At 66.2% G+C, this 418,334-nt stretch carries 384 protein-coding genes, 2 tRNA genes, 2 pseudogenes and 1 riboswitch (1 of these 389 cut by a window edge); of the genes and pseudogenes, 196 read left to right on the top strand and 192 right to left on the bottom strand.

Features of this window, described 5'->3' with window-relative positions:
- A partial coding sequence (locus M2282_RS05180; protein WP_280807692.1) for a condensation domain-containing protein occupies window positions 1–1,754 on the top strand: 1,754 nt, incomplete at its 5' end.
- A 128-nt stretch (window positions 1,755–1,882) separates the two neighbouring features.
- On the opposite strand, the gene M2282_RS05175 is transcribed toward M2282_RS05180, so the two are convergent.
- The 3 genes from M2282_RS05175 to fhuF all read right to left on the bottom strand — a co-directional run bounded on the left by M2282_RS05175 (window position 1,883) and on the right by fhuF (window position 5,901).
- Window positions 1,883–4,108 (bottom strand): TonB-dependent siderophore receptor, encoded by a 2,226-nt coding sequence (locus M2282_RS05175; RefSeq protein WP_280807690.1) that lies wholly within the window; start codon window positions 4,106–4,108, stop codon window positions 1,883–1,885.
- Window positions 4,109–4,164: 56 nt separating this feature from the next.
- Window positions 4,165–5,040 (bottom strand): formyltransferase family protein, encoded by an 876-nt coding sequence (locus tag M2282_RS05170; protein WP_280807689.1) that lies wholly within the window; start codon window positions 5,038–5,040, stop codon window positions 4,165–4,167.
- A gap of 117 nt (window positions 5,041–5,157) precedes the next feature.
- The gene (gene fhuF, locus M2282_RS05165; protein WP_280807688.1) at window positions 5,158–5,901 is read right to left on the bottom strand and encodes a siderophore-iron reductase FhuF; all 744 of its coding nucleotides are present in this window, start codon (window positions 5,899–5,901) and stop codon (window positions 5,158–5,160) included.
- A 219-nt stretch (window positions 5,902–6,120) separates the two neighbouring features.
- On the opposite strand from fhuF, the gene M2282_RS05160 reads away from it, so the two are divergent.
- The 3 genes from M2282_RS05160 to M2282_RS05150 all read left to right on the top strand — a co-directional run bounded on the left by M2282_RS05160 (window position 6,121) and on the right by M2282_RS05150 (window position 9,495).
- The gene (locus M2282_RS05160; protein WP_280807687.1) at window positions 6,121–7,824 is read left to right on the top strand and encodes a cyclic peptide export ABC transporter; all 1,704 of its coding nucleotides are present in this window, start codon (window positions 6,121–6,123) and stop codon (window positions 7,822–7,824) included.
- A 50-nt stretch (window positions 7,825–7,874) separates the two neighbouring features.
- On the top strand, window positions 7,875–9,182 hold the full coding sequence (locus M2282_RS05155; protein WP_280807686.1) for a lysine N(6)-hydroxylase/L-ornithine N(5)-oxygenase family protein: 1,308 nt from the start codon (window positions 7,875–7,877) through the stop codon (window positions 9,180–9,182).
- Window positions 9,183–9,255: 73 nt separating this feature from the next.
- Window positions 9,256–9,495 (top strand): hypothetical protein, encoded by a 240-nt coding sequence (locus M2282_RS05150; protein ID WP_280807685.1) that lies wholly within the window; start codon window positions 9,256–9,258, stop codon window positions 9,493–9,495.
- A 21-nt stretch (window positions 9,496–9,516) separates the two neighbouring features.
- Here the strand turns inward: M2282_RS05150 and M2282_RS05145 are convergent, their stop codons facing one another.
- Window positions 9,517–10,221 carry a glutathione S-transferase N-terminal domain-containing protein gene (locus M2282_RS05145; protein ID WP_280807684.1) on the bottom strand — a complete coding sequence of 235 codons (705 nt, stop codon included), beginning with the start codon at window positions 10,219–10,221 and terminating at the stop codon, window positions 9,517–9,519.
- A gap of 66 nt (window positions 10,222–10,287) precedes the next feature.
- Window positions 10,288–11,124: a phosphate/phosphite/phosphonate ABC transporter substrate-binding protein gene (locus M2282_RS05140; protein ID WP_280807683.1), complete on the bottom strand. Its 837-nt coding sequence runs from the start codon at window positions 11,122–11,124 to the stop codon at window positions 10,288–10,290.
- Window positions 11,125–11,379: 255 nt separating this feature from the next.
- On the opposite strand from M2282_RS05140, the gene M2282_RS05135 reads away from it, so the two are divergent.
- From M2282_RS05135 to M2282_RS05115, 5 genes are all read left to right on the top strand, one after another.
- Entirely contained in the window at window positions 11,380–12,699 is a 1,320-nt protein-coding gene (locus tag M2282_RS05135; RefSeq protein ID WP_280807682.1) for an MFS transporter, read from the top strand.
- 63 nt (window positions 12,700–12,762) lie between these two features.
- Entirely contained in the window at window positions 12,763–14,211 is a 1,449-nt protein-coding gene (locus M2282_RS05130; RefSeq protein WP_280807681.1) for an FAD-binding oxidoreductase, read from the top strand.
- Between the two features lie 3 nt (window positions 14,212–14,214).
- A complete protein-coding gene (locus tag M2282_RS05125; RefSeq protein ID WP_280807680.1) occupies window positions 14,215–15,843 on the top strand; it encodes a tannase/feruloyl esterase family alpha/beta hydrolase in 1,629 nt (542 codons plus the stop codon).
- Window positions 15,844–15,922: 79 nt separating this feature from the next.
- Complete coding sequence (locus tag M2282_RS05120) at window positions 15,923–16,888, top strand: LysR substrate-binding domain-containing protein (protein WP_280807679.1); 966 nt, start codon at window positions 15,923–15,925, stop codon at window positions 16,886–16,888.
- A gap of 112 nt (window positions 16,889–17,000) precedes the next feature.
- On the top strand, window positions 17,001–18,719 hold the full coding sequence (locus M2282_RS05115) for a thiamine pyrophosphate-dependent enzyme (RefSeq protein ID WP_280807678.1): 1,719 nt from the start codon (window positions 17,001–17,003) through the stop codon (window positions 18,717–18,719).
- 23 nt (window positions 18,720–18,742) lie between these two features.
- Here the strand turns inward: M2282_RS05115 and M2282_RS05110 are convergent, their stop codons facing one another.
- Complete coding sequence (locus M2282_RS05110; RefSeq protein WP_280807677.1) at window positions 18,743–20,350, bottom strand: class I adenylate-forming enzyme family protein; 1,608 nt, start codon at window positions 20,348–20,350, stop codon at window positions 18,743–18,745.
- 144 nt (window positions 20,351–20,494) lie between these two features.
- Window positions 20,495–21,334 (bottom strand): hypothetical protein, encoded by an 840-nt coding sequence (locus tag M2282_RS05105; protein WP_280807676.1) that lies wholly within the window; start codon window positions 21,332–21,334, stop codon window positions 20,495–20,497.
- A 211-nt stretch (window positions 21,335–21,545) separates the two neighbouring features.
- On the opposite strand from M2282_RS05105, the gene M2282_RS05100 reads away from it, so the two are divergent.
- On the top strand, window positions 21,546–22,202 hold the full coding sequence (locus M2282_RS05100) for a DUF1345 domain-containing protein (RefSeq protein ID WP_280807675.1): 657 nt from the start codon (window positions 21,546–21,548) through the stop codon (window positions 22,200–22,202).
- 15 nt (window positions 22,203–22,217) lie between these two features.
- Here M2282_RS05100 and M2282_RS05095 read toward each other — a convergent pair whose 3' ends face one another.
- From M2282_RS05095 to M2282_RS05085, 3 genes are read right to left on the bottom strand one after another with little or no spacing between them, the layout of a single operon-like run.
- Window positions 22,218–23,150 (bottom strand): DMT family transporter, encoded by a 933-nt coding sequence (locus M2282_RS05095; RefSeq protein ID WP_280807674.1) that lies wholly within the window; start codon window positions 23,148–23,150, stop codon window positions 22,218–22,220.
- Window positions 23,151–23,166: 16 nt separating this feature from the next.
- Window positions 23,167–23,664 carry a methylated-DNA--[protein]-cysteine S-methyltransferase gene (locus tag M2282_RS05090; protein ID WP_280807673.1) on the bottom strand — a complete coding sequence of 166 codons (498 nt, stop codon included), beginning with the start codon at window positions 23,662–23,664 and terminating at the stop codon, window positions 23,167–23,169.
- Window positions 23,665–23,670: 6 nt separating this feature from the next.
- Entirely contained in the window at window positions 23,671–25,257 is a 1,587-nt protein-coding gene (locus tag M2282_RS05085) for a DNA-3-methyladenine glycosylase 2 family protein (RefSeq protein ID WP_280807672.1), read from the bottom strand.
- 110 nt (window positions 25,258–25,367) lie between these two features.
- Here M2282_RS05085 and M2282_RS05080 point away from each other — a divergent pair, with 110 nt between their 5' ends.
- Together M2282_RS05080 and M2282_RS05075 are read left to right on the top strand one after the other, a co-directional pair.
- Entirely contained in the window at window positions 25,368–26,750 is a 1,383-nt protein-coding gene (locus M2282_RS05080; protein ID WP_280807671.1) for a phosphomannomutase/phosphoglucomutase, read from the top strand.
- A gap of 8 nt (window positions 26,751–26,758) precedes the next feature.
- Entirely contained in the window at window positions 26,759–28,141 is a 1,383-nt protein-coding gene (locus M2282_RS05075; RefSeq protein ID WP_280807670.1) for a 3-deoxy-D-manno-octulosonic acid transferase, read from the top strand.
- 146 nt (window positions 28,142–28,287) lie between these two features.
- On the opposite strand, the gene M2282_RS05070 is transcribed toward M2282_RS05075, so the two are convergent.
- The 4 genes from M2282_RS05070 to M2282_RS05055 all read right to left on the bottom strand — a co-directional run bounded on the left by M2282_RS05070 (window position 28,288) and on the right by M2282_RS05055 (window position 31,648).
- Window positions 28,288–29,829, bottom strand: coding sequence for a TolC family outer membrane protein (locus M2282_RS05070; protein ID WP_280807669.1), 1,542 nt, complete (start codon window positions 29,827–29,829; stop codon window positions 28,288–28,290).
- A gap of 22 nt (window positions 29,830–29,851) precedes the next feature.
- Window positions 29,852–30,187 carry a rhodanese-like domain-containing protein gene (locus M2282_RS05065; RefSeq protein ID WP_280807668.1) on the bottom strand — a complete coding sequence of 112 codons (336 nt, stop codon included), beginning with the start codon at window positions 30,185–30,187 and terminating at the stop codon, window positions 29,852–29,854.
- A gap of 13 nt (window positions 30,188–30,200) precedes the next feature.
- Window positions 30,201–30,878: a protein-L-isoaspartate O-methyltransferase family protein gene (locus M2282_RS05060; protein ID WP_280807667.1), complete on the bottom strand. Its 678-nt coding sequence runs from the start codon at window positions 30,876–30,878 to the stop codon at window positions 30,201–30,203.
- Window positions 30,879–30,970: 92 nt separating this feature from the next.
- Window positions 30,971–31,648, bottom strand: coding sequence for a TetR/AcrR family transcriptional regulator (locus M2282_RS05055; RefSeq protein ID WP_280807666.1), 678 nt, complete (start codon window positions 31,646–31,648; stop codon window positions 30,971–30,973).
- A 104-nt stretch (window positions 31,649–31,752) separates the two neighbouring features.
- Here M2282_RS05055 and msrA point away from each other — a divergent pair, with 104 nt between their 5' ends.
- The 4 genes from msrA (at window position 31,753) to M2282_RS05035 (ending at window position 35,989) form a co-directional block, all read left to right on the top strand.
- On the top strand, window positions 31,753–32,304 hold the full coding sequence (gene msrA, locus M2282_RS05050; RefSeq protein WP_280807665.1) for a peptide-methionine (S)-S-oxide reductase MsrA: 552 nt from the start codon (window positions 31,753–31,755) through the stop codon (window positions 32,302–32,304).
- Between the two features lie 13 nt (window positions 32,305–32,317).
- The gene (locus tag M2282_RS05045; RefSeq protein ID WP_280807664.1) at window positions 32,318–32,713 is read left to right on the top strand and encodes a hypothetical protein; all 396 of its coding nucleotides are present in this window, start codon (window positions 32,318–32,320) and stop codon (window positions 32,711–32,713) included.
- Window positions 32,714–32,791: 78 nt separating this feature from the next.
- A complete protein-coding gene (locus M2282_RS05040) occupies window positions 32,792–34,891 on the top strand; it encodes a TonB-dependent receptor (protein ID WP_280807663.1) in 2,100 nt (699 codons plus the stop codon).
- Between the two features lie 147 nt (window positions 34,892–35,038).
- Window positions 35,039–35,989 (top strand): AEC family transporter, encoded by a 951-nt coding sequence (locus tag M2282_RS05035; protein WP_280807662.1) that lies wholly within the window; start codon window positions 35,039–35,041, stop codon window positions 35,987–35,989.
- Between the two features lie 75 nt (window positions 35,990–36,064).
- Here the strand turns inward: M2282_RS05035 and pdxH are convergent, their stop codons facing one another.
- Entirely contained in the window at window positions 36,065–36,718 is a 654-nt protein-coding gene (pdxH, locus tag M2282_RS05030; RefSeq protein WP_280807661.1) for a pyridoxamine 5'-phosphate oxidase, read from the bottom strand.
- A 29-nt stretch (window positions 36,719–36,747) separates the two neighbouring features.
- Between pdxH and M2282_RS05025 the strand changes: the two genes are divergently transcribed.
- Window positions 36,748–37,314, top strand: a complete 567-nt coding sequence (locus tag M2282_RS05025) for a nucleotidyltransferase family protein (RefSeq protein WP_280807660.1) — start codon at window positions 36,748–36,750, stop codon at window positions 37,312–37,314.
- A gap of 9 nt (window positions 37,315–37,323) precedes the next feature.
- Here M2282_RS05025 and M2282_RS05020 read toward each other — a convergent pair whose 3' ends face one another.
- Both M2282_RS05020 and M2282_RS05015 read right to left on the bottom strand, forming a co-directional pair.
- Window positions 37,324–37,863 (bottom strand): superoxide dismutase family protein, encoded by a 540-nt coding sequence (locus M2282_RS05020; protein WP_280807659.1) that lies wholly within the window; start codon window positions 37,861–37,863, stop codon window positions 37,324–37,326.
- On the bottom strand, window positions 37,860–38,558 hold the full coding sequence (locus M2282_RS05015) for a gamma-glutamylcyclotransferase (protein WP_280807720.1): 699 nt from the start codon (window positions 38,556–38,558) through the stop codon (window positions 37,860–37,862). The genes M2282_RS05020 and M2282_RS05015 overlap by 4 nt, the downstream gene beginning before the upstream one ends.
- Window positions 38,559–38,693: 135 nt before the next feature.
- Between M2282_RS05015 and M2282_RS05010 the strand changes: the two genes are divergently transcribed.
- The 4 genes from M2282_RS05010 (at window position 38,694) to M2282_RS04995 (ending at window position 42,650) form a co-directional block, all read left to right on the top strand.
- Window positions 38,694–39,257: an OmpA family protein gene (locus tag M2282_RS05010; protein ID WP_280807658.1), complete on the top strand. Its 564-nt coding sequence runs from the start codon at window positions 38,694–38,696 to the stop codon at window positions 39,255–39,257.
- Between the two features lie 198 nt (window positions 39,258–39,455).
- The gene (gene edd / locus M2282_RS05005; protein WP_280807657.1) at window positions 39,456–41,288 is read left to right on the top strand and encodes a phosphogluconate dehydratase; all 1,833 of its coding nucleotides are present in this window, start codon (window positions 39,456–39,458) and stop codon (window positions 41,286–41,288) included.
- Window positions 41,279–41,920, top strand: a complete 642-nt coding sequence (gene eda, locus M2282_RS05000; RefSeq protein WP_280807656.1) for a bifunctional 4-hydroxy-2-oxoglutarate aldolase/2-dehydro-3-deoxy-phosphogluconate aldolase — start codon at window positions 41,279–41,281, stop codon at window positions 41,918–41,920. The genes edd and eda overlap by 10 nt, the downstream gene beginning before the upstream one ends.
- A gap of 1 nt (window position 41,921) precedes the next feature.
- Complete coding sequence (locus M2282_RS04995) at window positions 41,922–42,650, top strand: haloacid dehalogenase type II (RefSeq protein WP_280807655.1); 729 nt, start codon at window positions 41,922–41,924, stop codon at window positions 42,648–42,650.
- 82 nt (window positions 42,651–42,732) lie between these two features.
- Here M2282_RS04995 and gloA read toward each other — a convergent pair whose 3' ends face one another.
- The 6 genes from gloA to M2282_RS04965 form a co-directional block, all read right to left on the bottom strand.
- Window positions 42,733–43,146, bottom strand: coding sequence for a lactoylglutathione lyase (gene gloA, locus M2282_RS04990; protein ID WP_042581080.1), 414 nt, complete (start codon window positions 43,144–43,146; stop codon window positions 42,733–42,735).
- 64 nt (window positions 43,147–43,210) lie between these two features.
- Window positions 43,211–43,891, bottom strand: coding sequence for a glutathione S-transferase family protein (locus M2282_RS04985; protein ID WP_280807654.1), 681 nt, complete (start codon window positions 43,889–43,891; stop codon window positions 43,211–43,213).
- Between the two features lie 100 nt (window positions 43,892–43,991).
- Window positions 43,992–44,675 (bottom strand): ABC transporter ATP-binding protein, encoded by a 684-nt coding sequence (locus M2282_RS04980; RefSeq protein WP_280807653.1) that lies wholly within the window; start codon window positions 44,673–44,675, stop codon window positions 43,992–43,994.
- The gene (locus M2282_RS04975; protein WP_280807652.1) at window positions 44,672–46,345 is read right to left on the bottom strand and encodes an ABC transporter permease; all 1,674 of its coding nucleotides are present in this window, start codon (window positions 46,343–46,345) and stop codon (window positions 44,672–44,674) included. The genes M2282_RS04980 and M2282_RS04975 overlap by 4 nt, the downstream gene beginning before the upstream one ends.
- Before the next feature lie 46 nt (window positions 46,346–46,391).
- Complete coding sequence (locus tag M2282_RS04970; protein ID WP_280807651.1) at window positions 46,392–47,444, bottom strand: Fe(3+) ABC transporter substrate-binding protein; 1,053 nt, start codon at window positions 47,442–47,444, stop codon at window positions 46,392–46,394.
- Window positions 47,445–47,577: 133 nt separating this feature from the next.
- Window positions 47,578–48,126 (bottom strand): PaaI family thioesterase, encoded by a 549-nt coding sequence (locus M2282_RS04965; protein WP_280807650.1) that lies wholly within the window; start codon window positions 48,124–48,126, stop codon window positions 47,578–47,580.
- 75 nt (window positions 48,127–48,201) lie between these two features.
- Here M2282_RS04965 and M2282_RS04960 point away from each other — a divergent pair, with 75 nt between their 5' ends.
- The 3 genes from M2282_RS04960 (at window position 48,202) to M2282_RS04950 (ending at window position 51,515) form a co-directional block, all read left to right on the top strand.
- Window positions 48,202–48,657 (top strand): MarR family winged helix-turn-helix transcriptional regulator, encoded by a 456-nt coding sequence (locus tag M2282_RS04960; RefSeq protein ID WP_280807649.1) that lies wholly within the window; start codon window positions 48,202–48,204, stop codon window positions 48,655–48,657.
- A 91-nt stretch (window positions 48,658–48,748) separates the two neighbouring features.
- The gene (locus tag M2282_RS04955) at window positions 48,749–50,068 is read left to right on the top strand and encodes an MFS transporter (protein WP_280807648.1); all 1,320 of its coding nucleotides are present in this window, start codon (window positions 48,749–48,751) and stop codon (window positions 50,066–50,068) included.
- Between the two features lie 19 nt (window positions 50,069–50,087).
- Window positions 50,088–51,515 carry an MATE family efflux transporter gene (locus M2282_RS04950; protein ID WP_280807647.1) on the top strand — a complete coding sequence of 476 codons (1,428 nt, stop codon included), beginning with the start codon at window positions 50,088–50,090 and terminating at the stop codon, window positions 51,513–51,515.
- A 58-nt stretch (window positions 51,516–51,573) separates the two neighbouring features.
- Here the strand turns inward: M2282_RS04950 and M2282_RS04945 are convergent, their stop codons facing one another.
- The 5 genes from M2282_RS04945 to M2282_RS04925 all read right to left on the bottom strand — a co-directional run bounded on the left by M2282_RS04945 (window position 51,574) and on the right by M2282_RS04925 (window position 56,184).
- On the bottom strand, window positions 51,574–51,891 hold the full coding sequence (locus M2282_RS04945; RefSeq protein ID WP_280807646.1) for a hypothetical protein: 318 nt from the start codon (window positions 51,889–51,891) through the stop codon (window positions 51,574–51,576).
- A gap of 219 nt (window positions 51,892–52,110) precedes the next feature.
- The gene (locus tag M2282_RS04940) at window positions 52,111–52,890 is read right to left on the bottom strand and encodes an aldolase (RefSeq protein WP_280807719.1); all 780 of its coding nucleotides are present in this window, start codon (window positions 52,888–52,890) and stop codon (window positions 52,111–52,113) included.
- A 3-nt stretch (window positions 52,891–52,893) separates the two neighbouring features.
- A complete protein-coding gene (locus tag M2282_RS04935; protein WP_280807645.1) occupies window positions 52,894–53,535 on the bottom strand; it encodes a 2-dehydro-3-deoxy-6-phosphogalactonate aldolase in 642 nt (213 codons plus the stop codon).
- The gene (locus M2282_RS04930) at window positions 53,532–54,446 is read right to left on the bottom strand and encodes a 2-dehydro-3-deoxygalactonokinase (RefSeq protein WP_280807644.1); all 915 of its coding nucleotides are present in this window, start codon (window positions 54,444–54,446) and stop codon (window positions 53,532–53,534) included. The genes M2282_RS04935 and M2282_RS04930 overlap by 4 nt, the downstream gene beginning before the upstream one ends.
- A 1-nt stretch (window position 54,447) precedes the next feature.
- A complete protein-coding gene (locus M2282_RS04925) occupies window positions 54,448–56,184 on the bottom strand; it encodes an IlvD/Edd family dehydratase (RefSeq protein WP_280807643.1) in 1,737 nt (578 codons plus the stop codon).
- A 151-nt stretch (window positions 56,185–56,335) separates the two neighbouring features.
- Here M2282_RS04925 and M2282_RS04920 point away from each other — a divergent pair, with 151 nt between their 5' ends.
- The 5 genes from M2282_RS04920 (at window position 56,336) to M2282_RS04900 (ending at window position 61,432) form a co-directional block, all read left to right on the top strand.
- Complete coding sequence (locus tag M2282_RS04920; protein WP_280807642.1) at window positions 56,336–57,079, top strand: FadR/GntR family transcriptional regulator; 744 nt, start codon at window positions 56,336–56,338, stop codon at window positions 57,077–57,079.
- Window positions 57,080–57,180: 101 nt separating this feature from the next.
- The gene (locus M2282_RS04915; protein ID WP_280807641.1) at window positions 57,181–58,566 is read left to right on the top strand and encodes an ABC transporter substrate-binding protein; all 1,386 of its coding nucleotides are present in this window, start codon (window positions 57,181–57,183) and stop codon (window positions 58,564–58,566) included.
- A gap of 52 nt (window positions 58,567–58,618) precedes the next feature.
- Window positions 58,619–59,491 carry a carbohydrate ABC transporter permease gene (locus tag M2282_RS04910; RefSeq protein ID WP_280807640.1) on the top strand — a complete coding sequence of 291 codons (873 nt, stop codon included), beginning with the start codon at window positions 58,619–58,621 and terminating at the stop codon, window positions 59,489–59,491.
- A complete protein-coding gene (locus M2282_RS04905) occupies window positions 59,488–60,339 on the top strand; it encodes a carbohydrate ABC transporter permease (protein WP_093058276.1) in 852 nt (283 codons plus the stop codon). Before M2282_RS04910 ends, M2282_RS04905 begins: the two co-directional genes overlap by 4 nt.
- Window positions 60,340–60,358: 19 nt before the next feature.
- Complete coding sequence (locus M2282_RS04900; protein WP_280807639.1) at window positions 60,359–61,432, top strand: ABC transporter ATP-binding protein; 1,074 nt, start codon at window positions 60,359–60,361, stop codon at window positions 61,430–61,432.
- A gap of 7 nt (window positions 61,433–61,439) precedes the next feature.
- Here the strand turns inward: M2282_RS04900 and M2282_RS04895 are convergent, their stop codons facing one another.
- Complete coding sequence (locus M2282_RS04895; protein WP_280807638.1) at window positions 61,440–62,480, bottom strand: endonuclease/exonuclease/phosphatase family protein; 1,041 nt, start codon at window positions 62,478–62,480, stop codon at window positions 61,440–61,442.
- Between the two features lie 120 nt (window positions 62,481–62,600).
- Between M2282_RS04895 and M2282_RS04890 the strand changes: the two genes are divergently transcribed.
- A complete protein-coding gene (locus tag M2282_RS04890) occupies window positions 62,601–63,989 on the top strand; it encodes a hypothetical protein (protein WP_280807637.1) in 1,389 nt (462 codons plus the stop codon).
- 8 nt (window positions 63,990–63,997) lie between these two features.
- Entirely contained in the window at window positions 63,998–64,720 is a 723-nt protein-coding gene (locus tag M2282_RS04885) for a hypothetical protein (RefSeq protein WP_280807636.1), read from the top strand.
- A 78-nt stretch (window positions 64,721–64,798) separates the two neighbouring features.
- Here the strand turns inward: M2282_RS04885 and M2282_RS04880 are convergent, their stop codons facing one another.
- Window positions 64,799–66,625 (bottom strand): DEAD/DEAH box helicase, encoded by a 1,827-nt coding sequence (locus M2282_RS04880; protein WP_280807635.1) that lies wholly within the window; start codon window positions 66,623–66,625, stop codon window positions 64,799–64,801.
- A 290-nt stretch (window positions 66,626–66,915) separates the two neighbouring features.
- Between M2282_RS04880 and ettA the strand changes: the two genes are divergently transcribed.
- Window positions 66,916–68,577 carry an energy-dependent translational throttle protein EttA gene (gene ettA / locus M2282_RS04875; protein ID WP_280807634.1) on the top strand — a complete coding sequence of 554 codons (1,662 nt, stop codon included), beginning with the start codon at window positions 66,916–66,918 and terminating at the stop codon, window positions 68,575–68,577.
- Between the two features lie 3 nt (window positions 68,578–68,580).
- Here the strand turns inward: ettA and M2282_RS04870 are convergent, their stop codons facing one another.
- From M2282_RS04870 to M2282_RS04850, 5 genes are read right to left on the bottom strand one after another with little or no spacing between them, the layout of a single operon-like run.
- The gene (locus tag M2282_RS04870; RefSeq protein WP_280807633.1) at window positions 68,581–69,033 is read right to left on the bottom strand and encodes a carboxymuconolactone decarboxylase family protein; all 453 of its coding nucleotides are present in this window, start codon (window positions 69,031–69,033) and stop codon (window positions 68,581–68,583) included.
- Entirely contained in the window at window positions 68,951–69,448 is a 498-nt protein-coding gene (locus M2282_RS04865; protein ID WP_280807632.1) for a MerR family transcriptional regulator, read from the bottom strand. The genes M2282_RS04870 and M2282_RS04865 overlap by 83 nt, the downstream gene beginning before the upstream one ends.
- A gap of 51 nt (window positions 69,449–69,499) precedes the next feature.
- Window positions 69,500–71,269, bottom strand: a complete 1,770-nt coding sequence (gene pabB, locus M2282_RS04860; RefSeq protein WP_432422863.1) for an aminodeoxychorismate synthase component I — start codon at window positions 71,267–71,269, stop codon at window positions 69,500–69,502.
- Window positions 71,270–71,273: 4 nt separating this feature from the next.
- Window positions 71,274–72,668: a TAXI family TRAP transporter solute-binding subunit gene (locus tag M2282_RS04855; RefSeq protein WP_280807630.1), complete on the bottom strand. Its 1,395-nt coding sequence runs from the start codon at window positions 72,666–72,668 to the stop codon at window positions 71,274–71,276.
- A gap of 28 nt (window positions 72,669–72,696) precedes the next feature.
- The gene (locus M2282_RS04850; RefSeq protein ID WP_280807629.1) at window positions 72,697–73,734 is read right to left on the bottom strand and encodes a P1 family peptidase; all 1,038 of its coding nucleotides are present in this window, start codon (window positions 73,732–73,734) and stop codon (window positions 72,697–72,699) included.
- Between the two features lie 39 nt (window positions 73,735–73,773).
- Between M2282_RS04850 and M2282_RS04845 the strand changes: the two genes are divergently transcribed.
- Window positions 73,774–75,075: an NAD(P)/FAD-dependent oxidoreductase gene (locus M2282_RS04845; protein WP_280807628.1), complete on the top strand. Its 1,302-nt coding sequence runs from the start codon at window positions 73,774–73,776 to the stop codon at window positions 75,073–75,075.
- A gap of 18 nt (window positions 75,076–75,093) precedes the next feature.
- Here M2282_RS04845 and M2282_RS04840 read toward each other — a convergent pair whose 3' ends face one another.
- From M2282_RS04840 to M2282_RS04740, 21 genes are all read right to left on the bottom strand, one after another.
- Window positions 75,094–75,384, bottom strand: coding sequence for a type II toxin-antitoxin system RelE/ParE family toxin (locus tag M2282_RS04840; protein ID WP_280807627.1), 291 nt, complete (start codon window positions 75,382–75,384; stop codon window positions 75,094–75,096).
- Window positions 75,385–75,386: 2 nt separating this feature from the next.
- On the bottom strand, window positions 75,387–75,605 hold the full coding sequence (locus tag M2282_RS04835; RefSeq protein ID WP_280807626.1) for an addiction module protein: 219 nt from the start codon (window positions 75,603–75,605) through the stop codon (window positions 75,387–75,389).
- Window positions 75,606–75,669: 64 nt separating this feature from the next.
- Entirely contained in the window at window positions 75,670–75,960 is a 291-nt protein-coding gene (locus M2282_RS04830; protein WP_280807625.1) for a copper-binding protein, read from the bottom strand.
- A gap of 12 nt (window positions 75,961–75,972) precedes the next feature.
- On the bottom strand, window positions 75,973–76,434 hold the full coding sequence (locus M2282_RS04825; protein WP_280807624.1) for a DUF411 domain-containing protein: 462 nt from the start codon (window positions 76,432–76,434) through the stop codon (window positions 75,973–75,975).
- A 19-nt stretch (window positions 76,435–76,453) separates the two neighbouring features.
- The gene (locus M2282_RS04820) at window positions 76,454–76,969 is read right to left on the bottom strand and encodes a cupredoxin domain-containing protein (protein WP_280807623.1); all 516 of its coding nucleotides are present in this window, start codon (window positions 76,967–76,969) and stop codon (window positions 76,454–76,456) included.
- A 31-nt stretch (window positions 76,970–77,000) separates the two neighbouring features.
- A complete protein-coding gene (locus M2282_RS04815; protein ID WP_280807622.1) occupies window positions 77,001–78,380 on the bottom strand; it encodes a multicopper oxidase family protein in 1,380 nt (459 codons plus the stop codon).
- Between the two features lies 1 nt (window position 78,381).
- Window positions 78,382–79,857 (bottom strand): TolC family protein, encoded by a 1,476-nt coding sequence (locus tag M2282_RS04810; RefSeq protein WP_280807621.1) that lies wholly within the window; start codon window positions 79,855–79,857, stop codon window positions 78,382–78,384.
- Between the two features lie 77 nt (window positions 79,858–79,934).
- Entirely contained in the window at window positions 79,935–80,348 is a 414-nt protein-coding gene (locus M2282_RS04805) for a hypothetical protein (RefSeq protein ID WP_280807620.1), read from the bottom strand.
- A 24-nt stretch (window positions 80,349–80,372) separates the two neighbouring features.
- On the bottom strand, window positions 80,373–80,651 hold the full coding sequence (locus M2282_RS04800; RefSeq protein WP_432422862.1) for a hypothetical protein: 279 nt from the start codon (window positions 80,649–80,651) through the stop codon (window positions 80,373–80,375).
- Window positions 80,648–81,649, bottom strand: a complete 1,002-nt coding sequence (locus tag M2282_RS04795; RefSeq protein ID WP_280807619.1) for a glycerophosphodiester phosphodiesterase — start codon at window positions 81,647–81,649, stop codon at window positions 80,648–80,650. The genes M2282_RS04800 and M2282_RS04795 overlap by 4 nt, the downstream gene beginning before the upstream one ends.
- Window positions 81,646–82,239 (bottom strand): DUF1439 domain-containing protein, encoded by a 594-nt coding sequence (locus tag M2282_RS04790; protein WP_280807618.1) that lies wholly within the window; start codon window positions 82,237–82,239, stop codon window positions 81,646–81,648. Before M2282_RS04790 ends, M2282_RS04795 begins: the two co-directional genes overlap by 4 nt.
- Window positions 82,240–82,311: 72 nt before the next feature.
- Window positions 82,312–82,800 carry a GNAT family N-acetyltransferase gene (locus M2282_RS04785; RefSeq protein WP_280807617.1) on the bottom strand — a complete coding sequence of 163 codons (489 nt, stop codon included), beginning with the start codon at window positions 82,798–82,800 and terminating at the stop codon, window positions 82,312–82,314.
- A gap of 194 nt (window positions 82,801–82,994) precedes the next feature.
- The gene (locus tag M2282_RS04780; RefSeq protein WP_280807616.1) at window positions 82,995–83,780 is read right to left on the bottom strand and encodes an amino acid ABC transporter ATP-binding protein; all 786 of its coding nucleotides are present in this window, start codon (window positions 83,778–83,780) and stop codon (window positions 82,995–82,997) included.
- A complete protein-coding gene (locus tag M2282_RS04775) occupies window positions 83,764–84,417 on the bottom strand; it encodes an amino acid ABC transporter permease (protein ID WP_280807615.1) in 654 nt (217 codons plus the stop codon). The genes M2282_RS04780 and M2282_RS04775 overlap by 17 nt, the downstream gene beginning before the upstream one ends.
- Window positions 84,418–84,444: 27 nt before the next feature.
- Window positions 84,445–85,107: an amino acid ABC transporter permease gene (locus tag M2282_RS04770; protein ID WP_013542617.1), complete on the bottom strand. Its 663-nt coding sequence runs from the start codon at window positions 85,105–85,107 to the stop codon at window positions 84,445–84,447.
- Between the two features lie 15 nt (window positions 85,108–85,122).
- Window positions 85,123–85,923, bottom strand: coding sequence for a transporter substrate-binding domain-containing protein (locus M2282_RS04765; RefSeq protein ID WP_280807614.1), 801 nt, complete (start codon window positions 85,921–85,923; stop codon window positions 85,123–85,125).
- On the bottom strand, window positions 85,920–86,687 hold the full coding sequence (locus tag M2282_RS04760) for a GntR family transcriptional regulator (RefSeq protein ID WP_280807613.1): 768 nt from the start codon (window positions 86,685–86,687) through the stop codon (window positions 85,920–85,922). The genes M2282_RS04765 and M2282_RS04760 overlap by 4 nt, the downstream gene beginning before the upstream one ends.
- Before the next feature lie 96 nt (window positions 86,688–86,783).
- Window positions 86,784–88,118 carry an MFS transporter gene (locus tag M2282_RS04755; protein WP_280807612.1) on the bottom strand — a complete coding sequence of 445 codons (1,335 nt, stop codon included), beginning with the start codon at window positions 88,116–88,118 and terminating at the stop codon, window positions 86,784–86,786.
- A 21-nt stretch (window positions 88,119–88,139) separates the two neighbouring features.
- A complete protein-coding gene (locus M2282_RS04750; protein ID WP_280807611.1) occupies window positions 88,140–89,213 on the bottom strand; it encodes a hypothetical protein in 1,074 nt (357 codons plus the stop codon).
- Window positions 89,214–89,404: 191 nt separating this feature from the next.
- Window positions 89,405–90,172 carry an SDR family NAD(P)-dependent oxidoreductase gene (locus tag M2282_RS04745; protein WP_280807610.1) on the bottom strand — a complete coding sequence of 256 codons (768 nt, stop codon included), beginning with the start codon at window positions 90,170–90,172 and terminating at the stop codon, window positions 89,405–89,407.
- Window positions 90,169–90,684, bottom strand: coding sequence for an ester cyclase (locus M2282_RS04740; RefSeq protein ID WP_280807609.1), 516 nt, complete (start codon window positions 90,682–90,684; stop codon window positions 90,169–90,171). The genes M2282_RS04745 and M2282_RS04740 overlap by 4 nt, the downstream gene beginning before the upstream one ends.
- Window positions 90,685–90,817: 133 nt before the next feature.
- On the opposite strand from M2282_RS04740, the gene M2282_RS04735 reads away from it, so the two are divergent.
- Window positions 90,818–91,537: a Crp/Fnr family transcriptional regulator gene (locus tag M2282_RS04735; RefSeq protein ID WP_280807608.1), complete on the top strand. Its 720-nt coding sequence runs from the start codon at window positions 90,818–90,820 to the stop codon at window positions 91,535–91,537.
- A 13-nt stretch (window positions 91,538–91,550) separates the two neighbouring features.
- Here the strand turns inward: M2282_RS04735 and M2282_RS04730 are convergent, their stop codons facing one another.
- On the bottom strand, window positions 91,551–92,528 hold the full coding sequence (locus tag M2282_RS04730; protein WP_280807607.1) for a Bug family tripartite tricarboxylate transporter substrate binding protein: 978 nt from the start codon (window positions 92,526–92,528) through the stop codon (window positions 91,551–91,553).
- A gap of 42 nt (window positions 92,529–92,570) precedes the next feature.
- On the bottom strand, window positions 92,571–93,011 hold the full coding sequence (locus M2282_RS04725) for an OsmC family protein (protein ID WP_206174559.1): 441 nt from the start codon (window positions 93,009–93,011) through the stop codon (window positions 92,571–92,573).
- Between the two features lie 207 nt (window positions 93,012–93,218).
- On the opposite strand from M2282_RS04725, the gene M2282_RS04720 reads away from it, so the two are divergent.
- Together M2282_RS04720 and M2282_RS04715 are read left to right on the top strand one after the other, a co-directional pair.
- Window positions 93,219–94,910, top strand: coding sequence for a long-chain fatty acid--CoA ligase (locus tag M2282_RS04720; RefSeq protein ID WP_280807606.1), 1,692 nt, complete (start codon window positions 93,219–93,221; stop codon window positions 94,908–94,910).
- An 84-nt stretch (window positions 94,911–94,994) separates the two neighbouring features.
- A complete protein-coding gene (locus M2282_RS04715) occupies window positions 94,995–95,534 on the top strand; it encodes a thermonuclease family protein (protein ID WP_280807605.1) in 540 nt (179 codons plus the stop codon).
- Window positions 95,535–95,560: 26 nt separating this feature from the next.
- Here M2282_RS04715 and M2282_RS04710 read toward each other — a convergent pair whose 3' ends face one another.
- Window positions 95,561–95,809, bottom strand: a complete 249-nt coding sequence (locus M2282_RS04710) for a hypothetical protein (protein ID WP_280807604.1) — start codon at window positions 95,807–95,809, stop codon at window positions 95,561–95,563.
- Between the two features lie 16 nt (window positions 95,810–95,825).
- Window positions 95,826–97,172, bottom strand: a complete 1,347-nt coding sequence (locus tag M2282_RS04705) for an NAD(P)/FAD-dependent oxidoreductase (protein WP_280807603.1) — start codon at window positions 97,170–97,172, stop codon at window positions 95,826–95,828.
- A 155-nt stretch (window positions 97,173–97,327) separates the two neighbouring features.
- Between M2282_RS04705 and egtB the strand changes: the two genes are divergently transcribed.
- The 5 genes from egtB to M2282_RS04680 all read left to right on the top strand — a co-directional run bounded on the left by egtB (window position 97,328) and on the right by M2282_RS04680 (window position 102,031).
- On the top strand, window positions 97,328–98,587 hold the full coding sequence (egtB, locus tag M2282_RS04700) for an ergothioneine biosynthesis protein EgtB (protein WP_280807602.1): 1,260 nt from the start codon (window positions 97,328–97,330) through the stop codon (window positions 98,585–98,587).
- Window positions 98,588–98,589: 2 nt separating this feature from the next.
- Complete coding sequence (gene egtD / locus M2282_RS04695; RefSeq protein ID WP_280807601.1) at window positions 98,590–99,606, top strand: L-histidine N(alpha)-methyltransferase; 1,017 nt, start codon at window positions 98,590–98,592, stop codon at window positions 99,604–99,606.
- An 810-nt stretch (window positions 99,607–100,416) separates the two neighbouring features.
- Complete coding sequence (locus tag M2282_RS04690; RefSeq protein WP_280807600.1) at window positions 100,417–100,698, top strand: DUF427 domain-containing protein; 282 nt, start codon at window positions 100,417–100,419, stop codon at window positions 100,696–100,698.
- Window positions 100,695–101,450 (top strand): 2OG-Fe dioxygenase family protein, encoded by a 756-nt coding sequence (locus tag M2282_RS04685; protein WP_280807599.1) that lies wholly within the window; start codon window positions 100,695–100,697, stop codon window positions 101,448–101,450. The genes M2282_RS04690 and M2282_RS04685 overlap by 4 nt, the downstream gene beginning before the upstream one ends.
- A gap of 140 nt (window positions 101,451–101,590) precedes the next feature.
- Window positions 101,591–102,031 (top strand): universal stress protein, encoded by a 441-nt coding sequence (locus M2282_RS04680; protein ID WP_042581677.1) that lies wholly within the window; start codon window positions 101,591–101,593, stop codon window positions 102,029–102,031.
- On the opposite strand, the gene M2282_RS04675 is transcribed toward M2282_RS04680, so the two are convergent.
- On the bottom strand, window positions 102,018–102,680 hold the full coding sequence (locus M2282_RS04675; protein ID WP_280807598.1) for an RluA family pseudouridine synthase: 663 nt from the start codon (window positions 102,678–102,680) through the stop codon (window positions 102,018–102,020). The genes M2282_RS04680 and M2282_RS04675 overlap by 14 nt on opposite strands.
- A 91-nt stretch (window positions 102,681–102,771) precedes the next feature.
- Here M2282_RS04675 and M2282_RS04670 point away from each other — a divergent pair, with 91 nt between their 5' ends.
- Entirely contained in the window at window positions 102,772–104,058 is a 1,287-nt protein-coding gene (locus tag M2282_RS04670; RefSeq protein WP_280807597.1) for an MFS transporter, read from the top strand.
- Here M2282_RS04670 and M2282_RS04665 read toward each other — a convergent pair.
- From M2282_RS04665 to M2282_RS04655, 3 genes are read right to left on the bottom strand one after another with little or no spacing between them, the layout of a single operon-like run.
- A complete protein-coding gene (locus M2282_RS04665) occupies window positions 104,055–104,336 on the bottom strand; it encodes a 2Fe-2S iron-sulfur cluster-binding protein (RefSeq protein ID WP_280807596.1) in 282 nt (93 codons plus the stop codon). The genes M2282_RS04670 and M2282_RS04665 overlap by 4 nt on opposite strands.
- Window positions 104,333–104,638: a VF530 family protein gene (locus M2282_RS04660; RefSeq protein WP_280807595.1), complete on the bottom strand. Its 306-nt coding sequence runs from the start codon at window positions 104,636–104,638 to the stop codon at window positions 104,333–104,335. Before M2282_RS04660 ends, M2282_RS04665 begins: the two co-directional genes overlap by 4 nt.
- Entirely contained in the window at window positions 104,635–104,784 is a 150-nt protein-coding gene (locus M2282_RS04655; RefSeq protein WP_013542593.1) for a hypothetical protein, read from the bottom strand. The genes M2282_RS04660 and M2282_RS04655 overlap by 4 nt, the downstream gene beginning before the upstream one ends.
- Before the next feature lie 86 nt (window positions 104,785–104,870).
- Between M2282_RS04655 and M2282_RS04650 the strand changes: the two genes are divergently transcribed.
- The 3 genes from M2282_RS04650 to M2282_RS04640 all read left to right on the top strand — a co-directional run bounded on the left by M2282_RS04650 (window position 104,871) and on the right by M2282_RS04640 (window position 107,107).
- Window positions 104,871–105,389 carry a GNAT family N-acetyltransferase gene (locus M2282_RS04650; protein WP_280807594.1) on the top strand — a complete coding sequence of 173 codons (519 nt, stop codon included), beginning with the start codon at window positions 104,871–104,873 and terminating at the stop codon, window positions 105,387–105,389.
- 13 nt (window positions 105,390–105,402) lie between these two features.
- On the top strand, window positions 105,403–106,095 hold the full coding sequence (locus M2282_RS04645) for a PepSY-associated TM helix domain-containing protein (RefSeq protein WP_280807593.1): 693 nt from the start codon (window positions 105,403–105,405) through the stop codon (window positions 106,093–106,095).
- A 103-nt stretch (window positions 106,096–106,198) separates the two neighbouring features.
- Window positions 106,199–107,107, top strand: a complete 909-nt coding sequence (locus tag M2282_RS04640) for a DUF808 domain-containing protein (protein WP_280807592.1) — start codon at window positions 106,199–106,201, stop codon at window positions 107,105–107,107.
- Window positions 107,108–107,164: 57 nt separating this feature from the next.
- Here M2282_RS04640 and M2282_RS04635 read toward each other — a convergent pair whose 3' ends face one another.
- Both M2282_RS04635 and M2282_RS04630 read right to left on the bottom strand, forming a co-directional pair.
- On the bottom strand, window positions 107,165–107,377 hold the full coding sequence (locus M2282_RS04635; RefSeq protein WP_198787228.1) for a hypothetical protein: 213 nt from the start codon (window positions 107,375–107,377) through the stop codon (window positions 107,165–107,167).
- Window positions 107,378–107,414: 37 nt separating this feature from the next.
- Entirely contained in the window at window positions 107,415–108,611 is a 1,197-nt protein-coding gene (locus M2282_RS04630; RefSeq protein ID WP_280807591.1) for a lactonase family protein, read from the bottom strand.
- Window positions 108,612–108,725: 114 nt separating this feature from the next.
- On the opposite strand from M2282_RS04630, the gene M2282_RS04625 reads away from it, so the two are divergent.
- The 3 genes from M2282_RS04625 to M2282_RS04615 all read left to right on the top strand — a co-directional run bounded on the left by M2282_RS04625 (window position 108,726) and on the right by M2282_RS04615 (window position 110,356).
- Window positions 108,726–108,998, top strand: a complete 273-nt coding sequence (locus tag M2282_RS04625; RefSeq protein ID WP_280807590.1) for a DUF2164 domain-containing protein — start codon at window positions 108,726–108,728, stop codon at window positions 108,996–108,998.
- A 70-nt stretch (window positions 108,999–109,068) separates the two neighbouring features.
- On the top strand, window positions 109,069–109,500 hold the full coding sequence (locus M2282_RS04620) for a hypothetical protein (protein WP_280807589.1): 432 nt from the start codon (window positions 109,069–109,071) through the stop codon (window positions 109,498–109,500).
- 58 nt (window positions 109,501–109,558) lie between these two features.
- Entirely contained in the window at window positions 109,559–110,356 is a 798-nt protein-coding gene (locus M2282_RS04615) for an enoyl-CoA hydratase/isomerase family protein (protein WP_280807588.1), read from the top strand.
- 10 nt (window positions 110,357–110,366) lie between these two features.
- On the opposite strand, the gene M2282_RS04610 is transcribed toward M2282_RS04615, so the two are convergent.
- Together M2282_RS04610 and M2282_RS04605 are read right to left on the bottom strand one after the other, a co-directional pair.
- Window positions 110,367–111,470 carry a M14 family metallopeptidase gene (locus tag M2282_RS04610; protein WP_280807587.1) on the bottom strand — a complete coding sequence of 368 codons (1,104 nt, stop codon included), beginning with the start codon at window positions 111,468–111,470 and terminating at the stop codon, window positions 110,367–110,369.
- 34 nt (window positions 111,471–111,504) lie between these two features.
- The gene (locus tag M2282_RS04605) at window positions 111,505–112,818 is read right to left on the bottom strand and encodes an MFS transporter (protein ID WP_280807586.1); all 1,314 of its coding nucleotides are present in this window, start codon (window positions 112,816–112,818) and stop codon (window positions 111,505–111,507) included.
- 135 nt (window positions 112,819–112,953) lie between these two features.
- On the opposite strand from M2282_RS04605, the gene M2282_RS04600 reads away from it, so the two are divergent.
- Both M2282_RS04600 and M2282_RS04595 read left to right on the top strand, forming a co-directional pair.
- Complete coding sequence (locus M2282_RS04600) at window positions 112,954–113,865, top strand: LysR substrate-binding domain-containing protein (protein ID WP_280807585.1); 912 nt, start codon at window positions 112,954–112,956, stop codon at window positions 113,863–113,865.
- A 60-nt stretch (window positions 113,866–113,925) separates the two neighbouring features.
- Entirely contained in the window at window positions 113,926–117,819 is a 3,894-nt protein-coding gene (locus tag M2282_RS04595) for a Mur ligase family protein (protein WP_280807584.1), read from the top strand.
- 11 nt (window positions 117,820–117,830) lie between these two features.
- Here the strand turns inward: M2282_RS04595 and M2282_RS04590 are convergent, their stop codons facing one another.
- Both M2282_RS04590 and M2282_RS04585 read right to left on the bottom strand, forming a co-directional pair.
- Window positions 117,831–118,103 carry an acyl carrier protein gene (locus M2282_RS04590; RefSeq protein ID WP_280807583.1) on the bottom strand — a complete coding sequence of 91 codons (273 nt, stop codon included), beginning with the start codon at window positions 118,101–118,103 and terminating at the stop codon, window positions 117,831–117,833.
- 52 nt (window positions 118,104–118,155) lie between these two features.
- Entirely contained in the window at window positions 118,156–118,812 is a 657-nt protein-coding gene (locus tag M2282_RS04585) for a glutathione S-transferase (RefSeq protein ID WP_280807582.1), read from the bottom strand.
- Window positions 118,813–118,882: 70 nt separating this feature from the next.
- On the opposite strand from M2282_RS04585, the gene M2282_RS04580 reads away from it, so the two are divergent.
- From M2282_RS04580 to zigA, 4 genes are all read left to right on the top strand, one after another.
- A complete protein-coding gene (locus M2282_RS04580) occupies window positions 118,883–119,749 on the top strand; it encodes a helix-turn-helix transcriptional regulator (RefSeq protein WP_280807581.1) in 867 nt (288 codons plus the stop codon).
- 42 nt (window positions 119,750–119,791) lie between these two features.
- Window positions 119,792–120,691 (top strand): SDR family NAD(P)-dependent oxidoreductase, encoded by a 900-nt coding sequence (locus tag M2282_RS04575; RefSeq protein WP_280807580.1) that lies wholly within the window; start codon window positions 119,792–119,794, stop codon window positions 120,689–120,691.
- A gap of 111 nt (window positions 120,692–120,802) precedes the next feature.
- Window positions 120,803–121,507: a DUF899 family protein gene (locus M2282_RS04570; protein WP_280807579.1), complete on the top strand. Its 705-nt coding sequence runs from the start codon at window positions 120,803–120,805 to the stop codon at window positions 121,505–121,507.
- 91 nt (window positions 121,508–121,598) lie between these two features.
- Window positions 121,599–122,792, top strand: coding sequence for a zinc metallochaperone GTPase ZigA (gene zigA, locus M2282_RS04565; RefSeq protein WP_280807578.1), 1,194 nt, complete (start codon window positions 121,599–121,601; stop codon window positions 122,790–122,792).
- A 6-nt stretch (window positions 122,793–122,798) separates the two neighbouring features.
- Here the strand turns inward: zigA and M2282_RS04560 are convergent, their stop codons facing one another.
- A complete protein-coding gene (locus M2282_RS04560) occupies window positions 122,799–123,278 on the bottom strand; it encodes a Fur family transcriptional regulator (protein ID WP_280807577.1) in 480 nt (159 codons plus the stop codon).
- A 190-nt stretch (window positions 123,279–123,468) separates the two neighbouring features.
- Between M2282_RS04560 and M2282_RS04555 the strand changes: the two genes are divergently transcribed.
- Window positions 123,469–124,455: a tripartite tricarboxylate transporter substrate binding protein gene (locus M2282_RS04555; RefSeq protein WP_280807576.1), complete on the top strand. Its 987-nt coding sequence runs from the start codon at window positions 123,469–123,471 to the stop codon at window positions 124,453–124,455.
- Between the two features lie 17 nt (window positions 124,456–124,472).
- Here the strand turns inward: M2282_RS04555 and M2282_RS04550 are convergent, their stop codons facing one another.
- Window positions 124,473–124,781 carry a hypothetical protein gene (locus M2282_RS04550; RefSeq protein WP_280807575.1) on the bottom strand — a complete coding sequence of 103 codons (309 nt, stop codon included), beginning with the start codon at window positions 124,779–124,781 and terminating at the stop codon, window positions 124,473–124,475.
- Window positions 124,782–124,902: 121 nt separating this feature from the next.
- Here M2282_RS04550 and M2282_RS04545 point away from each other — a divergent pair, with 121 nt between their 5' ends.
- The 7 genes from M2282_RS04545 (at window position 124,903) to M2282_RS04515 (ending at window position 130,210) form a co-directional block, all read left to right on the top strand.
- Window positions 124,903–125,565: an alpha/beta hydrolase gene (locus M2282_RS04545; RefSeq protein WP_280807574.1), complete on the top strand. Its 663-nt coding sequence runs from the start codon at window positions 124,903–124,905 to the stop codon at window positions 125,563–125,565.
- Window positions 125,566–125,607: 42 nt separating this feature from the next.
- Window positions 125,608–125,919, top strand: a complete 312-nt coding sequence (locus tag M2282_RS04540) for a putative quinol monooxygenase (RefSeq protein WP_280807573.1) — start codon at window positions 125,608–125,610, stop codon at window positions 125,917–125,919.
- Between the two features lie 171 nt (window positions 125,920–126,090).
- Window positions 126,091–127,647 (top strand): glutamate--cysteine ligase, encoded by a 1,557-nt coding sequence (gene gshA / locus M2282_RS04535; RefSeq protein WP_280807572.1) that lies wholly within the window; start codon window positions 126,091–126,093, stop codon window positions 127,645–127,647.
- 150 nt (window positions 127,648–127,797) lie between these two features.
- Entirely contained in the window at window positions 127,798–128,178 is a 381-nt protein-coding gene (locus M2282_RS04530; protein WP_280807571.1) for a response regulator, read from the top strand.
- Between the two features lie 115 nt (window positions 128,179–128,293).
- Complete coding sequence (locus tag M2282_RS04525) at window positions 128,294–129,220, top strand: SDR family NAD(P)-dependent oxidoreductase (protein ID WP_280807570.1); 927 nt, start codon at window positions 128,294–128,296, stop codon at window positions 129,218–129,220.
- A gap of 102 nt (window positions 129,221–129,322) precedes the next feature.
- Window positions 129,323–129,682, top strand: coding sequence for a nuclear transport factor 2 family protein (locus tag M2282_RS04520; RefSeq protein ID WP_280807569.1), 360 nt, complete (start codon window positions 129,323–129,325; stop codon window positions 129,680–129,682).
- 60 nt (window positions 129,683–129,742) lie between these two features.
- On the top strand, window positions 129,743–130,210 hold the full coding sequence (locus M2282_RS04515) for a MerR family transcriptional regulator (protein ID WP_280807568.1): 468 nt from the start codon (window positions 129,743–129,745) through the stop codon (window positions 130,208–130,210).
- Between the two features lie 21 nt (window positions 130,211–130,231).
- On the opposite strand, the gene M2282_RS04510 is transcribed toward M2282_RS04515, so the two are convergent.
- The 3 genes from M2282_RS04510 to M2282_RS04500 form a co-directional block, all read right to left on the bottom strand.
- Window positions 130,232–130,591: an HPF/RaiA family ribosome-associated protein gene (locus tag M2282_RS04510; protein ID WP_206174504.1), complete on the bottom strand. Its 360-nt coding sequence runs from the start codon at window positions 130,589–130,591 to the stop codon at window positions 130,232–130,234.
- Between the two features lie 128 nt (window positions 130,592–130,719).
- Complete coding sequence (locus M2282_RS04505) at window positions 130,720–131,148, bottom strand: CBS domain-containing protein (protein ID WP_280807567.1); 429 nt, start codon at window positions 131,146–131,148, stop codon at window positions 130,720–130,722.
- 133 nt (window positions 131,149–131,281) lie between these two features.
- Complete coding sequence (locus tag M2282_RS04500) at window positions 131,282–131,881, bottom strand: cell envelope protein SmpA (protein WP_280807566.1); 600 nt, start codon at window positions 131,879–131,881, stop codon at window positions 131,282–131,284.
- A 219-nt stretch (window positions 131,882–132,100) separates the two neighbouring features.
- Between M2282_RS04500 and ylqF the strand changes: the two genes are divergently transcribed.
- Window positions 132,101–133,057: a ribosome biogenesis GTPase YlqF gene (ylqF, locus tag M2282_RS04495; RefSeq protein WP_280807565.1), complete on the top strand. Its 957-nt coding sequence runs from the start codon at window positions 132,101–132,103 to the stop codon at window positions 133,055–133,057.
- 55 nt (window positions 133,058–133,112) lie between these two features.
- On the opposite strand, the gene M2282_RS04490 is transcribed toward ylqF, so the two are convergent.
- Entirely contained in the window at window positions 133,113–134,753 is a 1,641-nt protein-coding gene (locus M2282_RS04490; RefSeq protein ID WP_280807564.1) for a DUF4139 domain-containing protein, read from the bottom strand.
- A gap of 219 nt (window positions 134,754–134,972) precedes the next feature.
- Here M2282_RS04490 and M2282_RS04485 point away from each other — a divergent pair, with 219 nt between their 5' ends.
- On the top strand, window positions 134,973–135,407 hold the full coding sequence (locus tag M2282_RS04485) for a PaaI family thioesterase (RefSeq protein ID WP_280807563.1): 435 nt from the start codon (window positions 134,973–134,975) through the stop codon (window positions 135,405–135,407).
- Here the strand turns inward: M2282_RS04485 and M2282_RS04480 are convergent.
- Window positions 135,337–136,560 (bottom strand): acyltransferase family protein, encoded by a 1,224-nt coding sequence (locus M2282_RS04480; protein WP_280807562.1) that lies wholly within the window; start codon window positions 136,558–136,560, stop codon window positions 135,337–135,339. The two genes, M2282_RS04485 and M2282_RS04480, sit on opposite strands and share 71 nt — an antisense overlap.
- A 155-nt stretch (window positions 136,561–136,715) precedes the next feature.
- On the opposite strand from M2282_RS04480, the gene M2282_RS04475 reads away from it, so the two are divergent.
- The 5 genes from M2282_RS04475 (at window position 136,716) to M2282_RS04455 (ending at window position 141,551) form a co-directional block, all read left to right on the top strand.
- Window positions 136,716–137,672, top strand: a complete 957-nt coding sequence (locus M2282_RS04475) for a LytTR family DNA-binding domain-containing protein (RefSeq protein WP_280807561.1) — start codon at window positions 136,716–136,718, stop codon at window positions 137,670–137,672.
- 159 nt (window positions 137,673–137,831) lie between these two features.
- Window positions 137,832–139,034 carry an ammonium transporter gene (locus M2282_RS04470; RefSeq protein WP_280807560.1) on the top strand — a complete coding sequence of 401 codons (1,203 nt, stop codon included), beginning with the start codon at window positions 137,832–137,834 and terminating at the stop codon, window positions 139,032–139,034.
- Window positions 139,035–139,116: 82 nt separating this feature from the next.
- Complete coding sequence (locus M2282_RS04465) at window positions 139,117–140,085, top strand: MBL fold metallo-hydrolase (RefSeq protein WP_280807559.1); 969 nt, start codon at window positions 139,117–139,119, stop codon at window positions 140,083–140,085.
- Window positions 140,086–140,205: 120 nt separating this feature from the next.
- Entirely contained in the window at window positions 140,206–141,141 is a 936-nt protein-coding gene (locus M2282_RS04460; RefSeq protein ID WP_280807558.1) for a succinylglutamate desuccinylase/aspartoacylase domain-containing protein, read from the top strand.
- Window positions 141,141–141,551, top strand: a complete 411-nt coding sequence (locus M2282_RS04455; protein WP_280807557.1) for a DoxX family protein — start codon at window positions 141,141–141,143, stop codon at window positions 141,549–141,551. The genes M2282_RS04460 and M2282_RS04455 overlap by 1 nt, the downstream gene beginning before the upstream one ends.
- 94 nt (window positions 141,552–141,645) lie before the next feature.
- Here M2282_RS04455 and M2282_RS04450 read toward each other — a convergent pair whose 3' ends face one another.
- The 3 genes from M2282_RS04450 to M2282_RS04440 all read right to left on the bottom strand — a co-directional run bounded on the left by M2282_RS04450 (window position 141,646) and on the right by M2282_RS04440 (window position 144,178).
- Window positions 141,646–142,419 (bottom strand): restriction endonuclease, encoded by a 774-nt coding sequence (locus M2282_RS04450; RefSeq protein WP_280807556.1) that lies wholly within the window; start codon window positions 142,417–142,419, stop codon window positions 141,646–141,648.
- 250 nt (window positions 142,420–142,669) lie between these two features.
- Window positions 142,670–143,584: a M23 family metallopeptidase gene (locus M2282_RS04445; protein WP_280807555.1), complete on the bottom strand. Its 915-nt coding sequence runs from the start codon at window positions 143,582–143,584 to the stop codon at window positions 142,670–142,672.
- Window positions 143,585–143,629: 45 nt separating this feature from the next.
- The gene (locus M2282_RS04440; protein ID WP_280807554.1) at window positions 143,630–144,178 is read right to left on the bottom strand and encodes a pseudouridine synthase; all 549 of its coding nucleotides are present in this window, start codon (window positions 144,176–144,178) and stop codon (window positions 143,630–143,632) included.
- Here M2282_RS04440 and M2282_RS04435 point away from each other — a divergent pair.
- Window positions 144,177–144,626 carry a hypothetical protein gene (locus M2282_RS04435; RefSeq protein WP_280807553.1) on the top strand — a complete coding sequence of 150 codons (450 nt, stop codon included), beginning with the start codon at window positions 144,177–144,179 and terminating at the stop codon, window positions 144,624–144,626. The genes M2282_RS04440 and M2282_RS04435 overlap by 2 nt on opposite strands.
- 61 nt (window positions 144,627–144,687) lie before the next feature.
- On the opposite strand, the gene M2282_RS04430 is transcribed toward M2282_RS04435, so the two are convergent.
- Window positions 144,688–146,502, bottom strand: a complete 1,815-nt coding sequence (locus M2282_RS04430) for a glutamine--tRNA ligase/YqeY domain fusion protein (RefSeq protein WP_280807552.1) — start codon at window positions 146,500–146,502, stop codon at window positions 144,688–144,690.
- Window positions 146,503–146,649: 147 nt separating this feature from the next.
- Between M2282_RS04430 and M2282_RS04425 the strand changes: the two genes are divergently transcribed.
- Complete coding sequence (locus tag M2282_RS04425; RefSeq protein ID WP_280807551.1) at window positions 146,650–146,997, top strand: hypothetical protein; 348 nt, start codon at window positions 146,650–146,652, stop codon at window positions 146,995–146,997.
- 82 nt (window positions 146,998–147,079) lie between these two features.
- On the opposite strand, the gene M2282_RS04420 is transcribed toward M2282_RS04425, so the two are convergent.
- From M2282_RS04420 to M2282_RS04400, 5 genes are read right to left on the bottom strand one after another with little or no spacing between them, the layout of a single operon-like run.
- Window positions 147,080–147,922, bottom strand: coding sequence for a LytR/AlgR family response regulator transcription factor (locus tag M2282_RS04420; RefSeq protein ID WP_280807550.1), 843 nt, complete (start codon window positions 147,920–147,922; stop codon window positions 147,080–147,082).
- A 23-nt stretch (window positions 147,923–147,945) separates the two neighbouring features.
- Complete coding sequence (locus M2282_RS04415) at window positions 147,946–149,022, bottom strand: sensor histidine kinase (RefSeq protein WP_280807549.1); 1,077 nt, start codon at window positions 149,020–149,022, stop codon at window positions 147,946–147,948.
- Window positions 149,019–149,315 (bottom strand): 2TM domain-containing protein, encoded by a 297-nt coding sequence (locus tag M2282_RS04410; protein WP_280807548.1) that lies wholly within the window; start codon window positions 149,313–149,315, stop codon window positions 149,019–149,021. The genes M2282_RS04415 and M2282_RS04410 overlap by 4 nt, the downstream gene beginning before the upstream one ends.
- Window positions 149,312–150,268 carry a sterol desaturase family protein gene (locus M2282_RS04405; protein ID WP_280807547.1) on the bottom strand — a complete coding sequence of 319 codons (957 nt, stop codon included), beginning with the start codon at window positions 150,266–150,268 and terminating at the stop codon, window positions 149,312–149,314. The genes M2282_RS04410 and M2282_RS04405 overlap by 4 nt, the downstream gene beginning before the upstream one ends.
- Window positions 150,269–150,323: 55 nt before the next feature.
- Window positions 150,324–150,845, bottom strand: a complete 522-nt coding sequence (locus M2282_RS04400) for a DUF6622 family protein (RefSeq protein WP_280807546.1) — start codon at window positions 150,843–150,845, stop codon at window positions 150,324–150,326.
- Window positions 150,846–151,085: 240 nt separating this feature from the next.
- Between M2282_RS04400 and M2282_RS04395 the strand changes: the two genes are divergently transcribed.
- The 4 genes from M2282_RS04395 (at window position 151,086) to M2282_RS04380 (ending at window position 161,332) form a co-directional block, all read left to right on the top strand.
- A complete protein-coding gene (locus M2282_RS04395) occupies window positions 151,086–152,588 on the top strand; it encodes an efflux RND transporter periplasmic adaptor subunit (protein WP_280807545.1) in 1,503 nt (500 codons plus the stop codon).
- Between the two features lie 27 nt (window positions 152,589–152,615).
- The gene (locus M2282_RS04390; RefSeq protein WP_280807544.1) at window positions 152,616–155,741 is read left to right on the top strand and encodes an efflux RND transporter permease subunit; all 3,126 of its coding nucleotides are present in this window, start codon (window positions 152,616–152,618) and stop codon (window positions 155,739–155,741) included.
- Between the two features lie 808 nt (window positions 155,742–156,549).
- Entirely contained in the window at window positions 156,550–159,822 is a 3,273-nt protein-coding gene (locus tag M2282_RS04385) for an efflux RND transporter permease subunit (protein ID WP_280807543.1), read from the top strand.
- 10 nt (window positions 159,823–159,832) lie between these two features.
- Window positions 159,833–161,332 (top strand): efflux transporter outer membrane subunit, encoded by a 1,500-nt coding sequence (locus M2282_RS04380; RefSeq protein WP_280807542.1) that lies wholly within the window; start codon window positions 159,833–159,835, stop codon window positions 161,330–161,332.
- A gap of 96 nt (window positions 161,333–161,428) precedes the next feature.
- Here the strand turns inward: M2282_RS04380 and M2282_RS04375 are convergent, their stop codons facing one another.
- Both M2282_RS04375 and M2282_RS04370 read right to left on the bottom strand, forming a co-directional pair.
- Window positions 161,429–161,794 (bottom strand): SPW repeat protein, encoded by a 366-nt coding sequence (locus M2282_RS04375; protein ID WP_280807541.1) that lies wholly within the window; start codon window positions 161,792–161,794, stop codon window positions 161,429–161,431.
- Between the two features lie 93 nt (window positions 161,795–161,887).
- Window positions 161,888–162,751 carry a MurR/RpiR family transcriptional regulator gene (locus M2282_RS04370; protein ID WP_280807540.1) on the bottom strand — a complete coding sequence of 288 codons (864 nt, stop codon included), beginning with the start codon at window positions 162,749–162,751 and terminating at the stop codon, window positions 161,888–161,890.
- Between the two features lie 136 nt (window positions 162,752–162,887).
- Between M2282_RS04370 and M2282_RS04365 the strand changes: the two genes are divergently transcribed.
- From M2282_RS04365 to M2282_RS04355, 3 genes are read left to right on the top strand one after another with little or no spacing between them, the layout of a single operon-like run.
- The gene (locus M2282_RS04365; protein WP_280807539.1) at window positions 162,888–164,222 is read left to right on the top strand and encodes an aspartate aminotransferase family protein; all 1,335 of its coding nucleotides are present in this window, start codon (window positions 162,888–162,890) and stop codon (window positions 164,220–164,222) included.
- A gap of 58 nt (window positions 164,223–164,280) precedes the next feature.
- Window positions 164,281–165,192, top strand: a complete 912-nt coding sequence (locus tag M2282_RS04360) for a transporter substrate-binding domain-containing protein (protein ID WP_280807538.1) — start codon at window positions 164,281–164,283, stop codon at window positions 165,190–165,192.
- A gap of 12 nt (window positions 165,193–165,204) precedes the next feature.
- The gene (locus M2282_RS04355; protein ID WP_280807537.1) at window positions 165,205–165,843 is read left to right on the top strand and encodes an aspartate/glutamate racemase family protein; all 639 of its coding nucleotides are present in this window, start codon (window positions 165,205–165,207) and stop codon (window positions 165,841–165,843) included.
- Here the strand turns inward: M2282_RS04355 and M2282_RS04350 are convergent.
- On the bottom strand, window positions 165,835–166,707 hold the full coding sequence (locus tag M2282_RS04350; RefSeq protein WP_280807536.1) for a hypothetical protein: 873 nt from the start codon (window positions 166,705–166,707) through the stop codon (window positions 165,835–165,837). The genes M2282_RS04355 and M2282_RS04350 overlap by 9 nt on opposite strands.
- Window positions 166,708–166,863: 156 nt before the next feature.
- Between M2282_RS04350 and M2282_RS04345 the strand changes: the two genes are divergently transcribed.
- On the top strand, window positions 166,864–167,691 hold the full coding sequence (locus M2282_RS04345) for an undecaprenyl-diphosphate phosphatase (protein WP_280807535.1): 828 nt from the start codon (window positions 166,864–166,866) through the stop codon (window positions 167,689–167,691).
- A gap of 51 nt (window positions 167,692–167,742) precedes the next feature.
- Here the strand turns inward: M2282_RS04345 and M2282_RS04340 are convergent, their stop codons facing one another.
- The 4 genes from M2282_RS04340 to mutS form a co-directional block, all read right to left on the bottom strand.
- Window positions 167,743–168,450, bottom strand: a complete 708-nt coding sequence (locus M2282_RS04340; RefSeq protein ID WP_280807534.1) for a response regulator transcription factor — start codon at window positions 168,448–168,450, stop codon at window positions 167,743–167,745.
- Between the two features lie 248 nt (window positions 168,451–168,698).
- Window positions 168,699–169,517: an alpha/beta hydrolase gene (locus tag M2282_RS04335; protein ID WP_280807533.1), complete on the bottom strand. Its 819-nt coding sequence runs from the start codon at window positions 169,515–169,517 to the stop codon at window positions 168,699–168,701.
- A 14-nt stretch (window positions 169,518–169,531) separates the two neighbouring features.
- The gene (locus tag M2282_RS04330) at window positions 169,532–170,371 is read right to left on the bottom strand and encodes a proteasome-type protease (RefSeq protein WP_280807532.1); all 840 of its coding nucleotides are present in this window, start codon (window positions 170,369–170,371) and stop codon (window positions 169,532–169,534) included.
- A gap of 28 nt (window positions 170,372–170,399) precedes the next feature.
- Complete coding sequence (gene mutS / locus M2282_RS04325) at window positions 170,400–172,997, bottom strand: DNA mismatch repair protein MutS (RefSeq protein ID WP_432422866.1); 2,598 nt, start codon at window positions 172,995–172,997, stop codon at window positions 170,400–170,402.
- Between the two features lie 150 nt (window positions 172,998–173,147).
- Between mutS and M2282_RS04320 the strand changes: the two genes are divergently transcribed.
- From M2282_RS04320 to M2282_RS04305, 4 genes are read left to right on the top strand one after another with little or no spacing between them, the layout of a single operon-like run.
- Window positions 173,148–173,762: a hypothetical protein gene (locus M2282_RS04320; RefSeq protein WP_280807530.1), complete on the top strand. Its 615-nt coding sequence runs from the start codon at window positions 173,148–173,150 to the stop codon at window positions 173,760–173,762.
- 16 nt (window positions 173,763–173,778) lie between these two features.
- A complete protein-coding gene (locus M2282_RS04315) occupies window positions 173,779–174,756 on the top strand; it encodes a magnesium and cobalt transport protein CorA (protein ID WP_280807529.1) in 978 nt (325 codons plus the stop codon).
- A gap of 53 nt (window positions 174,757–174,809) precedes the next feature.
- Window positions 174,810–175,277, top strand: a complete 468-nt coding sequence (locus M2282_RS04310; protein ID WP_280807528.1) for a MarR family winged helix-turn-helix transcriptional regulator — start codon at window positions 174,810–174,812, stop codon at window positions 175,275–175,277.
- Window positions 175,274–176,806 carry a DHA2 family efflux MFS transporter permease subunit gene (locus M2282_RS04305; protein WP_280807527.1) on the top strand — a complete coding sequence of 511 codons (1,533 nt, stop codon included), beginning with the start codon at window positions 175,274–175,276 and terminating at the stop codon, window positions 176,804–176,806. The genes M2282_RS04310 and M2282_RS04305 overlap by 4 nt, the downstream gene beginning before the upstream one ends.
- A 136-nt stretch (window positions 176,807–176,942) precedes the next feature.
- Here the strand turns inward: M2282_RS04305 and M2282_RS04300 are convergent, their stop codons facing one another.
- The 6 genes from M2282_RS04300 to M2282_RS04275 form a co-directional block, all read right to left on the bottom strand.
- Window positions 176,943–177,782 (bottom strand): siderophore-interacting protein, encoded by an 840-nt coding sequence (locus tag M2282_RS04300; protein ID WP_280807526.1) that lies wholly within the window; start codon window positions 177,780–177,782, stop codon window positions 176,943–176,945.
- Window positions 177,783–177,796: 14 nt separating this feature from the next.
- A complete protein-coding gene (locus tag M2282_RS04295) occupies window positions 177,797–178,429 on the bottom strand; it encodes a PadR family transcriptional regulator (protein ID WP_280807525.1) in 633 nt (210 codons plus the stop codon).
- Window positions 178,430–178,594: 165 nt separating this feature from the next.
- Complete coding sequence (locus M2282_RS04290) at window positions 178,595–179,602, bottom strand: SLAC1 anion channel family protein (protein ID WP_280807524.1); 1,008 nt, start codon at window positions 179,600–179,602, stop codon at window positions 178,595–178,597.
- A 214-nt stretch (window positions 179,603–179,816) separates the two neighbouring features.
- Entirely contained in the window at window positions 179,817–181,148 is a 1,332-nt protein-coding gene (locus tag M2282_RS04285) for a sulfatase family protein (RefSeq protein WP_280807522.1), read from the bottom strand.
- Between the two features lie 14 nt (window positions 181,149–181,162).
- Window positions 181,163–182,170 (bottom strand): Bug family tripartite tricarboxylate transporter substrate binding protein, encoded by a 1,008-nt coding sequence (locus M2282_RS04280; protein ID WP_280807521.1) that lies wholly within the window; start codon window positions 182,168–182,170, stop codon window positions 181,163–181,165.
- 27 nt (window positions 182,171–182,197) lie between these two features.
- Window positions 182,198–183,193: a Bug family tripartite tricarboxylate transporter substrate binding protein gene (locus M2282_RS04275; protein ID WP_280807520.1), complete on the bottom strand. Its 996-nt coding sequence runs from the start codon at window positions 183,191–183,193 to the stop codon at window positions 182,198–182,200.
- 92 nt (window positions 183,194–183,285) lie between these two features.
- On the opposite strand from M2282_RS04275, the gene M2282_RS04270 reads away from it, so the two are divergent.
- Entirely contained in the window at window positions 183,286–183,825 is a 540-nt protein-coding gene (locus tag M2282_RS04270; protein WP_280807519.1) for a MarR family winged helix-turn-helix transcriptional regulator, read from the top strand.
- Here M2282_RS04270 and M2282_RS04265 read toward each other — a convergent pair.
- Window positions 183,822–184,589: a YoaK family protein gene (locus M2282_RS04265; protein WP_280807518.1), complete on the bottom strand. Its 768-nt coding sequence runs from the start codon at window positions 184,587–184,589 to the stop codon at window positions 183,822–183,824. The genes M2282_RS04270 and M2282_RS04265 overlap by 4 nt on opposite strands.
- A 47-nt stretch (window positions 184,590–184,636) precedes the next feature.
- A complete protein-coding gene (locus tag M2282_RS04260) occupies window positions 184,637–184,891 on the bottom strand; it encodes a DUF1488 family protein (protein ID WP_280807517.1) in 255 nt (84 codons plus the stop codon).
- Between the two features lie 156 nt (window positions 184,892–185,047).
- On the opposite strand from M2282_RS04260, the gene M2282_RS04255 reads away from it, so the two are divergent.
- Entirely contained in the window at window positions 185,048–185,710 is a 663-nt protein-coding gene (locus M2282_RS04255; protein ID WP_280807516.1) for a suppressor of fused domain protein, read from the top strand.
- Window positions 185,711–185,716: 6 nt separating this feature from the next.
- Here the strand turns inward: M2282_RS04255 and M2282_RS04250 are convergent, their stop codons facing one another.
- The 6 genes from M2282_RS04250 to M2282_RS04225 form a co-directional block, all read right to left on the bottom strand.
- On the bottom strand, window positions 185,717–188,107 hold the full coding sequence (locus tag M2282_RS04250; RefSeq protein WP_280807515.1) for an excinuclease ABC subunit UvrA: 2,391 nt from the start codon (window positions 188,105–188,107) through the stop codon (window positions 185,717–185,719).
- Window positions 188,108–188,135: 28 nt separating this feature from the next.
- Window positions 188,136–188,546 (bottom strand): VOC family protein, encoded by a 411-nt coding sequence (locus M2282_RS04245; protein ID WP_280807514.1) that lies wholly within the window; start codon window positions 188,544–188,546, stop codon window positions 188,136–188,138.
- Between the two features lie 10 nt (window positions 188,547–188,556).
- Entirely contained in the window at window positions 188,557–189,024 is a 468-nt protein-coding gene (locus M2282_RS04240; protein ID WP_280807513.1) for a helix-turn-helix transcriptional regulator, read from the bottom strand.
- A gap of 64 nt (window positions 189,025–189,088) precedes the next feature.
- A complete protein-coding gene (locus M2282_RS04235; protein WP_280807512.1) occupies window positions 189,089–190,153 on the bottom strand; it encodes a mechanosensitive ion channel family protein in 1,065 nt (354 codons plus the stop codon).
- The gene (locus M2282_RS04230; protein WP_280807511.1) at window positions 190,153–192,390 is read right to left on the bottom strand and encodes an FUSC family protein; all 2,238 of its coding nucleotides are present in this window, start codon (window positions 192,388–192,390) and stop codon (window positions 190,153–190,155) included. Before M2282_RS04230 ends, M2282_RS04235 begins: the two co-directional genes overlap by 1 nt.
- The gene (locus tag M2282_RS04225; protein WP_280807510.1) at window positions 192,390–193,454 is read right to left on the bottom strand and encodes an inositol monophosphatase family protein; all 1,065 of its coding nucleotides are present in this window, start codon (window positions 193,452–193,454) and stop codon (window positions 192,390–192,392) included. Before M2282_RS04225 ends, M2282_RS04230 begins: the two co-directional genes overlap by 1 nt.
- Before the next feature lie 133 nt (window positions 193,455–193,587).
- On the opposite strand from M2282_RS04225, the gene M2282_RS04220 reads away from it, so the two are divergent.
- From M2282_RS04220 to M2282_RS04210, 3 genes are all read left to right on the top strand, one after another.
- Window positions 193,588–194,328, top strand: a complete 741-nt coding sequence (locus M2282_RS04220) for an RNA methyltransferase (protein WP_280807509.1) — start codon at window positions 193,588–193,590, stop codon at window positions 194,326–194,328.
- A 56-nt stretch (window positions 194,329–194,384) separates the two neighbouring features.
- On the top strand, window positions 194,385–195,179 hold the full coding sequence (cysE, locus tag M2282_RS04215; protein WP_280807717.1) for a serine O-acetyltransferase: 795 nt from the start codon (window positions 194,385–194,387) through the stop codon (window positions 195,177–195,179).
- A 121-nt stretch (window positions 195,180–195,300) separates the two neighbouring features.
- The gene (locus M2282_RS04210; RefSeq protein ID WP_280807508.1) at window positions 195,301–196,542 is read left to right on the top strand and encodes an MFS transporter; all 1,242 of its coding nucleotides are present in this window, start codon (window positions 195,301–195,303) and stop codon (window positions 196,540–196,542) included.
- Window positions 196,543–196,581: 39 nt separating this feature from the next.
- Here the strand turns inward: M2282_RS04210 and M2282_RS04205 are convergent, their stop codons facing one another.
- Window positions 196,582–197,457, bottom strand: coding sequence for a LysR family transcriptional regulator (locus M2282_RS04205; protein ID WP_280807507.1), 876 nt, complete (start codon window positions 197,455–197,457; stop codon window positions 196,582–196,584).
- Between the two features lie 107 nt (window positions 197,458–197,564).
- Between M2282_RS04205 and M2282_RS04200 the strand changes: the two genes are divergently transcribed.
- Window positions 197,565–198,503 (top strand): NADP-dependent oxidoreductase, encoded by a 939-nt coding sequence (locus tag M2282_RS04200; protein WP_280807506.1) that lies wholly within the window; start codon window positions 197,565–197,567, stop codon window positions 198,501–198,503.
- 59 nt (window positions 198,504–198,562) lie between these two features.
- Window positions 198,563–199,432, top strand: coding sequence for an NmrA/HSCARG family protein (locus M2282_RS04195; RefSeq protein WP_280807505.1), 870 nt, complete (start codon window positions 198,563–198,565; stop codon window positions 199,430–199,432).
- 65 nt (window positions 199,433–199,497) lie between these two features.
- Here the strand turns inward: M2282_RS04195 and cadR are convergent, their stop codons facing one another.
- Window positions 199,498–199,971, bottom strand: coding sequence for a Cd(II)/Pb(II)-responsive transcriptional regulator (cadR, locus tag M2282_RS04190; RefSeq protein ID WP_280807504.1), 474 nt, complete (start codon window positions 199,969–199,971; stop codon window positions 199,498–199,500).
- A gap of 72 nt (window positions 199,972–200,043) precedes the next feature.
- Here cadR and M2282_RS04185 point away from each other — a divergent pair, with 72 nt between their 5' ends.
- Window positions 200,044–202,332: a heavy metal translocating P-type ATPase gene (locus M2282_RS04185; protein ID WP_280807503.1), complete on the top strand. Its 2,289-nt coding sequence runs from the start codon at window positions 200,044–200,046 to the stop codon at window positions 202,330–202,332.
- 2 nt (window positions 202,333–202,334) lie between these two features.
- Here the strand turns inward: M2282_RS04185 and M2282_RS04180 are convergent, their stop codons facing one another.
- Window positions 202,335–202,913 carry a carboxymuconolactone decarboxylase family protein gene (locus M2282_RS04180; protein ID WP_280807502.1) on the bottom strand — a complete coding sequence of 193 codons (579 nt, stop codon included), beginning with the start codon at window positions 202,911–202,913 and terminating at the stop codon, window positions 202,335–202,337.
- Between the two features lie 117 nt (window positions 202,914–203,030).
- On the opposite strand from M2282_RS04180, the gene M2282_RS04175 reads away from it, so the two are divergent.
- Window positions 203,031–203,369, top strand: coding sequence for a winged helix-turn-helix transcriptional regulator (locus M2282_RS04175; protein WP_280807501.1), 339 nt, complete (start codon window positions 203,031–203,033; stop codon window positions 203,367–203,369).
- Window positions 203,370–203,403: 34 nt separating this feature from the next.
- Window positions 203,404–204,678, top strand: a complete 1,275-nt coding sequence (locus M2282_RS04170; RefSeq protein WP_280807500.1) for a cation:proton antiporter — start codon at window positions 203,404–203,406, stop codon at window positions 204,676–204,678.
- A 21-nt stretch (window positions 204,679–204,699) separates the two neighbouring features.
- On the opposite strand, the gene M2282_RS04165 is transcribed toward M2282_RS04170, so the two are convergent.
- Both M2282_RS04165 and M2282_RS04160 read right to left on the bottom strand, forming a co-directional pair.
- Window positions 204,700–206,028: a heavy metal sensor histidine kinase gene (locus M2282_RS04165; protein WP_280807499.1), complete on the bottom strand. Its 1,329-nt coding sequence runs from the start codon at window positions 206,026–206,028 to the stop codon at window positions 204,700–204,702.
- Window positions 206,025–206,702, bottom strand: a complete 678-nt coding sequence (locus M2282_RS04160; RefSeq protein WP_280807498.1) for a heavy metal response regulator transcription factor — start codon at window positions 206,700–206,702, stop codon at window positions 206,025–206,027. The genes M2282_RS04165 and M2282_RS04160 overlap by 4 nt, the downstream gene beginning before the upstream one ends.
- A 160-nt stretch (window positions 206,703–206,862) precedes the next feature.
- Here M2282_RS04160 and M2282_RS04155 point away from each other — a divergent pair, with 160 nt between their 5' ends.
- The 7 genes and pseudogenes from M2282_RS04155 to M2282_RS04125 form a co-directional block, all read left to right on the top strand.
- Complete coding sequence (locus M2282_RS04155) at window positions 206,863–207,237, top strand: hypothetical protein (RefSeq protein ID WP_280807497.1); 375 nt, start codon at window positions 206,863–206,865, stop codon at window positions 207,235–207,237.
- Between the two features lie 94 nt (window positions 207,238–207,331).
- Entirely contained in the window at window positions 207,332–208,687 is a 1,356-nt protein-coding gene (locus tag M2282_RS04150; protein WP_280807496.1) for a TolC family protein, read from the top strand.
- A gap of 17 nt (window positions 208,688–208,704) precedes the next feature.
- Window positions 208,705–210,066: an efflux RND transporter periplasmic adaptor subunit gene (locus tag M2282_RS04145; protein ID WP_280807495.1), complete on the top strand. Its 1,362-nt coding sequence runs from the start codon at window positions 208,705–208,707 to the stop codon at window positions 210,064–210,066.
- Window positions 210,067–210,075: 9 nt separating this feature from the next.
- Window positions 210,076–213,276 carry a CusA/CzcA family heavy metal efflux RND transporter gene (locus tag M2282_RS04140; RefSeq protein ID WP_280807494.1) on the top strand — a complete coding sequence of 1,067 codons (3,201 nt, stop codon included), beginning with the start codon at window positions 210,076–210,078 and terminating at the stop codon, window positions 213,274–213,276.
- On the top strand, window positions 213,227–213,634 hold the full coding sequence (locus M2282_RS04135) for a hypothetical protein (protein ID WP_280807493.1): 408 nt from the start codon (window positions 213,227–213,229) through the stop codon (window positions 213,632–213,634). The genes M2282_RS04140 and M2282_RS04135 overlap by 50 nt, the downstream gene beginning before the upstream one ends.
- A gap of 312 nt (window positions 213,635–213,946) precedes the next feature.
- On the top strand, window positions 213,947–214,699 hold the full coding sequence (locus tag M2282_RS04130) for an SDR family oxidoreductase (RefSeq protein ID WP_280807492.1): 753 nt from the start codon (window positions 213,947–213,949) through the stop codon (window positions 214,697–214,699).
- Between the two features lie 24 nt (window positions 214,700–214,723).
- Window positions 214,724–214,876 (top strand): annotated as a pseudogene (locus M2282_RS04125) (cupin domain-containing protein); the annotation flags it as partial.
- 33 nt (window positions 214,877–214,909) lie between these two features.
- Here M2282_RS04125 and M2282_RS04120 read toward each other — a convergent pair.
- The 3 genes from M2282_RS04120 to yjgA form a co-directional block, all read right to left on the bottom strand.
- Window positions 214,910–216,058 (bottom strand): hypothetical protein, encoded by a 1,149-nt coding sequence (locus M2282_RS04120; RefSeq protein WP_280807491.1) that lies wholly within the window; start codon window positions 216,056–216,058, stop codon window positions 214,910–214,912.
- A gap of 14 nt (window positions 216,059–216,072) precedes the next feature.
- Entirely contained in the window at window positions 216,073–216,663 is a 591-nt protein-coding gene (gene mog, locus M2282_RS04115) for a molybdopterin adenylyltransferase (protein WP_280807490.1), read from the bottom strand.
- A 139-nt stretch (window positions 216,664–216,802) separates the two neighbouring features.
- On the bottom strand, window positions 216,803–217,459 hold the full coding sequence (gene yjgA, locus M2282_RS04110; protein ID WP_280807489.1) for a ribosome biogenesis factor YjgA: 657 nt from the start codon (window positions 217,457–217,459) through the stop codon (window positions 216,803–216,805).
- A gap of 107 nt (window positions 217,460–217,566) precedes the next feature.
- On the opposite strand from yjgA, the gene pmbA reads away from it, so the two are divergent.
- Both pmbA and M2282_RS04100 read left to right on the top strand, forming a co-directional pair.
- Complete coding sequence (gene pmbA / locus M2282_RS04105) at window positions 217,567–218,937, top strand: metalloprotease PmbA (RefSeq protein ID WP_280807488.1); 1,371 nt, start codon at window positions 217,567–217,569, stop codon at window positions 218,935–218,937.
- Window positions 218,938–219,000: 63 nt separating this feature from the next.
- Complete coding sequence (locus tag M2282_RS04100; protein ID WP_280807487.1) at window positions 219,001–219,951, top strand: AraC family transcriptional regulator; 951 nt, start codon at window positions 219,001–219,003, stop codon at window positions 219,949–219,951.
- A gap of 9 nt (window positions 219,952–219,960) precedes the next feature.
- Here the strand turns inward: M2282_RS04100 and M2282_RS04095 are convergent, their stop codons facing one another.
- Window positions 219,961–221,121 (bottom strand): MFS transporter, encoded by a 1,161-nt coding sequence (locus M2282_RS04095; RefSeq protein ID WP_280807716.1) that lies wholly within the window; start codon window positions 221,119–221,121, stop codon window positions 219,961–219,963.
- A gap of 336 nt (window positions 221,122–221,457) precedes the next feature.
- On the opposite strand from M2282_RS04095, the gene M2282_RS04090 reads away from it, so the two are divergent.
- The 9 genes from M2282_RS04090 (at window position 221,458) to M2282_RS04050 (ending at window position 230,856) form a co-directional block, all read left to right on the top strand.
- Window positions 221,458–222,738 carry an ABC transporter substrate-binding protein gene (locus M2282_RS04090; RefSeq protein WP_280807486.1) on the top strand — a complete coding sequence of 427 codons (1,281 nt, stop codon included), beginning with the start codon at window positions 221,458–221,460 and terminating at the stop codon, window positions 222,736–222,738.
- Window positions 222,735–223,616 carry a carbohydrate ABC transporter permease gene (locus tag M2282_RS04085; protein ID WP_280807485.1) on the top strand — a complete coding sequence of 294 codons (882 nt, stop codon included), beginning with the start codon at window positions 222,735–222,737 and terminating at the stop codon, window positions 223,614–223,616. The genes M2282_RS04090 and M2282_RS04085 overlap by 4 nt, the downstream gene beginning before the upstream one ends.
- Before the next feature lie 23 nt (window positions 223,617–223,639).
- Complete coding sequence (locus M2282_RS04080) at window positions 223,640–224,452, top strand: carbohydrate ABC transporter permease (protein WP_432422865.1); 813 nt, start codon at window positions 223,640–223,642, stop codon at window positions 224,450–224,452.
- 32 nt (window positions 224,453–224,484) lie between these two features.
- A complete protein-coding gene (locus tag M2282_RS04075) occupies window positions 224,485–225,588 on the top strand; it encodes an ABC transporter ATP-binding protein (protein WP_280807483.1) in 1,104 nt (367 codons plus the stop codon).
- A gap of 32 nt (window positions 225,589–225,620) precedes the next feature.
- Entirely contained in the window at window positions 225,621–226,682 is a 1,062-nt protein-coding gene (locus M2282_RS04070; protein ID WP_280807482.1) for an NAD(P)-dependent alcohol dehydrogenase, read from the top strand.
- Between the two features lie 114 nt (window positions 226,683–226,796).
- The gene (locus M2282_RS04065) at window positions 226,797–227,618 is read left to right on the top strand and encodes an SDR family oxidoreductase (RefSeq protein ID WP_280807481.1); all 822 of its coding nucleotides are present in this window, start codon (window positions 226,797–226,799) and stop codon (window positions 227,616–227,618) included.
- Window positions 227,618–228,946 carry a flavin-containing monooxygenase gene (locus M2282_RS04060; RefSeq protein ID WP_280807480.1) on the top strand — a complete coding sequence of 443 codons (1,329 nt, stop codon included), beginning with the start codon at window positions 227,618–227,620 and terminating at the stop codon, window positions 228,944–228,946. The genes M2282_RS04065 and M2282_RS04060 overlap by 1 nt, the downstream gene beginning before the upstream one ends.
- Window positions 228,947–228,964: 18 nt before the next feature.
- Window positions 228,965–229,867, top strand: a complete 903-nt coding sequence (locus M2282_RS04055) for a bile acid:sodium symporter family protein (protein WP_280807479.1) — start codon at window positions 228,965–228,967, stop codon at window positions 229,865–229,867.
- Window positions 229,864–230,856 (top strand): SDR family oxidoreductase, encoded by a 993-nt coding sequence (locus tag M2282_RS04050; RefSeq protein WP_280807478.1) that lies wholly within the window; start codon window positions 229,864–229,866, stop codon window positions 230,854–230,856. Before M2282_RS04055 ends, M2282_RS04050 begins: the two co-directional genes overlap by 4 nt.
- Here the strand turns inward: M2282_RS04050 and M2282_RS04045 are convergent.
- Window positions 230,840–231,748, bottom strand: coding sequence for a LysR family transcriptional regulator (locus M2282_RS04045; protein WP_280807477.1), 909 nt, complete (start codon window positions 231,746–231,748; stop codon window positions 230,840–230,842). The two genes, M2282_RS04050 and M2282_RS04045, sit on opposite strands and share 17 nt — an antisense overlap.
- A 100-nt stretch (window positions 231,749–231,848) precedes the next feature.
- On the opposite strand from M2282_RS04045, the gene M2282_RS04040 reads away from it, so the two are divergent.
- A complete protein-coding gene (locus M2282_RS04040) occupies window positions 231,849–232,610 on the top strand; it encodes a sulfite exporter TauE/SafE family protein (protein ID WP_280807476.1) in 762 nt (253 codons plus the stop codon).
- Between the two features lie 3 nt (window positions 232,611–232,613).
- On the opposite strand, the gene M2282_RS04035 is transcribed toward M2282_RS04040, so the two are convergent.
- The 16 genes from M2282_RS04035 to nirB form a co-directional block, all read right to left on the bottom strand.
- Window positions 232,614–233,090, bottom strand: coding sequence for an NUDIX domain-containing protein (locus M2282_RS04035; protein WP_280807475.1), 477 nt, complete (start codon window positions 233,088–233,090; stop codon window positions 232,614–232,616).
- Entirely contained in the window at window positions 233,090–233,539 is a 450-nt protein-coding gene (locus M2282_RS04030; RefSeq protein WP_206174382.1) for a GatB/YqeY domain-containing protein, read from the bottom strand. Before M2282_RS04030 ends, M2282_RS04035 begins: the two co-directional genes overlap by 1 nt.
- Window positions 233,540–233,647: 108 nt before the next feature.
- The gene (rpsU, locus tag M2282_RS04025) at window positions 233,648–233,860 is read right to left on the bottom strand and encodes a 30S ribosomal protein S21 (protein WP_007833691.1); all 213 of its coding nucleotides are present in this window, start codon (window positions 233,858–233,860) and stop codon (window positions 233,648–233,650) included.
- A 110-nt stretch (window positions 233,861–233,970) separates the two neighbouring features.
- Complete coding sequence (locus tag M2282_RS04020) at window positions 233,971–235,218, bottom strand: NAD(P)/FAD-dependent oxidoreductase (protein ID WP_280807474.1); 1,248 nt, start codon at window positions 235,216–235,218, stop codon at window positions 233,971–233,973.
- On the bottom strand, window positions 235,208–235,999 hold the full coding sequence (locus M2282_RS04015) for a YaeF family permuted papain-like enzyme (protein WP_280807473.1): 792 nt from the start codon (window positions 235,997–235,999) through the stop codon (window positions 235,208–235,210). The genes M2282_RS04020 and M2282_RS04015 overlap by 11 nt, the downstream gene beginning before the upstream one ends.
- Window positions 235,996–237,120, bottom strand: a complete 1,125-nt coding sequence (locus M2282_RS04010) for a sterol desaturase family protein (protein WP_280807472.1) — start codon at window positions 237,118–237,120, stop codon at window positions 235,996–235,998. Before M2282_RS04010 ends, M2282_RS04015 begins: the two co-directional genes overlap by 4 nt.
- 64 nt (window positions 237,121–237,184) lie before the next feature.
- Window positions 237,185–238,075, bottom strand: a complete 891-nt coding sequence (locus M2282_RS04005; protein ID WP_280807471.1) for an ABC transporter permease — start codon at window positions 238,073–238,075, stop codon at window positions 237,185–237,187.
- A gap of 213 nt (window positions 238,076–238,288) precedes the next feature.
- Complete coding sequence (locus M2282_RS04000; RefSeq protein ID WP_280807470.1) at window positions 238,289–239,206, bottom strand: ABC transporter permease; 918 nt, start codon at window positions 239,204–239,206, stop codon at window positions 238,289–238,291.
- 16 nt (window positions 239,207–239,222) lie between these two features.
- A complete protein-coding gene (locus M2282_RS03995; RefSeq protein ID WP_280807469.1) occupies window positions 239,223–240,491 on the bottom strand; it encodes an ABC transporter substrate-binding protein in 1,269 nt (422 codons plus the stop codon).
- 52 nt (window positions 240,492–240,543) lie between these two features.
- Complete coding sequence (locus M2282_RS03990) at window positions 240,544–241,569, bottom strand: ABC transporter ATP-binding protein (RefSeq protein ID WP_280807468.1); 1,026 nt, start codon at window positions 241,567–241,569, stop codon at window positions 240,544–240,546.
- Window positions 241,570–241,755: 186 nt separating this feature from the next.
- The gene (cobA, locus tag M2282_RS03985; RefSeq protein ID WP_280807467.1) at window positions 241,756–242,556 is read right to left on the bottom strand and encodes a uroporphyrinogen-III C-methyltransferase; all 801 of its coding nucleotides are present in this window, start codon (window positions 242,554–242,556) and stop codon (window positions 241,756–241,758) included.
- Window positions 242,553–243,458, bottom strand: a complete 906-nt coding sequence (gene ybiB, locus M2282_RS03980) for a DNA-binding protein YbiB (RefSeq protein ID WP_280807466.1) — start codon at window positions 243,456–243,458, stop codon at window positions 242,553–242,555. Before ybiB ends, cobA begins: the two co-directional genes overlap by 4 nt.
- A gap of 186 nt (window positions 243,459–243,644) precedes the next feature.
- Window positions 243,645–246,452 (bottom strand): nitrate reductase, encoded by a 2,808-nt coding sequence (locus M2282_RS03975; RefSeq protein ID WP_280807465.1) that lies wholly within the window; start codon window positions 246,450–246,452, stop codon window positions 243,645–243,647.
- 7 nt (window positions 246,453–246,459) lie between these two features.
- Complete coding sequence (gene nirD, locus M2282_RS03970) at window positions 246,460–246,864, bottom strand: nitrite reductase small subunit NirD (protein ID WP_280807464.1); 405 nt, start codon at window positions 246,862–246,864, stop codon at window positions 246,460–246,462.
- An 11-nt stretch (window positions 246,865–246,875) separates the two neighbouring features.
- Complete coding sequence (locus M2282_RS03965; protein ID WP_280807463.1) at window positions 246,876–247,655, bottom strand: type IV pili methyl-accepting chemotaxis transducer N-terminal domain-containing protein; 780 nt, start codon at window positions 247,653–247,655, stop codon at window positions 246,876–246,878.
- 20 nt (window positions 247,656–247,675) lie between these two features.
- Window positions 247,676–250,108 carry a nitrite reductase large subunit NirB gene (gene nirB / locus M2282_RS03960; RefSeq protein ID WP_280807462.1) on the bottom strand — a complete coding sequence of 811 codons (2,433 nt, stop codon included), beginning with the start codon at window positions 250,106–250,108 and terminating at the stop codon, window positions 247,676–247,678.
- Window positions 250,109–250,184: 76 nt separating this feature from the next.
- Here nirB and M2282_RS03955 point away from each other — a divergent pair, with 76 nt between their 5' ends.
- A complete protein-coding gene (locus M2282_RS03955; protein ID WP_280807715.1) occupies window positions 250,185–251,891 on the top strand; it encodes a bifunctional protein-serine/threonine kinase/phosphatase in 1,707 nt (568 codons plus the stop codon).
- 17 nt (window positions 251,892–251,908) lie between these two features.
- On the opposite strand, the gene M2282_RS03950 is transcribed toward M2282_RS03955, so the two are convergent.
- Complete coding sequence (locus M2282_RS03950; RefSeq protein WP_280807461.1) at window positions 251,909–253,174, bottom strand: MFS transporter; 1,266 nt, start codon at window positions 253,172–253,174, stop codon at window positions 251,909–251,911.
- Window positions 253,175–253,431: 257 nt separating this feature from the next.
- Here M2282_RS03950 and M2282_RS03945 point away from each other — a divergent pair, with 257 nt between their 5' ends.
- On the top strand, window positions 253,432–254,712 hold the full coding sequence (locus tag M2282_RS03945) for an ANTAR domain-containing protein (RefSeq protein WP_280807460.1): 1,281 nt from the start codon (window positions 253,432–253,434) through the stop codon (window positions 254,710–254,712).
- A gap of 25 nt (window positions 254,713–254,737) precedes the next feature.
- Here the strand turns inward: M2282_RS03945 and M2282_RS03940 are convergent, their stop codons facing one another.
- From M2282_RS03940 to M2282_RS03925, 4 genes are all read right to left on the bottom strand, one after another.
- Window positions 254,738–255,547, bottom strand: a complete 810-nt coding sequence (locus tag M2282_RS03940; RefSeq protein ID WP_280807459.1) for an ABC transporter ATP-binding protein — start codon at window positions 255,545–255,547, stop codon at window positions 254,738–254,740.
- Window positions 255,544–256,488, bottom strand: coding sequence for a nitrate ABC transporter permease (gene ntrB / locus M2282_RS03935; RefSeq protein WP_280807458.1), 945 nt, complete (start codon window positions 256,486–256,488; stop codon window positions 255,544–255,546). The genes M2282_RS03940 and ntrB overlap by 4 nt, the downstream gene beginning before the upstream one ends.
- A gap of 13 nt (window positions 256,489–256,501) precedes the next feature.
- Window positions 256,502–257,746, bottom strand: coding sequence for a CmpA/NrtA family ABC transporter substrate-binding protein (locus tag M2282_RS03930; protein WP_280807457.1), 1,245 nt, complete (start codon window positions 257,744–257,746; stop codon window positions 256,502–256,504).
- Window positions 257,747–258,088: 342 nt separating this feature from the next.
- Window positions 258,089–259,366, bottom strand: a complete 1,278-nt coding sequence (locus tag M2282_RS03925; RefSeq protein ID WP_280807456.1) for a nitrate regulatory protein — start codon at window positions 259,364–259,366, stop codon at window positions 258,089–258,091.
- A gap of 92 nt (window positions 259,367–259,458) precedes the next feature.
- On the opposite strand from M2282_RS03925, the gene tsaD reads away from it, so the two are divergent.
- Window positions 259,459–260,520, top strand: coding sequence for a tRNA (adenosine(37)-N6)-threonylcarbamoyltransferase complex transferase subunit TsaD (gene tsaD, locus M2282_RS03920; protein WP_280807455.1), 1,062 nt, complete (start codon window positions 259,459–259,461; stop codon window positions 260,518–260,520).
- Here the strand turns inward: tsaD and M2282_RS03915 are convergent.
- Window positions 260,456–261,211 (bottom strand): alpha/beta hydrolase-fold protein, encoded by a 756-nt coding sequence (locus M2282_RS03915; protein ID WP_280807454.1) that lies wholly within the window; start codon window positions 261,209–261,211, stop codon window positions 260,456–260,458. The two genes, tsaD and M2282_RS03915, sit on opposite strands and share 65 nt — an antisense overlap.
- A gap of 190 nt (window positions 261,212–261,401) precedes the next feature.
- Window positions 261,402–261,773 (bottom strand): Hsp20/alpha crystallin family protein, encoded by a 372-nt coding sequence (locus M2282_RS03910; protein ID WP_280807453.1) that lies wholly within the window; start codon window positions 261,771–261,773, stop codon window positions 261,402–261,404.
- A gap of 124 nt (window positions 261,774–261,897) precedes the next feature.
- Here M2282_RS03910 and M2282_RS03905 point away from each other — a divergent pair, with 124 nt between their 5' ends.
- The 26 genes from M2282_RS03905 (at window position 261,898) to M2282_RS03780 (ending at window position 286,777) form a co-directional block, all read left to right on the top strand.
- Window positions 261,898–263,190 carry a branched-chain amino acid ABC transporter substrate-binding protein gene (locus M2282_RS03905; RefSeq protein WP_280807452.1) on the top strand — a complete coding sequence of 431 codons (1,293 nt, stop codon included), beginning with the start codon at window positions 261,898–261,900 and terminating at the stop codon, window positions 263,188–263,190.
- 21 nt (window positions 263,191–263,211) lie between these two features.
- A complete protein-coding gene (locus M2282_RS03900; RefSeq protein WP_280807451.1) occupies window positions 263,212–264,384 on the top strand; it encodes a pyridoxal phosphate-dependent aminotransferase in 1,173 nt (390 codons plus the stop codon).
- Between the two features lie 78 nt (window positions 264,385–264,462).
- Complete coding sequence (locus M2282_RS03895; protein WP_280807450.1) at window positions 264,463–265,392, top strand: DMT family transporter; 930 nt, start codon at window positions 264,463–264,465, stop codon at window positions 265,390–265,392.
- A 90-nt stretch (window positions 265,393–265,482) separates the two neighbouring features.
- Window positions 265,483–265,749 carry a 30S ribosomal protein S15 gene (rpsO, locus tag M2282_RS03890; RefSeq protein ID WP_007837783.1) on the top strand — a complete coding sequence of 89 codons (267 nt, stop codon included), beginning with the start codon at window positions 265,483–265,485 and terminating at the stop codon, window positions 265,747–265,749.
- 206 nt (window positions 265,750–265,955) lie between these two features.
- On the top strand, window positions 265,956–268,286 hold the full coding sequence (gene pnp / locus M2282_RS03885) for a polyribonucleotide nucleotidyltransferase (RefSeq protein ID WP_280807449.1): 2,331 nt from the start codon (window positions 265,956–265,958) through the stop codon (window positions 268,284–268,286).
- A gap of 87 nt (window positions 268,287–268,373) precedes the next feature.
- Complete coding sequence (locus M2282_RS03880) at window positions 268,374–269,372, top strand: NAD(P)H-quinone oxidoreductase (RefSeq protein WP_280807448.1); 999 nt, start codon at window positions 268,374–268,376, stop codon at window positions 269,370–269,372.
- Window positions 269,366–270,151 carry a triose-phosphate isomerase gene (gene tpiA / locus M2282_RS03875; protein WP_280807447.1) on the top strand — a complete coding sequence of 262 codons (786 nt, stop codon included), beginning with the start codon at window positions 269,366–269,368 and terminating at the stop codon, window positions 270,149–270,151. The genes M2282_RS03880 and tpiA overlap by 7 nt, the downstream gene beginning before the upstream one ends.
- Window positions 270,152–270,187: 36 nt before the next feature.
- Window positions 270,188–270,589, top strand: coding sequence for a preprotein translocase subunit SecG (gene secG / locus M2282_RS03870; RefSeq protein WP_206174355.1), 402 nt, complete (start codon window positions 270,188–270,190; stop codon window positions 270,587–270,589).
- A gap of 119 nt (window positions 270,590–270,708) precedes the next feature.
- A tRNA-Leu gene (locus tag M2282_RS03865) sits at window positions 270,709–270,793 on the top strand.
- A 67-nt stretch (window positions 270,794–270,860) separates the two neighbouring features.
- Complete coding sequence (locus M2282_RS03860) at window positions 270,861–271,220, top strand: NADH-quinone oxidoreductase subunit A (RefSeq protein ID WP_041943881.1); 360 nt, start codon at window positions 270,861–270,863, stop codon at window positions 271,218–271,220.
- Between the two features lie 15 nt (window positions 271,221–271,235).
- Entirely contained in the window at window positions 271,236–271,715 is a 480-nt protein-coding gene (locus M2282_RS03855) for a NuoB/complex I 20 kDa subunit family protein (RefSeq protein WP_007837763.1), read from the top strand.
- A 13-nt stretch (window positions 271,716–271,728) separates the two neighbouring features.
- Window positions 271,729–272,340 (top strand): NADH-quinone oxidoreductase subunit C, encoded by a 612-nt coding sequence (locus M2282_RS03850; protein WP_280807446.1) that lies wholly within the window; start codon window positions 271,729–271,731, stop codon window positions 272,338–272,340.
- Between the two features lies 1 nt (window position 272,341).
- Complete coding sequence (locus tag M2282_RS03845; RefSeq protein WP_280807445.1) at window positions 272,342–273,595, top strand: NADH-quinone oxidoreductase subunit D; 1,254 nt, start codon at window positions 272,342–272,344, stop codon at window positions 273,593–273,595.
- 10 nt (window positions 273,596–273,605) lie between these two features.
- Window positions 273,606–274,145, top strand: coding sequence for an NADH-quinone oxidoreductase subunit NuoE (gene nuoE / locus M2282_RS03840; RefSeq protein WP_280807444.1), 540 nt, complete (start codon window positions 273,606–273,608; stop codon window positions 274,143–274,145).
- Window positions 274,145–275,485, top strand: a complete 1,341-nt coding sequence (nuoF, locus tag M2282_RS03835) for an NADH-quinone oxidoreductase subunit NuoF (protein WP_280807443.1) — start codon at window positions 274,145–274,147, stop codon at window positions 275,483–275,485. The genes nuoE and nuoF overlap by 1 nt, the downstream gene beginning before the upstream one ends.
- Window positions 275,486–275,505: 20 nt before the next feature.
- Window positions 275,506–277,686, top strand: coding sequence for an NADH-quinone oxidoreductase subunit NuoG (gene nuoG, locus M2282_RS03830; protein ID WP_280807442.1), 2,181 nt, complete (start codon window positions 275,506–275,508; stop codon window positions 277,684–277,686).
- The gene (nuoH, locus tag M2282_RS03825) at window positions 277,683–278,759 is read left to right on the top strand and encodes an NADH-quinone oxidoreductase subunit NuoH (protein ID WP_280807441.1); all 1,077 of its coding nucleotides are present in this window, start codon (window positions 277,683–277,685) and stop codon (window positions 278,757–278,759) included. Before nuoG ends, nuoH begins: the two co-directional genes overlap by 4 nt.
- A gap of 17 nt (window positions 278,760–278,776) precedes the next feature.
- Window positions 278,777–279,322, top strand: a complete 546-nt coding sequence (gene nuoI / locus M2282_RS03820; protein ID WP_013542405.1) for an NADH-quinone oxidoreductase subunit NuoI — start codon at window positions 278,777–278,779, stop codon at window positions 279,320–279,322.
- Between the two features lie 37 nt (window positions 279,323–279,359).
- Window positions 279,360–280,016, top strand: a complete 657-nt coding sequence (locus M2282_RS03815; RefSeq protein WP_280807440.1) for an NADH-quinone oxidoreductase subunit J — start codon at window positions 279,360–279,362, stop codon at window positions 280,014–280,016.
- Window positions 280,013–280,321, top strand: a complete 309-nt coding sequence (nuoK, locus tag M2282_RS03810) for an NADH-quinone oxidoreductase subunit NuoK (protein WP_176656439.1) — start codon at window positions 280,013–280,015, stop codon at window positions 280,319–280,321. The genes M2282_RS03815 and nuoK overlap by 4 nt, the downstream gene beginning before the upstream one ends.
- A 7-nt stretch (window positions 280,322–280,328) precedes the next feature.
- The gene (nuoL, locus tag M2282_RS03805) at window positions 280,329–282,371 is read left to right on the top strand and encodes an NADH-quinone oxidoreductase subunit L (protein ID WP_280807439.1); all 2,043 of its coding nucleotides are present in this window, start codon (window positions 280,329–280,331) and stop codon (window positions 282,369–282,371) included.
- 25 nt (window positions 282,372–282,396) lie between these two features.
- Window positions 282,397–283,875, top strand: coding sequence for an NADH-quinone oxidoreductase subunit M (locus tag M2282_RS03800; RefSeq protein ID WP_280807438.1), 1,479 nt, complete (start codon window positions 282,397–282,399; stop codon window positions 283,873–283,875).
- A gap of 26 nt (window positions 283,876–283,901) precedes the next feature.
- Window positions 283,902–285,389, top strand: coding sequence for an NADH-quinone oxidoreductase subunit NuoN (gene nuoN, locus M2282_RS03795; protein WP_280807437.1), 1,488 nt, complete (start codon window positions 283,902–283,904; stop codon window positions 285,387–285,389).
- A gap of 15 nt (window positions 285,390–285,404) precedes the next feature.
- A complete protein-coding gene (locus M2282_RS03790; RefSeq protein ID WP_280807436.1) occupies window positions 285,405–285,710 on the top strand; it encodes a DUF2818 family protein in 306 nt (101 codons plus the stop codon).
- 4 nt (window positions 285,711–285,714) lie between these two features.
- Window positions 285,715–286,320, top strand: a complete 606-nt coding sequence (locus tag M2282_RS03785; RefSeq protein ID WP_280807435.1) for an NUDIX hydrolase — start codon at window positions 285,715–285,717, stop codon at window positions 286,318–286,320.
- Window positions 286,321–286,327: 7 nt separating this feature from the next.
- On the top strand, window positions 286,328–286,777 hold the full coding sequence (locus M2282_RS03780; RefSeq protein WP_280807434.1) for a DUF1178 family protein: 450 nt from the start codon (window positions 286,328–286,330) through the stop codon (window positions 286,775–286,777).
- Between the two features lie 12 nt (window positions 286,778–286,789).
- Here the strand turns inward: M2282_RS03780 and M2282_RS03775 are convergent, their stop codons facing one another.
- The gene (locus M2282_RS03775) at window positions 286,790–288,574 is read right to left on the bottom strand and encodes an ABC transporter transmembrane domain-containing protein (protein WP_280807433.1); all 1,785 of its coding nucleotides are present in this window, start codon (window positions 288,572–288,574) and stop codon (window positions 286,790–286,792) included.
- A gap of 78 nt (window positions 288,575–288,652) precedes the next feature.
- On the opposite strand from M2282_RS03775, the gene M2282_RS03770 reads away from it, so the two are divergent.
- From M2282_RS03770 to M2282_RS03755, 4 genes are read left to right on the top strand one after another with little or no spacing between them, the layout of a single operon-like run.
- Window positions 288,653–289,189 (top strand): MarR family winged helix-turn-helix transcriptional regulator, encoded by a 537-nt coding sequence (locus M2282_RS03770; RefSeq protein ID WP_280807432.1) that lies wholly within the window; start codon window positions 288,653–288,655, stop codon window positions 289,187–289,189.
- Window positions 289,182–290,657 (top strand): efflux transporter outer membrane subunit, encoded by a 1,476-nt coding sequence (locus tag M2282_RS03765; protein ID WP_280807431.1) that lies wholly within the window; start codon window positions 289,182–289,184, stop codon window positions 290,655–290,657. Before M2282_RS03770 ends, M2282_RS03765 begins: the two co-directional genes overlap by 8 nt.
- Window positions 290,658–290,702: 45 nt before the next feature.
- On the top strand, window positions 290,703–292,043 hold the full coding sequence (locus tag M2282_RS03760; protein WP_280807430.1) for an efflux RND transporter periplasmic adaptor subunit: 1,341 nt from the start codon (window positions 290,703–290,705) through the stop codon (window positions 292,041–292,043).
- A 38-nt stretch (window positions 292,044–292,081) separates the two neighbouring features.
- Window positions 292,082–293,644, top strand: coding sequence for a DHA2 family efflux MFS transporter permease subunit (locus M2282_RS03755; RefSeq protein ID WP_280807429.1), 1,563 nt, complete (start codon window positions 292,082–292,084; stop codon window positions 293,642–293,644).
- Window positions 293,645–293,756: 112 nt separating this feature from the next.
- On the opposite strand, the gene M2282_RS03750 is transcribed toward M2282_RS03755, so the two are convergent.
- Complete coding sequence (locus tag M2282_RS03750; RefSeq protein ID WP_280807428.1) at window positions 293,757–294,956, bottom strand: AGE family epimerase/isomerase; 1,200 nt, start codon at window positions 294,954–294,956, stop codon at window positions 293,757–293,759.
- Between the two features lie 222 nt (window positions 294,957–295,178).
- Between M2282_RS03750 and M2282_RS03745 the strand changes: the two genes are divergently transcribed.
- The 6 genes from M2282_RS03745 to M2282_RS03720 all read left to right on the top strand — a co-directional run bounded on the left by M2282_RS03745 (window position 295,179) and on the right by M2282_RS03720 (window position 301,140).
- Window positions 295,179–295,949: an ABC transporter ATP-binding protein gene (locus M2282_RS03745; protein WP_013542391.1), complete on the top strand. Its 771-nt coding sequence runs from the start codon at window positions 295,179–295,181 to the stop codon at window positions 295,947–295,949.
- Between the two features lies 1 nt (window position 295,950).
- On the top strand, window positions 295,951–296,658 hold the full coding sequence (locus M2282_RS03740; protein WP_013542390.1) for an ABC transporter ATP-binding protein: 708 nt from the start codon (window positions 295,951–295,953) through the stop codon (window positions 296,656–296,658).
- Window positions 296,659–296,749: 91 nt separating this feature from the next.
- Window positions 296,750–297,898 (top strand): ABC transporter substrate-binding protein, encoded by a 1,149-nt coding sequence (locus M2282_RS03735; RefSeq protein ID WP_280807714.1) that lies wholly within the window; start codon window positions 296,750–296,752, stop codon window positions 297,896–297,898.
- A 130-nt stretch (window positions 297,899–298,028) separates the two neighbouring features.
- Window positions 298,029–299,222, top strand: a complete 1,194-nt coding sequence (locus tag M2282_RS03730; protein WP_280807427.1) for an ABC transporter substrate-binding protein — start codon at window positions 298,029–298,031, stop codon at window positions 299,220–299,222.
- Window positions 299,223–299,267: 45 nt separating this feature from the next.
- Window positions 299,268–300,143, top strand: coding sequence for a branched-chain amino acid ABC transporter permease (locus M2282_RS03725; protein ID WP_042581796.1), 876 nt, complete (start codon window positions 299,268–299,270; stop codon window positions 300,141–300,143).
- Between the two features lie 10 nt (window positions 300,144–300,153).
- A complete protein-coding gene (locus tag M2282_RS03720) occupies window positions 300,154–301,140 on the top strand; it encodes a branched-chain amino acid ABC transporter permease (protein ID WP_280807426.1) in 987 nt (328 codons plus the stop codon).
- Between the two features lie 66 nt (window positions 301,141–301,206).
- Here the strand turns inward: M2282_RS03720 and M2282_RS03715 are convergent, their stop codons facing one another.
- Together M2282_RS03715 and M2282_RS03710 are read right to left on the bottom strand one after the other, a co-directional pair.
- On the bottom strand, window positions 301,207–301,683 hold the full coding sequence (locus tag M2282_RS03715) for a YXWGXW repeat-containing protein (RefSeq protein ID WP_280807425.1): 477 nt from the start codon (window positions 301,681–301,683) through the stop codon (window positions 301,207–301,209).
- Window positions 301,684–301,774: 91 nt separating this feature from the next.
- Window positions 301,775–302,875: a carotenoid 1,2-hydratase gene (locus M2282_RS03710; RefSeq protein ID WP_280807424.1), complete on the bottom strand. Its 1,101-nt coding sequence runs from the start codon at window positions 302,873–302,875 to the stop codon at window positions 301,775–301,777.
- Between the two features lie 91 nt (window positions 302,876–302,966).
- On the opposite strand from M2282_RS03710, the gene M2282_RS03705 reads away from it, so the two are divergent.
- Entirely contained in the window at window positions 302,967–305,519 is a 2,553-nt protein-coding gene (locus M2282_RS03705) for a penicillin acylase family protein (protein ID WP_280807423.1), read from the top strand.
- 18 nt (window positions 305,520–305,537) lie between these two features.
- On the opposite strand, the gene M2282_RS03700 is transcribed toward M2282_RS03705, so the two are convergent.
- The gene (locus tag M2282_RS03700) at window positions 305,538–308,147 is read right to left on the bottom strand and encodes an FtsX-like permease family protein (RefSeq protein ID WP_280807422.1); all 2,610 of its coding nucleotides are present in this window, start codon (window positions 308,145–308,147) and stop codon (window positions 305,538–305,540) included.
- An 85-nt stretch (window positions 308,148–308,232) separates the two neighbouring features.
- Between M2282_RS03700 and M2282_RS03695 the strand changes: the two genes are divergently transcribed.
- The gene (locus tag M2282_RS03695; protein ID WP_280807421.1) at window positions 308,233–309,711 is read left to right on the top strand and encodes a serine hydrolase domain-containing protein; all 1,479 of its coding nucleotides are present in this window, start codon (window positions 308,233–308,235) and stop codon (window positions 309,709–309,711) included.
- 15 nt (window positions 309,712–309,726) lie between these two features.
- Here the strand turns inward: M2282_RS03695 and M2282_RS03690 are convergent, their stop codons facing one another.
- The 5 genes from M2282_RS03690 to M2282_RS03670 form a co-directional block, all read right to left on the bottom strand.
- Window positions 309,727–310,959: an RNA polymerase sigma factor gene (locus M2282_RS03690; protein ID WP_280807420.1), complete on the bottom strand. Its 1,233-nt coding sequence runs from the start codon at window positions 310,957–310,959 to the stop codon at window positions 309,727–309,729.
- Window positions 310,956–311,318 (bottom strand): YciI family protein, encoded by a 363-nt coding sequence (locus M2282_RS03685; RefSeq protein WP_280807419.1) that lies wholly within the window; start codon window positions 311,316–311,318, stop codon window positions 310,956–310,958. The genes M2282_RS03690 and M2282_RS03685 overlap by 4 nt, the downstream gene beginning before the upstream one ends.
- A gap of 156 nt (window positions 311,319–311,474) precedes the next feature.
- Window positions 311,475–312,845, bottom strand: coding sequence for an NAD(P)H-dependent oxidoreductase (locus tag M2282_RS03680; protein ID WP_280807418.1), 1,371 nt, complete (start codon window positions 312,843–312,845; stop codon window positions 311,475–311,477).
- 4 nt (window positions 312,846–312,849) lie between these two features.
- Window positions 312,850–313,725, bottom strand: coding sequence for a phytanoyl-CoA dioxygenase family protein (locus M2282_RS03675; protein ID WP_280807417.1), 876 nt, complete (start codon window positions 313,723–313,725; stop codon window positions 312,850–312,852).
- On the bottom strand, window positions 313,722–314,423 hold the full coding sequence (locus M2282_RS03670; protein ID WP_280807416.1) for a GntR family transcriptional regulator: 702 nt from the start codon (window positions 314,421–314,423) through the stop codon (window positions 313,722–313,724). Before M2282_RS03670 ends, M2282_RS03675 begins: the two co-directional genes overlap by 4 nt.
- A 115-nt stretch (window positions 314,424–314,538) precedes the next feature.
- Here M2282_RS03670 and M2282_RS03665 point away from each other — a divergent pair, with 115 nt between their 5' ends.
- Window positions 314,539–315,495 (top strand): threo-3-hydroxy-L-aspartate ammonia-lyase, encoded by a 957-nt coding sequence (locus M2282_RS03665; protein WP_280807415.1) that lies wholly within the window; start codon window positions 314,539–314,541, stop codon window positions 315,493–315,495.
- 6 nt (window positions 315,496–315,501) lie between these two features.
- Here the strand turns inward: M2282_RS03665 and M2282_RS03660 are convergent, their stop codons facing one another.
- Both M2282_RS03660 and miaA read right to left on the bottom strand, forming a co-directional pair.
- Window positions 315,502–316,152, bottom strand: coding sequence for an ABC transporter ATP-binding protein (locus tag M2282_RS03660; protein ID WP_280807414.1), 651 nt, complete (start codon window positions 316,150–316,152; stop codon window positions 315,502–315,504).
- On the bottom strand, window positions 316,149–317,162 hold the full coding sequence (gene miaA / locus M2282_RS03655; protein WP_280807413.1) for a tRNA (adenosine(37)-N6)-dimethylallyltransferase MiaA: 1,014 nt from the start codon (window positions 317,160–317,162) through the stop codon (window positions 316,149–316,151). Before miaA ends, M2282_RS03660 begins: the two co-directional genes overlap by 4 nt.
- Window positions 317,163–317,468: 306 nt before the next feature.
- On the opposite strand from miaA, the gene M2282_RS03650 reads away from it, so the two are divergent.
- Genes M2282_RS03650 through M2282_RS03640 form a run of 3 tightly spaced genes read left to right on the top strand, consistent with a single transcriptional unit; the run spans window position 317,469 to window position 320,580 of the window.
- Entirely contained in the window at window positions 317,469–317,810 is a 342-nt protein-coding gene (locus tag M2282_RS03650; RefSeq protein ID WP_280807412.1) for a c-type cytochrome, read from the top strand.
- A gap of 37 nt (window positions 317,811–317,847) precedes the next feature.
- Window positions 317,848–318,321 carry a (2Fe-2S)-binding protein gene (locus M2282_RS03645; protein ID WP_280807411.1) on the top strand — a complete coding sequence of 158 codons (474 nt, stop codon included), beginning with the start codon at window positions 317,848–317,850 and terminating at the stop codon, window positions 318,319–318,321.
- Between the two features lie 12 nt (window positions 318,322–318,333).
- Window positions 318,334–320,580 carry a xanthine dehydrogenase family protein molybdopterin-binding subunit gene (locus tag M2282_RS03640; protein ID WP_280807410.1) on the top strand — a complete coding sequence of 749 codons (2,247 nt, stop codon included), beginning with the start codon at window positions 318,334–318,336 and terminating at the stop codon, window positions 320,578–320,580.
- 94 nt (window positions 320,581–320,674) lie between these two features.
- Here M2282_RS03640 and M2282_RS03635 read toward each other — a convergent pair whose 3' ends face one another.
- From M2282_RS03635 to M2282_RS03625, 3 genes are all read right to left on the bottom strand, one after another.
- Window positions 320,675–321,652, bottom strand: coding sequence for an alpha/beta hydrolase (locus M2282_RS03635; RefSeq protein ID WP_280807409.1), 978 nt, complete (start codon window positions 321,650–321,652; stop codon window positions 320,675–320,677).
- Window positions 321,653–321,839: 187 nt separating this feature from the next.
- Complete coding sequence (gene mutL / locus M2282_RS03630; protein WP_280807408.1) at window positions 321,840–323,738, bottom strand: DNA mismatch repair endonuclease MutL; 1,899 nt, start codon at window positions 323,736–323,738, stop codon at window positions 321,840–321,842.
- 150 nt (window positions 323,739–323,888) lie between these two features.
- The gene (locus M2282_RS03625) at window positions 323,889–324,386 is read right to left on the bottom strand and encodes a GNAT family N-acetyltransferase (protein ID WP_280807407.1); all 498 of its coding nucleotides are present in this window, start codon (window positions 324,384–324,386) and stop codon (window positions 323,889–323,891) included.
- A gap of 49 nt (window positions 324,387–324,435) precedes the next feature.
- On the opposite strand from M2282_RS03625, the gene M2282_RS03620 reads away from it, so the two are divergent.
- On the top strand, window positions 324,436–325,098 hold the full coding sequence (locus tag M2282_RS03620) for a DedA family protein (RefSeq protein WP_280807406.1): 663 nt from the start codon (window positions 324,436–324,438) through the stop codon (window positions 325,096–325,098).
- A 63-nt stretch (window positions 325,099–325,161) separates the two neighbouring features.
- Here M2282_RS03620 and M2282_RS03615 read toward each other — a convergent pair whose 3' ends face one another.
- The 3 genes from M2282_RS03615 to tsaE all read right to left on the bottom strand — a co-directional run bounded on the left by M2282_RS03615 (window position 325,162) and on the right by tsaE (window position 327,632).
- Window positions 325,162–325,446, bottom strand: coding sequence for a glycine zipper domain-containing protein (locus tag M2282_RS03615; RefSeq protein ID WP_280807405.1), 285 nt, complete (start codon window positions 325,444–325,446; stop codon window positions 325,162–325,164).
- Between the two features lie 150 nt (window positions 325,447–325,596).
- Window positions 325,597–327,126, bottom strand: coding sequence for an N-acetylmuramoyl-L-alanine amidase (locus M2282_RS03610; protein WP_280807404.1), 1,530 nt, complete (start codon window positions 327,124–327,126; stop codon window positions 325,597–325,599).
- Window positions 327,123–327,632 (bottom strand): tRNA (adenosine(37)-N6)-threonylcarbamoyltransferase complex ATPase subunit type 1 TsaE, encoded by a 510-nt coding sequence (gene tsaE, locus M2282_RS03605; protein ID WP_280807403.1) that lies wholly within the window; start codon window positions 327,630–327,632, stop codon window positions 327,123–327,125. Before tsaE ends, M2282_RS03610 begins: the two co-directional genes overlap by 4 nt.
- Here tsaE and queG point away from each other — a divergent pair.
- Window positions 327,618–328,700 carry a tRNA epoxyqueuosine(34) reductase QueG gene (gene queG, locus M2282_RS03600; RefSeq protein WP_280807402.1) on the top strand — a complete coding sequence of 361 codons (1,083 nt, stop codon included), beginning with the start codon at window positions 327,618–327,620 and terminating at the stop codon, window positions 328,698–328,700. The two genes, tsaE and queG, sit on opposite strands and share 15 nt — an antisense overlap.
- Here the strand turns inward: queG and arsC are convergent.
- From arsC to M2282_RS03535, 13 genes are all read right to left on the bottom strand, one after another.
- Complete coding sequence (arsC, locus tag M2282_RS03595) at window positions 328,697–329,077, bottom strand: arsenate reductase (glutaredoxin) (protein ID WP_280807401.1); 381 nt, start codon at window positions 329,075–329,077, stop codon at window positions 328,697–328,699. The two genes, queG and arsC, sit on opposite strands and share 4 nt — an antisense overlap.
- Window positions 329,078–329,103: 26 nt before the next feature.
- Complete coding sequence (locus tag M2282_RS03590) at window positions 329,104–329,787, bottom strand: glutathione S-transferase family protein (RefSeq protein ID WP_280807400.1); 684 nt, start codon at window positions 329,785–329,787, stop codon at window positions 329,104–329,106.
- Window positions 329,788–329,819: 32 nt separating this feature from the next.
- A complete protein-coding gene (locus M2282_RS03585) occupies window positions 329,820–330,332 on the bottom strand; it encodes a 6,7-dimethyl-8-ribityllumazine synthase (protein WP_042582066.1) in 513 nt (170 codons plus the stop codon).
- A gap of 96 nt (window positions 330,333–330,428) precedes the next feature.
- A riboswitch (FMN riboswitch) is annotated at window positions 330,429–330,592 on the bottom strand.
- Between the two features lie 93 nt (window positions 330,593–330,685).
- Complete coding sequence (locus M2282_RS03580; RefSeq protein WP_280807399.1) at window positions 330,686–331,792, bottom strand: DNA glycosylase AlkZ-like family protein; 1,107 nt, start codon at window positions 331,790–331,792, stop codon at window positions 330,686–330,688.
- A gap of 48 nt (window positions 331,793–331,840) precedes the next feature.
- The gene (locus tag M2282_RS03575) at window positions 331,841–332,719 is read right to left on the bottom strand and encodes a sugar phosphate isomerase/epimerase family protein (RefSeq protein WP_280807398.1); all 879 of its coding nucleotides are present in this window, start codon (window positions 332,717–332,719) and stop codon (window positions 331,841–331,843) included.
- 8 nt (window positions 332,720–332,727) lie between these two features.
- A complete protein-coding gene (locus M2282_RS03570) occupies window positions 332,728–333,915 on the bottom strand; it encodes a dihydrodipicolinate synthase family protein (RefSeq protein WP_280807397.1) in 1,188 nt (395 codons plus the stop codon).
- 13 nt (window positions 333,916–333,928) lie between these two features.
- The gene (locus tag M2282_RS03565; protein ID WP_280807396.1) at window positions 333,929–335,092 is read right to left on the bottom strand and encodes a Gfo/Idh/MocA family protein; all 1,164 of its coding nucleotides are present in this window, start codon (window positions 335,090–335,092) and stop codon (window positions 333,929–333,931) included.
- 41 nt (window positions 335,093–335,133) lie between these two features.
- Window positions 335,134–336,564, bottom strand: coding sequence for an enolase C-terminal domain-like protein (locus M2282_RS03560; protein WP_280807395.1), 1,431 nt, complete (start codon window positions 336,562–336,564; stop codon window positions 335,134–335,136).
- Window positions 336,565–336,573: 9 nt separating this feature from the next.
- Window positions 336,574–337,353, bottom strand: a complete 780-nt coding sequence (locus tag M2282_RS03555) for an ABC transporter ATP-binding protein (RefSeq protein ID WP_280807394.1) — start codon at window positions 337,351–337,353, stop codon at window positions 336,574–336,576.
- Window positions 337,354–337,397: 44 nt separating this feature from the next.
- Window positions 337,398–338,408 (bottom strand): ABC transporter substrate-binding protein, encoded by a 1,011-nt coding sequence (locus M2282_RS03550; RefSeq protein WP_280807393.1) that lies wholly within the window; start codon window positions 338,406–338,408, stop codon window positions 337,398–337,400.
- A gap of 41 nt (window positions 338,409–338,449) precedes the next feature.
- A complete protein-coding gene (locus tag M2282_RS03545; protein ID WP_280807392.1) occupies window positions 338,450–339,223 on the bottom strand; it encodes an ABC transporter permease in 774 nt (257 codons plus the stop codon).
- A gap of 30 nt (window positions 339,224–339,253) precedes the next feature.
- Entirely contained in the window at window positions 339,254–340,246 is a 993-nt protein-coding gene (locus M2282_RS03540; protein ID WP_280807391.1) for a tripartite tricarboxylate transporter substrate binding protein, read from the bottom strand.
- A gap of 148 nt (window positions 340,247–340,394) precedes the next feature.
- Complete coding sequence (locus tag M2282_RS03535) at window positions 340,395–341,051, bottom strand: TetR/AcrR family transcriptional regulator (RefSeq protein WP_206174270.1); 657 nt, start codon at window positions 341,049–341,051, stop codon at window positions 340,395–340,397.
- Window positions 341,052–341,144: 93 nt separating this feature from the next.
- Between M2282_RS03535 and M2282_RS03530 the strand changes: the two genes are divergently transcribed.
- Window positions 341,145–342,866, top strand: coding sequence for a thiamine pyrophosphate-binding protein (locus M2282_RS03530; protein WP_280807390.1), 1,722 nt, complete (start codon window positions 341,145–341,147; stop codon window positions 342,864–342,866).
- Here M2282_RS03530 and M2282_RS03525 read toward each other — a convergent pair.
- Window positions 342,835–343,125 (bottom strand): hypothetical protein, encoded by a 291-nt coding sequence (locus tag M2282_RS03525; protein ID WP_280807389.1) that lies wholly within the window; start codon window positions 343,123–343,125, stop codon window positions 342,835–342,837. The genes M2282_RS03530 and M2282_RS03525 overlap by 32 nt on opposite strands.
- Window positions 343,126–343,228: 103 nt before the next feature.
- Here M2282_RS03525 and M2282_RS03520 point away from each other — a divergent pair, with 103 nt between their 5' ends.
- The gene (locus M2282_RS03520) at window positions 343,229–344,008 is read left to right on the top strand and encodes a helix-turn-helix transcriptional regulator (protein WP_280807388.1); all 780 of its coding nucleotides are present in this window, start codon (window positions 343,229–343,231) and stop codon (window positions 344,006–344,008) included.
- 39 nt (window positions 344,009–344,047) lie between these two features.
- Here the strand turns inward: M2282_RS03520 and M2282_RS03515 are convergent, their stop codons facing one another.
- Together M2282_RS03515 and M2282_RS03510 are read right to left on the bottom strand one after the other, a co-directional pair.
- The gene (locus M2282_RS03515; RefSeq protein ID WP_257861102.1) at window positions 344,048–344,494 is read right to left on the bottom strand and encodes an SWIB/MDM2 domain-containing protein; all 447 of its coding nucleotides are present in this window, start codon (window positions 344,492–344,494) and stop codon (window positions 344,048–344,050) included.
- A gap of 155 nt (window positions 344,495–344,649) precedes the next feature.
- The gene (locus M2282_RS03510) at window positions 344,650–345,576 is read right to left on the bottom strand and encodes a DMT family transporter (protein ID WP_280807387.1); all 927 of its coding nucleotides are present in this window, start codon (window positions 345,574–345,576) and stop codon (window positions 344,650–344,652) included.
- Window positions 345,577–345,616: 40 nt separating this feature from the next.
- On the opposite strand from M2282_RS03510, the gene M2282_RS03505 reads away from it, so the two are divergent.
- From M2282_RS03505 to M2282_RS03450, 12 genes are all read left to right on the top strand, one after another.
- Window positions 345,617–346,030, top strand: a complete 414-nt coding sequence (locus M2282_RS03505) for a gamma-glutamylcyclotransferase family protein (protein WP_280807386.1) — start codon at window positions 345,617–345,619, stop codon at window positions 346,028–346,030.
- 207 nt (window positions 346,031–346,237) lie between these two features.
- Complete coding sequence (aceA, locus tag M2282_RS03500) at window positions 346,238–347,557, top strand: isocitrate lyase (protein WP_280807385.1); 1,320 nt, start codon at window positions 346,238–346,240, stop codon at window positions 347,555–347,557.
- 330 nt (window positions 347,558–347,887) lie between these two features.
- Window positions 347,888–349,795, top strand: a complete 1,908-nt coding sequence (gene thrS / locus M2282_RS03495; protein WP_280807384.1) for a threonine--tRNA ligase — start codon at window positions 347,888–347,890, stop codon at window positions 349,793–349,795.
- Window positions 349,796–349,896: 101 nt separating this feature from the next.
- The gene (gene infC, locus M2282_RS03490; protein WP_124459578.1) at window positions 349,897–350,520 is read left to right on the top strand and encodes a translation initiation factor IF-3; all 624 of its coding nucleotides are present in this window, start codon (window positions 349,897–349,899) and stop codon (window positions 350,518–350,520) included.
- 154 nt (window positions 350,521–350,674) lie between these two features.
- Entirely contained in the window at window positions 350,675–350,878 is a 204-nt protein-coding gene (gene rpmI, locus M2282_RS03485) for a 50S ribosomal protein L35 (protein ID WP_007832497.1), read from the top strand.
- A gap of 24 nt (window positions 350,879–350,902) precedes the next feature.
- Entirely contained in the window at window positions 350,903–351,262 is a 360-nt protein-coding gene (gene rplT / locus M2282_RS03480) for a 50S ribosomal protein L20 (protein WP_007832499.1), read from the top strand.
- A 112-nt stretch (window positions 351,263–351,374) separates the two neighbouring features.
- Window positions 351,375–352,451 (top strand): phenylalanine--tRNA ligase subunit alpha, encoded by a 1,077-nt coding sequence (gene pheS / locus M2282_RS03475; protein WP_280807383.1) that lies wholly within the window; start codon window positions 351,375–351,377, stop codon window positions 352,449–352,451.
- Window positions 352,452–352,501: 50 nt separating this feature from the next.
- Window positions 352,502–354,943 carry a phenylalanine--tRNA ligase subunit beta gene (gene pheT / locus M2282_RS03470; protein WP_280807382.1) on the top strand — a complete coding sequence of 814 codons (2,442 nt, stop codon included), beginning with the start codon at window positions 352,502–352,504 and terminating at the stop codon, window positions 354,941–354,943.
- Between the two features lie 2 nt (window positions 354,944–354,945).
- Window positions 354,946–355,317, top strand: coding sequence for an integration host factor subunit alpha (locus M2282_RS03465; RefSeq protein ID WP_198784729.1), 372 nt, complete (start codon window positions 354,946–354,948; stop codon window positions 355,315–355,317).
- 73 nt (window positions 355,318–355,390) lie between these two features.
- Window positions 355,391–355,846, top strand: coding sequence for a MerR family transcriptional regulator (locus M2282_RS03460; RefSeq protein ID WP_280807381.1), 456 nt, complete (start codon window positions 355,391–355,393; stop codon window positions 355,844–355,846).
- 26 nt (window positions 355,847–355,872) lie between these two features.
- Window positions 355,873–355,949: transfer RNA gene (locus tag M2282_RS03455), tRNA-Pro, on the top strand.
- 778 nt (window positions 355,950–356,727) lie between these two features.
- On the top strand, window positions 356,728–357,087 hold the full coding sequence (locus M2282_RS03450) for a type I restriction endonuclease subunit M (protein ID WP_280807380.1): 360 nt from the start codon (window positions 356,728–356,730) through the stop codon (window positions 357,085–357,087).
- Between the two features lie 26 nt (window positions 357,088–357,113).
- Here M2282_RS03450 and M2282_RS03445 read toward each other — a convergent pair whose 3' ends face one another.
- The gene (locus M2282_RS03445; protein ID WP_348541722.1) at window positions 357,114–357,383 is read right to left on the bottom strand and encodes a helix-turn-helix domain-containing protein; all 270 of its coding nucleotides are present in this window, start codon (window positions 357,381–357,383) and stop codon (window positions 357,114–357,116) included.
- A 344-nt stretch (window positions 357,384–357,727) separates the two neighbouring features.
- Here M2282_RS03445 and M2282_RS03440 point away from each other — a divergent pair, with 344 nt between their 5' ends.
- The 3 genes from M2282_RS03440 (at window position 357,728) to M2282_RS03430 (ending at window position 361,116) form a co-directional block, all read left to right on the top strand.
- The gene (locus M2282_RS03440; RefSeq protein ID WP_280807378.1) at window positions 357,728–358,987 is read left to right on the top strand and encodes a hypothetical protein; all 1,260 of its coding nucleotides are present in this window, start codon (window positions 357,728–357,730) and stop codon (window positions 358,985–358,987) included.
- 156 nt (window positions 358,988–359,143) lie between these two features.
- Entirely contained in the window at window positions 359,144–360,022 is an 879-nt protein-coding gene (locus M2282_RS03435; RefSeq protein ID WP_280807377.1) for a hypothetical protein, read from the top strand.
- Window positions 360,023–360,090: 68 nt separating this feature from the next.
- Window positions 360,091–361,116, top strand: coding sequence for a site-specific integrase (locus tag M2282_RS03430; RefSeq protein WP_280807376.1), 1,026 nt, complete (start codon window positions 360,091–360,093; stop codon window positions 361,114–361,116).
- Window positions 361,117–361,373: 257 nt separating this feature from the next.
- On the opposite strand, the gene M2282_RS03425 is transcribed toward M2282_RS03430, so the two are convergent.
- The 7 genes from M2282_RS03425 to M2282_RS03395 all read right to left on the bottom strand — a co-directional run bounded on the left by M2282_RS03425 (window position 361,374) and on the right by M2282_RS03395 (window position 376,559).
- Window positions 361,374–363,944, bottom strand: coding sequence for a hypothetical protein (locus M2282_RS03425; protein WP_280807375.1), 2,571 nt, complete (start codon window positions 363,942–363,944; stop codon window positions 361,374–361,376).
- Window positions 363,941–365,194 carry a hypothetical protein gene (locus M2282_RS03420; protein ID WP_280807374.1) on the bottom strand — a complete coding sequence of 418 codons (1,254 nt, stop codon included), beginning with the start codon at window positions 365,192–365,194 and terminating at the stop codon, window positions 363,941–363,943. Before M2282_RS03420 ends, M2282_RS03425 begins: the two co-directional genes overlap by 4 nt.
- A gap of 329 nt (window positions 365,195–365,523) precedes the next feature.
- Window positions 365,524–366,726, bottom strand: coding sequence for a Druantia anti-phage system protein DruA (locus tag M2282_RS03415; protein WP_280807373.1), 1,203 nt, complete (start codon window positions 366,724–366,726; stop codon window positions 365,524–365,526).
- Window positions 366,723–371,981: a DEAD/DEAH box helicase gene (locus tag M2282_RS03410; protein ID WP_280807372.1), complete on the bottom strand. Its 5,259-nt coding sequence runs from the start codon at window positions 371,979–371,981 to the stop codon at window positions 366,723–366,725. The genes M2282_RS03415 and M2282_RS03410 overlap by 4 nt, the downstream gene beginning before the upstream one ends.
- On the bottom strand, window positions 371,974–372,939 hold the full coding sequence (locus tag M2282_RS03405) for a hypothetical protein (RefSeq protein ID WP_280807371.1): 966 nt from the start codon (window positions 372,937–372,939) through the stop codon (window positions 371,974–371,976). The genes M2282_RS03410 and M2282_RS03405 overlap by 8 nt, the downstream gene beginning before the upstream one ends.
- A 297-nt stretch (window positions 372,940–373,236) precedes the next feature.
- Window positions 373,237–374,676, bottom strand: coding sequence for an argonaute/piwi family protein (locus M2282_RS03400; protein ID WP_280807370.1), 1,440 nt, complete (start codon window positions 374,674–374,676; stop codon window positions 373,237–373,239).
- A complete protein-coding gene (locus M2282_RS03395) occupies window positions 374,676–376,559 on the bottom strand; it encodes an SIR2 family protein (protein WP_280807369.1) in 1,884 nt (627 codons plus the stop codon). Before M2282_RS03395 ends, M2282_RS03400 begins: the two co-directional genes overlap by 1 nt.
- 194 nt (window positions 376,560–376,753) lie before the next feature.
- Between M2282_RS03395 and M2282_RS03390 the strand changes: the two genes are divergently transcribed.
- Window positions 376,754–378,139, top strand: coding sequence for a hypothetical protein (locus tag M2282_RS03390; RefSeq protein WP_280807368.1), 1,386 nt, complete (start codon window positions 376,754–376,756; stop codon window positions 378,137–378,139).
- A gap of 419 nt (window positions 378,140–378,558) precedes the next feature.
- On the opposite strand, the gene M2282_RS03385 is transcribed toward M2282_RS03390, so the two are convergent.
- Window positions 378,559–378,987: a hypothetical protein gene (locus M2282_RS03385; RefSeq protein ID WP_280807367.1), complete on the bottom strand. Its 429-nt coding sequence runs from the start codon at window positions 378,985–378,987 to the stop codon at window positions 378,559–378,561.
- Between the two features lie 355 nt (window positions 378,988–379,342).
- On the opposite strand from M2282_RS03385, the gene M2282_RS03380 reads away from it, so the two are divergent.
- The 6 genes and pseudogenes from M2282_RS03380 to tnpC all read left to right on the top strand — a co-directional run bounded on the left by M2282_RS03380 (window position 379,343) and on the right by tnpC (window position 385,478).
- Window positions 379,343–379,978 (top strand): hypothetical protein, encoded by a 636-nt coding sequence (locus M2282_RS03380; protein WP_280807366.1) that lies wholly within the window; start codon window positions 379,343–379,345, stop codon window positions 379,976–379,978.
- 456 nt (window positions 379,979–380,434) lie between these two features.
- Complete coding sequence (locus M2282_RS03375; protein WP_280807365.1) at window positions 380,435–381,526, top strand: CBS domain-containing protein; 1,092 nt, start codon at window positions 380,435–380,437, stop codon at window positions 381,524–381,526.
- 101 nt (window positions 381,527–381,627) lie between these two features.
- A complete protein-coding gene (locus M2282_RS03370; protein WP_280807364.1) occupies window positions 381,628–382,905 on the top strand; it encodes a hypothetical protein in 1,278 nt (425 codons plus the stop codon).
- 187 nt (window positions 382,906–383,092) lie between these two features.
- A complete protein-coding gene (locus tag M2282_RS03365; RefSeq protein ID WP_280807363.1) occupies window positions 383,093–383,452 on the top strand; it encodes a transposase in 360 nt (119 codons plus the stop codon).
- Window positions 383,449–383,784, top strand: a complete 336-nt coding sequence (gene tnpB / locus M2282_RS03360; protein WP_280807362.1) for an IS66 family insertion sequence element accessory protein TnpB — start codon at window positions 383,449–383,451, stop codon at window positions 383,782–383,784. The genes M2282_RS03365 and tnpB overlap by 4 nt, the downstream gene beginning before the upstream one ends.
- A gap of 73 nt (window positions 383,785–383,857) precedes the next feature.
- Window positions 383,858–385,478, top strand: a pseudogene (tnpC, locus tag M2282_RS03355) (IS66 family transposase).
- Between the two features lie 19 nt (window positions 385,479–385,497).
- Here tnpC and M2282_RS03350 read toward each other — a convergent pair.
- From M2282_RS03350 to M2282_RS03335, 4 genes are all read right to left on the bottom strand, one after another.
- Complete coding sequence (locus M2282_RS03350) at window positions 385,498–386,046, bottom strand: hypothetical protein (RefSeq protein WP_125953059.1); 549 nt, start codon at window positions 386,044–386,046, stop codon at window positions 385,498–385,500.
- A gap of 245 nt (window positions 386,047–386,291) precedes the next feature.
- On the bottom strand, window positions 386,292–386,939 hold the full coding sequence (locus M2282_RS03345; protein ID WP_280807361.1) for a hypothetical protein: 648 nt from the start codon (window positions 386,937–386,939) through the stop codon (window positions 386,292–386,294).
- A gap of 298 nt (window positions 386,940–387,237) precedes the next feature.
- Window positions 387,238–388,269 carry a lipase family protein gene (locus M2282_RS03340; RefSeq protein ID WP_280807360.1) on the bottom strand — a complete coding sequence of 344 codons (1,032 nt, stop codon included), beginning with the start codon at window positions 388,267–388,269 and terminating at the stop codon, window positions 387,238–387,240.
- Window positions 388,270–388,580: 311 nt separating this feature from the next.
- Window positions 388,581–389,333 carry a hypothetical protein gene (locus tag M2282_RS03335; protein WP_280807359.1) on the bottom strand — a complete coding sequence of 251 codons (753 nt, stop codon included), beginning with the start codon at window positions 389,331–389,333 and terminating at the stop codon, window positions 388,581–388,583.
- Window positions 389,334–390,047: 714 nt separating this feature from the next.
- Between M2282_RS03335 and M2282_RS03330 the strand changes: the two genes are divergently transcribed.
- The 11 genes from M2282_RS03330 to M2282_RS03280 all read left to right on the top strand — a co-directional run bounded on the left by M2282_RS03330 (window position 390,048) and on the right by M2282_RS03280 (window position 412,540).
- The gene (locus tag M2282_RS03330) at window positions 390,048–390,617 is read left to right on the top strand and encodes a hypothetical protein (RefSeq protein WP_280807358.1); all 570 of its coding nucleotides are present in this window, start codon (window positions 390,048–390,050) and stop codon (window positions 390,615–390,617) included.
- 118 nt (window positions 390,618–390,735) lie between these two features.
- Window positions 390,736–394,434 (top strand): ATP-binding protein, encoded by a 3,699-nt coding sequence (locus M2282_RS03325; protein WP_280807357.1) that lies wholly within the window; start codon window positions 390,736–390,738, stop codon window positions 394,432–394,434.
- Window positions 394,431–395,090 (top strand): hypothetical protein, encoded by a 660-nt coding sequence (locus M2282_RS03320; RefSeq protein ID WP_280807356.1) that lies wholly within the window; start codon window positions 394,431–394,433, stop codon window positions 395,088–395,090. Before M2282_RS03325 ends, M2282_RS03320 begins: the two co-directional genes overlap by 4 nt.
- Complete coding sequence (locus tag M2282_RS03315; RefSeq protein WP_280807355.1) at window positions 395,087–396,340, top strand: hypothetical protein; 1,254 nt, start codon at window positions 395,087–395,089, stop codon at window positions 396,338–396,340. Before M2282_RS03320 ends, M2282_RS03315 begins: the two co-directional genes overlap by 4 nt.
- Complete coding sequence (locus M2282_RS03310; protein WP_280807354.1) at window positions 396,337–397,167, top strand: DUF7281 domain-containing protein; 831 nt, start codon at window positions 396,337–396,339, stop codon at window positions 397,165–397,167. The genes M2282_RS03315 and M2282_RS03310 overlap by 4 nt, the downstream gene beginning before the upstream one ends.
- A gap of 244 nt (window positions 397,168–397,411) precedes the next feature.
- Window positions 397,412–398,029 (top strand): helix-turn-helix domain-containing protein, encoded by a 618-nt coding sequence (locus tag M2282_RS03305; RefSeq protein WP_280807353.1) that lies wholly within the window; start codon window positions 397,412–397,414, stop codon window positions 398,027–398,029.
- 467 nt (window positions 398,030–398,496) lie between these two features.
- Complete coding sequence (locus M2282_RS03300; protein WP_280807352.1) at window positions 398,497–407,928, top strand: EndoU domain-containing protein; 9,432 nt, start codon at window positions 398,497–398,499, stop codon at window positions 407,926–407,928.
- Between the two features lie 3 nt (window positions 407,929–407,931).
- Window positions 407,932–408,375: a hypothetical protein gene (locus M2282_RS03295; RefSeq protein WP_280807351.1), complete on the top strand. Its 444-nt coding sequence runs from the start codon at window positions 407,932–407,934 to the stop codon at window positions 408,373–408,375.
- Window positions 408,376–408,745: 370 nt separating this feature from the next.
- The gene (locus tag M2282_RS03290) at window positions 408,746–410,464 is read left to right on the top strand and encodes a ShlB/FhaC/HecB family hemolysin secretion/activation protein (RefSeq protein ID WP_280807713.1); all 1,719 of its coding nucleotides are present in this window, start codon (window positions 408,746–408,748) and stop codon (window positions 410,462–410,464) included.
- Between the two features lie 19 nt (window positions 410,465–410,483).
- Window positions 410,484–411,164 carry a hypothetical protein gene (locus M2282_RS03285; RefSeq protein ID WP_280807350.1) on the top strand — a complete coding sequence of 227 codons (681 nt, stop codon included), beginning with the start codon at window positions 410,484–410,486 and terminating at the stop codon, window positions 411,162–411,164.
- 554 nt (window positions 411,165–411,718) lie between these two features.
- The gene (locus M2282_RS03280; protein WP_280807349.1) at window positions 411,719–412,540 is read left to right on the top strand and encodes a hypothetical protein; all 822 of its coding nucleotides are present in this window, start codon (window positions 411,719–411,721) and stop codon (window positions 412,538–412,540) included.
- Window positions 412,541–412,821: 281 nt separating this feature from the next.
- On the opposite strand, the gene M2282_RS03275 is transcribed toward M2282_RS03280, so the two are convergent.
- On the bottom strand, window positions 412,822–413,052 hold the full coding sequence (locus M2282_RS03275) for a hypothetical protein (RefSeq protein ID WP_280807348.1): 231 nt from the start codon (window positions 413,050–413,052) through the stop codon (window positions 412,822–412,824).
- A 423-nt stretch (window positions 413,053–413,475) separates the two neighbouring features.
- Between M2282_RS03275 and M2282_RS03270 the strand changes: the two genes are divergently transcribed.
- Together M2282_RS03270 and M2282_RS03265 are read left to right on the top strand one after the other, a co-directional pair.
- The gene (locus M2282_RS03270) at window positions 413,476–413,622 is read left to right on the top strand and encodes a hypothetical protein (RefSeq protein ID WP_280807347.1); all 147 of its coding nucleotides are present in this window, start codon (window positions 413,476–413,478) and stop codon (window positions 413,620–413,622) included.
- The gene (locus M2282_RS03265; RefSeq protein WP_280807346.1) at window positions 413,622–413,771 is read left to right on the top strand and encodes a hypothetical protein; all 150 of its coding nucleotides are present in this window, start codon (window positions 413,622–413,624) and stop codon (window positions 413,769–413,771) included. The genes M2282_RS03270 and M2282_RS03265 overlap by 1 nt, the downstream gene beginning before the upstream one ends.
- Window positions 413,772–414,068: 297 nt before the next feature.
- On the opposite strand, the gene M2282_RS03260 is transcribed toward M2282_RS03265, so the two are convergent.
- The 4 genes in view from M2282_RS03260 to M2282_RS03245 are tightly spaced (each overlapping or abutting the next) and all read right to left on the bottom strand, a layout consistent with a single transcriptional unit that may run on beyond the window.
- Window positions 414,069–416,429, bottom strand: coding sequence for a molybdopterin-dependent oxidoreductase (locus tag M2282_RS03260; RefSeq protein ID WP_280807345.1), 2,361 nt, complete (start codon window positions 416,427–416,429; stop codon window positions 414,069–414,071).
- Window positions 416,426–417,247: a CoxG family protein gene (locus M2282_RS03255; RefSeq protein ID WP_280807344.1), complete on the bottom strand. Its 822-nt coding sequence runs from the start codon at window positions 417,245–417,247 to the stop codon at window positions 416,426–416,428. Before M2282_RS03255 ends, M2282_RS03260 begins: the two co-directional genes overlap by 4 nt.
- Window positions 417,237–417,713: a (2Fe-2S)-binding protein gene (locus M2282_RS03250; RefSeq protein WP_280807343.1), complete on the bottom strand. Its 477-nt coding sequence runs from the start codon at window positions 417,711–417,713 to the stop codon at window positions 417,237–417,239. The genes M2282_RS03255 and M2282_RS03250 overlap by 11 nt, the downstream gene beginning before the upstream one ends.
- Window positions 417,710–418,334, bottom strand: the 3' portion of a protein-coding gene (locus tag M2282_RS03245) for an FAD binding domain-containing protein (RefSeq protein WP_280807342.1). 257 nt of this gene lie beyond the right edge of the window; the window shows 625 of its 882 coding nt (coding positions 258–882); its start codon lies off the right edge, out of view; it ends in the stop codon at window positions 417,710–417,712. The genes M2282_RS03250 and M2282_RS03245 overlap by 4 nt, the downstream gene beginning before the upstream one ends.

Raw genomic sequence — 418,334 nt, 5'->3', positions numbered from 1 at the left:
AGGACGCGGGCCGCCCCGAGGTGCAGGTGCCGGACAACGGGATTCCGGCGGAAGGTTGCGAGGCGATCCGCCCGGAGATGGTGACGCTGGTGGCGCTGAGCGAAGAGGAGCTGCGCCGCATCGAGGCCGCGGTGCCGAGGGGGGGGGCCAACATCCAGGACATCTATCCGCTGGCGCCGCTGCAGGAGGGCATCCTGTTCCATCACCTCATGCAGGCGCAAGGCGACGTGTATGTCTATCCGTTGCTGATGAGCTTCGACAGCCGGGATCGGCTGAAGCGTTTCATCGAGAGCTTCAACCAGGTGATCGCGCGGCACGACATCCTTCGCACCGCGATCGTGTGGGAGGGGCTTCGGGAACCTGTGCAGGTCGTGTGCCGGGAGGCACGGCTGACGCTGCAGTGGCTCGAAGGCGATGCCGCATCGGCAGGCGCCAGCGTGGCCGAGCGGCTCAACGCCCATGTCGATCCCACCGGCTACCGCATCGACGTGCGGCGCGCGCCGATGATCGATGCGGTGGCGGCGCACGATGCGGCGCAGCAGCGATGGCTCCTGCAGTTACCCAGCCATCACCTCATTTCGGACCACACGACGTTGGAACTGCTGATGGACGAGATCACCTCGATCCAGCAAAACCCGGATGTCGCGCTGCCGGCGCCCGTGCCGTTCCGTCGTTTCGTGGCCCATGCCCGGCTGGGCGTGGAACAGGCCGAGCACGAAGCGTTCTTCACCCGCATGCTGGGCGACGTGGCACAGCCCACCATGCCTTTCGGCCTGACCGATGTGCAATGCGACGGCTCCGATGTCGACGACGCGCAGCTTCCGATCGATGCCACGCTGGCGTCGCGGTTGCGGCAGCAGGCGCAGCGCCATGGCGTGAGCCCGGCAACGCTGTTCCACCTGGCCTGGGCGCTGGTGCTGGCCAAGGCCACCGGACAGGACGACCTCGTGTTCGGCACGGTGCTGTTCGGCCGCATGCAGGCCGGCGACGGTGCCGCGCGGGCCATGGGCCTGTGCATGAACATGCTGCCGGTGCGCATCAAGCTGGGTGCGCTCGGCGTGGCGCAATGCGTGCAGGAAACGCATGCGGCATTGGCGCAGTTGATGCACCACGAACACGCCAGCCTGTCGCTCGCGCAGCGCTGCAGTGCGCTGCCGAAGGGCGCGCCGCTGTTCTCCTCGCTGCTGAACTACCGGCACAGCCCCCGCCGCTCGCCGGAGTCCGCCTCCGCGTGGGACGGCATCGAGTTCGTCTCGGGCCAGGAGCGCAGCAACTACCCGGTGGGCGTGTCCGTGAGCGATTTTGGTGACGGCTTTGCGCTGACGGCGCAGGTCAGCCGATCGGTGGGCGCCGCCCGCGTCTGCGAGCACATGCGGGCGGCCGTTGCCGAGCTCGTCGAAGCCCTCGCCGTGCAGCCGCAGCGGCCTGCACTGGAACTCGGCGAAAGGACAGGGTCGCAGGCCGGGCCGGCTGCTGCCATGTTGCCGCAGGCGGTGGCGGCCGGCCGCAAGGCCTACGAGGCGCCGCGGGGTGAGTCGGAGCAGGCGCTGGCTGCGCTCTGGGTCCGGTTGTTGGGCGTGCGGCGAGTGGGCCGCCATGACAGCTTTTTCCAGCTGGGCGGGGATTCGCTGTTGAGCCTCAAGTTGCTGCTCGGCCTGCGGGAGCAGGTGCCGGGCGGCGGCCCGCTGGGCTTGGCGGATGTGATGAAGGCCGACAGTCTTGCGGACCTGGCAGCGCGATGCGGCCACTCCTGATCGGCTGATTGGTTGGTCCACCCGCCGGCTGGCGGAATGGAAAAAGGGCCCGGCGCATTGAATGCGCCGGGCCCTTTCTACTAGTGGGTTCACTCAAGGCGCATTCGCGCCTTAGGAGCCTTGCCTGCTTACCAGCGGTACGCGGCCGTCGCCACGATCGAGCGTGGCGCGCCGTAGTAGCACTTGCCGAACTGGTCGCAGTTGGCGATGAAGTCCTTGTTGGTCAGATTGCGCAGGTTCAGCGCCAGGCTCCAGCGTTCGAAGTCGTAGCCGATCATGGCGTCGAACACCGTGGAGGCAGGCACCTTGTACGGCGCAACCTTCTCGCCGTCGCCGTAGTTCGAGCCGGTGTAGCGCGCACCCAGGCCCACCTTCACACCGTTGGTGAAGCGGTAGTCGGCCCAGACCGCGAACCGGTGACGCGGCACCGCATTGGCCTGCTTGCCGATCTCGGCCGGATTGGCGCTGGCCGTGACGATGGCGCGCGGCGTGTAGCCATAGGACGCGGTGAGGTTCACGCGCGAGGTGAGTTCGGCAGTGGCTTCGAGCTCCAGGCCGCGGACCTGGATTTCACCGGTCTGCCTGGGAATGAAGTTCGCGTCGTTCGAGATGTAGTTCTGGCGGCGCAGGTCGAAGATCGCCGCGCTGTAGCTCTGCTTGGTGCCCGGCGGCTGGTAGCGGATGCCCGCTTCGTACTGCTTGCCCGTCTCGGGCTTGAACGGCTGGCGGCTGACCGGGTCGAGCCTGCCGGTCGGCGAGAACGACTCGGTGTAGCTGAGGTAAGGCGCCACGCCGTTCGGCGCCAGGTAGACGAGGCCCGCACGCTTGGTGAACTTGTGCTGCGAGATGCCCGTGCTCTTGGCCGTCAGGCGGTCGAACACGTCGCTGTCGCCGCTGTCGTAGCGGCCGCCCAGCGTGAGCGCCCAGCGGTCGCCCCACTTGATCTGGTCCTGGAGGTACAGGCCGGTCTGGGTCAGCCGCGTGTCGGCGTTCATCCACGGTGCGCCTTCCTTGATCGGACCGACGTACACGGGTGCATAGACGTTGATCGTCGGTGCGGTGCCGGTGGAAAAGCTGTACTGGTCGATGCGGTTGCGCTGGTAGTCCAGGCCGACCAGCACCTTGTGCTGCCAGTCGCCCGAGCGCAGATCGGCCTGCACCTGGTTGTCGATGCTGAAGGAGGTGACGCGCTCGCGGCTGCCGGTGGGGTAGCGGCCCAGGAACATGAAGTTCAGCGGGTCGAGCGGATTGCGCGCGTCCACGGTGGTGAGGCGGCGCAACGGCCAGACACCAGCGTAGTCGACCTTCAGCTCGCCGTAGCGCGCGTTCTGGCGCACGGTGACGGTGTCGTTCACGCGGTGCTCGAACTCGTAGCCCACCAGCCACTGGTCGCTGTTGAAGTGGTCGTAGTTGGCGTCCCCGGTCGCCAGCGATGGCAAAAGGCGGGTGCCGATCGCGGTCGGAATCAGCGAGCCGACCTGCGGCTGGATGCGGTTGTAGACGCCGGCGCGCGTGCGGTCGATTTCGGCGTGCACCGTCAGCTTGGTGTCGCCCGAGGGGCGCCAGGTGATCGAGGGCGCGAAGTACGAGCGGCGGTCGGGCATCTTGCCGGCGGGCAGGTCGCCGTCGCGGATCAGGCCGACCACGCGGTAGAGCACCTTGCCATCGGCGTCCAGCGGACCCGAGAAATCGCCGGCGATCTGCTTGCGGTTGTGGTCGCCGATCTGCATCTGGAGCTCATGCAAGGGTTCGGCCGTCGGGCGCTTGCTCACGACATTGACCACGCCGCCCGGGCCGCTCGCGCCATACAGGACCGACGCGGGGCCGCGCAGCAGCTCGATGCGCTCGGCACCGTAGTTCTGGGTGCGCCACACACCCCAGTTGCCGTTGTTGCGCAGCGGCAGGCCATCCAGGTAGAAGCCCGGCGCATAGGCATCGAAGCCGCGCAGCGTGAGCCAGTCGTAGCGCGAATCGGCGCCGAACGTCGTGATGGCCACGCCGGGCGAGTAGCTCAGCGCATCCTTGAGCGTGGTGGAGCCGGTGGCCTGCATGCGGTCGGAAGTGACGACGGAAATCGACTGCGGCGTCTCGATGATGGGCGTATCGGTCTTGGTGCCCGTGCTGCTGCGCTTGGCCACATAGCCGTCCACGTGGCTGGTGGCGCTTTCCTCCGACTCGGCATTCACCGTCACCGCCGGCAGCGTGGCGCTGGCGGGATTGCCGTCCGCGGCTGCCGCCGCGGGAGCGGACGTCTGGGCGTGGCTGCCGACGCTCCAGAGCGCAGCGGTGGTGCCGAAGGCTGCCGCGAGCGAGGCATGCAGCAGGCGTTGGCGGGGGAGGAAAGGGAGTTGCATGAAAGGACTTTGAAAGTATTAAGAGCGGCTGGATTTTAATGAGAATTGTTCGCATCTCAAGCCGAGGCATCTTCCAAAAAGTGCGCCTGGCGGGTTTGCGGGCCCAGGACGTGGGGCGCCAGCAACGACATGCCTTGATGCATGGCCGGGAAGAGGCTCCGGTTGAAATTGTTCCAGCGCAATTCGAGGATCGTGTCCTCCGGATCGATGGGCGTGTCGAGCACGTCGAAGATGACTTCGCCCGAATCGATGCCGTTGTCCACGTAATGCAGCGAGGCGCCGGTCCGGTCGACCACCGGCACTTTCACCTTCGTCATCGCGGCCCAGTCGACCACCTTGTGGCCCTGCGCACCGTGCAGCGCATCGAGCGTGGCGTAGGCCCCGCGGCGCTGGAAGGGCGACTCGAGCCGCGTGATGCCCGGGTGGATGTTGACGATCTTCCGGTAGTAATGACTGCCGGGCCGCACCAGCTCATCGAGGATGACCAGCAGTCCGTCGAGCAGCACGATGTCGGCGCGCAGCGTGAGCAGCTTGTCGAGCAGCGCGCGTTCGAAGGCGCTTTTGCCCGCCACGCGCCCGGGCGCAGCCAGCGGCATCCGGCGGTACGCCGAGGGCACGGGATGCAGCATGTCCCGAAGCAGCTTGCCCTGCGCGCGCAGTTCCGCGGGAAAGATCCATTTGCGCTCCGGATGCCAGGCGAACCCGTAGTCCGCAAGGGCCGCCTGGTCGCGCGGCGACTGCGCGTCGTCGTCGTAGACGATGCCTTCGAGCGAATACGCGTCGCCCAGCGGCGTGGTGTCGAGCGCCTCGGCCAGGTACTCGAGCGGCGACTTCATGTAGCGCGGCGCGCCCTTGTAGTCGACGTTCTGGCCGGCCTTGTCGGCGGCGGCGTTTCGCAAGGACATGATGTAGACGAGCTTGGCCTTGGGCATGGTGTGTCCGTGTAGATGGGTGATGTTGAACAGGGGCGGGCCGACGCCATTCAGACGCGCACTTTCCCGTGCTTCCCCGCGCCGCCTCCTGAGGAGACGAAACGCGGCGCGATCTGTTCACCTGTGCTGCGGCGCCAGCGGGCAGATGCTGCAGTAGCCTTCGTCGGGCAACAGGTGGTTGAGGCAGCACTGGCGGTGCAACTTGACCGGCACCGCGCGGCCGTTCTGCCACCGGGTGATTTCGCGCTGGCGCCCGTGCAGCGGATTGGCCGTCCCTGGTGCCCAGGCGGCGCTGTGCAGCAGGTGCTCGCGGTCCTGCATGAACGGCGCCGAGCCGCCGGTGAGCGTCACGCCCTGATCGAGGATCGGCTCGAGAATCCGCGCGGCATTTCCCCAGAGGATCTTCGGCGCGATCCGCGTTAGCCTGGCAATGGCCGAGAACAGCGGCGACAGGTGCTGCCGGAGCAGCGGTGCATAGCGCTGCGCGGTGTCGGCGCCGTGCATCGACGCGCCCAGTTCGCGGATGTGAAAGCTCACGGGCTCGCCGCGGCCGTCGAACTGCACCCACATCTGCGATGCCGCGGCCGGGAAGCCGTGGTGGAACACGCTGGCGCCCGCCACCAGTGGCGGCAACAGCACGGAAAGATATTCGAGGCTCCAGGCCGAGGCGACGGCGCGCAGGTCGCCGTCCGTCGCGCGATGCACGGCCGCATGCCGGTTCAGCACCTCGGCCAGCAGTGCGCCGGACGCCACCAGCTCCGACACGCGCAGCGCCCCCGAAGGAAGCTCCGGCGCGCACACCAGACGTTCGCCGAGCGGCGCCAGTTCGCCTCGGAAGATGGGCTCCAGCAGGGCGATCACGGAAGGGCGCGGCGGTGCTCGGGGTGCATGCCTGCAAGACGTTTTCGCGCCGCGCATGTTCATCGCGGCGAATGCCGATGAACATCGGCCGAGCCCGAACGTCAATGCAGAAGGTGGCCTCGTGCCGCCCGCCTCCTGCCCGCCGGGCCGGATGGCTATCAGCCGTTTTCGGGTCCCGTCGCGGGCCCTTCGTCGCCCCGATGGGCGGAAAGAGTTTGCATGACATCGACCCCTGGCAGTGAAAGCCGTGAAGGCAGCGGCGCGGAAATCTCGCAGCTGCTCAAACCCTTCCTTCCGTGGATCGTGCTGTCGCTGGTCACCGGCGTGTGCGCAGGCGCGGCCACCGTGGCGCTGCTGCGCACCATCAACCTGGTGCTCAACCAGGAGGGCGGCATGGCGGGCGGCCTGCTGCTGACCTTCATCGGGTTGTGCCTGGTCGCGCTGTTCGGCCGCATGGCCTCGGACGTCTCGACCAATTTCGTCGGCCAGCGCCTGGTGGCCCAGGTGCGCAAGAGCCTGGCGCAGAAGATCCTCTCGGCGCCCATCGATGCGCTCGAGCGCTACCGCACCCACCGCCTGATGCCCGTGCTGTCGCAGGACGTGGACATGATCAGCGACGTCGCCTTCGTGCTCTCGTCCACCTTGATCGCCGTGGCCGTCGCGCTGGGTTGCCTTGGCTACCTGGCCTGGCTGTCGCTGCCGCTCTTTGGCCTGCTGGTGGTTGCGCTCGCAATCGGCGCGACGATCCAGGTCGTTGCCCAGACACGCGGCAGCGCCGGCTTCTGGAAAGCGCGGGAGCACGAAGATCAGCTGCACAAGGCTTACCGCGCGATCAGCGAAGGTGCGAAGGAGTTGCGCATGCACCGCGACCGCCGCACGCGCATGTTCGGCGACCAGGTCGAGCGCATCGTCGACAACATCCGTACCGTCAACAGCCGCGCGATCAACACCTACGTGATGGCCACGGCCTTCGGCTCGGCCCTGTTCTTTCTCCTGATCGCCATGATCCTCGGCTGGGCCGCATTCCGCGCCACCGAGCCGGTGGTGCTCAGCGGCTTCGTGCTGGTGCTGCTGTTCCTGAAGGGGCCGATCGACATGATCGCCGGTGCGCTGCCGAACGTCGGCCGCGCCAAGGTGGCGTTCCAGCGCATCGCCGATCTCTCGGCGCGCTTCGCGACGCCCGAGCCCCACCTGCACCTGGAGCGTCCCGAGGGTGGCGCGAAGTTGGAAGAGGGCATCGGCATGCGCGGCGTGCGCTACGCCTTCGATGCGCCCGAAGGCAGCGAGCCCTTCGTGCTCGGCCCCATCGACCTGCAGCTGCGCCGCGGCGAAATGGTGTTCGTGGTCGGTGACAACGGCTCGGGCAAGACCACCATGATCAAGCTGTTGCTCGGCCTCTACGCGCCTCAGGGTGGCCAGGTGCTGCTCGACGGCCAGGCTGTGACGCCCGAGACGCGCGACGACTACCGCCAGCTCTTCACGACCGTGTTCTCCGACTTCTACCTGTTCGAGGACCTGGCCGCCAGGAAAGGCGAGAAGGGCGAAATCGGCGGGCAATCCCTGCCGCAGGCGGCGCTGCCTTACCTGCAACGCCTGGAAATCGCCCACAAGGTGAGCGTCAAGGACGGTTCCTTCAGCACCGTGGACCTGTCGACCGGCCAGCGCAAGCGCCTGGCGCTGGTGCATGCCTATCTCGAAGGCCGTCCGGTGCTGGTGTTCGACGAATGGGCCGCGGACCAGGACCCGACCTTCCGCCATCTCTTCTATACCGAGCTGCTCCCCGAGCTGCGCGCCAAGGGCCATCTGCTGGTGGTCATCTCGCACGACGACCGCTATTTCCATCTGGCCGACCGCGTCATCACCATGAAGGCCGGCCGCATCGCGGAAGACCGGGTCCGCGCGCCGGCGAGCCTTGCCGCATGAAGGCCCGCATTTTTTTCGCCTGCATCCACACACTGAGGAGTTGACAGCCCATGCAACACATCCATGACCTGATCGGCGTCGGATTCGGCCCTTCGAACGTCGCACTGGCCATCGCGCTCGAGGAAAAACGCCACGGCGGCAAGCCGCTGGACGCCCTGTTCATCGAGCGGCAGCCCAGCTTCGCCTGGCACCCGCACATGCTGCTGGAACAGGCGCACATGCAGATCTCCTTCCTGAAGGACCTCGCAACGCTGCGCAATCCGACCAGCCGATTCACTTTCATCAACTACCTGCACGAGCAGGGCCGGCTGCCGGACTTCATCAACCTCAAGAGCTTCTTCCCCAGCCGCCACGAGTTCAACGACTACCTGGGCTGGGCCGCGAGTCAGTTCGAGGATTCCTGCGCCTACGGCGAGGAGGTGTTCGAGGTGCTGCCCGAGAAGCAGGGCGGCGAAGTCTCGCTGCTGCGCGTGTGCTCGCGCGGCGCCGATGGCCGGGTGCGGGAGCGGCTCGCGCGCAACCTCGTGGTGAGCATCGGCGGCACGCCCAACGTGCCCGAGGCCTTCCGGGCGCTGCGCGGGGACGGGCGCGTGTTTCACTCGAGCACCTACCTCAAGGACATCGCGCGCCATGCCGATGCGCGCCGTGTCGCGATCATCGGTGCCGGCCAGAGCGCGGCGGAGATCTTCATGGACCTGCAGGGCCGGCCGAACCAGCCGCAGGTCGACCTCGTCATGCGGGCGCGCTCCATCCGCCCGTCGGACGACAGCCCGTTCGTCAACGAAGTCTTCAACGTCGACTTCACCGACTACATGTACAGCCGGGCGAGCGACGAACGCGCCGCGCTGCTCGACGAGTTCTCGCAGACCAACTATGCGGTGGCCGATCTCGACCTGATCCAGCAGATCTTCGGCGTCTTCTATCAGCAGAAGGTCGCGCGCGGCAATCGCCTGCGCATGCTGCGTCAGCATGATGTGCGCGCGGTCCGTGCCGCCTCCGACGGCATCCATCTCACGCTGCACGACCAGGATGCGCAGCGCGAGAGCACGGTGCGCTACGACGCGGTGGTGCTCGCCACCGGCTATGCGCGCGAGCAGCACAAGGACCTGTTGAAGCCGGTCGCGCCCTACCTGGGCGACTTCTCGGTCGATCGCTACTACCGCCTGCAGGCCGCGCCGGACTTTCATCCGGGCGTCTTCCTGCAAGGAGCCTGCGAGGACAGCCATGGATTGAGCGACACGCTGCTCTCGGTGACGTCCGTGCGCACCGGGGAGATCGGCAACGCGCTGCTCGCGGCCCAGCCGCGTGCGCGCAGCAGCAATGCCGTGCGGGAAGAGGCTCAGGCCGTCCAGCTCTAGTCAAGTCGGCCGCTGGTCATCCGTGCGGATGCCGGAGACACAGAACCCGCGCATCCATCAAAGGCAGTCGAGGATGACTTCCAGAACCCACGTTTCCGCAGAGACCGACTTCGACACAGCCTGGACGCTGTTCTGCCGGTTGCACGACAGGCCTTCGCCCGAACGCGCAAGCCAGCTCGTCCATTGGCTTGCCGAGGATCCGGGGCATGTGCGTGCGCTGGACGAGGCACTCACGCTGTGGGCCCTCACCGGCGCGGCGCTGGTCAAGCCCGTGCTCGAGGAGGCGCAGCGCCGCGTCGCCGACTTGCAGTAGCCGGCTGGTGCGGCTCGGACCTCAGCCCCGCTTGGGGATGTTCAGGCCCTTCACGACCGCAGGCCGTGCCACAAAAGCTTCAAGCACGCGCGCCACGTTCTTGAACTCGCTGAACCCCACCAGATCGCCCGCTTCATAGAAGCCGATCAGGTTGCGGATCCAAGGAAACGACGCGATGTCGGCGATGCTGTAGTCATCGCCCATGATCCACGCGCGGTTCGCCAGGTGCTTGTCGAGCACGCCGAGCAGGCGCTTCGATTCGGCCACGTAGCGGTCGCGCGGGCGCTTGTCCTCGTAGTCCTTGCCGGCGAACTTGTTGAAGAAGCCGAGCTGGCCGAACATCGGCCCGATGCCGCCCATCTGGAACATCACCCACTGGATGGTTTCGTAGCGGCCCGCGGCATCCTTCGGCATGAACTTGCCGGTCTTCTCGGCCAGGTAGATGAGGATCGCGCCCGACTCGAACAGCGCGAGCGGCTTGCCGCCGGGGCCATCGGGATCGAGGATCGCCGGGATCTTGTTGTTCGGATTGAGCGACAGGAACTCCGGCGACATCTGGTCCTGCGTCTCGAAGCTCACCAGGTGCGGCTCGTAGGCGAGGCCGGTTTCCTCCAGCATGATCGACACCTTCACGCCGTTGGGCGTGGGCAGCGAATACAGCTGCAGGCGTTCAGGGTGCTGGGCGGGCCATTTCTTCGTGATGAGGAAGTTCGAGAGATCGGTCATGGGTGTTCCTGAAAAAACGCAAGCGGGGGATTCTGCCCCCGCCCGTCGTTTTTCAGATGCCGGGCTTCAGATGCCCAGCCAGCGCATCAGGTCCGCTTCCGAGTCGTTCGTGGGGGCGACGAACCCCGAGTAGTTCGAGGCGGCGAGCGCGCGCTTGCCGGCATCGCTCTGGCTGAGGCCGAGCAGCGTCTCGCGCACGGTGGCCGCGGTGGCGGCATCGGTCTTGGTGGACACGAGCCACTGCTTGATCGGCACGCCGCGCGATTCCGCGCAGACCTTGCCCCCGCCGTCGGTCCAGGTCTTGATCACGCCGGCCGACGCGGTCGCGCCGTAGGCGGCAAAGCCGTTGGTCACGTAGAAGGGCACGGCCTCCTGGAAGCGCGTGTTGGTCACCTTGACCGCGGACTCCGCAACGCCGTGCTCGCGCAGCATCGCGCGAGTGATCACCGAGGTGATCGAGTCCACTTCGGGCAGCACCAGGTTCTTGCCTGCGACCGTCTTCCAGTCGGAGATGGGCTGGGCCTGCTTGCACAGGAACGAGACCTTGTAGTCGGTGTAGCCCGCGGTGAAGGCCAGTGCCTTGTAGTTGCCCGACTTCACCGCTTCGAGCGCGACGTGCGCCGGGTGGATGAACACCAGGTCCACCTCTTTCTTCTTCAGCGCCTCGCGCGCCACGTTGTACGAGATCAGCACCTTGATCGTCACCGGCTGCTTGAGCGCCTTGCTCAAGGCTTCGGCAATCGGCTCGAAGCGCGGTGCGATCTGCGCCTCGGTGACCTGGTAGCTCACGCCTTCGGTGACGCCGATCACGAGCGCATGGGCCGAGGCACCGGCCGTGAGCAGCAGCGCCGCGAGCCCGTGGGTGGCCATGCGAAGCGACAAGGGGAGGGGGCGCAGTTCCATCGGGAGCTTTCTTTCAAATCGTGGCCAGATTGTTACAACATGTTCGATCCGATCATAGATAGCCGAAAGGGTCGTGGTCTCAGGGGTTAGTACCAAGGACAACAGTTCTGCGGCGAACGCGCAACGCCCGCAGGTATCTCGTTCGGAGATACGCAGGTCTTCAATCCATATGAATCTTGCGTGTTAACCCGCTGCGGCAAGGCCGGCCGGCGCCGCGACCATCGTCTCCACAACGAAAGCGAGACACAAAACCCCATGAGCACACCCGCAATGACACAACCCTGCGAGGGCCGCTTCGACAGCACCTCCGATGCGGTCTACCGCAAGGTCAGCTGGCGCCTGATTCCGCTGCTGTTCCTCTGCTACATCGTGGCCTACCTGGACCGCGTGAACGTCGGCTTCGCCAAGCTGCAGATGCAGGGCGACCTGCAGTTCAGCGAGGCGGTGTATGGCCTGGGCGCAGGCATCTTCTTCGTCGGCTACTTCCTCTTCGAAGTGCCGAGCAACGTGGTGCTGCACCGCGTGGGCGCGCGCCGCTGGATCGCGCGGATCATGGTCACCTGGGGGCTCCTGTCGGCCGCGACCATGTTCGTGAGCTCGCCGATGTCGTTCTACGTGATCCGCTTCCTGCTCGGCGCGGCCGAGGCGGGCTTCTTCCCCGGGATCATCCTGTACCTCACCTACTGGTATCCGGCCGCGCGGCGCGGCAAGGCGACCTCGCTGTTCCTCGCGGCGATTCCGTTCGCGGGCATCCTGGGCGGGCCGATCTCGGGCTGGATATTGCAGGGCATGAGCGGCGTCCATGGCTGGGCCGGATGGCAGTGGCTCTTCCTGCTGCAAGGCCTGCCGACCGTCGCGCTGGGCTTTGTTGTGTGGCGCTACCTCGACGACCGCGTGAAGGACGCGCAATGGCTCACGCCGGCCGAGCGCGAACTCATCGCACGCGACATCGCGGCCGAAGACGCCGGCAAGTCGGAGGCAAAGATCCTCACCGTGCTCGCCAATCCCCGCGTGTGGCTCTTGGCGCTGGTGTACTTCTCGTTCGTCTCGGGGCTCTACGGCATCTCGTTCTGGCTGCCGAGCATCATCAAGGCGATCGGCGTGAAGGGCGCGCTGGACATCGGCCTCGTCAGCGCGATTCCCTGGGCCTTCGGCGTCGTGGCGATGTACCTGGTGGCACGCAGCGCCGACCGCCGGCTCGAATACCGCTGGCACAGCGCCATCGCGGCGGTGGTCGGCGCCATCGGGCTGGTGCTGAGCGTGGCCTTCCATGGCAACGCCGTGTATGCGATGGCCGGGCTCACGCTCGCCACGATGGGGATCATGGCCACGCTGCCGATCTTCTGGGGCATGCCGACGGCGTTCCTCGGCGGCGCGGCCGCCGCGGCGGGCATTGCCTTCATCAACTCCTTCGGCAACCTCTCGGGCTTCAGCGCGCCTTTCATGATCGGTTTGATCAAGGACGCGACCCAGAGCACCGACGCGGGCCTGCACATGCTGGCCGCGCTGCTCGTCATCGGCGCGGTGCTGGTGCTCTTCGTCAAGCCGGAAGCCGTTTCCTTGAAGAAGCGCTGAGGCGTTCCCCGCACCGCGGCATTCGCCCGCGGTGCTTTCCCAGAGTTCAGGAAAGAAGACCCCATGGATGCGGTTGTGAGTCCCCCTGCGCGCGCAAAAAAGCGCCGCGCACCCTCGAGCGAACTGCTCGGGTTGCTGCAGCGCCGCTTCGGCGAGCGCTGCTCGACCAGCCAGGCCGTGCTGCTGCAGCACGGCACCGACGAATCGGCCTACCTGCCGCAGCCGCCCGATGCGGTCGTCTTCGTGCAGAGCACCGACGAGGTGGCCTTTGTCGTCAGGGCCTGTGCACGGGAGCGCGTGCCGCTCATTGGTTTCGGCGTCGGCTCGTCGGTCGAAGGGCACCTGCTCGCTGTGGAGGGCGGCGTGTGCGTCGATTTCTCGCAGATGAACAAGGTGCTGGCCATCCGCCCCGGCGATCTCACGGCCACCGTGGAGGCGGGCGTGACGCGCGGGCAGCTGAACGCCGCGCTGCAGGAGACCGGCTTCTTCTTCTCGGTCGATCCGGGGGCGGACGCGTCCATCGGCGGCATGGTCGCGACCGCCGCCTCGGGCACGAACACCGTGCGCTACGGCACGATGCGCGACAACCTCGTGAGCCTCACCGTGGTGACAGCCAACGGCGACGTGGTGCGCACCGCTTCGCAGGCGCGCAAGAGCTCCGCGGGCTACAACCTCACGCAGCTCTACTGCGGCTCCGAGGGCACGCTGGGCCTCATCACCGAAGCGACCGTGCGGCTGCATCCGCATCCCGAGGCCTACGCGGCGGCGGTGGTGCACTTTCCGACGGTGGCCGCGGCCGTCGATTGCGTGATCGAATCGATCCAGATGGGCGTGCCGCTCGCGCGCGCCGAGATGCTGGACGCGCTCACCATCCGCGCGGTCAATGCGCACAGCCGCACCGCGCTCGCCGAGAACCCCACGCTGTTCCTCGAGTTCGGCGCGAGCAAGGCGCAGATCGACGAGCAGTCGGACATCGTCCGCGAGATCGCAGCCAATCATGGCGGCGGTGAGTTCCAGTGGGCCAATCTGCAGGAAGAGCGCTCGCGCCTGTGGACGCCGCGCCATCACGCCTACTTCGCCTGCCTGCAATTGAAGGCAGGCAGCCGCAGCCTCACCACCGATGCCTGCGTGCCGTTGTCCGCCCTCGCGCAATGCGTGGAAGAAACGCAGGCCGACATCGCCGAGCACGGCCTGCTCGCGCCCGTGTTCGGCCACGTGGGCGACGGCAACTTCCACTGCCTCGTGCTGGTCGATCCGAACAGCGCAGCCGAGAACGAAGCCGCCGAAGCCTTCAGCCACCGCCTCGTGCAGCGCGCGCTGCGCCATGGCGGCACATCGACCGGCGAGCACGGCGTGGGCCTGCACAAGATGCAGTACCTCGTCGAGGAAGACGGCGTGCACACCGTCGGGCTGATGCGCGCGATCAAGCAGGCGCTGGACCCGCACGACATCTTCAACCCCGGAAAGATCATCGGCCCGGCCGAGGCTGTCCACACCCACCAGGAGACATAAGAAATGAAAACAACCAGGCACACGCTGGTCTCGATCGCGGTTGTCATGTTTGCGGCCGGTTGCGGCGGAGGCGGGGCCAACGGGGGCTTCTCGCCGCTGCCGCTTCCGGCCGCTCCTGCCGCGCCGCCACCCGCGGCACCGCCGCCGTCGGCCGTGTCGCTCGCCGACAAATGCCCCACGCTCAAGGGGCAGGCGCTGGCAGGAGGCGCCGCGGCCATCGACGATGCGAAGCTCGTCGCTGCATCGGCGCCGCAGCCCGAATACTGCGTGGTGACCGCGAGCTTCAAGGGCTCGACGTTGCGCTTCGAGGCGCGCCTGCCGACCTCGGGCTGGAACGGCAAGCTCGCCTTCATCGGCGGCGGCGGTTTCGACGGCCAGATGCCCACGGCCACCGCCGCGCAGTTCAGCGAGTCGATCTTCACCGAGCGCTACGCGACCGTCGGCACCAACGGCGGTTACGACTACCCCGGCGGCACCGATCTCAACTACTTCAAGGGCGAGTTCGCACTCGATCCGGTCAAGCTGCTGGACTTCACCCAGCAGTCCGAACACCGCGCATTGCCGCCGGGCAAGGAGGTGATCGCGCAGTTCTTCGGCGCCGCGCCCACGCGCAGTTATTTCGAAGGCTGCTCGATGGGCGGTCACGACGCGATGATGCAGGCGCAGCGCTTCCCCGATGACTTCGACGGCATCGTGGCGCGCGCGCCGGCCGGCAACATCATGGGCCTCTTCATGCAGTTCAACCGCATCGCCAAGCAGGTGCGCGTGCCCGCCAACACGTTGAACCCGGCCAAGCAGACGCTGCTGGCCAACGCCGTGCTCGCGCAATGCGACGGGCTCGACGGCGTGGCGGACGGGATCATCTCCAAGCCCGCAGCGTGCACCTTCGACCCAGCGCCGCTGCGCTGCGCGGGCGGCGCGGACATCGGCGACAGCTGCCTGTCGGACGCGCAGATCGCCACCGTAAAGACCGTCACCTCGCCCATCACCACATCGGATGGCACCTGGTCGCACACCGGCTACAACTTCGGCGCCGAGAACTCGCCCAAGGGTTGGGGCGAGTACATCTGGCCGCAGGCGGCGCTGGGCGGTGCCTCGGTGCAGGGGCTCTTCTCCGACGGCTTCGTGCGTTCGTTCATCACGCGCGACCCGGCCTTCGACACCGCGACCTGGAACCCTGACCAATGGCTCTCGCGCATGGGCATCATCGGCGGCATGTTCAGCGCGGCCGACCCGGACCTGGGCAGGCTCCATGCACGCGGCGCGAAGCTGATCATGTGGAACGGCACCAACGACACCTCAGTGAGCGCGCGCGACAACGCGCACTACTACGAGCAGGTCGTGAGCACGCTTGGCGCGCAGAAGGCGGACGAGACGGTCGAGCTGTTCCTCGCGCCCGGCGTGGGCCATTGCTACGGCGGCGCGGGGCCCGACAAGGTCGACCTGCTCAAGGCGATGTCCACCTGGGTGGAGCAGGGCGTGCCCGCCTCCGCGCAGAAGCTGGTGCACCGCAAGGTCGATGGGGCAGGAGCCACCACGATGGCGCGCCCGATGTGCAAGTACCCCGCCTATCCGCGCTACAAGGGCTCCGGCGGCGTGAACGATGCGGCGAGCTTCGATTGCGTGAATTGACGGCAGCTTCGCCTGGACCCCGGTCCTAGAATGACCGGCCGCCCCTGCACCCCCGCAGCCGGCGGCCGGAGACACGCCGATGGAGTTGCGCCAGTTCAAGTATTTCGTCGCCATCGTGGATTGCGGCAGCCTCTCGCGCGCGGCGCAGCAGCTCTTCGTGGCGCAGTCGGCGCTCAGCAAGCAGATGGCCGAGCTCGAAGCCGAACTGGGCACCCAGCTGCTGCTGCGAAGCCGCAACGGCGTGGCGGTGACGGAAGCGGGCAAGGTGTTCTACGAATACGCGCAGGGCATCACCAAGCAGGTCGGCGATGCGAAGGCCGCGGTGCACGTGGCGGCGGATTCGGTGGTCGGCTCCGTGGTGGCCGCGCTGCCGCAGAGCGTGTCGCCGATGATCGCGCTGCCGCTGATGCGTGCAGCCGCAAGGCGCTACCCGGACGTGGTGTTCCACCTCAATGAAGAGCTCACCGGCAACATGGCCGACCAATTGCTGCGCGGGCGCGTCGACGTGGCGATCTTCTCGCCCACCATGCCCGCGGAGGACATCGCCTTCACGCCGCTGGTCGAAGAGGATTTCGTTTTTCTCGAATCGCCGCAGGACCCGCGCGCGTTGCCGCCGGGCGACGTGAGCATCGCGCAGGCCACGGCGCGTCCGTTGGTGTGGCCGGCCAATGCGCACGGCCACTGCACGCGGTGGCTGGTGGATGCGGTGCTCGAGGCCGCGGGCCAGCCGGCCGCGCGCGTGGCGGCGGAAATCAACTCGGTCTACACGCTGAAGGCGGCGGTGGAAGCGGGGCTCGGCGCGACGATCATGCCGCTCGGCCTGGCGCAGCGCGAAGTGCGCGAGGACCGGCTGAGGGCGCACCGCATCGACTCGCCCGCGATGTTCCGCACACTGGGACTGTGCGTGTCGGTGCACCTGCCGACGACCAATGCGAAGCGCGCGATCTGCACCCTGATCGGCGACGTGATCCGCGACCTGTGCACCAGCGGGCAGTGGGAAGGCACGCGGCTGGTGGCAGCGCCGGCCAGGCCAAAAAAGGCGTAGGCGCCCGCGGGTTCACCTCCTACCGAGGCTTCCGAAACCCGCCCACGGAGTCGGCGCGAGGGTTACCTAGCCTGTGCATTCCCAGCAAGGAAGCACAGCAAAGGAAGCACGCATGGCCCACCGGAAAGTCGCCGACCTCGTCATCGAAACCCTGCAGCAAGCCGGCGTCAAACGCTGTTACGGCATCGTCGGGGATACGCTGAACCATGTGACCGATGCCATCCGCCGCAGCGAGATTGAATGGGTGCATGTGCGGCACGAAGAGGCGGCCGCCTTCGCGGCGGGCGCCGAGTCCTACCTGACCGGCGAGCTCTCGGCCTGCGCGGGTTCGTGCGGGCCGGGCGGGCTGCACTTCATCAACGGCGTGTACGAGGCCAACCGCAACCGCGCGCCGATGGTGCTGATCGCGAGCCAGATCGTGACGGCCGAGCTCGGCATGGCGTTTCCGCAGGAGGTCGACTTCAAGTCGCTGTACGCCGGCTGCAGCGTGTTCTGCGAGCAGGTGCAGTCGGCCGGGCAGGCGCAGCGGGTCGTGGCCCTCGCGGCACAGGCGGCGCTGTCCCGGCGCGGCGTGGCGGTGGTCATTCTTCCGAGCGACATCGCACAGACAGAGGTCAAGGAAGGCCTGACCTTCGCCGTGCATCGCACCGCGCCGGTGGTCCGCCCCAACGACGATGAACTCGCGCAACTGGCGGCCCTGCTCGGCAAGGGCAAGAAGATCGCGATCTACGCCGGCCATGGCTGCGAGGGCGCACACGAGATGCTGCTCGCGCTCGGGCAGTGCCTGAAGGCGCCCATCGCCCACACCTCGCGCGCCAAGGATTTCGTGGAGTACGACAACCCTTTCAACATGGGCATGAGCGGCATCTTCGGCGTGGAGTCGGGCTACCGCGCGCTGCAGGCGTGCGACACCTTGCTGCTGCTCGGTGCCGATTTCGCCTGGAGCCAGTTCTATCCGGCCGAGGCGACCATCCTGCAGATCGACACCGACGGCAGCCATCTCGGGCGGCGCCATCCGGTGGCGCTGGGGCTGGTGGGCGATGTGGCGCACACCATCGAGGCGCTGATTCCGCTGCTCGAAGAGCGCAGCGACCGCAGCTTTCTCGACGAATGCCTCGCCCATCGCAAGGAGGCGGTCCAGACGCTGCGGCGCGACGAGCGGCCCGGCAAGGAGGGGTTGATCCATCCGCAGCACCTCACGCGCGTCATCGACGAACTGGCGGCCGACGACGCCATCTTCACCGCCGATGGCGGCAGCCCGATGGTGTGGTCGCTGCGCCACCTCAGCATGAACGGCCGGCGCCGCACGCTCGTGAGCCTGTTGCACGGCACCATGGCCAATGCGATGCCGCAGGCGCTGGGCGCGCAGAAGGCGTATCCAGGGCGGCAGGTGATCTCGCTCTCGGGCGACGGTGGCCTGGCGATGCTGCTGGGCGACCTCATGACCGCGGTGCAGGAGAAGCTGCCGATCAAGGTCGTGGTCTACAACAACGCGAGCCTGAACTTCGTGGAACTCGAGCAGAAGGTCGAAGGCCTGCTCGACAACTACACCGATCTGCTGAACCCCGACTTCGCCCGGCTCGCGGAGGTGATCGGTTTCCACGGGCAGAAGGTGGAGCGCGCGGAACAGTTGCCCGACGCGGTGCGCGCCTTCCTGGCACACCCCGGGCCGGCCTTGCTGGACGTGACGGTCAACCGCACGGAGCTGGTGATGCCGCCGAAGGTGGAGTTCAGCCAGGTCGCGGGCACGATTCTGTATTCGGCGAAGGCGGTGCTGAGCGGCCGGTCGTCGGACGTGGTGGACCTGATCAAGGACAACTTCACGGAGTGACCCGGCGACGCGGCAAAGCCTGGCTACCGCTGGTAATGGGCCCCGTGGGCCTGGCGCAGTTCGAACTTCTGGATCTTTCCGGTCGAGGTCATCGGCAGCGCCGCGAGGAAGACGATTTCCTTCGGCACCTCGAAGCCGCCCAGGTGCTCCCGGCAATGCGCCGTGAGGTCCGCTGCGGTGAGGTCTGCAGGCGCATCGGGCCGGCGCGTGACGAAGGCGGTGATGGCCTCGCCCCAGTGGTCGTGCGGCAACCCGACCACCGCTGCGTTCAACACCGCGGGATGCCGCAGCAGCACCTCTTCTACCTTGAGCGAGGGCACGTTCTCGCCGCCGGACTTCACCATGTCCTTGAGCCGGTCGAGAAAGATCAACTGCCCGTCGTCGTCGAGCTTGCCGAGGTCGCCCGAGTGGTGCCAGCCGAAGCGCTGCACATTCGCCGTCGCCTCCGCGTCCTTGTAATAGCCGAGCATGACGTTGGGGCCGCGGAAGACGATCTCGCCGACCTGGTTCGGTGCCAGCAGTTCTCCGCCGTCGCCCATCACCGCGACTTCGTTCACCAGCGTGCCGACGCCCCAGTAGGAGCCGAAGCGCCGGCGCTGTTCCTGCACCTCGAAGATGGTGGCGCCGGGATACATCTCGGTCTGGCCCGAGACCAATGCGAAGTTCGGGCAGAACTCGTCCAGCAGGCGCAGCAGCAGCGTGCGCGACATCGGCGCCATCGCATACACGCACAGGCGCAGGCTCGACAGGTCGAGCGCCGCACGCTGCGGATGCGCGAGCAGCGCGCCGTACATCATCGGCAGGCCGACCATCACGGTGATGCGATGGCGTTCGATGGCGGTGAGCACCGCGCCCGGGTCGAAGCCGCGAAACAGCACCAGCGCGCCGCCTACCGCCAGCGCCGACATCAGCACCGTGTGCTGGCCGCAATGAAACAGCGGCAGCACGCTGCTCCACACGTCGCAGCGCTCGGGACTGCTGCCCCATTCGACCATGTTGCTCAGGAGCACCGAGTGCACCGAAGCGTGCGAATGCATCACGCCTTTCTGCCGGCCGGTGGTGCCGCTGGTGTACATGATGAGCGCGAGCTGCGCGCTGTCGATGTCCACTTCGGGCAGCGTGACGGGGCCCTGCGAGATCGCCTGCGGCACGGTGGCGATGCCCTCGGGTGGCGTGTCGCCGTCGAGCACGCAGAGCATGGGCGCGATGCCCGCTTGCTGCAGCAGTTCGCGCAGCTCGGGCTTCGCGTGGAGCGCCGTGTCGATCACCACGTGGCGTATCTCCGCATGCCCGAGGATGTAGCCGATCGCATCGACCGCGAGCGCGGTGTTGATCGGCACCCACACCAGCCCGGCCTTCTGGATGCCGAGCAGCGCGACCACCATCTGGATCGAGTTGTTGCACAGCATGCCCACTCGCTCGCCGCTAGCGAGGCCCAGGCCCAGCAGGTGGTGCGCGAAGCGGTTCGATGCCGCATCGAGCTCGCGGTAGGACATGCGGTGCCCGCCTTCGACGAGCGCGGTGCGTGCGCCGAAGCGGCGCGCGGAGCGGTGGATCACGTCGCCCAGCGCAATGCGTGCAATGCGCTGGGGCGACTGTGGCGTGGACTCTGGGCGGACTGCAGCAGGCATGGCTTCGTGTCTCCGGTCTTCGTTCGTGGGTTCGTTCGATGGCGCAGCGCAGCCTAAGGCTGGCGCCGGCATCGCGTCTTGCGAAGAGTGGCTACGCGAAGAAAAGCCCGCCGAAGCGGGCCGCCTGCAGGGTCGGTGTGCGCGTCAGAAGCGCGCCTTGACGAAGGCCGAGGGGCCTTGCAGCCGCACCTTGAGCCGCGAGTCGGCGAAGTCGCTGTCGCGCGTCAGGTCGATGTTGGTCACGCCATAGGAGAGCACCACGCCCACGTTCTTCACCGGGAACCACTCGACGCCGGCCGAGGCGTTGTAGATGTTGCCGTGGAAGCGGCCGCTGCTCTTCCAGACGCCCGAGGCATCGGCGAACAGGCGCAGGTCGGGCGTGATGGCGTGGCGCACGCCGATCTCCAGCAGCGGTGCAATGGCGTTGTCGCTGGAACTCCGCTCGATCGTGCCGAACTGGCCGTTCACGGAGGCGAGCGCACTGGCGCCCAGCGTCGCGCGGTAGTAGGCCGCACCGGCGCCCAGGCCGAACACAGTGTTGCCCGAGCCGAGCCACCACTTGTACGAGAGCTTGGCGAATTCCAGCTTGGTGTTGAAGTTCGCGTTGCCGACGGCGCTCAGCGTGCCGAAGGGGCCGAGCGAGGTGTTGCTGTTGAGCGCGCCGTCGTAGTCGCGCTTGTAGCGGTAGTAGTCGAACGAGATGCCCTGGCTGTCGCCGAGCAGCAGGTCGGCCGTGACGCGGGGCATGGTCACCCGGCCGGGCTTGATGTCGCCCGATTGCAGCGAGCCGTAGGGCGTGGCCAGCGAGGCGTTGAGTTTCGGATCGGCGTTGAAGCCGCCCACCGAGAAGCTGAACCGGTCCAGCGCCGGTGAAGGGTCGGCCAGCGCGGGGGCGGTGGCAAAGAGAAAGCCGGAACCCACCAGGGCGCCAAGGGCGCCGAATCTGGCCGTCCAGTCGAACGGCCGGGAACGAAGCGACAACATGAAAATCCTTCGGGAAGATGAAAGAAGCCTCTGGCAACTTGCCTGGGGCGCACGCGGCCGGTCCGCAGTGCGCGATGTATGCAGTGCCTGGGCGCGACCCCCTTGAAAACGGCAGTACCTTAATGAATCGGTGCACGACGCCGGATGCGTCGAATGCCGGTGTTGTTGTAGGAATTTTTCGATGGAGGCGACGCCGGCACTACAGTGCCGCATGCGCAAACATCTCTCCACCACCACGGGTCCGCAGCGTCTTCTCTATGGCACGGCGATCGGCGGAGCCGTCGCGCTGGTGCCCTGGCCCGTCGATGGCATGGCGCGCGGGCTGGCGGGTTGGTGCGCGGGCGTGCTGGTCTACCAGGTGCTGACCTGGTGGCTGATCGAGACCTTCGATGCACGGCGCACGCGCGAGCGGGCGCAGTCGCTGGACCAGCCCAACCTGATGATCCTGGTGTCGATGCTGGTGGTGGTCGCCGTGAGCGTGGTCGCCATCGCGATGCTGCTGCAACAGGTCAAGGAACTGACCGGCTGGGAGCGCGCCGGGCACGTGCTGCTCGGCGTGGTGGCACTGGCCGGCTCGTGGCTGATGATGCACACGATCTACGCCTTCCACTACGCGCACCGCTACTACATCGACCAGAAAGGCGGCAGGCACGACGGCGGCCTGGACTTCCCGGGCAAGGACGATGCCCCGGACTACTTCGACTTTCTCTACTACTCGTACGTGATCGGCATGACCTCGCAGGTGTCCGACGTGCAGGCCACATCGCGCGAGATGCGGCGCATCACGCTGGTCCACAGCGTGCTGGCCTTTGCGTTCAACATGCTGGTGCTGGCGCTTTCCATCAACGTTGTAGCTGGCGCCATCTGAGCGCCAGCGTCGGCGTCAGGCTGTCCTGGGTTTGGGACCGAGGTGGACGATGCCGGTGGAGAGCGCCACGCCGCACACGATCACGACGGCGGAGATCAGCATCCACTGCGTGATGTTCTCGCCAAGGAACACCGCGCCGTAGAAGAGCGCGAACACCGGCACCAGGAAGGTCACGGTCAGCGCGCGTGCCGGTCCGGCGCGTTCGATCAGCCGGAAGAACAGGATGTACGCCACGCCCGTGCACGCGATGCCCAGCGCCAGCAGCGCGAGCCATGCGCGCAGGCTGGGCATCTGCGCGGGCCAGAGCCAGATGGCGGGAAGCGCGAGGAAGAGCGTGGCGCCCAGCTGGCTGCCGGTTGCGGTGGCCAGCGGCGGTACGCCGACCAGGTAGCGGCGCGTGGCGCTGGCCGAGATGCCGTAGCAGAGGCACGCCGCGAGGCAGGCAATGACGGCCCACAGCGCGGCGTTGCTGCTGGCGCCGGCGTGCAGGCCGGCGCTGCGGCTCGCAAGCATCGCGACGCCGGCAAAGCCGATCACCAGGCCGACGATGCGCGAGCCGTTCGGCCGCTCGCGAAACCAGGCCCATGCCACCAGCGCGCCGAACATCGGCACGGTCGCGTTGATCACGGCGGCGAGGCCGGAGTTGATGGTCAGGAGCGCAAAGCAGAAGAGCGCGAACGGCATCCCCGAATTGAAGACGCCGACCCCGAAGGTGGCCTTCCAGTGCTGCGCCAGCGCTGGCCCCTGCCCGCGCAGCAGCGCGATCGGCAGCAGGAACAGCGCGGCAATCGCAACCCGCACCGCAGCCGTCGGCAGCGCACCGAACTCGGCCGCGCCGATGCGCATGAAAAGGAAAGACGCTCCCCACAAGGCCCCGAGCAGTACGAGGTCGATGAGCCAGGGCTTGGCGGTGCTGGCGGCGATGTTGTTCTGTGTTGTCGTGCTCATGCGTCCCTCTGTTGTTTTATCTTGCGCCCTCTAGCTCCAGCAGGGCTGTCTTGCGATGAAGCCCGCCAGCGTAACCGGTCAGCGAGCCATCGGAGCCGAGCACGCGGTGGCAGGGCACGATCACGCTGATCGGGTTGCGCCCGACCGCCGCGCCCACCGCGCGCACCGCGGCCGGGTTGCCGACGTGCGCGCTGAGCGCGCCGTAGGTCATGGTCTTGCCCGCGGGAATGCCGAGCAGCGCCTGCCACACGCTCTGCTGGAACGCGGTGCCGTGCGACAGGTCGAGCGGCATGTCGAAGTCGCCGCGCTTGCCCGCGAAGTAGTCGCGCAGCTGCGTGCCGGCTTCGACGAGCGCGGGGTGGTCGTCTTTCGTGATCCAGCCTGTGGTGTCGGGCCAGTGGCGCTGCTGGTCGAACCAGGCGCCGGCCAGGCCCTGGTCGGTGGCCGCCATCGTGATGCCGCCCAGTGGCGTGTCGATGTGCGAGGTGTAGATGGTCTTGCTCTTGAACTTCATGGCATTTCAGGCGGCGAGGCCTGCCGTGGTGATGTTGGAAGAATCGGGCGCCGCTTCCGCGGCTGCCGTGCCGGGAGACGGTGCGTGCCACGCCCGCAGCACCGCATAGCCGCGCCAGGGGCGCCACGCCTGCGATGCCTCGCTGGCCGCGCGTGCGGTGGTCACGCCCAGCGCTTTCTGCAGCGCGATGTCGCCGGCTGGGAAGGCATCGGGCCACCGCAGCGCGCGCATCGCGATGTACTGCGCGGTCCAGGCGCCGATGCCGGGGAGTTCCTGCAGTGCGGCGATGGTCGAGGGCACGTCGGCGCCCGCATGCAGTGCCAGCTTGCCGGCCGCCACTTCGCGCGCGACGGCCTGCAATGCGGCCTGCCGCTGCCGCACGATGCCCAGTTGCCCGAGTGCGTCGCCGCTGGCTGCGGCAATGGCCGCCGGTGTGGGAAAAAGCCGGTCCAGGCCATCGAAGGGCGTGGCGATGGGTTCGCCGAACGCCTCGACCAGCCGCGAGCCCAGCGTGCGCGCCGCGGCCACCGTGATCTGCTGGCCCAGCACCGCGCGCACCGCGAGCTCGAAGCCGTCGACCGTGCCGGGTACGCGGAGGCCGTCGCCGTGCGGAAAGGCCGCATGCAGCGCCGCGTTGATCGCCATCGGTTCGGCGTCGAGATCGAGCATGGCGCGGGCGCGGCTGATCACGATCGGCAGCACCGCGGCGAGCGAATCGCTGACCGACAGCAGCATCTGCTCGCGTTCGATGTCGAAGCGCAGCTGCAGCCATCCGGCGTGGGCCTGTCCGCCCTGCTGCACGCGCAATGTGCGGGCAAGGCGTACATAGGTCGGCGTGCTGCCCTTGGCGGGCGCCTTGCCGTCGGCCGTCGTCGCCACCTCGACGCCCCGCAGCGCGCGGCGTGCGAAGAAACCGAGCATCGCGTTCACGTCGTAGGGCGGGCGAAAGCCCAGCCGCACCTCGATCGCCTTGCCTTCGCCACCCTGTGCGCCACCCGCACGCCGCAGGGCGCTCGGGTTCAGCCCGTAGTGCTCGACGAAGGCGGCATTGAAGCGCCGCACGCTCGCAAAGCCGCTGGCCAGCGCCACCTGCGTCATCGGCAGGCGGGTGTCGGCGATCAGCTGCTTGGCGGCCAGCAGGCGGCGCGTTTGCAGGTACTGAAGCGGCGAGACGCCGAACTGCGCCTCGAAGATGCGCCGCAGGTGCCGGTCGCTCACGCCCAGGCGCGCGGCGATCTGCGCGGCACCGGGGCCTTCTTCGGCCCATGCATCGGGCTCGTCGATCAGCCGTGCGGCCTGCAGCGCGAGGATGCGCGAGGCGTCTTCGGTGGACCAGCTGGCCGCCCGCGGCGCCAGCTCGGGCCGGCAGCGCAGGCAGGGGCGGAAGCCCTCTGCCTCGGCCTGCGCCGCATGGCGGAAGAACCGGCAGTTCTCGCGCCGCGGCAGCTTGACGCGGCAGACCGGCCGGCAATAGATGCCGGTGGAGGTCACGGCGGTGAAGAACGACCCGTCGAAGCGCGCATCGTGCGTCTTCATCGCCAGGTAGCAGGCGTCGCTCTCGAGCGCTTCAGAGGGGGCGTGGGTGGAAGGCATGGGCAAATGATACGGTTTCGCCTCGTTTCAACTGGCCGTTTCCGGACATGTGGGCGCATGGGGCGTTGCCTACAATGCCCCGTTCCGAAACCCACAGGGAAACGCCCTTCATGCAGCTCAGCGCATCGATCTTCAAGGCCTATGACATCCGCGGCGTCGTGCCCGTCACCCTCGATGCCGAGGTCGCGGAAGCGCTCGGCCGCGCATTCGGCAGCGCCGCCCGCGCCGCCGGCGAAAAGGCCGTGGCCGTGGGACGCGACGGCCGCCTGTCGGGGCCGGCATTGGTCGAGGCGCTGATCAAGGGCCTGGTGGCCACCGGCGTCGAGGTGATCGACGTGGGCGCGGTGACCACGCCGATGCTCTATTTCGCGGCCCACACGCTGTGCAGCAGCGGCATCCAGGTCACCGGCAGCCACAATCCCAAGGACTACAACGGCTTCAAGATGGTGCTGGCCGGCCGCGCGATCTACGGCGACGAGATCCAGGGCCTGCGCAAGACCATGGAAGACGGCACAGCCAGGCTCGCTCCCGGCGGCAGCGTGCGCAAGGTCGACGTGACCGACGCCTACACGCAGCGCATCGCCGGCGACATCAAGCTCGCACGCCCCATGAAGATCGTGGTCGATTCGGGCAACGGCATCGCGGGCGCCACGGCCCCCGCCATCTTCCGCGCTATCGGCTGCGAGGTGGTCGAGCTCTTCAGCGAAGTCGACGGCGATTTCCCCAACCACCACCCCGATCCGAGCAAGCTCGAGAACCTCAAGGACCTGATGGCCGAACTGGCCAAGGGCGAGGCCGAGCTGGGCCTGGCCTTCGACGGCGACGGCGACCGCCTGGGCATCGTCACCAAGGACGGCCAGAACATCTTCCCCGACCGCCAGATGCAACTCTTCGCGCAGGACGTGCTCTCCCGCGTGCCAGGCGGCACCATCGTCTACGACGTGAAGTGCTCGCAGCGCCTGGCGCCCGCCATCGAGGCCGCGGGCGGCAAGCCGCTGATCTACAAGACCGGCCACTCGCTCATCAAGGCGAAGATGAAGGAAATCGATTCGCCGCTGGGCGGCGAGATGAGCGGCCACATCTTCTTCAAGGAGCGCTGGTTCGGCTTCGACGACGGCACCTATGCCGGCTGCCGATTGCTCGAGATCCTGAGCAAGAGCCCGGACGCGAGCGACGTGCTCAACGCACTGCCCACCAGCTTCTCGACGCCCGAACTGAACGTCGCCTGCGCCGAGGGCGAGCCGCACGCGGTGGTCGACACGCTCGTCAAGAGCGCCAGCTTCGCCGCGCCCGCCAAGGTCTCGACCATCGACGGCCTGCGCGTGGACTGGCCCGATGGCTTCGGCCTGATCCGCGCTTCCAACACCACCCCCGTGCTGGTGCTGCGCTTCGAAGGCCAGACCGACGCGGCGCTCCACCGCATTCAGGCTGAAATGCTCGCGTTGCTGCAGACCGTCAAACCCGACGCCAAGCTGGCCGAAGCTTCCCACTGACACCTCCCGTGCGTTCCTTGCTGCTGCGCCTGTACGGCGCCTTCACCACCGTCGTGCAACCGCTGGTGCGCCGCAAGCTGCGGCGCCGCGCGGAGGCCGAGCCGGGCTATGCCGTGGCCGTCGAGGAGCGCTTCGGCCACTACGACGAATCCATCGTCGGCGAGGCCCAGTGCTGGGTGCACGCGGTGTCGCTCGGCGAAACGCGCGCGGCCGCGATCCTCATTGCCGAGCTGCGCCGGCAGTACCCGGGCATCCCGATCCTGCTCACGCACGGCACCGCCACCGGCCGCGAGGAGGGCGCCAAGCTGCTCGAGCCCGGCGACACGCAGGTCTGGCAGCCGTGGGACACGCCGGGCGCCGTCGCGCGCTTCCTGGACCGCTTCAAGCCACGCATCGGCGTGCTGATGGAAACCGAGGTCTGGCCCGTGATGGCCGCGGCCTGCGCCGAGCGCCGCATTCCGCTGGTGCTGGCCAATGCGCGGCTCAACGAAAAATCGCTGGCCGCGGCCGAGCGCCTGGGCTGGCTCGCGCGGCCCGCGTACTCGGCGCTCACGGCCGTGTGGGCGCAGACCGAGGCCGATGCGCACCGGCTGGTGTCGCTGGGCGCCAAGGTGGCCGGCATCTACGGCAACCTCAAGTTCGATGCAACGCCAGACGCGCGGCAGCTCACCGCGGCGACCTCGCTGCGCGAACGCCTGCCCAAGCCGATGATCGTGCTCGCGAGTTCGCGCGACGGCGAGGAGCGCATGCTGCTCGAGGTGCTCAAGCGCTTCGGTGCGACCTCGCCCGTGCCGCCCGAGCAGGGTGCGATCCGCTCGATCGCCAAGCGCGTGCACGACGTGCAATGGATGATCGTGCCGCGCCATCCGCAACGCTTCGACGAGGTGGCGGCGCTGATCGAATCGCAGGGCTTCGCGGTCGCGCGCCGCAGCGCGGCGGGCCAGCCGTCCGATGCGGAAATCTGGCTCGGCGACTCGCTCGGCGAGATGGCGCTGTACTACGGCCTGGCCGACGTGGCGCTGCTCGGCGGCAGCTTCGAGCCGCTGGGTGGGCAGAACCTCATCGAGCCGGCCGCGTGCGGCTGCCCGGTGGTAATGGGCCCATCGACCTTCAACTTCACCGAGGCGGCGCAACTGTCGCTGGCGGCGGGCGCGTCGCTGCGCGTCGAAGGCATGGAGCAGGCGGTGACGGCGGCGCTGAAGCTGGTGGAGAACCCCGAGCGGCGCACGGCGATGGCGCAAGCCGCGCTGGCGTTCTCGTCATCGAACCGCGGGGCGGCGGAGCGGACGGCGGCGGCTGTGCTGGCGATTGCGCAGGCTGCGGAGCCGGTGGCGGCTGAGAACGCGCCGCTGGCAGACGAACCCGAGCGCGCGGAACCGACCCTGGACTGATTTTTTGCATTGCTCCTTCCCCTTCCGGGGGAAGGCTGGGATGGGGGCAAGCGCCCCAACGAGCGCTGTGCAGGGGCCGAGGCCGTCGTTCCCCCACCCCGACCCTCCCCCGGGAGGGGAGGGAGAAAGAAAGTCCCGACTTCCGCTCAGCGCACCGGCGGATTCACGATCACCGGCGGCACCGGCGCCGAAGGCATCGCGGGCGGCGCAGGATTGAATGGCTGCACCGGCACCGGCGGTACCACCGGAATGCTGCGCGGCGCCACCGTCGTCGAAGGCGCGGAAGAACGGTCCGCAGGCGTGGCCGAAGGCACGGCCGGCGTGCTGCCGCTACTCGCGAGCGTGGCGTTGATCGCATCCATGTCCGACGTCGTCAGCGTGCCGTTGGCCTGGCGCAGCTTCAGGTTGCCCAGCAGCACGTTGTAGCGCGCCTGTGCGAGGTCGCGCTTGGTCTGGAACAACTGGCTCTGCGAGTTGAGCACGTCGATGTTGATGCGCACGCCCACCTGGTAGCCGAGCTTGTTGGCGTCGAGCGCACTCTGGCTCGAGGCCTCGGCCGCTTCCAGCGCCTTGACCTGGCCCGCACCCGACACCAGCCCGAGGTAGGCCGCGCGCGTGGCCTGGGCCACGCTGCGCCGGGTGCCGTCGAGCACGCTGCGCGACTGCTCTTCGAGCGCCAGCGTTTCCTTGATGCGGTTCTCGGTCGCGAAGCCCGCGAACAGCGGCAGGTTGAAGGTGACGCCGACTGTGGCGGCGTTGACGCGCGTGCCCGTGGTGCTGGTGCTGGTGCCCGTCGGATTGCGCGTGACGTTGTAGCCGAGGTTGGCATCGAGCGTGGGCTTGTGGCCGGCCTGCGCCTTCTGCACTTCGAGTCCGGCCACGTCGAGGCCGAGGCGTGCCTGCTGGATCGCGGGATGCACCTCGTCGGCCTGCGCGACCCACGCGTTGATGTCGGCGGGCTGGGCGGTGGGCAGCACCACCGGCACGGCCAGCGGCACCGGCACGCTGCCGGGGCGGCCGACGAGTTGGTCGAGCACGATCTTCTTGACCTGCAGGTCGTTCTCGGCGGCGATCTCCTGTGCGATCACCAGGTCGTAGCGGGCCTGGGCTTCGCGCGAATCAGTGATGGTGGAGGTGCCGACCTCGAAGTTGCGCTTGGCCGATGCGAGCTGCTCGGCCACGGCGACCTTTTGCGCGCGCACGAGCGCCAGGCTGTCCTGGCTCGCGAGCACGTCGAAATACGCCTGGCTCACGCGCACGATCAGGTCCTGCTCGGCGGTGGTGAACACTGCCTGCGCGATCTCCGCCTGGCGCTTGCCCTGCTCGTAGGTGGCCCAGTTGGCGGGACGGTAGAGCGGCTGCGTGGCATTGATGCCGACGTTCTGCGTGTTGAAGTCGCGCGAGGCGCTGGCGCCGCGGCTGGTGCCCGTGAGGGTGTCGATGTCGAGGTTGCTGCGGTTCACGCCGGCCGTGAGCCCGACGGCCGGCAGGATGCCGGCCTTGGCCTGCGCGGCGCGCGCAACGTTCGCGTCGTACTGCGCCCGGGCGCCCTGGTACGTGGCGTCGTAGCCGCGGGCGGAGTCGTAGAGTTCGTTCAGTGTCTGGCCTTGGGCCGGCAGTGCAAGCAGGGTCGCGATAACGCTGGCGAGTGCTGCGGAAAGTGGCAGAAGCCGGGGCCGTGGAGGCATTGAACGTCCTTGAGGGAAAGAATCAGTAGCGCGGGACCGAAGGGTCGTGCGAGGACCAGGCGTCGATGCCGCCCGCCACGTTGGCGAGCTGGTCAAAGCCGTTCTGGTTCAGGAAGGCGGCCACGCGCTGGCTGCGCGCGCCGTGGTGGCAGAGGCATGCAATGCGCTGGCCTTCGCCCAACTCGGCGAGGCGGCCCGGAATTTCATTCATCGGGATCGCCACCAGCGTGAAGCCCACGGGCGCGACGCTCGCCGTCTGCAGCTCCCACGGTTCGCGCACGTCGAGCAGCACGGGGGCGGCATCGGCGTCCTGTGCGAACCAGGCGGCGAGGTCGGCGGGGCGGACTTGGTCGATCATTTGTGCGGCCCGCTCAGAACGAGAAGCGCGAGGGCTCGGGGAAGTTCAGCAGGCGCGGTGCCACGGTGTCCCAGGGCTGGACCGTGTCCCACTTGCTTTCGCTCGAGCGGGTGACGAAGTGGGCGCGCATCATCGGCTCTTCGCCCACGATGGCCGCGAGGCGGCCGCCGACCTTGAGCGATCCCAGCAGGTTCTGCGGAATGCGGGCGACCGAGCCGCTGAGCACGATCACGTCGAAGCTCGGGCCGCTCGGCAGCGGCACGGCGCCGTCGGCATGGCGCACTTCGACGTTGCTCACGCCGTTCCGGCGCAGCGTCTCGGCGGCGCGGGCGGCCAGCACGGGGTTGATTTCGAGCGACAGCACCTGGGCGGCGCGGGCGCCGAGCAGGGCGGCCATGAAACCCGAACCGGTGCCGATTTCGAGCACGGACTCGTGTTTCTGCACTTTCAGGTCGTGCAGCGTGCGGGCCTCGACCTTGGGCGACAGCATGAATTCGCCGGGCACGGAGCCGTCGAGCAGCGGCAGTTCCATGTCGAAGAAGGAGAGCGTGCGGTGGGCTTCCGGCACGTAGTCTTCCCGGTGGATGGTGGCCAGCAGGTCGAGGATGTCCAGGTCCAGCACATCCCAGGGGCGGATCTGCTGTTCGATCATGTTGAAGCGCAAGCGCTCGAGGGTAGGGGTGGGGTTCATGGCGTGGCTTTCCTTGTGGGCTCAGGACAAACCTTCAATTTTAGGTGGCCCGGATGTCGCCAGCGGCCCGCTCGGCCATACAAAAGACTTCTTCATGCCTTGTCCCCGGGGCGCACGCTGAGCCCGTAGAGCACGGTTTCAGCCTGGGTGGCGAGGAATTTCTCGGGGTCCAGAGCGCTTTCTCCGTCGACGCAGACCATGGCCGAGTGCTTCCAGAGCATCAGGAAGACCATGGGCGCGATCACCGAATAGATCGCATGGTCGATGTCGACCGGTGCGAATTCGCCGCGGTCGATGCCGCGCTGCAGGATGCGCCGCAGCAGATCGTGTCCGGGGCGCACCACCTGCTGGCGGTAGAACTCCGCCAGCTCGGGAAAATTGCCGCCTTCGCTCATCATGAGCTTGGTCAGGCCCGAGGCCTTGGTCATGCCCACCCGTTCCCACCACACGTTCATGCAGTAGCGCAGCATCTCGGCCGTGGTGCCTTCGAAGGCCTCGAATTCGGCGTTCCACTCGGTGAAACGGCCACCGAGACTCTCCATGATCACGGCCTTGAAGAGCTCTTCCTTGCTCGGGAAATACAGAAAGAGCGTGCCCTTGGAAACGCCGGCGCGCGCCGCCACTTCTTCGGAGCGGGTGGCGGCAAAGCCTTTTTCCACGAACAGGTCGAGCGCGGCCGCGAGCAGTTCGCCGGGGCGCGCCTCTTTCCGGCGTTCGCGCTTGGAGCGGACCGGGCAGAACTTGTCGACAAGGGAGCGGGGAGAGGACATGTGGGTTAATGACTCGCGGGTTAGTAATGTAGTGACCGGCATCCGCCGCGTCAAGCCGCGACAATATCGGGTTCGCGTTTTCCAACCCCGCCGGAGCAGTGCCCATGTCTTCTTCATCGTCGCCCACCGAATCCATCGTGCTCGGTGGAGGCTGCTTCTGGTGCACCGAGGCGGTTTTCGACCGCGTGCAGGGCGTGCTGGACGTGGAGTCGGGTTATTGCAACGGCCAGGTGGTCAATCCGACCTATGAGCAGGTCTGCACCGGCCGCACTGGCCATGCCGAGGTCGTGAAGCTCGAATTCGACCCCGCCCAGATCAGCCTGCGCGAAATCCTCGAGATCTTCTTCGTCGTGCATGACCCGACAACGCTCAACCGCCAGGGCAACGACGTCGGCACCCAATACCGCAGCGGCATCTACTACACGAGCGACGCGCAAAAGCAGGTGGCCGAAGAGGTCATTCGCGAGATCGAAGCCAGCAAGACCTACAGCGCGCCCGTCGTGACCGAGGTAGCGCAACTCGCCAACTACTCGACGGCCGAGGCCTACCACCAGGACTACTTCCTGAACAACCCGAACCAGGGCTACTGCGCGTTCGTCGTCGGCCCCAAGGTCGAGAAGTTCCAGAAGACCTTCGCCTCCCGCGTCAAGGCCTGATCCCCTTCGTTCCGTGCAGCTCGCCACCCGTCAATCCCCGCACTTTTCGACCCGCGCGATCCTCGTCGTGCTGGCGATCGCGCTGTGGTTTGCGGGCACGCTGGGCGTGATGCACCGTTCGCTGCACGTGCCGGGCCTGCCGGCTGCGGCAGCCACGGTGCAGACGACACAAACTGACAAGAGCGCCCACGTTCATGCGGGCCACGGCGTGGTCAGCCTCTTCGGCGATCACACCGATGCCGAGTGCCGTCTGTACGACCAGCTCTCGCACGGATCGAGCGTCCCCGGCGTGCCGCTGGTGGTGCTGCCAGTGCTGCTGCCCTCGGCCACTTTTGCTTATCTGCAGGGCGAGGCCATCGCCCGCTGGGTTGCGCTGTTCGACGCGCGCGGCCCGCCTTCCACTCGCTGAATCCCCCCGTGTTCCGGTCGCTGCGCCTGCCTTGTGCGGGTGACGGCGTGCCGTCCATTGATTCAACGAGTGTTCACCATGATTCCCAATTTCCGTCGCAACGCCATCGGCGTCGCCGTTCTTTCGCTCGCCTTCGCCGGCGCGTCCCACGCCCAGGCCCAGCAAACTGCACAAGCCCAGCCGGCCGATGCCGCCAGCCTGCCCACCGTCACGGTCACCGGCAATCCGCTCGGTGCCAACGACCTGATCGCGCCGACCGTCACGCTCTCGGGCGAAAAACTCCTGCTGCGTTCCGACTCGACCCTCGGCGAAACCCTCAACAACCTGCCCGGCGTGAGCAGTAGCTACTTCGGCCCCAACGCGAGCCGCCCGATCATCCGCGGGCAGGACGGCGACCGCATCCGCATCCTGCAGAACGGCGGCGGCGCGCCCGACGCCTCGGCGCTGAGCTACGACCACGCGGTACCGGTCGACGCGCTGGTCACCGACCGCATCGAAGTGCTGCGCGGCCCCTCGGCGCTGCAGTACGGCGGCAGCGCGGTAGGCGGCGTGGTCAACGTGATCGACAACCGCATTCCGACCGAACCCATCAACGGCTTCGGCGGCCGCGCCGACCTGGGCTTTTCCACCGGCAACAAGGAAAAGAACGGCGGCGTGGTGCTCGAGGGCGGCAACGACCGCTTCGCGCTGCACGTGGACGCCTTCAACCGCGACTCGAAGGACGTCTCGGTGCCCATCGACCTCGATTGCAGCAAGCCCGGCTCGCCGTGGCGCGCCCGCAAGATCTGCAACTCGGCCAACGAGGCGAACGGCGGCGCGGTCGGCGGCACGCTGTTCTTCGACCAGGGCTGGATCGGCGCCTCGGCCAGCACTTACCGCAGCAACTACGGCACCGTGGCCGAGGACGACGTGACCATCCGCATGAAGTCCGACCGCTATGCGCTCGAAGGCGAATGGCGCCCCGGCGGCATCATCAGCAGCATCCACGCGAAGGTGAGCCACACCGACTACCGCCACACCGAGTTCGAGGGCCCCGAGGCCGGCACCACCTTCTCGAACATGAGCAACGACCTGCGCATCGAGGCACGTCACCAGAAGATCGGCAACTTCGAAGGCCTGGTCGGCTTCAGCAGCGAGACCAACCGCTTCGCCGCCGACGGCGAGGAGGCCTTCGCCCCGCACAGCCGCACGCGCTCGAACGCGCTCTTCCTCTATGAGGAGTACGGCGCCCCCTGGGGCAAGCTGAGCTTCGGCGCGCGCACCGAGAAGGTCCGCATCCGCTCGCTGGGCTATCCGGACGATCCGTCGGTCACCCGCTTTGCCATCGGCGAGCGCACCTTCAATCCGCACAGCGCCGCGTTCGGCGCGCTGTTCAACCTCACGCCGCAGTGGCAGTTGACCTCGAACCTCGCGTACACCGAGCGCGCACCGAAGGACTACGAACTGCTCGCCAACGGCCCGCACGTGGCCACGGCCGCGTGGGAAGTGGGCGATCCGAACCTGAAGAAGGAAAAGTCGACCGGCCTGGACCTCGGCGCGCAATGGAAGTCGGGCCCCAACACGGCCCGCGTCAACGCCTACGTCACGCGCTTCAGCAATTACATCGGCCTCACCGCCTCGGGCCGCACGCTCGACGAAGAAGGCCAGGTGGTGACCGACCCGGCCGCCACCGACACGCTCGCCGAGTACGTCTACAGTGGCGTGCGCGCGCATTTCACCGGCATCGAGGCCAACGGCAACCTGCGCCTGCTGGGCAACGACGGTTTCGCGCCCATGCCCGACGCCTCGACGCTCGATCTCGAATGGCGCGGCGACGTGGTGCGCGCGAAGAACCTGGACACCGGCGAGCCGCTGCCGCGCATCGCGCCGTTCCGCACGGGCGCGACGCTGGTCTACGGTAACGGTCCGTGGAGCGCGCGCCTGGGCTTCTACTACAACGCGGCCCAACGCCACGTGCCGAGCGTGGGGGCGCGCGAGACCGATGCGTACACGCTGTGGAACGCCGCCATCTCCTATCGCATGAAGGTGCAGCGCGCGAACCTCACCTGGTATGCGCGCATCGACAACATCACCAACAAGCTGGCCTACAGCCCGACGTCGATCCTGACGACGACGGTGTATCCGAACGCGCCGTTGCCGGGGCGGTCGCTGAAGGTCGGGATGCGCGTGACGTTCTGATCTAGGTCTTTCTCCCTCCCCTTCCGGGGGAGGGCAGGGGTGGGGGCTCGCGGCCTTTGATGAAGTCGCGGCTTGTGCAAGCGCCGCTTGCCCCCATCCCAACCTTCCCCCAGAGGGGGAAGGAGCAAGGCAGCTTATCCTCGCCGCGTGAACTCCTTCGTCATCTCCTCGCTGCTCCCCGTCGTCCTCCTCATCGCCGCGGGCTACCTGGCCGGCAAGCGCCGATGGATCGGCGGCAACGCGGTGAAGGACCTGTCGAATCTCATCTTCCTGCTGCTCGCCCCCGCGCTGCTGTTCCGTGCCATGAGCACGGTGCATGTGCAGGAGCTCAGCCTCAAGCCGGTTGCCGCGTACTTCATCGCCTCGGGCCTGCTGTTCGCGGGCACGCTCGCCCTGCGCGGGTTCAACCGCACGGCCGCGGTGATCGCGCTGGCCAACACCTACAGCAACACCGTGATGATCGGCATCGCGCTCGTCGGCCTGGCCTATGGCGAGGCGGGCATGGTGGTGCTGCTGACGCTCATCTCGCTGCATTCGCTGGTGCTCCTGACCAGCGCCACGGTCGTGCTCGAACTGGCCGTCGCGCGCGAGCATGCGGTGGTCAGCGGCGAAGAAAAGCGCTCGATGGCGCGCACCGTGCTGCGCGCGCTGCGCAACGCCATCATTCACCCGGTGCCGCTGCCGATCATCGCGGGCCTGCTGTTCGCGCAGACCGGGCTCGTGATGCCCGAGGTGATCGACAAGCCCATCCAGCTGCTCGGCCAGGCCTTCGGCCCTGTGGCGCTGGTGATGGTGGGCATCACGCTGGCGCTCACGCCCATCGGGCGGCACTGGCGCGGTGCGCTGGTGCAGGCGCTGGTCAAGAACCTGCTGCATCCGCTGCTGGTCGCGGCCATCGGCTGGCTGCTCGGCGTGCGCGGCATTCCGCTCACCGTGATGGTGGTGGCCGCGGCGCTGCCCATCGGCGCCAACGTGTTCCTGTTCTCGCAGCGCTACCGCACGGCCGAAGACCTCGTCACGGCCAGCGTTGCGGTGTCTACGGTGCTGGCGCTGGGTACCCTCACGCTCGTGATGGTTTGGGTGCAGTGGCTTCCCTGAGGGGCTCGTCGCGTCGAATTCAAGGTGGTGCCTGCGGCCCGGCGGAGCCGGTTCCGCGGTGGTCCCCGAACGGATTCAGGGTGCGAGCCGTTCGCGCACCCAGTCCGCGCCTTCGAGCCGGTAGCGCAGCCGATCGTGCAGCCGGCTCTTGCGGCCCTGCCAGAACTCCCAGCGGTCCGGCACCAGCCGGTAGCCGCCCCAGTGCGGCGGACGGGGCGGCGAGAGCAGGTGCCTGGCGGCGGCCACGGCCGCGTTCTTCACCAGCACGTCGCGGCCGCTGATCACTTCGCTCTGCGGACTGGCCCAGGCGCCGATGCGCGAGTCGAGCGGGCGGCTGGCGAAGTAGGCGTCGCTCTCCTCGGCGCCGGCCTTCTCGACGCGGCCCTCGATGCGCACCACGCGCTCGAGCTCGACCCAGTGGAACTGCAGCGACGCGTACGGATTGCCCGACAGCTCGCGGCCCTTGCGGCTTTCGTAGTTGGTGTACCAGACGAGGCCGCGCGCGTCGTAGCCCTTGATCAGCACGATGCGGCTCGAGGGCCTGAGGTCGCTGCCCACGGTGCACAGCGTCATCGCATTGGGCTCAGGCACCTGGGCGTCGATGGCCTCGGTGAGCCAGCGTTCGAATTGCTTCAGTGGATCGTCCGCGCTGTGGGCCTCGCCGAGCTCGGCGCGTTCGTAGCTCTTGCGCAGCGCGGCGAGCGCTTCGTTGGAGGGAGGGGAAGTCATGCCGGGATTGTTGCGCACATACTCGGCCCATGACGACAAAGGCGAATTCCCCCGTGGTGATCGTGCTGGCCTCTGGCCGGGGCGAGCGCTTCATTGCAGCCGGCGGCACGGGCCAGAAATTGAAGGCCCTGCTCGCTGGCAAGCCGGTGCTGGAACGCACGCTCGATGCCGTGCGCGCGAGCGGCCTGCCGTGGCGCCTGGAAGATGCCGGTCACCCGGGCATGGGCGACTCGATTGCGGCTGCGGTGCGTGCCACGCCCGATGCCGCCGGCTGGCTGATCCTGCCGGGCGACCTGCCGCTGGTGCGGCCCGAGACGCTGAGGGCAGTGGCCGGCGCACTCAATGGCCGGGTCAACGCGGTGCAGCCACAGTTCATGGGAGAGCGAGGCCATCCGGTCGCCTTTGCCGCCGGATGCCGCGCGCAGCTCGCGGCGCTGGAAGGGAATCTGGGCGCATCGCCCGTTCTGCGGTCGATGCGCGCCATCGATTCGGTGTTCGACCTGGTGGTGGACGATGCCGGCATCGTGACCGACATCGACACGCCCGAGGCCCTGGCGCGCGCCGAGGCACTGTGGCTCGAACGCGCGGCGCGCTGATCGGGCGGATCAGCCCTTCGGAATCACCGCACAGGCGATGCGCGGGCCCGAGTTGCCGGCCGGCTGCGTCGTGAAGTCGTCGCGGTCGCGGTGAACCACCAGCGCGCGGCCGACCACGTTGTTGGCGGCGCCGTCGGTCAGCGAGATCGAGTGGTCGTCCACGCTGAAGCGCGCCACGCCGCCTGCGTCGGCCACCAGGCTCGGCAGTTCGCCGGCATGGCTGCCCGGCGCGGCGAACTTGCCGTGCGTGCCGCCGGTCGGGTTGAAGTGGCCGCCCGAGGCGTTGCCGTTGTCGCCGCAATCGCCCTTTTCATGGATGTGGAAGCCATGCTCGCTGCCCGGCACGAGGCCGCGCACTTCACCCGAGACGCGCACGCCGTGGTCCAGGGCGGTGAACTTCACCGTGCCGCGGGTCGGGTTGGGCGTGATCGCGGCGGTCGGCACCAGTTCGACGACCGTGCTCGGCTTGCCGCCCATGCTGCCGCAGGCAGCGAGCACGGCGGTGGCGAGGAGGGCGGTGCCGGTGGCGAAGAGACGACGATGGTTCATGGTTTTTCCTTGGACGGTCCGGATGAGGGTTGGGAAGAAGAATTGTCGGAAGACCCCGGAACATATACCGAAGCCGGGAGCGCATCGCAATCGGCCGCCGCCGCGGCTGCCTGTTGTTTGGCCTCGGCCAGCGCCACCAGCCGGGCCAGCGCCGCATCGTGGATCGAATGCCGCTGCAGCTCCAGCAGGGTCTGCTGTGCATAGTCGAGCGAGCTGCCATAGCGGCCCACCGCGTGGGCGAAGATGTGGCGGTAGCGCTCGTCGCTGAGATCGCCGGTGAAATTGGGACTGCGCCGTGACAACGTGAAGGCCAGCGCGTTGACCGGGCCCTCAGCCGTGCCGCAGCGCAGCCACTTGGGGTCGTACACGCCGGTGGGCATCTCGCGCAGCCAGAGGCGGCGCAGCGTCTCGAGTCCCTCGGCCTTCGGTACCCGGAACACCATGCCCCGGCAACTGCCGCCCGAGAGCAGGCCGAACACGAGGCCCGGCGTCTGGATGCTGCCGCGGTTCACGCGGCTCCACATCTTCAGCGCCCGGTGCCAGCCGTGCACCCAGGCCGGGCGCCGCTCGATGAAGCCGAACTCCGGCCGCCAGATCAGCGAGCCGTAGCCGAACAGCCAGAGGTCGTCGTGCCCTCCCCAGTCGGCAATCGCGCGTTCGAGCATGGGCTGCGGGTCGCGCAAGGGCCTGGGCATCGGGTCCAGCCCCGGTGGTCCGGGGTTCGGCGCGGGGTCCGACACGGGCATGTCAGGGGCGCCGCCTACAATTTCCTGATCATGGTTCACCGCACCATTATTTACCGACCCCTCAATTACGGAGCACGCCCACCCATGAGCGACGACGACGGCCAGCAGAATTTCATCCTCGGCTTCCTCATGGCGCTGATCGCGCTGGTGATCTTTTTCGTGGTGGGCATCGTGATCTGGCACAAGGGCCACAGCGCCTCCGGTGCCGCGGTCGCAGCGCCGGGCAAGCCTCCCGCCGTGGTCATTTCCTCGCCTCCGCCGGGCGAGGCGCCCAAGCTGGCCGAGGTGACCGAGACAGTCACGGTCACGATCCCCGACGGCGCCAGCATCCGTGTGGTCAACGGCGTGGTGAACTTCTACTTCGCGACGGGCAGCGCCGACCTCGCACCGGGCGCCGCCGAGGCGCTGGCCGCGGTCATCAAGGGCGTGGAGAGCGGTCGCAAGGTGGTGGTCTCGGGCTTTCACGACACCACGGGCGATGCCGCCCTCAACGAATCGCTCGCCAAGAAGCGCGCCGAGATGGTGCGCGACGTGCTCGTGGGCCTGGGCGTACCTGCCGGCAAGATCGACCTGCAAAAGCCCGAGGTGACGGCAGGGTCGGGCAACAATGCCGAGGCGCGCCGCGTGGAGGCCAGGCTGGTCGACTGAACCCGCTCTGCCTGTGCAAACCAGCCCGGCGATGCCGGGCTTTTTTGTGCCTGCGGCCCGGTGGGCCATGCCCGGGCAATGCCCGAGTAAATTCGTATCGCTTGGCGCCCGGATTTCATCAGGACTTTGCGCCTGGCTTGGTACGATGAGTTCCAGGCCCACAGTCGCGCTTGCGACCCAGCAAGAGCCATCTACCCCATGAGCACACACCCCATCGTCCGCGACGTCGCCGATCGCATCCGCGAGCGCAGCCATGGCTTGCGCAGCACCTACCTCGCAAGGCTGGCCGAGATCCGCAACCGCGACCGCGGTGCCGACCGCATGGGCTGCGCCAACGTGGCGCACGCCGTGGCCGGCATCCCGGCAAACGACAAGTTCAGGGTGGTGACCGAGCGCGCGCCCAACATCGGCATCGTCACCGCCTACAACGACATGCTCTCGGCCCACGCGCCGTACCAGGGCTATCCGGACATCGTCAAGCAGGAGGCCCGGCGCCTGGGCGCCACGGCGCAGGTGGCCGGCGGCGTGCCTGCGATGTGCGACGGCGTCACGCAGGGCACGCCCGGCATGGAGCTGAGTCTCTTCAGCCGCGATGTCATCGCCATGAGCACCGCCATCGCACTCACGCACGACATGTTCGACGGCGCGCTGATGCTCGGCGTGTGCGACAAGATCGTGCCGGGCCTCTTGATCGGCGCATTGCACTTCGGCCACCTGCCGACCGTGTTCGTGCCCGCGGGCCCGATGCCTTCGGGCCTCTCGAACAATGCGAAGTCGAAGGTGCGTGAGCAGGCGGCACAGGGGCTCGTGGGCCGGCAGGGCCTGCTCGACGCCGAGATGGCGGCCTATCACACCGTGGGCACCTGCACCTTCTACGGCACCGCCAACAGCAACCAGATGCTGCTCGAGGCCATGGGCCTGCACGTGCCCGGCACGGCCTTCATCCAGCCCGGCGATGCGATGCGCGACACGCTCACGCGCGAGGCCGTGCGCACGGTGCTGGGCAAGGCGGGCGACAGCGCGTTCAGCTGCCCGCCCATCGGCGAGATGGTCGATGAGCGCTGCATCGTCAACGCCATGGCTGCGCTGCTGGCCACGGGCGGTTCCACCAACCACCTGATCCACTGGGTGGCGGTGGCCCGCGCCGCCGGCATCGTGATCGACTGGGACGATTTCTCCAAGCTCTCGGACATCATTCCGCTGCTGACCCGCGTGTACCCCAACGGCAGTGCCGACGTGAACGAGTTCCAGGCCGCGGGCGGTCCGGGCTTCGTCATCGGCGAACTCGTCGATGCGGGCCTGATGCACGCCGACGTGCTCACCGTGCGCGCCGGTGGCATCCGCGAATTCGCCAACATCCCGACCCTGGCCGAAGGCGGCGAGCAGCGCCTGACATGGACGCCTGCCGCCCCGTCGAAGAACGATGCGGTGGCACGCCCGGTGGCCGAGCCGTTCAGCGCCACCGGCGGCTTGAAGCTGCTGAGCGGCAACCTGGGCCGCAGCGTGATCAAGGTCTCTTCGGTGCCCGACGACCGCCACGTGATCGAAGCGCCCGCGCGCGTCTTCGACTCGCAGGCCGCCCTGCACAAGGCCTTCACCGCCGGCGAACTGGAGCGCGACGTGGTCTGCGTGGTGCGCTGGCAGGGCCCGCAGGCCAACGGCATGCCCGAACTGCACAAGCTCACCCCGCCGCTGTCGGTGCTGCAGGGCAAGGGCTTCCGCGTGGCGCTGGTCACCGACGGACGCATGAGCGGCGCGTCGGGCAAGATCCCGGCCGCCATCCACGTCTCGCCCGAGGCGGCTGCGGGCGGACCCCTTGCGAAGGTGCGCGACGGCGACCTGATCCGACTCGATTCGGTAGCGGGTACGCTCGCCGTGCTGCTGCCCGAAGACGAATGGGCCGCGCGCGAGACCGCGACGCTGCCCGAAGCGCAGCGCATCGCCGACGGACACGGCCTCGGCCGGGAGCTGTTCGCCGGCATGCGCCGCAATGCATTGACTGCCGAAGAAGGAGCCTGCTCATGGCTGTAAACGACAAACTCACCGCCCTCGACGTGATGCGCGATGCACCGGTCATCCCGGTCATCGTGCTCAACGACGTGAAAGACGCCATTCCGCTGGCGCGCGCATTGGTGGCCGGCGGCATCCGCATGCTCGAGGTCACGCTGCGCACACCGCAGGCGTTGCAGTGCATCGAGGCCATTGCCAGGGAAGTGCCTGAAGCCGTGGCCGGCGCCGGCACCATTCGCAGCGCGGCCGATGCGCAGGCCTCGGCGCTGGCGGGCGCGAAGTTCGGCGTGAGCCCGGGCTACACGCGCTCGGTCGGCAAGGCCTGCCACGACCTCGGCCTGCCGCTGTTGCCGGGCGTGGCGACGGGCAGCGAAATCATGATGGCGCAGGAAGACGGCTACACCGAACTCAAGTTCTTCCCGGCGCTGCAGGCAGGCGGCCTGCCGATGCTCAAGGCCTGGCAAGGACCGTTCGGCGACGTCACCTTCTGTCCCACGGGCGGCATCCATGCGGGCAATGCGGCCGAGTTCCTGGCGCTCTCGAACGTGGCCTGCGTGGGCGGCTCGTGGATCGTGCCGACCGACGCGATCCGCGACGGCGACTGGGCCCGCATCGAACAGCTGGCCCGCGCCGCGAGCCAGCTGTCACGTTGACATGAGCACCGCGTTCGACGCGAGCGACCTGAAGGTCATCGCGTTCGATGTGTTCGGCACCGTGGTCGACTGGCACAGCGGCATCGCGGCCGAAGTCGAACGCGTGCTGCCGGGCGTGGAAGGCGCGACCTTCGCGCTCGCATGGCGCGCCGGCTACCAGCCCGCGATGAAGGCGGTGATGGAGCGCATCGCAGCGGGAGAGGGCGGCTTCACGCTGCTCGACGAGCTGCACCTGAGCATGCTCGAACAGGTGCTGCGCGACTTCGACCTGAGCGATCGCCTCGACACCGCCGCCAAGCGCGACCTGAGCCGTGCCTGGCACCGCCTGCCCGCATGGCCCGATTCGGTGGACGGGCTCACCCGGCTCAAGAAGAAGTTCACCATCTGCACGCTCTCCAACGGCAACATCGGTTTGCTGACCGAGATGGCCAAGCGTGCGGGCCTGCCCTGGGATTGCGTGCTGTCGGCCGAGGTGTTCAAGGCCTACAAGCCCGACCCGCGCACCTACCTGGGCGTAGCGGGCGTGTTCGATGCCACGCCGGGGCAGGTGATGCTGGCCGCCGCGCATCACGATGACTTGGCCGCCGCACGCGTGTGCGGCCTCAAGACCGCCTACATCGAGCGGCCCCACGAGTTCGGCGTTGCCAAGCCCAAGGATGTTTCGCCGCAGCCCGACAACAGCCTGCATGCGCGCGACATCAACGAGCTGGCCGATCTGCTGGGCTGCTGATCAGGCTGTCGGGCGCTTTTCCACCGTGCGCGAGTTGCGCGCGGCGGCGCTCGACTTGTAGCGGGTCTTCGTCCGCAGCGCCTCAGCGCAGGCCGGCGCCTTCTGCGCTCTCGGCCCGCTGGATCAGTTCGATCTTGTAGCCATCGGGGTCCGTCACGAAGGCGATCACCGTCGTGCCGCCCTTGACCGGACCCGCCTCGCGCGTCACGTTGCCGCCCGCGGCCTTGATTTTTTCGCAGGCCGCATACGCATCGGGCACGCCGAGCGCGATGTGGCCGTAGGCGGTGCCCAGTTCGTAGCTCTCGGTGCCCCAGTTGTAGGTGAGCTCGATCTCGGCCTGGTCGGGGTTGCCCTTGTCGAAGCCGATGAAGGCCAGGCTGTACTTGTACTCGGGGTTCTCGGACGTGCGCAGCAGGTTCATGCCGAGCACCTTGGTGTAGAAGTCGATGGAGCGCTGGAGATTGCCAACGCGCAGCATGGTGTGAAGAAGTCGCATCTCGTGGTGCCGTGTAGTGATGGGAAAAGGGGAAGCCGCCATTGTCGGCTTCCCGCCGCGGCAATCAAGTTGCTGCGGTCAGCAGGTGGGACTCGTGGCGCTTGAGGAATTCCATCAGGTGCTGCGGATATTCGGGCACGACCGCATCGCGCACGCTCGGCCGGGCGGCCAGTGCCTTGCGCCAGGCGTCGACCTTGGGCAGCGCAGCGAAGATACGCGAATCGATGAGCGTGTCGAACACCTCGAAGTAGCGGAACACAGACGCGAACACCGCATCGACCAGGCTGAAGCTCTGGCCCGCGAAATAAGGGCCGGCGCCGAGCGCAGTCTCGACACGCTCGAACTTCGCGACCAGCGCGAGGCGCTTCTGCTCGAACACGGCCGCGTCCTGCGTGGTCTCGTAGCCCCAGAGGTCGGCGAGGATGGCCGAGCCAAACTCCATCCACGCGCGATGCTCGGCACGGGTGAGCGGGTCTTCGGGGTGCAGGCGCGCTCCGGGTTGGGTCTCTTCGAGGTACTCGCAGATCACGTTGCTCTCGAACAGCACGGCCTCGGTGCCGTCGGCGCGCTGCACCTTCAGCAGCGGCACCTTGCCGAGCGGCGAGATGTCGAGAAACCATTGGGGCTTGTTCGCCAGATCGATCACGATGCGCTCGAAGGGCACGCCTTTTTCACCGAGCGCGATGGCGGCGCGCTGGACGTAGGGGCACAGCAGGTGGCTGACGAGGGTGAGGGGTTGGGACATGGGCTTTTCCGTGTTCGGTTGTGTACTTGGATCGCCGCGATTCTTGCGGTCTCGAACAACCTTTTCCCGGAAAGCCCATTCGCTGTTTGGGCGCCTTGTGCTAGGGCACCGTGTCGAGCCAGTGCGTGATGCGCCCGTTGTGCATCACGCCGATACGGTCGGCCATCGCATGCGCCTCGGCCTCGTTGTGCGTGACGAGGATGGCGGTCTGGCCGGCCTGCTTCAGGATGCCGCGCACCTCGGCGGTGAGGCGTTCGCGCGTGGCACCGTCGAGGTTGGAAAAAGGTTCGTCGAGCAGCAGCAGCGCGGGCGAGGGCGCGAGCGCGCGGGCCAGCGCGATGCGTTGCTGCTGGCCGCCCGAGAGCTCGTGCGGATAGCGCTCGCCGGCATCGGCCAGGCCCACCAGCGCCAGCATCTCGGCCACGCGCGCCTGCTGGGCTGCGCGACCGAGGCGGCGCAGGCCGAAGGCAACGTTCTTCGCAGCCGAGAGATGCGGAAACAGCGCGTACTCCTGGAACATCATTCCCACGCGCCGCTGCTCGGGCGGCAGGTGCGAGCGGGCGGAAGAGAGCATCACCTCGTCGAGGCGGATCGTGCCCGCGCGCAACGGTTCGAAGCCCGCGATGGCGCGCAGCACCGTGGTCTTGCCGCAGCCCGAGGGGCCGAACAGGCAGGCGATGTCGCCGGCCGCGAGTGACAGCGAAAAATCGTCGACGACGGTGTGCAGACCGCGCGGCGTTTCATACGCGAGCTGGATCGATTCGATATGCAGCGGAGAACTCATGCGTGTTCCGGAACGGGCGCGACAGGCGTTGCGCCCAGTTGGTTGCGCGCCAGCAGCACCACCGGCAGCAGGCCGGCCAGCACGATGGCGAGCGCCGCGATCGCGCCTTCTTCGTAAGTGCCGCGCGCGGCCTCGGCGTAGAGCCAGGTGGCCAGGGTGTCGAAGTTGGCGGGGCGCAGCAGCAGCGTGGCGGGCAGTTCCTTCATCGCATCGACGAAGACCAGCAGCGCGCCCGCGGCAATGGCCGGCTGCAGCAGCGGCAGGTGCACGCGGCGCAGCGTGCCCGCGGTTGTTTCGCCGAGCAGGCGCGAGGCCTGCTCGATGGCGGGCGGAATGCGCGCGAGGCCGGCCTCGATGCCGCCGACCGGCATCGCGAGAAACCGGATCGCGCAGGCCACGACCAGCACGATGCCCGCGCCCATCAGCGGCAGGCCCTGCAGCCCGAAGGCTGTGGCGAGCGCGGCGTCGAAGGCCAGCGCCGGCGTGAGCAGGCCGATGGCGAGCACCGTGCCCGGCACCGCGTAGCCCAGCGTGGCGGCGCGTGCCTGCCAACGTGAGCGGTTGGGGCTCGTGCCCTGGCTGCGCGCCGCCCAGGCGACGATCAGTCCCGCAGCCACTGCGACCACGGTGACACCCGCGGCCAACGCGATCGTGTTGCCAAGGCTCGCGACCAACCCCTGCGAAATGCCGCCGCCCTGGCGCAGCCGCTTGGCGCTTTCCCAGACCAGGTAAATGGCCGGCGCGACGAAGCCGATCAGCACCGGCAACGCGGTGACGGCCGTCGCGACCCAGCCGGCGCCGCCGTGCAGGCGCCGCGGCTGCACGGCACGCATGCGCTGCGCCGAACCGAAGCGCTGGTGCTGACGGCCGTTGCGTTCGAGCCAGACCAGCGCCACCACCACGAACAGCATCGCGCAGGCGATCTGCGCTGCGCCCGCGAGGTCCGAGCGCGTGATCCACGTCGTGTAGACCGCCACCGTCAGCGTGTTCACGCCGAGGAATTCCGAGGCGCCGATGTCGTTGAGCGTTTCGAGCAGCGCAAGGCTCAGGCCCACCGCGAGGGCAGGGCGCGCGAGCGGCAGTGCCACGCGAAAGAACGCGCCGCGCCGGCTTTCGCCCAGCGTGCGCGCGGCTTCGAGCAGGTGCGCCGGTTGCGTCATGAACATCGCGCGCGCCGTCATGTAGACGTACGGATAGAGCACGAAGCCGAGCACGAAGATCGCACCCGGCATGGAGCGCAGATCGGGCAGGCGGAACTGGCGCGGGCTGTCGAAGCCCAGCACCCAGCGGATCGCGCCCTGCACCGGGCCGATGGGATGCAGCAGGTCGAGGTAGGCGAAGGCGACGATGTAGGTCGGCATCGCGAGCGGCAGCAGCAGCGCCCAGTGCAGCACGCCGCGTCCCGGAAAGTCATGCGCCGTCACGAGCCACGCGCAGCCGGTGCCGATCACCAGCACCAGCGTGCCGACACCGGCCAGCAGCAGGGCCGTGTTGAGCGCCGCCTGCGGCAGCACGTGCGCGAACAGCGGCCCCCAGTGCCCGATGCCGGAACCGAACGCGAGCCACAGGAGCGTGAGCACCGGCGCAAGCACGCCGATCGCGATGGCAAACGAGGCAAGGCGCCAGACCGGTCCTGTGGCTTGCAGGGCTGGCGGCTGGCGCCGTGTCATTTGCATTTTTCAGGCACCACCGGCACGGCGTGCCTGCTTGGGTCCATCACTGGTCGAAGCCGACCTTGTCCACGAGCGCGCTGGCCTGCTTGCGGTACTTGGCGATCTCGGTGAGCGGCAGAGGATCGACCTTCAATTCGCCGATGCTCTGGCCGATGATCGGATCGAGCGCCACGCCCTTGCGCACCGGGTACTCGTAGTTGGTCTGCGCATACAGCGCCTGCGCCGGCTCGGACACCAGGAACTCGATCAGCTTGACCGCGTTGGCGCGCTGCGGTGCATTCTTCGCCACCGAGGCGCCGCTGATGTTGACGTGCGTGCCGCCGCTTTTCGCGTTGGCGAAAGTCGGGCGAACCACCTTGATCGCATCGCCCCACTTGCGCGCGTCGGTGCCTTCCTTGGCGCTCTTCATCTGGCCGACGTAGTACGAGTTGGCGATGCCGATGTCGCAGATGCCGCCGAGGATGTCGCGCGCCACGTCGCGGTCGCCGCCCGTGGCCTTGCGCGCGAGGTTGGCCTTGACGCCGCGCAGCCACTGCTCGGCCTTGGCTTCGCCGTCGTGCGCGATCAGCGCTGCGACGAGGGCCGTGTTGTAGGGATGCTGGCCCGCGCGGATGCAGACCTTGCCCTTGTACTTCGGGTTGGCCAGGTCTTCGTAGCGGAAGCTGGTGAGCGGTTGCATCTTGTCGGCATACAGAACACGGGCGCGCAGCGAGAGCGCGAACCACTGGCCGTCGGCGCCGCGCAGGTTGGCCGGGATGGCCGATTCGAGCGCGGGCGATTTCACGGGCTGCGTCACGCCGCCATCGACGAGGTCCATCAGGTTGCCGATGTCCACCGTCATCAGCACGTCGGCCGGCGAGCGTGCGCCCTCGGCCTTCACCCGCTCCAGGAGCCCGTCTTTCACGAACACGGTATTGACCTTGATGTTGCTCTGCGCGCTGAAGGCGGAGATCAGCGGCTGGATCAACGCGGGCTCCCGCGTCGTGTAGAGCGTGAGTTCTTCGGCGGCGTGCGTGGGCAGGGCGGTGAGGGCGAGCCATGCAGTGGTGGCGCCGATCAGGGCGTGCGCAGCGCGGACGCGGGAGCGTTGGGTCATGAAAGATCCTCCAGTTCGATAGATGTTCTTGGGGAGACACCGGCGGGCCGGCCTGCGGCCGCCGATGCGAACAATTATCAAGACAGGAAAGAGGCAGGAGCCTTTTGGACTTACAAGCAGAAGGCCTACTGCGTCACCGGGCCGTTGGAATCTCGAACACCAAACACGTCGTCGTCGCATGCGCATACAGCGTGCCGTCCGCCCCGAAGAGCCTTGCCTCAGCCGTCGCGAGCTGCCTGCCGCAGTGGATCACCTTGCCCTCGGCGCGCACCCGCTGCACCTTCGGCGTGAGGCCCTTCACGTAGTTCACGCTCAGTTCGGCGGTCGTGTAGGCGCGGCCGGCCGGCATCATCGTGTGGACCGAGCAGCCCAGGGCCGAGTCGAGCATCGTGGCGACCCAGCCGCCGTGGATGGTGCCCAGCGGGTTCAAGTGCTGTGCGAGGGGCGTGCCCTGGAACACGGCGACGCCCTTGCTCACCGAGACGATCGTGAAGTCCAGCGTCTTGGCGATGGCCGCGTAGGGAATCTCGCCGTTCAGCATCGCCTGCATCACTTCGAGCCCGGTCTTGCCGGCGATCTGCTCGGGGCGGGCGAGTCCGGGGCCGGGGCCACCTTCGAGGCGGTCGGTGATCGCGCGTTCCTCGGCGATCCATGCGTCGAGCTGGCTGGTGGGTTGCGTCATGCCTGTACTGCTCCTGGGGGCTTTGAATGAGGTTGTGAATTGTATATGCAATAGTTGCACCTACAATCATCGCCCATGGACATTCAGACCAAGCCGCGCGGCTGCACCAGTTTCAAAGTACGACAGCTCATGCGTCGCCTGTCGACGCACTACGACGCCGAGGTGTCCAGGAGCGGCCTGAAGACCACGCAGTACTCGCTGCTGTCGAACCTCAAGCGGCTGGGCTCCTCCCGCCCGGTCGACCTTGCGAGCGAGCTCAAGATGACTGCTTCCACCTTGAGCCGCAACCTGCAGCCGCTGATCGCCGCGGGCTGGATTGCGCAAAGCGCCGGTGCCGATGCGCGCAGCCTCCTGGTGGCGCTCACGCCCGAAGGCGAGGCCAAGTGGCGCGAAGCGCAGCACCACTGGAAGACCGCGCAGCAGAAGCTCAATGCGCTGCTGGGCGTGGAGCGCGTGCTGGCGCTGCACCAGCTCATCGACGAGTCGCTCGAACTGCTGGGCGCGGACGAAGCCGCAGACCTTCAGGACTGAAGCACACCACCCACACGACACAGCCGCGCGATCGCAACGCGGACCGGATTTCCTTTCCTCCTCCACATCTCATTCCAACAGCCGAGGCCCCATGTTCGCCACCCAAGTTTCCGCATGGCTGCAGCGCCGCGGCATCCACTACGGATGGATCGTCGCCGCCATCACCTTCCTGACCATGCTGACGATGTCGGCCGCATTGGGCCTGCCGGGCGCGATGCTGCAACCGCTGGGCAAGGAGTTCGGCTGGAGCACCGAGCAGATCTCGTCGGCGCTCGCACTGCGCTTCGCGCTCTTCGGCCTCATGGGCCCGTTCGCCGCGGTGCTGATGGAACGCTACGGCCTGCGCGCGGTGATCTGTACCGGGCTCGCGCTGGTCGGCATGGGCATGGCGCTGGTCACCATGGCCTCGCAGCTGTGGCAGCTCTTCGTGCTCTGGAGCCTGATGCTGGGCCTGGGCACCGGCATGACGGCACTGGTGCTCGGCGCGGTGGTGGCCAACCGCTGGTTCGTCGCGCGCCGCGGGCTGGTCATCGGCATGCTCACCGCCAGCTCGGCGACGGGGCAACTGGCCTTCCTGCCGTTCGCGGCCTGGATGATCGAGCACTGGGGCTGGCGCTCGGCCATCGTGCCGATCGTGATCGGCAGCGTGCTGATCGCCGTGCTCGCGCTGTGCCTCGTGCGCAACCGGCCGTCCGACGTTGGCCTGCTACCCTACGGCGAAAAGCCCGGCACCCAACCAGCCGCACCGGCCGCGCCCGTGGCGATGATGAATTTCGCCACGCCGTTCCGCGTGCTGAAGGAGGTGGCGACCAACCGCACCTTCCTGATCCTGGCCGGCACCTTCTTCATCTGCGGCCTCAGCACCAACGGCCTCGTGCAGACGCACTTCATCTCGCTGTGCGGCGACAACGGCATGGGCGCGGTGCCGGCGGCCTCGGTGCTTGCGATGATGGGCGCCTTCGACTTCGTGGGCACCATTCTTTCGGGCTGGCTCTCGGACCGCTACGACAACCGCAAGCTGCTCTTCTGGTACTACGGCCTTCGCGGCCTGTCGCTGTTCTGGCTGCCGCACTCCGAATTCACCATCTACGGGCTGGGCCTCTTCGCGATGTTCTACGGCCTCGACTGGATCGCCACCGTGCCGCCGACCGTCAAACTCGCCGGCGCCACCTTCGGCCCGGCCAAGGTGGGCCTCGTGTTCGGCTGGATCTTTGCCGCGCACCAGCTGGGCGCCGCCACGGCCGCATACGGCGCGGGCTTCGCGCGCACGCTGCTGCTGACCTACACGCCGGCGCTGTACGCAGCCGGTGCCGCCTGCCTCGTCGCGGCGGTGATCGTGATGATGATCCGCCGCCCGGCTGCAAAGGCCGGCACCCCAGTGACGCCCGCCGCGGCAGGCGCGCGCGCCTGATGATCGGGACGCTCCAGCCATGACCACCTCCGCGACCTCGGCCAACGCCGAACTCGATCCGCGCACCCGCCTGCTGCTGGAGGCGCCCATCGTCCCCACGCTGCTGCGCCTGGCCGCCCCCAATGTGCTCGTGATGGTGGCGCAGGCCTCCGTCGGGCTCATCGAGACCTACTTCGTCGGCAAGCTCGGCACCGATGCGCTCGCAGGCATGGCGCTGGTGTTCCCGATCGTGATGCTGATGCAGATGACCTCCAGCGGCGCGATGGGTGGCGGCATCGCCTCGTCGATCGCCCGCGCGCTCGGCGCACGCCGCCGCGACAACGCCGATGCGCTGGTGTGGCATGCGGTCGTCATCGCGCTCGGCTTCGGCCTGTTCTTTTCGCTGGCGCTCCTGGCCGGCGGACGCTGGCTCTACGGAATCATGGGCGGCACGGGCGCCTCGCTCGATGCCGCACTGACGTACTCGAACTGGGTGTTCGCGGGTGCTGTGCTGGTGTGGCTCTTCAACTCGCTCTCGGCCATCATCCGCGGCACCGGCAACATGGCGGTGCCGGCCAACGTCACGGTGGTGGGCGTGGTGTTCCTCATTCCGGCATCGCCGCTTCTCATCTTCGGCTGGGGGCCGATTCCGGGCATGGGCATCGCTGGCGGCGCGATGGCGCTGTTGCTGTACTACCTGCTGGGCTCCATTGCGCTGATCATTTACCTGCGCTCGCCGCGCAGCCTGCTCAAGCCGACGCTGTCGGCGCTGAAGCTGCAGTGGCCGATGTTCCGCGACATCCTCCGCATCGGGCTCGTGGGTGCGGTGTCGACGGTGGCGACCAATCTGTCGATCGGCATCGCGACAGCGCTCACCGGCCACTTCGGCTCGGGCGCGCTGGCCGGCTACGGCACGGCGTCGCGGCTGGAATACCTGCTGGTGCCGCTGGTGTTCGGCCTGGGCGCGCCGCTGGTCGCAATGGTCGGCACCTGCATGGGCGCGGGGCAGCGCGAACGCGCGCTGCGCGCCACCTGGGCCGGCGCGGCGCTGGCCTTCGCGCTGACCGAAACCATCGGCCTCGCGGCCGCGTTATTCCCGCGTCCGTGGCTGCTGCTGTTCGGCAACGACCCCGCGATGCTGGAGACCGGCGCGCACTACCTGCGCGTGGTGGGGCCGCTCTACGGCTTCTTCGGCGTGGGACTGGTCCTGTACTTCGCTTCGCAGGGCGCGGGACGCCTGATGTGGCCGGTGCTCGGCAATATCGCGCGGCTCGCGGTGGCGGGCACGGGCGGCTGGCTTGCGCTGCGCTGGGGTGGCGGTCTCACCGGCGTGTTCGCGGCGCAGGGCGTGGCGCTGGTGGTGTACGGCATCGTGATCGCCTCGGCGATTGCAGGCGGCGCCTGGTTCGGCCGCGTGGGCTGGCCGCGCACGCCCACTGGATTGCTGCGCCGCGTGGCGCAGGCCTGAGCGCGCTCGGCATCCCTCAAGGAAAAACCCGGGCGCTCGGCCCGGGTTTCTTCATCGATCAGTTGCGGTACGGATTGTTGGGCCGGCGGTCGTAGCGGTTGGGCACGCCGTCTCCATCGTTGTCCCGGCGGCCGCCGTAGTGGCGGCGGTCATCCCAGCGGCGGCCATGGTCGTAGCGACGGCCATCGCGGTGGTAGCCGGGGTGAAAGTGGCGCGGAGGCGGCGGCGCGTAGTAGCGGCGCGGTGGCGGCGGTGCGGGCACCACGTACACCTGGGCCTGGATGAAGCGGCCGCCGGTCTGGGCCTGCGCCGGTGCGCTGAGTGCAGCCAGCGACATCAAGGCGGCTGCGGCGACTGCAAAAGTGAGCTTTTTCATTTCAACTCCCGTGGAGTGGTTGGAAGCCTCATCGTCGCCGCCCTGTGTGAACCTTGTGTAAGGCTGAGGCGAAATCGGATGAAGAGCTGTAAGCAGCCCGTAGACGCGTGACGTCCAGTGGGCATGCCACCCATGCTAATGCGTGGTGCGCCCGCCGGGCGCTGTCGCGGGTGTGCCGTTGGTTGTAGGCCGGGAGGCCGTGTGCTTGTCCGCGCGCGCTCAGGCGCGCGGGGCGGGCAGCATGCGGCGCAGCGCCTCGAAGAACAGGTCCGACTGCTCGCGCTCGCCCTGGATCTGCGCCGCCATATGCGCGGCCAGCTTCGCATCGACGGGCACCAGCGGCCGCCCGGTCGATTGCGCGATCACCTGGTGCAGGCACGCACGTTCGAGGTAGTAGAGGTCGTCGTAGGCATGCGCGATGTTGGAGCCCGCCACGATCACGCCGTGGTTCGCGAGGAACGCGACATCCTTGCCGGCCATTGCACGGGCAATGCGCTCGCCCTCGGCATCGTCGAGCGCCAGGCCGTTGTAGACCGCGTCGATCGCGATGCGGTTCATGTAGCGCATCGCGTTCTGGCTGGCGGTCGGATCGAGCGCGCGGTCGACCGTGATGGTGAGCGCGGTGGCGTAAGGCATGTGGCAGTGCAGCACGACCGCATGCCCGGTGAGCCTGTGCACCGCGCCGTGGATGAAGAGGGCGGTCGGCTCCACCCGATGGCGGCCGGCCAGCACTTCGCCGTGCACGTCGATCAACACGATGTCGTCGGGGCCGATCTCGCTCCAGTGCAGGCCGCGCGGATTGATCAGGTAGCGGTCCTGCGCGCCCGGCACCATCACGCTGAAGTGGTTGCAGACCCCTTCGGACAGCCCGTGGTGGGCGGCGGCGCGCAAGGCCAGCGAGAGGTCTTCCCGCAGCTTGCTGACGGCGGGGCTGGCGTAGTCGGATTCTGCGGACATCGGGTCTCCTTCTTTTTTCTTGTGAACAGCGAGGCGCTGGATGGATCAGGCGTGCGTGGTGCCCGTCCAGGCCGCGACGAACTTCTGCGCATCCTCGCGCACGGCCGGGGCCTGCTTGCCGGGCTTGTAGAGCGCGGAGCCGATGCCGAAGCCGGCCGCACCGGCCGTGCGCCACTCGGCCATGTTCAGCGGCGTGATGCCACCCACGGGCATCACCGGCGTGCCGGTGGGGAGCACGGCGAGCAATGCCTTCACCACTGCGGGCGACGCCAGTTCGGCGGGAAACAACTTGAGCCCGGTGGCACCGGCTGCCAGCGCCCCGAAGGCCTCGGTCGGCGTCACCACGCCGGGGAGGCAGACCATGCCGAGCTTCACGGCCTCGGCGATGACCGCGGCGTTGAAGTTGGGCGAAACGATCAGTTCGCCGCCGGCCGCATGCACGTCGCGCACCTGCTGCGCATCGAGCACCGTGCCTGCGCCCACCAGCGCCTCTGGAAAGCGCGCGCGCATGAGCGCGATGCTGTCCAGCGGCTGCGGCGAATTGAGCGGCACCTCGAGCAGCCGGAAGCCGGGCTCGACGATGGCATCGCCGACGTCCGCGGCCTCGGCGGGAGAGAGGCCGCGAAGGATGGCCACGAGCGGCAGTTCGCGCATCGCGGCGTTGAATTTTTCGAGGGGCGTGGTCATGGCTGAGTTCTGTTGCTGTCTGCTGCAAGAAAGCCGGACAGCGCATGCAGTCCGGCCCAGGTGGCTTCGGCGCCCAGCGTGCGCGTGGCAACGCCGGCGGCGCGCAGCGCCAGGGTGTAGCGCTCGGTGAGCACCGGCGAGCCGATCAGCACCACCTCGCCGACCGCGTGCAGCGACTGGGTGCGAAGCTCTTCGCCGATCAGCAGGCCCGAGAGGTAGCTCGACAGCTCTTCCTTCGGCATGCGCTCGAACAGCGCAAGCGTGCGTGTGCCGAAGGCGTTGTGCAGCAGGCCGTGGCCGTTCTCGGATTGCGTCACGCCCTGAAGGAACGCCGCTTCGTCGAGCGGCGCGGCGGCATCGAGCGTACGCGCGAGGATCGAATGCTGGCTCAGCAGTGCGTAGAACTCGCCCGTCATGCAGGTTCGAAAGCCTGCAACGCGGCCTTTGCTGACGGTGGCCCACTTGTTGTGGGTGCCCGGCAGCACGAAGAGGCCGTCGCTCGCACCGGTGAGCGACATGGCGCCGAAGATCTGCACCTCCTCGCCACGCATCACGTCGGGCACGCCGTCGTGTTCGTCGCTGAGGCCGGGCACGATGGCGATGCGCGCACCGGGAACCGCGTCGATGTGGATGATCTTGCGCCCCACTTCGACACGGCCCGCCGGGCAGGCACAGTACGGCGCCTCGACCCAGCCCTGCTTGCTGCCGGCCATGCCGGAGATGAGGCAGTGCGCCCCTTCCAGGCGCATCCAGTCGCCGAACAGCGCGTCGAAGACCGCGGGGAATCCGCCGTCGGGCACCTTGAGGATGCCGCGCGCATCGCTGCGCTCTTCGAGTACCTTGCCGTCGGCGTCCAGCAGGGCGCCGCGCAGCGAACTCGTGCCCCAGTCGATTGCTACCAGTCTTGTCATCTCAGTGATTGTCGCGCGGCACGAAAGCCCCGCGCCGGCCGCGCAGGAAAGCCAGGTCGGCGCCCTGGTCGGCCTGCAGCACCGTGTCGACGTAGAGCTTCCAGTAGCCCGAGTCGAGCGGCGCTCTCGGCGCGACCCACTTCTCGCGGCGCTTCGCCAGCTCTTCGTCGCTCACATGCAGGTGCAGTTTGCGGTTGGGTACATCGAGTTCGACGATGTCGCCGTTCTGCACCAGCGCCAGCGGCCCGCCGGCTGCCGCCTCGGGCGCGGTGTGCAGCACCACCGTGCCGTAGGCCGTGCCGCTCATGCGCGCATCGCTGATGCGGACCATGTCGGTGATACCGCGGCGCAGCACCTTCGGCGGCAGCGGCATGTTGCCGGCTTCGGCCATGCCGGGGTAGCCCTTGGGGCCGCAGTTCTTGAGCACCATGATGCAGTGCTCGTCGATGTCCAGGTCTTCGTCATCGATGCGCCTGTGCAGGTCGTCGGCGCTCTCGAACACCACCGCGCGGCCCTTGTGCACCAGCAGCTCGGGCGTGGCCGCGCTCGGCTTGATGATCGCGCCGTTGGGCGCGAGGTTGCCGCGCAGCACGCAGATGCCGGCCTTCTCCTTGAAGGGCTCGGCCAGGGGACGGATGACCTGCGGGCCGTAGTTCTCGGCGTCCTTCACGTTGTCCCACAGGCTCTGGCCGGTGACGGTGAGGATGTCCTTGTGCAGGTGCTGGGCGATCTCCTTGATGACCACCGGCAGGCCGCCCGCATAGCAGAAGTCTTCCATCAGGTACTGGCCCGAGGGCTGCAGGTTCACCAGGCAGGGCAGCTCGGAGGCGAGACGGTCGAAGTCGTCGAGCGTGAGGTCCACGCCGATGCGGCCCGCAATGGCCAGCAGATGGATCACGAGATTGGTCGAGCCGCCCACGGCCGCGTTGACCTTGATCGCGTTCTCGATCGCCTGGCGCGTGAGGATCTTCGACATGTTCATGTCTTCATGCACCATGTCCACGATGCGCCGGCCCGCCTGGCGCGCCAGCACGTTGCGGCGCCCATCGACGGCAGGGTAGGCCGCATTGCCCGGCAGGCCAATGCCGAGCGCTTCGACCATGCAGGCCATGGTGCTCGCGGTGCCCATCGTCATGCAGTGGCCGTGGCTGCGATGCATGCAGCTCTCGGCCTCGAAGAAGTCCTGCAGCTTGAGCGTGCCGGCGCGCACCTGCTCGCTCATCTGCCACACGCCGGTGCCCGAGCCCAGTTCCTGTCCGCGCCACTTGCCCGAGAGCATCGGGCCGCCCGAGACGCCGATGGTCGGCAGGTCGACGCTGGCCGCGCCCATCATCAGCGCGGGCGTGGTCTTGTCGCAGCCCATGAGCAGCACCACGCCGTCGAGCGGATTGCCGCGAATGCTTTCTTCCACGTCCATGCTCGCGAGGTTGCGATACAGCATGGCGGTGGGGCGCAGCAGCGTCTCGCCGAGCGACATCACCGGGAACTCGAGCGGGAAGCCGCCGGCCTCGTACACGCCGATCTTCACCTGCTCGGCGAGCGTGCGGAAATGCGAGTTGCAGGGCGTGAGTTCGCTGAAGGTGTTGCAGATGCCGATGACCGGGCGACCATCGAATTGATCGTGCGGAACGCCCTTGCCCTTCATCCAGCTCCGGTAGATGAAGCCGTCGCGATCGTGGCGGCCGAACCATTGTTGGCTGCGCAGTTCGCTCGCCTTTTTCCTGGGGGAATTGCTCATCGGGTTTGTCTCCGTCGTTGCCGATTTCGACGGCCAACCTCAGGGTTTGTCCTGCCGAATCGCGTTTTCAATCATCATATGATAAGTGTGAAGAAACGCACGGAGACTTGATGTTTTCGACCTCCGGGATACCAAATTCCACATCGCATCCATGATCAAGAACATCCACGGTCGCACGCTCGAACTGCTCGGCGAAGCCATCGTGGCAGGTCGTTATGCGATCGGTGCGTCCATACCCTCCGAGCCGGTCCTGGGTGAAGAACTCGGCGTGAGCCGCACCGTGGTGCGCGAGGCCATCAAGTCGCTCGCGGCCAAGGGATTGATCGTCACCGGGCCCAAGGTCGGCACGCGTGTGCTGCCGCAGGACAAGTGGAACTGGTTCGATCCCGACGTCATCACCTGGCAGTCGCGCGCCGGGCTCACGCCCGAATTCCTGCGCGACCTGCAGGACCTGCGCCGCGTGGTGGAGCCGGCGGCCGTGCGGCTCGCGGCCGAGCGCGCCGATCGCAAGGACATCGATGAAATCGAACAAGCCTATGCCGGCATGAAAGAGGCCATCGAGAACGGCGGCGACTACGTCACCTTCGACCTGCGCTTTCACAACGGCCTCCTGAGCGCCGCGCGCAACCGCATGCTGGCCCAGATGAGCAAGGCGCTGAGCGCGCTGCTGCGCACCAGCTTCGAGATATCGACCGCCAAGCCCGACGGCCCCGCACTCTCGCTGCCGATGCACCGCGCGGTGCTCGATGCAGTGATCGCGCACCAGCCGGCCCGGGCCGAGCGCGCGATCATCCGCCTCATCGACAGTGCGCGCCAGGACATCGAAGACGTGCTCGGCTCCAGCCGGCGCCTGCCAAGACTGAACAGACCACCGCCGAGGCTGAAGGCCAGCTAGCTGGCCAGCCCGTCGCAGCCTCAGGCAACGGCCCGCACTTCAACCCTGTTTTTACCCACGCTCGCCCGGCGAGCATTTCCACCCAAGAAGAAGGAGACAGCATGAGAGTCGTGAAATCGCTGATAGCGCCGACGTTGGTCGCGCTGGGGCTGCTGGCATCGGCGGGCCCCGCCGCCGCGCAGGAGAAGCTCACCGTCTGGTGGGTCAAGGGCTTCTACAAGGCGGAGGACGAAGCGCTCTTCGCCGCCATCAAGAAGTTCGAGGACAAGAACAAGAACGTGAAGATCGAGCTGTCGCAGTACCCGATCCAGGACATGATTCCCAAGACCGTGTCCGCGCTCGACTCGGGCAGCCCGCCCGACGTGGCCTATGCCGACGTGTACGACTTCCAGGTCACCGGCAAATGGGCCTACGACGGCAAGCTCGAAGACATCGGCAGCGTGCTCGCACCCATGAAGGACCGCTTCGCGCCCAACACGCTCGAGACGACGTTCCTCTACAACGAGCAGACGAAGAAGAAGGCGTACTACGCGTTCCCGATCAAGCAGCAGACGATGCACATCGAGTACTGGAACGACATGCTGACGGAGGCCGGTTTCAAGGAGTCCGACATTCCCACCACCTGGAAGGACTACTGGTCGTTCTGGTGCGAGAAGGTCCAGCCCGCCAGCCGCAAGGCCAGCGGCAAGCGTACCTTCGGCATCGGCATGCCGATGGGCGTGGATTCGAGCGACGCGTTCTATTCGTTCCTGACCTTCATGGACGCCTACAACGTCAAGCTGGTGGACGACAACGGCAAGTTGCTGGTCGACGACCCGAAGGTGCGCGCCGGCCTGATCAGCGCCGTGACCGACTACACCAAGCCCTACCTCACGGGCTGCACGCCGCCCTCGTCGACGAGCTGGAAGGACCCGGACAACAACGTCGCGTTCCACAACAAGACGACCGTGATGACGCACAACGCGACCATCTCGATCGCCGCCAAGTGGCTCGACGATTCCAACAACGCCACGCTCACGCCCGAGCAGCGCGAGGAAGCCCGCAAGAACTACACCGAGCGCATCCACACCGCCGGCTTTCCGAACAAGCCCGACGGCAGCAAGATGGTCTACCGCAGCGCGGTGAAGACCGGCGTGGTGTTCAAGGACGCGAAGAACAAGGCGCGCGCCAAGGAGTTCGTGGCCTTCCTCATGCAGGAGGAAAACCTCACGCCGTACGTCGAGGGTTCGCTGGGCCGCTGGTTCCCGGTCACCAAGGCCGGGCAGGCGAGCGAGTTCTGGAAGGCCGACCGGCATCGCCTGTCGGTGTTCAACCAGTACGCCGCCGGCACCGTGACCTTCGAATTCACCAAGAACTACAAGTTCACCGTGCTCAACAACGAGAACGTCTGGGCCAAGGCGATGAGCCGCGTGGTCACCGACAAAGTGCCGGTGGACAAGGCGGTCGACGAGATGATCGCGCGCATCAAGACGGTGGCGGCGCAGTAAGCCGCACGCGGGCACCAACCACACCCACACCAGCTTTCATGGGGCGAACTGCATGAGCACAACCACCGTCGCGCCGGCTCCGGCGCCTGTTGCCAATCTCGGGGCGCGTCACGCGCGCTGGCAGTTCTGGGGCGCTGTGATGGTCGTGCCCTACCTGCTGGTGTTCGTGGTGTTCGTGCTCTACCCGGTGGGGTACGGGCTCTGGCTCGCGCGCCATCCGCAAAGCTATGTGAAGCTGGTCGAAGACCCGATCTTCTTCCGCTCGGTGATCAACACGGCCATCTTCCTGGTCGTGGCGATCAACCTGAAGATGATCGTGGCGCTCGTGCTCTCGGGCTTCTTCGTGACCTCGCGCTGGTGGATCAAGATCGTCTCGGCGATCTTCATCCTGCCGTGGGCGATGCCGTCGATTCCCACCATCCTGTCGATCCGCTTCATGCTCAACCCCGAGTGGGGCGTGATCAACAGCACCATCTTCCGCCTGACCGGGGCCGACGGCCCCAACTGGCTCAACGACCCCTCGCTGGCGCTGGCCTTCGCGATGCTGGTCCACATCTGGAAGTCGCTGCCGTTCTGGACGCTGATCCTGGTGGCGGGGCGGCTGGCCATTCCCACTGAACAGTACGAGGCGGCCTCGGTGGACGGCGCCTCGACGTGGCAGAAGTTCCGCTTCGTGAGCTGGCCCGCGCTCAAGACGCTTTACATCACCTCGACCATCCTCTCGATGATCTGGACGCTGGGCGACTTCAACAGCGTCTACCTGCTGACCGGCGGCGGACCTGCCGACCTGACGCATGTGCTCGCCACGCTGGGCATCCGCTACCTGCGGCTCGACCAGGTCGACCTGTCGATGGCTTCGATCGTGGTGGCGCTGCCGCTGGTGCTGCCCCTCGTTTACTTCATGATGAAGAGGCTCTCGAAATGAAGCGCTGGACCCCCAAGGCCGTCGCGACCGAGGCCAAGCTGCTGCTCATCGGCATTCCGGTGCTGCTGTGGACGCTGATCCCGGTCTACCACATGGTGCTCTTCGCGATCTCGTCGAAGGACTCCGCGACCTCGGGCCACCTGTGGCCCAAGAACCCGACGCTGGACAACTTCCGCATCGTGTTCCAGCAGAAGCACTTCTACCTCGACCACTTCTGGCTGCAGCTGTGGAACTCGTTGTTGATCGCGGTGTCGGTGGGCGCGATCACGCTCTTCGTCGCGACCACCGCGGCGTTCGCGATCAGCCGGCTGCGCGTGCGCGGCGGGCGCACGGTGATGAACCTGGCGCTCTTCACCTACTTCATTCCCGCGGCCTTCCTCGCGGTGCCCATGTACAAGACCATGGGCAACTACGGCCTCTTGAACAGCCAGTGGGCGTTGATCCTCGCGATGGTGACCATTGCCTCGCCGTACTGCATCTGGGTGCTGAAGCAGGCGTCGGACAAGCTGCCCTACGAACTCGACGAAGCCGCGCGCATGGACGGCGCCTCGCCGCTGCAGCTGTTCCGCCTCGTGTACCTGCCGCTGATGGTGCCGTCGCTCGTGGCCGTGGGCACGTACTCGCTGCTGCTGGCGTGGAACGAGTACCTCTATGCCTTCCTGCTGCTGTCGAACGACAAGAGCGTGACGCTGGCGGTGGCCCTGGGCAACTTCCTCTCGGCCGACGATTCGCCGTGGGAATTGCTGATGGCCACCGGCCTTATCTACGCGCTGCCGCCGGCGGCGATCTATTACGCCTTCAAGCGCTACATGGTCGGCGGGCTGACTGCCGGCGCCGTCAAGAGCTGAACGATTTCAGGAACAACACATGGCATCCGTATCTTTTCGCAATATCCAGAAATCCTTCGGCAAGGTCCAGATCATCCAGGGCCTGAGCTTCGACATCACCGACGGTGAGTTCGTGGTGCTGGTCGGGCCTTCGGGCTGCGGCAAGTCGACCTTGCTGCGCATGCTCGCGGGCCTCGAAGACATCAGCGGCGGCGAGATCATGATCGACGGCCGCGTGGTCAACGACCTCGAGTCGAAGGACCGCGACATCGCGATGGTGTTCCAGAGCTACGCGCTCTATCCGCACATGACGGTGGGCGAGAACATGGGCTTCAGCCTGCGCCTTCGCAACGCCGAGAAGTCGGTGACCGACGAGCGCGTGATGCGCGCCGCGAAGATCCTGAACCTCGATGCGTTGCTCGGGCGCTATCCGCGCGAGCTCTCGGGCGGACAGCGCCAGCGCGTGGCGATGGGCCGAGCGATCGTGCGCGACCCGAAGGTGTTCCTGTTCGACGAACCGCTCTCGAATCTGGACGCCAAGCTGCGCGTGGCAATGCGTGCCGAGATCAAGGCGCTGCACCAGCGCCTGAAGACCACCACGGTCTACGTGACGCACGATCAGATCGAGGCCATGACCATGGCCGACCGCATCGTGGTGATGCATGACGGCATCGTCGAGCAGATCGGCACGCCGCTGGACCTGTACGACCGGCCCGACAACCTGTTCGTCGCGCAGTTCATCGGCTCGCCGTCGATGAACGTGATCGAGGGCACGGTGCGGCGCTCGGGCGGCGAGTGCCATGTCGAGGCGCATGGCGCGCGCTGGCCGGTGCCGGCGGGCACCTCGGCGGCCGACGGCCAGCCGGTGCACTACGGCATCCGGCCGGGCGACATCACGCTGGGCGCGCCGGGCAGCGGTGTCGACGCGCAGGTGATCGTGGTCGAGCCCACGGGCGCCGAAACCGAACTGCTGGTGCAGGTCGGCGAAGCCAAGCTGGTGCTGGCCGTGCATGGCCGCGTCGATGCCAGGCCCGACGAAACCGTGGGCCTGGCCATCGACCTCGAGGCCGTGCACCTGTTCGACCGGCAGACCGGCAAGCGCATGGGGCGCTGAGCGCGCTTCAGGCCGTGCGCAGCCGCAGCAGGGCGCGCACGAAGCCGTGGTCCGAGCGCGTGCGGTCGCGCCCTTCGTGCAGATGGTCGTTGAAGTAGTCGACCCGCCGCACGTCGCCCAGGCTGTGCCGGCTGCTGGCGATGAACTCCTCGCTCACCAGGATCTGGTCGAGCACGTCCGGAAAGCCCTGGTGGATGTGCGAATAGGCCACGTCCTTCTTCAACGCCGACTCGCCCTGCATCTCGTAGGCATTGAACAGCGCCACGTCGCGCGCCGCCTTGTCGTAGGCCACTTCGGACGTGGCGGCCACCAGCTGCGTGGTCACGCTGTGCGGGTTGTCGTTGAAGTCGCCCATCACCACCAGCGGCGTGTTCGTGTCCTGCAACAGGTCGATGACGATGCAGCGCAGGGCCGCAGCCTCCGCGCCGCGCATCAGCAGCGAACGCAGCGAGGCCATCACGCCCACCTTGCGGTCGTCTCGGTCTTCCAGGTGGTTGCCTTGCGCGTCCTGGAGGAACTTGGGGCGCTTGGACTTCAGGTGCACGGTCAGTATGTGCACCTGCTGGCCGTGCTTCATCCGCAGCGTGGCGAGAAGGGGCGGGCGCTCGAAGCGGGTGTGTGGGCCGAGGCCCGGCACGTCCACGCCGAAGCCCAGCGGAAAGTCGATGAAGGACTGGACGTTGTCCACCTGCAGGCGCGTGGCGATGCCCACACGCGGCGTGCCCTGCGCGCCTGGTCTCGCTGGCGTGCCCGGCGGGCTCCCGGGCGGCGGCGTGTTCTCGGCACCGGGCACTGACACGAAGTCATAGCGCAGGCCGCTGCGCGCGATGGCCGCCTTGAGCGCCGCCTCGTCCCACACCTCCTGCACCGCCAGCACGTCGGCGTTGAGCGCATGGAAGCGCTCGCCGATCCAGTCGATCTTTCGCTCGTACTCGCGCTCGTTGTAGGCGTCCTGGTTCTCGTAGTACACCCGGTCGGGGTTCGCGAGGTTGAGCAGGTTGCAGGTGGCTACGAAGAGGGTGGCGTAGTTGGGGGGGATGTATTGCATGGAAACACGATTGTGTCCCGGGTTAGGATTCCTGAGGGAAGCGCCGCCCGCCATGTCATCCGACGCCGGGGCCGGCCGCAAAGACAACAACGAACCGGGGAGCCGCCCAGCGCGGAATGCATGAAGCTCATCCATATCACCATGTGCGCCGTGGCGGCGTTGCTCGTTGCGGGCTGCGCGTCCAGGGGCAATCCGTCGATGTCCTTCGGCGGCAGCCTTGTCGAACACAGCTTGCTGCGCGTCGACGATCAAGTGTCCTTCGCCCTGGAAGATGGGCCCGAGACGCGCAACTTCACTGTCGCCTGCAAAGCGCTGCAGGCGTGGTTGCTCTACTCCGACTTGCGTACCGGCCGCAGCTATCCGGTGAACGCCCGGCGTTACGGCGTTCGCAAGGAACTGGACGAGCGTCAGGCGCAAGCCCTGAAAGCGTTGCCGGCCGTCGAGCGCGCGTGCCGCGCGGCGTCACCCGATTGGCGCGAGGTGCAACGCAGCCCCGACGGGACTTTCACGCTCATCGACATCGCAAGCGTCGAGACATCGGACGGGGCATTGCTCTTCTGGGGGGCGTTCGACTATCCGCGGATGGATTTCGACTTGCCTTACCGGGCGCCGTTCGGTCAGAAGCGAGAGCGCTTCAGACTCGCGTGCCCATCGCAGGCCTACGCTCAGACGAGCGGCTTCGACATCGACGAGCGCGGTCGCGTCACGGACGGTCGGGTCGACGGCGACAAGGCGAAGTCGCACCTGGTCGGCGGCGACACGAATGCGGAGTACAAGGCGCTCTTCAAGGCGGCCTGCGGCGGCGCTCCGGCATGGCGGGCATTGCCTGCTTTTATTCCTCGCGCCAAGGCGATGCCCGATCCCGCAGGCCTGACCACGCCGAGCCCGGTGGTGATGAATGCCATTTCGCAGTTGGGACTTCCGCCGGCGACAAAGCGCCTGAAGCGCATCGTCCTTGAAGGAACATGGACCCGTGAAGGAAAGACATCGCCAACCCGGAGCGAGCTCCAGATCGCGCCGGACGCGACAGCTTCCACCTTCCGAACCCGGACGAAGAGCGGTACAGGTCGTACGGACGGCACATGGGCGCAATCCGCTTCGTTCCTGGGCCTGGTCGATCTGAGCAGCTTCGTCAACTTTCTTCCCGGCTCCGACACGATCAGCCAGGCGATGACCGATCTCACGTTGACCGGCGACTGGCAGCGCATGGCTGTGGGCTCGGAATTGCGCTACGTCACGAGGAAACTGAGCCTCTTCAGCATGATCGGCGGAGTGACCTACGACTACTCGACGGTCTGCAAAGTCGTCGGCATCAGCGCTGCGGCCGAACTTCATCCCGATCTGAGCGGCGACGCCAGGCGCCTGGAGTGCCGCATGCAGCCCGATTCGCTCGATCGGACCGACACCTATGTCTATCTGACCGACTATGGCTACGCCGTTCAGGTTCGAGAGGCTGCGGCCAAGCCTCCTTCCGAAGGCATCAAGAAGATCACGGCGGTCGAGCAATGAGCGCAGTCATGACGCATCGGCGCACCCTGCTGCGCAGCCTGGGACTGGCCGTGGCCTGCGCGGGCACGCTCGCGCTTGTCGCCTGCGGCTCCAGCCCCAAGGCACCGCCGCCGCTCCCGGTGATCACCCGCATCATGGTGATCCCCGTGGCCCCCATCGCCAAGCTTCACACCGAGAACAAGGGCATTCCCCTCGGCGTGCTGTGGCAGTCGATTGCCGACCGCGTGAAGGGCTCGGAATTCAACGAGCGCATGGAGTCGGTCCGCAAGGACATGGGACCGAAGCTGACGGCGGCGCTGGTCGAGCAGCTGAATGCACAGGGCTACCGGGCAGAGGCGCTCGAGGGCGTGATCCGGCCGGCGGCTTCGCCCGACAACCTCGATTACGGCAAGCTTCCGACCCAGGAACCCGTGCTGCATGTCTACTTCAACGAAGTCGGCATGTACTCGGCGCGCTTCTCGACGGACTACGTGCCGCGCGTCAACCTGAGCGCCTACCTGATGGATTCGAAGGAGGGCGACACCGTCTACTCCGAGACCATCTACTACGGCGCCGACGCCAGCGGCGACACCTCCGCCAGCGTGCCCGCGAATGCCCGCGATCGCTGGGCCAGCTTCGGCGAACTGGTGGCGCGTCCGCAGGACGTGGCGCGCAGCTACGACGATGCGGTCACAGCGCTGGCAACCCGGATCGCCAGGAACATCCGGGCGAACACCGCGCCGCCGCGCTGACGCAGCAGCGCGCCTAAAAGAAAAGGGCACCGAAGTGCCCTTGCTCGTTTTCGGGGCAGGTGTGCCTGCCCGCAGCGCTCAGCGCCCGAAGGAACGGCCGCCGCCGCCACCACCGGAGCGGTTGCCACCGCCACCGCCGTAACCACCACCGCCGCCACCCGAACGGCCACCGCCGCCCGAGCGGTTGCCGCCGTAGCCGCCACCACCGCCACCCGGGCGTCCGCGCCCGCGTCCGCCACCCATGTGGTCGACGCTCGTGCGCAACGGATCCGGCTGGCCGTCACCGCCACCGGCGACCGCTTCGGCACGCAGGTGCGCGACCTGGTTGGCCTGCGTCGGGCTGTGGCTGTTGCCGTGATGGCGCGGTTGGCGCTCGTCGTGTGGCAGATGGTTCTGTTGTTGATGCTGGGGTGCATGGTGCGGCGTGCGCGCCGGACCTTGCGGGCCGCGGCCTTGCGCCGGGCGTGCGCCCTGGCCGCGCGGACCCTGGCCCTGGCCTTGGCCGCCACCATTGGCGTTGCGGCCTTGACCGCCACCACCGCCGCCACCCTGGCCGCCACGGCGTTGACCGCCGCCACCGCCGCCGCCGCCACCAGCGCGTTCACCGCCGCCCTGGCCAGCCTTGTTCTCGCGGATGCGCGAGAGCATCTCGGTGCGTGCAGCCTTGGCGGCCGCCTGCATCACGTCGCGGCTCGGCGGACGGCCGGCGCCGCCCCAGATCGTCTGGCGACCCATGGCGATCGGCTCGGCGCGCTCGCCGTCTTCAGGGCCGTAGCCCTCGACGATCTGCACCGGAATCGTCTGCTTGGTGAAGCGTTCGATTTCCTGCATGAAGCCTTCTTCGTCCAGGCACACGAAGCTCACGGCCTCGCCGCTCGAACCGGCACGGCCGGTGCGGCCGATGCGGTGGACGTAGTCTTCGCTGACGTTCGGGATCTCGTAGTTCACGACGTGCGGCAGTTCGTCGATGTCGATGCCGCGGGCCGCGATGTCGGTGGCCACCAGCGCGCGGATGTCGCCGCTCTTGAAGCCGGCCAGCGCCTGCGTGCGGGCGCTCTGGCTCTTGTTGCCGTGCAGCGCCATCGCCTCGATGCCGTTCTTTGTGAGGAATTCGGCCACGCTGTTGGCGCCGAACTTGGTGCGCGTGAACACGAGCACCTGGCTCCACTTGTTCTCGTTGATGATGTGCGCGAGCAGCGCCTTCTTCTTGCCGCGGCCCACGGGGTGGATCACCTGGGTGATGCGCTGCACGGTGGTGTTTCGCGGCGTGACCTGGATGCTCTGCGGGTTCTTGAGCAGCGTGGCGGCCAGGTCGCGGATTTCGTCGCTGAAGGTGGCCGAGAACAGCAGGCTCTGCTTTTCCTTGGGCACCAGCGCCAGGATTTTCTTCACGTCGTGGATGAAGCCCATGTCCAGCATGCGGTCGGCTTCGTCCAGGATCAGCATCTGGACCTGGCTCAGGTCGAGCATGCCTTGCTGTTGCAGGTCGAGCAGGCGGCCGGGGGTGGCCACGAGGATGTCGACGCCCTTCTTGAGCTTGCTGATCTGCGGGTTCATGCCGACGCCGCCGAAGATCACGGTGGAGTCGAGTTGCAGGTACTTGCCGTAGGTGCGCACCGACTCTTCGACCTGCGCCGCGAGTTCGCGGGTGGGGGTCAGCACGAGGGCTCGGATGCCGATGCCGCCGAACTTGTTGGTGGCGCTGCGGCTCATGGTGAGCTTGTGCAGCATCGGCAGCGTGAAGGCGGCCGTCTTGCCGGTGCCCGTTTGCGCGCCGCCGAGCAGGTCGTGGCCTTCGAGAACGGCGGGAATGGCCTGCGCCTGGATGGGGGTGGGAGTGTCGTAACCGTGCTCGTGCACAGCCTTCAAGATGGCGGGAGCCAGCTTCAGTTCATCAAAATTCATTGGAAACAATAAGCGCCATACACGGCGCAGTGGCATCGGCCCGCTTGGCGTCTTATCGTGGACGCCGAGCCAGTCAAGGCAGATGAAGGTCAGGGGTGGGAGCCGGAAAAACCGTTGTGAGAAGGGTCTTCTTCGTCCCCGGCAGAGAGCCGGTGTTGCGGGCAACTGGACCCGGCAACGGTCGCTATTGTCGCATGAGTCGATAATCGGTGGTTTGCCGCGTCCGGATGCGTTGTTCTGGCGCCCGCGCTTTTCCCCCAATTTCCGCTACCCAAGGTAAGTATCCACAGATGGCTCAATACGTCTATTCGATGAACCGCGTCAGCAAGACCGTGCCGCCCAAGCGGCAGCTCTTGAAGGACATTTCGCTCTCTTTCTTCCCCGGCGCCAAGATCGGCGTGCTCGGCCTGAACGGCTCGGGCAAGTCCACGCTGCTCAAGATCATGGCGGGTGTGGACAAGGAGTTCGAGGGCGAGGCGCTCCCCATGCCGGGCATGACGATCGGCTATCTGGAGCAGGAACCCAAGCTCAACAACGAGCACACGGTGCGCGAATCGGTCGAGGAGTCCATGGGCGCGGTGTTCGCGGCCAAGGCGCGCCTCGAAGAGGTGTACATCGCCTACGGTGCCGAAGACGCCGACTTCGATGCGCTGGCGGCCGAGCAGGCCCAGCTCGAAGCCGTCATCGCCACGGCCGGCACCGATTCCGAGCACCAACTGGAAATCGCCGCCGACGCGCTGCGCCTCCCGCCGTGGGACGCGAAGATCGGCCTGCTGTCAGGCGGCGAAAAGCGGCGCGTGGCGCTGTGCCGCCTGTTGCTGTCCAAGCCCGACATGCTGCTGCTCGACGAGCCGACCAACCATTTGGACGCCGAATCGGTGGAGTGGCTCGAAGTGTTCCTGCAGCGCTTCACGGGCACCGTGGTGGCCATCACCCACGATCGCTACTTCCTGGACAACGCGGCCGAGTGGATCCTGGAAATGGACCGCGGTCGCGGCATTCCCTGGAAGGGCAACTACAGCACCTGGCTCGAGCAGAAGGGCGAACGCCTGGCGCAGGAGCAGAAGAGCGAAGAAGCCCATGCCAAGGCGCTGAAGAAGGAGCTCGAGTGGTCGCGCCAGAACCCGAAGGCACGCCAGGCCAAGAGCAAATCGCGCCTGGCCCGCTTCGAAGAGCTGAGCGACATGGAATACCAGAAGCGCAACGAAACCCAGGAAATCTTCATTCCTGTGGCGGAGCGGCTGGGTCAGCAGGTGTTCGAGTTCCACGGCGTCAGCAAGTCCTTCGGCGACCGCATGCTGATCGACAACCTGAGCTTCACCGTGCCGCCGGGCGCCATCGTCGGCATCATCGGCCCGAACGGCGCTGGCAAGTCGACGCTCTTCAAGCTGCTAGCGGGCAAGGAGCAGCCGGACACCGGCGAAGTCATCATCGGCTCGACGGTCAAGATGGCCTTCGTGGACCAGCACCGCGACGAGTTGGCCAACAACAAGACCGTGTGGGAAGACATCTCGAACGGCCTGGACATCATCAACGTCGGCAAGTTCCAGATGGCCAGCCGCGCGTATGCGGGCCGCTTCAACTTCAATGGCGCGGACCAGCAGAAGAAGGTCGGCACGCTCTCGGGCGGTGAACGCGGCCGCCTGCACCTGGCCAAGACGCTGATCGCGGGCGGCAACGTGCTGCTGCTGGACGAACCCTCGAACGACCTGGACGTCGAAACCCTGCGTGCGCTCGAAGACGCGCTGCTCGAGTTCGCCGGCACGGTCATGGTGATCAGCCATGACCGCTGGTTCCTCGACCGTATCGCCACGCACATCCTCGCTGCCGAAGGCGACAGCCAGTGGACCTTCTTCGACGGCAACTACCAGGAGTACGAAGCCGACAAGAAGAAGCGCCTCGGCGAAGAGGGCGCGAAACCCAAGCGCATGCGCTACAAGGCCCTCAAGTAAGCCTCAGGCTGCTTCGGCAAGAGCGCGCGGTTCCGCAAGGGGCCGCGCGCTTTTTTCATCGTCCGCCGCAAACACCTCGCGTGCGGCGAAGAGGCCGTTCAGTGCCGCCGGGAAGCCTGCGTACACCGCCATCTGCATGATGACCTCGACCACCTCGGAGCGCGTCAAGCCGACGTTCAGCGCAGCCTGGATGTGCACCTTCAACTGCGGCGCGGCATTGCCCATGGCCGTGAGCGCGGCCACGGTCGCGATCTCGCGGGCGCGCAGGTCGAGGCCGGGGCGCGAGTAGATGTCGCCGAACGGAAACTCGATCACCAGGCGGCCAAAGTCCGGCGCGATGTCGGCCAGGCTTTCGACCACCTTGATGCCGCCTTCACCGTCGATCTCGTGGAGCTTGGCCAGGCCACGCGTGTAGCGCAGGTTGTCGTTGTGGCCCTGGTTCTGTGTGTTCGTCATTGCTCGTCTTTCCTTTCGGGGCAGTGCCCGATGAAGGAGGACGCTTCTTCGTCTTCTCGACCGCGCGGTAGTGGTCGATCTTGAGCGACAGCGCCTGCATGGATTGCTGCAGCGCCGCCACCCGGGCCTGAACTTCGGCAAGGTGCTCCTCGAGCAGCTCGCGCCGTTCGCCGACGCTGGCGTCCCCCTGGTTTCGAAGCCTGACGAAGGCCTGCATGCCCTGGATGGACATGCCGGTCTCGCGCAGGCGCAACAGGAAATCCAGCAAGTCCATGTCGGCGCTCGCATAGCGCCGCTGACCGCCCGGTGCACGCGGCACCGCGGCAATCAGCCCGATGCGTTCGTAGTAGCGCAGCGTGTAGGCCGTGAGGCCGGTTCGCTCTGCGACTTCCGCAATGGTCAGACTGGTTTCCATGGCGTTGATTCTCGAAATTAGAGCGCGCTCTAAGTCAAGCGCTTTGTCGAACTATTTCTGCGGAAGCAGGAGATCGGCATCGATCCAGCCGCGCAGGCTGTTGACGAATGCGAAAGCCTGCACGCGGGGCAGATCGTCTACCCGCACGACGGTTTCGGCAAGCTGGCCGTTGTGCAGGCGCCTGGCGCGGCCGATGCCGTCAAGCAACCCGCAGCGCAGCGGCGGCGTGACCCAGCGGCCGTCCAGCAGCAGGGCGATGTTGCCGCGCGTGCATTCGGTGATCTCGCCATGGCGGTTCCACAGCAGCGTGTCGAACACGCCCGGCGTGGTGGGCGCGAAGGCCTCGTAGTGCGCGCGGCGCGTGGTCTTGAAGCGCGAGAACTCGCTGTCGGCCTCGTCGAAGGCGCAGGAGGCCAATTGCAGTTGCACACGCGACAGTGGTGCCTCCATGGCGAAGGCTTCTGCGTGCGGCTGTCCTTGTGCGTCGAGCAGGAGGCGAACGCGCCACTTACCTGTGGAATGCGCTTTGGCCAGGCGATGAAGGTGTGTCGCCACAAGCGCCTCGTTCCATGGATAGCCGAAGTGCGAAGCCGCGTTCTGCATGCGCGCCAGGTGCGCGGGCGTATCGCGCAGCGCGCCATCGACCAGCGCAAAGGTCTCGAGCAATTCGAAGGAACTCATGGCAGCAGACGATACAGGCGCGGGCCCTCGCTCCAGAAAGGCCCGCTTGTGCCTCCATTCATCCCACTCCGCATCGGCTCGCGCATCGGCCGTGATGCCGCTGCCGATGCCGCAGCGCGCCTGGGTGCCACGCAGCGTGACGGTGCGGATCGGCACGTTGAAGGTCGCATGCCCGCCCGGACGCACCACGCCGACAGCGCCGCAGTACACGCCGCGCGGCTCGGGCTCCAGGTCGCGGATCATGCGCATCGCGCTGACCTTGGGCGCGCCCGTGATCGAGCCGCAGGGGAAGAGGGCCGAGAACACATCCACCAGCGAGACGCCGTCGCGCACCTTCGCCTCGACATCGGAGGTCATCTGCCAAACAGTGGGCAGCGCCTCGGTGTGAAAGAGCCACGGCACGCGCACCGAGAAGGGCTGCGCGATGCGCGAGAGATCGTTGCGGATCAGGTCCACGATCATCACGTTCTCGGCGCGCTCCTTGGGCACGGTGCGAAGGCGCAGCGCCATCGCCTCGTCCTCGGCGGCGGTCGCGCCGCGCGGGGCGGTGCCTTTCATGGGGCGCGCAAGGATCCGGTCGCCTTGCCAGTCGAAGAAGAGCTCGGGCGATACCGACAGCACCTGCTCGTCGCCGGTGTCGATGAAGGCGGCATAGCCGTTGGGCTGCGCTGCTCGCAGGGCCATGAACCAGTCGCGCGCATTGCCCCGGAATTCGGCCCGCAGCGGCGCGGTGTAGTTGAGCTGGTACAGCTCGCCGTCCGCGATGGCGCGATGAATGGCCTGCATGTTGCGGTCGAAGCCAGCGCGTGACAGGCCGGCTTGCCAATCGACAGCAGGCACGGGGCTGGCCGCCTCGTCGGGCCACGGCACGGCCGCGTCATGCACGCCGAACCAAGCCAGCGGCCCGTCGCCTGCATGCACCGCGAAGGCCGGGTCGAAAGCCGCGGCTGCCTCGTAGCGCAGATAGCCCACGCACCAGCGGCCCTCGCGCGACAGCGCTTCGACGGTCTCCAGCACCGGCTTCACTTCTTCGGCGGAGCGCGCAACGAGCACGCGCGATGGCGCACCGAAAGCCACGCGCAACCGCGTCGCGCCATCGCCGCGTGGCTCGGCGAAATCGATCAGCGTTTGCAAGACCAAATCGTCAGGCGGATTCCGCGGGCTTCGGCGTCACAGGCGCCTGCGTAGCAGCGGCTTCGCCCTTCGCCGATCCGGCCAGCACGCGCTTCCTCACCGCATAGATGTTGTTGCGCAGCGCGTAGAGCTCATCGGCATACGACAGCGGCACCGCCACCTTGTTGACCACGCGATCGAGATCATCGAGCTCCTTGAGCAGCGTGTCGCGTTCGCCTTGCTTCGCATCGACCTTGCCCTCGATGTCGCGCAGCCGCGCATACCAGCGGAACACGCGCCGCCGCACACGGAACTGGTAGAGCGGCGGGATCACGCGGCTCAGCGGCAGCATCAGCACCAGCAAACCGCCCAGCACCAGCCACATGCGCTCGACCAGGTTGCTGGCCCAGAAGGGCAGGTAGCGCTGCCAGAACGGCGGCGTGCCGTTGATCGCGCGGTCGCCCTCGGGGCTCACCGGCAGTTCGCTGGTGCGCGTGTTCGGAAAGTCGCGCGCCCGGTTGAACCAGCCCGCGTCGCTGTGCACCGTCTGCGCCGATTGCGCGAACAGCTGGCGCAGGGCAGGGTGGGTTTGTTCGCGCGACAAGAGCGAGGTGGTGGCCGCGAGCAGCGACACGTCCGACGGCGGAAGGTCTTTCGACAGGTCGACCACGCCGCGTGGCAGCGTCACCGCCGAGAGAAACGGAAAGCGCCGCGAGTACGCATCGGCCTGGCCGAAGTCCATCAGCTTGATGTCGCCCGCACGCAGCAGCCGCTGCACCTGCGGCGATTGCGGTGCGGAAGACAGCACGATCGCATCGAGCAGCCCGGCCTGCAGCGCCTCGGCCGCGGCGGCCTGTTCGAGGTTCGACAGCAGCACATCGTCGGGCCCGATCCGGTTGGCCTTGAAGAGGCGTTCCATGATCTCGGGGAGGCCGCTGCCCGGCATGTCGACGTTCACGCGCAGGCCGCGCAGCTGGGTGAGCGAAGTCAGCGTGCCGGTCTTCTTGTCGACCTTCAGCGCGCTGTCGGCGCGGTAGAAGAGCCAGATCGGCTCGTAGAACAGGCTGCCCAGCGAACTGAGTCCCGCCTCTTCGTCGGCCACCGGGTCGGCGCTGCCTCCGCGCACGAAGCCCACGTCGGCCCCGCCCTTGCGCAGCAGCTCCAGGTTTTCCGAGGAGCCCGAGGTGGGCTTGAGCTCGACCGTGATGCCGTTGGTCTTGAGTGCAGCCGCATAGCGCTTGCCGAACTCGGCGTAGGCGCTGCCCGTGGGGCCGGTGGCCAGCGTCACGTGCCTGGGCGGTTGCGGCTGCAGATACCAGTAGGCCGCGATCAACAGGCCGATCACGAGAAAGATGATGGGGCCGGCCGAGGCGATCAGGTCGCGGATCGACAGCAGGATCAGCTTCAGGGTTCGGGGGAACGCCATGGTGGTCCTTTCTTTGTTGTGGGGTGCGTCAGGGGCGCGCTGCGGCGAAGTCCGTCGCGGACGGGATGTGCAGGTCGCCCACCGTCACCGATTGCGCCGCGTGCACGGCGCGCAGCGTGGCAATGGCCACGGCCTCCGCGGCCATCGTGCCCAGCACCGTCATGCCCGGCGCATTGCCTTCGAGCGGCACGCGGCCGGTGGCCAGCGCGAACAGCGTGTCGCCGTCGCTCATCGTGTGCACCGGGTTGATGGCGCGCGCGAGGCCGTCGTGCGCCACGTTGGCCAGCCGGTTGGCCTGCACCTTGGTGAGCACCGCGTCGGTGGCGACCACGCCCAGCGTGGTGTTGGTGCCCGCGAGCAGTGGCTTGGGCAGCTCGCCTCGCAGCAGGGCGCGGCGGGTGTCGAGCAATGCGGTGCCGTCTTCGGTGCGCGCACCGGCCACGGGCTGCGCGGTGTTGTGGTCGATCACGTCGCCCAGCGAATTGACCGCGATCAGCGCACCCACGGTGACGCCACCGACAGTGACCGACGCGGTGCCGATGCCGCCCTTCATCGCGCGGTGCACGCCGAAGAGCTTGCCCACCAGCGCGCCGCTGCCGGCGCCCACGTTGCCCTCGGCGGGGACGGCGTTCGATGCGGCATCGCAGGCCGCGTAGCCGGATGCCGCATCGGGGCGGATGCGCGCATCGCCCATCGGCAGGTCGAACAGCACCGCGGCGGGCACGATGGGCAGGGTGCCGAAGCGCACGTCCATGCCGATGCCGCGCTCCTCGAGCCAGCGCATCGCGCCCTCGGCCGCCGAGAGGCCCCAGGCGCTGCCGCCCGCGAGCATTACCGCATGCACCTGCTGCACCAGGTTGCCGGGCGAGAGCAGGTCGGTCTCGCGGGTGCCGGGCGCGGCGCCGCGCACATCGACACCGGCCACGGCGCCCTCGCGCGCCATGACGACGGTGCAGCCGGTGGGGCGGCGGGTGTCGGAGAAATGGCCGACTTCGATGCCGGCGACGTCGGTGATGGCACCGGCGGAGTTGGAGGGAGAGGAAGAAGTGGAAGTCGTGGCTGACATGGCGGCCGATTATGGGACCGTGCCTCTACGATGGGCGCCATGACAGTTGCAAGAAGTAGTTTCGGCACCGATGGCGATGCAAGGCGCCACGTGGTGGTGATCGGTGCGGGCGCGGTGGGCTGCGCCACGGCCATCGAGGCATTGCGCGCAGGCCTGCGCGTGACCCTTCTGGAGCCCGAGGACCCCGGCGGCCCGCAGGCGACGAGCTATGGCAACGCAGGCTGGCTCTCCTCGCACTCGGTGGTGCCGCCCGCGCTCCCCGGCGCCTGGCGCAAGGTGCCGGGCTGGCTGGCCGATCCGCTGGGGCCGCTTGCCGTGCGCTGGCACTACCTGCCGCGCGCGTTGCCGTGGCTGCTGCGCTACCTGGCCTCGGGCTGGACCGAGGCGCGCGTGCAGCGCACCGCCGATGCGCTGCGCACCCTGCTGGCGGATGCGCCCGCGCTGCACGCGCAACTCGCAGCCGAGGCCGGCGTGCCGCAGCTCATCGAACGGCGCGGGCTGCTGCATGCCTACCGCTCGCGTGCCGAATTCGAAGACGATGCACTGGGCTGGCGCGTTCGCGGACGCGTGGGCGTGCACTGGGAGGAATGGCCGACCGACGAACTGCGTCGCCGCGAGCCCGACCTCGATGCGCGCTACACGCTCGGCATCTTCGTGCCCGAGGCCGGTCACTGTCGCAACCCGGGCATCTACGTGGCCGCGCTGGCGCAGCATGCAGTCGCCATGGGGGCCGAACGGATCTTCGGGCGCGCCACAGGTTTTCGCATCGAGGGTGGCCGGCTGCGCGCGGTGCGCACGAACGACGGCGACATCGCCTGCGATGCCGCCGCCATCTGTGCCGGTGCGTATTCACGCCCGCTGGCCGCAGCTGCGGATTCACCGGTGCCGCTCGATACCGAACGCGGTTACCACGTGGTCATCGAAGGCGCGACCGTCGGGCCGCGCACGCCGGTGATGGTGGCCGACGGCAAGCTCATCGCGCACTGGATGGACGGCGGCTTGCGCGCAGCGGGCCAGGTCGAGATCGGCGGATTGGACGCAGAGCCCGACTGGCGCCGCGCGGAGATCCTGCATCGCCACCTGCAATCGATGTTTCCGGCGCTTGCAGAAAGGGGTGGCGCCAGGACCTTCAAGCACTGGCTCGGCCGCCGCCCGAGCATGCCCGACGGGTTGCCCTGCATCGGGCCGTCGGCGGCGAGCGCCGATGTCGTGCTCGCGTTCGGCCATGGGCATGTGGGCCTGTGCGGCTCGGCGCGTACCGGGCGTCTCGCGGCGCAACTGCTTGCGGGCGTTGAACCCGAGACGCCGCTGGCGCCGTTCGATCCGGGGCGATTCAGGTAGGCAGAGAAGGGCCTGTGCTCAGGACTGCGGCCAGTTGGCAGGATTCCGGCGATGGTGCATGCAGCTGAGCACCACTACGCGATCAGGCTCGACGACAAAGAAGACGGCATAGGGAAAGCGCTTGAGGTGGGCCCGGCGAACATCTTCCCAAACCAGTGGGGCACCTTCCGGTTGCCGCGCAATCCGATTCACCACCGCCTCCAGGCTGCGAGCGAACTCGGCGCCGAGGCCCACACGCTGTGATTCGTACCAGCCCTGTGCCTCCTGAAGCTGGAGCGCGGCGCTCTCCCGAAAAACGATGTCGAGCAAGGTCAGAGCTTCAGCGAGGTCTTGACCTGACTCCAGGGCACGACGGCTTGCGGATCTGCGCGATGCTCGGCACGGCGCCGCGCGATTTCGCTCTGTTCGCGCTCAGTCAGCGCTTGTGATTCGGCCTCGCGAGCGACGCTGTCCCACAGCTCCTCTGCGAGTTCGATGCGCTCGGCCACGCTCAGCGAAGAAAGAGCCAATTGCAGATCGGAACTTCCCATTTCGATCTCCCGATGCGTTGGTAATTCTTCATTCTATGCAGAGGCCTTGCGATGGGTTCGGCTCTCAACCCTCTGGCTCGATCGACAGCACCGTGAGCGCGCCGTCGACCTTGTCCGCCGTGAAGCGCACCTTGTCGCCCGGCTTCACCTTGCCGAGCAGCTCGGGGTCTTTCACGCGGAAGACCATCGTCATGCCGGTCATCTCGAGGTTCGGGATGTCGCCGTGCTTCAAGGTGATCTTCTTCGCATCGGTGTCGATCTTGCGCACCTCGCCTTCGACGGCGGGCAGCGCAGCTTGCGCGAAGGCGGCCGCGGCGAGGAGGGCGGCGGAGAGGACGGTGAGGAGTTTCTTCATGGCCATGTTCCTTCAGCGATAGCTTTGATAGACACGCGTGCTGCCATCGGCCAGCACGAGCAGCACGTCGTACGGATCGCGCTGGTCCCCGTAGGCCGGGCCATCCATGCCCGGCGAGCCGACCGGCATGCCGGGCACCGCGAGGCCGACGGCCTTGGGCTTTTCCTTCAAGAGGCGCTGCACTTCGCGCGCGGGCACATGACCCTCGATGGCATAGCCGCCGATCAGGCCGGTGTGGCACGAGCCCAGCTTGGCAGGCACGCCGAACCGGGTGCGCGCGGCCGTGTTGCCTTCGTCGTGCACCTTCGTGGCAAAGCCGTTCTTGTTGAGGTGCTTCACCCAGTCCTGACAGCAGCCGCAGTTCGGGTCTTTCCATATCTCGACCATTGGCGCCGCAGCGAAAGCGGTGAGCGGCAGGGTGGATGCGAGCGCCAGCAGCGGGGCGGCGCGCTTCAAGAGGATTCGTCGTTGCATGGTGATCTCCTTGGTTCGATCAGGACTCTTGGGGCGAAACGGCCAGCACGCGGATGCAGCCGGCCATGCCGAGTTCGAAGTGGTCTTTCACGAGGCACGCGAAGTCGAAGTCGCCGGCGCGGTTGAAGGTCCAGACCATCTCGCCGCTCTTGCCTGCGGGCACATGCACCATCCACGGATCGTCGTGTTCCATGTCCGGGAATTTCTTCATCATGGCCGCGTGGTTCGCGATCTCGGACTCGGTGCCGAGCACGAGCTCGTGCAGCTCCTTGCCCTTGTTCCTCAGGCGCAGGCGGATGGTGTCGCCCTCGCGCACCTCGATCACCGAAGGCGTGAAGGTCATGTCGTCGGCCATCGCGATGTCGATGGTGCGGCGCACGGCGCTCGCCTTGCCTTCGATGCCCCAAGGCTTTTGCTCGAGGGCGAGCGTGGTGGCGCCCTTCGGCTTCGGCGTGTGGTTTTCATGGGCCTGCGATGCGGTTGCTGCAGCGGCTAGCGCGATGCAAAGTGCGATGGACTTGAAGATCTTGTTCATGCGATGAACTCCGAAATGAAAGTGAATGTGGTCAGTGGTTGTGCGTGCCCGACGGCTTGCGCACGGTGGCGTCGGTGTCGCTGCTGTTGCCCGGCGATGGTGCGTCGCGCGTGGCCGGCGGCACGGCGGCGCCGGCCACTTCGTGCGCCACCGTGCCGGCCGGGTGCTTGAACCAGCCCGGGTCCTTGTAGTCCCCCGGCTTCTGGTCGCGCCGTACCTTCAGCAGCGTGAACATGCCACCCATCTCGGCCGAGCCGAACGGGCCGGCGCCAGTCATCATGGGCATCGTGTTGTCGGGGATGGGCATCTCCATTCCGCCCATGTCGGCCATGCCCTTGTCGCCCATCACCATGTAGTCGGGCACGAGCTTCTTGATCTTCTCGGCCACGCCCTTGTGGTCCACGCCGATCATGGTCGGCACCTCGTGGCCCATCGGTCCCATCGTGTGATGCGCCTTGTGGCAGTGCAGCGACCAGTCGCCTTCTTCATCCGCGATGAATTCCATCTGCCGCATCTGGCCCACCGCCACGTCCACCGACACCTCGGGCCAGCGCGCGGTGCGCGGCACGGGGCCGCCGTCGGTGCCGGTCACCTCGAACTCGTGGCCGTGGATGTGGATCGGGTGGTTGGTCATCGTGAGGTTGCCCACGCGGATGCGCACCCGGTCGCCCTTGCGCACATTGAGCGTGTCGATGCCGGGGAACACGCGGCTGTTGAAGCTCCAGATGTTGAAGTCGGTCATGGTGTTGACCTTGGGCGTCGCGCTGCCGGGCTCCACGTCGAAGCTGCCGAGCAGGAAGCAGAAATCGCGCTGCACCGGTTCGATGAGCGGATGGCTCTCTTTCGGGTGCGTGACCCAGAAACCCATCATCCCCATCGCCATCTGCACCATCTCGTCGGCATGCGGGTGGTACATGAAGGTGCCGGGCCGACGCGCAGTGAACTCGTAGACGAAGGTCTTGCCCGGCGGAATGTGCGGCTGCGTGATGCCGCCCACGCCGTCCATGCCGTTGGGCAGGCGCTGGCCGTGCCAGTGCACGGTCGTGTGCTCGGGCAGCCTGTTGGTCACGTAGATGCGCACGCGGTCGCCCTCTACCACCTCGATGGTGGGGCCGGGCGACTGGCCGTTGTAGCCCCACATGTTGACCTTGAAGCCGGGCGCCATCTCGCGCACGACGGGTTCGGCGACGAGGTGGAATTCCTTGACGCCGGCGTTCATGCGCCAGGGGAGCGTCCAGCCGTTGAGGGTGACGACCGGGTTGTAGGGGCGGCCGTTCGGCGGGGCGAGCGGTGGCGCGGTGGCGGTGGAGCTTTGCGTCACCGGTTCGGGCAGCGCGGCCATCGAGACGCGGCTCACGGTGGTGGCTGCCACGGCCGTGGCGGCGCCTGCGAAGAAATTGCGGCGGTTCATGTCAGTGCCCTCCCGCCGCAGGTGCATCGCCGGCCGTGGTCGTCTGCAGCGCCGTCATGCCGCCGGGCGAACTGCCGGTGAGCACGAGTTGCAGGTCGGTGTCGGCGAGCCAGAAGTCGCGCTGAGCCTCCATGCCGGCGTTCACCACGAGCATGCTCGCGCGGGTTTCGCCGAGCAATTCCCACACGCTCGCGAGCATGCCGTTGTAGCGCAGCACCATTTCCTCGTTGACCTTCTTGCGCAGCGGCAGCACCTCGTCGCGGTAGCGGCGCGCCAGCGCATAGGCGGTGTTCCAGCCCTGCCAGGCTTCGCGCGCCTCGCTCGCGGCCAGCACGCCCACGTCGCGCACGCGGGCGGCCGACTGCATGTACTGCGCCTCGGCGCGGCCGGTGCGTGCCTGGCCCCAGTCGAACAACGGCAGCGGCAGGTCGAGTTCGAAGCCTCTCTTGGTCGAACGCGAACGCTCGCCGTCGTTGGCGAAGGTGGTGTTGCGTACGGCACCGATCTCCAGGGCGTTGATGACATGCGTGGCACGCGTGAGGCCGAGCGAATCGGCCACCGCCGTGTTCTGCGCCTGTGCCGAACGCACGTCGAGCCGGTCGCGCAGGGCGCGGGCCTGCACGTCGCCGAGGTCGGGCGCGGACTGCGGCAGAGGAGGCAGGCGATCGGGCAGCGTGTAGCTGGTGCGCTCGCCGCCGAGGCCGAGCAATCGATTGAGTTGCTCACGCGTGGCGACGGCCATCTGCTCGGCGCGCGCGAGCTGCGCCGCGGCATCGGCCAGCAGTAGCTGTTCGCGCGTGCGCTGCAGCGTGCTCCAGTTGCCGGCCTTGGCCATGCGGTGCGCGAGCTCGGCGCCGGCTTCGGCCGCGTCCTTCGCATCGCGCAGGTACGCCACGCTCTGCTGCGCCGACACTGCGCGCACCCACGCGCGGCGTGTGTCGGCGGCCAGCAGCAGCACGTTCTGCGCGGCCTGCAGCTTGGCGGCCTCATGCCGCTGGCCAGCCCAGCGGGCCTGCCACGGCAGCGTGACGAGCCCGATCACGTTGAAGCTCAGCATCCGCTCGAACTCGCGCTCGCGGCCTTGCGCGAGGCGGCTGAACGAGAGCACCGGGTTCGGCAGGCTCGCGGCCTGCACGCGGTCGGCGTCGCTCAGCTGCAGCGTGGCGAAGGCGTCCTGCACGCGTGGGCTGTTGAGGAGGGCGATGCGCACGGCGGCTTCGGCATCGAGCGGCTTGGCGAGCAGCGCGTCGACGCTCTTCTGCGAAGCTTCGTCGGGCGCACGCTGCGCGGTGCTGCCCGCCATCAGCGGGTTGCCCGCGACCAGCGCCTGCACGTCGGCAGTGCCGCCGTCGGGCGACAGACTGGCACATCCGGCCAGCACCAGAGCGCTGCCGAGTGCGGCGGCGCGCTTGAGCAGCGCGCTACTTCTTCGATAGCGAAGGGGACCGGCAAGCTGCCGGCGAACAATGGGGTTCACGCTCGATCTCCATGAGCAATACGATCAACGCCGAGAGCCGGCAAAGGCTCACTGCGGACGGACTACGGGCAGGGAGGTCAGGAAATGGGCGGCTTGAGGCCCGGCACGGGCTCTGCGCTCGCGAAGCGGGCCGCGTGGGCAGCCGGCGGCGCTTGAGGGGCGCCGTGGACGATATCGATGAGGAGTGTGCCGCCTAGAGCCACCGTGTGGCAGACCTGGCAGACGGTGCAGGTGCCGCAGCCCTGGTGGTCGGTGCCGTGGCTGGTGCTGCTGCCATCGTCATGGTGCGCCATAGCGCTCATGCCGCTATCGGCTGCGTTCATGGCTTCATGGCAATGCGCATCTGCCGCCACCGGGGCTGGGGAGGCCTCTTCAGCAACGACCGATGCAGCCGGCAGCGAGTGCCGCACCATCTCCACCGCCATCGCATCGCCCAGCCAGCCGCGGATGGGCAGCAGGGCGATCATGAGAGCGAGCAGCAGGGTGCGCATGGGTAACGATGATAAACCGGTGCCCTAAGACACCAGCTGCCCGCGGGCCTTGTCGACCCACACCTGCAGGTTGTCCAGCAGGTCCTTCTGGCTGAAGGAGCAGCTCTCTTCGCTGAAAAGCGCGCTCGATTCGAGGCGGTCGAGCAGGTTCAGCAAGACCTCGCTGTAGCGCGTTGGCAGGGCGCCCAGCAGCTCGGTGCTGGCGCGGGCCTCGTTCGAGAGCGTGGTGACCGATCCGCCGCTGCCGCGCAGCGCTGCGATGCGGCCGGCGATGGCATCGAGTTGCTGTGCGGCGATGCTCACGACGATGCCTTTCCCGAAGGCGGCGTCGACAGCCCGCGCTCGCGCATCAGGTCGCGCAGCACATCGGGATAGTCGGTAATCAGCCCATCCGCGCCCCAGTCCATCAGCCGCAGCATGTCGGCGCGCTGGTTCACGGTCCAGGGCAGCACCTTCATGCCGAGCTTCTGCGCTTCCTTGATGACGGCCGGCGTGAGGTCCGCATAGGCCGGCGACCAGATCACCGGACCGGCGCCCGGGCTTGCTGCGGCCTTCACAAGTTGCGGCACCGAGGCAAAGCTGGCCGCATCGAGCCCGGCGGTCCAGCGGCTGTCCTTCAGCGTGCGAGCGGTGCTGAGGTAGGCGCGAGGCAATTGCGGCGCGAGCTGGCCGACGAGCGCCAACGTGCGCCAGTCGAAGCTCTGGATGGTCACGCGGTCGGCCATCTTCGCCTTGTCGATTTCCGCGAGCACGGCGCGCACCATGGGCTCGGGGGCTGCGGTTTCGTCGGGCTTCGTCGGATCGATCTTGGTCTCGATGTTGAAGTGCACCGTGGCCGCTGCCGCGCCGCGCGCCTGCACCAGCGCGAACAGCGCGGCGAGCGTCGGAATGCGCTCGCCGTCGCGCGGCTGCTGCAGCGCGAACTGCTTGCCGTAGTTGCTGCTCGGGTTCAGGCGCCCCACGTCGTAGGTCTGCAACTGCGCCAGCGTGAGCGAACGCACGGGCGCGCCGCTCTTCGCCGGGAGCCAGTTGCCGCCGGCATCGCGCGTGTGGTCGGGGTTGAGCGCGGTGTCGTGCGAGATCACGACCACGTTGTCGGCGGTCAGGCCGATGTCCAGCTCCAGCGTGGTTACGCCGAGATCGATGGCATTGGAGAACGCTGCCAGCGTGTTCTCGGGCGCCAGGCCGCGCCCGCCCCGGTGGGCCTGCAGGTCGAAGTGCTGTTTGGCGGTCGGGGCGATGGCGGCGCAGCCCGCGAAGACCGCGACGAGCAATGTGGCGACGAGCAGGGGGTATTTCATTTCAGCTGCACCTTGATGCCGTTGTCCTGCACGGTGATGTCGCCGATCTCGTAGGTCTTGCGGCCCATGGTGAGTTCGTCGGCGGTGAAGCTGCGCAGCACCTGGCCCTGCAGCAGTTCCTGCGCGACCACGGCGCCAACCTTCTGCAGCCGCTCGGCATCGCGGCCTTCCACGCCCTGCAGTTCGAGCCGCTCGGCCTTCGGGTGATCGAGCCTCAGCGTGCGCGTGGCCGCGTCGTAGCGCAGCGCGCTGCTCATCGACACCACGCCCTGCACTGGCGAGGCGGCCAGCAGCGGGCTCGCAATGGTCAGCGTGGCGGTGAGCGCCGCGCGGTTGGTGGCGGCATCCAGGCCCAGTTGCGGATCGCGCAGGCCGACCATGAAGATCTCGGCATAGCGCTCGGCCACGGGAAATCGCTTGGCGATCATCGTCTGCAGCTCGTCGCGGCTCGCGGTGTATTCGCTGGTGAAGAAGTTGAAACCAGCCAGCGCCGCGAACGGGGCTTGCAGGGCTGCGGCGCCCAACAGCGCGTGCAGCACCCGGCGGCGGGAGGCGAAGGAGCGGTGGGGGGACGAGGGGCGGAGGGTCATAGGAGTTCGGAGCTTGCCACAGGCCGATGCGTTCCCGCCAGCGCCGGTGCGGCGCCATCGCCTGTCGGACAGTCAGCCGTCGATGCGCAATTCATAGCGGGCGAAAGACCGGGTTCCCTTCTGGATGACGCTGTGCAGCACGAAGCCGAAGCCTTCGTAGAGCGTGCGCAGCGCCTGCCGGTCAGCCACGCAATCGAGGAGCAGGTACGGGCGCCCCAGGCTGCGGGTGCGTTCGCGCGCGAAGGCCAGGAGGGCGGTCGATACGCCCTTGCCGCCCCACGACCTGCGCACTGCCAGCTTGTGCACGAACGCCGAACTTCCGGGTTCGATCTCGGGCCAGAAGAAGGCGTCTTCCATGTCGATCCGCACCACGCCGGCCACGTCGCCGTTCTCGCGTGCGATGAAGTAGCGCCCGGCATCGGTATCGCCCTGCACGCGTTCGAGGCCGACATCGGTGGCTGACCACAGCGGCCGGCCCCCGGTGGCGAGCCATTGGGCGGCTTCGTTCAGGACGGCGGCGACAGCGGCCGCTTCGGCGGGGAGGGCTTGTTCGATGTGCATCGCGGGCCGAGGATAGCGGACCCAGAAGTCATCAGAGCGGCCGTTGATCGGCGGTTCACCGGAGCGTGCCCAGTGCGCAGGGCGTCGGGTGCTCCCCGCAGCGAAATCAAGGAGGAGGCCGCAGGCCGGGGGACATTCGCGGAGGGGAGCACCCGGCGGCCTGTGCACCCACCCCTAACCAGCAGCGCAAAAAATCAGTCGTGCAGCGAAGACAGGAACTGCTTCAACTCCGCCGTCTGCGGATTCCCGAACAGCTCTCCCGGCGGCCCCATCTCGTGCACGCGCCCCTGGTGCATGAAGATCACCCGGTCGCTGACCTTGCGCGCGAAGCTCATCTCGTGCGTCACCATCAGGAGCGTCATGCCTTCATCGGCCAGCGACTCCACCACGCGCAGCACCTCGCCCACCAGCTCGGGGTCGAGCGCCGAGGTGATCTCATCGCACAGCAACACGGCCGGCTCCATCGCGAGCGCACGGGCGATGGCCACGCGCTGCTGCTGGCCGCCCGAAAGCTGATCGGGCATGGCATCGAACTTCTCGGCGAGGCCGACGCGGTCGAGCAGCTTGCGCGCCTGCGAAGCGGCTTCCAGCGACGCGCGCTTCTTCACCAGCGTGGGCGCGAGCATCACGTTCTTGCCGACCGTGAGGTGCGGGAACAGGTTGAAGCTCTGGAAGATCATGCCCACGCGTTGGCGCAGCTCGCGCATGGCCATTGCGCTCTCGCGCAGCAGCGGCTTGCTGTCGACGGTGAGCGAGCCTTCCTGGAACACTTCGAGCCCATTGATGCAGCGCAGGAGCGTGCTCTTGCCCGAGCCGCTCTTGCCGATGATGGCGATCACCTCGCCGCGCTTCACCTCCAGGTCGATGCCCTTCAGCACCTCGTTGGTGCCGTAGGACTTGCGCAGCGCCGTGACGCGCACGATGGGCGCGGCGAACGTGGTGGCGGATTCGGGTTTGGCTTGGTCAAGCACGGCGGCCATGGGTCTTCCTCTCGAGGTTCTTGGCGTACAGGCTCACGGGAAAGCACAGCACGAAGTAAAGCAGCGCCACGCAGCTGAACACCACGAAGGGCTTGAAGGTGGCGTTCGAAATCATGCTGCCGGCCTTGGTGAGTTCGACGAAGCCGATCACCGAGGCGAGCGCCGTGCCCTTGATCACCTGCACCAGGAAGCCGACCGTGGGCGCGATCGCGATCTTCACGGCCTGCGGCAGGATCACATGGCGCATCTGCTCGCCGAAGCTCAGGGCCAGGCTGCCCGAAGCTTCCCACTGGCCCTTCGGAATCGAGGCCACGCAGCCGCGCCAGATCTCGGTGAGAAAGGCGCTGGTGTAGAGCGTGAGCGCCACGCTCGCGGCGGTCCACGCCGACACGTCGATGCCGAACAGCGTGATGCCGAAATAGGCAAGAAACAGCTGCATCAGCAGCGGCGTGCCCTGGAAGAGCTGCACGTAGAGGCCGACGGCCTTGCCCGCAATCTTGCCGCCGCGCAGACGCACGAACAGCAGCAGCCCGCCCACGATGCCGCCGCCGATGAAGGCGATCAGCGAGAGCACCACGGTCCAGCGCAGCGCCATCAGCAGGTTGCGAACGATGTCCCACAGAGAAAAATCACTCATGACGATGGGTTTCCTTCTGTGGTGCGTTCAACGGCCGAAGAAGAACTTCGGCCCTGCCCAATTGAGCAAACGCCGCAGCGCCACCGACAGCGCGAGATAAATCAGCGTGGCGATGATGAAGGCCTCGAACGCGCGGAAGTTGCGGCTCTGGATCAGGTTGGCCGCGTAGCTCAGCTCCTCGGTCGAGATCTGGCCGCACACCGCCGAGCCCAGCATCACGATGATGATCTGGCTCACCATCGAGGGCCACACCTTCTTGAGCGCGGGCGGCAGCACCACGCGCAGGAACACCTGCGACTTGCTGAGCGCCAGGCTCACGGCGGCTTCGATCTGCCCCTTGGGCGTGGCCTCGATGCCGGCACGAATGATCTCCGTGGAGTACGCGCCCAGGTTCATCACCATCGCGATCACCGACGCCACCTCGGGCGAGAGCTTCACGCCCGCCGCCGGCAGTCCGAAGAAGATGAAGAACAGCTGCACGATGAAGGGCGTGTTGCGGATCAGCTCCACATAGGTGCCCACGATGGCGCGCAGCCACGCGGGTCCGCCCGAACGCGCCCACGCGCACAGCGTGCCCACGATCATGCCGAGCACGGTGCCGATGGCGGTGAGGCCGACGGTCCACGCCACGCCGCGCAGCAGCAGCGGCCATTCGGCGAGCACCGCGCCAAAGTCAAACTCGATGTTCATGGCCGCGTGGTTCGATCAGACCGGAAGGTCGCCGGCTGCCTTGCCGAGCCACTTCTTCGACATGGCGTCCAGCGTGCCGTCCTTCTTGGCGGCGGCAATGATTTCGTTGACCTTGGCCTTCAAGGCGGTTTCGCCCTTGGCGACGCCCACGAAGCAGGGGCTGTCTTTGAGCAGCAGCTTGAACTCGGCGCTGACCTTCGGATTCTTGGCGAGCATGTCGCCGGCCACTGCAGCGCTGGTCGCGAGGGTTTGCGTCTGGCCGGCCACGAAGGCTGCGATCGTCGCGTTGTTGTCCTCGAAGCGGCGGTAGTCGACGTTCGCCGGCGCCACCTTGTTCAGCTCCTGGTCTTCCATGGCGCCGCGCGTCACGGCGACGGTCTTGCCGGCCATCTCGGAGAAGTTGGTGAGCTTCATGCTCTTGGCGGCGTACACGGCCTGGAAGAAGGGCGCGTAGGCCGACGAGAAATCGATCACCTTCTCGCGCTCGGGGTTCTTGCCGAGCGTGGAGATCACGAGGTCGGCCTTGCGCGTCTGCAGATACGGAATGCGGTTGGCGCTGGTGACGGGCACCAGCTCGACCTTCACGCCGAGCTTGGCGGCGATGAGCTCGGCCATTTCGACGTCGAGGCCCTGCGGCTTCATGTTCTTGTCGACCGAACCGTAGGGCGGGTAGTCGGTCGGCACGGCGATCTTGATGGTCTTGGCCTTGAGCACGTTGTCCAGGGCGTTCTGGGCATGTGCGCCACCGGCCGCGGCCAGCATGGCGAGGGAGGTGATGGCAAGAGCGAAGTGGCGTTTGGATGCAGAGAAGTTCATAGCAGGGCTCCTAGGTAAGTCGATGAATCGGTGTCGTCGGGGGAGGGCGCAGGCTTGCGGCGCCTGGGTTTGGCCGAGGCCGTGTTCTGCAGCGGCGCCAGCGCATCGCGCAGCTGCGCCAGCGGATCGGTCGGCGCCTGCACGCGCAGTGCCGACTGCACGGTGCCTATGTGCGCGGCCATCAGCGCCTCGGCGGCGGCGTGGTCGCCACGCTCGAGCGCCGCGATGATCTGCACGTGGTCTTCGCAGGACTGCACCGCGTCGTGCGTGCTCTGGTAGAGCATGGCGATCAGCGTGGTGCGCGCGGTGAAGTCGCGCAGCGTGTCTGCGAGCAGCGTGTTGCCCAGGCACTCGGCCAGGCACACATGGAAGTCGCCGAGCAGGAAGCTGCGGTTGCCGACGTCGCTCTCTTTCAGTGCGCCCTTTTCACGCTGGAGGTGCGCCTTCAGTTGGCGCAGGGCCGTCTTGTCGAGCTTGCCGGTGGTGCCTGCGCTGCGGATGAGGCCCAGCTCGATGACGCGCCGCGCCTCGAAGGCTTCGCGCGCTTCTTCCTGCGAGGGCTCGATCACGAACCAGCCGCGCCGCGCGCTCACGGTGACGATGCCGCGCGCCGCCAGCCGGGTGAGGGCTTCGCGCACGATGGTGCGGCTGCAGTCGAAGAGCATGGCCAGCTGCTGCTCGCCCAGGCGCGAACCCGGCGCGAGCTTCTGCGCCATCACCGCTTCGACGATGCGTGCACTGATTTCGGATGCGGAGGTAGACATTCGCCTGCATACCAGCAGCTTTTGTGCCAACTGGTATGCAAGATCTGTGCACCGAAATGGATCGGTGCCGTGCGCCCATGGTGCGGCGCGAGCGGGCTATCGCCTGGCCAGCGCGCTCGCGGGCAGAGCCAGCAACATCAGAAGCGCCGACAGGACTAGCGCCCCGCCCAGCACGTAAAGGCTGGCCGTGAAGCCACCCGTCAGCGTCTTGAGCGCGCCGACCATCATCGGCGCGACCAGCCCCGCGCTGCCGCCGATGGTGCTGATGAGCGCGATGCCCGCGGCCGCGGCGCTCCTGGACATGAAGTTGCCCGGAATCGCCCAGAGCACGGTGAACGCGCTCGAGATGCCCATCGACGCCAGCGCCAGGCACAGGACGGCCGCGAACGGGCTCTGCATGAAGAGCGTGGTCAGCGCGAGGCCCGCTGCACCCACGAGCGCACCAAGTGCGAAGTGCCAGCGCCGTTCCTTCATGCGGTCGGAATGCCGCCCGACCACGATGTTGGCCGCGATGCCCGCGACCGCCGGAATGACCGAATAGAAGCCGATCTGCAGCACGCTGAGCCCCATCGACTTCAGGATGGTCGGCTGCCAGAACGACAGCGCATAGATGCCCAGGATGATCAGGAACGACATGAAGCCGATCAGCCACACTCGCCCGTCACGCATGGCCGCGCCGAAGGTATGCCGCTCGGCGGCTCCGTGCGCGGCCTGGTCCTCGGCCAGCAGGCGCGCCACGCGTTGTTTCTCGGTGGCGGTGAGCCAGGGGGCCTGCGCAGGGCTGTTCGAGAGCCAGCGGAAGGCCGCAATGCCCAGCATCACGCTCGGCAGCCCTTCGAGCAAAAACAGCCACTGCCAGCCACGCAGCGAGAGCACGCCGTCGAGGTAGGTCATCGTGAGCCCGGCGATGGGCCCCGCGACGATCGGCGCCGCGCCGAAGGCCATGAAGAACAGCGCGGTTGCCTGCGCGCGGCGGTGCGAGGGAAACCAGAGCGTCAGGTAGAACAGCACGCCGGGCGCGAAGCCCGCCTCGAACACGCCGATCAGAAAGCGCAGCACATAGAACTGCGTCGGCGTCGTCGCGAACATCATGGCCGCCGAGGCCAGGCCCCACAGGCCCATGATGCGCAGCAGCGTTGCACGCACGCCGATCTTCGCGAGCATCAGGTTGCTCGGAATCTCGAACACCGCATAGCCGATGAAGAAGATGCCGGCCCCCAGGCCGAACACCGCATCGCTGAAGCCCAGCTGGTCCTTCATCTGCAACTGCGCATAGCCGACGTTGGTGCGGTCCAGGTAGTTCAGCACATAGCAGGCGCACAGCAGCGGCATCAGCCGCCAGGTGATCTTGCGGAAAAGCGCGGCGTCGTCGCGCGCATCGGCCGAGGCGGGCGTGCGCGCATCGGTGGCATCGAGGGTGGCGGTGTTCATCGGGTGTCTCCTTCTTTTTTCTCAGGGCCGGGCCAGCGCGCCGAAGCTCGTCTCGCCCCAGAGGTGACTCGTCGGTGCGCCCGGAAAGAGCCAGTGCGGAGAGCATTCGCTCGACGGCACGACGTTGCTGAACCCATGCGACGACGAGGTGCCCGCGAGCGTTTTCTCCAGCACCATCGACAGGTACTGGTCGTTGCTGCTCTCCTGCGTGTTGCCGTTGAGGATCACCTCCGCGCCCGTCGCCTGCGCGTAGCGGCGGATGCCGTTGTGGCGCGACTGCAGCGGCGCCCAGCTGTCGGCCGCCACGCCGTTTTCGCTGCTCACCCGCAGGCCGTCGGCGGTGCGATAGACCAGCGAGTGGTTCCCTTCGGTGTGCCCCGGCGTGTGCACCAGCGCAAGCCCGCGGCCCAACTGGATGCTGCCGTCGAAAGCGACGACGCGTTCGGCCGGCACGCCATCGATCCCATGCGGGCAGTACCACTCGGCCTGCACCGGCAGCAGTCCCTGCACATTCGCGAGTTCCTGCCGGTGGACGAGCAGCTTCGCGTTCGGCAACAGGCCCGGCGCATCCGCGTTGCCCAGCCAGCGCCGCACGTCCTGCGTGTGCAGGTGGTCGTAGGTGATGTAGTCGATCTGTTCAGGTGCCACGCCGCAGCTCGCCAGCGCCTGCGGCACCGTCTGGTAGACCGGGGCGATGGTCTTGTGCAGGAACTTCGGCGTCTGCTCGCTCAGCCGCTTGAAGTAGGGCGTTTCATTGCCCGCCTCGAAGTCGGCCGGCGTGAAGAGCAGCGTGCGCAGCCGGCCTTCGAAGTCGTCGTACTGAATCAGCACGGTGCGCGCCAGCAGGTGGACCATGTGCGGCTTGAGCAACTGCTGCGAATACACGCCGGTGAAGGCGAACCACGCGGGATACGGAATGCGCAACAGGTTGAAGCTGCGCGCAAAGCGCACCGGCGGCGCATCGAGCAGTTCTTCGCGCAATGCTTCGGCACCACGGCGGATGACGCGCAGGCGGTCTTGCGGCATCGCGGCGCTGCGCGCGCCGTCGAAGTGCGCCAGCTGCGCGAAGCCGGTGGGGTCAGGGTCTCGGATCATGTTCGTCTCCTGGAAATAAGGACTTGTCTTTCGATTCGATGCACGGCCGTCGATCGTTCGGCACAACGACAGCGCCTGGTGTGCGCAGGGCATCGGGTGCTCCCCGCAGCGAAATCAAGGAGGAGGGCGAAGCCCGGGGGACATTCGCGGAGGGGAGTACCCGGTGCCCTGCGTACACGCCCTGAAGGGGTTCAATACATGGACCGCCCACCCGAGATATCGAACACAGCCCCCGTACTGAAAGAGCAGTCGTCCGAAGCCAGCCACGCAGCCATCGCAGCCACTTCATCCACCTCGACGAAGCGCCCCATAGGCACACGCGCCAGCAGGGCGCTTCGCAGTTGTTCGCGATGCTCGGCCGGAACATCCGCGAACACCGCCGTGTCCGCCGCCGACGGCGTGATGCAGTTCACCAGCACACCGGACAACGCGAGCTCCTTGCCCAGCGACTTGGTCAGCGAAATCAACCCCGCCTTCGAGGCCGAGTACGCTGCGTTGAAGCCGTTGCCTTCCTTGCCTGCCACCGAGGCGATGTTGACGATGCGACCGCGCTGCCTTGCCAGCATCACCGGCACGATCGCGCGGCAACACAGCCATGCGCCCGTGAGGTTGATGTCGAGCACGTTGCGCCATTGCGCAGGCGTGTGTTCCCACGCAGAAACCGTCGGCCCGAGCACGCCCGCGTTGTTGACGAGGATGTCGATGCCGCCGAAGTTCTCCTGCGACTGCGAAGCCGCGCGCGCGATCTGGTCTTCGTCGCGCACGTCGACGAGGGCCGAAGTCACGGTGCCCAACGGGGCGAGTTGCCGCACTGCATCGGCCAGCGCCGCAGCTTCCACATCCCACAACGCCACGCTCGCACCGCTCGCCATGCAGCGCTGCGCAATGGCGAGGCCGATGCCGCGCGCACCGCCCGTCACGACGGCGTGGCGGCCTTCGAGCGGCCGCGCGGTGGTCATGCGACGGCGGCCTCAACCTTGGGCGTTGCCGCCGGCTGGCCGAGCAGTCCGCTCACCAGCGTGCCGACCATCTCCGGCGGCACGCCGACCAGCAGCTGCCGCAGCATCGTCAGCGTGTCGAAGTACACGCGCTCGCAGACCAGCGTGTCGCCCTCGAAGATGAAGAAGGCGTTCATGCGGCAGCGGAAGGCGTTGCCCGTCGGCGGAATGCCCTTGAGCGGGCCGCGGTGCGTGCCCAGCAGCCAGAACTCGACGATCACCGAATCGTCGGCGTGCCGCAGCTGGATGATCTCGTGGCGCTGGTCGGGGAAGGCGCGGCGCGTTTCAGCGTAGTACTGGCGCACGTCGTCGTTGCCGTCGTGCACCTCGCCGCTCGGAATCAGCTCGTAGTGCGGATGCGGGAAGGTTCCAAGCACCGCGTCGAAGTCCTGCCGCGTCTCGTCGGCGAAATGGTCGAGCACGAGGCGCTCGCGGCGGGCTTGAAGTTCGCATCGTTCGGTCTGGGTGTTCATCGGGGTGTGCTCCATGTGACAGGCGACATCGGGTTGCTGCAATTGCGGTGACCCGGGCTCGCTGCGTACTATCGGCACCCCCATGCACCAAGACTGTCCGTTGTTGGCATTCGCCACCCCGGGCAAACCCGCGATGCCACGCACTCCTTCATCCCGCGCTGCCAAAGCCCAGGCGACACCGTCACCGCCGCAGGGCAACGACATGCGGCTGGCCGAGGACGTGCAGGAGCGCCTGCTCGCGGTCGCACACCGGCGCACCCTGGCGCGCGGCGAATCGCTGTTCCACAAGGGCTCGTCGCCCGATGCGCTGTTCGGCGTGGTGAGCGGGTCGCTGCGCGTGAGCGTGGTCGCGCCGGGCGGGCGCGAGGCGGTGATCGCGATGCTCGAACCGGGGCACTGGTTCGGCGAGGTGTCGCTGCTCGTGGGGCGCGAGCGCGTCTACGACACCTTCGCGGTCGACGTCACCGAGATGGCCGTGGTGGCCGCGGCGGACTTCCACCGGCTGATCGCCGACCAACCCGATGTGCACATGGCCTTCACCCGGCTGGTCTGTTTGCGGTTACGCCAGGCGCTGGCGTGGATCGACGACGTGATCCTGATGCCGCTGCCCGTGCGGCTCGCGCACCGGCTGCTGACGCTGGATGCGCGCGCCGCCGTGCCGGGCGATGCAAGCGGCAGCACGATGCTGGGCGTGTCGCAGGAAGACCTGTCGTTCATGCTCGGCGTGTCGCGCCAGAGCGTGAACCGGCAGCTGAAGCTCTGGGAGGAAGACGGCACGCTGCGCGTGCGCTACCGCAGCATCGAACTCCTGCGCCGCGAGCAGCTGGAGCGGCACGCGCCCACACCGCGCTGAACGCGGCCGGCGCTCAGTCCATCCGCGCGCCCGAGGCCTTCACCGCCTTGTCCCACCGCGGCGCTTCCGTCGCGAGGAAACGCGCGAAGTCCTCGCTGCCCAGATAGGCCGGGTCAGCGCCCTGGCTCACCATGCGATCGCGCACCTCGGGGCTGGTCAGCACCTGCTTGAAGGCCTCGCTCAGCTTGGCGACCACGTCCTTGGGCGTGTCCTTCGGCGCAAGGAAGCCGTAGAAGCCGACCACCTCGAAGCCCTTGACGCCCGATTCGATGACCGTCGGCACGTCGGGCAGCGCGGGGTTGCGCTCGCGGCTGGTCACGGCCAGCGCACGCACCTTGCCCTGCTTGTGATAGTTGGCGGCCTGCGGAATCGACTCGGCCATGAACTGCACCTGCCCGCCCATCAAATCGGTGAAGGCCGGCGCGCTGCCGCGGTAGGGGATGTGGACCATGAAGATGCCGGTCGCGGTCTTGAACATCTCGGGCACGAGGTGGCTGATGCCGCCGTTGCCCGCCGAGCCGTAGTTGACCTGACCGGGCCGCGCCTTGGCGTAGTCGATGAACTGCTTCAAGTTCTGCACGGGCAGCTTGGGCGTGACCAGCAAGGCCAGCGGCTGCATGGCCGTGCGCGCGATCGGCACGAAGTCGCGCTGCGTGTTGTAGGGCAGCTTGCTGTAGAGCGCGCCATTGATCACCGCCACGCCGGTGTTGGCGAGCATCAGCGTGTAGCCGTCCGCCGGGCTCTTGGCGACCGCGTCCGCGCCTACGGAACCGCCCGCACCGGGCTTGTAGTCGACGATCAGCGGCTGGCCCAGCACGGCCTGCAGCTTGTCGGTGAGCAGGCGCGCGTGCTGGTCGAGCGGGCCTCCGGCCGGGAAGCCGATGACGATCTTGATTGGCTTGTCGGGATAGGCGGCGATGGCCGCCGTGGTGCCGAATGCGCCGAGCGCGAAAGAAAGGACCGCCAATGCGGTCCGGGTGGGCTTGTTCATGATCCGTCTCCTTGTTGTGGAGACGATCATAAGCAGCGCCGCTCAGCTGGCCAGCGTGGCCTTCAGCGTGATCTCGGGCACGCTCGCGAGCGCCTTCGACAGCGGGCAGCCGGCCTTGGCGGCGGCCGCGATTTCCTGGAACTTCGCTTCGTCGAGGTTGGGCACGGCCGCGTCCAGTTCGAGCTGGATGCGGTCGATCTTGAAACCGGCACCGTCCTTGGCCAGCCGCACGGCCGCCTTGGTGTCGATGCGCGTCGCGGCCAGGCCCGCTGCTTCCAGCGCGAAGGCAAAGGCCATCGTGAAGCAGGCCGCATGGGCCGCGCCGACGATCTCCTCGGGGTTGGTGCCGCGCTTGTCGTCCTCGAAGCGGCTCGCGAAGCCGTAGGGGTAGTCCTTCAGGGCGCCGGTCTCGGTGCTGATCTGGCCCTTGCCGGTCTTGCCGGCGCCTTCCCAGTGAACGCTTGCGTGCTTGTCTGCTGCCATGGTGGTCCTTCGGTGGGGTGATGGGTGGAGGGGAGGGACAGGTTCGCGCGGAAAGCCGGCCGTGTCTGTAGTCGCACGGCGCATCTGCGACAAGTGGCGAGTGTGAGAAAAAAGGGCGTCGCCAATGTGACGCTCCGGGGGCTTCCCCGATGGGAGGCGCGGCCGGGGCGGCTTAGGCTGCGGGCTGTCGTTTCATCCGCTCTCACCATGCAACAACGCCCGCATCACAAGTTCTGGCCCAAACGCCTCCCGCATTCGATCACCGTCCCCGCCACCTCGCTCTGGCACAACCTCGCGACCTCCGCCGCCCGCTACCCCGACAAGGCCGCGCTCGTGTTCTTCGGGCGCGTGATGAGCTACGGCGAGCTCGCCGACCAGATCGAGCGGCTGGCGGGCACGCTGCATGCGCTGGGCGTGCAGCGCGGGGACCGCGTGGTGCTGAACATGCAGAACTGCCCGCAGCTCGTGGTGGCGCATTTCGCGATCCTGCGTGCCAATGCGGTGGTGGTGCCGGTCAACCCGATGAACCGGGCCGAGGAGCTCAAGCACTACATCGTCGACCCCGACGCCAAGGTGGCGATCACCACCGGCGACCTTGCGGGCGAGCTGGCCAAGGCCAGCGACGCGCTGCCGGCCGCACAGCAGCTCGCGCACATCATCGTGACCCAGTTCACCGACGCATTCGACGCCAGCGTGACCGGCGACGATGCACCGGCGCCCGCATGGACCGCCTGGCTCACCACCCGCCACCCGCTGCCCGCGCTCGCCGGCGGCCAGGTGATGGCCTGGACCGATGCGCTCGAGGCCGGCCACCCGGCACCCGCGCATGTGGTGGGCGCCAACGACATGGCGCTACTGCCCTACACCAGCGGCACCACCGGCCTGCCCAAGGGTTGCGTGCACCACCATTCGAGCCTGATGCACAACGCCGTGTCGGGCCAGCTCTGGAGCCAGGCCACCTCCGAAGCGGTGGTGCTGGCGGTGGTGCCCATGTTCCACATCACCGGCGTGGTGAGCATGATGCACACCGCCATCCTTGCGGCGGCCACGCTGGTCATCATGCCGCGCTGGGACCGCGACGTGGCCGGCCGGCTCATCTCGCGCTGGAAGGTCACGAGCTGGACCAACATCCCGACCATGGTCATCGACCTCATGGCCAGCCCCAACTTCGCGAGCTACGACCTGTCGAGCATGAGCTACATCGGCGGCGGCGGCGCGGCCATGCCGCAGGCCGTGGCACAACGCCTGCTCGAGCAGTACGGCCTGAAATACCAGGAGGGCTACGGCCTCACCGAGACCGCCGCGCCTTCGCACACCAACCCCTCGGACAACCCCAAGCAGCAGTGCCTGGGCATTCCGTTCATGAGCACCGACGCACGCGTGGTCGATCCCGACACGCTGGCCGAGCTGCCCATCGGCGAATCGGGCGAGATCATCATCCATGGCCCCGAGGTGTTCCAGGGCTACTGGAAGCGCCCCGACGCCACGGCCTCCGCCTTCGTCGAGTTCGAGGGCAAGCGCTTCTTCCGCTCGGGCGACATGGGCCGCATGGACGAGGACGGCTACTTCTTCATCACCGACCGCCTCAAACGCATGATCAACGCGAGCGGCTTCAAGGTGTGGCCGGCCGAGGTCGAACTGCTGATGTTCCGCCACCCCGCGATCCAGGAGGCCTGCGTCATCTCGACCAAGGACGAATACCGCGGCGAATCGGTCAAGGCGGTGGTGGTGCTGCGCGCCACGCACAAGGACACCACCGAGCAGGAGATCATCGACTGGTGCCGCGAGAACATGGCGGTCTACAAGATCCCGCGCAAGGTGCAGTTCGTGGATGTGCTGCCCAAGAGCGGCAGCGGCAAGGTGATGTGGCGCCTGTTGCAGGAAGACGAAAACAAATGATTCGGCCGGATGGCGCGGGCGCTTCGCGTCGAGAATCTTCGCTCGCCGATCTTTCTCCTCGCAACGCGTCCGTTCCATTCCTGCATGCGCTTTCGCTCGTCTCTTCTTCTCGTTCTCTTCTTCCTTCCACTGCTGGCGCCAGCCGCACCCCGCAACTGCCTCATCGTCGGCGTGACCGACGGCGACACGCTCACCGCACGCTGCGGCCGCATCGGCGCCTATGAACAGGTCAAGGTGCGCATCGCCGCCATCGACGCGCCTGAAAAAAAGCAGCCCTACGGCCAGCGCAGCCGGCAGGCGCTGAGCCGCCTCTGCTACGCCGAGAAGGCCGTCATCACCGAACGCGACACCGACCGCTACGGCCGCACCGTGGCCGACGTGTCGTGCAACGGCGAGGACGCCGGCAGCCGCATGGTGTCGGGCGGCTGGGCCTGGGTGTACGACTACGACAAGATCGCGACGAAGCGCGGCGGCGGATTGTTCAGGCTGCAGGACCGGGCGCGCGCAGAGCACCTGGGCCTGTGGGCGGATTCGAAGCCGGAACCACCGTGGGACTGGCGCAAGAACCAGCGCCACCGCGAATCACGTTGGGGCAAAACACGCTGGGGCGAGGGCCTTTTCTAGGCGCCCACCGGGTGGCTAGGCGGTGCTCAGCAGGCACCGCCAACCCAGCAGCGCAGCGAGGGCATGAAAAGGCCCACGACGAAGGTGATGGCGCAGAACACCAGCAGGATCAGCGCCGCCATCCGCAGCCCGTCGGCGCTCCAGCGCGGCGCAAAGCTGCTGATGAGACCCGAGGCGAAGGTGCCCTCGAGCCGTTCCGCGCCACCCCAGCGAAGAACCCAGAGCAGGAACAGCGCTTCGAGCGCATGAATGGCGACCCACCAGATCAGCGACATGGTTTCGGTTTCGGGTTCAGGACTCGCTCTTGCCCTGCACGTCCGCCACCACGCGCGCATTGCGCTGGAAGCTCCAGTACGCACCAGCCCAGTCCATCATCACGACGATGCGGTTGCGGAACCCGATGAGGAAATACGCGTGCGCGAACAGCCAGAACAGCCACGCGAGCCGGCCGCTGAAACGCAGCGGGCCGAAGGGCGTGCCCAGGTCCACCACCGCCGAGTTGCGGCCGATGGTCGCGAGGTTGCCGTAGTCCGCATAGCGGAACGGCACGGTCGGCTGACCGGCGATGCGGCGCAGGATGTTCGACGCCGCGGCGCGGCCCATCTGCTTGGCGCCGGGCGACACGCCGGGCACCGGCTTGGGCGGCTTGCCGGGCGCATGGCTCATGGCGGCCGCAAGGTCGCCCACCACGCTGATTTCGGGGTGGCCCGCCAGGCTCAGGTCGGGCTCGACCTTGATGCGGCCCGCACGGTCGCATTCGACACCGGTGGCCGCGCCCAGCATGCGGCCCAGCGGCGAGGCCGCGACCCCCGCGGCCCAGACCACGCAGCTGCTATCGATTCGGTAGCTGTCGACTGCTGCGCCATCCGCGCCGCCGCCCGTCTGCACTTCGAGCCCGCGGCTGTCGATGGCGGTGACGCGCGCATTCAGGCGCACTTCGACGCCCAGTTTTTCCAGCTGCTCGAGCGCCTTCTGGCTCAGGCTCTCGGGCATGGCCTGCAGCACGCGCGGGCCGCCTTCCACGAGCAGCACCTGCGAGCTGCTCGGGTCGATGTGGCGGAACTCGCCCGAGAGCGTGTGCTTGGCGATCTCTGCCAGCGTGCCGGCCATCTCCACGCCGGTCGGGCCGGCGCCGATCACCACGAAGGTGAGCAGCGCGCGGCGTAGCGCGGGGTCGGTGGTGGTCTCGGCGGTTTCGAACGACAGCAGCACGCGGCGGCGGATCTCGAAGGCATCGGCCAGCGTCTTCAGGCCCGGCGCCACGGGCGCCCATTCGTCGTGGCCGAAATAGCTGTGCGTGGCGCCGGCGGCGACGATCAGGTGGTCGTAGGGCACGCTGGCGCCGCTGGCCAGCTGCACGCTGCGGCCGACGGGATCGATGGCGCTCACTTCGCCGAGCAGCGTGGTGATGTTGGGTTGCTTCCTGAACAGCGCGCGCACCGGGGCCGCGATGGAGGGCGCGGCGAGCCCGGCGGTCGCCACCTGGTAGAGCAGGGGCTGGAACAGGTGGTGGTTGGTCTTGTCGATCACGGTGACATCGACGTCGGCGCGCTGCAGCTTGCGGGCCGCCTCGAGTCCGCCGAATCCGCAGCCGACGATGACAACCTTGGGCCTTGCCTGGGAGGTGTTCGTTTGCATCGAACGGATGATACGCAGCCGCCCTGCACACCCCGCCATCTTGTGCCACAGTGGCTGCCCGTCGACTTTCCGGCGGCGGCCCTGCGGCGTTTTGTCCTACGGACTGCGCCGACCCGGATGGGCTAAAACTTGCAGCTGACCCGACTGGAGATCCCATGACGCTTTCCCGGCCGATCACACAGGCGGCGAGCGCACTGCGCGACAGATTCCGCGACGTGCGCGCCACGACCTTGGCACTTGCCGCTCCGCTTTCCGCCGAAGACCAGTGCATCCAGTCGATGCCCGATGCGAGTCCGACGAAGTGGCACCTGGCGCACACGACGTGGTTCTTCGAGACGGTTCTGTTGCAACCGCATGCCGGGGGCTACCGGCCCTTCGATCCGCGATTCCATTACCTCTTCAACTCGTATTACGAAGCGCTCGGGCCGCGGCATCCGCGGCCGCATCGCGGGCTGCTCACCCGGCCTTCGGTTGACGAGGTGCATGCGTACCGGCGGCATGTGGACGAGGCGGTGCTCGCGCTGCTCGAAGGCGGCGTTGACGAGCAGGATTGGGGGGCAATCGAACCCATCGTCACGCTCGGGCTGAACCACGAACAACAGCACCAGGAGCTGCTGCTCACCGACATCCTGCATGCGCTTTCGTGCAATCCGTTGTTGCCTGCGTACAAGCCGGCGAGCGGGCCCGCGTTGCGACTGGCCGCCGTGCCGCCCGCGGTGCGCTGGATCCCGCAGCACGGCGGCATCGCCGAAGTGGGACATGCGGGGCAGGACTTTTCTTTCGACAACGAGACGCCGCGCCACAAGGCGTTGCTGCAGCCGTATGCGATTGCCGACCGGCTGGTGAATTGCGGCGACTATGCGCAGTTCATTGCCGATGGCGGTTACCAGCGCGCCGAGCTGTGGCTGTCCGATGGATGGGCGGCTGTGCAGGCGCAGGGCTGGCGGCATCCGGCGTACTGGCTCGCAGCCGACGATCCGCGGCTGAACCTTGGGACGCAGCAGCAAGGCACGGCCGAATGGCATGTGTTCGGCCTGCACGGCGTGCGGCCGATGGAGGCCGATGCGCCGGTGTCGCAACTGAGTTTCTATGAAGCCGCCGCGTATGCCGAGTGGGCCGGGGCGCGGCTGCCGACCGAGTTCGAATGGGAGGCCGCGTTCGACGCACCCGGCATAACGCAGATGACCGGCCACGTGTGGCAGTGGACGCGTTCTTCGTACGACCCGTATCCCGGCTTTCGCCCGATGCCCGGCATCGCGGCCGAATACAACGGCAAGTTCATGGTGGGACAACTGGTGTTGCGCGGTGGCAGCGTGGCCACGCCGGCCGGGCATGCGCGGCCCAGTTATCGCAACTTCTTTCCGCCGGCCGCGCGCTGGCAGTTCACGGGGCTGCGGCTCGCGAAAGACCTTTGATCATGCGCAATCCAACTTCTTCTTCGTCGCTGTCTTCGTTCGTTGCTTCGAAGACCTCGCAGCCGCAACAACAACAACGTTCACCGGCGCCTGTCGTGCCGTTGTCCGAATTCGGACGGGAGATGCAGGCGGGGCTGGCGCGCACGCCGCGCAGCATCTCGCCCAAGTTTTTTTACGACGTGGCAGGCTCGCAGCTGTTCGACCGCATCTGCGAACTGCCCGAGTACTACCCGACGCGCACGGAGCTGCGCATCCTCGGCGAATGTGCAGGCGAGATCGCCGGGCAGATCGGGCCGAATGCGGAGATCGTGGAGTTCGGTGCGGGGTCGCTCACGAAGGTGCGGCTGCTGCTCGATGCGCTCGAAACGCCGAAGCGCTATCTGCCGATCGACATCTCGGGGGAGCACCTCGAGGCGGCTGCGGAGCGGTTGAAGGCGGACTATCCGGCGCTTGTCGTGCAGCCCATTGCTGCGGACTACACGATGCCTCTGGTGTTGCCTGCACCTGTGGCTGGTGCGGGGCGGCGCGTGGGGTTCTTTCCGGGGTCGACGATCGGCAATTTCGAGCCTGACGAAGCGCTGGCTTTCCTGCAGCTTGCGGCTCGGATGTTGCGGGGCGGGGGGCTGCTGCTTGGTGTTGATCTGGTGAAGGAGCCGGGGCGGTTGCATGCGGCTTACAACGATGCGCAAGGGGTGACTGCGGAGTTCAATCTGAATCTGCTGCGGCGTGCGAATACCGAGTTGGATGCGGACTTCGATCTGGATGGGTTTGCGCATGCGGCGTTCTACAACGCGCCTCGGCAGCGGATCGAGATGCATCTGGTGAGCCGTAAGGACCAGAGCGTTTCTCTGAACGGGGAACGGTTTGGGTTCGCTGAGGGAGAGACCATTCACACGGAGTACTCGCACAAGTTCACTGTGGATGGGCTTCGTGCTCTTGCCGTGCGGGCTGGGTTTCGGCCTGGGGCGGTTTGGACGGATCCTGAAAAGCTCTTTAGCGTGCACTGGCTGGCTGCTTAGTTTGTTTTTCGAGGCCGGGCCTCGCCCCGGCGGGCGACCTACTTTTCTTTGCTTCGCCAAAGAAAAGTAGGCAAAAGAAAGGCGACCCCACTGTCTGCGACCCCTTCGCGTTGCTACGGGGCAACCTGCGGTGCTCGCGTTTCGCGGGGTCTCGCCGAACTCGCTGCGCTCAGACAGCGGCGAGCCCTGATCCGCGAAACGCTGCGCTCCTCGGCGCAGCCAGAGGGGGTGGAGACCACACGGGCCTTTGCTTCGCTCGGCGCCGGAATTGCTCCTTCCCCCGCTGGGGGAAGGCTGGGATGGGGGCAGGCGGAGCGCTCGATAGCTACGCCGCTGACCCTCACCCCACCCCTCTCCCCGAGGGGAGAGGGAGCAAGCCGAGCAACGCGAAGGCCCGAATTGTGTTGAGCGCCGAGCGCAGCGATGGCGCGTCGGTCCCCAAGCCCTTCTGTATGCGCCGAGGAGCGGAGCGTTTCGCGGATAAGGGCTCGCCCTTGTCTGAGCGCAGCGAGTTTGGGCGAGACCCCGCGAAACGTGAGCACCGCAGGTTGCCCGAAGCGAAGCGTAGGGACGCAGACAGCAGGGTCGCCTTTCTTTTGCCTACATTTCTTTGGCGAAGCAAAGAAAAGTAGGTCGGCCGCCGGGCCGAGACCCGGCCTCAGAAAGCAAACATCCAAATAGGGTTCATACAGCCAACGAAAAAGCGGCTGCGCCAAGCAACGGCACAATACCCAAGCCCCGTGCGCCCAGCGACCAGGCCACCGCAACGGCCAGCGCCCCCGCCACCCCTCCCCCTGGAGACCAAGACAAATGAAAGCAACCTGGAACGGCGTCACCATCGCCGAAAGCGACGACACCGTGCTCGTCGAAGGCAACCACTATTTCCCGATGAGTTCGCTCAATCGCGATCACGTCACCTTCAGCAACCACAAGACCACCTGCCCCTGGAAGGGCACCGCGAGCTACTACTCGCTGCTGGTCGATGGCGAACTCCACACCGACGCCGCCTGGTACTACGCCGACCCGAAGCCCGAAGCCGAGGAAATTCGCGACCGCGTCGCGTTCTGGAAGGACGTGAAGGTCGCTGCGTGACCACTGCCGCCTTCACGCCGCCCTTCATCGATCCCGCCGAACTGCCCGCCGCGCTGCGCGAACAGGGCTACGCGGTGTTGAGTCCGCAGGGCGTCAGCGACTGGCTCGGCGCACCGCTCTCGCAACTCGAAGCACTGCACGCGGACTGGAACGACCTTCCGCCCGACGAGTACCTGAAAGACGGCGGCCGCTACCGCACGCGCCGCCATGCCTGCTTCACCGTCGAGGCAGGTGACGACGCGGTGCTCGAGCAGGTGCCGCATCGCGCGCACTGGCAGCCGGTCGAATACAACGCGCTGCACGGCGGCATGCAGCGCTGGTTCGCGCCGATGCTCGCCGAGACCATCGTGCAACCGGTGTGGCAGCGTCTGCTGCAGCGCCTTGGCACGGCCGCGAGCGGCATGCGCGGTGCACCGCAGAAATGGTTCGTCGAGGCGCACCAGTTCCGCATCGACACCGCAGGCGGCATCGGCCGCCCGACACCCGAGGGCGCGCACCGCGACGGCGTCGATCTGGTGGCTGTGGCGCTGGTCGGCCGCCAAGGCATCAAGGGCGGTGAGACGCGCGTGTTCGAGGCCAACGGCCGGCGCGGCGAGCGCTTCACCATGACCGAACCCTGGACGCTGCTCGTGCTCGACGATGCACGCGTCATCCACGAATCCACGCCCATCCAGCCACTCGAAGAGGGCGGCGGAGGCTGGCGCGATACGCTCGTGATCACCTGCCGGTCGCAGGGTTTCCAGGGCGACTGAAGCGGCGCGATCACGCCCGTTGGCGGCAGTTTGGATGCCGCTGGCCCGAGTCCTACAGCCGCCCGACGGTGTAGCGGTTAAATTCGGGACCCGGTTCGACTTCGAGCCGTGTCTGTCTGCGAACGAAAGCGAGGTCCGCCATGTTCAATCACATCCTGGTTCCCATCGACGGTTCTGAAACCTCCATGCTCGCCGTCAGCAAGGCCAGCGGCCTCGCACTGGCTTTCGGGAGCCGCATCACACTGATCCACGTGATCGACAACTATCCCTTCATCGGCGTGGGCGCGGACTATGCGCTCGGCCAGAACGAATACCTGGCCGCCGCCACCACCAGCGCGAACGCGGCGCTCGCACGCGGCGTTGCGGCCCTCGCAGCCGAAGGCCTGCACAGCGACCAGCGCGTGATCGACGGCCACGTGGTGCACGAAGGCATCGTCGACACGGCCATCGCCATCGCGGCCGACCTGATCGTGATGGGCTCGCACGGCCGCAGCGGCATCGAGAAACTGCTGCTGGGCAGCGTCACGCAGCGCGTGCTGCAAGACGCGACCATGCCGGTGCTCGTGGTCAAGGGCGGCTGAGCCAAAAGCCCGACCCGCTTTCGAAGCGAAGGGCCTGCTGCGTCGCCGGATGCACGAAGGCCAGCTCGCTCGCATGCAGCAGAAGGCGCGGCGCACGCGCCTGCACTGCAGCATCGCCATACAGCGCATCGCCGAGGATCGGATGACCGATCGACAGCAGGTGCACGCGCAGCTGGTGTGAGCGACCGGTCTCCGGTTCGAGCAGCACGTGGGTCGCGCTGAACTCTCCCTGCACCGATGACGCGAGCGCACGCCAGCGCGTGAGGCTCGGCTTGCCCTCCGGATCGGTCTTCTGCAGGGGCCTGCGCGGCCAGTCGGCCATCAAGGGCGCATCGATGACCGACCAGTCTTTGCGCATGGCCATCGCGCCATCGACGATGGCTTCGTAGCGCTTGTGCACCTGCCGGTCGGCGAAGGCAGTGCTCAGCGCGCGCTGCATCTCGAGGCCGCGCGCCATCACCACGAGGCCGCTGGTCGCCATGTCGAGCCGGTGCACGATCAGCGCATCGGGCCATTGGCGCATCGCGCGGGCGCTCAGGCAGTCCTGCTTGTCCTCGCCGCGGCCAGGAACGCAGAGCAGGCCGGCGGGCTTCTCGAGCACCAGCAGATGGGCGTCTTCGTGGATCGGTTGCAGCAGCGGGGCGGTCATGGAGGAAGCGAGTGTAGAGAGGGCGCGCAAGGCAGGGCATTGCGCCTTGCTAACGGGCGGCTCACGGCGCCTCGGCTATCCTCGAAGCACAATGTCCGGCCCCGCTCCCGCCTCCTCAATTTCCCCCTCCCAGCCCAGCTTTTCCGACCTGACGCGCGAGCGCCCCTTCATGCACATGTGGACGGCGCGGCTCTTCGGAACCGCCGCTTCGCAGATGCTGCTGGTGGCCATCGGCTGGCACATGTACGAGCTCACCAACAGCGCCTGGGACCTGGGCCTTGTCGGGCTCTACCAGTTCGTTCCCGCGCTCTTGCTGGCGCTGCTGGCCGGCCACATCGTCGACCGGCACCACCGCGGCCGCATCGTGGCGGCCTGTTTCGCGGTGCAGGGGCTGGTGGGTCTGGTGTTGCTCCTGGCCGTGCTGGAAAAGCACGACACGCGCGGCCTGTTGCTGGGGCTGTCGCTGGTGCTGGGCGCGGTCCGCGCCTTCCAGATGCCGGCGCAGCAGGCGCTCACGCCGCTTCTTGTGCCGCCCTCGATGCTCGCGCGGGCCATGGCTTTCAGTTCGGCCGGCATGCAGGGCGCGATCATAGGTGGGCCGGCGCTGGGCGGGCTGCTGTTCGTGGCGGGCATGTCGGTGGTGTACGGCGCGAGCGTGGCGTTCTTCGTCATCGCCTGCGCACTGGTGCTGCGGCTGCGCTATGCCTACACGCCGGCCGCGCGCGAGCCGGTCACGCTGGGCACGGTGTTCGCGGGCGTCGATTTCATCTGGAAGCGCAAGCCCGTGCTCGGCGCCGTCTCGCTCGATCTCTTCGCGGTGCTGCTGGGCGGCGCGGTGGCATTGCTGCCGATCTATGCCAAGGACATCCTGCACACCGGCCCCTGGGGGCTCGGCCTCTTGCGCGGCGCGCCCGCCGTGGGGGCGCTGGTGATGTCGATCGCGCTCACGCGGCGGCCGGTCGAGCGGCACGTGGGGCGCACGCTGCTGTTGGCCATCGGGCTCTTCGGCCTGTGCATGGTGGTGTTCGGCATTTCGAAGAGCTTCATCGTCTCGCTGATCGCGCTCGCGGTGTCGGGCGGGGCGGACATGGTCAACGTGGTGATCCGCCAGACGCTGGTGCAGCTGGAGACGCCCGATGCGATGCGCGGGCGGGTGAGCGCGGTCAATTCGATCTTCATCGGCGCGAGCAACCAGCTCGGCGAATTCGAATCGGGCGCCACGGCGGCGCTGCTCGGACCCGTGGGGTCGGTGGTGGTGGGCGGCGTGGGGACGATGCTGGTGGCGCTGACGTGGTTCAAGCTGTTCCCGTCGCTGGCGCAGCGCGATCGCCTCGTGGTGGCGATGCCTGCGGCCGTCAAGCCAGCCGGACCGGTCTAGAAAACCGAAAAGGCTTGAGGCGCGTCGAGCGTGAGGTCGTCCAGCGCCTCCGCCACGCAGGGCAGTATCCAGCCCTCGTCTTTTTCGTCGACGCTCAGGCCGGGCCATTCGATGATGTGGCGCACGTGGCCCGACATCAATTGGCAGATGCAGGTGCGGCAGGTGCCGTTTCTGCAGGAACTCGGCAGCTCGATGCCGGCCGCCTCGGCCGCCTTCAGGAGCGTGGTGCCCGCTTCGGTCTCGAAAGCGAGTCCCGAGGGCGCGAGTCGGACCTTCATTCCTGGGGAGGCTGTTGTTGTTGCTGCTGCTGCTCGCGGCGTTGTTCGCGCAGCATGAAGAGATAGAGGCTCTCGACCTTCTCGCGCGCCCACGGCGTCTTGCGCAGGAACTTGAGGCTGGAGCCCACGCTCGGGTCGATCTGGAAACAGCGGATGGGAACGAGCTCGCCGAGCTGTTCCCAGCCGTACCAGTCGGCCAGCGAGGTGACGATGGCTTCCAGCGTGAGCCCGTGCAGCGGGTTGCGGGGCTGGGCGGGCTTGGCAGGGGCCGGCGGGGGCCCGGCCGGTACCTCGTCGGTCACTTGTTCTTGAGCTTGCCGCGCGGAATCACCGCGGTGGTGATCGTGCGGACCGGCTCGATGCCGCCGGTGCCCACGGGCTTGGGCGGCGAGGTGTCCTTCTTCGGTTTCTTGGCTTCCTTGGTGCTGCGTTGCTGACTCTTTGCCATGGCTTTTCTCCAGTTGATGCTACGGATGCAGCGGGCAGTTTAGCGGTGCGGCGACAATAGCCGGTTCCATCCGATTTCCTGCATTCATGTCCGATTACGAAGTTCGCCCCGCCACGATGCGCGACGCCAAGGCCGTCGCCGAAGTCCATGCCCTGGCCGCCAAGGCCGCCTACGAAGGCATCCTCCCCGAAGAAGAGCTGCGCACGCTGGCCCCGGCCAGCCGCGAAGCCAAGTGGCGCGAAGCCATCGAATTCAGCGAACCGCAGGTGCAGGTGGCTGTGCTCGGCAGCGAGATCGTCGGCTTCGTCGGCTTCGACCGCTCGCGCGACCCCAAGACGCCGTCCACCACGGGCGAGATCTGGGCCATCTACGTCAAGCCCGAGCACTGGGGCAAGGGCGTCGGCGTTGCCCTGTGGGACGCCGCACGCGAAGGGCTCGAGGAAGAGGGCTGCACCACGGTCACCATCTGGGTGCCGATTCGCAACGACCGTGCCATGCGTTTCCACGAACTCGCCGGCTTCAAGCGCGAGATGAAGACTGCCAAGACCACGCTGCTGGGCACTGTCCGCATCGAAGAGATCCGCCTCAAGCGCAGCGTCGCCTGATCCGGTGACACCCATGACGCCGACCGCGCCGGACGCCAGCCACCACAACCACGCGGCACGGGTGCTCGCGCACCAGCGCCGCACGACCCTCGTGCAGTGGATTCGCCGCACCCACGGCTGGTTCGGCCTCTGGGGCGCGGTGCTGGGGTTCCTGTTCGGTTTCAGCGGCATCTGGCTCAACCATCGCAATGTGCTCAAGCTGCCCCAGGCCCAGGAGCGCACGCGCGCCCAGCTGGCGCTGCCCGATCCGGTGCCCGCAACGCCCGAGGCGATGAGCCAGTGGCTGCAGGGCGCGCTGCGCATGAGCGAGCCGCCCAGTTCGTCGCGCATCGAGCCCGCCAAGCCGGTGGCCTGGGCCGACAAGAGCGACAAGACCGCGCCCGCACTCACGCAGCCCGCGCACTGGGTCTTCAACTTCGGTGGTCCCAACGAGACCGTGCAGGCCGACTACTGGCAGGGCAACCGCTCGGTGGGCGTCAACACCACGCACAACGGCTTCGTCGCCACGCTCACCAGCATGCACAAGGGCGGCGGCATGCCGCTCGCGTGGATCCTGCTGGTCGACACGCTGGCCGGCAGCCTGATCTTTCTATCGATCTCAGGCGTGGCGCTGTGGATGCTCACGCACCGCCGCCGTCGCGTGGGACTGGCGCTGTTCGGCGCGTCGCTGGCCGCGGTGCTGGCCATCGCGCTCAGCGCCCTTTAGCCGGGCCTGCCGGGCTCCCGAGGCGGCCGCGTACGGTTATTGCGTGCGCGTGCAGTCGCTGCGGCTAAGCTCGCCGATTCTTTTTTCAGACCGACCTTTTCACATGGCCACCAGCCTGCTCCTGCTGCTCGACGACATCGCGACCGTTCTGGACGACGTGTCGATCCTCACCAAAGTCGCCGCCAAGAAGACGGCCGGCGTGCTCGGCGACGACCTTGCGCTCAACGCGCAGCAGGTCTCCGGCGTCAAGGCCGAGCGCGAGATTCCGGTGGTGTGGGCGGTCTGCAAGGGCTCGTTCATCAACAAGGCCATCCTGGTGCCCGCCGCGCTCGCCATCGGTACCTGGCTGCCCTGGCTGGTGACGCCGCTCCTGATGATCGGCGGTGCCTTCCTCTGCTTCGAGGGCGCCGAAAAGCTCGCGCACAAGTTCCTGCACAAGAAGGAACACGAAGCCGACACCCAGCGCCACGAGAAGGCCGTGGCCGACGAGGCGGTCGACGTGGTGGCGATGGAGAAAGACAAGATCAAGGGCGCGGTGCGCACCGACTTCATCCTCTCGGCCGAAATCATCGCGATCACGTTGGGCACGGTGCAGGGCCAGCCGTTCACGACGCAGCTGACCGTGCTGGTCGGCATCGCGCTGATCATGACCATCGGCGTGTACGGCCTCGTGGCCGGCATCGTGAAGCTCGACGACGCGGGCCTCTACCTGAGCCAGCGCGCCAGCGCCGCGTCGCAGGCCCTGGGTCGCGGCATCTTGTGGACGGCGCCCTGGCTCATGAAGGCGCTGTCGGTCGCCGGCACCGCCGCCATGTTCCTCGTGGGCGGCGGCATCCTGGTGCACGGCGTGCCCGCGTTCGGCCACGCCGTCGAAGACTGGGCCAAGGCCACGGGCGGCGTGTTCGGCACGCTGGGCTCGATGGGCGTGAATGCCGTCGTGGGCCTCGTGGCCGGTGCGATCGTGCTCGCGGTGGTGGAGCTCGTCGGCAAGCTGCGCGGCAAGAAGGGCTGAGCCTGCCGCACGCACGCTCCTCGCGATGAAACCCGCCGAACGGCGGGTTTTTTCTTCTTAAGGGCGCTGCTTGTTGCGCTGGAACAGGCCGACGCCGACCAGCGCGATGCCCAGCACCAGCGCGAACCAGCCGACGATGTACGCGCCCGCCACCATCTCGAACCAGCGCGTGCCCTGCAGGAAGCGCGGCGCCAGCAGGACGGCGGCGCCGATGACGAGGCAGAGGATGCCGCGTTCGAGCGTGCGGAGGGTGCGTTGGGGTTTGGCCATGGCTTGTCGGTTCGGTCTGTCTGGGCGGAGAGGCGGGTCAGTGCGTCATTGTCCCGCGCATCGCCGCCGGGTGCCCCTGCAGCGGAAACGACTTCCCCGTCGGCACCAGCGTGTCCCCATCCACACGCAGGATCGTGATGTCCTGGTCGATGAAGTTGCCGACGTACAGGTACTTGCCGTCCGCGCTCCACACCGCGCCTTCGGGCAGGCCGTGCACCACCACTTCGTTGGCGCGCGTGACCTTCTTGCCGTCGATCTTCAGAAGCACCACCGAGCCGTTGCGGTTGTAGAAGTAGGCATTCTTCGCCGAATTGCTGCCGCGCAGGATCACCGCCACCGCGTGCCTGCCGGTCGGGCTCACTGCCAGGCCCTCGGGGCCGTCGCCGACCACGACCTTGTCGATCACGCGCGGCGGTGCAGCCTCGAGGTCGATCACGCTCACCGTGTCGATCTGCCCGTCCGATGCGCCCGAGTTGCCGTTGTCGGCCGTGAGCGCGAGCTTGCCGTCGGGCGTCACGTCCACGTTGTAGGGCCAGAGGCCGGCCGCGAGGTCGATCTTGTTGTAGCTGACCTTCTCGCCGTTCACTTCGAGCAGCGCGATCTTGTGGGTCGGAAACTTCGCGGCCAGCGCGCGTTTGCCGTCGGGCGTGAAGCGCACGTGCGCCACCGAGTCGTTCATGGCCACGGTGTCGATGAGCGTCACCTTCTTGCCCGCGATGCGCAGCACGCTCACCGAGTTGTCGGCGCGGTTGGCCACCAGCGCGAGGGTGCCCGCGCGGTTGATCGACAGGCCCGAGGGCTGCTTGCCCACGGTGAGCGTGTCGATCAGCCTGGGCGGCGTGGCGGTCAGGTCGATCACGAAAAGGCGGTTGTCGGGCACCTGCTTGCGCACGCCGTTCTCCTCGACCACGTTGAGCGAGTTGGCGACCAGCGCCAGCGTTTCGCCGGGCGTGATCGCCAGGTTGGTGGGCGGGCCTGCGATGGTGTTGTCCAACTGCAGCGTGCCGACGAGCTTCGGTGCGAGCGGGTCGGTGCCGATGTCGAGCACCTGCACGGTGTCGCGCCCCATGGGGCCGAGGATGACGGCGCCGGCGTCGCTCCACGATTGCTTCTCGTCGTTGGCCACGATCATCAGTTGGCGCTGCGGCACGGTGGGGGTGAGGCTGGTGCAGCCCGAGAGCGCGGTCAGGGTGACCAGTGCAAGGGCGGCCAATGCGGCCGGGTGGAACTTCATGGTGCGTGTCTCCATTGTTGTGTGTCGTTGTCGCGCGGGCTCGGCTTCGGGCTCGGCCGCAGCGCATCGTAGCGGCACAATCGTTCGACCCAACCACCCCCCAGAGCCAGCCGTATGACCATCGAGATATCCAAGGAAGCGCGCCAGCAGGCGATCACCTCGATCGAGCGTTACTTCAACGAGAACATGGAAGAGAAGATCGGCAACATCGCGGCCGGCGCGCTGCTCGGTTTTTTCCTCGAGGAGCTGGGGCCCCTCGTCTACAACAAGGCGGTGGCCGAAGTGCAGGAGCGCCTGCAGTCGCGCATCTCCGAGATCGATCTCGAGGTGCATGAGGACGAATTCCAGTACTGGCGCAAGTTCGACAGACAAAAGAAGGGCAGGTAGGCCTCGCGCGTCGCGCGCACGCATCGCCCGGCATTCAAAGATGCTTCCAAACGTTGCAGAATCCCAAGCCATGCAACTCAACCGCCCGTTTGCCCGCTTCATGCCTTCTTCATCGCTGCTGCGCACCCTCGCCGTCCTGCCGCTCGTGCTGGCCGCCTCTCTCGCAGCCGCCCAGCAGGAGCCACCCTCGGCATTCCCCCTGGACGCCGCCGGCTACCTGAACGAGGAACTGCCGCGCATGGAGGCCGCCATCGCCGCCAGGGACCGCAGCTTCTTCCACGGCGCGATGGCGCGCACGGTGCAGTTCTCGGAGCGCTGGGGCTTCAAGGTGAAGGCCAACCCGGACCTCGCGCCCTACGGGACATGCACCTCGGCGGTGATGGACTATGTGGTCGTCGGCATGTGCAGGCTCACCCCCGGCGACGACGCCTGCGAGCCCGGCCTGGCACCGCGCTTCGATGCCAATGTGAAGCAGTGCCGAGAGCTGGCGGCGCGAAAATAGTCTCCGGCTTTTCAACGAAGAAAAAAGTCCTCGCCTCCGGGTGCAGGGCGGAGACACCATGGACTACTCCCGCTACCAGACCCTCGCCATCACCCGCCGCGGCGCCAACGGCGCCGTGCTCGACATCCAGATGCGCGCGGCCAACGGCAAGCTGCCCACCGCCGGCCATGACGGCCACCGCGAACTCGCCGAGATCTGGCGCGACGTGTCGACCGACGACACGGTGCGCTGCGCGGTGCTGCGGGGCGAGGGGATGGGCTTCTCGGGCGGCGGCGACCTTGCGATGGTGCAGGACATGACCACCGACGACGCGGTGCGCCAGCGCGTGTGGAAAGAGGCGCGCGACCTCGTCTACAACATCATCAACTGCGACAAGCCCATCGTGAGCGCAATGCACGGCCCGGCCGTGGGCGCGGGGCTGGTGGCTGGCCTGCTCGCCGACATTTCCATCGCCACGAAGAACGCGAAGATCGTCGACGGCCACACGCGACTGGGCGTGGCGGCGGGCGACCATGCGGCGATCGTCTGGCCGCTGCTGTGCGGCATGGCCAAGGCCAAGTACCACCTGCTGCTGTGCGAGCCGGTGAGCGGCGAGGAGGCCGAGCGCATCGGCCTGGTGTCGCTCGCGGTGGACGAGGCCGACCTGCTGCCGCGTGCCTACGAGGTGGCCGACCGGCTCGCGGCCGGCAGCCAGAGCGCGATCCGCTTCACCAAGTACGCACTCAACAACTGGCTGCGCCAAGCCGGGCCGACCTTCGATGCCTCGCTGGCGCTCGAATTCATGGGCTTCGCGGGCGCCGACGTGCGCGAGGGCGTGGCATCGCTGCGCGAGAAGCGCGCGCCAAACTTCGGCTGAAGCGCAGTCCTCAGGCTTTGCGCAGTCCCTGCAGGGTTTGAAGCAGGACGACACGCGTCTGCCCCAGCACCATGCCTTTCCACTCGTCGTTGTCGCAATAGAACGCGTCGCGCAGCCCTTGGCGGATCTCGCGCTTCTGCGCGTCCGGCGCCTCGGGGTGGCGGCGCAACCAGGTGTCGGCGCGCAGGCGAAGCAGCACTTCCAGATCGGGCAGCGTGCCGAACTCCAGGCCCATCGGCGCGACGCGGGCGTTCGGGCATTCGTCGTACGCGGTCGAGATGACAGGGCCCGACACGTCGGCCGATGCCGAGTCGCCGGCAAAGGGCGCGAACACGTCGGCGCCCCACCAGGCATGCGCCAACGCGAGGTCTTCGGGCGTGTTGCGGCCCGGGTAGATCTTCTCGCCGTGGCCGTAGGGGCCGAGGCCGGTGTGCACATCGATCCAGCCGAGGTGGGTGGCCGATGCCGCGTACTTGCGCAAGATCGCGCGAATGGTCCTGTTGCTCCAGGACGGCGCGGTGCCGCCGTAGAACAGGCCGTCGGGCGAGGTGTACTGGCCCTTGGTCACGGCCGCGCGGAAGGCGGTCATGCCGTGCTTGGCGATGTAGGCGCCCACGGCCGCGTCGTCGGCAGGCGTCGGCGGCCAGGTGGCGGGCAGCACCAGCGGTTCGACCTCGGCATAGCCGGCGTTCACCGGCAGCGGCGCGTTGAAGTCGATGTGGTTGCGGTTCAGGTCGATGTTGTCTTCGTTCGTGCGGTGCAGGTGCGAAAAGCCATGCGGGTTGACCGCATGCACCAGCAGCAACGCCACGCCGGCCTGTTCGAGCCGCGAGAGCAGATCGGCATCGTGGAGCGTCGCGACCTGCGCGCCCGAGCCGCAAAAGCCTTCGGGGCCGTGCGTGCCGGAGGTGACGAGCAGGACCTTCTTCGCATCCTTCGCGCCGATCAGCGCCACATCGGTGGCGAGTTCTTCGCCGAGCGCGCCGCGGTGCGCGGGATGCACGAACGATTCGATGGCCGCGCCGCGCAGGGCGGCGGCGTCGAGGAATTTGGCGCGGGCTTCGACATACGTGCCGGAGAAGTGGCGCGTGGCGGCGGTGGGTTGTGTCTGCATGAGGGGTTCCTGTGCGTGAACGTGGGAATGTTTTTCAGGCCGGTGCGTGCGCATCCGCGGCGTCGATGTCGCGGCCGGTGTGGTCGCGCAGCCAGATCAGGCCGAGCAGCGAGACCACCGTCATCGCCACGAGATACCAGGCCGGCGCGAGCTTGCTGCCGGTGGCGTTGACCAGCCAGGTGCTGATGAAGGGCGCGAAGCCGCCGAACAGCGCCACTCCCACGCTGTACACCAGCGACATGCCACTCGCGCGCACGCGCTTGGGGAACATCTCCGGCAGCATCGTGATGCCGGGCACGGTCTGCACCACCAGGCCGACGCTGAACACGCCGAGCACGACGAACAGCACCAGCGGCGTCGGCGAAGCGTTGAGCCACAGGAAGCCGGGGTAGATCAGGATCGCCATCGCGATGCGGCTCCAGAAGATCAGCGTCTTGCGCCCCACGATGTCCGACAGCTTGCCGACGAACGGCGCGAACGCGAAAGAGATCAGCCCCGTGAGCGCCGCGCCGAACAGCGCCACCGAGGGCGTGAGGCCGAGTTCGCGCACCGCATACGTGGGCATGTAGAAGGTCACGACATACGCGGCCGTGGTGCCGCCGACGATCGCCAGGATCGCGGCCAGCACCGTCTTGCCGTGCTGCGTGCAGACGATCTTGAGGCTGCTCTCGCGCGGCGCGGCGGCTTCCTCGGGCGAGATATGCAGCGACTCTTCGAGGTGGCGGCGGATGTACATGCCCACCGGCGCAATCAGCATGCCGATGATGAAAGGCACGCGCCAGCCCCAGCTCTGCATCGCCTCGGGGGTGAGCGAGAAGGTCAGCGCGCCCACCACGATGGCGCCGAGCATCACGCCCAGGCCCTGGCTCGCGAACTGCCAGCTGGCCATGTAGCCGCGGTTGGCGGGCGTGGCGTGCTCCACCAGCAGCGTGGTGGACGCACCCACTTCGCCGCCGGCCGAGAAGCCCTGGATGAGCCGCGCCAGCACGATGACGATCGGCGCCGCGACGCCGATGGCCGCGTAGGTGGGCGTGAAGGCGATGAGCGCGCAGCCCAGCGCCATCAGGAAGATGGTGAGCGTCATGGCCTTCTTGCGGCCCGCGCGGTCGGCGTATGCACCGATCACGATGCCGCCCAGCGGCCGCATGATGAAACCGACGCCGAAGCTCGCCACTGTCAGCAGCAGCTGGCCGTACGAGTTGAAGGTCGGAAAGAAGAGCTTGCCGATCACGAGCGCGAGGAAGCCGTAGACCGTGAAGTCGAAGAACTCGAGCCCGTTGCCGATGGTGGTGGCCACGATGGTCTGGCGCCGGCGGGCGGACGAGGGCTGCGTGCTTGGGATGCTCATGTCTCTCCAGTTGTGCTTGGTGTGATCTGGTGGGAAGGTCGTGCGACCGCGGCGGATGCTAGAGACTTGGTGCTGTCATGAAAAGACAATAATTGGGCGATAACGATAACTTTTGGTTGTCATGAGAAGCGCCCGATGAAACCCAATCAGTTGCACGCCTTCGTGGCGGTGGTCGAGCAGATGAGCATCCGCGCCGCCGCGCGCGTGCTGGGGCTCTCGCAGCCGGCGGTGACCAAGATCGTGCGCGAGCTGGAGCGCGAGGTCGGCGCGCCGCTGGTGGAGCGCAGCGTCAAGGGCGTGCAGCTCACCGATTTCGGCAAGGCCTTCGCGCCGCGCGCACGGCTGCTGCTGGCCGACATGCAGCGCGCCCGCGACGAGATCGCGCAGATCCGCGACGGTGCCACCGGCTCGGTGTCGATGGCGGTGAGCGCCTCGTTCGCGCTCACCGTGCTGCCCGCGGCGTTCAAGGACTTCCACACGCGCCTGCCCGCCGTCGACGTGCAGTTCAGCGAAGCAGTGCTGCCGTGGATGCTCGCGCGGCTGCGCGACGGGTATCTGGATTTCGCGGTGGCCCACGTGGTGCCGGGCACGCTCGATGCGCGGTTCGAGGCGGTGGAGTTGTTTCCGGTGCAGCTGGTGGTGGGCCTGCGCGAGCGCCATCCGCTGCGGGGTGCGCGTTCGCTGCACGACCTGTACGCCGGCGAATGGATCCTGCCGGGCGACGACCACGGCGGGCGCGATGCGGTGTCGCCGCTCTTCACGCCGCTGGGCCTGCCGCCGCCGGCCCGCATCATCCAGGGGCAGTCGGTCACGGTGGCGCTGGGGCTCGTGGGGCACATGGACCTGATCGGCCTGTTCGTCGAACCTCTGGTCAAGCTCACGTTCAAGCGGCACGGCATCCGGCGCATCGAGGTGGTCGAGACACTGCCCACGCTGAACGTGTGCGTGGTGCGGCGCCGGGGCCAGTTGCCGACGCCGGCGGCGCAGCATTTCATCGAATGCATCCAGCGCGCGTCGGCGGCGGCGATGGGGGGGACAGCACACTAAACTGCGCGTCATCTGCAAGCGCGCTCGGAACAACGACCGGGTGAAGACAGGGTCCACGCAATGAGTCTGAGCGATCTTCTGGACGACACCGGACCGGTGGTCGCCTGGGCTGGCAAGCTGAACCTGGGCGGCCGGCAGCACCAACGCACGCAGGAAATCGGCCTCGCCGCCGTGCTCGGCGGCGTACCGGCCCTCGCCCGGGCCGACCTGGGCATCGCATTGCTGGCACAGCGCCAGGCCCGGCCCGAGATGCTGCGCCTGCTCGTGGAGGCCGGCATCGACGTGGTGGCCACCGCCACCAGCCCGGACGGAGATTTCGGCGACGAACATCGGGCCGAACGGGCCGCGCTGCTCGATGCAGCCGGCATCGGACACACGGGCTCGGGCCCCACGCTGGAGGCGGCATTGACGCCCGCCCTGCGGCGTGCCGGCCACCTTCAGGTCGCGCTGTTTGCCATCGATGCCACGGCGCCCGGTCTTGCAGCCGGCGAAGCCACCTCCGGCAACGCGCACCTTCCGCTGTCTTCCCCTGCTGACTGGACGGCATGCTTCGCACACCGCATCGCCGCGGCCCGCGAGAAGGCGCATGTGGTGCTGGTGGCCGTGCATTGGGGCGGTGAAGACCAGGCGTGGCCCAAGGCCGACCAGGTCGACGTGGGCCATGCGCTGATCGATGCGGGCGCCGATGCGGTGCTGGGCGCCGCGGTGCACGGGCAGCAGGGCGTCGAGGTCTACCGGGACCGGCCGATCGTCCATGGCGCCGGCGATTTCCTGTGCGACAGCCTGCATCGCGAGGCCCCGAGCGCCGTGTTCTCGCTGCACCTTCACGCCGACGGCGTGCGGCAGGTGGTGTTCACGCCCGTTGCCACAGGCTTCGGGCAGACCGTGGAACTGGAAGGCGAGCGCGCAGCGCAAGCAGCCAGCCGCTTCCTGCTGCAAAGCCAGGCCCTCGGATCGGCCTTCGTGCAGACCGCCACCGGCGCGTGCCGTCTCGACCTGCGTCCGCCCCAGCGTCCGCCGGTGCGGCTGCCGACCCTGCCGCGCGCGGGCTTCCGTCAAGAGGCGATCCGCGAGGCCGCGGCGCCGCGCGAGGAATGGCTCGCGGCCTCCGTGCCTCGCGCAGCCCGGTTCGCATCGCCCCTTCAACTCGGCCCCTTGCGCCTGCTCGGCGCGCAGGCCACGCCGGACCGCCTCACCGGCCGCGGCACGCTGGTGGTCGAAAGTTTCTGGCAGCTGGACCAGCCCACCGACGTCGACTGGCGCATCGAACTCTGCGCGCAGGCCTCCACCTGCATCGACGTGCCGGCCTGGGGCCTGCTCTCCGATCACGATCCGTGCGGCTGGATGTGGCCGACCAGCCGCTGGCAGCCTGGTCTCGTCTACCGGGACGTCCACCCGATCGAGGCGCCGGTGGCTGCGCTGTTGCACGACGCGGAACTGCAGATCGAGGTCGGCCTGCTGAGCAGGACGGCGCAGGTGGAGCGCGCGCGCGTGCCGGTGCATGTGAAATTCATCGCGCACGCAGGGCTGACGACGCCGGCACCGGCCAGGGTATTTCCGCCGGTGCCGCAATACCGCGTGATCCCGGCGGACGCGCTGCCACCCGATCTGCCCGGTGCGACCGGCCAGACATGGAATGCCGCGCAGCTCCTTGCCGTCACCGGCGGCCGCTGGCTGGTGGCGCCGCCGCCCGGCTGGTTCGTGCGGTCGCTGCCGCGCGGCGAGCAGCTCATGGAGATGCTGCAGGAGCCATCGCTCTTCGTGGCCTCCGACTACTGGACGCTCGCCATCCACGAGCGTTTTCCCGTCAACGGGGACGAGCGCAACTGGGACTGGTCCGAGGAAATCGCGCGATTGCAGCCGAGTCTGGCCGGCGCCATCCTGCGCAAGCCGGTCCCGGGCCTGGCGCCGGACTTTCCGGTGCTGCTGGTCGACGACCCGATCCACGCATTGATCGAGCTGGGCGTCGCGGCACGCGAACGGCTCCAGGGGCATGTGGTCGCGGTGACCGGCAGCGCGGGCAAGACCTCGGTGTGCCACATGCTGGACCACGCCTTCTCGGGCTCTCACGGCCTCTTCTCCACCATCCAGAACTACAACTCGCGCGTCGGCATGCTGGCCATGCTGGCGAACGTGCCGGCGCAGACCGACCTCGTGATCCTGGAGGTGGCCGTGAGCGCCATCAACTCGGCGGGATTCCAGAACATCAAGCTGGTGCGGCCCGATGTGGCCGTCATCACGAACATCACCGCGTCGCACCTGGACGAGGGCGGCAAGGTGGAAGACGTCGCCCGCCGCAAGGCCAACGTGTTCGAGGGCATGCGCCCCGGTGCATGGGCCGTGCTGTGCACCGACACCGAACACTTCGACTACCTGGTGGCGCGCGCCCAGGCCCGCTCGCTCCGCGTGCTCACCTACGGATCGACCGCGGCCGCCGACTTCCGCCTGGAGGCCTACGACGCCGCCTCGGGCGCCATCGAGGCCAGCCATGCCGGCCAGCGCTTCGGCTACGTGCTGGGCGCAAAGGGGCGGCACATGGCCGTCAACAGTCTCGTGTGCTTCGCCGTGGCCCATGTGCTCGCGCTCGACGCCCGCCATGTGCCGGAGGAACTCGCATCGTTCGCGGCGGTGGAGGGGCGCGGGCAGGTGCTGTCGTTCGCGCTCGGCGACAGGCGCGTGCGGGTGATCGACGAGTCGTACAACGCCAACCCGCTGTCGATGGCGGCGGCCCTGGCTTCGATGGCCGACGAGCCCTGCGAGGGCGGCCGCAAGATTCTGGTGCTCGGCGACATGCTGGAACTGGGCGACGACGCCGAGCGCTACCACCAGGCGCTCGCGGCGCCGATCGCGCAGTGCGCGCCCGCGCTGGTGTTCCTGCTCGGTGATCGCATGAGCCGGCAACGAGACCGCTTCGCCGCCGCGCTGCCTTCCGCGGCCACCGTGCAGGCCTGTGCATCGCTGGAGGTGCTCGAACGCGGCCTGATCGACGCGCTTCGCTCGGGCGACCTCGTGCTGCTGAAAAGCTCCAACGGCATGCGGCTCTGGCAGATCGTTCGTACGCTGGCAAGGCTGCAGGAAGAACAGAAAGCGCAACCCCCAACCCCGGTGATGCCGGCGATGCCGGCAATGCCGGTGGTTCCGGCGATGCCGCTGCCGCCCGCCGCGGTGATCCGGCATCGTGGCGCGGCTGCGGTCACCAAACCGGCCGCGCCGAGCTGGATCCTCTACGACCTGACGGGCGACAGGCTGCTGACCCACCAGCCCGCGAGCCATCCGTACGTGCCCGCATCGCTCGCCAAGCTGATGACGGCCGTGCTGGTCGAGCAGAAGCTGGAAGCCGGGCAGCTCGACAGGCACACCGAACCGGTGCCCGTTCCGGCCGAGCCGGAGCCCGCCGGCAGCGACCCTTCGGCCAGCTTCTACCGTGGCGTGGCTACGCAGCCCGTGCAGCGCCTGCTGAATGCCGCGCTGGTCGTGTCGTCCGACAAGGCGGCGCTGACGCTGGCGGCATGGCACAGCGGGCGCGTCGATGCCTTCGTCGATGCCATGAACCGGCAAGCGCGGGCCTGGGGCATGACCGACACGCACTTCGCTTGCCCCGCGGGTATCGAGACCGCGGCACGCACGACGGCTGTCGACATGCTGGTGATGGCGCGCCGCGTGCTTCAGGAGTTTCCGGCGGTGCTCGGCACGGCCGGCAAGGCGCAACTCGACGGCGTGACGCCGTCCGCACCCAGCACCAACCTGCTGCTGGGCCAGGTGGCAGGCATCGATGGCCTGAAAACCGGCACGCTGCCCGATGGCGGCTCGCACCTCATCGCCACCGCGCAGCGCGACGGGCGCCGGCTGGTGTCGGTGGTGCTGGGGGCGGAGGACCGCCGCGTGTGCGCGCAGCTGTCGGCCTTGCTCCTGCAGCGGGGCTTCGAGACGCCGAGGGAACGGCCGGCCGCGTGAGCCAGCAGGGGTCAGCCGGGGCTGCCCACCTCGCTGCCGGCGCCCAGCAATTCGCAAAGGCCTTGCAGGGTCAGCGGCCCGTCCGGGCCGGCCGGGTTCAGCCTGGTCGCGGGAATGCGCGACTGGAATGCGTTTTCCGCGGCGCACACGAAAGTCAGCATCGCGAGCGAATCCAGACCGAGATCGTTCAGCGGCGTCGAGGGCATGACCGAGACGCGCGCGACGTGAAAGCGCTTTTCAAGGAGAACGCTCAACTCGGTGAAGCGTGCGGTGGCCGATGGCATGGCGCCTTTATCGGCCCGCGCTGCTGACCGCCGGCTGACCTTGCCGGTGAGGCTACCGCGGGAAGCCGATGCCGGCTTCGCCGGGTTTCCACGCCGCGTACTTGGGCATGGCGCGGGCGAACAATTCCGAGGCGGTCCATGCGGACAGCCAGGCGTTCAGGCGAGGCCACGGCTGGGCGGCGAACCATGCCATGTGGACCATGGCGAACTGGCGCACGAAGGGCATGAGGGCCGCATCGGCCAGGGTCGCGTGCGACCCCGCCAGGTACGGCGCAGCCGAGAGCCGGGTTTCGAGTTCGCGCAGGAACGCCGCGCCGCGCTCGCGCGCCGCATGCTCCGCGTCGTCGAATCGGCCGGGGTACTTGTAGCGATCGAGCTGCGGCTTGAAGTCGCCATCGCAGGCCGCCACCAGCGCGAGCAGCTCTTCGAGCGTGCCGGTTTCGGGTTGCAGCCAGCGCTGCGGGTCCTTGCGCCGCAGGGCCCACTGCATGATGTCGAGGCTCTGTTCGAGCACGGTGCCGTCCGCCATCACCAGCACGGGCACGGTGCCCTTGGGCGAAGCGGCCAGCATCTCGGCGGGCTTGTCGCGCAGCACGATCTCGCGCAGCTCGCAGCGGGTGTCGCTCGCGATCAACGCGAGCCGGGCCCGCATCGCATAGGGACAGCGGCGGAACGAATAGAGAACGGGGAGGGCGGTGGCGGAAGGCATGCGAGCGGGCGATTTTCCGCCAGCGCGGGCCGCTCGCGCATGACCGGGTTTTTCCACACAATGGGCCGCCATGGCCGAACGCCTCTTCCTCCGCCTCGACGACGACCCGCTGCACGGCCCCGAATCGGGCGTGCCTGAGGGCACGCTGCGCGCGGTGCCGGTGAGAGCCCCGCTGCGACCGTATGTGTCGCACATCCTGCTGTACCGCGAGACCTTCGCCGCCGGGCACGAGGTGCGCGAGCGCGTGCTGCCCGATGGCGCGGTGCGCCTTGTCTTCAATCTCGGCGATGCGCCTTCGGCGGGCGATGGCGCGGGGCTGCCGATGGAGGCGATCGGCGCTTCCGCCGCGCCGGTCGTGGTGCGCATGCGCGACAGGGTGGAAGGCATGTCGGTCACGCTGCGGCCCGGCGCGGCGGCGGCGTTGCTGGGCCTGCCCGCGGGCGAGATCGCGGGCCGCGCCGTGCATCTGGACGAACTCTGGCAGGGCGGCGCGGCCGAACTGTTCGGTCGCATGGCCGAGGCGCCGGACGATGCTGCGCGCGCGGCGATGCTCCAGGCTGCCCTGGAACAGCGGTTGCTCGACGGTGCCGTCTTCCATCCCGCTGCGGTGCACGCGGCACGCCTCATCGCCGGATCGGGCGGACGGCAACCCTTGCGCGACGTGGCAGCGGCCGTTGATGTCGGCGAGCGCCGGTTGCAGCAGCTCTTTCACGCGCACGTCGGGCTGTCGCCCCGGGCCTGGGCGCGCCTGGCGCGGCTGCATGGGTGCCTGCGCGCGCTGCGGCTGCAGCCGGTGCCGGCCTGGGCCGAGGTCGCGGTCGAGAGCGGCTTCTACGACCAGTCGCACCTGGTCAATGAATTCCGCGCGCTCTGCGGCGTCACGCCGACCGAGTTCATGGGACACGCGATTTCGGGTTCTTCCAAGACGTCCGGCTGAGGGCGCACTATCTTCGTCGGCGTTCAAACCAAGGAGCACCGGATGACGCAGAACGAAAACACGAACCGCCCGCTGAAGGACTGCGTGGCGGTGGTCACGGGAGCCAGCCGCGGCGCAGGGCGCGGCATTGCGGTGGAGTTGGGCGCGGCGGGCGCCACGGTGTATGTCACCGGGCGCAGCACCCGGGCACGGCCCGCCGACACCTACGGGCAGTTGCTGGCCCTGTCGGACATGGCGGCGGTGCCCGGCAGCATCGACGACACGGCCGATGAGGTCACGCGCATGGGCGGCCGTGGCATTGCCGTGCGCTGCGACCACACCCGCGAAGACGAAGTGAAGGCGCTTTTCGCGCAGGTCGAACGCGAAGCGGGCCGGCTCGACCTGCTGGTGAACAACGCCTGGGGTGGCCACGAAACCTTCAACGGCGTATTCGACGCGCCCTTCTGGGAGCACCCGCTCTCGAACTGGGACTCGATGTTCGACCGCGGCGTGCGCAACCACCTTGTGGCCAGCCGATCGGCCGCACCGCTGATGGTGCGCGCCAAGCGCGGCTTGATCGTGACCACCACCTTCTGGGACCGGGGCCACTACATGAAGGGCAATCTCTTCTACGACTTGGCGAAAGCCTCGATGACGCGGCTGGCCTTCGGCATGGCAGAGGAACTCAAGCCGCATGGCGTTGCCTCTGTCGCCGTGTCGCCGGGCTGGATGCGCACCGAGTTCGTGCTGGCCGGCCACAAGACCGACGAGGCGCACTGGCAGGAGAAGCCGGCGCTCGCGGGCACCGAATCGCCGCGCTACCTGGGTCGCGCGGTGGCGGCGCTTGCGGGCGATCCGCAGGTGATGAAGAAGACCGGGGAGGTGCTGCGCGTGGCTGACCTGGCGAAGGAATACGGCTTCACCGACATCGACGGGCGGCAGGTGAAGGCCTTCGAGATGTAGGACGGCGCGCCTGGGCGATTCGCGAACTGTCCGGACCGCGGCCGAGGGGCCGCAGGCACAGCATCGAGCGACATGTTCAACCCTGATTTTTCCTTCAGGAGGCGATACCCCATGTCTTTCCAGTCCCAACTTGAACCCGCCCGGCAGCTCGCAAGTGCCAACCCGGTGCGCCTGCCCAACGAGAGCGCGGCCTACCGCGAGGCACGCACCGCGCTGCTGGCAGAAGAGATCGAGCTTCGCCGGCACTGCGAGCGCGTCGCCGAGCAGCGACGCCAATTGCCGCCCGGTGGCGAAGTGCCCGAGGACTACGGGTTCCAGGGGCCGAACGGCCCCGTGAAGCTCTCCGAACTCTTCGGCAGGCACGACACGCTGATCACCTACAACTGGATGTACGGTCCGAAGCGCGAACGGCCGTGCCCCATGTGCACGTCGCTGCTGAGCGCCTACGACGGCGAGATGCCCGACATCCTGCAGTGCGTGGCCTTCGCGGTGATCGCGACCTCGCCCATCGGGCGAATGCGGGCCTTTGCCGTGGAGCGCGGCTGGCGCCACCTGCCGCTCTACTCGTCGGCCGGCAACAGCTTCAACCGCGACTACGCCGGCGAGACGCCCGACAGCGGCGACAACCCGGCGTTCAACGTGTTCCATCGCAGCGGTGGCACCATCCGCCATTTCTGGGCCGCCGAAATGGGCGCCGGCAGCGCCGACCCCGGGCAGGACCCGCGCGGCGCGCCCGACCCCATGCCGATCTGGAACCTGCTGGACATGACGCCCGGCGGTCGCGGCAAGGACTGGTATCCGAAGCTGAGCTATTGACGCTCTTTTCTTTGGGGGGTGTGGATCAATTGCAACCTGGTTGCGATTGATTCATATAATGCAATGCTGTTGCATATCAAAGAGCGCACCCATGACCCATCGGCTTCCCGTCACTGTCCTCTCGGGCTTTCTTGGCGCCGGCAAGACCACCTTGCTCAACCACATCCTCCACAACCGCGAGGGGCGCCGCGTGGCGGTCATCGTCAACGACATGAGCGAGGTCAACATCGATGCGGCGCTGGTGCGGGGTGGCGGCGCCAAGCTCTCGCGCACCGAGGAGAAGCTGGTCGAAATGAGCAACGGCTGCATCTGCTGCACGCTGCGCGAAGACCTGCTGATCGAGGTGAACCGCCTCGCGAAAGAAGGCCGCTTCGACCAGCTGGTGATCGAGTCCACCGGCATCTCCGAGCCGCTGCCCGTGGCAGAGACCTTCACCTTCGCGGGCGAAGACGGCAAGAGCCTGGCCGACGTCGCGCGGCTGGACACCATGGTGACGGTGGTCGATGCTTTCAATTTCCTGCGCGACTACGGCTCGCCCGACAGCCTGGGCCAGCGGGGCCAGTCGCTCGGCGACGACGACACGCGCACGGTGGTCGATCTCCTGATAGAGCAGATCGAGTTCTGCGACGTGCTGGTGGTCAACAAGACCGACCTCGTCACGCCGGCGGAGCGGGAGCGGCTGATGGCGATATTGCGCAGCCTGAATCCGCGTGCGCGCATCGAGGTGTCGGAGTTCGGCCGCGTCGCGCTCGACCGCGTGCTCGACACCGGCCTCTTCGACTTCGAGCAGGCCGAGCAGGCGCCGGGCTGGCTCGCCGAACTGCGCGGCGAGCACGTGCCCGAGAGCGAGGAATACGGCATCCGCAGCTTCGTCTACCGCTCGCGCCTGCCGTTTCATCCGAAGCGCTTCTGGGACATGGTGCAGAGCGAGTGGGAGGGCGTGGTGCGCTCCAAGGGCTTTTTCTGGCTCGCGAGCCGCGCCACGCGCGCGGGCTCGTGGTCGCAGGCCGGTGGGGCCTGCCGCTATGGCGCGGCGGGTTTCTGGTGGGCGGCGGTGCCGCGCGAGCATTGGCCGACCGACGCCGATGCGCTGGACCTCATCACCGACAACTGGGACCCGGCAACGGGCGACGCGCGGCAGGAACTGGTGCTGATCGGCATCGGCATGGACGAGGCCGCGCTGCGGGCGCGGCTGGATGCCTGCCTGCTCACCGAGGAAGAGATGCGCTTCGGCGCTTCGTGGTGGCAGAACCTGCCCGATCCGTTCCCTTCCTGGAACGCCTGATCGCGTTCAGCGCGCGCAGTCGCCGCAGGTTCCGTGCAGGGTCAGCGCGGTGTGGCGGGTGTCGATGCCTTGCTTGCGCAGCGACCGACCGAGCCGGCCCATCACCTTGGGAAGTTCGGGGTCCGAGGGCAGCGCCAGGATCTTGTGGCATTGGTCGCATTCGAAGGTGTTGCCCGAAGCGGCCTCCACGTGCCGCGCAAAACGGTTGACCCGGTCGGCGCCCACGCGCCGGTCGCACAGGCCCGCTTCGACGAGACGGTCGAGCACGCGGTAGATGGTCACCCGGTCGGGCGCTTCGCCGGTAGCAGTGGTGTAGGCGGCGGCCACTTCGTCGTGCGTCAGCGGCTGCGAGGTGTGCCTGAGCAGTTCCAGCACCGTCTGGGCAGCGCGCGTCACGCGCAGGCCGCTTTCGCGCAGCAGGGTTTCACTGTCGAATGCCGCGGCGGCGAGGAGCGGGGGCTTCGGGTGCGAGTTGGGGGTCTTCATGGGAAACGCGATTGTGTTGCATCTTCGGGTTCCGATGTGTAAAGCGGCGAAAAATCCCTCGCCTGTCGCGGCCGGTCTGGCGAAGCCGCATATGTCCGGATGCAGCTAAGCATCTGACGAATGGGTCGTTCGCGCGAAGGCGTGCACGCGACAGAATCGCGCGCTTTGTCTTTGAAAACGAAAGTCGTCCATGCGCGTCCATCCCCTGTCGAAACCGCTCCTCGCGCTGTGGGCCGGAGCCCTGTTCGTGCTGGCGGCACAGGCCCAGCAACCCGCTGCGGCCTATCCGGCCAGGCCCGTGCACATCACGGTCGCGAACACGCCCGGCAGCTCGCCCGACGTGCTCGCGCGCTACCTGTCGCAGCGCCTGTCCGAGCAGTGGAAGCAGCCCGTGGTGGTCGACAACCGCGCCGGGGCGGCGGGCATCCTGGCGGCTGACGGGCTGGCCAAGGCGCCGGCCGACGGGTATTCGCTGCTCGTGGGCGCCGACGGGCCGATCACCATTCTTCCCAACATCCAGACTGGCCTTCCCTATGACGCCCGCCGCGACCTGGTGCCCGTCGTGTCCCTCGGCCAGATCGACTTCGTGCTGGTCGCGAACCCGAAGACGGGCTTTCGGACCGTGGCCGATTTCGTGCGCGCCGCCAAGGCCCATCCCGGGCGCATCAACTACGCCTCGGCCGGCAACGGCAGCCCGCAGCAGCTCAGCATGGAACTGCTCAAGCAGAAGACCGGCATCTACGTCACCCACATTCCATACCGCGGCGGGCTGCTGGGCATGCAGGACGTGATCGCGGGGCAGGTCGATGTGATGTTCATTGCGGTCGGCCCGGCGCTGCAGCACATCCGCACCGGCAAGCTCGTTGCGCTGGGCACCAGCGGCGAGAAGCGCCATGCGCTGCTGCCCGAGGTGCCGACCGTCGCCGAAACCTACGCCGGCTACCGCTCGGGCACCTGGTTCGGCCTGTTCGCGCCGGCCCGCACGCCGCAGCCGGTGCTCGATGCGATTGCCGCCGAGGCCGGGCGCATCGTGCAGACGCCCGCGGCCCGCGCCGACCTCGCGCTGCAAGGCATCGAGGCCACCGGGTTTGCGCAGCGCCAATTCCAGCAGCAGGTGTCGGCCGAGTACGAGCGCTATGCGCAGATCGTGAAGGCCGTCGGCATCAAGGCCGAATAGCGATCGGCCTGTTCCGGCTAGCGGATCGACCGGGACAGCGCCTTGGCGAAATCCGCGACATCGTCATCGCGGCACACCTCGGCGGCCATCGGCGCATGCCCCTCAGCCACGGCGACCAGCGCCATCGCCTTCTTCGGGCACAGGCCCAGGCAGGTCGACTGCACGACGCGCAGCCGCCCTGGCATGTGCACCAGATCGCGCTTGAGTTCCTTGCGGACCTGTTTCGCCTTGAGTTTCGTGGGGCCGTCGCTGCGTTCTTCGCAATCGCCGCAGACCAGGACCACGCCGGAGAGCTTAGTGTCGACCAGGGGAGGGGAGTGGCTCACGCGATCTTCTTTCCTTTTGTTTCGGCCCATCTTGGTCGCGCAGGCGCGCTGCGCAAGTCAGCCGACCGCCCGAATGCGCTAAGGTGAGGCCATCCGAATCCTTGAATACCTTTGCCCGATCATGTCCCGCTCCCCCATCGAAATCGAAACCGCCCCGAACCCCACCGCCACCGTGATCCTGATGCACGGCCTTGGCGCCGACGGCAACGACTTCGTGCCGATTGCCGGCGAGCTCGACCTGTCCAGCGTCGGGCCGGTGCGCTTCGTGTTCCCCAATGCGCCGGTGATTCCGGTCACGCTGAACAACGGCTACCAGATGCCGGCCTGGTTCGACATCGCCGCCCCCGATTTCAATGTGCAGGAAGACGCCACCGGCCTGCGCCGTTCGCAGGCCACCATCGAGGCGCTAATCGCCAACGAAAAGGCCCGTGGCATTCCCGCGAACCGCATCGTGGTGGCCGGCTTCTCGCAGGGCTGCGCGATGGCGCTCTTGACCGGGCTGCGCCACACCGAGCGCCTGGCCGGCATCGTCGGCCTCTCGGGCTGGCTGCCACTGGCGGCCAGCACCGCGGCCGAGCGCCATGCGGCCAACCACGACACGCCGGTGTTCCTCGGCCATGGCCAGCAAGACCCGATGGTGCCGCTGGCCCGGGCCGCGCAATCGCGCGACGCGCTCGCCGCTTTGGGCTATACCGTCGAATGGCACGAATACGCGATGGCGCACTCGGTCTGCATGGAGGAAATTGCCGACCTGAACGATTTCCTGCTGCGCGTGCTGGGCTGAACCACAGGCCGTCGCGGCAACCCACGAGAGAAGGAGACAGCCATGATCCTCGTCATCGGACACGCCCTGGCGAAACCCGACACCCTGCAGGCGATGCTGGCCATCAGCGTGGAGCACGTGCTGCGTTCGCGCACAGAGCCGGGCTGCATCTCGCATGAAGTCACGACCGACGTGCAAGACCCGCTGCGGTTGACTTTCGTGGAGCGCTGGAGCGACATGCCCGCGCTGCAGGCGCACTTTCGCGTGGATGCCTCGCGCGCCTTCGGCAAGGCGCTCGCGGCCATGGCCGACGGCACGCCGGAGATCCACGTCTACCAGTCGGATGAGATAGACCTGCGGGCCGGCCGCGCCTGACCCGCATTTTTCTCTACGAAAGAGGCCTCTGGCCCCCACGGTGTCTATGCAGGGAGCTATCAAAAAAATAGCGGGCGAGAGCCTAGCCGGAACCGGGATTCCCTGCACGAGCAGTGCCCGCGCGCCCGTGCTACCTTCCAGCCCCTCAGAAGATTGATGGGTCATAACAATATGAGCAACAGATTGCAGGAGAGGTTGGGTGCACTTTCAGCCGCACGCCTTCAGGGCATGCGACGCGGCATCGAGAAGGAAAGCCTGCGCGCGCTGCCCGACGGCAAGCTCGCGCTGACGCCGCATCCGGCGGCGCTGGGCTCGGCGCTCACGCATCCGCACATCACGACCGACTTCAGCGAATCGCAGCTCGAGCTCATCACGGGCGTGCACGGCGGCGTCGAATCGGCGCTGGAAGAATTGACCCGGGTCCACCAGTTCACCTACCGCGTGCTCGACCAGCTGGGCGACGAGCGCCTCTGGGTCTCCAGCATGCCCTGCGGCCTGCCGACCGACGAGACCATTCCCATCGGCCGCTACGGCTCGTCGAACGTGGGCCGCGCCAAGAGCGTCTACCGCATGGGCCTGAGCCACCGCTACGGCCGCCGCATGCAGACCATCTCGGGCATCCACTACAACTGGTCGCTGCCCGACGTGTCGAGCGAACAGTACTTCGCGCTGATCCGCAATTTCCGCCGCCACGCCTTCCTCTTGCTGTACCTGTTCGGCGCCTCGCCGGCGCTGTGTTCGAGCTTCGTCGCGGGCCGCCCGCACGAACTTCAGCCGCTGGGCGACGGCAGCATGTTCATGCCGCACGGCACCTCGTTGCGCATGGGGCGCCTGGGCTACCAGAGCGATGCGCAGGCCTCGCTCGCGGTCAGCTACAACAGCCTGGACGGCTACGGCGCTTCGCTGCAGGACGCGCTCACCCGTCCGTGGCCGGCTTACGAAGCCATCGGCATCCGCAACCTGGGCGGCGACTACAACCAGTTGGCCACCAGCCTGCTGCAGATCGAGAACGAGTTCTACGGCACCATCCGCCCCAAGCGCGTGATCAACCCCGGCGAGCGCCCGCTGCATGCGCTGCGCGAGCGCGGCGTCGAATATGTCGAGGTGCGCCTGATGGACCTGGACCCCTTCGAGACCGTCGGCATCAATGCGCAGACCATGCGCTTCATCGACGTGTTCCTGCTGCACTGCCTCCTCCGCGACAGCCCCGACGACACCCCGCAGGAAATTGCCGACCTGGCGCGCAACCAGCACCTGACCGCCGCGCGCGGCCGCGAGCCGGGCCTGCGCTTGTCGCGCGATGGCAGCGAAGTCACGCTGACGGACTGGGGCATCGAACTCGTCGAAGAGTGCCTGCCCATCGCCGCCGCGGTCGACGCGGCGCAGGGCGGCACGCAGCACACCGACGCGGTGAAAGCCGCCAGGGCCGCGCTGCAGAACCCCGACAGCCTGCCCTCGGCCCGCGTGCTCGCGGCCATCGAGCAGCAGCATGGCAACTCCTTCGTCGGTTTCGTGCGCGCCCAATCGGAGCAGACCCGCGCCGCGCTGCTGGCCCTGCCGTTCTCGGACGGGCAGCAGGCCGAGTTCGAGCGCATGACCGCCGAGTCGATCCAGGAGCAGAAGCGCATCGAAGCGGCGGACACCATGCCCTTCGAGATCTATCGCGAGCAATACGTCTCGCCGGCGCGCCTGGGCATGGCCCGAGGCCGCATGGCCGTCGCAGCCTAGCCGTCCTTTCGGGGCGTGGCGCCGCTCGGAGACGACAGGCGCGGTGGCGTATCGCCTACAGGCATTGGCCAGCATGGCCCACCGCGGGCGCTGAAGGCGCTGCGAGGATCAGGTCATGCACCGCGCAAGTCCAGCCCCATTGGTTTCATCATGACGTTCAAGGCCTACCTCGTCGAGGACAGCGCGGTGATCCGCGAAAACCTCGTCGGCTTCCTGGAAGAAGTGGCCGATGCCGAAGTCGTGGCCTCCGCCAGCACCGAGGAAGAAGCGGTCGACTGGCTGAACCATCACCACCACGAATGGGACCTGACCATCGTCGACCTGTTCCTCAAGCGCGGCAATGGGCTGGGCGTGATCAGCGCCTGCCGCAACCGCTTGCCGCACCAGAAGGTGATCGTGCTCAGCAACTACGCCACGGACGACATGCGCGATCGCTCGACGAAGCTGGGCGCCGACGCCTTCTTCGACAAATCGGCCGAGCTCGACCAGCTGGTGGCCTACTGCGCCACCATGCAGCCGTCGCACGGGTGACTGGGGTGGCGCGCCCGCCGGGGTGCCGCCGAGCCTTTCTGGGGTAAAACGCCACGCTGCCGCACAGCGGCAAGGCGCGAAACATCCCCAACGAAAGCAGCGAAGAGAGACACCCATGAGCAGCAGCAACACCATCGACTTCAAGGGCCGCGTGGCCATCGTGACCGGCGCGGGCGGGGGCCTGGGCCGCCAGCATGCGCTGGCCCTGGCGGCGCGGGGCGCCAAGGTGGTGGTCAACGACCTGGGCGGCGCACGCGACGGCTCCGGCGGCTCGGTCGGTGCCGCGCAGGCGGTGGTCGACGAGATCAAGGCGGCGGGCGGCGAAGCCATCGCCAATGGCGCATCGGTCACCGACTTCGAGGCCGTGCAGGCCATGGTGCAGCAGGCGGTGGACGCCTGGGGCCGCGTCGACATCCTGGTCAACAACGCCGGCATCCTGCGCGACAAGAGCTTCGCCAAGATGGAAATCGCCGATTTCAAGCTGGTGGTCGATGTGCACCTGATGGGCGCGGTGAACTGCACCAAGGCCGTCTGGGCGCTCATGAACGCGCAGAAGTACGGGCGCATCGTGATGACCACCTCGTCCTCGGGCCTGTACGGCAACTTCGGCCAGAGCAACTACGGCGCCGCCAAGCTAGCGCTCGTGGGCCTCATGCAGACGCTGAGCATCGAAGGCGCGAAGAACGACATCCGCGTGAACTGCCTGGCGCCCACCGCCGCCACCCGCATGACCGAGGACCTGTTCCCCAAGGACATGCTCGAAGCCTTCCAGCCCGATGCCGTGGTGCCCGCGATGCTGGTGCTGGCCTCGCAGGACGCGCCCAACCGCACCGTGCTGTGCGCGGGCGCCGGCGTGTTCGAGGCGGCGCACATCACGCTGACGCAGGGCATGTGGCTGGGCAACGGCCCTGACGCCGCAGAGCAACTGGCCACGCGGCTGGCCGAGGTGACTTCGCGCGAAGACGAAGCCGTGCCGCAGAGCGGCGCCGCGCAGGGCAGCAACGAAGTCGCCAAGGCGATGGCGAACGCAAAGAGGGGTTGAGCGAACAACCCTGTTCATGGCGCTTGACCTGGAGCGCACTCGAGCATTTCCAATGAATTCACCGGGACTTCCGGTTCATTCAACGCCCAAGGAAATCAAGCCATGAACACCATCGACAACAAGGCCCTGGTCCGGCACATCCACGCCGAGCTGGACAAGGGCAACGGCCAGGCCTTCATCGACAGCCTGGCCGAAGATGCCAGCTGGACACTGGAAGGCACCACGCCCTGGTCGCGCACCTACGCGGGCAAGGCGGCCATTCGCGAGGAGCTGATCAAGCCGCTGTTCGCACAGTTCGCTGCGCCCTATGCGAGCAAGACCGAGCGCATCATTGCCGAGGGCGACCGGGTCGTGGTGCTGTTCAGCGGCGATGTGCCCACCAAGGCCGGCAAGCGCTACAACAACCGCTATTGCTACGTCTACCGACTCGAAGGAGGCAAGGTGAAAGAGCTAAAGAGCTGACCGAGTACTTCGACACCGCACTGGTCCAGCAGGCGCTGGAGGCGCCACCGGTGCCCGCGCATGCCGGCTAGCGCCCCGGCCGCGCCGGCGGTGAAGGGCACGCCCTTCCACATCGGCGAGCTGGCCACACGCACCGGCCGCACGGTGCACGCCATCCGCTGGTACGAGACACAGGGCCTCGTGCCCGGCGTGGCGCGCGACGACGGCGGCCGGCGCCTCTACGGCGAGCTGCACGTGGGCTGGCTCGACCTGATGGAGCGCCTGCGCCGCACCGGCATGTCGATTGCCGAAATGCGCGAATACACCGCCCTCGCGCTGCAGGGCAAGGCCACGCTGCAACAGCGCCGCGACCTGCTCGAGGCGCACCGCAGGCGGGTGGCCGAGACCATTGCCGATTGGAAGAAGGCGCTCACGCTGGTCGATCGCAAGATCGATTTCTACGATGCGTGGATGACCACGGGCCAGCGCCCGCCGCTCATTCCCGCGGAGACGCCCCGCGCGCCGCCGCCGAAGCGGAAGGCCCGGTGACGCTCTTGCAGTTGTCTGCCGCTATTCGGCGACGAAGCTGCCGTCCTTGCGGATCGAATCGCGGTCGCGGTGATTGTTCAGGCGGCCCAGCGTGCTGTCGAGCAGGCGCTTGAGCTTGTCGGCTGCGCCGCGAAAGGCCTCGTCGAGCGTGTTGGCGTGCTGTGTCACTGCCAGCGGTTTGTGGTGGGCCAGGCGCGCTTCCATCACGCAGCGCTTGTCGCCGCCGCCGGCCTTGTCGTGGTTCTCGTCGCTCAGATGCACCTCGACGCGCGTCACGTCTTCGACGAAACGGCTCAGATGCTGCTTGATCTCCGTGTCGGCCCAGCGTTCCAGGGTGTCCTTGTTCTCGATACCGTTGCTCGTGTTGACCTGAATCTGCATGCAATGCCCTTTGCTGGATGGATGAACGAAGGCCCACTGTGCGCCCTCAAGTGCTGCACCGTGCGTAGGTCTATTCCCTACCCACACGCCGGGCAGGGTCCGAAATGCGGCAATGCGCGGGGTGGGGCTCAGCTCTGGATGTAGCTGGTCAGCTGGGTGATGGTCTGCTCGTGCTCGCTGATGATGTCGTCCATCAGGTCCTGGATCGAGATCATGCCGACCACCTTGTCGCCATCGACCACCGGCAGGTGGCGGAACTTGCGCTGGCTCATCAGCGCCATGCAGGCGCGGGTGCGGGTTTGCGGGGTGACGGTCATTACGTCGGGCGTCATGATCTCCGAGACCTTCACTTCCTTGGAGTTCTTGCCCTGCAGCGCAACCTTGCGGGTGTAGTCGCGCTCGGACAGAAAGCCCACCAGCTTCTCGCCGTCCATCACCATGAGCGCGCCGACCTCGAAGCGGGCCAGCGTGGCCAGCGCATCGAACACGCTGGTGTCGGGCGAGGTGCGCCAGGCGGCCGAGTCGTGGCGCTTGAGCAGTTCGGAGACGGGTTTCATCGCGGTCACTCCACAAAAAGTTTTGATTCGACCGACGCCGCTGGCGCCGCACTCGGTCAAATCATAGGGGCGGAAAAGGCCCTCGCGATGCATAACCCTCTAGGGGATTGCGCGTGTGTCCACGCGCGAGAACTTAAGGCGTCGCGGCCAGCACGCGGCTGAGCGCCACGGGGTCGCCCACCACGGTCTTCACCAGGCCCTTGTCGTCGAAGCTCACCTGGTACTCCGACCAGCTGTCGCGCCAGTAGCGCCAGGTCGCCGCCTCGAGGCTGGGGTTCTCGCCGGCCACGGGGTAGCCGATGGCCATGAGCACCTGCTCGCGCGTCATGCCGGGCATCACCTTGCCCGCGCGGATGGCAGCGCTCACGGCGGGCGGGAAGGCCGCCATCTTCTGCTTCGGGTCTTCGGTGACCACGTAGCGCTTGGCGAAGTCGATCAGCGTGATGTTGCGGCTGTAGTCGTTCTTGATGCGCTGGGGCTTGCCGGCCAGATCCAGCTTGAAAAAGCGAAAGTCGTAGGACGTGATGCGCGCGGGCGTGCCCACGGCGACGATGCTCGTGCCCTGTTCGTCGTAGTTGATGTCGCTGATCGAGTCGCCGTAGGTGCGCATGTTGCAGCACAGGTAGCCGTTGATCAGCGGGCCGGGCGGCGGGGAAGGGCGCTGGGCGTGGACGACGGACACAGGAACGACGGTGGCTGCCAGCAGGACGGCAGCGGCAAGGCGCTTGAGCATGGATTTCCCTCAGGGTTTGTTGGAATGGCTGCGGGGGCGCAGCGCGCGGATTCTAGGGGGGCGAGGCCGGTGCGGCGAGGGCAGAATGGGGTCTGCAGCTATGGAAAACATAGCATCCAGAAGCCGTTCAGGTTCCCGGTCCACAATGCGCGTCCGGCCCGCGGGCCGAACCCCCCTCTCCAATCTCCCCAGACAGCGCGACAGAAAGAGCATCCATCGATGGCGATCCAGTGGTTCCCCGGGCACATGTACACGACCCAGAAGGCCATCACCGAGCGGGTGAAGGACATCGACGTGGTCATCGAACTGCTCGACGCGCGCCTGCCCGGCTCCAGCGCCAACCCGATGCTGGCCGAGCTCACCGCGGGCCGTCCGACGCTCAAGGTGCTCAACAAGCAGGACCTGGCCGACCCCGCGCGCACCGCGCTCTGGCTGGCGCACTACAACGCGCTGCCGGCCACGCGCGCCATCGGGCTCGATGCGAGCCTGACCACGCCCGCGCAGCAGATCGTCAAGGCCTGCCACGAACTCTCGCCCAACCGCGGCGGCATGGCCAAGCCGATGCGGGTGCTGATCTGCGGCATTCCGAACGTGGGCAAGTCCACCCTCATCAACACGCTCACCGGCGGGCGCAAGGCCAAGACCGGCGACGAGGCCGGCATCACCAAGCTGGAGCAGCGCATCACGCTGGCCGACGACTTCTACCTGTGGGACACCCCCGGCATGCTGTGGCCGCGCATCGTGGTGCCCAAGAGCGGCTACAACCTCGCGGCCAGCGGGGCGGTGGGGCGCAACGCCTTCGATGAAGAGGAAGTGGCGCTCGAGCTCCTCAACTACCTGAAGACGAACTACGCGGCGGGCATCGCGGAACGCTTCAAGCTGGTCGAGCTCGATGCCGAGACCATCGCCGTCATGAAGGACGAGGACGTGCTCGACACCATCGGCCGCAAGCGCGGCGCGCTGCTGGGCAAGGGCCGGGTCAACCTGCAGAAGTCGGCGGAGATCGTGATGCACGAGTTCCGCGCCGGCAACCTGGGGCGCATCACGCTCGAGACGCCCGAGGAGTTCGCGCAGTGGCTGGCCGAAGGGCAGCGCATCGATGCCGAGCGCGCGGCGAAGAAGGCGGCGCGCGGAAAGAAGCGAAAGTCCGGCGACGAGCCTGCGGCTGCGGATTGAGCCGCGCCCGCGAGATCGGGCGCGCCACCAGCCAGATGCTTCTGAACGCGCTCGCTCAGCGCATCTGCAGCCGCGCGTCCTTCGGATAGCTGATCGTGTAGTCGGCCGCCACGCGTGCCGTCTTGCCGGCCTCGAGGTCGAAGCTCCACATCGCCAGGCCCGGCTGCTTGTTCCACGCGAGTTCGCCCGGCTGCGGCGAGAACTGCGCAGCCACCCGCACCTGCTCGTCGATCGACACCGGCGCCGCCTCGAGCACCTGCACCGCGATGGGTGTGCGGTGGCGGTTCTCGACCACGTAGGCGCGCTGCACCTTGCGCTCGGCGCGCGTGCCGGCGAAACCGCCCGTGCCCTGGTTGTCTTTCTCGGGCTCGGCCTGCACGCGCACCAGCTCGTCGCGGCCGAAGGAGAGTGTCAGGCGCGCATCGCTCGGCGCCGTCCACTGGCCGTTGCCGACGAAATTGCCGTCGCGGTAGAGCTGCATCGGGCCTGCCGGCCACACGCCCGCAGGCTGCGCAAGATCGGCAACCAAGAAGGCGCTGGCATCCACGCGCGGGCTGGTGCGCGAGGCGAGCTTCGCGGTGTCTTCGTACTGGCCGAGCGGCATCGTCACGCGCTGGCCGTTGGAGGGCACATCGATGCTCTGCGGTACCGAGAATTCGGTGGCGAAGCTGCTGTCGAACACGCTCACGTCGAACAGCGGTGCGCGGCGCTCCATGGCCGATTCCTTGGCGGACGGCGCACTCGCCATGACCGGTGCCGGCGCCGCCGGGTACGCCATGTCGGCCCGTGCACGCTGCGGCTGCGGCGGCGGCTCGATGCCGATGCGCCATGCGCCCGGCATGCGGCCCGTGGTCTCGCGGCGCGGCTGACCGGTGGAGAGCACCAGCTTCACGCCGCGCCAGTCTTCGCCCGTGGCTTGCGCCACCAGCGCCTGCCGTTCGATGCGCACCTTGCGCGTGGTGGTGTCGAGCAGGGCGCGGTAGGTGGGCGTCCAGCCGGGGCCGTTGACCTGGTAGCTGAGCTTCACTTCGGCATCGGCGCTTGCGGCCAGCGTGACAGTCACGGCCACCACCTGCGCGCCGTTGCCCTGCGAGCGCGTGCGCTCGGCGATCAGCGGGTTGAGCTGGCGGTCGATGTCGCCCTGCTTGCGCGCGAGCTGATGCTGCTTCAGCAGCGAATCCTGTCCCGTGCGGCGCATCGCATCGGTCATCGCGGCGAGGTTGCGCGCGTCCAGCGGCGCACGGGCGCCCTGCGCCGAGTCACCGCTGCCGCCCGAGAGGCCCTTGAGATAGCCCGTCACCAGGCCGAGCGCATCGCTCTCGGCTTGCAGCGCGGCCTTCTGGTCCTCGAGATCGCGGATGCGGCCATCGAGCGCGCTGGTCGCGCAGCGCGCCGAGAGTTCGCGCTGCTCGTTGAGCACCGAGGTCTCGCCCACCCGCACCGACGCATCGGCCGACACCTGCAGGCTCTGCACGTCCAGCCCCGCCGGCAGGCACGCAAAAGTGACCGAGCGGCTGCCCGCTGCGACGCGCGCCACGCGCTCCACGGTGGCGCTGCCGGGGTAGACCTTGACCTGGGTGATGCGCGAATCGGCCGGGGCCGGGGGCTGCACCTGGGCGCTGGCGTTCATGGCCAGCCAGGCGGCTGCGGCTGCGACGGCGGTGGCGCGGAGCAGAAGGGCGGACGGTGCTTTCATGGAGAGCCTTCGAGAGTGGATGGTTGTGTCCACTCATACGGCCGGGCTCGTCTGGCGGGGTTAAGGCGCCGTCAAAAAAAATTCATCGAGGGCGGCTGCTGTCGCCAATGCAACCGCCACGGCGTTTCCGGTCACGCGTGCGACGACGCACGGCGGGCGTGGTTCGTAGAGTGGGTTCGTCCACATCGCCAACGCATTCCCGTTCCAAGGAGAACTCCCATGCTCGACACCATCCAGGCCATCAACCGCACCGCTTCGTTCAATCGCTGGGCCGGCTTCGAAGTCCACCGGGCCGCCGACGGCGAAGCCGAACTGCGCATGAACTGGCGCGAGGAAGACATGGGCCAGTACGCCGGCTTCCTGCACGCCGGCATGATCGCCGCGCTGCTGGACACCGTGAGCGGCTACGCGGCCGCCACGCAGGCGGGCCGCGTGCTGGCCTCGCATTTCTCGGTGAACTGCATCTCGCCGGCCATCGGCCGCGCGTTCGTGGCGCGCGGCCGGGTGGTGAAGGCGGGGCGCAAGCAGGTGTTCGTCGCGGCCGAGCTCTATGCGCAGGCCGAAGGAAAAGGCGAGGACGCGCTCAAGCTCGTGGCGACGGGGAACGCCATCCTGGTTCCGGTGGAAGAGATTCAGCCGAAGCCTGCCGCCTGAGCTTCAGTCCGAACAGTGGGCGCAGCCAGTTGGCGCGGCGGATCAGCCCGTCGGTCAGCAGCCAGCAGCCCAGGATGGTCAGCGCCACCAGCAGCGCGGGCTCCAGCACCGGGCCGAGCGCGAGCGGCGCCAGCACGGTCACGCCGACGATGATCAGCGTCTGGTGCAGCACGTACCAGGGGTAGACCGACTCGTTGGCCCAGCGCAGCCAGAGCCACGGGCGGTTCAGATGGCGGTGGCCGTGGCCCAGGATGGTCGCGATGGCCAGCCACATATAAAGCGTGCGCAGCAGGTCGATGAGCAGGCCCGGCGCCGATCCCCGCGCGCCGACCCGCAGAGCGATGAAGGTGCCGATCGCCACGAGCGCCAGCACCAGCGACACCCGTCGCAGCCGCTCCAGTTCCTTCCAGATGCCCGTGTCCACGCCCATCCAGTAGCCGTAGAGGAACACGGTGAGGTAGATCGCGTGCAGGTAGAAGTCGCGCACCAGGTTGTGCGTGGGCGGGAAATGCGGGGCCAGAAGCACCGTCCACGCCAGAAGCGGCAGCACCGGCAGCAGCAGCAACTTCCAGCCGCGCAGCGCGTTGAACCGGCGGCGCACCCACTGGCCGGCCGGCGATTTCCACAGCGGCAGCGTCAGCGCGACCAGCGCGGTGTACGCAAACAGATAGGGCAGGTACCAGAGGTGGTTCCAGGTGATGCCGAACTCCGCGCCGTCGAAGGCGCGCTTGGGCCACGGCTCGGCCATCGACAGGTAGCGCAGCAAGAAGGCGCCGAAGCCCGGCGCGACCAGCCCGTTGGCCGCGCCCTGCGCGTAGGCCTGATAGGGCACGATCACCAGCATTCCGAACACCAGCGGCAGCATCAGCCGGGCGCCGCGGCTGCGCAGCAGCGCCCCCGTGCCCTGATGGCGGGCGAGGAAGCCGAGCGACACGCCGGAGATCAAAAACACCAGGTCCATGCGCCAGAGGTTCAGCACCCGCATCGGCCACTGCAACCATTCGGCTGCGTGCGGGCTTTTCAGGTGCCAGGGCCAGTCGGCGACGTAGTACATCGCCACGTGATAGAGGATCACGAACAGGAAGGCCAGGGCGCGCAGCGCGTCGATGTCGTGGCGTCGGCTGGCGTCGGGCAGAGGCGTCGGGAGGTTCATTTCAGGGTCCTCGAAACAGAAAGTGGGACGATGGTGTGGCCCGGCGGTGCGCGGTGGGGCGGCCGCGGGACGGATCGCCCGGCCTTTGTGACGAGCGGTGCCCCCGGCGGGACGAAATTCGCCCCGCCATCGCGCAGATGGCGAGAATCCCCGGCATGAAAGCGTCCCACCGGAACCTGTACGAGCGCTACGAGCCGATCCGCCGCTACGTGGAAGCGGGCTTCTGGATCGTGCTGATGACGCTGCAGGGCGTGTTCAGCACCATGGTCGCGGTGGTCGATGCCCGCAACCGCGCCGTGCCGCGCGCGACCTGGGAAATCGTTACCTGGGAGGGATCGAGCCACCTGGTGCTGCTGATGCTGATTCCGGTGTTCGTCGCCATCGAGCGCCGGCTGGCGCCGCTGATGCCGCGCCGCTGGGTGCTTTTTCTGGCTGGGCACGTGGTGGCCAGCGTGGCCATCAGCCTGGCGCACGTGGCAGGCATGTTCGCGGTGCGCTCTCTGGTCTACGCCATGGCCGGCGGGCGCTACGACTTCGGCGGGTGGACCGGGCAGTGGGGCTACGAATACCTGAAGGACGTGCGGGTCTACGTGTCGATCGTCTTCGGGATCTGGGCCTACCGGCTTTTCATGTTGCGGCTGCAGGGCGAGGCGAGGGTGCTCGATGCGCCGGAGGCGGGGGTGTCCGATCCGCCCGAAGCCGCACCGCCACCGTCATTGCCCGCCCCCGACGACGCACCTCCCGAGCCGGAGGCAAGCCCGCCGCCGCCACCGACCCCAACGCGCCCCGAGCGCTTTCTGGTTCGCAAGCTGCGCCGCGAATTCCTCATCGCCGCCACCGACATCGACTGGCTCCAGGCCGAGGGCAACTACGTCGGCCTTCACGTCAACGGCCACGACTACCTGCTGCGCGCCACGCTCACCGATTTCCTGACCCAACTGGACCCGGCCAGGTTCGTGCGCGTGCACCGAAGCCATGCGGTGAACCTCGCGCGCATCAAGGAAATCGAGCCTCTGGACGGCGGTGACGCCAAGCTGCACATGCACGACGGCACCTCGGTGCCCTGCAGCCGGCGCTATCGCGACGCGTTGCGCGCCGGCGCCGTGGGCTGAGCAGGCCAAAGCAGCCTGTTCCGGTGCGTAAGCGCGCCGTTATGGCTCGTTTCGCACCATCGAAGAGCTTTTAGGCACCATTTTTGCTTCCTTGCACCATCGCGCCGGGCAATCCGGATGCGATGCACCAATTCCAACCAAAAACTGCAAGAAGCTCCCATGGACGCACTCAAACAGGGCGCAGATGCGCTGTTCATCCTTCTCGGCGCCATCATGGTGTTGGCCATGCATGCCGGTTTTGCCTTTCTGGAACTGGGCACCGTGCGCAAGAAGAACCAGGTCAATGCGCTGGTGAAGATATTGGTCGACTTCTCGGTCTCGACCATCGTGTACTTCCTGGTGGGCTACGGCGTGGCCTACGGCACTCACTTCTTCGTGGGCGCGACCGAGCTGGCAGCCAGGAGCGGCTACGAGCTGGTGAAGTTCTTCTTCCTGCTGACCTTCGCCGCGGCCATTCCGGCCATCATTTCGGGCGGCATCGCCGAGCGCGCCAAGTTCTGGCCGCAGCTCATCGCCACGGCGGTGATCGTCGGCGTGGTGTATCCGCTCTTCGAGGGCATCGCCTGGAACAAGCACTTCGGCATCCAGGGCTGGATCGCCTCGGTCACCGGCCACGAGTTCCATGACTTCGCGGGCTCGGTGGTGGTGCATGCGGTGGGCGGCTGGCTGGCGCTGCCGGCGGTCATCCTTTTGGGCGCGCGCCGCAACCGCTACCGCGGCGATGGCTCGCTGAGCGCGCATCCGCCGTCGAACATTCCGTTCCTCGCGCTCGGTGCGTGGGTGCTGTGCGTGGGCTGGTTCGGCTTCAACGTGATGAGCGCGCAGAGCATCGACAAGATCTCGGGCCTGGTGGCCGTCAACTCGCTCATGGCGATGGTCGGCGGCACGCTGGTGGCGCTGGCCATGGGCAAGAACGACCCGGGCTTCGTCTACAACGGCCCGCTCGCCGGCCTCGTGGCCGTGTGCGCCGGCTCCGACCTGATGCACCCGCTGGGCGCGCTGGTGGTGGGCGGCGTGGCAGGCGCCATCTTCGTCTCCATGTTCACGCTCACGCAGAACAAATGGAAGATCGACGACGTGCTCGGCGTGTGGCCGCTGCACGGCCTGTGCGGCACCTGGGGCGGCATCGCGGCGGGCCTCTTCGGCACGCAGGCGCTGGGCGGCATCGGCGGCGTGAACGTGTGGGCGCAACTCATGGGCACGTTGATGGGCGTGGCCTGGGCAGCTCTCGCGGGCGCGGCGGTGTACGGCGCGCTCAAGGCCACGATGGGCCTGCGCCTGACGCAGGAAGAGGAATACGACGGCGCCGACCTGTCGATCCACCACATCTCGGCCACGCCGGAGCGCGAAGTCAACTGGTAAGGATGGCCGCCCGGCGGGCAGGGTTGGGCTGGTGGGCTATTCTTCGCCCCCTCTAAAGACAAGCCGGAGAAGGAAGAACCCCATGACCCACCCCACCCACTGGCTGCGCCGCGGCCTTGCCGCATTGGCAAGCAGCGTGCTGATGCTTTCGTTTGCGGCACATGCGGGCGCCCCCCAGGTCCGCACCCAGGCGCCGGGCTTCTACCGCATGATGCTCGGCGACTTCGAAGTCACCGCGCTCTTCGACGGCACCATCGACCTGGAAGTGAAGAAGCTGCTCACCAACACCACCCAGGCCCAGGTCGGCAAGCTGCTCGACCGCTCCTTCAAGAAGGACCTGGTGCCCACCTCGGTGAACAGCTACCTTGTCAACACCGGCAGCAAACTGGTGTTGATCGACACCGGTGCAGGCACGCTCTTCGGTCCCACGCTGGGCAACCTGCGCAACAACCTGCTGGCTGCCGGCTACAAGCCCGAGCAGGTCGACGACGTTTTCATCACCCACATGCACGGCGACCACGTCGGCGGCCTCATCGTCGACGGCAAGCTGGCCTTTCCCAACGCCACGATCCACGCCGGCCAGGAAGACGCCGACTTCTGGCTCAGCAAGGCCAACCTGGAGAAGGCCACGCCCGAGATGAAGGGCTTCTTCCAGGGTGCGCAGTCGTCGCTGAACCCCTACGTCGAAGCCGGCAAGTTCAAGCCCATGAAGGGCGACACCGACCTCCTGCCCGGCATCAAGGCCGTGCCCGCCCACGGCCACACACCCGGCCACAACACCTACGTGCTCGAGTCCAAGGGCCAGAAGCTTGTGCTGTGGGGCGACCTGATGCACGTGGCCTCGGTGCAGTTCGTGCAGCCGCAGGTGACCATCTCGTTCGACACCGATTCAAAGACCGCCGCGGCGGAGCGCAAGAAGGCGTATGCCGATGCGGCCAAGGGGCGCTACCTGGTGGGCAGCGCGCACCTGCCGTTCCCGGGGCTGGGGCGCATCCGGGCCGAAGGCTCGGGGTATGTGTGGGTGCCTGTGGATTACCAGCAGGTGCGCTGAGCCTCCCTTCGGGTTCGATTCGACCGAATCGAACCCGAAAACCGGTCATGGCGCCTGAAGCGCGGATTCGTCGGCTGTAGCAAACTCGCCCGACCGCATCGCTTCAACGCCCACAGCCCCATGACCCAATCTCCCCCCGCCCTCGAAGTCCTCCCCCGCGACCTCTCCGCCTACCGCCAAGGCAACGTCGGCATCGACTACGTCCACCGCTTCGAGTCCGGCAAGCCCGGCCCGCACGTGCTGATCAATGCGCTCACGCACGGCAACGAAATCTGCGGCATGACCGCCGCCACCCACCTGCTCGACAACGACGTGCGCCCGAAGATCGGCACGCTCACCGTGGCCTTCGCCAACATCGACGCCTACGAGTCGTTCAAGGAAGAGTCCCCCTACGACAGCCGCCAGATCGTGCACAACCTCAACCGCATCTGGTCGCCCGAATGGCTGGACGGCGGCGAGGACAGCCCCGAGCTGCGCCGCGCGCGCGTGCTGCGGCCGGTGGTGGACGCCGCCGATCACATCCTGGACATCCACTCGACCAGCCAGCCCGTCGTGCCGTTCTGGGTCTACCCGGCGTTCGAGCGCAACGCCGAGGTGGCACTGGCCATCGGTCGCCCGTCGGTGCACCTCGTGATGCCCGACGGCCTGGGCTCGGGCACGCCGCTGATCCAGTACGGCAGCCACGGCGGCCCGGACGGCAAGGGCGTGGCGATGGTGGTCGAGTGCGGCCAGCACTTTCTGCGCTCGGCGTCGGTGCTGGCCACCGCCGTCACTTACGACTTTCTCGCGTACTTCGGGCTCGTCGACAAGGACCCGGCCACGCCTGCGCCCGCGCCGCAGCGCCGTTTTCAGCTGCTGCAGACGCACGTCATCAAGTCGGCGGACTTCGCGTTCGTGCGGCCGCTGATCGGCTTCGAGACCTTTGCCAAGGGCGAGCTGATCGCGACCAACGGCCCGGACGAGATCCGCGCACCGTGCGACGACTGCACGATCTTCATGCCCGCGCAGCGCGTGATCGTGGGGCGCGAGGCGGTGTATCTGACCAAGCCCCTCTGATGACCAGCACCGCGCCTGCCATGAGCCGCTGGCGCGTGGCAGGCCTGGTGTTCGTCTTCCTGTGGTTCGCCATCGGCGGTGTCGCGCACTTCGTGGCGACCGAGGCGGAGATGCGCATCGTGCCGCCATACATCCCCTGGCCGCGTGCGGCCGTGCTGGTGAGCGGCGTGTTCGAGCTGCTGGGCGCGGCCGGACTGCTGTGGCGGCCCGCGCGGCGCGCTGCGGGCATCGGCCTCTTCGTGCTGACGCTGGCCGTGACGCCCGCGCATTTCTACATGCTGCAGCGGCCGGAGCTGTTTGCGAGCGTGCCGTATTGGGCGCTGGTGGTGCGGCTGCCGGTTCAGGTGGCGCTGCTGGCGCTCATCGCGTGGAGCACGTCGGCGTGGCCGAAGAAGGCGGTCAGCAGATGAGCAGGTGCGTCGGCTTGGCCGTGGTGCAGGCGAATGTTGCGTCCAGGCAGTCTTCGGTGAACAGCGTTTGGTCGGCCATGGTTCGCCTCGTGACCTAGACAGTTGCAGCAGCCTTGGACTTCGGAATCGTCCTGCCCCGGCACTTCGGATAGTTGGCGCAACCCCAGAAGCTGCCTTCATTCTTGGACGAGTTTCTTTCGACCATCTTCGTGCCGCAGCTGGCACAGGTGGGCCGCCAGTATTCGCCTTCGTAAGCCACGGCAAGCAATGCCGCTTGCTGCTCGGGCGTGCGCTGGCCGATCAGCTTGAGCAGGGCGGCGCCGTCCTGTGCGTGGATGCCGTTTTCCTTGGCAAACGCCATGGCCTCTGCGGAGAACGTAGAGCTCGTCACGTAGGTGCCGCTCTTCAACTGATGCGAAGCCATCACGCCAAGGAACTCCCGCATCTCCTTCACGCCCACGGCCTTGCTTTGCCAGTGTTTGCATTGGACGATGCGCGGCACGTCGCTGTGCTTGGAATGCAGCCAGATGTCGATGCCGCCGTCCGCACCGTGCGACTGGCTGCGGGTGGTGAATCCGGCTTGCGCATAGAGCGCTTCGCACACGGCCTCGAAGCGGCGCCATTCGATGGCTGCGAGTACGGCGGGGCACCATTGCTGCTGCTGTGCAGGTGCTGAAGGTGACGACGTTGGCTGGGAGAGCTCGGAATCCAATACGGGTTCGCGTCGTGCGGCAGCAGGAGGCGTTGCCACTGGACGAGCGGCCTTGACCGTAGCAGCCAGTGGCTCAGTACGTTCGATGGCTTGAGGCACGACCTTCTTGCGAGCGATGAGGTAATGCAGCCCCAGCAAGGCCGCGCCAATCGCCAATGCTGTCCACCCCGCAGGGCGAAGCGCCGGACCCAGCGTGCCGATGAGGGGACCCCGCATGAAAGCCGGAAGAACCACCAAGAGCAAGACGCCGACGACGATCGCCGTCCATCCGTTGCCCGCCAGTTTGCTGCGTGCGCGTTCGCGGCGCCGCTCGGCTTTTGTCTGTTTGGTCATCGCCTCAACCCGCCCCTCGTTGGAATGGCGCGAGTTTATGAGGCGAGGGGAATCCGGAACTCAGGGTGATTACTCAAGCCGCGATGAACAGCGCCGGATCCACCATCGCCCGATTCAACATCACACCCCAATGCAGATGCGGCCCCGTCACCCGCCCGGTCGCACCCACCGCCGCCAACTTCTCGCCGGTCTTCAGCACGTCCCCCACCTTCACATCCACCCGGCTCAGATGGCAATACATCGTCAGCAGCCCGCCGCCATGGTCGAGCCACACCGTGCCGCCGTTGAAGAAATAGTCCCCCGTATCGATCACCCGCCCCGGCAGCGGCGCCAGCACCGGCGTGCCCGTGCCGGCCGCGATGTCCATCCCGCTGTGCGGATTGCGCGACTGCCCGTTGAACACGCGGCGCAGGCCGAACGAGCTGGAGCGGCGGCCCGGCACGGGCACGCGCATCTGCAGCACGGCATCGGGCCGCAGGTCGGTGAGCGTGGCCATCACGCCGGCCTGGTGATCGCGTTCGCGCACATAGCGCGCTTCGTCCTCGGGCGAGAGATCGACCGTGCGCGGCGCCACGGTCAGGCGCTGCTCGCGGTATTGCTTGTCGGTGACCGTATAGGCGACTTGCTTCTCGCTGCCGTTCTCGGCGCGCACCGTGATGCTCGCCTCCCCGGGCGTGGCCGCGAGCGGAATGCCGAGGAGCGCCGTCCACTCGATGGCGTCGCCCATCACGAGCAAGGGAACGTCGCCTGCAAAGGCTGTCGGACGCTTGGCGCTTGGGCCGAGTGACAGGCGTGCCACGCCGCCCGGCACCTGCGATGCGTTCGGCCAAACGGCGGGGTGCGCTTGCTTCGACTTCGCAGGCGCAGCGGCGACGGCGTGCTGCGTTGCCATGGGCAGCGCGAGCAGGCCCAGCGTGCCGAGCAATGCGTGGCGGCGATTCAGCGCAGGCGTGAGAAGGTCAGGTGAGGTGGTTCGGATGTTGTGCATGAAGAAGAAGATCAATGAAACAAGTTCGGTGATGTCGCGGCTGCGTTACTCGCGCCACGTGCCGGGCGCCAATCCATCGAGCGTGTGCGGCCCGATGGCGGCGCGGATCAGGCGAAGGGTGGGCAGCCCGACAGCGGCGGTCATGCGCCGGACCTGGCGGTTGCGGCCTTCGCTGATCGCCAGCTCCAGCCATGCGGTCGGAATGTTCTTGCGCTCGCGGATGGGCGGTTGGCGCGGCCACACGTCGGGCTGTGGGTCGAGCAAGCGCGCGCGGGCAGGGCGCGTAAGGCCGTCGTTGAGTTGCACGCCCTGGCGCAAGGCTTCAAGCGCCTCGTCGGTCGGCACGCCTTCGACCTGCACCCAATAGGTCTTCTCCATCTTGAAGCGCGGATCGGCGATGCGCGCCTGGAGCTGGCCGTCGTTGGTGAGGAGCAGCAGGCCTTCGCTGTCGGCATCGAGGCGACCGGCGACGTAGACATCGGGGATGTTGATGAAGTCCTTCAATCCGCGCCAGCGGCCTTCGGGGGTGAACTGGCTCAGGACGCCGTAGGGCTTGTTGAAGCGGATGAGGCGGGAAGGGCTCGGAACAGTCATGAATGCACAGGATAGCCCGGGTCTGCGGCCGGTCGCCGTCGGACAGCGGCGGCAGGCCACATCAGATCGCGCAGCCGTCCTGCAACGCGAACGTTTTCACGCGGCTTCCAATCTACCTAGCTGGCTGAACAACACGGAGTCGGACATGACGATGCGAAGTTTCAACAGGTTGGCGTGGGCGGCGGTTGCAGGCGTCGCGGTGACGGCATGCAGCAGCACTTCCTTGCGTGTCGGCGGCGCGCCCGATGCGAGCGTCAAGAACTGCGTGGCGGCCGCCGCGCGCGAATTGCGAGTACCGCCGGGAAGCATCGCGGTCGATAGCGGCTCGACGCCGCGCGACGGCGTCTACACGATCAATCTGAAGGTCGGCCCACAAGGCCGCTCGGCGGTGTGCACGACAGACGAAAACAGCGCAGTGCTGGGCGTGGTCTACAAGCGGCCCGAATAGATGAAATGAAAAAGCCGGGCCTTTGAAGGACCCGGCTTTGTGCGGATAAAGAGGGGCCGAGTTACTTGCCCCAGCTGTCCCGCATCCCCGCAGCCCGGTTGAACACCCGCTTGCCCGCCGCATCCGTCTTCGTATCCACCACGAAGTACCCATGCCGCTCGAACTGAATCCCCACGCCAGCCTGGGCCTTCGCCAATGAAGGCTCCACGAACGCCGAGCAAATCTCCAGGCTCTGCTTGTTCAGCTCGTCCAGCAGCTCCCCGCTCCCCGGATTCGCCGCCGCAAACAGTCGCTCGTACAGCCGCACCTCGGCCTGCACCGCATCCGCCGCAGCCACCCAGGTGATGTTCCCCTTCACCTTGACCGCATCCGCACCCGGCGTGCCGCTCTTGGTGTCCGGCACCAGCGTGGCCTGCACTTCGACGAGCTTGCCGTTTGCATCGCGCGTGGCGCCGGTGCATTCGATGACGTGGCCGTACTTCAGCCGCACCTTGTTGCCCGGGAACAGGCGGAAGAAGCCCTTGGGCTGCACGTCCTCGTAGTCGGTGCTTTCGATCCACACCTCGCGGCCGAGCTTGAACTCGCGCTTGCCCATCTCGGGGTGGTGCGGGTGCACGGGGGCGGAGCAGTCGTCGAGCACCTCGTCGCCGCCCATGAGGTCGCCCCAGTTCGTGATGACCAGCTTGACCGGGTCGAGCACGGCCATGGCGCGCGGGGCGATCGGGTCGAGGCTGTCGCGGAGGGCCGCTTCGAGGCTGGCGTAGTCGATCCAGCCGCCCGATTTGGTGGTGCCGCTGCGCTCGCAGAACAGGCGCAGCGCCTCGGGCGTGTAGCCGCGGCGGCGCAGGCCCGCGATGGTGGGCATGCGGGGGTCGTCCCAGCCGTCGACGTGGCCTTCTTCGACCAGCTGGCGCAGCTTGCGCTTGCTGGTCATTACGTGGGTCACGTTCAGGCGCGCGAATTCGTACTGGCGCGGATGCGGGCTCGCGATGAGGCCGCCTTCGGCGAGGCGGTCGAGCAGCCAGTCGTAGAAGGGGCGCTGGTCTTCGAATTCGAGGGTGCAGATCGAATGGGTGATCTGCTCCAGCGCGTCTTCGATGGGGTGCGCGTAGGTGTACATCGGGTAGATGCACCACTTGTCGCCGGTGTTGTGGTGCGTGGCCCGGCGAATGCGGTAGAGCGCCGGATCGCGCATGTTGATGTTGGGGCTCGCCATGTCGATCTTGGCGCGCAGGATGGCGGCGCCGTCGTCGAGCTTGCCGTCGCGCATTTCGCGAAAGCGCGCGAGGTTTTCTTCTGGCGTGCGGCTGCGGAAGGGGCTGTCGGTGCCGGGCGTGTTGAAGTCGCCGCGGTTGGCGCGCATTTCCTCGGGGGTCTGCTCGTCGACGTAGGCGAGGCCGGCGCCGATGAGGTATTCGGCCGCCTCGTACATGAAGTCGAAGTAGTTGCTCGCGAAGTATTCGTGCGGCTGCAGGGTGCCGGGGGCGCTGGGGCGGTCGGCGAGGTAGGTTTCGTAGCCGAGCCACTTCACGGCGTCGCGGATGGAATCGACGTATTCCTGCTCTTCTTTTTCGGGGTTGGTGTCGTCGAAACGCAGGTGGCTCACGCCGCCATATTCGCGGGCCAGCTCGAAGTTGAGCCAGATGCTCTTGGCGTGGCCGATGTGCAGGTAGCCGTTGGGTTCGGGGGGAAAGCGAAGGCGGACCTTGGCGGGGTCGGTCATGCCCTGGGCATGGTGGGCGGCGTTGCCCGGGGAGCCGCCCCATTTGCGGCCGGAATAGGCGCCCTGTGCGAGGTCGTTCTCGATCACGTGGCGCAGGAAATTGCTCGGTGCAGCGGTCGTTTTGGCGCCGTTTTTGTCGGTCGGGGAGGTCATTGGCTCATTCTAGAGGGCACCCCTTGTGGGTTACCTTTGGCAACGTTCTTCACAATGGCCGGTGCACCCGGTTTGCAATTGCAGCGTTCAATACATACAAGGGCGGTCCAGACCCGGACGCAGCCCCCGATACAAGGAGTCAACATCATGAGCCTCACACGTTCCACCTTCTTCAAATGGGCCGCCGCGGGTGTCGTGGCAGCCGGTGCATTGTTTGCAGCCACCTCGGCCAGCGCGCGCAGCGACGTGAGCTGGTCGGTCGGTGTCGGCCTGCCGGGCGTGGCGGTCGGCGTGGGCGGTCCCGCCTACTACCCGGCACCGGTCTATTCGCCGCCGCCTGTGTATTACGCACCGCCGGCCCCGGTCTACTACAACCCGCCGCCGGTGTACTACCGTCCGGCCCCGGTCTACTACGGCCCGCCGGCTTACTACGGTCCCCGCTACTACGGCGGTGGCTACTACCGCGGTGGTCACCGTCATGGCCACTGGCGCTAAATCGCCACACGATTCGTGACTGAATGAAAAAGCCGGCCCTGCAAAGGCCGGCTTTTTCTTTGGGCGCTCGCCAAGCCCGATTTCACATGGCGCGAAACAGGTGCGCGTAGAGCCGGCTCACCGGAATCTTCTCGGCCCGCCCCCGCAAGCTGAGGTGCAGCTTGCCGGCCTCGTCGCGGTGCACCGATTCGATGGCCGCGCTGCGCACCACCACCGCGCGGTGCACCTGCCAGAAAGTGTCGGCATCGAGCTGGGTCAGCAGCTGCTTCAAGGGCGTGCGGATCAGGTATTCATGCGTGGCGGTGAGCACGCGAAGGTACTTGTCGGCCGCCTCGAAATACAGCACTTCGTCGATGGGCACCATGCGCACGGTGGTGCCGCCGGCATCGCTCGCGGCAATCATCCGCAGCGGTGCGGGGGCTGCTGCCGGTAGCGCGCCACCGGCACCGGCCGCAGCGAGCACCTGGCGCCATTGCGCGAGCGTCTGTTCGAGCGCTTCGCCGGCCACCGCGGGGGAGGCGGGCGGCAAAGGCTGCTGCGCTGCCATCGCCTGCTGAAGCCGCGCCACGGTCTTGCGCAGCCGCTCGGGCTGCACGGGCTTGAGCACGTAGTCGATGGCCTGGGCTTCGAAGGCGCGTGCGGCGTATTCGTCGTAGGCGGTCACGAACACCAGTTGCGGCATCGGCGCTTCGTCGGTGGGCCAGCTGTCGGCCAGTTCGGCGGCGGCGCCCAGGCCGTCCAGGCCGGGCATGCGGATGTCGAAGAACAGCACCTGCGGCAAGAGGCGCAGCGCCTCGCGCACCGCGCTGCGGCCGTCGCCGGCGGTGGCGACGATCTGCAGCCCCGGCCATGCGGCGGCCAACTCGGCCTTGAGGGCCTGTGCGAGCAGGGGTTCGTCTTCGGCGATCAGGGCGGTGGCATTCATCGTTGGGCTTGTCGTCGTTGCATTCATGCGGCCGCGGGCAGCGGAAAACTCAGCGTGGCGCAGGTGCCGCCGGCCGGCGCCGACGCAAGGCGCATCTCGCTTTGCGTGCCGAACACCGTGGCGAGGCGCTCGCGCACCTGTTCGAGGCCGAAGCCGCCGCTGCCGCCTTCCGGGGAGGGCGCCGCCGCATCGAGCCCGACGCCGGTGTCGTTCACCTCAATGACCAGTCGCTCCCCGTTCCTGCGCGCACGCACGGTGATCTCGCCGCCTTCGACCTTGGGCTCCAGCCCATGGCGGATGCTGTTCTCCACCAGCGGCTGCAAGAGCAGCGGCGGCACCGGAACGTCGCGCAGTTCGTCGGGCAGATCGAGCGTGTAGCGCAGGCGCTCGCCCATGCGCACGGACATCAGTTCGAGGTAATCGCCCAGCCGGTCGAACTCGGCCGAGAGCGGATGGGCCAGTGCGCGCGAACCGCTCAGCGTCATGCGCAGATAGCTGTTGAGGCGGTCGAGCATCGCCACGGCGCGCGGCGGATCGAGGGTGATGAGCACGCGCAGGTTCGCCAGCGTGTTGAAGAGCATGTGCGGCTCCAGCTGCGTCTCCAGCAGCTTGAGCCGCGCCTCGGTGGCGTTGCGCTGCGCCAGGTCGAGTTGGCTCTGCATGTGCTTGCTCTTGCCGAGGCTGAAGAAGAAGAAGCACATGCCGACGGTGGCGACCAGGGTGATGACGATGGTCGACATCGTCTTGTGCGCGGCGAAGCTGAGGAACTCCAGCGGCGGTGCGCCGACAAAGGCGTCGCCGATGGCGTTGCCGACCAGAAAGCCGACGGTGACGCCCAGCGCCACCAGGCCATAGCCCCAGAAGCCATGCGGCCACAGCACCTCCTTGTGGCCGCTCAGCAGCAGCCGGCCGGTGTCGATGACGAGCCAGCTGATCGTTCCTATCGAGAGCGAATACACCATCTGCGATGCCCAGCTGCCGCTGCCCGAGATGGCCAACGCCGAAGCGATGAGGCAGCAGAAGACGACGGTGATCAGGCCATGCCGAAGCATGTTGCGGAAGTTCTCCGCACGAAACCGCGGCAGCGCTTCAGGTGTCACCCACGCTCCCCGGCGCCCAGTGCGCGGCGCTCCCGCGCCACCAGCCTGTCGTAGAAGCCGCCGCCGGGCGCAAGGAACCAGACCACCGCGCCGTGGATGAGCAGGCCCAGGCCCCAGCCCATCAGCGGATACATCGCCCAGGTGCGGCCGTTGGCCGCCGACAGGATGACCAGCCCGATGTTGACCAGCACATAGACGAAGGCATGGATGTACCAGCCCATCTTGGCGCCGGCACGGCGGCGGGCGAGCTTTTCGAGGTTGGGCTGCGAGGGGTTCGACGGTGTGGTGTTCATGACAGCTCCTTGAATTGGACAGGAATGAAATCGGGCGTGGCCGGCTGTTGAGGCAAAGGTGCCGATGGAAGGGCTGCGCGCTGCCGCAGCTCCTCGGTGGTGTCGCCGGGGCCATCTGGACGCCAGCCCGGTGGCTTGACCATGTAGCCCACGAACGCACGCACCGAGCGCGCCGAACGCAGGTCGCGCAAGAGACCGCGCCAGTGGGTGAACTCGATCTCCAGGATGTTGTGCGAGGTGATCGGGGTCACCAGCCCGTAGCGGCAGGGCAGGTCGGCGCGCTCGGGAATGTAGGTGCCGAAGAGGCGGTCGAACACGGTCAGCACGCCGCCGTAGTTGCCATCGAGGTATTCGAGGTTCGAGGCGTGGTGCACGCGGTGCGCCGAGGGCGTGTTGAGCACCCATTCCAGCGGCCCGAGGCGCGGGATCCACGTCGCATGAATCCAGAACTGGTAGAGCAGGTTCAGCGTGAGCATCAGCAGGATCACCTTGGGCGGCATGCCCAGCAGCGGCGCCAGCATGAAGAACAGCAGCGTGCCGGTGAGGCGACCGGTCCAGCCGAAGCGGTAGGCGGCCGACAGGTTCAGCTGGTTCGGCGAATGGTGGATGGCGTGGGTGCACCAGAACCAGCGCACCCGGTGGGCCGCGCGGTGGTACCAGTAGTAGCAGAACTCCTGGCCGATGAAGCAGGCGGCCCAGCCGCTCCAGTGGTCCATCGGCAGGGTGAAGAGGCGGTGGTTCCAGAACCAGTCCATCGCGCCGCTCCAGAAGGCGAGCGGCAACAGCCAGCGCAGCGGGTATTCGCGCACCAGGAAGTCGAACACCGAGATGCCGGCCGCCTTCCAGTCGTAGCTGGCCCAGCCGTTGCGCCAGGAGAGCACCAGCGCCTCGAGGATGGAGGCGACCAGCACCACCGTGACGGAAATCTTGAGGAGCAGAAAGAGCACGGTCATGGCGGTTCCTGGCTGGCTGGCGTGGGAAGTGGCGCGCGGGGCTGGGGCCCGGATCTTAGGCCGGGCGGACGCCGGTGGCGACAGCGTCGGTGGCGATCGCCAGCTTCCACAGGCGCACGGCGCGGGCCGCGAAGATGCCGGTGAAGGCGCCGTACAGCGTCGGGATGGCCAGGGCGAAGACCGCCTGGTGGCGCAACTCCGGGTGCATGGCCAGCGCCGCGCCCACGACGTACTTGGTCAGGAAGATGCCCATCATCAGCGCGAGCGGCACGGCGCTGCCGGCCACGTGGAACTGGCGGGCCGCCGCGTCGTACCGGGTGGTGGCCGGCAGGGGGCGTTGCAGCACCAGCGCGATCAGCACCGCCGCCGCGGCCGCCCAGCCCAGCAGGGCGCCCAGCGAATCGCCAAAGGCCGAGATCACGCCGAAGACCGACAGGCCGCCCATGACGATGGGCATGACCGTGACCCGGCCGAGGCTCACGCTGTTTGCGAGCAGTTGCCGTGTGCCCAGCCAGACGAGCAGCACGAAGACGGCGAACACCCACTTGGGCGTGTGAAGGATGATCTGCAGCAGCATGGTGGTTCTCCAGTGAAAGGTGTGGGTGGGGAAGCGATGGGCGAACTGTGCCGACGCCCGGCGCCGCCGGCCACCGCCATGCGACGAAACGCAGGAAAACGGCGCGAACCGCATCCGGACAGCGCGAACCGCGGCCGCCGGGCGCGAGCTTTACCGCCGCTTTACGGCGCAGCAAACAGCGGTACTACCATTCGGCGCTGTACTCTAGGCCGCACCCTCTGCACCCATCGCACGCACCTCATGGACCCCCAAACTCCCCCCGAACCCCTGCCGTCCAACGTGTCCCCCACACACCCACCGGCACGCAGGCGCCGGTGGCTGGGTTGGCTGCTGACGCTGCTGCTGATCGCGGCGCTGGGGGGCGGTGCCTGGTACCTGATCCAGCGTTCGAAGACGCCGGTGGCCGGCCCCGGCGGAGCGGGCGGCCCCGGTGGCCCGGGCGCCGGCCGGCCGGGCGGTGGGGGCGGGCGGGGTGGCGGCGGCGGCGGGGCCTCCAGCACGGTCGGCGTCGCCACCGCGCGGCAGGCCGACATTCCGGTGCAGCTCGAGGCGCTGGGCACCGTCACCCCGCTGGCCAATGTCACGGTGCAGCCGCAGGTGTCGGGCGTGCTCACCGAGGTGCTCTTCAAGGAAGGGCAGATGGTCAAGAAGGGCGAGGTGCTCGCCACCATCGACCCGCAGCCTTTCCAGAATGCGCTGGCGCAGGCGGCCGGTGCGCGCCAGCGCGACGAGGCCCAACTGGCCGCCGCGCGCGTCACGCTGCAGCGCTACCAGACGCTGCTCGTGCAGGACTCCATCGCCCGGCAGGACGTCGACACCCAGGCCGCGCTGGTCAAGCAACTCGAAGGCACGGTGGCCATCGACCGCGCCAATGAAGGCACGGCAAAGCTCAACCTCACCTGGAGCCGCATCACCGCGCCGGTGAGCGGGCGCATCGGCCTTCGGCCCGTGGACGCGGGCAACTACATCTCGACCGGCGCCACCGGCGGCGTGGCGACCATCACCCAGATCGCGCCCATCGACGTCGAGTTCTCGGTGCCGCAGGACCGCGTGCCCGAGGTGCAGGAGCGCCTCGCACAGGGCGCGCAGCTCGAGGCCACGGCCTTCGACCGCACCCGCACGCGCCAACTCGCCAAGGGCATGTTCTCCACGCTCGACAACCTGGTCGATACGCAGACCGGCACCGTCAAGTCGAAGGCGCGCTTCGCCAATGCCGACGGCGCGCTGTTCCCGAACCAGTTCGTCAACCTGCGGCTCCTGCTGCGCACCGTGAGCAGCGCGGTGGTGGTGCCGGTGACGGCGCTGCGCCACGGGCCCAACGGCGACTACGTGTACGTGGTGAACGAAGACAGCACCGTCTCGCAGCGCCCGGTGACGCGCGGCGAATCGAGCGTGGACAACGTGGCGGTCATGTCGGGCCTGAAGGCCGGCGAGCAGGTCGTGACCGAAGGCGGCGACCGGCTGAAGGACGGCGCGCGCGTGCAGACCCAGGCCGACCGGCCGGCCACACCGGCCTCGGGCGCGGCATCGGGTGCGCGCCGCGGCAACCGGGAAGGCGGACGTCGCGGTGAGCGCGGCAACAGGGAGGGCGGCCAGCGCCAGGGCGGTGCCGGCGCATCGACGGGCGCAGGCGGCGCGCCGCCGAGCCAGCCGATCGAATCCGCCACGCCACCGGCTGGCGCCCCCGTTCCGCCGGCGACGCCGACCGTTCCGCCCACGCCAGCCAACGGCCCGGCACGCTGAGGCGGGCTTGCCGCACCCACGCGCACGATGAGCCCCTCACGCCCCTTCATTCTTCGCCCGGTGGCGACCTCGCTGCTGATGGTCGCCATCGTGCTGGCCGGCATGGTCGGCTTCCGCTTCCTGCCGCTGTCGGCGCTGCCGCAGGTCGACTATCCGACCATCCAGGTGCAGACGCTTTACCCCGGGGCCAGCCCCGAGGTGATGAGCAACACCGTCACCGCGCCGCTGGAGCGCCAGTTCGGCCAGATGTCGGGCCTGGACCGCATGAGCTCGACCAGCGCCGCGGGCGTATCCATCGTCACGCTGCAGTTCTCGCTCGGCCAGACGCTGGACGTCGCCGAGCAGGAAGTGCAGGCCGCCATCAACGCCGGCGGCTCGCTGCTGCCGGCGGACTTGCCCGCGCCGCCGGTGTACGCCAAGGTCAACCCGGCCGATGCGCCGGTGCTCACGCTCGCCATCACGTCGGACACGCTGCCGCTCACCGAGGTGCAGAACCTCGTCAACACGCGGCTGGCGCAAAAGATCAGCCAGGTCTCGGGCGTGGGGCTGGTGTCGCTCAGCGGCGGGCAGCGCCCGGCTGTGCGCATCCAGGCCAACACGCAGGCGCTCGCGGCCAACGGCATCGGGCTCGACACGCTGCGCACCGCGATCAGCGCGGCCAATTCGAACGGCGCCAAGGGCAGCTTCGACGGTCCCAAGCGCGCCTACACCATCAATTCCAACGACCAACTGCTCTCGGTCGAGGACTACAAGAACCTCATCGTCAGCTACAAGAACGGCGCGCCGATCCGCATGGTCGATGTGGCGCAGGTGGTCAACAGCGCAGAGAACACCCAGCTGGGCGCCTGGGCCGGCACCAAGACCGCCGAGGGCGGCGAAGGCAAGCTCACGCCGGCGATCATCCTGAACGTGCAGCGCCAGCCCGGCGCGAACGTCATCGCCACCGTCAACGCCATCAAGGCCCAACTGCCCGAGTTGCAGTCGGGCTTTCCGGCGGGCCTGAAGATCGAGGTGCTCAGCGACCGCACCGCCGGCATCCGGGCCTCGGTGCAGCACGTGGAGATGGAACTGGTGCTGGCCGTGGTGCTGGTGGTGCTGGTGATCTTCGCGTTCCTCGGCAGCCTGCGCGCGACCATCATCGCGAGCATCGCGGTGCCCATCTCGTTGATCGGCACGCTGGGGCTCATGTACCTGCTGGGCTACAGCCTCAACAACCTGAGCCTGATGGCGCTGACCATCGCCACCGGCTTCGTGGTGGACGACGCGATCGTGATGATCGAGAACATCGCCCGCTACATCGAGGAGGGCGAAAAGCCCCTGCAGGCCGCCTTCAAGGGCGCGACGCAGATCGGCTTCACCATCATTTCTCTGACGGTGTCGCTCATCGCGGTGCTGATTCCGCTGCTCTTCATGGGCGACGTGGTGGGGCGCCTGTTCCGCGAGTTCGCGGTGACGCTGGCCATCACCATCCTGATCTCGGCCGTGGTGTCGCTCACGCTGGTGCCGATGATGTCGGCGCGCTGGCTCAGGCACGAACCGAAGAAGGAGCCCGGCGGCACGGGCTTCGGCGCACGCGCGCAGCGCTTCTTCGACGGCGTGATGGTGCGCTACGACCGCTCGCTGCACTGGGTGATCGACCACCAGCCGCTCACGCTGCTGGTCGCGCTGCTCACCATGGTGCTCACGGTGGTGCTGTACCTCACGATCCCCAAGGGCCTGTTTCCCACGCAGGACACCGGCCAGTTGCAGGGCCGCATCCAGGCGGCGCAGGATGTCTCGTTCGACCGCATGGCGCAGCTGCAGCAGCAGGCGGCGCGCGCGATCCTCGACGACCCCGATGTGGAGAACCTGAGCTCTTTCGTCGGCGTGGACGCCGCCAACAACACCATGCTGCACACCGGCAGCATGCTCATCAACCTGAAGGGCAGCCACGACAGCCAGCAGGAAGTGATGGACCGGTTGCGCGAGCGCGTGCGCCAGGTGGCCGGCGTCACGCTGTACCTGCAGCCCACGCAGGACCTGACCATCGACGCCGAGACCGGCCCGACCGAATACCGCGTGTCGCTCGAAGGCGTGAACAGCGCGCTCATCACCGAGTGGATGAAGAAGCTGGTGGCGAAGCTGCAGGAATCGGAGAAGGTGCGCAACGTGAGCAGCGACGCCGGCGCGCAGGGCCTGGCCGCGTTCGTCAACGTGAACCGCGACACCGCGGCGCGCCTCTCGATCACCGCGAGCACGGTGGACGATGCGCTCTACAGCGCCTTCGGCCAGCGCATCGTCTCGACCATCTTCACCGAGACCAACCAGTACCGCGTGATTCTGGAAGCGCGACCCGGCATGGTGAACACGCCGCAGACGCTCGGCCAGCTGAACCTGATCGCCGGCTCGGGCACCGCCACGCCGCTGGCGGCGATTGCCGACATCTCGGAGCAGCAGGCGCCGCTGCAGATCACGCACGTGGCGCAGTACCCGGCGAGCACGCTGAACTTCGACACGGCGCCCGGTGTGTCGCTGGGGCAGTCGGTCGATGCGATCAGGGCCGCGGCCAAGGAAATCGGATTGCCGGGGAGCGTGACGATGACCTTCCTCGGGGCTTCGGGGGCTTACGAGCGGTCGCTGTCGAACCAGCTGTGGCTGATTCTGGCGGCCGTCATCTGCGTGTACATCGTGCTGGGGGTGCTGTACGAGAGCTATGTGCATCCGCTGACGATCCTGTCCACGCTGCCATCCGCTGGTGTCGGAGCTCTGCTGGCGTTGATGATCACTGGCAACGACCTGGGGGTGATCGGGATCATCGGGATCATTCTGCTGATCGGGATCGTGAAGAAGAACGCGATCATGATGATCGACTTTGCGATCGATGCGGAGAGGACGGAAGGGAAGTCGGCTCGGGAGGCGATTCACCAGGCTGCATTGCTGCGGTTTCGGCCTATCTTGATGACGACTTTGGCGGCGCTCTTTGCTGCTGTGCCGTTGATGCTTAGCTTTGGTGAGGGGGCTGAGTTGCGGCGGCCTCTTGGGCTTGCGATCTTTGGCGGGCTGATCGTTAGCCAGTTGCTGACTTTGTTCACCACGCCTGTTATTTATCTGGCGTTTGATCGGCTTGGGGGAGGCAGCTCGCGTCGGGCGGCGATTGAGGAGGAGGCGGCTTGATCTGGTTTGCTTCCTGTTCTTTGTTTGCTTTTCGAGGCCGGGTCTCGCCCCGGCAGGCGACCTACTTTTCTTTGCTTCGCCAAAGAAAAGTAGGCAAAAGAAAGGCGACCCTGCTGGCTGCGTCCCTCCGCTGCGCTACGGGCAACCTGCGGTGCTCGCGTTTCGCGGGGTCTCGCAGAACTCGCTTCGCTCAAACAGCTGCGAGCCCTTATCCGCGAAACGCTGCGCTCCTCGGCGCAGCCAGAAGGGGGTGGAGACAACCCGGGCCATTGCTTCGCTCGGCTTGCATTCGGGCCATTGCTTCGCTCGGCCACCGTGCCCCCATCCCGACCCTCCCCCGGAAGGGGAGGGAGAAAGACAAGACAGGCGACACCGGGCCTGATGCGTTGCTCCTACCCCTCCCGGGGGAAGGCTGGGATGGGGGCACGACGGCCCTCGCTACACGACAGCGCCTCAACGAGCGCCGCGTGCCCCCACCCCGGGGAGGGAGCCAATCCAAGCCGAGCGAAGCAAAGGCTCGTGAGGTGTCCAGGCGCCGAGCGCAGCGATGGCCCGCTGGTCCCCAAAGCCCTTCTGTATGCGCCGAGGAGCGGAGCGTTTCGCGGATAAGGGCTCGCCCTTGTTTGAGCGAAGCGAGTTTGGGCGAGACCCCGCGAAACGTGAGCACCGCAGGTTGCCCGAAGCGAAGCGTAGGGACGCAGACAGCAGGGTCGCCTTTTCTTTGCTTACGTTCTTTTGGCGAAGCAAAAGAAAGTAAGTCGCCCGCCGGGGCGAGACCCGGCCTCCGCCCCTCGCAGGGGAAGCAGCGATGAACCTGTCGCTACCTTTCGTCAGAAGACCCATAGGCACAGTCCTGCTAACGATAGGCATCGCATTAGCAGGCATAGCCGCGTTCTTCGTCCTCCCGGTCTCGCCACTGCCGCAGGTCGACTACCCAGTCATCTCAGTAAGAGCCTCGATCCCCGGAGCAAGCCCCGAAACGATGGCAACGAGTGTCGCCACGCCACTCGAACGCCATCTGGGCACCATCGCCGGCGTCAACGAAATGACGTCCACCAGCTCGGTGGGCTCCTCCCGAGTAACCCTCCAGTTCGACCTGAGCCGCAACATCGACGGCGCCGCAAGAGAAGTGCAGGCCGCCATCAACGCCAGCCGCGTCGACCTGCCAGCCACGCTAAGAAGCAACCCGACCTACCGCAAGGCCAACCCGGCAGCATCGCCAGTCATCATCCTGGCCCTCACCTCGAAGACCAAGACTCCAGGCCAGATCTACGACGCCGTCTCGAACATCGTGAGCCAGCGCCTCTCGCAAGTAGACGGCGTAGGCGACGTGGAAATCGGCGGCGGCTCGCTCCCCGCGGTGCGCATCGAACTGCTCCCGTTCGCGCTCAACCGCTACGGCATCAGCACCGAGGACGTGCGCGCCGCCATCCAGGCCTCCAACGCCAACCGCCCCAAGGGCATGGTGCAGGGCGACGGCCGCAAGCTCCAGATCTACACGCAGACGCCGGCCCTGCGCGCGAGCGACTACGCCTCGATGGTGGTCGCGTGGCGCAACGGCGCGGCGGTGCGGCTGCAGGACGTGGCCGAGGTGGTCGACGGCGTGGAAGACACGCGCACGCTCGGCCTCTTCAACGGCGAGCCGGCGATCATCATCCTCATCACGCGGCAGCCCTCGGCCAACATCATCGAGACCGTGGACAGCGTGCGCGCGCTGCTGCCCGAGTTGCAGGCGCAGCTGCCGCCCGACGTGACGCTGCAGGTCGCCTCGGACAGCACCAACTCCATCCGCGGTTCGCTGCGCGAGGTCGAGTTCACGCTGCTCATCTCGGTGCTGCTGGTGGTGCTGGTGGTCAGCCTGTTCCTGCGCAGCGTGCGCGCGACCATCGTGCCGGCCGTGGCCACGGTGGTGGCGCTGCTGGGCACCTTCGGGGTGATGTACCTGCTGGGCTTCAGCCTCAACAACCTGAGCCTGATGGCGCTCACGGTGGCGACCGGCTTCGTGGTGGACGACGCCATCGTGGTGCTGGAGAACACCAGCCGGCACATCGAGTCGGGCATGTCGCGCATGAAGGCGGCGCTGCTGGGCGCCAAGGAAGTGGGCTTCACCGTGCTGTCGATCAGCGTGTCGCTGGTGGCGGTGTTCATTCCGCTGCTCTTCATGGGCGGGCAAACGGGGCGGCTGTTTCGCGAGTTCGCGATCACGCTGTCGGCGGCGGTGATGATCTCGCTGGTCATCTCGCTGACCACCACGCCGATGATGTGCGCGTGGCTGCTCAAGCCCGGCGGCGAGCACGACAAGAACAAGCCGCAAGGGCGCCTCGGTAGCATGGCTGCGCGCAGCTACGACTGGGTACTCAAGCGCTACGAGACCAGCCTCGATTGGGCGCTCGACAGCAAGGCGCTGGTCATGCTCATCCTGGTGGCGGTGGTGGGGCTGAACGTCTACCTCTTCAGCGCCGCGCCCAAGGGCTTCTTCCCGCAGCAGGACAGCGGCCAGCTCAACGGGGGCCTGCGCGCCGACCAGAGCATCTCGTCGCAGGCGCTGGCGGCCAAGCTGCGCCAGGTGGTCGACATCATCCGCAAGGATCCTGCCGTCGACACCGTGGTGGGCTTCACCGGCGCGGGGCGCGCGGGCGGCGGCTTCATGTTCGTCAACCTGAAGCCGGCCAACCAGCGCACCGAGAGCGGCCTGGCCGTCATCGCGCGGCTGCGCCCGCAGCTCAACGAGGTGACCGGCCTGCGCGTGTTCCTGGGCACCGTGCAGGACGTGCGCTCGGGCGGGCGCTCGAGCAATTCCACCTACCAGTACACGCTCAAGAGCGACAACCTGACCGACCTGCGCAACTGGGCCACGAAGCTGTCCGACGAGTTGAAGCTGCAGCCGCTGCTCACCGACGTGGACACCGACCAGGACCAGAACGGCGTGGAAACGGTGGCCAAGGTGGACCCCGACAGTGCGCGACGGCTGGGCCTCACCTCCACCGCCATCGACAACGCGCTCTACAACGCCTTCGGCCAGCGGCAGGTGGCGACCATCTACACCGAGCTCAACCAGTACCACGTGGTGATGGAATGGGCGCCGCGCTACACGCGCAGCCCCAATTCGCTGAGCGATGTGTACGTGCCGGCCACCCGCACCTCGGTGATCGGCGGGCAGACGGTGACCACGCAGGTGGCGGCGACGGCGACCACCACCTCGACCACCGGCGGCGCGGCTTCGACGGCCACGACCGCGAGCACCACGGTGCCGGTCTCGGCCAATGCGGGCCTGCGCGGTGCATCGACCGGCAATGTGTTGAGCAACACGCCCACCACGCTGGTGCCGCTGTCGTCGGTGGCGAAGTTCGAGGAGCAATCGGTCGCGACCTCGGTGAGCCACGACGACGGCGAGCTCGCGACCACGATCTCGTTCAACCTCGCCGAGGGCGCGAACCTGGGCGATGCGCGCGAGGCCATTGCCAAGGCCGAGGCCAACATCGCGATGCCCACCAACGTGCGCGGCGCCTTCGCCGGCACGGCGGCCAGCGCGCAGCAGTCGCAGGGCCAGCAGTTCCTGCTGATCCTGGCGGCGCTGATCGTGATCTACATCGTGCTGGGCATCCTCTACGAAAGCCTGGTGCACCCGATCACCGTGCTCTCGACGCTGCCGTCGGCCGGCGTGGGCGCGGTGCTGGCGCTCTTGATGTTCCGCATGGAGTTCTCGATCATTGCGCTGATCGGCGTGTTCCTCCTGATCGGCATCGTGAAGAAGAACGCCATCCTGATCATCGACTTCGCGCTGGAGGCCGAGCGCTCGCGCGGGCTCACGCCGCTCGAAGCGGTGCGCGAGGCCTGCCTGCTGCGCTTCCGGCCCATCCTGATGACCACGCTGGCGGCCGCGCTGGGCGCGCTGCCGCTGGCCATCGGTTTCGGCGAGGGCGCGGAGTTGCGCCGGCCGCTGGGCGTGGCCATCATCGGCGGGCTCATCGCCAGCCAGTTGCTCACCTTGCTAACGACGCCGGTGGTCTATCTACTGCTCGACAAGCTGCGCCGCCGTGGCAAGAACGAACACGAACTGAGCCGCGTCACGCCTGCTTGAGAACCACACCATGAACGCATTGCTTTTTCCCCTTCGCGCGAGTCGCTTCGCGCTCACGTCGCTCGCGCTTGCTGCGCTGCTCACCGGCTGCGCGGTCGGCCCGGCCTACCAGGTGCCGACCTCCGCGGCGTCCACCGCGTGGAAAGAACAGAAGACCGCCGAAGGCTGGCTGCCCGCCGCGCCGGCCGATGCACTGGACCGCGGCGAATGGTGGAAGCTCTTCGCCGATCCCACGCTCGACGAACTGGCCGGCCGCGTGCAGGTGTCCAACCAGAACATCGCCGCCGCCGTGGCCAACTACACGCAGGCCCAGGCGCTGGTGCGCGGCGAACGCGCGGCGCTGTTTCCCTCGGTGTCGTTCAGCGGCAGCGGCCGGCGCAGCGGTAATGTGAACAGCAATGCCGACACGGCCAGCCCGTCGAACAGCTTCTCCGCCTCGCTGAACGCGAGCTGGACACCCGACGTCTGGGGGCGCCTGCGCGAAGCGGTGAGCAGCGCGCAGGCCAATGCAGAGGCCAGCGAAGCCGACCTCGCGGCGGCGCGGCTCTCGGCCATCGGCGACCTCGCGACCAACTACTTCTTGCTGCGCGAGGCCGATGCCGAGATCGTGCTGCTCGACGAAACCATCGCGGGCTACCAGCGCGCATTCGAGATCACGAGCAACCGCTACGCGGCAGGCATCGCCGCGCAGACCGATGTGCTGCAGGCGCAGACGCAACTGGTCAATGCCAAGGCCGACCGCGTGGGCCTCTCGCGCACGCGCGCCACGCTGGAACACGCCATCGCGATGCTGGTGGGCGTGGCCCCGGCGGACTTCACCCTGCCGGCCGCGAAATGGACCCCCACGGTGCCTGGCGTGCCGACCGGCGTGCCCTCGACGCTGCTGCAGCGGCGCCCCGATATCGCCGCGGCCGAGCGCTCGGTGGCGGCCGCCAATGCGCAGATCGGCATCGCGCGCGCCGCGTACTTTCCGAACATCCCGCTCACCGCATCGGTCGGCAGCAGCAACGCGAGCCGCGTGAAGGACCTCTTCAGCTCGGCCAACACGCTCTGGTCGCTCGGCTTCTCGGTGGCGCAGGTGGTGTTCGATGCGGGCGCCATCGGTGCCAGCGTCGATGCCGCCAAGGCCGGCCACGAGGCCTCGGTGGCGCGCTACCGCCAGACGGTGCTTGCCGCATTCCAGGCGGTGGAAGACCAGCTGACGACGGGCGCCACGCTCGCGCAGCAGGAAGGCCTGCGCCGCGAGGCCACGCTCGCGGCCGACAAGACCGAGCAGCAACTGCTCAACCGCTACCGCGCGGCGCAGGTGAGCTACACCGAGGTGGTGACGGCGCAAGCGGCTGCCCTCAGCGCGCGGCGCGCGCTGGTGCAGCTGCAGGTCAACCGCCAGGCTTCGGCGATCGCGCTCATCCAGGCGATGGGCGGTGGCTGGCAGGCCGACTGGATGAACAATCCGGACGGCACCGCGGCCACGGCACAACAGCAACCCGCCGCCCCTCGCGCGCAATAAAAAGACGAGGAGGGCGGTTTCGCGGATGGGCATCGTGCTGCCCATCCAGTCGGCCTCACCGCGTGCGCGGCGGGCCTTGTTTCACGGCGCGCTCGTTCAGTGCGCCGGACGGTCCGTCATTCCGCCAAGGTAGTCCTTGTCGGTCACCAGCACCCAGAGGGCGAGCACCAGGATCAGCGCAGCCACGAGCACCGCGTTGACCATCGCCGTTTCCATCGCGGCGAAACCGACCAGCCACGGCGATGCGGCAAGCCACACCGCCAGGGCGACCTCGGTCCACTCTTCCCACTGCTTCGGCACGAAGGTCGCGCCCAGTGCAACGGCGCCCAGCACGATGCCGGTGGCCACCATGGTCCACATGGCGGGCGAGATGCCCTGAAAGCCCAGGACCCAGGGCGAGACGATCAGCCAGGCGCCGGCGACGGCGTTGACGGGGTCTTGCCAATGCTTCACTTGCTTCATGGTCATTACCTCCTGTCGCGACAAGACGCCGCGACAGCGGTTGGACACCCGCCTTCGGGCAGGGTTCCGTCCCTGCCGTGCCCGGACAGCCACCTACCCGCGTGCGACCGGAGGCGACAGGTACGCACCCGATTCGAACAGCTGCGCCTCCGCCTGGTCGATGCGCTTGATGCCCGGCTTGCCCGCGCGGCTGGCGAGCAGTTCGACCAGCGCCTCGGTCACCGCCACACCCGCTGCGACCGACGGAAAGAACGACGGGCTGTTGATCGTGAAGAGCAATGTTTCATCGGCCAGCAGCGACAGCGGCGAGGTCACGCTGTCGGTGATCGCGACGATGCGGCAGCCGGCCGCCCTGGCCGCCTCGGTCACCTGCAGCGCTTCGCGCGAGTAGGGTGCGAAGCTCGCCACCACCAGCGCATCGCCCTTGGCGAAGGCGCGCTGCTGCATCTCCAGCGAGCCGCCCTGGCCGTCGACCAGATGCACGCTCGCGCGGAAGAGCCGGTACACGTAGACGAACGAGAACGCGATCGGGAAGCAGGCGCGGAACCCTGCCGCATGCACGGCCGGCGCCTTCTCGATGAGCGCGCAGGCCTTCTGCAGCGCCTGCTCGCTCTGCTGGTGCGTGGCTTCGAGGTTGCGGCGCTGCACCTCGAACATCTCGCCCGTGAGCCCGCGGTCCTGTGAGCGGCCGACCAGCTGCTTGGCGCGCCCGCCGTAGGTCTCGGTGCCCAGGCCCATGTCGCCTGCGAAGGCCTCCTTGAGCTGCGGCCAGCCCGCATACCCGAGGTTCTGTGCGAAGCGCACCAGCGTGGCGGGCGTGCTCTGCGCGCGCGTGCCGACGTTGCGCATCGAGGCGGTGATCACTTCGTTGGGGTGGTCGAGCACGTAGCGCGCCACCTGCTGCAGGGCGGGGCTCAGCTCGTTGAAGCGCTGGCGGATCTGGTCTCTGGCGCCCATGGCGGTGTCTCTCTTCTGGCTGCTGTTGGAACGAATGTACCGGACGCGGAACAATGAAACAGTTGACGGAACAAATGTTCCAAACAATAATCCGGCGGAAACGTTAGTTCCAACGACTGTTCCGGGATTCGCCGCCATGACGCACGTCTTTCACCGCCACCTTCGCCAGACCCCGCCCGTTGCAGCTGGCTCCAAGGGTATGTTCATCCGCGACGCCGAAGGGCGCGAGTACCTCGATGCTTCGGGCGGCGCAGCCGTCTCGTCGCTGGGCCACGCGCACCCCGAGGTGCTGGCCGCCATGCATGCGCAGCTCGACAAGCTGGCCTATGCCCACACCAGCTTCTTCACCAGCGAAGTGGCCGAGCAGCTGGCCGACGAGCTGATCGGCTCCGCGCCCGAGGGCATGAGCCACGTGTACCTGGTGAGCGGCGGTTCCGAGGCGGTGGAGTCGGCGCTCAAGATGGCGCGCCAGTATTTCGTGGAGATCGGCCAGCCGCAGCGCACGCACTTCATCGCGCGCCGCCAGAGCTACCACGGCAACACGCTGGGCGCGCTCGCGGTGGGCGGCAATGCATGGCGCCGCGAGCCGTTCGCGCCGATCCTCGTGCCGGCCACGCATGTGGCACCGTGCTATCCGTACCGCGAGCAGCATGCCGACGAGAGCGCCGAGCAATACGGCCTGCGCCTCGCGGCCGAACTCGAAGCCGCCATCGTCGCGCAGGGCGCCGATCGCGTGATCGCCTTCGTCGCCGAAACGGTGGGCGGCGCCACGGCCGGCGTGCTCACGCCCGTGCTTGGCTACTTCAAGGCGGTGCGCGCCGTGTGCGACAGGTACGGCGTGCTGCTGATCCTCGACGAAGTGATGTGCGGCATGGGCCGCACCGGCTCGCTGCATGCCTGCGAGCAGGAGGGCGTCGTGCCCGACCTGATCACCATCGCCAAGGGCCTGGGCGGCGGTTACCAGCCCATTGGCGCGGTGCTGGCGCAGCAAAAGATCGTCGAGGCCATGTCCAAGGGCAGCGGCTTCTTCCAGCACGGCCACACCTACCTCGGCCATCCGATGGCCTGCGCGGCTGCGCTCGCGGCGCAGCAGGTGATCCGGCGCGACGGCCTCGTCGCCAAGGTGCGCGAAGACGGCGTGGCCTTCGGCGCGATGCTGGCTGACGCGCTGGGCCATCACCCGCATGTGGGCGACATCCGCGGCCGCGGCTTTTTCTGGGGCATCGAGCTGGTCGCCGACCGCGCGAGCAAGGCGCCGTTCGATCCGTCGCTCAAGGTCCATGCGCTCATCAAGAAGGACGCGATGTCGCGCGGCCTGCTGTGCTATCCCTTCGGCGGCACCGTCGACGGACGCCAGGGCGACCACGTGCTGCTCGCACCGCCCTTCATCGCCACGCGCGAGGACCTGCACGAAATCGCCGCCTGTCTCGCGGCTTCCATCGATGCGGTGACGCGTGCCGCCGCGCGCTGACAGCGACCCCGCTTCCCTTCGCCGTTTTCTTCAACCCGCCGTCCCGAGGAGCGCCTCCATGCCCAAGCCACGTCTGCCGATTTCCTTCGGTGCTGCCGCCCTCGCGGTGGCCTGCACCCTGCTGCCCTTCGCCGCCGCCCATGCACAGGAGAACGACACGCTCGCCAAGATCAAGGCGAGCGGCGCCATCACCTTCGGCTATCGAGAGTCGTCGTTCGGCTTCTCGTACCTCGACAACAACCTGAAGCCCGTGGGCTACAGCATCGAGATCTGCAAGCGCATCGTCGAGGCGGTGAAGACCGAGCTGAAGCTGCCGGCCGTCGAGATCAAGTACCAGGCCGTGACCTCGGCCAACCGCATTCCGCTGGTGCAGAACGGCACGGTGGACATCGAGTGCGGCTCCACCACCAACCTGGTCGATCGCCAGAAGCAGGTGGCGTTCTCGCCCGACATCTTTCGCTACAACGTGCGCATGCTGGTGAAGGCCGATTCGGGCATCAAGGCCATTGCCGACCTGCAGGGCAAGACGGTGGCGACCACCAGCGGCACCACCTCGTTCCGCCTGCTGCGCGAGGCCGACCGCGGCCGCAGCCTGGAGGTGACCAACCTCGCGGGCAAGGACCACAGCGATTCGTTCCTGCTGGTGGAGAGCGGCCGCGCGCAGGCCTTCGTGCTCGACGACATCCTGCTGGCCGGGCAAATCGCGAATGCGCGCAATCCGAAGGACTTCATCATCACCGGCGAGAGCCTGCGCACCGAGAACCAGTCGCTGATGTTCCGCAAGGACGATCCGGCCTTCAAGGCGCTGGTGGACCGCGTGGTGTCGGGCATGATGAAGTCGGGCGAGATGGAAAAGCTCTATGCCACCTGGTTCATGTCGCCGATTCCGCCGAAGGGCATCAACATCAACTACCCGCTCAATGCCGAGACGAAGGAGGCCTTCGCCAATCCGTCTTCCAAGGGCATCTGACCGCCTGAATTCATGACACGCATCGCCCTCATCCACGCGCTCTCGCATTCGGTCGCACCCATCAACGAAGCCTTCGCGCGCGACTGGCCCGAGGCGGTGCGCATGAACCTGCTCGACGACAGCCTTTCGGCCGATCTCGCACGCAATGGGCGCGGACTGGATGCCGCGATGCACGAGCGCTTTCAGCGCCTCGCGCAGTACGCGGTCGATACCGGCGCCGAAGGCATCCTCTTTACCTGCTCGGCCTTTGGGCCGTGCATCGAGGCGGTGGCGCGGCGGCATGCGGGCATTCCGGTGCTCAAGCCCAACGAGGCCATGATTGCCGAGGCGATGCAGGGGGAAGGGCGGCTGGGGTTGGTCGCGACGTTCGCGCCCACGCTGGCTTCGATGCCGCCCGAGTTTCCGGTCGGCACCGCGCTGGAACTGGCGCTGGCCGAGGGCGCGCTCGATGCGCTGAATGCAGGAGACACGCAGCGGCACGACGCATTGATTGCCTCGCAGGCTGCGGCGCTGCGCGATCGCGGCTGCACGCGCATCGCCCTCGCGCAGTTCAGCATGGCGCGCGCCCGTGCCGCGTGCGAGCAGGCCAGCGGTCTGCCGGTGCTCACGACGGTCGACAGCGCCGTGCGCGCCCTGCGGCGCTCAGTGTGAGCCGCCGTGGCCGATGGCGTTGACCAGCGTGGTCATCGCGATCTGCGCCGCATCGCTGCGGCCCAGCATGCGGCGCAGGCCCGTCTCGCGGTCGGTCGCCTCCAGGCCTTCGGCCAGGCACCGGTAGATGTCCGACGAAGGCATGGTGGCCGCGGTGCCGAGCGCATCGAGGTAGGTCTGGGTGACAAGGCCGGCGAGCTGCTCGCTCTGTTCGTTCGACAGCTTCATCGTGTCGCCGCTGAACACGGCCGCGATGCAGTGCATGAGGTAGGCCTGCGTTTCGAGCGAGAAGGCCTGCTGCCGCACATAGTCCTCGACGGCCGACCAGAAGAGCGGATCGGAGGTGCGGCGCCAGCTCTCCAGCACCTTGCGCGCCTTGGCCACGAGGTCGGCGTGCGCGTCTTCGGGTTCGCTCGGGCGCAGCGCCAGGCCCTGCAGCGTGAGCGAGGCCACCGGCCCGGCCGCGCCGAGGATGAAGCTCCAGAACTTCCAGCGCGCGTACCACTTCTTGTCGTGCGCCGGGTTCAGGGGCTCGAGCAGGCTGAAATCGATGCGCTGGCAGGCCTCGGCCTGCTGCTCGGCGATGCTGCCGTCGCCCAGGTCGGGCAGTTGGACCTCGGCCTCGATCCTGTCCGCTGCGATGTTGCCCTGCGCGACGATGCCCGCGCTCTTGCCCGAGCGGTCGATGTCGACCAGCCGCTGCATCAGCAGCTTGAGTTCGTGCGCCGAGGCGCCGGTCGCCCCGGTCACGCGCCGCATCGATTCGCACTGCTCCCGCTCGATCGCGAGGGGCGCCTTCAGCCGGTCCCTGCCGTGGTCATGGGCGGTCGATTCGCGTTCGCCCGTCGGGGTCAACGTTCGCATGGCAGGGCTCCTGGGGCATATCGATGGTCAGCGTCCAATATGTGCCGATGGCCCGGGGGTGAACATCCCTAAAACTAGGTATTCGGTACTCCCCGGCGCCTGAACCGAAACTGACCGATGCCCTCGCCATAATTGGTGTTCTTTGAAGGAGTACGCGTGGATATTGTTTTGCTGGTCAAGGCCGCCATCATGGGCATCGTCGAAGGGCTGACCGAGTTCCTGCCGATTTCGTCGACAGGCCATCTGATTCTTGCGGGGTCGCTGCTCGGCGGCTTCGGCGACAACCGGGGCAAGGTCTTCGAAATCGCCATCCAGACCGGCGCGATCTTCGCGGTGATCCTGGTGTACTGGCAGAAGATCAAGTCGACCGTCGTGGCGCTGCCGCGGCAGCCGAAGGCGCGGCGCCTGGCGCTGAACATCCTCATCGGCTTCCTGCCCGCCGTGGTGCTGGGCCTGCTGTTCGGCAAGGTCATCAAGGCGCACCTGTTCATCCCGACCGTGGTGGCCAGCACCTTCATCATCGGCGGCTTCATCATCCTGTGGGCCGAGAAACGGCCACCGGGCTCCGTGCGCGTCGAGCACGTGGACGACCTCACGCCATGGGATGCGCTCAAGGTGGGCCTGGTGCAGTGCTTCGCGATGATTCCGGGCACCAGCCGCAGCGGCTCGACCATCATCGGCGGCATGCTGCTGGGCCTCTCGCGCCAGGCGGCGACCGATTTCTCGTTCTTTCTGGCCATTCCGACGCTGATCGGTGCCGGCGCGTACAGCGTCTACAAGGAGCGCGCGCTGCTGTCGGCGGCCGACATCCCGCTGTTTGCCGTGGGCCTCGTGTTCTCATTCATCAGCGCGTGGCTGTGCGTGCGCTGGCTGCTGAAGTTCATCAGCACCCACAACTTCATTCCGTTCGCCTGGTACCGCATCGCCTTCGGCATCGTGGTGCTGGTGACGGCGTGGACCGGCACGGTGGTCTGGGCGGACTGATCGGGCGATCCTGTCCGGCGCTCAGGCCTGCGCTGTGGCTGGGCACATCGCTCAGCGCAACAGGCCGTGCCTGCGCCCCTGGTACAGCGCCTCGGTGCGCGAGGTGACAGCCAGCTTGCGGTAGATGTTCTTGGTGTGGCATTCCACCGTGAGCCGCGAGATCGACAGCGATTCGGCCATGTCGCGGTTGCTCAGCCCCTGCGCGACCAGCTCGAGGATCTTGCGTTCGCGCGGCGTCAGCGCCACGGGCAGGGGAGGCGGCGCATCGGCGGCCAGCATCGCGGACAGCGATGGCTGCTGCGTTGCGAGCCAGCCGAGGATGCGCCGCGCGATCGCCGGATCGATCGGCGCGCCGCCTTGCTCGATGCTGCGCAGCGCGATGCTCAGTTCGAGATCGTCGCGTTCCTTCAGGAGGTAGCCGATGGCGCCCGCCCGCAGCGCCGCAAAGATGATTTCCTCGGTGCGCCAGGCCGAGACCGCTACTGCGGGAATCCCGGGATGTTTCGCCTGCATCCACTCGATGAGATCTACGCCGCTGCCGTCGGGCAGGCCGATGTCGACCAGCGCGATGCCGAAGTCCTGCTCGTCGAGCAAGGCCTTGGCCGAAGCCACGCTCTCGGCCCAGGCGATCTGCGGCTCGTCGCAGCCGAGCGTGGACAGCACGTAGCCCAGCCGCTCGCGCATGGCCGGGTCGTCCTCGACCACCAGCGCGGGACTCAGGGAAACGGCTTCGACGTCATCCAGCTGCAAATTGGTCATGTGGGGCGAGATTCTGGACGCGACCTGACCCGATAAGACGTTTTTACTCATTCGCGAAATTGTCAGGGACTATTTCCATTTGTATCCGCAAGTCCAGCAAATGAAAACAGAAACCCTGAAGGGAGCAGGAACTATCGCGCTAACTGGAACGCCTTGCTCAAGAAATGTGAGGCGGGAGTTCGCGCAATGGTCATTGCAGCCGATGCATAGGGATTAACCCCACGCCCGCGTCGAACGCCGCCCCCGCCTTACAGGAGGTTGCGCAGCGCCGCCTCGACCGCCGCCGCCGTGGCCAGCGGCTTTTCCATCGGGAAAAGGTGCGTACCGTCGAGCATCGCGATGCGCCCCTTGGTCACCTGCTCGGTCATCGCCATGCCCACCCGCTTCATCTCGGCCGACTGCCGCCCGCCGATGAACGCCGCCTTGCACTTGAGCGGGTGGCTGCGCAGCAGCGCGCCCAGGTTGTGGGGCAGGGTGTTGTAGATCGCGGTTTCCACGTCGCGGTCGAAGCTCAGCTCGCGGCTGTCCTCGCCCGCGGCGATGCCGTCGAAGGTGCCGTGGTCGATGTAGTCGTGCAGCACCTGCTCGTCCCACTTGGCGAACGCCTTCTTGCTGCGGAAGTGCTCGAACACCGCCTCGCGGTGCACCCAGCTGTTCCTGCGCTTGCGGCTGATGGCGCCCGGCGAAATGCTTTTCATGAGCGGCGTGCGCTTGACCACGTTGAGCGTGTTCGCGCGCCAGCCGCCGAGGATCGGCGAATCGATCAGCACCACGCCGCGCGCGAGCGACGGGTGTAGCGCGGCGCACATCAGGCTCAGGAAGCCGCCGAGCGAATGGCCGACCAGGAACACCGGCCCGCCCGCGCGGTCGGCGTGCACCTGCGCAAAGTCGGCCAGCTGCTGCACGAGGTGCGGCCAGTTGTCGGTGACGGGGTACTTCGGGTCGTGCCCGAATTTCTCGATGGCATCGACCTCGAAGCCGCGGTTGCGCAGGCTGTCGAGAACGACGCGGTAGGTGCTCGCGGGAAAGCTGTTGCCGTGCGAGAAGACGACGGGCGGCATGGCCATGGCCGGTGCCGGGCTCAGATGAGCTTTTCGTCGGGCGTGGAGATCTTGCGCAGCGCGCCGTGCCGCGTGGCCGGCATCTTCAGCGGATGCTCGGTATGGCTGTCGTCCCACACCGGGTCCTCGATGCTGTCGAACACCTCGCGCAGCTTCTGGCCCCAGCTGTTGTGCATCATGCGGTAGTAGGGGTTGTCGGCGTCGATGCAGATCACCCGGTCGGTCTCGAACTTGTTGGCTTCGTACACCACCAGGTCGAGCGGCAGGCCGACCGAAAGGTTCGACTTCATCGTCGAGTCCATCGACACCAGCGCGCACTTGGCGGCTTCGTCCAGCGGCGTTTCGGGCGTGAGCACCCGGTCGAGCACCGGCTTGCCGTACTTCGATTCGCCCACCTGGAAATAAGGCGTCTCGGTGGTCGCCTCGATGAAGTTGCCCGCGGCGTAGACCAGGAACAGGCGCATGCCCTCGCCCTTGACCTGCCCGCCGAAGATGAAGGACACGTTGAAATCCAACCCCGCGTGCTTCAGCGCCTCGGCATCGCGGTCGTACACATGGCGCACCGCCGAGCCGAGCACCCTGGCGGCATCGAACATGCTCTTGGCGTTCCAGATGGTGATCGGCTCGCCCTGCGAGCCGTCTTCACGGGTTTCGCGCAGTTCCTCGATCTGGAGAATTTCGCGCACCGACTGCGAAATGCTCAGGTTGCCCGAAGACAGCAGCACCATCACCCGGTCGCCCGGCTGCTCGTACACGATCATCTTGCGGAAGGTGCTGATGTGGTCCACGCCCGCATTCGTGCGCGAGTCGGAGAGAAACACCAGGCCGGCGTTGAGTTTGATGCCTACGCAATAAGTCATGAGTTCGTCTCGCATGAATCAGGCCCGCTCAGGCGGTGCTGCGTTCACGCGTGTTCAGTTTCTGGAGGGCATAGAGCGCGTCGAGGGCCTCGCGCGGGCTCATGGTGTCGGGGTCTAGCGCGGCCAGCGCGGATTCTACGGCGCTGGACAGCGGCGTCTCGGCCACCGGAGGGGGCGCAAACAGGTCGACCTGTGCACGCGTTTGCGCATGCTGCGATTCAAGCGCTTCGAGCGCCTGCCGCGCATGGTTGACCACGGCCGCCGGCATGCCCGCGAGCCGCGCGACCTGGATGCCGTAGCTCTTGCTGGCCGGACCGGGCTGCATTTCGTGCAGGAACACGATGTCGCGGCCTGCCTCGGTCGCGCTCACATGCATGTTCACTGCGCCGTGGTGCGTGGCCGGGAACTCGGTCAGCTCGAAGTAGTGGGTCGCGAACAGCGTGAAGGCCTTGCTGCGGTCGTGCAGCTGGGCCGCGATGCCCGCGGCCAGCGCCAGTCCGTCGAAGGTGCTGGTACCGCGGCCGATTTCATCCATCAGCACCAGCGACTGCGCCGTGGCGCTGTGCAGGATCTGCGCGGCCTCGGTCATCTCCAGCATGAAGGTCGACTGCGCATTCGCCAGGTCGTCCGCCGCGCCGATGCGCGTGTGGATCGCATCGATCGGCCCGAGCCGGCAGGCCGCAGCCGGCACGTGCGAGCCGATGGAGGCCAGCAGCACGATGATCGCCACCTGCCGCATGTACGTCGACTTGCCGCCCATGTTCGGCCCGGTGATGACCTGCATGCGCTGCTGCGGTCCGAGCTGCGTGTCGTTGGCGATGAAGCCGCCCGACGACTTTTCGGCGAGGCGCGCTTCCACCACCGGATGCCGCCCCTGCTGGATCTCGATGCACGGGTGCGCCACGAAAGTCGGTGCGCGCCAGTGCAGCGTGTGCGAGCGCTCGGCCAGCGCGCACAGCGCATCGAGCGTCGCGATGCCGCCGGCCAACTGCGTGAGCGCCGGCACCGAGGGTTGCAGCGCATCGAGCAATTGCTCGTAGAGCCACTTCTCGCGGGCGAGTGCGCGGTCTTGCGCGCTCAGCGCCTTGTCTTCGAAGGCCTTCAGCTCGGGCGTGATGAAGCGCTCGGCGTTCTTCAGCGTCTGGCGGCGGCGGTAGTTGTCGGGCACCTTCGAGAGCGCGCTCTGCGTCACCTCGATGTAGAAGCCGTGCACCCGGTTGAACTGCACCCGCAGGTTGCTGATGCCGGTGCGCTCGCGTTCGCTGATTTCGAGCTTCAGCAGAAAGTCGTCGCAGTTGTCGCTGATGGCGCGCAGCTCGTCGAGCTCGGCGTCGTGGCCGGTGGCGATCACGCCGCCATCGCGCACCAGCGCCGACGGATCGGGCTTGATCGCGCTCATCAGCAGGTCGGCGCAGCCCGGCGGCGGCGCGAGCCGCTCGGCGATGCGGGCCAGCAGCGGGGCACTCGCGGGGAGGATCGGCGCCAGTTGCTCGGCCTTGTCGAGCGCCAGGCGCAGCGCCAGCAGTTCGCGCGGGCGCACCTGGCGCAGCGCGATGCGTGCCGCAATGCGTTCCACATCGCTCGTGTTCTTCAGCTGCTCGCGCAGCGTACGCCAGGGCGCGGCCGTGCCGCCCAGCACCGTGGACTGCAGCGCGCCGATGGCTTCGAGCCGCGCCTGCGCCTCGCTACGGTCGCGCCGCGGCGAGAGCAGCCAGCGCTTCACGAGCCGGCTGCCCATGCCCGTCATGCAGGTGTCGAGCAGCGAGAACATCGTGGGCGAGTCTTCGCCGCGCAGCGTCTGCACCAGTTCGAGGTTGCGCCGTGTGGTGGGCGGCAGCTCGATGAGGTCGCCATCGCGCTCGACCGAAAGCCGCTGCACATGAGAGAGCGCGCGGCCCTGCGTGTGCTCGGCATAGCCCAGCAGCGCGGCCGCTGCAGCGTGTGCGTTTGTGAGCGTTTCGGCATTCCAGGCGGCCAGGCTGTTGCTGCCCATCTGCTCGCTGAGCTTGCGCTCGCCCAGGCCGCCGTCGAACTGCCACGCGGGACGGATCGAGAGCGTGAACGGCGTCGCCGCGCGAGCGGCTTTCAGGCGCTGCTCGAAAGCCGGCGTTACCTCGGCGCTGTACAGCAGCTCGCTCGGTGCGATGCGCGCGATCCATGTTTCGAGCGCATCGGCCGGACACTCGGCCAGCCGCAGTTCGGCGCCCGTTACGCTGAGCCACGCGAGCCCGCAGAAATTGCGCGTGCCCGCATGCACCGCGAGCAGCAGCGATTCGCTCTTGTCGCTGAGCAGTTCCGAATCGGTCAGCGTGCCCGGCGTGACCACGCGCATCACCTTGCGCTCCACCGGCCCCTTGCTCGCGCCGACCTCGCCCACCTGCTCGCAGATGGCGACGGATTCCCCCAGCTTGATGAGCCGGGCAAGGTACGTATCGACCGCATGGAAAGGCACCCCGCACATCACCACCGGCTGGCCGGCCGACTGGCCGCGCTGGGTGAGGGTGATGTCGAGCAGGCGCGCGGCCTTTTCGGCATCGGCCCAGAACAGCTCGTAGAAATCGCCCATCCGGTAGAACAGCAGGGTGTCCGGATGGTCCGCTTTCAGGCCTAAATATTGCGCCATCATGGGCGTGTGCCCGGAGAGATCGCTGGTCGAGGGGGTGGGGGTGGCTGGCGTTGTTTTCACTCGGGGGATTATCGGGGACGGGAGGGCGGCGCCTTCTGTCCCCGCTCTAAAATCCCCCCGCGCAAACCCCGCGTGAAGAACAAGGCGCCCATGGCCCAGTTGGATGAAATCAAAGGCCCTGAAGCGAACGCGCTGCCGGACACCGCCACCTTGCCCGCGGAACTCGCGGCGCTCTACCTCTGCATGTCGCCGGCCCAGCTCGCGGACCTGCGCAAGTCGAAACGGCCCGAGCGGGGCGCGGGCAACGGCCCCTCCACCATCAGGCCCGTGGAAGGCGGCCCGGCGGGGCCCAAGGACCCGGTGCTCTACCAACTCGGCACGCTGCGCGACTATGCGAAGGCGCACACCGCGCCATCGGACTTCGACACCGCATTGAACAGCGGCATGCTCGGCTGGGTCTCCGCCAGGCTGCCCTTCTTTGCCGAGCGCGAGCCTCGCATCAAGCGCGGCAAGCGCGTGCTCATCGGCGGTGCCTGGGACCGTACGGACCCGCTGCGCGAGAAGCGCTTCATCGATCTGGCGAAGGGCCGCATCCGCTTCACCTCGCTCACCTGCGCCGAAGCCGCGGTGAGCCTGTGGGCCGATCTGGCGAGCCACACCGCGTTCGCGGCCAAGGGGCTCGGCTTGCTTCGCAGCGAAACACAGGCCATCGAGGCTTCGCTGGCCGCCACGGCCCAACTGGCGGACTCCGCCCCCCAAGACTGAACATGGACGCGTCCCGATGCTGATCAACTGCGTGGCCTACGAAAACGGCGCCAAGCTCGCCGACATCCCGGTCGAGGACATCAGCGAGTACATCTCCCGCCCCGGCTGCTTCGTCTGGGTGGCGCTGAGTGATCCTTCGCCCGAAGACCTTCTGGAAATGCAGAAGGAGTTCAACCTGCACCCCCTGGCCGTCGAAGACGCCCAGCACGGCCACCAGCGCCCCAAGGTCGAGGAATATGGCGACTCGCTCTTCGTCGTCATGCACCTCGTGGAACCCTCGCCGGAAGGCGAGCACTGCGTGAACGTCGGCGAGGTCGACGTGTTCGTCGGCCGCAACTACGTGCTCTCGGTGCGCAACCGCAGCCAGCAGGGCTTTCTGGGCGTACGCGAGCGTTGCGAGCGCGAGCCCGACCTGCTGCGCAACGGCGCGGGCTTCGTGCTCTATGCGCTGATGGACGCGGTGGTCGACCGCTACTTCCCCGTCATCGACGCGCTCGAGGTCGAGCTCGAATCCATCGAGCAGCAGATCTTCACGCAGGGCGGCGCGGCGCGCGACAAGATCAAGCAGCTGTACGATCTCAAGCGCCGCAGCATGATCCTCAAGCGCGCGGTGGCGCCGCTGGTCGAGGCCGCGGGCAAGCTGCACGGCGGGCGCGTGCCGCAGATCTGCATGGGCTCGCAGGAATACTTTCGCGACGTCGGCGACCACCTGGTGCGCATCAACGGCTCCATCGACGCGATGCGCGACACCATCGGCACCGCTATCTCGGTCAACCTCTCGATGGTCACCATCGAGGAGAGCGAAGTCACCAAGCGCCTGGCGGCCTGGGCCAGCATCTTCGCGGTGTGCACCGCGTTCGCCGGCATCTGGGGCATGAACTTCGAGCACATGCCCGAACTGAAATTCAGGTACGGCTACCCGATTGCGCTGGTGCTCATCGTCAGCACCTGCGGCTACCTGTACTACCGGTTCAGGCGCGCGGGCTGGCTCTGAGGCCGGGGCATGCTAATGCCAAACTAATAAACATGTAGATAATCCAGTCCCTTATGAAAAGGGACTTCACCCAGCGCTTCGGTTTCCTCGTCAAAAGCGTCGGCAAGCTCTACAACGAAGAGTTCGACCGCCTCGCGCGCGAACGCATCGGCCTCTCCAGCGCGCAGTGCCGGCTGCTCGGCGCACTCGCCATGCACGGCGACGAAGAGCCGCTCTCGCAAGCCGAACTTGCGCAGCGCCTTGACCTGACCCCCATGGCCGTGGCGGGCCTCTGCGACCGCATGGCCGCAGCCGGCTGGATACGCCGCGAACCCAGCGCCACCGACCGCCGCGTCAACAAGATCCACCTGGAGCCCAGCGCCGAAAAGGCGCTCGATGCCGCCCTCAGCATCAGCGACGGCCTCAACGCCCGCGTGATGTCGGTGCTCTCGCAGCCTGAGCGCGCGCAGCTGCTGAGCTTGCTCGGCAAGGTGCGCGAAAGCCTCGTGGACATCACCTCGGCCGACGTAAAAAAGCCATGAGCGTCGCCCCCGGAACCAGCGTGCCGCACCGCGGCATGATCACCGTCTCTATCATGCTGGCGACCATCATGCAGGCGCTGGACACCACCATCGCCAACGTCGCCTTGCCCCACATGCAGGGCAGCCTGCAGGCCTCGCAGGACCAGATCACCTGGGTGCTCACCTCGTACATCGTCGCCTCGGCCATCGCGCTGCCGCTCACCGGGTGGCTGTGCGGCCACTGGGGCCGGCGACGCGTGTTCATCATCTCGGTGATCGGCTTCACGGTGGCGTCGGCGCTGTGCGGCCTGGCGACATCGCTGGTCGGCATCGTGGCCGCGCGGCTGTTGCAGGGCGTGTTCGGCGCGGCGCTGGTGCCGCTGTCGCAGGCGGTGCTGCTGGACATCAACCCGCGGGAGAAGGTCGGCCAGGCCATGGCCATCTGGGGCGCGGGCATCATGGTCGGGCCCATCCTCGGGCCGCTCCTGGGCGGCTGGCTCACCGAGAACTTCGACTGGCGCTGGGTGTTCTTCATCAACCTGCCGGTGGGCATCTTCGCGTTCTGGGGCATTGCGCGCTACCTGCCCGAGAGCCGGCCGCAGGGCGAGAAGCTCGACATCTTCGGCTTCGTCACGCTGAGCCTGGCCATCGGCATGCTGCAGCTCTTTCTGGACCGCGGCGAGCAACTCGACTGGTTCGACTCGTGGGAGATCAAGCTCGAAGCCGCCGCCGCGCTCGTGGCCTTCGGCTTCTTCGTGGTCCATACGTGGACGGTGCAGGGCGTGTCGTTCTTCGACCGCGACTTGCTCAAAGACCGCAACTTCGTCACCGGCCTTCTGTTCGCCTTCATCGTCGGCATGATCCTGTTCGCGACGATGGCGCTGTTGCCCAACTTCCTGCAGGGCCTGATGGGCTACCCCGTCATCTACACCGGAGAGGTGACCGCGCCGCGCGGCATCGGCACCATGATCGCGATGATCATCGTCGGGCGCCTGGTGCAGCGCATCGACGTGCGCGCCATCATGGCCGTGGGCTTCGGCCTCACGGCGTTTTCGCTCTACCAGATGACGCGGCTCACGCTGCAGATGGACAGCAGCCTCATCGTTCTTTCGGGCTTCATCCAGGGGTTGGGGATCGGCTTCACCTTCGTGCCGCTGTCGACCGCGACCTTCGCCACGCTCGCGCCGCGCCTGCGCAACCAGGGCACGCCCATCTTCAGCCTGCTGCGCAACATCGGCAGCAGCGTGGGCATCTCGATCGTGCAGGCGCTTTTGACCGAAGGGTCGAGCAGGGCACATTCGGAGATTGCGGCGACCGTGGCGCCGGGCAACCCGGGGCTCGCGGGCCTGCCGCCGATGATGTCGCCTGACACCATGACCGGGCTCGCGATGCTCAATGCCGAGGTCACGCGGCAGGGCGCGCTCATCGGCTATCTGGACGACTTCGCGATCATGATGGTGATCACGTTGATGGCGATTCCATTGCTGCTGTTGATCCGCAGTCCGCGGCGCAATGCGGCTGCTTCAGGGCCTGCTGAAGTGCCGCACTGACTCTTGGTCTTTCTCCCTCCCCTCCCGGGGGAGGGCGGGGGTGGGGGCAAGCGGCGCTCGATGAAGCACTGCGCCCAACAAGCGCCGCGTGCCCCCATCCCAGCCTTCCCCCGGAAGGGGAAGGAGCAAAGCGGGGTCACTCGTCGTGCGAATCGTGCGTGGCCGCAGTGCCGCGCCGCCAATAGCCCGAGGCCCGGGTCCACTTCGGATTCGCGCCGCGCTCGCCCACAAGGTGCGCGCGCAAGGCCTTCGCAATGCCCGACTCGCACCCGACCCACGCGTGGAAGTCGCCGGCCGGCAACTTCGCCGCCTTGAGCGCATCGACCAGCACCGTGCTCACGCCCGCCTCCGCGCCACGTCGGTACACCCACTGCAGCGTGAGCTCGGCCTGCGTCTCGAACGGAATCTCGTCGGCTTCGCTGTCGACCTCCGCCAGCACCACCGCCCGCGCTCCGGCAGGCAGCTCGACCAGTCGCCGCGAGATGGCGGGCAGGGCCGTGTCGTCGCCGATCAGCAGGTGCCAGTCGAAATCCGTCGGCACGATGAACGAGCCGCGCGGTCCGCCCACGCCCAGCACGTCTCCGGGCTTCGCGTTCTCGGCCCATTGCGTGGCGGGGCCGGCGTCGTGCAGCGCGAAGTCGATTTCCAGCGTGTTCGCCTTCGCGTCGTAGCGGCGCGGCGTGTAGTCGCGCATTGTGGGGCGGCCGCTCGCGGGCCATACCGGGCCATCGGGCCCGGCCGTCGGCAGCGTGAGCTGGCCCGTTGCGGCATCGGGGAAAAAGATCTTCGAGTGATCGTCGAATCCCAGGCTCGTGAAGCCCACGAGGTCGTCGCCCGTCAGCACGATGCGGATCAGGTGCGACGTCACGCGCTGCACTGTCTTCACAGTGAGTTGGCGAAAACGAAGGTCATGGCGCACGCGGCGCGGCGTGCGGTCCGGGGCGCTGGAAGAAGGTTGGGTGGTGAGGTCGGTCATTTAAAAGAAGAAGTTCAGATGCGCTCTAACTGTTGGGCGGCGCTGTCGAGCACCGCGGCGAAATCGTGGGCTTGTTGTTCGGTGAGGGGCGTGCCCGCGAGGCGCATGCGCATCGCGAGCTTCAGGTTCTCGATGGCGCGCGTGACCTGCGGCGGCCGGCCGCCACGCGGGCCCGCGCCGTCCACGCCGCCCGTCATGCGGGCCATCATGGCGTCGGCCGTTTCGCGGTTCGCGGCCAGGAACTCCTGGCCGCCCGGGGTGATGCTGTAGCGCTTGCGGCCGCCGTTGTCGGCCGTTTCCACGCTCAGGTGGCCCATCTCCTCGAGCAGCGTGAGGGTGGGGTAGACCACACCGGGGCTCGGTGCATAGCTGCCGCCCAGGCGCTCTTCGATGGCCTTGATGAGCTCGTAGCCGTGCGAGGGCTTGTCGGCGATGAGTTGCAGCAGCACGAAGCGCAGGCCGCCATGCCCGAACACGCGCCCGCCGCCGCGACCGCCGCGGCCTCCGGGCATGCGCTCTTCGCCGAGGTCGCCGTCGTCGCCATGACCATGACGGCCCCGGCCGCCGGAGAAGCCGTCGCCGTGCTCGCCACGGGGGGCGTGGCAGTGGTGGTTGTGGTGGTGATGGCCGAAGTGGGGGTGTCGCATGTCGAAATCCTTTTGGAGGGTGTCGAAATGATTTTAGATATATATCTAAATTGAAGTCAACCCGCATTTTCAGAATGAATCGTGAGACTTGCCCGTCCTTGCCGATGTATCTAATGTTCTCCGTGACGCGGCAGCATCGACAGAATTCGTTCCGGATGGATTCGCTCAACCAGCCAGCAATCGCCCATTGAAAAGAACCCGCACCGTCCGAACCGTCAACACAGCCAGCACCACAGTCAGCCCCACCAACATTCCCCCCGCCAGCACCTTCAGAGGCATCTCCCCCCGCACCCCCGCGTACTTCAACCCCGCATTCACCATCGCAGCCAGCGGAAAGCTCACCGCCCACCACCCCGCCCCAAACGGCACGCTGCGCCTGAACACCTTCGGCGCCAGCACCACGAACAAGAACAGCCCGAAGTAAAACAACAGCCCCGCAAACAGATCCACCCGCCCCGTGAGGTTCACATACGCCGTGAACCCCACCTCGAACGGCGCGATAAGGATGATCAGCGAGGGGGTCATGGCGGGCGCGAGCGGCTCGTGCTGAATCAACCGGGTGACGATCATCGTGAACATCACGAGCGCAAGCACCGAGCCCACGGCCGCCGACAGCAGCAGCACCTCCCCGGCCCACGCCATGGGCATGTGGCTGCCCGTGACCGGGATGTCCAGCGCGGCGACGCCCGGAATGATCCAGGCCGGCACCGCATGCGCGGGGTGGCCGTTGCCGCCCAGAAGGCGCGAGGCGACGTGCGCGGCCAGCAGCAGCGTGAGAACGGTGCCGACCACCCAGAGCGCCTGGCCCAGCGCGCTGTCGTACGCACCCAGCACAGCCGATTGCAGCAGCAGCGCAATGGCGATGGTGCCGAAGAAGTTGCCTGCAATCGGATGGTTGAACTCCGCCTTCACGGCCGCCGGGTGCCGCAGCACCTTGGCGCCATACCCGAGCAGGAGCACGGCGAACACGAGGGTGGCAAAGAGGCCGATCGCATCCGACACCACGCGGGGTGCGCCGAATTCGGTGTGCGCAAAGCGCCAGCCGAGCGCAAGGCCCGAGAGGCCCATCACGGCGGCGAAGAGGTTGACGGGAAGGTTCTTGACGGACGGCCCGGTGGCGGCGCGGGCCTTTGTCGTCGTGCCGAGGGCGGGGGAGGCGGAGTTGTTGGTCATGCGCGCCAGTCTCGGGCGCATCGGGGGTGGCTGTTATTGCCGTGGGACGGTGATTCCTGCCAAATCGCTGCGTTGTCTGACGTGCAATGGCGACCCGTGCTTTTCTTGCCTTCGCTGCCTTGGCGATTTCGTTTTATCTGCGTTGTCGCAGTTCAACTACGACAACGCGAAAAAATCTAAACAGGCCGGGAGAATTTCAGGCCTGGCGCAAGCCTCAACGCTGCGGCATATCCTTCACCGAATACCCCAGGCTCACCGTCGCATCCTCCGGAATCGCCGGCATCGTCGCATTCCACGCCAGCCAGTCCGCCCGCATCGCAGCCAGCCGCTCGGGCTCTTTCTTGCCGAGGTTCGCGCGCTCACGCTCGTCCGCAGGAATGTTGAAGAGGTACTCGTTGCCGTCGACCTTCAGGTACTTCCAGTCGCCATCGCGCAGCGCCTGCTGGCCGCGGTGGTTCATGCGCCAGTGCAGCGGGCGGCGGAAGTTGTGCTTCGCATCCTTGAGCACGGGCATCAGCGAGATGCCGTCGAGCGGGTAGTCCGCATCGGCCTTCACGCCGGCGGCTTCGAGCATGGTCGCGGACCAGTCCATGGTCATGCACAGCTGCGCGCTCTCGCCGCCCTTGGCGATCACGGCGGGCCAGTGCGCGATCCATGGCACGCGGATGCCGCCTTCGGTCAGGTCCATCTTGCCGCCGACCAGCGGCCAGTTGTCCGAGAAGCGCTCGCCGCCGTTGTCGCTGGTGAACACCACGAGGGTGTCGTCGGCCATGCCGTGCTTTTCGAGCGCGGCCATGATCCAGCCGATGCCTTCGTCCATGTGATGGATCATGCGGCGGTACACATGGATGTTGCCGCCGGCCAGGTCGAACAGGTTGTCCTTGATGGCGGGCGCCTTCTCGGCGTCGTCGCGGGTTTCCCAGGGCCAGTGCGGGGCGGTGTAGTGCAGGCTCAGGAAGAAGGGCGCCTCTTCCTTCTTCTGCAGTTCGGCCATGCGCTCGACGTAGTCCACGGCGCGCTTGGAGAGCATGTCGGTGAGGTAGCCGTCTTCCTTCTTGTCTTCCTCGCCGAACCACAGGTCGTGCTGGCCGGCAGAGTCGCAGTGGGTGAAGTAGTCCACGCCGCCCGACATGGGCCCGAAGAACTCGTCGTACCCCGAGCGCAGCGGCCCGAAGTGGGGCGGGTAGCCCAGGTGCCACTTGCCGATGAGCGCGGTCTGGTAGCCGCTGGCCTTCAGCAGCGAGGGCAGGGTGGGGTGGTCGGTCGGAAGGCCGAGCGTGGTGCTGCCGCGGCTGCTGCTTCTGATCGGCTCTTCGGCCGCGCCGCGCAGGCGGTACTGGTAGCGCGCGGTGATCATCGCGAAGCGCGTGGGCGAGCACACGGGCGAGTTCGCGTAGCCCTGCGTGAGCTTCAGGCCGTTTGCGGCCAGGCCGTCGAGCACGGGCGACACGGCGCCGAAGGCGGCGTCGCGGCCGCCGTAGCAGCCGAGGTCGGCATAGCCGAGGTCGTCGGCGACGATGAAGATGATGTTGGGTCTGCGGGTCATGTCTCTGTGGAGGCTCAAGGCTGGTAGCCGGACTTCTGCACCACGGGTGCCCATTGCGTCTTGTAGGCCTTGAGCATCGCGGCGGTCTGCGCCTGCGTGCTCACCACGGGCGTCATGCCCGAGTCCTTGAACTTGCGTTGGGTGTCCGGGTCCTGCATGACTTCGCGGATCGCGTTGGCCAGGTGCTCGACCTTGTCCTTGGGCATGGTGGCGGGCGCGAAGAAGGTGTTCCAGCCGGTGGCGGAAAGGTCCAGGCCCGCTTCCTTGAAGGTCGGGATGTTCGGCGCGAAGGGCGAGCGCTTCTCGCCCGAGAGCGCCAGGATGCGCAGCTTGCCCGCGTTGTGCTGCGGCAGGACGACGTCTTCGGTGTCCACGGCAATGGGCACCTGGCCACCAATCAGGTCGTTGAGCAGCGGGGCGGAGCCGCGGTAGCCGATCACCTGCGTCTGAACCTTGGCCTTCTCGCCGACCATCAGGCCGAAAAAGTGCGGCAGGCTGCCCGTGGCCGGCACGCCGACGTTGGCCTGCAGCGGGTTGGCGCGCATCCAGGCGAGCAGGTGGGGCAGTTCGCGCACCGGCAGGTGGGGCGACACGGCCAGCGCGAAGTCGTAGGCGTTGACGTGCGACACGGGCACGAAGTCGCGCTCGGCGTCGTAGTTGTTGTCCTTGAAGACCAGGGGCGCCACCACCATCACCGCGGGATTGGCGAGCATCAGCACGTTCTGGTTGGCGGGCGTGAGCTTGACCTGCTGGGCCGCCAGCCGTCCGCCCGCGCCGGGCTTGTTGTCGACGATGACGGGCACGCCCAGCCTGGTGCCGAGCTTCTCGCCGACGATGCGCGCCACGCGATCGGTGGCGCCGCCGGGGGCGTAGCCGACGACGATGTGCAGGGGCGTCTCGAGCTTCTGCGCGTTGGCGGCGGTGGGCAGCGTGGCGACGGACGCCATGAGCCCGGCGGCGGCCAGCAGGCCGGCAAGGCGGCGGGTGATGGGTCGGGTGGTGGGTTGGTTCGGGTTCAGCATGGTGTGGGTTCCTCCTCGTTCGGTCGTTCAGTCGTTCGCCTGGAAATTCACGGCCTTCATGATGCCGGCCCAGCGTGTCGTGTCTTCGCGCATGGTCTTCAGAAGCGCCTCGCTGCCGTCGGCAAGGGGGTACATCCCGTTCTGCAGCAAGAGCTGGCGCACTTCGCGCATGTTGACGGCGCGGGTGAGTTCGGCGCGCAGCTTGTCGACGATGGCTGGCGGCGTCTTGAGCGGTGCGTAGTAGGCGAACCACGCGGTCGCGACCACGTCCTTGTAGCCGGCCTCCACGAAGCACGGCAGGTTGGGCATGAGCGGCGAGCGCTTCTCGCCGCTGGTGGCCAGCACCTTCACGCGGCCCGAGGGCAGCATCTGCTGCGCGCCGCCGACGGTGTCGAAGTACACGGGCACGGTGCTGCCCATCACGTCCTGCCGCGCGGGCGTGGAGCCGCGGTAGGGCACGTGCACCATCTTCAGGCCGGCCGCGCGGTTGAGCATTTCGCCGAGAAAGTGCGAGGGCGTGCCCGCGCCGTAGGAGCCGAAGCTGAGCTTGTCGCCCTGCGCCCTGGCCCAGGTGATGAATTCGGGGAGCGTGTTGGCCGGCACGTCCTTGTGCACGGTGAGCGCCAGTTCGAAGCGGGCGGCGTTGATGAGCGGAATGAAGTCCTTCACCGGGTCGTACGAGAGGTTGCGGTACGCGCTCGGAAACATGGTCATCATGCTGGCCGTGCCGAGCAGCAGGGTGTGGCCATCGGGCGGCGCGGTCTTCACCGCCTCGACCGCGATGCGGCCCGCCGCGCCGGAGCGGTTGTCGATGATGAGCGGGCCGAGCGAATCGCGCACCTGCTGCGCAATGGCGCGGGTCAGCACGTCCTGCGTGCCGCCGGCGGGCACGCCGATCAGCACCTTGATGGGCTGGCCGGGCGCCCAGCCCTGCTGGGCGTGCGCGAGCGGTGCAAGCGGGCCGAGGGCCAGCCTTCCCAGGGCAGCGAGTGCGCGGCGGCGGTCTACGGTGGTGCAGGGCATGGGCGAATCTCCGGATCCTCGGTCGTTAGCGAACGACTGTAGAGACGCTACAGTCGATTGATCTAATCAACCATCCCCCGGACTAACCCGAGATGCCTACAGCTGTTGCCACCGCGCCCCGCCGCCCGCTGGACGACCTGTTGCTGTACCGGCTCTCGCGGCTGCTGGCCGTGGCGGGGAGCATGGTGATCCGGCTGTGCGAAGGGCGTTTCGGCATCACGCGGCGCGAATGGCGGCTCATTGCGGTGCTGGCGAGCCGTGGGGAGCTGGGCTCGTCGCAACTGGCCGAGCATGCGCAACTGGACCGGGCGCGCACCTCGAAGGCAGTGGGCTCGCTGGTTGCCAAGCAGTTGATCTCGCGCGTGGCCAAGGCGGGAGATCGGCGGCAGGTGCTGCTGGGCCTGACCGAAGCGGGGCAGGCGCTATACGACGAGCTCTTTCCGCTGGTCACGAAGATCAATGGCGACCTGATGGGCGCGCTGGATGCGGACGGTGCGGCGCGCTTCGATGCCTCGCTGGACCTGCTGCAGGCAAGGGCCGAGCGGATGGTGCAGGAGGCGGTGCTGCCCAAGGCGGATCGGGGGCGGCGCGGTGCGGGCGCGGATTCCCCGCGCTCCGGAACGGCACGCTAGCTGCTCGCCTTGCCGAATCTCAATCCGCTGCGCGGCAGGTCGCGCATGAACGGCGGCACCGACAGCGCCAGCAGCAGCGCGGCCAGCGGCACCACGCACACGAACCCCACGTGCTTGAACCCCAGCGCGCCCACGACCCCGCCAAGCACGAACATGCCTATGAGCCCGGCGGCCCTGCGCATGCGGCTGCGGTCGTGGTGCACTGTCGAAGCGGGGGCGAGGGCCGACTTCCTGTTCCAGTAGAGCAGCTTGCCGATCTCCATCCCCAGGTCGGTGATGTTGCCGGTCATGTGCGTGGTGCGGATGCTGCCTCCGGAGGTCTTGGAGGCGACCGCGTTCTGCAGGCCCATGATGAAGGAGAGCAGCAGCACGGTGAGCGGCACCGCGAACGGCGTGGCCCAGGTGAGCGTGACGGCGCCCATGAGGCCGAAGGGGAGCATCAGCGCGGCTTCGAGCAGCAGCGGCAGCGCATACACGCTGTGCAGCCGATGCTGCCGGCCCCAGTGCACCAGCACGGCGCACACGGCCGCGCCCGAGACAAAGGCCAGCACGGCCCCCAGCGCATTGAGCAGCAGCCGGGTGTTGCCCAGCACCAGCCCGTCGGCCAGCTGCGAGGCGAACCCGGTCATGTACGAGGTGTACATGTGCAGCACCAGGAACCCGCCGGCATTCACCGCACCGGCGTTGAAGGCCAGCAGCAGGCCCAGCGCCCTGTTGGTCGAGGGCGCACGGTGCCGGCTGGTGAGGAAGCGCAGTCTTAGCATGGGGGAGTGGCCGCGTGGGCCTGGCGCCTATTGTCCGCCCGCGCTGTTTATGCGGGAGCGTGCAGGTCGTTCTCGCGCAGCATGATGGGCGCCGTGGAGCCCGCTGCCAGCCGGCGCCGCACGGCCGCATCGAACTCCTCGATGTGCAGGCCGTAGGTGGCGAGCGGGTCGGCGTTTTCGGCGGTGCGGTAGTGGTAGCGCAGGACTTCCCTTCCGATGCTCGCATTCACGTCCTGGCCCTCCACCGTCACCGAAAACCTGACCGTGCCCGAAGCGTCGTGGAAGAAGGGGGCGTCAGCCATGGCGTGGCTTCGTGTGTGTCAAGGAGATTCCTTTTGAACGGATGCGCAGGAAGACTCCCGCGTCGGACCACTCTAGTCCTTTAGGCGGGTGGCGTCTGTCGGGTCTCACGCTTATGCTCCCGGCGGCGCAGATACACCGACGAGAAGGAGAAGCCGATGAGTTCCATGGAAGAAGTCTGGGCGTACCGCGAGGAAACGCTTTACCCACAGCTGTTCGGCGAAAAGCGCAGCGGCATCTACGTGCTGGACTTCGAGGTCTTCTCGTCGCTCGGCGCCGAGGACATCGACCCGGCCTGGCTGCACCTGGGCGTGTTCGAGTTCGAGCCCACACCCACGCGCAACTCATGGCTCTACGTCACCTCGGGTGGATCGACCCCCTGGGAAACGGAGCCGGCCGAGTACGACACCGAAGCCTGTTCTTGGCTCGGTTCCGAACTGGTCATCGAGGTGCGCACGCAGCCCAAGGACCAGTGGGCCATCAAGCTCCTGCGCCGGATGCTGGCCTTCAATGTCCTGCTCGCACACGGGCAGTTCGGAGAAGACAAGCCGCTGCTCGACTACGGCGACCGGATTCCGATGGGCGAGGTGGTCCGCGAGAAGGGCGCCGTGGGCCTGCGCAACGTGGTGCTGGCAGAACCGAAGCACTACCCGGCCACGGCGCAGTTGGCCTCGGGCAAGTTCGACTTCCTGCATGTGGTCGGCATCACCGATTCCGAAAAGGACTGGGCCAAGGCGCACAGCTCCGAAGCGCTGGTGCGCCTGCTCGAAGTGCACGGCGGCTTTCCCGTGACGGACCCGGGGCGCAAGGCCGTCGCCTGAGTCGAACTACCGGGCTCCGGCGTACGCCGCGAGGTGCTTGCCTGTGAGCGTGGCGCGCGCCTTGACAAGCTCGGCTGGTGTGCCTTCGAACACGATCTTCCCGCCGTCGTGGCCTGCGCCGGGTCCGAGGTCGATGATCCAGTCGGCATGCGCCATCACCGCCTGGTGGTGCTCCACCACGATGACCGATTTGCCCGCATCCACCAGCCGGTCGAGCAGCCCGAGCAGTTGCTCGACATCGGCCAGGTGCAGGCCGGCGGTCGGTTCGTCGAGCACGTAGATGCCGCCTTTCTCGGCCATGTGCGTGGCCAGCTTGAGCCGCTGCCGCTCGCCGCCTGAAAGCGTGGTGAGCGGTTGGCCGAGGCTGAGGTAGCCCAGGCCGACATCGGCGAGCCGTTCGAGGATGGCGTGCGCGGCCGGGGTGCGCGCAGCGCCCGTGCCGAAGAACTCGGTGGCCTCGGTGACGGACATAGTGAGCACTTCGCTGATGTCGCGCTTGCCGAGCTTGTGCTCCAGCACCGAGGCATGGAAGCGCTTGCCCTCGCACTCTTCGCAGACGGTGGCCACGCCGGCCATCATCGCGAGGTCGGTGTAGATCACGCCCGCGCCGTTGCAGGCGGGGCACGCGCCTTCGGAGTTGGCGCTGAAGAGCGCGGGCTTCACGCCGTTGGCCTTCGCGAATGCATTGCGGATCGGGTCGAGCAGGCCGGTGTAGGTCGCGGGGTTGCTGCGCCGCGAGCCGCGGATCGCGCCCTGGTCGACCGACACCACGCCCGCACCGGCAGGAATGGAGCCGTGCACGAGCGAGCTCTTGCCCGAACCCGCCACGCCGGTCACGACGACGAGCACGCCGAGCGGCACATCGACGCTGATGTTGCGCAGGTTGTGCGTCTTCGCGCCGCGGATCGGCAGCGTGCCCGTGGGCTTGCGCACGGTCTTCTTGAGCGTGGCCCGGTCGTCCAGGTGCCGGCCGGTGAGGGTGCCGCTGGCGCGCAGTTCTTCGACCGTGCCCTCGAAGCAGACGGTGCCGCCCGCCGACCCCGCGCCGGGGCCCAGGTCGACGACGTGGTCCGCGATGGCGATGGCCTCGGGCTTGTGCTCCACCACGAGCACGGTGTTGCCCTTGTCGCGCAGCCGCAGCAAGAGGCCGTTCATGCGCTGGATGTCGTGCGGGTGCAGGCCGATGGTGGGCTCGTCGAAGACGTAGGTCACGTCGGTGAGCGAGGAACCGAGGTGGCGGATCATCTTCGTGCGCTGTGCCTCGCCGCCCGAGAGCGTGCTTGAGGGGCGGTCCAGGCTCAGGTACCCGAGGCCGATTTCCACGAAGGAGTCGAGCGTGTGCGCGAGCTTCTCGAGCAGCGGCGCGACCGAGGGTTCGTCCAGGCCGCGCACCCATTCGGCGAGGTCGCTGATCTGCATCGCGCAGGCGTCGGCGATGTTGATCTTCCTGATCTTCGAGGAGCGCGCGCCTTCGCTGAGCCGCGTGCCGTCGCATTCGGGGCAGGTGCTGAACGTGACCGCGCGCTCCACGAAGGCGCGGATGTGCGGCTGCATCGCATCGACGTCCTTCGCGAGGAAAGACTTCTGCACCTGCGGAATCAAGCCCTGGTAGGTGAGGTTGACGCCGTCGACCTTGATCCTGGTCGGCTCCTTGTGCAGCAGCGCATCGAGCTCTTTCTTCGTGAACTTGCGGATCGGCTTGTCGGGGTCGAAGAAGCCGCAGCCATTGAAGATGCGGCCGTACCAGCCCTCCATGCTGAAGCCCGGAATGGTGATCGCGCCTTCGTTGATCGACTTGCTGTCGTCGTAGAACGCGCTGAGGTCGAAGTCGGTGACCGCGCCCCGGCCTTCGCAGCGCGGGCACATGCCGCCGGTGCGGTTGAAGGTCTGCTTGACGGTCTTGCGCGCGCCGCGCTCCACGGTGATGGCACCGGTCGCTTTCACCGAGGGCACGTTGAACGCGAAGGCGCTGGGCGAGCCGATGTGCGGCTTGCCGAGGCGGCTGAAGAGAATCCGCAGCATCGCGTGGGCATCGGTCGCGGTGCCGACGGTGGAGCGCGGGTCGCCGCCCATGCGCTCCTGGTCCACGATGATCGCAGTGGTGAGGCCATCGAGCACGTCGACCTCGGGCCGCGCGAGCGTGGGCATGAAGCCCTGCACGAAGGCGCTGTAGGTCTCGTTGATGAGCCGCTGAGACTCCGCCGCGATGGTGCCGAAGACGAGCGAGCTCTTGCCCGAGCCGGAGACGCCGGTGAACACGGTGAGCCTGCGCTTGGGCAGCTCGACGCTGACGTCCTTGAGGTTGTTCACGCGCGCGCCCTGCACGCGGATCATGTCGTGGTGGTCGGCGGCGTGGGGCGTGTTCTTGGGCGTGTCCTTGCTCCTGGCTTTGCTCATCGGGTCTCCATCGTTTTCCTGTCGTGGGTCAGCGCAGCTGCTGGATGCGCAGCATGTTGCCCGCCGGATCGCGCACCGCGCAGTCGCGAACGCCGTAGGGCTGGTCGGTCGGCTCCTCGACGATCTCGGCCTTGCCGGCCTGCAGCTTCGCGAAGGCGCCCTCCAGGTCCTTGGTGGCCAGCAGCATCGTGGCGTAGGTGCCCTTGGCCATCATCTGGGCGATGGTGCGGCGCTCGTCGTCGGTGATGCCGGGCGTGGCGGCCGGCGGATACAGCACGATCGAAACGCCGGGCTGGCCCACGGGGCCGACGGTGATCCAGCGCATGCCGCCGTAGCCCACGTCGTTGCGGATCTCGAAGCCGAGGGTGTCGCGGTAGAAGGCCAGCGAGGTGTCCGCGTCGGTGTGGGGAAGGAAGGTCGAGTGGATGGTGATGTCCATGGCGGTGTTGCTAAGTGGGTTCGGGCCGCGATGCTAGTTCCGGACGGGGCTCCGGCGCTTCTCGATTCCTGATCGGTCGCGTCACCTGCCGCGCCACGCACGATGGGATGCCCTCGGTGGTGTTGGCGTCCTGCCGGCGGTAGACGCCGGGCGGCACGCCGACGAGTTCGGTAAAGCGCGTGGTGAAGGTGCCCAGCGACCCGCAGCCGACCGCAAAGCACACCTCGGTCACGCTCATGTCGCCGCGCCGCAGCAGTGCCATCGCGCGCTCGACGCGCCGTGTCATGAGATAGGAGTAGGGCGGCTCGCCGTAGGCGATGCGGAACTGGCGACTCAGGTGGCCGGCCGACATGCCCGCGTCGCGCGCGAGCGTCTCGACGTCCAGCGGTTGCGTGTACTCGCGGTCGATGCGGTCGCGCACGCGGCGCAGCGTGGTGAGGTCGCGCAGTTGCTGCGCTTCGGTGGGTCTGCCGGTCATCCGCGGCATCGTGCCACGTCGCACCGGCGGGCTCAAGCCGCCTGCGAACCTTCGGAAATCGGTGTCAGGTGGGTGCGGCGGCGGCCATCGCCGGATCGGCCTCGATGCGCATCTTCGGCAGGAACTGCGGGTACTCGCGCTGCATGAATTCGATGAGCCCCTCGCGCACGCTGCAGCGCAGGTCGAAGGCCAGGCCCGAGGTGGCGGCGGTGCAGAGCACGCGGACCTGCATGGTGCGCTCGGTGGTGTCGGTCACGCGCAGGTTGAAGAAGCGTCCGTCCCATTCGGGCGCGGCTTTCACGATGCGCTCCACCTCCGCGCGCAGCGGCGCGAGGGGCATGCCGTAGTCCAGGTAGATGAACACCGAGCCGAGCAGTTGCGCCGAATGGCGCGTCCAGTTCTGGAACGGTTTCTCGATGAAGTAGCTGAGCGGCAAGATGAGGCGCCGTTCGTCCCAGATCTTCAACACCACGAAGGTGCCGGTGATCTCTTCGACGCGGCCCCATTCGCCCTCGACCACCAGCACGTCGTCGATGCGGATCGGCTGCGCCAGCGCGATCTGCAGGCCCGCGATGAGGTTGCTGAACACCGGCTTGGCCGCAAGGCCGGCCACGATGCCGATCACGCCCGCCGAGGCCAGGAGGCTTGCGCCCACCTGGCGCGCGCCCGGAAAGGTCATGAGCATCATCGCGCCGCCGGCCACGATGACCACCGACATGGCGGTGCGCGCGAGCACGCGGGTCTGCGTGAGCACGCGGCGCGCCTGCAGGTTGTCGGCCACGTCGGAGGGATGCTGCGCCAGCACGCCGTCGGCGAAACCGCTGATGGCGCGCACGATGAGCCAGGTGGCGGCGGCAATGAGCAGGAGGCCGTTCAGGTGCCGCACGCTGGCGATGAAGCGCAGGTCGTCGGGGGCGGCCTGGAACACCAGCAGCAGCGCCACCAGCGGCAGCACCAGCCGCGCGGGCGACTGGCAGTTGACGACCATCGCATGCACCGCGGGCGCGGGCCGCGTGATGCGCCTGAGAACGAGCCCGCCGATGCGGTGGACCAGAAGAGCGAGCGGGACGGCGATGAGGACGGCAAGCCAGGTGCCGAACCAGGGGTGGGCAAGAATCTCTCGGGTCATCAGGCGGTGGTGGTCGCTGTTTCTGTTGTCTCGTTCAGGTGTTGAAGGATTCGCGCCGCGTCGTCGCGCAGCTGCGTGGAAAGGGCCGTCGCGAGGTCGAGGCGGCGCAGCAGCCAGGGGCTGATGTCGTTGTCGAACGGGTCGGGCAGGGGAATGGGGCCGCCCACGCCGGTCGATCCCTGGCTCTCGGGTTGAGAGGGGCCGGTGGTCGGGGTGGTTCCGATGGCGGCCTCGATGCGCTGCGCGGTGCGCGCGAGCGGGCCTTCGACCTCGCCCGGCGTGAGACGGTCGCGCCGCAGCACGAGCATCGATTTCACCGCGCTCAACTGGGCGAGCATCTGATAGCTGTGGGCCTGCAGGTGTTCGAGCGGCTCCAGCGGCGGCTGCACCGCGCGCGGCTCGGAGAGCGATCGCTGCGTGGCCTGCACCAAAGCCGAAAGGCTGTCGAAGGCTTCGCGGCGCGCGAGCCGCCATTCGAGCTCGGGGCTGCTGTCGATGGCCTGCAGCTGGCCGAGGCCCAGCGCCAGGCGCGCATGCCGGGCCTGCGCGGTGAGCACGCGCGCCACCAGCGCGGGGATCTGCGTGCGCTCCCACGAGGGCAGCACGTAGCAGAAGCCCCAGGCGAGCGCGGCGCCGATGAGCGTGTCGGCGATGCGCTCGAACAGCGCGAAGATGGGCGCGGTGCCGGTGTTCAGCATGTGCGCCTGCACGAGGCCGAGCACGGTCGCAGCCACTGCGGTGATGAGGTAGCGCCGCACCGCGAAGCTGTGGGCAATGGCCTGTGCGACGGTCACGATGACCAGCAGCCACAGCGCCGAAGGGTGCGCCGAGAGCAGCCCCACCGCGAGCACGCAGCCCAGCAGCGTGCCGGCGACACGGGCGTTGCGCCGCTCCAGCGTCTGCGAAAGGCTGCCGCGCAGCACCACCACGATGGTCAGCAGGATCCAGTAATCGTGCGAGCCCCAGGGCATCGACACCGCGATGGCATAGCCGGCCGCGATGGCGAGTGCCGCGCGGATCGCGTGGCGCAGCGGCGGCTGGTCCCAGCGCCACAGCGTGAAGAAGGGGCGCCACGACCAGTCGGTCGGGCTCACGAAGAGCTGCCAGTTGGCGCGCACCACGGCGAGATTGGGCTCGGCATCGCCGCGCGCCATGGCCGACAGGCGCAGCACTTCGTCGTTGATGTGGCCGATGCGGCTCGCGAGGCCGCGCGCGAGCATTGCTGCCGTGGGGCCGGGCTGGCCGTGGTGCAGCTCGTCGTCGGCCGAGACGTGGATCGCCGCCAGGCGAGGGCGGCGATCGGTCACCGGCTCGGGGTGGCGCCGCATCATGAGCGCGTCCGCGAGCGCGACGGTTTCGTCGGACAGCTCTTCGAGCACGCGGCGCATGTCGATCAATGCGTCGGCGTGCGCGGGATGGGCGCGAAGGGCGTCGAGGTCGAGCTCGCTGGCGAGCAGCTGGTCGCGCATCTCGAGCACGATCACCAGCATGGCGGCCAGGCGCTGGCGCCGCGGCGTGCGGGGCGATTCGAGCACGATGTCGCGCGTGGCCTGCAACTGGTCGGCGAGCGCGGCCTGTTCACGCAGCAGCTGGCCCAGCACCGGCGCGGGGGTGTCGCGGATGTCTCGGGTTTCGTCCTGCGGGGTGAACTGGCCGGCCTCGGTGCGCATGAGCGCGGCCAGCGAATACAGCACGTCGGCCACCGACTGGGTGCGAAAACGCCCGTTGAGCGCGAGGTTGGCGAGCGTGGCCCAGATCACGTACAGGCCCGCGCCCAGCCCGAAGTGCCAGGTGCGCAGGATGGCCTCGGCCATGTCGACCGGCGCGGGCGTGGCCATCGAGAAGACCATCGAGAACATCACCGCGATCGCGATGGGAATGCCGCGCTTGCCCCAGGCCATGGCCAGGAAGGCCATGAAGGTGGCGGGCACCAGCAGGAGGCCCAGGCGGATGGGTGCGCTGTGCAGCATCTGCACCGCGAAGAACAGCGGCAGGCCGATGAGCGGCGCCGGCAGCATCTGGAAGAACTTGCCGCGGCGCGGGCCGGGCAGGTCGGGCGGCGCGGTGACGATCACGCCCGTGGCCGCCGCCGATGCGGCGATGGTGCCGAGCCAGAGGTGCACGCCCCCCGAGATGAAGAGCAGGCCGAGCGCGACGGTCAACCCGCTCGCCACATAGTGGCTGAGCACGATGCGCAGCGCGGCTCGGAGCCGGTCGGCGGCGCGGGGGCCGAACATCACTTGGCGGAAGCGTCGCCCTCGGAGGGGCTACCGGCGGCAGGGGCATCGCGGCGGATGCGCGTGAGCTTGCGCGGTGCCGGCTTGGCGGCGACTGCGGGCGCTTCGCCATTGGCCGATTCCGCGGCTTCGTCGGCGAAGTCAACCACGGTGCTGCGGGCGTAGAGGTCGACCGAGGCGTCGTCGGCGTTCGACTTCGTCGAGGCCGACACGGCGCGCACGCGGTCGCTGGCGCGCAGCTTGTCGTCCACGTTGGCGAACTTGGAGTACTTGGCGAGCAGCGGCACGATCTGGCCGTAGATGCGCGGCGCACCGGCCAGGCATTCGCGCTGTTCAAGGAAGTCGGGCTCGCCCGTGAAGTTGCCGACCAGGCCGCCGGCCTCGGTGACCAGGAGCGATCCCGCGGCCACGTCCCAAGGGTTGAGGCCGGTCTCGAAGAAGGCGTCGGTGAAGCCGGCGGCCACGTAGGCCAGGTCGAGCGCAGCGGCGCCGGGGCGGCGCAGGCCCGCCATGCGGGGCATCATGTCCGCCATGATGGCCAGGTACTGCTTGAAGTTGTCGCCGCTGCGGAACGGAAAGCCAGTGGACACCAGGCATTCGCTCAACTTGGTGCGCTTGGAGACGCGGATGCGCCGGTCGTTCATGTAGGCGCCGCGGCCCTTGGTGGCGGTGAAGAGGTCGTTGCGGCTCGGGTCATAGATGACCGCCTGCTCGACCTTGCCGCGCACCGCCAAAGCGATGGACACGCAATAGACGGGGAAGCCGTGGATGAAATTGGTGGTGCCGTCGAGCGGATCGATGATCCAGACGTAGTCGGAATCCTTTGCACCGTATTCGGTGCCCGATTCCTCGGCCAGGATGCCGTGCCCCGGGTATGCGCCAAGCAGCGTTTCGATGATGACCTTCTCGCTGGCGTGATCGACTTCGGTGACGAAGTCGTTGACCTGCTTTTGCGAGATGCGCACCGATTCGACGTCGAGGGCGGCGCGGTTGATGATGGCGCCGGCGGCGCGTGCGGCCTTGACGGCCACATTGAGCATGGGATGCAGGTTGGGGGACGACATTCTGGATTGTGAGAAGAACGGGTGGGAGTGGTCCCCAGGATGCGATCTCTTGGCGACCCTGCGGCCCGGCGATGCGGGCGGCGAGAATCGGGCATTTTACCGGCTCCGCCCGTTAGTGTCTCCAAACCCAGCCATGCGCACCCGTTTCATCCTGATCCAGACCAGCCACGCCGGCAATGTGGGCGCCGCCGCCCGCGCCATGAAAACCATGGGTTTCGACGACCTCGTGCTGGTGGCGCCGCGCTGGGCCAATGTGCTGCGGCGGGAAGAAACCATCCAGCGCGCGAGCGGCGCCTTGGACGTGCTGACCAACGCCCGCATCGTCGAGACGCTGGACGAAGCGCTCGACGGGGTGACCCATCTGTGCGCCACCGCCATGATCCCGCGCGACTTCGGCCCGCCCACCCGCACGCCGCGCGAGCACCTGGAGCCGCTGCGCAAGCAGGGCGACCAGCACGTGGCCTTCCTGTTCGGCTCCGAGCGTTTCGGCATGCGCAATGAAGACGTCTACCGCTGCAACGTGGCGCTGAGCATCCCCACCGACCCGAAATTCGGCTCGCTGAACCTGGGCGCGGCCATCCAGGTGGTGGCCTACGAATGGCGCCTGGCACTGGGCGGTTATGAAGTGCGCGACGCCACGGCGCCGGCGCAGGCGGCCGATGCGCAGGCGGTGGCGGGCATGCTCGACCACTGGGAGCGCTCGCTGGTGGACATCGGTTTTCTCGACCCGGCCGCGCCCAAGAAGCTCATGCCGCGGCTGCAGCAGCTGTTCAACCGGGCCCAGCCCACGCCCGAGGAAATCCACATCCTGCGCGGCATCGCCAAGGCCATGACCGATGCGGCCCGGGCTCCCAGGGGCGGCTCCGGGAGCTAAGACCCCATCGGAAGTACGCGAAGACACCGGGCTTTAGACTGCCCGGCCCTATCGATATAACGACAACAAAGGCAGCGATGTTCTCTCGACTGCGCGCCGACATCCGGTGCATCCTCGAACGCGACCCGGCCGCCCGCAGCGCCTGGGAAGTGATGACGCTCTACCCCGGCTTCCATGCCGTGGTGCTGCATCGTTGGGCGCATGCATGTTGGACGCACGGTTTCAAGTGGGGCGGGCGCTTCATCTCGCAGTTCGCACGCTGGATCACCGGCATCGAGATCCATCCGGGCGCGACGATCGGCCAGGGGCTTTTCATCGACCACGGCATGGGCGTCGTCATCGGCGAGATGGCGGAGATCCATGACAACGTCACCATCTACCAGGGCGTGACGCTGGGCGGCACTTCGCTGGCCAAGGGCGCCAAGCGCCATCCGACGCTGGGCAACGGCGTGATCGTGGGCGCCAATGCGTCGATCCTGGGCGGCTTCACGGTGGGGGCGGGCGCCCGCGTCGGCTCCGGTGCGGTGGTCACCAAGCCGGTGCCTGCCGGCGCCACGGCGGTCGGCAATCCGGCGCGCGTCATCGAGGCCGCCTCGGCCGCGCGGCGCGAGGAGGCCGCCTCGCGCATGGGCTTTTCCGCCTACGGCGTGACGCAGAACGACGATCCGCTGAGCCAGGCCATGCGCGGGCTGATCGACAACGCCTCGGGCCAGGAGCACCAGATCGCGCTGCTGTGGCAGGCGATCGAGAAGCTGTCCGCACACCCCGGAACGAAGGACTGCGTGCCCGGGGATGCGGCGCGCGACGAGTGCTTCGAGGCGGAGAAGCTCACGCAGCTCGTGGGCAAGTAGAGCCCGCGTCTCGCGCTCGATCGCCCTGTTCCCGAGTGCCTGCAGAGGTCGGGCATCGGCGAGACAATCGCGGCGCCTTGGCCCACCCGGCGCGCGGTGGCAGGAAACCGGCCTCTCTTCCATGTCATCCCCGCCCGCCGTTTCGGCCTCGTCCTCCACGCCTCCGTTTTCCCTGTGGCGCATCGCCATCCCGGCCTTCGCACCCTCGCTGCTGTTCGGATTGGGCGAGGGCGCCATCCTGCCGATCGTGCCGCTGACCGCGCGCGACCTGGGCGCTTCCGTGCCCATGGCCGCGCTGGTGATCGCGATGATCGGCATCGGCTCGCTGTTCAACAACATCCCGGCCTCGATGATCACCATGCGCTGGGGCGAGCGCTGGGCCATCGTCGCGGCGGGCGTGTGGAGCGGCCTTGGCATGCTCCTGTGCGTGCTGACCTCGCACCTGGGCCTGTTCGCCACGGGCTGCTTCATGGTGGGCATGTCGCAGGCGGTCTACAACCTCGCGCGCCAGAGCTACATGACCGAGGCGGTGCCCATCGAATACCGCGCGCGGGCGCTGTCGACGCTGGGCGGCGTCATGCGCATCGGCATGTTCGCGGGGCCTTTCCTCGCGGCTGCGGGCGTGCATGCGTTCGGACTGTGGGCCGCCTATGTGGTCGGCATTGTGGCGGTGATGGCGGCCGCGGCCATCGGCGCGCGCATCCCCGACCTGGAGGCGCCGCCGGTCCCGGCCGGGCAGGCGGCGCCCGCCTCGACCTCCATCGTCTCGACGCTGAGGGATCACCGCCGTGTGTTCCTCACGCTCGGCATCGGCGTGGTGCTGGTCAGCGCGGTGCGCGCTTCGCGCCAGGCCGTGATCCCGCTGTGGGCCGACCACCTGATGCTGGCGCCCTCGGTGGCCTCGCTGATCTATGGCCTGGCGGGCGGCATCGACATGCTGGTGTTCTATCCGGCCGGCAAGGTGATGGACCGGAAGGGCAGGCGCTGGGTCGCGGTGCCGTCGATGCTGATCATGGGGCTGGCGATGCTGCTGATGCCTCTCACGTCCGGCGTCGTGACGCTGTTGATCGCTTCGCTGGCGATCGGCTTCGGCAACGGCATCGGCTCGGGAATGATCATGACCTTGGGCGCCGACCACTCGCCGCGTCACGGGCGCGCGCACTTCCTCGGCATATGGCGTTTGATGTCCGATATCGGCTCTTCATGCGGGCCGGCATTGCTGTCTCTGTTGGCGGGTGGGCTGTCGCTTGCTGCGGGGATCGCGGTGACCGGGCTGATCGCCTTTGCTGCGGCGGGGATGCTGGGGTACTGGATTCCGCGGCATCCGCGTGCGGGTGGCAAGGGGCGGGGAGTGGCCCGGTAGTCCAGCAGCCGGCCGTTCGCAAGTGCAACCTACTTTCTTCTAGCCGTTCAGCACGAGAGAGCCCTGCGGATATTGCGCGCACATGAAGTCGACGAACGCCCTGACTTTAGGCGCAGGCAATCGCCTCGATGTGTGCAGGATCCAGAGCGCGACCTCCACACCTGAAACCATGCCCCACTGGACCAGTTCTCCGCGCGTCAATTGGTTCCACGCGATGGACTGCGGCATCAGGGCAGCGCCGGCGCCGGCGATCGCAGCGTCGCGAACCATCAGGAACGAAGAAAGTCTCAGCCGCGGGATCGGCTCCAGGACCAGGCGTCCCTCGTCGAGCGTCCAATTCCCGGCTTGAAAGCTCGTTGAAACGATGGCGGGGACCGGGCTGACCTTGCCTGGCTTCGGCATGGGCACAGAGGGCGCGGCCACGACCACCAGCCGGTCCTTGGCGAAGCACCGGCCCACGAGGCTGCTGTCCGGGGCCGGGTTGATCCGGATCGCGGCATCGAACTGCTCCTCGACAAGGTCGACCAGGCGATCGTCCGCCACCACTTCGCAGCTGACCTCCGGGTAAGCCGCGTAGAACTCGGCGGAGATGCGGCCCATCGCGAGCTGCGAGAAAAGCACCGGCGAAGCAATGCGCAAGCGCCCGCGCGGCACCGACAAGCCCTCGCGCGCCGACGTCATGGCGTCTGCCACTTCGTGCATCGGCCCTTCGGTGCGGTCCATCAGCATCTGCCCGGCTTCCGTGAGCTTGAGCCCGCGGGCGCTGCGCTCGATGAGGCGCACGCCGAGTTGCTCTTCCAGGTCGGCGATGCGCCGGGACAGCGTCGCCTTCGATCTGCCGCTCGCGCGGCTTGCCTTGCCGAGGCCGCCGTTCATTGCGACGAGTGCGAAGTCGCTCAGTGCGTTCAGGTCCATGGTGTTCCGTATTTGAAACGAGGTGTCTTCATTTTCGGGTCTTTGTTTTGCCAATGCAACGACTTATCTTCTCCCCATCGCAACTCAACTCAACTGGAGAAACTGAAATGACCACCATCACTCAACGCGCTGTACTGATCCGGACCTATGGCGGTGCTGCCGCTGCCGAGGTCGCCGAGATCGCGAGGCCCACGGCGGGGCAGGGCCAGGTCCTGGTCCGCGTCCGGGCCGCCGGCGTGAACGGCATCGACTGGAAGGTTCGTGAAGGCTTCGTCAAAGACGCTTTCCCGCTTCAACTGCCCGCTGTGCTGGGCATCGAGCTTGCAGGGGTTGTCGAAGCCCTTGGCGCTGAGGCCTCGCGTTTTCGCATCGGCGACCGCGTCATGGGTCCGCTCGGCGCCCTGGGTGCCTATGCCGAGTTCGTGGCGGTCGACGAAGCCAAGCTCGTGCGCACGCCGCAAGGCCTGGACGACGTGCATGCGGCCGCCATCCCGGTGGCGTCCGTGGCAGCCTGGCAAAGCCTGCATCACGCAGGTCCCATTGCCGCCGGCCAGCGAATCCTGATTCACGGCGCGGCGGGCGGGCTGGGCGGCTATGCGGTGCAGTACGCCAAGCAGGCGGGCGCCGAAGTCTTCGCAACGGCGTCGACCGCGCACGTCGAGTACGTGCGCAGCCTGGGCGCGGACCACGTCATCGACTACCGCACCGAACGCTTCGAATCGGTCGCGACCGACATCGACCTGGTGCTCGACTACGTCGGCGGCGAAGTGCTCGATCGCTCGTGGCAGGTGTTGAAGAAAGACGGCGCGATCGTCGGCACGTCCTCGCCGGACATCCTTGCACGCACGCCCGCCGGCCGGCGCGGACTGTGGTTCATGAACCAGCCGGACACCGCGCTTCTGGAGCGGCTCGCGGCGGAGATCGCCCAAGGCACGCTGATCTCGAAGCTCGACGAAGTCGTGGGCTTCGACGACATCCCCGCGGCCATCGAACGCAATCGCACCGACCCGCGCATCGGCAAGGTCGTTGCCGACTTCTCGCGCTGATCGACCTCGCTACCTCTTTCCCCCTTCAACCCGTTTCTTTCAACCACCTGGAGATTTCCATGAGCATTCTCATCACCGGTGCCACCGGCACCATCGGCTCCCTCGTCGTCCAAGGCCTGGCCAGTGCCGGCGCCGAAGTCAGCGCCTTCGTCCGCACGCCCGGAAAGCATAGCTTCCCGGCCGGCGTCAAGGAGGTCGTCGGCGACCTGACCGACGTGCCTTCGATGCGCGCGGCGCTCTCGTCGGTGCGCACGCTGTTCCTGCTGAACGCCGTCACGCCCGACGAAGTGACCCAGGCCCTCGTTGCGCTGAGCCTGGCGCGCGAGGCCGGCATCGAGCGCATCGTCTACCTGTCGGTCATCCATGCGGACAAGTTCACCGACGTGCCGCACTTCACCGGCAAGCACACGGTCGAGCGAATGATCGAGAGCCTCGACATTCCCGCGACCATCCTTCGGCCGGCCTACTTCATGCAGAACGAGCGCACCGTCCAGCAGGTGATCCAGGGCTACGGCGTCTACCCGATGCCGATCGGCTCGTCGGGCGTCGCAATGATCGATGCGCGAGACATCGCGGATGTCGCCGTCGCCGAACTGCTGCGCCGCGACCGCGCGCCCGCACCGTTGCCGCGCGTGATGCTCGAGCTGGTCGGGCCCGAGCTGTTGACTGGAGAGTCGGTGGCCAAGGCCTGGAGTGCCGCGCTCGGTCGCGAAGTGACTTACGGCGGCGATGACGTGGCGGCCTTCGAGGCACAGATGGCCTCATTGGGACCGTCCTGGCTTGCCTACGACATGCGCCTGATGATGGCGGGAATCCAGAAGTTCGGCATGCACGGCGCGGAAGGCGCGGCGGATCGCCTGCAGGCCATCCTCGGGCGCCCCCTGCGCAAGTACACCGACTTCGTCAAGGAGACCGTTGCCGCATCGTAGGCGGCGCGATTCCGCCGCTTTTGAGCACCGGGGCGATGTGGGAAGCGTCGCCCTGGATTCACCCCTCAACCGGACCGCTTTCCCGCCGTGTTGTGCAGCGAGCCATGCACATGCCCCGCGTGCTGCCCGAAGGCCTCGGGTGCGAGCGTGGCGGTGTCCAGTTCCTGAAGAATGCCGCAGGCGTTCGCGGACTCGGGCCCGCCGCACTGCAGGCGCAGCGCCTTCAATTGCTTCTCGAGGGTCTTCAGTTCGGAGATGCGCGCTGCCACGTGGCCGATGTGGTCGTCCAGCAGCTGGTTGACCTGGCCGCAGTCGTCCTGCGGCGCGTCGCGGAATTTCAGCAGGCTGCGGATTTCGTCGAGCGTCATGTCCAGCGAGCGGCAGCGCCGGATGAAGCCCAGGCGCTGGGCGTGCTCGTCGTCATAGATGCGGTAATTGCCATCGGTGCGCGCGGGCTCGGGCAGCAGCTGCTCACGCTCGTAGTACCGGATGGTTTCGACCGGCGTGTTCGCGGCCTTGGCCAGTTCACCGATTTTCATGATGCGGCAAATCCGAAGTGAAGGAATTCTGCGTTTGACTCTACACCTGCTTCAGGGTTTCCAATGGACTTCATGACGAACCAGAACGCCCTGAAGCCGGTGACACCAGCCCTTGATCAAGACCACGACCATGGTCACGACCGCTCGCATGGCCACGCGCATGCCCATGCCGAAACAAGCTGCTGCGGCAGCCCGGTCTGCGGTTCGTCGCCTGCCGTGGACACCGCCGACATCCCCAAGGGCGCCTTGCTCTTTCGCATTCCCACGATGGACTGTGCGGTCGAAGAATCCGAAATCCGGCGCGCGCTCGAGCCGGTTGCCGGCATCCAGGGGCTGCGCTTTCGCCTCCGCGAGCGCACCATGGCCATCACGGCCGACGATGGCGCGCTGCCCCAGGCGCTCGATGCGATCCGCAAGGCAGGCTTCAAGCCCGAGCCTGTCGGAGACACGGCCGCCCCGGCCGCCCCTGCGCGTATCGCGGGAATGAGCACCGGCCTCGCGCGACTCGTCGCCGCGCTGGTGCTGGCGATCGCGGCCGAGTCGATCTCTTTCCTGGCCCTCGAGGGCAAGGGCTTCATGGCCGCCGAAATGGTGCTCGCGCTCGCAGCCATCGGCCTGGCCGGCCTCGACACCTACAAGAAGGGTTTCGGCGCACTGGTGCGCGGCCGCCTCAACATCAACGCGCTGATGGCCGTCGCCGTGACCGGCGCCTTCGTCATCGGCCAGTGGCCCGAGGCGGCGATGGTGATGGCGCTCTACGCGATTGCCGAACTGATCGAAGCCCGTGCCGTGGACCGTGCCCGCAATGCGATCCAGGGTCTGCTTGCGCTCGCGCCCGAGCAGGCCGAGGTGAGGCAGCCCGACGGCAGCTGGCAGACCGTGATGGCCGATGCGGTGCCGCTCGACGCCATCGCCCGCATCCGACCCGGCGAGCGCGTGCCGCTCGACGGCGTGGTGACCGCGGGCCTGAGCGCCATCGACCAGGCGCCGGTCACGGGCGAGAGCATCCCGGTCGACAAGACCGTGGGCGACCCGGTCTTCGCGGGCACCATCAACCAGACGGCCGCGCTGGAGTTTCGCGTGACGGCGGTGGCGGCCAACACCACGCTCGCGCGCATCATCCACGCGGTCGAAGAGGCGCAGGGCACGCGCGCGCCCACGCAGCGGTTCGTCGACAAATTCGCCGCCGTCTACACGCCCACGGTGTTCGTGCTGGCGCTGGCGATCGCGCTGTTCACGCCCCTGTTCATGGACTGGACCTGGCTGCAGGCCCTCTACAAGGCGCTGGTGCTGCTGGTCATTGCCTGCCCGTGCGCGCTGGTGATCTCGACACCGGTCACGGTGGTGAGCGCGCTCGCATCGGCGGCGCGGCGCGGCATCCTGATCAAGGGCGGCACCTACCTTGAAGAGGCGCGCAAGCTGAAGGCGGTGGCGCTCGACAAGACGGGCACCATCACGGAAGGCAAGCCGAAGCTGGTCGAATCGACGCTGCTCGATGCATCGGGCAACGAGGCGGCGGTGTTCGCGATGGCCGCGAGCATCGCGGGCCGTTCGGACCATCCGGTGTCCAAGGCCATCGCCGAAGGCCTGAAGGGCGACCGCGCAGAGGTCGGCGACTTCACCGCGTTGCCGGGCCGCGGCGTGCAGGCTGTGCTGGCAGGACAGAGCTACATGCTCGGCAACCACCGCCTGATCGAAGAGAAGGGCCTCTGCACGCCGGCGCTCGAAGCCGAACTCAAGCGCCACGAGGAAGCGGGTCGCACTGTGACGCTGCTCGCATCGAGTAAGGCGGTGCTCGCGCTCTTCGCCGTCGCCGACACGATCAAGGAATCGTCGCAAGCCGCGGTGGCCGAGCTGCGCGCCCTGGGCGTCGTGCCCGTGATGCTCACCGGCGACAACGCCGCAACCGCCAGGACCATCGGTGCCCACGCCGGCATCGAGGACGTGCGCGGCAACCTGCTGCCCGAGGAAAAGCTCGGCGCCATCAAGGCCATGCAGGAGCGCTACGGCGCAGTGGCGATGACCGGCGACGGCATCAACGACGCACCGGCGCTGGCGCAGGCCGACATCGGCTTCGCCATGGGCGGCGCGGGCACCGACACGGCGATGGAAGCCGCCGACGTGGTCATCATGAACGACGACCTGCGCCGCATCCCCGAGACCATCCGCCTCTCGCGCCGCGCGCATGCGGTGCTGTGGCAGAACATCACGCTGGCGCTCGGCATCAAGGGCGTGTTCTTCGTGCTCGCGGTGTTCGGCAGCGCGACCATGTGGATGGCGGTGTTCGCGGACATGGGGGCGAGCCTCTTGGTGGTGGCGAATGGGCTGCGGTTGATGCGAAGCGAGAAGACCGGAGGCTGAGGCTACCAACGCGCAGCCCACGTTTCCAACGGCACACGCGCCGCATTGCACACATAGCTCACCGCGTGGTACCAACCCGCGATCATCATCAGCTCGATCAGCTGCGCGTGGCTCCAGTGCGCGTTCAATGCGTCCCAGAGCGCATCGTCGACATGGCTCGTGTCGTGCAACTGATCGACGAGCCGCACCAGCAGCCGGTCGCGCGGTGCGAGGAGTTCAACGTCTTCGTCCACCGACACCATCACGCGCCGGTCGACTGCGTTGAACCCTGCCGCATCGGCGAAGGCTGCAACGTGCACGCCCCATTCGTACTCGGCACCGCAGCGGGCGCAGGCGCGCGTGATCACCACCTCGCGGTCGCGCAGGTTCACGGCGGCGTTGCGGCCCAGCAGATAGCGGCCCAGGCCCAGCGTCCGCTCGGCGAGTTCCGGGTTGATGGCGAGCACGCGAAAGAGCGCGAGTATCTCGGGCCTTCCGGGCGGGTTCATCCGCGCCAGCAAGTCGGCGATCGGTTCGGGGAAGGGCGCTTCGAGCGGGGGAATGCGAGGCGTGCGAGCGCTTTGCAAGGCGGCGGTCGTCATGGGCGGGTCCTTTGTAGAATGCGTTGAGATCGCTACGAAAAGCGTAGCGATTCGGCGCAGTCTATCGCTACGCAATCCGTAGCGCAATGGCGGCCGTTCGATCACCGGAAGCAGGACATGGAAAACGAAGAAGCATCGACCTCGCCGCCCGCGGCCACCGCAGCGCGGCGGCCCATCATGCAGCTGCTGGAGCAACTGGGCCGCAAGGGCACGCTGCGTATCCTCTGGGAGCTGCGCGACGGCCTGCCGCAGAGCTTCAGGGCGTTGCGGATGAGCACGGACCAGATGTCGCCCTCGGTGCTGAACGACCGGCTCAAGGAGCTGCGCGCGGCCGGGGTCGTCGAACTCTCGGGCACGGGCTACCTGCTCACCGAGGCGGGCGGCGAACTCGTCAAGCGGCTGACACCGCTCAACCAGTGGGCCAACCGCTGGATCGCGCCGGGCGAAGAGAACTAACATCGGGCGCTTCTTTCCCTCGCCCGGTCCGTCCATGCCAGTCACCACCCTGCTGCTGCAACTCGTCGTCATCCTCACCACAGCGCGCATTTGCGGCTGGGTGCTGCGCTACCTGGGGCAGCCCAGCGTGGTGGGCGAGATGGCCGCGGGCCTGATGCTCGGGCCGGCGGTGATGGGCGCGCTCTTCCCCTCGCTGCATGCGCAGCTGTTCGCCAAGGATCTGCTGCAGGGGCTCTCGTCGCTGTCGACCGTGGGGCTGGTGCTGTTCATGTTCGTCGTCGGGCTGGAGCTGCGGTCCTCGCAGAACATGCGCTCGCAACTCAAGGCGGCCGGTGCCGTGGGCGTGCTCAGCGTGATCGTGCCGCTGGCGCTGGGCCTGGCGATCTCGCCCACGCTGTATCCCGCGCTCGCACCGGCCGGCGTGGCGTTCTGGCCCTTCGCGCTCTTCATGGCGGCGGCGCTGTCGATCACGGCCTTTCCCGTCATGGCGCGCATCCTGAAAGACCGCGGCATGACGCGCACCCCGTTCGGCCAGCTCTCGCTGAGCGCCGCGGCGGTGGTCGATGTGTTCGCCTGGATCCTGCTGGCCTTCGTGGTGGCCATGGTGGGTGCGGGCGAGGGCTACACGGGCCTCATCAAGATCACGGTCGGCGTGGTGGTGATGCTGGCCTTCCTGTTCTTCGGGCTGAAGCCGGCCTTTGCCTGGCTGCTGCGCGTGAAGGCGCCCGATGGCGAGCCGTCGACCACGGTGATGGCCTCGCTGATGATCGGCCTCCTGGTCACCGCGCTGCTCACTGAATGGCTGCACCTGCACGCGGTGTTCGGCGCCTTCCTGTTCGGCGCCTGCCTGCCGCGCGACGACCGCCTCTTGCGTTCGCTGAGCGAGCGCATCGAGCCCATCTCCATCGTCGTGCTGATGCCGCTCTTCTTCGCGCTCGCCGGGCTGGGCACCACCGCCAGTGCATTCACCGGCACGAGCCTCGGCGCGATGCTGCTGATCATCGGCGTGGCCACCGTCGGCAAGATCGCCGGCGGCGCGGCCGGTGCCCGCATGGCGGGCTACAGCTGGCGCGACAGCATGGCCACCGGCTCGCTGATGAATGCGCGCGGGCTGATGGAGCTGATCGTCATCAAGATCGGCTTCGACGTGGGCCTGATCGGTCCCGAGCTGTTCACGATGCTGCTGGTGATGGCGCTCGCCACCACCGCGATGACCGGGCCGCTGATGACGCTGTGCATCGGCCGCAAGACGAAGACGGCTGCCGATGCGGGGGCCCCGGCCGAAGCCGAGGCGCACGCCAAGCCCTGAGCACGCCGGCTTGCGCTGGCCTCAGCCCTTGCGGCGCACGGTGAAGCCGATGCGCGTTTCTCCACCCTCGCTCGATGCGAACACGCGCCCGCCGTGCATGCGCGCGATGGCCTCGACGATGGCAAGGCCCAGACCGTGGTGCCGGGTCGAGCCGTCTCGCGCCTGCGCCGCGCGATAGAAGCGCTCGAACAGGCGAGGGAGCGCAGCCGGATCGATCGGCTCGCCGCGGTTGACGACCGAGAGGGTGAATCCGTCGTCGTCCTGCGCGAACTCGATGCGGATCGTCGAAGCCGGCGCGGCAAAGCGGATCGCATTGCCCAGCAGGTTGGAGAGCGCGCGGCGGACCAGCGCGGCGTCCACGTCCGCCATCGCGTCGCCGGCCACTTCGGCCTTCAGCCCCGCCTCGTCGAGCATCGCGTCGTAGAAGTCGATCACGTCGCGCGCCTGCGCCGCCAGGCTCACGACGGCGCGCGAGCGCGTCGAGGTGCCGCGGTCGGCCTTCGAGAGAAACAGCATGTCGGTGACGATGCCCGAGAGCCGGCCGATCTCCTCGAGGTTGGAGGCCAGCACGCCCTGCAGCTCCTCGTTGGAGCGTTGCCGCGCGAGCGCGAGTTCGGTCGAGCCGATCAGGTTGGCGAGCGGCGTGCGCAGTTCGTGCGCCACGTCGGCGTTGAAGGATTCGAGCTGCACGTAGGCGCGCTGCACCCGCAGCAGCAGCGCGTTGAACTGCGTGATCCAGGGGCGGAGTTCCTCGGCGAAAGCCAGCGCATCGATCGGCTGGTCGGCCTTGTCCGGCGCCATGGCCGCAGTTCGGTCGGCCAGCGCCTTCAGCGGACGCAAGCCGCGCCGCACGAGCCACATGCCGGTGAGCGACACCAGCGCGGTGCCCAGCACCACGGCGCCGAGCAGCGTCCATGCGAGCCGCTCGAGCAGCCGCGCTTCCTGCGCCACATTCACGCCGAGCTGCACCTGCAGCTGCGTTGTCAGGCCATCCTGCTGCCAGGGCACCGTCAAGGCGTGTTGCAGCCAGCGGCCACCGGCCGAGGGCCGGGATTGAAAGAGCACCTTGCCTGCATGCGAGATCGTCAGGCTCACGTCGTCCTGCATCGAGAAGAAGTCGTCGAGCTTGTGCTTGAGGAAGACGAGGTCGCCGCCTTTCTCCGCTTCCTTCAGCAGGTGCTGCACCAGCACTGCTTTCTGGTCGAGCTCGTCCTCCTGCTTCTGGCCGAAGTTCCAGGCCGTCACGAGGTAGATGGCGAGGCAGATCACGCTGAGCCCGAACAGCGTCTGCGCAGCGATCCAGAGCGAGAGCCGGCGCTGGATCGAGTTCGCCCGCGGCCGGGGGTTCATGCCCAGGAGCGGTCTTCCAGCACGTAGCCCATGCCGCGCACGGTGTGCAGCAGCTTCACTTCGAACGGATCGTCGATCTTGCTGCGCAGGCGCCGGATGGCCACTTCCACCACGTTGGTGTCGCTGTCGAAGTTCATGTCCCACACCTGCTCGGCGAGCGTGGTGCGCGAGAGGATCTGGCCGCGCCGGCGCAGCAGCACCACCAGCAGCGTGAACTCTTTCGCCGTGAGGTCGAGCCGCGCGCGGTTGCGAAACACCTTGCGGCTCGCCATGTCGAGTTCCAGGTCGGCCAGGCGCAGCACGGTCGAGTCCTGCGCCTGCCCGCGCCGCAGCAGTGCCTGCACGCGCGCCAGCAGCTCGGAGAAAGAGAAGGGCTTGACGAGGTAGTCGTCGGCGCCTTGCTGCAGGCCCTGCACGCGGTCTTCGACCTTGTCGCGCGCGGTGAGCACCAGCACGGGCACGTTCTTAGTGCGGCGTATGGCCTGCAGAACAGCGAATCCGTCGATGCCGGGGAGCATCACATCGAGCAGGACCAGCGCGTAGTCTCCCTCGGTGGCGAGGTAACGGCCTTCGATGCCGTCGCGGGCTATGTCGACGACATAACCGTTTTCCTCCAGCCCCTTTTTCAGGTAGTCGCCCAGTTTGGGTTCGTCTTCGATCACAAGAATTCGCATCATTGGAATCGTACCCAATACCTCTCAAAACACTGGTTACGATTTAGTAATCCTATTGACGGACAAAGCCGCGCCGTCGAGTCGTACATTGCGCCGGGCCCTTCAATCGCAGGGCCTTTAAGCCAGGGGTTTCACGCCCCGTCGATATACTTTTTGGCTCATGCGTCGCTGGCTCCTCATCTTTCTGCTGCTCTTGCTTCCGTTCCAGCTCAGCTGGGCGGCGTCGGCCGCCTACTGCCAGCACGAGCGGGACACGCAGCCCGAGCACTGGGGCCACCACCAGGACGAGCCCAACAGCACCGACCGCACGCACAACGCAGGCGGTGCGAAGCAAGACACCAGCACGCAGCCGAACGGCGCGGTCGGTCACTGCATCGTCAGCCACTTCGGCGTTGCGCAGCACGTGGACATGGCGACTGGCAATGCCGTCAGCGCGCTGCAGTTGCCCCAGGTGCTCCACGCCCGATCGGAAGAGCGTTTCGTTTCCCACGTGTCTGAAGTTCCTGTGCGGCCCGCACGGCCTCTCGCCCTCTGATTCGGCGAGAGAACAACCCCACCACTGATCTCCTTCATCAGCTGAGCTCTCGCCGAATTCGTCCGTCCGTTGTTTCGCAACCCAGGAGAATTCGATGCGCACGCTCTTCGTGCCGCTGGCCGTGCTGGCCTTGGCGGTACCCCCGGCCTATTCCCAAACGCCACAAACGCCACAGACGCAGTCGCAAGCCGCTGTCGCCCCTCTGTCTTCCTCATCCCGCCTGGCCGCGCGAACGCTGGAGCCCGCGGGGCCGCTGACCCTTCGCAGCGCCGTCGCGATGGTGCTGCAGTCCAACCCCAGCCTCGCTGCGGCCTCGCGGGAGCAAGAGGCCACCGAGGGCGCCGTCGTCCAGGCCGGCGCCTGGCCCAACCCGGTGCTCGGCGCGCAGCTGGAAGACCTGCGCCGCGACAACCGCACCACCACGCTGCAGCTGAGCCAGCCGATCGAGTTGGGCGGCAAGCGTGCGGCCCGCGTGACGGCCGCCGAGCGCGCGCGCGACCAGGCCGCGTCGGCGCTCGCTGCACGACGCTCGGAGTTGCGCGCATCGACCGTCACGCTGTTCTTCGACGTGCTGACCGCGCAGGAGCGCCTGCGGCTCGCGCAGGATTCCGTCGGCCTCGCGCAGACCGCGACCAAGGCCGCCGCCAACCGCGTCATGGCCGGCAAGGTCTCGCCGCTGGAGGAAACCCGCGCGCGTGTGGCCGAGGCGGGTGTGCGCGTCGAGCTGCTGCAAGCCGAGGGCACGCTGCGTTCGGCTCGCCAGCAATTGGCGGCGCTGTGGGGCAACCCGGCGCCGCGCTTCACGCAGGTGGAGGGCGCGGTCGATCAACTGCCGACGCTGGCTTCGGCACAGGACGTCGAAGGCCGGCTCTTCGCGGCGCCCGTGCTGCGGCAGGCGCGGCTTGAAGTCGAGCGGCGCGAGGCGCTCACCAGCCTGGAGCAGGCCAAGCGCATCCCCGACATCACCGTGTCGCTCGGCGCCAAGCGCGTGCCGGCGTCCACCGACACCGAAGGTGCGAGCAGCCGCCGCAACCAGGTCGTCGTCGGCCTCTCGGTGCTGCTGCCGATCTTCGACACCAACCGCGGCAACCTCGCTGAAGCATTGAGCCGCGAGGAGAAGGCGCGCGACGACCTCTCCTCGGCCGAACTGCAGCTGGGCGCCGATGTGGCGCAGGCCACCGAGCGCCTGCGTTCGGCGCGCGCCACGGCCGAGACGCTGCAGCGCGATGCGCTTCCCGGCGCCGAGACCGCCTACAGGGCCGCGACCAAGGGCTTCGAGCTGGGCAAGTTCAGCTTTCTCGAAGCGCTCGATGCGCAGCGCACGCTGTTCCAGGTGCGCAACCAGTACCTCGTTGCGCTGGCCGATGCGCACCGCGCGGCCGGCGAACTCGACCGCCTGCTCGGCACCGATGGCGAAGAAACCCTGCACGCGACGCCCGTCGCGCGCTGACACGGACACCCAGGATCATGAGCACAGAAGAACGCAAGACCTTCGCCGAGCGCATCGGCAAGAAGCAGTGGATGGCCATCGTGGCCGTCCTGGTCGTGGGCCTCGCGGTGGGCGCACTCATCCTGCGCACTGCACCGGCCAAGCCCGAGGCGGCCGGGCATTCGGAAGCCGGGGGGCATGCCGATGGCGAGCACCACGAGGAAGGAAAGGCCGAAGGCAAGGACCATGGCCATGACCACGGCCATGAAGAGGCCAAGGGCCATGGCGACAAGGAGCACCACGGCGAGGAGCCCAGGGAGAAGGGTGCTCCCGGCGAAGCGAAGGCCGAATCGACCGCGCACAAGGAAGACGAGGAAAAGATCCCCTTCACCGAAGAGCAGGTCAAGGCGGCCGGCATGGCGATCGAAAGCGCCGGCCCCGCGCGCATCAAGACCTCGCTGCAGCTGCCCGGCGAGATCAAGTTCAACGAAGACCGCACGGCCCACGTGGTGCCGCGCGTGGCGGGCGTGGTCGACAGCGTTTCGGCCAACCTGGGCCAGGAGGTCAAGCGCGGGCAGGTGCTCGCGGTGCTCTCGAGCCCTGGGCTCTCGGAGCAGCGCAGCGCGCTGCAGTCGGCGCAGCGCCGGCTGGAACTGGCCCGCACCACCTACGAGCGCGAGAAGAAACTCTGGGAAGAAAAGATCTCGCCCCAGCAGGACTACCTGCAGGCCCAGCAGGCCATGCAGGAAGCGCAGATCGCGGTGGCCAATGCCAACCAGAAGCTGCTGGCGCTCGGCGCCACGCCAGGTTCGCCCGCGCTCGGCCGCTACGAGCTGCGCGCGCCCTTCGACGGCATGGTGGTCGAGAAGCACATCTCGCTCGGCGAGTCGGTGGGAGAAGCCGTCAACGTGTTCACCATCTCCGATCTCTCGACCGTGTGGGCAGAGATCAGCGTGGCCGCCGGCAACCTGAACCTGGTGCGCATCGGCGAGCCGGTGACCATCCGCTCGACCGCGTTCGATCAGACCGCGAGCGGCACCGTGTCGTACGTGGGCTCGCTCATCGGCGCGCAAACGCGCACCGCCACCGCGCGCGTCACGCTGACCAATCCGCAGCGCGTGTGGCGCCCGGGCCTGTTCGTGAACGTGGAGCTGGTTTCATCTGAGGCGGATGCGCCCGTCACCGTGTCGGCCGATGCGGTGCAGACGGTTGAAGAGAAACCCACCGTCTTCCTCAAGGTGCCCGGCGGCTTCCTGCCGCAGCATGTGCAGACCGGCCGCAGCGACGGCAAACGCATCGAGATCGTGGGCGGCCTGAAGCCCGGCGCGGCCTATGCCGCGAGCGGCAGCTTCGTCATCAAGTCGCAGCAGGGCAAGAGCTCCGCCACGCACACCCACTGAGGACGCCGCATGTTCGAACGAATCATCGGGTTCTCCATCGCGCAGCGCTGGCTGGTGCTGCTCGCCGTGCTCGGCATGGCCGCACTCGGCGTCTTCAGCTACCAGAAGCTGCCCATCGACGCGGTGCCCGACATCACCAACGTGCAGGTGCAGATCAACACCTCTGCACCCGGCTATTCGCCGCTCGAAGCCGAGCAGCGCGTGACCTATCCCATCGAGACGGTGATGGCGGGCCTGCCGGGCCTGCAGCAGACCCGCTCGCTCTCGCGCTACGGCCTTTCGCAAGTGACGGTGATCTTCGAGGACGGCACCGACATCTACTTCGCGCGGCAGCTGGTGAACGAGCGCATCCAGTCCGCGCGCGAGCGCATGCCCGGCGGCATCTCGCCGGTGATCGGGCCGATCTCGACGGGCCTCGGCGAAATCTACCTCTGGACGGTGGAAGCGGAAGAGGGCGCGAAGAAGCCCGACGGCAAGCCCTACACGCCCACCGACCTGCGCGAGATCCAGGACTGGATCATCAAGCCGCAACTTCGCAACGTGAAGGGCGTGACAGAGATCAACTCCATCGGCGGCTACGACAAGGAATACCAGATCGCGCCCGACCCCGCGAAGCTCCTGACGCACGGCCTCACGATGACCGACCTGGTCACCGCGCTGGAACGCAACAACGCCAACGTGGGTGCGGGCTATATCGAGAAGCGCGGCGAGCAGTACCTCATCCGTGCGCCGGGACAGGTGAAGTCGGTGGAAGACATCGGCAATGTGATCCTCGGCAATGCCGGCGGCATTCCGCTGCGCGTGCAGGACGTGGCCGAGGTCGGCATCGGCCAGGAGCTGCGCACGGGTGCCGCCACCGACAACGGCCGCGAAGTGGTGCTGGGCACCGTCTTCATGCTGATCGGCGAGAACAGCCGCACCGTGTCGCAAGCCGTCGACAAGAAGATGCAGGAGGTCAACCGCACGCTGCCCGCGGGCGTGAAGGCGGTGACGGTGTACGACCGCACGGTGCTGGTCGACAAGGCCATCGCCACGGTGAAGAAGAACCTCTTCGAGGGCGCGGTGCTGGTCATCGCGATCCTCTTTCTCTTTCTCGGCAACATCCGCGCGGCGTTGATCACCGCGCTGGTGATTCCGCTGTCGATGCTCTTCACCTTCACCGGCATGGTGAACCAGAAGGTCAGCGCCAACCTCATGAGCCTGGGCGCGCTGGACTTCGGGATCATCATCGACGGGGCGGTGGTGATCGTGGAGAACTGCGTGCGAAGGCTCGCGCATGCGCAGGCCAAACACGGCCGGCCGCTCACGCGCAGCGAGCGCTTTCATGAAGTGTTCGCCGCCTCGCAGGAAGCGCGGCGCCCGCTGCTGTTCGGGCAGTTGATCATCATGATCGTGTACCTGCCGATCTTTGCGCTCACGGGCGTGGAGGGGAAGCTCTTCCACCCGATGGCCTTCACCGTGGTGATCGCGCTGGTGGGCGCGATGATTTTGTCGATCACCTTCATTCCCGCTGCCGTGGCGCTCTTCATCGGCAACAAGGTGAGCGAGAAGGAAAACCGCTTGATGGTATGGGCCAAGCGTGGCTATGAACCGCTGCTCGCGCGCGTGATGACGGCCAAGCCGCTGGTCATCACCACGGCCGTGGTGGCGGTCCTTCTCTCGGGCCTGCTGGCCACGCGGCTGGGCACGGAGTTCGTGCCCAGCCTGAGCGAGGGCGACTTCGCGATCCAGGCGCTGCGCATTCCGGGCACCAGTCTTACCCAGTCGGTGGAGATGCAGAAACAGCTCGAACGCACGCTCAAGGCGAAGTTTCCGGAGATCGAGCGCGTGTTCGCACGCACCGGCACGGCCGAGATCGCATCGGACCCGATGCCGCCGAACATCTCCGACGGCTACATCATGTTGAAGCCCGAGAGCGAGTGGCCCGCGCCGAAACGCACGCGCGCCGAGTTGCTGACGGCGGTGCAGGAAGAAGTCGAGAAGCTGCCAGGCAACAACTACGAGTTCTCGCAGCCGATCCAGCTGCGCTTCAACGAGCTGATCTCCGGTGTGCGCAGCGACGTGGCCGTGAAGATCTTCGGCGACGACATGGCGGTGCTCGACAAGACCGCGGCCGAGGTGTCGAAGGTGCTTTCGGGCATCTCCGGTGCGGCCGAAGTGAAGGTCGAGCAGACCACGGGCCTGCCGATGCTCACGGTGAACATCGACCGCCAGAAGACCGCACGCTACGGCCTGAACGTGGGCGACGTGCAGGACGCGATCTCCATCGCGGTCGGTGGCCGCGAAGCGGGCACGCTGTTCGACGGCGACCGGCGCTTCGACATCCTCGTGCGCCTGCCCGAGAACCTGCGCACGGACCTGGAGGCGATCAAGCGGCTGCCGGTCGCGCTGCCCAAGGGCGCGGGCTCGGAAGGTCAGCGCACCAGCTTCATTCCGCTCGGCGAAGTCGCCACGCTGGAGCTCGCGCCGGGGCCGAACCAGGTGAGCCGCGAGAACGGCAAGCGCCGCATCGTGGTGAGTGCCAACGTGCGCGGCCGCGACCTCGGCTCCTTCGTGGCCGAGGCGGAGGAGGCGATGCGCAAGGTGACCATTCCCACCGGCTACTGGACCGTGTGGGGCGGCCAGTACGAGAACCTGGCCTCGGCCACACAGCGGCTGCAGGTGGTGGTGCCGGTGTCGCTGCTCTTGGTGTTCACGCTGCTGTTCGCGATGTTCGGCAACCTGAAGGACGGCCTGCTGGTGTTCACCGGCATCCCATTCGCGCTCACCGGCGGCATCGTGGCGCTGTGGATGCGCGGCATCCCGCTGTCGATCTCGGCGGCGGTGGGCTTCATCGCACTCTCGGGTGTGGCGGTGCTCAACGGGCTGGTGATGATCTCCTTCATCCGCAACCTGCGCGAAGGCGGCCTGCCGCTCGACGAGGCGATCCGCGAAGGCGCGCTCACCCGGCTGCGGCCGGTGCTGATGACCGCGCTGGTGGCGTCGCTGGGCTTCGTGCCGATGGCGATTGCCACCGGCACCGGTGCCGAGGTGCAGCGCCCGCTGGCGACGGTGGTGATTGGCGGTATCCTGTCCTCGACCGCCTTGACGCTGCTGGTGCTTCCGCTGCTCTATCGCATCGCCCACCGGCGCGATGAAGACGAAGAACTGCAGGACGCCCGTGAGCGGCGCCACGGCGCACCGCTCGATCCTTCTTCAGGTTCTCAATGACATGCGTGCCGCTATTTACTACTTGCTGATGCTCCTGCTCGGATTTGCCTGCTACAAATTCGGGCAAAACTTGCTTCGGAAACCGCGTTGGAATGAGAACGGCGAGCGCACCGAAGGACTTGCAGGGCCGGTCGGACTGCTCATGATTGCCGGCATGGCCTGCTACCTCCTGTTTGCGTTTCTGCGCGCGCTGGTTCGGGGTGAGGTGCCTTGCGTCGGCAAGGCTTGCAGGAATCAGATCTACACCCTGGCGGCAAACGCCGGCGATTACTGGGCCAACATGTTTACCCTCGCGTGGCTGGTGCTTGGCCTGAGCTATGCGGTCTATGTGACGCTCAAGATCTGGTTCCGAGAGTAGCGCCGGGAGGGGCGTCGAACTGCGATGGGGGCGGGTGACCTCCGTTCGCAACGGTGGCGTGTCCGACTTCAGTCGGGCCGATGTAGCCAGTTGCAGCTGGGTCACCGCGAGTCCGAAGCGGTCTTGCTCTTCGCCAAACCGGACGCTCAGCGCCCTTGTCATTGAACGGATGGGAGGGCCGTCACCCACGGTCGCGTGATCTTCGGCGGGTTTTCGGACTCGGTGTCACAAACGCCCCCCACTGGACGTCTTGCTTGCATGGACGCCCATGGGGGGCGTACCTTTTTGACCCCTATCACCGAGGAATCGACCATGAAGATCGTCATCATCGGAGGCTCCGGCCTCATCGGCTCCAAGCTTTCTGCCCTGTTGCGCCACGCCGGCCACGAGGTCAACGCGGCTTCACCCTCCACGGGCGTCAACACGCTCACCGGCGAAGGCCTGAAGGAGGCCTTGGACGGCGCCCAGGTCGTCGTCGACGTGGCGAATTCGCCCTCGTTCGAGGACGAGCCTGCGCTGCATTTCTTCGATACCGCGGGGCGCAACCTCCTTGCCGCCGAAGCAGAGGCCGGCGTGGCGCATCACATCGCGCTGTCGGTGGTCGGCACCGATCGCCTGCTGGCCAGCGGCTATTTCCGTGCCAAGCAGCGGCAGGAAGAGCTGATCGAGGCCTCGCCCGTGCCCTGGACCATCGTGCAGGCCACGCAGTTCTTCGAGTTCGTGGCCGGCATCGCCGACGGGAGCGTGCGGAGCGGCGAAGTGCGGCTCTCGAATGCGTTGATACAGCCGATGGCGGCGGATGACGTTGCCGCCGCGCTGGCCGCGGTGGTGGCCGAGCCGCCCGCGAAAGGGCGCATCGAGATCGCGGGGCCGGAGGCGCTGCCGCTCGACGCCCTGGTGCGCCGCCTGTTCGCAGCGACCGGCGACAAGCGGCCGGTCGTCACCGATGCAGAGGCCAGCTACTTCGGCGTGCAGCTCGACGACCGCTCGCTGACGCCCGGCACCGCCCCGCGCCTCGGGACCACCCGCTTCGCGGACTGGCTGGCGCAGCGCGCGCGAGCCTGAGCCCTCGACCCCCCGCCTTTTTAAAAAGGAGCTCAGCTGACCCCGGGCCAGACCTTCTACGAAGGCCCGAACGACATCCACACCGTAGGTCGCAACGCCAGCAAGACCAAGCCTGCGAAGTTCCTGGTGACGATGGTCAAGGACAAGGGCGCGCCGTTGCTCACGCTGGTGAAGTAACGCACGGCGCCGCATGGCGCTGTGAATGGGCACTCAGACCAGGCCGCGGGCCTTCAGGAGGGTCCAGCGCCCGGGCGCGACGGCGGCTTTCATGGCCTTCAGCGGATCGATCTCGCCGGTGTTGTCCGCATGCGCGACGACGAAATCGTCGCTCGTGTTCAGCATGGCGTGCGCGGCGGGTGCGTTGAAATGCGCTGCCAGGTTCTTCAGCACGCGCATTGCAGAGACTGTGCTTTGGCGCAGGTCCATCAACTGGTTGTGCAGCAGGCAGGCTTCTTTCAGTGCCGCATCGTCGAACCAGAGCTCGTGTGCATCGCCTTGCACTTCGCGGATTTCGTCGGGCGCCCAGAGGTAGTAGCCCACGTCTTCGCCGGCTTCCAGCACCGACCGCCGGTACGGCTCGCGGCCCCACACCAGGAACGGTGGCCACGCGGCGCCGAAGTCTTCCTGGGTGTAGCAGATCAGCAGGCAGTAGATTGCTTCGTCCAAGGGGATCTGCGCCAGCGCGCGCGTGATCGCTTCGGTGAGCAAACTCTCGACCCGGGCCGCGACCGTGGCCAGCGTCTCGCCCTTGCGCGGGCGGCGGTAGCTCAGCCGGGTCTGGCCGCTGGGCGTGCCATCGTCTTCGAGGTATTCGAGCGTGATGGTGTCGAGCCGTGCCGCTTCGTCGTAACGATAGACATGTTGGCAGAGCCAGGTCTTCCGGCTCTCGGCCCAGTTGGACATGACGGCGCGCTGCAGTTGGCCGTTCTCCCACACATAGTTCGTGTCGACGCCCTCGCGGCCACGGCTGATGTGTTGCGAATCCAGCAGGCCGTCGGCGGGGCGATACCGGTATTGATGGACAGAGACGAGCCAGGGTGCGCCTTCGTGCACCTCCAGCTGCAGGCCGGTACGCCGGTCGGCTTCGTGCAGCCAGGCGGTGACGCGGCCCCGGCTTTGGCGCTGCAGCATCAACCGGCCTGCGGCGTCGAAGCCGTGATGGACGTGACGCTCGGGGTCTGCCTTGTCGTCGGCCAGCCACTTGGGCGCGGGGCCGCCGTACTGCTCGCGCATGAAGGGAGCGCTCTCGCCCATCGACTCGGTGGCCCAGCGCCACGACACGGCGTGTGCGGTGCAATCTGCCAGCAGTTGTGCGGCGTGGATGCCGTTCGCGTACTTGCGGTGAATGTCCGCGAGCATCGTCCCGGCAATCTTCAACGGGGAGGGCGGATCGCCGATTTCGGCCGGAAAGTCTTGCAGACCGCGTCGTCGGTCTCCAGGTACGGCCCGCCGATCAGGTCGATGCAGTAGGGCACCGCCGCGAAGATGCCAGGCACGATCTGGGTACCGTCGGCATCCTTCAACCCTTCGAGCGTTTCCGCGATCGACTTCGGCTGGCCGGGCAGGTTGATGACGAGGCTCCTGTCGCGGATCACCGCCACCTGGCGCGAGAGGATCGCGGTCGGCACGAAGCGCAGGCCGATCTGGCGCATCTGCTCGCCGAAGCCGGGCATTTCCTTGTGGGCGATGGCCAGCGTGGCTTCGGGGGTCACGTCGCGCAGCGCGGGCCCGGTGCCGCCGGTGGTCAGCACCAGCGAGCAGCCGGCGTCGACCAGTTCGATCAGCGTGGCGCTGATCAGGGCTGTTTCGTCGGGAATCAGGCGCGGTTCGAATTCGAGCGGATTCTTCAGCGCCCGGCCGAGCCATTCCTTCAGCGCAGGCAGGCCTTTGTCCTCGTAGGTGCCGCTGGAAGCGCGGTCGCTGACGGAGACGATGCCGATGCGGACGGGGTCGGGTGTGTTCATGGCTTTGGAGTGGCTCCTTCCCCTTCCGGGGGAAGGTTGGGATGGGGGCAGGCGGCGTTGGCGGCGCCATGGCCGTTCGAAGGCCGTCGTGCCCCCACCCCTCCCCTCCCCCGGGAGGGGAGGGAGAAAGACGCGAAACTCACGCGTCCTCTTCCCGGTCCTGTGCGGCGGCGGCAGCGGCGTGGTCCGCACCGCCATGCACGGCCAGTTGTTCCCGCACCAGCTGGAATATCTCGCGGTAGGCCTTGCCCTGGCGGGGGGCCTCGCCGGCCGGGCCGGTCTTCATGTCCTTGCGGGCCTGGCGCACCAGGGCGCGCAGTTGTTGCGAGTCGGTGGCGGGGTGCGTTTCGATCCAGCCGCCGAGGGCGTCGTCGTCGGCAATCAGCCGGTCGCGCCAGCGCTCGGCCTCGTGCAGGGCGGCGGTTTCGGCGGCCGGCGTGCTGTTCTGCTCGGTCAGGGCGAGCTTCACGGCTTCCAGCGTGGGCTCGTCGAGCTTGCGCATCAGCTTGCCGATGAACTGCATCTGGCGGCGCTTGCCCTCGAAATTGGTGATGCGCTTGGCCTCGACGACGGCATCGACGAGTTTTTCGCCAAGCGGCAGCGCGTTGAACAGGGCCGCGCGCAGGCCGAGCAGTTCCTCGCCGAGCTTTTGCAGTTCGTCGCTTTCGCGCTTGAGATCGGTGCGGCTGGCTTCGTCGGTGCCCTTGAGCTCACGCTTGAGCTCCAGGTCGAGTTCGCTGCCTTCGGCGACGAACTGGCCACGGACGAAATAGCCTTTTTTGGGTTTGCGGGACATGTGGGTGGATTCTGGGCCGCACCGTGCGGCGTTGCAATGTGCGCAACAGACCGTGGGGAGACAGTGGGGAAACGGGATATAGGGGGCGCAAGTATCATAGCCACCACATGACGACATCCTCCTCGCGCGCCGATTCCGGCTTCGCCTACAGCCGCTCCTTCTTCGAAAACCTGGTCGACACGGCCCTGGCCCACGCCAAAAAGCTCGGTGCGACCGATGCCGGTGCCGAGGCCTCCGAGGGCTGCGGGCTCAGCGTCTCGGTCCGCAAGGGCGAACTCGAGAACGTCGAGCGCAACCGGGACAAGTCGCTCGGCATCACGGTCTACGTGGGCCACCGCCGCGGCAACGCCAGCACCTCCGATTTCTCCGAAGGGGCGATCAAGCAGACGGTGCAGGCCGCCTACGACATCGCCCGCTTCACCGCCGAAGACCCCGTCAGCGGCCTTCCCGACGAGGAAGACATCGCCAAGGAACACCCCGAGCTGGACCTGTTCCACCCCTGGGACGTGACAAGCGAGCAGGCTGCCAGGCTGGCGCTGGAATGCGAAGAGGCGGCCCTCTCGACCGACAAGCGCATCACCAACAGCGAAGGCGCGGGCGTCTCGGCCCAGCAGAGCCATTTCTTCAGCGCCCACACGCACGGCTTTCGCGGCGGCTACGCCAGCTCGCGGCACTCGATTTCGGTCGCACCCATCGCCGGCAAGGGCGACAACATGCAGCGCGACGCCTGGTACAGCTCCATGCGCGCGGCCGATGAACTGGCGAGTCCGCAGGCCGTGGGCCGCTACGCCGCCGAACGGGCGCTCAGCCGCCTGAAGTCGCGCAAGATCAAGACCACCGAATGCCCGGTGCTGTTCGAGTCGCCGCTGGCCGTGGGCCTCCTGGGCGGGCTGGTGCAGGCCGTGAGCGGTGGGGCGCTCTACCGCAAGAGCACCTTCCTGCTCGATTCGCTCGGCAAGCCCGTGCTGCCCAAGCACATCGACATCGCCGAAGACCCGCATGTGATGCGCGGCAAGGGCAGCTCGCCCTTCGACGACGAAGGCGTGACCACCCGGGCGCGCAAGGTGGTCGATGCGGGACGGCTCGAGGGCTATTTCCTCTCCACCTACTCGGCCCGCAAGCTCGGCATGAAGACCACCGGCAACGCCGGCGGCTCGCACAACCTGACGCTGAGCTCGCGCCTCACGAAGCACGGCGACGACCTCGACGCCATGCTTGCCAAGCTGGGCACCGGCCTCTTCGTGATCGAGCTGATGGGGCAGGGCGTGAACTACGTGACCGGCGACTATTCGCGCGGTGCCAGCGGCTTCTGGGTCGAGAAGGGCAAGATCGCCTTCCCGGTGCAGGAGATCACCATCGCCGGCAACCTCAAGGACATGCTGATGGGCATTGAAGCCATCGGCGCCGATGCCTACACTTTCGGCGCCAAGACCACGGGGTCGATTCTGGTCAACCGGATGAAGGTGGCCGGCGCCTGACAGGCGCTGCCGGCAAACGGCGCAGGCTCTGAAGCACCCCGCGGTCACATCCAGGGACATGCCATGAGCAAATACAACAATGCGCGAAAGCCGGAACTCGAGCATGAACTGATGCGCGACCCCCGGCTCGGTTTCGAGCCGGCAGGCGGCAGTTCGGTGCGCTGCCTGCAGCACGGCGTGCCCTGGCCGTTCGACTGCTGGCACTACCACGACGAGTACGAGCTGCAGATCATCAACCGCAGCAGCGGCGATTCGTACGTCGGCAACCACATCGGCCGCTTCGAGCCGGGCTATGTCGCCCTCGTCGGCGGGCGCTTGCCGCACACCTGGATCTCGCACGACGTGCCGCCCGAGGGCATTGCCGACCGCAGCATGGTCATTCACTTTCGCGACGAGCCGCTGCGCAAGGCCTCGGGCCTGTTCCCCGAACTGGAGGCGGTGCTGCCGATGCTCGACCGCGCCCGGCTCGGCATCGAGTTCTTCGGCATCCACGAGCGGATGCGGGAGCGCTTCGCTCGCGTGCAAGGCCAGGAAGGCATGGCACGGCTTTCGGAATTCATCGGGCTGCTGCACGAACTCGCGAACTGGGAAGACTGGCGCCAGATCTCCAGCGCCGCCGGCCCGCTGGACGACGACCCCAGCGCCAACACCCGCATCCGACGCGTGCTCGACTACCTCGATGCGCACCTGACCGAAGAGCTCTCCCTGCCGGCCGTGTGCGCGGTGGCCAACATGGCCGAGAGCAGCTTCTCGCGCTACTTCCACAAGCACATGGGCAGCACCTTCACCGACTTCGTCACGCGGCTGCGCATCACCAAGGCCTGCGAGATGCTGCAGACCTCCGACCGGCTGGTGAGCGACATCTGCTACGAGGTGGGCTTCGCCAATCTCGCGAATTTCAACCGGCGCTTCCTCCAACTCAAGGGCATGACGCCCTCGGCCTACCGCCAGCAGGCGCAGGACCGCTTCGGCCTGCGCACTGCGCAGAACACGCCACTCGCGACCACCGCCTGAGCCTTCTTTTCAGGGGCTCGCATCCTGCGGGGTCAGGTGCCGGGTCGCGGCCCAGAACACCAGCGCCAGTGCGCTCGTGATGGCCCCGGCCAGGCAGACGCCGTTCCAGCCGGCATGGACATACACCATCGTCGAGGCGATCGATCCCGTGGCGGAGCCGATCGAATAGAAGATCATGTAGCCGGCGGTCAGCCGGCTCTGCGCTTCGGGGCGCACACGGTAGATCAGGCTCTGGTTCGAGACATGCACCGATTGCAGGCCGAAGTCGATCGTGACGACACCGACCACCATCGCCCAGATGGACCACGGCAACATCGCGATGAGCGCCCACGACAGCAGCATGACCGTGAGCCCGATGCCGGTGGTGCGCTGTGCGTGACCGCGGTCCGCCTGGCGGCCCGCGCGTGCAGCGCCCAGCGCACCGGCTGCGCCCGCCAGGCCGAACAGCCCCACCTGTGTGTGCGAGAGCGAGAAGGGCGGCGCGGTCAGCGGCAACACCATCGGCGTCAGCAGCATCGTGATGGCCATGAAGATCAGCATCGCGAGCACCGCGCGGATGCGCAGCACGGGCTCCTCGACGAAGAGCGTGAACACCGAGCGGATCAACTGCGCGTAGGAAATGCGTACCGCAGGCTGCGTGTGCCGGGGGAGCGCCTGCCACAACAAGCCGGCGACGGCCAGCGTGGCCGCAGCCGACACCAGGTACACCGAGCGCCAGCCTAAAAGATCGGACAGCGTGCCCGACACCGCACGCGCCAGCAGGATGCCCACGATGATCCCGCTGGTGACGATGCCCACCACACGGCCCCGCTCGCCCGGCGGCGCCATGATCGCGGCGTAGGCGACCAGCACCTGCGTCACGACGGCCAGCAGGCCGACCGCAGCCATCGCCGGCAGCAGCACCGCCGCGCTGGGCGCGAGCGCCACGCAGAGCAGCGCGATCGCCGACAGCAGCGACTGCCCGACGATCAGCCGCCGCCGGTCGATCAGGTCGCCCAGCGGAACGACGAGCAGCAACCCCAGCCCGTAGCCGACCTGCGTGATCGTGATGACGATACCGACCGTGGCGGGGCGGATGCCGAAGGTGGCCGCCAGCGTGTCCAGCAGCGGCTGGGCGTAGTAGACGTTGGCCACGGCGAGCCCGCAGGCGACCGCGAACAGCAGCGCCATGGGGGCGGATATGGCGGGCGCGGCGCCGCCGCGGCCCGCGGTCGCGTCGACCTTCAATTCCACTGCGGACCTCTGGTTTTCATGGCGTGATGACCGGATCGGTTTCAAAAAAAGACTGGATGGATTCTAGCCATCAGGTTTTATGTTGCAACCGATAAGGGCAAATCGGACGCTGCAGAAAGGCTTGGCGCCCGACACCCCCCCGGCAAAACCCCGAGGCCGCTGGTCATGGAAATACCAGTCCGTCGGTGCGCATGTACGCGGCGCCGGGCCCCGGCTGAATACGCTTCGACCCTCTCGCAGAGCCCTTCACAAGCAAGTACCAGGAGACAAACGATGACGAACCGAACCCCTCGCCGCATCACGGCCGGCGCGCTGCTGCTGGCAGCCTTGGCCGCAGCGGGCCATGCACAGGCGCAGCAGGCCTGCAAGGACGATGTGCGCGTGCTCTCCCAGCCCCGCGACGGCCTCACCCTGCTCGAAAAATACAAGGACGAGTTCAAGGCCCTGAGCGGTGCCTCGTTCACCATCGACAACCTCAACGAGAACGACCGCCGCACCAAGACGCGCGCCGATGCCTCTACCGTCGGCAAGTACAACGTGTACTACGTCGACGAGGCCAACGTGCCGCTGTTCGCGCAGTCCAAGTGGATCGTGCCGCTCGCCAAGTACTACCCGGCCGACTACGACTACGCCGACTTCGACCCCGGCCGCCAGAAGGTAGCGACCTTCGCGGGCGAGGCCTGGTTCGCGCCGCTCACCGGCGGTGGTGACCTCTTGGTCTACCGCAAGGACCTGCTCGAGAAGGCCGGCGTCAAACCGCCCACCACGCTCGACGAGTTCGTTGCCGCCGCGAAGAAGCTCAACGACCCGGCCAACGGCATCTACGGCGTGGCCCTGCGCGGCCAGCGCGGCTCCGGCGCCAACGTGTGGCGCTGGATGCCGTTCTTCCGCGGCTATGGCGGCCAGTGGTTCGACGGCGACAAGCCGGTCTTCAATTCGCCCGCCGCGCTGAAGGCCACGCAGACCTACCTGGAGCTCTTCAAGTACTCGGCACCCGGCACCAAGACCGGCAGCTGGGACGAATCCACCGGTGCCTTCCTCGCGGGCAAGGTCGCGCTGCTGGTCGAGTCGACGCCGCTCGCCGGCAATGCGCTCGATCCCAAGACCTCGACCGTGATCGGCAAGGTGGCCTACCTGCCGCCGCCCACGCCGCTGACCGGCGGCGGCTACGGCCATGGCCTCGCGATCGGTACCAAGGCCAACAAGACCGAAGAAGCCAAGAAATGCGCGGGCCTGTTCGTCGCCTGGGCCACCTCGAAGAAGCAGGAGCAGCGCCGTCTCGCCGAAGGCCAGTTCAGCGAACTCAACCGCACCAGCGTGCTGGGCAGCCCCGAGTTCGCCAAGCGCTACGGCGCCGATCTCGGCAAGGCCCTGGCCGACACCGGCAAGGTGACCGCGGTGAACTTCTGGCAGGACCCGGCCTGGCCCGACCTCGGCGACCGCTGGGGAATCATTCTCGAAGAGCTGGTCACCGGTTCGCGCACCGACATCCAGGGCGGGCTCGATGAACTCGACGCCTATGCGAAGCAGCTCATCGCACGGCGCAAGAAGTGAAGCAGACGCGAAGCAACCACAAGACCAGGCTGCCGGTCGTCTTCATCGGACCGGGCCTCCTGGTGCTGGCGATCCTCGCGCTGGTGCCGACGCTGTTCGCGATCGGCATCTCGCTGCAGGACCGCGAGCTGGGCCAGGCCGATCCCGGCTGGGTCTGGTTCTCGAACTACGTGCAGCTCTTCTCCGACCGGCGCTTCCTGAATTCGGTGCGCGTCTCGCTCGTCTGGGAGGTGATGACCGTCACCTCGACGATGGCCGTCGCGGTGCTGCTGGGCGTGCTGCTGTTCCAGAACACCACGCCGCGCTGGCGCAATGCGCTGTGCATGCTGTTCATCGTGCCGGTGCTGCTGCCGCGCGTGTCGGCGGCCTTCGTCTGGAAGTTCGCGTTCCATCCGCTCTTCGGCCTGCTCACGTATCCGTACAAGGCCATCACCGGCGAGCCGCTGGACCTGCTGGCCAATTCGCTCACGGCGCTGCTCACGGTGGCTTTCGTGGACGTGTGGCAGTGGGGCCTGTTCTTCGCCGTGATCGTGCTCAAGCTGCTCGAGACCCTGCCGCCCCAGCCCTTCGAGGCCGCGCGCATGGACCATGCGAAGACCTGGGAGGTCTACGCCTACGTCGCGCTGCCGATGCTCAAGGCGCCGCTCATCAGCCTCACCTTCGTGAAGATGGTCGAGTCGCTGCGCGCCTTCGACCTCATCTACGTGATGACGCGTGGCGGCCCCGGCATCTCGACCGAGACGCTGGACATGTACGCCTTCTCGCAGGGCTTCATCGAGTCGGGGCGCATCTCGTACGCATCGAGCATGGCGGTGCTGATGATGGTCGCCTCGACCGTTGCCTTCACCTATATCTGGAAATGGACGAGGCCCTCTTGATGAAGAAGAAACCGTCTCTCTCCATCGGCACGCTGCTCGCCCGGCTGGTGCTCGTCGTCGCCGGGCTCTCGGCCCTGGTGCCCGTGCTCTGGACCTTCATCAACTCGTTCAAGAACCGGGTGGACATCGTCTCGGCCGTGCCGAAGTTCATCTTCACGCCCACGCTGGAGAACTACGCCTATGTGCTCGGCCGCGAGGCGGTGGCGCAGGGCCTCGTCAACTCGATCCTGGTGGTCGGCGCGGCCGTGGTCATTGGCGCGGTGCTGGGGCTGCCAGCTGCCTATGCGCTGGCCCGCTATCCGCTGCGCTGGGCTGACGACATCCAGTTCTTCGTGCTGTCGATGCGCTTCCTGCCGCCGGTCGCTGTAGCCATTCCGTTGATGGTCATCTGGCTTCAGCTGGAGCTGTACGACACGCGCTTCGCGCTCATCGTCACCTACACGCTGCTCACGCTCTCCACCGTGATCTGGCTCGCGATTCCGGCCTTCAAGGCGGTGCCCAAGGAGGTGGAAGAAGCAGGGCGTGTCGATGGCTATGGGCCCTACGCGATCTTCTTTCGCGTGTCGCTGCCGATTGCCGCGCGCTCGCTGATCGGCGCCATCGCCTTCGGCTTCGTGCTGGTGTGGAACGAGTTCCTCATCGCGCTGATGCTTACGACCTCGGATGCGAAGACGCTGCCCATCGTCGCGTCCGAACTCAGCCAGCTGGGACGCGACGTGCCCTGGGGCATCCTGAATGCCTCGGTCATCCTGCTGTCGGTGCCGCCGCTCCTGATGGTCGGTGTGCTCAGCGGTTTCCTCAATGCCGCGTTCAAGCGCAAGCGGGAGGTCGCATGAGCCGCGCCGCATCCTCTTCTCACGATAAAAAAATGTCCGCAATCAGCTGTCACAACATCATCAAGCGCTACGGCGACACGCAGGTCGTCCACGCGTTCGACCTCGACGTGGCCGACAACGAGTTCGTCGTGTTCCTCGGCCCGTCGGGCTGCGGCAAATCGACCATCCTGCGCATGCTCGCGGGCCTGGAAGACATCAGCGGCGGCGACCTGCACATCGGCGGCCGGCGCGTCAACGACCTGCCGCCGCAGGAGCGCGGCATTGCCATGGTGTTCCAGAACTACGCGCTCTACCCGCACATGACCGTGCGCGACAACATCGCCTTCGGCCTGAAGCGCCTGAAGGTGCCCAAGGCCGAGATCGACAGCCGCATCAAGGAGGTGTCCGATACGCTGGGCCTGGAGCGCTACCTGCAGCGCAGGCCCACCGAGCTCTCGGGCGGCCAGCAGCAGCGCGTGGCCATTGCGCGCGCGATGATCAAGACGCCCAAGGTGTTCCTCTTCGACGAGCCGCTGTCGAACCTCGACGCCAAGCTGCGCAACCACATGCGCATCGAGATCGCCAAGCTGCACCAGACACTCAAGACCACCACGGTCTACGTCACGCACGACCAGCACGAGGCGATGACGCTCGCAGACCGCATCGTGCTGCTGCGCGACGGGCGCATCGAGCAGGTCGGCTCGCCCAAGGAAATCTTCGAGCGGCCGCGCTCGGCCTTCGTCGCCGGTTTCATCGGCACGCCGCCGATGAACCTGGTGGAGATGTCGGTCAAGGATGCGGGCAGCCATTTCGAACTGAGCGGACGCGGCGGTGTCGTGCATGTGAACGCGCGCCGGTTCGCGCTCGAAGGCCGCGAGCGCGTGACGCTGGGCATCCGCCCCGCCCATCTGCAGGTGGATGTGAACGGAGGCCGCGACGGCGGCTTCTCCGGCGAGGTGCAGCTCATCGAATACCTCGGCAATGAAGTGCTGGTGAGCTTCGGCGGGGACGACAACGAAATCTCCGCACTCATGCCCTCGGCCCAGAGCCCGCGCCTGCACGAGCGCGTGCGCTTCGTGGCCGATCCCCAGCAGGTGCATCTGTTCGACGTCGAAACCGGCGCTTCGCTGCTGCGTGACGGCACCCCTTTGCACTGATCCCACACACCCTTGAGCGAAAGAAAAAGGCAATGAAAGCACTGGTTTTGGAAAAGGCGCACGAACTTACGCTGCGCGATGTCGACGTCCCCCTGCACATGGGACCGCGCGACGTGAAGATCCGCATGCACACCGTGGGCGTCTGCGGCAGCGACGTCCACTACTACCAGCACGGCGGCATCGGCCCCTACGTGGTGAACGAGCCGATGATCCTCGGCCACGAAGCCTCCGGCGTGGTCGCCGAGGTGGGCGCCGAAGTCACCCACCTGAAGCCCGGCGACCGCGTCTGCATGGAGCCCGGCATCCCCGAGATGGACTCGCGCGCCACCCGCGAAGGCATCTACAACCTCGACCCCGCCGTGCGCTTCTGGGCCACGCCGCCGATCCACGGCTGCCTCACGCCCTTCGTGGTGCATCCGGCCGCCTTCACCTTCCGCATGCCCGACAACGTGAGCTTCGGCGAAGGCGCAATCGTCGAGCCGCTGGCCATCGGCCTGCAGGCGGCGAAGAAGGCCGCACTGAAGCCGGGGGACGTGGCGGTGGTCATCGGCGCCGGCACCATCGGCGCGATGACCGCGTTGGCCGCGCTCGCGGGCGGTGCGGCGCGCGTGATCCTTGCGGACCTCGTGCCCGAGAAGCTGGCGCTTTTCGCCGCCAATCCGGCAGTGACGACGGTGAATGTGCGCGACACGAACCTCTCCGAAACCGTGAAGGCGCTGACCGACGGCTGGGGCGCCAACGTGGTCTTCGAAGCCAGCGGCAGCACGCGCGCCTACGACGGCATCTTCGAGCTGCCGTGCCCGGGGGGCTGTGTCGTGATCGTGGGCTGCCCGCCCGCCAAGGTCGCGTTCGACATCGTCGCGATCCAGGCGAAGGAACTGCGCATCGAGTCGGTGTTCCGCTACGCGAACATCTTTCCGCGTGCGCTCGCGCTGATTGCCTCGGGACAAGTGAACGTGAAGCCCTTCATCTCGCGCACCTTCGCGTTCGAGGACGGCATCAAGGCGTTCGAGGAAGCTGCGGCGGGGAGGGCGAGCGACGTGAAGATCCAGATCGAGTTTTCGGCCTCTTCTGCAGCCTCTTCCGCGGCCTGAGCCGGTTCCGCGTCATCTGCCCGGAAGCAGCGGGGCAAGGGGAAACGCTGGGAGGCGCCGCGGCGATGCGCGGCTACAGTGGCTGCGCCTTGCTACTCGCAGCCTCATTGCCCCATGCCCTTGCTGTTTCGCAACGTCGTCCTCACCGGAGCCTGTGGTGGCCTCGGCCAGGCACTGGCGCGCGAGCTGATCGACGGCGGTTCGCAGGTGGCGCTGGTCGGACTCGATGCGGCGAAGCTCGAAGCGCTCGCTGCGCTGGCACCGGGGCGTTGCACGGTCTACACACCCGATGTGTCGAACAGCACGGCGATGCAGTCCATGGCCGTCGACTGGATGGCCAGGGCCGGCGTGCCGGACCTCGTGATTGCGAATGCGGGCGTGGCGGGCGGCTTCGATACCGCCGAGGCCGATGACCTCGAGGTGCTGCGCCGCATGCTGGAGATCAACCTGCTCGGCGCGGCCACCACCTTCCAGCCGTTCCTGAAGCCGATGCGTGCGCAGCATCGCGGCGCGTTGGTCGGCGTGGCCAGCATTGCGGGCTGGCGCGGCATGCCGGGCAACGGCGCGTACTGCGCGAGCAAGGCAGGGCTGATCCGCTATCTCGAAAGCCTGCGTGCCGAGTTGCGCGAGACAGGCGTCACGGTGCACACCATCAGTCCCGGCTACATCCGCACCGCCTTGACGGCGGGCAATCGCTTCGCGATGCCGGGCCTGCTTGAAGCCGACGAGGCCGCGCGCCAATTGCTTGCCGGTGTGCGTGCAGGGCGCGAGCAGATCGTGCTGCCACGCCGCATCGGCTGGCTCTCGAAGTTGCTGAACCTGCTGCCCGAGAAGCTGCACGACCGCGTGCTGCGCGGGCAGCCGCGCAAGCCGCGCGTGGGCGAGGCGGGCGCCACGGCCATTCCCGGTCTTTCTGAAAAACATCCACCCACCTGATGTCCGAGAACGTCCCCACCCGCGAAAAGATCGCGCTCATCGGCGCCGGCCCTTCCGGCCTGGCCGGGGCGCGCAACCTGCAGAAGCACGGCGTTCCCTTTCAGGGCTTCGAGGCGCACAGCGATGTGGGTGGCCTCTGGGACATCGACAACCCGCGCTCCACGGTCTATCACTCGGCGCACCTGATCTCCAGCAAGCGCACCACCGAGTTCGCCGAGTTCCCGATGGCCGACACGGTGGCCGACTATCCGAGCCATCGGGAACTGCGCCGCTACTTCAGCGACTTTGCCGACCGCTTCGGGCTGCGGGAACACTTCCGCTTCAACACGTGCGTGCTGCGCGTGGAGCCGGTGAGCGATGCGCCGGACACACGCTGGCGCGTGACCATCGACACGGGAGCGGGCGGCGTCGAGACCGCCGAATACAAGGGCGTGGTCATCGCCAACGGCACGCTCGCCGAGCCCAAGCGCCCGCAGTTCGAAGGCCGCTTCGACGGCGAGCTGCTGCACACCAGCGACTACAAGCACGCCGAGCTCTTCAAGAACAAGCGCGCGCTGATCGTCGGTGCGGGCAACTCGGGCTGCGACATCGCGGTCGATGCGGTGCACTACGCGAAGAGCGTCGACATCTCGGTGCGGCGCGGCTACTACTTCGTGCCGAAGTACGTGTTCGGCAAGCCGGCCGACACGCTCGGCGGCAAGCGGCCGCTGCCGCCGTGGCTCAAGCAGCGGGTCGATGCGACGGTGCTCAAGTGGTTCACCGGCGACCCGGTGCGCTTCGGATTTCCGAAGCCCGACTACAGGATGTACGAGTCGCACCCCATCGTGAATTCGCTGGTGCTGCATCACGTGGGCCACGGCGACATCGGCGTGCGCGGCGACATCGCGCGGCTCGACGGGCACACGGTGCACTTCAAGGACGGCAGTGCGCGCGACTACGACCTGATCCTGGCCGCGACCGGCTATGCGCTGCACTACCCCTTCATCGACCGCGAACTGCTCAACTGGCAGGGCATGGCGCCGCGCCTGTACCTCAACATCTTCTCGCCGCGCTTCGAGAGCATTGCCGTGCTCGGCATGATCGAGGCGAGCGGCATCGGCTGGCAGGGGCGCTACGAGCAGGCCGAACTGTTGGCGCGCTACTTCCGCGCGAAGGCCGCGGGCTCGCCCAAGGCCGCGGCGTTGCGCGCCGCGGTGCAGGGGCCGCCGCCCGATCTGTCGGGCGGCTACAAGTATCTGCAGCTGGAACGCATGGCGTACTACGTGCACAAGGACACCTACCGCGCGGCGGTGCGCAGCGCCTCGGCGGCGCTGGCCGATCCACTCTGAACCAGGCCACGAACACCCATGCTGCCCGTCGACGAAATCCGCCTGCACTTCAACCCCGCCTCGCTGGTGCTGCTCAACCTGGTGCTGGGCTTCCTGATGTTCGGCATTGCGCTGGACACGCGCATCGACGACTTCAGGCGCGTGGCGCGCATGCCGGGCGCGATGGCGGTGGGCATAGCCGCGCAGTTCATCGTGCTGCCGGCCGTGACCTTCGCGCTCACGCTCATCCTGAAGCCGGGGCCGAGCATCGCACTGGGCATGATCCTGGTGGCCTGCTGCCCGCCGGGGAACATCTCGCAGATCCTCACGCACCGTGCGGGCGGGAACGTGGCGCTGTCGGTGTCGATGACGGCGATCTCGAATGCGCTCTCCATCGTCGTCATGCCGCTGAACTTCGCGTTCTGGGGCGGGCTGCATCCGACGGCCTCGGCGCTGCTCAAGACGATTGCGCTGGACCCGCTCGACATGCTGGGCCACATCGTGATGATCATCGGCATTCCGTTCGTGCTGGGCGTGGCCTGCGCGCATCAGCTGCCGCGGTTCACGGTGCGCATCAAGAAGCCGGCGCGCATCCTGAGCTTCCTCGCGCTGATCGCTTTCATCGTCGGTGCCATCGCGGGCAACTGGCGCTTCTTTCTCGACTACGTGGGGCTGGTGCTGCTGGCGGTGGTGATCCACGATGCGCTCGCGTTCGGCACGGGCTACCTGTGTGCGCGGCTCTCGGGGCTGGGCGACTACGACCGGCGTGCGGTGTCCATCGAGGTGGGCATCCGCAACGCGGGGCTCGGGCTGGTGCTGATCTTCAGCTTCTTCGGCGGGCTGGGCGGCATGGCGGTGGTGGCTGGCGTGTGGGGCTTCTGGGACATCATCGCGGGCCTTGCGCTGGCGAGCTGGTGGGGGCGCAAGCCCGCGACGCCATGAACACGATGCCCGCAGCACGCCGTGTGCTCGTGACGGGCGGCGACGGGTTTCTCGGGCGCAGCGTGCTCGCTGCGCTGGCGGGGAAGTCGCTCGACATGATCGTGGCGCTCGATGTGCGTGAGGTGCCTGCGGAGCGTCAGCTGCCGGGTGTGGTCTATCGCCGGCAGGACGTGCGCGATGCGGGCATCGGCGACACGCTTGCAGCGCACGCCATCGACACGGTCGTGCACCTGGCCTCCATCGTCACGCCGGGCAAGGACTCGAACCGTGCCTTCGAGCATTCGGTCGATGTGGGCGGAACACGCAATATGCTCGAAGCCTGCGTGGCGCAGGGCGTGCGGCACATCGTGGTGTCGTCCAGCGGCGCGGCCTATGGCTATCACGCCGATAACCCGGCGTGGATGATCGAGTCGCAGCCGCTGCGCGGCAATCCGGTGTTCGCGTACGCCGACCACAAGCGGCAGGTGGAGGAGATGCTCGCGGACTTTCGCGAGAAGCACCCCGCGCTCGCGCAGACGGTGCTGCGCATCGGCACCATCCTCGGCGAGCGGGTCGACAACCAGATCACCGCGCTGTTCGAGAAGAAGCGGCTGATCGCCATCCGCGGCAGCGCGAGCCCGTTCGTGTTCGTGTGGGACGAAGACGTGACGGGCGCCATCGCGCATGCGCTCGGCGGCGCGCCGGCCGGTTGCTACAACCTCGCGGGCGATGGCGCGCTCACCATCCACGAGATCGCATCGCGCCTGGGCAAGCAGGCGACCGACTGGCCGGCCGGGGTGCTGAAGGCTGCGCTCGCGGTGGGTTCGGCATTGGGTGTCAGCCGCTACGGCCCGGAGCAACTGGATTTCCTGCGCTACCGGCCGGTGCTGCTCAACACCGCGCTGAAGGACCGCTTCGGCTACGTGCCGCGCAAGACCAGCAGCGAAGCCTTCGACGCCTTCGTGGCAGCGCGTGCGCGGCAGGGGCGGCCGGTCACTTCTTCTTCGTAACTTCTTCCACGGGCGCGATCAGGTGCTCGAGCATGCGCCGGGCGTTGATCGGCAGGTCTTCCGACGAGCGCACGCAGGCCATCAGCGTGCGCTCGGCCCAGGCGTCGGCGAGCGAGGCGCGCGCGATCTTCATCGAACGGGCGCAGCGCTCGGCCGCGGTCTGCGGCACGATGCCCACGCCGATGCCGTACTCGACCATGCGGCACACCGCCTCGAAATTGCGCACGCGCACGCGGTACGCCAAGTGCTTGCCCAATGCGCGCACGTGGCCGGTCAGCAGTTGCTGCAGCGCGCTGTCCGCGGGCAGGCCGACGAATTCGTTGTCGACCACTTCAGCCAGATGCACGCGGCGGCGCGTGGCCAACGCATGGCCGCGCGGCATCACGAGCACGAGGTCGTCCCGACGGAAGGGATGGCATTCGAGGCCTTCGCTGTCGATGGCGTCCGAGACGATGCCGATGTCGCACAGGCCCGCGCGCAGCGCATCGACGGTGTCGGGGCTCGGGCGCTCCTCCAGGTCGACCGAGATGCGCGGATGCTGCGCGAGAAAGCGGCTGAGCACTTCGGGCAAATGTTCGGTCAGCGCCGAGGTGCCGCACATGAAGCGCACGTGGCCCTTCAGGCCCTGTCCGTATTCGCCGAGCTCGCCGCGCAACCGTTCCATCTGCTGGAGCACGACGCGTGCGTGGTGCAGCAGCGTGCGGCCGGCCTCGGTGGGGCGCACGCCCTGTGCGTGGCGGGTGAGCAGGGGGCTGCCGAGCGCGTCTTCCATGCCGCGCACGCGCTGGCTGGCCGAGGCGAGCGTCATGTGCGAGCGCTCTGCGCCGGCCGTGAGGCTGCCGGCCTCGACGACGTGGATGAACAGGCGCAGGTCGGTGAGATCGAATCGCATGGTGGGGGCAAGGTAGCACGAGAGCCTCAGCCTGTGCCTGAGGCTGGGTGCGCGAATGCCGCATTTCCAGGTTCGAGGCCGGTCGGCAAACTGGGCGGCAATGACGATTTTTTCGAACGAACTGACAGCGGGCCACTGGGCCGCGGCTGCCGCCGTATTTCTTCTGGCTGGTGTGATCAAGGGCGTGATCGGGCTCGGCCTGCCGACGGTGTCGATGGCGCTGCTCGCGCTCTGGATGCCGCCGGTACGGGCCGCGGCTTTGCTGATCGTGCCGTCGCTCGTCACGAACATCTGGCAGACCGGGCCGCGCGCGAGCTTCGGGGCGGTGCTGCGGCGCATCGGCGGCATGCAGGCGGGGATTGTCGTGGGCACGCTGGGCGGGGCGGCCTGGCTTGGCGCGCCGGGAGGTGCGTGGGCTTCGGTGGCGCTCGGCGTGGCGCTGGTGGCCTATGCGCTCTGGGGGCTCACGGGGCGGCAGCTGCATGCACCGGTGGCGCACGAGTGGTGGCTGGGGCCGCTGGTGGGCGTTGCGACGGGACTGGTGACGGCGGTGACCGGCGTGTTCGCGATGCCGGCCGTGCCCTATCTGCAGGCGCTGGGTTTCCAGCGCGATTCGCTGATCCAGGCAATGGGGATTTCGTTCACCACTTCGACCGTGGTGCTGGGCATCGGGCTGGCGGGGAACGGGGGCTATCCGATGGCGGCGGTGGGCAGTTCGGTCGCGATGCTGGTGCCGGCGATAGTCGGCATGGTCATCGGGACTTGGCTGCGGCAGAAGCTGCCGGTGGCGGTGTTCAAGCGCTGCTTCCTGATCGGGCTGGCGCTTCTGGGGGCCTACATGGCGGTTCGCGCCATGGGGTGATCGTCAGGCGACAGATAGCAAAGCGGCGCGCACGCGCTCGATGGTCTGGCGGTAGGGCAGGGCGAAGTCGTCGAGGGCGTCGTCGGCGCCAAGCCAGCGGAAGACGAACACCAAACCTTCTTCTTCAGGGCTGCCCGTGGCCACGTGCTCGAAAGTCTCGGGCAGCGGCCCCTCGGCGCGCATCAGGAACAGGTGCCACAGCTGCGGGTGGCGGTGTGTGTTGCCCTCGACACCGGCCTCGCATTCGCGGTCCAGCGTGCCGAGCGGCTGCAGTTCGCCCGTGAAGTCGATGCCCGACTCCTCGAGCAGTTCGCGCCGCACCGCCACTTCGGGCGATTCGCCGGGCTCGATGGTGCCCTTGGGCAGTTGCGTGTTGCCGTCCCCGGGGTGACGGAACACCAGCAGCCGGCCCCGCGCGTCGACCAGGCAGGCGCAGGCCTTGAGGATCGGATCGGAGGGGCTGGCGCTGCTGTCGCTCATCAGGCGCCCGTCAAGGCGGCCTTGACCGCTGCGCTGACCTGGCCCATGTCGGCCTTGCCGGCCAAGCGGGTCTTGACCACGCCCATCACCTTGCCCATGTCGCCGGGGCCGCTGGCACCCAGCTCGGCCACGATGGCCTTCACGGCGGCCACGGTTTCGTCGGCGCTCATGCGCTGGGGCAGGTAGACCTCCAGCACCTTGATCTCCGCGGCTTCCTTGTCGGCGAGGTCGGCGCGGCCACCGGTGGTGAACGCGGCGATCGAGTCCTTGCGCTGCTTGACCATCTTGTCGACGATGGCCACGACCATGGCGTCGTCGAGCTCCACGCGCTCGTCGACTTCCTTCTGCTTCAGGGCGGCGAGCAACAGGCGGATGGTGCCCAGGCGCTCGGAGTCCTTGGCGCGCATCGCCGTCTTCATGTCTTCGGTGATCTGTTCTTTGAGGGTCATTGGAAGCCTTTCGGAAAAAACAAAAGCCGCGGCAGGTTTCCCTGGCGCGGCTGGTGCAACGGGACGCTGGCGAGGACTTTCGTCGGGGCCAGCCGCCCTGGGCGTTGCTTAGTACAGCTTCTTGGGGAGCTGCATGCTGCGCACGCGCTTGTAGTGGCGCTTGACGGCGGCTGCCTTCTTGCGCTTGCGCTCGGCGGTCGGCTTTTCGTAGAACTCGCGGGCGCGCAGGTCGGTCAGCAGGCCGAGCTTTTCGATGGTGCGCTTGAAGCGACGCAGAGCGACGTCGAAGGGCTCGTTTTCTTTAACGCGGATGGTGGTCATTGATGAATCGTTGAACTGAAGTTGGCTCGGGGAGATCGAGGCCCAAAGCCGGGGTTCCTCAACTGAAATCTTTGGTGGCCGTTGAGGGAAGGCCAAAAGTTAGCCCGCGATTATAGCGCGGTTGCGCACGCATGGGCGCTTGCCCAGGCCCATTGGAAGTTGTATCCGCCCAACCAACCCGTCACATCGACCACTTCGCCGATGAAATACAGGCCCGGCTGATTCGATTCCATGGTCTGGGACGACAGATCGCGGGTGTCGACGCCACCGGCGGTGACTTCGGCCTTCTTGTAGCCCTCGGTGCCGCTCGGGGTGATCTGCCATCGGGCGATGCGCTCGGAAAGCGCTGCCAGCGCCTTGTCGGCGGCCTCGTTGACGGGGCGCTGCAGGGCCGAATCCTGCCCGACCCAAGCGTCCGCCAGCCGGGAGGGCACCAGCGTCGCCAGCTCGTTGGCAATGCGTTTCTTCGAGCGCAGCTTGGCTTCGCCCAGGGCTTCGGCCACGTCCGTGCCGGGTGCGAAATCGATGGTGAGCGGGGCGCCCGGCTTCCAGTAGCTCGAAATCTGCAGCACCGCCGGACCGGAAAGCCCCCGATGAGTGAACAGCAGGTCTTCCAGGAATGCCATCTTTTCTTTCTTGGCGCCGGTCTCGATCCGCACCGGCAGCGCCAGCCCGGCCAGTTCGGCATACGGCGCCCAGGCTTCGCCGCCAAAGGTCAGCGGCACAAGCGCAGGGCGGGGCGTGACCACGCGGAGGCCGAACTGCTCGGCCAGGCGGTAGCCGAAGTCGGTGGCGCCGATTTGGGGAATCGACAGGCCGCCGGTCGCAATCACCAGTTTCGGTGCTTCGATTACGCCTCGATCGCTATGAATTCGATAGCTTCCGGTGCCCGTTGCATCAGCGGTTGCCGGAGAAAAAGCAATGTTCCCCAGCTTGCACGGCTGCCACCGCGTCACCCCGCCGGCTTCGCATTCCGCCAGCAGCATGTCCACGATCTGCTGCGAGGAGCCGTCGCAGAACAGCTGCCCCTTGTGCTTCTCGTGAAAGGCGATCCCGTGCTTCTGCACCAGCTCGATGAACTGCTGCGGCGCATAGCGCGACAGGGCAGAGCGGCAGAAATTCGGGTTGTCGCCGATGAAGTGACGCTGCGGCGCGCGCACGTCGAGGTCGCGGTTGGTGAAATTGGCCCGCCCGCCACCCGAGATGCGGATCTTCTCGCCCACCTTCTCGCTGTGGTCGACCAGGAGCACCTTGAGCCCGCGCTGGCCCGCCACCCCGGCGCAGAACAGCCCGGCCGCACCGGCGCCGACCACGACCACATCGAATTGAAAAGGAGCGCTCAAACCGTCAAGGCCCATCCGCCGCCAGGATCGGCGGCGCGTTGTACTTCAGGTGTCCGATGTAGCGCAGCGGCTGCGTGGCGGAAATGGACGGCACATCGCCCTCGCGCATGTGCAGCAGATCGGCCGGGCTCACCCAGCGCGGGTCGGCCGCGGTGATCGGCAGGCCCGCCTGGCGGTAGGCCTCGAGCACGAACTGCGAGCAGAAGAACTGGTCGTCGCGGCTCGCCCCCAGCTGCACCATGGCCATGCCCCTGATGCAGAAATTGCTGACCGACGAAGGAATCAGCGGCAGCTCGCACAGGCGCCGGTTCAGCACGAAGGGCGCATTCAGCAGCACGCCCGTGGTGTTGTAGCGCGTGCCGACCTGCGAATTGGCCCAGGTGCGCAGCTTGGCGACACCCGCGGCATCGAGGCTCGGCACGCGGAATGCCACCACCATCTGTTCCTCGGCCACCACGTCGGCCAGCGGCCGTGCGCGCACACCGGTGCCCACGGCCTCGGCGATCAGCCCGTCGCCCAGGTACAGCAGCGCATGGCTCACTGGCGAGAAGGTGCCCAGCCGGATGCCGAAGGAATTGACCGTCGCGATCGAGCTCAGCAGGATGTCGCCGGGCTCCAGCGCGCTGGCCGTGATGAGCTCGCCGCCGTTGCCCGGCGCGATGACCGAACTCTGTACCCTGAGGCGCAGGCCCGAGTCCTTGGAGGGCAGGTCGACCCGGGTGGCGCAGGCCGAGAGCAGCAGCGCGGCACCCGCCACGGCCATGAGCGCGGCGGCACGAAGAGCGGCGCGCATCATCCCTTCCAGATGAACGGAAACTTCAACTGCTTGAAGAAGCCGTTGGGCACGTAGTCGCCCAGCACGCCGTACTTCTCGGGCCAGAGCTTGGTGCTCTTGACCGCGGTGCCGAAGATGTAGTCGAGGAAGGCGTAGTGCGCCGAATAGTTCTTGTCGAGCGCCTCGATGTCCTGGCTGTGGTGCCAGTGGTGGAAATTGGGCGTCACGATGATGTAGCGCAGCGGCCCCAGGCGCACGCTCACGTTGCAGTGGTTGAACACCGCCTGGAAGCCGACCACCACGATGTAGGCGTCGATCACTTCCTTGCTGAAGCCCAGCACGTAGATCGGCGCGAGCACCAGCGTGCGTGTGATGAGCAATTCAAGAATGTGCTGGCGCGAGCCTGCCATCCAGTCCATGCTTTTGACGCTGTGGTGCACCGCGTGCAGGCGCCAGAGCACCGGCACCTCGTGGTAGGCGCGGTGCGTCCAGTACTGCACGAGGTCGGCCACCAAAATGATCAGCAAAATGCCCGCCCAGAAGGGCAGGTTGCCCACCCAGCCGCGGATGCCGTCATTGGCGGCCCAGCCGAAGAGCTTGTGCACCATGAGGTTGGTGGCCAGCAGCACGAAGCCCACGATCATGTGGTTCACCACGAAGTGGTGGAAGTCGGTCTGCCACTCTTCGCGGAACACGGGCTGGTCCTTGCGCAGCGCGAACAGCTTCTCGATGAAGATGAAGATCAGCGACGAGCCCAGCAGGTCGAGGATGAACCAGTCCAGCCCGATGTACGGCGTGTTGTCCGCAAAGTCGTGCACCGGCACCTTGTGCCCGCCCAGCAGCGCCGAGGCCACCACCAGCAGGAACGCGGCCGACGAGAGCCAGCGCGAGCGGTTGAAGATGATGTTGACCAGCGAGAGCCCGCCCGAAACCACCAGGGCCACGAGCAGGATGTAGCGCATCACGTCGACGTTGTAGCTCTTGCGCAGCTCCGGCGTCGTGAGGTACTGCGGGAAGTGGAAGGCCAGCACCCCGAGGAAGCACAGGATGGCCAGGCTCAGGGCGATGGTCCCGGTGACGAGGCCGCGGCCGCGCTGCAGCTCGCCGTGGCTCGCCGTGAAGTCGTTCAGTTTGTCGAGCATGTCCGCCTCTCTCTCTATCGCTTTTGCTTGTTGGAGCGCGATTTTAGGCGGCGTAGGAAAAATCTCACACAGGCCGGACGGCCCGCCGCCGCAACAGCGCCGCAGCCCCGAGCGCCACGGCCATGACCAGCAGCGAAACGATGGTGGTCACCGTCCCCAGCGCGTAGATCGAAGGCGTCGTGACCGTCGAGGTCAGGCCCTGCAGTTCGAGCGGCAGCGTGTTGACGTCGCCGATGGCCTGCGAGGTGCGGGCGATCTCGTCCCACGAGAGCGTGAAACCGAACATGCCGATGCCGACGATCGAGGGGCCGATCAGCGGCAGCACGACGAAGCGGAAGGCCTGCCACGGCGTGGCGCCGAGGTCGCGCGCGGCTTCTTCATAGGCCGGGTTGAAGCGGTTGAACACCGCGAACATGATGAGCAGGCCAAAGGGCAGCGTCCACGTCAGATGCGCGCCGAGGGCGGAGCTGAAGAGGCCGAGCGCCGTGCCGTAGCCTTCGAGCAGCGTGGTGGCGTCCATGGCCGTGAGCACGCCCTTGATGCCGGTGTCCAGCAGCCGGAACTGCAGGCCGATGCCGAGCGAAATGATGATCGACGGCATGATCAGGCTCGCCACCGTCACGAAGAAGAGGGCGTTGCCGCCCTTGAGCTTCTTGCGGAACGCGAGCCCGGCCAGCACCGACAGCACCACGGTGAAGGCCATCACCACAGCGCCCAGCGCCAGCGAGCGCCTGAAGGCCGCGCCGATGTCGACGGTACCCAGGCCCTCGGCGAGCTTGTAGAACCAGTGCAGCGAGACGCCGCGCAGCGGGAAGGTGAGGCCGCCCTCGGGGCCCTGGAAGCTCAGCACGAAGATCGTGATCATCGGGCCGTAGAGGAACAGCACGAAGAGGGCGAAGACGGTCGCGAGGGGCCAGAAGCCGGGGGCGCGTTGTTCTCTGATGTGTGGGGTCATGGGGGCCTTCAGGGCGTGTGCACAGGCCACCGGGTACTTCCCTCCGCGAATGTCCCCCGGCCTGCGGCCTCCTCCTTGATTTCGCTGCGGGAAGCACCCGATGCCCTGTGCACCTGGGCACGCTGCCGGTGTGTTGCGATCAACGACCGCTGCGCGTGACGAGCACGCCCTGAACGGCATCGCCCGATCGCAACAGAAGAGTTCAAGTTCACCCTAGAGCTCCTTGCGAATATCGACCAGCCGGGTCAATCCCCAGATGATCATCAGCACCACCGCCAGCAGGATCATCGCGTTGGCCGCGGCCAGCGGAAACTGCAGGTACGAGGTCTGCACCTGGATGATCTTGCCGATGGATGCGATCTGCTGCCCGCCCATCACGCCGATGGTCACGAAGTCGCCCATCACGATGGTGATGACGAAGATCGAGCCGATCAGGATGCCGGTGCGCGACAGCGGCACCACCACGTTCCACAGCGTCTGCCAGCCAGAGGCGCCCGCGTCGCTGGCCGCTTCGAGCAACGAGCGGTCGATGCGCATCATGCTGTTGAAGATCGGCACGATCATGAACATCGTGTAGAGGTGCACGAAGGCCAGCACCACCGAGAAATCGGAGAACAGCAGCCACTCGACCGGCTGGTTCACGAAGCCCGCGCCCATCAGTGCCTGGTTGACCAGGCCGTTGCGGCCCAGCAGCGGCACCCACGAGATCATGCGGATGACGTTCGATGTCCAGAAGGGCACGGTGCACAGCACGAACAGCACCGTCTGCACGGTCGAGGAGCGCACGTGGAACGCGAGGAAGTACGCGACAGAAAAGCCGACCAGCAGCGTGATGCCCCACACCAGCACGCAGAACTTGAAGGTGCTCAGGTACGTGTTGAGCGTGACGCACAGATCGCCGTTGTCGGTGAGATGCGAGCACCCCTCGAACAGGCTCAGGTAGTTGCGCAGCGTGACCGCGGGGATCAGCTCGTATTCGTTGAAATTCCACAGGCTGACCATCGCGACCAGCGCCAGTGGAATCAGGAAGAACAGAAGAAACACCAGCGCGAACGGCGCCGCCTGCCACCACGCCTTCACGGTGTGGAGCGGGTCGGCGGCGGCGGAGGCGCGGGTGGCGGGAGCGCTCACGGAATCGGGCGGGGGCTCAGGCTGCGACGAACTCGTTCCATTTCCTGACCATGTACTCGTTCTCGTCCATCACGGCGTTCCAGCAGGCGATGCCGCCCATGCGCTGCTCGTAGCTGCCGCCGTCGCGCACCGCGCCGGCCTTGGCGATCACGTCGCCCTGGGGGCTCTTGATGTCCTGCGCGGCGGGCTTGCCTTCCATCCAGTAGGCCCACTCGTAGGCTTCCATCTTGGTCTTGGCGGTGTCCAGCACTGCGCTGTAGTAGCCCTGGCGGTTGAGGTAGGCGCCCGCCCAGCCGTCGAGGAACCAGTTGATGAACTCGTAGGCGCCGTCGAGCTTCTTGCCCGAGAGCGTGGCCGGCAGGCCGAAGCCCGAGGCCCAGGCGCGATAGCCTTCCTTCAGGGGCTGGAAGGTGCAATCGATGCCCTTGCCGCGCACGGCCGTGACGGCAGGCGACCACATCGACTGGATCACCACCTCGCCCGAGGCCATGAGGTTGACCGACTCGTTGAAGTCCTTCCACAGCGCGCGGAACTGGCCGGCCTTCTTGGCCTCGATGAGGGTCTTGATCGTCAGGTCGATCTCGGCCTTGGTCATGTTGCCCTTGTCGGCGTACTTGTGGATGCCCTTGGCCTCCACCACCATCGCCGCGTCCATGATGCCGATCGAGGGAATGTTCAGGATCGCCGCCTTGCCCTTGAACTCGGGATTCAGCAGCTCCGCCCACGAGCCGATCGGACGTTTGATCAGGTCGGGGCGAATGCCCAGCGTGTCGGCGTTGTAGGTGGTCGGAATCAGCGACATGAACTGCGTGGGCGACTTGGCGAAGGCCTTGCTCTTCTCGCCTTCGAGGTAGATCACCTTGATGGGCGCCGTGCCCTGGTCTCCCACCTTCTTGCCGCCGACTTCCCCCTTGGTGAAGAGCGAGGTGATCTTGCCGGCGTTCTTCACGCGCTTGGTGTCGATGCCCTTGAGGTTGCCGGTGGGCACGATCTTCTTGAGCGAGAAGAACTCGGTGTCGATCAGGTCGAAGCTGTTGGGCGCGGTCACGGCGCGCTTGGTCACGTCGTCGGTGGTCACGGCCACGTACTGGATCTCGATGCCGGTGTCGGCCTTGAACTTCTCGGCAATCGCCTTGTCCTGGTTCACCGCGGTGCCCAGGTAGCGCAGCACGATCTTTTCCTGCGCATGCACGAAGGGCGCGATGCCCGTGGCGAGGATGCCGGCGGTGCCTTGCAGCAGGGTGCGGCGCTTGACGCCGGCGGACGAGTCGATGGGGTCGGTCATTGCTGAGTCTCCGTGGAAAAAATGGCGGATGAGGGGAGGGGAACGAAAAGGATCACGGGGCCACGGCGAGCGCGCGCGCATCGGCCTCGGCCCACGACAGGCGAACCGTCTCGCCCTGGGCATAGGGGCTCGCGAGAAAGGCGGCCTCGCCCAGCAGCACCGACACGTTCCGGCGCTCCGGCGCGGCGGCTTCCAGCGCCAGGCCGAGCAGCACGTAGGTGCCCTGGTACTCGACATCGGTGATCGCGGCGGCCAGGCCGCCGGAGTCCGAGGTCGGCGCGATTCGCATGTGGTCGTTGCGCACCGCGATCGGCCCGGCGGGCGTGTCGATCACGTTGTGGCCGCCCATGAAGCGCGCCACGAATTCGTTGACGGGGTGGTTGTAGATCTCGTGCGGCGAGCCGACCTGCTCGATCACGCCGTGGTTCATCACCACCATCGTGTCGGCCAGCGCCATGGCTTCTTCCTGCGAGTGCGTCACGTGCACGAAGGTCAGCCCCAACTCCTTCTGCCAGCGCCGAAGCTCGGCGCGCATCTGGATGCGCAGGAACGGGTCGAGCGCGGAGAGCGGCTCGTCCAGCAGCAGCACGCGCGGCTCGGTGATGAGCGCACGCGCCAGCGCCACGCGCTGCTGCTGGCCGCCGGAGAGTTCGCCGGGCTTGCGCTCGGCCAGATGGCCCATCGCCACGCGCGCCAGCAGGTCGCGCGCACGCTTCTGGCGCTCGGCCTTGCCGACGCCTTTCATCTTGAGGCTGAAGGCCACGTTGTCGGTGGCCGAGAGGTGCGGGAAGAGCGCGAAGCTCTGGAACATCATGGCCGTGCCGCGCGCGGCGGCGGGCAGGTTGGTGATGTTGCGGTTGTCCAGCAGGATGTCGCCGCTGGTGACCGACTCGTGCCCCGCAATCATGCGCAGCGTGGTGCTCTTGCCGCAGCCCGAGGGGCCCAGCAGACAGCAGTAGCTGCCGCTGGCGATGCGCAGGTCGATGGCATCGACGGCGGCTGGCGTGCCGGCGGCGTAGCGCTTGCTGAGCGCAACGATCTCGACCGCGGCCGGCGGTGGCGGGGTGACGGCATTCATCGGCGGGTGCAAGACAGGCTGGAAGCGGGCATCTCAGGGTCTAAGCACGCTCCATGCCACATGTGCCCCGTGACGGGGCGGACCTCAGGGCGCCGCGTTGGTGCGCTGCGCGCAAGCCCTGCGCCCGATGCCGCCGCTTTCAGCAAGCAGGGCGGGCGGAGCGGACTCGCCGGGAGCTTCTGAGAATCAGGTGCCGAAGCGGGACGCGTCCACCGGCAGTGCTGCCGCGGCCAGCCCGCGCAGCACGTCGCCCACCACGATCACCGCGGGGCTCGCGAGGCCGGCTTCGGCGATCCGGGCCTGCAGCCCGTCGAGCGTGGTCGCGATGTGGCGCTGGTGCGGCAGGCTCGCGTGCTGTACGACGGCCACGGGCGTGTCGCCGGGCAGGCCGTGCAGCAGTTCGCGTTCGATGTGGCGGGCACCCGCCACGCCCATGTAGATCACGAGCGTGAGGCGTGCGTTGTGCGCCATGGCGGCGAGCGCGCGCCAGTCGGTCGGGTCTTCCTGGGCGCCTGCGCCAGTCTTGGCATGGCCGGTGACGAACACCACGCCCTGTGCATGGTCGCGGTGAGTGAGCGGCACGCCCAGCGAGGTCACGGCTGCCAGGCCCGCCGTGATGCCGTTGACCACCGCGCATTCGATGCCGGCTTCGCGCAGGTGCTCCACCTCTTCGCCGCCGCGTCCGAAGATGAACGGGTCGCCGCCCTTCAGCCGCACCACGGTCTCACCTTCGCGCACCGCGGTGATCATGAGCCGCTCGATGAAGGCCTGCGGCGTGCTCTTGCAGCCGCCGCGCTTGCCCACGTGCACGATGCGCGCGCCGGGGCGGGCATAGGCCAGGATCTCTTCGTTCACGAGGTCGTCGACCAGCAGCACCGTGGCCGCCTGGATCGCCTTGACGGCCTTGACGGTCAGCAGTTCGGGGTCGCCGGGGCCGGCGCCTACCAGCGTGCAGCGGCCGGTGACGAGGTTGGATGGGTTGTTCATGCGTGGGATGCCAGTTGCGTGATGTGCCTGACTTGCGCGGCGATGGCTTCGGGCACGGGAAGCTCGCCGTTCAATGCGCGTCGCGTGTAGTCGGCCGTGGTGGCGACGTCGATTTCCTTCGGCAGCCCGGGCACCTCGGTTGCGGTGCCGCTGGCCTGTGCCTGCAGTTCGGTGCGCACGCCGCGCACGAAGCCGTCGATCTGCGCGGTGCGGCGCGGGTCGGAGACCACTTCGCCTTCGAGGCCGCGCGAGAGCAGGGCGGTGGTGCCCATCAGCTCGAAGGTTTCGGCCATGACGCGCGCGTATTCAGGGTGCGTGTAGCTGGCCACCACCACGGCAGGCCCGGCGGTGGGCTGCATCAGCTTGACCACGCTGTGGCCGGGGTTGCGCAGGCCCACCACGCGGCGCACGTCGAGCAGGCGCTTGAGCGCCGGGTTCAGCAGCTCGGTCGCGGCGAAACCCACCGTGCCATTGGCGATGGGGCCGATGGCGGTCATGGGCGGCACGTCGAGCGCGGCGAGCACGTTCGAGGCCAGCACGCGGGAGGTTTCGCTCGCGCTGCCATGCACCAGCACCGGCAGGCCTTCGCGGGCCAGCAGCAGTGCCAGCAGCGGCGTGAGCACTGGCAGCTTGCGCGCGCCGTTGTAGCTCGGCAGCACGATGAGCGGGCGGTCGCCGGCGGGAATGTGGTGCAGCCGCGCATGCGTGGCGTCGAGGAACCCGGCCATCTCCTCGGGCGTTTCGCCCTTGATGCGCATCGCGAGGCAGAAGCCGCCGATCTCGAGGTCGGTGACGGTGCCGTCCAGCACCTGGCCGAACAGGTCGGTGGCCTGTTCGCGCGTGAGCGGCTTGGCGCCTCGCGCGCCGCGGCCGATTTCCTTGATGTATTGGCTGATTCCCATGGGTAGGCGGATTGTCCTGCAACGCTTATGCCGGAATGTGAGTCGGCTTATGCCTTGCTCCCTCTCCCCTTGGGGAGAGGGCTGGGGTGAGGGTCGACGGCGTCAGATTTGCGCATGCTGCGGCCCTCACCCTAACCCTCTCCCGCAAGCGGGAGAGGGGACAACGCAAGGAAGATCGACGGGTCGTCACAGGGTCGCCAATGATTCGGCAGGCATCAAACGAATCATGCGTTTGAGCTCCGGAATGCACGAGCCGCAGTTCGTGCCGCATTTCAGCGTCCCCTGCAGCGCGGCCAGCCGCTCGTCGGGCGTTCCGCTGCAGCGGCTCAGTTCGCCCTGGATCGCCAGGTCGGTCACGTTGAAGCAGGTGCAGACCGGCTTGCCGCGCGACTGCACCGCCAGCGGGGCGCGGGCGCCGGGAGAGAGCAGCAGGCGGCCGTAGCTCTGCGCGGGCAGCTCTTCCCGCAGCAGGGTCGCGATCCAGGCTTCGGCGCTGGTGTCGCCCGCGAGCAGGAAGGCTTCGAGGCCCGCGCTCTGGTCGGCCCGGCGCACCAGTCGCACCGAACGGCGCTGGCCGCGCCGGCGGTCGGCATAGCGCAGGGTGTCGGCGCTTTTCAGGCCGAGCAGCGCCTCGATCTGTTCCAGCAGCGCATCGGCCGGCGCATCGTGCGCGGCCGCGCGAAACAGGAGGCCGCTGCGCTCCGCGCCTGCCGCTTCCTTGGTGCTGCCCGAGAACGGCACGCAGGTGGCGAACGGAAACATCGCCATCAGCGGCTGCAGCGCACGGTGCACCGCCAGCACGTCGTCGGTCGGGAGCCAGGCCATCGTGAGCAGCGACCACGGCAGCTCGGCCTTCAGGATCTTCACCGCCGTGTGCTTGAGCTCGGGCTGCTTCGAGGTGGGGCAGTAGGCGGGCGTGGTGAGCGCGTTGATGCCGGCCAGCCGCGTGCCGGTCGACGAGCAGCCGCTCAGGTACTCCTCGCCCCAGTGCATCGCGACGAAGGCCTGGCTCATGCCGATCTCGGCGCTGGCGCGCGCGGGCAGCAGGATCGAGCCGCGCTTCGAAGTCAGGTGCACCAGGTCGCCTTCGCCGATCTGGCGCCGCACCATGTCCTGCGGGTTCATCTGCACCATGGGCTCGGCCACGTGGCCGAACAGGCGCGGAGCGGTGCCGGTGCGGCTCATGCCGTGCCACTGGTCGCGCAGGCGCCCGGTGTTGAGCGAGAAGGGGTAGCGCGCCTCGCGGGCCTCGGCCACGGGCTTGTAGGGCGTGTCGACGAAACGGGCGCGGCCATCGGGTGTGGGGAATACGCCGTCTTCGTACAGGCGCACCCGGCCGCTGCTTTCGCCTTCCTTCAGCGGCCATTGCTGCGGGCCGATGTCGTCGAGCATCGCGTAGCTCAGGCCGGTGATGTCCAGGTCGCGTCCGCGGGTGGATTCGCGGTGCTCGTTCCACACCGACTCGGCCGTCGGGTAGGGGAACAGCGTGTCCGCGGTGCGGCCCACGCGCTGCTCGAGGCGGCGCGCGAAGTCGGTGGCGATCCACCAGTCGTGCCGCGTTTCGCCCGGCGCGGCGATGGCCGGGCGCACGCGCGAGATGCGGCGCTCGCTGTTGGTCACACTGCCTTCTTTTTCGCCCCAGGTGGTGGCGGGCAGCAGCAGGTCGGCGAAGGCGCAGGTGGCGGTGGTGGAGAAGGCCTCCTGCACCACCACGAACTCGGCGCGCTCCAGCGCACGGCGCACCGTGGCCTGGTCGGGCATCGACTGCGCGGGGTTGGTGCAGGCGATCCACAGCGCGCGGATCTCGCCGTCAGCGGCAGCCTGGAACATCTCGACCGCCGTCTTGCCGGGCTTCTCGGGCACCGAGGGCACGCCCCAGAGCGCCGCCACTTCGGCGCGGTGCTCGGGGTTGGCCAGGTCGCGGTGCGCGCTCAGCAGGTTGGCCAGCCCTCCCACCTCGCGCCCACCCATCGCGTTGGGCTGGCCGGTGAGCGAGAACGGGCCGGCGCCGGGCTTGCCGATCTGTCCGGTGGCCAGGTGCAGGTTGATCAGCGCCGCGTTCTTGGCGGTGCCGCTGGACGACTGGTTCAGGCCCTGGCAATAGAGGCTCAGCGTGGCCGGCGACGTGGCGAAGAGCCGAGCCGCCGCGAGCAGGTCGTCCTTCGAAATGCCGCAGACCTGCGCCACCTTGTCCGGCGTGCATTCGCGCACCGTGGCCTTCAGGGCATCGAAGCCGTTGGTGTGTTCGGCGATGTACTTCGCGTCGATCCAGCCTTCCCACAGCATCAGGTGCAGCATGCCGTTGAACAGCATCACGTCGGTGCCGGGCTGGATCGGCAGGAACAGGTCGGCGATCTCGACCGTGTCGGTGCGGCGCGGATCGGCCACCACGATCTTCATCGCCGGGTTCGCCGCCTTCGCATCCTCGATGCGGCGGAAAAGAATCGGGTGCGCCCACGCCGTGTTGCTGCCCACGATGAAGAGGCAGTCGGCATGTTTCAGGTCGTCGTAGCAGGCCGGCGGCGCATCGGCGCCCAGCGTCTGCTTGTAGCCGGCGACCGCGCTGCTCATGCACAGGCGCGAGTTGGTGTCCACGTTGTTGGTGCCGACCAGGCCCTTGGCGAGCTTGTTGAAGACGTAGTAGTCCTCGGTCAGCAACTGGCCCGAAATGTAGAAGCCGACCGCATCGGGGCCGTGGTCCTGGATCACCTGTGCGAACTTGCCTGCCGCGTTGTCGAGTGCCGTGTCCCAGGACACGGCCGTGGGCGCCTCGCCGCGCACGAGGCGCTGCAGCGGCTGCAGCAGCCGCGCCTGCCGCGTGACCGGTGCGCTGGCCGTGAGGTGCAGCGTCGAGCCCTTGGTGCACAGCCGGCCGAAGTTGGCCGGGTGGTCGGGGTCGCCGCGCACGCCGGTGATCTGCGCGCCGTCGGATTCGATGATCACGCCACAGCCGACGCCGCAGTACGGGCAGGTGGAGCGGGTCTCTTGCACCATGAAGGGCTCAGCTTTCTTCCGTGGACAGGATGGCCATCGTGGCGAAGGGCTTGGGCCCCGCGACCGGGCGCTCCAGGTCGATGGCGTGCGTCGCGAGTTCGCCCGCATCGAGGTGGACGATGCCACCTTCGACCTTCACCGCGAACTTCGGCGTGCAGCCTTCGTCGGGCGACCTGGCGCAGCCGTCGTCCAGCCCGAGGGTCCAGTTGTGCAGAGGGCAGGCCACGCTGGTGCCGAACACGATGCCCTGGCTCAGCGGCCCACCCTTGTGCGGGCAGCGGTCGAGCAGCGCGAAGACCTGGTCCTCGGCATTGCGGAACACGGCGACGTCCACGCCTGCGGGCCGCGCCACGCGGCGGGCGCCGAGCACGGGGATGTCGTCGATGCGGCAGATGGCTTTCCATTCGCTCATGGTGGGGCTCTCTAGGTTTTGAGGTCGGAATACAGGCCGGTCACACGGTCCATGATCGCGAGCAGGTTCTCGCTGCTCACGAACACGTCGGACATCAGGGCGGGCGAGGCGCCGGCGTCTTCCAGGCGCAGCAGCCCGCGGTTGAAGAACATCCACTGCGCATCGGCCAGCACCAGTTCCTGGCGGATCTGCGCGGTGGCTTCCGGAGCACCCCGCAGCACTTCGAGCGCCGCAAGGAATTCGGCGCGCGACTTCGCGATCTCGGCCGCGCTGGCGGCCGCGTCCACCTGCATCGCGCCGGCCAGGTAGAACTTGGCCATGCGCTGCGACAGCATGCGCTGGCGGCCCGCGATGTTGACCAGCCGGCCCACCGGCTTGCCCGAGGCGGCTTCGTACTGCGTGGTGCCCTGGTTCGCGAGCGCGAGCACGGCGGCGTCTAGCTTCACGACCTTGGCGACTTCGTCCTTGCCCGGCGTGACGGTGGTGAGCTCGCGTTTGAAATTGCCCCAGGCGCCGTCGAGCGCTTCGTAGGTGTCGCGGATCGTGGGGCTCGGCGCGAAGGCCTTGAGCTCGCCCAGCTGCTTTTCGAACAGGGCGATCGACTTGTCGAGCACCTGCTGGGCGCTGCGCGTTTCCACCTTGTGCAGGAGCGCGAGGTAGGCCTTGCTCGCGCGCTGCGACAGCATGCGCTGGCGGCCCGCCTTGTTGATGGCGTCGTTGAGGTCTGCCACCTGCGCGCGGGCACCCACCGCGGCCAGGGCGGTGGAAGCGATGAAGAGTCGTCGTTTCAAGCGTTCTCTCCGCGGGCCGCTCAGATGGACAGCGGCGCGAACTGCCGCACGTCCACCGAGGCCTCGGCCGATTCGAACCATGGATCGGGCTCGCCGTCGAGCGCGAACTGCAGCCGCTCCCACAGCGCCTTGCGGCCTTCCGCGTCCTCGAGGATCTTCTTTTTCACGTAATCGAGGCCCACGCGTCCGATGTAGTGCACCGTGCGCTCCAGGTACCAGCCTTCCTCGCGGTACAGCTGCAGGAAGGCGCCTGAAAACTCCATCACCTCGGCGGCCGTCTTCACCTTCACGAGGAACTGCGCCACTTCGGTCTTGATGCCGCCGTTGCCGCCCACGTACAGCTCCCAGCCCGAGTCGACGCCGATCACGCCCACGTCCTTGATGCCGGCCTCGGCACAGTTGCGCGGGCACCCCGAGACGGCCAGCTTGACCTTGTGCGGCGAGTACATCGCCCAGAGCGCGCGCTCCAGGTCCTTGCCCATCTGCGTTGAGTCTTGCGTGCCGAAGCGGCACCATTCGCTGCCCACGCAGGTCTTCACCGTGCGCAGCGACTTGGCATAGGCAAAGCCCGAGGGCATGCCGATGTCCTTCCAAACGCCCTCCAGGTCTTCCTTCTTCACGCCCAGGAGGTCGATGCGCTGGCCGCCGGTGACCTTGACGGTCGGGATCTTGTACTTGTCGGCCGCATCCGCGATGCGCCGCAACTCGTCGGGCGTGGTGTGGCCGCCCCACATGCGCGGAATGACCGAGTAGGTGCCGTCTTTCTGGATGTTGGCGTGGCTGCGCTCGTTGATGAAGCGGCTCTGCGGATCGTCCTTCGCCTCTTTGGGCCAGGTGCTGATCAGGTAGTAGTTGATGGCCGGGCGGCAGGTGGCGCAGCCATTGGGCGTGCGCCAGCCGAGGTTGCGGTAGACCTCGTCGTGCGTGAGGTAGTGCTCTTTGCGGATCGCGTCGCGCGCATCTTGGTGGCTCGCGTCGGTGCAGCCGCAGATCGCCTTTTTCTTCGGCGTGGCCGAGTAGTCGCCGCCCGCGGTGAACATCAGGATCTGCTCGACCAGCCCGGTGCACGAGCCGCAGCTGGCGCTGGCCTTGGTGTGCTTCTTCACCTCATCGAGCGTGAAGAGACCCTTGTCCTTGATCGCCTTGCAGATGGTGCCCTTGCTCACGCCGTTGCAGCCGCAGACCTCGGCATCGTCGGGCATGCTCGCGGCCTTGCTGTGGCCTTCGTGGCCGGTGTCGCCGATGTTCGACTCGCCGAACATCAGCTTGTCGCGGATGTCGTGCACGCTGCGGCCGTCGCGCAGGAGCTTGAAGTACCAGCTGCCATCCACCGTGTCGCCGTAGAGGCAGGCGCCCACCAGCTTGTCGTCCTTGAGCACCAGCTTCTTGTAGACGCCGCCGAAGGGGTCGCTCATCACGATCTCCTCGGTGCCTTCGCCGCCCATGAACTCGCCGGCGCTGAAGAGGTCGATGCCCGTCACCTTCAGCTTGGTGGAGGTGAGCGAACCCAGGTAGCGGCCGATGCCGAACTGCGCCAGGTGGTTGGCCGCGACCTTGGCCTGCTCGAACAGCGGCGCCACAAGGCCGTAGGCGATGCCGCGGTGCGCCGCGCATTCGCCCACCGAGTAGATGCGCGCATCGGTCACGGTCTGCATGGTGTCGGTGACGACGATGCCGCGGTTGCAGTGCAGGCGCATCTTCTCGGCCAGCTCTACGTTGGGGCGGATGCCCACGGCCATGACCACCAGGTCGGCCGCGACTTCGGTGCCGTCCTTGAAGCGGATGGCTTTGACGCGGCCCTCTTCGTTGCCGACCATGTCCTGCGTCTGCGCACCCATCAGGAACTTCAGGCCCCTGTCTTCCAGCGACTTCTGCAGCAGCTTGCCCGCCACGTCGTCGAGCTGGCGCTCCATGAGCCAGGGCATGACGTGCACCACGGTCACGTTCATGCCGCGCAGCATCAGGCCGTTCGCCGCTTCCAGGCCCAGCAGGCCGCCGCCGATGACCACCGCGTTCTTGTGCGTGCGCGCGGTCTCGATCATGTAGTCGGTGTCGGCGATGTCGCGATAGGCGATCACGCCCTTCAGGTCTTTGCCCGGCACGGGCAGCATGAAGGGGTTGGAGCCGGTGCACATCAGCAGGCGGTCGTAGGCGGCTTCGGTGCCGTCCTCGGCACGCACGATGCGCTTGACGCGGTCGACCTCGACCACCTTCTTGCCCGCGTGCAGCGTGATGTGGTTGTCGGTGTACCACTCCCAGCTGTTGAGCACGATTTCGTCGACCGTCTGCTCGCCAGCGAGCACCGGCGACAGCAGGATGCGGTTGTAGTTCGGATGCGGCTCGGCGCCGAAGACGGTGATGTCGTACAGGTCGGGCGCGATCTTGAGCAGCTCTTCGAGCGTGCGCACGCCGGCCATGCCGTTGCCGACCATCACGAGTTTCATTTTCTTCATGGGGCTGGACCTTTCCTGTGACTCAAGCGAGGGGAGGCGCACGGCGCGCGTGGAGACGCACATGGACAATGGCGCCATGAGCTTCGAAGTGGACATCGGCTACAGCAGCCTTCGCGGACCCCGCGAAGTGAACGAGGATTTCGCCGGTGCGGTGCATGCCCCGCGCGGCGACGAGGCGCGCGGGCTCATCGCTGCGATTGCCGATGGCGTGTCCACTGGCGGGCGCGGCCAGGAGGCGGCGCAGACCACGGTGATGGGCCTGCTGGCCGACTACTTCGCCACGCCCGACACCTGGGAGCCGACCGCCGCGCTCGACCGCCTGATCGGCGCGCAGAACGCCTGGCTCGCCGACCACAACCGGCGCCGCGCGGGCAGCGCGACCGCGCTCACCACGCTCACCGCACTGGTGCTGCACGGCCAGAGCTACACGCTGGCCCACGTGGGCGACACGCGCGCCTGGCGCGTGCGCGCCGACGGCGATGCGGCCGTGCCGCTCACGCAGGACCATGCCTTCGAACATCCCGACATGCGCAGCCGCCTCACGCGAGCCATCGGCCTGGACGACCAGGTGCGCGTCGACTACGCGCAGGGCGACGTTCGCGTGGGCGACTGCTTCGTGCTGACCTCCGACGGGGTGCACGGCGTGCTCAAGCCGCAGCAAGTGGCCGCACTCGCGCTGCAGGGCGATGCCGAAGCGGCGAGCGAGGCGCTGGTGAATGCGGCGCTGGACGCCGGCACGCGCGACAACGCGACCGCGCTGGTGATCCGCGTGGTCGGCCTCGATGCGCGGCAGCTCGACGACGAACTCGGCGACGGCCGCCGGCTCGCACCGCCGCCGTTGCTGAAGGTGGGCGACGTGCTCGACGGCTACGTCGTCACCGGCCTTGTGGCCGACACCGGCGTGCATCTGCTGTACCAGGCGCGCCATCCGGCCACGCGCGAGTTGGTCGCGCTCAAGACGCTGCATCCCTCGCGCGCCAGTGATCCGCAGGAGCGCGCGATGCTCGCGCACGAAGCCTGGCTGGGCCAGCGCGTCGGGGAGGGCGGCGGTTTCGTTCGCGTGCACGAGCGCGCCGAGAACGCGAGCGCGCTCTACATCGTGTTCGACTGGCACGGCGGCCGTACGCTGGAGCAGATGCGCAAGTCCGGCGCGCGCGGCACGGTGGCCGAGGTGGTCGCCGCGGCCATCGAAGTGAGCAAGGCGCTCGGCCGGCTGCACCGCCACGGCGTGGTGCACCGGGACATCAAGCCCGGCAACCTGCACCTGGGCGACGACGGGCGCTGGCGCATCCTCGACCTGGGCGTGGCGCTGTCCGGGCGCGAGGGCGCGGCCCAGCGCGAACTGCATGCCGGTACGCCGAGCTACATCAATCCCGAGCAGTGGGAGGAGGGCGGTGTCGCGGACGCGGGCAGCGATCTGTTCGCGCTCGGCGCCACGCTCTACCAGTGGCTGGGCGGGCACTTGCCCTATGGCGAGATCGAGCCCTACCAGGTGGCGCGCTACCGGCGCGACCCGGTTGCGCTTTCGCGCTTGCGGCCCGATGTGCCGGTGTGGCTCGACCACCTGGTGCGCAAGGCCGTCGCCCGCGATCCGCGCGAGCGCTTCGAAACGGCCGAGGAGATGCTGCTCGCGCTGGAGCGCGGTGCCTCGCGCCCCGTTGGCGCGCCCCCCGCCACGCCGCTGATCCGCCGCGATCCGGTGATGCTCTACAAGATCGCCCTCGGCGTGTCGTTGCTGTTCAACGCACTGCTGGTGGTGTGGCTGCTTTTCTTGCCACGTTGAGGGCGAACGGAAGAAGTTCATGGCCGGGCGGCCTTTCTCGGGGCCGTATAGGTCGTGGAAGCGGAAGCCGGTGAAGTGCGCGCACGGCCGCCCTTCTCGGCCCAGGTGCGCGTCCAGCGGATCTGCATGACGCGCATCACGCCCAGCATCGCCAGCGAGAGCGCACCGAAGAAGACAAAGCCCCAGAGGTAGCTGCCCAGGTACTGCTTCGACAGGCCCATGGCGTTGGGCACCAGGCCGCCGCCGAGGGCGCCGATCTCGCCGATCATCGAGCCGGCCACCGCGGTGCTCAGCGGCCAGCGCAGCGGCACCAGCTGGAACAGCGCACCGTTGCCCGCGCCCAGCGCGGCGAAGCACACGATCAGGAGCAGCGTGGTGAGCGCCAGCGAGCCCGACGAGAGCCCCACCAGCACGAGGCCCACGGCCACCACCAGCAGCACCACCGTGAGCGTGTTGACGCCGCCCCAGCGGTCGGACAGCCATCCGCCCACGATGCGCACCGCAGCGCCCATGAAGGCCGCGAGCATCGTGAGCTGCCCCGCCTGCACCTTGCTCACGCCGAACTGGTCGTAGTAGTACGAGGGCAGGAATGTCGTGAGGCCGATGAAGCCGCCGAAGGTCACGCCGTAGATCAGGCTGAAGACCCAGCCGTCTTTCTCGAAAAGGCAGGCGATGTGTTCGCGGAAGCTCGCGTGGCTGTCCACGTCGGGCGGCTCCTTGGCGAAGATCACCATCACCACCATCGGGATGAGGATGGCGACCGCGGCCACGCCGTACACCGCCTGCCAGCCCAGCCATTGCGCGAGCGGCGGCGCCACCAGCACCGACACCGCCGTGCCCACGTTGCCCGCGCCCACCAGGCCCATCGCCAGGCCCTTGTGCTGCGGCGGGAACCAGCCCGAGCCCAGCGACAGCGCCACGCCGAAGCTCGCGCCGGCAATGCCCAGCAGCACGCCCATGGCGAGCAGGTCGTTGAAGCTCTTGACGAAGAAGAAGCCGAACAGCATCGCCACGGCGATCAGGCCCATCTCGACCAGCGTGGCCTTCTTGCGGCCGATGTACTGCGAGAGGATGCCCAGCGGAAAGCGCATGAGTGCGCCCGCAATGATCGGCACCGACAGCATCAGGCCCTTCTGTGCGGGCGAAAGCTCGAAGGTCTCGCCGATGAAGGGCGCCATGGCGCCGTTGAGCACCCAGATGCAGCAGGAGAACGAGAAGTACAGGAACGCCGCGAACAGCGTGGGACTGTGGCCTGACTGCAAGAAATTCCTGAAACCGGACATGGTGTTCAAAGGTGCAAAAAGCCGCGGCGCGACCCGGGCAGGGACGTGTCGACGGACAGGGTTGGGGTGGTGTGCCGGCAGCGGACGCTGTCGGCGTGGGGGTGCTGCCCGGCGATGAACATGCCGGGCCGGATGCAGGGGACTGCAGCCTCACCAAAGCGGTGCTTCGTTACACCGCATCCGCTTCGTTGCAAGAGGCGTGCCCGCGAAATCTCGCGGGCGTGGCCTATGCTTGCCGTGCCTTCCGACACCCCGCCATGATTTCCCTTCTCCTCGTCCTGCCCAATGAATTCGATGCCTCCGCGCCCTTGCCGGAGCCGCTGCAGCAAGGCCTCGCGGAGGCCGGCGCCACGGTGCTCGGGCGCGCCACCTGCCGCACGCTGGTGCAGCGCGCCGGTGCGCTTGCACCGCAACAGGTGCTGGCCTGCCTGCCCGAGGCGGCGCAACTGCAGGCATTGCGCGACGGACTGAAGGGGTGGAACGGCGTGCCGCCCTGTGCGCTGAGCCTGGCCGGCCCGCCGTTGACGGGCGAGCAGCACGAGGCGCTGGTCACGCTCGGCGTGCACGCATGGGCGCCGCTCGATGCCCTGTCGCTCCCCGCGTTGCTGGCCCGCGCGCAGGCCCGATGGACGCGCGAAGCCGCGCTGCGCACCGAACTCGACAACCTGCGCACGCGCATGGACGAGCGCAAGTGGGTCGATCGCGCCAAGGGCCTGCTGATGTCCGCGCGCGGCATCGGGGAAGACGAAGCCTTCGGCCTGCTGCGCGGTGCGGCCATGCACGCCAACCTGCGGCTGGGCGAGGTGTCGCGCTCGGTCATCGAGGCGGCGCAGTGGGCCGATGCAATCAACCGCGCCGGGCAGCTGCGCATGCTCTCGCAGCGGCTGGTGCGGGTGGCGGCGCAGCTGCTCGCCGGCATCGACGTGCAGCGCGCCCGGGTCCTGCGCACGCAATCGACGGAGCGGGTGCAGCAGAACCTGGATCACCTGGCCACCCTCGAACTGGGCGCGGCCGGCGTGCAGGCGCTGGGCGCCGTGCAGGCGGCATGGAACGGATTGGGCACCGCACTGGCCGTGAAGCCCACGCCGCAGGGGCTCGCCGAGATCGATGCGCGCGGCGAGGCCTTGCTGCTGGCGGCCGAAGCGATGACGGAGGCGCTGGAAGCCTCGGGCGCGCGGCGGGCGCTACGCATCGTCAACATCTGCGGACGGCAGCGCATGCGGGCGCAGCGGCTGGCGAAGGATGCGTTGCTGGCTTCGACGCTCGCCGCAGGCGCTTCGCGCGACAGGCTGCTGCCGACCATGAGCGAATTCGAGGCCGCGCTGCTAGAACTGGAGCGCGCGCCCCTCAGTTCACCCGAGATCCGCGCCGGGTTGGTGACGGCGCGGGACGAGTGGCTGCGCCTAGTCGGCGGTGTGCAGGCGCTGGACAGCCCCGAAGGCCGCGCCACGCTGGTTCGTTCCAGCGAAGCGCTCGTCGACACCTTCGAGCGTCTCACGGGTTGGTACGAGCACAGCCTGCAGGTCATCATGTCCTGAAGCCGGTTGTGCGGCACCTGTTGCGTCAGGCCGCGACCTTCTCCACATGCGCCTGGCGCGTGTAGAGGAAATCGATGACCGCCTTGCGCGCATGCACATAGGCCGGGTCTTCGGCCAGTTCGACGCGGTTGCGCGGGCGGGCGATGTCCACCGCCAGCACATCGCCGATGGTGGCGGCCGGGCCGTTGGTGAGCATCACGATGCGGTCGCTCAGCAGCACGGCTTCGTCGACATCGTGCGTGACCATGACGACGGTGCTGTGCGTCTTCTGCACGATGGCGAGCAGCTCGTCCTGCAGCTTGGCGCGGGTGAGGGCGTCGAGCGCGCCGAAGGGCTCGTCCATCAGCAGCACCTTGGGTTCCATCGACAGCGCACGGGCGATGCCCACGCGCTGCTTCATGCCGCCGGAGATTTCGCCGGGGCGCTTCTGCGCGGCGGGCGTGAGGCCGACGAGCGCGAGCGCCGCATCGGTGCGCGCACGCAGCTGGGCCTTGTTTTCCGTCGCCGCGAACACGCGCTCGACCGCGAGGTACACGTTCTCGAAACAGGTGAGCCAGGGCAAGAGCGAATGGTTCTGGAACACGACGGCGCGCTCCGGGCCCGGGCCCTTGATCTCGCGGTTCGCGCAAAGGAGCACACCCTGCGTTGGCGTGGTCAGCCCGGCGATCAGGTTCAGCAGCGTCGACTTGCCGCAGCCCGAGTGGCCGATGAGCGTGATGAACTCGCCCTTGGCAACGTTCAGGTTGATGTCGCGCAGCGCAAGAAAACTTCCCTTGGCCGTCTTGAAGCGCTGCTCGACGTCGCGGATCTCGATGTACTTCGAATCGTCGTTCATGACTTCACCTCTTCGAACGTGAATGCAGTGGCCAGCTTGATGAGCGCGAACTCCAGCACCAGGCCGACGATGCCGATCACGAAGATCGCGATGATGATGTTGGCGACGTTGAGGTTGTTCCACTCGTCCCACACCCAGAAGCCGATGCCCACGCCGCCGGTCAGCATCTCGGCCGCGACGATCACCAGCCACGCGGTGCCAACGGCCAAGCGCACGCCGGTGAGCATGTAGGGCAGCACGGCAGGGAACAGGATCTTGGTGAGGATCTTCCATTCGGAAAGATTCAGCACCTTCGCCACGTTCATGTAGTCGCTGGGCACGCGCTGCACGCCCACGGCGGTGTTGATGACCATCGGCCAGATCGAGCAGATGAAGATGGTCCAGATGGCCGCCGGGTTCGCGCCCTTGAACACCAGGAGGCCGATGGGCAGCCACGCGAGCGGCGACACCGGGCGCATCAGGCTGATCAGCGGGTTGAACATGCGCGCGAGGAACTCGAAGCGCCCGATCGCGAAGCCCGCCGGAATGCCGACCAGCGCCGCGAGGCCGAACCCCAGCGCCACGCGCTGCAGCGACGAGAGCACGTTCCAGCCCACGCCCTGGTCGTTCGGTCCCTTGCTGTAGAACGGATCGCTGAACACGGTCAGCGCCTGCTGCCAGGTGGCGAGCGGCGTGGGAAAGCCGGTGGTGCTTTTCATGGCGACCAGCTCCCAGATCAGCAGCAGCAGGCCGAAGCCCATGAGCGGCGGCAGCACGCGCATCCAGAAGGCGCGCAAGTCGATGGGCGTGCGTTGTTTTTGCTCCTTTTCCACCTTTGGGAGTGGTGCAGGTGCAGGTTGGGGTGCGACCTCGGCGCGGGGCACACCCTCACCCCGGCCCTCTCCGGCACGCGGGAGAGGGAGAGATGCGTCCATCGGCGAATGAAATACAGCGCTGACCATGGTGCGTTTCTCCTCAGACATGCAGCTTGAAAGACTCGGCGTACTTCTTCGGGTCCTTGCCGTCCCACACGGAGCCGTCGAAGAGCTTGCTGGTGCGCATCACCTCCTTGGGTACGGGCGTCTGCGTGGCGGCGGCAGCCTGCTTGTAGATGTCGATCCGATTGATCTCGGTGGCCACCTTCAGGTAGTCGGGGTGCTCCTTCAGCAGTCCCCAGCGCTTGTGCTGCGTGAGGAACCACATGCCGTCCGAGAGGTAGGGGAAGTTCACCGCGCCGCCGTTGTAGAACTTCATGTGGTTGGGGTCGTCCCAGCTCTTGCCCAGGCCGTTGGTGTAGCGGCCAAGGATGCGCTGGTTGATCGCGTCCACGCTGGTGTTGACGTAGCTCTTGTCGGCGATGGTCTCGGCCATCTTGTTCTTGTTCTGCAGGCCGGTGTCGATCCACTTGCTGGCTTCGAGGATGGCGGCCGTGACGGCGCGCGCCGTGTTGGGGTACTTCTTCGTGAACTCGGCGGTGCAGCCGAGCACCTTCTCGGGGTGGTCCTTCCAGATGTCCTGCGTGGTGATGGCCGTGATGCCGATGCCGTCCATGATCGCGCGCTGCCCCCAGGGCTCGCCCACGCAATAGCCGTCCATGTTGCCCACGCGCATGTTGGCCACCATCTGCGGGGGCGGCACGGTGATGTTCTTCACGTCCTTGAACGGGTCGATGCCGGCCGAGGCGAGCCAGTAGTAGAGCCACATGGCGTGGGTGCCGGTGGGGAAGGTCTGCGCGAAGGTGTATTCGCGTTTCTCGGTGGCGATGAGCTTGGCGAGCGAGGCGGCATCGACCGCGCCCTTGTCGGCCAGCTTCTTCGAGAGCGTGATGGCCTGGCCGTTGTTGTTCAGGGTCATGAGCACGGCCATGTCCTTCTTCGGGCCGCTCAGGCCCAGGTGCATGCCGTAGACCAGGCCGTAGAGCACGTGTGCCATGTCGAGGTCGCCGTTGGAGAGCTTGTCGCGCACGCCGGCCCAGCTGGCTTCCTTGCTGGGGACGATCTTCACGCCGTATTTCTTGTCGATGCCGAGCACCGAGGCCATCACCACGCTCGCGCAGTCGGTCAGCGGGATGAAGCCGATCTTCACTTCTTCTTTTTCGGGCTTGTCGGAGCCCTGGGCCCAGACGGCGGCGCGCAGCGCGGGGTCGATGCCCACGGCGCCGATGGCGGCGGCTTGCAGTACGCGGCGGCGGCTGAGGCGGGTTTTCAGCAGGTCGGTCATGAGGGCGGGCTCCGGTTGAAGAACGAACAAAAAGCAAAGACGAAAACAAAAAAGGCGTCCCGACCGCGCAGGGGCTGCTCGCGAACGAGCCCTTGCGGGATGGGGACGCCTTTGTCCGGTTCGGTGGGAGGCACCCGCCGTTGGGTGCCGCCTGCCTGTAGACCACGAAGGTCTTATGTACTCACCTATGCAAACTGCGTGCCAGTGGTTGCGGGGTGTTCGGCGCTATCGAAAAAGTAGCTCCGGCGCGCGGTGCGTGAAGGCCAAGCAAGGCCGGGCGCCGGTGGACGTGGGCATCCGGCGAAAGCACGTTTTTGTGCGCTGCACCAACTTGAAACGCCGTCAGCGCGGCGCACGGGCATCGGGCAGCGGCAGGTAGTCGGCCATGGCCAGCATCGACTCGGCGACATCGACCAGCCGGCGCTTCTGGTTCATGGCGGTCTGGCGCAGCATCTTGTGGGCTTCGTCTTCGCTCAGGCGCCGGTGCGCCATCAGCAGGCCCTTGGCGCGCTCGACCACCTTGCGCTCGTTGAGCGAGGCGCGCACGGTCTGCAATTCGTCGCTCATGGCCTGCAGGCGCTGCGACTGCTCCTGCACCATGTCGAGCACCGAGCGCTCCAGCACGCGGCCGTAGGACGCGGGGGCGACGGCCTGGGTGCCGGCATCGTCGAAGAACATCGCACCCTCCGATGGCGGCGCCAGCGTGCCGAGCAATTGCTGGTAGGCCGCGAGGTCGGTGCGCGCCTGCGCGGTCTTGCGGCTGCACAGGGCGCGCAGGTCGGCGGCGAGGCGGTCTTCGACGGTGCGCATGGCGTCGATGCGGCGCGTACAGCAGTCGAACCAGCTCTGGCTCAACTGGCTGTATTGCGCGTCGGGGGGCGCAGCCAGCGTGGTGCCGACGCGGCGCAGGCGCTCGAGCTCGGCCATGGTGGCGTAGTCCTCGCTCTCGCGCCAGAGCGCCAGCACCTCGTTGCTCGAGAAATCGGTGAAGACGTGAAAGCAGCGTTCCTGCGATTCGATCAGGTGCAGCCATTGCACGCGCTGCGCCTCGTTGCTGCGGCCCAGCGCCAGCGTGGCGGCGCCGAATGCGCGCTCCTGGCCGGCGAACTCCTTGCCCTGCATGAAGTTGAACATCGCGACCAGGAGGCGCGATATCTCGGGGTCGGTGGCGCCGTCGGCCGCCTCGAACACCACGGCCAGCAGGCCGGCGACCAGCTTGGCGAAGGCCGCGGTCGCCCCAGCGGGCTCCAGTTCGAGCGCGCCGACGCGGCGGCGCAGCGCGGGCAGGGCGTCCAGCCCCGGCAGCACCCAGGCGATGCGGCTGAACAGGCGCGCGCTGTTGCCGGCGCTGGCACGCTGGCGAGCCTCCGTCTCGAGTTGGTCGAAGCCGTTGCGCACCGCCTCCTCGAGCGCCAGGCATTCGGCAATCTGCGGATCGCGCTGGTCGGCGAAGCGCTGGCCGCGCGAGGCGAGGAACACGTTGGACATGCCGCGCTCCCGCTGCAGCGCGTGCACCAGCCGGCCGATCAGGCCGACCAGCTCGCTGGTGCGCGCGAACTGGTCGAGCTCGTCGATCTCGCACTGGCGGGCGGCGATCAGGAAATGCAGGCCGGATTTCATCGTGGGTGGAAAAAGAGAACACTCCGTCGCTGCAACATCCGTGCCTTGCCCCTTCGCGGGCACCTCTCGCAAGCGCCACCTACACTCGCCGCATGCTCTTGTTGGGAATCGAATCATCCTGCGACGAGACCGGCGTGGCGCTGGTCGAGTCGCACGGCGACGCGCTGCCGGTGCTGCTTTCGCACGCACTGCACAGCCAGATCGCCATGCACCAGGCCTACGGCGGCGTGGTGCCCGAACTGGCCAGCCGCGATCACATCCGCCGCGTGCTGCCGCTCACGGAAACCGTGATGGCCGAGGCCGGTCACTCGCTGCACGAGATCGACGTGGTGGCCTACACGCGCGGGCCGGGGCTTGCGGGCGCATTGCTGGTGGGCGCAGGCGTGGCCTGCGCGCTGGGCGTGGCGCTGGGCAAGCCGGTGCTGGGGGTGCATCACCTCGAAGGGCATCTGCTGTCGCCGTTCCTGAGCGCCGATCCGCCTGAATTTCCGTTCGTTGCGCTGCTCGTGTCGGGCGGTCACACCCAGTTGATGCGGGTCGATGGCGTGGGCCGCTACGAGCTGCTCGGCGAAACCATCGACGATGCGGCCGGCGAAGCCTTCGACAAGAGCGCCAAGCTCATGGGCCTGCCGTACCCCGGCGGCCCGTGGCTCGCCAAACTGGCCGAAGGCGGCAGCACGACGGCGTTCAAGCTGCCGCGGCCGCTCTTGCACAGCGGCGATCTCGATTTTTCCTTTGCGGGCCTGAAGACCGCGGTGCTCACGCAAGCCAAGAAGCTCGGCGACCAGCTCGAGGCGAACAAGGCCGATCTGGCGGCGTCGACGCAGGCAGCCATCGTCGAGGTGCTGCTGAAGAAGTCGCTCGCCGCGCTCGAACAGACCGGGCTCAGGCGCCTGGTGGTGGCCGGCGGCGTGGGCGCGAACAGGAACCTGCGCGAGCAGCTCAATGCCGCCTGCGCGAAGCGCGGGGTGCGCGTGCACTACCCGGAGCTGCACCTGTGCACCGACAACGGCGCCATGATCGCCATGGCCGCCGCCATGCGCCTGCAGTCCGGCCTGTCGCAGGCCACCGCGCGCTATGCCTTCGATGTCAAGCCGCGATGGCCCATGGCGTCGCTGGCGGCCGAGGCACAGACCCTTCCCGAGACCGCGTAACCGGTTGGTGCGGCCGGCCCTGCACGGGCAGCGGCAGCACGTCCAGCACGCTGCGCCAGAGCTGGCGCCACTGCGGCCAGTCGTGCCCGCCTTCGGTGGTGAAGACGCGGCCTGGCGGCAGCGCGTCGGCCAGCAGCCTGTGGTTGCCCGCAAAGCGGTCGTCGAGGCCGAAGCCCAGGTAGAGCGGCGGCAGATTTCTCGTGGGCTGGGCTTGGAGGTATTGCTGGAAGAAAGGCCAGAGCTTGCGGTCGGGCTCCTCGTCGGGCTGCGGGCCGGTGGGCGCATGCCAGGCGCGCAGGCCGCCGGCCTTCCGGATCTCCGCGCCGAGCACGCGGCGCCCGAGGTAGGGTGCGAGGGCGACGATGCCGTCCACCGAGCCCGGCCGCGCCAGTTCGTGGATCAGCGCGCCGAAGCCGCCGATGGAAATGCCCACGAGCCAGATCGAGGTGTAGCCCCTGGCGCGCTGCGGCTCGATGACGTCCGCCTGCAGGCGATCGCTGAGCGTCTGGTCGTAGTAGTAGGAGACGTCGGCATCGACCAGCATCGCGTCGGCGGCCAGGTGGCGCTCCCGGACGGCGCTGATGAAGCCATGGCGTTCGAATTCTTCGGGCTTCAGGTACGCGCCCGGCAGAAAGACCAGGAGCGTTTCGGACTGGTCGTTGTCCGTGGCTGACCGCAGATGCGTGTTCATGGTGCCTTGAGGGGCACCCGGACCCGCACCGGCACGAAATTCGATGCGTTTGCGAGACGCCCACGAAGAAGAAAGTACTAGAAAAACGCCACATCATGTGACGTTATCCGGTGCCATTGTTATTAATGTGCTTGTTTAAAGTCAAAAACAAGCCATTACTGACATTTTCCTCTTGTGGGCATAGGCTGTGTCAGTTGATCTGCAACTGCGAGGCCTGGCTCACGGGCGTCAGCTTGCCGAGCTTGAGCGTGAGCACGCCGTTCTCGAGCTTGGCTTCGCTCGCTGCAACATCGATGTCCTGCGGCAGCTCGTAGGCGGCCTTGAACTGGCGCTTGGCTTCGGCCTTGCTGTCGATGCGGATCACAGCGCCTTCGATGCTGATCGCGAGGTCTTCGCGCGAGAGGCCCGGCACGTCCAGCGAGAGGGTCCAGCTCGTGTCGTCCTGCTCCACCAGCGGTGAGCGGCGGGGTGCGGCGAAGGCCTCGTTCACGAAGCGTTCGAAGGCGCGGTCCTGCGAACGGGGAACGAAGCGGGTGGTGCGGATGGTGGGTGCGAAAAACATGATGAAGAGCTCCTGAATGAACACAATGGGGACAAGGAATGTGTGTCCCTTACACTGCGCGGCCATTCAATCCTGAGTGCCGCTTGACACCTCATCTAGGCGCAGCCGCACGCGTTTCAAGACGATGACTCCCTCCTTTATTTGGCGCCGCCAGGCCTTGAAATTCGCGGCGCTGGCGCTATGCGCGACGCCCCTCGCCGGGCTTGCGCAAACGCCGGTCGTGCCGCCCGCACCCATCCGTCTCGCATTGATCGAGAGCATGAGCGGGCCCTTCGCGAACACGGGCGAGGCCGTGTTTCGCAACCTGCTGTGGGCGGTGGAACGCGTCAACGCACGCGGCGGCGTGAAGCTGCCGGGCGGCGCGCGTCCGCTGCAGCTGGACCGCTACGACAGCAAGGGCCAGAACGAAGAAGCGCTCTCCGCATTCCGCGCGGCCATGGACGACGGCGCGCGCATCGTGCTGCAGGGCAACTCGTCGGCCACCGCGGCGGCGCTGGTCGATGCCATCGAGAAGAACAACGAGCGCGACCCCGCGCGGCGCGTGATCTTCCTGAACTACGCGGCGGTCGACCCTGTGCTCACCAACGAGCGCTGCAGCTTCTGGCACTTCCGCTTCGACGCGCACGCCGACATGCGGGTGGCCGCGCTGATGGACGTGGTGAAGGACGATGCGACGCTCAAGCGCGCCTACCTGATCGGGCAGGACTACAGTTTCGGCCAGGCGGTGCTGCGCGAGTCGCGCCGGCAGCTCGGCGTGCAGCGGCCCGACGTGGAAATCGTCGGCGACGAGCTGCATCCGATGGGCAAGGTGAAGGACTTCGCGCCCTACGCCACGAAGATCCTCGCGAGCGGCGCGCAGGCGGTGTTCACCGGCAACTGGGGCAACGACCTCACGCTGCTGGTGAAGGCCGCGCGCGAAGCGGGCTTCAACGGCACCTTCTATACCTTCTACGGCAATGCGCTCGGCGCGCCCGCGGCCATCGGCGATGCGGGCATCGGCCGCGTGGTGGCGGTGGCCGACTGGCTGCCCAACGTGCAGACGGCGCAGTCGGAGGCTTTCTATCGCGCGTTCCGTGCCCGCTTTCCGAAGCCCGCGGACGACTACGTGCACATGCGGATGCAGCTGCTCGTCGAATCGCTCGCGCAGGCCGTCGAGCGTGCAGGGAGCAGCGACGCCGTGGCGGTGGCGCGCGCGCTGGAGCAGGCCGACGTGAGCCTGTACGGTCAGCGCGGCCGCATGCGCGCGGCGGACCATCAGTTCCAGCAGCAGTTGGTGGTCGGCGCGATGGACAGGCAGGGCAAGCCCGGCGTGCAGTTCGATGTCGAAGGCTCGGGCTACGGCTTCCGCGTGATCAAGACGATCGCCCCGGAGCGCGCCGAACTGCCGACATCGTGCAAGATGAAACGACCCCAATGACGACGAACAGGACGACAGCCGATGCGTGAAGCCATCCACAACCTCGAAGCCTCCAGGATCCGCGAGGTCGCCAATGCAGGCCTCGGCCGTGAGGACGTGCTGGCCTTCTGGTTCGGCGAAAGCGACGAGGTCACGCCCGAGGTGATCCGCCAGGCGGCCGTCGAGTCGCTGCAGCGTGGGGAGACTTTCTACGCGCACAACCTCGGCCTGCCCGAGTTGCGCGAGGCGATCGCGCGCTACACCAGCGCGCTGCATCCGGCGGTCGATGCCTCGCGCATCGCCGTGACTTCGGGCGGCGTGAGCGCGCTGATGCTGGCGGTGCAGGCGCTGGTCGATGCGGGCGACGATGTGGTTGCGGTAACGCCGGTATGGCCGAACCTCACGGCGCAGCCGGCGATCATGGGGGCGCATGTGCGTACGGTGCCGCTGGTGCCGGTCGACGGGCAGTGGACGCTCGATCTGCCTGCGCTGCGCGCTGCGGTCACGCCGAAGACGAAGCTCCTGATCGTCAATGCGCCCAACAACCCGACGGGCTGGACGATGACGCGCGACGAGCAGCAGGCCGTGCTCGACCATTGCCGCCAGACCGGCACCTGGATTCTGGCCGACGAGGTGTACGAGCGCCTCTACTTCGAGCCGACGCCGAACGGCTGCGCGCCGAGCTTTCTCGATATCTCGAAGCCCGACGACCGGTTGGTCGTGACGCACAGTTTCTCGAAGAGCTTTCTCATGACCGGATGGCGCCTCGGCTGGCTGGTGCTGCCGCCGGCGATGGTCGATGGCATCGGCAAGCTGATCGAGTTCAACACCTCGTGTGCCAGCGTGTTCACGCAGCGCGCCGCCATCGCGGCCATCGCGCACACGGCGGAGATCACGCCGCGCGTGGTGGCGCACCTGAAGCTGTGCCGCGACACGCTCGTGCCGCTGCTGGCCGCGGTGCCCGGCGTGCAGGTGGCGCCGGCCAAGGGCGGCATGTATGCCTTCTTCCGGCTCGAGGGCTTTGGCGATTCGCTCGAAGTGGCCAAGCGGCTGGTGGTCGAGGCGGGCCTCGGGCTCGCGCCGGGCAATGCCTTCGCGCCCGAGGCGCAGGGCTGGCTGCGCTGGTGCTTTGCGTCGAAAGATCCGCAGCGGTTGGTGAAGGGCGTGGAGCGCCTGCGCAACTGGCTGGCGGTGCAGGCGCAGCGCAAGGGTTGAGCCGCCTGCAATTTCGTTCAATACGCGCGGCGCGCGGCCCGCGAAGCTTGGCCTTTCTTCGAGAGCGAAAGGTCACGCATGTCGGAACGAATCAAGGGGATGGTGCTGTGTGCACTGGCAATGGTCACGGTGGGGAGCACCGTGGTCGCCAGCAAGGTGATTGCGGGCGGCCTGCCGCCGTTCACTGCGACGGCGCTGCGGTTTGCGATGGCGCTGCCGGTTTTTCTTCTGCTGCTGCGTGTGACGCGCACACCCTGGCCTCGCCCTGACCGGCGCGACCTGGTGCTGCTGCTGTGCCAGGCCGGATTGGGCAGCGTCGGCTACACGGTGCTCCTGATCCTGGGCGTGCGCTGGGCGCCGGCGGCCAGCGCGGGCGTTGTGGCGGGCACGCTCCCGGCGGTCGCTGCGCTGGTGGCGGTGCTGGCCTTGCGCGAGCGGCCGGGGCGCTACCTGATCGGCAGCATCGCGCTGGCGACGGCGGGTGTTCTGGCAATCAGCTGGCCGGGAGAGGGCGCCGCGGGGGACTCGAAATCCCCTGCCGCGATGGTCGGCAATCTGCTGGTGCTGGGCGCGGTCGTTTGCGAGGCAATGTTCATCCTGCTCAACAAGCGCCTGCGGGTGCCGGTGCGGCCGCTGGCGCTGTCGACACTGATGACGGCCTTCGGGCTGCTGCTGTCGCTGGTGCCAGCGCTGTTCGAGCGCGCCTGGGAGCACCCGTTGCCGAACGATGCACTGATCGGCGTCGCCTACTACGCGCTGGTGCCGACGGTGCTGGGCTTTGTCCTCTGGTTTGCCGGATCGGCCAGGCTGAAGGGAGCGGAGGCAGCGCTCTTCACGGCGCTCTTGCCGGTTTCAGCGCTGGTACTGGCGGCCTTTTGGCTGGGTGAAAGTATCAGCCTGGCGCAGATCGGCGGGGCTGCCTGCGTGCTGGGTGCCGTGGGGCTGGCTTCGCTCGATGGAAGGGGTGGGAGGAGGCCGGAAAGCCCCCTCGGGTCCGCCGAGCTATAATCCCGAGGCTTTGCATGCCGCAAGGCGCACGGTGAGGGCAGTTCCAGCGCTCATCGCAAGTCAAACATCCCGGAACAAGGAAAATTCAACATGATCGCAGCCTCCATCAAGGCCGAAGTCGTCAAAGACAACGCCCGCGCCGCCAACGACACCGGCAGCCCCGAAGTGCAAGTTGCACTGCTGACCGCCCGTATCAACGAGCTCACCCCCCACTTCAAGACGCATGCCAAGGACCACCACGGTCGTCGCGGCCTGCTGCGCATGGTGAGCCGCCGCCGCAAGCTCCTGGACTACCTCAAGTCCAAGGACGCCGACCGTTACACCGCGCTGATCGCCAAGCTGGGTCTGCGCAAGTAAACCGAATCGCATGAAAAAACGCCTGGGTTAGTCCGCTAGCTCAGGCGTTTTTTACTTCGCGATCCACTTTCGGAGTGCCAAAACAGAGCGAAGCTGTGTCATTCCAATGAAGTTCTCCCCGAGCTTCGCTGGAATGGCATCGTGTTCTGAGACAGCCTCCGCCCCTTGCGAACCCTGTGCGGTTCGCTACTAAAACAGGAGCAAACATGAGCCTCTTCAACAAAGTCACCAAGTCCTTCCAATGGGGCGACAAGACTGTCGTCATGGAAACGGGCGAAGTCGCCCGCCAGGCCAATGGCGCCGTGCTGGTCGACATCGACGGCACCGTGATCCTGGCGACCGTGGTCGCCTCCAAGTCCGCCAAGCCGGGCCAGGACTTCTTCCCGCTGACCGTCGACTACATCGAGAAGACCTACGCCGCGGGCAAGATCCCCGGCAGCTTCTTCAAGCGCGAAGCCAAGCCCAGCGAACACGAAACGCTGACCAGCCGCCTGATCGACCGTCCGATCCGCCCGCTGTTCCCCGAAGGCTTCCTGAACGAAGTGCACGTGGTCATCCACACCGTGTCGCTCAACCCCGAAGTCGACGCCGACATCGCCGCCATGATCGGCGTGAGCGCTGCGCTCGCGATCTCCGGCATCCCGTTCAGCGGCCCGATCGGTGCCGCCCGCGTGGGCTACGTCAACGGCCAGTACGTGCTGAATCCGGGCCAGACGGCCCGCAAGGATTCGCAGATGGACCTCGTCGTCGCCGGCACGCAAGCCGCCGTGCTGATGGTCGAGTCCGAAGCCCAGCAACTGAGCGAAGAAATCATGCTCGGCGGCGTGGTGTTCGGCCATGAGCAGGCCAACATCGCGATCAACGCGATCCATGACCTCGTGCGCGACGCCGGGAAGCCCATGTGGGACTGGCAAGCGCCCGCTGAAGACGAAGCCTTCGTCGCCAAGGTCAAGGGCCTGGCCGAGGAAAAGCTGCGCGCCGTGTATCAAATTCGCAGCAAGCAAGCCCGTACGCAGGCCCTGCGCGAAGCCAACGCCAGCGTGATGAGCGCGCTGAAGGAAAGCGGCGAGCCGTTCGATTCGGGCAAGGTCAACGACCTGCTGTTCTCCATCGAATCGAAGATCGTGCGCAGCCAGATCCTGTCGGGCGAACCCCGCATCGACGGCCGCGACACGCGCACCGTGCGCCCCATCGAGATCCGCAATTCCGTGCTGCCCCGCACCCACGGTTCGGCCCTGTTCACGCGCGGTGAAACCCAGGCGCTGGTCATCACCACGCTTGGCACCGAACGCGACGCGCAGCGCATCGACGCGCTGGCCGGCGAGTACGAAGACCGCTTCCTGTTCCACTACAACATGCCTCCCTTTGCCACCGGCGAAGTGGGCCGCATGGGCTCGACCAAGCGCCGCGAAATCGGCCACGGCCGCCTGGCCAAGCGCGCGCTCGTCGCCGTGCTGCCGACCAAGGAAGAATTCCCGTACACGGTTCGCGTGGTCTCGGAAATCACCGAGTCGAACGGCTCCTCGTCGATGGCTTCGGTCTGCGGCGGCTGCCTGTCGATGATGGACGCCGGCGTGCCGATGAAGGCCCATGTGGCCGGCATCGCCATGGGCCTGATCAAGGAAGACAACCGCTTCGCGGTGCTCACCGACATCCTGGGCGACGAAGATCACCTGGGCGACATGGACTTCAAGGTTGCGGGTACCACCAACGGCATCACCGCGCTGCAGATGGACATCAAGATCCAGGGCATCACCAAGGAAATCATGCAGGTCGCACTGGCTCAGGCCAAGGAAGCGCGCATGCACATCCTGGGCAAGATGCAGGAAGCCATGGGTGAGGCCAAGGCCGAAGTCTCCAGCTTCGCACCGCGCCTGACCACGCTGAAGATCAACCCGGAAAAGATCCGCGACGTGATCGGCAAGGGCGGCTCTGTCATCCGCGGCCTGCAGGAAGAAACCGGCACGACGATCAACATCGACGAAGACGGCACCATCACCATCGCCTCGACCGATCCGGAAAAGGCCGAGTTCGCCAAGCGCCGCATCGAGCAGATCACCGCTGAAGTCGAAATCGGCAAGGTCTACGAAGGCCCGGTCACCAAGATCCTGGACTTCGGCGCGCTCATCAACCTGCTGCCCGGCAAGGATGGCCTGCTGCACATCAGCCAGATCGCGCATGAACGCGTCGAGAAGGTGACCGACTATCTGAGCGAAGGCCAGATCGTGAAGGTCAAGGTTCTGGAAACCGACGAAAAGGGCCGCGTCAAGCTGTCCATGAAGGCCCTGACCGAGCGTCCGGCCGGCATGGAATACAGCGAGCGCCCGCCGCGCGAAGACCGTGGCGGCGATCGCGGCGACCGTGGTGGCGAACGCCGCGAGCGTTCGGACCGTGGCGATCGCGGCGGCGACCGTGGTGGTGATCGTGGCGAGCGCGCACCGCGCTTCAACGACCAGCAGCAACAGCCGCGCAACGACCAGCCGCAGGCTCCGGCCGGCGAGCAGCAGTCGCAAGCACCGCGCGAGCCTCAGGAGTAAGAAGGGCGCGACGGCAGCAATCCTGCCGTTGCTATCTTTTGAACAGCTAGCTGCGCCCCACCTGCGGGCGTTGGAGGCCGAAAGACCATGAAAGCCATTGAAATCACTTCGTACGGCGCCCCTGAGGTGCTGCGCGTGGCCGATCGTCCCGATCCGGTGGCGGGCGTGGGCGAGTTGCTGATTCGCGTTGCAGCCAGCGGGGTCAATCGTCCCGACGTGCTGCAGCGCATGGGCCACTACCCGGTGCCGCCGGGCGCTTCCGACCTGCCGGGCCTCGAAGTGGCCGGCGAGATCGTGTCGGGCGACGCTGCGGCGTTGGCCGAGGCGGGCTTCAAGGTCGGCGATCGCGTCTGCGCGCTGATCGCCGGTGGCGGCTATGCCGAGCTGTGCGTGGCGCCTGTGGCGCAATGCCTGCCGGTGCCCAAGGGCTGGAGCGATGTCGATGCGGCCTCGCTGCCCGAGACCTTCTTCACCGTCTGGAGCAATGTGTTCGAGCGCGGCCGCCTGCAAAAGGGCGAGACGCTGCTGATCCAGGGCGGCTCGAGCGGCATCGGCGTCACGGCGATCCAGATCGCCAAGGCGTTGGGCACGACCGTGATCGTCACCGCCGGCAGCGACGACAAGTGCGAAGCCTGCAAGAAGCTGGGTGCCGATCACGCCATCAACTACCGCACGAGCGACTTCGTCGAGAAGGCGAAGGAACTCACGGGCGGCAAGGGCGTGGACGTGATCCTCGACATGGTCGCCGGTGACTACGTGGCGCGCGAGATTGAGTGTTTGGCCGAAGACGGCCGGCTCGTGATCATCGCTGTGCAGGGCGGTGTGAAAAGCCAGATCAATGCGGGCCTCGTGCTGCGCAAGCGGCTCACGATCACCGGCTCGACACTGCGGCCCCGGCCGGTGGCGTTCAAGGGTGCCATCGCCAAGGCCTTGCGCGAGAAGGTCTGGCCGCTGCTGGAAAGCGGTGCGATCAAGCCCGTGATCCACAGCACTTTTGCGGCGGCGGGTGAACCCAGTGGCGCGGCCCAGGCTCACACGCTGATGGAATCGAACCAGCACATCGGCAAGATCGTGCTGACATGGTGACAACGAGCAACGCGATGACAACCAAGAAGAAACTGATCGCCGGCAACTGGAAGATGAATGGCGGCCTGGCCGCCAACGAGGCGCTGGTGAAGGCTCTGCAGCAAGGCCTGGCCGCAAGCCCGGCCGCTTGCGATGTTGCGCTGTGCGCGCCGGCGCCGTACTTCGCCCAGCTGCAATCGCTGCTGGCGGGTACACCGTCGCTCGCGCTCGGCGCGCAGGACGTTTCGGCGCATCCCCAGGGTGCGTTCACCGGCGAGCAGTCGGCGGCGATGCTGAAGGATTTCGGCGTGCGCTATGCCATCGTCGGGCACTCCGAGCGTCGGCAGTACCACGGCGAAACCGACGAGACAGTGGCTGCGAAGGCGGCTGCCGCGTTGGCGAATGGCATCACGCCGATCGTCTGTGTCGGTGAGACGCTGGCACAGCGCGAAGCAGGGCAGACCGAAGAAGTCGTCAAGCGCCAGCTGGCTGCGGTGATCCATGTGAATGGCCATTGCATCAGCGAAATCGTCGTGGCCTACGAGCCGGTCTGGGCCATTGGCACGGGCAAGACGGCGTCGCCGGAGCAGGCACAGGCGGTGCATGCCGTGCTGCGTGCACAGTTGCATCACGCAGCGAGCGAGCACGCTGCCGGCATCAGCATTCTTTACGGCGGCAGCATGAACGCGGCCAACGCCGCCGAACTGCTGGCGCAGGCCGACATTGACGGCGGCCTCATCGGCGGTGCGTCGCTCAAGGCCCCCGACTTTCTGCAGATCATCTCTGCCGCTGCGCGCTGACGCGCAACGGCTGTTATCAATTAGGAGTAAGAACGAATGAACGTGGTCCTCAACCTTCTGGTCGGCGTGCAAATGCTGGCGGCCCTGGCGATGATCGGCCTGATCCTGGTCCAGCACGGCAAGGGTGCCGACATGGGCGCCGCCTTCGGCAGCGGCAGTGCCGGCAGCCTGTTCGGTGCCAGCGGCAGCGCCAACTTCCTCTCGCGCACCACGGCCGTGCTGGCTGCGGTGTTCTTCGCATGCACGCTGCTGCTTGCGTACTTCAGCCATGCGCGTCCTGCGGGTGGCGGCAGTCTTCTCGAGCGTGCGGCCGTGGGCGCACCTGCTGCACCGGCATCTGGCGCGGCTGGCCAAATCCCCGGCGCGGGCGCTCCGAGCGCACCGGCTTCGGCGCCTGCCGCACCCGTTTCGGGCGCCGGTCAGATTCCGAACAAGTAATCCAGTCGTTTTCATGCAGTCGTCGGCGAGAAACGGCTGTATTTCAGGGTAAACTCTAAAGCTGTTCAGAAAGCCAAATGCCTTAACCGGTACCTCATGCCATCTGAACAGCAAAAACCGCGGTCGTGGTGAAATTGGTAGACACGCTATCTTGAGGGGGTAGTGGCGAAAGCTGTGCGAGTTCGAGTCTCGCCGACCGCACCAAATCTCATCGGCAGAAAACCTCATTCAGAGGTTCTTCTTGCCGGTGGCAAGCGGTGAAAAATTCTCGATGAACCTCGATTCCTACCTTCCGGTCCTTTTGTTCATTTTGGTCGGAGTCGGCGTAGGCGTCGCCCCCCAAGTCATCGGATACATCCTCGGCCCCAACCGGCCAGACGCTGCGAAGAACGCTCCCTACGAGTGCGGCTTCGAAGCCTTCGAGGATGCGCGCATGAAGTTCGACGTGCGCTATTACCTCGTCGCCATTCTCTTCATCCTGTTCGATCTCGAAATTGCCTTTCTCTTCCCGTGGGCCATTGCGCTCAAGGAGATCGGTGCTGTCGGCTTCTGGGCCATGATGATCTTTCTCGCCATCCTCGTCGTGGGTTTCATCTACGAGTGGAAAAAAGGCGCGCTCGACTGGGAATGACAAGGAAAGCACACGATGGCCATTGAAGGCGTTCTCAAAGAAGGTTTCGTCACCACCACCTACGACTCGGTGGTGAACTGGGCGAAGACCGGATCTCTCTGGCCGATGACGTTCGGCCTCGCATGCTGCGCGGTCGAAATGATGCACGCGGGCGCTGCCCGCTACGACATCGACCGTTTCGGCATGCTGTTCCGTCCCAGCCCGCGTCAGTCCGATCTGATGATCGTGGCCGGCACGCTGTGCAACAAGATGGCGCCGGCGCTGCGCAAGGTCTACGACCAGATGCCCGAGCCGCGCTGGGTGCTCTCGATGGGCTCGTGCGCCAATGGCGGTGGCTACTACCACTACAGCTATTCGGTCGTGCGCGGCTGCGACCGCATCGTGCCCGTCGATGTCTACGTTCCGGGTTGCCCGCCCACCGCCGAAGCGCTGCTTTACGGCGTGATCCAGCTGCAGCAGAAGATTCGCCGCACCAACACCATTGCCCGCGCCTGAGAGATTGCCGACGATGACTGACTTTGCAATTTCGCCGGAGGTGCTGCGCGCCACCATCACCGAGACGCTCGGCGCCAAGGCCAAGAGCGTCACGCTCGCATTGGGCGAGGTGACTGTCGTGGTGAGTGCTGCTGACTACATCGAAGCCGCCACGCTGTTGCGCGATGCGCCCGGCTGCCGCTTCGAGCAACTGATCGACCTCTGCGGCATGGACTATTCCGACTACCGCGAAGGCGAGTGGCAGGGCGAGCGCTTCTGTGTTGTCACGCACCTGCTGTCGGTGAGCCTCAACCAGCGCGTGCGCCTCAAGGTTTTTGCCGCCAGCGAAGACCTGCCCGTGATCGACTCGCTCCAGCCCGTCTGGAGCGCTGCCACCTGGTTCGAGCGCGAAGCCTTCGACCTCTACGGCATCGTGTTCGACGGCCACGACGACCTGCGTCGCATCCTGACCGACTATGGCTTCATCGGCCACCCGTTCCGCAAGGACTTCCCGGTGTCGGGTCACGTCGAAATGCGTTACGACGAAGAACAGAAGCGCGTCGTGTACCAGCCGGTCTCGATCGAGCCGCGGGAAATCACGCCGCGCGTGATCCGCGAAGACAACTACGGCGGCGGTTTGCACTGATATGGCCGAAATCAAGAACTACACCCTCAACTTCGGCCCCCAGCATCCGGCCGCGCACGGCGTGCTGCGCCTGGTGCTTGAGCTCGACGGCGAAGTGATCCAGCGTGCCGACCCGCACATCGGCCTGCTGCACCGCGCGACCGAGAAGCTTGCCGAATCGCGCACCTTCATCCAGTCGCTGCCCTACATGGACCGCCTCGACTACGTGTCGATGATGTCCAACGAGCATGCCTACTGCCTCGCTATCGAGCGGATGATGGGCCTCGATGTGCCGATCCGCGCGCAGTACATCCGCGTGATGTTCGCCGAGATCACCCGCCTGCTGAACCACCTGCTGTGGCTCGGCGCGCACGGCCTGGACTGCGGTGCGATGAACATGCTCATCTACTGCTTCCGCGAGCGTGAAGACCTGTTCGACATGTACGAAGCCGTGTCCGGCGCGCGCATGCACGCGGCGTATTTCCGTCCGGGCGGCGTCTACCGCGACCTGCCGAATGCAATGCCGCAGTACAAGGTCAGCAAGATCAAGAACGCGAAGGCCATCGAGCGCCTGAACGAAAACCGCCAGGGCTCGCTGCTCGACTTCGTCGACGACTTCTGCAAGCGCTTCCCGAAGATGGTCGACGAGTACGAGACGCTGCTCACCGACAACCGCATCTGGAAGCAGCGCACCGTGGGCATCGGCGTCGTGACGCCGGAGCGCGCGCTGAACCTGGGCTTCACCGGCCCCATGCTGCGCGGCTCGGGCATCGAATGGGACCTGCGCAAGAAGCAGCCCTACGACGTCTACGACCAGATGCAGTTCGACGTGCCCGTGGGCAAGACCGGCGACTGCTACGACCGCTACCTCGTGCGCGTCGAAGAGATGCGCCAGGCCAACAAGATCATCCAGCAGTGCTCGGCATGGCTGCGCGTGAATCCCGGCCCGGTGATCACCGACAACCACAAGGTCGCTGCGCCCGCGCGCGAATCGATGAAGGCGAACATGGAGGAGCTGATCCACCATTTCAAGCTCTTCACCGAAGGCTTCCACGTGCCCGAAGGCGAGGCCTATGCCGCCGTCGAGCATCCGAAGGGCGAGTTCGGCATCTATCTCGTGAGCGATGGCGCCAACAAGCCCTACCGCCTGAAGATCCGTGCGCCCGGTTTCCCGCACCTCGCCGCCCTCGACGAAATGTCGCGCGGTCACATGATCGCCGACGCTGTCGCGGTGATCGGCACGATGGACATCGTGTTCGGCGAAATCGACAGGTGAGAAAGAGCGAATGACTTCCTCAACGCATCACCACGACGCGGCCCCTTCGGCTCCGTTGAAGGCCCAGATCCTCGAGCGCTTTGCGCGCGAGGTCGCCAAGTACCCTGAAGCCGGCAAGCAATCCGCCGTGATGGCCTGCCTTGCCATCGTGCAGCAGGACGAAGGCTACGTCAGCATGCAACGCGAGCGCGAGATTGCCGACTACCTCGGCATGGCGCCCATCGCCGTGCACGAAGTGACGACCTTCTACAACATGTACAACCAGCATCCGGTGGGCAAGTTCAAGCTCAACGTGTGCACCAACCTGCCGTGCCAGCTGCGTGACGGCGTCACCGCACTCGTTCACCTCGAGAAGAAGCTCGGCATCAAGATGGGCGAGACCACCGCCGACGGCGTGTTCACGCTGCAGCAGAGCGAGTGCCTGGGCGCCTGCGCCGACTCGCCCGTGATGCTGGTCAACGACCGCACCATGTGCAGCTTCATGAGCAACGAGAAGCTCGACCAGCTCATCGAAGGCCTGCGCGGCTCGACCAAAGGGGAGGCTGCCTGATGTCGCCCGAACAAGTACTCCAGCAGTTCCAGGCCACGGGCGTCCAGACCTGTTTCCATGACCGCCACATCGAGCCGCAGATCTATGCCGGCCTGAACGGCACCAACTGGCGCCTGGCCGACTACGAGGCGCGCGGTGGCTACAAGGCGCTGCGCAAGATCCTCACCGAGGGCCTCACGCCCGACCAGGTGATCGCCGAAGTCAAGGCCTCTGGCTTGCGCGGCCGTGGCGGCGCCGGTTTCCCGACGGGCCTGAAGTGGAGCTTCATGCCCCGCCAGTTCCCGGGCCAGAAGTACCTCGTCTGCAACTCCGACGAAGGCGAGCCTGGCACGTGCAAGGACCGCGACATCCTGCAGTTCAACCCGCACATCGTGATCGAAGGCATGGCCATCGCTGCGTATGCGATGGGCATCAGCGTGGGCTACAACTACATCCACGGCGAGATCTTCCAGAGCTACGACCGCTTCGAGGAAGCCCTCGAAGAAGCGCGCGCCGCCGGCTACCTCGGCGACGCGATCATGGGCAGCACGTACAACTTCCAGTTGCACGCGGCCCACGGCTTCGGCGCCTACATCTGCGGCGAAGAAACCGCTTTGCTCGAGTCGCTCGAAGGCAAGAAGGGCCAGCCGCGCTTCAAGCCGCCGTTCCCGGCGAGCTTCGGCCTCTACGGCAAGCCCACCACCATCAACAACACCGAGACCTTCGCGGCGGTGCCCTGGATCATCAACAACGGCGGTCCGGCCTATCTCGAATGCGGCAAGCCGAACAACGGCGGCACCAAAATCTATTCGGTGAGCGGTGACGTCGAACTGCCGGGCAACTACGAAGTGCCCATGGGCACGCCGTTCTCCAAGCTTCTCGAACTGTGCGGCGGTGTCCGCAAGGGCCGCACGCTCAAGGCTGTGATCCCCGGTGGATCGTCGTCGCCGGTGCTGCCGGCCGACATCATGATGGCCTGCACCATGGACTACGACTCCATTGCCAAGGCCGGCTCCATGCTGGGCTCGGGCGCGGTGATCGTCATGGACGACAGCCGCTCGATGGTCGAGTCGCTCAAGCGCCTCTCGTACTTCTACATGCACGAGTCCTGCGGCCAGTGCACGCCGTGCCGCGAAGGCACGGGCTGGCTCTACCGCGTGGTGGACCGCATCCACAACGGACAGGGCAGGGCGACCGACATGGACCTGCTCAACTCCGTGGCAGACAACATCCAGGGCCGCACCATCTGCGCCCTCGGCGATGCAGCGGCGATGCCGGTGCGCGCCATGATCAAGCACTTCCGTCACGAGTTCGAGGCCTTGATCCCGGGCTACGTCCCGAAGGCACCCGTCCAGGCCTGAGCGCGAGAAGAAAAATACTCATGATCGAAATCGAACTCGACGGCAAGAAGGTCGAAGTGACCGAAGGCAGCATGGTGATGCATGCGGCCGACAAGGCGGGCACCTACATCCCGCACTTCTGCTATCACAAGAAACTCAGCATCGCCGCCAACTGCCGCATGTGCCTGGTCGACGTGGAAAAGGCGCCCAAGCCGATGCCGGCCTGCGCCACGCCCGTCACGCAGGGCATGATCGTCCGCACCAAGAGCGAGAAGGCCATCAAGGCGCAGCAGTCGGTCATGGAGTTCCTCCTGATCAACCACCCGCTGGATTGCCCGATCTGCGACCAGGGCGGCGAATGCCAGCTGCAGGATCTGGCCGTGGGCTACGGTGGCTCTTCTTCGCGCTACGAAGAAGAAAAGCGTGTCGTGTTCCACAAGGACGTTGGCCCGCTCATCAGCATGGAAGAGATGAGCCGCTGCATCCATTGCACGCGCTGCGTCCGTTTCGGCCAGGAAGTGGCCGGCGTGATGGAGCTCGGCATGACCCAGCGCGGCGAGCATTCCGAAATCGAGACTTTCCTCGGCGACTCGGTTGATTCCGAACTCTCGGGCAACATGATCGACATCTGCCCGGTCGGTGCGCTCACGAGCAAGCCCTTCCGCTACAGCGCCCGCACCTGGGAGCTGTCGCGCCGCAAGTCGGTGAGCCCGCACGATTCGACCGGCTCGAACCTGATCGTCCAGGTCAAGAACCACCGTGTGATGCGCGTGGTGCCCCTCGAGAACGAAGACGTCAACGAATGCTGGATCGCCGACCGCGACCGCTTCTCGTACGAAGCGCTCAACGGCCCGGAACGCCTGACGCAGCCCATGCTCAAGCAAGGCGGCCAATGGCAGCAGGTCGACTGGCAGACCGCGCTCGAATACGTGGCCAATGGCCTGAAGCAGATCAAGACCGACCACGGCGCGCAAAGCATCGGCACGCTGGTCAGCCCGCACAGCACGCTCGAAGAGCTGCAGCTCGCCGCCATGCTCACGCGTGAACTGGGCAGCGACAACATCGACTACCGCCTGCGCAATGCCGAATTCACGGCATTCGAAGGCGTCCGCTGGCTCGGCACTTCGATCGCATCGCTCACGCAAGTGCAGCGCGCGCTGGTCGTCGGTTCGAACCTGCGCAAGGAACACCCGCTGTTCGCGCAGCGCATCCGCCAGGCCGTGCGCAAGGGCGCCGCGCTGTCGGTGATTACCTCGTCCAGCCTCATGGCAGACCGCGACGCCTGGGCCATCAATGTGGCGCAGTCGACCATCGTGGAAGCCGACCAGTGGGTAGAAGCGCTCGCCGCAGTCGCTGCCGCCATCGGCAAGACCAACGGCGCCGCCGCACCGCTGGCACCGAAGAGCGAGCCCGATGCCGCCGCGCAAGCCATCGCGGCATCGCTGCTGAGCGGCGAGCGCAAGGCCATCCTGCTCGGCAATGCCGCCGCCCACCACGCGCAAGCCAGCAGCCTGCTGGCCCTCGCGAACTGGATCGGCGCACAGACCGGTGCCACCGTCGGCTACCTGACCGAAGCCGCCAACACCGTGGGCGCACAGCTCGTCGGCGCCTATCCGAAGAACGGGGGCCTCGATGCCGGCCGCATGCTCGCCAGCGGCTCGGGCCTCAAAGCCGTGCTGCTGCTGAACACCGAACCGGTGTTCGACTCGGCAGCCGGCGCTGCCGCTGCCGATGTCATCGGCAATGCGCAGATGGTCGTCACGCTGAGCCCCTTCAAGGCCAACCTCGAATTCAGCGACGTGCTGCTGCCCATCGCCCCGTTCACGGAAACGCCCGGCACCTTCGTCAATGCCGAAGGCCGCGTGCAAGGCTTCCATGCCGTCGTGAAGCCGCAAGGCGAAGCGCGTCCGGCGTGGAAGGTGCTGCGCGTGCTGGCGAACCTGCTCGGCCTGCCCGGCTTCGCGTTCGAATCGACCGCTGAAGTGCTCAAGACTGTTCAGGCACTGGAGGAGGGCGGCAACGTGCCGGCCAGCGCCCTGAACAATGCGACGGCGGAAAACGCCATTGCATCCAACGGCGCTACGGCGGCACCCGTGGTCGCGAGCATCTACCAGCTCGATTCGATCGTCCGCCGCGCCCCGTCGCTGCAACTGACGGCCGATGCGCGCAACGCATTGATCGCCCCAGTCGCATCGGCTCCGGCCGAGGAGGCATTGGCATGATCGACGCGATTCATGGCTTCGGCCAGGGGCTGATCGGCGCAGGCTGGTGGACGGCCGTGGCGTGGCCCGTGATCTGGACGCTGATCAAGATCATCGTGGTCGTGATCCCGCTGATGCTGGCCGTGGCGTACCTCACGCTGTGGGAGCGCAAGGCCATCGGCTTCACGCAGATCCGCATCGGACCGAACCGCATCGGACCGCTGGGCCTGCTCCAGCCGATCGCCGACGCGCTCAAGCTGATGACCAAGGAAATCATCATTCCGACGGTCGCCAACAAGGGCCTGTTCCTGCTCGGCCCGATCATGACCATCATGCCGGCGCTCGCCGCATGGGCGGTGATTCCCTTCGGCCCCGATGTGGCGCTCGCCAACATCAACGCAGGCCTTCTGTTCGTGATGGCCATCACCTCGCTCGAGGTGTACGGCGTGATCATCGCCGGCTGGGCCTCGAACTCGAAGTACGCCTTCCTAGGCGCGCTGCGCGCCTCGGCACAGATGGTGAGCTACGAAATCGCGATGGGCTTCTGCTTCGTCGTGGTGCTGATGGTCACCGGCAGCCTGAACATGAGCGAGATCGTGAATGTTCAAGGCAAGGGCATCTTCGCCAACATGGGCGTGGGCTTCCTGTCGTGGAACTGGCTGCCGCTGCTGCCGATCTTCGTCGTGTACTTCATCTCGGGCCTGGCCGAAACCAACCGCCATCCGTTCGACGTGGTGGAAGGCGAATCGGAAATCGTTGCGGGCCACATGATCGAGTACTCGGGCATGAGCTTCGCGATGTTCTTCCTGGCCGAGTACGCCAACATGTGGCTGGTCTCGATCCTCACCGTGGTGCTGTTCCTCGGCGGTTGGCTGCCACCGTTCGAGTTCCTGAGCTTCATCCCGGGCTGGATCTGGCTCGGTGCCAAGACCTTCTGCGTGGTCACCATGTTCCTGTGGGTGCGCTCGACGTTCCCGCGCTTCCGTTATGACCAGATCATGCGTCTGGGCTGGAAGATCTTCATTCCCGTCACCCTCGTGTGGCTGGTCGTTGTGGGCGGCTGGATGCAGACGCCGTTCAACATCTGGAAATAACTGGAAGCGCCGACATCATGACTGCTTCACATACCGCGGGCGGACTCTCGCGCCCGTCCAAACTGGCTTCCGCGCCGTTCTCGCTCAAGGATTTTCTTGGCAGCTTCATGCTGTTCGAGTTGTTCAAGGGCCTGGCGATCACGGGCAAGTACGCCTTCGCCCGCAAGATCACGGTGCAGTTCCCCGAAGAAAAGACACCGCTGTCGCCGCGTTTTCGCGGCCTGCACGCGCTGCGCCGATATGAAAACGGCGAGGAGCGCTGCATCGCCTGCAAGCTGTGCGAAGCCGTCTGCCCGGCACTGGCGATCACCATCGAGTCCGATGTGCGCGACGACGGCTCGCGCCGCACCACGCGCTACGACATCGACCTGACCAAGTGCATCTTCTGCGGCTTCTGCGAAGAGAGCTGCCCGGTCGATTCGATCGTCGAGACCCACATCTTCGAATACCACGGCGAGAAGCGCGGCGACCTGTACTTCACCAAGGACATGCTGCTGGCCGTGGGCGACCGCTACGAAAAAGAAATTGCAGCGAACAAGGCGGCCGACGCCAAGTACCGCTGATCCGTCCAGCCCGAAACCCGTACCCACCCGAATTCCAATGGACGTCAAGACCGGTCTGTTCTATCTGTTTGCCGCGGTGCTGCTCTTTGCAGCCTTCCGCGTCATCACCGCCCGCAATCCCGTGTACGCCGCGCTGTACCTGGTGCTGGCTTTCTTCCAGGCTTCGGCCATCTGGCTGCTGCTGCGCGCCGAGTTCCTCGCGATCTCGCTCGTGCTGGTGTATGTCGGCGCGGTGATGGTGCTGTTCCTCTTCGTCGTGATGATGCTGGACATCAACGTCGACAGCTTGCGAGAGGGCTTCTGGAAGCACTTCCCGCTCGCTGCAGGCGTGGGCGCGTTGATCGCGCTCGAAATGGCGGCTGTGCTCATGGGCGGCTTCCGCCTCGGTGAAGCACCGCGCGCCATGGCGGTCACCTCGGCCAACACCTCCAACACGATGGAGCTGGGCAAGCTGCTCTATTCCGAGTACCTCTACCCGCTGGAAATTGCCGCGGTCATCCTGCTCGTGGCCATCGTGGCCGCCATTGCACTGACGCTGCGCACCCGCAAGGACAGCAAGTACACCAACCCGTCGGACCAGGTGCGCGTGAAGGCGCGCGACCGCGTGCGCATCGTGCAGATGCCGGTGACGCGTGCGGCGGAACCTGTGGCTGAAGCAGCACCGGCTGAGGCGGCAAAGGAAAACAAGGCATGACGATCACGCTCGGACACTTTCTCTCGCTCGGCGCGATGCTCTTTGCGCTGTCGGTGATCGGCATTTTCCTGAACCGCAAGAACCTGATCGTGCTGCTGATGGCCATCGAGCTGATGCTGCTGGCGGTCAACATGAACTTCGTGGCCTTCTCGCACTACCTGGGCGACATGCACGGACAGATCTTCGTGTTCTTCATCCTGACGGTGGCTGCAGCCGAGTCGGCCATCGGCCTGGCCCTGCTGGTCCTGCTGTTCCGCAACAAGTCGAACATCAACGTCGACGAGCTCAACTCGCTCAAGGGTTGAAATCAACATGAGCGCAACCCTTTCCGCATCCACCCTGCTGGCCGTGCCGCTGGCACCCCTGGTCGGCGCTGCCGTCGCAGGCCTGTTCGGCACCAAGTTCGGTGGCAATCACATCGGCCGCAAGGTCACGCACTCGCTGACGATCCTCGGCGTGCTCGTCGCCTTCATCATCTCGGCCATGACGCTCAAGAGCGTGGTGGTCGACGGCGCCCGCTTCAACGCCACCCTTTACGAGTGGATGATCGTCGGCGGCCTGAAGATGGAAGTCGGCTTCCTGGTCGACGGCCTCACGGCCATGATGATGTGCGTGGTGACCTTCGTGTCGCTGATGGTGCACATCTACACCATCGGCTACATGGAAGAAGACGACGGCTACAACCGCTTCTTCTCGTACATCTCGCTGTTCACCTTCTCGATGCTGATGCTCGTCATGAGCAACAACATGCTCCAGCTGTTCTTCGGCTGGGAAGCGGTGGGCCTGGTGTCGTACCTGCTGATCGGCTTCTGGTTCAACAAGCCGACCGCGATCTTCGCGAACATGAAGGCCTTCCTGGTCAACCGTGTGGGTGACTTCGGCTTCATCCTGGGCATCGGCCTGATCGCCGCCTACGCCGGCACGCTGAACTACGGCGAAGCCTTCGCCAAGGCCAACACGCTGGCCGGCATCACCTTCCCGGGCACCGAGTGGATGCTGATCACCGTGATCTGCATCTGCCTGTTCATCGGCGCGATGGGCAAGAGCGCGCAGTTCCCGCTGCACGTGTGGCTGCCTGATTCCATGGAAGGCCCGACGCCCATCTCCGCGCTGATCCACGCGGCCACGATGGTGACGGCCGGCATCTTCATGGTGGCGCGCATGTCGCCGCTGTTCGAACTGAGCGACACCGCCCTGAGCTTCATCCTCGTGATCGGCGCCATCACCGCGCTCTTCATGGGGTTCCTGGGCATCATCCAGAACGACATCAAGCGCGTGGTCGCGTACTCCACGCTCTCGCAGCTGGGCTACATGACGGTGGCGCTCGGCGCCTCGGCCTACTCGGTCGCGGTGTTCCACCTGATGACGCACGCGTTCTTCAAGGCGCTGTTGTTCCTTGGCGCAGGCTCGGTGATCATCGGCATGCACCACAACCAGGACATCCGCTGGATGGGCGGCGTGCGCAAGTACATGCCGATCACCTGGATCACTTCGCTGATCGGTTCGCTCGCGCTCATCGGCACGCCGCTGTTCTCGGGCTTCTACTCGAAGGACAGCATCATCGAGGCGGTGCACGAGAGCCACCTGTGGGGCGCGAACTTCGCCTACTACGCGGTGCTGATCGGCGTGTTCGTCACGGCGTTCTATTCGTTCCGCATGTACTTCCTGGTCTTCCACGGCAAGGAACGCTACGACCAGAACCCCGATGCGCACCACGACGATCACCATGCGGCGCACGACGACCACGGTCACGGCCATGGCCACGACGACCACAAGCCGCACGAATCGCCCTGGGTGGTGTGGTTGCCGCTGGTGCTGCTGGCGATCCCGTCGGCGCTGATCGGCTTCTACACCATTGATCCGATGCTGTTCGGCGAGTTCTTCAAGGGCGCGATCTTCGTGGACGGCACCAAGCACCACGCGATGAAGGAACTGGAAGAAGCTTTCCACGGCCCGCTGGCCATGGCAAAGCACGGGCTCACCGCCATGCCCTTCTGGCTGGCACTGGCCGGCGTGGTGCTCTCGTACTACATGTACATGATCAATCCGGCGCTGCCGGCCGCGATCAAGCGCGCCTGCAGCCCGATCTACAACCTGCTCGAGAACAAGTACTACCTCGACTGGATCAACGAGAACATCCTCGCCCGCGGTGCGCGCCTGCTCGGCACGGGCCTGTGGAAGGGCGGCGACCAGGCGCTGATCGACGGTGCCGTGGTCAATGGTTCGTGGAAAGTGATCGGCCGTATTTCGAGCGCGGTCCGCTGGATTCAGTCGGGCTACATCTATCACTATGCCTTCGCGATGCTGCTCGGCATCTTCATCCTGATGACGTACTTCGTCTGGTTCAAACGCTGAGCCCGAACGCTGGAGAAAAAGAAAAATGGGTTTGTTGAGCCTTGCCATCTGGGTGCCGATCGCATTCGGCGCCGTGCTGCTGGCGTTTGGCCGCGAAGAGCACGCCAAGGGCGTGCGCTGGGTCGCGCTCGTCGGTGCCATCGTGAGCTTCCTGGTCACAGTGCCGTTGTTCACGCGATTCCAGAACGGGACCGCCGCCATGCAGTTCGTCGAGAAGACGAGCTGGATCTCCCGCTTCAACGTCAACTACCACATCGGTCTTGACGGCCTGTCGCTGTGGATGGTGCTGCTGACGTCGTTCATCACGGTCGTCGTCGTCATCTCGGCCTGGGAAGTGATCACCGAGCGCGTGAACCAGTACATGGGCGCGTTCCTGATCCTCTCGGGCTTCATGATCGGCGTGTTCTCCGCGCTCGACGGCATCCTGTTCTACGTGTTCTTCGAAGCCACGCTGATCCCGATGTACCTGATCATCGGCATCTGGGGCGGCCCGAACAAGATCTACGCGGCGTTCAAGTTCTTCCTCTACACCTTGCTCGGCTCGCTGCTGATGCTGGTGGCGCTGGTCTTCCTGTACAACAAGTCGGGCGGCAGCTTCGACATCCTGGCCTGGCACAAGCTGCCGCTGGGGTCGACGGCGCAGACCTTCCTGTTCTTCGCATTCTTCGCGGCCTTTGCCGTCAAGGTGCCGATGTGGCCGGTCCACACCTGGCTGCCGGACGTGCACGTCGAAGCGCCCACGGGCGGCTCGGCCGTGCTGGCCGCGATCATGCTGAAGCTGGGTGCCTACGGCTTCCTCCGTTTCTCGATGCCGATCGCTCCCGATGCGTCGCATGAATGGGCCTGGCTCATGATCGCGCTGTCGCTGATCGCGGTGATCTATGTGGGCCTGGTTGCCTTGGTGCAGCAGGACATGAAGAAGCTGGTCGCTTATTCGTCGGTCGCCCACATGGGCTTCGTGACGCTGGGCTTCTTCATCTTCAACGAGCTCGGCGTGTCCGGCGGCATCGTGCAGATGATTGCTCACGGCTTCGTCTCGGGCGCCATGTTCCTGGGCATCGGCGTGCTGTACGACCGCGTGCACTCGCGCCAGATCGCCGACTACGGCGGCGTGGTCAACACCATGCCCAAGTTCGCCGCGTTCGCGCTACTGTTCGCCATGGCCAATTGCGGCCTGCCGGGCACCGCCGGTTTCGTGGGCGAGTGGATGGTGATCCTGGGCGCCGTGAAGGCCAATTTCTGGATCGGCCTGGGCGCTGCAACCGCACTGATCTTCGGTGCCGCGTACACCCTCTGGATGTACAAGCGCGTGTACCTCGGCCCGGTCGGCAACGACCACGTCAAGGAACTCACCGACATCAATGCCCGCGAATTCCTGATGCTGTCGCTGCTGGCCATCGCCGTGTTGTGGATGGGCCTGTATCCCAAGCCCTTCACCGATGCGATGGACGCTTCCGTGACCGAGCTTCTTCGCCACGTGGCGATTTCGAAGCTGCCCTCCTGATGCCACGCTGAAGACAAGAGAACGAGATGATTGACAAACTCAGCTGGGTCACGATCTACCCCGAAATCGTGTTGCTGGTCATGGCCTGCATCATTGCGCTGGTCGACCTGTCGGACACGAGCCCGCGCCGCACCCGCACCTATGTGCTGACCCTGCTCACGCTGCTGGTGGTGGCCGTGCTCACCGGCATGGCCGCGATCGATGGCAAGACCTCGTACGGCTTCGGCGGCATGGTCGTGAGCGACTCGATGGGCAACTGGCTCAAGTGCTTCTCCGCGATTGCGCTGATGGTCACCCTGATCTACGGACGGCCCTACGCGGCAGACCGCGAAATGCTGCGCGGCGGCGAACTCTTCACCATCAGCATGTTCGCGCTGCTGGGCATGTTCGTGATGATCTCAGGCAGCAACTTCCTGCTGATCTACCTGGGCCTGGAGCTGCTCACGCTCTCGAGCTACGCGCTCGTGGCGCTGCGCCGCGACAACGCGGTGGCCAGCGAAGCGGCCATGAAGTACTTCGTGCTCGGCGCGATGGCCAGCGGCTTCCTGCTGTATGGCCTCTCGATGATGTACGGCGCGACCGGTTCGCTCGACCTGAACGAAGTGTTCAAGGCGATCTCGACCGGCAAGGTCAACCACCAGGTGCTGGTGTTCGGCCTCGTGTTCATCGTGGCCGGGCTGGCGTTCAAGGTGGGAGCGGCGCCTTTCCACATGTGGGTGCCGGACGTCTACCAGGGCGCGCCAACGGCTGTCACGCTGCTGATCGGCGCGGCGCCCGAACTGGCTGCCTTCGGCATCATCATCCGCCTCCTGGTCGACGGCCTGCAGCCGCTCGCGATCGACTGGCAGCAGATGCTGGCCGTGCTGGCCATCGCCTCGCTGCTGATCGGTAACCTCGCGGCCATCGCGCAGAGCAACCTCAAGCGGATGCTGGCGTACTCGACCATCTCGCAGATGGGCTTCATGCTGCTGGGCCTGGTCGCCGGCTCGGACCTTTCTGGCACGCAGAACGCGCAGGCCGCCTACAGCGCCTCGATGTTCTACATCGTGACCTACGTGCTGACCACGCTGGCGAGCTTCGGCATCATCCTGCTGCTGGCCCGCGAAGGCTTCGAAAGCGAAGAGATCACCGACCTGGCCGGTCTCAACCAGCGCAGCCCGCTGTATGCCGGCGTGATGGCCATCGCGATGTTCTCGCTGGCGGGTCTGCCGCCGCTGGTGGGCTTCTACGCCAAGCTGGCCGTGCTGCAGGCGCTGATCGCCTCGGGCCAGGCCATCTACATCGGCCTGGCGGTGTTCGCCGTGATGATGTCGCTGGTCGGCGCCTTCTACTACCTGCGTGTGGTCAAGGTCATGTACTTCGACGCACCGGTCACGGCCACCACCGTGTCGGCTTCGTTCGACGTGCGCACCGTGCTCATGATCAACGGCGCGCTGATCCTGATTCTCGGCGTGCTGCCCGGCGGTCTGATGACGCTGTGCTACAACGCCATCGCGGCCACGCTGGCCCACTGACGCGGCCGGCTCACGGTGTCGCAAACCGCGTCGGTCTGGGTCGTCCTGCTGCTGGCGCTCCTGGCCGCCAACCTGCCGTTCTTCAATGAACGCCTGTTCGGCGCCGTGCCGCTGCCGGCCAAGCGCAAGTCGCTGGCGATCCGCTTTGCCGAGCTGGTGGTGCTGTATTTCATTGCCGGCGGCATCGGGCTGCTGTTCGAACGCAGGGCAGGGCAGATCTCGCCGCAGGGCTGGGAGTTCTACGCGGTGACCGGCGCGCTCTTCATCGTGCTGGCCTTTCCAGGGTTCACCTGGCGCTACCTGATGAAGCACAGGCACTGACGACATGACATCACCCATCGCCGATTCGCACCTGAAGGAAGAACTGGTCAGCAGCGAAGAGCTCTTCAAGGGCAGGTTCCTGCATGCCAAGCGCGACACCATCCGCCTGCCGGACGGCCACAGCGCCACGCGCGAGTACGTGGTGCATCCCGGCGCGGTGGTGGTGATTCCGCTGCTCGACGACGGCCGCGTGGTTCTGGAGCGCCAGTTCCGCTACCCGGTGGGCCATGTGATGGTCGAGTTTCCGGCCGGCAAGCTCGATCCGGGCGAAGACCCGCTGGTCTGCGGCCAGCGCGAGCTGCTCGAGGAAACCGGCTACACCGCACGAGAATGGGCGCATGCCGGTGCCATGCATCTGGCGGTGGCGTATTCGACCGAAATCATCCACATCTACTTTGCGCGGGGCCTCTCGCTCGGCGAACGGCATCTCGACCACGGCGAATTCCTCGACGTGTTCACCGCCACGCCCGAGGAAATGATCGGCTGGTGCCGCGACGGTACGGTGACCGACGCCAAGTCATTGACCTGCACGCTGTGGATGCAGAACGTCCTCTCCGGCGCATGGGCACTCGACTGGAAAGCGGCGGCGTCGCAAGGCGGCGCGGGATAATCCGCGCATGAAGGTCCTCGATCTCCGCTGCACGCATGGCCATGGCTTCGAGGGCTGGTTCGCGTCCAACGAGGCCTTCGAGACGCAATTGGCCGGCGGGCTGGTCGAATGCCCGGTCTGCGGCGATACCGCGATCGTCAAGCTGCTGAGCGCGCCGCGCCTCAATCTTGGCAATGCCAAGGCGCCTGCAGAAACCGCCTCAACCGCACCGGCTCAGGTGCCAGCTCGACTTTCCCCCGAAGCCCGATGGATGCGCGCCGTGCGCGAGGTCATCGCCAAGACCGAAGACGTCGGCGAACGCTTTGCAGAGGAAGCCCGCAAGATGCACTACGGCGAAGCCGAAGAGCGCGGCATTCGTGGACAGGCAACACCCGAGCAGACCGAGGCGCTGCTCGACGAAGGCATTGCGGTGATGCCGCTGCCGATTCCCGCAGCGCTCAAAGAGACGCTGCAGTAGTCGGCCCACGGCTCAGGCCGTGAACTGAAGTGCGGCCAGGCGGGCGTAGACCCCGCCTTGCGCCACCAACGCCGCGTGCGTTCCCTGTTCGACGATGCCGCCGTGGTCCAGCACGATGATGCGGTCGGCCTTCTGCACAGTCGCCAGGCGGTGCGCAATCACCAGCGTCGTGCGGCCTTCCATCGCCGATTCGAGCGCGGCCTGCACCATGCGTTCGCTTTCCGCATCCAGCGCGCTGGTGGCTTCGTCCAGCAGCAGCAACGGCGGATTCTTGAGGATCGCGCGAGAGATCGCGATGCGCTGGCGTTGGCCACCGGAAAGGCGCACGCCCCGTTCACCAAGGAAGGTGTCGTAGCCCTCGGGCAGAGCCGTCAGGAAATCGTGCGCGAAGGCCGCGCGGGCCGCCGCATGCACCTCGTCAGCCGTGGCTTCGGGCCGGCCGTAGCGAATGTTCTCGAACGCGCTGGCCGAAAAGATCACCGCGTCCTGCGGCACGAGGCCGATGCGGGTGCGCAGGTCTGGCAGGGCGAGCGACGCCAGCGGCGCGCCGTCCAGCAGCAGCTGGCCCGATTGCGGGTCGTAGTAGCGCAGCAGCAGTTGGAACACCGTGCTCTTGCCGGCACCGCTGGAGCCGACCAGCGCGACCGTCTCGCCCGGAGCGATGTCGAGGCTGAAGTCGCGCAGTGCCGGCGTGCCGGGCCGCGATGGGTAGTGGAAGGTCACTGCGTCGAGCTTGATCGTGCTGCCCGCAGCCGGAATCGGCGTGACGGTCGGATTCGGCGGCGAAGTGATGACGGCCGGCGCATGCAGCAGCTCCATCAGTCGCTCGGTGGCCCCGGCCGCGCGCAGCAAGTCGCCGTACACCTCGCCTAGCACGGCGGTTGCGCTCGCGAGGATGGCCACATAGACCACGGTCTGGCCCAGGTGGCCGGCCGTGATGTCGCCGCGCAGCACCGCTTGCGTGCCCTGGTACAGGCCCCAGAGCAGCGCCGCCGAGGTCGCGATGATGATGAAAGCCACCAGCACCGAGCGTGCCTTGGTGCGACGCACGGCGGTGCGGAAGGCGTTCTCGGTCGAGGCGTCGAAGCGGGCGGCCTCGCGCGACTCGGCCGTGTAGCTCTGCACGACAGGAATCGCATTCAGCACTTCGGCGGCAATGGCGCTCGAATCGGCCACGCGGTCCTGGCTGGCGCGCGAGAGCTTGCGCACGCGGCGGCCGAACCACATGCTCGGCAGCACCACCAGCACGAGGATGCCGAGCACCTGCACCATCACGTAAGGATTGGTCCAGACCAGCACCGCCAGCGCGCCCACGCCCATCACCGCATTGCGCAGGCCCATGCTGAGGGACGAGCCGACGACCGTCTGCACCAGCGTCGTGTCGGCGGTCAGGCGCGAAAGCACTTCGCCGGTCTGCGTGGTTTCGAAGAAGGCCGGGCTCTGGTGCAGCACATGGCCGTAGACCGCGTTGCGCAGGTCTGCCGTGACCCGTTCGCCCAGCCAGCTCACCGTATAGAAGCGCGCGGCCGAGAAAAGCCCCAGCGCCACGGCCACCGCGAAGAGGGCGCCGAAGTGCTCGCGCAGCGCCATGGTCTGGGCGCCCTTGTCGGGGTTGATCAGCCCACCGTCGATCAGGCTGCGCAGCGCAAGCGGGAAGGCCAGCGTCGTGATGGCCGCCATCACCAGGAAAACGGCCGCCAGCACGATCTGCACGCGATAGGGACGTAGGAAGGGGCTCAGCCCCGACAGCGACCGGGGCGAGCCCTTGGCCATGGAAGACGGTGGGGAGGAAGCCATGGGGCGGATTCTACCGAACCCTTGCCCCTACAAAGGCAGCCTTGACAATAACTGTCATGGCAGCTAATATTTCGACCCATGAGCGATGCAAAGATTCCGAAGGCCTCGTCGGTACCCGATGACGCTGTGCGTCGGCCCCCTGTCTTCTATCGGGCAGAGGACTATCGCGCCGAGGAAAGCATCGGCTACCTCATGCGCCGCATCGTCTCGGCAGTGGCCCAGTCGGTGGAAACCCGCATGTGCGAGCCGGGCGGCCCGACCTTCCCGCAATGGGTGCCGCTGTACAAGCTGCACACCGGCGCGGCCACCACGGTGGCCGAACTGGCCCGGGCCTGCGAACTCGATACCGGCGCCATGACGCGGCTGCTCGACCGCCTCGAAGCCAAGGGCCTGTGCCGTCGCGTGCGTTCGCTCGAAGACCGCCGCGTGGTCAACATCGAACTCACCGACGAAGGCCGTGCCGCCGCCAAGGAAGTGCCTTACGTGCTCAGCCGCGTGCAGAACGAGCACTTGGCAGGTTTCACCACCGAGGAATGGGAGCAGCTCAAGGGTTACTTGCGCCGCATCCTCGACAACGCGCAGGCCCTCGCGGCCCGTGGAGATAAAAATGAATGATTCCCTCGCCGTGCGCGCTGTGCGTCGCACTCCCGTGGTGGCAGCCGCGTTGCTGCTGGTCGCGCTGGCCGGTTGTGCCGACATGGCCGGCATCGGCTCGCACGCCAGGTTGCGCGATGCGTCGTCGCTGGGCATCGCACCCGACACCGCCGCAGCGCCCGTCTCCAGGCTGGACCGCCAATGGTGGCTCGCCTTCGGCGACACGCAGCTCAACACGCTGATCGACCAGGCCGTGGCCGGCAATCCGAACCTGCAGGTCGCGCAGGCCCGCCTCGCGCGCGCTCAGGCCTCGGCGGACATCGCCGGTGCGGCGCTCAAGCCGCAAGTGAAGGGCGATCTCGACCTGAACCGCCAGAAGTTCAACAGCAACTACATCTACCCGGCGCCGCTGGGCGGCTCCACGCAGAACATCGGCCTGCTGCAGCTGGGCGCGAGCTGGGAGCTCGACTTCTTCGGCAAGAACCGCAGCGCGCTGGACACCGCCATCGGCGCCGCCAACGCCGCCGCGGCTGATGCCGATGCCGCCCGCGTGCTGCTCGCCAGCAACGTGGCGCGCAGCTACTTCCAGTGGGCGCGCCTGAACGACCAGCTCACCGTGGCGCAACGCACGCTCGCCCAGCGCGACGAAACCCTGAAGCTCGTGCGCGACCGCGTTTCGGCCGGCCTCGACACCCGCCTCGAACTGCGCCAGAGCGAAGGCGGCCTGCCCGAAGCGCGCCAGCAGATCGAAGCGCTCAACGAGCAGATCGCACTGCAGCAGCACGCGCTCGACGCGCTCGTGGGCCAGCCCAACGTGTCGGCCTCGCTCAAGCCGCCGGTGCTCGCTGCCGTCAAGCCGATGGCGCTGCAGGCCAACATCCCGGCCGACCTGCTGGGCCGCCGCGCTGACATCGCCGCCGCCCGCTGGCGCGTCGAGGCGGCCACCAGCGACGTGGCCAACGCCAAGACCCAGTTCTATCCCAACGTCAACCTCACGGCCTTCGTCGGCTTTCAGAGCCTGGGCTTCGGCAAGCTGCTCAAGTCGGGCAGCGAGCAGTGGGGCGTGGGTCCGGCCATCAGCCTGCCGATCTTCGAAGGCGGCAAGCTGCGCGCCAACCTGCGCGGCAAGTCGGCCGACCTGGACGTGGCCATCGAGAGCTACAACGGCACCGTGCTCGACGCGGTGCGCGATGCGGCTGACCAGGTCTCCAGCGCCCAGTCGATCACTCGCCAGCAGGCCGAGCAGCGCGCCGCGCAGACGGCGGCCGAAGGCGCCTACGACATCGCCGTGCAGCGCTACCGCGCCGGCCTTGGCAACTACCTCAACGTGCTGACGGCGGAAACCGCCGTGCTGGCGCAACGCCGGCTGGCGGTCGATCTCGCCGCGCGCGCGCTCGACACCCAGGTGGGCCTGGCGCGGGCCCTCGGCGGCGGCTGGCAGCCTCCGACCACCGACACGGCTTCGGCCCCGACGGCCGCATTGAATTGAACTGACTCGACTCCCGACTCCCTCGTCTTCGGAAAGAAATTCATCATGAGCGACAACAACACTCCGACGCCCGCTGCTTCCGCAGCCCCTGTTGCACCTGAGGCGCCCGCCGGCAACGGCAAGCGCCGCCGCGCGCTGACCGCATTGGCCGCCGTGGTCATCGTCGCCGGCGGCGGCTGGGGCCTCTACGAATGGCTGGTCGCCAGCCACTACGAGGACACCGACAACGCCTACGTGCAGGGCAACGTCATCCAGATCACGCCGCAGATTGGCGGCACCGTCATGGCCATCAACGCCGACGACACCGACTTCGTGAAGGCCGGCCAGCCGCTGGTGCAGCTCGACCCGGCCGATGCGAAAGTCTCGCTCGAGCAGGCCGAGGCCGCGCTCGCGCAGGCCGTGCGCCAGGTGCGCACGCTCTACGCCAACAACGGCTCGCTGGCCGCGCAGGTCACGCTGCGCCAGTCGGACATCGTCAAGGCACAGAGCGACATCGCCAAGGCACAGGACGACCTGCAGCGCCGCCGCGCGCTCTCGGGCAACGGCGCGGTGTCGAAGGAAGAACTCAACCACGCCGAGACGCAACTCGACGCCGCCAAGAGCCAGCTCGCCGCCGCGCAGGCCGGCGTGGTCGCCGCCAAGGAAGCGCTGGTGAGCAACCAGTCGCTGACCGACGGCACCAGCGTGGCGCAGCACCCGAGCGTGCTGGCCGCTGCCGCCAAGGTGCGCGAGGCCTACCTCGCCACGCAGCGCGTCGCGATGCCCGCGCCGGTCGATGGCTACGTGGCCAAGCGCACCGTGCAGCTCGGCCAGCGCGTCTCGGCCGGCACGCCGATGATGTCGATCGTGCCGCTCAACCAGCTGTGGGTCGATGCCAACTTCAAGGAAGTGCAGCTGCGCAACATCCGCATCGACCAGCCCGTGAAGCTCACGGCCGACGTCTACGGCAAGAAGGTCGAATACACCGGCAAGGTCGCGGGCCTGGGCGTGGGCACCGGCAGCGCGTTCGCACTGCTGCCTGCGCAGAACGCCACCGGCAACTGGATCAAGGTGGTGCAGCGCGTGCCCGTGCGCATTGCGCTCGATCCCGAGCAGCTCAAGGCCAACCCGCTGCGCATCGGTCTCTCGATGGACGCCGAGATCGACATCTCCTCCAAGAGCGGCAAGATGCTCGCCGATGCGCCGCGCGGCAGCGCGCTCACGCAGACGCAGGTCTACAGCCAACTGGACCGCGGCGCCGACGCTGAAGTGGACCGCATCGTCGCGGCCAACCTCGGCCGTAGCGCTTCGGCCAATGCCGCGAGCGCCACGAGCGCGCCCGCAAAGCATCCGGCTGCGACACCGGCCGCCGGTGCGCAGGTGGCAACGCAAGGCCAGCCCGGTTGATCGCTGTCCGCTCCGCTTGACACAAAAAAGCTAGCGCAATGGCCACCGCCGCTCCCGCTTACATAGCGCACGCACCGCTCGAGGGCTCCGCCCGCGTGTGGGGCACGATCGCGCTGTCTGCGGCAACCTTCATGAACGTGCTCGACTCGTCGATCGCGAACGTGTCGTTGCCGGCCATCTCGGGCGACCTGGGCGTGAGCACCACGCAGGGCACCTGGGTCATCACCAGCTTCGCGGTGGCCAACGCCATCGCGGTGCCGCTCACGGGTTTCATGACCCAGCGTTTCGGCCAGGTGCGCCTGTTCATGGCGAGCGTGATCCTGTTCATGGTGGCTTCGCTGCTGTGCGGCCTGGCGCCGAACATGACCACGCTGATCCTGTTCCGCGCGCTGCAGGGCTTCGTCGCGGGTCCGATGATTCCGCTGTCGCAGACGCTGCTGCTGTCGAGCTATCCGAAGGCCAAGGCGGGCCTCGCGATGGCGATGTGGTCGATGACCACGCTGGTCGCGCCGGTGATGGGGCCGCTGCTCGGTGGCTGGATCACCGACAACATCTCGTGGCCGTGGATCTTCTACATCAACATCCCCGTGGGCATCGTCGCGGCTTCCATCACCTGGGCGCTCTATCGCAAGCGCGAGAGCACCACGCACAAGGTGCCGATCGACGCCATCGGCCTGGCGCTGCTGGTGCTGTGGGTGGGCTCGATGCAGCTGATGCTCGACAAGGGCAAGGAGCTCGACTGGTTCCATTCGCCGCAGATCGTCACGATGGCGGTGGTGGCCGTGGTGGGCTTCGCGTTCTTCCTGATCTGGGAGCTGACCGACAAGCATCCGGTGGTCGACCTGTCGCTCTTCAAGCGCCGCAACTTCTGGTCGGGCGCCGTGGCAACCGCCGTGGCCTACGGCCTGTTCTTCGGCAACGTGGTGCTGCTGCCGCTGTGGCTGCAGCAGTGGATGGGCTACACCGCCACGCAGGCGGGGATGATCATGGCGCCCGTGGGGCTGCTGGCGATCTTCTTCTCGCCGATCGTCGGGCTCACCGTGGCCAAGATCGATCCGCGCCGCTATGCAACGTTCTCGTTCCTGGTGTTCGCGCTGGTGCTGTGGATGCGGTCGAACTTCAACACGCAGGCCGACTTCGTCACCATCATCATCCCGACGGTGATCCAGGGCATCGCGATGGCGTTCTTCTTCATCCCGCTGGTCACGATCACGTTGTCGGGCCTCACGCCCGACCGCATTCCGGCTGCCTCGGGGTTGTCGAATTTCCTGCGGATCACGGCCGGCGCGATGGGCACCTCGCTCACCACCACTCTGTGGGACAACCGCGCGACGCTGCACCATGCGCAGCTCGCGGAATCCATCAACCAGGGCAACAACACCGCCGCAAGCGCAATGTCCGGGCTCGCCAGCAGCGGCTTCAGCACCGACCAGGTGATGGGGCAGATCAATCGCATCGTCGACCAGCAGGCCTACATGCTGGCGACGAACGACATCTTCTATGCGTCGGCGATCCTGTTCCTGCTGCTGATTCCGCTGGTGTGGCTGGCCAAGCCGCAGAAGGGCGGTGCCGGAGGCGACGCCGCGGCCGGAGCACACTAGGCTCTCCCCCAGGCTTCGCGTACTTCGTGTCGCTGCGCCAACCCCCTCACCGGGGGCAACACCTGCGGCCCGGCAAAGCCGGTTCCGCGGTGTTCGCGAAAGGGGCTCTTCTTCAGGCGCGCAGCGCCTTCAGCACGTCGTGGCACGCGCCCATGGTGTGATAGTCGGTCTTGCCCGCCGGGCTTTTCTCGTCGCTGATCTTCTGGTTCTCGGGCGTCAGGATGCGGTACCAGGCGCCGTGTTGGTGATCGACGAAATGCGACCACGCATAGGCCCAGATCCGGTCGTACCAGTCCCAATAGCCGGCCTCGCCGGTGCGCACCGCGAGCAGCGCGGCGGCGGCGAAGCTCTCTGCCTGCACCCAGAAGTACTTGTCGCCGTCGTACAGCGTGCCGTCGGGTGCGAAACCGTAGACCAGCCCGCCGTTGCCGGCGTCCCAGCCGCGAAGCATTGCGGTGTCGAAGAAGTGCCGGGCGCGCGGCAGCACCCAGCTCGCGTCGCGGCCATGGGCGACCAGGTGGTGCTCCAGCTGCAGCAGCAGCTTGGCCCACTCGGTCAGGTGGCCGGTCTGGAAGCCCCAGGGCTTGAAGATGTTGCTGCGGTCGCCGCGGTTGAAGTCCCAGTCGACCGACCAGTCCGCTCGGTAGTGCTCCCACACCAGCCCGTCGGCCAGGGCAGCCTGCCGGCCCGTGACGGCTTGCGCGAGCGCGAGGGCGCGGTCGAGGTAGCGCGCCTCGCGGGTCGCCTCGAAGGCAGCCATCATCGCCTCGCAGGCATGCATGTTGGCGTTCTGGCCGCGGTAGGGCGCCACGCGCCAATCGGCCGTGGCTTCGTCGGCGTAGAGGCTGTGTTGCGGCTCCCAGAAGTGCCGCTCCATCAGGTCCCACGCGTGCGCCAGACCTTCGCGCGCCTCGCCCGCGCCGGCCATCACCGCGTGCGCGTGCGCGAGCAGCACGAAGGCCAGGCCGTAGCAGTGCTGCGTGGCGTCCTGCACGGTGGCCCGGCCTTCGTGCCAGTCGACCTGCCACGCATAGCCGCCGCCGGGCAGCGCATGCGCGCGTTGCAGGAAGGCCAGGCCATGCCGCACGGCATCGAGGTCTGTCGCACGGCCGAAGCGGCGGTACGCGGTCGCATGGTTGAACACGAAGCGCGTGCTGCTCACCAAGTGGCGCGTGCGGCGGTCGTAGACCGTGCCGTCGTCCTTGAAGAACTGGAAGAAGCCGCCCGACGCATCGACGTCGCGCGGTTCATAGAAATCCAGCGTGTGCCGGACGTGGTCGATCAGGAATTCGGGCGAGCGGAAATCTGGCATGGGCATAGTTAGGAGTGTCGCGAGCGGCGCCATTGTCACTGCGACGACAGTTGGTGATCGTGCATAACTTCTCCGGCGGCGAAGGTTGCAGTGCAGCATAGGCATTTGCCCCAGTATGCAAGGACGGGTCGCCCACGAACAATCGGTCCGCGCTCCATGGTGGCGCGCCAAGATGGACCGCATGACCGATTTCTTTTTGCCGAACCCGGGCGACCTCGCGAGATGAGCGACGTCATCCTCGAAACACGCCAGCTCACCAAGGAATTCAAGGGGTTCACCGCGGTCAGCAAGGTCAACCTCTCGGTGGTGCGCGGCTCGATCCACGCACTCATCGGCCCGAATGGCGCGGGCAAGACGACCTGCTTCAACCTGCTCACCAAGTTCCTGGAACCGACCACCGGCACGATCCTGTTCAACGGGCAGGACATCACCGGCGAGCGCCCGGCGCAGATCGCACGGCGGGGCATCATCCGCTCGTTCCAGATCTCGGCCGTGTTCCCGCATCTCACGCTGCTGGAGAACGTGCGCCTCGGCCTGCAGCGGCGCCTAGGCACCTCGTACCACTTCTGGAAGAGCGAGAAGTCGCTCAAGCCGCTGGATGCCAGAGCCCGCGAGCTGCTGGCTGAAGTCGGCCTGGAAGAACTCGCCGACGAACAGACCGTGAACCTGCCCTACGGCCGCAAGCGCGCGCTGGAGATCGCCACCACGCTGGCGATGGAGCCCGAGCTGATGCTGCTCGACGAACCCACGCAGGGCATGGGCCATGAAGACGTGCACCGCGTGGCCGAGCTCATCAAGCGTGTGTCGGCTGGACGCACCATCCTGATGGTCGAGCACAACATGAGCGTGGTTTCGACGATTGCCGACACCATCACCGTGCTGCAGCGCGGTGCCGTGCTGGCCGAAGGCCCCTACGCCGAAGTCTCGAAGAACCCGCAGGTCATGGAGGCCTACATGGGCACCACCGACGGCGAAATGCAAGGCGCGCACTGACATGACCGCCGCACTCGAAATCAAAGGTCTGCAAGCCTGGTACGGCGAATCGCACGTGCTGCACGGCGTCGACATGGTCGTGCAGCCTGGCGAAGTCGTCACGCTGCTGGGCCGCAACGGCGCAGGCCGCACCACCACGCTGCGCGCCATCATGGGCCTCACGGGCGCCCGCAAGGGCAGCATCGAGGTCAACGGCAAGGAAACGATCGCGATGCCCACGCACCGCATCGCCCACCTGGGCATCGGCTACTGCCCCGAGGAGCGCGGCATCTTCGCGAGCCTCTCGTGCGAAGAAAACCTGCTGCTGCCGCCCGAACTCAAGGGCGCGGGCCCGGGCATGTCGGTCGAAGAGATCTACGCCATGTTCCCCAACCTGGCCGAGCGCCGCCACAGCCAGGGCACCCGCCTGTCGGGCGGCGAGCAGCAGATGCTGGCGGTGGCGCGCATCCTGCGCACGGGCGCCAAGCTCCTGCTGCTCGACGAGATTTCCGAAGGCCTCGCGCCGGTCATCGTGCAGGCGCTGGCCCGCATGATCACCACGCTGCGCGCCAAGGGCTACACCATCGTGATGGTGGAGCAGAACTTCCGCTTCGCCGCGCCGCTGGCCGACCGCTTCTACGTGATGGAGCACGGCCGCATCGTGGAGAAGTTCGGCGCGGCCGAACTCGAAGCCAAGATGCCGGTGCTCACCGAGCTGCTCGGCGTCTGAACCCCACCCGAACACCCAAAGATTTTTCAGGAGACACAACACCATGAACAAGAAACTCGGCCTCATCGCCACCGCCGTCGCCATCCTCGCCATGGGCGCGGGTGCCGCACAGGCCCAGGAAAAAGTGAAGATCGGCTTCGTCACCGACCTGTCGAGCCTCTACGCCGACCTCGAAGGCAAGGGTGGCGCCACCGCCATCCAGATGGCGATCGACGACTTCGGCGGCAAGGTGCTCGGCCAACCCGTCGAGCTGCTGGTTGCAGACCACCAGAACAAGGCCGACATCGCCGCCTCCAAGGCCCGCGAGTGGGTCGACACGGCCGGCGTGACCATGATCTTCGGCGGCACCAACTCCGGCACCGCGCTGGCAACGGCCAAGGTGGCCGAAGAGAAGAAGCGCGTGTACTTCAACAACGGCGCCGGCAGCTCTGTGCTCACCAACGAGCAGTGCTCGCCCTACACCGTGCACTACGCCTACGACACCGTGGCACTGGCCAAGGGCACCGGTGCGGCGGTTGTAGACCGCGGCGGCAAGAGCTGGTTCTTCCTCACGGCCGACTATGCCTTCGGCCATGCGCTCGAAGCCGACACCACCAAGGTCGTGAAAGAAAAGGGCGGCACGGTGGTGGGCGCGGTGCGCCATCCGCTGAACGCATCGGACTTCTCCTCGTTCCTGCTGCAGGCGCAGAACTCCAAGGCGCAGATCCTTGGCCTGGCCAATGCGGGCGGCGACACCATCAACGCCATCAAGGCGTCGAAGGAATTCGGCATCAACAAGACCATGAAGACCGCGGGTCTCCTGGTCTTCCTGAGCGACATCCACAGCCTGGGCCTGAAGAACACCGAAGGCCTGCTGCACACCACCAGCTGGTACTGGGACCTGAACGACGACACGCGCAAGTTCGCCAACCGCTTCTTCGAGAAGACCAAGCGCATGCCCACCGACGTGCAGGCCGCCGACTACTCGGCCACCACCACGTACCTGAAGGCCGTGGCCGCCGCCAAGACCACCGATGCCGACAAGGTGATGGCGCAGCTCAAGAGCATGAAGATCGACGACTTCTACGGCAAGGGCCAGATCCGCGCCGACGGCAGCTTCATCCACGACATGTACCTGGTCGAGGCGAAGTCGCCCGCCGAATCCAAGAAGCCCTGGGACTACCTGAAGGTGCTGAAGGTGCTGCCGGGTGACCAGGTCTTCACGACCAAGGCCGAGACCAAGTGCGCTGCCTGGAAATGATGCTCGCCCCCAGGCTGCGCGCACTTCGTGTCGCTTCTCCTACCCCCTACCGGGGGCGGGCCGGCCGCTTCGGGCGGCCGTGCGCGGCGGCCCCCACGACTTTCCGTTCCTCTATCAGGAGTTCTTGACCATGAAAAAGACGCTTGCGCTTTCCAGCCTGTCCCTTGCCATTGCGTTGGCCGCGGGCGCCGCCCAGGCGCAGGACAAGGTCAAGATCGGTTTCATCACCGACATGTCGAGCCTCTATGCGGACGTGGAGGGCAAGAACGGCGCCCTGGCGATCCAGATGGCCATCGACGACTTCGGCGGCAAGGTCAACGGCATGCCCATCGAGCTGCTGTCGGCCGACCACCAGAACAAGGCCGACATCGCCGCCTCGAAGGCGCGCGAGTGGATCGACACGCAGGGCCTCACGATGCTGTTCGGCGGCACCAGCTCGGGCACCGGCCTTGCCATGGCCAAGGTCGCGCAGGAGAAGAAGCGCGTCTTCATCGTGAACGGCGCTGGCAGTTCGGCGCTCACCAACGAACAGTGCTCGCCCTACACCGTGCACTACGCCTACGACACGGTGGCGCTCGCCAAGGGCACCGGCAGCGCGGTGATCGCGCGCGGCGACAAGAGCTGGTATTTCCTCACCGCCGACTACGCCTTCGGCCAGGCCCTCGAGGCCGACGCCACCAAGGTCGTGAAAGAGAAGGGCGGCACGGTGCTCGGCAGCGTGAAGCATCCGCTCAACACGTCCGATTTCTCTTCGTTCCTGCTGCAGGCGCAGAACTCCAAGGCGCAGGTGCTCGCGCTTGCCAATGCGGGCGGCGACACCATCAACTCGATCAAGGCGGCCAAGGAATTCGGCATCACCAAGTCGATGAAGATGGTGGGCCTGCTGGTGTTCGTGACCGACGTGCACAGCCTGGGCCTGAAGAACACCGAAGGCCTCTTGCTCACCACCAGCTGGGACTGGAACCTGGACGACAAGACGCGCGCCTTCGGCAAGCGCTTCTTCGAGAAGACCAAGCGCATGCCCACCGACATCCAGGCGGCCGACTACTCGGCCACCATGACCTACCTGAAGGCCGTGCAGGCTGCCAAGACAGTCGATGCCGACAAGGTGATGGAAACGCTCAAGTCCACGCCCATCGACGACTTCTATGCCAAGGGCAACATCCGCGCCGACGGCCGCTTCGTGCACGACATGTACCTGGTGCAGGTCAAGTCGCCGGCCGAATCCAAGCAGCCTTGGGACTACTACAAGGTGATCCAGAAGCTCAAGGGCGAAGAGGTCTTCACGACCAAGGCCGAAAGCCGGTGCGCCCTCTGGAAGTGATCTCCCGCGGGCGCCGTTGCGGCGCCCGGGTTCGTTGAAACGCTTATGAACATTTCCCTCCCCGCCTTGTTGAGCCAGCTCCTTCTGGGGCTGGTCAACGGCTCGTTCTACGCCATCCTGAGTCTCGGGCTGGCGGTGATCTTCGGTTTGCTCAACGTCATCAACTTCGCGCACGGCGCGCTGTTCATGCTCGGAGCCGTCCTCACCTGGATGGCCATGGAGTATTTCGGCATCAACTATTGGGTGATGTTGATCGCGGCACCCATCCTCATCGGCCTCTTCGGCGTAGTGATCGAGCGGCTGCTGCTGCGCTGGATCTACAAGCTCGACCATCTCTATGGCCTGCTGCTCACGCTCGGCCTCACGCTGCTGATCGAGGGCGTGTTCCGCTCGGTCTACGGCGTCTCGGGCCTGCCCTACGACGCGCCCGATGCGCTGTCGAGTGCCACCGACCTGGGCTTCATGGTGCTGCCCAACTACCGCGCCTGGGTGGTCGTCGCCTCGCTGGTGATCTGCTTTGCCACCTGGTATGTGATCGAGAAGACGCGACTGGGCGCCTACCTGCGCGCCGGCACCGAGAACCCGAGACTGGTCGAAGCCTTCGGCGTCAACGTGCCGCTGATGATCACGCTGACCTACGCCTTCGGCTGCGCGCTCGCCGCCTTCGCCGGTGTGCTGGCGGCGCCTGTGATGCAGGTGTCGCCGCTGATGGGACAGAACCTCATCATCGTGGTGTTCGCCGTCGTCGTGATCGGCGGCATGGGTTCGATCATGGGCGCGATCCTCACGGGCCTGGGGCTCGGGGTGATCGAAGGGCTCACCAAGGTTTTTTATCCGGAGGCTTCCTCCACCGTCGTCTTCGTGATCATGGTGATCGTGCTGCTGATTCGCCCCGCCGGCCTGTTCGGCAAAGAGAAATAAGGCGGACGGCATGAACATGAAAAAAATCTCCACCGTCGTCTACGCCCTGCTGCTGGTCGCGCTCATCGCGGCGCCGTTCTTCGGCGCCTATCCGGTGTTCGTGATGAAGCTCATGTGCTTCGCGCTCTTCGCCGCGGCCTTCAACCTGCTGCTGGGCTTCACCGGCCTGCTGTCCTTCGGCCATGCGGCCTTCCTGGGCGGTTCGGCCTACGTCGCGGGCCATGCGATGAAGGTCTGGGGCCTCACGCCCGAGCTCGGCCTGATCGCGGGCACCTTGAGCGGCGCCTTCCTCGGCTGGATCTTCGGCATCCTGGCCATCCGCCGCCAGGGCATCTACTTCGCGATGATCACGCTGGCGCTCGCGCAGATGATGTTCTTCGTCGCGCTGCAGGCCAAGTTCACAGGGGGCGAAGACGGCCTTCAGGGCGTGCCGCGCGGCAAGCTCTTCGGCGTCATCGACCTGTCGAACGACCTCACGATGTACTACGTGGCGCTGGTCGTGGTCGTGCTGGCCTTCCTGTTGATCGTGCGCACCATCCACTCGCCGTTCGGGCAGGTGTTGAAGGGCATCAAGGAGAACGAGCCACGCGCGCTTTCGCTGGGCTACGACGTGAGCCGCTTCAAGCTGCTGGCCTTCGTGATCTCGGCCGCGCTCTCGGGCCTGGCCGGTTCGCTCAAGACGCTGGTGCTGGGCTTCGCGACGCTGTCGGACGTGCACTGGACCGCCTCGGGCCAGGTCATCCTGATGACGCTGGTGGGCGGCCTCGGCACGCTCTCGGGCCCGCTGGTCGGCTCGGCGGTGGTGGTGCTGCTGGAGAACAAGATCGGCGAACTCGGCAACTTCCTCGCGCGCATCACGACGGTGGATTGGTTCAACACGCTGGGCGAGTCGGTGACCATGGTCACCGGCCTGATCTTCGTGATCTGCGTGCTGGCGTTCCGCAAGGGGATCATGGGCGAGATCATCGCGTTCATCGAGCGGCGGCGCGCGAAGTAGCCGCACCGGGCCGGGCAACGCCAAAAAAAGGGAGCTTCTCGAAGCTCCCTTTTTCATGGCTGCTCGTCAGCAGTTGCCTTTTTTCGCCTGGCCGGGCGGGCAGAAATCGCCGCGGTCGCGATCGTGGCCTCGTCCATGCCCGTGTCCGTGGTCACGGTCATCGCGCCGATGGTCATCGTTCCATTCCCGCTCGCGGCGCATCTCGCGGCGTGCTTCGTGGCGGCGCCAATCGCCATCGGACCAGCGCCAGCCGCCGCGGTCTTCCACCCAGCGGCCGGGTGCGTACGCATAGCCCCGGCGTTCGGGCTGCCAGCTGCCTCGTTGCCAGGCGTAGGCGCGTCCGTCCCATGCCCAGCGGCCCGGCACCCAGACGAAGCCGCCACGCGGCGGCGGCAGGGCCTCGTAGCGCGGCGGCGGTGGCGCCTGCATGACCAATCCGGGCACGTTGATGTTGACCGAGACCTGCGCATTCGCGCCGATCGGAGCTGCCGCAAGCAGCGAAAAAGCGCAGGCCAATGCCAGCGCGGGGATTCGAATCTTCATGGGGAGCCTCTCTTCTTGATGGGGTGCGATCCACGCCTTCCAACGCAGCCCGGTCCCGGGCGGTTGTCAGGAATTGCGTTGCCTGCGACCGCTACAGCCTCAACGGGGCGGCATAGCCGGTCATTTCCAGGTAGCCGCGGCCCACGCGCCGGCCCTCTGCATCGAGCAGGTCGCTGAGGCCTTCCCAGTAGACGCCGCCGGTCGAGCCGCGGCTGTCGAGTTCCTGGTCGTCGAGCAGGGCGCGCACCTCGAAGTTGCCGGATGGCGTCCGCACGCGCCACTGCGTTGGGTATTTAGCCTGCGTGCGCGGGCTGGTCCAGGCGTTGATGCGTTCGAAGCGCATTTCGTCGTTCTTGAAGACACGCAGCGCGCCGTCGCGCGTGCGGAACGAGCCGCCACCCCACAGGGCGCTGCCGTCCTTGCGGCGCAGGTGAAAGGCTGTGAGCGCGCTGCCGTCGTCCAGGTTCATGCCGATCCAGTCCCAGCCCACGGCCTCGGGATGCATCAGCGCCTCGCTCCATTCGTGGTCGAGCCAGGCGGTGCCATCGACCTCGAAGGCCTGGCCCTTGAGCGTGAGCTTTCCCTGGGTCTTCAATTGGGGCTCGCTGTAGTAATAGCTGGCCTGGGCTTCGTCGGGGCCCTTGCGCGAGAGGCCGGCATTGCCTTGCAGCAGCACCGGTTGCGTCGGCGTGAAGCGCAGGTCGAGCGCGAATTCGCCGGCCGGAATGCGCGCTGTGTAGCCGCCGTCCTTGCGCACCAGCGACCAGTCGCGCAGCCGCACATCGGTGTCGGCTTCGCTGGCCGATGCGACGCCGAAGCCCGCGCGCGCGATGCGCTGGTCGTGCAGCAGCACGCGGCCTTCGAGGTCGGTGACGGCCGCATGCGCGAACACGAGGTTCTTTGCGGCGAAGGCCGAGCGCATGTTCTGCGTCTCATCGATGCGCGAGCGGAAGAAGGTCACCTGGAAACCGAACTCGCGCCCCGCCGCATTCTTCGCGTGGCCGGTGATGTACCACCACTCGGTGTGCAGGTCGGGGTGGCTGCCGAAGTCGCGCGGGAACTGCAGCGTGCGCGCGGGCAATGCCCAGCTTGCCGGTGCCGCGGACAGTGCGGCGAGCAACAGGCTGCGCCGGGAGAGACGAAGGCGCGGATAGGAGCGCGGAAACGGGCGCGGAGGCGATGCTTGCTGCATGGCGCCAGTCTACAAGTCATGCCTTGTAACCCCGCGGCGTGCGGAAGTCGGGATACTGTGCGCTGCCATTCACAGGCAGGAGACGAGACACATGAAAAGAACCAGCCTGCGCCTCGCATCGCGGCGCATGCCGAGCCATCGGCTTTCCATCGGCGCCGCGGCGCTGGCAACCGTCGCCCTTGCTGGCTGCGCATCCGGCCCCCAGGGCAGCGGCACGCCGACGACGCGCGCGCCTTCGTCCTTCACCGTCCCCGGCCTCGAGAAACCCGCCGAGGTGCTGGTCGACCGCTGGGGCGTGCCGCACCTGTACGCCGGCACGCTCTACGACGCCTTCGTGGCGCAGGGCTTCATCGCCGCGCGCGACCGGCTCTGGCAGATGGACCTGTGGCGCAAGCGCGGCCTCGGCGAAATGGCGAAGGACTTCGGCCCCGCCTGGGTCGAGAGCGACCGCGCCGCGCGCGCCGTGCTCTACCGCGGCGACATGTACCGCGAGTGGCTGGCCTATGGCTCGGACGCCAAGCGCGTGGCCGAGGCCTTCACCGCTGGCGTCAATGCCTACGTCGCGCAGGTTCGCGCGCAGCCGGCGCTGCTGCCGACCGAGTTCGCACTGCTGGGCTACCAGCCGGCGACATGGTCGCCCGAAGACGTGGTGCGCATCCGGCACCACGGGCTCACGCTCAATTTCACCTCCGAGGTCGACCGTGCACGCGCCTTCTGCGCGGGCGGCCAGGGCGTGAAGGCCGACTGGCTGCGCCGCGAACTCGATCCACCGGTCACGCCCAAGGTGCCCGTGGGTTTCGACCCCTGCACCATTCCGGCAGCGGAACTTCGCGCAGCCTATTTGCGGGCCACCGATTCGCCGCGTTTCACCAAGGAGAACACGCGCGTCGGCATGAACACGGGCGCGGCCTCCACGCCGGTCGCGCTGCTGCCCGGCAGCGCCGAGTCGATCGCCGCGAAGGCCGAGCAGGACGAGGCGCAGCAGCAGGCCCTGCAAGGCGACCCCACGGGCGCCTACGGTAGCAACAACTGGGTCATATCGCCGAAGCTCACATCCACGGGCCGGCCGATCCTCGCCAACGACCCGCACCGTTCGCACGGCGCGCCCAGCCTGCGCTACATGACACACCTGAGCGCGCCCGGCATGGACGCCATCGGCGCCGGCGAGCCCTTCCTGCCGGGCCTGTCGATCGGCCACAACGGCACCATCGCCTTCGGCCTCACGCGCTTCTACATGGACCAGGAAGACCTGTACGTGTACCAGCTCAACCCGAAGAACCCCAACGAGTACCGCTACCAGGGCCGATGGGAGCCGATGACGCGCGTCACCGAGCGCATCGAGGTCAAGGGCGAGGGCGCGCCGCGCGAGGTGGTCAACGCCTTCACGCGCCATGGCCCGGTGCTGCTCTCCGAGCCCGGCAAGCGCCGCGCCTATGCACTGCGCGCGGCCTGGCTGGAGCCCGGCATGGCGCCGTACTTCGGTTCGATGGACTACATGCGCGCGCGCAACTGGGACCAGTTCCGCGCCGCGATGAACCGCTGGGGCGCGCCGGGCGAGAACCAGGTCTATGCCGACAGCAGCGGCAACGTCGGCTGGATTCCGGGCGGGCTCACGCCGATCCGCCCCAACTGGGACGGCCTCATGCCCGTGCCGGGCGACGGCCGCTATGAATGGTCGGGCTTCCGCAACGGCGACGAGATGCCCTCGGAGTTCAACCCCGCGCGCGGCTACGTGGTGACCGCGAACGAGAACAACATTCCGCCCGATCATCCGGCCGCGAAAAAGGGCATCGGCTACGAATGGAGCGATGCGGCCCGCGCGCGGCGTCTGAAGGAACTGTTCGCCGCGAAGGTGGCGGCGGGATCGCGCTTCACCCTTGAGGACTCGGAGCGCATGCAGAACGACATCGTTGCGACGCCCGCGCAGCGCTTGCTCAAGTTGCTGGCGGGCCTGCGCAGCGACGACGCGCAAACAGCCGCCGGCCTGCGCCTGCTGCAGGGCTGGGACGGCACCATGGACCGCGACAGCGCCGCGGCCGCGCTCTACGAGGTGTGGAGCAGCAAGCCGCTGCGTGCCGCGGTGCTCAAGGCGGGCGCGGGCGATGTGGGCGCGCCGCTGGCGGCGCCCGGCGACAACACGCGCATGGTGCTGCTGCTCGAGCATCCCTTCGGCTGGGTCACCGACGCGCAGCGCGATGCCCTGCTGCTGCAGACGCTGCCGCCCGCGATGCAGGAACTCAGCGCCAAGCTCGGGCCGGACATGAAGACCTGGAAGTGGGGCAGCCTGCATCGCGCCGAGTTCCGTCATCCGCTCGCTGGCGTGGTCGATGCGGCCACGCGCAAGAAGCTCGACGTGGGCGACTGGCCGATGTCCGGCTCCAGCTTCACGCCGATGGCGGCGACCTACCGCGCGAACGACTACAAGCTGACCGCGGGCGCATCGTTCCGCATGGTGCTCGACGTGGGCAACTGGGACGCCTCGCGCGTGATCAACACGCCGGGCCAGTCGGGCAACCCCGACAGCCCGAACTACCGCGACCTCGCGCCGCTGTGGCTCGAAGGAAAGTACGTGCCGCTGGTCTACAGCCGCGGCGCGGTCGAGAAGGAGACGGTGGAGCGGATCCAGCTGACGCCTGCGCGGTAGACCGTAAGAAAGAGGGCGCTACCAGTCCTCTTTCACCGCCAGCACCACATCCTTGCCCGCAGCGGCTCGTCCCGCCAGCCACGCGGTGACCGTACCCGCCACCACCACCGCACCGCACAGCGCGATGAGCCGCGCCCATGGCACCAGCAGGTCCATCGTCCAGTGAAAGCTCTGCGGGTTCACCACCTTCACGAGCACCACCGACACCGCCAGCCCGAGCACCAGCCCGGCCACCGCGCCGATGGCTGTCCACGCCGCGCCTTCGCCCGCCACCACCGCCAGCACCTGCCGCCGCGTGAAGCCCAGATGCGCGAGCAGCCCGAATTCCTTGCGCCGCGCGAGCACCTGTGCGCTGAAGCTCGCGGCAATGCCGAACAGGCCGATGGCGATGGCCACGGCCTGCAGCCAGTAGGTCACCGCGAAGCTGCGGTCGAAGATGCGCAGCGACGTTGTGCGGATCTGCCCGACCGAGGCGATCTCGACCGATTCGGGCGACCCGCCGCCCTGGCGTGCCGCGAGCGCGCGCACGGCGGCCTGCACGGCGCCTTCGGATGCGCCCGGCGCGAGCCACAGCGCGATATCGCTCACATCCTGCTGGCCGGTGATACGCACGTAGTCGCGCGCATCCATCGTGATCGCGCCGAACTGCCGCGCGTAGTCGCGCCACACGCCGGCCACGAAGTAGGTGTGCGCGACTTTCGTGGGGAGCGCGGTGGCCGACAGCGCGGCGGCCAGCGGCGCGAAGGTCGTGCCCGGCTTCGCGCCGTACAGCTCCACCATCGGCTCGCTCACGTAGATGCCGATCTGCCCCGAAGGCACAAGCAATGCCGATCCCACCAGCGGCAGCGATTGGGATGCGCTGCCTTCCAGGCTGCGTGCGATCAGCGCCACTGCGGGCTGCGAAGCATCGAGCTGCAATGACTGCGTGCGCAGCGTGCCCGTGCGCGCCACGCCGGGCAGTTGCGCCAGAGCCTGAACGAAGGCGGGCGGGAAGATCGCGGTGTCGGTGCTGCTGGTGCCGCCGCTGTTGCTGCCGCGGCCGCCCGAGGTGGCGCGCACATACAGGTCGGCCGGCAGCACCACGTCGAGCCAGTGCGTCACCGAATCGCGAAAGCTCGCGACCATCACCGTGAGCGCCACCGCCAGGCTCAGGCTCGCGACCACGCCGCTCACCGCCACGGCGGCGGTGCCGCGCATGCGCCGCGCGCGCTCGATGGCGAGCATCGGCAGCACGCGTTGCGCGAACGCGGGCGCGATGCGGTCGTACAGCAGCGCGATCAGCCAGGGCAGGGCGGTGATGCCGCCCACCAGCAGGCACGCCACCGAGAGGTACGCCGCCACAGGAATGCCGCCGATGGCCGGAATGTTCGCCAGCGCCGCGCTGAGCGCGATCAGCCCGAGCGCAAGCCAGTGGCTGCGGCTCTGCGTGGGCGCGGCGCCGAGGCCCTTGAGCGTCTGCGCCTCGGGCAGTGCCTGCGCTGCGCGCGCGGGCCACCAGCCGCCCACCAGCGCGGCCACCACGCCGAGCCCGCCGTACAGCAGCGCCGCGCCGCTGCTCCAGTGCAGCTTGGGCGCGACGCCTTCGAAATACCCGCCGCCCAGGTCACCGCCCAGCACCCGCAGCGCGAAGGCCGCGAGCGCGGTGCCCAGCGCAAGACCGGCGGCGCTGCCGATCACGCCCAGCACCAGCGATTCGGCCAGCACCAGCCGCAGCCGCTCGCGCGGCGTGAGGCCGAGCACGCCGAGCAGCGCGAACTGCTGCGCGCGCTTGGCCACGCTCAACGCCAGCACCGAGAACACCAGGAACGCCCCCGTGAACAGCGCCACCAGCGCCAGCACCGTGAGGTTGACACGGTAGGCGCGCGAGAGATTGCTCACGCGCTCGGCTGCATCGCCAGGTTCCGCGAACTGCACGCCCGCGGGCCAGCCGGGGGACTTCTGCAGCGCATCGATGAAGGCCGCGCGGTCGGTGCCGGGGGCGAGCCGCAGGTCGATGCGGCTGAGGCGGCCGACCTGGTCGAACAGATCTTGCGCGGCCGCGATGTCCATCACCGCGAGCGCCGTGCCGCTGGCGGCGACGTGGCCTGCCACGTCGAGCCTGTGCCACGTCGCGCCGCTGCGCAGTTGCACCGTCTCGGTGGCGCCGCCGCTGGCTTGCGCCGGCAGGCCGAGCACGCTGCGCGCGGTGGTGTTGAGGAATACGTGGCCCGGCGCGAAGAGCGCGAAGCGGTCGGCACCCGCTGCGGGCTGTGGCATCAGCGCGGGCGCGATGGTGGGGAGCACCAGCGCATCGACGCCGATCACGCGCATCGGCACCTGCCGTTCGCCGCCGGCCAGGGCGAGGCCCTGGAACTCGAGCACCGGGCTCGCGAGCGTCACCTGCGGATGCCGCGCCAGTTGCGCGAACACGGCCTCGTCGAAACCGCCCTGCACGGCGCGCACCTCGAGGTCGGGCTGCCCATTGACCGAGCGCACCGCGCTGGAGAATTCGTCGAGCGCCGACGCGTTGATGAGCTGCACCGAGAACGCAAGCGCCACGCCCAGCATCACGGCCAGCACGGCCGCCGCGTTGCGCCAGGGGTGGTGGCGCAGTTCCTGCCAGGAGAAGGTGGTGAGCAATGCACGCATTCAGCGATTGTGGCCGCGGGACGTGTTTGTTACATCGACGTGGCACGATGGCGCCTCTTTCGATGACGCCCCGAGGAATTCGACGATGCGGCTCCTGCCCCCAGCCTTGTCCACAGACATGTTCCCGGTGATGCGCCGCCGCTGGTTCGCGGCCTGGCTTCTTGCCCCGCTGCTGGCCGGCAGCGCGGCTGCGCAGCTCCAGCCGCCGCAGCAGCAACAGCAGCAGTTGCCGCCGCCACTGTCCCTGGCGAGCGACCCGGCCGTGTTGGCCAAGGCGGCGCTCGGCGCCGAACGCGGAACGCTCGTCATCGGCCTGCTGCGCAACGGCAAGGCCTCGTACGGCGCGGCCTACAACCCCGAGCCGCTCTCGCCCCCGCGCCCCATCGAGCCCAACAGCGCCGAGCAGCCAATGTTCGAGATCGGCTCGGTCACCAAGGTCTTCACCGGCCTCCTGCTGGCGCAGGCGGTGGAGCGCGGCGACCTGAAGCTGGACGACACCGTGGGCAAGGTGCTCGCCGGCAAGGTGCAGGGCGTGCCGGCTGCGGCGGCTGCGGTCACGCTGAAGCAGCTCGTCACGCACACCGGCTGCATGCCCGTGATGGCCGATGGCGTGACGGGCGGCGCGCCGCTGGCCGAGCAGTTCCGCACCTTCGACAAGCCGATGTTCTGGGCCGCGCTGTCGCGCATCAAGCTCACCGCGCTCGCGCCGCCGTGCGAGGCCGCGTACAGCAACTTCGGCATGGCGCTGCTCGGCCAGCTGCTGGCCGAGCGCTACAACACCTCGTGGGGCGAGTTGGTGCGCGCCCGCATCACCGAGCCGCTGGGCATGAACGACACCGTGATCCCGCTCGGCGACAAGGCTTCGCGCATGGCGCCGGCCTTCGCGGGCGACCGGCGCCAGCCGCTGCTCGACATGGCCGCCTATGCGCCGGCCAGCGCGCTGCGCTCGACGGCGGCCGACATGATGACCTTCAGTCGCGCGGTCCTCGCCGGCGCAAGCGGCCCGCTCGGTCCGGCGGCCGCGCGCATGCTCACGCCGCTCGCGCGCTACGAAGGTGCCGAGATCGGCTATGCGGTCATGGTGCGTGGCCCCGAGGGCGGACGCCGCACCTACTGGCACGCGGGCCTTACCGAGGGCTATCGCACGCTGTGGCTGCTCGCACCCGACACCGGCGAGGCGCTGATCGTGCTCAGCAGCAACGCGCGCGCGCCGTTGCAGCCGGTGATGCTGGCGATCGGCAAGAACCGGTACCCGGTGTCGACGACCGAAGTGCCGGTCGATCCGAAGCGGCTGGAGGACTACAAGGGCGAGTACCGCATCACGAAGACCAAGGCCCTGGGCTTCACGGTGCGCAACGGGCGCCTGCTGGTGCGCGAGACAGGGCGCGGCTACAACGCGCTCACGCCCACGGGCACCGACCGCTTCGCGGTGGCCACCATCGGCGCGCAGATCGTCTTCCAGCGCGGCGCGGGCAATGCGGTGGTGGGGGTGACGCTGGCGCAGGGTGGGAGCCAGCTCGAGGGGCGGCGGGTGGGGGAGGCGGTCGCGGTGCCGCAGGAGTGATGAGCGGGGCGCTCTTCAAAGCCGCTGCGACATCGCATTGAGATACGCCCGCACCGCCGCATTCGTGCTCAACCCGATGGCACGGTCATAGGCCTGGCGCGCCGCGGCACGCGCGCCGCCCGCCGCCAGCAGGTACGCGCGAGCCGCCCAGAACGGCTGGTAGCTCGCCACCTCGTCGGAAGGAATCGCTTCGAGCGCCCGCAGCCCGATCTCGGGTCCGCGCGCGTTCGCGAGTGCACACGCGCGGCTGACCTGCGCGCCGATGCTGGGGCGCAAGGCCAGCAGGCCTTCGTACAGCGACACCAGCACCTCGGGCGCCACCGGCGCGCCCACGCGGCGTTCGCAATGGGCCGACTGGATGGCGGCCTCCAGCTGGTAGGGGCCGAGGGATTTCTTCTCCGACGCCAGCCGCAGGCACCGTTCGGCCTCCGCGAGCAGGTCGGGGTTCCAGCGCAAGGTGTCCTGCTGGTCCAGCGGCACGTACGCACCGGTCTCGCTGCGCCGGGCCGCGGCGCGGCTTTCGCAGAAGAGCATCAGCGCGAGCAGCCCCAGCGGCTCGGGTTCGTCCGGCATCAGCTGGCAGAGGATGCGGCCCAGGTCGATGGCCTCGGCCGTGAGGCCGCGCGGCAGCGCATCGGCGCCGTCGACATCGTCCCAGCCGGTGCCGTAGGCGGCGTAGATGCCGTCGAGCACGTCCTGCAGCCGCTGCGGCAGGTCGCGAGCCTGCGGGTATTCGAAGGGAATGCCCGCCGCACGGATGCGCGCCTTGGCCCGCACCAGCCGCTGGCCGAGCGTGGAGGGCGCGGTGAGGAAGGCGCCGGCCATGCGGGCCGCGTCCAGGCCCAGCACGGTCTGCAGCATCAGCGGCGCGCGGGCCGCGGCGTCGATGGCTGGATGGGCGCAGACAAAAAGAAGGCGCAGCCGCTCGTCGGGCACGGCGGTGCCCTCGTTCGTGGCCTCGTCCATTTCACCGGCCAGCAGCAGCAGGGTCTGGGTGGCCTGGTCCTGCACGCGGGTGTGGCGCCAGGCGTCCAGCTTGCGGTGCCGGGCCACGCTCAGCAGCCAGGCGTCGGGCTGCGCCGGAATGCCATCGGCCGGCCAGCGCTCCAGCGCGCGCGCGAAGGCATCGGCGAGCGCGTCTTCCGAGGCGGCGATGTCGTGCGTGCGCGCCGACAGGATCGCCAGCAGCCGGCCGTACGACTCGCGCGCCGCCTTTTCGGCGGCCTGGTGCGCCGCCGGGTCGGTCACGATGCCGCTGCCGTGGCCATGAAGACCGGCCGCACCTCCACGCCTCCGCTGGACGCGCAGGGCGCGCGCGCCGCCCATTCGAGCGCGGCATCCAGGTCGGGCACGTCCACCACGAAGTAGCCGCCCAGCTGCTCCTTGGTGTCGGCGAAGGGGCCGTCCTGCACCTGGCGCTTGTCGCCGCGCACGCGCAGGCTGGTGCCGGTCATGGGCGGAAAGAGGCCGTGGCCGCCGAGCGAGATGCCCGACTGGCGCACCGCATCGGCATACGCGATCCAGCTGGACCTGTAGGCCTCTGAGGATGCGTCGTCGCGTTGTTCGAATTCGGCCGCGGGCTGATAGAACATCAACATGTACTGCATGGTGTCTCTCCGTGAAGGAAAAGCTTGCCGAGCAAGATCGCTCACCACAATGACGGCCCGCCGCCGGTCATTTCGACACGGGAGCCCCCGTGTCGTGCAGATTATTTTTTACGCGAAAGACGTTTGGCGCAATGGTTGCGCTACCTACTCCTTTAGTTAGGCTGCCTTGGGCTCTTCAAGCCGGATGGACGATGCGAACATCGTTTCCATCTCGCTGCGCAGCCGGTAAGCGGCGGTCGAGGTGTCGATCGCCACGTCGGCCCAGCCGAGGCTCTGGCCCTTCTTCACGGGGCGGATCAGCTTCACGTTGTGCGCCAGACCCAGCGGCAGGCCGCCCAGGCGCAGCGAGCGCTCGGCCGGCAGCAGCTTGCCCCACACGGTGTAGCCGCCTTCGCCGTCGAGCATCTCGCCCGCGGCAAGGTCGCGCTTGGCGGTGGCGACCACGTCGGCGTTCCAGCAGGTGGCCACGCCCGTCGCTTCGCCGCGCAGCGCGACGCTCGCGACCGACATGCCGACTTCCAGCCCGATGAGGTGCCAGCGCTTGTAGAGCGTGAAGTAGCGCCCGCTCGGGTCGGTATGCGCGTTGTATTCCTCGAAGCAGTTCTTGATGTAGTCGGTCTCGGCCTCGACCGTGACCCACACGCCCATGCGGATGTCGTACGGAATCTTGCGTCCGTCGGCTTCCAGCGAGGAGACCACCTCGACCATGCCCTTGCGCTCCAGCACGCCGCCTTCGCTGCGCGGGCGGGTGACGAAGGGAATGTCTTCCACGCTCGCGGGCGGGTAGAGCAGGCCGTCCGACGGCACGGTGAGCCCCGTGGCGTTGGCCACCGCCGAGCTTTCGATCGACGGCTTGGAGCCATCGAGAAAGCTGTTGAACATCTTTGGGTTGAGTCCGCCGCGCAGCGCCTGCTCGGGCGTGAGGCCGTAATTGGCCCACACCGTCTCGGGCGTCGATTCGGTGAAGTGCGGCAGCCACTTGTGGCCACGCCCGGCCGCCACCACCGGAAAGCCGCATGTGCGCGCCCAGTCCACGAGGTCGCAGATCAGCGCTGGCTGGTCGCCGAAGGCCAGCGAATAGATCACACCGGCCTGCTGCGCCCTGTGCGCGAGCAGCGGGCCGCAGAAGGCATCGGCCTCCACCGTCACGTTGACCACGTGCTTGCCGTGCGCGAAGGCATCGAGGCAATGGTCCACGGCCGCGACCGGGTTGCCGGTGCACTCGACCACGATGTCGATGGAGGGTTCGCGCGTCACCGCCTGCCAGTCGTCGGTGATCCAGGTGGTGCCGGTCTTGATGGCCTCCTGCACCGAACCTGCGGCGGCGCGGCCCGGCGCCCAGCCCACGCGTTCGAGGTTGACGCGCGCCGCATCGGGCGAGAGGTCGGCAATCGCGACCAGCTGCACGCCGGGCGTGCGCGGAATCTGCGCAAGGTACATCGAGCCGAACTTGCCGGCGCCGATCAGGCCGATGCGGATGGGGCGGCCTTCGGCGGCGCGCTGCTGCAGGCGGGTGTAGAGGCTCATGGGATCAGGCCTCCGCGGTGTCGCGCACTTCGAGCGAGGTCTGCAGGGCGCTCTCGGGCAGGCCGTTCTTCCACGGCACGTCGACCGGGTAGGGCTTCAGCAGGCAGTCGTCGGGCAGCATCTCGATGGGCGTGAAGTCCCGGTGCGCGATGTACTCGGGCCGCTTGTGGCGGCGGATGTGGTTGCTGACAGCGCACAGGCTCAGGTACACCGCCACGCGGTTGAACGGCGAGAGGTTGCTGCCCGAGGCGTGCACGAGGCAGCTGTGAAACAGGATCATCGAGCCGGCCGGGCCCTTGGGCGAGACGATGCCGCCGTGCTTGCCGCCCGCGCGGTCGACGAGTTGTGCGATCAGGTCGTTGTCGACGGTCCAGAGCGGGTAGCTGGTCGTCGTGAGGTCATGCTTCGCATCCACCACGCCCTTGCGGTGGCTGCCCGGAATGAACATCAGCGGGCCGTTGTGTTCGTTCACGTCGTCCAGAAAAATCGCCACGTTCATCGCGCGCTCGGTGGGCATCAGGTCGTCGTTGAGCCAGGTGCCGTAGTCCTGGTGCCACTGCCACACCTGGCCCTCGAAGGCCATCTTTCCATTGATCTTGAACTGGTGCATGTAGACCTCTTCCTCGAAGAGGTCCATCACCGGGCCGACCATGCGCGGATGGCGTGCGAGACGGGCGAAGGGCTCGCTGATCAGGTGCGCGGCGAAGTTCGTGCGCACGGCGTCGGAGCCTTTCTCGCGCACGTTGAAAGCCTCGCGCTTGCTGTAGAGATCGGGTACCGCATCGGTCAGCGTCTTCGTCTCCTCGGGCGAGAAATGGCCGGGGAAGAACAGGTAGCCGTCGCGCTCGAACTGCGCGCGTTGCTCGGGGGTCAACTTCATGCCTTGTCTCCTTTGTGGGTGGGCGTGGGTGCGTTGCGGGCCTGCTGCTCGGCCAGCCGCCGGGCCAATGCCTCGCTGGCCTGCGCGACGTGCTCTTCGCTCAGGCGCGCGGCGCGGTCTGCGTTGCCTGCGGCGATGGCGTTGGCGATGGCTTCGTGCTCGTCCCACAGCGATTCGCGCTGGGGCTCGGCCTGCAGCACCGCACCCATCGCGCGGCGCAGGTGGCGCCAGTGCGGGTCGGCGCTCTGGCCGATCAGCGGGTTGCCCGAGGCGTCGTAGATCGCGCGGTGAAAGGCCACGTCGGCATCGATCATGGCTTCGACATTGCGCCCGCGCGCGGCACGCCGCCCGCGCTCGATGAGCTTGGGGTCGATGCGAAAGCGCTTCTGTGCCGCGAGCCGCGCGGCCAGCACGTCGAGCGCGCCGCGCACCTGGTAGATCCTCTGCATGGCGTCGGCATCGAGCGGCGCCACCAGCACGCCGCGGCCAGGCGCGTCGTGCACGAAGCCGTCTTTCTTGAGCAGGCGCAGCGCCTGCAGAACGGGCTGGCGCGACACCGAGAGGCGCTGCGCGATGTCTTCCTGCGTGATGCGCTCGCCCGGCGCCAGCGAGCCGCTGCTGATGGCGCCCAGCAGGGCGCGGTAGACCTGGTCTACGAGGTCAGGGGCAATTTCGATGCTGACGAGCTGGGCGGGCATGGGCGGCTTTCTTCTGAACTCTGTATACAGAGTACGGATTTCGGCGCCGCCGCACCTACCGGGTTTTTACCCATGAGGGCTGCAAAAGAACGTAAGCCCCCGCTAAGCTCGACCCATGCAACTCCCTACCTACGACGACGTCACCGCCGCGGCCGCGCGGCTCGAAGGCCATGCCCACCGCACGCCGGTGCTGCAATCGACCACTGCGAACGAACGCTGGGGCGCGCAGTTCTTCTTCAAGTGCGAGAACTTCCAGCGCATGGGCGCATTCAAGTTCCGCGGCGCGTTCAACGCGCTTTCCAGGTTCGATGCCGCGCAGCGCAAGGGCGGCGTGATCGCTTTCTCGTCGGGCAACCACGCACAGGCGATTGCGCTCTCGGCGCGGCTCCTGTCGATGCCCGCCGTGATCGTCATGCCCAAGGACGCGCCGGCCGCCAAGGTCGCGGCCACCAAGGGCTACGGCGCCGAAGTCGTCCTGTACGACCGCTTCACCGAAGACCGCGAAGCGGTCACCAGGCAACTGGCGCAGGAACGCGGCATGACGATGATTCCGCCCTACGACCATCCCGATGTGCTGTCGGGCCAGGGCACGGCGGTGAAGGAATTGATCGAGGAGACCGGCCCGCTCGACCACCTGTTCGTGTGCCTGGGCGGCGGCGGGTTGCTGTCGGGCTCGGCGCTCTCGGCGCGTGCGCTGTCGCCCGATTGCAAGGTCTACGGCGTGGAACCCGAGGCGGGCAACGACGGGCAGCAGTCTTTCCGCAGCGGAAAGATCGTGCACATCGAAACGCCCAAGACCATCGCCGATGGCGCGCAAACGCAGCATCTGGGTGAGTACACCTTCGGCATCATCCGGCGCGATGTGGACGACATCTTCACCGTGACCGACGATCAGCTCGTCGAGGCGATGCGCTTCTTTGCCGAGCGCATGAAGATGGTGGTGGAGCCGACGGGGTGCCTTGCGTTCGCAGGCGCCATTGCTGCGGGACAGGCCATCGCTGGCAAGCGCGTGGGCATCGTGATCAGCGGCGGCAACGTCGACCTGTCGCGCTACGCGGCGCTGCTCGCGTAAATCTCTTCAGGCGCGGATGCCTGCTGCCGTCAGGTGCAGCAGGCGGTCCGCACGTGCCGCCGCGCTCTCGGAGTGCGTCACCAGCACGAGCGAGGCGCCGTGCTCGCGCGTCTGGCCGATCAGCAGTTCCATCACCTTCGCCGCGGTGGTCGGGTCGAGGTTGCCCGTGGGCTCGTCGGCGAGCAGCAGGGCGGGCCGGTGCACGAGCGCACGCGCGATCGCCACGCGCTGAAGCTGGCCGCCCGAGAGCGTCTGCGGCAGCCGCGCACCCATGCCGGGCAGGCCGACCGCATCGAGCATGTGCGCGACGCGGCCGTCGTCTTTCTTCTGGCCCAGCAACATGAGCGGCAGCGACACGTTCTGCGCCACGTCCAGGTGCGGCAGCACATGGAAGGCCTGGAACACGAAGCCGACGTGCTTGCGGCGCCAGAGGGCGCAGGCTTCGCCGTCGAGCGCGCCGATGTCGGTGCCGTCGTGCGTCACCGTGCCCTGGTCCCAGCTGTCCAGGCCTGCCATGCAGTTGAGCAGCGTCGACTTGCCCACGCCCGATTCGCCCACGATCGCGACGAACTCGCCGGATTGGACGTCCAGCGTCACGTTCTCGAAGACCGGTGCTTCGCCGTAGTGCTTGCCGAGGTTGGAAATGCGCAGCGTCATTCGGGTCGGGTGGTCTTTGAAATCAGTTGGACGGCGGTTTGCACCGCATCGGGCGCATCGCAGGCGATCACGATGCGCTGCGGCATGCTGCGCAGCCAGGTGATCTGCCGCTTGGCGAGTTGGCGCGTGGCGGCGATGCCGCGCTCGCGCAGGTCACCCATGGCCCTGGCATCGGGCGCGGAGGTGCCGCAGGCATCGAGCATTTCCCACGCCTGCCGGTAGCCGACGCAGCGCATCGAGGGCAGGTCGGTCGAGAGGTCGCCGCGCGCGCGCAACGCCCGTACTTCATCGAGGAAACCGGCGGCGAGCATCGCGTCGAAGCGATCGGCGATGCGCGCATGCAGCCAAGCGCGGTCGGTGGGTTCGAGCGAGAAGAGCACGCCGCCTTCCACGGCCTTCGCGGTCTTGTTGTCGCTGGCGTGAAAGCTCGACAGCGGCTGGCCGCTGCTCTCCCACACCTCGAGTGCGCGCTGGATGCGCTGGCTGTCTTGTGGCGCGAGGCGCGCGGCCGTGACGGGGTCCACTTCGGCGAGCCGCGCATGCATCGCGGGCCAGCCCAACTCGGCGGCTTGCGCATCGATGCGCGCGCGCACCGCGGCATCGGCTGCGGGCATTGCATCGATGCCGTCGAACAGCGCCTTGAAGTACAGCATCGTGCCGCCCACCAGCAGCGGCAATGCGCCGCGCGCGCTGATCTCGTCGATGAGCCGCGTCGCATCGGCTACGAAGGCGGCGGCGCTGTAGCTCTCGCGAGGGTCGAGGATGTCGATCAGATGATGGGGAACGGCCGCTTGTTCGGCCGCCGTGGGCTTGGCGGTGCCGATGTCCATGTCGCGATAGACGAGCGCTGAATCGACCGAGACGATCTCGACCGGCTGCAGCCGCGCAAGGGCCAGTGCGGCGGCCGTCTTGCCCGATGCAGTGGGGCCGGCGAGCGCGACGTATCGCGGCGCAGCGGCGGGCGCGGCCGGGAGAGCGGCCTCGGCGGCCGGTGCGGTGCGGGGAAACATGATGCGCCGAGGGTAGCAAATGGCGCATGCCGGTCCGCAGGCCGGGGCGGCTCAGGCCGGCGGTGCCGCTTCCATCTGAGGTGAAACCTTTCGAATGACGCGAATGAAAAAGTCCAGCTCGCGCACGTCGTTCGCCGCGCGTTTCCGGCGCAGTCTCGGAGTTTCAGGCAAGAACGCGCGCGAATCAGGCAAACGGCGGACGGGCCTTCGTCCGACACTGGCCGGCGATGTGCCGGCCAGCACGTGCTGTCATGCGCCGAGGGCCATCCGTTGAATCCGACAAATCATTTTTCCCACGATCCCACGATGAAAACAGAGAAGACCGCCTCCATCACCGCCTCCCTCGCGATGGTCCTGGGCCTGGCCGCAGGCGCCGTGTGGCCGCAGCACGCCGCCGCCAGCCTGGCGCTGGCGCAGAAGTATTCGTGCGTTGCCTGCCACCAGCCCGCCGCCAAGGTGGTGGGCCCGTCCTGGAAGGACATTGGCGCGAAATACGGCGACGGCAAGGGCACGGCCGCGCAACTGGCCGCCAGCATCAAGGCCGGCAGTTCGGGCAAGTGGGGCGCGATGCCGATGCCGCCGCAGGCCCAGGTTCCCGATGCGGACCTGCAGGCGCTCGCGCAATGGCTGCTCGACGGCGCCAAGTAAACAGATTCCACCCAACCCACCCACGGAGAAAAAGAACATGAGTGCACTCCACGTCAATGGCCGCGAACACACGGTCGATGCCGATCCCGGCACCCCCATCCTCTGGGCCCTGCGCGACACGCTGGGCATGACCGGCACCAAGTTCGGCTGCGGCGCCGCGCTGTGCGGTGCCTGCACGGTGCACCTGGACGGGCAGGCGATCCGCTCCTGCATCACGCCCATCTCTGCCGCAGAAGGCAAGAAGATCACCACCATCGAAGCCACCACGGACGGCAGCGACCGCGTCGGCGCATCCGTGCACGCCGCATGGGTCAAGCACGACGTGGCGCAGTGCGGCTACTGCCAGAGCGGGCAGATCATGAGTGCGACCGCGTTCCTGAAGTCGCTGCCCGCGGGCAAGCAGCCCACCGTGGACGAGATCGATTCGGCCATGGCCGGCAACATCTGCCGCTGCGGCACCTATGTGCGCATTCGCGCCGCCGTGGCCGATGCGGCCCGCAACCTCGCCTAAGGAGCCGCCACCATGCTGCCCAACATCGACTACAACGACCTGCCGCGCGCGCTGCAGCGGCTGATGGCGCAACCGTCGGCCGACGAGACGGCCACGCTGCCGCGCCGCAGCTTCCTCAAGATGGCCGGCGCCGGCGGGCTCGTGCTCGGCGCCTTTCCTCATCTGGCCATGGCGCAGGCCGACGGTGCGAAGCCGCCCGTCGGCGGCCTCAAGCCGACGCAGCAGCCTTCGGCCTTCGTGCAGATCGCGCCCAACGGCGAAGTCATGGTGACCATCAACCGCCTCGAGTTCGGCCAGGGCGTGCAGACCGGCCTGCCGATGATCCTCGCCGAGGAGCTGGACGCCGACTGGGCCCTGGTGCGCAGCCGCAGCGGCACCAACGATGCCGCGTATGCCGACCCGCTCTTCGGCATCCACCTGACCGGCGGCTCGAACACGATCAAGAACAGCTTCACGCAGTACCGCGAACTGGGCGCGCGCGCCCGGGCCATGTTGATGTCGGCCGCGGCGGCGCGCTGGAAGGTCGACGTCGCCACGCTGCGCACGCAGGCCGGCACGGTGATCGGCCCCGGCGGGCGCAAGGCGGGCTACGGCGAGCTGGCCGAGGCGGCCATGGCCTTGCCGGTGCCCGAGAAGGTGGTGCTGAAAGACCCGAAGGACTTCCGCATCATCGGCCGCGCGACCACGCGCCTGGACGCGCGCGCCAAGAGCAGCGGTCGCCAGGACTTCGGCATCGACGTGCGGCAACCCGGCCAGCTTACGGCGGTGGTGGCCCATCCGCCGGTGTTCGGCGCCCGCCTGACCTCGGTGGACGACAGCGCCGCGCGCGCCGTCAAGGGCGTGAAGGCCGTGCTGCGCATTCCGCTGGACCGCGGCGCCGAAGGCGTGGCCGTGGTGGCCGATGGCTACTGGCCGGCGAAGCTGGGCCGCGACGCGCTGAAGCTGGAATGGAACACGTCCGCCGTGGAAAAGGTGGACAGCGACAAGCAATTGGTCCAGTACCGCGAGCTGGCCGGCCGCCCCGGCAATCGCAAGTTCGACGCCGACATGGCGCCGCTGGCCAATGCGCCGCGCAAGCTCGAGGCCGAATTCGTGTTTCCGTACCTCGCGCACGCAGCGATGGAGCCGATCAACTGCACCGTGAAGCTGTCGGATGGCGGCGCCGAGCTGTGGGTCGGCACCCAGTCCGCCGACCTCGACGGGCAGGCCGCGGCGCGCACGCTGAAGCTCAAGCCCGAGCAGGTCAAGGTGAACGTGCAGATGGCGGGCGGCGGCTTCGGCCGGCGCTTCGTGGGCTCCAGCGACTTCGTCGTCGAGGCCTGCGAGATCGCCAAGGCCGCGCGCACCGCCGGCCTCGATGCACCCGTGCGCCTGCTGTGGAGCCGCGAAGACGACATCAAGGGCGGCTACTACCGCCCGATGCACCTGCACCGCGCAAGCATCGGCTTCGATGAGCGCGGCAAGATCCTCGCGTGGGACCACGTCATCGTGGGCCAATCCATCCTCGCCGGCACGGTGTTCGCCGGCATGATGGTGAAGGACGGCATCGACGCCACGGCCGTGGAGGGCATGCGCGATCCGTACCCTGTCCCGATGCGCCTGACGGTGCACCACCCGCAGGTCAACGTGCCGGTGCTGTGGTGGCGCAGCGTGGGCTCCACCCACACCGCCTTCGTGATGGAGACGCTGATCGACGAGATCGCACGCAGCACGAAGCAGGACCCGGTGGCCTACCGCATGCAGCTCTTCGGCGACAAGCATCCGCGCCATCGCGCCGCGCTGCAGCTGGCCGTGGACAAGAGCGGCTACGGCAAGAAGAAGCTGGCGGACGGCCGTGCCTGGGGCGTGGCCGTGCACGAGTCCTTCGAATCGGTGGTGGCCTATGTGGTGGAAGCTTCGGTCAAGGACGGCCAGCCGGTGCTGCACCGCGTGACCAGCGGCGTGCACTGCAACCTGGCCGTCAACCCGCGCAGCGTGGAAGCGCAGGTGCAGGGCGCGGCGGTGATGGGGCTGTCGACCTGCCTGGCCGGCAGCGCGATCACGTTGAAGGACGGTGTCGTGCAGCAGGGAAATTTCGGCGACTTCACCGTGGCCCGCATCACCCAGGTGCCGGAGTTCGACATCCATATCGTGCCCAGCGCCGATGCGCCCAAGGGAATGGGGGAGCCCGGCCTGCCGCCGCTGGCGCCCGCGTTCGCCAATGCCATCGCGCAGCTGACGGGCAAGCCTCTGCGGCAACTGCCGTTCAACCTGGCTTGAACTACACCGTTCGGGCTGAGCCTGTCGAAGCCTCGCGCAGCGCTTCGATAGGCTCAGCGTGAACGGACCGGGCCGACGGACAACGAATCGGGCTTCAGATCGCCGCGGGCACGCTGCTCGCGCGCGCTTCGCCGCGCACGTCCTGCGGCGCCACCGCGGGCGGCAATGGCAGCGCCAGCGAGGGCGGCGACAGCTTCGGCTGGTTGCGCGCCACCATGGTGTCGGGCTTCATGCGGAACAGCTGCGTGAGCGCCGCGCGGTACTGCGCCTCGCCCACCGAATTGGTGTTGTGGTGCGAGCCGCCCTCGACCAGAACGAACAGCTTGGGCACGGTGGCCGCGTCATAGAGCTTGCGGCCCAGCGTCGGGTTGATCAGGCTGTCGGCCGTGCCATGCACCACCAGCAGCGGCGCGCCGATGTCCTTGACGGTGTTGATGGCCTCGAAGCGCTGCGTGATGAGGGGGCTGAAGGGCAGCCAGCCCCACTTGAAGCCGCTCACCACATCGGCGATGGAGGTGAAGGTGCTCTCCACGATGGTGCCGCTCTCGTCGTTCACATGCGCCGCCAGGTCGATGCCGATGGCGCCGCCCAGCGAGTGGCCGAAGATGTAGCGGTGTTGCTTCGGATGGCGTGCGGCCAGCCAGGTCCAGGCGGCGCGGGCGTCTTCCCGGGCCGATTCTTCCGAAGGCAGGCCCTTGGAGCTCTTGCCGAAGCCGCGGTAGTCGATGGCCAAGACCGAGAAGCCCAGCTCGTGCATGCGCTGGATGCGCGGGGCCGAGCCGGCCACGTTGTAGCGGGCGCCATGCAGGTACAGCAGCACCGGGGTCTCGGTGGTTTCGGGGGCGCCGCCCAGCCACAGGCCGTGCAGGCGCGCGGGTTCGCCGGTGATGGAGGACTGGAAATCGATCCAGACGTCCTCCATGCCCTGGGTCATGGTGGCGGTGTTGCCCCAGCTGCGGTCGCTGGGTTGGAAGATCCATTCGCGCTGTTGTTCGTCGAACGTGGAGCAACCGGCAGCGAGCAGGGCGCAAAGCGAGAGGACAGACGCGAGGAGGGTCCAGCGTTTCATCATGGGGTTGAGGGACAGCGATGCCGGCCGAAAGTTTCATCCACTTTCACCACGACGCGCCGGCGTTGCGCCTTGGTAACCCCCTGAAACAGCGCTCGACGGCGCTTTGTGGAGACCATGCAACGTGCGTGCCCGGTCAATGGATGACCGTCCAAAACCCTCGAAAACCCTGAAAAAGGCGCCGATCCGGCTACCTGCCGCGCATGAACAGCGCGTCGAGCTCGCGAATCGACAGCTGCCGCCAGGTCGGTCGGCCGTGGTTGCACTGGTCCGAACGCTCGGTCGCCTCCATCTGGCGTAACAGTGCGTTCATCTCGTCGATGGTGAGCTTCCGGTTGGCCCGCACGGCGCCATGGCAGGCCATGGTGGACAGCAATTCGTTCTGGGCGCGCTGCACCACGGTGCTGGCGTCGTGCTGGCCCAGTTCGGCCAGCACGCTGCGTGCCAGCTCGACGGGGTCGCCGTCGGCCAGCGTGCCGGGCACGGCGCGCACCGCGAGCGTGCGTGCCGAAAAAGCGGTGATCTCCAGCCCCAGCGTGGGCAGCACCTCGGCGCAGGCCTCGGCCGTGGCCACTTCCTGCGGCGTGGCCGCGAAGGTGGCTGGAATGAGCAGCGGCTGGCTGGTGATGGCGGCGCCGTCGAGCTGCGTCTTGAGCCGCTCGTAGACGATGCGCTCGTGGGCGGCATGCATGTCGACCACGATCAGGCCCTGAGTGTTCTCGGCCAGGATGTAGATGCCCTGCAACTGGGCCAGCGCGCGGCCCAGGGGCCAGGCTTCTTCGTTGGTGGCAGCGGGAGCCGCGGGGTTTTCCTCCGGGCTCGCAGGCAGCCCCACCGGTGCCCGGAACGCCATCGGCGCCGCGCCCGTCAGGGGCCAGTGCGAAGGCGTGGAATCGGGCGCGTGCCCGAGTTCGTCGGTGCGGTGCGGCCACATGGCTTCGAAATCGCCCGCGCCGCGCTCCCGGACCGCGAAATTCATGGCCGGCTGCGACCAGCTCGCGCTCTCCGGCAGCGCGGTTTCCTTGAAAAAGGGCTGCGGCGGACCGGAAGGCGCCTCGGCGTCCCCGGCGCGCGGCGCGGCCAGCGCATCCTCGATCGCATGGCGCACCGCCTGGTGCACCTCGCGACCATCGCGAAAGCGCACTTCGATCTTGGTCGGGTGCACGTTCACATCGACGCGCGACGGGTCGATCTCGAGGTAAAGCGCATAGATCGGCTGGCGCTGGCCGTGCAGCACGTCTTCATAAGCGCTGCGCACTGCGTGCGAGAGCACCTTGTCGCGCACGAAGCGGCCGTTGACATAGAAGAACTGCTGGTCGCCGCGCGAGCGCGCCGCATCGGGGATGCCGGCGCGGCCGACCACGCGCACCACGCCGCCCACATGCGAGACGGCCACGCTCCTGGCCACGAAGTCGTCGCTGAGCGCATCGGCCAGCCGCTGCTCGCGCACGTCGGCAGCGCGCCATTGCTCGACCAGCTTGCCGTCGTGCCACACCGAGAAGCCGACCTCGGGCCGCGCCAGTGCGTGGCGGCGCACCGCCTCGATGCAGTGGGCCAGCTCGGTGGCATCGGTCTTCAGAAACTTGCGGCGCGCCGGCGTTGCAAAAAAGAGTTCGCGCACCTCGACGGTCGTGCCGACCGAGCGCGCCACCGGCCGCAGTTCGCCGGTGCGGCCATCGAGCGCGAAGGCGCTGTCGGCGCCGGTGAAGCGGGAAAGGATGCTGAGTTCGGCAATCGCGTTGATGGCCGCGAGCGCCTCGCCGCGAAAGCCCATGGTGCCGACCGTCTCCAAGTCGTCCAGGCTCGCGATCTTGCTGGTGGCGTGGCGGCGCAGCGCCACGGTGAGTTCTTCGCGCGGAATGCCCAGGCCGTCGTCTTCTACCGAGATCAACCGCACACCGCCCGACGCGAGCCGCACCGTGACCTGGCTTGCGCCGGCGTCCAGCGCGTTGTCGAGCAGCTCGCGCACCACCGAGGCCGGCCGCTCGACCACTTCGCCGGCGGCGATCTGGCTGATCAGCTCGTCGGGCAGTTCGCGGATCGGGCGGCGGGGGGCGGTGGGGGGGATGGAGGAGGGGAGTGCACTCACCGGGGCATTCTAGAAGCGGGGCCCAAATCCCGGCCCTGTACGGGGCACCGGTGTATCGGGCGGCGCTGATACGGCCCCTCAACCGGACTCATCGGCGCCTGCGAAGGCCTTCACCTGCCGCGCAGAACCGCAACCATGCCGCGCCGGTGCTCACGTAATCCGCAACTGCTTGTACATGACGAAGGCATCCACGAAGCCATGCTGCGGATGCCGGAAGGCACCCGGCAGGGTGCCGACGATGGCGAAGCCCATCCGCTGCCAGAGCCGCACCGCGCGCTCGTTGGTGGACACGACGAAGTTGAACTGCATCGCCAGAAAGCCCATGCGCAGGGCCTGCTGCTGCGAGTGTTCGCACAGCGCCGAGGCCACGCCCAGACCACGCGCGGCCTCGGAGACCACGTAGCCGCAGTTGCTCACATGCGCGCCCTGGCCGGGCTGGTTGGGCTTGATGACGTAGGTGCCGAGCACGGTGCCCTGCTCGTCGCACGCAATGAAGGTGGCAGTGGGAACCTGGGTCCACGACTGACGCGCCTCGTCTTCTGTCACGTCGGTGGCGAAGGTGTAGGTGTCGCCGCGGCGGAACGTCGGTTCGAGGATGGCCCAGATGGCGGGCCAGTCCGCATCCAGGGCTTCGCGTATGTGGATCATGGGGTGATTCGAAAGGGACTCAAGACCTCAACAAGGATAATCCGCGGCCATGGAAATCATCAGCTATCTCATCGACTTCATCCTTCACGTCGACAAGCATCTCGAGGCCTTCGTCATCGCCTACGGCCCCTGGGTCTATGCGCTGCTCTTCCTGATCGTCTTCGTGGAGACCGGCGCGGTGGTGATGCCGTTCCTGCCGGGCGATTCGCTGCTCTTCATCGTCGGCGCGCTGTGCGGCGTGGGGCTCATGAACTTTCCGCTGGCCTGCGGCATCCTGATCGCCGCGGCCATCCTCGGGGACCAGACCAACTATTCGATCGGCCGCTACTTCGGGCCGAAGGTCTTCCAGTGGGAGAACTCGCGCTTCTTCAACCGCAAGGCCTTCGACCAGGCGCACAGCTTCTACGAGCGCTATGGCGGCATCACCATCATCCTTGCGCGCTTCATGCCCTTCATCCGCACCTTCGCCCCGTTCGTGGCGGGCGTGGCGGAAATGAGCCGCGCGAAGTTCACCATGTACAACGTCGTGGGCGCGCTGATCTGGGTGCTGGGCATCGCGACCGCAGGCTACTTCTTCGGCAACCTGCCGTTCGTGCGGCAGCACCTGGACAAGATCATCTGGGCGCTGATCTTCGTGCCCGGGCTGCTTGCAATCTTCGGGGCGTGGCGCGCCTCGAAGGCAGAGAAGGCACGGGCCGCCGCACAGGCCTGAGGCCGTTTCGTCCGCTCAAGAAAAAACGCGCCGGCGGCGCGTTTTTTTCATTCAGCAGGCCGATCAGTAGTTCGGGCCGTTGCCAGGGTAGTAGCCGCTGCCTTGCGGATAGCGCTGGCGGTTGTAGTTCCGCTCGTCGGCATTGCGGCCGACCTGGTTGCCGATGATGCCGCCGATGGCTGCACCACCCACAGTGCTGGCCGTGTTGCCGCCGATGGCATTGCCCACCAGCGCACCGCCGACCGCACCGACGCCAGTACCGAGGTTCTGGTTGGGGCCGCTTGCGCAACCCGCAATCGCCATGACCGAAGTGGCTGCAGCTGCAGCGATCCAGAGACGTGTCTTCATGATGTGCCCTTTCGAGGAGTGATGGTTCATCATCATCAAAAGGGCCGCATGCGCTGTGTAGGAGCCTGCCGCGCCTGCCTGTGCGGTGTCACAGGCCGCCCTGCGTGGGACAGCAGGCGTGCTTTAGCTTTACAAAACGCTGCGTAGGGATCAGAGCTGGCGGCTGCGCGCCAACGGCGGGTTCTGCGCGAAGTAACGCTGGATGCCGCGCATGAGCGCATCGGCCAGGCTCTCCTGGTAGTCGACGCGGCGCAGGTTGGCTTCTTCCTCGGGGTTGCTGATAAAGGCGGTCTCCACCAGCACGCTCGGAATGTCGGGTGCCTTCAGCACCGCGAAGCCGGCCTGCTCGACCTCGCCCTTGTGCAGCCGCGCACCGATGCCCTTGATCTCGCCGAGCATCGCGCCGCCCAGCTTCAGGCTGTCGTTGATCTGCGCGGTGGTGCTCATGTCGAGCAGCGCGCGCTGCACCTGCACCTCGTGGTTGCCGACGTTGACGCCACCGACCTTGTCGGCGTCGTTTTCCTTGTTGGCCAGCCAGCGCGCCGCGCTGCTCGATGCGCCGCTCTGGCTCAGCGCGAACACGCTGGCGCCGCGCGCGGCGGGCGTGGTGAATGCATCGGCATGAATGCTTACGAACAGGTCGGCCTGCACGCGCCGCGCCTTCTGCACGCGCACGCCCAGCGGCACGAAGAAGTCGGCATCGCGCGTGAGAAAGGCGCGCATCGGGTTGCCGTTGACGCTGCCCGCGTTGATGCGGTCGCGCAGGCGGAACGCAACCTGCAGCACGATGTCTTTCTCGCGCGTGCCGCTGGGACCGGTGGCGCCAGGGTCCTCGCCGCCGTGGCCGGGGTCCAGCGCCACGATGATGATGCGGTCGGTGCGGCTTGCCGTTGCGCCGCCGCGTGCGGCCGCGACGGGGGGCGACACGGGCCGGACCGGCGCGGTGCCCACCACGGGCGGCAGCGGTGCCGGCGCTACGAGCACGGGCGGCGCGGGTGGGCGGTCGCCACCTGCCACGACAGGCGGGGCAGGCGCCGCGGGGCCCGGGCGCATCGACTGCTGCGCCATGAGCTCCCCCAGCGGATCGCCCGCGGGCATTGCGGGGCGCACCGGCGCGGGCGCGGTGCCTGGCGGCGTTGCGGGTGCGGAGGGCGCAATGCCCGCCACCGCGGCGCCGTTGTTGTTGGCGGGGCCGCCGGCCTTGGGCGCATCGCGCAGCCGCTCGGCAATCAGCGCTTCCATCGGGTCGATGGCCTGTTCGGGATACAGGTCGAGCACCATCCGATGCCTGTAGGCCGCCACGGGCGCCAGCGAGAAGACCTGCGGGCGCACCGTCTGCTTCAGGTCGAACACGATGCGCACGACATTGGGTGCGTTCTGCCCGACACGCAGGCCGTTGATGTAGGGATCGCCAGGCTTGATCTTGCCGACCAGCTCGCGCAGTTCATTGTTGAGCTCGATGCCCTCGATGTCGACGGCCAGCCGCGGCGGGCTGCCGACCACGAGCTGCTGCGAGCTGAGCCGTGCATCGGACTCGATGGTCACGCGCGTGTAGTCGGCCGCGGGCCAGACGCGAACGGCGAGGATGGTGGCGCCGCGTGCGATCTGGTGCACGCCGAGCATCAGCGCGATGCTGCCGCCCTGCAGCAGCACGCGCCGTTTCAGGCCGCCCGCCTTCATGCGGCGATGCGCGCCAGCAGGTCGCTGCCGCGAGGGGTGTTCGCGCGGAGGGTCACGCTGCGTGTATCGTCGGTCATTGCTTCGATTTTAATAGCTAGGTCGGCAGGTGGAGTGCGGCCCGCGGCGTTTTCCGGCCACTCGGCCAGCTTGAGGCCCGGGCCCGCGAAGATGTCGCGGAAGCCGGCGTCGTCCCATTCGCGCGGGTCGGCGAAGCGATAGAAGTCGAAATGGAAGATGGCCAGCCCGTCGGGCGCTTCATGCGGCTCGACCACTGCGTAGGTGGGGCTCTTGATGCGGCCCTCGATGCCCAATGCGCGCAGCAGGTGGCGAACGAAGGTGGTCTTGCCGGCGCCCAGGTCGCCTTCGAGGGCGATGAAGGCATCGCGCAGCGCAGGCGCAGCGGCGAGCGACTTTGCGAAGGCGTCGGTGTCGGCTTCGCTGCACCAGCGCAGCGTGCGTGTGGTGCCCTTGGGCGTTTCTACAATCGGCAAGTGATCGTCAGCCATCCACTCGTTGTTCGTATTCAGGCTTTGGCCCGGGAACTCGGATTCTCCCAAATCGGAATCGCGGGCGTCGATTTATCGAGCGCCGAGGACGGTCTGATGCAATGGCTGGCCCATGGGTTCCATGGCGAGATGCAATACATGGCAACGCACGGCACGCGCCGCGCCCGTCCCGCGGAGCTGGTGCCGGGCACCGTGAGCGTGATCACCGCGCGCATGGACTACCTGCCGCGCGACACGCCGCCCGAATGGCAAGCCGTCGAGTTCGACCGCCTCGCGCGGCCCGGCGAGGCGATCGTGTCGGTCTATGCGCGGGGCCGCGACTATCACAAGGTCTTGCGCAACCGGCTCGCAAAGCTGGCCGAGAAGATCGCCGAGGAGGTCGGCCCCTTCGGCCACCGCGCGTTCACGGATTCGGCACCGGTGCTCGAGGCCGAGCTGGCTTCGCGCAGCGGCCAGGGCTGGCGCGGCAAGCACACGCTGGTGCTGGACCGCGATGCGGGCTCGATGTTCTTTCTTGGCGAGATCTACATCGACATGGCACTGCCCGAGAGCGAGCCGGTCACCGCGCATTGCGGCAGTTGCAGCGCCTGCATCGACGTGTGCCCTACGCAGGCCATCGTCGCGCCGAGGCGGCTCGATGCGCGGCGCTGCATCTCGTACCTCACCATCGAGCACGGCGGGTCGATCCCGGAGGAGCTGCGGCCCTTGATGGCCAACCGCATCTACGGCTGCGACGACTGCCAGCTGATCTGCCCCTGGAACAAGTTCGCCAAGAAGAGTGCGCTGCCGGACTTCGACGCGCGCGAAGGGCTCACGGGGCGCACGCTGGCCGAGCTCTTCGCATGGACCGAAGAGGATTTCCTGCGCCGCACCGAGGGCAGTCCGATACGCCGCATCGGGCACGAGCGGTGGCTGCGCAACATCGCGGTGGCGCTGGGCAATGCGGTGAGGTCGGGCGAGGGCGGCGCGAAGGAAGCGTTGGCAACGCGCGCCGAACATCCGAGCGAACTCGTGCGTGAACACGTTGCATGGGGCCTGGCGCAACAGGCTGTCGACCGACCGCTTTAAGCCGGGAGGATCTCGCGCACGCGTTCCCACGGGCGGCACATCAGCGTGCCGCGCGGCGAGACGACGATGGGGCGCTGCAAGAGGATCGGGTTCTCGACGATCGCATCGAACAACTGGTCGTCGGTCCACTTCGGATCGGCCAGCTTCAGTTCTTCGTACGGTGCTTCCTTCGTGCGCAGCAGGTCGCGTGCCGTCGTGCCCATGGCTTTCGTCAGCTCGCGCAACTTCTTCTTCGAAGGCGGCGTTTCCAGGTACAGGACGATCGTCGGCTCCACGCCGCTCTCGCGGATCAAGCCCAGCACGTTGCGCGACGTGCTGCAGTTGGGCTTGTGATAGATCGTCATCGGGTAGTCGGTGGTGGGGGTGCGTGCGGTCATGGTGTCGATTATCGGAAGAGCGGTTGTCAGTCCTTCTTGGCTTCCTCGTCCATCGAGAACGGAAAGCGCGCGGCCCAGAACTCGGCCAGGCGCGGATCGGCGTCCACGCGCCGCACCGCGCGCGCCATGCGCGGTGCCACGCGGTAGAAGCGCCGGCGGCGCGGCGTCCAGCGCGACAGCACCGTCACATAGAGGTCGAGCATGCTGATCCTGTCGCCGAGCAGGTAGGGGGCGGGTTCGTCGATCTGCGTGTCCATCAGGTGCCAGCAGTGCGCGATGCGCTCGGCGGTGCGTTCGAGCATCGCGGGCTGTGCCACAGGGTCGGGCGTGAGGCGCGCGGGCTCGTCGCGCACCCAGAAGAGTGAGTAGATGGCCGCTGGCAGATAGACCATCCAGCGCAGGTAGCGCGCACGCAGCGGATCGTCGGGCGCGGGGCAGAGCCCAGCTTCGGGATAGCGGTCGCCGAGCCAGATCAGGATGGCCGCGCTCTCGGTCATGAGCTCGCCCGAGGGCAGCACCAGCGCGGGCACCTGGCGCATCGGATTGACATCCGCCACGCGCTCGCGTTCGGACTCGCCTTCCCAAGGGGACATATCGACGGTGTCGACCTGCGCGCCGATCAGCGTCAGCGCCGCATGGACCGGCGTGGCGCCCGAACCGGGCGCGCCGTAGAGGGTGTAGCGATCTCTGGAGGCGGATGAAGAGGCCATCCGCGCAGATTACTGCGGACGGGTGCCCGTTGTCACGCAGCCAGCGCCGCGTCCACCTTCTTCAATGCTTCGAGCGTCTTGAAGCAGGCCTCGGCCACTTCCGTGCCCTTGATCGCGAAATGGCGATGGAAGTACTTGCGGTGCTCCACATGCTCGTGGAAGTGGTGTGGCGTGAGCACGGCCGAGAAGATCGGCACGTCGGTCTCGAGCTGAAGCGACATCAGCGTGCTGACCACCGTGTTCGCGACGAACTCGTGACGGTAGATGCCGCCATCGACCACCAGCGCGCAGCCGATGATGGCCGCGTACTTGCCCGAGTTGGCCAGGCGCTTGGCGTGCAGCGGGATCTCGAAGGCGCCGGGCACATCGAAGATGTCGATGAGCTCGCGGGCCACGCCCAGGCGTGCCATCTCTTCGAGAAAGGCGTCGCGTGCCTGGTGGACGATGTCCGAATGCCACTGCGCCTCGACAAAAGCGATGCGCTCGCCGCGCGATGCATTCGACGCGGTGATGGCGGAGAGGGGAAGGTCGTTGATCTGACTCATGGTGTGCCTCTGAAAAGCAGGATTCCTGAATCAGGGCGCACGAAACCGCAAAGCCGACCGCGCGCTCGTGGAAGAACGCGCGTACCGACCCGCATTTCGCGCTCTCTTTCATCCGGACTGTGACCGTCGGCTTCGGAATCGCACCGAAATCTGCTGACCCCTCGGCTTGCTTGCGCAGGCTTCGGGCGCTCGCGGGCTTGTGCGACTTTTACGTCGCCATCACCGCCGGTGGGGAATTGCACCCCGCCCTGAGAACGCTTGCCGTCCGGCGAACCGGACAACGGCGCGATTCTAGAAGCCCCCTTTGGCATGGGGTTGTCGCCCGCGCGCCAGACCTTCAGCCGCGCGGGGATTTATTTGATCGGCGATGCACGCCCCGCGAGGAACTGCGTCATGCGGTGCAGCTCTTCATCGAGGGCTGCGCGGAATGCCGCATCCCGCGGTTTCTTCTCGGCAAAACCGAAGGCCGGCTGCAGCCGGCCTTCGGGTGCAGTCACGTTGGCCCAGCCGATCACGCGGTCGTGCCACAGCAGCGGCAGCGCGTAGTAGCCGAACTGGCGCTTCGGCGCGGGCGTGTAGGCCTCGAATTTGTATGTCCAGCCCCACAGCAGCTCGAAGCGGCGGCGGTCCCACACGACCGGATCGAAGGGCGCGAGCAGGCGCACCGCGTCGTCGGGCGCATGGCGCTTCGACGCCGGGTTCTCGTCTGCGGGCCAGTACCACACGGTGCCGTCGATGCGGCAGCTCGCGAGCTCTTCGCGCGCGAGACGCAGCGCCGCCTGCGTCTGTGCCGCGAGGTGCGGCGCGCCGTAGCCCAGCAGTCGCACAAGGTAAGTGAGGCTTGCGGCGGGGAGCGGCGCGTACTTGCGCACGATCAGTTCGATGAGCGCGGCGGCGCGTTGCGCGCGGCCGGCGGGGCTGTCGTCGGCGGGCATGTGCGTCACTGCTTCGTAGACGCGCGTGCCACTGTCGCGCCGCACCACGCGCAGCATGCCGCGGTAGTGCATGCCGTCGAGCAGGTGCGTGGTCGCGTTGCTCGAGCCGCCCCAGTAGTTCTTGATGCGGCCGTGCGCGAAATGCTGCTCGACCTGGCGCGGATGCACCGGGCCGTGCGCGCGCACATAGGCCAGCACGTCGGCCGCCTTGCGCCGCGTGTCGGCGTCCCAGACTTGCTTGGCTTCGCGTGGGTGCATGAGCGCGAGATGCTCGCGCGGCAGGAAGCCGTAATTGACCAGGCAGTCTTCCTCGATGGCCAAGCGGGTGTAGCGGCTTTCGAGATCGCCTGCGCGGTAATCCTTCACGCGATGGCGCAAGGTCAGGTCTTGCGCGCGTGCCGGGGCGCGGATCGGGTCGGCTTGCACAAAGCCGAGCTGGCGGATCGCGCTCGGCAACGTGGTCGGCTTGAAGAGGGTGCGCGCTACCGCATATCGGCGCAGGTCGTCGAGGGTCGGGTCAGCCATGGGGTGAATTGCAGCACAGGCGGCCGCACTTCGCTTCGGTGCGATGCGTCAGACCGCGCTGCGATGTCGCTCGATGCACATGTCCAGCGTTTCGCTGCCGGGCCGCTGCCACCAGTCGAGGTTCGAAAAGATCTCGACCTCGCTGAAACCTGCAAAGCCCGCCTCTTCGACCCAGCCGCGGATCTTCTTCAACTCGACCACGCCGTCGCCCATCATCCCGCGGTCACTCAGCAGGTCGCGCGTGGGCGTGAGCCAGTCGCAGACGTGGTACGCCAGCAGGCGTTCGCGCCCGGCGCGGGCGATCTGCTGCTGCAGCTTCGGGTCCCACCAGACGTGATAGATGTCGAGCGCCACGCCGAGCATGCCGCTCTTGCCTGCGTCCAGTTCGTCGCAGATGTCGAGCGCATGTTCGAGCGTGTTGATGCACGCGCGGTCGGCCGCCTGCATGGGGTGCAGGGGCTCGATGGCGAGGGGCATGCCGACTTCGCGGGCGTATTCGAGCGATGCGGCGATGCCGTCGCGCACCTCGCTGCGCGCCCGGGCGATATCTTTGTACGCGGGCTTGCTTTCGAGCGCGCCGGGCAGAGCACCGACTACCAGCACGAGGCAGGGGGCATCGAGCGTCTTCGCTTCGTCGATGGCGCGGCGGTTGTCGTCGAGCGCGGCCTTCAGGCCTGCCGCATCGGCAGCGGGGAAGAAGCCGCCGCGGCAGTAGCCCGACAGGCCGATGCCGTGAGCCTTCAGCTGCTTTGCCACCTTGTCGAGCCCGACGGCTGCCACCTGGTCGCGCCAGGGGCTGATCGCGCGGATGCCGCGCTCGGCGCACTGGTCGATGATGTGGTCCAGCGGCACCTCGGCACCCGACTGCTTGCGGATGGTCGCCGTGTTGATCGACAGCCAGTCGTGGTTCAAGGAGAAATTGCGCATGGGCTGGTTCAACCTTCCACGCCGTGCAGCGCCAGCAACGTCTTCATGCGCCGCACCGCCAGCTCGGGTTGCTCCAGCAAGTTCGCCGCATCGGCCAGGCGAAACAGTTCTGCGAAGTGCTGCAGCGAACGCGTGCTCTGCTGGCCCCCCACCATCGTGAAGTGCTTCTGGTGGCCGTTGAGCCAGGCCATGAACACCACGCCCGTCTTGTAGAAGCGCGTGGGCGCCGCGAAGATGTGGCGCGACAACGGTACCGTGGGGCCGAGGATGGCGTGGAATTTCTCGGTGTTGCCTTGGGCCAATGCGCCCAGTGCCGCACTCGCAGCAGGTGCGATGGCGTCGAAGATGCCCAACAGCGCATCGCTCTTGCCGTGCGTGGGCTCGTCGCCAAAGCCGTCGCCAGCAATCAGCTCTGCGTAGTTGAAGTCATCGCCCGTGTACATGCGCACGCCCTTCGGCAGGCGCCGGCGCATCGCGATTTCCTTGTTCTTGTCGAGCAGCGAGATCTTGATGCCGTCGACTTTGTCGGGGTGCGCCGCGATGATGCCGACGGCGGTGTCCATCGCCGCATCGACATCCTTCGTGCCCCAGTAGCCCGCAAGTGCCGGGTCGAACATGTCGCCCAGCCAGTGCAGCACCACGGGCTGCTTCGCCTGGCTCAGGATGCGGTCGTACACGCGCTCGTAGTCGGCGGGGCTCTTCGCCACACGGGCGAGCGCGCGGCTGGCCATCACGATCAGCTTGCCGCCGAGCGCCTCGATGGCGGCCATCTGCTCCTCGTAGCCGTGGATCACGTCGTCCACGTTCTTCACGTCGTCGATGTTCAGGTGGTCGGTGCCGCAGCCCGAGGCGACCAGCGCGCCCGGCACGTCCTTGGCGGCATCGAGCGAACGGCGGATCAGTTCCAGCGACGTGGGCCAGTCCAGGCCCATGCCGCGCTGCGCGGTGTCCATGGCCTCGGCCACGCCCAGGCCCAGCGAGAACAGGTGGCGGCGGTAGGCGATGGTGGTGTCCCAGTCGATGGCCGATTGCAGCCACGGGTCGACGGCCGCGAGCGGATCGGCCACGACGTGGGCGGCCGAGTAGGCGATGCGGTTGAACTTCACGCCCGCTTCGGGCTTCACCGGCGCGGTGCCGCGCAGGGCGTAGGGTGCGAGCGTGCCGCTCGCGGTGGGGAGGGTCAGCGAGAGGGCCATGGCGTGTGCTTCGTCAGCCCTTCAGCGCGGGCACGTCGACCCAGCGGCGGTCTTTCCACGATTCGAGCGCGGCCTCGACCAGCTGCACGCCCTTGGCGCCTTCGGGCAGCGTCCACTTGTAGGGCTCGTTCTCCACCACGTGGCGAATGAAGTGCTCCCACTGGATCTTGAAGCCGTTGTCGTAGACCTGCGAATCCGGAATCTCCTGCCACTGGTCGAAGAAATTCATCATCTGCTTCTCGTCGGGGTTCCACACCGGGCGCGGCGTGGCGACACGCGACTGGGCGCGGCAGCTGGAGAGGCCCGCGACGGCCGAGCCGTCGGTGCCGTCGACGTGGAAGGTCACCAGGTCGTCGCGGCGCACGCGCGTGACCCAGCTCATGTTGATCTGCGCGATCACCGGCTCGCCGTTGTGGCCGGTGAGCTCGCAGGTGGCGTAGGCCGCGTCGTCGGCGGTGGCCTCATACGGCTTGCCGGCTTCGTCCCAGCGCTTGGGGATGTGCGTCGCGCCGATGCACGAGACCGACTTCACTTCGCCGAACAGGTTGTCCAGCACATAGCGCCAGTGGCACATCATGTCCAGGATCATGCCGCCGCCGTCTTCCTTGCGGTAGTTCCAGCTCGGGCGCTGGATGGGCTGAAGGTCGCCCTCGAACACCCAGTAGCCGAACTCCAGACGCACGCTGAGCATGCGGCCGAAGAAGCCTGCGCGGCGCAGCATGTCGAGCTTGCGCAGGCCCGGGAGGAAGAGCTTGTCTTGCACCGCACCGTGCTTCAGGCCCGAGCCTTCTGCGAGACGGGCGATTTCCACCGCTTCATTCAGGTTGGTGGCAATCGGCTTCTCGCAGTACACGTGCTTGCCGGCGCGGATGGCCTTGGCCAGCAAAGTGGGGCGCATCTGCGTGGTGCCGGCGTCGAAGAAGATCGTGTCGTCCTTGTTCTCCAGCGCCTTGTCGAGGTCCGTGCCCCAGCGCGCGATGTTGTGGGCCTTGGCGAGCGCTTCCATCTTCTCGGCGTTGCGGCCGATGAGGATGGGGTCGGGCATGACCTTGTCGCCGTTCGACAGCGTGACGCCGCCTTGCGCGCGGATCGCGCAGATCGAGCGGATCAGGTGCTGGTTCATGCCCATGCGTCCGGTGACGCCGTGCATGATGATTCCTAGACGTTGGGTGGCCATCGTTTTCTTCCTTGAGATGCGAGAGAGATGAGAAGGGGGCTTCAGTAGACGGAACGCATGGCGTCCCACGAGATGCCGGCGCCGGGAATTCCGGTGGCAAAACCGGGCGCGGTGGCAAGCGGCGACAGGGGGAGCTGTCCGCCGCGGATGGCGAGGCGCACTGCGCCGTCGCTCAGTTCATAGAGGCCGGGGTGCAGCTTCAGCAGGGCTTGCTGCTCCGCCTCGGGCACGGCCGCCAGGCCGTTGACGTAGTGGTGTCCGTTGCGCTCGACGTGCGAGAGGCCGAGCCAGCCGACGAGCGCGAGGTCCTGCTGGACGCCGATGCCGGCCTGCATGGTGAGGTCTTCGCCGGAGAGGAAATAGCGCGGCTTGTCTTCTGCCGCGTTCCAGTGCGCGCAGCGCGCCGCGTTGACGACCGACTTGTAGAAGCCCTTGCAGCTCTTGCTCGAGACGCCGGTGTAGCCGAGCGCGCGGGCCTGCACGAAGGCATCGAGCGTGGCGTCGGATTCGTCGATCAGCAGAGGGATGCGCTTGCCCAGCGCTGACACGCTGCGCTCCAGGGCCGCATCGCGGCGGATCGGTTGCTCGACGAATACGGTCTTCTGCGCAAGCTTCCAAAGCACAGGCGTGGACAGCATGCGGTCCAGAAAGACGGCGAAGTCGTCGGCATCGGCGTACTGCTCGTTGCCATCGAGCGTCACGAGCTGCGCGTGGCCGTCGATCACGCGGGCGATGCGCTGGAGGCGGTCGATGTCCTGCGCGGTGTTGCCGCAGAGCTTGAGCTTGAAGTGGGCGAGGCCGTAGCGCTTCACGGCCGCGTCGAGCGTGGTGGGCAAGCCATCGGTGGGCACATCGGGCAGCGCGTCGCTGTCGTCGATGGCATCGGCCAGGCCGGCGGTGTGGCGTGCCGCGATGCTTGCGCGCGGCGATTGGCTGGACAGGAAGGCGGGCATGTCGAAGCCCGCGAGGTCGTCAGCGAGCCCGCTGCCTGCGATGTCGATGCCGCAGAGGTTGGCGCTCATGGCGGTTGCGAAGCTCGTGCCGGCGTGCAGGCACAACGCGTCCATCACGGCGCGGTCGATCAACGCGGGGCCGTAGCTGGCCACCAGCGCCTGCAGGCCCTTGACCTTCGCGCGGGCCTGCAGACCAGCGTAGTTCGAGGCGAAATGCGTCCACGCGGTCTGCGCATCGTCTTCGGCGACGTAGGCATCACGCGCATCGCGCAGTGCAAAGCGCAGCTGCTCGAAGTTCTGTTCGTTGTTGAGGGCCGGGCTCTTGTCGAACCACTTGGGCACCATCATCTCGGCCGCGCAGCCCTCGGCCGTGCCGCCGTTCTCGAAGCGGATACGGGCTCGCACGTACACCTGCGGACAGGCGGTGACGGTGGCGGCACCGAAGCGGAACGGCAGCCGCAGCGCGACATCGCGCTCGGAAAAGCGGATCTCTTCGATGTGAAAGCGGGGCGCGTCCATGTCTCTTGCTCAGTGGTCCAGGATGCCTTGAGAGAAGAAATGCGCGCGCACCACCTTCGTGTACGCACCGAACTCGGCCGAGGCCATCATGTCCAGCGTGCGCGGGCGGGGCAGATCGATGTCGTACACGGCGGCGATGGAGCCGGGGCGCTCGCTCATCACGATCACGCGGTCAGACAGAAAGATCGCCTCGGGGATGCTGTGGGTGATCAGCATCACGGTCTTTTTCGACGCCATCCAGATGCGCTGCAGCTCCAGGTTCATCTTCTCGCGCGTCATCGCATCGAGCGCGCCGAAAGGCTCGTCCATCAGCAGCACCGAAGGGTCGTGCAGCAGCGCGCGGCAGATCGAGGCGCGTTGCTGCATGCCGCCCGAAAGTTGCCAGGGGTACTTGCGCTCGAAGCCCTTGAGGCCAGCCATCTCCATCAGCTCGCGCGCCCGGGCCTGCGAGGCCGCCTTGGGCAGGTGGCGCATCTCGGCCTGCAGCAGGATGTTGTCTTCCACGCTGCGCCAGGGCAGCAGCACCGCGCTCTGGAACACGATGCCCACGTCCTTCTGCGGACCCTTGATCGGCTTGCCGGCCAGCGTGAGCTCGCCGCCGCTGATCGGCAGCAGGCCCGCGACCATCTTGAGCAGCGTGCTCTTGCCGCAGCCCGAGGGGCCGACGACGGAGACGAACTCGCCTTCCTGGATGGCGAAGTCCAGGGGCTTGAGCGATTCGACCGGGCCGTCCTTGCTCTGGTAGGTCTTCGAGACGCCGCGCGCTTCGATCAGGTTGACTTGGGACATGGAGTGCGTGAGAGATGGCAAACAGCGAGCGCGCAGAAGGTGGATCAGTTCGGCAGGAAATCGAGCGTCACGTAGTCTTCAGGCTTGCCGCGCGTTGACGGGTCCATGCCACCGTACTGCACCAACAGATCGAGCGAGTCATTCACGTTCTTCATCGCCACGCGAAACGGCCGTTGGTTGGCCGTTTCCTTCGTGTGATACAGCGCCACGCTCTGCTTCATGCCGACGATCAGCGTGTCGCGCACGCCGGCTTTCGGGTTGGCCTTGAGCATCGCGTCGACCGCTGCCTCTGGGCTCTTCTCTGCAGCTTCGGCGGCCTTGGTGGAGGCGCGCATGAAGCGCTTCACGAGGTCGGGGTTCTCGGTCAGCAGGTTCTTGTTGGCGATGATCCCGGAGCTGATCTGGTTCACGCCCGAGTCGGCAAAGCGGATCGGTGTCACGGGCTTGCCGGTGGCGTCCTGCAGCTTGATGGCCTGGTCCATCACATAGCCGAGCAGCAGATCGGCCTGGCCGTTGGTCACCGCATTGAGCTTGGTCTGGCCATCGCCCGAGACGATCTTCACCTGGTCGGCCGTGATGTTGTTGACCTTGAGAAACAGCGGCCACATCTGCGACATCGAATCGCCGGGCGTCACGGCCACGGTCTTGCCGATGATGTCCTTGGGCGTCTTGATGTTCTTCTCGCTGAAGCCCATGACCGACATCGGGCTCACCTGGAACAGCACGCCGGTCGACTTCAGCGGTGCGCCCTTGGCGGCCGCCTTGATCATGGTGGTGACGTCGATGTAGCCGAAGGTGGCCGACTTGGCGGCCACCGCCTGCGCGGTGACAGCTGAGCCGCGGCCTTCCTGGATGTCCAGGTCGATGCCTTCCTCGGCGTAGAAGCCCTTTTCCTTGCCGAGGAAGAAGGGCGCGTGCTCGCTGTAGAGGTACCAGTTGAGCATCAGCGTGACTTTGTCCTTGGGCTTGTCGGCCTGGGCATGGGCAGGTGCGATGGCAAAGGTCGCCAGGGCCGTGACGGCGACGGCGAGCATCGAGGGAAGCAGTTTCTTCATGGCGGTTGTCTCCGGGTGTTTTCTGGGTATGACGAAGGAACTCACTGCACGTGGCGCTGTGAGGCGTGCCACGGAATCATCAAGCGCTCGACCAGGTCGACGGCGACGAAAAGAATCACGCCGATGCTCGACAGCACCACGAGCGCGGCGAACATCAGCGGCAGGTCGAAGTTGCCGTTGGCCACCTGCAGCACGTAGCCGATGCCCGAGTTGGAGCCGACGAATTCGCCGACCACCGCACCCACCACGGCCAGCGTGACCGATACCTTGAGACCGCTGAAGATCGCGGGCAGCGCCTGCGGCAGGCTGATCTTGAAGAAGGTCTGCAGGCGGCTCGCGCCCATCGAGCGAGCCAGGTCGAGCATGTCGGGCTCTACCGACTTGAAGCCCATTACCGTGGACACCACCACCGGGAAGAAGCCAAGCAGGAAGGCGCTGATCACCTTGGGCAGGATGCCGAAGCCGAACCACACCACGAAAAGCGGCGCGATCGCCACCTTCGGGATGCTCTGCGAGAACACGAGCAGCGGATACACATACGACTCGACCAGCCGCGAGTAGGCGATGACCATCGCGATCGGAATGCCGATGACGATCGTCAGGCCGAAGCCGCCCAGCGTGGCGAGCGTGGTCTTCCAGGCTTCGCTCAAGAGGCGCGGCCATTCGGCCACCAGCTGCTTCACGACCTCCCACGGCGGGGGAATCAGGTAGGCCGGGATTTTGAAGAGCCGGATCGTCAAGTCCCACAGCACCAGCAGCAACAGGATCAGCAGGAACGGCCGCAGGGCCGGGGAGAGCAGGAGCTTGCGGAGCATGACGACGACGGCTGCCTTGTGAAGATTGGCTTACTGCTGGACCTGCAGGCCCGCGGCCTTCACGAGTTGCGCGTTGCTCGCGATCTCTTCCTTGATGTAGGCGTCGAACTGTTCGGGCTTGAGCGTCCATGCATCGGCGCCCAGCTTGAGGAAGCGCTCCTTCACCTCGGGCGTGGCGAGGGCCTTCGCCACCTCGTCGTGCAGGCGGTTCACGATCTCGCGCGGCGTCTTGGCGGGCGCCATCATCCCGATCCAGAAGTTGAACTCGGAGCCGGGCACGCCTGCTTCGGTGGTGGTGGGCACGTCGGGCAGGGCGGCCGCGCGCTTGGGCGAGCCGACGGCGAGCGCGAGCAGCTGGCCGTCCTTGATCTGGCCGATCACCGGGGCGATGGGCGAGAAGTAGTAGTCGACGCGGCCCGAGAGCACTTCGGTCACTGCCTCGCCCGATCCCTTGAAGGGGATGTTGGTTGCATCGATCTTCGCGGCCATCTTGAACTTCTCGGCGTTCAGGTGCGTGGCACTGCCTTGACCGGCCGAGGCGAAGTTCATGCTGCCCGGCTTGGCGCGCGCGGCTGCCAGCAGTTGCGGCAGCGTCTTGATGTTCTTGGCGGGCGAGATGACCAGCGCGTTGGGCAGCGACGAGATCGGCGTGACGCCGGCGAAATCGCCCACCGTGTCGAACGGCAGCTTGGCGAAGGTCGAGGGGCTCACCGTGTGCGAGGACGAGTGAATCATGATCGTGTAGCCGTCCGGCGCGGCCGTGGCCACCGCCTGCTGGCCGATGGTGCCGCTGGCGCCGCCGCGGTTGTCGATGACGAGCGTCTGGCCCATGCTGGTGCCCATCTTGTCAGCGATGGCACGGGCAATGATGTCGGTGGTGCTGCCGGCCGCGAAGGGAACGATCACCCGGATCGGCTTGGTGGGGTAGCCGTTCTGTGCGGATGCCAGGCCCGGCATCAGGGCGGCCAGGCAGGTGAGCGCTGTAAGAGCTGCGGTTGCAGTGGTGCGTGCAAATGGCTTCATGGGTGTCTGTCTCCGCGCGGTCGGGCCGCTGTCTTGAATGGTTCAATTCACCAATAAGTGAATTAACGATTTTAGGAACGGCTGCGCCGCAGCGTCAACCGACGCCGCCTAGTGAATACCCGCAGGGGTTCTGTAAACGCCCGCGCGCTCAGCGCAGGACGTAGCCCAGGACCAGGTCGGTCATGTGCGAGAGGCGTTGCGCCATCGCCTTGGGCGCACGCAGGTCACGGCCGAAGATGGCCGAGAGCGTGTGGTTGTTCGAGAGGTAGAAGTAGCACAGCGACGCGATCGAGATGTACAGCTGCACCGGGTCCACGCCCGCGTGGAAGAGGTTCTCGCGGCGGCCGCGCTCGAGCACGGTGTCGAGCAGTTGCACCAGCGGCGAGTTCATCTCCTGGATGCGTTCGGAGCGCTTCAGGTGCGCGGCGCGGTGCAGGTTCTCGCTGTTGAGCAGCGTGATGAACTCGGGGTGTTCGAGGTAGTAGTGCCAGGTGAACGAGACGAGTTGGCGGATCGCCTCGACCGGCTCGATCTCGTCCAGATGCAGCCGCTGCTCGGCTTCGCGGATGTCGGCGTAGGTGCGCTCGAGCACCGCGAGGAAGAGGTCGTCCTTGCTGCCGAAGTAGTAGTAGATGAGGCGCTTGTTCAGGCCCGCGCGCGTGGCGATGCTGTCCATGCGCGCGCCGGCGAGGCCCAGTTGCGAGAACTCCTCGCGCGCCGCGGCGAGGATGGCGAGCTGCGAGCGGTCGGCATCGCGCGAGCGCGGTTCGAGCGTCTCGGTCGGGGAATCCTTCGGTGCCTTCATGGCGCGAATTTAACCATTTGGGGAATTAACGCAAGGCATGAGGAGCAGGCGCACATAATTGCCGGAGACATTGCAGCTGAGGTTCGACTTCCCATGAGTACATCACAACCCGCGGGCCACTTGATCGTCGAGTGCCTGGTCGCGCAAGGCATGGAGATCGCATTCGGCGTGCCGGGCGAAAGCTTCCTCGCGGTGCTCGACGGCTTTCATGCCTACGGTGACCGCGCGCGCTTCATCGTGAACCGCCAGGAGGGTGGCGCGGCCTTCATGGCCGAGGCGCACGGCAAGCTGACCGGCCGGCCGGGCGTGTGCTTCGTCACCCGCGGGCCGGGCGCCACCAACGCTTCGATCGGCGTGCACAACGCGTTCCAAGACTCGACGCCGATGGTGCTGTTCGTGGGCGACGTCGGCAGCGACTTCCGCGACCGCGAGGCCTTCCAGGAGGTGGACTACGGCAGCTTCTTCGGGCCGAGCACGAAGGGATTCGCCAAGCGCGTGGAGCGCATCGACGATGCGGACCGCATTCCGGAGTACGTGGCACGCGCTTTCGCCACTGCGATGAACGGGCGGCCGGGGCCGGTGGTGCTGGTGCTGCCCGAGGACATGCTGCGTTCGGAAACTTCAGCGCGGCCACTGCCGCGTGTGGAGGCGGTGCAGCCGTGGAGCGATCCGGGAGCGCTGCGCACCTTGCGGGAGTTGCTGTTGAAGTCGCGGCAGCCACTGGTGATCGCCGGCGGCGGTGGCTGGACGACGCAGGCCGCGCAGGCGCTGCAACGCTTCGCCGAGAACTGGCGCCTGCCGGTGACCAATGCCTTCCGATACCAGGACACCTTCGACAACCACCATCCGCTGTATGCGGGCGATGTCGGCATCGCGATCAACCCCAAGCTCGCGCAGCGCGTGAAGGATGCAGACCTGATCCTTGCCATCGGCCCGCGCCTGGGTGAGATGACGACCGGCGGCTACACGCTTCTCGAACCACCGAAGGCGAAGCAGGTGCTGGTGCACATCCACGCGAGCGCAGAGGAACTCAACCGCGTCTACCAGGCCGACCTGGCGATCAATGCCGGCATGAGTGCCGCGGCGCGCAGCCTGGAGGTGCTGAGCGCACCGCCCACGCTGCCGTGGGAGGAATGGACCGCGCAGGCGCATGCGGACTACGAAGCCAACCTCGTGCCGCAAGCGCTGGCCGGCATGCCGGCCGAATCGCCGCGCGGTCCGATCGACATGGCCGCGGTCGTCGCGCTGCTGCAGAAGCACCTGCCGCTGGATGCGGCCATCACCAACGGCGCCGGCAACTTCGCGAGCTGGATGCATCGCTACTTCCGCTATCACGGGCTCGCCAAGGGGCACAAGACGCAGCTGGCGCCGACCAGCGGTGCGATGGGCTATGGCGTGCCGGCCGGCATCGCGGCGAACCTGGCGACGGGGCGCGTGGCTTTCACGATCGCGGGCGACGGCGATTTCCTGATGACGGGGCAGGAGCTGGCGACGGCCGCGCAGCACGGCGGCAAGAGCATCGTCGTGCTGCTCAATAACGGCATGTTCGGCACGATCCGCATGCACCAGGAGCGCGAGTACCCGGAACGTACCAGCGGCACCGCGCTGCGCAACCCAGACTTCTGCGGCCTCGCCCGTGCCTACGGTTATGCCGCCGAGCGCGTGACGGAGACGGAGCAGTTCGAAGCCGCGCTGCTGCGCGCGCTGGCGGCCGAGACCGGCACGCTGATCGAGATCCCGCTGGACCCCGAGGTGATCACCACGCGTGGGACGCTGGCGTCGATCAGGCGCTCGGCGAAGCAGGCGGGGAACTGAACGCCGCGCGATGACGGGCCACCTCGTCGCGCAACGTGGGCGAGCGCAACTCGAACACGTCGAACAGGCCCAGCGCTTCGAGGGCGGGCAGCAGTTCGATCAGGTCGCGCTCGGCGGCCTGCTTGGCATCTGCACTGGCGTTCGGGTCCTGCAGCAACTGCGCGTTGACGAGGAAAGCACCGACCGATCCCTTGCGCAACGGGAGTCCGTTCCTGACGACGAAATCCTGTCCGTCGGGCAATACGTCCTGGGCTTGCATGTGTGTTCCTTTGAAGGTGTTGTGAAGATGGACTCGATGCTAGGCAGCGGCGCGCTTCGCGGCTTGCGGCGCGGGGCCAATCGATACCTCCGGCGGGCCAGGCATGGCAGCTGAAGCGCCGGTCAGGCTCTGGATCAACGCCTACGAGGCGCCACGCGTCACGGGCTATCACGCGCACGAGACGGGGCAGTTGTTCGCCTTGCGCGAGGGGCTGCAGGTCATCGAGACGCCTGCCGGGCGCTGGGTGCAGCCGCCCGGGTGGATCGGCTGGATCGCGCCGCGCTGCGCGCATGCGGCGCAGAGCTTCGGCGCCACGGCGGGTTGGAGCCTGCATGTCGACCCGGCGATGGCGGTTGGTCTGCCCGTCGGGCCGCATGTGTTTGCGACGACGCCGCTGGTGCAGGCGCTGGTCGACCGGCTGATATCGCTCGATGCATCGTCGGTTGCCTTCGATGAGCGTCGTGCGCGTCTTGTCGGTGTGCTGCTCGACGAACTCGCTGCGAGCGCCAAGCCTTCGCTCCATCTGCCGATGCCGCAAGACAAGCGCCTCGCTGCGATGGCCACTGCGTTGGCGAACGATCCCGCGATGCACTACACCATCGACCAGTGGGCCGATCGCATCGGCATGGCGCGCAGGACGCTCACGCGCCGCTTCGCCGTCGAGACCGGATTGAGCTTCGCGCAATGGCGGCAGCAGTCGCGGCTGCTGAAAGCCGTCGAGCTGTTGAGCCTCGGCGAGGCCGTGACGACGGTGGCGCTGACGGTCGGCTACAGCTCGGTGAGCGCGTTCATCGAAACCTTCCGAAAGAACTTCGGCTGTACGCCAGCGCGCTTCTTCGAGGAGGAAATGGCCTTGCCGCAGGCGAAAAAAAAGCCGGCATGAGCCGGCTTCTTGATTCAGGAGCGCAAGGCCCCTGGGCGCTTACTTGACGTGCTTGCCAATCAGCGCGGCCAGTTCGAACATCGACACTTGGGCCTTGCCGAAGATTTCCTTCAGCTTGGCGTCGGCGTTGATGTTGCGCTTGTTGGCCTTGTCTTGAAGATTGTTCTTCTTGATGTAGTCCCACAGCTTGCTCACGACAGCGGTGCGCGGCAGAGGCGTCGAGCCGACCACAGCGGCGAGTGCCGGGCTGGGGGTCAGGGCCTTCATGAACGCAGCGTTGGGGGTGCGCTTCTTGGCGGGAGCTGCCTTCTTTGCAGGAGCAGCCTTCTTCGCCGGTGCGGCCTTCTTCGCAGGAGCAGCAGCCTTCTTCGCGGGAGCGGCCTTCTTTGCCGGTGCAGCCTTCTTCGCAGGAGCCGCAGCCTTCTTTGCGGGGGCGGCCTTCTTTGCCGGAGCTTTCTTGGCCGGAGCCTTCTTTGCAGTTGCCATGGTTGATTTCCTTTTTTGGTTGAACATTCACCAATGAAAAACTTGCGTCTCCAGTGGCAATGCGGATGCTAAAGGAGAAAAAACGCGTTTCCAAGGGAAAAAACGGTTTTTTCATTGGGAGTTGTTGTTTTTTCAGAGGGGAGAAGCCTCGTTTTTCACGTTCGGCGCCCAGGCCAGGTCGCAAGCACCACGCCCACGAGTGCAATCGCGAATGCGAGCAGCTGTGGCGAAGAGAGGTTTTCACCGAGCACGAGCACGCCCACGAGGGCCGCGCTGACGGGCAGCATCACTGCGAAAACACCGGCCTGCGCAGCGGGAACATGGCGCAGGCCCGTCATCCAGAGCCACACTGTCCAGATGCTCGCGGCGAGTGCGTAGACCGCGAGCAGGGCCCAGATGCCGCCGTGCACCGCGCCGAAGTCGAACGACAACGCGAACCAGATGCCGAAGGGCGTCGAGAGCACGAAGCCCCAGAGGTTGATCAGCGACGCAATGCGCTTGGGGCCGAGCCGGCCGGTGAGCGACTTGCCGATCACTGCATAGGCGGTCTCGCACAGCACCGCACAGAACACCAGCAGGTTGCCGAGCCACGGCATCGACGATGAGCTGGCCGCATCGGGCGATGCAGGCGCATGCGCGGGGCTGAGGGCCAGCAGGCCGATGCCGAGCGCGGCGCATGCAATGGCCAGACCGATGCGCACCGTGATGCGTTCGCGCAGGAACAGCCAGCTCGCCACCGCGACCACCGCGGGAATCGACGCCATGATCACGCCCGCCGACACCGCGCTCGTCAGGCTCACTCCGTACAGCATGCAGATCGAGAACAGGAAGTTGCCGAGGAACGATTCGAGGAAGACGAGCCAGCGCGTGCGTGCCGTCATCGGCGGTTCGTCCGCGCCGCGCTTGAGCCAGTGAGGCATGGCCAGTGCGGCGATGCCGAAGCGCAGCCATGCGAGCAGCAGCACCGGGAACGCGGCAACGAGGGGCTTGGAGAGGGCGACGTAGGCGCCGACGAGCGACATGCTCAAGGCCAGGCAGCCGTAGGCGACGAGGCGGCCGGATGCGGGGGCAGCGGAGTTCAATAGACTGAAGTTCTTGTTGTTGCGAAAGAAAGCGGATTCGATGATGCCCCACGTTTTTGTCTACGGCACGCTGCGCCGGAATGGGCGCAACGACATCGCGCGCTTCCGGCCAGCGCCTGTGTTCGTCGGAGAAGCGAGCATTGCCGGGGCGCTGCACGACCTCGGCGCTTATCCGGGCATCGTGCTCGGCGGCGCGGGGCGCGTGAAGGGCGAGGTCTACCGCATCGAGCCTGCGGTCGAGGCGGCGCTCGATCTTCTGGAAGAAGTGGCCGAGGACGATTCGGGCGAGTACATCAAGCGCGAGGTTCGCGTGGCGGTTGGTGCGCGGTGGTTCGATTGCCTGGTCTACGAGATCCATCCTTCGCGGATTGGGGACCATCCGGTGATCGGGGACGGCGACTGGATCGCACATGCCGCGAAGAAATCACCGGCGTTTTCACCACCGAAAGATTGATTGCACATCGTGGAATGTTTGACTGCTGCGGCGCAATATTTTTTCTCAATATGAGAAAAATAATTTTGCATTGAGAAATATTCGCGTAACCCATTGATTCTGTTGAGTGAAAAATATGTCTTCTATAAGACATAAGAGTCTGCGATCCGATTACAGTTGATTCCAAGGCCGCAGCGCCCAACCCTCAATCAACCTCACGGAGTGACCATGCCCCAGACCCTCACAGAACAACTGAGCCGCGAACAACAGATTGCCGCCCTCGAAAAAGACTGGGCCACCAATCCGCGCTGGAAGGGCATCAAGCGCGGCTACAGCGCCGCCGACGTCGTGCGCCTTCGCGGCTCCTTCCCGATCGAGCACACGCTGGCCCGCCGCGGCGCCGAGAAGCTCTGGGAACTCGTGAACAACGAGCCCTACGTCAACTGCCTCGGCGCGCTCACTGGCGGCCAGGCGATGCAGCAGGTCAAGGCCGGCGTGAAGGCGATCTATCTGTCGGGCTGGCAAGTTGCCGCCGACAACAACAGCTACGCCTCGATGTACCCCGACCAGTCGCTGTACCCGGTGGACTCGGTGCCGACCGTGGTCGAGCGCATCAACAACACCTTCCGCCGCGCCGACGAGATCCAGTGGTCCAAGAATGTGAACCCTGGCGACAAGGGCTACACCGACTACTTCGCGCCCATCGTGGCTGACGCCGAAGCCGGCTTCGGCGGCGTGCTGAACGGCTTCGAACTCATGAAGGCCATGATCAAGGCCGGCGCCGGCGGCGTGCACTTCGAAGACCAACTCGCTTCGGTCAAGAAGTGCGGCCACATGGGCGGCAAGGTGCTCGTGCCCACGACCGAAGCGGTGCAAAAGCTCATCGCAGCGCGCATGGCTGCCGACGTCTGCGGTACCCCGACGCTCGTGATCGCCCGCACCGATGCGGAAGCTGCCGACCTGATCACCAGCGACTACGACGAGAACGACAAGCCCTTCCTGACCGGTGAACGCACCGCCGAAGGCTTCTACAAGACCAGGAAGGGCATGGACCAGGCCATCAGCCGCGCCGTTGCCTACGCCTACTACGCCGACCTGGTGTGGTGCGAAACCGGCACGCCCGACCTCGAGTTCGCCCGCAAGTTCGCCGAAGCCGTGCACAAGGTGCACCCAGGCAAGATGCTGGCCTACAACTGCTCGCCATCGTTCAACTGGAAGAAGAACCTCGACGACGCGACCATCGCCAAGTTCCAGAAGGAACTGGGTGCCATGGGCTACAAGTACCAGTTCATCACGCTGGCCGGCATCCACTCGATGTGGTTCAACATGTTCGACCTGGCGCAGGACTATGTGGCGCGCGGCATGTCGGCCTATGTCGAGAAGGTGCAGGAGCCCGAATTCGCGGCGCGCGACCGCGGCTACACCTTCGTGTCGCACCAGCAGGAAGTGGGCACGGGTTACTTCGACGATGTGACCACCGTGATCCAGGGCGGCAAGTCCAGCGTCACCGCGCTGACCGGCTCGACCGAAGAAGAACAGTTCCACTGATCTGCGACACACCTTTCGCGGACACTTTCGAGCCCGGCCATGCGCCGGGCTTTTTTGTGGGCGGCCCGGCCAAGCGCAGGGGCTCGAGAACGCAGGGGGCACGGCCCCGGCGGGCAGAAGTTAGAATCGCCGCCTCTGCACTCAACAAGAGCGAGAAAGGCACCTTGGTTATGACACCGCGAACTACTCCGCAAGGATTCAGCGGCTTTTTCTTCTTCGAAGCGATCGAAGGAAAGGGCCGGTAGCCCGCGCTCGCTGGTTTCTTCCAGCTCCCAACCAAGCAAAGCGCGGCATTCACCGCGCTTTTTTGTTTTTCTCCCGAGGTTTCACATGATCCAGATCACGCTCCCCGACAACTCGCGCCGCGAGTTCCCTGGCCCGGTTTCGGTGGCCGAAGTGGCCCAGTCCATCGGCCCTGGCCTCGCCAAGATGACGGTGGCCGGCAAGGTCGACGGCCGGCTCGTCGATGCCAGCGACGTCATCGACCACGACGCCAAGCTCCAGATCATCACGCCCAAGGATGACGAGGGCCTCGAGATCATTCGCCACTCCACGGCCCACCTGGTCGGTCATGCGGTCAAGCAGCTCTACCCGACGGCGAAGATGGTGATCGGTCCGGTGATCGACGAAGGCTTCTACTACGACATCTCCTACGAGCGCCCGTTCACGCCCGAGGACATGGCGGCGATCGAAGCGCGCATGCGCGAACTGATTGCGCAGGACTACGACGTGGTCAAGAAGATGACGCCGCGTGCCGAGGTGATCGAGGTGTTCAAGTCGCGCGGCGAGGACTACAAGCTCCGTCTTGTCGAGGACATGCCAGACGAGCAGTCGATGGGCCTCTACTACCACCAGGAATACGTCGACATGTGCCGCGGCCCGCACGTGCCGAACACGCGTTTCCTGAAGGTCTTCAAGCTCACGAAGCTGGCCGGCGCCTACTGGCGCGGCGACGCCAAGAACGAGCAACTGCAGCGCATCTACGGCACGGCCTGGGCTGACAAAAAGCAACTCGACCAGTACATCCAGCGCATCGAGGAAGCCGAGAAGCGCGACCACCGCAAGCTCGGCAAGGAACTCGACCTGTTCCACATCGACGAAGTGGCGCCGGGCGTGGTGTTCTGGCATCCGAAGGGCTGGGCGATCTGGCAGCAGGTCGAGCAGTACATGCGCGGCATCTACCGCGACACGGGCTACTGGGAAGTGAAGGGCCCGCAGATTCTGGACAAGAGCCTGTGGGAGAAAACGGGCCACTGGCAGAACTATCGCGACAACATGTTCACGACGGAGTCGGAGAAGCGCGAGTACGCGCTGAAGCCGATGAACTGCCCAGGCCACGTGCTGATCTTCAAAAGCGACCTGCGCAGCTACCGCGATCTGCCGCTGCGCTACGGAGAGTTCGGCCAGTGCCACCGCAACGAACCCAGCGGTGCGCTGCACGGGATCATGCGCGTGCGCGGCTTCACGCAGGACGACGGTCACATCTTCTGCACGGAAGACCAGATCCTCGACGAATGCATCGCCTATACGGAGCAGTTGCAAAAGGTCTATGCCGACTTCGGCTTCACGGACATCCTCTACAAGGTCGCCACGCGGCCCGAGAACCGCGTGGGCTCCGATGAGCTGTGGGACAAGGCCGAGCATGCGGTGATGGAATCGCTGCGCCGCTCGGGGGTGGACTTCATCATCTCGCCGGGCGATGGCGCCTTTTACGGCCCGAAGATCGAATACACGCTGCGGGACGCCATCGGTCGCCAATGGCAGTGCGGCACGATGCAGGTCGACTTCAACACGGCCGAGCGCTTGGGCGGTGAATACGTGACGGAATCGAGCGGCCGCGCGCACCCCGTGATGCTGCATCGCGCCATCGTGGGCAGCCTGGAGCGCTTCATTGGCATGCTGATCGAACACCACTCCGGCGCGATGCCCGCATGGCTCGCTCCGGTGCAGGTGGCAGTGCTCAATATCAGCGAAGGGCAGGCCGATTACGCTGCGCAAGTTGCGAAAACGCTGCAAAATCAAGGGCTTAGGGTTCAGCTGGATCTGCACAACGAGAAGATTACGTATAAAATACGGAAGCATTCGTTGCAAAAGCTCCCTTACATCCTCGTCGTGGGCGACAAGGAGAAGGAAGCAGGTGCCGTCGCAGTGCGCGCCCGGGGCAATCAAGACCTCGGAGCAATGTCCCTCGAATCGTTCGTGCAACGGCTCGTCCAGGATGTTGCCGACAAGCGTTGATTTGTCTCTGAAACACCCCATATGTTTCCCAGCCAAGTCGTGCCGCTTGTCCGCGAGGACTGCCCGGCGTTCGCTACAGATTTTGTAGCAAATTTTGAAGGATTCTGACCATCGCTACTGCATTTCGCGACCGCCGCCACCGCGAGGAACGCCAACACCGCCTGAACCGGGAAATCATGGCCCCGGAAGTCCGCCTTGTAGGCCCGGAAAACGAGCCAATGGGTGTTATGAGTCTCTCGGAGGCCCTGCGCCTTGCTGGCGAGGCCGATGTGGATCTGGTGGAGGTCGTCGCGGCGGCCAATCCGCCGGTATGTCGCCTGATCGAGTACGGCAAGTTCAAGTACCACGAGCAGAAAAAAGCGGCCGAGGCGAAGTCGAAGCAGAAGGTCATCGAGGTCAAGGAAATCAAGTTCCGGCCCGGTACCGACGACGGCGACTACAACATCAAGATGCGCAACATCAAGCGCTTTCTTGAAGAGGGCGACAAATGCAAGATCACGCTGCGCTTCCGCGGCCGCGAGATCACGCACCAAGAACTCGGTCTGGCACTCTTGCAGCGCATCCGCGACGAACTGGGCGACCTGATCATGGTCGAGCAATTCCCGAAGCTGGAAGGCCGGCAGATGATCATGATGATCGCGCCGGGCCGCAAGAAGGCCGGTGGCGGTGCTCCCAAGCCGGCAGCAGACGCTGCGCCGGCAACGGCGCCCGCGGCAACCGCCTGAGGCTTTTGCAGCAGACGAGGTTTTGAAGGGATTTCGCCGTTGCCGGCGCTTTGAAAGAAGCGCAGGCAGGGGCGAGATAAAGAAGTGTCTCGGGGCCAACAAGTCCGTGGAGTATCCGCGGCGCCTCACGAGCACAAACTAAAGGAGCATTCACATGCCCAAAATGAAGACCAAGAGCAGCGCGAAAAAACGTTTCCGCGTTCGTCCCGGTGGCACCGTCAAGCGCGGTCAAGCCTTCAAGCGTCACATCTTGACGAAGAAGACCACCAAGAACAAGCGTCACCTCCGTGGTGCAGTCGCAGTGCATGAGACCAACATGGTTTCTGTCGCCGCCATGCTGCCCGGCCGTGGCATTTAACTCAGACGAACAAGGAGTACACACATGCCTCGCGTCAAACGTGGTGTAACGGCTCGCGCCCGCCACAAGAAAGTTCTCGCACTCGCCAAGGGTTTCCGCGGTCGCCGTGGCAATGTCTTCCGCGTCGCCAAACAGGCGGTGATGAAGGCAGGCCAATACGCCTACCGTGACCGCCGTACCAAGAAGCGCGTGTTCCGTCAGCTGTGGATCGCGCGTATCAACGCCGCCTCGCGTGAACTGGGCCTGACCTACAGCCAGTTCGCCAACGGCATCCGCAAGGCCGGTATCGAGATCGACCGCAAGATGCTTGCGGACATCGCCGTGCACGACAAGGCCGCTTTTGCCGGCATCGTGGAGCAGGTCAAGGCCAAGCTGGCTGCTTGATTCTGCACAGCAGGGTGCTGCCTTCGGGCAGCTTCCTGCGCCCACGGCTCAAGGGCTGGCGCTTGAAAAGGCTCCAGCTCTTTTTTATTTCCCCTCGAAGATTTTTGTTGCCATGAACGAGTTGGACTCCCTTGCAGCCACCGCAGGCGCCGCCTTTGCCGAAGCGAAAACGCCCGCCGAGCTCGAAAACGCCAAGGCCCAGTTCCTCGGCAAGTCGGGCCGCATCACCGAGTTGATGAAGGGCATGGCCGCGCTGAGTGTCGAAGAGAAGAAGTCCCGCGGCGCCGCGATCAACGTGGCCAAGCAGGCCATCGAGTCCGCGCTGACCGATCGCCGCCAGCAACTGGCCGACGAAGAACTCTCGCTGCAACTGCGTGCCGAAGCGCTCGACGTGAGCCTGCCCGGCCGCCGCCGCATTCCCGGTGGATTGCATCCCGTGAGCCGCACCCTGGAGCGCATCGAGGACATCTTCTCGAGCATGGGCTTCGACGTGGCCGACGGCCCCGAGATCGAGAGCGATTGGCACAGCTTCACCTCGCTCAACAACCCGCCGAACCATCCTGCGCGCTCGATGCAGGACACCTTCTACGTCGACCTCAACGGCGACGACGGCATCCCCTACAACCTGCGTCCGCACACCAGCCCGATGCAGGTGCGCTATGCGCATCAGCACATCAAGAAGTACGCGGCCGAATTCGCCGCTGCTGCCGCCGACACCACCGGCACCGTGAAGGCGCCCGAGATCCGAGTGATCGCCCCCGGCCGCACCTACCGTGTCGACAGCGATGCCACCCACTCGCCCATGTTCCACCAGTGCGAAGGCCTGTGGCTCGGCGAGAACGTGAGCTTCAAGGACCTGAAGGTCGTCTTCACCGACTTCTGCCGCACCTTCTTCGAACGCAGCGACCTCGTGCTGCGCTTCCGCCCGAGCTTCTTCCCGTTCACCGAGCCCAGCGCCGAGATCGACATCCAGTTCGCGAGCGGCCCGCTGGCCGGCCGCTGGCTCGAGGTGGCCGGTTCGGGCCAGGTGCATCCGAACGTGGTGCGAAACATGGGGCTGGACCCCGAGCGCTACATCGGCTTCGCCTTCGGCATGGGCCCCGACCGGCTCACGATGCTGCGCTACGGCGTGAACGACCTGCGCCTCTTCTTCGACGGCGACCTGCGTTTTCTCTCGCAGTTCCAGTGATCCACTGACACGCCCTTTCCACACCAGAAAAACAGATCGAGATCGAAGAGATGCAATTCCCGGAATCCTGGCTGCGCGAGTTCTGCAACCCGCCCCTCGACAGCGCCACACTGGCCGAAACGCTCACCATGGGCGGCTTCGAGGTCGAAGAGCGCCGACCGGTAGCGCCGCCTTTCACGCGCATCGTGGTCGGCGAAATCAAGGAAGCCGCTCAACACCCGAACGCCGATCGCCTGCGTGTGTGCCAGGTCGACGCGGGGCAGGGCGCCTTGCTCAACATCGTGTGCGGCGCGCCCAATGCGCGCGTCGGCATCAAGGTGCCGTGCGCACTCGTCGGCGCCGAACTGCCGCCGGGTGAAGACGGCAAGCCTTTCCTCATCAAGCTCGGCAAGCTGCGCGGCGTCGAAAGCGAAGGCATGCTGTGCTCGGCGCGCGAACTGCAACTGAGCGAGGACCACGGCGGCCTGCTTGAGCTCGACGCCGATGCGCCCATCGGTGCCGACGTGCGCGATGTGCTCAAGCTCGACGACGCTCTGCTGACCCTCAAGCTCACGCCCAACCTCGCGCATGGCCTGAGCGTCTACGGTGTCGCACGCGAACTCGCCGCGCTCACCGGTACGCCGCTCAAGACGCCTGCCATCGCCCCCGTGGCCGCTTCGTTCAACGACGTGCTGGCGGTCAAGGTCGAAGCGCCCGAGCTCTGCGGCCGCTTCTCCGGCCGCGTCGTGCGCGGTGTGAACACCACCGTCGCCACGCCCGCCTGGATGGTCGAGCGCCTCGCGCGTTGCGGCCAGCGCAGCGTGACGCCGCTGGTCGACATCTCGAACTACGTGATGTTCGAGTACGGCCAGCCCAGCCACATCTTCGACCTCGACAAGATTCATGGCGGCCTCACGGTGCGCTGGGGCAAGGCGGGCGAACAGCTCAAGCTGCTGAACGGCACCACGATCACCGTCGACGACAAGGTCGGCGTGATCGCCGACGACCGCGAAGTCGAATCGCTGGCCGGCATCATGGGCGGCGATGCGACGTCCGTCTCGGACGACACCCGCAACATCTACGTCGAGGCCGCGTTCTGGTGGCCCGAAGCCGTGCAGGGCCGTTCGCGCCGCTTCAACTTCTCGACCGATGCGGGTCACCGCTACGAGCGCGGCGTGGACCCGAGCCGCAGCGTCGAGATCATCGAGCGCATCACGCAGTTGATCATCGAAATCTGCGGCGGCGAAGCCGGCAAGATGGACGACCAGACGCTGCATGTGCCCGCAGCTGTGCCTGTCACGCTGCGCGTGGCGCGTGCTGCGCGTGTGATCGGCATGCCGCTGACACAGGCGCAATGCGCCGATGCGCTGAGCCGTCTCGGCTTTGCGATCACCGAAGGCGAAGGCACGTTGACCGTGACCCCGCCGCCGCACCGCTTCGACCTGCTGATCGAGGAAGACCTGATCGAAGAAGTCGCGCGCCTGATCGGCTTCAACAACCTGCCGACCACCGCACCGCTCGCGCCCATCACCGCCCGCGTGCGGCCCGAAGCGCAGCGCAGCCGCTTTGCCGTGCGCCGCAGCATCGCGGCACTGGGCTACCAGGAAACCATCAACTTCAGCTTTGTCGAGGCGCACTGGGAACAGGACCTCGCCGGCAATGCCAACCCCGTCAAGCTGCTGAACCCCATCGCCAGCCAGATGAGCGTGATGCGTTCGTCGCTGCTCGGCTCGCTGCTGCAGGTGCTCAAGTTCAACCTCGACCGTAAGGCGCCGCGCGTGCGCGTGTTCGAGCTGGGCCGCGTGTTCATGCGTGACGACAGCGTCGTCACCACCGACAGCACGGTACGCGGCGTGAACCAGCCGATGCGCGTGGCAGGCCTTGCCTGGGGCGATGCTGAAGAAGCGCGCTGGGACGGCAAGGCGCAACGCATCGATTTCTACGACGTCAAAGGCGATGTCGAGGCGCTGCTCGCGCCGCTGGTGCCGAGCTTCGAGCCGGCCGAGCATCCCGCATTGCACCCCGGCCGTTCGGCCCGCATCTCGGTCGACGGCAAGGCCGTCGGCTTCGTCGGCGAACTGCATCCGCGCTGGCGCCAGAAGTGGGACTTCGCGCAGGCACCCGTGCTCTTCGAACTTGACCTCGATGCAGTCACGGCGCGCCCCGTGCCGGTGGCGCAGCCGGTGCCCAAGCACCAGGCCGTCGAGCGAGACATTGCCATCGTGGTCGCGGAGGCCGTCACCCACGACGCGTTGATGCAAGCGATCCGCTCGACCGCGGGCACACAGGGCTTGCTGCGCGATGCAACGCTGTTCGACATCTACCGTCCGCAGCCGCTGCGCGAAGGTGCCGTCGCGGCACCCGGCGCACTGGCGCAGGGCGAGAAGAGCATGGCGGTGCGCCTGAGTTTCCAGAGCGACAGCGCTACCCTCACCGACGAGCAGGTCGAGCCCGCAGTCCGTGCAATCGTCGAACAATTGGGCGCCAAGCTGGGCGGCCGCTTGAGAGGATGAAGATGAACGCCGCCGAATTCACGCTCGAGGCCCTCGAAACGCCGGCGCTTACCAAGGCGCACCTGGCCGACCTGCTGTTCGAGCAGATCGGCCTGAACAAGCGCGAGTCCAAGGACATGGTCGAGGCGTTCTTCGAGCTCGTGGCCAACAGTCTTATCGAAGGCACGGACGTGAAGATCTCGGGCTTCGGCAACTTCCAGATCCGCGTGAAGGCGCCTCGGCCCGGCCGCAATCCGCGCACCGGCGAAGCCATTCCGATCGGCGAACGTCGCGTCGCCACGTTCCATGCGAGTGCCAAGCTCAAGGAACAGATTCACGGAAGCATCGAGCAGAGCGGCTCATCCGAAGTCGAGTGGAGCCTGGGCACCGAATAGTGCTTGGTGCTCGGCGGTTGCGTAGAGTAATCTCTCAGGTTTGCCGCGCACCGTCTTGATTTCAATGGAAATAATGGAGAAAGCGCTCCCGCCGATTCCTGTCAAACGCTACTTCACCATCGGTGAGGTCGGCGAACTCTGCGGCGTCAAGCCGCACGTGCTGCGTTACTGGGAACAAGAGTTCACGCAGCTGCGGCCCATGAAGCGCCGCGGCAACCGTCGCTACTACCAGCACCACGAGGTGCTCATGATCCGCCGCATCCGCGACCTGCTCTACGACCAGGGCTTCACGATCAGCGGTGCGCGCAACAAGCTGCAGGAGCTCGTGCAGGGCGAGCGCGATCGCCGCAAGTCTGGCGAAGTGCCGCTCGAAGGCATGGAGGCGATCGAGATCGACCAGGAAGAATTCGATGCCGCCGTGCAGGACAGCCCCGAGCCGGCCGCACCGCGCACGGTCGATCTGTCGCAGTTGTTGCACCTTCGGCGCGAGCTTTTTGAAATTCGTGAGCTCCTGACCGTCGGACACTGATTTCAGCCGGCTATAATTGCGGGCTTCGGTGTGTGGCGCAGCCTGGTAGCGCACTTGCATGGGGTGCAAGGGGTCGAAGGTTCGAATCCTTTCACACCGACCAGTATTGACGGGGGTTAGCAGCGTAGTAGTTGCTAACCCCTTTGTCATTTGCGGCGCCCGTGCCCTAGATGTGCCCTAAATTGCTGGGGTTGGCTGATGCGTGGACCGATGGGCGCCTTGCCCGCGCCGCCAGCGCCCCGCGGCTTATGGGGGCCGGCGAGGCTTGTACCTTGCGAGCCAACCGCCTGCAAAGCCGACTTTGCGAACCTCGTGCGGCTGCAAGGGAGCTTCCCTGGGGCAAGCCTACTAGGTGACTCCTGGGCCACGCCCCGCGCGAGCCGGACCGGCGGCGCCCACTCCGCCAAACCGAAGCTCCTGTAGCAGGGACTGCTACAGGAGCTTTTTGCTTGGGGCGCCCCACTTTGCGGCGGCCGTACGCTGGTCTACCAGTTTTCGCTCATATTCAGTTGAGCGCTGCCAATCGTCGTCCTTGGTGTTCCTTAGGCCTAGCTCGATGCCGCAGCTGGGTTCCCGCCCCTCGATTTATGGCATCGAACTCACGGGGAATCCGGGAAATATGTCCAATAATGGACAAAAAGTCCAGAATTTGGTATAAAATTGGTTTACGGGTGTAGGCCTGCCAGCGAAAGCTAGGCTAGCCGGTGCCCGTGTCAGGTGGACCTGCCACCTGTAGCAAGCAGCCGCAATAGGCGCCGATTTTCCCGGTGGCCGTTGCGGCTGTTTTTCTTCCCGTAAACCCTGCGCCCCTCAAGCACGCACACCTCGCCCCGCAGGCCAGGTGCGCCGCCGCATGGGCACGTCACTTTGAGCACTCAACCATGAAGAACTTTCTGTACGGCTACATCAACCCCAACAGCAAGCCGCGTTTCGCGCTCGGCCGCGTCGTCGCCACTCCTGGCGCCATCGAACTCATGCAGCGAACGGAGACCAACCCGTTCGCCCTCTTGGGCCGTCATGTCACCGGCGACTGGGGTGAGTGCGATCCAGAAGACGCACAGACCAACGAAGACGCTCTCACCCACGGTTCGCGCGTGCTCTCTGTTTACCGCCTCCCGTTGCGAGCTGCAGGCGAGAAAGGCGACACGCAGAGCCAAGCAGACCTGACTGGCGATCGGATCTGGGTGATCACCGAGGCAGACCGCAGCGTATCGACGTTGCTCTTGCCAGAGGAGTACTGATGAAAATCCAGCAACGAAATCGAATGTCAACGACCCTTGGTCGTTCGTCGCCGAACTGGAGCAGAGCGATTGGCAGAGCGAGGCGCTCGAGTCAAGCTCGTATCGAAGCCGCGTTGCTCGGCCAGTTGAGGATGCAACAACTCATGTGCTGGGATCTTCAACGCCTGAGCGATCAACGAGATGTTGTCGATGGAAATGTTGCGAATGCCTTGCTCAAGGCTCCCGATGAATGTTCGATCGAGCCCGCATTCAAGTGCCAGCTTCTCCTGGGAGAGCTTCGCAGCGATACGCGCCATCCGAACATTCTTGGCGAAAATCGAGCGAAGGCGTGGGGGAGTGGAGGACTTGGCAGGCGAGGCAGGCATCCAACCGATGGTTGGAAAAAGATGTGTTTAAAACCACGGTGTTTGAATATCATTAGAGGTTTGCCGCGCATAGTTGCGCAGATCGCTGCACGTCTCGAGTGCAAGATTTTCTGTGCCGACAAAAGATATTCAAATACATCATTAGTGAAATTGAATCCGCAACCAATACAGAGCGCTTGCGAGCGCGCGATTCGAAACGTAGGAGTAACTTGATCATGTTTAGGCATTCACACGGACTTATCCGCCGATGGCTTTCGGCATGCATGCTCGCGAGCTTGATGCTGCTCGCCGGGTGTGCTCCCGAAGCCCCTGCCTGCAACGATCCCAAGGTGACAAGCTCGATCCTTGAGATGGTGGGTAAGGCTCACGACGCCCACCTCAAGCAGTACCCTTCAAAAAGCAAGGACCTAGCCTCATTCACGCTGGAAACTCCAACGGTGACGGCCTACGACGACAAGCTCAAGCTGCGCAGTTGCAAGACCACCTTTGTCATGCAAATCCAGCCCGACAGGGTGGCGACGATGAACGAGTTCATCACCAACCCGAACCCCAGCTTGTTCGGTGCTCTTGCGATGCTCTCGGGGCGGCGGGACGCGCTGTACCCCGAGGTCATCCGCAATGAAGTGCTTTACCTTCAACAGCGCAACGCGGTCCCGCTGACCCAGGAGCCCATACGCAAATCCCTGGCCTACCAGGTTCAGAAGGAGGAGGGCAGCAACGAGTATGTGGCCAGCACCAACGTGGATGTCGACGGCTCGATCCAGTACTTGCGTGTTGCGGCCTTCACGGAGCAACGAGCCAAGAGTGCTGCTGAATCAAAAGCCCAGGCGGCCAAAGAGCAGCAGCAAAAGCAAACAGAGATCGACCGACTGGCAGCCACTGGCAACTGGCGAAGGGCGGTCACCATCGATGGCTTCAAGTGGGAAAAGGACCCCGAGTTTTGCCGTCGACAAGACGCTTTCTGCTTTGTTGGGCAGGCCGATGACCTCATGGGCAGCGTGCTGTACATGATCAAGGCCGGGCCGAACACGACCGACGAATCCCGTGAGAAGACCCGCAGCAACCTGACTGCGGGTGCGCGTGTGTGCCTGATCGGGCTGAAGAAAACCTCAGATGCCGGCGTGTTCGCGTACTCGATGTGGTCCACGCTGCGTGATGACAGGGGCCAGTTGGAAGACTGCCGCCCGGGTGCGGCCGAAGCCGAAGCTGCGGCCAAGGTAAAGGGGACGGTGGCTCAGCCTGTGCCGTCCGCCTCAACAGCCTCCACCCCTGCGGGACCCGTTGCAGCGCTCGCGGGTACGGGGCCGGAAAGCGTGATGTCGCTGATCACCAAGTACGAGGCTTGTGGTGACGAGGCCGTATGCCTGCATACCGGCAAGGGCAACACGGTCTGGATGCAGGCCGGGCAAATGCGTCGCATGGACTACGCATTGCTCGACCGGGCCATCAGCAGCAAAACGCCAGTGTGCCTGCGTGAGCTCGTGCGCACTGAAGGCAAGAACTTCGCGGCCGAGAGCCTGGACAGCCAGTGCTGAGGCAAATGCCCATGACGTAGCGACTGCGCGTTACTGACCACAGCCCTTTGCGAAGGCGCCGTGCTGGCCATCAGGCCGGTCCGGCGCCTTTGCTGTTTCTTCTCCTTTCTTTTTCCCCGCCGCGCGTGTTCACACGTGGCGCCACAGGTAATCCATATGAATGTTCTTCACACGCCCGCCGACAGCGGGCCGAGCACGGCTGTTCGCATGATTGGCATCGGTGCCTCGGGCCGGCACTTTGTTCATCAGCTTCACACCCGTATCGATGCGCCCCCGCACACGCCACTGGCGGACCTTCTGAAGCAGGCGCCAGTCTGTATTGAGATCGACAAGGGCGAGGTCGACGCCCTGGTCGAGCAGGTGAATCTCAAAGACACGCGCATCCTGTGCATGGCCTTTGGCTTTGACGTCACACCCGCCGAGATCGAAGCGGCCATGCTGCTGGTCTGGCACATGTGGGGCCAGGATGCCCATGTCATTGGCATCGTGCTCGAAGCCCACAATCATCCACCGCCGGAGAGCGAGTCGATGCTCGGCATCCTCTGCGAGTCGATCGATGCGCGCGTCGATATTGCGAGCCCAAGCGATCCCGCCGAGTTCGCACCCTTGCAATGGTTCTACGTGGCGCTGCAGCGTTCGGTGCTGGAGGGCCTGTCGGTCCTGGAGGCAGCCTGGGATCACTCGGATGTCGTTGAGACTCTGGACTTCGGCCAAGTGCAGTTGGAACTCTTCACGCAGCCGCTGGACGAGCCCGCGCAGCTGGACGCGGCGATGGTGGAGGTTCTGGCGGAGCTCCAGCAGCGAGGCGTTTGGCTGGAACAGGCACTGGGTGCGGTCTTAGTGCTGTGGGTGCCTTCGGAGTACCAACTCAGCGTGCGGGTGGTGCGGGGCTTGGGGCTTAGCTTGGGCGGGGCGCTGGGGGCCGGGGCAATGCACTTGACGATCCGGCTGCGCAGCCGGCCAGTCACGACGGACCTGACGGCGTATCTGACGGTGGTGGTGAGCACGCCGCGAGCGCACACGCGCCTCCAGTAGGTCAGACCCCGTGCATCAGCCATGGGCATCCCCATGGTATCTCTAGACAACGCCCGTTGACGCGGGCGTTGCTCATTCTCAAGAACCAAAAACATCAACTCAAAGCGAGCAACACCATGAAGAAGGTTCGCATCGATTCGTCAAGGGGCGCGTCCGTCACGCGCAAGCCTGGGAAGGCCAATGCCAAGTTCAATCACTATGTTGTCAGTGCCGTGGCCGATAGCACGCGGCGGGCCTATGCCGGGGACCTCAGGCACTTCCGGAACTGGGGCGGCCGGGTGCCCGCCACGCCCGCGATGGTGGCGCGGTACCTGGCGGCCTTCGCTGGCAAGGTCAAGGCGAGCACGTTGAACCGGCGTTTGGCTGCAATTGCCAGTGCACACACGATGCTGGGCAAGCCGTCGCCCACGCGGTCAGAACTGGTGCAGACCACGATGCGGGGGATCCGACGAATCCACGGATCGGCGCAAGTGCAGGCCAAGCCAATCAGCATAGAGATGCTGCGGCTCCTCGCCAAGCCGCAGAGGCACTTGGATCTGGTGCGAGACCTGAGGGATCGGGCCTTGCTGGTGGTGGGGTTTGCGGGAGGGTTTCGCAGATCGGAGCTAGCGAGGCTCAAGGTTGAGAACTTGGTGTTCGATGCACAAGGCGTGACGGTGACGCTGGTGCGCTCGAAGACAGATCAGCAGGGCAAGGGAAGGGTGGTGGCGCTGCCGCCGGGGTCGGGGCGCATGTGCCCGGTCAAGCTGTTAAAGGCTTGGATTCAGTTGCGACAAGGGGCGGCTGCGGGAGAGGCGGCTTCGCTGCCCTTGTTTTGCGGAGTGAATCGGCATGGACAGTTAGGAGGTGGGTTGAGTGGAGCAGCGGTCGGAGGAGTGCTACGGCGGCGTATGCATGATTGCGGTCTTGATCCGAGCGGCTTCTCCGCGCACAGCCTCCGGTCGGGGTTGGTCACCGCCGCCGCCAAAGCCGGCGTTCCGACTTGGGCCATTCAACGGCAGACGGGGCATCGTTCGGAGAGCACCGTGCATCGCTATATCAGGGGGCTTTCTCCATTCGAACGGAATGCCTTCGATACGTTGAGCAGGGCATAGGGCGGCAGAGTGAGGGCACCTTGCGAAGTTCAGCAACGGCCACTCGAGTTTTTTCAACACAATCGACCGATTACGGACGGTCAAGCCCTATCGATTGTCTGACAGCTAGTGTGCACAGAGCGGACGGTCATGCCACCGGTGGGCTGGCAAGCAATGCCTTTTATCGACGTATGTCGATGACAGCTGCCTTGTCAAGTGGTGCAGAGCGAACGAGTTCCTAACAACGTCCAGACTTGCATGTCCGCTTCTGAGTGGAGTCAATTCCCACTCGGCGAGTGGGCGACTTGAAGTGCCGCCAAGATGATTGCCGCCTCTTCGACAGGCAATGTCCTCAAGTAGCTAAGAACACGGGATCTCGCGGGCTTCCAGAGTCTGGCAAACCATTCGGCCGGCTCTTTCGCGTCATCAACCTCGTCGAACCACACTTCGGCTTCGCTCTCTTGAATAAACTGGGGAATGCGGTCAAGGTATACCCGCAACGATATCGACTCCACCACTGCTGGGAGAGGCAGCGCTACCGTAGCGTCTGCCATTGATACCACTACCCTGGTCGGAAAGCTTTGATCTTGGAGTCCGGCCAAACGGCGCAACACTGAGTCGACCAGCGTCCTCGCATAGACATCGAACGGCGAAAGATTCGCATCCAAAATTGCTAAAGCTGTTGGAGCTCCGCCAAGAGCAGCTCGAACGGTGTAGTCATCGGTCTCACCGAAGCCACATTCGAGCACCGTACCGGGCTGCTCTCCCTCGCCAACCCACGCCTCAGCGGCTATTCTTCCCGCAAGACCATCGACAATTAGCATGAGCCCGCATTCGCGCGCCATCACTCCCACTGCTTCAATCGCGCGCGCCGCTTTCGGCATTACCCCAAAAGCTCGTAGCGTCTCTGTTATCGGTCCATGCCCACCAATCGATGGACGAACGATTGATGCTGCGCATCGGCGGTCTGTGGGGCTTAGCCTCGATGAGGCAACTTCGGCCACCGGTGATGGAGCCGGCCGTTCGATTAGTTCATCTATCAGTGTCTTAAATACAGCTACTTCCCCGAGCGTGCCCACCGCATCAGCCCGTGCCCTATCAAAAGCGCCACGAATCGTCTTTGCGATCGCGGGAGCAATTGCCTTTTGCTCCTTTTCCGCCTGCCGCCGAAGTTCCAACAGTTCAGACTGCTTCTGTTCCAGTTGCTGAACGCTTTTGCGGAGCTGCTCCTTCTGTGCAACGAGCACATCCACCTTCGCTTCCACCAGCTCCTCGACCTGTGCGCCGATCCGCGGATCGCGCATCACCTCGTCCAGCAAAACAGACATTGCCCCCTCGTGCTCTTCGATAGTGGCGAGTTCCGCGCGCAATCGTGCTGCGCGCTCGGAACCGAGCTTTGGACTGCCGGATGCGATCAGGTCCTGTAGCTTTCTTGTCAGCGCTCTTGTGGGCTTGTCGGTATCCCAGTATTCGCCCGCAAATAGCTTGCGCAGACTCGACGCAAGCGCTTCGCACTCATACAACTCAGATGGCGGCAGCGGCCCCGGAACAAAGGCTCGCCCTTCGAAACGAAATGCCGATAGCGTGCGCCAGCAAGGTAGGCCGGCGTCGAATCCCTCGTCCCGAGCCAAGTCCTTGCCCGGGGGACAACCGATGATCAGTTGATCTCGCAGCAGGAATAGCAATGGCATGACGACCGTTCCGCGTTCCCCGAACGCGTGCTTTATGTACTCCCGAACCGCATCGTGGTTGGACGAGTCGAAAGGTACATCGCGGACTTCGTAGACCAAGGTTTTTTCAGACGCGATGTGGAAATTCGTGCGATGCCCTGTGTTGGAGCCCTTGTTTTCGGCAACCCGCCAGATGCCAATTTCGCCGCGCTTGGGCTGCCGCGGGATGTCTCGTACCCCAGGGAAGGCTATCAGGTCGCCTGACGAATAGAAGAGCTTTTCGCGATATGCGTTGTTTGACAGGTCAAGCCAGGATCCATCTGCCGCTCGAATGGCGGACGGATGCAAGAAAACCTTCGTCTCCGGAAAGTCTCGTGTGCAGACGGCGAGAACCTCATCTCGATCAAAATCGAAGCTGAAGGCATCGTCGGGACGAGTGAAGTTCAGCATCTGCAGACCGCGCGTCGCTCCGCTGGAGCGCGCGGAGGTTCTCCGGGTAATGTATTCGGCGAGCAAAGCTCGCGCAGCTTGCTGATGATCAAGCGCCTCCATCGCTACCCGGGCATCTTCGTAACGGTCACTGCGCACCGCCTGAACACCGGCTACGAATGCCGCCGTCGGTGGGGGCAAAGACGATAAGAACTCATCCGGATCTCGTCCTTCGGCGAGGGCTACGATCGTCCGGCCAAGGGCCTCCGAGAGGGCATCGGAACTTTGCACGCTCGTCGATGGAGTCGACGCTTCCTTCACTTCAGTCGGTTCGGCCGCTGCTCCTGCTTGCGCAGGGCGGAGGAACGACATGAGATCCGCAGGCTGAGTACTTGAAAAAAGGTGCACGAGGCACGAGCGAGCGAGCCGTTTCGCCTCGTCCTCCGGTGGGCTCTCTCCCGCCTCTTCGTACAGCCTTAAATCCTCCAGTAACTTCTCGACTGGCTTCGGATCGAGCATCTTCAGATTTTCGCTAAACCACTTTTGGACAACTCGATCTGTCGCTTCAGGCATTCCCTGAGCCAGCATTCGAATACGTGCAGGCTTGCCATGCGGAGGATTCTGTACTTTGGCACCCTTCTGAACCAGTTGTAGCCGAGTCTCCGCGAAAAAGCGCCGAAGCTCGTCGTCATCGGCGCCCCATTCGAGCAACTGCGCGAATCGTCTTCTATCTATCCCCAGATAGGTCATAGCTCTTCGTCTCCCTCCGTCCGATTGCGCTGTTGATGTTTGGCCGCCCGGATGTAAGGTATCAGGCGACTCTTTATGATGGGCCCGAGCCGATACAAGTTTTCTGAGCTGGGGTTGGAGAGATAGCGTTTGACGTTACTAGCCCCGTCGGCGCCATAGTCTCGAATTACCAATTGCTCGATCCAGCGATTTACGCTGATTGGACGCGTTTGATGTGCCGCAGGCTTAGCGACGACGTTCTCTTCGGATGTTTGCAGCGAAGCGGGCACCATGCCACGAAATTCCCCAAAGCTTCCCGCGTACAGATGTTTTGCTGATCCGCCTGGTAACGAAAGCCGTGTCTCTTCAAGAATCCAACCGTTGTTCAAGCGCGCGAGATGTGCCGCGATCCGAGCACTCCCGCAGTCGACGTTGACAGCGCGTGCAGCAAGTGTTTGTGCGTCAAGCGGCGCATCGGCACAAAGGTCCCACGAGAGATCGCCGCTAACAACACTGACGCCGGCGGGACAAAACAACTCGCAGGGCTCAACCCGGAAGATCACCTGCTCCCTCCCGTCGATCGCGATGGTGTATTCACATGCGTCCGCCCACAGCCCCTCCGCTCGGACCCATTCCTCCCCGTGCCTGCTGATGTCTGTTGCCACCGTACCGGTTGATGCCGTCACGGAAATTTCACCGCTTCCGCTTCTGCGAAGGAGCAGTGACTCAGGTGGCACGGGGTACACATATGCCCCACCGATTTCGACGTGGTGTGGCAGGGGGTCAACCACATAGAGCCGCGGTCGCGGGCTGCGAATGCGATGCCCCAAGAACTCGGCAATCCCTCTGGGTAAGTCTGGCTTCGATCCAATGAAGGTCGAGGGCAGCGCAAGTTCGTAACTGTGCCAGTCGCCGAATTTTCCTTCCGGCTTCCAACTTAGAACTAAACCGAGCTCCAGCGACGGAGCAATTTCAAGAAGCGAGAGCAGGCGATACCGTGCTCCCCACTCCAACTGTTCGTCGCTGAAGATGAAGCGTCCACCCTTCTCGTCGGCATAAAAGAGATTGCGATCCGCGGCAAATGCGCCGACCTGTCCCGCGAGCTCGGCAGCAAGCGGCAGGAGATCTCCAAACCCGGCGATGGTCGCCAATGGGACCTGCGGGACCATAGGTACGAGGCGCGCAGCGGAGAGATCGGTAAGCTGGTAGGTGCGGTGCCCGAGGCCCGACTGGACTTCCACTCGCCCCACGGCGGTTGTCCCAAGATTCATGGGCGGGATTCGCAGCCATAGCGTCCGCGATGTCCGTCCCGCCTCAGCGGCCAGGAACAGTCCACAGCTCAACGACTCCCTCTTCCATGGGCTCGGCGGCACCCGGATGCCCGTCCCCAATCCCGTCAGCACGGCACTGCCTTGGGTAGGAAAGTAGTTGTCGCAGCCGGGCTTGGCGCGATGACTGTAGTGCGCAAAGTGCGGCCGGCGTTCTCCGCCTGCGCGCCGACGGACGGGCTCGCCACAGGATGGGCACGTCAAACCGAACCCCGACATGCCGCCCCGCCAGGCCGGCACATCATTGCCCAGATGATCGCGTGCCCAGTCCACTATCCGACCTGTTCGCTGCGCTTGCGCTTGAGATGCACATCGGTGCCGTCAAGCTCCCGAAGAAACTGCTCACTGCGCCAGGCCCGGAACTCAGGCATTCGCTCTGCTCGTGGAATGACCCAGCGCGCCTTAGCGGCCTCTCCCATCTGCGCTACCGTCGGTAAGCGATCGTACCTGGCGCGCTTGTGGTCTCCCCGGAGAAACTGGAGGGCGTTGCTTGCGAGCGAGCAGAAGAACACCTCTCGCACGAGGCCATGCTTTGCCATGTCGGGGTCAAGACCCAGCAGACCGAGCGCCTTGCGTATTAGCCGAAGCCGATAGTTAGGTCCTTGCCCGTAGCCGTGCGAGTCGGCGTAGGGATGGCCGACCGACCGGAGATGTTCTCGCAAGTCATCGAACAGTTCGTCGGAAATGTGGAAATGACCCCAGCCCGAGGTCGAGCCGATCGGGCTGAAAATCGGCTGACGCTCGATTTTCAGGCGGTTGTACAAGGACGAGCGCCCGAGTGCTGAAGTCGTTGTGACCGCGACGAGCTTGGCGTGCTTGGTTTGCCCCGAGATCACGCCAACGGAGTCGTGGTACTTCGCTTGAAAGGTGTCAACGACATCCTGGCTACGAATGAGTGACGCGACCAGCTTGCCGCCGAGCAACATGTTGTACGGCGGCACAGCTCCAAGCGCGTAGGCGTCCATGAGGTTCACCATCGCATCCACTCGACGATGATGGTCCCAGCCGATGAATTCATCCCGAGCTCGCAGGTTGAATACGGCGTCCCCCAACGCGAACAGACCGATGAGTTTCTGATGATGCTCATCCCAAACCAGGAATCTCAATCGACGGCCGTAGCCTTCGGAGATCGGTATCCTCCAGTAGTAGCTTGCGAATCGAAAGAGATCGCCTTGCCATGTGCCGGAGCGAACGACTTCAATGCGTGGACGGATGCGTTCGACATCAAGTTCAGCCCCAGACGCGAAGTGCTGGCTCAGGCGCGTAGATCGCTCGACGATCCATGCGCGATTGTCTCCAAGGCGAGAGTCCCGCTGATGCGCATGCATATCGCGGTAGCTCTGCTTGTCGAGGTTGGGCGGTATCAGCGTACCGTCGGCGGCCTTCAAAAACCCGAGCCGCTTGAAATGAGCACGTACCTTCCGTTTGAGCCGAGCCTCGTCACCCGGCAGCGCTATGACTACGCCTGTTTTCACGCGATCTCTCCATAGGCGCCAGGCAGGTCACGCCCGAGTTCAAACGCCGAAAACGCAAAGCGCCGTGTTCCCGGCGCGAAGCCGTAGTGAGCCGGGTGGACCAGCGACGGAAACGAGAAGAGCAGCGCGCTTCGACCCTGATGCGTGAGCGCATAGGGAGCAGCACGGGAAGGATCTTCAGACCAGCCTGCGAGCAGCATCATGTCCTTCAGCGGCCGCAGTGTGGCCCGCTGCTCGTCATGTGATGGCACTGCCGGTACGAATCCGTCGCGCGCGTAGCGCAGCAGGTCAAGCGCCAGGCGCCGATCCAGTATCGAGTGATGGAAACGATTCCCATAGTGACGCAGGCACTTGTCGCAGGAGGTCGAGCACGTGCATCGGCTCAGCAGCGCCTCAGCTCTTTTCATAACCGCCTCAAAGATTTCCCCTGCCTGGGTCGCATAGCCGGCGCCGCCGGACAGTGTGTCATACACGAAGATGTCGGCGAAATGCTCTTCACGCACGCGTGCGAACCGGAAGCCTGCGTTGATTTCGCGGATGTCAATGTCCAGTTCCTGGCTTATGCCAAGCACGAAGGCCTCGGCGACCGATTGCAGCGCGCTTGAAATGGGCTCTCGTTCGGTCGCTCGTATTGGGTCGAAACGGAGCGGCCTCGACAAAGGGAACCGCACGATGAGCACATCGGATGCGAAGCCATAGCCGAGGTACACCTGTTCGAACTGGCCCGTGCAACGTCCCGTCCCTCGCGTCGAAAGGTAGTAGTCGCGCTCGTGCGGGCCGACGCGCTGCGGATCGGATGCCGCTTTCCCGCAACGATTGCAAATTAGGAAGCCGGGATACTGGCCAGCATCTTCTTCTCCCTTATTGACCATCACAAGCGGCTGATCGCGTGCGAACCCTATTTCGCAGTGAACGCCCAGCTTCCGCAGGTCAAACGCAGGGCTTCCAGCCGGCACGGACAGTTGTGCGCTTGTGGCATTCGTGTAGGTCTGCTCATCGTCGAACTCATCGACTTCCCCGCGCCCTTCGGGAAAGACGACCTGCGGTTCGATGACCGATGCAGCCTGCAGCACGGCTGTGCGGCAAAGCGGGCATTGCTCATTTGCCGGAGTCGTGATGCTGAAGCCGGAGGTGTACTCGCATTCCGGGCAATGAACGTAGTAGCGGCGCTCGCCGAACAGCCGCTCGGCCCGATCGACGACGGCGGTCGAGCCGTTGGCGGCGACCGTTCCAACACGGTAGGTCTTCTTGTCGACAACGACAAGGCGGCCGGGTGCGTACTCAGACAGCGCGACATTCAGCCCTTGTTGAGGGCGCTGAAGGATCTTCGGCTGCGTGAAGTTTCCGCGTCTCTCCAGCCATTCGATTTGCAGTGCGCACAGGTCGCGTGGAAAGGCATAGGACGGCAGGAAGCCCTTGGCAAAGAGGAACTCAATGAGCTTCTCGTCTGCCGGGTCCAGCTCATGGACATCTTTCGGCCGCACTTTCTGCAGCCCTGCGATGAATTCGCTCGCTACATCCACAGGCGACTTGCTGAACGATGCGGGCACCCACCGACCCATGGCGGTGTAGCAAGCTTGTGCTGACTGAGAGCCTGAGAGCCACTCGGCAAACGCAGGCAGGCTGAACGGGCCTGTGCCGCCATAGAAATCCATCGTCTCACCCAGTACCGAAAAGACGTCTCCGCTCGCCGAGTTCAACGGCTGCGAGTGAAAGTACGCTTGAATGAGTTGGGCGCGGATGTGTCGCTCAACGATTTTGGGATTCGCGATATCGACACCAGGCAGAGTCGGCTCACCGGAGATGATCGGCTCGGGATTTCCGAAATAGTGGTTGTCGTGAGGACTGTTCTGAGCATAGGTGACGACAGTCGATACGGCCGAGCCCCTTCGCCCAGCGCGTCCGGCGCGCTGTTGGTAATTTTGTCGCAGCGGCGGCACGTTGCGCAGCCCCACCGCGACCAGGGAACCGATGTCGATGCCGACCTCCATCGTTGTCGTGCTGCTGAGCACATCAATTGACGTGTCGCTGCGCTCGACCAGAATGTCCCGGAAGCGGCGCTCGAATTCCTCGATCGTTGTCGTGGAATCGTCGACGTCCCGGTAAGAGAGTTGAGCAGTATGTTCCTCCACCGATAGGTTAAATGGGCTCGCCTTTCCCTCCAGGATGTCGTTAACAGGATCTCGGAAGAACGCCTTGCGGGCGCGCAAATACTGGGTCGCCCCGGGGCGAACGGCGGTCACTCCGTCAGCTAGACAGTTGGGACAGTGTCCCCACCACTCGACCGGCGATACAGTGGCGCATCGCCCGCATTGATACCAATCGTGCTGTTCCGACGCGAGTTCGAGGGCGAGTCGACCCGGGACGACGAAGAAGCCGGGACGCCCCGGATGAGCCTGGCAAAGGGCTGCAGTCAGCGTATCGAAGATCAGGTCAAGGTCCGGCAAGCGGGCACGCAAGAACGCCTGCTGTCTCGCCGAGAAGCCGCCGTTCCGGTCCAGGCCTCCGCCGATAGGATAGCCTGCGGCCTGTGATCTGACGCCTTGGGGCAGGTCCGCATCCACTGCGAAGTCGCTTGCAAAGCTTTGAATCCATGCCGTCCACACGGCACGCAAGCGCGCCTCGTCGATGCCCGGCAGCTCCGCGAGGATCTGCCGACGTACCCGACTGATGGGAATGATATGCGCCAGCGTCAGCGCATTCAGTGAGTAAAACGGCGACCCCAGATGTCGCAGAAGGAGCGAGGAGAATCGCGGCGGTTTGGCCGGGGGTGACTCTTCGAGCGCATCGCGAAGCTCGCCCAGATAGTGGCGACGATGATCAAGCACATCTCGCTGCAACCGCTCGCGGTCGGCGCCGTCGAACAACAATAAAGCGTTCTTGGCAAGCACATGCAGGAGGGCAACATATACGTGATCGCCGAGCGTGGCTTCGCGCCCGAGTCCGCGCAGTTCCCTGGAGGCGAGGAGCAGCAACTGCCGGAACACATCGTTCTCAATTTCGCGCGGGATGTCTCGCGCCAGCCGTGCTGCCTTTTGCCGTCCGTCGGAGAAGAGCAGCGATTTGCGGCCGCCATTGGGGGAGCTATCGGTTTTCCGCTGCGTAGTTGGCTGTAGTTCGACCTGCGTGCGGACCAACTGTGCGAACGGTGCTTCACCCTTCGTGGCCAGATCCATGATCTTGGTCGAGCCGGCCCGCCAACGGCGCGTGCACACAGGACACTCGCGGTTGAAGGACAGCGCCTGCTGTCCAGAAATCGGCACGGGACCATCTGGCCGGACGAGCGCAAGGTATTGGTCAAGTTCCGCCTCGGCAGGCGGTGCCTGAACGAGTCTCCCAGTGGTCGTGTGTAGCCACATGTGAGAGCCTTCCATCCGCCCCGTTGTACCGGCTGCGCGGCGGTCAACCTCAACCAGGAAATGCGCCTCCATCAGCCCGCCCGCTCCCCATAGGCCGCTGGAGGGCTGGTGCCAGAGGAACATTCCGAACTGGTCCTGAACGTATCCTCGAATGAATGCCGCTCCGCAATCGCGATGCGTCAGTACCTCGTACACGCGAGCGCCGCACTCGCATCGGAGCATCGGCTCCGAATAGAGCTTTCCGAGCCGCCCCGAAGAAACCGAAAAATCCCTTGCACTGCAGCGCGCATCGGCGCAGGCATAGATGCCCGCGATCCCGCGGAAAAACAAGTGGGCGCGCACTGGGGCGAACACGCGTCCACTATCTCGCTCTTTCGCGAACGACATGAGGGCCAGCGTTGCTTCTATCGCCCCCTCGGCATCGAGCGCTCCCGGGAACGCCAAGGTTGCGACGGCCCGCAGCTTCTGCGGATGTGCCGTCACCAAGTTCGCAACGAGTGCTGCCGGGCCAAACGACTGGAGCCATTGATAAACGGCCTGTTGAAGTGAAGCCTGATTGCCCCCGCGTGCCTTCTCGGCTTCTTGACCCAGTGCAACTAGCAGCGCGCCGAACCCCTCTATCGCCTTGCTCGGATTGATCGCGGAATCGTGCATCGCCCCGATGTCGAACCGTGCCAAAGCGGCCGCTTCTTCTCGCGTGGCCGGTCTTTCCCCTGACTTCGTCAGTTGCTCGCCCCGGATGAGTGTGAACTCGCGCTGACCGGCCTTAAGACCGCTCAGATCGGCGGCGAAAGACTTCATCCGTGTGATCGCCTCGGCAGACTTGCCAAGGCTTGCGCTGGTCAGGATGTACCGCACCCGGTCCCGACCGACACCAAGGCGCGCATGCAGCCTCCGAAGGAGGTATGCAACTTCGGCGCCCCCCGAGCCGCGATACATGTGAGCCTCGTCGAGCACGACGGTGAAATAGTTCGATTGGTCGGCAGCCAGCCACGCCGCCGTTTGATCAAACATGCTCCGCTCGATCGGCCGCAGCAGCATGTACTCCAACATCGAGTAGTTGGTGACGAGTAGGTCGGGGCAACGGACCTGCATCTCGCCGCGCGACAGCATTTCCGAGTCGTTGGCGCCTGTAGCGAAGGAGGAGGCCACGAAGGCATCAAGATCCTTGACCGGCCACTTGCCTTCCCGGTCGAGCCGCTCCCTGGCCTCCAGGGGAAGGTCGATATAAGCATGCTGTACCAATGGCCGCAGGCGCGATTGATCGCGCGCCCTGCTTGTCACTCCGGGATACGGGGTCCGGCTCGTGTACATCCCGAACGTTGCGCGGCCGGGCCGCCTGCCGCGAATGTGTTCAGCAACGTCTTGCTGGCCCATTAGACGCCGCAGCCGCGAAAGCTGATCGTTGACCAGCGCATTCATCGGATAGAGCAGCAGCGCCCGGCAGCCGGGCTTCAGCCACGAATCCGGCCGCTCGGAGGACTCGACGGCGAGCGATCCGAGGATGGGCATGAGGAAACACTCGGTCTTGCCGGAGCCGGTGCCGGTGGCGACGATGATCTCTTCACCACGGCCAAGGAACGATTCAAGTGCGTCCGCTTGGTGTTTGTAGGGCCGCTCGGGAATTCCGGTTCCGGCGTGACCGGCAGCAAGCGCGAGCACGGCCTTGGCTGTCGCAGGAATCTGCATCTCGGCGTATGTGTTCCCCGCGACGTAGAAGGGTGTCGCCTCAATACGAGGCTCCTGAAATGTGACGCCCTCGGCCTCCAGGAGCCGTTTTCGTCCTTCAATCAGACTTTCATTCCAGATGTGATACTGCGCTTCCAAATAGCGATGCAATGTCCCCTTCATCCCATCAAAGACAGCGCGGGCAGAGTAAGTTTTGGGGTCACTCATGGTGTTTTGTCTCGCAACTGAGTTCTTGTAGGGCTTCTAGTAGTACCGGCACATAGGTCGGGACACAACATGTCCAGACGCGCCCGAACGATCTTGGATCTGCTTCGCAGAGCGCGACGAGCAGGCGTCTCACGGATCGGGGCGGAGCCACCGGCAAGGAAATCGAAGTCGTGCCCGAGATAGCTGTAATGGTGGTCGTCAACGGCTGGCTCTGCAGAGCGGCGAGTCCGAATTGAACCCGGGCCGCGTCGAGGACCGTGGGTCCCTCCAGAAACTCCGTGCCCGCCTCGTGCTTCCCCAGGAAATAGCGATAGCGCGTCGCGCCAGTTCGTGCGCGGAAAAGGCCGACGCCGCGCCATTCGCACGGAGGACTGTTCTCCGCCGAAACCCAGACCGGCTCGCGACGCCTTCCGCTAGCCTGCCGGACAGCGAAAACCTGCAAGTTGTCAGCGACAACCGACGGCGCAAGTTGCTTCATTGCCGAATTGATGGCTGACTGCGTCCACGCGCGTGCATCGCTTCCGTCGCTTCCCCGCCAAGCCGCCTGCGATTGCCTGGGCAACGCCGCAGTGCTGGCACGATTCATCACGCGTCCCGCCCCGGCCCGCCGCAGGCCGGCAAAGTGCCGCTGCAACTCCGATGTGGGTTGGGGCCCGACCAAGAGATGACAATCGGGCGCGAGCTCAACAGCGCGGACGGGAGCAGCGGCCCAATATCCGCCGCCCAATGGCTCGGCCTCACGCAGGAACTGCATGGTTCCGAGGGCGACCTCCATTGACGGCGCCAAGCCGGCTCGCTCGAACAAGCTGTGAAGCTTCGCAACGTGCGTTTCGCGCGCGGCGTCTGCAGCCACGAAGGTCGCCGCGCAAAGCGCGCCACGGGCAAACTCGAGCGGATCGAGTGCTGGCACAACCGACAGGCTTGAATTGAGGGACGTGGAGGTCGCGCGAACTTTCATTGGGTCCCTGATCGTAGGGCAAGGTATCAACGATATTCTGATGACCTCGAGATGATCTGCAAAGCCAGTTTGTATCTAAGTCGCGGCTGAGCTCTTGTCAGAGCTCACTAGATTATTCGATGGCAGAGGGCTTCCACATCGGCTACCAGGGCGAGTTCACGAATCGCGGAGAACGGCTTGGCCTCTCGGTACTTTCGATGGGAAAGCCGCGCAGGCGCATGTCGTCCAGCCGCCTCCTCAGAGGAAAGCCTGGTGGGCTCCTTCGCTTAGTGTCACCGGTCGCTCGCCCTTGGACGACTACATGAACAGCCGGTACGGATAGACGCTTTTCGGTAGGTCCGGCACGTTCGCGATAGTGCGAGCAAGACGCTGCGAGTATCTAATGCTGACGGGCACCGGGTCGTATAGCGCGTCGTTGTTCCAGTCCATCTTGGTCAGCGCCAGCGCCTCATGGGCGATGAGCTCCAGCGACCCCTTTCCCGCATGCCGGATGAGTTGCAGTGGCTTTGGAATGCTCTTGCCACCCTGGTAGTAATCGCCTTTCGTCGAGGCCTCAGGCGCATTGCCAGCCACCCACACCAGGACTGAGTTGCCCGAACGGATCACGGTAGTGCCCCGCGGCACTGGGTACATCGCAGGCTTGTAGGGCGGGTTTTCGCGCCCCGACTCAATGAGCCAGACGCCCCGCCAGCACGTCGCCGCACCCACCTCAATGCATTCAATCTCGGGTACACCGCTCAGCGCGTCGAACGCGCCGTCGAGTTCCTCCTGCTTGAACGCCGTGGTCTTGTGGATTACTAGGCGCTTGGGCAGCACGCCGCCATTGCGACTTTGATAGAGCTCTAGGCTTCGAGCCAGGACCGCGCGCATGTCATCGCGGCTGAGGAACGGGTTGTGCTTCGCCTCTGCGACATCCTCGACCGGATCACGGGCTTCGAACGCCACAAACTGCATACCGCCGCCGTCCATGTCGAACACCTGCGAACAGCACGTCACGTAATGGGCGTTTCTGGCATCACCGCGCAGCGCGTACGCAAGGCCGATGTATGCCGTCCCATCGGGCACGCCTTTCAGCGGGGCAAGCTTCCAGGGTGTTCCCGCGGCCTTCACGTAGAGCGCTGTCGAGAGCCGCCAGGCGAGCGACGCAGCATGACCGAACGTGAACACGCGGTCGTTCAATACCTGCGTAGGAATGTTGTACTTGGCCCCGAGCGCCTTCAAGGTGTCATGGGCGTCGAAGTGCTTGCCGCGAGTCGCGGCCTCCCACGCATCGGGGAAATGCACTAGCACCACGTCGAACTCGCCGCGCATGGTGTCTAGGCGCCGCAAAGCCCCCTCCATTGCATGGAACAGACGCTGGTGGATGTCGCCGTCCCCGGGAAGGTCATTCACGCGGTCTGGCCACCGCACATGCGCCGCCGCAACTGCCGATTCGAGCTTCACGCGATACAAGGCCTCGAAGCCCGGATACAGCGGCACATATTCGGATTTGTCCTGCGGCCGGTGCTGGTCGCGCAGCGAGGCCATCAGAACGCCGCGGCGCTTGAAGGCGCTAATTGGGCCGATCGTAGCGATGCGGATGGAGGACGTGTAGCCGCCGAAGGACCCTTTCGAAAACGGGCCATGAGACAGCAGGCCGCGCAGCGGATGCACCGACGTCTGCTTAGGGTCTGAAGGCGAGAATGCCAGCAGCGGCTCCTCGAGCAGTTCGAAAGGAGGCAGTTTCGACGACGCCATCACTTGGTCCTTTCGAAGTAGGTGTGGTGATGGCCAGGTCGGCTCCACCCGGTCTGCGTGGAAATCGTGAACGAGGCGTCGACGCCCGCCTGGTCATCTATTCCAAATGCGCGCACCGTGCCGTCTCTGGTCGAGGTCAGCATCGCGGCCCAGGCGTCGATGATGGCGGCCCAATGCTTGTTGTACTTGGTCGCCCAGTGCTCCCGGCGCCAGTCACCTGCCGGGTCGCCTCCACGGCGCCCGTACTGCACCCCCAGGGCCTCCTGAACACTCGCTGCCTCCCCGGTAGGCGCCTGGTCCAGTTGTTCTCGGGGCACGTCCACGAAGGTGTACGGCTCAAAACCGCACCACCAGCGGTCCTCGATCTGTTCCAGCTTCAAGTAGACACCCTCGTGGAACGGGAAGCCGAGCTTCTGCACCTGGCCGGTCAGGTTGGCCTCGTATGCAGCGCGGAGCCGCGCGAGGTCCTGAGCGCGTTTGCGAGCCCATTCCTGGTCCTCGCCTTCCCTCGGCCCGGCAACCAGAAGCGAATGACCCGAGCGCTTGTACCGTGGGATCAGCGGCCTGTGCCGCGACAACGCCTTCGTCAGTGCGTCATACAGTAGGCCCAGCGCCCAGCTGTCCTGCTTCGGGTTCAGGTCCACCGTGCCGGCGAGCTGCCCCCCGACCGATACGAGAGCCGCCATTACCTCCTCGTCTCTGCCAAACACGGCCAGTTCGCGGCCGTAGGATGCGACAACCGCCTTGCAGTGCTGTTCCCTCAGAAGCCCACGAGCCATCGGCGTCGTCAGCGGCTGGGCCAATGTCACCCTGCGCGCCACCCGCGGCATCGATTCGATGAGCAGCGCCGAGAACCGAAGCATCGGGTACTGCCGGGTCGTGTTCGAAGGAAGCTCCACCGGCACAAGGCGGGGCGTAGGTCGCCCTTGGGTGACCATGTTGAAGAGCGGCGCTGGAAGGTCTATCTCCTTTATCAGGTCCGCCGCCACCTCGTCAAAAGTCGAGCACTCGACCACCGCGACATCCACGCCGGCATGATGGGCGATGGTCAAGAACTCGGTGACTGCGGGTAGCAGCTTGGAGGCCGAACTGGTGACCCAATACAGCCCGTTCGGGAACGGCGTTTTCTCCTTCAAAACCGACGTCAGCGCCTCCATGACGGACTCGTCGCGGCCGCTGTAGCCAACGAACACCATCCCAAAGCGCTGGCTTGCCTCAACCAGGACGTGCCGCATGGTTTCGTCCTGCGTTTCAAGTTCGGACCCGGTGTTCTTGATCCGCATGGAACGGTAGTCACCGTGGAGCTTGGCCACCAGCGGCCAGCTCGACTCTTTCAGACAGAGCATGGCGCGCTCACCCGAGTCGATTGCCGCAACGGTAGGGCGCTTCTGGTCCACGACCTGCAGCAACCCGTTGGCGGACAGCGCGGTGTCCTCGATCAGCGTGTCGAAGTTGGTGGTGAACACGCAGTTCACCTTGCCGGCCGCCATCAATGCGGAGAGCACCTTGTGGCCAAAGCAGGGAACGCCGTTCTTAACCGCATCTTCGATGTACTGGCGGCGATGGCGTTCCTGCGGGTAGACCATCTCGAAGGCCGCCGCGTATTCGTTCGGATGGCCATCGGGCGGCAGCATGGACGTTCGCCGGAAGAAGTCATTCATCCGATCGACCCAAACTTGGTCGCCGGCGTCGATTTCGCGGCGCGGTATGTCGTTTTGGGCACAGAAAATCTTGGTTTTGAAGTCCCGGATCATGGCGTAGCCAGTCGGGATGTTCGAGGCGGCCGAGGCGCCAGCGCCCAGGAACCAACTCACCAAGTTCGGCCTCAGGGCAAGCGCCGTCGCGAACGCCCGCGACGTCATCGTCGGAATGGATTGGGTCACAATACTCCCTCGTGTGCTAGGTGCGCGCTTTTCCGCGCTGTACTTGTACTTCTTACATCTCGAGTGAAGCCCCAATATAGCGCCACCCCGGGGCGCGAATCGGTAGCAGCTGTTGGTATTCCGCTAACCCCAGGGTCAGCCGAAGGGCGTCACGCCTATGCCAAGCGTCCAATGCGCGCAGGGAGGCAGTGAAGATGGCAAAGGAAGAATCCGACGACACCTGGACTCGGGAGTTGAAGATGCATGTCGCTCAACGCCCCATCGTCATCCTGAAGCTGCAGGACCGAGAGCTTCAGGGACTGAAGGAGACCAAGGATGGGGTGCGGCAGTTCTCGCTAACGCGGGCGCACGACGAAGCCAGGGGAATACCCACGCCATGTATCTGCCTGTTTTTCGCAGAGAGGTCACGGCCGTTCGGAAACTTGGTGGACCCGCCCGCGGCCTACGCAACGATCTTCAAGTCCAAGGCTGCGGCGACGACGTTCGATTCCCGCCTGACCTTGCGCCGCGGCGTGGAAATCCAGCCAAGCACGCCGTCGGAAATGGTTGAGCTCTTCAAAGGCGAGAAGTTTGAACGGGACATCAGGAAGCGTCTGGATAAGGACGCCCCGCTCGTCCGCCTTGGCCCCAAGGAGAGCATCAGGCTGATCGAGAAACTCCTGAACGTAGAGTCCAACCGCGGCCCATTGCGCACCTTGACGGGCGGGTTGACCAAGCCCAAGCCGGAATCCAATGAGCGGCTCCAATTGAACGCGCTCAAGTTGGCACTGCGTGCGTTCGGTCTGCAAGAGGAAGCGCCGGCCGCGACGATGAATCTGGCGCACGGCTCGAAGACCGGCCTCACTAGGTTGAACGTGCACGAGGATGGCGTCATTGAGCACGATGCGCGCGTGGTGCCCGGGTACGAGTTCATTTCCAGCTACGTCCGCGGTCAAGCCACGTTTCGCAAGGGTGAGCAGACATTGGAGGTCTACACAGCGAATCGACGCAAGCTCGAGGAGGCGTTCGGTGTCGACCTCATCTACTTGAACCTTTTCCATCGCAACGCGGTACTCGTTCAGTACAAGATGCTCGAACCTCGGGGTAGCAAGGACGAGCCTACGGATTGGGTCTACAGCGAGGACGACCACCTCCACAAGCAACTGACGACCATGCGCCTATTCCGCCCGCGCGGTAGGAAGCACGACGGCTTTAGACTGAGTAGAGAGGCGTTCTATTTCAAGTTCGTGAGACGGCACGAGCCGGAGGCTTCGAAGAATTTCCTGCTGCCGCTTGGGCACTTCGAGGAGCTCTTGAACGACAAGAAACATCGAACCGCCAAGGGCAACATCCGCGTGGGCTACAAGGGACTCGATGGCAGATACATGCGTCAGACGGCGTTCGTTGACCTGCTGCGGGCAGGCTACATCGGCAGCGACGCGTCGACTACCGAGAACTTGCGCACGCTGATCGCCAGCGTTCTGACCGGGAATGAATCGCTGGTTGTCGCGGTACAGCGCCTTACCCACCCGCACGAGAAAGAGAGCGACGATCAGCGCCGGATGCGCGAATGGGAGGTGGACACCATGCAGCCCCTCTAGCAGCCGACCTTCAGTGCTTTCGGCTGTGCCTAGGGGCAGCTCAATGGAAGCCAGCGTACATTGGACCCACGCAGGCGAGCGACCGGAATCACTGCATACCTGCCGCCGCTAGCGTCGACGAGGTGTGGCACGCTTCTACCGCTTGGGCTGCGTTCTCAACCGCTGATAAGGGGCATTCCCGTGACGCTTGCTATCGGGAACTGATTGGGCACTCATCTACAGCGTAAGTACTGGCTTGGCTGTTCAGCCAAAGCTGGCATTCTTAAACGCCTGCTTATCGTTGGCTGGAGCGAAGAAGATGTCTACCGCGCAAAAAAAAAACGCAGTGCGGCGCCGCTACCATCCCGTACCGACGAGCAATCGTGATTCACCGCTGGCAGATCTTTCATCGCTTCTTCAGCAGAAATAACTTTTCAGGCTCAGCGAGCGAGATCGACTGCAAGTTGTTTGCCTACCCACTTGCGCGCCCCTTGCGAGTGCAAAGCGGTGTTCATCTCTTCTCGAAACACTTGATCGTTTTCTAGGCGAGACAGTTGCAGCCTGAACTGTTGTCCATTGCGCCCAGTTGGATGATAGAAGCCGATAACGGTTCTCAGAGCGGCCATGTAGCCTGATGCGGCATACGCGTCCCGGCCGGCAGCAATAACCGGCCATTCTTGCGGAGCGGCCGCGAATTCTCTGCTCATGAATTTCTGCGAGCAGATCATCCGCGTCTCTTCTGGGGGACTCCGTCCTTCACATTTGGCGACGTCTGTCCAGAGTACAGGACCTCGAACATTGAGGATGTCGAGAAGTCTCTTAAGCATGGTGAAGTAAGGCACATTCTTCACACCGGACTGCCAAGCCATTCGTTGCTGAACGTAGCCAGCGCCGTGTTGTCCGTACAGTTTTTGCTCCCACCGGGCGGCGAACCCGGGGTTCTGTCCAACCACTATGACTCCGCGTGCTGTGTCTAGTACGTCCTCGTGCTGGAGTATTAAGCCTCGGGGAGGACACCCTTCACTGGATCTCACTCCGGAGCACGCCCGATTGCATCGTGACAATTCTTCGGCGATCTGGCCAATCCGTTGGTCGACCAACTGCAGAGAATTTATGCTCATAGGCTTGTAGTATGCACATCAGTGCGCGTAGCGCAACAAGGCTTGGCCCAAGTAACCGGACTATCAGTATCTAGCGCTGTCGATAAGAATAAAAGGAGCAAAAGTGATAACAGAAAAGGAACTGCCTGGTCAGAGAGTGATCCTGCGCGGCAGCAAGGCATTCAGGAAGAATCTGCCTCGCGAAGCCATGTACAAAACTGCCACTTTCTTGGTGGATCATCACTGGGGGAACGCGAGGGAGATGGCAGACGGAATGGGTGTTCTGCTTCTCACCTGGAACCAAGCTTTCTACCGCTATGGGCAGTTTGACTTCGTTAAGCTTGAGCGATGCATCGAGAAGAATATGACGCATCTAGAGAGCCTTCGTACGCGGAACATTTTGGAATTCGGTAAGGTTGATGAGCCTCTCGTCCGAAGGCTCTTCAAAGGTTTTTCTGCCGCGCTGGCGATTCGGAGGGGATCTAAAAAGGGAATGCAGAGTCCCGTTGCAACCGCTAAAGCGCTGCATCTTCTAGCCCCAAGTTTCTTGCCACTCTGGGACCACAAGATCGCACGCGGTTACGGCTGCCACTATGCGAATGATCCCGTCGAAAAGTATCTCGGTTTCCTATGGATGATCAAAGCCATCGCAACTGGCTTGCCGAAAAGTTTGCAAGATGGCGCCGACGGATATAGCGCGATTGAGGTCATCGACGAGTACAACTTTGCTCGTTTCACGAGAGGATGGGTGAATGCCTAACAGTCTCTTCGCGACGACGTAAGAGGGGGTCCTCGAGATTACCGTTACCACGAGTTCAGATAAAACTGAACCAACGACCGATAACTGGGCATGCTCGTGGCTCTCGTTATCGCGAATCGGGACGTGAGACTGAACCAACCACCGATAAATTCGTGTTCTGGTGACCTTCGTTATCGCGAGTTGATCAAGCTCTCACCAACGACGCGGCGCTGTCTCGCTTCTGGGCCAAGGCTAGTCTTTAAACGCCTGCTTCTCGCGAGTTGAGACTTGATGCGGCTCCAACCGCCGATAGTAGTCCGGGATGTCCAGCTCATATAAAGCCTGAACGCATGATCTTCGCTGTCATGGTTTCGAAGAGAGGTACTGCTCGCGCAGTATCACGACACTCTGCACCAGCGCGCGGCTGCTTACGCGTGCTCAGCTACACTTTCTGCTCCTTTTTGAGGTGGGGTACCCATGGAAGCCGAAGCTAGAAATCGCCATTTTGCAGAGATTGCTCACGCGCTTCGGGAAGGCAACGCAGCTGAGCCAATTTCGGTTCGGGAACTGATTGGATGGTTCAATGTCGCGCGAAGAGGGGTGAATGTAAATTGGACCGTGCGGCGCATGCTCGATCAGAGCGGACTGACAACGGTGCCCGATTTCGAGGGTTCGCACATTGATGGGACTGTTCAGTTTGCGCTTGCAGGTGCGCCCCCGTATGAAGCACAAGCACCTGGAGAGGCCGGCCCTCGAGTTGTGGATCTCCCAATGCATCAAGAGATGCAGGTTGCAGTCCAGTTTGTTGGAGGCGCGGGAGTGGAGCCGGCATATAGAGTAAGTCGCCTACTTGATCCGAGATTGCAGCTCGTCACGCTTGGCCCAGACGCTACGTTGGAGGAAGCGGCAACCTTGATGTTGCGGCATGATTTTTCCCAGCTTCCTGTTATGACTAATGAGCGCGATGTTCGAGGCGTTGTTAGCTGGGACAGCCTTGGGCCAGCAATGACACTAGGGCATCCGGCGCCGCGCTTCGTACGCGAATGTATGCGGCCGCAGGTCGAAGTTAGGACGACAGACTCGATTTTTCAAGTAATCAATCGAATCATTGAAAGCTCATACGTATTGGTTCGCGATGAGCGGCGTGTTGTTGTCGGAATCTTAACTACGAGCGATCTTAGTCAACAGTTCCAAGATCTCGCTGAGCCGTTCTTGCTCATTGGTGAGATCGAGAATCACATTCGCGCATTGATCGACGGCAGGTTCACCCAGCAAGAGCTGGAAGCAGTCCGCAACGCGAATGACCCTGGACGTGCAGTGCAGTCTGTTGCTGACCTCACATTGGGTGAGCATTTGCGGCTGATTCAGCAGCCTGGAAACTGGGTGCGGTTGGGGCTCAGGGCTGACCGCGCTGTTTTCGTCAGGGAACTTGAGGTGGTGCGTCAGTTACGAAATGATGTCATGCATTTTGACGCTGATCGCATGACGGAGATGGAGCGAGGTTCTCTTCGAAATTTCGTACAGTTCCTTCACCACCTGAAGGCTCACCAGCCCGCTGCCTTGCAGTAGCAGGAGTTGTCGCCATCGTCACTAAAAAATCGCAGATCTTAGAAGACTGTCTATTGCATTCAGATTGCTCTAAGAGTGGTGGGGAACTCGAGGAATGACATTTGACTATTGAGAAAATTAACTCGCCGGCCATTGAGGTTGATGTTGCGTACTACGACACAGCTGAGGCTCAGAAGTTTAAAAGCTATCCACAGGATTTGCAGAAAGGACTGGCCGAACTGACGTCGGGGCCGGTATCAATATCCACCAGTACGTTCCTGTATTTCTTTTTATTTCACCGCATGGCTCGAGGCATGCCTGGCTATGAGTCTACAGAAGCTGTACGGCGGGACCTGAGCCGCGCAGTAAACGCGATAGACACGGCGTTGATTCACAACGGGGTGTCGTTAGCGTTGCCGAGTCCTCAAACCAGACCACCAAATGACGTTGCGGAACATTTGGGAGAAGCTGTCGGTTTGGCCGTTGCCAGCAAACTTCATGGCCTGACAGAAGCTGACTGGCAACGTTTAGAGGTAAAGGGCTTTGGAAAAAACAAGAAACTGACCCCGAGTTTCGACTATCAACTCGCGGCGGAGGAAAACCGATTTGTTCAGGTGGAGACCAAGGGCAGTGTAGTAGACCGCAATCAACTTAAGGCATCTGTCGTCTCACTACACAAGGCCAACATCACAAAGAAGAAAGTTAAGTTATCGACTCTCCCTAGTGATGCCGAAGATCCCTATCCTGCCGATGTTCGATACGGGACTATTACGACGGTTGATGGAAGGATCGACTCGCGCTTGCGATGCTGGCTTGTCGATCCACCGGCCGAGGGTTTGCCAATCGAGCCGCGTGCCTACAAGCTCCTCTCGAGAATGACATTTCTCGCGAGATGGCTGGGCCTTGTTAGCCCTCGGTCTCAGCTTACGTCCGCGTTGGCGAGTCGGCTCAATGCGCTACTCGCTTTGAATGATCCTTTGGACTTGGACTCGGTTCCATTGGTACGAGGAAGTGGCGAGGAGTTCAAGTTCTTTCTATCTTCTGCAAATTCGGATCACTACACCTTCTTTGGTGGTAGGTCTAGACTGCTGGGATTCCCGGGCGGTGGCTTAGCGATCGTGCTGAGCGAAAAGAGTATCGCATTTATTGGAATTAACCAGAATCTATTGCCTCTAGCGGCCGACCAGCGCTTTGACGAGATTCTGGAGTACGGCGCAACGTCCACAACTGAGCGGTGGCCGATTGAGTTGGTTCTTCGGCACGACGAGGCGTCAAGGCTTGGCGTTGATTCTGTCCCGTGGGAGGAGATGGATCGCGGACATGTCAAGTTGCGTACTGAAGGAAACTTTCACTTTATCCGATCAGGGCTAGTATTTGGCATTTTGGATCCTAGGGTCTGAATTGTCTTAATTTTACATAAGTTGCTGGTGCCAATTGATCTGCCGAGATTTTGGTTTTTGCGAATGCGGGTTCTTTGCGAGTTGAGACCTGGGGCGGTTCCAGTCGCCGATAAGGGGTATGCGTCCGCCCAACACATATTGAATCCCCCAGGCGGCTGGGCCAGCATGGTGTGCACCAGACCAATAGGTGGACACCATCAAAGACTCCAAGCGACTCATTCGGCGGCGCCATGATGCCGCCCTCAAGGCTCAAGTTCTGGCCGAATGCGCCAAGCCCGACGCTTCGGTGGCCGGCATCGCGCTGGCCCATGGCCTGAACGCCAACCTGGTGCACAAGTGGCGCCGGATGGCTGCGGGGCCATCAACGCAGAAGCCGGTTGTGAACCCGATCCCCGCTCACTCGTTCATCGCGTTGCCGGTTGCGCCTCCCGCGGTTACGCCCGCCCAAGAACTGGTCATCGAACTGCGTCGAGGCACGCTCATGGTCAAGGCCACATGGCCCATCACCGCTGCCGCCGAGTGCGCGGCCTGGATGCGCGACTTGTGATCCGCATCGATGCGGTGTGGCTTGCGGCCGAGCCCTTGGACATGCGCGCCGGCACCGACACCGCGTTGGCGCGCGTCGTGCAAGTCTTCGGATCGGCCAAGCCTCATCACGCCTACCTGTTCTCCAACCGAAGGGCCAACCGCATGAAGGTCCTTGTGCATGACGGCATCGGGATCTGGCTATGCGCTCGCCGACTCCATCAGGGCCGCTTCCTCTGGGCCAACACCGCCCTGGGGGCGCAGATGGCTCTGTCTCGTGAACAGCTCGACGCGCTCGTGCTCGGGCTACCGTGGCAGCGCCTGGGTAATGGAGGCGCCATCACCATGGCGTGAGCGGGAGGTGGTCCCGCAGCAATTGGGGCGTTTGCGAATGGCCCTTGCCGCGGAGTTCGGCACACTGGCGTCCATGCTCACCAGCGAACAACTCCAGGGACTCGGCGAGGCCGAGCTGCGCGCGCTGGCGCAGGGGTTGCTAGCCCAGATCACGGAGCGCGATGGCTTGATCGCCGAGCGGGATGCCGAGATCGCGCTCAGGCAAGCCCAGCTCACGCAGGCCGACGGCGAGATCCTGATGAAGGATCGCAAGCTCGTCTGGAGCGAAGCACGCATAGACCAACTCACCCACGAGATCGCGGTGCTCAAGCGCTGGAAGTTCGGTGCCCGCAGCGAGCAACTCGACGCCACGCAGAAGAGCCTGCTCGACGAGACCGTCGACGCCGACATTGCTGCCATCGAACTGGAACTCGAGCTGTTTAGAACGAAGCCGCTGCCCTCGGCGCCGCAGCACCCAAAGCGGGCACCGCTGCCTGCTCACCTGCCGCGCACGTCGTTCCATCACGAACCCGCCTGCACCACCTGCAGGTGCGGCTGCGAGCTCAAGCGCATAGGCGAGGACGTGAGCGAGAAGCTCGACTACACGCCTGGTGTGTTCACGGTGGAGCGCCATGTTCGGGGCAAATGGGCCTGCGCGAAGTGCGTGACCCTGATCCAGGCGCCGGTGCCCGCACAAGTCATCGATAAGGGCATGCCGACCGCCGGCTTGCTGGCCCAAGTGCTGGTGGTGAAGTACGCCGACCACATGCCCCTGTACCGCCAGGAGAGCATCTTCGCGCGGGCAGGCATGCCGCTGGCGCGCTCCACGCTGGCCGAATGGGTGGGCGTATGCGGCGTGCAGCTGCAGCCGCTGGTCGACGCGCTCAAGCAAGGAGATCCTGAGCCACAGCGTGCTGCACGCCGACGAGACGCCGGTGGCGATGCTCACGCCGGGCAAGAAGAAGACGCACAAGGCCTACCTGTGGGCATACTGCCCCGGTGTCTTTGAGGACCTCCGGGCCGTCGTCTATGACTTCGCGGACAGCCGCGCCGGCGAGCACGCTCGGGCCTTCCTGCAGCAGGGCAGCGAGCCGTGGATCGGCAAGCTGGTGTGCGACGACTACGCTGGATACAAGGCCAGCTTCACACAGGGCGTCACCGAGATTGGCTGCGCTGCGCACGCGCGGCGCAAGTTCTTCGAGCTTCAGGCGAGCACCAAGAGTGCCGTGGCTAAGCAGGCGATGAAGTTCTTCGGTGAGCTCTACGAGATCGAGCGCGAGGTGCACGGCTTGACCATGCAGCAACGCTTGGCGATCCGCCAACACAAGGCCAGGCCCGTGGCCGATGCGCTGCACGCATGGATGGTCGCGCACCGCCTTCGCGCGACCGATGGCACGGCGCTGGCCCGCGCGCTGGACTACAGCCTGAAGCGATGGACCGCGCTCACGCGCTACATCGACGATGGGCAATTGCCGATCGACAACAACTGGGTGGAGAACCAGATCCGCCCGATCGCTCTCGGGCGCTCGAACTGGTTGTTCGCGGGCTCGCTGCGGGCGGGGCAACGCGCGGCCGCGGTGATGAGCTTGATCCAGTCGGCCAAGCTGAACGGGCTCGATCCGTACGCGTACTTAAAGGACGTCCTGCAGCGCCTGCCCACGCACAAAGCGCGTCTCGTGGGGGAGTTGCTGCCGCATCGCTGGACGCCAGGCTAGACCGCCGAGAGGGAAGGCCTCAACTCTGACATATCTCTCCAGAATCCAGTCGCAATCGAAAGGACTTCCAGCCTCCTGGAGGGTCCCACTCAGCATCGCCAAAGATCTCACCGTCTTGGACTCGGTGAATGACGACACCATCGATTCCAAGCCCTGACCTCCGCCACAAGAGTTGGCCAGCGCCGTCGAAGCGCAGCAACTCTGAAGCCGATGCGACCAGCACCGACGAACCAAGATTGGGCGACTCAAGATCCAAAGTCGTGAATACATGGCCGAAGTAGCCATCGAGCGAGTGCGATGCCAAGCTCGCCGTCTTGGGCGAGAACACCGCAACTTGCTGACCGTAGCCGATGTAAACCAGTTCGCCGATGCAGCGTACGTCTTGAAAGCAAGATTGGCCAACGCTTGCGAACAAATCGACTCGCCATCGAACCCCCGATCCCACGCTGATCCCGACTGCCATGACCACACGTTCCGTTGATCCAGAAGGGTTCCCGAGTACGACGCAACCGGCGTCCTGCCAGTTGCTGATGTCCTCGGTGGCAATGAAGGTCGCTTGCAGGCTCATTCGCATCAGTCTAATGGGGCAGGTCGGCTGGTCCGTCAACACGGATTGCTCGGACGCTTACGATAAGGGGGTATTGACGTGCCTTTGGTTATCGACGGTTGGGCCCATGGCGTCTGGCTTTGTGCGTCACCGGGCAGGCGCATGGCCCCAGCGCCCGCGCCGGAATCGCCGCCAACTGCGTCGCGCAGTCCTCATCTCGAGCGGCGGCATACATCGGGGTGCGGGATGGTCACACCCTAGCGAAGTCAGTACGCCCTTTTGCTATCGCCGATCATCCAAAGCAGTTTGTCCACAATCCTGATGTCGTACTGGTACTGCTCCTTGTATTGGCGGCGCAATTCAGTGAGTGCGGGTGTATTGACGGCCAGCAGCTTGCGGACCAAACCCTGGTATCGCATATACGCCGCGACGGCGGAATCAATGTCGGCGAGCTCTCTGATCATCGGCGCTGCACCGATCCGCTCAGTGCTTCCGAGGTCAGGGTCAACGCATTGAAGGGTCACCAGTGCGCGATGAACGAATGCGTCGTAGATGACGATGTCGTGGGGATACAGGCACCAAAGCAGCTTGGACGTCGCCGACATCCAACTCCGCGGCTTTACCTTGAAGAGCGCGATGAGTAGTTCTCGATATAGGTCGGCGACAATTGTGTCGTTGATGCGAGTGGCGCGGTGGTGTTGCTGTGCGAAAGTAAGAAATCGCTTCGCGATCTTGTTGCGAGAATCGCCCTCGATACCTTGGAAGAGGCCATAGTTTCTCATCCACTTCTTAACAAGTTCATGATCGGCCCCGTTCATGCGTAGCATATCGACCATGAGTGGATCCCCGTCAATCTGTCGCTGCATATCACACGCGATGGGGTACTTCTCCTCCAGGTATTTCTTGAAGCTCATAGGACCTTCCTAGTTGTTGGGGCGCGCGGGCTACGAGCACCACATCGATGATGATAGGTAACTGAATCCGCCTGCTAGCACTTGGAATCGGGGGTGTAGCGCAGCAACTATCTGTAATGAGGCACTCTTGTGACCCTCTCTATCGCTAGTTCAGACCAAGGCGGAACCAGCCAGCAGCTTCGCATCTGTGAAGCTCCCGTTATCGGCAAATGATCATGGAGAGAGGGGAGGTTGCTGCTAGCCACGCGCAGCGTTCTTCAGGCATTGGTCGCGCGGATCTTCCCCACCTTGCCAATAATCAGTTTGCAACGACGCCAGCCAGGCACGCTGGTTTTTCGGCGGCTGGGAGGTTTCGTGCCATGAACTTTGCCAATTCATGCATGCCATGTGCGTGCACTGAGCCAGAGGGCAATAGCGTCCGGAATGTCCAGTCATCGAGGTAGCGGATATCGATCCACTTTTGACCCTGATTGCGCTCATCGCCTGGATTCCCGAAGTGCACAAGCGATCGAAGACTGGCGAGCACCTCACCGCGCTTGTAGATTCGATAGATTGTGAGTCCTTTGGCCTGCTCTTGGAAGTTCGGCGAGTCCCTCTTGCCCGAAACGGGTGAGGGGTCGAAGGCATAGACTTCTTTAACGATCGGCACGTCGCTCGACGCCTCTAGTGAATATGCGAATCGCTGCGACAAGCCTCCTCCGAGCGAGTGGCCGGTCGAAACAATCCGCGCCTCATTGAGCCATTTCCAACCATCCTCGTCACGTCGATTCTTGTACGCTTTGACGAACACCGGCACGAAGATGTCCGTCAGGACCGTGTACTCGTCTCGACGCTCAGAGTCGAAGAATCGCAAAGACCATCGAAGGTTTGCCTTCCAGTCGTCGGAGCTAGATGCAGCAGTACCACCGAACGCTACGACGACCTGCCGGGTCTGCTCGTTGGACCAAACTTCAGCGCGAAGGTGCACTTCCCGCATCTTCTGCGCTGCTTCTGCGTACTGCTCATTCAACTGCGGTCTGAGCGACGGGAGGTCAGCCCATTGCACCCATCCGCGTTGGGTGAGAAAGGCGTGGGGCTCCGGACAGGTCGGGCTGCTATCGAGTGGCTTCCGCTTGGGATCGTCCGAGTCCTGGTAAGCAGCAACTGCGGACCAAGCGTACGGCCAGTGCATCGCCGAAGCATCACCAACGCTCTTCCAAAGTTCCAGCTTACCGCCGGCTTCACGCCGATAGACATCGTTAGGTGTTTGGTTGAAGCTTGCACAGCCGGATAGAGATACTAGACAGCTGGCCAATGCAGTAACGCCCACGGAGAGCAGGCTAAAGTGCATGGGCGAACTCTCCCGGTCTCTTGGGAACATCGCAGGCTCGACATGAGCCACTTTCACATCTCGAATTACCATCAATTACCTTTTGGCTGCATATCGACCTTTTCGTTAGAAAGATGCGGAAAATTACGACCTACGAGGGCGATCTTCGACTCGTCTTGCCTCCGCTCTGTCCCTCGCCAGGCAGCATGCGGAGCGCAGGAAGCGCCAACTCATCATGTGCATCTCGCTCACGCGCTGAGCGCAAGTGTCCAAGTTTCGCCATCGATCACTCGCTTACGTGGCGGCATGTGTAGTTGCGAGAGGTTGAGTCTTTACGGCTTGCGGCGTGATTTCCATAAGCCCCAGTTGCATCGCAGCGCGCCGACAGTGACCGAAGTACGCAAGGAAGCACCTGATGAAGTCGCTTCGAACAGGCTCCAGTTGGCCGCCGGATACGGTACCGCAAAGCGGTTCTCGTGGACGTCACCGCTCAGGAGCAGGATACGATGGTCCCGAGCGAGTTCCAGCATCTTGTCGTGCTCAGCCTGACCCGACATCCGTGTTTCGCCGTGGCGTGCTTCAAAGACCGATCCACTGGCAACAATGTGCACGGTCTTTGTTGGCGAGGAAAAAATGGACGACGCCAACTTGCTCATTTGCGCTGGGCCTAACACCGCAGCTTCACCGCCACCGGTCTTGCAGCTTCTTCCGTCGGTAAGGTGAAATCGCGACGGATTGGCTGCGTCGCCGACGTCGATCATCCGGTAGCCTCGCTCCTTGATATCGGAACGCCAGGGGTCTGCAGGTCCGGGAAAGGTTGTGGGATCGTGCACATCCAACGCATCACGGTAGGCTTGGAATGCTGCCAGTGTTGAAGGAATGAGGTGCTTCAATGAATTTTGCTTCCCCACCTGCGCGCCGCAGGCACCGTTCCAGAGAAGGTCGTAGTCCTCCCGGATCGGGTCAATTCGTAGCTCGCGAAGGCGAACCAAGTTAGCGGACTGAGGCTGAGTCAACTGATCCCGAAGGCGCCCCGTGGCATGTCTTGCAAAGGTGTCGGCGCCCATTGCCTTGACTGCAGACATGCTCGACCCATCCGCATCGTAGTACGCTGAGTCGCCCAGTAGCAAGAGGTGATCGGGCAGTGGGTTGGCCGCTGCGATCTGACCCCCGGTGGGCTGTTGCTTGCAGGAGGTGAAGGCAACTCGCATAGTGCGTCAACTTCATTCGATAGGAGACGAATGCTAGGACGCTTCGGGGGCGCTTGTACCTCCCTTGTTCGTGGGAGGCCGCCAAATAGCTAGTCGGCGATAACTGGGTGTTTCCGCGCCTATGGTTATCGCCGGTTGGGCGACCCGCCTCATCGTTGGCGCGAAAGTAGTTTGTATCGGAGCCGCTTCGATAGGCAGGGTATGGCTCGACAAGCCGACAAGCCGACAAGCCGACAAGCGGAATGTCGCGCGTGCTAGGCGGCTGCTTCTGGCTGACTGCGGTGAATTGTCGTCTCAGCAATGAGTGACTGCATTCCCCGCTAGCGGACGTCAGTTGTCGGCGCGAGAACTGCGGCCACGGTACTCTATGGGTGATTGGCTCTGCTTTCTGGCAACTTGACCGCGCAGGAATTCAGAAGGAGTTGTTGCCATCGATGGAAGCCAAAAAACTCAGGCATATCGTGCGTCTGCAAGTGGCGCTGGCTGCTCGGCGAGGCGGGCGGCACTGGTGTTGCAACGCGGCCTGTGCCGGAGCCCGCTTACGGACGCTTTTGCCTAGGCGCCAAGCTTCGTTCATGATCGCTAATCATGATCCATGAATCTCATTACTGGAAAGACGACCTCATCAAGTCCGCCGCTTCGCTCGAGCGTCGTCTAAAGCAACAGCGCTGGTACGACGGAACGTTCGCGGACGTCGAGAAGAAGGTCATGCTCGGGTTCTACGCCATCCGCAAGTTGACCGAGGCACACAAGATCGATGACAAAACGTCAGGTCAGAGCCTCTCAGTGATCGTATTTCCGTCGGCTGGCAAGCTGGTGACACGGAACAACCGGCATCGATGGTGGGAGCTCTACGATCTGGAAGACCCGCGCAAGACAAAGATGCAGCTGCTCCCGGTGTGCCACCAGTTCGTTCACAGCTACGTCTTCAGCTGCGCATTCGACGAGGAACGCGTTCTGGAATCGGTGCTTGTGTCGTCCGACCGCGAGCGCAACCGCATGCTGTTTGGCGTGCCGGTCGGCGAGGTGATTCGCGTGTTCAAGAGTGTCGGAGAAAACTACCCGAACTCCTACCGTTCCTCGTTCAGCGAGGCGAAGCGCGATTACGACGTCATCATCAAGACGGAGAAGCGAGGCGAGATCTCGATTCGCGGATGACGCACCGCGAACCAAGCCTTGACGAGATCGCTTGCGCTGCCAAGAACGAACGAACCAGATATGCCGACCGTCGTAGCGTTTACGGGGCGGGGACGTAGCAAATAAAACGAAGCACTCAATGACATACCGCCTTTGCCGCACGCTGCTTGTGAATGCCGGCACCAATCAACGAGTCCCCAGCGCCCGAATCACGGCCGTCGATCCGCGCGGTGGCGCGGCCGTGCTCGGAGACAACGGCGTTGGCAAGACCAGCACGCTGCAGATCGTGCCACTGTTCTTCGGTCATCCACCAAGTCAGATTGTCTCGGCGGGCCAGGGCAATCTGCCGATGATCCGGTTCTTGCTCCCGACTGACGCGAGCGCCATCGCCTTCGAGTATCAGCGTGGCCCGAACGAGGCGGACATGCGGCTCGCGGTCATCCGCCGTCGCGCCGACGATCCCGATACGCCGTTCTATCGCTTCTACACCTGCGGATTCATCAAGGAGCTGTTCGTGCGCGACGGACGCTTCCTGAGCGACGACGAGACCCAGTTGCGCGCCACCGAGCTCGACATCCAGACCAGCAGCAAGCTCAGCACCGCGGAATACAGGAGCGTCATCCTGCGTGTGCCCTCCAACACCAAAGAGAGGGATCGGCTGCGACGCTTCAGCCTGGAGTGGTCGTATGGCCCTAAGCCGCTGGACAACCTGGATCGTCTCGTCGCCGCCATGGTGAAGAAGCATGTCAAGTTCTCCGACATCGTGCAGGTGGCCGTGGGCCTCGCGCAGCAGGACATTGGACAGGGCTCTGAGCGGTCCCGGCTCGTCTTTCGACAGGGCAGGGCGCCGATCGAGCGTTGGATGCGCAACCGGGATGCCGTAGCCGAAGCGTTCAAGCTCGAAGGTCAAATCGGAGATCTCGGTCTCGACCTGAAGGAACACCGAGCCGCAGAATCGAGATTTCGTGCGCGACGTGCGGACGTGGAGTTCATCAGGCAGGCGAGAGCTGCTGAGCGCGTGGAAGTGGTGCGTACCATCGAGTCCTTGGAGGTGAAGCGGAAGTCCGACCTCGAGCGGGAGGAATTCGAGCGCAACGAAATCTCTGAGGCGAGCAAGGCGGCCACCAAGCTCAGCATCGATTCCAAGGAAGCGTACGACGAAGCCGCGGCCATGGCCGAGCTCTTCGAGAAGGAACGTGCCGGCTACTGGGAATCCCGGATCGAGGAACTGCCCACGCTGCGCCTGAGCCGGCAGAACGCAATGCGCCAAGCCGAGGCCGCGGAGGCGGCGCACGCGTCTGCCACGTCCCGCTATGAGGCGCTGGAGCAGGAACTGCGCACGCGCACAGCCGCCCGTAGCCTCGAGGTCGAAACGAGCAAGCAGCCCCACCGGGATCGACTGGCCCAGGCGCTTGCCCAGATCAACGCGGCGGAAGAGGGCGCAAAAACGCAGGCGACCGCGCTGCGCGATGCCCAGCGCGAGACACTGAACGCCGCCAAGGAGCCGCTGCACGAGCAGCGCGGGGCTTGGCAGAGCCGCGTCCGAGAGCCTGCCGCTTCGCCGGAGGCACTCAAAAAACTGCAGGAGGCCAATGAGAGGCGCCACCGGCACACCGATAACCGATCGGCGATCGTCCACTCTCTGGCGGCAGCCAAAGCGAAAGACCTGGAAGCCAAACGCAGCGGCACTCAGCTCGACGGCGAGATCCGCGCCGAGCAAACCCGCCTGCAGGAGCTGATCGCCGCGGCCGACGAAGCGCGCCTGCGGTTGAACCCGCAGCCTGGCTCGCTCCTGGCCAAGTTGCGCGGCCACGCCGACGAGGCCTGGCGCCGCGACCTGGCTAAGGTCATCGATGTTTCTCTGCTGCACCGGGAGGACCTTGACCCCCATTTCATGGAGGAGGGTTCTCGCACGCTCTATGGCTGGGGCCTGCGTACATCGGCCATCGCGTCGCCCGAATGGGTGCACAACGAATCGGCAAAGCGGCTCGCGGAGGAGGCCGAAGCCCGCGTGGGCGCTTCCCGCGCCCACCTGGAGATGCTGCAGGCGCGGGTCGCGACCGTTTCACGGGCCCAGAAGGAAGCGGAGCTCGCAGTTCAGGTCGCCGAATCGGGCTTGTCGATACACGATGCCAAGACCGAGGAGATCACCGCCGGCTTCGAACGGGCCACCCACCGCGTCGAGTCCGAGCGCAGCGGTTCGAAGACAACGGCACAGGCCGAACTCGATCGCCTGGCGTCCGAGCTGCGTGCCATCGAGCAGCAGCTGGTCGGCCTCAACAACTCCTACGCGAAAGACCTCGAGCAGATCCGCCAGGCGCACCAGGCACAGCGCAAAGAGGCGCAGGAGGCGCACGATGCGTCGATTTCCGTGATCGATGAATCGCTCAAGAGCCTGGCGACTGACGCGGACAGACAGGCGAAGGAGATTAATGCGCAGCTCGCTGAGCACCTTTCCGATCAAGGTGTCGATCCAGAGCGACTCTTTGCGCTCAAGAACGACGCCGCCGTCATCAGCCAGCAGGTGGATGAGCTGGAAGCCAAAGAGAGCCTGGTGGGCCGCTGGAGGAAGTGGCAGGCCGCCGGCGGCTCCGTGCGCGTGCAGCAGCTGCAGGCGGCAGCCAGGCGGGATCATGAAGCGGCACGCTCTGCGGCCGATAAGCTGGCCAGGTTCGACCAGGCCGCGGGCGAGGCGAAGCGAGCTCACGAAGAGCTCGCGAGTGCGAAAGAGAAGCGCCGCGAAGACATCGACGATGAGCTGGCGACCCTCGAAGGCTTGGACGACGAGTTCGGGTCCTACCAGGCTGTGGGCGTGTCTGCGATCGACCCGAACACCACTGCGCGCGAGCTTCGGGGCAGGGTGCACGCCGAACTGCAAGGCATCACCAAGCTCGAGACCGTGATCACTTCGACGACGGGCAGGTTGTTGACCGCGATGACCGCCAAGGACTCAGCCGTGCGCGACCTGCTCGAAGCGAGCATGACCGGAACGGGGGAGGACCCTATCGCCCGTGCGCAGGAGCTCGTGACGGCGTATCGCTTGATTGGCCCGCAAGTCGCGACGGACGTCAATCGCACGCTGTCCGCCTTGCTGGCCAACATCGGGGCCTTCCGCAAGGCGATCACGAACTTCGAGCACGAGGTGAAGGTGTTCAACGAGCGGCTGCGGGCCGGCCTCAGTGCGGTCCGTTTCGCGCGCATCAAGGACCTGCGGGTCGACCTGGTGACGAACTTCGACACCCTGGGCTTCTACAAGAAGCTTCAGCGCATGGATGAGGTGGCGCGCCAGCACGCAAGCGAGTATGGCAAGGACGCGTCGCGCGACCTGCCTTCGGACGACGTCACCCAGGCGATCGGCGCATTCCTGAGTGTCCTCGGCAGCGACGGCGCGCTGGAGGTCAACCTGGCGTCGCACATTAACCTGCGCGGTAGCGTCACCGACAACGGCGTGCCGAAGGTGTTCATGCGCGAGAGCGAGTTCGAAAGCATCTCGTCCACCGGGCTCACGACCCTCATCAAGGTTACCTTGATGACCGGGTTGCTCAACACCATCCGCGACAACGAGACGGTCTATATCCCCTGGGTCACGGACGAAGTCGGGACCATCGACGGTGGCAATTTCGTGGCGCTGATGCAGATGCTGCGGGACAACTGGATCGACGTGATGACCGCTTCGCCCGACCTGGGCCCTACCCAGCATGCGCTGTTCGCCCGGCGTTACCTCTTTGAGGACAAGGGTCGTGTCCGTGAATACGTGCCCGCCGGGAGCCTGCGCCCATCACAGGCCGTCGACAACACCAGCATCAACGCCGGTGGGGACATCGAGGTGATGCAATGAATGCCGGTGTTCTGAGACTTCTCTGGGACGGCGAGTACATCTGTCCGGTGCGGTACCCGCTCGAGTACGAAATCCTCAGCGAAGCAACGGAGCAGGAGGAGGTGGGCGCCTGGCTTCTGCACGCCAACCTGCGCCTTGCCCGCCTGGGCGAAGAGGGAGCCTTCTTCATGGCGCCCGATGTGATCGGCGCTGCGGACATCACGCGCATCAAGGGCGAGTTGGCCAAGTTTCGCGATACGTACGGACCGGCCGTGCTCCTGCTGGACTTCATCCGGCAGAGCGACGTTGGCGCAAGACTGCTTGTCCCTGGCGAGTACATCGTCCTCTATGAACTGGAGAGAGCGGTCTCTCAATCGAGTGTGCTGGAGACTCAGCTCAAGTCGCTGATTGGCGTCATCAGCAATGCCGCGCAGCGCAACAGCAACCATGAGAACCTGCGTCGGTTGCTCGAGCATCTGATGCGCGACGGCTACGTCGTGATGGCCAACAAGGACACGGGGGCATACCAGGTCACAGGCAAGATCGACCAGCTGTATGCGGTGCTGCAGTTCCTCGACGAGAACAAGGTCGTTCCGGATCAGGAGGTCGACGATCTGGATGAGGGCGCGCAGCATGAGATGCCTATACACACCGACCCGAAGGAGGACGGCGCGTGACCGAACGTGGTGATCAGGTCCAACGGCTTCTAGCTGGACTGGCGAAGCACGCCGACCTCGTCGCCGAGGCCTACGAAGGTTCAATCTCTGGTGGCGACCGCCAACGCAATTCGGCGATCGAAGCACTGTTCAACCTGAGCGTGTTGATGGCCTACGACGAGGACGAGTATCGGCTCAACCCACGCATTCGTGAGTTCATCTCCGATCACTTTTCCAGCTACCAGGTGCTGCAGGCGCTGAGACGCGTGTCGGGCACCATGCACCAGGCGCGCGAGCAATGGGGCGAGCTTCGCCGGCTCAAGGCCAGCGGCAGCGTGAGGGATCAGGCCCGGGTGGAGAAGGCCCTGGATGAATCGATCGTCGAGATTGCGTATTCCATCGAGCAGAACCTGGCGATGCTGCACTCCCTGATTTCGACTCAGTACGGAAACGTGGACGATCTGGCGTCGAAGCTGCGCCAGAACCGGTTTTACGCGCGCCAGGTGGACATGTTCCTGCGTGACGTGGAGTCCATCGACGCCTTCGTTGAGGTGGTGTCGAACGAGGCCATCGCGGCCGGTCTTCCATACGTGCGAAACGTGGTGACGCGGCGCCTTGGCGCCAAGCGGCTGAGCTGGACGTCCCAGATCAAGGATGCGCAGGCCGCGATCAGCAAACGGCTGTTCGAGGCGCGGCTCATGGAGCAGCAGCTGCGGCGTCTTTCCCGATTTGCACTCTGGATCGGCCGCAACAAGACCATGGATGGCTGGGACGTGGAGGTCGACGAGAAGATTCACCATGCGGTCGTGGGCTCACTGTCGCTGGGCTTCCGGCCTCAGCCAGATGTCTCCGATCCAGACCCGGTCACGACGGAAGGTGTGATGGCGGCCATCGCCCGGTTGCCCGCGTTGCCGTCGGTCGCACCAGTGCAGCAGGAGGCGAGCCTCCAGATCCTCATCGAGGACGAAGAGCATGTGGAGTTCACACTGAGTGCCGAACATGCCGCGCTGGAGGACTTGGCCCTCGCAGTCGCGAAAGCGCGCGAGCCAATTTCCCTGCTCACTTTCAAGCGGGAGCGGCACTCGCTGGTGGACACGAGTGACGCGGCCTGGATGGTGTTCGCGTGCGCCCAGCTCAGGATGCGCAAGTTTCAGCTGGATTTCGTGGAGGCCCTAGAAGAGGATCCTTTCCCGATCAACGAACACTTCCACGATGTGCGCGTGCGAGCGCCACTGGTAACGGCCTCTTTGGCAGGGCTTGCTCTGTCATGACGTTCACGTCGCAGCAGATCTCCTTCCTGCAGCGTCTCGTCGCCGTGGCGCCTGCCTCGACCCGCAGCGGCCCGACGGCGCTTTTTTTCAGCGAGCACTACAGCATTGGAGCGCCGGTCGGCAGGGATGTGACCTACAGCCCACAGCACCATGCGATGGCCGCGAAGCTTTTGCAGGCCCATCAGCTCCCGGTGGTCAAGCTCGCAGAGGGAGCCAGCCGCGCCGAGGCGGCGGCATTCGGTGGCATGTCCGAGAAGCACTTCAGCGCCGCGCCTCGCGCGCGATCGGTTTCGGTCCGCTGCATCGGAAACTGCACCCTCGACGGCCGCAGCCTCTACACGCCCGATGGAACTCACCTGGTGGCGACGCTCGAGCAGGCTCGTGCCCTCGCCTGCGATGAGATCATGGTCGTCGAGAACTTCGAGACCTTCCGCCAGATCATGTCCTACCGCTGGATTCGATGGGTCGGCGCCGGGACGCTGGTGGTCTACCGCGGCGATCCGGAGAGCCCCAACGAGGATGCGGCGGCTCTTGTGCGGGAGCGGACTGAGCCCGTGAGAGGCTTCTACGACTTCGATCCGGCCGGGCTCATCATGGCCAGAGCCATCCCGGCCGACAGGTTCCGGGGCCTTGTGCTTCCCGGGCGCGACTGGCTGAGGGCCGCCGCCAACACGCCGCATGGACGCCAACTCTACGACAAGCAACTGCGTGCGTTTGGCGCCGCACTGGACGACGTCAGCGACGCGTTCATCCGGCAGAACTGGGTGTTCATGAAGTCTCTCGCCAGCGCGGTAGCGCAGGAACGAATGCTGAATGCGTCGGATTGAGTCAGCACGAGCAGCGGTTCCGGAATGTTCTGCTGAGCCGCCACCGACGAGGCGGCTCTTACTGAGCAAGGTTTTTTCGAACGTACTTCGCTTGCCCGCCGGGAATTGAGGCCCGCTGCAGCAGTTCTCTTGCTTCTAAGTCAGCCTCTTTCAAGTCAAAATGAATTCTTCGGTGACTGCGAGCGATGAGACGATGAGAAAAGCCCAGGCTCCTTCCCCCTTTCCAACGGCGCGTCCCCAGCGAATGCCCGCATCTGTAACCCGTGCCCGGCTGCCGGAACCGGCACCTGCGCGGAGCCTATCGGCATTGCGCATCGGCGCGCAAATCAGGGCGCTTCGTATGGCGGTAGGGACCTCTGCTGGCGCGTTGGCCCAAACGTCGGGAATCTCCGCCTCGATGCTCTCGCGCATAGAGCGCGGTCTGGTTTCGCCGTCGGTGGAGACCTTGGACCGAGTCGCGCAGGGCTTGCATGTGCCGATCTCTCGCTTTTTCGGGGATCAGGCGCGGCGCACGGACTTCTGCCACGTGCCCGCCGGCCAGGGCGTGGTGGTCGATCGCATCGGGGCCGTCGCGGACTACCGGTATGAGCTGCTGGGACACCTGCTATCGGGGAATCTGTTCGCCGAGCCTTACTTGGTCACGCTTCTGCCGGATGCAGAAGCCTACGTGACCTTCCAGCATCCAGGTCTGAAGTTTCTCTACTTTCTGTCTGGGGAGGTCATCTACCGCTACGGCACCAAGGTGATCGAGGTGAAGGCTGGGGACTCGTTACTGTTCGATGCGACGGCCTTGCACGGCATCGAGGCCATACAGGCACAGCCAGTCTCCTACTTGTCGGTGGTTTTCACGCTGCGTGAATGATTTCGGCCGATGCGCAACTGATAGCTCGCGCACATCGTTTTTTTCAAGCTTTTGGGCATTGATGGAAGCTGTGGTTGTCGCGAATTCGACCGAATGGATCGGATGCGTCTCGGGTGTGAGATTGAGCGGTCAGCGGACGCGATGCATGCCCGCCGTGGGCTTACGCAAGTTCGCGCCTTGAAGCAGGCCAAGCCCCGCCGCTACATGGCGACAGAAGGGCTCATTTCAGTCGAGAGGCGGAGTGCACTCGTGCGCTTTGTTGACCTGGTCTGTTGTACAGATTCCACTTGCCCCGGATCAATGTAATTCGTACGACCTACATCCTAAAAAGATGCGCTACGCCCTGTCGTAATCCGTGAAGAAATGCCGCGCGCCTTAATCGGTCGCCCAGCATAATCGCGCGCCTCGCCGAAGCATCTTGTCACAAAGAGCAGCGCGGGCAGCCAACTATCAGGGAGCGACCGAACATGAACCGCCATTTGCACCGCATCGTCTTCAATGCCGCCAGAGGCATGCGGATGGTGGTTCAAGAGACGGCCACCAGCACTGGCAAAGGGAAGTCCAAGACAACCGGTAGCGCCAGTGGCGCGGCGTCAGCGGCTGCCGCCGCGGTCGCACTCTTTGGCTTGCTGGGTGCATCGCCGGGGCAGGCCCAGATCGTCGGCGCGCCCAACGTTCCCGGCAGCCTGCGCCCCACCGTGCTGGTGGCGCCCAACGGCGTGCCGCTGATCAACATACAGACGCCTTCGGCCGCAGGCGTTTCGCGCAACATCTACAACCAGCTCAACGTCGGACCCAACGGCGCGATCTTCAACAACAGCCGCACGAATGTGCAGACGCAGCTCGGCGGCATCGTTCAGGGCAATCCGTACTTGGCTGGGGGACCGGCGCGCATCATCCTGAACGAAGTCAACGGCGGCAACGTGAGCCAGCTGCGCGGCTACATGGAGGTTGCTGGGCAGCGCGCGGAAATCATCATCGCGAACCCGGCCGGCATCAACGTGGACGGCGCAGGCTTCATCAACGCGAGCCGCGCCACCCTGACCACGGGCACCCCGCAGCTCAATGCGCTCGGTGGCCTCGACAGCTTCCTCGTGCGCGGCGGGACCATCACCATCAACGGTGCGGGTCTCGATGCGAGCAAGACCGACTATGCGGCGATCCTCGCGCGGGCCGTGGAGGCCAATGCGGGCATCTGGGCCAGTGAACTGAAAGTCGTGACCGGCGCCAACCAGGTCTCGGCTGATCACAGCCAGATCAGCCCGACTGCTGGCACTGGCGCTGCACCTACCTTTGCCCTCGATGTGGCCGCGCTCGGCGGCATGTACGCGGGCAAGATCGTGCTCATCGGCACTGAAGCGGGTCTTGGCGTGCGCAATGCCGGCACGATCCAGGCCGCGCTAAGCACCCCTGCGCTTGCGGGTGCGGGGCAGTTGGTGGTGACCAGCGCGGGCCGCCTCGAGAACATCGGAACGATCCAGGCCACGGCTGATGCAAACCTCGCCGCGGCGAGCCTTGCCAACAGCGGGCGCATCAGCAGCGGCGGCAACCTGAAGGTTGCGACGCAAGACACGCTGGGCAATTCGCTCAACGGCACGGGCGGTACGCTCGAAGGGGCACGCGTCGAACTCGCGAGCGCGGCAGGCAACATCGACAACCGCAGCGGCGGCACGATCCGCCAGACCAGCAGTGCGGCGCTGGGGATTTCTGCGCCGGCTTTGAGCAACACCAACGGGGGTGTGATCGGACTGGAGCCGGTTTCGGAGGCGCCATCGCAGCCAGGCGGCGGCGCGAGTCCGGGTAGCGGAGGTGGCGCAGCCACGGGCGGCGGCACTGCCACCCCAGGCACACCCGCTTCCGGAGGCGGCAGCGGTTCCGGGGCCACCATCACGCCTGCACCGTATGTCCCACCCTCGCCGGGCGTCATCACCGCGGCGGGCTCGATCCTCAACGACGGTGGCCGCATTTACGCAGGCGGCCCGATCACGCTGCAGAGCGCGAACATCAACAACAACGGCGGGACCCTGAGCCTCGCCAGCATGACGGTCAACCAGCCCACCTTCGACAACCATGGGGGCACGCTGAACATCAGCAATGGCTTCAGTGCGAACGTCGATCGCTTCGACAACACTGGCGGCAAGCTGAACGCGGGCAGCCTGAACATCGCAAGCAGCGGAGACCTGATCAACGTCGACGGCACGCTGACGAGTGCCAGCGATGCGAATCTCACGGTAGGTGGCAAGGCTGACAACACGCGCGGAACGATATCGGCGACGGGCGCCTTGACCGCGAACGTGGCCGGCGCTACGAACAACACCGGTGGGACCCTTGCATCCAATCAAGGTCTAGCGCTCAACAGCGGCTCGCTGGACAACACCAAGGGCAGCATCCAGTCGGCACAGGCCGGTGTGCAGCTTGGAGTGACCAACGTCCTGATCAACGGCAGCGGCGGCAGCATCAATGCGGCCGCGGATCTGGGCGTTCAGGCTGGTTCGCTCGCCAACGGCGGCAGCTTGCGCGGCGCGAACGACGTCAGCGTTGCGGTCGGCGGCGCAATGACCAATGACGGCAGCATCACTGCGGGCCGCAACACGACGATCACGGCTGGAAGCTTGCAAAGCAGCAGCACCGGGGTGCTCGGCGCCGGTGTGCAGAACGACGGCAAGCTTGGGGCTGCAGGCGATCTGCGCGTGACGACCTCCGGCGTGTTGACTGCCTACGGCAACAACATCGCTGCCGGCAATGCCACGCTGCAAGGCACGAGCGTCGATTTGTCGACCAGCCAGACAAGTGCGGCCAACATCGCCGTTACAGCGACGCAAGGCGACGTGATCACGAGCAAGGCCACAGTCGTGACGCCGGGGACCCTGAGCGTCACGGCAAACAGCAAAGCAATGCAGACGCTCGCGAATAACGCAGGCACGCTCAACGCCGGCCAGTTGCAGATCAATGTCTCGAACCTTGCCAACACGAACGTCGGTGAGATTGTGCAGACGGGCACCGGTGCGACCACCATCGCGACCAGCGGCACGTTGAATAACGACAGCGGTCGCATCGCCAGCAATGGGCAGGATCTCACGCTGCAAGGCGCGACCATCGGCAATGCCAACGGCAAGATCGAACACGCGGGCAACGGCACGCTGACCATCGCAGGCGGCAGCTTCAACGGCGCCAACGGCCAGATCACCACGAACAACGCGCTGGTGGTTGCCATGTCCGGCGCCTTCAACCAGGACGGCGGCGCGACCAGCGCCAAGCAGATCACGGTCGACGCCGGCTCCTTGAGCAATCGCGGCGGCCAGATCGTTCAGACCGGCGTGAATGCCACGCGCATCAACGTCGTGGGCGCACTGGACAACAGCAACGCCGGCGTCATCGCCAGCAATAGCAGCACGACCATCGCGGCCGGCAGTCTGATAAACCAAGGCGGCTCGATCCGCGCTGCCGAAACATCCAACCTGGACCTCACTGTTGGCGGCCTGCTCGACAACAGCAACAAGGGCGTGATCGGCGCCGGTGGCAACACCACCATCGCGTCAGGCAGCCTCAACAACAATACTGGCAGCGTGACGGCCGTCGGTAACTTGAATGCCACCATCGCGGGCGCCGCAACGAACCTCGGCGGAACGCTCGCGGCCAATGGCAACACCACGCTCAGCGCCGCCAGCTTGGACAACAGCGCGGGCACGACGGCGGCCGTCAACGGCAATCTGACGGTCGCAACCACAGGCCAGACGATCAACAATGACGGCACTCTGCAGGCTGGTGGCATCACCAGCCTGAGCAATGGCGGTCTGGTCAACCAATCGGGCAAGGTCTTCGGCAACAGCCTGACGGTGGACACGCACGGCGCCACGTTAGACAACAGCGCGAGCGGCACGATGGCGGCAACCACCACGGTGGCCATCAGCTCGGGTGCTCTGATCAACGACGCGGGACGGATCCAGTCTGGCGGCGCGATGACCATCAACACGAATGGTCAAAGCCTGAGCAATACCAATTCGGCTGGCTACAGCAATCAGCAGGGTGGCATCACCAGTACCGGCACGCTCGACCTGAAGACAGGAGCGCTGAACAACACGGCCGGCTTCATCGGCTCGAAGAACGCGCTGACCGCCAAAACCCAAGCGTTCTCCAACGCGGCTGGCGGTGTCGTCCTCGGCCAGTCCGCCGTCGCCATCAACACCAACGGCGCGAGCTACAACAACGGCGGTGGCAAGACACAGGCGGTGGGCGATCTCTCGATCAATGCCGGGGATATCCAGAACACCAGCGGTCTCGTGCGCTCCCTTGCGACCACTACGCTGAACGCCGGCTCCATCGTCAACACGAGCACGCAGGGCACGGACCAGGGCATCGAGGGCAAAAACGTTGTCATCGGCACCGGCAATCTGAACAACGACAAGGGCGCGATCCGTGCCGACGTCAACGCCACCATCACGAGCGGCGGAACTGTCACGAACTCCAATGGCTTGATCTCGGCCGGCGACACGCTGGCCATCGTCGATCCCAATGCCGCGAACCCCGGTGCCAAGACGCTGAGCCTTGTCAACACCAACGGCACGCTGGTGGCCGACAAGAGCGTCAAGATCGACGCTGCGACTTTCAGCGGCGATGGCAAGGCCCTCTCGGGCAAGGACCTGAGCATTGCCCTCACGCAGGACATCGTCAACAACGGCGAGGTGGCTGCCAATGGAAACTTGAGCTACACGACGACGGGCAACTTCACGAACAACAATAAGCTAGTGGCGGGGCAGACGCTCACGGTAGGCGGCAACAACGTCAATAACACGGTCAATGCGGAGATGTCGGGGGCGAAAGCAGTCGCCAGCGCCAGCGGTACATTGACGAATCGCGGTCTCATCGACAGCCAAGGCGCGACGCAGGTCAATGCGGGGACGCTGAACAACATTGGCAGCGGCCGTATCTACGGCGACGCCGTCTCTATCGCAGTTGGCACGCTCAACAACGATGCGGAGACAGTCAGTGGTGTCACTAAGGCAGGGACCATCGCAGCTCGAGATACCCTCGATATCGGTGCAAGCGTTGTCAACAATCGCGAGCACGCGCTGATCTTCAGCTCGGGAGACATGTTCATTGGCGGCGCACTAGATGCCAATCGCTTTGCCACGGGGCAGGGCGCAGTCCTCAATAACCTGAGCGCCAACATCGAGGCGCTGGGCAACATGTCCGTCGCCATGGGGCAGATCAACAACTGGGACACGCATGTCCAGTTGGGGCCACAGACGACCGCCACAACTGGCCCAGTGACGACCATTGCCCCGGTCGGCGGCAGCGGCATGTACACGATGGACCAGGTTGTCATCATTCCAGGGCAACCCTTCGTCTGGGCGCGCAATCCGGACGGCTCCACGGGTGCCTTGCTGTACAGCAACGGCTACGGCATCTGGAACAGTACTTTCACGACGACTGCCGATACCGCAATCAACGCCGATCCGTCCCGCATCGCTTCGGGCGGTGACATGACCCTCAATGGACAGGTCTGGAACAAAGACAGCCGCATCATCGCGGGCGGTATGATCTTCGCAACGAATGTCAAGAGCACGGCGCTACAAGGCACAAGCAAGACCGACGCCTTCGCAACGATCGTCAATGACAAGGGGCAGCCACAGTCCCCGGTGATCCAATTCGGCACACCCGCCACTGTCAATGTAGGTAGCTACGAGTACATCGAGAACACCAATGGCACTCAGGGCTATGCCATCGGCTCTGCAGGGACGGGTAGCGTAAGCACCGGCGGCACCGGTACTGGCGGTGTCGGCGGCAGCGGTCCCGGTGTCATTGTGCAGGTGGCAGCGAACGTCGGGTCAGTGGTCGGCGGCAACGGCAACACGGCGGGCAATGCGAACGGCGCCAACGGTGCCGTAGGGACTGGCGCAACCCAGACCCTTCCCATGGTTGTGCGCACCAGCATACCGAACACGAACATACCCAATGCCAGCCTGTTCGGCGTCCGGGCCGGACCCGGCAGTTATCTGATCGAATCCGATCCGCGCTTTGCCAACTACCGCAACTGGCTCAGCAGCGACTACCTGCTGAACAACCTGGGCCTGGACCCCAACAACACGCTCAAGCGTCTGGGCGACGGGTTCTACGAACAGAAGCTTATTCGCGAGCAAGTTGCCCAGCTCACGGGCTACCGCTACCTCGATGGCTATTCCAGTGACGAGGACCAATACGCCGCACTGATGAACGCCGGTGCCACCTTCGCCAAAGAGTATGGCCTGCGTCCGGGCATCGCATTGACGTCAGCTCAGATGGCCCAGCTCACCAGCGACATCGTCTGGCTGGTCGAGCAGACGGTCACGCTGCCAGATGGCAGCAAACAGCAAGTGCTCGTGCCGCAGGTATACGTGCGCGTGCGGCCTGGCGATATCGACGGATCGGGCGCGCTGCTTGCGGGCAACCAAGTCCGGATCGATGGCAAGGACAACAACCTGGTGAACACCGGCACCATCGCCGGGCGGCAGTTGGTCAGCATCAATGCCAGCACCATCGACAACTTGGGCGGACGCATCAGCGGCGGTCAAGTCGCCCTGAAGGCCCAGCTCGACATCAACAACATCGGCGGCACGATCGACGCCAAGGACAAGCTGACGCTGGACGCTGGGCGTGACATCAACGTGCGCACGACCACGGGTACGGCCCTTGGAAATACGGGTATTGACCGTATCGCCGGTCTGTATGTGACCAACCCCGGAGGCACGCTGGTGGCCAGTGTCGGGCATGACATCAATCTGGTCGGCGCCATCGTGTCGAACCAGGGCGGTGGCCTGACATCGTTCAAAGCCAAGAACGACATCAACCTTGGCACCGTCACCACGTCCTCGACTGGAGTGGCCTTTGGCGACAAGGTCAGCGGTCAGTCCACAACGAGCAGAGAACTCGGTACGACGATCACGACCAATGGGACCACGCTGTTCAACGCTGGACAGGACGTCAATATCAGACAGGGCACGGTCGATGCTGGCAAGGGGCTGCTGAGCCTGCACGCGGACAGAGACATCAATGTTGTCTCCGGCAAGACCGATGCATCGGGGAATTTCAGTGCGCAGTGGAAGGATAAGGGCACCTTCAGCCGAACCGACAACAAGCTCACGGGCGAATACAGCAGCAGTACCAGCGTCGGCAGCTACCTGTCGGGCGGCATCGTGTCCATGGATGCCGCGAGGGATATCACCATCGAGGGTTCGCACATCAGCGGCACCCAGGGCGTGGCGATCAGTGCCGGTAGGGACTTGAGCATCTTCGAGGGGCGCAACACCAGCAGCGCCAGCACGGAGCTGCAGAGCGACAAGAAGGGGATTGGCGGTCTCGGCGGGGTGCTGATGGGGACTCCGACCATTCCGTCGCTGCCCTACGGCAAGGCAAGCACGATCGGTATCGACATCAAAACAGACACGGCGTCGGCCAGCACTATCGACAGCAGCCAGGGCGGGGTTCTGCTCCAGTCCGGCAACACCGTTTTCCTTCAGGGCGTGCAAGTCGATGCGGCGAAGGACGTCAACGTCAAGGGCGGCAACGTCATCATCCAGGGCGCAACCAACAGCACCTCGGCGACCTCGTCCAACAGTTTCCGAACCAAGGGTATTGAGCCCGGTCAGTTCCTATGGCACGACCCGAGCACGGGCATCAACGCGAAGAAGACCACAGAGACCAAGGTCGAGGACAGCACGCTGACGCGCACGACCCTGAACGGGGCCAACGTGTCCATCTCGGCGGTGGACACGTTAGCGATGGCTGGTACGACGGTGAACACCCCCGGCATGCTGACCTTGCAAGCCGACCAGCTCATTCTGGGCACGCAGACCACCGAGCACAGCGAGCAGACCACCAGTCAAGGGCGCGACCTGGCCTACCAAAAAATCAAGGACAAGGGGCAGAGCGACCAGACCACGAATTACAACCAGTTCAATGTGGGGCAGTTGACGGTCGCCGCGAACCACATTCAGGCAGGGCTTGGGGCCAGGGACAGCGTCGAACAGTTGGCCAAGCAACCGGGCATGGCGTGGGTCGATCAACTGACCAACGATCCCAAGCTCAAAGACAAGATCAATTGGCAACGGGTCGAAGAGGCGCACAAGAACTGGAACTACGACCAGCAGGGATTGACGCCGGAAGGGGCGGCGATCGTGACGATCGTCGTGGCGTACTTCACGGCGGGTGCAGCCTCTGAGATCGGCGCTGCAGCAGGTGGCGTGACAGGTGACGCTGCCGCGGTAGCGGTCGGCCAGGGCGTGGTCATCGAGGGCTCGGTCTTCGCGGCGGGAAGCGGTGTCGGCGCGGCCGTCGGCACCTTTGTTAGCGGGGCCGTTACGGCTGGCATCACGACGCTGGCTGCGCAAGCGTCGATTGCGCTCATCAACAACCAGGGCGACATTGGTGCCGCTTTGCATGATCTGGGCAGCAGCGCGAGCATTAAGAATCTTTTGACTGCTATCGTAACTGGCGGCGTGCTTGGTTCGATGAATCTCAATCCGACGGGTTTGCCGACGGCCGGTGGGGGAAGTCAATCATTCTTTACTCAATTAGGGCAAAACTTGCAGGCGGGGGCTGCCCGTGCGGTGATTGGTTCTGCGATCAACGGAGGGAGTTTTGAGGAGAATTTGAAGAACGGTCTCAAAGACGCAATCCTCGACACGATTGCTGCTCAAGCCGCGTATGAGATCGGCGACTTGACTAAGAAAAACGTCCTTGATGATTTCACCAACAAGGTGGCTCATGCGATTGCGGGTTGTATGGTTGGGGCCGTAAGAGCGGACAGTGCAAGCGGGTGTGGTGCTGGGGCCCTGGGGGCTGCCATCGGGGAACTCGCCGCGGAAGCTTACGGTCGACAGACTGATACGGTGCAATTTGCAGCGATGATCAGCGGCCTTGCTGTGGCCATCACGGGCGCCGACGCAAGTCAAATTAACCTCGGCAGCCAAGCGGGCGGAAATGCGGCCGCTAACAACTTTCTCGCTCATCCTGAGCAAATCCGAGATGCCAAGGTTCAAAATCGCATTCTCGCGGCAGGGCAAGGTTGCAAAGGAACGGCAAGCTGCGAAGGTGTGGCTGCGCAAGCCGAAGCTCAAATAGGCTTGCTTAGCGACGAGCGAATCACCGCGATGTGCGGAGACAGCCAAGCGTGCGTCGACGACAGAACTCTTGAAAGATCGATCTACGCGCGGACACGTGATGAGGCTATCTCAAGGCTTGATCCCAATGCGGCTGCTTCAAAATTCTTGAATGACCAAGCGGGGCGATCGCCTTTTGGTGTCCAAGAGTTGTCAGGTGCAATTACTCGAATGCAATCGGGTCGCTCTGATGAAAATAATCCTGTCGATCAATATGTTCGAGATGCACTGGCAAGTAACCCAGCGATATTCGCCGCAGTTTTGGGCATATCGCTTATCGATGGGGACGGAGGAAAGGCACCGAGAAAGGGGTTAACTCCGGGGCAGCGAATGGGCGATAGCATCAATGATTATTATGCTAAACGAACCAACCAGGCTGCACTCGGTCAAATCGATGTTGATCACATCGCTCAGGGCCACATAAATCTGCGGGGCAACGCGGTTGGCTTTCATCACGAACCCAGCGGCGAAGGCGCAGCCCGAGTTACAAATTATACAAGTCCGCCAAATGCAAATGGTGTTTACACCGGCACAGTGCAGGTCCAAAATTCATCGGGTCAATGGATCGACAAAAACGCCGCATCTACATTTTTTCCGCAAAGCTGGACCGAGGCAAGACTTAAATACGAATTGGCAGCAGCCTTTGATAATAAGGTCTCCGTTGGAGGTCAATGGATTGGTATTACACCGGCCGGTGTTGAAGTTCGGTTTGTGCCTCCTGCGGGGTCTGTCACTCAATGGCGCGGTTGGCCGTTAAGGTAAGCTATGAAAATAAAATTCACCAGGGAAAAAGAGATTTGGCCTGAGACTGAGCATTATCAAAAATTAAGAAAAAAAGGATTTTTTCCGGGTTTTCGATTAAATTGTGAAATCTTGCGAGATGAGTTGAATGAATCGATCGCCTCGTCAAGTGAGATTCAATATTTGTCATCACAGTTGCGGGATGATGTGCTCACAGAGGGTGATGCGAGCCGGTTGATGCTAGCTGCCGAAAATATTATGACCGGACAGCTAAAAACCTGGAAGTCGACTGGTAATGCATGGACTGTTGAACTTGGTCTCGATGGCGTTGAATTTGAATACGCAATTATGGATGGGCCCCGAGGAGGACGGGTAAGCTTACTTACCTATCTACGGGCTTTAGAGGCTTGGAAAACGTTTCTCAGTGACGAGGGTTGTTTTGAGAGAATTGTTGTGTTGCCTGTTTGAGTTTTTCTTTAGGGTCGGCGAATGCCGGATTTTTCGCGCCATGTTCTGCATCCCAAATGTGCTAAGCCAGTTCAATCACAGTTCTAAGAGCAGTCGACTCTGCAAACGGCGAAGTTTGATAAGCAAGAAAGAAGATGAAGCTGTCACTCTCATGAACTGTTCGACCATCCGCAAGACGCTAGCGGCAGAGATTGCTCGAAACATTCGTGCGCAAGCCTCGTCAGCTGCGGTGCGCTCGGCGGGGCCTTGAGCTTCTTCAAGCTGAGACGAAACCTGCATTTGAAACTTTGGTGTTGGACGCGCTACTTTGTGCGCGATGCTTGCAAATAGAACAACGAGGGGAGAGAACTTGAAAACGAAATTGAGCGCCATGCTCGCTGGCGTGATGTTGGGCGGCCCGCTGATGGCGCTTGCCCAGCAATCATCCACCACGCCACAACCGTTCGTCGAGCAGCAACGCCAGCAAGAACGGGAACGCGCCCTGCGAGAGCAGAACGAGCGCACTGTCGACCAGCGGCCCCAAGTCGTGCCACCGGCGCCAACTCAACGCATCCCCGCATCCGAGTCACCGTGCTTTCGCATCGAACGTGTGCTGCTGGTCGGGGAGCAATCCGACGCCTTCCAATGGGCCGTCGCCGATCTGTCAGGCCCCGAGGGCAACGATTCGCCCATCGGCCGGTGCCTCGGCACTGCCGGCGTCAACGTAGTCCTCGCGCGCGCCCAGCAAGCCCTCATCGCCAAGGACTGGGTCACCAGCCGTGTGCTCGCTGCACCGCAAGATCTTTCTACCGGCACGCTGACCCTGTCGCTGGTGCCCGGCCGCGTCGCAGCCATCCGCCTGACGCCCGACTCTTCATCCACGCTGCTCGGTAGTTCCGCATTGCTGACCAGTGCGATTCCTGCGCGTGTTGGCGACCTGCTGAACCTGCGCGACATCGAGCAGGGCCTGGAGAACCTCAAACGCGCCCCCACCGCCGAGGCCGACATCCAGATCGAGCCCTCGACCGCTCCCGATGCCAAGCCCGGCGACAGCGACCTGGTGGTCAAGTACGTGCAAGCGCGCAAGGTGCGCCTCACCCTGAGCCTGGACGACAGCGGCACCAAGGCCACCGGCCGTAACCAGGCCGGCGCCACCGTCTCGCTCGACAACCCCTTCGGCCTGAATGACCTGTTCTATGTCAGCGCCAACCACAGCATCAACAGCCACTTCCTCTCGGAGCCGAGCTACGGCACCAAAGGCCAGACCGCGCACTACTCGCTCCCGTTCGGCTACTGGATGCTCGGCTTCACGGCTTCCAACAGCCAGTACCACCAGAGCGTCGCCGGCCTGAACGGCGACATCGTCTACGCCGGCAAGACCAACAACGCGGAGGTCAAGCTCTCGCGCCTGCTCTACCGCGACCAGAGCCGCAAGGCCACGGTGGCGCTCAAAGGCTTCCGCCGCGAATCACGCAACTTCATCGAAGACCAGGAGGTCGAGGTGCAGCACCGCGTGGTCGGCGGCTGGGAGCTGAGCCTGAACCACAAGGAGTTCATCGGCGAAGCCACGCTCGAAGGCACGCTGGCCTACAAGCGCGGCACCGGCGGCTTCGGCTCGCGCACCGCGCCGGAAGAAGAGTTCGGCGAAGGCACTTCGCGCCTGAAGCTCTACACCGCCGACGTCAGCCTCAACGCGCCGTTCAAGCTGGGCGAGCAGAAGCTGCGCTACTCGGGCCTGATCCGCGCGCAGTGGAACCGCACGCCGCTGACACCGCAAGACCGCTTCGCCATCGGCGGACGCTACACGGTGCGCGGCTTCGACGGCGAGACCAGCCTCATGGGCGAGCGTGGCTGGCTGCTTCGCAACGACATCGGCTGGGCCATGGGGCAGAGTGGGGCGGAACTTTATGTCGGCGCTGACTATGGCCACGTGGGCGGGCGCTCCACAGTCGACACGCTGGGCCGCAATCTGGCGGGTGCCGTCGTCGGCGTGCGTGGGCAGTGGACCAAGTTGAGCTACGACTTCTTCGTCGGTGCGCCCATCAGCAAGCCCGAGGGTTATCGCACGGCGAAGGTTACGCTCGGCTTCAATCTGAATGCGAGTTTCTAAACCGCATTACGCCAAAGCAATGACCGAACAGAAAGACTCGGCAGTCGCACAGGCCTCCATCGCGATAAGCCCCGGCGCATCAATGCGCGTGTGCTTCATGCCCTGTCGGGATACCTCGTTGAGGTCTTTTGCCCGCGGATTGTTGTTCTGGTGGGCCTACCTCACAGCGGCCACGATTCTCTTTTTTTATACCCGCCTCCACACGCATGGCATGTGGTTCTATGGCGCCTTGATTGGGCAGTTGATACTGCATTTCTACTTGACGATCGAAGTTCTGATCAGCAAGGAAGAAATTGAGCGTCTCGCCGGTTATGGATTGGAGCGGCGTGAGGGGGTGCTGCGTTTCTTGGGATATGCCCCTCGACGACGTCGCCTGCGAACCCTCGGGTTACCCATTCGATCAGTCGAAGAAGTGAACTCGAAAGTTCTGGTCCACTTGTCTGATGGCAGTCAGGTTCAACTCCCCAAGTTGAGCCTGGAAGGCCAACGCTTGTTCCAAAGCGTTTTTGAGTCAATGTGCGCGGGAGCGAATACCGAAACTCTGAGAGAGCAGTACACGGGCCTTGCGCCTGGACTTCTGGTCACCTTGGAATACAAAGAGGCACCGCAGCCGCCGAAGTGGCAATACTGGGCCTCAATGAGCTTAGCAATCCCCTGCATCTATGCTGGATCGAAACTGTTTGAACTGCTATTTCAGTGAACGCGACCCAATCGGCGATGGCTTCTTCGTTGGTGCGCCGGTCAGCAAGCCCGTGGGATGCCGCACAGCCAAGACGATGCTCGGATTCGCAAATGCAATGTTTGCAGGGTAGTTTGAGGGCAGCAGGGCAGCAGGGCAGCAGCGTAACTAACCGCGCGCCAAGCAGGCCCGCTGGCTCGCTTGCGCCTCGTGAGAGCGCGCGCAGGTGATGGCTCAACGCGAGATAGCGGGGCAAGCCTCGTGGTTGTTGCTATCACGAGCTGAGCCGTGAGAACGGGCCAACGATCAATAATAGAGTGTTCTCGTGACTTTCGTTATCGCAAGTTGAGATGGGAGACCGATAAGGGGGTATTCTCATAACTGTTGTTATCGCGAGTTGATCAACCAATCATCAAACATTGCGATGGCCTAGTAGTCACCAGAAGCTGCTTTCGTAAAACACCTGCTTCTCGTGAGTTGAGGGCGAGCGCTGGGCCAACCTACGATAAGCTGGCGTTCTCGTGACTTCCGGTATCTTCGGCTAAGGCAAAAACAATACTGAACCTAATTCATATATGACAACGGAGAGTTTCTATTTCGTCTACGTTTATCGGGACGCGCAAGGCTGTCCAGTCTATTTTGGGCAGGGAAAGCGTGCAATGCGGCCTGGGTCGCACTTCATTAAGACCCACAACAAGGCTCTAGAAGCCTGGCTAGAAAAGCATGGCCAGACGGCGAGGTTGGAGGTTGTCGGGCCGCTGGGAAGCAAAGAGATGGCGGATGCAATTGAGACGGCTCTGATTTCGGCCTATGGACCACTGAAAGGTGGGCAGCCGTTCTTCAATGAGCACGGGGGGAAGAGCATTCACCGCTTTCGGCCTTGGGGTGTTCCAAACAAATTTGCGTCAAGAACTGTACAGCCGCTTGACGCGAAGGCCATGATGCGCGCCGTGCGCGACCATGGGCCATTGCTTTTTGTTCGCATTAATCAAACTAGTTTTGATGATGCCGAGGAGCGTCCGGGATACGACCTTGCCGCGCCGCCTCCAGATGAGAAGATTCGTGCGCGCATGGAGTGCTGGTGGCAACTCCGTTCTAGATTGGACGGTTGGGTGAAGTCTCCGTCGACATCGCCTAAGTTGCTCGTGGCTGTGACAGGAGGGCCAGGAAATCAGTCCATTATTGCGAGTGCGCGCATCAATGCGGGTGCCTGGGACAACGTACCAAGAATCAAGAGTGGGTTAGTGCAGGTGCCATTGCGTGGCAAGAGTATCGATGCCGCAGGTTTGAGGGGGCGTCCCATCGCAAAGGATGTCGGGCTTTGGTTTGGCTCCTTCCGTCATCAGCAGTATCGAATCTTGGACTCAAAGGGGTTTGCTCACGATCAAGAAGAGTAGGCTCCAGCATGAATTGCTGTTTCTCGAGGAGACTCGCGGAGTAGGTATTCCCTTGTTGCGTTGGTCGCTTTTAAAGTAAGGCTTGAGAGTTGAGAGCGTGTTAATGGCCAATACCCGGCAGTGACCATTCGTGCGAAGTGAGGTGCGCGATTAACGGCCGATAGGCTACGACTCTCGCGCCTCAAGGTGGCCGGCCAGCTGACGGTAGTTGGGTATTTACGTGCCAGTGGTTATCGTCGGTTGGTCTGCGCAGTAGGGGAGCCCCGCGCAGGCGCCTGGCCTCAGCGTCTGCGCCAGAACCGCCACCAACGGGGGCGCGCGGCCCGCACCTCGAGCGGGCGCATATCGAGGGTGTCGTAGTTGGTGAAGGGCGCACCAGCACGCCTGCGCAATTCAGTCCCAAGCTCGTGCGCTATCCCGCGGGCGTGCAGATCTCCTTCGAGCGCCTTCCTGCGCCATCCGATCGCCATTGCACTCAGCGTCTCGTCGGGCAACTCTTGCTTTGTGGTCATACCTAAATTCCGCCGCTGCTGTTGACTTGCTTACGCATGGTGCAACGCATTGATGCGATACCCGGCGTCGGCTGTGTGTCAGGGCAGGCTGTCACAGGCGCATCGTTCTCACGAGTAAATATTGAAGGGTGACAGCGGTTGGCATCGAGGCGATTCCCTGAGCGGCTCTTTTCTCTCCCCGGCCCCTACCAGCGCCGAACCGCTGTCGAGATGCAGTGTGCTTGGCCCGGGTGAAGTGGGAGTGAAGTCTGTGCAAGAGTTCCGTGAAACGATACCTGCCGTCTTGTCGCGAGCCACTCTTTAATCAAGCTGATGATGTGCCCAAGTTCATGGCAGCGTTCAGCTTGGGTCTCACATCGAAGTACGCTACGTCGGCATCTCCCAGATCGCGGAAGGCGGCAAACGGCCCCCAGGATCGCAGAGGTGCTCTACCGAAGCATCCTGGAGCACGACCCCACGTATGCCCATGCGCACCTGAATCTCGATTTCATGCGCTGCGAATTCGGTGAGTTTGATGCGGCCGCGTCGCTCTACAAAAAAGGGTTGCGCTTTTTTCCGACGATCCGCTGATGCGTTTCAATCCCGCCGTGGTGCTCGAGGGTGTCTCAGACGTGGACGGCGCATTGGCGAGCTACGAAGAGGCCCTGCGGCTGCAACCGGACCTGCTCGGCGTGCATCGGAATGCGGCCCTGCCGTATGCCGACAGCGGGCGCCAATAGATGGCCATCCGGCACTTCAGTGCATTCCCGCGATTGCAAGCCGGCAAGGAGACGACTTGAAGGAACGACTTGCGCGCTGTGTTCCCGATCCTGACGCTCCAGTTCACATAGCCACGCGGATTGCGCACGATTCGGCAAGAACGGCATGTGGACCAACCCAGAACATGTACGGGGCAGCCTTCTTGATACTCATCGGGCGGAGGGCTTCGATTCCTTCGCACGCGGTCCATGTTCTAGATCGCGCCTCGCCACCTCATAGGCAAAACGCTTATCAAGCGCTATGGGTAAGTGAAGCGCTTACCCTGAATACGGGCTGGTGGCGTTGGTTTCCATCTCAATTGGATGACGTTCGATTGTAGGCAGATCGAACGCACTGACCCTGGGCGGGTTCACGCACTTCTCGATCTGCACCAGCACCGTCTGCGCGACCGAGGACTGCGTGAGGCGCGAGGTGCCCTTGTCCATCGTCACCACGTTGGGGTTGCCGTGCTTCTCGAGGGAGCACGGCGCCGCGGGGTCCTCCGGGTCGAACCATGCACCGGTCGCCACCTGCAGCACGCCGGGCATCAGGTCGCACGAGATCACGGCCGATGCGAGGAAGGCGCCGCGGTCGTTGAAGACCTTCACCACATCGCCGGCAACGATGCCGCAGCGCTGTGCATCCGATGCATGCAGGGTCAATGGCTCGCGGCCATCGACCTTCGTCGCGCGGCTGACGGCGCCCGCGTCCATCTGGCTGTGCAGCCGCCCCTTGGGCTGGTTGGACAGCAGGTGAAACGGAAACCGCGCCGCGCTTTCGCCGCCGAGCCATTCGGCCGGTTCGAGCCACGCGGGGTGCGGCGGGCAGTCGTCGTAGCCGAAGGCTTCGATGCGGCGCGAGAAGAGCTCGATCTTTCCCGAAGGCGTGGCCAGCCTGTTCGCCACCGGATCGTCGCGAAACGCCGAGAGAAAGAGCGGCGGCTCCGCGGCCATCGGAAATTCGTAGCTGCCCGCCGCCCAGAATTCGTCGAACGCCGGTGGCGAGAAACCCAGCGCGAAGGCGCGCTCCCGGGCCTGCGTGTATATGTGCCGCAGCCACTCCATCTCGTCGCGCCCCTCGGTGTAGGCCTGCCTGAACCCCAGCCGCTCCGAGAGCTCCGCGAAGACGTCCATGTCGTTGCGCGCGCCGCCCACCGGATCGATGACCTGGCGCATCGCGATGTAGTGGCGCTGCAGGTCCGTCGCGAGGATGTCGTTGCGCTCCATGGTGGTCGTGGCCGGCAGCACGATGTCGGCGTACTTCGCGGGCGGATTCCACCAGGGCTCGTGCACCACCACCATCTCGGGCTTGCGCCAGGCCTGCACGAAGCGGTTCAGGTGCGTGTTGTGGTGAAAGGGGTTGCCGCCCACGGAATAGATGAGCCGGATGTCCGGCATGCGGATCGTGGTGCCGTTGAATTCGAGTTCGCTGCCCGGGTTCAGCAGCATGTCGGCCACGCGCCCCACCGGCACGAAGCTGCGCACGGGGTTCTTGCCCAGCGAAAGCGTCGGGCGCGGAATGCCGTCAGGCCGGCTCGTCGTAATGCCGTTGACCGCGCCGAACCCGAGGCTGAAGCCGCCGCCGGGCAGGCCGATCTGCCCGAGCATCGAGGCGAGCGCCACGGTCGCCCACACCGGCTGCTCGCCGTGGTCGGCGCGCTGGATCGACCAGGTGGTGGTCACCAGCGTGCGGCAGCGCGCCATCCGCAATGCGAGGTCTTCGATGGTCCGTGCCGGCACGCCGGTGATGGCCGAGGCCCAGGCGGCGCTCTTGGCCACGCCGTCGTCCTGCCCGAGCAGGTAGCGCTCGAAGGCGCCATAGCCTTCGCAGTGCGTGGCGAGAAAGCCGGCATCGTGCAGGCCCTGCGCGACCAGCGAGTGCGCCATGCCGAGCATCATCGCGACGTCGGTGTTGGGGCGGATCGGAATCCAGTCTGCCTCGAGGCCCTCGGTCATGTCGCTGCGCGACGGGCTGATGTTGACGAAGCGCACGCGCGATGCGGCGGCGCGTTCGATCCAGTGGGCGTTGTCGTGCGTCACGGCGCCGCCGGCGTCGATCTGCATGTTCTTCGTGTGCGCGCCGCCGAACATCACCACGAGTTCGGAGTGCGCGACGATCGAGGGCCACGGCACGACCATCGCGGTGATGTCGTTGTCGCCGGTGACGTAGGGCATCACGCCCAGCGCGGCGCCGAAACTGTGGTTGCCGCGCTTGTCGACGTAGCCGCCGAAGAGGCCGAGAAAGCGCTTGAGCACGCTGGGCGAATGGTGCAGGCGCCCCGCACTCGCCCAGCCGTAGGAGCCGCCATAGATGGACTCGTTGCCGTGCTCCGACCTGATGCGCTGCATGCCGTCCACGATGAGGTCCAGCGCGGTGTCCCAGGACACCGCCACGAAGGCTTCCGAGCCCCGGCCCTGCGCCGATCGCTCCCGGTTTTTCAGGTACCCCGAGCGGACGTAGGGCCGGTCGATACGCAGCGGGCTGCGCACCATGTCGGGCAGGCTGCGGACGAGCGCGGTGGGCGCCGGGTCGTTGGCGAAAGGAACGGTCGAGACGATCTCGCCGGACGCCGACACCTCGACCGAATACACGCCCCAGTGCGAGGCCGTCTGGATGGTTCTGTTCGCAGCGGTCGTCATGGGGCGCGCTCGTTCTGCATGCCTCGCTCCTGGCGCACGAGGTAGTCGCGCAGCCACTGGCTGCAATGGCTCGCGCCCTCGACCGGCCAGAGCACCTTGACCACCGTGTCGCCGCGATGGATCTCGATGCAGATGTCCGTCGACTCGCGCTTGTGCGAACGGCCGAACCAGCGCGACCACCAAGTGTCGGCCGGCGCCGAAGCTTCGTGCTGCACGACGACCGGTGGTGCAGGCCGCGGAGCTTCGATCGGCGCTGCGATGGACTGGCGAGCAACCGGTGGTGAGGCCGGCGTCGCCACCGGCGCCTTCGCTGCCACAGACGGCTTCGCCGGCGCTTGCGTGACCTTGACGCCGCTCGCCGCCGCATCCTCAGTGCCCGTGATCCGCGCCACGAGCTTCTCGGTGAACTCGTCCCACATGCGGTCGGCCTTGGTCTTCATGGCGCTCAGCCCGAAGGTTCCCAGGCGGCCCAGCACATCGACCTTTACCAGGATGCGAAGTTCGGTCTGGCCGTCAGGCTGCTCCGCGAGGAAGATCTCGCTGGTCTGCTTGAGCGAACTGGCCACCGACGTGTCTTCGCCCGTGCCCTCGGTTCGCAGATAGTGCGGCGCGCGCTGCTCGACGATGGTGGTTTTGAGCTTGAACTTGGCGCTGATGAAGGAGACCTTCACCTTGATCTCGGCGATGTACTCGACGTCGCTGATGACCTGGATGGACTGCATGCCGGGCACGCAGCCGCCCATCACCTGAGGATCGAGCAGGAGCTCCCACACGCGGCTCGCGGGGGCGGGAACGACAACAGTTTTTTCAATTTCCACGCATCTTCTCCGCGGCAACAAGAATGGATTCGACGATCTGGGTGTAGCCCGTGCAGCGGCAGAGATTGCCGTTGAGCCCGTGGCGCACCTGGTCTTCGGAGGGCGACGGGTTCTGCGCCAGCATGGCGCAGGAGGTCATGAGAAAGCCCGGTGTACAGTAGCCGCATTGCAGGCCACCGCAGGCCATGAAGCTTTCCTGCAGGGGGTGCAGCGTCTCGCCCGCCGCCAGGCCCTCGACAGTCGTGATGCTGCGGCCGTTTACCTGCACCGCGAGCATCAGGCAGGACTTGACGACCTCGCCGTCCAGATGGACCGAGCAAGCGCCGCAGATGCCGGTTTCGCAGCCGCGCTTGGTGCCCGTCAGATGCAGGTCGTCGCGCAGGAAATCGCTCAGGAGGCGCCGAGATGGGACCTGCACCGCGTGGATTTCACCGTTCACGGTGACTTCGATGTCGTGTTGGCTCACGGCCGGTCTCCTTCGTTCTCGTCCAGCCCGAACACTTCGAGCAGGGTTCGCCGGGCGACCACGCGCACCATGTCGCGCCGGTACTCCGCCGCGCCGCGCAGGTCGGACACCGGCGCGATGTCGGCCGCCACGATGTTGGCGGCCTCGGCGATGCGCTCGAGCGTTGCTTCGCTTTCCGCGAGGAAGGCTTCCGCCCTTCTCAGCCGCAGCGGGATCGGTGTCGATGCGCCGACCGCGATCCGCACGGCATGGCAGCGCATGCCGCTGCGGCGTACCGAGACGGCCACGCTCGCGAGGGGCCGGTGTTCTGCCGCGGTACGCAAGAAGCGCGAATACACGCCGGTGGTGCCGGGCGCGGGCGGTGCAATGCGGATCTCGGACAAGATCTCGTCCGGCGCCAGCGCGGTCGTGTAGTAGTCGATGAGGAACGCCTCGATGCCCATCACCCGGTTGCCCTGCGTGCCGGTGACGACCACTTCGGCGTCCAGCGCCATGAGGCAGCCGGGCGGATCGGTTGCCGGATCGGCATAGCAGAGATTCCCGCCGATGGTCCCCTGGTTGCGCACCTGTGGATTGGCCACGCGCGATGCCATGCTCGCGAGCATCGGGTAGTGCGCCTGC

Source organism: Variovorax boronicumulans, assembly GCF_029892485.1.
Lineage (GTDB): Bacteria > Pseudomonadota > Gammaproteobacteria > Burkholderiales > Burkholderiaceae_C > Variovorax > Variovorax boronicumulans_B.
Note: the sequence above shows the minus strand (reverse complement) of the source record. Positions and strands in the feature narration are given on the sequence as shown.

Excerpts from the sequence above, each read along its gene's own strand:
- M2282_RS05175 (WP_280807690.1), bottom strand. The coding sequence starts at position 4,108 with ATGCAACTCCCTTTCCTCCCCCGCCAACGCCTGCTGCATGCCTCGCTC.
- M2282_RS05170 (WP_280807689.1), bottom strand. The coding sequence starts at position 5,040 with ATGCCCAAGGCCAAGCTCGTCTACATCATGTCCTTGCGAAACGCCGCC.
- M2282_RS05160 (WP_280807687.1), top strand. The coding sequence starts at position 6,121 with ATGACATCGACCCCTGGCAGTGAAAGCCGTGAAGGCAGCGGCGCGGAA.
- M2282_RS05155 (WP_280807686.1), top strand. The coding sequence starts at position 7,875 with ATGCAACACATCCATGACCTGATCGGCGTCGGATTCGGCCCTTCGAAC.
- M2282_RS05150 (WP_280807685.1), top strand. The coding sequence starts at position 9,256 with ATGACTTCCAGAACCCACGTTTCCGCAGAGACCGACTTCGACACAGCC.
- M2282_RS05145 (WP_280807684.1), bottom strand. The coding sequence starts at position 10,221 with ATGACCGATCTCTCGAACTTCCTCATCACGAAGAAATGGCCCGCCCAG.
- M2282_RS05140 (WP_280807683.1), bottom strand. The coding sequence starts at position 11,124 with ATGGAACTGCGCCCCCTCCCCTTGTCGCTTCGCATGGCCACCCACGGG.
- M2282_RS05135 (WP_280807682.1), top strand. The coding sequence starts at position 11,380 with ATGAGCACACCCGCAATGACACAACCCTGCGAGGGCCGCTTCGACAGC.
- M2282_RS05130 (WP_280807681.1), top strand. The coding sequence starts at position 12,763 with ATGGATGCGGTTGTGAGTCCCCCTGCGCGCGCAAAAAAGCGCCGCGCA.
- M2282_RS05125 (WP_280807680.1), top strand. The coding sequence starts at position 14,215 with ATGAAAACAACCAGGCACACGCTGGTCTCGATCGCGGTTGTCATGTTT.
- M2282_RS05120 (WP_280807679.1), top strand. The coding sequence starts at position 15,923 with ATGGAGTTGCGCCAGTTCAAGTATTTCGTCGCCATCGTGGATTGCGGC.
- M2282_RS05115 (WP_280807678.1), top strand. The coding sequence starts at position 17,001 with ATGGCCCACCGGAAAGTCGCCGACCTCGTCATCGAAACCCTGCAGCAA.
- M2282_RS05110 (WP_280807677.1), bottom strand. The coding sequence starts at position 20,350 with ATGCCTGCTGCAGTCCGCCCAGAGTCCACGCCACAGTCGCCCCAGCGC.
- M2282_RS05105 (WP_280807676.1), bottom strand. The coding sequence starts at position 21,334 with ATGTTGTCGCTTCGTTCCCGGCCGTTCGACTGGACGGCCAGATTCGGC.
- M2282_RS05100 (WP_280807675.1), top strand. The coding sequence starts at position 21,546 with ATGCGCAAACATCTCTCCACCACCACGGGTCCGCAGCGTCTTCTCTAT.
- M2282_RS05095 (WP_280807674.1), bottom strand. The coding sequence starts at position 23,150 with ATGAGCACGACAACACAGAACAACATCGCCGCCAGCACCGCCAAGCCC.
- M2282_RS05090 (WP_280807673.1), bottom strand. The coding sequence starts at position 23,664 with ATGAAGTTCAAGAGCAAGACCATCTACACCTCGCACATCGACACGCCA.
- M2282_RS05085 (WP_280807672.1), bottom strand. The coding sequence starts at position 25,257 with ATGCCTTCCACCCACGCCCCCTCTGAAGCGCTCGAGAGCGACGCCTGC.
- M2282_RS05080 (WP_280807671.1), top strand. The coding sequence starts at position 25,368 with ATGCAGCTCAGCGCATCGATCTTCAAGGCCTATGACATCCGCGGCGTC.
- M2282_RS05070 (WP_280807669.1), bottom strand. The coding sequence starts at position 29,829 with ATGCCTCCACGGCCCCGGCTTCTGCCACTTTCCGCAGCACTCGCCAGC.
- M2282_RS05065 (WP_280807668.1), bottom strand. The coding sequence starts at position 30,187 with ATGATCGACCAAGTCCGCCCCGCCGACCTCGCCGCCTGGTTCGCACAG.
- M2282_RS05060 (WP_280807667.1), bottom strand. The coding sequence starts at position 30,878 with ATGAACCCCACCCCTACCCTCGAGCGCTTGCGCTTCAACATGATCGAA.
- M2282_RS05055 (WP_280807666.1), bottom strand. The coding sequence starts at position 31,648 with ATGTCCTCTCCCCGCTCCCTTGTCGACAAGTTCTGCCCGGTCCGCTCC.
- msrA (WP_280807665.1), top strand. The coding sequence starts at position 31,753 with ATGTCTTCTTCATCGTCGCCCACCGAATCCATCGTGCTCGGTGGAGGC.
- M2282_RS05040 (WP_280807663.1), top strand. The coding sequence starts at position 32,792 with ATGATTCCCAATTTCCGTCGCAACGCCATCGGCGTCGCCGTTCTTTCG.
- pdxH (WP_280807661.1), bottom strand. The coding sequence starts at position 36,718 with ATGACTTCCCCTCCCTCCAACGAAGCGCTCGCCGCGCTGCGCAAGAGC.
- M2282_RS05025 (WP_280807660.1), top strand. The coding sequence starts at position 36,748 with ATGACGACAAAGGCGAATTCCCCCGTGGTGATCGTGCTGGCCTCTGGC.
- M2282_RS05020 (WP_280807659.1), bottom strand. The coding sequence starts at position 37,863 with ATGAACCATCGTCGTCTCTTCGCCACCGGCACCGCCCTCCTCGCCACC.
- M2282_RS05015 (WP_280807720.1), bottom strand. The coding sequence starts at position 38,558 with ATGCCCAGGCCCTTGCGCGACCCGCAGCCCATGCTCGAACGCGCGATT.
- M2282_RS05010 (WP_280807658.1), top strand. The coding sequence starts at position 38,694 with ATGAGCGACGACGACGGCCAGCAGAATTTCATCCTCGGCTTCCTCATG.
- edd (WP_280807657.1), top strand. The coding sequence starts at position 39,456 with ATGAGCACACACCCCATCGTCCGCGACGTCGCCGATCGCATCCGCGAG.
- eda (WP_280807656.1), top strand. The coding sequence starts at position 41,279 with ATGGCTGTAAACGACAAACTCACCGCCCTCGACGTGATGCGCGATGCA.
- M2282_RS04995 (WP_280807655.1), top strand. The coding sequence starts at position 41,922 with ATGAGCACCGCGTTCGACGCGAGCGACCTGAAGGTCATCGCGTTCGAT.
- gloA (WP_042581080.1), bottom strand. The coding sequence starts at position 43,146 with ATGCGACTTCTTCACACCATGCTGCGCGTTGGCAATCTCCAGCGCTCC.
- M2282_RS04985 (WP_280807654.1), bottom strand. The coding sequence starts at position 43,891 with ATGTCCCAACCCCTCACCCTCGTCAGCCACCTGCTGTGCCCCTACGTC.
- M2282_RS04980 (WP_280807653.1), bottom strand. The coding sequence starts at position 44,675 with ATGAGTTCTCCGCTGCATATCGAATCGATCCAGCTCGCGTATGAAACG.
- M2282_RS04975 (WP_280807652.1), bottom strand. The coding sequence starts at position 46,345 with ATGACACGGCGCCAGCCGCCAGCCCTGCAAGCCACAGGACCGGTCTGG.
- M2282_RS04970 (WP_280807651.1), bottom strand. The coding sequence starts at position 47,444 with ATGACCCAACGCTCCCGCGTCCGCGCTGCGCACGCCCTGATCGGCGCC.
- M2282_RS04965 (WP_280807650.1), bottom strand. The coding sequence starts at position 48,126 with ATGACGCAACCCACCAGCCAGCTCGACGCATGGATCGCCGAGGAACGC.
- M2282_RS04960 (WP_280807649.1), top strand. The coding sequence starts at position 48,202 with ATGGACATTCAGACCAAGCCGCGCGGCTGCACCAGTTTCAAAGTACGA.
- M2282_RS04955 (WP_280807648.1), top strand. The coding sequence starts at position 48,749 with ATGTTCGCCACCCAAGTTTCCGCATGGCTGCAGCGCCGCGGCATCCAC.
- M2282_RS04950 (WP_280807647.1), top strand. The coding sequence starts at position 50,088 with ATGACCACCTCCGCGACCTCGGCCAACGCCGAACTCGATCCGCGCACC.
- M2282_RS04945 (WP_280807646.1), bottom strand. The coding sequence starts at position 51,891 with ATGAAAAAGCTCACTTTTGCAGTCGCCGCAGCCGCCTTGATGTCGCTG.
- M2282_RS04935 (WP_280807645.1), bottom strand. The coding sequence starts at position 53,535 with ATGACCACGCCCCTCGAAAAATTCAACGCCGCGATGCGCGAACTGCCG.
- M2282_RS04930 (WP_280807644.1), bottom strand. The coding sequence starts at position 54,446 with ATGACAAGACTGGTAGCAATCGACTGGGGCACGAGTTCGCTGCGCGGC.
- M2282_RS04925 (WP_280807643.1), bottom strand. The coding sequence starts at position 56,184 with ATGAGCAATTCCCCCAGGAAAAAGGCGAGCGAACTGCGCAGCCAACAA.
- M2282_RS04920 (WP_280807642.1), top strand. The coding sequence starts at position 56,336 with ATGATCAAGAACATCCACGGTCGCACGCTCGAACTGCTCGGCGAAGCC.
- M2282_RS04915 (WP_280807641.1), top strand. The coding sequence starts at position 57,181 with ATGAGAGTCGTGAAATCGCTGATAGCGCCGACGTTGGTCGCGCTGGGG.
- M2282_RS04910 (WP_280807640.1), top strand. The coding sequence starts at position 58,619 with ATGAGCACAACCACCGTCGCGCCGGCTCCGGCGCCTGTTGCCAATCTC.
- M2282_RS04905 (WP_093058276.1), top strand. The coding sequence starts at position 59,488 with ATGAAGCGCTGGACCCCCAAGGCCGTCGCGACCGAGGCCAAGCTGCTG.
- M2282_RS04900 (WP_280807639.1), top strand. The coding sequence starts at position 60,359 with ATGGCATCCGTATCTTTTCGCAATATCCAGAAATCCTTCGGCAAGGTC.
- M2282_RS04895 (WP_280807638.1), bottom strand. The coding sequence starts at position 62,480 with ATGCAATACATCCCCCCCAACTACGCCACCCTCTTCGTAGCCACCTGC.
- M2282_RS04890 (WP_280807637.1), top strand. The coding sequence starts at position 62,601 with ATGAAGCTCATCCATATCACCATGTGCGCCGTGGCGGCGTTGCTCGTT.
- M2282_RS04885 (WP_280807636.1), top strand. The coding sequence starts at position 63,998 with ATGACGCATCGGCGCACCCTGCTGCGCAGCCTGGGACTGGCCGTGGCC.
- M2282_RS04880 (WP_280807635.1), bottom strand. The coding sequence starts at position 66,625 with ATGAATTTTGATGAACTGAAGCTGGCTCCCGCCATCTTGAAGGCTGTG.
- ettA (WP_280807634.1), top strand. The coding sequence starts at position 66,916 with ATGGCTCAATACGTCTATTCGATGAACCGCGTCAGCAAGACCGTGCCG.
- M2282_RS04870 (WP_280807633.1), bottom strand. The coding sequence starts at position 69,033 with ATGACGAACACACAGAACCAGGGCCACAACGACAACCTGCGCTACACG.
- M2282_RS04865 (WP_280807632.1), bottom strand. The coding sequence starts at position 69,448 with ATGGAAACCAGTCTGACCATTGCGGAAGTCGCAGAGCGAACCGGCCTC.
- M2282_RS04855 (WP_280807630.1), bottom strand. The coding sequence starts at position 72,668 with ATGGCGTTCCCCCGAACCCTGAAGCTGATCCTGCTGTCGATCCGCGAC.
- M2282_RS04850 (WP_280807629.1), bottom strand. The coding sequence starts at position 73,734 with ATGTCAGCCACGACTTCCACTTCTTCCTCTCCCTCCAACTCCGCCGGT.
- M2282_RS04845 (WP_280807628.1), top strand. The coding sequence starts at position 73,774 with ATGACAGTTGCAAGAAGTAGTTTCGGCACCGATGGCGATGCAAGGCGC.
- M2282_RS04835 (WP_280807626.1), bottom strand. The coding sequence starts at position 75,605 with ATGGGAAGTTCCGATCTGCAATTGGCTCTTTCTTCGCTGAGCGTGGCC.
- M2282_RS04830 (WP_280807625.1), bottom strand. The coding sequence starts at position 75,960 with ATGAAGAAACTCCTCACCGTCCTCTCCGCCGCCCTCCTCGCCGCGGCC.
- M2282_RS04825 (WP_280807624.1), bottom strand. The coding sequence starts at position 76,434 with ATGCAACGACGAATCCTCTTGAAGCGCGCCGCCCCGCTGCTGGCGCTC.
- M2282_RS04820 (WP_280807623.1), bottom strand. The coding sequence starts at position 76,969 with ATGAACAAGATCTTCAAGTCCATCGCACTTTGCATCGCGCTAGCCGCT.
- M2282_RS04815 (WP_280807622.1), bottom strand. The coding sequence starts at position 78,380 with ATGAACCGCCGCAATTTCTTCGCAGGCGCCGCCACGGCCGTGGCAGCC.
- M2282_RS04805 (WP_280807620.1), bottom strand. The coding sequence starts at position 80,348 with ATGCGCACCCTGCTGCTCGCTCTCATGATCGCCCTGCTGCCCATCCGC.
- M2282_RS04795 (WP_280807619.1), bottom strand. The coding sequence starts at position 81,649 with ATGAAATACCCCCTGCTCGTCGCCACATTGCTCGTCGCGGTCTTCGCG.
- M2282_RS04790 (WP_280807618.1), bottom strand. The coding sequence starts at position 82,239 with ATGACCCTCCGCCCCTCGTCCCCCCACCGCTCCTTCGCCTCCCGCCGC.
- M2282_RS04785 (WP_280807617.1), bottom strand. The coding sequence starts at position 82,800 with ATGCACATCGAACAAGCCCTCCCCGCCGAAGCGGCCGCTGTCGCCGCC.
- M2282_RS04780 (WP_280807616.1), bottom strand. The coding sequence starts at position 83,780 with ATGGCCGCCGTGCTTGACCAAGCCAAACCCGAATCCGCCACCACGTTC.
- M2282_RS04775 (WP_280807615.1), bottom strand. The coding sequence starts at position 84,417 with ATGAGTGATTTTTCTCTGTGGGACATCGTTCGCAACCTGCTGATGGCG.
- M2282_RS04770 (WP_013542617.1), bottom strand. The coding sequence starts at position 85,107 with ATGAACATCGAGTTTGACTTTGGCGCGGTGCTCGCCGAATGGCCGCTG.
- M2282_RS04765 (WP_280807614.1), bottom strand. The coding sequence starts at position 85,923 with ATGAACTTCTCTGCATCCAAACGCCACTTCGCTCTTGCCATCACCTCC.
- M2282_RS04760 (WP_280807613.1), bottom strand. The coding sequence starts at position 86,687 with ATGTCTACCTCCGCATCCGAAATCAGTGCACGCATCGTCGAAGCGGTG.
- M2282_RS04755 (WP_280807612.1), bottom strand. The coding sequence starts at position 88,118 with ATGAACACCGCCACCCTCGATGCCACCGATGCGCGCACGCCCGCCTCG.
- M2282_RS04750 (WP_280807611.1), bottom strand. The coding sequence starts at position 89,213 with ATGATCCGAGACCCTGACCCCACCGGCTTCGCGCAGCTGGCGCACTTC.
- M2282_RS04745 (WP_280807610.1), bottom strand. The coding sequence starts at position 90,172 with ATGACCACCGCGCGGCCGCTCGAAGGCCGCCACGCCGTCGTGACGGGC.
- M2282_RS04740 (WP_280807609.1), bottom strand. The coding sequence starts at position 90,684 with ATGAACACCCAGACCGAACGATGCGAACTTCAAGCCCGCCGCGAGCGC.
- M2282_RS04735 (WP_280807608.1), top strand. The coding sequence starts at position 90,818 with ATGCCACGCACTCCTTCATCCCGCGCTGCCAAAGCCCAGGCGACACCG.
- M2282_RS04730 (WP_280807607.1), bottom strand. The coding sequence starts at position 92,528 with ATGAACAAGCCCACCCGGACCGCATTGGCGGTCCTTTCTTTCGCGCTC.
- M2282_RS04725 (WP_206174559.1), bottom strand. The coding sequence starts at position 93,011 with ATGGCAGCAGACAAGCACGCAAGCGTTCACTGGGAAGGCGCCGGCAAG.
- M2282_RS04720 (WP_280807606.1), top strand. The coding sequence starts at position 93,219 with ATGCAACAACGCCCGCATCACAAGTTCTGGCCCAAACGCCTCCCGCAT.
- M2282_RS04715 (WP_280807605.1), top strand. The coding sequence starts at position 94,995 with ATGCGCTTTCGCTCGTCTCTTCTTCTCGTTCTCTTCTTCCTTCCACTG.
- M2282_RS04710 (WP_280807604.1), bottom strand. The coding sequence starts at position 95,809 with ATGTCGCTGATCTGGTGGGTCGCCATTCATGCGCTCGAAGCGCTGTTC.
- M2282_RS04705 (WP_280807603.1), bottom strand. The coding sequence starts at position 97,172 with ATGCAAACGAACACCTCCCAGGCAAGGCCCAAGGTTGTCATCGTCGGC.
- egtB (WP_280807602.1), top strand. The coding sequence starts at position 97,328 with ATGACGCTTTCCCGGCCGATCACACAGGCGGCGAGCGCACTGCGCGAC.
- egtD (WP_280807601.1), top strand. The coding sequence starts at position 98,590 with ATGCGCAATCCAACTTCTTCTTCGTCGCTGTCTTCGTTCGTTGCTTCG.
- M2282_RS04690 (WP_280807600.1), top strand. The coding sequence starts at position 100,417 with ATGAAAGCAACCTGGAACGGCGTCACCATCGCCGAAAGCGACGACACC.
- M2282_RS04680 (WP_042581677.1), top strand. The coding sequence starts at position 101,591 with ATGTTCAATCACATCCTGGTTCCCATCGACGGTTCTGAAACCTCCATG.
- M2282_RS04675 (WP_280807598.1), bottom strand. The coding sequence starts at position 102,680 with ATGACCGCCCCGCTGCTGCAACCGATCCACGAAGACGCCCATCTGCTG.
- M2282_RS04670 (WP_280807597.1), top strand. The coding sequence starts at position 102,772 with ATGTCCGGCCCCGCTCCCGCCTCCTCAATTTCCCCCTCCCAGCCCAGC.
- M2282_RS04665 (WP_280807596.1), bottom strand. The coding sequence starts at position 104,336 with ATGAAGGTCCGACTCGCGCCCTCGGGACTCGCTTTCGAGACCGAAGCG.
- M2282_RS04655 (WP_013542593.1), bottom strand. The coding sequence starts at position 104,784 with ATGGCAAAGAGTCAGCAACGCAGCACCAAGGAAGCCAAGAAACCGAAG.
- M2282_RS04650 (WP_280807594.1), top strand. The coding sequence starts at position 104,871 with ATGTCCGATTACGAAGTTCGCCCCGCCACGATGCGCGACGCCAAGGCC.
- M2282_RS04645 (WP_280807593.1), top strand. The coding sequence starts at position 105,403 with ATGACGCCGACCGCGCCGGACGCCAGCCACCACAACCACGCGGCACGG.
- M2282_RS04640 (WP_280807592.1), top strand. The coding sequence starts at position 106,199 with ATGGCCACCAGCCTGCTCCTGCTGCTCGACGACATCGCGACCGTTCTG.
- M2282_RS04635 (WP_198787228.1), bottom strand. The coding sequence starts at position 107,377 with ATGGCCAAACCCCAACGCACCCTCCGCACGCTCGAACGCGGCATCCTC.
- M2282_RS04630 (WP_280807591.1), bottom strand. The coding sequence starts at position 108,611 with ATGAAGTTCCACCCGGCCGCATTGGCCGCCCTTGCACTGGTCACCCTG.
- M2282_RS04625 (WP_280807590.1), top strand. The coding sequence starts at position 108,726 with ATGACCATCGAGATATCCAAGGAAGCGCGCCAGCAGGCGATCACCTCG.
- M2282_RS04620 (WP_280807589.1), top strand. The coding sequence starts at position 109,069 with ATGCAACTCAACCGCCCGTTTGCCCGCTTCATGCCTTCTTCATCGCTG.
- M2282_RS04615 (WP_280807588.1), top strand. The coding sequence starts at position 109,559 with ATGGACTACTCCCGCTACCAGACCCTCGCCATCACCCGCCGCGGCGCC.
- M2282_RS04610 (WP_280807587.1), bottom strand. The coding sequence starts at position 111,470 with ATGCAGACACAACCCACCGCCGCCACGCGCCACTTCTCCGGCACGTAT.
- M2282_RS04605 (WP_280807586.1), bottom strand. The coding sequence starts at position 112,818 with ATGAGCATCCCAAGCACGCAGCCCTCGTCCGCCCGCCGGCGCCAGACC.
- M2282_RS04600 (WP_280807585.1), top strand. The coding sequence starts at position 112,954 with ATGAAACCCAATCAGTTGCACGCCTTCGTGGCGGTGGTCGAGCAGATG.
- M2282_RS04595 (WP_280807584.1), top strand. The coding sequence starts at position 113,926 with ATGAGTCTGAGCGATCTTCTGGACGACACCGGACCGGTGGTCGCCTGG.
- M2282_RS04590 (WP_280807583.1), bottom strand. The coding sequence starts at position 118,103 with ATGCCATCGGCCACCGCACGCTTCACCGAGTTGAGCGTTCTCCTTGAA.
- M2282_RS04585 (WP_280807582.1), bottom strand. The coding sequence starts at position 118,812 with ATGCCTTCCGCCACCGCCCTCCCCGTTCTCTATTCGTTCCGCCGCTGT.
- M2282_RS04580 (WP_280807581.1), top strand. The coding sequence starts at position 118,883 with ATGGCCGAACGCCTCTTCCTCCGCCTCGACGACGACCCGCTGCACGGC.
- M2282_RS04575 (WP_280807580.1), top strand. The coding sequence starts at position 119,792 with ATGACGCAGAACGAAAACACGAACCGCCCGCTGAAGGACTGCGTGGCG.
- M2282_RS04570 (WP_280807579.1), top strand. The coding sequence starts at position 120,803 with ATGTCTTTCCAGTCCCAACTTGAACCCGCCCGGCAGCTCGCAAGTGCC.
- zigA (WP_280807578.1), top strand. The coding sequence starts at position 121,599 with ATGACCCATCGGCTTCCCGTCACTGTCCTCTCGGGCTTTCTTGGCGCC.
- M2282_RS04560 (WP_280807577.1), bottom strand. The coding sequence starts at position 123,278 with ATGAAGACCCCCAACTCGCACCCGAAGCCCCCGCTCCTCGCCGCCGCG.
- M2282_RS04555 (WP_280807576.1), top strand. The coding sequence starts at position 123,469 with ATGCGCGTCCATCCCCTGTCGAAACCGCTCCTCGCGCTGTGGGCCGGA.
- M2282_RS04545 (WP_280807574.1), top strand. The coding sequence starts at position 124,903 with ATGTCCCGCTCCCCCATCGAAATCGAAACCGCCCCGAACCCCACCGCC.
- M2282_RS04540 (WP_280807573.1), top strand. The coding sequence starts at position 125,608 with ATGATCCTCGTCATCGGACACGCCCTGGCGAAACCCGACACCCTGCAG.
- gshA (WP_280807572.1), top strand. The coding sequence starts at position 126,091 with ATGAGCAACAGATTGCAGGAGAGGTTGGGTGCACTTTCAGCCGCACGC.
- M2282_RS04530 (WP_280807571.1), top strand. The coding sequence starts at position 127,798 with ATGACGTTCAAGGCCTACCTCGTCGAGGACAGCGCGGTGATCCGCGAA.
- M2282_RS04525 (WP_280807570.1), top strand. The coding sequence starts at position 128,294 with ATGAGCAGCAGCAACACCATCGACTTCAAGGGCCGCGTGGCCATCGTG.
- M2282_RS04520 (WP_280807569.1), top strand. The coding sequence starts at position 129,323 with ATGAACACCATCGACAACAAGGCCCTGGTCCGGCACATCCACGCCGAG.
- M2282_RS04515 (WP_280807568.1), top strand. The coding sequence starts at position 129,743 with ATGCCGGCTAGCGCCCCGGCCGCGCCGGCGGTGAAGGGCACGCCCTTC.
- M2282_RS04510 (WP_206174504.1), bottom strand. The coding sequence starts at position 130,591 with ATGCAGATTCAGGTCAACACGAGCAACGGTATCGAGAACAAGGACACC.
- M2282_RS04505 (WP_280807567.1), bottom strand. The coding sequence starts at position 131,148 with ATGAAACCCGTCTCCGAACTGCTCAAGCGCCACGACTCGGCCGCCTGG.
- M2282_RS04500 (WP_280807566.1), bottom strand. The coding sequence starts at position 131,881 with ATGCTCAAGCGCCTTGCCGCTGCCGTCCTGCTGGCAGCCACCGTCGTT.
- ylqF (WP_280807565.1), top strand. The coding sequence starts at position 132,101 with ATGGCGATCCAGTGGTTCCCCGGGCACATGTACACGACCCAGAAGGCC.
- M2282_RS04490 (WP_280807564.1), bottom strand. The coding sequence starts at position 134,753 with ATGAAAGCACCGTCCGCCCTTCTGCTCCGCGCCACCGCCGTCGCAGCC.
- M2282_RS04485 (WP_280807563.1), top strand. The coding sequence starts at position 134,973 with ATGCTCGACACCATCCAGGCCATCAACCGCACCGCTTCGTTCAATCGC.
- M2282_RS04480 (WP_280807562.1), bottom strand. The coding sequence starts at position 136,560 with ATGAACCTCCCGACGCCTCTGCCCGACGCCAGCCGACGCCACGACATC.
- M2282_RS04475 (WP_280807561.1), top strand. The coding sequence starts at position 136,716 with ATGAAAGCGTCCCACCGGAACCTGTACGAGCGCTACGAGCCGATCCGC.
- M2282_RS04470 (WP_280807560.1), top strand. The coding sequence starts at position 137,832 with ATGGACGCACTCAAACAGGGCGCAGATGCGCTGTTCATCCTTCTCGGC.
- M2282_RS04465 (WP_280807559.1), top strand. The coding sequence starts at position 139,117 with ATGACCCACCCCACCCACTGGCTGCGCCGCGGCCTTGCCGCATTGGCA.
- M2282_RS04460 (WP_280807558.1), top strand. The coding sequence starts at position 140,206 with ATGACCCAATCTCCCCCCGCCCTCGAAGTCCTCCCCCGCGACCTCTCC.
- M2282_RS04455 (WP_280807557.1), top strand. The coding sequence starts at position 141,141 with ATGACCAGCACCGCGCCTGCCATGAGCCGCTGGCGCGTGGCAGGCCTG.
- M2282_RS04445 (WP_280807555.1), bottom strand. The coding sequence starts at position 143,584 with ATGCACAACATCCGAACCACCTCACCTGACCTTCTCACGCCTGCGCTG.
- M2282_RS04435 (WP_280807553.1), top strand. The coding sequence starts at position 144,177 with ATGAATGCACAGGATAGCCCGGGTCTGCGGCCGGTCGCCGTCGGACAG.
- M2282_RS04440 (WP_280807554.1), bottom strand. The coding sequence starts at position 144,178 with ATGACTGTTCCGAGCCCTTCCCGCCTCATCCGCTTCAACAAGCCCTAC.
- M2282_RS04430 (WP_280807552.1), bottom strand. The coding sequence starts at position 146,502 with ATGACCTCCCCGACCGACAAAAACGGCGCCAAAACGACCGCTGCACCG.
- M2282_RS04425 (WP_280807551.1), top strand. The coding sequence starts at position 146,650 with ATGAGCCTCACACGTTCCACCTTCTTCAAATGGGCCGCCGCGGGTGTC.
- M2282_RS04420 (WP_280807550.1), bottom strand. The coding sequence starts at position 147,922 with ATGAATGCCACCGCCCTGATCGCCGAAGACGAACCCCTGCTCGCACAG.
- M2282_RS04410 (WP_280807548.1), bottom strand. The coding sequence starts at position 149,315 with ATGAACACCACACCGTCGAACCCCTCGCAGCCCAACCTCGAAAAGCTC.
- M2282_RS04405 (WP_280807547.1), bottom strand. The coding sequence starts at position 150,268 with ATGACCGTGCTCTTTCTGCTCCTCAAGATTTCCGTCACGGTGGTGCTG.
- M2282_RS04400 (WP_280807546.1), bottom strand. The coding sequence starts at position 150,845 with ATGCTGCTGCAGATCATCCTTCACACGCCCAAGTGGGTGTTCGCCGTC.
- M2282_RS04395 (WP_280807545.1), top strand. The coding sequence starts at position 151,086 with ATGGACCCCCAAACTCCCCCCGAACCCCTGCCGTCCAACGTGTCCCCC.
- M2282_RS04390 (WP_280807544.1), top strand. The coding sequence starts at position 152,616 with ATGAGCCCCTCACGCCCCTTCATTCTTCGCCCGGTGGCGACCTCGCTG.
- M2282_RS04385 (WP_280807543.1), top strand. The coding sequence starts at position 156,550 with ATGAACCTGTCGCTACCTTTCGTCAGAAGACCCATAGGCACAGTCCTG.
- M2282_RS04380 (WP_280807542.1), top strand. The coding sequence starts at position 159,833 with ATGAACGCATTGCTTTTTCCCCTTCGCGCGAGTCGCTTCGCGCTCACG.
- M2282_RS04375 (WP_280807541.1), bottom strand. The coding sequence starts at position 161,794 with ATGAAGCAAGTGAAGCATTGGCAAGACCCCGTCAACGCCGTCGCCGGC.
- M2282_RS04370 (WP_280807540.1), bottom strand. The coding sequence starts at position 162,751 with ATGGGCGCCAGAGACCAGATCCGCCAGCGCTTCAACGAGCTGAGCCCC.
- M2282_RS04365 (WP_280807539.1), top strand. The coding sequence starts at position 162,888 with ATGACGCACGTCTTTCACCGCCACCTTCGCCAGACCCCGCCCGTTGCA.
- M2282_RS04360 (WP_280807538.1), top strand. The coding sequence starts at position 164,281 with ATGCCCAAGCCACGTCTGCCGATTTCCTTCGGTGCTGCCGCCCTCGCG.
- M2282_RS04355 (WP_280807537.1), top strand. The coding sequence starts at position 165,205 with ATGACACGCATCGCCCTCATCCACGCGCTCTCGCATTCGGTCGCACCC.
- M2282_RS04350 (WP_280807536.1), bottom strand. The coding sequence starts at position 166,707 with ATGCGAACGTTGACCCCGACGGGCGAACGCGAATCGACCGCCCATGAC.
- M2282_RS04340 (WP_280807534.1), bottom strand. The coding sequence starts at position 168,450 with ATGACCAATTTGCAGCTGGATGACGTCGAAGCCGTTTCCCTGAGTCCC.
- M2282_RS04335 (WP_280807533.1), bottom strand. The coding sequence starts at position 169,517 with ATGGCCATGCCGCCCGTCGTCTTCTCGCACGGCAACAGCTTTCCCGCG.
- M2282_RS04330 (WP_280807532.1), bottom strand. The coding sequence starts at position 170,371 with ATGACTTATTGCGTAGGCATCAAACTCAACGCCGGCCTGGTGTTTCTC.
- mutS (WP_432422866.1), bottom strand. The coding sequence starts at position 172,997 with ATGATGGCGCAATATTTAGGCCTGAAAGCGGACCATCCGGACACCCTG.
- M2282_RS04320 (WP_280807530.1), top strand. The coding sequence starts at position 173,148 with ATGGCCCAGTTGGATGAAATCAAAGGCCCTGAAGCGAACGCGCTGCCG.
- M2282_RS04315 (WP_280807529.1), top strand. The coding sequence starts at position 173,779 with ATGCTGATCAACTGCGTGGCCTACGAAAACGGCGCCAAGCTCGCCGAC.
- M2282_RS04310 (WP_280807528.1), top strand. The coding sequence starts at position 174,810 with ATGAAAAGGGACTTCACCCAGCGCTTCGGTTTCCTCGTCAAAAGCGTC.
- M2282_RS04305 (WP_280807527.1), top strand. The coding sequence starts at position 175,274 with ATGAGCGTCGCCCCCGGAACCAGCGTGCCGCACCGCGGCATGATCACC.
- M2282_RS04300 (WP_280807526.1), bottom strand. The coding sequence starts at position 177,782 with ATGACCGACCTCACCACCCAACCTTCTTCCAGCGCCCCGGACCGCACG.
- M2282_RS04295 (WP_280807525.1), bottom strand. The coding sequence starts at position 178,429 with ATGCGACACCCCCACTTCGGCCATCACCACCACAACCACCACTGCCAC.
- M2282_RS04290 (WP_280807524.1), bottom strand. The coding sequence starts at position 179,602 with ATGACCAACAACTCCGCCTCCCCCGCCCTCGGCACGACGACAAAGGCC.
- M2282_RS04285 (WP_280807522.1), bottom strand. The coding sequence starts at position 181,148 with ATGACCCGCAGACCCAACATCATCTTCATCGTCGCCGACGACCTCGGC.
- M2282_RS04280 (WP_280807521.1), bottom strand. The coding sequence starts at position 182,170 with ATGCTGAACCCGAACCAACCCACCACCCGACCCATCACCCGCCGCCTT.
- M2282_RS04275 (WP_280807520.1), bottom strand. The coding sequence starts at position 183,193 with ATGCCCTGCACCACCGTAGACCGCCGCCGCGCACTCGCTGCCCTGGGA.
- M2282_RS04270 (WP_280807519.1), top strand. The coding sequence starts at position 183,286 with ATGCCTACAGCTGTTGCCACCGCGCCCCGCCGCCCGCTGGACGACCTG.
- M2282_RS04265 (WP_280807518.1), bottom strand. The coding sequence starts at position 184,589 with ATGCTAAGACTGCGCTTCCTCACCAGCCGGCACCGTGCGCCCTCGACC.
- M2282_RS04260 (WP_280807517.1), bottom strand. The coding sequence starts at position 184,891 with ATGGCTGACGCCCCCTTCTTCCACGACGCTTCGGGCACGGTCAGGTTT.
- M2282_RS04255 (WP_280807516.1), top strand. The coding sequence starts at position 185,048 with ATGAGTTCCATGGAAGAAGTCTGGGCGTACCGCGAGGAAACGCTTTAC.
- M2282_RS04250 (WP_280807515.1), bottom strand. The coding sequence starts at position 188,107 with ATGAGCAAAGCCAGGAGCAAGGACACGCCCAAGAACACGCCCCACGCC.
- M2282_RS04245 (WP_280807514.1), bottom strand. The coding sequence starts at position 188,546 with ATGGACATCACCATCCACTCGACCTTCCTTCCCCACACCGACGCGGAC.
- M2282_RS04240 (WP_280807513.1), bottom strand. The coding sequence starts at position 189,024 with ATGACCGGCAGACCCACCGAAGCGCAGCAACTGCGCGACCTCACCACG.
- M2282_RS04235 (WP_280807512.1), bottom strand. The coding sequence starts at position 190,153 with ATGACCCGAGAGATTCTTGCCCACCCCTGGTTCGGCACCTGGCTTGCC.
- M2282_RS04230 (WP_280807511.1), bottom strand. The coding sequence starts at position 192,390 with ATGTTCGGCCCCCGCGCCGCCGACCGGCTCCGAGCCGCGCTGCGCATC.
- M2282_RS04225 (WP_280807510.1), bottom strand. The coding sequence starts at position 193,454 with ATGTCGTCCCCCAACCTGCATCCCATGCTCAATGTGGCCGTCAAGGCC.
- M2282_RS04220 (WP_280807509.1), top strand. The coding sequence starts at position 193,588 with ATGCGCACCCGTTTCATCCTGATCCAGACCAGCCACGCCGGCAATGTG.
- M2282_RS04210 (WP_280807508.1), top strand. The coding sequence starts at position 195,301 with ATGTCATCCCCGCCCGCCGTTTCGGCCTCGTCCTCCACGCCTCCGTTT.
- M2282_RS04205 (WP_280807507.1), bottom strand. The coding sequence starts at position 197,457 with ATGGACCTGAACGCACTGAGCGACTTCGCACTCGTCGCAATGAACGGC.
- M2282_RS04200 (WP_280807506.1), top strand. The coding sequence starts at position 197,565 with ATGACCACCATCACTCAACGCGCTGTACTGATCCGGACCTATGGCGGT.
- M2282_RS04195 (WP_280807505.1), top strand. The coding sequence starts at position 198,563 with ATGAGCATTCTCATCACCGGTGCCACCGGCACCATCGGCTCCCTCGTC.
- cadR (WP_280807504.1), bottom strand. The coding sequence starts at position 199,971 with ATGAAAATCGGTGAACTGGCCAAGGCCGCGAACACGCCGGTCGAAACC.
- M2282_RS04185 (WP_280807503.1), top strand. The coding sequence starts at position 200,044 with ATGACGAACCAGAACGCCCTGAAGCCGGTGACACCAGCCCTTGATCAA.
- M2282_RS04180 (WP_280807502.1), bottom strand. The coding sequence starts at position 202,913 with ATGACGACCGCCGCCTTGCAAAGCGCTCGCACGCCTCGCATTCCCCCG.
- M2282_RS04175 (WP_280807501.1), top strand. The coding sequence starts at position 203,031 with ATGGAAAACGAAGAAGCATCGACCTCGCCGCCCGCGGCCACCGCAGCG.
- M2282_RS04170 (WP_280807500.1), top strand. The coding sequence starts at position 203,404 with ATGCCAGTCACCACCCTGCTGCTGCAACTCGTCGTCATCCTCACCACA.
- M2282_RS04165 (WP_280807499.1), bottom strand. The coding sequence starts at position 206,028 with ATGAACCCCCGGCCGCGGGCGAACTCGATCCAGCGCCGGCTCTCGCTC.
- M2282_RS04160 (WP_280807498.1), bottom strand. The coding sequence starts at position 206,702 with ATGCGAATTCTTGTGATCGAAGACGAACCCAAACTGGGCGACTACCTG.
- M2282_RS04155 (WP_280807497.1), top strand. The coding sequence starts at position 206,863 with ATGCGTCGCTGGCTCCTCATCTTTCTGCTGCTCTTGCTTCCGTTCCAG.
- M2282_RS04150 (WP_280807496.1), top strand. The coding sequence starts at position 207,332 with ATGCGCACGCTCTTCGTGCCGCTGGCCGTGCTGGCCTTGGCGGTACCC.
- M2282_RS04145 (WP_280807495.1), top strand. The coding sequence starts at position 208,705 with ATGAGCACAGAAGAACGCAAGACCTTCGCCGAGCGCATCGGCAAGAAG.
- M2282_RS04140 (WP_280807494.1), top strand. The coding sequence starts at position 210,076 with ATGTTCGAACGAATCATCGGGTTCTCCATCGCGCAGCGCTGGCTGGTG.
- M2282_RS04130 (WP_280807492.1), top strand. The coding sequence starts at position 213,947 with ATGAAGATCGTCATCATCGGAGGCTCCGGCCTCATCGGCTCCAAGCTT.
- M2282_RS04120 (WP_280807491.1), bottom strand. The coding sequence starts at position 216,058 with ATGCTCGCGGACATTCACCGCAAGTACGCGAACGGCATCCACGCCGCA.
- mog (WP_280807490.1), bottom strand. The coding sequence starts at position 216,663 with ATGAACACACCCGACCCCGTCCGCATCGGCATCGTCTCCGTCAGCGAC.
- yjgA (WP_280807489.1), bottom strand. The coding sequence starts at position 217,459 with ATGTCCCGCAAACCCAAAAAAGGCTATTTCGTCCGTGGCCAGTTCGTC.
- pmbA (WP_280807488.1), top strand. The coding sequence starts at position 217,567 with ATGACGACATCCTCCTCGCGCGCCGATTCCGGCTTCGCCTACAGCCGC.
- M2282_RS04100 (WP_280807487.1), top strand. The coding sequence starts at position 219,001 with ATGAGCAAATACAACAATGCGCGAAAGCCGGAACTCGAGCATGAACTG.
- M2282_RS04095 (WP_280807716.1), bottom strand. The coding sequence starts at position 221,121 with ATGGCGCTGCTGTTCGCGGTCGCCTGCGGGCTCGCCGTGGCCAACGTC.
- M2282_RS04090 (WP_280807486.1), top strand. The coding sequence starts at position 221,458 with ATGACGAACCGAACCCCTCGCCGCATCACGGCCGGCGCGCTGCTGCTG.
- M2282_RS04075 (WP_280807483.1), top strand. The coding sequence starts at position 224,485 with ATGTCCGCAATCAGCTGTCACAACATCATCAAGCGCTACGGCGACACG.
- M2282_RS04070 (WP_280807482.1), top strand. The coding sequence starts at position 225,621 with ATGAAAGCACTGGTTTTGGAAAAGGCGCACGAACTTACGCTGCGCGAT.
- M2282_RS04065 (WP_280807481.1), top strand. The coding sequence starts at position 226,797 with ATGCCCTTGCTGTTTCGCAACGTCGTCCTCACCGGAGCCTGTGGTGGC.
- M2282_RS04060 (WP_280807480.1), top strand. The coding sequence starts at position 227,618 with ATGTCCGAGAACGTCCCCACCCGCGAAAAGATCGCGCTCATCGGCGCC.
- M2282_RS04055 (WP_280807479.1), top strand. The coding sequence starts at position 228,965 with ATGCTGCCCGTCGACGAAATCCGCCTGCACTTCAACCCCGCCTCGCTG.
- M2282_RS04050 (WP_280807478.1), top strand. The coding sequence starts at position 229,864 with ATGAACACGATGCCCGCAGCACGCCGTGTGCTCGTGACGGGCGGCGAC.
- M2282_RS04045 (WP_280807477.1), bottom strand. The coding sequence starts at position 231,748 with ATGCGATTCGATCTCACCGACCTGCGCCTGTTCATCCACGTCGTCGAG.
- M2282_RS04040 (WP_280807476.1), top strand. The coding sequence starts at position 231,849 with ATGACGATTTTTTCGAACGAACTGACAGCGGGCCACTGGGCCGCGGCT.
- M2282_RS04035 (WP_280807475.1), bottom strand. The coding sequence starts at position 233,090 with ATGAGCGACAGCAGCGCCAGCCCCTCCGATCCGATCCTCAAGGCCTGC.
- M2282_RS04030 (WP_206174382.1), bottom strand. The coding sequence starts at position 233,539 with ATGACCCTCAAAGAACAGATCACCGAAGACATGAAGACGGCGATGCGC.
- rpsU (WP_007833691.1), bottom strand. The coding sequence starts at position 233,860 with ATGACCACCATCCGCGTTAAAGAAAACGAGCCCTTCGACGTCGCTCTG.
- M2282_RS04020 (WP_280807474.1), bottom strand. The coding sequence starts at position 235,218 with ATGGGCCTTGACGGTTTGAGCGCTCCTTTTCAATTCGATGTGGTCGTG.
- M2282_RS04015 (WP_280807473.1), bottom strand. The coding sequence starts at position 235,999 with ATGATGCGCGCCGCTCTTCGTGCCGCCGCGCTCATGGCCGTGGCGGGT.
- M2282_RS04010 (WP_280807472.1), bottom strand. The coding sequence starts at position 237,120 with ATGCTCGACAAACTGAACGACTTCACGGCGAGCCACGGCGAGCTGCAG.
- M2282_RS04005 (WP_280807471.1), bottom strand. The coding sequence starts at position 238,075 with ATGACCCCACACATCAGAGAACAACGCGCCCCCGGCTTCTGGCCCCTC.
- M2282_RS03995 (WP_280807469.1), bottom strand. The coding sequence starts at position 240,491 with ATGACCGACCCCATCGACTCGTCCGCCGGCGTCAAGCGCCGCACCCTG.
- M2282_RS03990 (WP_280807468.1), bottom strand. The coding sequence starts at position 241,569 with ATGAATGCCGTCACCCCGCCACCGCCGGCCGCGGTCGAGATCGTTGCG.
- cobA (WP_280807467.1), bottom strand. The coding sequence starts at position 242,556 with ATGAACAACCCATCCAACCTCGTCACCGGCCGCTGCACGCTGGTAGGC.
- ybiB (WP_280807466.1), bottom strand. The coding sequence starts at position 243,458 with ATGGGAATCAGCCAATACATCAAGGAAATCGGCCGCGGCGCGCGAGGC.
- M2282_RS03975 (WP_280807465.1), bottom strand. The coding sequence starts at position 246,452 with ATGGTGCAAGAGACCCGCTCCACCTGCCCGTACTGCGGCGTCGGCTGT.
- nirD (WP_280807464.1), bottom strand. The coding sequence starts at position 246,864 with ATGAGCGAATGGAAAGCCATCTGCCGCATCGACGACATCCCCGTGCTC.
- nirB (WP_280807462.1), bottom strand. The coding sequence starts at position 250,108 with ATGAAGAAAATGAAACTCGTGATGGTCGGCAACGGCATGGCCGGCGTG.
- M2282_RS03955 (WP_280807715.1), top strand. The coding sequence starts at position 250,185 with ATGAGCTTCGAAGTGGACATCGGCTACAGCAGCCTTCGCGGACCCCGC.
- M2282_RS03950 (WP_280807461.1), bottom strand. The coding sequence starts at position 253,174 with ATGTCCGGTTTCAGGAATTTCTTGCAGTCAGGCCACAGTCCCACGCTG.
- M2282_RS03945 (WP_280807460.1), top strand. The coding sequence starts at position 253,432 with ATGATTTCCCTTCTCCTCGTCCTGCCCAATGAATTCGATGCCTCCGCG.
- M2282_RS03940 (WP_280807459.1), bottom strand. The coding sequence starts at position 255,547 with ATGAACGACGATTCGAAGTACATCGAGATCCGCGACGTCGAGCAGCGC.
- ntrB (WP_280807458.1), bottom strand. The coding sequence starts at position 256,488 with ATGGTCAGCGCTGTATTTCATTCGCCGATGGACGCATCTCTCCCTCTC.
- M2282_RS03930 (WP_280807457.1), bottom strand. The coding sequence starts at position 257,746 with ATGACCGACCTGCTGAAAACCCGCCTCAGCCGCCGCCGCGTACTGCAA.
- M2282_RS03925 (WP_280807456.1), bottom strand. The coding sequence starts at position 259,366 with ATGAAATCCGGCCTGCATTTCCTGATCGCCGCCCGCCAGTGCGAGATC.
- tsaD (WP_280807455.1), top strand. The coding sequence starts at position 259,459 with ATGCTCTTGTTGGGAATCGAATCATCCTGCGACGAGACCGGCGTGGCG.
- M2282_RS03915 (WP_280807454.1), bottom strand. The coding sequence starts at position 261,211 with ATGAACACGCATCTGCGGTCAGCCACGGACAACGACCAGTCCGAAACG.
- M2282_RS03910 (WP_280807453.1), bottom strand. The coding sequence starts at position 261,773 with ATGTTTTTCGCACCCACCATCCGCACCACCCGCTTCGTTCCCCGTTCG.
- M2282_RS03905 (WP_280807452.1), top strand. The coding sequence starts at position 261,898 with ATGACTCCCTCCTTTATTTGGCGCCGCCAGGCCTTGAAATTCGCGGCG.
- M2282_RS03900 (WP_280807451.1), top strand. The coding sequence starts at position 263,212 with ATGCGTGAAGCCATCCACAACCTCGAAGCCTCCAGGATCCGCGAGGTC.
- M2282_RS03895 (WP_280807450.1), top strand. The coding sequence starts at position 264,463 with ATGTCGGAACGAATCAAGGGGATGGTGCTGTGTGCACTGGCAATGGTC.
- rpsO (WP_007837783.1), top strand. The coding sequence starts at position 265,483 with ATGATCGCAGCCTCCATCAAGGCCGAAGTCGTCAAAGACAACGCCCGC.
- pnp (WP_280807449.1), top strand. The coding sequence starts at position 265,956 with ATGAGCCTCTTCAACAAAGTCACCAAGTCCTTCCAATGGGGCGACAAG.
- M2282_RS03880 (WP_280807448.1), top strand. The coding sequence starts at position 268,374 with ATGAAAGCCATTGAAATCACTTCGTACGGCGCCCCTGAGGTGCTGCGC.
- tpiA (WP_280807447.1), top strand. The coding sequence starts at position 269,366 with ATGGTGACAACGAGCAACGCGATGACAACCAAGAAGAAACTGATCGCC.
- secG (WP_206174355.1), top strand. The coding sequence starts at position 270,188 with ATGAACGTGGTCCTCAACCTTCTGGTCGGCGTGCAAATGCTGGCGGCC.
- M2282_RS03860 (WP_041943881.1), top strand. The coding sequence starts at position 270,861 with ATGAACCTCGATTCCTACCTTCCGGTCCTTTTGTTCATTTTGGTCGGA.
- M2282_RS03855 (WP_007837763.1), top strand. The coding sequence starts at position 271,236 with ATGGCCATTGAAGGCGTTCTCAAAGAAGGTTTCGTCACCACCACCTAC.
- M2282_RS03850 (WP_280807446.1), top strand. The coding sequence starts at position 271,729 with ATGACTGACTTTGCAATTTCGCCGGAGGTGCTGCGCGCCACCATCACC.
- M2282_RS03845 (WP_280807445.1), top strand. The coding sequence starts at position 272,342 with ATGGCCGAAATCAAGAACTACACCCTCAACTTCGGCCCCCAGCATCCG.
- nuoE (WP_280807444.1), top strand. The coding sequence starts at position 273,606 with ATGACTTCCTCAACGCATCACCACGACGCGGCCCCTTCGGCTCCGTTG.
- nuoF (WP_280807443.1), top strand. The coding sequence starts at position 274,145 with ATGTCGCCCGAACAAGTACTCCAGCAGTTCCAGGCCACGGGCGTCCAG.
- nuoG (WP_280807442.1), top strand. The coding sequence starts at position 275,506 with ATGATCGAAATCGAACTCGACGGCAAGAAGGTCGAAGTGACCGAAGGC.
- nuoH (WP_280807441.1), top strand. The coding sequence starts at position 277,683 with ATGATCGACGCGATTCATGGCTTCGGCCAGGGGCTGATCGGCGCAGGC.
- nuoI (WP_013542405.1), top strand. The coding sequence starts at position 278,777 with ATGACTGCTTCACATACCGCGGGCGGACTCTCGCGCCCGTCCAAACTG.
- M2282_RS03815 (WP_280807440.1), top strand. The coding sequence starts at position 279,360 with ATGGACGTCAAGACCGGTCTGTTCTATCTGTTTGCCGCGGTGCTGCTC.
- nuoK (WP_176656439.1), top strand. The coding sequence starts at position 280,013 with ATGACGATCACGCTCGGACACTTTCTCTCGCTCGGCGCGATGCTCTTT.
- nuoL (WP_280807439.1), top strand. The coding sequence starts at position 280,329 with ATGAGCGCAACCCTTTCCGCATCCACCCTGCTGGCCGTGCCGCTGGCA.
- M2282_RS03800 (WP_280807438.1), top strand. The coding sequence starts at position 282,397 with ATGGGTTTGTTGAGCCTTGCCATCTGGGTGCCGATCGCATTCGGCGCC.
- nuoN (WP_280807437.1), top strand. The coding sequence starts at position 283,902 with ATGATTGACAAACTCAGCTGGGTCACGATCTACCCCGAAATCGTGTTG.
- M2282_RS03785 (WP_280807435.1), top strand. The coding sequence starts at position 285,715 with ATGACATCACCCATCGCCGATTCGCACCTGAAGGAAGAACTGGTCAGC.
- M2282_RS03780 (WP_280807434.1), top strand. The coding sequence starts at position 286,328 with ATGAAGGTCCTCGATCTCCGCTGCACGCATGGCCATGGCTTCGAGGGC.
- M2282_RS03775 (WP_280807433.1), bottom strand. The coding sequence starts at position 288,574 with ATGGCTTCCTCCCCACCGTCTTCCATGGCCAAGGGCTCGCCCCGGTCG.
- M2282_RS03770 (WP_280807432.1), top strand. The coding sequence starts at position 288,653 with ATGAGCGATGCAAAGATTCCGAAGGCCTCGTCGGTACCCGATGACGCT.
- M2282_RS03765 (WP_280807431.1), top strand. The coding sequence starts at position 289,182 with ATGAATGATTCCCTCGCCGTGCGCGCTGTGCGTCGCACTCCCGTGGTG.
- M2282_RS03760 (WP_280807430.1), top strand. The coding sequence starts at position 290,703 with ATGAGCGACAACAACACTCCGACGCCCGCTGCTTCCGCAGCCCCTGTT.
- M2282_RS03755 (WP_280807429.1), top strand. The coding sequence starts at position 292,082 with ATGGCCACCGCCGCTCCCGCTTACATAGCGCACGCACCGCTCGAGGGC.
- M2282_RS03750 (WP_280807428.1), bottom strand. The coding sequence starts at position 294,956 with ATGCCAGATTTCCGCTCGCCCGAATTCCTGATCGACCACGTCCGGCAC.
- M2282_RS03745 (WP_013542391.1), top strand. The coding sequence starts at position 295,179 with ATGAGCGACGTCATCCTCGAAACACGCCAGCTCACCAAGGAATTCAAG.
- M2282_RS03740 (WP_013542390.1), top strand. The coding sequence starts at position 295,951 with ATGACCGCCGCACTCGAAATCAAAGGTCTGCAAGCCTGGTACGGCGAA.
- M2282_RS03735 (WP_280807714.1), top strand. The coding sequence starts at position 296,750 with ATGGGCGCGGGTGCCGCACAGGCCCAGGAAAAAGTGAAGATCGGCTTC.
- M2282_RS03730 (WP_280807427.1), top strand. The coding sequence starts at position 298,029 with ATGAAAAAGACGCTTGCGCTTTCCAGCCTGTCCCTTGCCATTGCGTTG.
- M2282_RS03725 (WP_042581796.1), top strand. The coding sequence starts at position 299,268 with ATGAACATTTCCCTCCCCGCCTTGTTGAGCCAGCTCCTTCTGGGGCTG.
- M2282_RS03720 (WP_280807426.1), top strand. The coding sequence starts at position 300,154 with ATGAACATGAAAAAAATCTCCACCGTCGTCTACGCCCTGCTGCTGGTC.
- M2282_RS03715 (WP_280807425.1), bottom strand. The coding sequence starts at position 301,683 with ATGAAGATTCGAATCCCCGCGCTGGCATTGGCCTGCGCTTTTTCGCTG.
- M2282_RS03710 (WP_280807424.1), bottom strand. The coding sequence starts at position 302,875 with ATGCAGCAAGCATCGCCTCCGCGCCCGTTTCCGCGCTCCTATCCGCGC.
- M2282_RS03705 (WP_280807423.1), top strand. The coding sequence starts at position 302,967 with ATGAAAAGAACCAGCCTGCGCCTCGCATCGCGGCGCATGCCGAGCCAT.
- M2282_RS03700 (WP_280807422.1), bottom strand. The coding sequence starts at position 308,147 with ATGCGTGCATTGCTCACCACCTTCTCCTGGCAGGAACTGCGCCACCAC.
- M2282_RS03695 (WP_280807421.1), top strand. The coding sequence starts at position 308,233 with ATGCGGCTCCTGCCCCCAGCCTTGTCCACAGACATGTTCCCGGTGATG.
- M2282_RS03685 (WP_280807419.1), bottom strand. The coding sequence starts at position 311,318 with ATGCAGTACATGTTGATGTTCTATCAGCCCGCGGCCGAATTCGAACAA.
- M2282_RS03680 (WP_280807418.1), bottom strand. The coding sequence starts at position 312,845 with ATGAGCCTCTACACCCGCCTGCAGCAGCGCGCCGCCGAAGGCCGCCCC.
- M2282_RS03675 (WP_280807417.1), bottom strand. The coding sequence starts at position 313,725 with ATGAAGTTGACCCCCGAGCAACGCGCGCAGTTCGAGCGCGACGGCTAC.
- M2282_RS03670 (WP_280807416.1), bottom strand. The coding sequence starts at position 314,423 with ATGCCCGCCCAGCTCGTCAGCATCGAAATTGCCCCTGACCTCGTAGAC.
- M2282_RS03665 (WP_280807415.1), top strand. The coding sequence starts at position 314,539 with ATGCAACTCCCTACCTACGACGACGTCACCGCCGCGGCCGCGCGGCTC.
- M2282_RS03660 (WP_280807414.1), bottom strand. The coding sequence starts at position 316,152 with ATGACGCTGCGCATTTCCAACCTCGGCAAGCACTACGGCGAAGCACCG.
- miaA (WP_280807413.1), bottom strand. The coding sequence starts at position 317,162 with ATGTTTCCCCGCACCGCACCGGCCGCCGAGGCCGCTCTCCCGGCCGCG.
- M2282_RS03650 (WP_280807412.1), top strand. The coding sequence starts at position 317,469 with ATGAAAACAGAGAAGACCGCCTCCATCACCGCCTCCCTCGCGATGGTC.
- M2282_RS03645 (WP_280807411.1), top strand. The coding sequence starts at position 317,848 with ATGAGTGCACTCCACGTCAATGGCCGCGAACACACGGTCGATGCCGAT.
- M2282_RS03640 (WP_280807410.1), top strand. The coding sequence starts at position 318,334 with ATGCTGCCCAACATCGACTACAACGACCTGCCGCGCGCGCTGCAGCGG.
- M2282_RS03635 (WP_280807409.1), bottom strand. The coding sequence starts at position 321,652 with ATGATGAAACGCTGGACCCTCCTCGCGTCTGTCCTCTCGCTTTGCGCC.
- M2282_RS03625 (WP_280807407.1), bottom strand. The coding sequence starts at position 324,386 with ATGATCCACATACGCGAAGCCCTGGATGCGGACTGGCCCGCCATCTGG.
- M2282_RS03620 (WP_280807406.1), top strand. The coding sequence starts at position 324,436 with ATGGAAATCATCAGCTATCTCATCGACTTCATCCTTCACGTCGACAAG.
- M2282_RS03615 (WP_280807405.1), bottom strand. The coding sequence starts at position 325,446 with ATGAAGACACGTCTCTGGATCGCTGCAGCTGCAGCCACTTCGGTCATG.
- M2282_RS03610 (WP_280807404.1), bottom strand. The coding sequence starts at position 327,126 with ATGAAGGCGGGCGGCCTGAAACGGCGCGTGCTGCTGCAGGGCGGCAGC.
- tsaE (WP_280807403.1), bottom strand. The coding sequence starts at position 327,632 with ATGGCTGACGATCACTTGCCGATTGTAGAAACGCCCAAGGGCACCACA.
- arsC (WP_280807401.1), bottom strand. The coding sequence starts at position 329,077 with ATGACCGCACGCACCCCCACCACCGACTACCCGATGACGATCTATCAC.
- M2282_RS03590 (WP_280807400.1), bottom strand. The coding sequence starts at position 329,787 with ATGGCCTCTTCATCCGCCTCCAGAGATCGCTACACCCTCTACGGCGCG.
- M2282_RS03585 (WP_042582066.1), bottom strand. The coding sequence starts at position 330,332 with ATGAGTCAGATCAACGACCTTCCCCTCTCCGCCATCACCGCGTCGAAT.
- M2282_RS03580 (WP_280807399.1), bottom strand. The coding sequence starts at position 331,792 with ATGGCTGACCCGACCCTCGACGACCTGCGCCGATATGCGGTAGCGCGC.
- M2282_RS03575 (WP_280807398.1), bottom strand. The coding sequence starts at position 332,719 with ATGCGCAATTTCTCCTTGAACCACGACTGGCTGTCGATCAACACGGCG.
- M2282_RS03570 (WP_280807397.1), bottom strand. The coding sequence starts at position 333,915 with ATGGCCCTCTCGCTGACCCTCCCCACCGCGAGCGGCACGCTCGCACCC.
- M2282_RS03565 (WP_280807396.1), bottom strand. The coding sequence starts at position 335,092 with ATGGCCACCCAACGTCTAGGAATCATCATGCACGGCGTCACCGGACGC.
- M2282_RS03560 (WP_280807395.1), bottom strand. The coding sequence starts at position 336,564 with ATGGACGCGCCCCGCTTTCACATCGAAGAGATCCGCTTTTCCGAGCGC.
- M2282_RS03555 (WP_280807394.1), bottom strand. The coding sequence starts at position 337,353 with ATGTCCCAAGTCAACCTGATCGAAGCGCGCGGCGTCTCGAAGACCTAC.
- M2282_RS03550 (WP_280807393.1), bottom strand. The coding sequence starts at position 338,408 with ATGAAGAAACTGCTTCCCTCGATGCTCGCCGTCGCCGTCACGGCCCTG.
- M2282_RS03545 (WP_280807392.1), bottom strand. The coding sequence starts at position 339,223 with ATGCTCCGCAAGCTCCTGCTCTCCCCGGCCCTGCGGCCGTTCCTGCTG.
- M2282_RS03540 (WP_280807391.1), bottom strand. The coding sequence starts at position 340,246 with ATGAAGCCATTTGCACGCACCACTGCAACCGCAGCTCTTACAGCGCTC.
- M2282_RS03535 (WP_206174270.1), bottom strand. The coding sequence starts at position 341,051 with ATGAAGGCACCGAAGGATTCCCCGACCGAGACGCTCGAACCGCGCTCG.
- M2282_RS03530 (WP_280807390.1), top strand. The coding sequence starts at position 341,145 with ATGAGTACATCACAACCCGCGGGCCACTTGATCGTCGAGTGCCTGGTC.
- M2282_RS03525 (WP_280807389.1), bottom strand. The coding sequence starts at position 343,125 with ATGCAAGCCCAGGACGTATTGCCCGACGGACAGGATTTCGTCGTCAGG.
- M2282_RS03520 (WP_280807388.1), top strand. The coding sequence starts at position 343,229 with ATGGCAGCTGAAGCGCCGGTCAGGCTCTGGATCAACGCCTACGAGGCG.
- M2282_RS03515 (WP_257861102.1), bottom strand. The coding sequence starts at position 344,494 with ATGGCAACTGCAAAGAAGGCTCCGGCCAAGAAAGCTCCGGCAAAGAAG.
- M2282_RS03505 (WP_280807386.1), top strand. The coding sequence starts at position 345,617 with ATGATGCCCCACGTTTTTGTCTACGGCACGCTGCGCCGGAATGGGCGC.
- aceA (WP_280807385.1), top strand. The coding sequence starts at position 346,238 with ATGCCCCAGACCCTCACAGAACAACTGAGCCGCGAACAACAGATTGCC.
- thrS (WP_280807384.1), top strand. The coding sequence starts at position 347,888 with ATGATCCAGATCACGCTCCCCGACAACTCGCGCCGCGAGTTCCCTGGC.
- rpmI (WP_007832497.1), top strand. The coding sequence starts at position 350,675 with ATGCCCAAAATGAAGACCAAGAGCAGCGCGAAAAAACGTTTCCGCGTT.
- rplT (WP_007832499.1), top strand. The coding sequence starts at position 350,903 with ATGCCTCGCGTCAAACGTGGTGTAACGGCTCGCGCCCGCCACAAGAAA.
- pheS (WP_280807383.1), top strand. The coding sequence starts at position 351,375 with ATGAACGAGTTGGACTCCCTTGCAGCCACCGCAGGCGCCGCCTTTGCC.
- pheT (WP_280807382.1), top strand. The coding sequence starts at position 352,502 with ATGCAATTCCCGGAATCCTGGCTGCGCGAGTTCTGCAACCCGCCCCTC.
- M2282_RS03465 (WP_198784729.1), top strand. The coding sequence starts at position 354,946 with ATGAACGCCGCCGAATTCACGCTCGAGGCCCTCGAAACGCCGGCGCTT.
- M2282_RS03460 (WP_280807381.1), top strand. The coding sequence starts at position 355,391 with ATGGAGAAAGCGCTCCCGCCGATTCCTGTCAAACGCTACTTCACCATC.
- M2282_RS03450 (WP_280807380.1), top strand. The coding sequence starts at position 356,728 with ATGAAGAACTTTCTGTACGGCTACATCAACCCCAACAGCAAGCCGCGT.
- M2282_RS03445 (WP_348541722.1), bottom strand. The coding sequence starts at position 357,383 with ATGGCGCGTATCGCTGCGAAGCTCTCCCAGGAGAAGCTGGCACTTGAA.
- M2282_RS03435 (WP_280807377.1), top strand. The coding sequence starts at position 359,144 with ATGAATGTTCTTCACACGCCCGCCGACAGCGGGCCGAGCACGGCTGTT.
- M2282_RS03425 (WP_280807375.1), bottom strand. The coding sequence starts at position 363,944 with ATGACCTATCTGGGGATAGATAGAAGACGATTCGCGCAGTTGCTCGAA.
- M2282_RS03420 (WP_280807374.1), bottom strand. The coding sequence starts at position 365,194 with ATGAATCTTGGGACAACCGCCGTGGGGCGAGTGGAAGTCCAGTCGGGC.
- M2282_RS03410 (WP_280807372.1), bottom strand. The coding sequence starts at position 371,981 with ATGAGTGACCCCAAAACTTACTCTGCCCGCGCTGTCTTTGATGGGATG.
- M2282_RS03405 (WP_280807371.1), bottom strand. The coding sequence starts at position 372,939 with ATGAAAGTTCGCGCGACCTCCACGTCCCTCAATTCAAGCCTGTCGGTT.
- M2282_RS03400 (WP_280807370.1), bottom strand. The coding sequence starts at position 374,676 with ATGGCGTCGTCGAAACTGCCTCCTTTCGAACTGCTCGAGGAGCCGCTG.
- M2282_RS03390 (WP_280807368.1), top strand. The coding sequence starts at position 376,754 with ATGGCAAAGGAAGAATCCGACGACACCTGGACTCGGGAGTTGAAGATG.
- M2282_RS03385 (WP_280807367.1), bottom strand. The coding sequence starts at position 378,987 with ATGGCTTGGCAGTCCGGTGTGAAGAATGTGCCTTACTTCACCATGCTT.
- M2282_RS03375 (WP_280807365.1), top strand. The coding sequence starts at position 380,435 with ATGGAAGCCGAAGCTAGAAATCGCCATTTTGCAGAGATTGCTCACGCG.
- M2282_RS03350 (WP_125953059.1), bottom strand. The coding sequence starts at position 386,046 with ATGAGCCTGCAAGCGACCTTCATTGCCACCGAGGACATCAGCAACTGG.
- M2282_RS03345 (WP_280807361.1), bottom strand. The coding sequence starts at position 386,939 with ATGAGCTTCAAGAAATACCTGGAGGAGAAGTACCCCATCGCGTGTGAT.
- M2282_RS03340 (WP_280807360.1), bottom strand. The coding sequence starts at position 388,269 with ATGCACTTTAGCCTGCTCTCCGTGGGCGTTACTGCATTGGCCAGCTGT.
- M2282_RS03335 (WP_280807359.1), bottom strand. The coding sequence starts at position 389,333 with ATGTCTGCAGTCAAGGCAATGGGCGCCGACACCTTTGCAAGACATGCC.
- M2282_RS03330 (WP_280807358.1), top strand. The coding sequence starts at position 390,048 with ATGATCCATGAATCTCATTACTGGAAAGACGACCTCATCAAGTCCGCC.
- M2282_RS03325 (WP_280807357.1), top strand. The coding sequence starts at position 390,736 with ATGACATACCGCCTTTGCCGCACGCTGCTTGTGAATGCCGGCACCAAT.
- M2282_RS03320 (WP_280807356.1), top strand. The coding sequence starts at position 394,431 with ATGAATGCCGGTGTTCTGAGACTTCTCTGGGACGGCGAGTACATCTGT.
- M2282_RS03310 (WP_280807354.1), top strand. The coding sequence starts at position 396,337 with ATGACGTTCACGTCGCAGCAGATCTCCTTCCTGCAGCGTCTCGTCGCC.
- M2282_RS03305 (WP_280807353.1), top strand. The coding sequence starts at position 397,412 with ATGCCCGCATCTGTAACCCGTGCCCGGCTGCCGGAACCGGCACCTGCG.
- M2282_RS03300 (WP_280807352.1), top strand. The coding sequence starts at position 398,497 with ATGAACCGCCATTTGCACCGCATCGTCTTCAATGCCGCCAGAGGCATG.
- M2282_RS03295 (WP_280807351.1), top strand. The coding sequence starts at position 407,932 with ATGAAAATAAAATTCACCAGGGAAAAAGAGATTTGGCCTGAGACTGAG.
- M2282_RS03290 (WP_280807713.1), top strand. The coding sequence starts at position 408,746 with ATGCTCGCTGGCGTGATGTTGGGCGGCCCGCTGATGGCGCTTGCCCAG.
- M2282_RS03285 (WP_280807350.1), top strand. The coding sequence starts at position 410,484 with ATGACCGAACAGAAAGACTCGGCAGTCGCACAGGCCTCCATCGCGATA.
- M2282_RS03280 (WP_280807349.1), top strand. The coding sequence starts at position 411,719 with ATGACAACGGAGAGTTTCTATTTCGTCTACGTTTATCGGGACGCGCAA.
- M2282_RS03275 (WP_280807348.1), bottom strand. The coding sequence starts at position 413,052 with ATGACCACAAAGCAAGAGTTGCCCGACGAGACGCTGAGTGCAATGGCG.
- M2282_RS03265 (WP_280807346.1), top strand. The coding sequence starts at position 413,622 with ATGCGTTTCAATCCCGCCGTGGTGCTCGAGGGTGTCTCAGACGTGGAC.
- M2282_RS03260 (WP_280807345.1), bottom strand. The coding sequence starts at position 416,429 with ATGACGACCGCTGCGAACAGAACCATCCAGACGGCCTCGCACTGGGGC.